Source organism: Paraburkholderia sp. BL10I2N1 (genome assembly GCF_004361815.1).
Classification (GTDB): domain Bacteria; phylum Pseudomonadota; class Gammaproteobacteria; order Burkholderiales; family Burkholderiaceae; genus Paraburkholderia.
On sequence record NZ_SNWA01000003.1, the window covers coordinates 57,672 to 511,111 of the forward strand.

Consider the following 453,440-nt stretch of genomic DNA (forward strand, 5'->3'; position numbering starts at 1 on the left):
GCCCGACGCGTCAGCCACTGACCGGCCATCAACGGTCTTTCGATCTCTCCGTCGCGCGGTACGGATAGAAGGCCTTTAATGCCGATCTGGTGGGACCAACTGGGCGATATTAGTAGGGCGGACCAGTGGACGGTTAAAACCGCGGCGCACCGTGTGCATTCGTTGAAAGGAGACCCGTGGGGCGGTTTGCACCCCACGCGGCAAGGAATCGGCGCTGCGATGCGACGCGCGGTTGCCACGGGCTAAGTCTGAGGATGTCCGCAGTGGCTCGGGGGCTTCTTACCCGGGTTGAAACTGCTGGCACTCCGTTTCGAACCAATAGTCGACCAGGCGCTGTGCCGCCTGTAGATCCTCTGGATAGTATGGGTCGTCGTACCATGGTGACGGGTCGTAGCCCGCTTTCCTGAGGGCGAGCTCGCTGTGGTGTTGCGCCATCGTCGGAGGCGCGGTGCTTCTAAGCGCGGCCAAGTCGCGGCACTCCGTTGGGCTCAGGTGCGGCCCGCTTTGTGGCACGCCGCCGGCGGCACATCCAGCCAGCAGGAGCGCCAACACAGTAAGCGTCGAGCGGTTTCTCGGGAAGTTTTCCATAGCGCATCTCCACGCGTCCGATTGGCGCAACGCAAGCGGTGCGATGCCGCCGGCCGCGCGTGACTTCCGCGTTTATTTTGCCTTAGGAACCATGTAAATGCTCGACCGTGTGTGCGGGCGAGATCGAAGGACTACACCGCCGGCGTAGTGATCGCAGTCGTGCGGTAGCCGGCTTGGCGTTTCATGCCATTCTCGCAAAGCCCCGGGGGACGGGCTTTGCAGGCTGGCGTCACGGCGCGCGGCCTGCCATCGAGGAGCGGAGACCTCGGCAGGCACCGGCCGCAATTCGACACTTTTCCAAAACGATTTTTCGCGGCCTTCCGCCCCGCGCAGCGACCGCCCGTTTGCACAGGCGTGCCTCGCTCGCGCGACGAGAGAGCCCGCCCCCGCTCATCATGTCCGATCTATCCACGTCGCTCGGGGCGGCACGCCCCGCCGCCTCGTCAACATCAATCCGAAGCCGCTAGCCGTCGCGCTCGGCGCGATCTATCTCGCGCAGACCGTCAGCGCGAAGCAGGCCGCGCTGTACGTCCTCGGCGCGCTGCTCGGCGTCACGCTCTTTCACGCCGCGTTCGGCTTCACGTCCGCATGGCGCGTGTTCATCGCCGACGGCCGCGGCGCCGCCCTGCGCGCGCAGATGCTGATGCCCGCGATCGGCGTGCTGCTGTTCTTCCCAGCGCTTTCCGCCGGCACGCTTCGGTGATCCGGTCGCCGGCGAAGTGGCGCCCGTCAGCACGTCGGTCCTGATCGGCGCATTTATTTTCGGCATTGGCATGCAGCTCGGCGGCGGCTGCGCCTCCGGCACGTTGTACACGGTTGGCGGCGGCAGCACGCGGATGGTGGTCACGCTGATTGCGTTCGTCGTCGGCTCGGTGATCGGGACTGCGCACATGCCGTTCTGGGCTGCGCTGCCGCATCTCCAGCCGATCTCGCTCGTGAAGACGCTCGGCGTCGGCGCGGCGATCGCGCTGAACCTCGCGGTGCTCGCAGCGATCGCCGCGCTGACCGTGCTGCGTACGGCTGCAATATCGGCGCGTACGTCAGCGGCATCGTGTCGGGCAGCCTGCACGGCTGGCTGTGGCTCGTCTCTGCTTTTTTCGGCAACGTGCTTGGCACGAGGCTGCGTCCGGGCTTCCAGCTCGCGGTCGAGCGCGTGAAGCAGACAGGCTGTTGATCGGACCGGCTTCGGCCGTTACTCGATAGGCAGGTCTTCGCCCGGCCCGATTGGGGTGGTTGCATGGATCAATACGGGGTCGCCCGTCTCGATGGCCTCGCAGTTGGGTGTACACGCGTGGTTCAGGAAGCGGGCACTGTTGCTACCGAGGTTGCCGTCGATCAAGCGTCCGTCGGAGAGGGCAACTACGAAAGTGTGCCCGACTTCTGACCGCTGACGGGCTGCGGCACGTCGCCAGCTGGTGAAGTCACCCTTGTATTCGACGAGCTGCCCATCCGACGAGCCGCTCGCCTGCGGCGATGGGCGGCAGCGCAAACAGGCCCTGCCGTGCACAGGCGGACGTCGTGCCGTGACGCGTCGCCGTCCCGTTGTGTCGGTTTCCCTTTCGTAAGGTCTGTCGGTCTCTTCATTAACCCTGGCGGCGCGAAGCAAACCGCTGCGCTCGCGCGCTTTAAATGAGCGATGGTGTGGCGCGCAACTAACGGTCAGCTGCGCATGCGCACTTTGCCGGCTTCGCCATAACCCGGTCAGCAGACGGTGCCGCGCGGATCGGTCCGTGATTGACAGTATGAGCGGCACGGATGGCACGGATGGCCTACGCAGCCGCGTCTTTTCAAACGCCCCATGAGTCGCAAGGCCAGCACGAGCGAAGCCATTGATGCCATCCCCGCAACCATGAGCGTCCCCGTGACGCGGGGTGAAAAGGCTCAGTCGATCCCCTTCAGGTCGTTTCCGACGGGCGCGCGTGCCGAGCGTACCGGCCGTCAGCCGTCGTCGACGGGCGAAACCATCACCAATCCCGGCAGCAAAGACCGTGAAATTCACTACTGGCAAGCCCTTCAGGGACGCCGTCAACGCTGCCTGACCCATTGGTTCATGCCCGCAGCAGGCCGCGCCTGAGTCGGGAGGCGTCATTTCGAGCGGTCAGCGGCGCGCGAAATCATCTGCCGTCAGTTCCAGACGCGCGGCTGGATGGGCCAGCAGCTTTCGTTCGGCGATTGCCCGGATGCGCCTGTATCCGTTCTGGAACGTCTTGAGGATGCGGGCGTCGCTCGCCCGTGGTTCAAGCCAGAAATATGCTTCCAGGGCTGCGATCGTCACGACGCATTTGACGGTGCTGTTCTGACCTGCGAGGGCAAACGACACACCGTGGCGATTCGCCAGAATCTGCGGTTCAAATTCGACTGTTTCCATGGCTGGGGGAACGCGTTGCAGGGCGCTGCGATGATTTTTGCACAGGTGAGGCAATCCGGGAGTCGCCCCACGCCCAGTGCGTGGAGTCGTCAATGCGCTATCGGTCGCGCCCCCCAGCTGTTAATGGCAAACCTGCCCGGTCGCCGGATTCCTGGTGCCGGCCCGTCCGGACAAGGCGGGCCGTCCTCATTTGCGCGTCGTAAAGGCATCTGCCATCTGCCGTGCCCGCCTGACCTCGTCGCTGTGCAGGTAGATCGACGTTGTCGACACGGATGCATGGCGAAGATTGTCGCGCACGGTGGTCAGTTCCGCGCCACGACCCAGCGCATGTGTGGCATGCGTGTGCCGCATCCAGTGCGGGCTCGCGCGCCGCAGCTTGTCGGCGAGCGGCGGGTGGTCGGCTTCGATTGAATCCGCCGCGAGCCGGAAAAAGCGCCTGAGCACGCCCCAGAGTCGCACGCTGCTGATGGCGGCGTTACGGTCCGGCTCGAGGCTGCCGATGATGGGGGTGTCGGGGCGCCAGCGGACGGATAAGACCGGCAGGCCGCGCCCGGCCAGATAGCGGGCCAGCGACTCCCACGCGAGCGGCGGCAGTGCCACCCGCGCCACCTTGCGGCCTTTGCCCGTCACCCGCAGCCAGTGTTCGCCGCGCGCGTCGGTCTCGACCTGTCCGAGCGTTGCGCCCACCAGTTCGCTCGCGCGCAGGCCCGTCGCATAGCCGAAATCGAGCAGGAAACGCAGCCGCTGTGCCGCAGGTGCCGCCCAGCCGCCTGAGCATTCGAGCCCGTCGGCGATCGTGCGCACGAGCGCCCATTCGCCTTCGGTAAAGGCGTGCGAGGGGTCGAGCGCTGATGCCGGGTGGCCGCCGCGGGCCTTCACGCCCGCGAAAGGATTGGCGAGCACGTAGCGCTGCTCGATGAGCCAGCGGAACAGCGCACCGAGAATCGACAGCGCGTGCGCGACCGAGCGCGCGGACAGGCTGCCATTGAACGGTCGCCAGTCCGGCGACGTGCGCGGGCGCACCGGGCCGATCCAGCGAGCGCGCGGCGACGGGTGACGCAGAAACGCACGATACGCGATCGCATCTTCGGTCGTGAGCGACGACAGCGCGCGGCCGCGCCCGACGATGGACCAGAGGATCAGGCGCTCGGCTTCCTTGCGGTACGTCCGCTGGGTGGCCGGCGACTCATGTAGTGCGAGCCAGGTCTGCACGGCTTCATAGTCGTTGGACGCGTCGAGCGTGCAGGTCGCGAATGGCGCCCGGAATGTACCTGCAGAGCCGTCAACCTCGTGCGGCAGCGTCAGGGTTTCCCACGGCACGATGTCGCCGGGCTGGCTCACGACGACAAGCGCACGCGCCTTGTCCGTGAGGACGGGCCAGGCGGCAAAGAACGCCTCGATCGCACAGGCGCTCGCCGCGCCCAGTCCCGGCACGGCCTTCCACCACTGGCGCCGGCGCGGAATGCGCACGGTCAGATCGGCGAGTGTGGTGATCCCATACGCGTTCAGCACGCGCACCGCGCGCGGGGTGAACCACTGGGCGATGTCGTCGGCGATCTGCGGTTCCGGGGAGCGCGCCGTGCGCAGCGCGTCGATCGCCTGCGCGACGGCTTTCGCGTGTCGTTCGCGCTCCTGCGCCGGATGCGAGAGGAGTGCGGCCAGATCGTCCCGGTGGGCCGTGCGCGCGACATCGAGGAGCTTGCTGCGGATCCGCCCGAGCACGCCGCGTGCGGATTTCCCGTCACCGAGTGCGGAGGGCAGGTAACGCGCCACGGCCTGCCGCACAGGCACGCCGGCGTACCACCCGCGCAGCACGGCAAGCTCGTCGGCATCGGGAAAACCGGGTGGTTCTGCGAGGGAAGGGGCGGGCAGCCGGTCGTGACGCGTTTTCATATCTGCGAGTTTAGCGCAAGAACGGGCGCCTTATGATAAGAAAACCTATCTTAATAGCCCGATATGGCGCGACGTTTCTCGGATACACATTCTCACGGATCGGTGTGCGGGCAAGCTTGTGAAGGATACCTGGGGCGAGGGCGAGCGCTCAGGGACAGTCTGCACATAGGCGCGCCAACAGAGTAGGGTGGCGCGATTGCAACTTCACGAGAGAGTCAGCCATGAACAAACAGGGACTCGTGGACGCCGTCGCCGGAGCAACTGGCCAAAGCAGGGCGGTGGCCCCGAAGACGGTCGAGGCCTTCACCGGAACCATCATGGTGGCGGTCAAGAAAGGCGATACTGTCCAGCTGATCGGGTTCGGTTCATTTTCGATCGGCGCGCGTGCCGATCGCGTCGGACGCAATCCGGCAACCGCCGTAGAAATCCAGATCCCGGCCGCGAAGACCGTCAGGTTTATCTCCGGCAAGGCGTTCAAGGATGCGCTGAACCGCGCCTGACCGCAGGTAATGATTCGCCTGGGGCCTGAGACGGCAATGCCTGATGGTTTGCCGTCTTCACCTGCGCCGCCGCCAGCACGTGTGGTCGGGGTAGGCCGTACTGGATTCGAACGAGTGCCCTGCGGATTCAAGGTCCGCTGCTCTACCAACTGAGCTAACGACCCGTTTAGCCTGATACCCATCCGCTACCGGGAATTGCCTGCCATTAGTCAATATCGGGCGTGCGGCTCGTCGATCGCGACAGCTCCTATTTCGGTACGGTCAACGTCAGTACGCCGTTGGCGAACTTCGCGAGGGTGTGATCGGGGTCGGCGTTTTCCGGCATCGGGGTCGTGCGCACGAAGCTTCCATAGGCGCGCTCCAGCCGGTAGTAGCCGTCTTCCTAGCTGCGAACGTCCTGTTTTTTCTCGCCGCGCAACACGAGAGCTCCAACCTCGACGCTTACAATGATGTCTTTGCACTCCATTACGGGCAACTCGGCGGTCACACGCAGTACCTGCCCTTCGTCGATCACGTCGATGCGCGGCTGGAAGCGCGATGAACTGAAGACGGGGACGCCTGCTCGCAAGTCGGTATTCAATGACCTGTTGGCCCTCAACAGGCGGCTCGGCTCGGCGCGGCGAGCGAGAGAGTCTTTAGACCGGCCGGCTTCCAGGCGTCTCACCTAACGCTGAGGCCCGTTCCCGCCCGACCTAGACACGCGATACCGGAAGCCTGATTCCCGCAATCCCGAATGCGATGGCGAGGCATCCTTCCATTGCACGACGGGTCCGCAGGTACAGCCGGCGCGCCGAGTCCATGGAAAACAGGAGAGCGTAACCGCCGAACACTAGTACTACAGCCGTAGATTCAAGTGAACTTGGGGTACACGTCCACGTCTTCGGTAGTGGCACTGCTGGGCGCGGTACTGGTGCCGGCGCCGCCATGCCGACCAGGACAACACGTACGCGATGGAGTGGGCGCCGCGCCACAGGATGCGACAGAGCAGCCGGCGGATCTCCTGCACACTGAGCGGAACCAAACCTTCAGGTGTTTTTTTTGCCGCGCACCCGCAGGGTGACGAGTACCGCATGGGCCAGCAGGGCCAGTGTGATGTGGCGGTACCAGCCCTGCCATCGGCGCACCTCGTACTGATCGAGTCCGCATTCGCCTTTCGTTGCCTCGAAGCCGGTCTCGATTTCCCACCTGCGGCCCGCGACGTGCACCAGGGTTTGCCGTGTGGCCTTGCTGCGCGGCGCGTATACGACGTAATAGGCATGTTCACGTTCCTCGTCCAGGCTGCGTCGCACCAGCAGGTAATGCCCGAAGCGACGCTCCTCGTCGGTGACCTGCAAGCGCCACAACGGAGTCAGCGCCCAGTCATACAGGCGCTCGCCCTTTGCGCCGGCCCCCGCTGACAGGCGGCGCCATGCCCGTGCCGGCAGGGCCTCGGCGATCCGGTCTGCCCGTACGTAGTCTGGACCCTTCCACCACAGGGGTTCGTTCTTCGGGATGGCCAGCACGAAAGACTGGCCGCGCGACTCGAGCCACAGCCGCAGGTGCCGGTCGCCGCCGTAGACTTCATCCCCCGTGACCCAGCCACACGGCGCCCCTGCGTCCAGCGCCCGCTCAAGCATACGGCGCGCAAGCTGTGGCTTCGTTGCGAACTCCACCGACCCGGGAATGCCGGCTGCCTCGCAGCGAACAGGGTCATCGGTCCACACCTTGGGCACATACAGTTCACGGTCGATGAACGCACTGCCGCCACGACCGGCATAGCAGAGGAATACGCCGATCTGGCTGTTCTCGATACGGCCCGCCGTGCCACTGTACTGGCGTTGAACACCGGCCGAATGCAGCCCTTTCTTGACGAAGCCGGTCTCGTCCACAATCATCACCGCGTCACGCTCGCCCAGTTCATCGACTACATAGCTACGCAGCACATCGCGAGCGGCATCAGCGTCCCACTGCGCCCGCTCCAGCAGGTGCTGTACGCCATTGGGTGTCGCTTCGCCGATCCATTCGGCGAGTTGCCAGCCGTTCTTGCGCTCGACTGTACCCAGCAGGCCCTTCAGGTATGAAAGCGACCGCTGTCGAGGCTCTGGACGTCTGAACAGTTCCCCGAGCCGCTGGTGCAGTACCTCCAGTTCACGCTCCCACGCTTTTGCAGTTGAATGCATAGCTTGACGTGTAGTAATCCTTAATTATTTTAGTATAGTAAAAAAATCTACGGCTGTAGTACTAGGCATCCAATGACGCGCAGCCTGGAACTACAGCACCATGGACAGATCCCGAAACGTTCGACGACAGAGCGACAATCGAAACCCACACGAGGATGGCCTTTGGATTGGTGAGATGCAGCAACGCTCCACGCGCATAGAAGCTCGTCCACGTCTGCATCCGTTCCGCCTTCAGTGACGACGCGTCTATGTTAGAAAGAGCGGTACGTCCCGCCTTGAAGGCGAGCCACAGGAGGTACAGTCCCCCGGAAATCTTGACCGCAATAATGAATTGAGACCATGCGATGAGGGCGGCGGACACGCCTAGTGTTGCCATCGTCGCCCAAAACATCGATCCCGAAATGACACCAAGGGCAAACACCAGCGCCGCTTTCCTACCATGAGTGGCCGCTATGGACATGATCGCAAGATTGCTCGGCCCGGGACTCGCCGTGCCGACGAGATACGCCGTATAAGCCAGCAACAGATCCGCGGAGAAGAAAGTGTTGACAGTCATGTCGGACCTCGAAATGGGCAGGGCGCCAAGACTGTTGATCAATAGCTGCCTTGCGCCATGGACAATGGCCTGGCAAATGTCAGGATAGGTTCAAATAACGGGCGACCCTGCCGCAGGGTTGCAGGACGGTTCAGGGTCCTTGCGCGTATCGACTGTCACCAGCGCGGCGAACTTTCCGCCAGTTGGGCTACGCCCCGACCGAAAGAGAAATTTTCAATCGGTACCGGAACCAATGCGATAAATACATCGTCTGGGGAAATTCCGACGTTTTCGTGAAGCAGTCGGGTGATTATCGCCAGTAGCTTCTGTTTGTCCTCGAGCGGGCGGTGTGCTCCGATAAGGACGGTGATAATCATTGCGTTGGCAGTCCGATCCATCTCCATGAAGGTCGGGTCGATGAACAACTCACCCTCGTCGTGCTCGCTAATCATGATGAAGCGGTCGCCGGGCGGAATACCGAGTCCGTCGACAAGCGACTGGTTAAGTGAATTGCCGATTGCTTTCTTCTGTTCTTTTGAAAATCGACCGGCGGGAATGTGGGCGTGAAAAACAGGCATGATTTCTCCGTGGAGTTGACGTGTATCCCGGGCACGGCCAGGAATACGACTGATGGAAGCGTTAATAACCGTTCGGATTTCGGTAGAGTGGCTGTAATGAGGTCGACAAACGTCTGGAACGGGATTTAATGACCAAGGTGTTCAAGAAACCACTCAGTTGCCGCTAAACTGGCTTCACCAAAACTCGCCCCGTAAGGATCGAAGTGGCCGCCGGGAATCAGTTTCAGGCGCTTGGGTTGCAGCGCACGCTCGTAGGCTTGCAACTCAAGATCAGTCATCGTGAGGCCATCGTGCGTCGCGATAACCATGAGTAGCGGTGTCGGCGAAATACGCTCGACCCATATACCGGGCTCGTACATGCGAGCGGCGAATGTCGAGCGCAGCGTGACGGCATTGCTCCATGCACCGTCTGGAAGCGGTTGCATGTAAAAGTCCACCGAGTCCTGCGCCCGGTAGGCCGCGAGTTCGGACGGATTCGCGCTGACGACGGCCTGCATCCGGGGCGGTTCACCGCGATGCTGCGCGCGCAAATCGTCCATCATCAGTCGGTCGAAGGCCCGCATGGCGTCCGGCGAAACCCGGCGCCGACCTTGTTCATATCCGCTGATTGTCGGCACCTGCGATACGACGCACTTCAGTCGTCGATCGGTAGCACCCAGGACGATAGCGTGTCCCCCGCTGTAACTGCTGCCCCACAGGCCAATGCGGTCGGCATCTACTTCGGGGAGGGTCTCCAGCCAGGAGATGGCGCAACGCCAGTCATTGATTTGCACCGACGGGTCAATGTCCTGACGCGGAAGACCGTCGCTTGCGCCGAAATTGCGGTGGTCGTGCACCATCACAACAAATCCGGCATCAGCGAAAGCCTCGGCAAACCGCGCAAGTCCGTGTTCCTTCACTGCTGCGAACCCGTGCGACATCGAGATCGCCGGGCGGCGCACTGCGTCTTCTTCCGGCAGGTACAGCCAGCCTCGCAATGTCAGACCGTCCGGGGTCTTGAATTGGATGTTCGTGCGTTTGCTCATCGTAGCGTTTACCATTAGCGTAAAAATACGTTGATATGCGCATAATAGGACCAGTCGCGAGGCTTGGCAAGGTCCAGGTTCGCAGTGCAAGGAGGATGACATGTCGGCAGTCGTATCACCAGGCGGATACAGCGGTGCGCCGCTATCTATCGTGTTCATACACGGCTTTCTCGACAATCGTGCGGTTTGGCCGCCGCTCATCGAGCATCTTGGTTCAGAACAACATGTGCACTACACGCTTGATTTGCGTGGAGCGGGCGCTTTGCGCGCGGCAGGTGGTCCGTACACGTTGGCGCAGGCGGTAGCTGACGTTCTGCACCTGATTGACAGGCATCAGATGGCACGGGTGGTGCTTGTCGGACATAGCATGGGCGCTCAGATCGCCGAGTTGCTTGCGATGAAGTTGCGTGAGCGCACGGCTGCGCTGGTGCTCTTGACACCGGTCCCTCTGGCCGGGAGTCAACTGCCCCCCGAAGCTGCGTCTTTCCTGCGCACCTGTGGTGGTGATCCGGCCGCGCAACGTGAGATTCGAAGCCAGTTTTCGCGCAATCTCCCGGCGCGTGAAATCGACCGTCTGGTTCACGAGGACGTGTTGATGGGAATTGATGCTGTAGAGGGATACTTTGACGCTTTCAGCGGCGGCGACCCTTTGGGCGATGCCCCTTGTTCCTACGCCGGCCCGACACTCATTGTCGGAGCCCAAGAGGACCCGGTCGTGTCCTTTGATGCAGTTGAGGAAATGGCTCGCGCTCGCTTTCCTACCGCGAGACTGGAGCGAATCTGGCGATCTGGACATTGGCCGCATCTCGAACAACCGGGCGATAGCGCAGCTGCAATAGGTGGCTTTCTCTCGGAGCGTGTATCTCCGGTCCTGCAGGAGGCCTCCCCGGTCACGTTCAGTTGCGACACGCGCATATGAGCGTATATTTCGGATATCAGGAAATACCGAGAATACGCAAATGGCGAGGAACGAAGAGACACTTTCCGACATCGACGGCCGGTGCAATTGCCTGGCCGCAAGGCAGGCGTCGCGCTATCTCACTGCGGTGTATGACCAGGCCTTGAGTCCCGTCGAGCTCCGGATTACGCAATTTTCGATTCTTCACAAGCTCGTAAACGACGGCCCGCTCACCATGGGAGATCTGGCCGGCAAAATGGCCATGGATCGGACGACATTGACGTCGAACCTGAAGCCGCTGGAGCGGGACGGTTTAATCGATATCGTTCCGGGCAAAGACAGGCGCGCGAAGCAGGCGGTGGTGACGAAGGCGGGGCTCGCCAGATACAAGAAAGCCCGGCCACTGTGGAGCGAGGTTCAGTCGAGGTTCGAGGATGCGTACGGGGAGTCCCTTGCCGCGCGCCTTCGAGATGCCCTGCGGGCGGTGCTGGACAGTGGGTTTGACCCGTGGGCGGACAATACGGTCGACGCTCAGGCATAGTCCGGACTGAGGCAGGAAGTGGGCGAGTCAGTTGTCGGTAGACATATCGGATCGCCTGCTTTTTTGATAAATATGCGCATATCAACCTATGTAATGGAGATGGGAATGAGTCAGCAACACCTTGTTGATGCCTGCAGGAAGGCATTCACCGGATTCGGGCGCAACGATAGATCCGACCTTGTCGCTGCGTTAGCCGATGATGTCGTATTCGAGTTTTCAGATTCGCTGCCATATGGGGGGGCATACACGGGTAAAGAGGAGTTTCTGGCCTTCTGGGCACACGTGTACAAGGAATATGAATACTTCAATTACGACGCGAGGGTGGTCGTTGAATCTGATGGCTATATCTTCGTGCCCGTGGTTGCTCGCGCGAAGACGAAAACTGGTTTCTCTATGGAAAACGAACACCTTTTCCTCTTCAAGGTGAGCGACGGGAAAATTACCTATGGCCGCATTTACGCGGATACCGCGCGGGGGCGGGATGTACTTGAAGGCCGTGAACCGCGCCGCTACCCGAAGCTTGTCCTGAGCTGAAGACGCATGCGGGCACTGAATTCCAGGCCACGGACGACGGATGTTTGCTGGATAAACAGTCGGCGGAAGCGTTCGGGCACTCTCTTCGAGTCCCGAGCGCAAGCTTATGGTAGGCGCAACGGGGAGAGGCTCGGATCGTCATTGTCGAGAGGCCAATCTGGCCAAAGGTGGTCGAACATGGTTCGCCGAATGGGACCTCAGTCAGGCCTTGACGGATTTGTTCGACTCGGGAAACTGCTTGAGTATCCCTTCGAGATGCGACGCACCCGCCGCGACCGCGCTGAGAAACAGGCCGATAGAAAACTGGACCATGCGGTCGATCGGAACCGGTCTGTAGGAATTTGGCGCACGGTACTCGCTTTCGGCATTCTCTGGGGCGACCTGTTTCTGCATGAGCATGCCTCTTTGGCGATGCTCGAGGGTTGCGCGATCGTCCTGGCTGGCACGGCGCTCGTCGCCGGTGCCGTCAAGCGCGTTTATGGCTTTTCCGCTCTCGCGCGCAAAGCCTAGCGCGGCGCCCTCAACGGGGAACACCCACAGTTCGAGGCACCCGTCTGGCTAGGCAGCTTGCTGCCTCGCAACCCGGCGGATGTGCTGAAGTTGCCCAGCCTGCGGGCGGTGACAAGACGAGAGGCATAGCGTTTCAGGTCTCGCGTCCAGTCGCCTCTTCCAGGGCTCCTGCCCGTCGTTGGCGAGTGACCCAAACTTTCGTGGGTTCATTCCCAGTTCGCGGGCCATCTGGAGATGAGGATGGCTCAGTCTGAAACGCTTTCTCGCCTCAAACCAGGGCTGAAGTCTGGATAGCATTGACGTCACCTCTGGCCCCCACGCCAACTCGTTGCATTCAGCCTCTCCACTGCTGCGTTGTAGCGCGCCTGGGTTGTAGCAGCGTCGTCGTCCGGCTTGTTCTTCAAGAGTTCGAAAAGATGCTCTGCGACAACCGAGCCTACCGCGTGGACTGCATCGTGTCGGGAGAGTCCTTCCTTCATGAGACGCTCGACCGCTCCGACTACTGGCTCAAGGTTCGATGCGATCTGGTTTTCTACGATCGTGTGAAACAGGGCGTGCATCGTGAGGTTGGGAAGTTTGATCCGTTCAAGACGATGATACCTTTCGACAAGGAGAAGTCGCTCCTGTTCGTCGAGTTCGAGCCACGATTCTGGTTCAGGCGCGCTCTCGGGATTGTATTCTTTCACGGTATCCTCCTCGTTCAGAGCGCCGTTGGGTAGACGTCGATAATGGACCGCTTACGCCCGAAGGGCGGGCCCAACCTGGCGGATATACCGAGCCGTTGTTGCACAGGTTCCGGCTCGGCGCGAAATCGTAGGTGCAGATCGCAGTCGAAACGGTCGTGGTGCGGCCGCGCGATGCGTCTGGCTCGTTATCGCGACAGAGCCCGACGCATCAAGGGATGCAAACGTCGCGCGACGTGTCCGTCAACACGGAATGTTTTCGCGGAGGCTCGCGACTTTGCGATTTCGGCTGCGCTCGACGGTTACCGACGCAAACCAGATCGCGAGGCCGCCGACTGCGAGCAAACAGCCCACCCATCCCGGCGCCGTCCATCCGTAGCCTGCCGAGATAGCCAGCCCCCCGAGAAACGGTCCAAGCGCATTTGCCGTGTTAAACGCGGAGTGATTTAGCGCTGCCGCCAAGCCTTGGGCGTCTTCCGCCACGTCCATCAGCCGTGTCTGGAGAACCGTCCCAAGTGCGCCTCCCACGCCGATCAGGAAAACATCGAAGGTCATCGTCCAGACGTTGCTTGCCATCAACGGGAAGATGGCGAGCGAAACCGCGCTCCACGCCAATATTGCGGCGGTAGTGCGCATCAAGGCCCGGTCCGCAAACATCGGCACGAGGAGGTTGCCAATCGTCAAACCCACACCGAAGACGCTCAGCACAATCGGAATGGCCTGCGCGGAGACGCCCGTGACTGCGCCCAGAATGTCAGCCAGATAGGTGTAGACCGCGAACATGCCGCCAAAGCCGATCGCACCGATGCCGAGCGTCAGCCACACCTGCGTGTGCTTGAGCGCGCCGAGTTCGCGCAGCGGGCTGGATTCCGGATGCGCCGGCTCGTTCGGTGCCAGTAGCCATACGAACGTCATCGTTACCACACCCAGCAATGCAACCAGCCCAAAACTCCAGCGCCAGCCAATGGCCTGCCCCAACCAGTTGGCAAGCGGAACGCCGACGATGGTGGCAAACGTCAAGCCGAGAAAGACGCGCCCTACCGCTACCGTGCGCCGGTTCTCCGGGACGAGCGAGGCCGCCACCAGCGCTGTGGCGCCAAAATAGGCGCCGTGAGGCAGCCCACTGAGGAATCGGAACAGCAACATCCAATGGTCGCTCGGCGCCAGCGCGCTCATTCCATTGCCCACCGTGAACATGCCCATCAGAAGGATCAATAGCGTCCGGCGGGGCAGCCGCGCACCCAGCACCGCAAGAACCGGCGCACCCACGACAACGCCCAGGGCGTAAGCACTGATGACATGTCCCGCCGTCGGGGCGTCGATTGCAAGACCATGCGCAAAAAACGGTAGCAGGCTCATCGTCGCGAACTCGGTAGTCCCGATGGCAAATCCGCCAACGGCGAGCGCAAACAGTACCCAACCTGTGCTGATCTTCTTGTTACCGGTATCACCCATTGCTAGTCCTAAAGTCGACCATGCGGTCTCGTCAATCGTCTCGGAAGAAGTGAGGGGCCAGCGCGTTGTCCCGACTATCGCATCGATTCGCTGTCTCGGCGCGAGCGATCCCGTCCGCTAAACGCCACGCGCGCACGGGTCTAAACCAGATCGAGGGCGCCATCGTGATCGGGGTCGGCATGGCGTTATTCGAAGCAACGATGTATGACACGCGTTCCGGAGCGCCCCTTAACCGCAACCTCGCCGACTATGTGATGACGACGCATGCCGATTCGCCGAAGATCGACGTGACCTTCCTCGACTATCCGGATTTTGCCCTGAACCCGCTCGGCGCGCGCGGAGTCGGAGAGATCGGTCTGGCGGGCATTGCGCGAGCGATAACGAGTGCCGTATATCACGCCACGGGCATCCGCGTGCACAATCTGCCCGTGCGCATCGAAGATCTTTTAGCGGCGGAGATACCGGCGTAAGCGTTGCATCGATCAATCCGAAGATTTCAGGCGCTTGAATGATGGAGACATTGCCTGCCCCGTGGCTCAATGACTGGCCCGCACGTACCCCTGTCAACGCTTCGCCGCATGTCTCGCGACATACTGCGCATGACTCGGGGACAACCTGGTTTGCTATACCTTCGTTGTAAGAGACTTGCACTCTTTACTCCTTGCCGGTCTCCCGGCGCACTGACAACATTACTTCGTCTTTGGTGACGACTTTACTTCGCTCTACGTCAGCCGGATTCTACCGCCCGTCTCTTACTGCGACACAACCCTTTCGACCGCGTCGACGTCATTCAGGCTGTCCAGCAGATCGGTCACGGTATCGAGCAGGTCCGTGGCCGTGCGCGTGCCGTCGAGCGGGAAGCGGAACGAGTACTGCAGCCGCTCCGCTTGCGGATCGAGGCTCAGCGCGCCGTTGCCGGCCGGCGCCGAATGGAAGTTCACTTCGAGCGCATGACGGTAGATGGTTTCGCGGTCCTCTTCGGGCACTGGGCCGAGGTCGATGTGAGCCACAGCATCCAACGGATCGACGGACTCGTCGTAGCGGATCGACACCGTATGGCCGGAGATATCCAGCTGGCCGCCGTCGATCAGGCGCGCGACGTCATCCAGTCCCGCCAGATCGCAGACGTCATGCAAGGGCTTTCGGTAGTTTTCGTATGCCACGCTTGATACCTCCTTCAGTTGAATGGGGAGTGCGAGTCCTAGCCACCGCACCATGCTGTCTTTTTGCTCAGACCGTAATCCGCGGACCGGGCTCGCCGGACAGATTCCAATTGTCGACGGGACTGTCGAAGAAATATCCGACGCGCCAACTCTCCGCTTGCTCGGTGCAAAGCTGCAGGCTGTTGGCGAGCGTCTTGAGGTCAGCTTGCGCAAGCGGCGTGCGATAGCTGAACAGCACGTGTCCGCTTTCCGGATTCAACGTGAAGGCGGCGGGCAGCGTGCCACCGGAGAGGAATACGTTGATCTCGAGCAGCCGCCGGCAGACGGTTCAGTTCAACTTCTCCATGCTCGGGCTTAAAGATACCGCTGCACCCCCTGTCTGGAATGCCGTCCTGTTCAATCGATAAGGTATCCATACCGATAGGAAAAATCTCGGCCTGACCAGCCATTTGCACCAGAACCTTCTTTACTGCTTCGCTCAATCGACTTTGCGCCACGCCAACTTGCCTCCAGGACCGTCCTGGAAATATAACGCTTGAGGCGCTCAACGGTTGTCATGATTTACGGAAATATCAATAGACCGTATAACAGCCCTTTCATCGCGAGGAGGGGAGCGTCCGGGCTTGTTGCAATGGTTTGATGTTGGCGGCCTGCTTGCCCTTTGGCCCCTGCTTCACTTCGAAGCTGACCTTCTGGTTCTCTTGCAATGTTTTGAAGCCGCTGCCCTGAACCTCTGAGCAGTGAGCGAACAGGTCTTCTCCGCCGTCATCCGGCGTGATAAAGCCGAAGCCCTTGGCGTCGTTAAACCACTTTACTGTTCCGGTTGCCATATTCATTCCAAAAATAAGTTTAATGTCGGACGGTTTCAAAGGTGAAGCGCAAAAGCGGGTTGTGAACGGAAGCTGTCTTTCCTGTAACCATTGGCCAGGTCGGTCATGGGAGTCAACCCGGCGAGCGAGTTAAGTGGAGTGACTTTCACCGTTCCCGCTGCGTTGGCGATCGCGAAGTCGATCAGCCTTCCCGGTTTGGCATACACGGTGCTACCGATTTGCGTCGCACCGTTTGAATGGGCCGATTTCGCCCCACAAGCTCAGCCTGCGCGACCTGGTCGAGATGATGGCCGGGCGCGGTTTGTCGCTGGTGCACACCACGATTATGCGTTGGGTGAAGCGCTTCACGCCGGAGTTCGTCAGGCGCTGGAATCGTTTTGGCATACCCACAGGGCGGTCATGGCGCGTTGACGAAACCTACCTGAAGGTTCGTGGCAAATGGGTTCATCTGTACCGTGCGGTAGATCGAGCCGGCCAGACGATAGACTTCATGCTCAGAGCGAAACGTGACGTGGCCGCGGCCAAAGCCTTTTTCAGCAAGGCAATCAAACATCAGGGCCAGGCGCCGGAGACGATCACGCTCGATCCGTATGCCGCCTCACACCGGGCGGTGCGTGAAATGAAAGCCGACGGCCTGCTGCCAAAGGGCACAAAGATCCGGTCCTCGAAGTACCTCAACAATCTGATCGAGCAGGACCATCGAAACATCAAGTTTAGAACGAACCTGATGCTCGGCTTCAAACGATTCAGGAATGCCATGACCACGATTTCAGGCATCGAATTGACGCATCATATTCGCAAGGTTCAGTTCAACTTCTCCATGCTCGGGCTTAAAGATACCGCTGCTCCCGCTGTCTGGAATGCCGTCCTGTTCAATCGATAAGGTATCCGTACTGATAGGAAAAATATCGGCCTGACCAGCCATTTGCACCAGAACCGCCGTATGAACCGTCCGTGCCTCCTAGCCTCGCATCATGAGGCAGGCACCGCGCCGAGTCTTGCCCGTTGCCGGGCAATGCCGCTGTCCTAGCCGGAAGTTGTGTGACGCGCGCCAGATTGTCGTCTTTCATCGCATATGCATGCCGCCGTTGATGGCGAAATCCGCGCCGGTGACAAAACCGGCGTCGTCAGAACAGAGAAAGGCTACTAGGGCTGCGATTTCGTCCGGTTGACCGAGGCGGCCCAACGGAATCTGCGGGAGGATCTTCGTTTCCATCACGTCCTTGGGGACCGCCGCGGTCATCGCCGTGGCAAGGTAGCCAGGGTGATACCGTGTTGACGGTCACGCCGTGTCTGGCCACCTCCAGCGCGAGCGACATCGTGAAGCCGTGAATGCCTGCCTTGGCCGCCGCATAATTGGTCTGCCCGAACGCGCCGCGCGCGCCGTTCACCGAACTGACATTGACGATCCGCCCGAACTGCTGCTTGAGCATCCCGCCGAGCAGCGGTTTGGTCATGTTGAACATGGAATCGAGATCGGTGCGCAGCACCTTGTCCCAATCTTCCTTGTTCATCCTGACAAAAGTCGAGTCGCGAGTGATGCCCGCGTTGTTCACCAGAATGTCCACCGTACCGAGTTCGGCGAGCACGCGCTCGGCGCAATGGGCGCACGAATCGAAGCTGGAGACGTCGGCCTCATAGGCGACGAAATGGCGACCGGCATCGCGTTCATGGATGAGCCAGGTGGCAACGTGATCGTTGCGCTCGGAGTGCGACATGGCGACCACCATGTCCGCATCGTGAAGACGCCGGCTGATCGCGGCGCCCAAGCCACCCATGCCACCGGTAACGAAAGCTACGCGCTTAGCCGGCATGATGTTCTCCCTGCTCCGGACGGTTGCTGGAGGCCGGCGATTTAGCCGAAGTCACCGCCGTAACCTGACTGGAGACGTCGCCTCGGCCCGCTTGTCCGTAGGCCATGCCCGCCGCCGTGCTTTCCATACGTCGCAGCCATTCCTGCCACGGCAGCATGACCGGATTCATGGGGGCATGCGTCGGCCATTGCTCGCTCCAGGCCGATTGCCAGGTCGTCAACGCTTTGCCCAGGCCTTCGCTGAATCGGCTTTCCAGTCGCACGGCAGAGTCCAGCCCTTGCTGCCAGAGGTTTGTGGTGGTCGCCATGTAATCGCGCACCGTGGACTGGTAAGACGCCGAGAGTTCGCTCCAGTCATGAGCGGTCGACACCGCATTGCGAATGGCATGCGCCGCCGCAAGATCGCGCCGGATGCGCTGCATCTCGAACTCGGAAACCTGCTGCCGGGCTTCGTGGCTGAAACTCACCATTTGCAGCGCAAACGAGAGATTCGCGCGGTACAGATCGAAGGGTGTGACGGATTTGCCTGCCACGATGGATCTCCCGACGTGATGAAGTGGACCGCATGCATACAACGGAGGCTGCGGCAAATGCGTGCGCGGCAGCAGTGCGTCCAATGTACACGAGGCAGTCAGAAGTCGGTTGACCCGTGTCAACCGCGAGATAGTTTTCCGCAAACGCGAACGCGAACGCTTTGCGCTGTACGTCGGCCGTTTCGCCGTGCGTTCTGATGTGATGGACGACTCCCGCTACGCAGCGAGAGATTTATGCCAGAGTGGAGAGGTCGTGATATCCACGGCAAAGGAGCGATCATCGTGAAGATAGCGATTGTTGGACTGGATCTGGCTGATACAAAGTCGCTGACGAGTGAATCGATGAAGATGCCGAACCCGGGGTTGGCCAAGGTGCTGAAGCGCCTGCATTAGCCACTGGAAGTGATTCTGACGTGTGTGCGCTGGTACGTCGCGTATCCACTGAGTCTGCGTCATCTGGAGGAGATGATGGCCGAACGCGGAATCGAGGTCGACGCGATGGCGTTCAACCGGAATGCTGGCCGGATCGACGACATGGCACTCAATGTGTCGGGGCTGCAGCGCACGACAGATCCAGAAGGCGTCCTGCCCGGCCTTATAGCTCACGACGATCCGTACGTCTCGAGCGTGAAGAATTTCAAGGTTCGATCCGCGATCCGGCATTACCTGCTTATCTTGATGACGGTGGGGCGACCGCAAAGAGCCTCCGGGAGCTGGGAAAAGATCGCCGGTCGCGTAGTCGAGATAGTGCGCTTGATTGGTTTTGGTCCTCGCGATGCAGGTATCTTTCTTTTTGACTCTGTGCTCTACGGCGACGAGTTCGATCTATGGACGGTCTTCTGTTCGTATACGAACCTTTTCAGCGATGATCTGTACGATGAGTTCACGGAACGCTGTTTGTCCGTAATCCCGGTGGACCAGTTGTATGTTTTGCTCGAGCGATGCACGGCAGTTGCAAGGACGAAGACGATACAGGACGCGATCAGTCGCAAGCAATCTCCCGCCGATGTAAAACTTGGTTTGTCGAACCTGGAGAGGGCGTTCGTTTCGGCATGGAGTTCTGCGGACATGGAGCAGGCGGAAAAGTTGCTCAGTGCGGCGCGGACTATCCTAGCGCAGCCGCGGTTTGCGAACCAGACCCGCCCGAGCGCTGAAAATACCCGGAACAAATGGCTAAGTTACGAGTACAAGTGGAAGCTGATGCAGCTTCTTGAAGTGTGGAAACACAACCCCCAGAGATTTGAAGAGGAGGGGAACTTCATCAGCTTGCACCTGAGTTGCGTGCGCAGCGCTTTGAGGAATTCAACGATTTGCGCGCTCCTGATCGCCCCGTCGTGCGGGCGGAACAGGAAGGTGTCGACGTCGCGCGCGTTGTCCGTGCTCCTGAGCAATTGGCCCGGAGTAACAAAAAAGCCCGAAAAAGCGGGCTTTTCTAAATCCACTATTCCGACTCCCCAGTAACACCGCGCGAATATTCGAATTCCATTTGCTCTCGGTGCTTGCGCTGGAGCCTTGAAGATTCCAGGTGACTACGCGGCGATCGTTGACCTCTGCCAACGCCCCCGACAGGAAAATAGACCATCAGAAAAATAAAAATTGCCAAAGCCATCGGTGGTGCACGGTTTTTTTCATAGTGCGATCCAATGGAATTGTCAACACCAAGTATCAGGACATCAGAACCTCTCATCGCATGAAGCCCTTGGCATTCGACCTATAGTTGCGCGCGGCCGTTGCAAGGTGCCTTTGTCGGGGCCCTGATGTCAGCCGCGGTGGTCGGATCAATGGGTCGCGGCGGGTTGGTGCGTACCCGTTAGCGTCCTCAAGAACGCGACGATTGCGTCAATGTCCGATTCCGTCAATTGTTTGCCGACCTGATATGTCGCCATGTCACGTACAGCTTCGCGCAGATCGATGCGGCTGCCGTCGTGGAAATAGGGCGCGGTCAGCTCAACGTTGCGCAGCGTCGGCGTCTTGAACGCATGGCGATCGAGCGGATCTTTCGTAAAGTTGGCGCGGCCGTTGTCCGCGTCGGTGCGCGCGCGGCCCCGCGCGGCGAAGTAGTCGGCCGCGAGGCCCATCCGTTCGAACGACTGCCCGCCCAGATTCTTGCCAACGTGGCAGGTCGCGCAATGGTTTGCCTTGAATAACTGGTAGCCGCGCAGTTCCTCGCTATTCAGCACATCCCTGTCGCCGCGCAGGTAAGCATCGAAGCGACTCGGCGTTAGCAGTGTCGTCTCATATTCGGCGATCGCGTCTGTGATGTTCTCGCCTGACCAACCGTCCGGGTACACCCGCAAGAACTGTTGCGTCAGCGATGAGTCCTGTTTCAGCTTATCGATGATCTCACTCCATGACGTGGACGCCATTTCGACCGGATTCAGCGGTGGGCCGCCGGCCTGTTCCTGCAGCGTGGCGGCGCGACCGTCCCAGAACTGCTTGCGGTTGAGTGCCGAGTTGAACACTGTCGGTGCGTTGATTGCACCCAACTGGCCGCCCACGCCGGACGAAACCTTGTTTCCATCTACGCCACCGATCGCTAGCGTGTGGCAGCTCGCACACGATATCGTGTTGTCCGCCGATAGTCTGACATCGTTGAAAAGCTGCTTCCCGAGCGCGACCTTGCCCGCGTCAGTCGGCAAGGAATGCGGCAAAGGTTGTACCGGCTCGTTAGCGAACTCTGGTGCAACGCCGGGCGTCGCATATGCGCTGTGTCGCTGTGACGCGATCCAGTCGAGAAGCGCACGTTGATCGTCGGCGCTCAAGCCGGTGGTCCAGTGTACGAAGCGAAACAGCTTTGGTGGCATTGTGCGTTCGTTCACAACGGTTTCCAGCTTTGCAAGATCGGCTTCGGGGGCCGGTACGCCACTCTCGAGCGCCGCGTACAGGCTGTCGATGCGGAAGTAGGCGAGGCCAGTCTGTATGTCGTGCTCGGCTAGCTGACGAATGCCTGGTAGCGCGGCATAGTTGGGCAGGACAGTTTTCGTCGAGTGGCAGTAATAGCACGCGTTTCGATCTAACACTTCGCGGATGCCGTACGCTTGTGGGGACGCGGCCAGTCTCACGGCCGCTCTTTCCGCATAGTCCTTGTCGTGGATGTACGCGATACCGCTGATGCATAGATAGCCTATCAGCACGACGGCGATCGATACGATCAGAAGTTTCTTCACTTGCTCTCCTGCTTCGATTTTGGTCGGAATCCCATACCGTTTACATCGGGTAGGTCGTGATGTTGATATCGGCTTCAGAGCGATGACGCGTTGATCGTACAGAACGCACAGCAATTGACTATTGCGGTTTTGCCGAACCGAACTCAGAATGTACTGAGGTTCTCACGTTGAGGGTTCCGAGACACGCGCGAAGGGGGTGTCTGCCTATATAACGGACGGATCCTGGGCGAAATCAGTGACGTAGTGCCATGGCGAAAAGCGTTCGTCGAGCTGTTTGCGGTAGAGGGCGGCGCAGTGGATGTCTTCGCTCGGCCTACGCTTGTACATCTCGCACCGACTATCCGTAGTACTTGGCATTCTCTAGCCACGCCGCTTAAAGCGCGTCGATGTCAGAAGGCTCGCATGCGCATCGTCTATCTGAGCCAAGCCGCGCTCGATCAAACGCGGCTGGAGATAACTGAAGCTTAAGCGTACACGGGCTGCACCGCACGGTCCATGGTGCTTTCCTTCGACGAGTTTCACATTGTGCTTCCGGCGCACCTCGCCGACCAATTCGGCGGAATCGACGCCTTCGGCAAGCGAGACCCAGAACGAAAATCCTCCACTCGGAATCTCGTAATCCGGTTTGCAGAATCGGCAGGCCTGTAACAGCCTATGCATTGCGTCGCGCTTGCTCCGGTAGTGCGTCCTTAGGTGTTCGACGTGAGCGTCCAAAGACGACGACTGCAATAAGGCGAGCGCCATATTGCTTACAATGGGACTCACACCTCCATCGCATTTCAGGTGGGCTAGGCGGTCGACAATTTCCGGCTCGGCCAGCACCCAGCCTACGCGAAGCCCGGGGCCTAAGATTTTGGAGAAGCTATGCACATTGATGATGTTACCACCCGCCTGCAGAATCTCGGGTGACGCGCAATCATAGGGCAACTCGCTATAAACCAGGTCCTGCACCAGCCGCACGCCGTTGCGGGACAGTAGAGCCTCCACCTCGACCATATGCCGGTGTGCAAAGTATTGTCCAGTCGGATTGTGGAACGCCGGAGTGGTATAGTACAACTTGGCTCGCCCCTTTGCGTGCAGCAATGCTTGTTCGAGCAGATCGAGGTCGACGCCCGAGGGATCCGCACCTACTTGAACCACCGTGGCGCCCGCAATAGAGAAGATGCGCAACGCACCGAGATAGGACGGGTCCTCGGTCAGCACGACGTCTCCTGGGTCGATAAAAGCATCGGCGAGCAGTTGCAGGGCTTGTGAAGCGCCGTTCGTCAGAATGACATTGCCGCGCGCCATCCGGTACCTTTGGCCAAGCTGTCCGCGCAGTTCTGGAAGGCCATAGGCGTCGGTGTACTGCGGTAGGTCGGAGATGCTGACGCCGGTCTCGACCTTAAGCGGGTCCGGCCATTGCAAGCGGGCGAACGTCAAAGGATCGGGAAGCCCATAGGCGAAGTTGACTGTGTCCTTGCCTGAGGTGTAGTCGAATACCCCATAACTGAGCGAAGTGCGACTGCGCATCGACATGACTGGCTCCATCGTGGGTTACGCGGCATCGACGGCGCGCTGGAAGCGCGATTGATATTGGCGGATGAACGAGTCGGCAATCGGCATTCCGAACGGCGGAAATTCGGCCGTCGCTCTGGGAGGCGTAGCCAATAGCGTGGCGTTTGCGCCGAGTGCCGGTGTCCAATTCTCGCCAAAGAACACGTTTCCATAGCGTTCGGCCAGCACTGGCATCACGGGATGGAGCATGCTCAGAAAGACGGATACGTGCACCGGACGCCACGTTTCCGGGCTCGTGCCGAAGCCCGTCGCGACGAAGTATTCGTCAATCAGATCGAGGGCGTTCCAGAAGCGTACCTGGTCCATCGCGGTGATATAACGTTGGACTATGTCGTCGTGCGCCGGCGTAAGACCGCTTCCATCGACATTCGCCGAGTGCAGTGAATCGCGGCGGAGGGCGCTTTCCCACGCAAGGATGTGCGAAGCCGACCGGATCAGTTCGCCGATCTGGAAATCGTTATTGTTGGTGCCGAACGGCTTGGCAATCCGAGCGAGCGCATAGCGCAACACACTCGGGTCGACCTGCCGGGATACTTCATCTGCCCAGAGTGCATGGTCGCGGCTGGTCGAGAACTTCTCGCCCTCCAATTTGTAGAAGTCCTGTATCGAATGATTTGCCGGAAGCGGATAGCCGCGCGCAAGCAGGCTGCCAGTCACGCCGATGGTGTAGTAGAAGCGGTTATCCTGGCCCATGAAAAACAGGAGGCGTGTATCGGGGTCGCGCATCACGGTGTCGTAGTTGACCTCGTCGCGCGCGCACTGCAAGCGGATCCCCGTCTCGAAACACCAAAGCCCTTCGAACCACGTCATCAACGTTTGCCCCGCAATCTTCGCGGGTGCTTCAAGTGTCACACCCCGGTCGAAAATGCGCGACATAGGCAGCGGCCGCAATTCGTCACGCAACCATGCACGCGCTTTACGCTGGATCGTTTGATCCCATTCACTCCCCTTGATCGCATCGTCAAGCATGGCTGCCATGCGAGGGATGTCGAAAACCGCCTGTTCGATGGGGCGAAGCGATAGCGGTTTGCCGCACGACGTGTGAACTGGCGTTCGCAACTTCGAGTGCTGTTGCGCCAAACCGCAGTTTTCGCACAAGTTGCTGTCGGTGGACGCATCGCACGCGGGGCAGAGGCCGACGGCAAGCGAATCGGCCACGAACTCGTCACAGTTTTCGCAGTAGAGTTGATGGCCATCACGCACATCAATGTAGCCTGCAGCTTCCAGCTCGCGAAAGATCTTCAGACTGTTCTGCTTGTGCGTAGCGTCCGTTGTTTTGATGAAGACATCGGGCTCGATGTGCATTGCCCGCAAGCAATCCATTATCTCGTCAATATGCAACTGCGCGACTTCGTCAATCGGGCGACCGAGCTTGCGCGCCTTCACTACTGTGTAGGTGCCATGCTCGTCCGCACCTGTGACGTGGTAGGCGAGGTGACCTCTCATGCGTTGAAAGCGAACGAAAAGATCGGTGAGCAGATAGACCCCGCCAATATGGCCGAGATGCAGTTTGCCGTTCGGGCAGGGCGGGGCGGGGCAAACGAAAAAAGTGCGTGTGTTCACGTTAGTCCCACCATATCGATAGAAATTTCAGGCTCGCTGCCAAATCGGCATTGCGAATCGCGTGCTCCTGATTCGGCTCGACATAGAGCAGCGTTGAATCTGCGACTGGCCGCGCCTGACCATTCACCTCGAAGACTCCCTTGCCTGAAATGAGTAGCCACAGTTCATGCTCGGAATGGGAGTGCAGATTGACAGCGCCCGTCGGCACGACCTCAACAATCGACGTGCCGAACGCTGTTGTCAGGCCAGCGGGCAGATGTTCGAGCAGCCGGCAAACAAGAACGCCGTATTCCGGCCGCATCATGGATTGGTCAATCTGCTTTGTGTACACGCACATCCTCCGGTGAATTACATTAGGTGCGATAGAAAATGCCATTTGGCGGCTTCAGATCGTGGATATCCGATTCCTTGCCTTCGGGTGGGTTGTAGGCACGCTTCAGTTTGTTGTATTCCGTACGCGTGGGGCCACCAGTTGAGGCGCGCTGGAACACCAGATAGAGCGTGCGGCGCGAACGGTTGCTTTTGTTGGGCTGCGAATAGTGCGGCGCGTAGTCGTCGAAGACGAAGATGTCGCCGGCCTTCCAGGGCACGGGTTCCCACTTGAACGTCTCGGCCACCTCCGGATGAATCACGCCGCCGGCGTCCATCGGAAACACACCTTTCTGATGGTTGCCCGGACTGAAGAACAGGCCGCCGTTGTCCGGATCGGAATCGTCGATGCCGATGGCGACCACGGCATGCACCATGCGTTCAGGAATGTTGTGCGGGATGTGATAGATGTCCTGATGCGGACGATAGCCGCCGCTGTCCGGGTACTTGAAGATGAGCAGTTCCTTGAGCATGCGGGTATCTTCATCGAGAAGCGATTCGACGGCCGTCTGGATGCGCTTGTCGGCCAGCAACAGGTCGCGCAGCTCGTTGTTGAAGTCCAAAAAGTTCTCTATCTTTGAAACGATCCTGCGGTCGTCCTCGGTCTTCTCGAACCACATCATCCATTTGTTGTCGCTGATTTCCCAGCGCGAGACATCGTTGACCAGAGCAGAAATCTTTTCGCGGGTGACCGGATCGAAAAAGCCCTGTACCTTTAGATATCCATCTTCGTGCCACTTGGATTTTTGCGTTTCGTTCAGCATACGAACCACCTCGTTAAAGAACGGAGTTAAGGAGAAGTCAGGCGGCGAAATGCGCCTTCATGCGCATGACGCCGAGTAGCACCACATTGGCGAGTACGGCGCCTAGCAGGACGACGAGCATTGCATCGGCGCCGAAAACGTGAATCAGGGCGCCACATAGGAAAGGGCATCCGAATAGACCGATGAAATAGGCAAGCGTAAAGATTTGCGAAGTCACCGGCACCGAAACGCCGTGGTCTCCGGCGAGGTTCACGGCCATGCCGTTCAGGATCGAGTAGCTCAGTCCGTAGCCGGTGGCGAACAGCGCGGTAGCGACGATATAAAGCGTCGTGCTGCCGTGGTTCAACAGGAACAGTACGAGCGAGGCGCCGGTCAGCAAAAACAATGCGAGCGCCAGTCGCGCGGGCTTGATGCGTCCCATGGTTCTCGCGAGCGACAAGCGCAGTGCCACGCTGGTTATCGTGAACGTCAGGAAGAACAGGTCTGGCCTGAGGTTACGCGAGACGGCATAGGGTGTCTGGTAAGTCGCCAGCCCGGCGAAGACACAGGCTGCCAGTGCGATCATTGCGATCGGCACTGCTGTTCGTGCCCTGAGCAGGGCCAACGTGTCGGTCGCGGTAATGGCCACGCGCGTCATCGGCAAACAGGACCTATCGCTCATCGCCTCGCTGGCGATCTTGACGCAGACTGCCGCCACCGCGCATGCCGCTGCGAACAGAAGGTAGGCCAGCGCGATCGAGCCGGTATGTTGGGCGATCAGACGGCTCAAAGGCGCCGCCATGCCTAGGCCGGCCATTTGCGTGCCGGAGACGAAGGTCAGGTACTGGATACGCGCGTTGGGGCACAGATGATGGATGATTTGCAGCGGCGCGAGTATGAAGAACACGGACCACCCAGCGCCCAACAGCAAACCGCCTGCATAGACGGCACGAATGTCCATTGGCGCAGCGGCGAAGCAGAGCATGCTGCCTGCCATGACGAGCGAGGCCAGCGCGATGGTCGGCATGACACCGATACGCTGGGCTATGCGCCCAGCCACGCAGCAGCAGATCATGGTCGAGACCATGCCGCTCGAAATGACGGCGCCGGCGACATCGTTCTTCATGCCCAGGGATTGCAGGTACTCGGGCAGGAGAAAACTCGTCCCGTACGAAGCGGCGATCACCAGTGCCGCGATCAGAAACGGAATGAACGCCCGTAATTGGAGGGATGCCGGCAAGTGCTCGGCGTGTGAGATCGCACGCTCGCCAGTCGATAGATAAATGGAGGAGCCAGTCATGCGCTTACGCCACTGCCGGTTGACGCGATGCCTGAGGCGCGTCGCACAGTATCGATCCTGCTTCAGTCTCCTGATCCTCAAGGCTGTCGAGCAGTTGCCGGTCCGGAACATCCGGATAGAACGCACGACCTAGCAGACTGTTGATGATGCGGCTGTTCCTGTACGCGACCAGTGAAAGATTGACGCTTTGCAGGCCATGCTGCACGCGGCTTTGGTTTTGCAGATACACGGGACCGGGCATTGGCGCATCGAAGCGCACGGCGTAATCGGGATCGAGCGTTGGCAGACCGTCTTCACGGCTTGCGCCGTCGAGCAGCTTCTGAACGAATGGCAAATGGCGCGGCTGAAAACCGGTTGCGAGGATGATTCTGTCCGCGCTTATACCGTTGCGCTGCGACGTGACGAGCGAGGTCAACCCGATATGCCAGCGACCGCTGCGGCGTGTGATCTCGTCCATTGTCACCGAAGGCAACAGACAAAAGCAGTCGGCTAGCGTGCCATGGACGCTGCGTTCGTACAACGCTTCATAGAGCCGGTTGCACAGGCTGGCGGAGATGCCGTCGCTGGTGAGCTTTTCGCTTTCGACAATGGCCCGGCGCTGCTGGATCGGCAGCGTGTGAAAGCGTTGGCTATAACCGGGCATGTATGCTTCATTGACAAATGCGTTGTCGTCCATCGCAAACAGATTGGCGCGCGACGTCGCCCAAGTGATCTTGTCGGGACCTGACTCGGTCAGCATGTGCTCGACGACTTCCGCGCCGCTTTGCCCGCCGCCCACCACCAGCACATGTTCGTCTTCGCTGAACGGTTTCCGGTTAAGGTAGTCGTCTACGTGATAGACCGTCTCGCCAACCACCTGCCGCGCACATGCCGGCACCTTGGGTTCGACGCCGACCCCGACCACTACCGCGCGCGCATGATATGTGCGCGCGGTAGTGGTCACGCAATAGCCCTTATTGCAAGGCCTGATATCGATCACCTCCTCGCCGAATCGAAGCGTGTCCAGGCATTGCGCGACCCATTGGTAATAGTGGGTGAACTCACGTCGCGACGTGCTGTTTCCACCTTTATTCACGAAGCTGTACAGGCGTCGATGTACAGCGAGATAGTTGAGAAAGGAATATGGGCTTGTGGGATTCACCAAGGTCACACAATCCTTGAGCGGCGACACCTGGAGTTGACTTTGGGGCAGCATGAGCCCCGGATGCCAGGAGAATTCTATGCGCTTCTCAAAGAAGAGCGCTCGCAAACCGGTGGGCTGAATGAGCGCCGCGAGGCTTAGATTGAACGGTCCGATACCAATACCGATGACGTCTAGCATGTCCATAGGAACTTGTTCCGCCGTTAGAGGGGAATTGGCCAACCGATATAGTGCAGCGCAATTCCCGTGGACTAAGATTGAGGCGGTGGTGCCGGCGTACTGCGTAGCCGATGCCCGCTGCAGGAAAACGAAAGCCGTAGATGGCGATCGCTTTTCTTCCTAATGGCATTTTGACCAGCACTATGCTTGGTTTGACATTACCTCGGGCCGCCTGAGTGAATCATACGAGGAATTGAGAAGCTGAACACCTTGAACATACGCAAACCTTGCGGTGCGTCAATTGTCCACGCGGCGTTGTCGGATTCAGACGCCGGATCACCCGCAGTCCAAAGAGAGTTGTCACGTTGCTCAGTGGTTCGGATAACATCCGGGACTCAGAACATCGAATCGGTCTATCGTGGTCATCGCTTCCGGCGATCGTCATCAATCGTGTCGTGCGATGGTGAGGCAAACCGAATCCCAAGGCTGTGTACACGAAGGAATTGCGTGAAGAAGCAGTAAAGCTGGTAATAGCCGATGGCCTCGGCGTGTCCGAAGCCGCGTGTCGATTGTCAATTTTGATGAAGACGTTAGCAAACTGGGTTCTGCTGCAAAGGACGGCAAGCTGGAGAATGTTGGGCAGCATCAGAGACCACTGACAGAGGTCCGAGGCCGAGCCGGGGCGGGTCAAGCGGGAATTGGCCGAAGTAAAAATGGAGCGCGATCTGTTAAAAAAGTTCGCAACGTACTTCGCCGCGGAGTCGCGGTGAAGTACGGCGTAACTGAACAGATGCGACAGCAATATCCAGTGCGTTCAATGTGCCGGTTCCTGGGCGTGTCCATCAGTGGCTAGTTTGCCTGGCGCAAACGGCCGCTGTCGTTACACGCTCAGCAAGAGCGTCGACTCGAAGCACAGGTGCGTGCAGCTCACGAGCGGACGCGAGAAACCTTTGGCCCGGAACGGCTACAGAACGATTTGGCGCACCACGGCGTCCAGATTGGTGTTCACCGCATCATGCGTTTGCGCACGAAGCTCGGCCAGCGCTGCAAGCAAAAGCGCAAGTTCAAGGCGACGACCAATTCAACGCACGACCTGCCAGTCGCGCCGGATATGCTGGACCAGGACTTCCGTGCGAGCGCTTCGAATCAGGCCTGGCGTGGTGACATCACTTACGTCGCGACCGATGAGGGATGGCTGTATCTGGCCGGCCCCAAGGACCTGTTTAGCGGAGAAGTAGTCGGCTATGCGACGAGCGAGCGCATGACAAAACAGCTGGTAATGCGGGCCCTGTTTCGTGCCGTCGCGTCGGACTGATCACCGGCCGGTCTAATACAGTATACGGACTGCGGCAGTCAGTACTGCGCCCATGTCTATCAGAAGCTCCTCAAACAGTCCGGCATGCAGGCATCAATGAGCAGACGCGGAAATTGTTTCGATAACGCACCAATTGAATCATTCTGTGGCTCACTGAAAAATGAGCTCATCTATCATCGCAAGTTCGCGACCCGCGACCAGGCCCGCAACGAGATCACGGAATACGTCGAAATCTTTTACAACCGGCAGCGCACACAGGCGCGTCTGGACTATCTGTCGCCGGCCGCTTTCACGCAGCGATTCCATTTGAGTAAAACCGCTGCTTAACCCGTTGGCGTCCACGAATTCCGACAGACCTCACAGTTGATCAGGTCGGCCAGTCGCACCAACGGGTCTTCAGGCTGATCTGCTCTCGCAGCGGCTGCCGGAGAAATCTTGTTCCGGCACAGGCGTCTTCGGACCCATCTGCACCTCGTCGAAAAATGCAGGATTTACGCGTCAATATGCCAAGGTTCCCGCAATTCCAACAATACCATTTCGGCCCCAAAGCCATGCCATATAAGGCTCGCCGGATTGTTCAGGCTCGACTAATTAGCCGCCGATTTTTTAAACTTTAATCTAGAATGTCGTTCGCATTCCGAATCTAAACACGCGTGCCGTGGAGTTGGGGTATGCCGGTTCCCCGTAATATAGGGCTTGCCCCAACGTGTAAGCGGACCCATTTTTATTTTTTGTTTGTGCATACCCGATATATATACTGGTGTTTTTCAAAAGAGAATAAAAAACACCCAGTCCTACAATGTACGAGTTTTTTGACCGAGTAATTCCATTCGAGGTGTCAATCAATTTGATAACTTGTGCCATTAATACGGTCGAACGCGTGATTTGGTAGCTCGCCCCAAGATTGGCAATTGCATACCGCAACGAATTATTCAACGATGCTGCGCCAGTTATGATTGAGTAGTCATCTTTAGTGTAGCCGAGATACACTCTTACCGGCCCAATCCCATAGTTACCGCCGACACCCCATGCTTTGTAATATACCTGATCCAATGCGTCTCTCTGATAGACATATCCGGCATGAAACGTTGCGGGGCCATTGGTGTAATTGATTGCCCCGCTAAAAGTTGTTCCGCCACTTGTGGATTTCGTAACACCGCCGAAACCGTACATCAACCCAACCGAGAATCCATAAATTTTCGGAGATGAGTAAAGAACGGAATTATTAACGCGGCACGTAATGACCTCGGTAAGGAGCGTAGCTTGGACGGTACCATTAGGCAAAGTACGATCAACGCCCCAGATGCTCCCTCCTAAGCCTCCCAAAAAAACGTCGTTGTCACTCATAGCAAGAAACTCTGGCGAGTATTGACGACCAAAAGTTAAAGTTCCTTCAGGACCTTCGAAGCCAATATACGCTTGCCGGCCGAAAAGTGCACCGCCCTGCTGTATGGTGCCGGCATTAGGCGAGAAACCACTCTCAAGTCTGAAAATAGCTTTGTAACCGTCGCCGAAGACTTGGCTACCCATAAGGCCAAGTCGCGATCCGAACGTGCCGCCATTCGACATTTTAGTTAAGGTTCCTCTGCCCTGATTTGAGATATCAATGAGAACATCTAATGCTCCATATAGCGTAACGCCACCCTGCGCTCGGCTTGAATCGAACGCTAATCCAAAAAATACTCCCACCACCACTGCGTATACCAATTTTATCATTTGGAAGCCAAATCTCTTTTTGCTTCTGATGAGCCAATATCGTGGTCATTGAACAAATCCGACAGAAAGTGGAGTTGCATGGAGTGACAGCCAAATCTATGCCATGCGCACTCCGTTACTATCCTCACGCCTCGATAATTGAGAATTGGGACTCTAGGCCCGGCATGATTCTCCAAGTTGCAGTCGTGAGCCGGGGGGCACCGGGCTTGGTGGGGCAGGTGATCGCTAATAGGAGTTCAGCCGGAACGTCGTTAGGCCATCCAGTACGTGAATGCGGAGACTTGCCGCCGATGTTGCAGACCGAGCCGTGCAACGTGCGAAGCCCTCGATGCATGAAAAGCCAACAACATCGCTTAGTCGACCCATTCATGAGCGTTGACGTAGGCAAAGGTCACCATCACCCCGTAGCCCTCGGCCGAACCCGAAAGCGTTGGTACAGCAAAGCGCTGGCCCGACGATGAGGCAAAGCTGTGCACTCATCTCCGAACTGAAGACGTTCGGTGAACTTTTGTTCGTCGTAGATCACCCTCACCATCGAAGCATTGTCCGCGGCAGTCGCTCCTGACCTTGGTGTCCTAGTCGCATCCTTACCAGCCTGGCTATGCGCCGCATTGCCGACCTGCTCGATGGCAATGCCAAGATTGATGCGCGCGATGCCGCTGTCATCGCTATATCCGCGCGCTCAATGCCGCTTACACTGCGCTGCCTCCGACGGGCTGACGTACTGCTCGCCGAAATCACCATGCTGTGCGGCCGCCACAACCTGCGCTGCATGCAGAGGTGCGGTAAGAGGACGCTCGGTTCATCGTCAAGCCCGAGCTCATATGCGGCTTCATGCCGGGACCCGTACATAGGCGCCTGGTAAGTTCCGCAGTGAAGGCCGAGCCTCAAGGGTTCACTCCAACTATAGGCTCCGGTGGCTCAATGCGGATGCACCACGCAACGAACTGGAAGATGCTTCGGGCCGCTCACGAAGCTGGACGCAACGAATTCGATTTCGCCCGCCGGCTCAATAAGCCGCAACCTTGGGACCAGTTCCTCAAACAAGATGCGCATTTCCATGTTCGCGAGATGCTGACCTAGGCACACGTGGGCGCCGACGCCGAAAGCGAGATGCCGGTTCGGTTTGCGGTCGATATTGAATGCGAACGGCTCAGGGAAGACTTGCTCGTCACGATTTGCCGAGCCATAGCAGAGCATCAGCCAATCGCCCTTGCGGATTGTCCGACCCCGGACGTTGGTGTCGGCAGTCGCTGTACGCATGAAATGACGCACCGGCGATGCGTAGCGAAGGGTTTCGTCGATAAACTGCGGAATCAGCGAACGATCCGCCTGTAGTCGCGGCAGTAGCTCAGGGAAGCGGCTCAACGCCCACATCGCGACCGATATGGACGACGAAACCGTATCATGTCCTGCTGCGGCGATGATCACGTAGTAGCCAAGACGGGTCGCTTCATCGATAGGCTGTCCATTGACCACCGCGTTGGCCAGCAAGCTTGCGATATCGTTACGGGGGTTCTTCCGGCGGTCTTCGGTCAGGCGGTCGAAATAATCCTTGAAGTCGGCCACAATGGACAGCAGAGCCTTGCCCATCGCACCGCTCGCATCGCCTTGGCGCTGCACTTCGCGCTTGTATTCGGCATCCTCGCTTCCGAACATCTCCTGAGTCAGCGTCAACATGCGCAGGGAATCTTCCTGCGGAACGCCGAGAATATCCATGATCACGTTCAGTGGGAAATGCAATGCAAAGTCATTCGCAAAATCGATCACTTGCCCGCTGTGATGCAACAGCTTCGCGATCGTCATATTTGCCAGCGATCGAATGCGGTTGTCAAGCTTGAGAATGCTGTTCGGCATGAACCACGACTGTGTCAGCGCACGTAGACTCTTGTGCTCGTCGCCGTCGACGTGCACGAGCGATCGGACGATGTTTGGACTACCGGTGGTGGAAATGACATGCTCGATCGACGCTCTTGGCCTGCAGACGACAGAATAGTCGCCGTTGCGGAACAAGACATTGTCTCGTGAGATCATGGAGACGTCGGCGTGTTTCGTGACCACCCAGAACGGATCATGTCCGTCCGCCATTGCGCGCCCAACAGGGTTGTTTGCACGCGCCCAACTATAGGTTTCATGGAGACGATTGAGGTTGGTATAGGACTGCGGATCAACCAGATGGTTTGCTATGTCTTTCGGTAGGTCGTAATTTGGCATGCTCATGATATTGATAGTGTGGTTTGTTGGTGGACGGGCAGCACTGTCTAGGCAAGAGAAGGGCGCCTCTTCCCGCCCCATTCCGCTATTGGGCTCCCCGCGGACTCAATGACTGGTCTCAACGGCGGATTCAACCGGTGGATGCAATAGTTTGCTGTCATCCGATATCTGCAGATCGGTCCCCCGTTGGCGTAGGCACTGCAGCGTTCGCATCGGTAATGTGGGTGAACTGGCGTGACGGACGTCGATATCCGCCCTTCGTATTCCTTCATACTATTCGCGGTCTCCCTGTGTACCCTTAATCTAGGTCAACTCTTCTTGGTTAAGTGATCGCTCAGGTGGTCCTTGAGGGCTACTGTTTGTCGGGCCAGTACGCAACAATCTGAGCCGGCCCCAGAGGAGGCGAAGCTTGAGCAGTTTGTGTTCGTGACCAAGATGCGCTGGCGCATCGAGCGCGACTATTAGGACCTAAAACAGGAGTTCGCGCTCGGTCATTACGAGGGCGCGACTGGCGTGGCTTTCACCACCACGCCAGACTGAGTACCATTGCATATGGGTTTATGCTGGCTCAGCGACTCAGGATGGGATCAGATGCAAACGATAAAAAAGCTTCCTTGAACGTACGCTGCCTGTCCTTCCCCCGGATTACATCCCACGGGGCAGTCCAGCGCGCACAACGCCACGTTCCTGATTTCGTTACCACGTTGCGTATCCTGCTTGGACTACGCCTCATACGTATCCGTCAGCGTAACCCGTCAGAAGTTGGAATTTAGTACGGGACCAACAACACTGTGAGAGATCAGGACGAGGTGAGCGAGATCCCACTGCGACAGTGTGACGGCTTTCCGGATGTCAGAACGAGTAACCTTGATCATGTCAGTAGTGCCAGTCAGCGACGGCTACTTGTGTCGGTTCATCGCAGCTCACCGGAACGATCTGGGCCAGGGGTGCCACCACGTCACGTTGGCCCCACCGAACCCAGACGAAGATGCCAACCCGACACAGGTCTTCATGAGCGAGTCCTGTGACCGAGACGTGTTCACCCGGGCGCAGCGGTGAAGAGGCCATTGCTTTGCGAATGCCGGCCTCGAATGGAAACGAGAGCTGTTCTTCCAGATAGCAGTGCCAGGACGTCGCCCGCTCTTCCTCGGTATAGGCGTCGACGACCACCTCCATCTCGATGCGATGTTCACGTTCCGCGTTGATTTTGGTCCTGGCCATGATGTTGCACGGTGATCGGCATAGATGGGGTTATAGGTCGACGATACGCCGCAGCAGGCCGTAGGAAACGCGCCAGTGTCCTTCGGAGTCTGTCACGGCAATCGAGGCAGTTTTCGAGTTCAGCCTGACGATGGTGCCGACCCGCTCGCTTAGGTGTTTGTCGGTGAAACCAACGGTGTCGCCGACGAAGAACTCTTCGCGTTGTGCGCGCGGTGGCGGTGCCGGTTCGGGATGAATCGGGGCGGCCGCGCTATCGGCAACGATCGCCGCATACGGTAGCGCCCAGCGCCGCCGGCTCACACTGTCCTGAACGATCGCCTGTGCGTGTCGAAGCTCGACGACGGTGCCCTGCGACAGAGGTCCCAGCGGATTGTCGCCGATATAACTGACGGCCATTCCGAGGCGCAGGCGCTGACGTACTTCCAGAATGCGTCGCGGGTCATCGAGCATTTTTCCGATGGCGAGATAAAGGCGATACAGCTCGGCGCTGGGGGCCTGCCGAAGCGAGTCGAGAATGTCCATGAACGTGAAGGCGTTTAACGGGAGAGCGGCAATAGTTCGTGCGCGCGATTGACAGGATACGACGGCAGCTTCTCGAGCGTGTCCTTGAGCCACGCATACGGTTCGAAACCGTTCAGGCGAGCCGTGCCGAGCAGAGAGTACATCGTGGCGGCGGCCTTGGCGCCACGCGGCGAGCCCGCGAATGTCCAATTGGCTCTCCCCAGGGCGATAGGGCGAACTTGACGCTCGAGAGCATTGTTATCAGGCAGCAGGATACCGCTTTCGGTGTAGCGAATGAGTGCCTGCCAGTGACGTAACGCATAGCCGAACGCCTTTGCGAGCGGCGCCTGAACTGGCAAACCGATGACGTTGCCTTCCAGCCATTGCCGGAACCGCGCAAGTATCGGCAGCGCCTCGGCTTGGCGCGCAGCATATTTGAGATCAGGTGTTTGGTCCCGGATGCGCGACTCGATCGCGTACAGGTTGGCAATCCACTGCAGCGCCTGCGCCGCAAGTCCCGGTTTGCTCTGCGCCTTCGCGATCTCGAAGAAGCGTCGGCGGCAATGAGCCCAGCATCCGACCTCGACGAGGTCGCCGGTTTCGTAGAGTGCGCCATGTCCACTGTATGCGTCGGCCTGCAGATAGCCTTTGTACTTTTGCAGGTAGCGCAGCGGATGCGAACCGGAGCGCGACTCAGCGAATTCGAACACGACCGCCGGCGGGTGGTCAACCCAGACACCGTTCTCCTCGCGCTGCCCCGCGCCCAGGTATCCCCATAATCGTGCGGTGCGCGTCGCCGTGCGACCCTTCTCGAGTAACGGCAGCGTTGTGTCGTCCACGTGCATACGGGGTGCCTGCAACTGGTGAGCCCGTAGCGGTGGCAGCAGCACTTCGAGCAGCTCGGCTGCCGCCAGCTTCCATTCACACAGCGTTGCCCGGGGCAGATGTACGCCACGTCGTGCATAGCGCATCTCCTGCCGGTTCAAGGGCAGATGATCGACGTAGGTGTTGACCAGAATGTTAGCCAGCAGGCTCGCGCTTGCGTTGCTCTTCGGCAGCGGCGAAGGTTGGGCGCTTGCGGTCACGATGGTCGACTCACCATCCTTCTTCGCTGCGTACTTGAAGCGGATGTGCTCGATAACGGTGAGCCTCGATGGCTCGTAGTGCAGCGTCTCGCTGCGCTCCTCGCCGATCCGCTCGAGCGAATTAAATGCGGCTTTCTGTTCGCCGTTCAGATCGTATTCAATACGCGTGCGCGGCAAGTCCTTCGGCAGTGCCGGACGCCCTTTGCGGGTGTGGCCCGCGACCGGAACCTCGGCGTGCTCGGGCGGAACGGGTAACTCCGTGGCGGCATCGAACAGTTCCGCCTGGCCCGCCAGCCGCTCGGAACTGACGCCGAAGCGGGCGCGGTTCGCCTGGGCAATCTGGTGCTGCAGCGCTTCCAGCTGCTCCCACAGCACGCACGCCAGCCGGTTCTGCTCGAGCGCGAAGGCTTGCAGCGCATCGGGCTCGACCGGCAATTCCGCGACAGTGATGGCGGTGGGCGGCATGGCTATCATGATGCCCAACTCGCGCGACGTTTACAAGATCGGGGAGCCTTGTATCTGCGCAGGCGGGAGCAAAGTCAACTCACGCGCGTCACCGCGACGGCGCGATGCGGCTCGCGTGCCGGAATCTCAATGCCCTCGAGCCAGGCGTTGAGTTCGGCAAGCGTGAAGCCGCGTTGCGCGAGCGCCAACGGTGACGGAAAGCGGCGCCGTTCAAGGCGCTTGTACCAGAGTGCGAAGCCGGTGCGATCCCAGTATAGACATTTGACTTTCGAGCGATCCCGGCCGACGAACACGAACAGATTGCCCGAGACAGGGTTCTGGGCAAGCAGCGGTTCGACCAGATATGACAGCCCATCAATCGATTTGCGCATATCGACCGGTTCACGACAGATATACGCACGGACATCGGCTGCGATCAGCACCGTGCACCTCCAAGCTGTCCGAGCACGAAGCGCACGATGCGCTCGGCATGAACGCCCGTCAGCTCGACGCGCACACCGGCGAGCGACAACGTCACCCGATCACGTGAAGACGACGAAGCGTCCAATGCCGGTGGCGGCGCCTGAATGGCTGGTGTGGTGTCCGGATGGGAAACGATAAATGCCGCGTCTGGCGTGAGCTCGAGCGGACGCACCTCCGCCCGCGCCTCGCCCGAGAGCTTCTTGCGCCACAGGCTGAAGGTACTGAGGGCCAGCCCGCGCTCACGACAGAAACGTCGCGTGCCGAGTCCACTTGCGGTCCATGCCACGACCATTTCGCGCCAGAATGCCTCGCCTTGCCGGGGGCGTCGCGCACCCGTTGGTACAGCCGTTTCTCCCGATGTGTCGTCCATCACATGGCTCCGTCGTTACGATGGCAACACCTTGGCACCGCACTTACGTGCGTTCAAGACGGGATGCGCTGACGGATACGTTGCGGCAGTGGTGCACCAACGTCATGCGCTCGAAAGTCGAGCCGATGAAGGACGTGGCACGTCTGATTTGCCGGCACTTCGATGGCATCGTCGCCTGGACTCAGACCCGCCAGACCAACGGCTTCATCGAGGCCATCAACGGCTTGTTTCAAGCTGCCAAGCGCAAGGCTCGCGGTTACACGCGCTTCACGACGATGCGCACCATCCTCTTTCTCATCGCCGGCAAGCTGGATTTCTCCAGCTTCAACCCGCATGCCCCGTGAGCCGCGTTACCCACTGCATTTTGAAAAGATGCCAAGTTTCCGAGGATGGCATCGAGGTCCCGCGGGTCGATGAGCAACCTCCGCCCGGGATAAGTGCTTGCGAAAATCGAGCCAGGGGCGGCCTGCTGATCGTCTTCGGACCGTAGCGATAGAGCGAGCTGCCGGGACAATTGACCGCGTCGTCCTGACCACTGAGCTGCAACGTCAGCAATCTTCGAACGGCGACGTAGCGAAAAGTGTTTCGTCGACTGACGGCGACAGAGTAGTCCTGGTCAGTAACAAACCATCGCACCACACACGTTCGACCCGTCCCCACGCACAGGCTGAAGCAGCGTCCGGGAAGAAACCTCGTCCGTGATAGTTGGCGCTCGTGTTGCAGAGCAACGGAATACCCGTCAGCTTTTCGTATTCGACCAGAAGTTGCGCCACCGGATGCTCGGAAGTTCTTGAAATGGTCTGCAATCGGGCAGATCCGTCGAGATGCACGACGGCAGGGATTTTTTCTCGCCATTCCGCGCGCGTCTGATGATCGAACAACATATAGGAATCAGGGCTCCCCGGGCTAAAAATGGTCGGCGCACGATCCTCAAGGCAAATTGGCGCCACGGGACGGAAGTGCTCTCGAAACTTGATGTCGTTGAGATGATCCTTCATTGTGGGCAAAGTCGCGGCGGCCAGAATGCTTCTGCCCCCCAATGCTCGTGGTCCGAGCTCGGCCCGGCCGGCAAGGAAAATGACGGGCTTGCTACTGGCGAGTATGCTGGCGAGTTCTGCAATGGAGCAAGTAGACGCCGTCCATCCGGGCGGTATTTGGCAACCTTTTAAGGCCGGTCCGCTATATACCGACCACTCGAGCGGCACGAAGCCCTTCTCAGCTGCCAGCGCGCAACAAGCGGCGCCAATCGCAGACCCGCTATCGTTGGGAAACGGCGGCACCCAGATTGCGTCGAACAAACCGCTCGCGCGCAGGGCGCTGTTCCATTTGATATTGAGTCCGCATCCGCCAGCGATGCACAAATTTTTCGGGCCCGCAATCGAATGGCGCTGCAGCGCGATACCCATTTCATAAACCAGAAGACGCTCGAGGAATACATGGAACGAGGCGAGTACGTCTTCGGGCGGCTCGGCTTTTAGTCGCAGCGCGCTTGCTTCGAAGAACTCTCCTACAGCCGCTAGTGACGCGTCCGCGCTGTGGATGTTCTCGCGATAAGCTTGCGCACACTCCGTGTCGCCAGCAAAGCGTGCCTGATAAAGCCCGCGAAATACCTCAACGATATCTTCGTCAACGGAGCCCAGCGCGATGTAAGCCATCAGCTTGCCGGCCACACCCAGATCCCACCGGGCGCCGCCCGGCTTCTTATAAGGACCAAAGTGATGACCCGCCGCAGCGTAGATGTGACCTATCACGGGGAACAGGCAGTCAACATGGCGGGCGTGGTGGCGTTCTACATGATAGAGGCGTGGGACGATGCCACCATCCCACACCAAACAGAATGCAGATTGCCCGCTTTGGGCAAAGGGACTGGTGCAGTACGCGGAGGCCACATGGCCTGACACGTGAGGATAGCTTTTATAAGGAAAGGACTGGCCGCCGACAAGCAGTCCGGAGCCGTCGAGCGAAGCGAGAAGATCATCGGCTCGGCGTTCGGCATAAGGGGCCCCTTTCAGGCTGACGGGAATCGACCCACTGAGGACCCGGAACTGCGACTCGACTACTCCGTCCCAGCCGTCGATGACAAAATGGTCAATATCGTGCGCACCGAAACCATGCTCGGCCAATGCGATCGCGATCGCGTCGAGGTCGTCGATCGCCTGATACCGCGGATTGTTGTCTCGCTTTTCCTGCTCCACGCAAAAAACCAGTTTTCCATCCTCGACAAGGGCGATCGCTCCGTCGTGCGTCAGTTTGATCCCACAGATGCGCATAATATCTCCCGGCCTACCGCTGGTAAGTTGGTCCACGCGAAGGCGAAGCCGCGTTTCGAAAACAGGCGAGCAGACAGTCTTCATTCAACGACTGACCGACGCACCTCCACCTCAAACGATCGATCTCAACCAGCTCTTCTTTCAGGATGGTTATGACCGTCTCAGCTCCGGCAATGTGGCCCCATCGCCGGCAATTGGCGTCACGTGCCGATCCGAAAACCAGCTGTCCACCGGGCGCAAGCATCCGTGCTAAATTGCGGACAGCGGCGCGCACCTCGGCGCTGCCGTCGAGGTAATAGAGAACCTCCGCCACCACGACCAGATCGAACTGTTGCTCAGTCGAAAAATGCTGGACATCGGAGACGATCCAATTGATGTGTGGTGGGTCCATCATTCGTTGGCGTGTCCTGGCAATTGCGCGTGGCACGATATCGATCACGGTGAGCCGTTGGCAGTGCGGTGCCAATTTTTCCGTGAAGGCTCCGCCTGCGCATCCGACTTCGAGCGCATTTGTGACGGATCCCTGCGAAAGTGCCATCCGAAGCATTTGCCTGTGGCGCTCGTGCTCAAAGGGATTGCTGTCGAGCCGCCATGGATCGTCTGCGTCCAATTCCCGACGCAGCAATTCGAAGTTCGTTTGATGTGTCAATTCCGCCTACCTTTATGGTGCGCCGCTGCAAGTGTCCGGACCTTGGGCCGGGACTGGTGCTCCGTTGAAAACCGGCGTGTTGGTACAAGAACTGCACGGCGGCCAAACGCTATTGTTTAACGTTCTGGAAAAATAGCTCGCGAGGGCTGTTACCTAGCTTCAGACCTTCTGCAACTCATTGGAGGCGCGTCGTTACCGTGACAACGCCCGTGAGGGATGTAGCCGAACCCGACGCTGTTCCCACAATCCGCGCAGCTCCTTGACGAGGGCTTCACGTCGAGTCTTCTCAGGCGTAAATGAATCGAGAAGATGTCCGAGCACGGCTTCGCCTTCGATCCGCATCAGCAGATCGAACAGCTCATGTGAAATACGCACACTGTCATAGTTGGAGCCGACGGTGCGAATTTCGCACACCGTCTCCTGACGATCCCGCGCTGTGTGAGCGCGGACTCGATAGAGCGATGCATAGGGCGGTAGTGAAACCGCGAGCGCAGTCCAATGTTCCTGCGTTGCGAGCCGCTTTTTGATGAGGAACGGCCCGACCACAAGTCCATCCAGCTCTGTCGTCAGAAACGTGGCAATTGCGTCTGCAACCGAATCTACGATCGGCTCAGAGTTGTTATTAAAGGAAGTATTGAGCAGAATTGGGATTCCTGTCCGCTTCTTGAACGCATTAATAACCTCCCAGTAGGCGGGATTGGTCTTGCGCGATACTGTTTGCAGCCGCGCTGTACCGTCAATGTGCGTGATGGCGCCGAGCAAGGCACGCTTGGAGTCGCGCACGCGAACTACAAAATTCATAAAAGGGAATTCGCGGGTGCCCTCTGGGAGGTCAAAAAATTCGCGCGCATCGTCCTCGAGCACTGATGGCGCGAACGGTCGGTAACCCTCACGCTTTTTGACCATGGCGTTGATCCGGTCCTTGTTTGCCACCGGCCTGGGATCGGCAAGAATGCTGCGGTTGCCAAGCGCGCGTGGCCCGAACTCCGAACGACCCTGCACCCAGCCGATCACGGCGCCATTGGCCATCCAGTCCGCTGCTCTGCCTGCCACGTCATCACTGCGTTCAACGTCGAGGTGTCCGGCCCACGCATTCAATTCTTGCTCCACGACTAGATCGCTCCCAAGCTCGGGCCCCCAATAAACCTGCTGCAATCGCTCACGCGGCGCGGGCCGACCGAAGTCGTTTGACATCATAAGGGCAGCGCCTAATGCGCAACCGGCGTCATGCGCTGCGGGCTGCACGAAGATGTCTTCGAAAAGTCCCGAATACAGCAGCTTACCGTTCATGGTGCAGTTATGAGCTACTCCTCCGGCTATACACAGCCGCTTCATACCGGTGACCTCGCGATGATGGCGGAGAATGTGAAACACGATCCGCTCCAGCGCTTCCTGCAATGAAGCACTCACATCTCGATGCTGCTGTGTGAATGGCATTCCCTTTCGCCGGACCTGGATGCTGCGGAGCAACGTCGGACCGATGCGGTCCAGGTAGACGCGGTACTCACCGTCGGCGGACAGTTGATAGAATTGCTCGAAGAGCCCGCGATAGGGAGCGGGATCCCCATAAGGTGCAAGCCCCATGACCTTGTATTCGTCGAACAAGCCGTAACCGAGATACCGGATTGTTTCGAGATAAAACAGCCCTAGAGAATTATGCTCTGCGAAAGTCGCGAGTTGCGTAATTTCGGTTCCAGATCCGAGCGCCAACAGCCCCGAGAGGAAATCACCGCCGCCATCGACCGCCAGGATCAGACTTTGCTCGAATCCAGACATCGCAAACGCGCTCACGGCGTGCGCCAGATGGTGACTCACGAATGAGACTCGCGAAGGATCGACCTCGGTACCGAATTCCTGCATTAGTAAGTTACGCAGAAACAGCTTGGCATCCACCGGAATGGAGATGTTCGGCTGGGACAGGAACAGGCGTTCGAGCATGACGTTGCAATAGGCCTCGGTAGCGTAAAACGCGATGCGGTCGATATCGCTGAGCTGAATCCCTGCGGATGCGAGGCAGTATTGAATTGAACTGCTCGGGAACTTGTTAGAGTGCTTGATCCGGTTGAGGCGCTCCTCTTCGACGGCCGCTATTACGCGTCCGTCCCGGACAAGCACCGCAGCGCCGTCGTGCAGAAATGTGTTCGGCAGTTCAAGTGGGTTTTCATGAACTTTGTCTAGCCCGCCGCTCACTCCTAAGCACAGCATGTTTCTCTCCTTCATCGTGGTAGGAAGCCCCTATTGGCAAGACTCGAACCCCTACCACATAGGTAAGGTAGGGTATCGCTCGCCGCTGCGAACACCGGTCAGACGTCACCAGCCCCAAAGAATCTCGCGTAGGGTCCGTCTGCAAAATGGCGCCGCAATTCATGAAAATTCTGTACCGTTTGGTCCAGGGTCGCGTTTCTTGGCGACGAAGGATGGCGCGACCAGAAAGCTGAAGCGCTGGAACCCCGAGGAAATCCCCAATCGTTGCCAAACATGCGGCGGGTTCGCGAGGATGGCTCCCGATGCATGTGATTGATCGACAACTGCTGCAACGTCATTTCCTCGGCTTCGCTCAGTTCTACGACACACTTCATCCACTACCCGGCACCACGAAGGTGCCAGCAGGTTTGCGAAATTCAATCGAATTTACCAAGAACACTATCCTCCATGCCGTACAATTCGTAAAATCGTTTGTCTTGATGGAACACATCCACACTATGGATAAGTTGGGATCATGCGTTTCAAGGGCCTCGATCTAAATCTCCTCGTCGCGCTCGATGCGCTGATGACCGAGCGTAATCTCACCGCGGCGGCACGCAGCATCAACCTGAGCCAGCCGGCCATGAGCGCGGCCGTCGCCCGGCTACGCGCCTATTTCTGCGATGAACTATTTACGATGAGGGGCCGGGAACTTGTCCCAACACCGCGTGCAGAAGGGCTCGCTGCTCCAGTCCGGGAGGCTCTGGTGCACATCCAGCTCTCCGTTATTTCCCAGGACGTGTTCAACCCAGCCAAATCGGATCGCCGCTTCAGGATCATTCTTTCCGATTTCATGGCAGTCGTATTTTTTCGAAAGATCGTGGAGCGTATTGCACGGGAAGCTCCCGCCGTCAGCTTCGAATTGCTGCCACTTGCCGATGACCCCGATGAGGTTCTCCGGCGCGGCGAAGCTGATTTTCTTATCTTGCCGGAATTGTTCATGTCGAGCGCGCACCCTAAAGCGAAGCTGTTCGAGGAGACGCTCGTGTGCGTAGGCTGCCGCGCGAACAAGCAGCTATCAGGGCAGCTTACATTCGAGAGATACATGTCGATGGGGCACGTTGTGGTCAAGTTCGGGCGTACGCGGCGGCCCTCCATCGAGGAATGGTATTTGCTTGAGCACGGTCTCAAGAGACGGGACGAGGTCATCGTGCCGAGCTTTAGCATGATCGCGCCTATGCTATTAAACACTGACCGTATAGGGACGATGCCCCTAAGGCTGGTCAAGCATTTCGAAAAAACGACGCCTCTGCGGATCGTCGAACTTCCGCTGCCGCTTCCCGCATTCACCGAGGCCGTCCAATGGTCTGCCCTTCACAACAGTGATCCGGCAAGCAATTGGATGCGGGAGATAATATTGCAGGAGGCGTCACGCATGATTCCTCCGCCTAAGACCACGCGAAGACCAATCCAGCCAAGTTAGGAAATGGGATCTTTCAGCAAGGTTTTTGCGGCATGGATTTGTGGGGTTTCGAGGGTTTTGTGGCGATATAACGTGTATCGCCACACCAGGCCTCATTCGGCGCGGTGACGGCAAACGCCTGATCGAGCAGGTTCGGCGCGACCGGCAAGCCGTGTGTCAATCTGGTTGTTGCCTTGAATTTGCGTTTCCGGTTGCAACGCAACCCCTGCTTGCGACGCGGTCTCTTTATCGGATGTACGCCGAATTGTCGGCACCGCTGGGCTACCGGTTTACACGGCTCGCTGAAAAAAACGTCCACGGCATGAAGTGGAAAAAATTCCCCTACAAGCACGTGTGCGAGCGCGAGGCGTTGATTATCTGCAAGGCTTCAAACTGCGGCGATTGTGCCGATTGCGCGGATTGCTTCGGGCCAGAATGAAGATCTGGCTGTCTAGGTAGCCCAGCGTGCGCGCCCGCGCGAACTGTGCGGTGAGCGTCAGCTTTGACTACTGAAACGATCGCCATGAACTGCAATGGAGTTCTGCCATAGCCATGCCCGGGACTATTGTCAATCTGTCAGTTGATCTTCGGGCGGCGATTATCGGGACCCGGACTGTGCGAGCAAGGCTTCCACGACGTCCAAGCCTATGCAATCGATCGGGTCCAGCCAGCGCAGCTTGGCGATCAGCTTCAGTGCAACGGCGCGCTCACCGCGCCGCACGCTGATGAACGCGAGCGCCTTCAGTGTGAAGAGCCAGAAGCGGCCCGGACCAGGAATGGTGAAGTCGATGTCGCCCGGCTGTACCGCACACCAGTCGCTGTCGAGCGACGCTTGCCGGGCGGCGACCGCCAAAGCCTTGGTCGCGACCTCCTGCGCCTCGCCAAGTTCACCCCGGTTCGCATGGAACTTATACAGCAGATAGTAGGGTGGCAGGCAGCGCGGGTACGACAGGACCGCAGTCCACAACGCGGCGGCCACATCGTCATTGCTGCCGCCGCGGGTTGTCTCGATCAGCTGTCGCACGGGGGAGGGAACGTTGCCGCCGAAGAGATCGGTCGATTCGATACCAGTAATGAGATTCATCAATTTGCTCCGATATGGTGAGGCGTCCGGCCGCTTTTGCGGCGCTCGGAGGCCGATGTGACGATGGATGTGTTTGTCTACCCGAACTTGAACTGGATGCCATGCCCGCCGCGCGGATACTCCCATTCGAGGTTGTGATGGTCCGTGCACAGAATGCGGCAACTACCGCATTCCAGGCAGCCGTCGGTAATCAGCGTGACCGAGCCGTTGCTCTCCTTCCCGATAACAGGAGGCCGGGGACACGAACGTGCAGCTTTTTTCGGCACAGTCGTTGGTGCAGACTTCAACGTTTTTGATGTGGACGTGCGGCCGCCTGACGTCCACGCGGTAGCGGTTCTGAAACCGCTTTTCCTCGATATTGACAGTGACCGTTTTCATCGGAAGGCTCTCCAGAATTTGTATGCGTCGCCGACCAGCCCGGTCAGCGAGCGATTTTTGCGGAAACTGGCCATGACCTCGTGCTTTTTGGTCTTCTTGTCGACGCCTTCTACCGTAATCACGGTGCGGGCCGCTTGAGCGACGAGATCAGGGTATGTTGTAAAGAACTGTAGATTGCGGTGCGAAATTTCTGGCATGTCGCGGTACTTGTGCAAATCCTTCATCACGAAGCTCTTGTCGAGCGTGGCCTTGTACACCGACAGCAGGTTAGCGCGCTAGCCGCAGCAGCCGACTGCTTTTGCGGCTATCGCCGTCTCGGCGGCGAGGCGTCCTCCGCAAAGACTTCACCGTGTTCGCGGTCGCATTGCACGCCGATGACCTGGTCCCCGTCCATAATCAGGTGATTCACGGTGGTCTCGCAGATCAGCAATGCACCGGCCTCGCGCACTTTCGATGAGAACCACTTGTCGAACTGCGCGCGGATGATCGTATAGCGGTTATACGGCGGCTTGTTGTAGTCGTCGCTGCGTGCGTGTGTGCCCACGAACGAAGTATCGTCGAGCATCCACATGCGCTGCTCGATGTTGTGGCGTTCGAGTGGCGCGTGGTCACGAAAGTCCGGAATGATCTGTTCCAGCGCGTCGGCGTAGAGGATTGCGCCTTGAACGTTCTTGCCGCCGGGATATTCGCCGCGCTCGATCTGAAGCACCTTCAGTCCGCAACTGGCCATAACGTAGGCTGCAGCGTTGCCGGACGGTCCGGCGCCCACGACGATCGCATCGAATTGCGAGGGGTCTCTCATCTAACTCTCCTTATGTGCCGGATTTGCCGCAGCGCCAGGTGGTCCCTACAGGCATGCGTCAACGCCGGCAGCAGTTGCAGTGCGTCCCCGACAATGCTGTAGTGCGCGTAGTCGAAAATCGGTGCGTTCTGGTCGGTGTTGATTGCGACGATTACGTCCGAGCTTTCCATACCGACGCGATGCTGGATCGCGCCGGAGATGCCGGCTGCGATGTAGAGTTTCGGCCGCACGGTTTTTCCAGTCAGCCCGACCTGCCGGTCGGCCTCGACCCACCCCGCCTGCACGCACGGGCGGGTTGCGCCAACTTCGCCACCGAGTACCCGCGCCAGATCGAATACGAGCTTGAAAGTTCTCCGGATTCTTCAGTCCTTTGCCGCTGCTAACGATCATGTCCGCGTAGGGGAGGTTGATCTGATTGCTTTTCGCATCGGCGATGAAGTCGAGCAATTTGGTCACAATGTCGGCCTCGATGATCCCAAGCGCCTCCTGCGCGATCTCTCCACGGCGGCCTTTCTGCGCCTGCGGCATCGCCATGACCCGTGGGCGCACCGTCGCCATCTGCGGGCGGTATGCGAGCGCCATGATCGTACAGAGCAGCGAGCCGCCGAAAGTCGGCCGCATGGCCGCCAGTGCGCGCGAGGCCGGGTCAATGTTCAACTCAGTGCAGTCGGCGGTGAGGCCGGTCAAGAGCGTCGTTGCGACAGATCCGGCGAGATCCCGGCCCATCGAGGTTGCACCGTGCAGCAGAATCTCGGGGCGGTACTTGTTGACCAGGTCGGTCAGCCCCTTCGTGAACGGTCCGTTGCGATAGCCGAGCAACACAGGGTCGTGAATCACATACGCTTTGTCCGCGCCGAAACTGAACGCCTCACTGGCAAACTGCTCAAGCGGCTCGTCGGTGCCGCCGAGCACGGCCACAGCGACACGATTGCCGAGTTTGTCGGCGAGCTTGCGCGCCTCACCGAGCAACTCCCACGACACGCTATGCACGTGGCCGCGGTCGTGCTCGAGAAAGACCCAGACGCCCTGGTAGGCTTTCAGATGTTCGGGCAGATCGAGGTTACGGCCCGCGGCCCGTTTGACCGGCGCGGCCGGCTCCTTTTCCGAGGCAACGGGCGAGTTCATAAGGCCCTCTCCATCAACAGGTCCGCCTCCGATGTCGGATGGCGAGCGAATAACTTGTGCACGAGTTTCAGCGACACGTCGCGCAGGCTGGACGCGTCCAATTCGAGCATCTCGGCCTTTTCGTCGCGCGGCGTCGGCGCGAACACTTTGCTGACCACGGTAGGTGAACCTTTCAGCCCGATCTTGCTCACGTCCTCAATGCCGGCCCGCTCGCGATTCCATTTGCGCACCGGGAATCCTGCCGCATGGATCATCGCGGGCAGTGTCGCGAAGCGCAGCTCGTTCGTATTCTCGAGCATCGTCACGAGACAGGGCAGTGCGGTTTTGAATACTTGCACACCGCCTTCGGCGCGGCGCTCGACTACGATCGTGCGCGCGTCGAGGTCAGTCTCGACGATCCGGGATACATACGTGAGCAACTGGACGCCCAATCGCCTCGCGATGCCGGGGCCGACCTGGGCAGTGTGGCCATCGATGGTCTGCTTGCCGGTGAAGATGATGTCCACTGCCTGTGCATTTGCAATCTGCCGGATTGCAGAGGCGAGTGCATACGATGTCGCGAGCGTGTCTGCGCCAGCGAAAGCGCGATCGGTGACGAGTACGGCGTCGTCCGCGCCGTAGCTGATGCATTTGTGCAGCGCGTCCTCGGCCTGCGGCGGTCCCATGGAGAGTATCGTGACCGTTCCGCCGAAGCGGTCCTTTAGCCGCAACGCTTCCTCCAGCGAGAACAGGTCGTACGGGTTCACGATCGCCGGAACACCTTGACGCATGATGGTGTTCGTGACCGGGTGAACCCGGATCTGCGCGGAATCCGGGACCTGCTTGATGCAGACGACAATATGCATTGAGGTACTCCAGGTCAGGCGCCGCCGCGTGCCGACAGCGACGCACGCAGCTCGTCAACTGGGACGAGCCGCCGCCCGTCCGCTTCCAAAAAAACTTTGAAGACCTTTTGCTCCGCGGGCGTGGATACAACGAAGTCGTTGTAGGCCTTCTGCAGTAAGCATCGATAGACGGCGAGCACGGCCGTCGCGTTATTACGCGGCAGTTCTTTCTGTTGCTCGATGTACTGAAAGAAGCGCTTGAGGATGTGCAGGCGGCTCACGTTCACCACCTTCTCGTCGAATGCGATGTCGAAGAATCGCAGGAAATCCTCGGCCGACGACAGGTGACGCAGTTGTTCGATAACTTCTTGCATGTCGTTACTTCTATTGCACAAGTTTGGCCGCCATAACCACACTCACGACACCTTCACCCGCGTGCTGTGGGCTTGGGTCAGGAAGTGGCGCAAATCGCTTGCATTCGGCGCCTGCTTGTGCTGCGCGACGAAAGAGCGGATGCGCGCAAGCAGGAGCGGGATGAGCCGCTCCGACACCCTCACGCCTAGGGCGTCGTAGGCCTCACGCACACTTTGAGATCCAGAATGTTTCCCGAGTATCGTCGACCGTTGCCGGCCGAGCTCTGCCGGATCGAATCCCTCGTAGGTCGTGGGGTGCTTCGCGAGGCCGTCGGTGTGAATGCCCGACTCGTGAGTAAAGATGCTCCTACCGATGATGCTCTTGTTGAAGCAAACTGCGCGGCCTGAGGCTTGTTCGACAAGCGACGAAATGTCGGGCAGCGCTCTGGTGTCGACGCCAGTGTCTCGTCGCAGCAGGTGCCGCGCGCCCATCACGACTTCTTCCAGCGCTGCATTGCCGGCGCGCTCACCCAACCCGTTGACGGTGGTGCTCGCATGGGTCGCGCCGGCCCCAAGGGCGGCCAGTGTGTTGGCTGTGGCGAGTCCGAGGTCGTCGTGCGCATGGATTTCGATCTCCAGATCGACGGCGACGCGCAGCGCTGCAATGGCGTAGAAGGTCTTAAAGGGGTCCAGGATACCGACAGTGTCGGCAAAGCGCACGCGCTGGGCCCCGTGCTGCTGCGCGCATTGAGCCACTTCTATGAGAAATGAGGGATCCGCGCGCGAGGCGTCTTCCATGCCGAGGGAAATCTTGGGATGGTTTTTCGCTGCCTCGTCGACGACGCGTGCGATCTGCGCCAGTACCCAACTGCGCGACTGCCGCAGCTTGTGTTGCAAATGAATATCCGAAACGGGAACCGAGAGATGAACGATATCGGCATCGCAGCGCAATGCCGCGGTGAGATCCTCGTTGGTGAGGCGCCCCCAAACCATCAGGCGGGCGTCGAGGTTCAGGTCGACGATTGCAGCGATGCACGCCATTTCGTCTTCGCCCATGGCAGGAATTCCGATTTCGAGTTCGGCCACGCCGGCTTGCGACAGTGCGGCGGCGATTGCGCATTTTTCCTCGGTGCGAAACGCGACGCCGGCGGTCTGCTCGCCGTCACGAAGTGTCGTGTCATTGATGATCGGATTGAGCATGTCAGGCCTCTTGAGTTGTCGGCGATGGATCGCAAGCGTTGTGCCAAGCGAGCATCTACAGTCGGAGCACAATTTGCGGGATGTTGACTGGCACAATGTTGGGTTATGGCGGTGCATTGTCCGATTGTTCGTGTCGCGAATGTTACGTTCCGGACAATGCGGCCGCGCTGGAGGTGGCTCGATCGGTTCCATCCGCTAGCGGACAGAATGTCGAACTGATGTCGGTGGCGTCCCGCAGCGTTTTCGGAATTTCTGGTAGCTCGGCATCCCGAGAAGCGTCGCCGACAAGCGGGTCTGGCAATTCCAGCTTCTCGTCGATGCCCGTAAGACCCGCCGCGATCAGGGCCGCAAAAGCGAGATACGGGTTCAGATCCGCACCGCCAATGCGGCACTCCACGCGGACGGCGTCCGAGCCTTCGCCGTAAAGGCGTAAACCAACCGTCCGATTGTCTTGGCTCCATGCGACCTTGGTCGGCGCGAACGTACCGATCTGGAATCGCTTGTAGGAGTTGATGTGGGGCGCTAGAAAGAGGGTGATGTCCTTCGAATATTTCAGCAGGCCCCCAAGGTAATGGTGCATCAGATTGAGACGTTTATATGCGGATGCGGTACGTACGCTTTGCCGCGCGGCAACGTTTCACAGGGGAATCTTCCTGTCCGTGCAAAATCTGGCGGCGGGCGAGTGCCGAGCCGCTTGCGGTAAGGCTCAGTAGCTCCCAGCTTTCACGGAGTCGACGGATGCACAAATCGTTAGTCGGTAAGGGATTTTAGAAACCAACTGCTAGATTCTCAAAGGAAAGCACGATCGTCTCTAGATGCTCTGGGAGTGCAGTGGAAGTAAGCCCGCTGGAGTACTATGGGTTTTCCAGACACATTTCTCCGAAGGAGCACGCAAAATGGGTGCGACTGACACGGCCCTCCCATAGCATCTAAGATAAGTGGCGTGCACGATCACTCGTCGCTACAAACGCCGTCATATGCAACCACCAACGTCGAAGAACCGCGCGTAAGATCCACTCTGCGAAGCGCCATCGCAATTACCGAAAATTCTGTAGCGTTCGGTCCCTCCTTCGGGTTTCCGGTGGCGGCCTGTTTCCACCCCCGTGTGGTACGTTGGCAGCAGCGCTCCGTGACAGCCAATCGCTATTGCTCAATCTACATAGAAAGATGCGATTATCAGGGCAGTCCACCACGGCACTGTCGCTGTCAATGCGAGCTGCGCGAGACCCCGCTAGAACCGATAAGGCGAGAAATAGCGAGCCCAGATTCAGTCCGATCACGTCGAGCGTAAGGTAGCGATCGAGACAGGGCAGCAGGCGCAGCGAAAGCAACGTGTCCCGATACGTACTGCGCGCCCAGCGCAGTTGTTGGCGCAGATACGCCCCCAGTCTGTCCGGAACGACTGTCGCCGCAATGGCGTCCGGAACGTACTCGGTCCGAAAACCTGCCGTCAGCATGAGAATCGTTAGATGACGGTCCTCGCCGAAGTCGCTCGGTTTCCCGCGAAAAAGTTGCGTCTCGTACTGATCTAGCAGCAAAAGGAGCGCGGACCGGCGGTACATAGCACATGGATCGCAGCAGCACGTAACGGCACCGAAGCGAGCCTGTGCCGCGCGCTCTTCGTTGCAAGCCAGCCAGTACTCCATATCGATCAACCCGGTCAACCAGGTGTCGCTCCGGTTGCTGGCGGTCAACTGACCCATGGCCGCGCCGATCGCTGGATTTTGCATTTTCAATGCAAGCTTCGTGACCACGTCTGAGCCGATTATCGTGTCCGAGTCGACGTTAAGTACCAAATCTCCAAACGAGCGGCGTATCGCGGCGATCTGTGCCTTGCGCTTTCCCATATTTTGGGGACGCGTAATGAAGTTGAATCTGGGGTCGCACGTGTAGGCATCGTATACCGGCCTCACGGCGTCCAGATTTGCAGAACCATCATCAACCACATAGACCCGCAGTTTTCCGGCGTAGTCCTGGTTTGCAATGGACTCCAGGCATGCCGAGAGCGTGCGTGGGTCCTCATTGAAGCAGGGAACGATGACATCCACGCCCGGCAGAGTGTCGGAGTCGATCAGGCCGTCCGACAGCGATGACACGTTTGTCGGCTGAGCATAAAGCGCCTGCGTGCTTTTATAGACTGTCGAGGGCAGCGCATAAAACGAGACGGCGACAGTGCTAGTTGCGGCAAGCATGTTCATAGGGTATCTGGTTCGTCCGGTGAGGTCGAGGAAGCGATCGGATTGCAAACCCCCGGTCATGCAATGCTGGAATCATGAGGGAAAGCGCCATGAGGGTCTGCTCGCGCAGACCAGCGTGAGTGCATCGTCCCAACTCATCGGGAGGGCATCCGTCGTGCAAGAGCACAATTGCGCCAGGCCGGACAGAGGCCAGCACTGCGCTGACAATCGCGTCCACGCCGGGACGAGACCAGTCTCGCGGGTCTACCGACCAGTGGAGGGGCGCCAGACCAGCGCTCGCTGACGTAGTGAGCACTGCTTCGCGGTCCACATGCCATACGGGGCACGCATATACCGCAGCGAAGCATGCGAGCTCGCCATCCTGATGACCCTGCTTGCCGTTAGTATTTCCTGTTGTACTTCGGTGGGTTCGCATCTGGACAGGTCCGGATGAGTCATCGTGTGGTTTGCGACCTCGTGCCCTTCTGCGATCATCCGTCGGATCAGCTTCGGCTGATCCGCTGCGTACGCGCCGATAACGCAGAAAGTCGCTGGCACCCGGTGTTCCGCCAGCACATTGAGGACGTCCGGTGTGCAAAATGGATTAGGGCCGTCGTCAAACGTCAAATAAACGCTGCGACGTCCGGTGGTGTCAGCGCACTCGCTGAGCGCTTCCGATAAGCAGTGCCTCACAGCTCTGGCCCGTTCCGGTCAATTATCGTTCCGGTCGGCCAATCGCTCATTGACCGTCCAATCGGTAAAACGACAATGAGTACGTCCTCGATGCGCGTGGGCGGCGTGTCGAGATGCACTTCTCGAAGGGTCGACCTCACGCGAACTCCAGACACAATAGTCGCCAGACCGGGGCGGCCGAGCAGCCTTGCAATATGTTGCCGCAACGCGAGTCGAACCGTGCCGAAGCCGAATGGAACGCCAAGTTCCTGCAACACGGGATACATCACGCGCATTAAATGAGGGATTCCGAGTCCCTCAAGATCCGGACGTACCGCGTACAATCCTAGTTCGGCCACTAGTAGATCGACTGCGCCAACCTTGATGAAACGACGCAGTGCGCCGATATGAGCCGCTACGCCGCGCGCGTCGTAGCCGATTGCACGGACCTCTGGCCTCGCACCAGCCCAACTGTGATTGCCTTCGAATGGTTTTGCATTAAACGCCCCGGTCGGTCCGTAGGTCTTTCGGAAGAACTCGGACAGTTCGATGTGGTCGGCGAGTTGCAACTCATTTTCCCAAACCAGCCTCCACCGCACCTGAGAGCGCATGGAGAGAGGTCCTCTAGCTGTGGACACGGCCAAATTCACGACTGCCTCCTATGCGCCGTCCGGCCTTTGAGGGTGGACCTGACGCGCGCGAAGGACTTGCTGAGAAAGCGGTTCGATTTCAAGAAATCATCTGCACTCTGGAACAGTTCTGGGATGAAGCCCGAAGAAAAGAGCATTTCCGTCAACGCTTCACGGACCGATCGAACCTCATCGACGATGGAGAGTACATCAAGTGCGCGTGCCTTTCGTACCGGATCTACCAAAGACTTCCTCCGCATCTTCCGCACGATCTGACCGCGATTGACACGAGATCCATTTGGCCGGGTCGCTGAAGCATTTGGCACCTGCAATCGGCTGCTCCCGATTCGTCGCGAAGCCAAGGCGAAGTCGAGGGTTGCCTCAACTGTACGAAGGTAAGCGGCCGATATAGAAAGGGTTTGGAGAACTTTGCGAAGGGTTGCCGGTAGTAAGCGCCTACGCGACCTGCCAGACGCTTGTCGCGTCGTGTCGGCGCGATCCAGCTCGCCCATGCCGCCGAAGGCCGTGGCCGCATTGGACATGTGCCTCGGTGGATGCTCGACGTACACCTGAGGATTTTTCTCGAAGTCAGGGCAAAGATCGACAACCATCTTGATATGCCTAAATTCTGTTTCTCCGGCCCGACGTTTTGTTAGAGCATTCATGAGAGCGTCCACGAGAAATTGACTTGAAATTTGGTGCCGTATCCGCCGAGAAAGTTCAGCGAGTTCGGCATCGGCGTTTCCTTCGTGCAGGTGATGAAGCGTCGCCAGTGGTGCTTCATGTTCCCACCGTTATGGCCGCCCGTCGGGCCGTACACGCCGCTGTTGCGCCATGCGTGAGCCAGTCACATACCGACTGCCCGCTCACGCGGAGTTGCTCGGCGGTGAGCTTACGCTTGGTCCTGTGTCCGAGCAGCGACAGGGCCGCCGCTCGCGTGCGCGTGTCCCGATGCATGTGATTGATCGACAACTGCTGCAACGTCATTTCCTCGGCTTCGCTCAGTTCTACGACACACTTCATCCGCTTCCCCCGGCACCACGAAGGCGCCAGCAGGTTTCCGAAATTGAAATGGATTTACCAAGAACACTATCCTCCATGCCGTACAATTCGTAAAATCGATTGTTTTGATGGAACACATCTACATTATGGATAACTTGGGATCATGCGTTTCAAGGGCCTCGATCTAAATCTCCTCGTCGCGCTCGATGCGCTGATGACCGAGCGTAATCTCACCGCGGCGGCACGCAGCATCAACCTGAGCCAGCCGGCCATGAGCGCGGCTGTCGCCCGGCTACGCGCCTATTTTTGCGATGAACTATTTACGATGAGGGGCCGGGAATTTGTCCCAACACCGCGTGCAGAAGGGCTCGCTGCTCCAATCCGGGAGGCTTTGGTGCACATCCAGCTCTCCGTTATTTCCCGGGACGTCTTCAACCCAGCCAAATCGGATCGTCGCTTCAGGATCATCCTTTCCGATTTCATGGCAGTCGTATTTTTTCGAAAGATCGTGGAGCGTATTGCACGGGAAGCTCCCGCCGTCGGCTTCGAATTGCTGCCACTTGCCGATGACCCCGATGAGGTTCTCCGGCGCGGCGAAGCCGATTTTCTTATCTTGCCGGAATTGTTCATGTCGAGCGCGCACCCTAAAGCGAAGCTGTTCGAGGAGACGCTCGTGTGCGTAGGCTGCCGCACGAACAAGCAGCTATCAGGGCAGCTCACATTCGAGAGATACATGTCGATGGGGCACGTTGTGGTCAAGTTCGGGCGTACGCGGCAGCCCTCCATCGAGGAATGGTTTTTGCTTGAGCACGGTCTCAAGAGACGGGACGAGGTCATCGTGCAGAGCTTTAGCATGATCCCGCCCATGCTATTAAACACTGACCGTATAGGGACGATGCCCTTAAGGCTGGTCAAGCATTTCGAAAAAACGATGCCTCTGCGGATCGTCGAACTTCCGTTGCCATTTCCCGCATTCACCGAGGCCGTCCAATGGTCTGCCCTTCACAACAGTGATCCGGCAAGCAATTGGATGCGGGAGATAATATTGCAGGAGGCGTCACGCATGGTTCCTCCGCGTGAGACCACGCGAAGACCAATCCACCCAAGTTAGGAAATGGGATCTTTCAGCAAGGTTTTTGCCGCATGGATTTGTGGGGTTTCGAGGGCTTTGTGGCGATATAACGTATATCGCCACACCAGGCCTGATTCGGCACGGTGACGGCAAACGCCTGATCGAGCAGGTTCGGCGCGACCGGCAAGCCGTGTGTCAATCTGGTTGTTGCCTTGAATTTGCGTTTCTGGTTGCAACGCAACCCCTGCTTGCGACGCAGTCTCTTTATCGGATGTACGCCGACGTGCAAGCCATGCCCTCCGAGGTGCCTTGCAAGCGTTCGGCCCCATAACTCTCGCGGGAGCGCTGATGTGCGGCAGTATCTCCACCTCAAGCCGGGCCCCTGCTGCGCGCGGTGACGCCGCCATTGCTCTATCCACGAATCAAAGACATAGTGCGGGTAGATAGTCGATCCTGCAAAATTCAGTTTGCGGTAGCGAGCCAAGCCAAGGGTGCGCCGTCGGCGAACACGAATCAGCCCATCGAAAGCGGTTGTGCCGAGCAAGCGCTCGGCTGCAGCGTGCCATTGGCGAGCCAATGCAGCACCGCGAGGATAAAAAATACAGGCCCCAGGCCCAGAGGGACGATGGCGCGCAGCAACCAGCGCAGGTTGTAACCGGCAGCACACAGTACCGCGTGTACCGCACCGCCGGTTTGCCTTTTGAGCCGGCAACGCCGCATGCCGTGGTCGTCCTTCATATGGCCGATGACCGGTTCGATCGCGTGCCGTCGCTTGAGCCAACGTCGCTGCGTGCTGGTTAGGGTCTTCCGTTTGCCGCGATGAATCAGTTGTACTGATGACACTTCGGCATTGACGCCCCGAACCCCGAGATCGATCGGCACGGCCTTCGGGTGCGGCGTACCCGGGCAGATCCTCCAACAGAATGGTGTCACGGATCGCCGTATAGGAGCCATTTGATGATCGGCGCATAGGCGCCACCTGCGCTGTGTAGCAGAACGCAGTTCGAACTTTCCCAACTGGGTACGCTTCGCCCTTTTCTGAGCGGAGCGCCCATGGTCAACCGGAAATTCGTTAGGCACGCCTGGAAATTAGGTTCAGAGGCGACACGGTGAGTGCCCCATACACGGTTTCTAGCGTAAAGAGTCGCGATGCGACCTTTGTTGAAGCGCACCTAATTTCGGTGTACTCCTACCGATGCTTGCATTGGTTCATGGAGGACATCATGACTGTCAGCAAATTGGCGGCGCACTCATCGCGCTGTAGTAGAACGGTCGGGAGCCCCGTAGACGCCATCGTTTCCAAATACGTTGATCACCTGCGCGCCCTACGATATGCGGACGAAACGATTCAACACTATCTGGCCTCGTTGCGTCACTTTACGCGTCGGCTGAACAAGCGGTTGACCCTTGTCGATATCGATGATGCTCTCGTGACGGAGTTTGTCGATGTTCATTTGCCGCATTGCAGATGTCCGCGACCGTGCATGCGCCACGTCAACACGGTACGCGCGGCTCTCCGACATCTTCTGTCCGTTCTCAAGGAGGAAGAGTTGTGCAGCACCGGACGACCTCAGTTGCCTACGCCGGTCGACATCGAACTGGACCTGTTCAGGCATTATCTGGTCGATAGTTGCGGTTATGTGCGGACTACTTGCCGCAACCGTCTTTGGCGTATTCGCCACTTCCTCAACTCCTTCTTCGGTCAGGGACCCGTGTCTGCCGGTCAGCTAACTCCAATGGATATTGAGGACTTCACCGCACGCTGTTTCAAAGGCCGGAGTCACGGGACACGTCGTAGCTACTGTGTTGATCTCGCAAGTTATCTGCGCTTTCGAGGCTTGCACGGGGATGACACTCGTGCTCTCCTCGCCGCGATCCCGAAGATGGCGCCACCGATGCCGGCACCTCGGCTGATTGCGATGGCCGACAGGGAGTTAGATCTCTTTTTCGCAGCGTTCGATTTGACCAAACCGATTGGCATGCGCGATTTCGCAATTGCACGGTGCATGGCCGATTTGGCGCTACGTCGCATGGAAGTCGTGCGACTGCAGTTGGGATCATTTGATTGGCAGAGTGGAACGGTGACGCTAACTCATAACAAGAGCGGACGAGAACGCAAGCTACCGCTGCCCGTACAAACGGCCCGCGCACTTGTCCGCTATTTAAAGTAGGACGTCCCGATACGAGTAATCGTGCCGTCTTTGTCCGGCAAATCGCGCCGTATGACAAGCCGATCGACGCCGTTGCCATCAATCACCTCATCAGAGGGGCCTTTGTACGTGCGGGCCTCGACGAGCTATTTCATGGCGTTCACGTGTTGCGACGCACCGCAGCAACCCGCCTCATTCAAGGTGGGGCGTCGCTAAAAGAAGTTGCCGATGTACTGGGGCACAGGCATCTCAACACGACGACGCTTTACACCAGGGTTGATCTTGATCGTCTACGCAAGGTAGCGCAACCATGGCCGGAGCGTCGGTCATGAATGCGCCCCGACTTTGGACCGAGCGCATCGAAGACTACCTTGCATATCGGCGCAACGCTGGATTTAATGTCGTGGGCGACGCGTACAGACTGCGGCAATTCGGCCGGTTCGCTGATCAACAGATGCCCCCGCAGTCACACCTTGTCGTCGAACTAGCCGTGGCATGGGCTCATTCGACGAAACGCGATCAATACTTCACGTGGGCTCGCCGTCTCGAGCTGCTGCGGGGATTTGCGCGGTACTGGCAGCGTTTCGATCCAGTGACCGAGGTGCCGCCAGGAAGGTTGCTCGGCAGAGCCTATCGGCGATTGACCCCACATATTTTCACTCAACAGGAAGTATCGATGTTGATGGCAGCTACCAACGGCCTTCAGCCTCGTGATGGCCTGCGTCCTGCGACCTGCAAGACCATGATCGGGCTGCTCGCAGCGGGTGGACTACGCCCGATAGAGGCCACTCGCCTGACTCGTAACGACGTCGACCTTGATCACGGACTGCTGCTGGTCCAGGAAGCAAAAGGGCATCGAAGCCGCTTGATTCCATTGCATCCGAGCACCACAGGGGCATTACGTACGTACGCTCAACAGCGTGATCGCCTCGTCCGCCAGCCAAGCAGCGTCCGGTTTTTTCTGCTCGACAAAGGTAAGCCAGCCGGCGTACCAACGCTCCAGTGCGCGTTGGAAACCCTATGCCGTCGACTCGGGTGGTTGCCACGAGGCGATTATGCGCATCATCGCTGTTATGACTTCAGACATAGTTTTGTCGCCAACAGTCTGTTGCGCTCGGACCGCCACGGGATTGATGCTGACCACGCAATCCTCGCGCTCTCGACTTATCTCGGCCACGCTTCAGTTGCCCACACGTATTGGTACTGCACGGCGGTGCCAGAACTGATGGCAATCGTTGGAGAGCGCTTTCATCAGTATGCCCAAGGGGAATCGACATGAGCCCTTTCACCAGCCAGCCACAGGAGTTTGCCTCTCTCCTTCAGCGGTTCTTCATCGAGCGGCTAATGCAGCAGCAGAATGCGAGTGCAAGAACGGTCGAATCATACCGTGACACCTTCCGCATGCTATTGACCTACGCTCAGCAAGTGCTGCATAAGCCGCCCGAGAAGTTTGCTCTCGACGAGCTCGACGTCACGTTGATCACTGCTTTTCTGGACCACCTCGAAACTGCACGATCCAATAGCATTCGCAGTCGTAATGCCCGGCTCTCCGCAATACGGACCTTCTATCACTATGTCACGATGCGATGTCCGCAGGCACTGCACCTGGCTCAACAAATTCTCTCGATCCCAACGAAACGTTTCGAGAGACCGCTTCTCGGATTTCTCTCGCGTGAGGAAGTTCACGCCTTGTTGGCTGCGCCCGATCCGGATACGTGGTTCGGGCAGCGCGATCGTCTATTGCTCGCGCTGCTGTACAACACTGGAGCCCGGGTGTCGGAGCTAACGGGAATGCGGGTAGCCGATGTAACGCTCGCTGCGACGCCGTGGGTGCGCCTGCATGGCAAGGGACGTAAGCAGCGTGCCGTACCCCTATGGCGTGAAACTGCGGCAGCGATACGTACCTGGATACGTGACCAGCGTTTGCAACCGGAACAGCCGCTGTTGCCGAGTCGCCATGGCGGACCAATGACGCGCGCAAACGTGGCTGAACGATTTTCGCTGGCACTGATGGCAGCAGCGAAGACCTGTCCATCGCTTCTGAAGCGCCATTTTACCCCGCATTCCATGAGGCACACGGTTGCCACGCATCTCTTGCAGGCCGGTGTAGGTATCACCGAGGTTGCGCTCTGGCTCGGACATGAAAGCCCCCTGACGACGCACGGCTATGTCGAGGCAGATCAGGCAATGAAGCGCCGAGCGCTTGCGACGGTGAAAGCGCCCGGAGTCAAGGTGACTTTTTATCGCCCACCCGATTCACTGCTCAAATTCCTGGAAAGCCTTTGAGACTATTAGGTGAAGCATTCCAGCGAGTGAACTCGCTCCCAAGTTCCCTTCCCGAGCCAGACGATCGCCTCACAACCCCGGGAAGGGCCTCCCCAACCCGCTGTCTCATATTCAACCGGACCTAATTTTCCGACTTACCTAACGAACCTTAGGTCAAGCTTGACCTAAGGTTCGAATTGTTTGAGTACCGCCAAGTCCTTGTCCGCATGCGGCAGGCGATTCCGACCGCGACATCGCGCGCGTCGGGTTGATGGGCCGCAAGAAGCTCACCGCCGTGAGGCGTGTCGCCCTGGAGCTCGGCTGGCTCGATCCAGCACAGCCGCTGCAGGAAGACACCGTGATCGCCGGACGCTTCGGCCGCACACCACACCTGCCCAGCATCTGCGTGTCGACGCTCGAGCCCTTTCGCGAGCGGATTGCTCGCTGGTTCGAATCCGACGTCCAGGACACGACGATCCACAGTGTCCTCAAGCGCAACCACGGCTACACCGGCAGCTATTCCGCGGTGCGCCTAGACAGCGTCAAGCAGCACGGCCGGTTGGCCAAAACAATTGTCGCTGCCCGACTCATTTAGAACCTGCGAGAAGAGCTCCAGCAGAGCACCACCGCGCCCTTCTCGGAGCTCTTGCAATCGCTGTGGGGAAACAAAGTATGTTGCCAACATGGCGTCCTCCTGTAGTGGCGATCGGCCACGAAAGACATCATCATTATGCGGAGAGACAGGGGTTGGATCTGTCGCGTTCACGGCCCCATGGGGCTGACACTTCGCGTAAAAATAGACCCTGCATTTAACCTTGACTTCAGCGAGTGGGGCGAGGCATTCGCCGGCGACCGCATCCTCGGTGCCGCTACGCTCGACCGTCTACGCCACGGCGCCTACCGCATCGTGCTTGACGGCGATAGCTTCCGGGCACCCAAACCGATGCCCGAACCCGATCAAACTCGCGGGGGACACTTGTCGCCCCAACGGATCGGTCTGCTTTCATTGATCTGGATCATGGTTTGCCTCGATTCAGTTGTGCGACAGTTAGCCGCGTAATTTCGAGATGACAAAGACGGGTTTGTGAAACAAACTTGGACATCGATTGAGTAAGGAGAATCACATGGCAATTGCGCACAATCGCCTTACCGCACCACAGACCGACACGTTTCGGCCTTCGAAAACGGCTTCGCGGACGAAGCCCATGGGTTCGAGTGGCACGTCATGCAAGACCTGCACGATGCGTCCGTTTTGCGCGATGAACCCCGATGAGCTCGCCTGCGACCGGCAAATGGACGACCTCGTTCTCAGCTATCGCCACGTGAGAAAAGGCGAAGCATTGCACCGCGCGGGCGATTCATTCTGCAAAGTCTATGCGGTTCGCACGGGATCGTTCAAGAAGCTCTCGCTGCTTCCGGACGGGCGGGACCAGGTCACCGGGTTTTACGTTGCCGGAGAGCCGATGGGATTGGACGGCATCGCTACCGGCCACTATGCAAGCGACGCCATCGCCCTTGAAGACAGCAGCGTATGCGTGATGCCGTTCGATCTGCTCGAGTTGTTGAGCCGGGAAGTCAAAGCGGTGCAGGGTCACGTCTACCGAATGCTCAGCGCGGAACTCGTGCGGCAAGGCGGCTTGAGTACGCTGCTCCGCACGATGGCGGCCGACGAGCGGGTTGCGTCGTTTCTTCTGGATCTCTCGCGGCGTTGGCGGGCACGCGCCTATTCGCCGACCGAATTCATCTTGCGAATGACGCGCGAGGAGACTGGCAGCCTTCTCGGGTTGAAGCTGGAGACGGTCAGCCGGATATTGTCGAGGTTCCAGAGGCAGAGGCTCATCACCGTGAACGGCAAAGAAATCCGCATCCTCGACTTCGCCGGATTGAAGAAGGTCGCTCGTCTTTCTGCCTGAGGTAAGAAAGCGGCTTCCAACGCGGACAGGTTTCGGCTGTTTCATGAATCACATCGCTTCTCCAATCCGTTCGTGACTCCCCCAGAATCCGCCGAATGGAAATAGCCCACGTGTATTCGCACCATGATTCGGGTCAGACAAGTGCGCAGAGCCGGGGGCGGCGATGCGATTGAGTCGCCTCCTGATCGCTCCGCGCGTTCCTGATGTCTTACTTGACCCAAATCAAGGCGCAGGCAGGCGGTGTTCGATACGCTTGCGTCCATTTCAAAGACGAGAAATAGGGTTCGCCAGGAAGCCATGCCGAATCACACGTTGGATGTCGAAATCGGACGACTTGTATCAGGGCCGATACTGGAGTGCATGCCGCAGACGACCGTAAGGGACACTGCCATGCAGATGGCGGCGCCGGTGCCTGCTTGAAAGCCGGATGCGTCATATCGGCGTGCTGAGCGAGCAGGATACGCTGATCGGGCCGCTTGGGCTTGTCCGGGCCCGACCGCTGGCCGGCAAGCCCGTTCCTGGTCCAACCAGAGGCGGATCAGTTGTCCTCGGCCCGACAGGGTGTTCACCATTTTCAAACCATAGCGGTCTTAGTAGCGTTCCCATGCCGGGTCGAAGGGATGGGCTTCGCCACGGACTTGCGCATGTCGCCGGATTGGGACGTCGGATGCTTTGCGTAGCCTCAATCGTCCTGGGTTCCCTTCTGCCGTTAGTTCACCAGTATCGCGGCCAATACCCAGTATCGCCGCGTTCCTTCACGATGGAAGTATCGCGCTCTGATCCGTCGTGCGCCCTTGCACGGATGCCGCCCGCAGCACCACTTCCACAACGCCTGCCAGATGGCAGTGTCGACTGCGTTGTAGACTTCTTTCGAGACCCCGTGTCGATGATAGTTCGATCAGCCATCGATGATCGGGTTGAGCAGGCCGATGAGATTGACCTGTTTGGCCGATGCATGGTCCTTGATGACTGCGCGCACTTTCGTCAGAAAGTTTGAACATTCTTTTTCGATGGCTTGATGAGTAGCTTGCCGTTCGGATATTTTCGAATGTTCTGCCCGAGGAAGTCGAACCCTTGCGAGATGTGCGTGATCCTGGTCTTTTCCGGGGAGAGCGTCAGTCCGCGCTCGTGCAGAAAGACCTCGACCAGTGGCTTGACCTCGTCTTCCAGCAACTCTTTCGAGTAACCTGTGATCACAAAGTCATCGACATAGCGAACCAGACTGAGGTAGCAATCAATGATGGACGACACCTGTAATCGGCTGCACCTGGAGTAGACAAATCGCGGTCGATTTGAGCGACATCAATGGGACTCGCGTTCCTGGCGGGGTCCGCGCGGCGAGATGGCAAAAGGAGAAAATAAGTAAATCAAGGCACTATCGTTTCACCGTCCTGCCATGAAAAGGCGTTATCTCTTGAAGTCAGTCCGTGAAATTGGGCGCGAGATCGAGGATGATATGCAACACAATACTCGTAAATCCGAACAAGGTGACAGGGAGGATGGTCACAACAACGGAGACGTCGTCATGCTGCATATCGCTTCCGTACGCGAAAGGCCTAGCTCAAAGTCCGAGACGGACCACGCGGCCCCTATTGTGCAGTGGCACGAGAGCGTGCTTACCGGCATCTTCGAAATATCGAAGGTACTCACCGCCCCCTACCGGCTCGAAGTCACGTTGGCCAACGTCATCGATCTCCTGCAATCGGTTGTGCAGATGCGGCTCGGTATTGTCTCTCTCTTCGACGATGATGGCGTACCGGACATTACCGTTGGCGCGGACTGGAGCGAAGGCAGCGATGAGCACTACCGGATGCGCCTGCCGCAGAAGGCAATTGACCAGATCATGGCGACGGACAGGCCGCTCGTCGCCGAGAACATAGCGGTGCATTCGGGCTTCAGTGCCGCCGACATGGGCGTGCTCGGTGCTTCCGACAACATGCGAGTGTCGTTCATCGGCGTTCCTATTCGCATCGACGCGAAAGTCGTGGGCACGCTGACCATCGACCGCATCCTGGATAATGGGGCGAACTTCCGGCTCGATTACGACGTGCGGCTGCTTACCATGATCGCCAACCTGGTGGGGCAGACGGTGAAGCTGCATCGCTTATTCAAGAGCGACCGCGAGCGACTGATGGCGGGGAGGGACGGGCTGCAAAAACAATTGTCCGAGCTCAAGTACCCTGCGCAGGAGCGTAAGAAGTTTCAGGTCGAGGGGATCATTGGCGACAGCCCGGCGCTGCGCGGCCTGCTCGAGAAGATCGCGGTGGTAGCCAAATCGAACAGCACAGTTCTCTTGCGCGGGGAATCCGGTACCGGGAAGGAGCTGGTCGCCAAGGCCCTTCACGAGCTGTCGCCGCGAGCCAAGCGGCCCTTCATCAAGCTCAATTGCGCGGCGCTCCCTGAGACGGTGCTGGAATCCGAATTGTTCGGTCATGAGAAGGGTGCCTTTACCAGTGCCTTCAATTCGCGCAAGGGGCGCTTCGAGCTTGCCGACAAGGGGACGCTGTTTCTGGACGAGATCGGCGAGATCTCGGCCTCGTTCCAGGCAAAGCTGCTGCGCGTCCTGCAGGAGCAAGAATTCGAGCGCGTCGGCAGCAACCAGACCATTAAGGTCGATGTTCGCGTGATTGCCGCCACGAATAAGAACCTGGAAGACGCGGTGGCAAGGAACGAGTTCCGCGCCGACCTTTATTATCGCATCAGCGTGGTTCCCTTGCTGCTGCCGCCGTTGCGTGAAAGGCGCAGTGATATTCCGCTCCTCGCCGTTGAGTTTCTCAAGAATTTCAACAGCGAGAACGGCCGTACGCTGACCTTCGATGCGGGTGCGATTGAAGTATTGATGAACTGCGGTTTTCCCGGCAATGTCCGCGAGCTCGAGAATTGCGTGCAGCGGAGCGCGACCTTGGCGCCGGGACTATCGATCGTGAGAAACGACTTTGCCTGCTGCCACGGCCAGTGCCTTTCCGCGATGCTGTGGCAGAGCGGATCGGACGAGATGGCGCTGCAGCCTGGGCCGATCGTACCAGTGCAAGTGAGGCCGGGTACGCCCCCTGCTGAGGCTGCTACGTCGGGCGCAGTTGCGGTCCCGCTTGCCGGCAGCGAGCAGGCTCCGCTAGCGCCTGGCGGCGCAGCCCTCGGAAGTGGTGCGAAGATGACCAACCGCGAGCGTCTCATCGCCGCCATGGAAAGATCCGGCTGGGTGCAGGCAAGGGCGGCGCGACTGCTTGGACTGACGCCGCGCCAGATTGGCTACGCGCTGAGGAAATACGGTGTCGAGATCAAGCGTTTCTGAAAGCACTGTCGGACTTGCGGCGTGTCGGGGCCGCGACATCGCGACTGATGCGAATAGCTCGGACAAGTCAAGCCTGGGTTTGGCGCGGACCTTGGCATGATCACGATCGGAAGCGGCCCCCGCGTCGGCGCCAATTCGGTAATCGTCGAGAACAGCCCGCCCGACCTCAGGGGCGGTCGGTATCTCGACTAAGGTGGTGCGAACGCGGCGCTGTCATCGCCGGTTCGACGGCCCTGTCGCGCTCGACCATCAGCTCACGCCGGATGCGGTAAGCGACACAAGCGGTGCTGTTCGATCGCGTTGAATTTCTGGACGTGATGGCACGACAGGTTAGAGCGTGGTCGGCAAAACCCGGGAATGTCGAGTGCGCGAAAGCGACGGGGAATCGACCAGCGAAACCCGTCAGGCACAGCGGCACAGCCACCTTGAAAGTCCGCATGTACGGTTGCAATCTACTTACCATCACCGATTGAAAACTTGGCAAACTGGGGGTGTCCATGTACTGACATTCGTTGAGTCGAAGTTGGGATCGACCGCGGCTGGCCGCAATGGCCAACATTAAGATATTCAGTAAAAGCGAGTAACAACCCAAGTTCGTTCCTCACGCATCACTACCCGTCTGCCTGGCCCGGCTTGATTCCGCCAAGGTATTGTGTGAGAGTTCGCCCAGAATTCCTCACTATCTCTGCCCAAGCGGAGTCCAGTCTCTCGCGGGGCATGGTCAGCGTAATGACACCGGCGAGTTGCCCGGACGGGCCGAACACCGGCGGGGCGATACCTGCCAATTGCGGATCGCGGTCTCCTGCTAGCGCGATGACCTGCTGGCGGCGGATGTGTTGACCGAGTGCCTCGTCGCCCTCGTGGCAGTAGGCTTGCAACACCCGGCCTCCTGTGCCACGATCCAGCGGCAGTAGCTCGCCCGCGCGGATGTGATCTCGCACAGGCTGTGGCGAGTCGACGCGATACAGGCATAGCCGTTGCGCACCTTGACGTACGTGAAACGCGGCGCTTTCACGGGTTGCGGCCACCAGTTCCTGCAGCACGGGCATCACCAGCGACTCGCTGGAGGACGATTGCGCATAGACGGCATGCAGCCTTGCGACGCCGGACCCCAGCACGTAGCAGCCATCGGCGCGGCGCACCACGAGATGCGCATGTTCCAGCGACGCGAGCAGGCGCAGCACGGTGCTCTTGTACAGGCGCGTGCGTTCCGCGAGCGCGCTCAATGACAGCACGGGCGTGCCGTTGCCGAAGGCAGCCAGCAGGGTCAGTGCACGGTCGACTGCTGCCACGCCGCTGGCTGCCAGATTGTCGTCGGTCAACGATGCGATGGCGGGCTGTTTGGACATCGTGCTTCTCCTCAGACGGACCGTTGCAGCAACGCTTCCACTACGCCAAAGCCGAGGTGATCTGCCGGATCGAGCTGCCGTAGTTGTGTGATCAACTGTGTGGCGGTTTCGCGTTCGCCGCGCCGCAGGCCGATGAAGGCGAGCGCCTTTAGCGTGAACAGCCAGAAGCGGGCGGGACCGGGCGCGTGGAAGTTCGCGTCGCCGGCTTGTACCATCTGCCAGTCCTCATTCAATCCGGCGGCATGCGCAGCTGCTTTTAGTCCCAGATGGGCTGCGTGCTCTGCCTCATCGAGTTCGCGGCGTCCGGCATGGAATTTGTAGAGCAGATAGTAGGCGGCAAGGCTTTGCGGAGAGGTCAGCGTGACGCTCCACAGGACTGCGACGATCTGCTCGGCCGGCGCGCCATGCAGGCCTTCGATGAGGCGCCGCACGGCGGCCGACACCTCGCCGCCGAACAGTTCGTTCGACTCGACCCCGGTCAGCAGGTTCACCACACCGTCTCCGCGGCGATGAGGCGCTGCACCGGTTCGCCGCCTTCGAGTTGACGCGTGAAGATCTTCTCCACGTCGGCCATCGTCACGCCGCTGTATAGCACCGCGTCGGGATAGATGAGCACGTGCGCGCCCTGATCGCACGGGCCGAGGCAGCCCGAATACGTGATCGCGACGGTCTCGGGCGCCTGGCGTTTCCGCTGTTCCGCCCAGAATGCCTTCAGCAGCGCGGTCGAGCCCTTGCCGCCTGCGCAGGCGACGCGCGGATGCTGCGGCGGCCGGTTCTGGGTGCAAGCAAACACATGTCGTTCTGGTCTGGCCATGACGATGTTCCTCAACCGAACTTGAACAGGATGCCGTGACCACCGCGCGGGTAGTCCCACTCGATATTCTGGTGGTCGGTACAGAGGATGCGGCAGCTGCCGCATTCGAGGCAGCCGTCGGTGATCAGCGTCACCGCGCCGTTGCCTTCAGCCTTGTAGCACGAGGCCGGGCAGACGAAGGTGCAACTCTTCGCGCTGCATTCGCTCTGGCAGACGTCGGCATCCTTGATGTGGACGTGCGGCCGTCCTGCGTCGACGCGGTAACGGTTCTGGAACAGCTTTTCCTCTACGTTGACGGGTAGGGTGCTCATCGGAAGGCCCTCAGGAGTTTGTAGGCGTCACCTACGATGCCAGAAAGCGAACGGGCTTTGCGGAAGCTCGAAAAAATCTCGCGCTCCTTGCTTTTCTTGTCCTTACCGTCGACCGTGATCATCGTGCGCGCGGCGCGCGCCATGAGGTCGGGGTAGGTCGTGAAGAACTGCGGATTCTGATGCAGCACGGCCGGCATGTCGCGGTACTTGTGCAGGTCTTTCATCACGAAGCTCTGATCGAGCGCGGCCTTGTAGGCCTTGAGCGTGCCGGCGCGGTAGCCGTGGCCCGCGGCTTTCGCGTGGATCACCGTTTCGGCGGCGAGGCGTCCCGTGGTCATCGCAAGATTCGATCCTTCTCGGTGCGCGGCGTTCACGAAACCGCCAGAATCGCCAACGATCATCCAGCCGTTGCCGTAGACCTGCGGGATTGCGTGAAAACCGCCTTCGGGAATCAGATGCGCGCAATACTCCTTCATCTCGCCGCCCGCAATCAGCGGTGCGATCGACGGGTGCTGCTTCATCTTTTCGAGGAGCACATAGGGGCTCGTGCGGTTGGGGTTTTTCTTGAAGTCGCTCAGCATGCAGCCCACGCCTATGGTGAGCGATTCCTTGTTGGTATAGAGGAAGCCAGTGCCCATCATGCCGTCGGTGATACTGCCGACCATCTCGATCACGACGCCGTCGTCTTCGCCGACGTTGAAGCGCTGGCGGATCGTCTCCTCGGGCATGAAGAGAATCTCCTTGACGGCGAGCGCAACGTTGCCGGCCCCGATCTCTCCATGAAAGCCCGCCTTGCGCGCGAGCGTCGAATTCACGCCGTCGGCGAGCACCACCACGTCGGCATAGACATCGCCGTGCTCGCGGTCGCACTGCACGCCGACCACCAGGTCGCCGTCCATGATCAGTTCCTTCACCGTGGTCTCGCAGAGCAGCAGCGCGCCGGCTTCGCGCACTTTCGATGAAAACCACTTGTCGAACTGCGCGCGGATGATCGTGTAGCGGTTATAGGGCGGCTTGTTGTAATCCTCGCTGCGCACATGTGTACCGACAAACGACGTATCGTCGAGCATCCACATCCGCTGCTCGATGATGTGGCGCTCCAGCGGCGCATCGTCGCGGAAGTCCGGGATGATCTCTTCGAGCGCTTTGGCGTACAGGATCGCACCCTGAACGTTTTTGCTGCCCGGATATTCGCCGCGCTCGATCTGCAGCACTTCCAGACCTGCCCTAGCCATCGTGTAAGCGGCAGCGTTGCCGGACGGACCGGCGCCGACCACAATCACATCGAACTGTGAAGGTTTTCTCATCGGATTCTCCTCAGGCAGCCTGCTTGCGGCGCCGGGTCAAATGCTCCACAAAAGCCTGCTTCAGCGCGGGCAACACTTGCAACGCATTGCCGACAATCCCGTAGTGTGCGAAATCGAAGATGGGTGCGTTCGGGTCGGTGTTGATCGCCACGATCACGTCTGCGCTTTCCATGCCCACGCGGTGCTGGATCGCGCCGGATATGCCGGCGGCGATGTAGAGCTTGGGCCGCACCGTCTTGCCGGTCTGTCCCACCTGGCGCTCCCCGTCGACCCAGCCGGCCTGCACGCATGGCCGGGTCGCACCCACTTCGCCGCCGAGCACGTTCGCCAGTTCGAACGCCAGTTGGAAGTTCTCCGGGCTCTTCAACCCCTTGCCGCCGCTCACGATCACATCGGCATAGGGCAGGTTGATCCGGTTGCTGCTCGCATCCGGGATAAAGTCGAGCAGCCTCGTGACGATGTCCGTCTCGATCATCCCCAGCGTTCCATGGACGATGTTGCCGGTGCGTTCGGCGTCGCGCAGCGGCATCGGCATCACGCGCGGGCGCACCGTCGCCATCTGCGGACGGTACGCGAGCGTCATGATCGTGCACAACAGCGAGCCGCCAAAGGTGGGGCGCGTCGCCGCCAGCGCCCGCGACGCGGGATCGATGTTGAGTTCGGTGCAATCAGCGGTCAGCCCGGTCAGCAGGGTCGTCGCTACGGAGCCTGCGAGGTCACGCCCCATCGACGTCGCGCCCAGCAGCAGGATCTCGGGCTGATGCCGGTTGACGAGGTCGGTCAGCCCTTTCGTGAACGGCTCGTTGCGATAGCCTTGCAAGACCGGGTCGTGGATGATGTACGCATCGTCCGCGCCGTAAGTGAAGGCTTCTGCGGCGAACTGTTCGAGCGGTTCGGTCGCGCCGCCGAGCACCGCGGCGCCCACTCGGCTGCCGAGCGTGTCGGCCAGTTTGCGCGCTTCACCGAGCAGTTCCCACGAGACGCTGTGCACGTGTCCGCGGTCGTGCTCGATAAAGACCCAGACGCCTTTGTAGGCCTTCAGGTGTTCCGGCAGTTCGAGGTTGCGTCCTGCGCGGCCGGGAGGTTTCTTCGCGGGGGATGCGGGTGCGTTCATGACCCCTCCTTCATCAGCAGGTCAGCTTCCAGGGTGGGATGGCGCGTGAAGATCTTTTGCAGCAGGTTCACCGACACGTCGCAAAGACTCGATGCGTCGAGGTCGAGCATCTCCGCTTTCTCGCTGCGCGGCGTCGGTCCAAAGACCTTGCTGACCACTGTTGGCGAGCCCTTCAGGCCGATCTTGCTGAGGTCTTCGATGCCGGCCTGTTCGCAGTTCCATTTGCGCACCGGACAGCCGGCCGCATGAATCATCGCGGGCAGCGTCGCGAAACGCAGTTCGTTGGTGTTCTCCAGCATTGTGATCAGGCACGGCAGCGCAGTCCTGAGCACGTGCACGCCGCCCTCGGCGCGCCGCTCGACGGTGATCGTGCGCGCATCGAGAACAGTCTCGACGATGCGCGACACGTAGGTCAGCAGTTGCAACCCGAGGCGTTTGGCGATACCGGGGCCGACTTGCGCGGTGTCGCCGTCGATCGTCTGCTTGCCAGTGAACACGATGTCCACCGCCTGCTCCTTCGCGATCTGCTGGATACCCGCTGCCAGCGCGTACGACGTAGCGAGCGTATCCGCGCCAGCGAATGCGCGGTCGGTGAGCAGCACGGCGTCGTCCGCGCCGAAGCTGATGCACTTGCGCAGCGCTTCCTCGGCCTGCGGCGGCCCCATGCAAAGCAACGTGACCTTGCCGCCGAAGCGGTCCTTCAGTCGCAGCGCCTCTTCGAGTGAAAACAGGTCATACGGGTTGACGATCGCCGGAACACCCTGGCGCATGATCGTGTTGGTGACCGGATGAACGCGGATCTGCGTCGAGTCCGGGACCTGCTTGATGCAGACGACAATGTGCATGGTCTTAACGATGTGCATGGTCTTGCTCCACCTGTCAGGCAAGGGTGCGCGCGGGCAGCGACGCGCGCAGGCTGTCGAGTGAAGCGTAGTGCCGCCCGTTTGTGTCCCGGAACACCTTGAACACTTTTTCCTGCGCTGGCGTCGAGGTGACGAAGTCGCCGTAAGCCTTCAGCAGCAGCGCGTGATATGACGCGTACAGCGCGGGTTCGTCGCCTTCCGGCAGCGCGTCCTGTTGCTGGATGTACTGAAAGAAGCGCTTGAGGATGTGCAGTCGACTCACGTTGACGACCTTCTGGTCGAACGGAATGCCGAAGAACTGCAGGAAGTCCTCGGCTGAGGACAGCGCCTTGAGTTGCTGGACAAAGCTTTCCATCGCGTTTACTCCTTGCAAGCGGATGAGGATGGGTGTGGGCAGAACGTTGGCTCGGCGAAGTACTTGTCGAAGGCACCGCTGGTGGCGCACGGCGGCGTCGTGCCCGACTGTTCGGGCCGCGCGACGCACTTCGTGAAGCCGACCACAGCGCCGCTCATGACAATTCTCCGACGGTGTAGCGCAACTCGATCAGGAAGCGATACAGGTCGGCGGCGCTGGGCGCTTGCTTGTGCTGGGTGGCATGGTGCCGGATACGGGTCAGCAGCAGCATGACCAGCCTTTCACTGACGGGCAGGCCGAGCGCGTCATAAGCCTGGCGCACGCTTTGCGAACCCGAATGCTTGCCGAGCACGACCGAGCGTTCGCGACCGAGTTCGGCGGGATCGAAGCTCTCGTAGGTCGATGCATTTTCCGCGAGCCCGTCTGTGTGGATGCCGGACTCGTGCGCGAATACGCTGGCGCCGACAATGCTTTTGTTCAGCGCGACCGGGCGTCCTGAAACCCGTTCGACAAGCCGCGAGATGCTCAATAGCGCGGTCGTGTCGACGCCCGTGTTGCGACCCATGATATGACGCACGCCCATCACGATCTCCTCCAGCGCGGCATTTCCGGCGCGTTCGCCGAGACCGTTGACGGTGGTGTTGGAGTGGGTTGCGCCGGCGCGCAGTGCGGCAAGGGTGTTCGCGGTCGCGAGCCCGAGGTCGTTGTGCGCGTGGATTTCGATTTCCAGGTCGACCGCGTCGTGCAATCGCGCAATCGCATCATAGGTCGAAAAAGGATCGAGGACGCCGAGCGTGTCCGCAAAGCGGATGCGTTGCGCACCGCACTGTTGCACGTGCCGCGCCACGTCGGCAAGGAACGAGGGGTCCGCGCGCGAGGCATCCTCCGCGCCCAGCGAAACCTTGCAGCCGCTTTTGACGGCGGCGCTGATCACGCGATTCACCTGCGCGAGCACCCATGAGCGCGGCTGGCGCAATTGGTGTTGAAGATGGATATCGGACACGGAAATCGACAGGTGAATGATGTCGGGATTGCAGCACAAGGCCGACGCCAGGTCCGCGTCGGTGAGACGGCCCCAGACCATCAGATCGGCGTCGAGATTCAGCGCGGCGATGGTCTGGATGCGATCGATTTCCTCGGCACCCATCGCGGGTATACTGATTTCCAGTTCGGGTACGCCGGCGCTTGAGAGCGCCTCGGCAATCGTGAATGCGACGCCAGCGGTCTGTTCGCCGTCGCGCAGTGTGGTGTCGTTGATGATCGGATTCGACACGGGAAGTTGTCCTTTAGGCATTTGATCATACGGCTTGCAAGTACTGGGCCATGCACGGTTAGTGCGAATAGCCGCTTGCCGTGGGGCTTTCCGGTGTTCGCTGGCGCTGTGATGAAGCGGTTCCAACGACGACCTGTCGCGAATGTCCTGTTTCGAACAGCCAGGCGTAGCGATGAACACTGCGCTGCAGAAAGCGATGCGCGATGCGATGGGCGTGGTCAGCCAGGATGTGCGGACGCGGTCGGCGCGATGCAAACGCTGTAGGGATTGGCTATCCATGGCAACGGCGATGCGGGAAGATAAACACAGGCGGCGGCTATCAGCGCGGCTATGCGCTCGCGGCGATGACCGCTATGGCGCTTGAAGAGGCCGCACAGCGCTAAGGACGCATGCCCTCAATGCTCACGCGCGAGGTCGCGCGTATGTGGCGGCAGTTTGATCGTCAGGTCTGCGTCGCGCAGCTTTACGCAGCACGCGAGACGCGATTGCACGTCAAGGCCCCATGCATTGTCGAACTGGTTGTTCTCCTCGTCGTCGGGAGGCGCCAGTCAGTGAGATTTTCATGATTGCCTCACACGGAAAACGAACTGCCGCAGCCACAGGTGCTCTGCGCATTGGGGTTGTGAATGACGAAGCGCGAACCTTCCAGGCCGTCTTCGTAGTCGACGCGCGCGCCGGGCAGGTATTGCTGGCTCATCGAATCGACCAGCAGCGTGACGCCGTCCGTGACGGTCTGCATGTCGTCGTCCGCCACCTGGTCGTCGAACGCGAAGCCGTACTGCAAGCCCGAACAGCCGCCGCCGGACACGTACAGCCGCAGCTTCAGGTTGGGATTGCCTTCTTCCTCGATCAGCGAGGCCACTTTCGCAGCGGCCTGAGGCGTGAATTCGAGTAGGCCGGGCATGACGCCGGGTGTGGCGGAAGCCGGTTGGGTGAGCGTTTCCATGGAGGTTCCTCTCAGGCTTGAATGGACTCACTTCGGGTTAGACGAGCAGGTCGGTTGCTCGGCGAGTTACAGGTCGTCGGCTGCTGCGCCTCGAATCGTCTGGCGCGAGCGAAAGTCAGACACGGCCGCCTTGATCGCGTCCTCGGCGAGAACCGAGCATTGGATCTCGACCGGCGGCAATGGCAGTTCCTCGACGATCTGATGCGTGCACAACGTCCTCGAGCGCATGCTGCGCTCGTGGACGCCGCCGTGCATTTGGCACGCGATCCGCATGCGCGGCCGGAGTTCCGCGTACAGCGCGTGAATGCCTTTGGGGCCGTCGATCTTGTGAGCCGAGAACGACATCAGATCGACCGGCAAAGCGGCGAGATCGAGCGGCACCTTGCCGGCGGCCTGCGCGGCATCCACGTGCGGCAGGATGCCCCGGGCGCGGCAGAGCGCGCCGATTGCGGCGATGTCCTGGATCACGCCCGTCTCGTTGTTGACGAACATCACCGACGCAAGCACGGCGCCCGGCTGGAGCGCTGCTTCGAACACGGCGAGGTCCACGAGACCGCTTTCTTGCACCGGCAACACTGTGACCTCCAAGCCATCGCGATCAAGTTCGAGCATCGCGCCGAGCACCGATTGGTGCTCGGTCGTGAGCGTTACCAGGGGATTGCCTTTGGCGCGATGAAGGTGCGCGGCACCCTTGATCGCGAGGTTATTCGATTCCGTCGCTCCGGAGGTCCTGACAATCTCGTGCGGGTCCCCGTTGACGAGCGAGCTGACCTGCTCGCGGGCCAGTTCCACCGCTTCTTCGCCGACCCAGCCGTAGGCATGCGAACGGCTAGCGGAATTGCCGTACATCTCGGTCCGGTAAGGCAGCATGCGTCTGATCACGCGCGGATCGACCGGCGTGGTGGCGACATGATCCAGATGCACCGGGTTGGCGCCGCGCGGATGGAGGCCGGTACTGACGCGTTGGAAATCCGACATCGGAGGCTCCTGAAAGCGGGTAATGCGACCTTCATGGCAACTTCCATGCCAGTGGATTTTCACGCTCTAGTGGCCTCTTTCAGCCGGGCCGCTGTTGTTTCGCTGTTGTTTTTGTGTCGATGCGCCCGACGAGCGAAGATTGCCGCCGTTCTTTTTGTCGGATTTGTCGTTACGCGCGCGGGATTCACATGTGTCTTTGCATCGATCGTGCGCCTTGCGCTAGTTCCGGCCCGGCGAAGGCACCGTCGGCCGCGCGCGAAGGAGCGGCATTGGGGTGATCGTGCCCAACGTGAACGATGAACCGGCGCTACTGTTTGCATGGGTGGCGCGGACCAGATACCGGGGCGTGCATCGCCATGCTCGCGACGCCAATCCACGCCGACCGGCGCACTCTCGGCGTGCTCGCTGTCGATTGCGTGAACCCCGATGCAAGCCGGCTGTTTGCCGACGACCTGCATCCGGTGATGATTGTCGCGACCCTGACGGGGCAGGCGTTGCTACTCCAGCGCAGCGTATGCGCGGCGCACGACAGCATGCAGGATGACGTCGGGCGCATGCGAAAGGCGATCAAGCCCACTTAACAGATCGATCAGGTGTCGGTGTGTCGGCGGCGATGCAGGCGGTGTTCGCTCAGGTTCACGAGCTCGCCCCGCACGTACCACCGTGCTGCTGCGCGGCGAGAGCGGCACTGGCAAGGAAGTCATCGCGCGTGCGATCCACGACTTGTCGCCGCGTAGCAGCGAGTCGTTCGTCGCGGCAATTGCGCGGCGTTGATGGAGTGCCTGCGGGAAAGCGAGCTGTTCGGCCACGAGAACGGTGCGTTCACCGGCGCGCAGGGGCAAAGTAAGGGCCGCTTCGAACTGGCGCACGGCGGTAGGCTGTTCCTTGACGAGATCGGCGATATCTCGCCGTCGTTTCAGGCCTAACTGTTGCGTGTGCTGCAGAAGCGCGATTTCGAGCATGTCGGCGGTATGACGCCGGTGAAGGTCGATGTGCGTCTCATTCTCGCGTCCAATCGCAACCTTGAACGGACGGTGAAGGCCGGTGAGTTGCGCTCGGATCTCTACTACCGTATCAACGTGGTCAGTATCGAGTTGCCGCCCCTGCGTGAGCGGCGAGAAGATATTCCAGCCAAGGCCCAGCTTCTTGCCCGCTTCAACCGCGAAAACGCGAAGTCCATTCGCTTCGACGCGGAAGCGATGCGGGTGCTGATGAGATCCTACTGGCCGGGCAACTGGAGAACTGTGTCGAACGCACGGCGACCATGACACGTGACGGCGTGATCGACCGTTTCAAGTTCCTGTGTCCGGAGGACCATTGTCTGACGATGGTGCTGCACTACGTCGAGCGCGAGGATGTGGTTCGTCCCGCGCCTCTGGGCGAAATACCGATCGCTGAAGTGCCGTCGTCGCAGCCGCCGTACGGGCATCATGATCCGGATATGGCGTCGGCACCGGCTGTCTGGTCTGGCAGCGCGGCCACCTGAGGCTGCCGCTCATCTGGATCCAGTGGCGGATGACCACACGTTCGCGACATCGCAAGCCGGGGAAGCCAGAGGGTGAACGCGAACGATTGATCTGGGCGATGGAACGCTGCGGCTCGGTCCAGGAAGGCGGCGCGCTTGCTGGGGATCATACCCCGGCAGATGGGCTATGCGCTGCATAAATGCTCTGTTGAGGTTCGCCGGATCTGGCCAGGATAGAGAATGCTTCGCCTGCCCAGTTTGTGCGGGTCCATCTCGCTGGTTCAGAACATGCTGTCCGGGTCGTGTGAGATTTGTCGCAACACCGACACGACGCAACGAAATTGTAGGGATACGTCGCGCGCCGGGATCAAACAGAACTGCGAAATATATCCTAACTCGTTGATTCCTGGCGTTCTTGTCGAGTGGCATGGATCTGGCTCTATGGCTTGCGCGCGGCCGCCGTTGGTTGCGAGGAGATATCCATGCAAGCGAGTTCAAATGCGAGCGACTTGGCCGCAGCCGCCTATATCAGCATCGGGCAGATTAAACCTCTCGGCGCGAAGATCGAAGACCCGTCCACCGGTGGCGGCTGCGGCACGCACGGTGGCGAGGGTAAGGCCAGTTGCGGCGCGCCGGGTAGTCTCGACGACTTGCCGCCGGACATCTGGGAGAAGGTCAAGAATCACCCGTGCTACTCGGAAGAAGCCCATCATCACTATGCGCGCATGCATGTGGCGGTGGCGCCGGCTTGCAACGTCCAGTGCAACTACTGCAACCGCAAATACGACTGCGCGAACGAGTCGCGTCCCGGCGTGGTCTCTCAGAAGCTAACGCCGCAACAGGCAGTGAAGAAGGTCGTGGCCATCGCAAGCGAGATTCCCCAGATGACGGTGCTTGGCATCGCCGGTCCCGGTGATTCGCTGGCGAGCCCGAAGAAGACCTTCGAGACGTTCCGGATGCTGCAGGAACAGGCGCCGGACATCAAGCTGTGCCTGTCGACCAATGGCTTGGCGTTGCCCGACCTCGTGGACGAAATCTGCAAGTACAACATCGGCCACGTGACAATTACCATCAACATGGTCGACCCGGCGGTGGGCGAGAAAATCTATCCGTGGATTTTCTGGAAGCACAAGCGCGTGACCGGTTACGAAGCAGCCCGCATCCTTCATGACCGGCAGATGAAGGGTCTCGAGATGCTCACCGCACGCGGCGTGCTGACCAAGATCAACTCGGTGCTGATTCCCGGCATCAACGAGGAGCACCTGATCGAGGTCAACCGCGACGTCAAGAAACGCGGCGCGTTCCTGCATAACATCATGCCGCTGATCTCGGAGCCCGAGCACGGCACTCACTTTGGCCTGAGCGGCCAGCGCGGACCGACTGCGCAGGAACTCAAGGCCGTGCAGGACGCCTGCATGGGCGGCGCCAACCTGATGCGTCATTGCCGCCAGTGCCGCGCGGATGCGGTTGGCCTGCTGGGCGAGGACCGCAGCGAGGATTTCACGCTCGACAAGATCGATCAGATGGAAGTGGTCTACGACCTCGACCGCCGCCGTGAATATCAGCAGCGCGTCGAAGCCGAGCGTCAGGCGCAGCACGACGCGAAGCAAGAAGCGCTGGCTGTCTCTCGCGAGATCGACGTCGCCGACGACATGAAGGTGCTGGTCGCGGTCGCAACGAAGGGCGGCGGCCGGGTCAACGAGCACTTCGGCCACGTCACGGAGTTTCAGATCTTCGAGGTCTCGGCAGGCGACGCGCTGTTCGTCGGCCATCGCCGGGTGGACCTGTATTGCCGGGGCGGTTACGGCGACGACGAGCAACTACCGTCGGTCGTGCGCGCGCTCCACGACTGCCACGCGGTGCTGGTCGCGAAGATCGGCGCCTGCCCGAAAGACGAACTGGCGCAAGCGGGCATCGAGCCGGTCGATCAGTACGTCGGCGAATTTATCGAAAAAGCGGTGCTTGCTTGGTTCAACGACTACCGCAGCCGCATCGCCAGCGGCGCCATCGTGCACCGGGACCGCGGCGATGCTTCGATCCGCCAGGGTGCTTACACCTCGTCAGCCTCAGCGGCGTGACACCCCGCACCCTTCCAGACAGGACAACAGGAGAGCCTCCATGCCTCTGAAGATTATTGCGTCCACCTGTACGGGATGCTCGGCCTGCGAACCCGAATGCCCCAATGTCGCGATCAGCGAGAAAGGCGGCGTGTTCGCGATCGACCCCAAGAAATGCACCGAATGCGAAGGCCACTTCGACGACCCGCAGTGCGTCGCCGTGTGTCCCGTGGACGGCTGCATCGTTCAGGTTTGAGTCTGGCTCGTGGCCGGGCCGGCCATTCATCCATCAGGAGACTACGCATCATGCTGTCCAACGTAACTGTTACGAGCGCCGCCGAGAAGTTCATGCGTCGTATCGTGCGCTTTTCGGGCCTGCCGGCTGGCGCCGGCTTTCGTCTGGTGGTGAGCGCCGGCGGCTGTTCCGGCTATACCGCGGAATTCACCGCCGAGCCGGCGCTTCAACCAGGCGAACAGGAACTCGACGTCAACGGCCTGCGCGTATTCCTGCCGGCTGAGAGCCGGCTGATGCTCGAAGGCATAACGATCGATTTCGCCGACACGCCAAGCCAGTCCGGCTTGATCTTCTTCAATCCGAACCAGGCGGCTTGTGGTTGCAGCAGCAGTGCGGAGTCGGCGCCGCCGGGCGTGGCGACCATCGATGTCAGCGCGATTGGCCGCGGGCGGCCGCCGCTGCCGCGTCAGATCTCCTGAAGAGGAGCGATGGCGATGGAGGCCGGCGACCGTGCCCTCGACGACGCAATGACCGCATTTGCGCAGAGCGCGATTGGCGGCGGCTTGCCGTCGGGCGTCAATGCATTGATCGCCGAGGCGGGTCGGTTGGGCGAGCGCCCTGACGAGGCGCTCGCGCTGTTGCAACGCGCCCGCGCCGCCGCGCCGCGCCATCCGGTGCCGTTGATCGCGCTCTACCGCTTTTACTTCTACGGCCATCAATTGGCACAGGCGCGTGCGATCGGCGAAGACGCGCTGGCGGTCGCCCGCACCGCGCTGGGCTCAGATTTCGGCGACGAACCGCTTGCGGCCGCGATCGTGACCACGCGATATGACGCGGCCGCGCGTTTTTATCTGTTCACGCTGAAGGGCCTCGCGTACCTCAACATGCGTCTCGGCGACTTTGAAGAAGCGCGCATGCGACTGCGCGAATTGCGGCGGCTCGATCCCCAAGACCGGGTGGGGGGCGCGCTGCTTTCGCAGGTCTTGGATCGTCATGAGACCGGCGTCGGGTCCGACGATGCAATGGATGCGCTGAGTGCGTATCCGACGCGCGGCTGGACGGGGACGCAACCATGAGCGTACAGAAAGTGCGCGTACGAGGCGGCGACATTGCACCGCGCCACTGGCAGGGCGCCCCGCTCGACTGCGCCGGCTGCGGGTACGTGCGGTTCCGCGAGTTGCCGGCGGAGCACGGTTGCGGGCCAGGTCACGCGTGCATGCAGGATGCGTACGCGCGCCGCATCGAGCGCTTCTTTCACTGGCATCCTGAACTGGCCAACGAGCAGCTTGCGCATCCGTACTTCGAGGTGCGTGAAATCGCCGCGAGTCACGCCGATGTGTTTTGTCTGCCCGCATTGCTCGGCGACCCGGACGAGATGGTCCGGCTGCAGCTCGCGTTGCGATTGCCGCAGGCGCAACTGGCGCGCCTGATCCACGATCCGCATCGCGAGGTGCGGATTCGCGTGGCGCAGCGCCTGTCGCCTGCTGCATTGGTCGGCATGCGGGGCGTTTCCGACTACGGCGTGCGCGAATGGGTGGCGCAGCGTCTGCCGCTCGCGCTGCTGCCGCAGATGATCGGCGACCCTGATCGCGTAGTCCGGATGCGGCTGGCCGAGCGTCTTGAGATGCCCGCGCTGCTGCGTATTGCCGACGACAGCGAGGCCGAGGTACGCCGCATCGTCGCCGAGCGTCTGCCCGCGACGCTGCTATCGCGCCTCGCGTTCGATCCCGATTGGCGAGTGCGCTGGGAAGTCGCGCGGCGCGCCGCTGGCGAAATCGTGGCGTCGCTGGTGGATGACGCGGACGAAGAGGTGCGCGCGCTCGCGCGGCAGCGCCGGCAGTCGGGCGAGGTCGCCAACCTGATGACCACCGGACAGACGCAACGATCAGCAGGAGTGAAGCATGGCTGACATCAACCGCGACGACGACCTGATCGAGGTCGCGTTTCCCCCGCGCTTCAACTACGGCGAGCGCGTGATCGCACGCGCGGTGATCCGCAACGACGGCACCTACAACGGCAAGGACATCGGCGAAGTGCTGGTGAACAAGGGCGAGATCGGCTACGTCACCAGCATCGACACCTTCCTTCAGCAGTTCTATGTCTACGCGGTGGATTTCGTCGAGAGCGGCCACCGTGTCGGCATGCGCGCGAAAGAGCTATGCACGCTCGACAACCTGCCGGACGACGTGCTGCAAGGCTTGGGCGAGCGGGCCGAAGCGCTGCACAAGATCGGCACGCGGGTCCAGCCGGAAACGTCGCAACCGCAGGAGCCGTCAGCATGAGTATCGAACCGGTTCAGCCTGCTTATCAGTGGGGCATGCGCGTGATCGCGCTGGATGACCTGTGCAACGACGGCAGCTTTCCGGAGCGCGGCCAGGACGATTGTCTGGCCGAGGCGGGTACGGTCGGCGAAATCGTCAACGTCGGCCAGGTGGTTGAGAGCGGCGAGCCGGTCTATCTGGTGGAGTTCGGCAACTGTGTCGTCGGATGCACGGAGAATGAAATTGCGCCCGCACCCGCCGGCCTGCTACCCGAAGAAGGAGCCATGTCATGACGGTTCAGGCGAGCGCGCCAGAAGCGGCGGCGCCGCGCGACGGTTTGCGCGCGGGCCACCCGTTCGACCTGACCCAGCGCCAGATCGAGCAAGCGTTGCGCGAGCGTACCCGCTACCGCTATGTGCTGCCGCGCGTGCTGCGCGATGGGCAGGAGTTCCGTGTCGAGAGCCCGTGCTGCTCCCGCAATGTCGACGCGAATGGCGGGCTGATCGACATAGCCTGGCTCACGCGCGATGAAGACGGTATGTGGCACCTGAGCGCGCGCGATCATGCGTCGCACCGATGGATGCCCCAGCATGAGAGCACCGATCTGGCCGAGCTGCTGGACACGCTGTGCATCGATCGCGAATGCGTGTTCTGGCCGTGAAGCAAACTAACGGAGCCGGGCGACGATCTATCTCGGCCACAACGCGACCATGCCGCCAGCCTCCGCCGTGGCAGGCGATGCTGTCCATCCTGACGGATGTGTGGGGCAACGCGTCGTCGCAGCATGCCGTCGGGCAGCAGGCGAAGGGCACGCTCGCTGCGGCCCGCGCGACGATCGCGCGAGCGCTCGGTTGCAAGCCCGCAGAGTTGATCTTCGCCAGTGGCGCCACCGAAGCCAATCACCTGGCCGTGTGCGGGCTGCACGCGGCGGCGCCGGAGGGCCGGCACCGTGGCGTATTCAGCGCGATCGAACATGCAGCGCACCTGAAGCTGGCGCGTGCGCTGGCTGCACGCAGCGTTGCGGTCGACTACATCGCCGTGCGGCCCGACGTGACGCTGGACCTCGACAGCGCCGCCGGGCTGATTGGACCTGATGTCGCGGTAGTCTCGCTGATGGCGGCCCACAACGAGACGGGCGTATTGATGCCGGTCGCCGAAGTACGCGATCTCGTGCACTCGGCCGGCGCGCGCACCGCGCTGCGTGACGCACTGGAGCGGGGGCTGCGGTGCGCGCTGCCGGCCGTCCACGTGTTTTCGGCGCAGGCACCGCGTCTGCCCGGCACCAGCTACCTGCGCTTCGGCGAGCTTCCCGCCGAGGTCGTGTTGCAGCGGCTCGAGCTGCTGGGCGTTGCCGCGTCGTCAGGCTCGGCTGGCGGCAGCGAGCCGTCGCACGTGCTCACCGCGATGGGTGTGCCGCGCGATGAGGCGCGGGCGGCGGTGCGGCTGTCGCTCAGCGAAATCACTACGGCGCAGGACATTGAGTACGTGCTCGCCCATCTGCCGCCGTTGCTTCGTCCCCTGCTGGAGGAAGCAGCGCATCCCGCTTGAACCTGGTTTGAACCTGTCATCAATCTCCGGAGTCCGCAACCATGAAAGTCATGATCCGCAAGGACAGCAAGGGCGCGCTGAGCGCCTACGTGCCAAAGAAGGACCTGGAAGAGCCCATTGTCGCGATGGCGCAGCCCGGGATGTGGGGCGGTCTCGTCACGCTCGCGAACGGCTGGCAACTCGAATTGCCCGCGATGGCCGACGATACGCCGCTGCCCATCACGGTCGAAGCGCGACGCATTGCTGGCGTGGAGGAGTGAGATGAGCCTGAACGCCGAGCAATTGGACTTCGCGGCGGACCTGCTCCGCACGGCACCGACGCTACGCGACGCCGCTGCGCAATGGCACGAACGTTATCCCGAGGTGCGCACAATGCATGTCAGCGCAACGGTGATGCGCGACGAGACAGCAGCGCTTCGGTTCGGTGTGCGCAGTATCTATTTCGCGATGTCGGCCGGGCATTGCAGGTCCATCACGCAGCGGCCTGAAGAGGCCGATGCGTTGATCCTGACCGAGGACAAGGCGCATGGAAATCGATGAGATCGCGCTGAGCGAACCGGCTTGCGCGGCGCGCGAGATCGATCTCGTCAACGCGGTGCTGCAATCCTCGCGTTGGAGCGACGGGCCGATGCTTGATTCGTTCGAGCGCGCGTTTGCGGGCTGGGTTGGCCGGGAGTATGCGGTCGCGGTCGCGAGCGGCACGCTCGCCACCTGGATTGCGTTGCGCGCGACGGGGATCGGCCCGGGAGACGAGGTGGTCTGCGCGTCGCACGCCTGGCATCAGGTGGCGCAGGCGATCACGCTGGCGGGAGCCGTGCCGGTGTTCGCCGACATCGACTACTGGAGCGGTTGTCTGAGCGCCGAAAAAGCCGCGCAGAAGATCGGCCCTCGCACGCGCGCGATCCTCGCCGGCAATACCAACGGCCACCCGGCCGCGTGGGCGCTGCTGCGCGAGCTGGCCGACGCGCAGCGCTTGCGGCTGATCGAAGACAGTACTGAGGCGTTGGGCTCGCGCTACCGGGGCCGCAACGTCGGCTGTTTCGGCGATGTATCAGTGTTCGACTTCTCCAGCCCGTCCGCGCTATGCACAGGAGCGGGCGGCATGCTCGTCACCGACGATGACGAACTTGTCCATGAACTGCGCTATCTGCGCGAGCGGCGCGTCACGGACCGCGCGTCCGTCTCGGTCGGCTCGTGGGTGCCGCTGCAGGCGGGCATCAGTGATCTGACCGCCGCGCTCGGTCTCGCGCAACTGGCCGAACTCGACACGCGCCTCGCGCAGCGAAAGCAGGTCGAGACCTGGTATCACGAAGAGATGCAAAGCTTCGAAGGGATCAAGCCGGCCTACGTGGCCGAGGACGTCGAAGAAGTGCACTGGATGCTCTATGTTGTGCATTTGGGCAAGCGTTTTACGCAGAGCGCGCGCGCCCAGATGATCGACGACATGAAATCTTGCGGCATTGAGACGGTGGCCTACAGCCATCCGCTGCATCAGCAGTTCCACTACATGAACGCGGGCGATGCGATCGGCCGCAAGAGCGGCCTGTTGCCCGACACCGAGCGCATCGGCGATCGCGCGCTGGCGCTGCCGCTGCACACGCTGCTCGACACGGACCAGGTCAAGTACATCGTCAAGACGCTGAAAGACACCGCGACCAACGTGGGCGCCGGCGCCGCCATTTATCTGTGAGGCGCACTCCATGACCGTTTCAGTCCAGACCATCGCCGAACGCCTGTGTGCGGGCGGCGTCATTCCGTACCTGGGACCAGCGCTGCTCGCGCTGTGCCCCGATACGGCCGTCCCTGCCACGCCGCTCGCGCTCGCCGAAATCATCACGGCCAAGGTCAGCGTGCTGCACAAGATCCGCACCCAGCTGACCCAGGCGGCGCAGTTCATCGAAAACTTCAAGCATCGCAAGTCGCTGGTGAGCGTCATGAATGAGGCCTTCGCCATGACGCCGACGCCGTCGGCACTGCATTGCGCGCTGGCGACGATCGGCGCCGGGCTGGTTGTCGACAGCTGGTACGACGACACCTTCGCCTGCGCGCTGGCGCAGGCGCGGCCGCAGGGCGGCTGGGCGCAGTTGCAGGGGCTGTCGCAGGCCGAGCATTTCGGCCATTGGTTCGCGGCCTATAGCGCAGACGGCGCGTTGCTGGATGACGTGCCGGCCTCGGGCGCGCTGCTCTACAAGCCGATCGGCGGCCATGCGCCGGCCTCTAACTACCTGGTCTCTGAAAGCGACTTCGTCGAAGCCATGACCGAGATCGATATCCAGACGCCCATTCCGCCCGCCGTGCAGGCGTGGCGCAGCGGTCGCAGTTTTTTGTTTCTGGGCTGCCGTTTCGATGACCAGCTCACACGCAGTTTCGCGCGCCAGATCATGAAGCGCTCCTCCGACGTGCACTGGGCCGTGCTGCCCGACGAACCGACGCGTATGGAGGCGCGCTTTCTCGAAGAGCAGGGCATCACGTGCATCGCGATGCCGCTGGGCGGGTTCGCCGAAGCGTTGGTGGATGCCTTGCAACCCGCACTGGCCGCGTGAAGCGTGGCCGCTATCCATCGTTCTTTATCCGTAGCCTTTTATCAAGATCGCCATCATGACCACACTGACCGTACTGCCTTCGGGCAAGACCTACGACGTTGCCGCCGGCGCGACCCTGCTGCAGGCACTGCTCGCCGTAGGCGAGAGCATCGAGCACAAGTGCAACGGCAAGGCCGATTGCGGATCTTGCCACCTGTTCGTGCAGGAAGGGCGCAAGAGCCTGTCGAAGATCCAGCGGCTCGAAAGCGACAAGCTCGATAGGCTCGTCGGCATCGGCTCCAAGTTGCGCCTCGCCTGTCAAGCCGTGCTGGCCGAAGAGCCGGTGACCATCGAACTGCTGACTTCGTCTGAGCGGCGAGATGACCGCGGTCGAATCGCTGGTGGTCGACGTGGCCATCGTCGGCGCGGGTCTAGGCGGCCTCGCGCTGGCGCGCGTACTGCATGCGCAGGACGTTTCCGTCGTGGTCATCGAAGCGCGCGAGGGCGGCCGTGCTGACGCAATGTTGCGAAGCCACCGGCCAGACGCTGGGCCTCGTTCCGGCCTGGTTCTGGCCCGATGCGGAGCCGCCCATCACCGCGCTGCTCGACGAACTCGAACTGGGTATGCCGAGCGTGCGGCAGCACGACCCCGGCGATGCGCTTTGGCTCACCGACCCGAACCGCGAACCGCAGCGGCGCGAGGGGCCGCTTGGGACGCATGCCGGGGCGCGCCGCATCGCAGGCGGGACGGCGCGTCTGGTCGATACGCAGGCTGCCGCGCTTCCGGCAGCCTGCGTGCGGACCGGCAGCGCGTTGCTGATGCTGCGTGACCGCGGCGCCTAGCTTGAACTGCAAACCGGAAGTAGCGCTGCGACGCGCGTGCTGCGTGCCCGCCGGGCGGTACTCGCGTTGCCGCAGCGGCTGGTGGCGGCGCATGTCAGGTTCGATCCGCCGCTGCCCGCGCTGTTTGCTGACGCGCTCGCGGCCACACCGACCCTGCTGAGCGCGGCGCTGGCGTTCAACAACACGTCCTGCGCGTTGTCGAGCTTCCCTGACGAGCACCAGCCGGACGCGGCGCTGCTATGTGCGATCGCGCTCGAATTGAACGGGCGTCTCGTGCATGCCTGTCCGGACATCGATCCTGCGGCGGTGCCGGCATGACCCGCAGCGCCGCTATCGAAACCAGCGCGCGGCTGGCGATCATCGAGCAGGCCGACACGGCGGCGATGAGCCTGACCGAAGGCGTGGATCCGGGTAGCGTCGAGATACGGGCAGATGCCCTTCGCGCGTTCCAGCAGGCTGTCGGCGGTGGCCTGATCCAGCGTGCCGGCCATGAAGACGGTGAGACTGAGTGCCATCCCGTAGGCGCCCTCGAGGTTCATATACATCGACAGCGCGATTCCCCGTTGGGCTCAGCGCAGCAGCTTGCGGCGCTCGGCCGGCGAATAGTTGCTGAGGTGCCCTTCGCGCGCCGCCTGACGCCGCGCGCGGGAGATGATCGCGCGGCTCTTGCCGGGCGAGGCCGGCGCGCTGACCTGCTTGTCCAGCGCGGTGCCGCCGCATTGCGGGCAGACGGGCGTGTGGCCGGCGCGCACCAGCGTTTCGAATGCGCGGCCGCAGGCCGCGCAGCGGTAGTCGTACAGGGGCATAGTGATCAGATCTCCGTTTCAGGTGGATGGGGCGCAGCGGATCGCCCGTTGGTGCGAGCTGTGGTCCGTCATTGCGGCGCAGCCTTCGTGCGGCATGTCCGGGGCAGGTGCGTGCGCGCCGAGCCCGATCCAGGTGTGCACCAGGGCCGCATTGAAGCCGACCATGCGGCGCTCGTCGCATTGCATCTGCGGCCGGCGGATCAGCAGCGGCTCGGCCAGCAACAGCGCCAGCGCGACATTGGCGTCGATCGTTTCCGGCACCACTTCGCTCGACTTGATGCGCGGTGCCGCGCGGTAGAACCTCTCGCTGACCGGCCGCGGCGCCATGAAGGCCCGCAGCGTGCGGCCGTCCAGAGCCAGCTCAGTAGGTTGCGCGCGTCGAGTGTGTGGCCTGCTATGCGCAGCAGCGCTTTCTGGCGCGCATTGCCGGAGCAGCCGGGTCTTTGGGTGAGGTGGGCCATTGCCGGGGTTCTCAGGTTTGACGCAGCAGTTGCAGGCAGTCGAGGCTGGCCGCCATGTCGATGGCAGTGAAGTCGTCCTGATAACGCACAGCCGGATCGGCGCCCAGCCCGAGCAGCGTGCGCACTTAACAACGGAACGGGACACTAGCTGCGCTCGCTAGAACTTCATCCCGACGCCTATTCCCAGTACCAGTGGGTCGATGTCCAGCCGGCCCAACGAACTATCGCCGACCGAGGCGTCCGTGTGCATCCAGATCTTCTTGATATCCGCGTTGAGAAAGACGGTCTTCGTGATCTGCACGTCGACGCCAGCCTGCACCGCCGGACCGAAGCTGCTGCGTGACACCTGGATGCCTTCGGAGCCCGCGCTCAGGCCGTCGTTGTAGAAGTACGTGTAGTTGACCCCCGCGCCGACATACGGTCGGATCATGCCAGCATGGTTGAAGTGATATTGCAGCAGCAGCGTCGGTGGCAGCACGTTCACGCCACCTAGATCGCCGAGGCCAGACGTCACGTGGTGCCGCGAGGTGGCGAGAATCAGCTCGATGCCGATCGCGTCGCGGATCATATAGGTCAGGTCCAACTCCGGCACGAGTGCGTTATTGACACCCACGCCGAGCGACGACAACGTGCCGCTGGTGTGTACTTCGGGCTCGATCGAGATGGCACGCAGACGCACGAGCACGTCACCGGCGTGGATCCCATCCGCCGGCACCTCGCCTGCCATCGTGCTTCCGTTCGCGCTTACGTCATCCGCGTATGCCAGCACTTCGAACAAACCGGTAGTGCACAGGCTTGCCACGATCATGACGGCCTTAATCATGTGCTTCATCGCTTTCCCCTTGTTGACGTATGCGGGGAATTGTCGACGCGCAAATCAGGGCTGCCCTTGCGCAGGATCAACCGGTCCCGATCCCGAAGTCAAGATGCGACATCGGGTCACGCGTAGGAATGTCGAGATAGCGGGAGCCTTGAGGCCGGACTATTGGCCTTCAACCGCATTGACTGGTACCCAAGATGTTTCTCGCACCCGGAGACACCGATTTCGCAGCCATTGCCGGACTGGCTGCAGCCGCCGAACGGCACGCAGATCACTCTGCTACTTCTGCGCATGCAACAAGGTCATTACGCACGACCATGGCTGCAGCGCTAGATATCTGAGCTACCTCGTTCGTGAGATGGACCCGGTCGCGTCACATCTCGTACCTGACCGGCGAACCGTGCAGCTGCATCTGGGAGATGGAACGCCGACCTTCTTCCCTGTTGCCGAACTCGAAGAGCTTGTCTAGCAACGGCAGAACCGCTTCGCGTTCTCGATCGACGCAGAACTTGCCATCGAAATTGATCCGCGAACCGTCAGCACCAAAACGCTTTCACCACTCGCGCGCCTCGGCTTCAACCGAGCGAGCTTCGGCGTACAGGACTTTGCTACCGACGTTCAGCAGGCTGTCAATCGCATCCAGCCACTCGGTGTGGTGAAACGCGCACTCAGCGGCGCACGCGATGCGGGATTTCTCTCAATTAACGTCGACCTGATCTACGGTTTGTCGCAGCAGACTGTCGCCTGATTTAGCCCGCGCACTGCGTCAGTGCACCGCACCCCGCCGCTTTGTTCGTCCTTGATCGACATCAATCACAAAGCTGGCCGGTTGTCGGACCATGATGCTGCGAGTGTGATGCCGCATGCGTCAAGCCAGCTTCAGGTCAAAAGTGCCACAACCCGGACTTAACCACTATGACAGACAGAAAAGCCTTAAGGAAACGGTCGATAGCCATCGTCACGACATTGAGCGCCTGTCTATCGGGATGTGATCTGACTGTGCTTGATCCAAAAGGGAGCGTCGGCGCGGCCGAGAAGTCGCTGATCGCCACCGCCACGTGGGCGATGCTGATCGTCGTGATCCCGGTGATCCTGCTGACGCTGTTCTTCGCGTGGCGCTACCGTGCGTCGAACCGTCATGCGATCTACGCACCCAAATGGTCGCACTCGACGGCGATCGAGATCGTCGTCTGGACTATCCCCGCCCTGATCATCCTGTACCTCGGTATCCTGACGTGGCGCACCACACATGAGCTCGACCCGTACCGGCCGCTGCAGTCGAGCGTGAAACCGATCGACGTCGAGGTGGTCGCGCTCGACTGGAAGTGGCTCTTCATCTACCCGGACCTCGGCATTGCGTCGGTGAACCAGCTCGCCGTGCCAGTCGATACGCCGGTGAATTTCCGGATCACGTCGGACTCGGTGATGAACTCATTCTTCATCCCGCAACTCGGCACCCAGGTGTATGCAATGGTCGGCATGCAGACCCGGCTGCACCTGATCGCGGATGCACCGGGAAATTTCGAAGGCATGTCCGCCAACTTCAGCGGCAAGGGATTCGCCGACATGAAGTTCCGCACGCTCGCGACGAGCGCCACCGACTTCGACGCATGGGTGCGGAAGGTCAAGGCTTCGCCGGACCGCCTGAGCATGGACGAATACGCCGAAGTCGCGAAGCCGAGCGAGAAGCAGTCGGTACGCTACTTCTCATCGATCGACCAGTACCTGTTCCGCAACATCGTTGCCCGATACAACAACGGCAACGTCACGGCCTTCCGCGACGCCGCCTGTCGCACGCAGACCACGGAGTAAGCCATGTTTGGAAAACTCACGCCCGGCGCGATTCCGTTCGATCAGCCGGTCATCATGGGCGCGGCCGCGTTCATGGCGCTCATCGTGCTGGCGGTCATCGTCACGCTCACGAAGCTCGGCCGCTGGAAGTGGCTCTGGACCGAGTGGCTGACAAGCGTCGATCACAAGAAGATCGGCATCATGTACATCATCGTCGCGGTGCTGATGCTCGTGCGCGGTTTTGTCGACGCCGTAATGATGCGGCTTCAGCTCGCGATCGCGTTTCACGGCCCCGGTTACCTGCCGCCGCACCACTACGACCAGATATTCACCGCGCACGGTGTCATCATGATCTTCTTCATGGCGATGGCGCTGATGGTCGGCCTCTTCAATCTTGTCGTGCCGCTGCAGATCGGCGCGCGCGACGTCGCCTTCCCGTTCCTGAATTCGCTGAGCTTCTGGATGACGGCGATCAGCGCGATCCTGATCAATCTGTCGCTCGTGATCGGCGAGTTCGCGCAGGTCGGCTGGCTCGCGTATCCACCTCTGTCGGAGCTGCAGTTCAGTCCCGGCGTCGGGGTCGACTACTACATCTGGAGTCTGCAGCTCTCCGGCGTCGGTACGCTGATTACCGCGATCAACTTCTTCGTGACGATCGTCAAGCTGCGCGCGCCCGGCATGACGCTGATGAAGATGCCGGTGTTCACGTGGACCGCGCTGTGCTCGAACGTGCTGATCATGGCAACGTTCCCGATCCTAACCGTGACGCTCGCACTGCTCGGCCTCGACCGCTACGCAGGCATGCACTTTTTCACAAATGAGCTCGGCGGAAACGCGATGCTGTACCTGAACCTGATCTGGGCGTGGGGCCACCCGGAGGTGTACATCCTCGTGCTGCCCGCGTTCGGCATCTACTCGGAAGTGATCGCGACCTTCGCGAAGAAACCGCTGTTTGGCTACAGAACGATGGTCTACGCGTCGTGCGCGATCACGGTGCTCGCATTCCTCGTGTGGGCGCACCACTTCTTCACGATGGGTTCCGGCGCGGACGTTAACGCGTTCTTCGGCATTATGACGATGGTCATCGCGATCCCCACGGGCGTGAAAATCTTCAACTGGCTGTTCACGATGTACCGCGGTCGCATCGAGTTCACCGCACCCGTGCTGTGGACGATCGGCTTCATGGTCACGTTCACGATCGGCGGCATGACGGGCGTGATGATGGCGATCCCGGGCGCGGACTTCGTGCTGCACAACAGCCTGTTCCTGATCGCGCACTTTCACAACGCGATCATAGGCGGCGTCGTGTTCGGCTATCTCGCAGGCTTCCATTACTGGTTCCCGAAGGCGTTCGGCATCAAGCTTAACGAGAAGCTCGGCAAGCGGGCGTTCTGGTGCTGGTTCGTCGGTTTCTACGTGTCGTTCGTGCCGCTCTACGTGCTCGGCTTCATGGGCATGACCCGGCGCCTGAATCACTACGACAATCCGACCTGGCATCCTTGGCTGTTCGTCGCCGCATGCGGCGTGGTGCTGATCGCACTCGGTGTCGTGCACCAGATCGCCCAGGTCGTCGTGAGCGTGATCCATCGCAACGAGCCGGAATACGGCGACCCGACGGGCGACCCGTGGAACGGCCGCACGCTCGAATGGGCCACCGCGTCGCCGCCCGCTGTCTACAACTTCGCGCGCATACCGGTCGTCCACCAGCTCGACGCGTTCGCGCACATGAAGGAAAGCGGCGCAGCAAATGCCGCACTGGCGCATTACGAGGACATCCACCTACCGTCGAACACCGCGGACGGGTTCCTGATCGGCGCATTCAGCCTCGTGCTCGGCTTCGCCGGCGTCTGGCACATCACGTGGCTCGCCGTGCTGGCCTTCGTCGCGATCGTCGCCGCGCTGATCGCGCGTAGCTTCCGCGACGACCATGGCTACGTGATTCCGGCCTCGCGCGTGCGCGAAATCGAAGCACGACGCGGCAGCGCACCCACCCCGGCCGACCTTGAATTACCCGAATCCGCGGAGACCTGATCCATGACGCAATCTGCATTACTCGTCCATCACGGCAGGTCGAGCGCTGACCACGGCCCAACGCCCACCGTGTTCGGCTTCTGGCTGTACCTGATGACCGACTGCATGCTGTTCGCGTCGCTGTTCGCCGTGTTCGCCGTAATGGCGCACCAGTTCGCGGGTGGCGCGTCCGGACGGGACCTGTTCGACATCCCGGGTGTCGCATTTGAAACTGGCGCGCTGCTGCTGAGCAGCACCACCTACGGCTTCGCGATGCTCGGCGCGCAGCGCCAAGGGCGTGGTGCCGTGATCGGCTGGCTCCTCGTGACGTTCGTGCTTGGCGCGCTATTCCTCGCGTTCGAGCTGCGCGAGTTCTCGCACCTGGTCGCCGACGGTGCTGGGCCCAGTCGCAGCGCCTTCCTGTCGTCGTTCTTCACGCTGGTTGGCACCCACGGCCTGCACGTGACAGCCGGCCTCGTCTGGATGGCCGTGCTCGTCGTGCATGTCGTCCGCTCGCCTGAACTGTCCGGTCGCGACCTCACGAGTCTGACATGCCTGAGCCTCTTCTGGCACTTCCTCGACATCGTGTGGATCTGCGTGTTTTCGTTTGTCTATCTCGGGAGCATGCTCTAAATGGTCCATTCACACTCGACGTCCACGACCGCCTCGCGTGGTGACGTCGCCGGTTATATCACCGGTTTCGTGCTTGCCGTGGCGCTGACTGCTGGCTCATTCTCGATCGTCACGCAACGGTTGCTGCCGTCCGGCTCCGCGATTATGGCGCTCGCGTTGCTGGCGTTCGTGCAGATCGTCGTGCAACTGGTGACGTTCCTGCATCTCGACCTGTCGCGCGGCCAGCGCTGGAACGTGCTGGCGTTATGCTACACCGCGCTCGCCGCGCTGTTCCTGATCTTCGGCACGATCTGGGTGATGCACAATGTCAGCATGAACATGATGTCGCGCTGACTCGCCACCAGCGCGAAACTGTCTGGTCATATCATCGCGGATACGGCATGCAGCCGTCGGCCGCGTGCGTAGTGTTGTGCTGCACCGTTCTACCGGTCTTTCTTCATGAACAGTCCGAATCACCCCGTTCCCGCCAATGAGCCATTGCCCCATCGCAAGGTCATCCGCTCGTGGCTGACACCGTTCGCCGAACGCCGCACCGCCTACGCGCTTCTGCTGCTCGTGTTCGACTACGTTTTGCTATTGTGTGCGCTCGCCGCGAGCGTGTTCGCGCACGGGTTCGTGCTGAAGACCGTATTCGGATGCATGGCGGGCTTCGTCATCGGACGGCTCTTCGTCATCGGTCACGACGCATGTCATGAGAGCCTGACCCGGCACCGCACGCTCAACCGCTGGCTGGGCCGGATCGCCTTCCTGCCGTCGCTCACGCCGTACAGCCTGTGGCAAGTGGGTCACAACGTGGTGCATCACGGCTACACGAACCTGAAAGGCGTCGATTTTGTGTGGGCACCGCTGACGATCCAGGAATATCACGCCTTGAGTGGGCCACGGCGCGCACTGGAACGTATCTATCGCAGCGGCTGGGCGCCCGGTCTCTACTACATGATCGAAATTTGGTGGACGAAGATGTTTTTTCCGTCGCGGGCCGCCATGCCGACGCGGCGCCCCGTGTTCTTCCGTGACTGCACGCTGGTATCGGTGTTCGCACTGCTGTGGATCGGCGCGCTCGCGTGGATCGCTCGCGCGACGCAGCGGGGGGTGGTCCCGTCAATCGCATGCGGGTTCGGGGTGCCGTTCCTGTTCTGGTGCGCGATGGTGGGTTTCGTCGTGTACGCGCACCACACGCATCCGCAAATCCGCTGGTACGACGATCGCGCGAAATGGGGGCGTTCAGATCCGTTCGTATCCACGACGGTGCACTTGACCTTTCGCTGGGGTTTTGGCGCGCTGTTTCATCACATCATGGAGCACACCGCGCATCACGTCGACATGAGTCTCCCTCTATACGGGCTCGTCGGTGCTCAGCGAACCCTCGAAGCGATGCTTCCGGAACGGATCGTCGTGCAGCGGTTTTCGTGGCGTTGGTACTTCGACACCGCACGAGGCTGCAAACTATACGATTTTTCGACTGATCAGTGGACCGATTTCGCTGGTCGCGCGACGCACGTCCCTCTTACTAATTGAATCGGTCGTAAGAAAAATGTCACACCATACGGCAAAATTCGCCCTGTTATCCTTCTGGCTTTGCAGGGAATCAGTGCAAGCCGTAACGCATAAAAAAGCCTGCAGGCCAGCACTACCATAAGCCGGGAAGACGATTAATACGAACACTGCGGTTCGCTCGGGGGCCTTCATCTAATCCCGCAACTCGGGGTTCCGTGCTTTCGCTCGGCGTTCGTTACGTGCGGCCACTTCAGGTCGCGTTCAATGCAATTTGAATTTAATAGCGAGGGTAAAAATGCCGGATATCAGCGGAAATGCGACAGCAATTGGCGAGGCAAACACTCAGCAAATGTGTGCTGCCCTGACCGTTCAAACCTATGTAAATAGCGTTCTAGAACAGCCCCAGGTGGATTTTTCTGGCATCGACGGTCTGTCGCAATACCAGACACAAATCAACGACGGGCTCACCACCGCGAAAGGCCATGCGATCTATTATCTGGACACGCTGCAGCCCAGCCTGATCGAAAACATGGCAAACATCGACAACTACTACCAGCTCAACAAAGCACTACCGGCGACGCTGCCGGCAGGCTCGACTGTTGCTGAGTGGACAGCCGCCCTCACGGCGGTGCAGCAGGAGTCGGTGAAATACCAAGGCGCCGCGAACCAGATTGTCACCAACCTCCAGACGCTTGGCGCGAATCTAACGACGGACTCAGCGGACTTCACAACCACCGTTACCAATATGAATAGTGCGGTTGGCGGAGCAGACGGGATTCTCGCCATCATCATAGGGGAACTCAGCAAAGCTCAGGCAGAAATCGACGGCGCAATCGCCGGAATCGTTCTGAGCGGGCTGACTGTCGTAGGCGGCGTATTTGTCATCTGCGTAGGGGCGATCGCTGAGTTTGTCACCGCTGGCGCGTCTACCGGTGCAGTGATCGGCGGCGTTGGCATTGTCTTGGCGGGAGTCCTCGGTGAAGCCGGCGCGGCAGCCGGGCTCGTCGCAGCGAATAAGGCGAAGGCGTCGCTGCTCACCGAACAAGCGGACCTGAAGGAAGAGGTAAAGCTCGCTACGGCGATTAGTGGCGGCTACACATCACTTTCTACGCATGTCAATGGTGCCATTACTGCAGCATCGGCGATGGCAAACGCGTGGGAAAGCATCACATCTGATCTGGGCGACATCATCGCCGATTTGAACAAGGGGATTTCGAGTGCGGACGAGATCCGCACCCTGTTCATAAACGCGGCAAACGGCGAAATCGGGACGCTCCTGGCGGACATCCAGACGGTCAAGGGCCAAATGGCTAGCGTAACCGTGCAATCGGCCGCCGCGCATCAGACCGTAAGCGATCTCATCGCGAAGGTCGCCAATTTGCCCGCCTCAGCAGGAGTGGCGTAACGCGATCCGCTAGCCCGTGCGGCCTCCGTCGGGATTGATTCCAACGGAGGCGGCCCCGTCATACCACAACGAAGGAAAGAGACAACATGGGTCCTTTTTCACAGACTTTGGCCGCCCTGAACAGTAGTGTCTCCAAATTGCGGTCCATCCAAGAATTGCCCGGCGACGCGGTGCCAATTCAGAACTCCGTCTGCAATTCTCTTATCGGCATTCTGAAGGACGCCGCTCCTTTTCAGACGGCCCTGCTCGGCTATACCGGTTCGGCAATCACCGCGCTGAATGGTGCGCTCGCTGACCTTAAAAAAGGTGCAAGTCCGGGCTCGATAGCCAAAACTGTCTCGGACGTCGCTGCCACCATCAGTACGTACCAACAAAGCGCGACATCACTACTCACCCAATCGAACGCTGCCGCGGCTCTCATGTCGTCGTCGTTTACGCAGCTAGCCCACGTCGAAGGCTCTATCCAGAGTCAGATGACGACTTTGCAGGCACAGGAAGGCGCGGCACGGGGCCAATTGGCTGCCGCACAAAAGCGTTACTACTATCTCCTTGCACTGGGGCCATTCGGTCTACCGGGCCTTGCGGCTGCGCTTGGTCTTTATCTCAAATGGAAAAGCGATGCTGCCGCGATTCAGAATCGCATCAACTCGCTATCGAGTCAGATCGGCGTGCTGCAGGGTTTGGTCACGGCGTGCAAGACATTGGCCACCGCCGAGGCCTCCAGCCTTAGCGACCTGACAAATCTGAAGACCGCGATCGATGACACTGCCGCAGACTTCACCGTGATTATTAACGATCTCAATCAGGACCCGTCTCCCTCCGTCGTTGAGCTTCGTTTAACCACTTGTATCGCAATGCTCGGCGTTCTACAGGCCGACGCTTCCTGATAGTTCGAAGCTTTCGCGCTGCTCAATCGGTGGCGGAAGCCACCGATGAGTGGCAACCAGCGTGCCATACTGAACGCATCTCAAGACGTGCCACCGGGGCTCGGGGTGAACATACCGTGTTTACGCCGACCGAAAATTCGGCCACATGTAGGGATCGCGCCGACTGAAAATTGAGCCGGGCAATCAACCTATCCTGCTAGTTTTTCTGGCAGGGTGTTTGGGGATGATCCCGCTGACGATGATTGGCAAGGTGCGGCGGATGTTCCACCGCCAGAACAAGTCGGTACGCGAGATAGCACGTCTCACAAGCCTGTCGCGCAACACGATTAGTAAATATCTGAACATGGATGTTCAGGAGGAGCCGAAGTATCAGCGGCGCGCCCAGCCGACCCGGTTGACGCCGTTTCATGAGGCGCTGGTGCAGGCGCTCAGTGTCGACGCGCGGCGGTCGAAGAAGGAGCGGCGCACCGCCTGGATGCTGTTTCAGGAGATCAAGGCGGGCGGCTACGACGGCTGTTACTCGCGGGTGACCGATTTCATCCGGGCCTGGCGGCAAGGCGAAGGCAAGGCGGTTTCGAAATCGGCGTTTGTGCCGTTGCGATTCGAGCTGGGCGAGGCATTCCAGTTTGATCGGTCCGAGGAAGGACTGGTTGTCGGCGGCATTTACCGCAAGCTGCAGGTGTCGCACATGAAGCTATGTGCGTCGCGGGCGTTCTGGCTGGTTGCCTATCCGAGCCAGGGGCACGAGATGCTGTTCGATGCCCATACGCGCTCGTTCGCAGCCTTCGGCGGGGTGGCCCGCCGGGGCATCTACGACAATATGAAAACAGCCGTAGACAAGGTTCACAAAGGCAAGGGCCGCACGGTCAATCCGCGTTTCGCAGTGATGTGCTCGCACTACCTGTTCGATCCGGACTTCTGCAACGTCGCCAGTGGCTGGGAGTATGGTGTGGTAAAAAATATGTCGCAGTGGTTCTCAACAACCGTCTGCGCATCTGGATTGAGGCGCGTGCGCAACGCTTCGGCAGTTTCGCCGAACTGAATGCATGGCTGGCGACCCGGTGCCGGTCGTTGTGGGATCAGGTGAAGCACCCGGACTATCGTGACCTGAGCGTCGCCGACGTGTTCGAGCAGGAGCGCGCCCATCTGATGCCGATGCCGACACCGTTTGACGGTTACTGTAAGACTCGCTAACAAAGCCTGTCATCCGAAAGCAAGCAGCAGTTGCAGCCCGAGGTCGGCTGCCATGTCGAGCGCGCTGCGGCCATCCGGTGCGCACAGTTCTGCGTTCGCCCCATGCGCAAGCAGCATCTGCAGGACGTCGAGGCGACCGCTCGCGGCTGCCTGCATCAGGCATGTGATGTCGTCGTCGTTCACATGGTCGATCGGCGCGCCGGCGTCGATCAGCCGCAGGATGGTCGCGGGGCCGCCGTGCAGGCACGCGAACCAGAGCGCATGGTTGCCGTCGTCATCGAGCGCGTCGGCGCGTGCGCCGAGTGCGAGCAACGCTTCGACGACCGCGTCCTCGCCATGCTGCGCGGCGCGCATCAACGGGGTTTCGCCGTTCACGCAGCGCGAATGCGGAGCAGGGAAGCCGTGGTACGCCAGCCAGGTGGAAAGTGCGGCGGGCACGATCGTTTCGAGTTGTGCATCGGGGTTCCGGACAACGCGCGAGGCCAGGCGTTCGCGGACGACGAAAACAGTGTCGGTGTGCATGATCATGGTCGCGTTCGGGTGCAAGGGAACATCGGTTGGCGCAGCCGCGCGGGCGGCGGCCGCAGGGACCCGAGCCTCAGACGGGCCGGTTCTCGTTGGGGTTGCGCACCGGCCCCATCAATTCAAGTCCTTCGCTGTAGGTGATCGTGTCGAAGGTCACGTCGAACTTGATGGCCGCGTCCGCTACCGCATCCAGCTTGCCGCCTGAGTCCTTTTTCTTCAATTCGTTCTTTTCGAGGTACAGCAGTTCGAGCATCTCGTTGTAGACGGTGGACTCGAGAATCGGCAGCACATAGAACATCGCGCCCTTGTACGGCACCTGATATCGCTTGCTCAGGTCGATGTTGTCGCAAAACAGAAAGTACTTGCCATCCGCCGAGAGCGTGTCGCTGAGCACCTCGGCCACGTCCTTCAGATGCTCGAAGCTCAACAGATACCCGGCGAAGAACGGCAAGTGCTTATGGCCGATCGTCGCGCATGCCATCACCTGATCGCAGGTCAGCTCCGGCGGCCGCGCTTCGTCGGCGAGCTTCGGGGCAAACCGCAGCGCAAGTTCGCCGCGGAAGCCGACCCGGCCGAGCTTGTTCGTCAACCCCTTGAGAACCGGGTTGAGCAGACGGCCTTCATGTTCGAGACGGGCGAACGCGGTGTCGTCGATCTCCTTGTGCGCGAGCGTTTCGGTCATCACAGATCCTTGGGTTAAACAGCGTTGAAGAGGGATTCACGTCTGCGTATTGCGCATCCGGTCGGCGATTTTGAAAAAGGCCTGCATCAGTTCATCGCGTAGCACCGGATCGACACCCGTCTCGTCGAACGCGGCGCGCATGCAAGCTAGCCACGCATCCCGTTCGGCGGTGCCGATCGCGAATGCGGCATGACGCGTGCGCAACCGTGGTTGGCCGCGCTGTGCCGAGTACCGCTTGTCGGCGCCGAGCCATTCGCACAGATACAGCACCAGCAGGGCCTTCGTCGAAGACAGGTCCGGGTGATGCATCGCGCGAATGCGCTGCGCGTCGGCCCGCGTATCCATGTGCCGATAGAACGCATCGACCAGGCGGATGACGGCGGTCTCGCCGCCTAGACGGTCGAAGTGCGTCTCGCGCGGCACGGGTCGCGAAGCTTGGGTGGCTGGTGTGTCCATGGCGCGATCAATGCAATAACCGAACCAGGCCGCAACCCGGCGATTGTCCGGCTGCACGCAGGCCAATGCGACAGAAATCGCACGACAAACGCGCCCGAATGGTTTCATTGGCGACGAAGTTCACGTGGTTTGTCGCGAAATCGACAAGACAGAAGAGGAGTCCGCAAAAGTCCCGAACCAACCGCCGCAGCGCGGCGGGGCGGACGCGACGCAGTACCGCTGGTGACGTGGCACAGAAGCTGCGTTTGGAGTCCAGCGCGGACACAGGTCCGGCCGATGCGTGACTCGATATAAGAAGACCCATACAGGCACGACAGGCTGACATGGTCGCGGTTACGCAACCCTGGTTTCAACCCTTCTTCCTGAATGGAGAAATGCAATGTCTAAACTTCGGCAAATCGCGTTCTACGGTAAAGGCGGTATCGGCAAGTCGACCACCTCGCAGAACACCCTGGCAGCCCTGACGGAACTCGGGCAGAAGATCCTGATCGTCGGCTGCGATCCCAAGGCGGACTCTACCCGCCTGATCCTGCATGCAAAGGCGCAGGACACCATCCTGTCGCTAGCGGCCGAAGCCGGCTCGGTGGAGGACCTCGAACTCGAGGACGTGATGAAGATCGGTTACCGCAACATCCGTTGCGTGGAGTCCGGCGGTCCGGAACCGGGCGTCGGCTGCGCGGGCCGTGGCGTCATCACGTCGATCAACTTCCTCGAAGAAAACGGCGCCTATGACGGCGTGGACTACGTGTCGTACGACGTGCTCGGCGACGTGGTGTGCGGCGGTTTCGCAATGCCGATTCGTGAGAACAAGGCGCAGGAAATCTACATTGTGATGTCCGGCGAAATGATGGCCATGTATGCGGCCAACAACATTTCAAAGGGCATTCTGAAGTACGCGAACAGCGGCGGTGTGCGGATCGGCGGGCTCGTGTGCAACGAGCGTCAGACCGACAAGGAACTCGAACTCGCCGAAGCGCTGGCGAAGATGCTCGGTTCGAAGCTGATCCACTTCGTGCCGCGCGATAACATCGTGCAGCACGCCGAGCTGCGCCGCATGACGGTGATAGAGTTCGCGCCCGAATCCAAACAGGCGGAAGAGTATCGCCAGCTCGCCACCAAGGTGCACAACAACGCGGGCAACGGCACGATCCCGACGCCGATCACGATGGATCAACTGGAAGACCTGTTAATGGAGCACGGAATCATGACGTCCATCGACGAATCGCAAGTCGGCAAGCCTGCAGCGGAACTGACCGCCTAAGCGAGCGCCGCTGCGCGCGGCCCGGTGTTCTTCTTCACTCGATGAACCGGGCCGTGCCGGCTACCCGCTGCCAGGCTTGATACTCACCCTATGGAGCATTCCCATGAGCGTCACTGTTGAAGAGCGCAAGGCCGCGAACAAGGCCCTGATCGATGAAGTGCTGAAGGCCTATCCGGAGAAGATGGCCAAACGGCGCGCCAAGCATTTGGGCACCTTCGAGGACGGCAAGCCCGACTGTGGCGTGAAATCAAACATCAAGTCATTGCCGGGCGTGATGACGATTCGCGGTTGCGCGTACGCCGGCTCGAAGGGCGTCGTCTGGGGGCCCATCAAGGACATGATCCACATCAGTCATGGTCCGGTCGGTTGCGGCCAGTACTCGTGGGCCGCGCGTCGCAACTACTACATCGGCACTACCGGTATCGACACCTTCGTGACGATGCAGTTCACGTCGGACTTCCAGGAAAAGGACATCGTCTTCGGCGGCGACAAGAAGCTCGACAAGATCATCGACGAGATTCAGGAACTGTTTCCGCTGAACAAGGGCATCTCGATCCAGAGTGAATGCCCGATCGGCCTGATCGGCGACGACATCGAGGCCGTCTCGAAGACGAAGAGTGCGCAGTATGAAGGGCACACCATTTTGCCGGTGCGCTGCGAAGGTTTTCGCGGCGTCAGCCAGTCGCTGGGCCACCATCTGGCTAACGATGCGATTCGAGACTGGATATTCGATAAGGCCGATCCGGACAAGCGGCCCGAATTTGTTTCGACGCCTTATGATGTTGCGATCATCGGCGATTACAACATCGCCGGCGATGCCTGGTCGAGCCGGATTCTGCTCGAAGAGATCGGGCTGCGCGTGATCGCGCAATGGTCGGGCGACGGCTCGATCGCCGAGCTCGAGAATACGCCCAAGGCCAAGCTCAATTTGCTGCATTGCTACCGCTCGATGAACTATATCAGCCGGCACATGGAAGAGAAGTACTGCATTCCGTGGGCGGAATACAACTTCTTCGGCCCGTCGATGATCGAGAAGAGCCTGCGCGAGATCGCCAGCCACTTCGACGACACCATCAAAGCCAACGCGGAGAGGGTGATCGCCAAGTATCGTCCCCTGGTCGATGCGGTGAACGCGAAGTTCAGAGCGCGCCTGCAGGATAAGACTGTGATGCTGTTCGTTGGGGGCCTGCGTCCGCGCCACGTGATCGGCGCCTACGAAGACCTCGGCATGAACGTGGTCGGCACCGGCTACGAATTCGGCCACAACGACGACTATCAGCGCACCACGCACTACGTGAAGGACGGCACACTGATTTACGACGACGTGACCGGCTACGAGTTTGAGAGGTTCGTCGAACAGGTCCAGCCCGATCTGGTCGGCTCCGGCATCAAGGAAAAGTACGTGTTCCAGAAAATGGGCGTGCCGTTTCGCCAGATGCACAGCTGGGACTATTCCGGTCCATATCACGGCTACGACGGCTACGCCATTTTCGCGCGCGACATGGACATGGCCATTTCCAGCCCGGTGTGGGGGCTCGCCAAGGCGCCCTGGAAGAAAAACCCCTAAGCGCCGGCCACCGGACTGATCACCGGACGGCAGGCCATTGAATTGAATATCAGGAGCATCCCGTGCCCCAATCCGCAGACCAGATTCTCGACCAGGAACTCCTGTTCCGTGAGCCCGAGTATCAGAAAATTTTCCGCGCGAAAAAGGAAAACTTCGAGTTCAACCATTCAGACGAGCAGGTCAAGCAGATCGTCGAGTGGACCAAGAGCGAAGACTACCGGCAAAAGAACTTTGCACGCGACTCGCTCACCATCAACCCGGCCAAGGCCTGCCAGCCGCTCGGCGCAGTGTACGTGGCCAACGGCTTTCACAAGACGCTCAGTTTTGTGCATGGCTCGCAGGGCTGTGTAGCGTTTTACCGCTCGCACTTCTCGCGTCACTTCAAGGAGCCGACCTCGTGCGTCAGCTCGTCGATGACCGAGGACGCGGCGGTGTTCGGCGGCATGAACAACATGATCGACGGCCTCGCAAATGCGTACAACCTGTACAAGCCCGACATGATCGCGGTCTCCACGACCTGCATGGCGGAGGTGATCGGCGATGACCTCGACGCGCTCATCAAGAGCAGCAAGCAGAAGGGCAGCGTGCCGGAAGACTACGACGTGCCGTTCGCGCATACGCCGGCCTTCGTCGGCAGCCACGTGACCGGCTACGACAACGCGCTCCTCGGCATCCTCAAACACTTCTGGGACGGCAAGGCCGGCACAGCGACGCCGCTTGAGCGCGTGCCCGACGACAGCGTCAACTTCATCGGCGGCTTCGACGGCTACGTGGTCGGCAACATGAAGGAAATTCGCCGCATCTTCGATCTGTTCGGCGTGACGGTGAACATCATCTGCGACCCTTCCGAAACGTGGAATACGCCGACCGACGGCGAGTTCCGAATGTACGAAGGCGGCACGACCAAGGAGGAGGTCGAGCGCGCGTTGAACGCGAAGGCGACCTTCGTGTTCCAGGAATACTGCTGCGAGAAGACCAGCAAGTTCATTGGCGAGCATGGCCAGGAAGTGGTGGTGCTGAACTCGCCGGTTGGCGTCGCGGGCACCGATCAGTTCCTGATGGAAATCTCGCGCGTGACCGGCAAGCCGATTCCGGCGCAACTGGAGAAGGAGCGAGGCCAGCTTGTCGATGCGATGGCCGACAGCCAGGCTCACCTGCACGGCAAGCGCTTTGCGCTCTACGGCGACCCGGATCAGATGCTGGGCTACACGCAGTTCCTGCTGGAACTCGGCGCCGAGCCGGCTCACGTGCTGGCGACCAACGGCAACGAAACCTGGGCTGCGAAGGTGCAGGCGCTGTTCGACGCGTCGCCCTACGGCGCCGGCTGCAAGGTGTATCCGAAACGCGATCTGTGGCACATGCGCTCACTGCTGTTTACCGAGCCGGTGGATTTCCTGATCGGCAACACCTACGGCAAATATCTCGAGCGCGATACCAAAACGCCGCTGATACGCATGGTGTTCCCGATCTTCGATCGCCACCATTACCATCGCTTCCCGACCTGGGGCTATGAAGGTGCGTTGCGGGTGCTGGTCACGCTGCTGGACGAGTTCTTCGAAGCGCTCGACGCCAACACGATCGACGTGGCGAAGACCGACTACAGCTACGACATCATTCGCTGACGAGGAGAGCCCGGCCATGGCAGACACAGCAGATGCATCGGGCGCGGCAGATGCAGTTCTGGTCAAGATGACGCAGGACGGCCGTAACGTCGAGGTCATCAGCGGCTGGGTTTGCCTGGCCGGTGTGGGCGAGGCCGACCCACCTCGTCCCGCTGCTCGAACACCCGAACCGGCAGATGATCGCCCACGTGCTGCCCGGGGCCCCGCGCATGTGGCCGGCCGGTTGCCATTGACGCACGAGGAGATTGCGATTGCACGGGGTGCGATGTCGGCGGCTCGGTGGCAGTTCGACGCGAGCCCGGCGGGTATCGCGCCGCGGTTACCTCGCGCGGTGTGGGCGAAGATTGCGGCGGAGGATGTCGAGTAGCGGGGCACCGCTGAAAACGAAATTGCTGCGCTGTGTGTAGCTAGCCTGCGTGACGAACCTCAGCGAGGGAGCGGGGCATGATCTATGTAGTCGCGCAGTCTGACTCCGTGCCGCTGCGTGCCTGATTCCCCTACGACGACTTTGAGCGCGAGGTGGCGGCGTCCGACCCGTTGAGCCTCGCGGAGATCAATGACGAGGTAACGCCGCGCGAACTGCTCGCGCTGGTCGACGACGTTTCCGATGCGAACGGACGGGCAGAGTACCTGTCGATCTGTGCGGTGGGACTACGCGAAAGCTCCACGGATGCGCCACGCGCTGACTGCTTACCTGGCGGTTCGCGAACCCTTGGGGCCGGATGCGTTTCTGGAGGCGCGCGCGAATGCGATCGCACGGTTCCTGCTCCATACGGAACGGCAAGTCAGGCAGTGAACGTGTGTTGTGGTTCTCTGTGTCGCGAACCGTCTGTCGCAAACCGTTCAAACCCGCCATTGCGATGCGCGCGAGCGCCTGCTTCAGCGCGAATTGGCACGTTTTCAAGGCGTTTCCCGGTGGTATGGAACTTGCCACTAGAGAAACGTCCATCCATCAGGAGCACGTCATGTCTGCTTCGCTCAATGCCCAAATCGCCGAAGTTTTCGACGAGCCGGGTTGCGACAAGAATCAAGGCAAGAGCGAGAAGGAACGCAAAAGGGGCTGCATCAAGCAGCTTTCGCCGGGTTCGGCCGCAGGCGGGTGCGCGTTCGACGGCGCGAAGATCGCTTTGCAGCCGGTGGTGGACGTCGCACACCTCGTGCACGGGCCGATTGCCTGTGAAGGTAACTCGTGGGACAACCGGCACGCCGCTTCGTCCGGTTCGCAACTCTATCGCACCGGCTTCACCACCGATATCAACGAACTCGACGTGGTGTACGGCGGCGAGAAGCGCCTGTTCAGGAGCGTGCGCGAAATCATCGAGAAATACGATCCGCCCGCAGTGTTCGTCTACCAGACCTGCGTCACTGCGCTGATCGGCGACGACATCGAGGCAGTCTGCAAGCGCGCCACCGAACAATTTGGCAAGCCGGTGATTCCGGTCATTTCCCCCGGTTTCGCCGGGCCGAAGAATCTGGGCAACAAGCTTGGCGGCGAGGCGATCCTCAACTATGTGATCGGCACGCGCGAGCCCGAGTACACGACGCCGTATGACATCAACGTCATTGGCGAATACAACCTGTCGGGCGAACTCTGGCAGACCAAGCCGCTGCTCGACGCGCTGGGCATCCGTATCCTCTCGTGCATCTCCGGCGACGGGCGCTACAACGAGGTCGCAAGTTCGCATCGCGCCAAGGTCAACATGATGGTCTGCTCGAAGTCGATGATCAACATCGCGACAAAGATGCAGCGGCGCTACGGCATCCCTTACTTCGAGGGCTCGTTCTATGGGATCGGCGACATGAGCGACACGCTGCGCCATATCGCCAGCCTGCTCGTGCAGCAGGGCGCGCCGGACGATCTGCTAGAGCGGACCGAGCGCCTGATCGCCGCCGAGGAAGCACGCGCGTGGGAGCGCATCGCGCACTACAAAGCGCGCCTTACCGGCAAGCGGGTATTGCTCATCACAGGTGGCGTGAAGTCTTGGTCGGTGGTTTCCGCGCTGCAGGAAGCAGGGCTCGAAATCGTCGGCACCAGCGTCAAGAAGAGCACTAAGGAAGACAAGGACAAGATCAAGGAGATCATGGGCGACGACGCCCACATGATCGACGGTATGACGCCGCGGGAGATGTACGCGATGCTCAGGGACGCGCGGGCCGACATCATGCTGTCGGGTGGCCGCTCACAGTTCGTCGCACTGAAGGCCCGCATACCGTGGCTCGACATCAATCAGGAACGCCACCACCCTTATGGCGGCTACGAGGGGATCGTCGAGCTGGTCCATGAGATCGACCGCGCGATCTACAACCCGGTGTGGCAACAGGTGCGGATCCCTGCTCCGTGGGGCGACGACGGGGGAGCGCTCGGTGTGGCCCAAGCGCAAGCCGCGCGCCCGCTGTCAAGCGCCGCGCACGGGGGAGCGCTCGGTGTGGTCCAAGCGCAAGCCGCGCGCCCGCCGTCGAGCGCCCCGGGGTGGGGGCGATGAGCCTCGAACCCGGTATACCGACCTGACGCCCCCGAACTCGAGAACATGCCATGGCCTATGTCGTCGAATCTATGAAAGCCTGTGCGGTCAATCCGCTCAAGATGAGCCAGCCGCTGGGCGCGAGCCTCGCGTTCCTTGGGCTCGATGCCTGCATGCCCGTGATGCACGGCTCGCAGGGCTGCACGTCGTTCGGCCTCGTGCTGCTGGTGCGCCACTTCAGGGAGGCGATCCCGCTGCAGACGACAGCCATGGACGAAGTCACCGCGGTGCTCGGCGGTTACGAGAACATCGAGGCCGCGCTGCTCAACATCCGCAAGCGCGCTGCGCCGAAGGTCATCGCGATCTGTTCAACAGGTCTCACCGAGACCGAGGGCGACGACGTGGACGGCTATCTCGTTACCGTGCGCAAGCGCAAGCCCGAACTCAACGACACTGAGATCGTCTATGTGTCGACCCCCGACTATGTCGGCGCATTCGAAGACGGCTACCGGCATGCGATTACCGGCATCGTCAACGCGCTGGTCAAGGCGTTGCCAACGGTGGCTAATCAGGTGACGCTGCTGCCCGGCAGCCATCTGTCGCCTGGCGACATCGACGAACTGCGCGAGATCATCGAAGCGTTCGGCTTCGATGTCATTGTGCTGCCCGACATTTCCGGCTCGCTCGACGGCCATATCGCGCCGGACTGGCGCGGCACCACACTGGGCGGTACCACGCTCGCGGAGATCCGGGCCGCGGGTGCATCGGCATTTACGATCGGCGTGGGCGAGCAGACGCGCGACGGCGCCGAGGCATTGCATGCTATCGCCGGCACACCGTTCGAAGTGTTCGGGCGGCTCACCGGACTGGAACCCAACGATCGTCTGCTGCAATTGCTCGCGCAGCGCTCCGGACGCCCCGTTCCCGCGAAATACCGGCGTCAGCGCAGCCGATTGCTCGATGCGATGCTAGACGGCCATTTCTACACTGGAGGCATCAGGGTCGCGATCGGCGCAGAGCCCGATCTGCTGTTCGCGGTCGGCAGCATGCTGCACGAGATGGGCGCGCAGTTGCGCTGCTGCATCAGCACGACGCGATCGCCCGCGCACGCGTTGCTGCCCGCTGATCAGGTCGTGATCGGCGATCTCGAAGACATGGAGCGCGCCGCGGCGGACTGCGACCTGCTGATCACCCATTCGCACGGCAGGCAGATGGCCGAGCACCTGCAAAAGCCGCTCTTCCGGATCGGTTTTCCGGTCTTCGACCGGGTCGGAAACGCACATCGACGCTACGTCGGCTACCGCGGCACGATGAACCTGATCTTTGAGATCGCCAACCTGATGATCGAGCAGATTCCGCATCACGATCCGGGCGAATGGCCGCTGCCGCAGGCCGCTATCGATCTGGCCGCGCGCGATCCCGCGCGGGAAGCGAACATTCCTGTCGTCGCGGCCGGTGCTTGACCCACCTAAAGGAGCACACAGCATGAAGATCGCGTTCGCCACCCAGGACAGGCAGTTCGTCGATGCGCATTTTGGCTGGGCGAGGAGCATCGTCACCTACAACGTCACACCGGACGGCTACCAGTTCGTCGAGGCGTTCGACTTTGGTGGCAAGCTCGAAGAGGACGGCGACGAGGACAAGGTCGCGCCCAAGCTCGAAGCCGTCAAGGATTGCGCGATCCTGTACGTCGCCGCAATCGGCGGCTCGGCCGCGGCTCGAGTGGTTGCGCTGAAGATTCACCCGATCAAGGTGCCGCGGCCCGAGTCCATCGAGGAGATTCTCGGCAAGTTGCAACAGGTGCTGAGGGGCACGCCGCCGCCGTGGCTGCGCAAGGCGCTGGCGAAGGGTGGCGAACGTGTATACGACTTTGAAGACGATGAGGTATCCCATGGCTGAATCATCCGCAATTCCGTCCAAGGCCAGCGACGAAATGCTGCTGGTCGCACCGTTTGTGCAGCAGCTCGTCAGGCAGTTGCGCGCGCAGGACACCCACGGCGTGTGGGACGGAAAGACCGACCTGCAACTGCTCAAGCCGTACATCCACACGCCGGAGGAACGCCGCGCGATTCCGATCATGGGCGACCCCGACCCCGAAACGCTGTGGCGGCTCGAGCTTTTCTATAGCGCGATTGCGGTGGCGATCGAGCGTGAGACCGGCCAAATGGTTTCGCCGATGATGAAGATGAGCCACGAGGGCTTCGGGCGCATGGTGTTGCTCGCGGGGCGGCTCGTTGTCGTCAACAAGCAGTTGCGCGACGTACACCGGTTCGGCTTCGCTTCGCTGGAGAAGCTCGCCGAGGCGGGCGCAAAGCTTCTCGACGAAGCGGTCGAGGTGATCCGGACGTACCCCGCCATCGCACAGTACGGGGCCTGAAGGAATCGTGAGGGGACCGAGACGATGAGCACCGATGCCGACGAACTCAAGGCGCACCTGAAGAAACTCAACGCGCAAGCGACCCAGGCGAAGTTGGACCTGCACGACCTCTCAGAGGAACTCCCGACCAACTGGGAGAACATTCTCGCTGTCGCCCAGCGCTGCCATGACGCTCACGCCGCGCTGATGGCAGCCCGCAAGGCTGCCGCTGCGGCAGCTGCCTGAACCAGCCAAGCCACGGAGCCACATCATGAGCGATACCTTCAGCGTTACGCTGCCGAGCGGCGCCACCTGGACGCCGACCTTCGTCAACAGGCTCGACGAAGAAAAATGCATTGGTTGCGGACGTTGTTTCCGTGTCTGTCCGCGTGGCGTGCTGCAACTCGTCGGGCTTAACGAGGACGGCGCGCACATCGCACTGGACGGCGACGACGAAGACGAAGACGACGAGTACGAGAAGAAGGTGATGACTATCGTGCATCGGGAACTGTGCGTCGGCTGCACCGCGTGCGCGAAGATCTGCCCGAAAAAGTGCTACACGCACGCGGCGGCCGTTCTCTGAGCGATGCCGCGATGAACGCCTATGCAACCCTGATGGCGTGTGCGGTGGATGTGGGCGATCCCACCGTGCTGGTACTGGCCGGCGTGCTGTCGAGCGGGTTCGAGCACCACGGCGTCGATGTGCTGCCGATGCCCGGACTGGACGCCGACCAGACGCGCCGAATGCTCGCGCGCTGGTTCCCAGGTGCCGGGCCGGCGCTCGGTCTTACGTGCGTCTTGTCGCCCGCCACGATGCCGCGTGACGACGAACTGGAAGACCTGGTGGCGTTGCTCAATCACCATGCCGATCCGCGCGCCGGCCCGGCAGACGAGGCGAACTGCGTGGCCCATGCATTGGCCTGCGCGAGCCTCGGGCAAAACCACCTTTGGCAAGACCTGCTTCTGCCGTCGCGGCGCGAGTTGTCCGCATTGATCAGCCACTGGTTTCCGCGGCTGGCCGCGAAGAATACGCATGACATGAAGTGGAAGAAGTTCTTCTACAAGCAACTGTGCGAGCGCGAGGGCCTGTTCATCTGCAAGGCGCCGAGTTGTGACGTCTGTTCGGACCATGCGCTTTGCTTTGGAGCGGAGTAGGCAAAAATGCCCGGCCCGCGCCTCCGTTGAGCAGGTGCGTCGCCGGTCCGCTTTGCCAGGCTTCTTCGGTAGATTCACAGTGAGAAGGCGCGGGACTTGCTTAAGCGTGCTCGTCGTTATCTATTCAGGCATTCAACCGAGAAATCGCACCACAAACCTTACGCACCTATGGATTCGTTCCAATCTGCTGCGTCCCCGGGGCCCCGCCCTCGCTGTACACCCTGCACCCGGGCATTGCCGCCCGCCTGCGTGCCCGCGCTGCCGCAACCGCCGCGCCGGCTACTCGCGATCTGCGACGAAGCTGGGTTGCGCGATCTGGCGCTGTGCCACTTGCAGCGGCTCAGACTTATGCTGCTGTTTGCACGCGTCGGTCACCGCTTCGATTGTGTCGCGCCGCGGGTGGCCGACTTCGTGGTCGACTCCTGCGGCGGGCTGCTGTATTACGGCGAGCGGCATGCGCATCTGCAGGCGGGCTCCAGGCCGCCGGTGCTGCTTGACGAAGAGGGCCGCGAACCCTGGCTGGTTCAACTTTGGTACGCGTTCGACGACGTCGGTTTCCCGCCCGCGCTGCGCGCCGACTTCTGGGGCTGGGCGAAGCCGCTGTCCGAGCATCGGCTGGCGCCGCACGCGCGTCATGCCGGCCGGACGCGCTACACGTACGACACGGTGCGTAGCTGGTTTCTCTCTCCGGCAGCGGGCGAACGGCTTGCGGGCCATGCCACGAGGCGCTCGCCATGAGACCCATGCCGCCTGCCGTTGCCGTAACGGTGGGATCCGAAGCGCAGCCCGTCATGAATCAGAACCGCGGCACATGCCTTCCCGACAGCAGTGCGAGCCTGTCGCTGGAGCGCGCGCGGGCACATGTCGCGAGCCTGCAGCACGAGTTGTTCGCGGTTGAGCAGGCGCTGCTCGACGACCGCGCATTGACGCGCGCATTGAGCGGGCGTCGATGGGTTTATGTGGGCGGGCGGCCAAGCATCAACGCCGTGCTGCGTGCGCTGGTGGATGCGGCGGGAGGCGAGTTCGTTCATCACACCGGGACCATCGACGACGATGGCCGTGCCGAAGGCTTCGAGGCTTTGCTGTCAGGCGCCTACCGGGTGCTGTGCCCATTGGATCTGATCGACCCGGACTCGCTGGTCGCGCTGCGGCGGTTGTGCGCGCGTCATCGCGCGCCGTGGTCCGCTTTGCGTTCGTCGAGCGTGACGAGCTTCATCGCGGGCGTGTTGCGGGCTCGGCCTGCCCAGCCGCGCGGCGTGGTCGCAGCGTCGCGCTTCTGCCTGAGGCATGGCTGACGTCGTCAAGACTTTACGTACCGCGAGATGTGGGCGCAAAACTTGCCTTTGACGTGGTCTTTCCACGAGAGGGCCTGCCATGTCGGATTCCGCACAACGCTACGGCCTTTTCCTCAACGTCGAGAACCCCGACGGCGACGCGCGATGCGCTGACGCAAACGGTGCGTAATGCGCCGGCCGCCCGAACGTTCGGCTACCACGAGGTGTGGCTCGCCGAGCATAACTACAGGTCGTACGCGAACAGCAGCGCGCTGGCGCTGCTGTTCGCCCACATCGCGACTCGTTTCCGTTGCCATATCGGGTTGCGGGGATATTGTCGTCGCATGAGGCGCGTGCGCGGATGCACGAGGCGTTCGCCTTGATACGACATGGTGTTTTCCCACTCATTCGTACTGGCCATAGCAGCATTAAGACATGAGGCGTCGACGTAACAGCGCCACTGACAGGAAGAACGGCAACACCGTGCAAATGCAGAGAGCGCCAATATGCAGGGCAACATAGCTCACCGGGCGTCCGAGCATCGGGGGACGGATAAGGTCGACGGAATGTGCCAGCGGTAAGAAGCGCGCTACGTCACAAAAAACGGCAGGTAGCTTACTGATCGGGAAGATCACGCCGCTCAGGAGCACCATGGGCGTGAGAACGAGCGTTTGATAGAACACGAAGTAATCGTGACTGGGTGCAAGCGCCGCGAGGATCATCGCCAGACTCGCGAAGGCGAGGCCAGTCAGGGCGATGGCAGGCGATGCGTAGAGAATGGATGACCACGCTGCATAACCCAGCACGGTGGCTACCACCATGACGGCAATGCCGGCAAAAAAGGCCCTGGTGGCGGCCCATGCCAGTTCACCGAGAACGATATCGCCGAGCGTGAGCTGTGTACAGAGGATCGCTTCCCACATGCGCTGAACATGCATGCGAGAGAAAGCTGCGTAAATCGTTTCGAAGGTCGCGGAGGTCATTGCGCTCGTCGCGACCATACCCGCCGCGAGAAACGCGATATAAGATGCGCCATCAACGCGACCTACCATTATCCCGAAACCAAAGCCGAGGCCGAACAGATAAATCATAGGATCGGCAAGGTTACCGAGAATCGAGGCAAACGCGACTTTTTTCCATGCCAGATAGTTGTGGCGCCACACTGCAACCCAGTTCCACAGGTTCGCGGGCAGGGCCGCTGCATAAAACTCTCTCATCGTTCACTCCTTCATCCCGCGCCCGGTTAGCTGCAAAAAGACATCCTCGAGATTTGCTGGACGCTGTAAAAGGCGCAGCGCCGTGCGCCCGCGCAACTGTATGCACACCCGTTCCGGATCGGACACATAGCAGAAGAGGGTCTCACCACTGACCTCGATACGCTGCGCGTGCGGCGCGATCAACGTGCGCAGCTCATGCGGATTGCCGCCGTGGATCTCGATCACGTGGCTCCCGATCTGTTCTGCGATCAGCGCGCGAGGCCCGCCTTCGGCGATCTTTCGACCCTCCGCCAGCACACACAGTCGGTCGCACAACCGCTCGGCCTCTTCCATGAAATGGGTGGTCAAGAGGATCGTGGTGCCGCGCGCCAGCAGGGAACGCAGCCGTTCCCAGATCAGGTGGCGAGCATGCGGGTCGAGACCCGTTGTTGGCTCGTCCATGACCAACAACTGTGGATCGTTGATCAGCGCGCGAGCCAGCATTAGGCGCCGCTTCATGCCGCCGGATAGCTCGGTGACGCGCGCATTGACCTTGCTTTCGAGGCGGGCGAATTCGAGCAGCGATGGCACGACCGCTTCAATTTCACGTGTGCTCATGCCAAAGTAGCGGCCAAACACCAGAAGGTTCTCGCGCACGGTGAACCCGGGCTCGAGGTTGTCGAATTGCGGCACTACGCCAATGCGCATACGTGCCGAGCGAGCGCGAGCCGGCACTGGCTCCCCGAGCACGATGATCTTGCCTGCGTCGGGCGGCGCCATGCCGAGAACCATACGCACCGTCGTGCTCTTGCCCGCGCCATTTGGCCCTAGCAGGCCGAAGCACTCTCCAGGCGCGACGCTGAACGATAATCCGTCGACTACGATCTTGTTGCCATATGACTTCCTTACGCTAGCGAAGCTGATTGCTGCCTTGGACATGGGGATAAGAAGGAAAATTACGCGCTCGTCTTGGAGAAAAAGAAGCCGTTCTGCTGCCGCGGCCCGATTGAAAACGCCCTGTCCGATAGAAGATCCTTACCTGCTGCGGAATAGTTACTCACAATGGAGTACCAGGACTCCGGTGAATGCACTCGCGTTGGGAAGGCGCCAATTGAGCCATTGCGTGAGACGATCGCACTCAAGCGGGCCGCTGCCGATGGTGCGCGGTTCTGGGTTGGCGCAAGGGTCGAGGTCCTATATGTACGATTAACAATTGCCATCGAATGCTTCGTCAGACGTTGCTAACGTTGAGGACTCACACGCGTGATCCGGTCGACGGTGCGGAGTCGCAACTCTTGACGCTGAAGTCATGTTCGGCTTCGTAACCGGATCCGGAGTATCGGGCTGTTTTTCTCGAACGTTCGATACGTTGCCTGAAGAGCCACGGGACAGCCAATCGCTATTGCTCAATGTGCACAGCGCATAGGCTTTCAGCGGGAGCAAGAGAAAGAGGTTAATGGGTGTGTGAAGAGAAAAGCCAAGAAATCGAATCTGGCGAGCGCGAACCGATGCCACGCTACAGCGGATCATCGTCAATGATGCGATTATCAGGGCAGTCCACCACGGCACTGTCGCTGTCAATGCGAGCTGCGCGAGCGCCGCTAGAAGCGATAAGGCGAGAAATAGCGAGCCCACATTCAGTCCGATCACGTCCAGCGTAAGGTAGCGATCGAGACAGGGCAGCAGGCGCAGCGAAAGCAACGTGTCCCGATAAGTACTGCGCGCCCAGCGCAGTTGTTGGCGCAGATACGCCCCCAGTCTGTCCGGAACGACTGTCGCCGCAATGGCGTCCGGAACGTACTCGGTCCGATAACCTGCGGTCAGCATGAGAATCGTGAGATGGCGGTCCTCGCCGAAGTCGCTCGGTTTCCCGCGAAAAAACTGCGTCTCGTACTGGTCTAATAGCAAAAGAAGCACGGACCGTCGGTACATGGTACACGGACCGCAGCAACACATAACAGCGCCGAAGCGAGCCTGTGCCGCGCGTTCTTCGTTGCAAGCCAACCAGTACTCCATATCGATCAGGCGGGTCAGCCAAGTGTCGCTCCGGTTGCTGGCCGTCAACTGCCCCATGGCGGCGCCTATCGTCGTGTCTCGCATTGTCAATACGAGCTTCTTGACGACATCGGGCGCCAGCGTCGTGTCCGAGTCGACGTTGAGTACCAGTTCCCCGGATGAAGAGCGTATCGCGGCGATCTGTGCCTTGCGCTTTCCCATATTTTGGGGAAGCGTAATGAAGTTGAATCTCGGGTCGTGTGTGTACGCATCGTATACCGGCCTCACAGCGTCGAGATTCGCAGAACCATCATCAACCACATAGACCCGCAGTTTTCCGGCGTAGTCCTGGTTTGCAATGGACTCCAGGCACGCCGAGAGTGTGCGCGGTTGCTCGTTAAAGCACGGCACGATGACGTCCACGTCCGGCAGAAAGTTGGAGTCGGCGGCATTGGGCGACTTCGGCGGACCACTCGTGGGTAGACCATGGAGGGCCTGTGCGCTTTTGTAAACAGTCGAGAGTAGTGCATACAACAAAACCGGGGCAGTGCTGATTGTGGCAATGGCATTCATAGATGTCGGTTTGGCCAGTGTGGTTGGGGTAGCGAGCTGATTACAAATCCGCAGTCATGCAGTTCTGGAATCAGGCGGGAAAGCGCCATGAGGGTCTGGTCGCGCAGCCCAGCATGACAGCACCGTCCTGACTCGCCGGGAGGACATCCGTCGTGCAAGAGCACAATTGCGCCAGGCCGGACAGAGGCCAGCACTGCGCTGACAATCGCATCGACGCCGGGGCGAGACCAGTCACGCGGGTCGACCGACCAGTCAAGAGCCGCCAGCCCCGCCTTTGCCGTTTCAACGACCACTTCGTCCGTCCATATTCCGTAAGGGGCACGCATATGCCGAACTGTGGCCTGGGGACACGCCATCCGGATGATCCTGTTCGCGTCCAATATTTCGCGTCGTACTTCATCAGGTTCGCATCTGGACAAATCCGGATGAGTCATCGTGTGATTGGCAATCTCGTGTCCCTCGGCGATCATTCGCTGGATCAGCTTCGGCTGGTCCTCTACGTACGCACCGATGACGCAGAACGTTGCTGGCACCCGGTGTTCTGCCAGCACATCGAGGACGTCCGGTGTGCAAAGTGGATTAGGGCCGTCGTCAAACGTCAAGTAGACGTCGCGACGTCCGGCGCGATCGTGGCACTCGTCGCGCGCCTCGGATACGCAATCGAGGACCTTCACAGATCTGGCCCGTTTCGTTCAATTATCGAGCCAGTAGGCGGCTCCGCGGTCGATCGTCCCATCCGGAAGGCCGCGACGGGCACGGTTTCGGTAAGCTTAGGTGGCGTGTCGAGAGATACATCCGAAAGTGTGGGCATCATGGAGACATACCTAAATCTGTCGTACTACTTAGGTTTATAAATATGAAGTATTCGATCAATCAACTGCGATTTCCATTTCCGCGACGACGGGTTTCACTGTGCAACACAACAATTGATTTGTAAAATTGATTGTGTTGATGCCTTTCATTTATAGCGTGGATACGTTGAGAATGGCGTTTTACATCAAGTGGATGAAATGGGTGACAGATCTTGCCCTACCCAAATAATTGTTGAGCGCGTGTGCAGTTCGCGATGACCGACCCAACGGTGTCGGACAGAACGCGCAGATGGTAGTCAAACGATATCTGGAACCCATTGCGGAGCCGGTGTTTCATGAGGATCCCTGTGGATATCGTCCCGGCGGGCGGCGCATCAATCACTTTCGGCTGCACGGCAGCGATGCTGGCGTTACGCTTGGGTGCTCGATCTCGACATCAAGGGGTTCTTGGCAGATCAAGGAGGAGTTACGGAGGCGCATGCATGGACCGATCACTGTCTGATTTGTTGCATTGGCGACATTTAGTGTTCGGTTCCACTCTGTAGCGAACTCTCGTTACTCACTGAAAAGAACACGGAATTCCCATCCCGAGGATTTTCTGCGCTGCCGGCGCGATCATTGCATGTCTCCTGACAGAGGCATAAACCTACCCTTCAGCCAAGCGCAAGTCGGCCGGACTCACTAGTGCGTTGAGCCGGATGAATCGCAGCGAATTCGCCGCGATGGATCGGAATACTTCCATTTCAATGGGAACGCCTGCTTATTGTATTGACGGTGGTAACGCATGAGCTTTGTCAAGATCGTTGGTGCTGGTAATACGCCAGGCGTAACGAGGTCTCGTTACGGGAAGACCAGTTTTCGAGCTGATTCAGCCATGACGAATACGAGGGGGTGTAATGTATCGAGACTTTCGGCTGGTCAGCCAAAAATGTTTGAACGGCGTCGGTTTTGTGGCTGCTCACGTTGTCGTAGATCACGTGAATCTCCTTTCCACGTGGCAATGCCGACACCACTTCGGCGAGGAACGCAGCAAACTGGGCGCTGGTATGGCGTGGCGCGGTTTTACCCAGCACTTCACCGGTGGCGACATTCAATGCAGCGAACAGGCTCACGGTGCCGTTGCGCTTGTATTCGAAGCCATGGCTCTCGGCGCGTCCGGCCGAGAGCGGCAACATCTGGTCTTTGCGATCCAGCGCTTAGATGGCTGTCTTCTCGTCCACGCAGAACACCACCGCACGCAACGGCCGATTAATGTACTGCCCGATCACATCGGCGGCCTTGATCTCAAAGTCCGGATCGTTGGACACCATGTGGGTATCGAGACGATGTGGCCGAATGTCGCGCTTGCGCCAGAAACGTTGCACCGTCACGAAGGCCATGCCCCACTGTGCCGCCAGTTTGCGGCTGCTCCAGTGCGTCGAGTCGTCGGCCCGATTGCATCGCAGCGTGTAGTCGAGCACTCTCGCTTCAAGGCCCGTCAGGTCAAGTCGCGGCGCCCGGCGTGGATGTCTGCCGTACAGGGCGGCCAACCGCTCACGCTCACTGGCGAAACGTGTTTGCCACGTTGTGATGAAACGCGAATCGCATCGCAATTCGGCCATGATCGCCGCGCGCGAGGCCCCTTCGTCGAGCAGCAAGATCAACCGCGCACGCCTCACCTAGCGAACGGCCGTCGTGCGGCTGCGCTGCGTCGACATCAGTTCTTCGCGCTCGGTTTCATTCAGATTCATTTTGCCCATGCACTATTAGATCACTGCAATTTCATTGGTTCAACGGACTAGGGACGTTAACTCTGTGCAAATGCCCGCGCACGTTTCAGGCTCTCATATTCGCGGGCATCAGATCGCTTTACTGAATCAATCGGAGAATAATCTTGAAAGTTTCTGAATACTTGCTTCGCTTTATCAAAAATGCTGGGATTTCCCGCGTTTTCGGGATCCCAGGCCGCGAGAACGCGCACATACTGTTTAATGAAGTGGATGGCATAGATTTTGTCACGGGGCGAGTGGAGTTTAATGCCGGAGTAGCAGCTGAATTCTCAGGCCGATGCATGCTGCGCCCGCAGATTGTTTTCTGCACGATGGGGCCCGGCGCGACAAATATGGTAACAGCAGCCGCATCGGCCCACCTCAACCATTCGCCGCTGTTAATCGTGTCCGCACAACTGGAACGGGATGATCGCCACTACAACATAACCCATCAATGTGTGGATCAACGCGCCATTTTTGCGCCGGTCACGAAGCTTTCGTTGGAGTTGGAAAATCCCGAGGATCTTCCAGACATTCTGCAGCACGCGTTCTCCGTCATGATGACCGATCCACCGGGGCCTGTGCATCTGAGTATTCCGGCCGATATTTATTCGACGAGCCACCCACGATTGGTCGCTGACGAGTTCCCGGAGGTATCAAACAAGCTTTTATGGCCCCGTTCCACTCTTGGCGCGTCTAGCGTTAGAGCAGTTATCGAGCGCTTGCGGAAAGCGGAACGTCCAATATGCTTGATCGGCCATGAAGTCATCAGAGCGGGCGCAGAGCGCGCGCTAGTGGACTTTTGTAAAAGGTGGAATATACCGATGATGGCGTCTGCAAACGCCAAGGGTTTCCTATCCATGACGGATCCCCTATACATCGGTTCAGCAAGCCCATACATGGAAGGAATACTCGGCTACGCGACAGCGCTCGACGACGTCTTCAATGAGGTCGACCTTATCCTGAACTTCGGTTATCAGTACGTCGACGATATCTTGCCGAAGATGTGGTGCCGCGGAAAACGTAAGGAAGTAATTCACATTTCGGCTCATTCCGTGGACGCAATAAAGGAAAATTATCGGTTCAACTTCGAGGTGACGTCGAACATCCTCGATGCGCTTCAGCAACTGGGTGAATATGCAGCCACCCCTAAGCAGCTCTTTCCTGCCGATAAGTTGAAGACGACAATACAAGCGCATCGCCGACGCAGAAGTTCGTACGGGCGGCTCAATCCCATCGAGGTGGTGGAGGCCGTCAACAAGAATATCGGTAGGGGTAAGTTTATAACGGACATCGGATACTACCGTCATCACGCGATTCTTTTCAGTGAGCCGACTAGCACGAGCCAATTCTTTACCGATGCTGGCCTCTCCAGCTTCGGGAGCGGGCTTGCAAGCGCGATAGGAGCGCAATTTGTTGACCCGGACAACTCTGTGTTTCTTATTGCAGGCGATGGCGGGTTTCACTCCGGGAGTTGCGATCTAGAAACAGTGGCCCGTCATAGGCTCCCTATCGTCATGCTGATCTTGAACAACAACGCGTTCGGGCTAATTGAACGGTATCAGGAGCGGGGAGGGAACGGAGCGAACAAAGCCATCTTGAGGTTCGGGAGCGTGGACTTCACAGCGCTTGCGAAGGCAAACGGCGTCGCTGGCACACGGGCTAGCTCATTCGAAGAGCTTGATACCGTTATTGCAGGCCGCGATCGCAGTAAGCCGATTTTGATCGAGATACCACTCGAGTATGCCGAGGGAGACGAATTCAGAGAGTCGTTCTAACATTACAGCCTCGGTTATTTTTCCCTATACCAATGGCCAATACCGTCGGTGAAGCTTTTGGTCAGCGAAACAAAATGAGTTGCGTAACGCGCAATTGTAAGTTACCAGCCCCAAACCCCATGTGTTAAACGTTAAGAGTATGAATTGGGGACGGAGTATTTATGAAGACGCAGTCGCAACGGAAGGTGGAGAGCGCATCGAATGGCATCGATTACTTCGTCATCCTTGAACAATTTGTTTCTCGTGCCATCGGCGTCACGCCGGCACGTCGGCGGCAATGCAGAAGTTGAGCAAGGCAGCGAGATTAAGGCACAAGGAAGCCGCAGCTTCCTGAGGATCGTCCGAAGGTTGTGGTCGGCGCCGCACAGCACTGCGTGCATCGCTTTCCCTAGCCCGAGCTTTGACTTCTCAAATAGCCGGAATCCGCATCAGTGCTGGGTTTCGGCTATTTTCTGGGACTATCATGTAGCCATGTAAATTAGTATTTTTATATTGAAGTTCTTTGAATATTTGCTTTAATCAGTGTTCATGTATATCGAACACGTCCCCAACCGCAACTCACCGCCCGCCATCCTGTTGCGCGAGTCCTACCGCGACGGCAACAAGGTGAAGAAGCGCACCCTGGCCAACCTCTCATCGCTGCCCGCCGAGGTCATCGAAGGACTGAAGGTGCTGCTGCGCGGTGGCGTGGCAGTGCCCTCGGCTGAAGAGGCCTTCGTGATCGAGCGCAGCCTGCCGCACGGGCATGTGGCCGCGGTGCTGGGCGCGGCGCGTGCCTGCGGCGCCGAGCAGTGGTTTGCGCCTGCACCGGCCGCACTGCGCGCGGTGCTCATGGCGCTGCTGGTGGCGCGGGTGGTGTCTCCCGCTTCGAAGCTCGCCACCCATCGCATGTTGCGCGACGAGACGGCGACCCACTCGTTGTCGCGCCTCCTGAGCCTGGGGGACGTCGAACTCGAGCAGGCGTACGCCGCGCTAGACTGGCTGGGCGAGGCCCAGGAAGACATCGAGAAGCGGCTGGCGAGCAAGCATCTGGCCGGCAGCATGCTGGTGCTCTATGACCTCACGTCCACGTGGGTGACCGGAGACTGCTGCGAGCTTGCCGCGCGCGGCTACAGCCGCGATGGCAAGCGCGACGATCCGCAGATCGTGTTCGGGTTGGTTTGCACTCCTGAAGGCTGTCCGGTGGCCGTCGAGGTGTTTGCCGGCAACACCGCCGATCCGGCTACCGTGGCCTCGCAGGTGGAGAAACTGCGGGACCGCTATGGCATCGGCAAGATCGCCTGGGTGGGCGACCGGGGCATGCTCACGCAGGCGCGCATCGACACGGTATTGCGCCCGGCGGGGCTGGACTGGGTGAGCAGCCTGCGCGCGCCGCAGGTGAGCGCGCTTGCCCAGGAGAAGGGGCCTTTCCAGCCCTCGCTCTTTGACGAGCGCAACCTGCTGGAGGTAACCAGCGAGGCGTTCCCCGGTGAGCGGCTCATCGTGTGCCGCAATCCGTTGCTGGCCGAGGAGCGGACCCGCAAACGCGAGGACTTGCTGCAGGCCACTGAAGCCGAGCTGGTGAAGATCGCCGAAGCGACCACGCGTGCCCGCAACCGCCTCAAGGGCGCCGATGCCATTGCCCTGCGCGTGGGCCGCGTCATCGACCACTACAGGATGGCCAAGCACTTCGAGCTGAGCTTCGCCGACGAGGGCTTCACGTGGACGCGCAAGGCCGATCAGATCCGGCAAGAGGCGGCGCTCGATGGCCTGTATGTGGTGCGCACCAGCGTGCCCGAACAGGACCTGCCGGCCGAAGCGGCCGTGACGGCGTACAAGGGCCTGGCGGTCGTGGAGCGCGCCTTCCGGTCGCTCAAGACAGTCGATCTGAACGTGCGCCCCATATTCCACTGGAACGCCGAGCGTGTACGGGCGCACGTCTTCCTGTGCATGCTCGCCTACTACGTCGAATGGCACATGCGCGAGACGTTGAAGCCGATGCTGTTTGACGACGAATACATCGAGCTCGCACGCGCAACCCGGCCCTCGCCCGTGGCCAAGGCACGACGTTCGGACCAGGCAAAAGCAAAGGATGCCACGCGGCTTGGCGAGGACGGCTTGCCCGTCCATAGCTTCCGCACGCTGCTCGATGATCTGGCCACGCTCGCCTACAACGTCTGCCACACATCTCTGAACCCGGACGCAAAGATCGTGATGATCACGCGGCCCACACCCGTTCAGGAAAAGGCCTTCCGCCTGCTCAACATCAGCCCTGTTTGTACCCAGTAACCGACTCCCCCCGACACGCGTAACCGCGGCAAGTCAAGGACTTGCGCGCGCCGCGTGCTCAAAGTTCGGCCTAGCGCGTCTTTGAGCCAGTTGCGATCGAGCATTCCGTCTGTGTTCACGAGACCGATCGCTGGCTCGATTGCGCTTCGCCGCCTAATCATCGCGCGTAGTCCGCGCGTGACGCCCGCCGCGAGCCCGGGTGGTATATCTTCACCCCGACGATGGCGACACCTTTATAGCCGCGGTCGACAATGGCGACTTCTTGAGCAGCCGGTATTGCTCATCTCGTTCTTCTGGAGTATCAGATGCATCAAACCAATTTGATTGATCGAGCTAATTACATGATCCCAAGGTGGCACTTCGAGATGTTGCATGATTTCGCTCGGAATGCGGCAATAGAGGCAGCAATCGCATCGTCTGATGTAGGCGGAAAGATTGTTGTGGAAATCGGAACTGAAGCGGGCCTCCCCGCGCTCCTATTCGCTAAATATGGTGCTAAAAGGGTATTCACATGTGAGGTGAATGAGCAAATCGCTAATGTGGCGAGGAAGATAATTCAGAAAAACAACTTTCAGGACCGTATCGTCGTCATTTCAAAGTCATCGAGGCAGGCTATTGTTGATTCTGACCTCCCTTCGGCGCCGGATATAATCTTCACCGAAACGTTGGATTGCGGCGTTGTCGGCGAGGGGTATGAAACGATCGCTCGAGATGTCCGCCAGATTGCGGGGCCTGGCACGATTGTGATGCCAGATCGCATTCAACAATTCGGTTTTCTATGTGCTGACGAAACAGCCTTTGAAAGAAATTCCGTGTTTAACCAATGTGGATTTGACTTTTCTATGTTTAACACGTTTTCTGAAAAATCGTATTTCCCTGTCAATCAAATGGTGCATGATCCGATAAGGATTTCATCATTAATTCTTTTGAAGATATTTGACTATATGAATCCGAGCACTTCGGATGTTGTCGATCACAAAATTTTAATATGCAGATCCGGACTTTGTCACGGAATAACGTCATACTTCGATGCCTATTTTGGTAAGTTTCTTGTCACCTCGAGAGGTCTGACTAGTCATTGGGCGGCCGCTTTTCACCCGTTGCGGGAACCTATGCTAGTCGAGTCAGGGCAGTACTATCAATTGAGGGTTGATAAAACAGGATTGATCGAGCTGAACCGCCCCGGATTTGATCTCAGGATTACCCACAAGTAATGTGATGGTGCTATTCGTTTTGCCTGAATATTCTGTACATCATCGTGATTTCGTGCAGGACAAGAAATCCACGCCAGATGACGGTAGGGCCAGGCGGACGATCATGCTTTCGAGCGAGATATCCGCCGAGTCTGGCGATCCACAAGATGACCTGCGCCAGTGATGGCGGTTTATCAGGTATTTCAGTACTGCCATGCGTACGACAGTAGAGGGCTCGCCACTCGATTGGCTGCAGCAATACTTCGCACGGCAGGTTGCCATCAAGCCTTGCAAGCAACATGGAGTACAGGATCCTCCAGCTTACGACGGCGAACAATGCGGTGGCGCGGACGAATCGATCGAGATTGCCAAATTGGCGGGCTTCAATGCGACAGCCACTTTTAAGCACACGATGCCACGATTCAATCGTCCATCGGCGCGCATACCATGCCAGACGCTCGAGGGCCTCTGCGTGTGTTTGCGTAGGCACCGAAGTCAGTAGAAGCCATTCCAATGGCTCTGCTCCTTCGTCTAAGTTCGTTTCCTGTGCATGAATTGCAAACACTTCAACTTCGGGAAGCTTCTCGCGACGACGATTTTGCGGCGGACGAAGGCGTACGGGCATGCAGCGCACAACCAGCCGTGCGGTGCGTGCCTGGCGGTTTTCGCGTGCAGGCACCTGCAGTTGCGCCTCTCCAAGCACTGGCGAGGCCAGCACGGTTTCCCACAAATATCGATCGGGGTGAGCAACGCGTCGGTTCCACGACGCGCGCACCAACCAGTCGACACCGGCAGGCCGCTGCGCCAGGAAAACGTCATAGACATCGCCTTCACGGTCGCTCACGCCGATGACATGCGTGCACGGACAGTGCGTCTTGAGTACGCCCAGTTGCTCGATGCCTTCGAGCCATTTTGCGCTCTCTTTCTGTTGTACGGTTCGTTGCCCGCGCAGATGTTTCTTGCCCAACTCCTCGTGCCTACGTATCCAGGTCTTCATCCCGATCAGCCCGAGTGGCAGCCCCTCTGGCGTGAGCGCAAGCAGACTGTGTATCAGGAAACCACGCACGTGTGGATCGGAGCCGTATCCCAGACCTTCGGTTGCCCGCAGATGAGACAAATTGAACTCGGTGGTGTCCTGAACAGCAAGGACGACTGGCACCTGTTGCATACGACACAGCGTTTGACCGATGTGCCCACCCAGCACGCCATCGACATCCACGTGCGGGTTGTCGAAAAAACGATATGCCGCCTTCAGCTCCGAACCATTGAACGACTGCGGAAAAGAGCAATGTGGGCCCAACGAAAGCTTGCGTGCCAGCGTCACGAGCCGTCTGGTCAGGCGAGCGTCGCCGAGCTCGGCGGCGCCAAACTCTTCATTTGCCCAATCATCAAGGTCAGAGGTATCCGACAATGCCCGGCATCACAGATCACGAACCGGATCAAAGTTAACATCGGTCGTCACCGTTTACAAGCCATCGCCCTTCAATCGCACAGTCGCGAGCGACTTGTGGGTAATCCTGAGGGATTTGATGGAGGCTCCAACTCTTGAGAAAATGGAGCCATGAACAAGTCGAACAAATTTTCTGCTGAAGTCCGGGAACGTGCAGTGCGCATGGTGCAAGAGCATCGGGGCGAGTATCCGTCCCAGTGGGCGGCGATCGAATCCATCGCCCCCAAGATCGGTTGCACGAGCCAGACATTGCTGGGGTGGGTCAAACGGAATGAAGTCGATAGCGGCGAGCGTGGCGGCGTGACTACGTCCGAACGCGAACGCCTTAAGGCACTGGAACGCGAGAACAGGGAACTGCGCCGTGCCAACGAAATTCTGAAGCTGGCGAGCGCGTTTTTCGCCCAGGCGGAGCTCGACCGCCGCCTGAAGTCCTGAAGGCTTTCATCGATCAGCATCGCGACACCTTCGGGGTCGAGCCGATCTGCAAGGTCTTGCGGATTGCCCCGTCTGGCTACCGGCGCCATGCCGCGCAGCTTCGTGATCCATCGCGGCGCTGTGTTCGCGCAATACGCGATGAACGTCTGCGGCCGGAGATCAAGCGTGTCTGGCAGGCCAACATGCAGGTCTACGGTGCGGATAAAGTCTGGAAGCAGATGAACCGGGAGCGTATCGCGGTGGCTCGCTGCACGGTTGAACGGCTGATGAGGCAACTGGGTCTGCGTGGTGTGATGCGAGGCAAGCGTGTCCGCACGACCGTTCCTGACACCATAGCCCCGCGCCCGCTGGATCGGGTCAATCGCCAGTTCAAGGCGGCACGGCCAAACCAGCTCGGGGTTTCGGATTTCACCTACGTTTCGACGTGGCAGGGCTGGCTCTATGTGGCCTTCGTGATCGACGTGTTCGCCCGGCGCATCGTCGGCTGGCGCGTCAGTTCGTCGATGACTACAGACTTCGTTCTGGATGCACTTGAACAGGCACTTTATGCGCGGCGGCCAGGCGGCGATGGAACGCTGATACACCACTCCGACAGAGGATCGCAATATATCAGCATTCGCTATAGCGAGCGACTGGCCGAGGCGGGCATCGAGCCCTCGGTTGGTAGCCGTGGCGACAGTTACGATAACGCGCTGGCTGAGACGATCAACGGTTTGTACAAGGCCGAACTGATTCATCGTCACACATGGAAAACACGAGAATCCGTCGAGATGGCAACGCTGGAATGGGTGGCCTGGTTCAATCATCATCGATTGATGGCACCTCTCGCACCCCCTTCTGGGGAAATTACAGGCGGCATTGACAAAGATCTCGCCGCCAGGGTCCTGTGCGACAACTTGCAGGCCTTGACCACCCTGACGGCCCACGCCTGCCATGAATTGCCGCCCGACCGGCGCATCAACCGCGCTTACGTGCATTCCGTGCTCAAGGCTCTACTGCCATCCCTGTTGCGCGGCATCGCCGCGGCGACCTCGCGGGCGGACGCGCTGGCCTTCATCGCACGCCATACCTTCCATCATCGACCAGGAATCTCAAAGCAACGGAAACCCCGCTCGAAACCCCACAAATTCATGACGCAAAAGCCTTGCTGCAAGATCTTTATTTCTTAACTTAAGTGGATTGACTGTGGAGGCGGTTGGGATTTATATGCAAGGTATCTAGACATCATGTATGGACCTGCCGCACCTCAAGGTACGCGGATTAAGCTTGAGGTGGGTTACACCGCGGCTCAGAGCCGCATTGAGGGGGCAGGTCATGAACAAGTTTAGCAAGTACGTGGGCCTGGATGTACATCAGGAGACGATTGCCGTGGCGGTTGCCGACACGGCTGGCGAGGTGCGGTATGTGGGCGAGATCGTGAACACACCTGAGGCCATTGCGAAACTGGTTACGCAGCTCAGGCGGGGCACGGGTCGACTGGCGTTCTGCTAAGAAGCCGGTCCCTGCGGCTACACAATTTGCCGACAGCTGCGTGATCTGAAGCGGGAATGGCAGGTCGTGGCGCCCTCGCTGATTCCAAAGAAGCCGGGCGAACGCGTCAAGACAGACCGACGCGATGCCCTGAGCCTTTGACTATCTGTCTCACGCCGCTTTTCGCAGCGTTTTTACTTAAACAAGGTCACTGCTTAACCCGTTTGCGTCCACGAGTTCCGACCGACCTCATAACCGATATGGGTCGGCTCAACATATAGAAGTTGAGTTACTTCTCATCCATGTTCGCGAGGAACACGCGGCCGCTCGACGTGCAATGCAAACGCGTACGATGCCCCTTCTGGAAATTGAGTGTCAGAGGCGAATCGCCTATTGCGCTATAGACGTAAACCACCTCTGATTCGCGCATGAACGCCAAGACTCACGGTTTCCGAAGTGCGCCTTGAAAGCTCCATGAAAAGTGTGTGGACGGCCCTTGCGAAAAGGAAGTGGTGAGTACGTTGGTTGCGAGCTCCATCAATCGCGGACCAACTTGATAGTGCCCGTGTTCGATGCCGTGCTTGAGAAAGCCGAGCTCCTCAAGATTGCTCACGAGACGGTGAGCCGTCGTTTTCGAGATGCCGAGTGCAGTGATGATATCGACAGTCGACACCCGTCCTATGGACGTGTTCACACTATTTGAGCCCATCGACAATGAGGGCGAAATTGATGAAGGCGAGGAACATCACGTCCAGCTTGTCGAATCGGGAGAAGATGCGGCGAAAGCCTTTGAGGCGGCGAAACAGGCGTTCCACTTCGTTTCTGCGCTTGTACATTTCGCGATCATATTCCCACGGTTCAAGCCGGTTGCTTTTGGGTGGAACAACCGGAATGAATCCCAGGTCGAGCGCCAGTTGTCGTGTTTCGTCGCCTTCATACGCCTTGTCCATCAGCAGATGCAGTGGCCGATTGGGCGAGCCGAGTCTTTGCAACAGGGCGCGCCCCTCTGGCGCATCGCCTGCCTGGCCGGGAGACAGGGAGAACGTTATGGCTGTTCGAGCATCCGCGGCAACCATATGAATCTTGGTGGTCCATCCACCTCGGGACTTTCCGATTGCTTGAGGTCCGTTTTTTTTAATGCACCGGTGCCATCAGGATGAACCTTTATCATCGTGCTATCCAGCGAGACCGCTTCGATCCTGATGCGAATGACCTGCTCACGCTGCAATTCAGTGAACACACGATCCAGCACGCCATTCCTGGACCAGCGGTTCATTCGTGCGTAGATCGTGTGCCACCGACCAAAACGTTTGGGCAGTCCACGCCATTTGCAACCGTGCTCGGCCACATAAAGAATCGCATTCAGCACCTGCAGGTTTGTCAGGCTTACATTGCCGCGCTGTCGCGGCAGGCAATGCTCGATCCGCTGATATTGGGTTTCGGTGATTTCCATCACCGAAGTATACGATCAAATACGATTAGTGTGAACACGCCCTTCTATGGGGAACTGAAAGTCAAGTCCGGTTCACGATAAACATTCTGTTATGCGAAGTAAGTCTCCTTGTTCGGTCTCTACCGCCAGCCTGCGCGGTCACTTACCATGACCAGCCGCAGGCTGGCGGTAGAGACCGATGCGTGAAGGACGGTACCGACGCTCATCGCGTAAGCCTTGTTGCAGCCTGGCATGTCAATGTCATTCAGGTCAGGGTATCTGTTGACCGGTCAGTGCCGGGTCGACCTTCTATCCGTGCCGACCTGACAGGTCGGTCACCTTATGCCGCATGCGCGAAGCGCTGGAGCTACCCTGTTACCGACGCGCCCCATCTAGGGAAACGGCCACCCGCAGTGGGTAGCCCGAGCGTGTTTCGGGCGCGTTGACCTTTACATGCTGTTGCTGCATCCGACGTCATTCAATCATTCAGGCCCTCACGGTGTTGACGTCGCGCGGCTTGAGTATCGCGCCGGCGGGGATCTCGCCGTACTCGAGATAACGCCACAGGGCGATCGCCAGACGGCGTGCGAGCGCGACGATACCGACGCGCCGCATCCGCTTGCCGGCGCCGCCAAAGCGCTGGTTGAACCAGTGGCTGAGCTCGCTGCCGGGCTGCAGGCGCAGCCAGCTCCAGGCGAGCTCCACCATCAGCCAGCGACATCGCCGGTTGCCCGCCTTGCTGATACCGAGTTCAACCGCGCTGGTGCCGCTGGCATACGGCGTCGGCGTCAGGCCCAGACAGCCGGCCAGTTCGCGACGGTTGCGAAACTGCCGCCAGCCGAACAGTTCCCTGACCAGGGTCCACGCGCTGCCTGAACCGATGCCAGCAAGCTGTGCGAGCAGCGCCATGGCGGGATGTGCGCCGCTGCGCACCTGCCGGTCCTGCTGCACTTCGAGCAGACGGATTTGCTGGCGCACCAGCGCGAGCCGCTCACATTCGCGCTCAATCTCGGCGCGCAGACCGGGCGCCAGCAGCTCGCGCTGACGGGTCCACCAGTGCGTCCAGATGCGACCGCCGACAGACCTGACCCGAAGGTTGTGCAGAACCAGCAGGGAACGGATCCGGTTGGTGTGCGCTGTACGCTCTTTCCGCAGGCGTTCGAGTTCGCGGTGCAGGCGGCGGTCGTCCTCCTGCTCGGGTGTGGGAATGCGTGCCACCGCCCATACGCGCCGCTCGCCCGCGTAATAGCGCATGAGCATCGACAGCAGCTTGTCGCTGTCAAGCCGGTCTGTCTTGGCACGACGCGCACGGCGGTTCACCTCGATGCTGGCCGAATCGACCACGAGATTGACGATGCCCTGTTCAGTCAGCCAGCGGTGCAGCCAGAAGCCGTCGCGGCCTGCTTCATAACAGCTGTAGACGGGTGCGTCGGCGCCGAGATGGCAACGCGCCCTGGCGTTGGCGATGGCGGTGAGAACCGCCGTGGTATCACCGGCGGCGACCGTATAGCGGCTGGGCGCGCGCTGGCCATCACCCAGTGAGAGCTTCCAGTTCTTCTCGCCCAGTTCAAAAGCCATGTACAGGCGGCCACCTGCCGTCGTATTCTGCCCACGGAGGGCTGTGTCAGGCGCATCCATTTGCGTGCTCCTTCGGAGAAAACGAGTGTGCAAGTCCCGTTTTACTCCAGTCGGGCTTACTGTCGCCGCCCTCCCACATAGCATCTAGTTGAGCCGTCGTCTCGATGATGTGGAAGGCTCGCTCGGCAGATGGCTCGCTTAAGAATCCTTGCCCTGACGCTTCGGGCGCAGTCACTCGCTCCCGACACAGAGCAGCGTGCAAAGCTCGCAGATGCGTAGTCCGGCCACGGCCGGCTTCTCAATCAGTCTTCGTGCCAGTGTCAAAAGTTGGAAACACATTGCGCACGACGCGGCATGAGATGGATGCCAGCCAGCATGCAGCGCACCGATCCGCCGGCCAGTTCGATCGTCGGGACATCGAGCGGCAGCAGCCGCGCCGAGCGCTCGATCGTTGCGCGCTGGTCAGGCATGAGGTAATCGAACGCGCGCCGCGACAGCGCGAGCACGCGCCCGTTCTTGCCCGACAGTTCCAGCGTATTGCCGGCGAAATTCGCGATCTGCAATTGATCGAGCGCAATCACCGTGCGTCCCGTTTCGGTCAGGCGGCGCGCGATTTCGTCGCGGCGGCGGTGGTCGGCGATCAGGTCGAGTCCGACCATGGCGAACTCGGTTGCGACGCTCATCATCACGTTCGTATGGTAGATCGGCCGGCCCTCCGCGTCGGCCGTATCGAAGCAGATTGGCTCGAAATTGAAGTGCGTGCAGAAGCGTTCGAGCGCGACCGGATCGGCGCGGCGCGAGCGCGCGGTGTACGCGATCCGCGCGACATGGTCGAGCACCATCGCGCCGGTTCCTTCGAGGAACACGTCGTCGTATTCGAGCCCTGAATAGTCGATCACGTCCTGCACGCGGTACTCGTTCTTGAGCATATCAATGACGTCCGAGCGCCGCTCACGGCGGCGGTTGGGGCTATGCATCGGATACAGCGCAATGTGCCCTCCTGCATGCGTCGAGAACCAGTTGTTCGGGAACACGGAATCGGGCGTGTCGCATTCGCCGTGGTCGTCGAACACATGCACGCGCACGCCCGCGTCGGCGAGCGTCTGCGCAGCGGCCGTGACTTCGTCACGCGCGGCGGCGGATACCGACGGCGGGGCGCCCGCGTCCTCGTCGGCCGTGCGCTGGAATGTGTTGTCGGCCGCGGTCTGCGGGTTCGGCAGGAAGCCGTGAGGCCGGATCATCACGACTGCGGCCGGCGCCTGGATCGATACTAGATTCATGAAGGGTTGGAGCGATAGACAAGGGACCGGGCGGCGCGTGCCGCCCGCGCAGGACGGTCAGCGCGCGAACGCGGCGACGGCTTCGGTCACGAACGGCGCGTGGCCGTGCGCAGTCGCGGCAGGACCGTCGATCAGCGCGAACAAGTTCTTCGGATCGACGGCCGGCGGAATCAGCGCAATCTCGACCCCTGCGTTGTGCTGCTGCGTGAGCGCGTACAGGTAGCGTAGCGCCGAGTAGTCCTCGAGCGCGAAGCCGACCGAGTCGAACACTGTGATTTCGTCCGCGCGCTCGCGGCCGGTCGTCTCGCCCTGCAGCACGCGCCACAGTTCGGTCACCGGGAAGTCGGCCGGCATCTGCTGGATATCGCCCTCGATGCGCGACTGCGGCTCGAACTCGACGAACACGTGACTCGCGCGCAGCACGTCCGCTTCCAGTTCGGTCTTGCCAGGGCAGTCGCCGCCCACGGCGTTCAGGTGCATGCCGGGCTCGATCATGTCGGCCGTGACGATCGTCGCGTAGGCCTTGTCGGCCGTGACCGTCGTCACGATGTCGGCGCCGCGCACCGCGTCGGCGGTCGACGCGGCGCGCACGACGCGCAGCGCCGGATACGCGGCGAGGTTGCGCACGAGCTTGTCGGTCGCGAGCGGATCGACGTCGAACACGCGGATTTCGTCGATGCCGAGCAGCGTGTGGAACGCGATCGCCTGGAACTCGCTCTGCGCGCCATTGCCGATCAGCGCCATCGTGCGCGAGTCGGGCCGGGCGAGCGCCTGTGCGGCGAGCACAGACGTCGCGGCGGTACGCAGCGCGGTCGTCAGCGTGAGCTCGGCGAGCAGCAGCGGGTAGCCGGTGTCGACTTCGGCAAGCGCGCCAAACGCCATCACCGTGTGCATTCCGCGCGCGGCGTTGACGGGATGGCCGTTCACATACTTGAACGCGAACAGCGACGCGTTCGCGACGGGCATCAGCTCGATCACGCCGTCGCGGGAGTGGCACGCGACGCGCGGTGACTTGTCGAAGTCGGCCCAGTGCAGGTAGTCGGCACGCAGTGTGTCGACGAGTTCGCGAAGGAACGGCGTGACGCCAGTCCTGGCGATCAGTCGAGCGGTGGCGGGAACGTCGAGGAAACGTGTCATTGGTTTATCTCCTAGAGTGAGCGCGGCGAAAACGACCGCTCGATGGAGACATTGTTGCAGGGGAGGGTACCAGCAGATAGATAACAAAATCGTCAAATTTCTCGATAAGCTATTCAGAATGCTCGCTCTGATTCGGCAACATGATCGGTTCGCGCTGGTCGAGCAGGGCCAGACGCGACATGCTTGCGGCTGGATGACATCTAACAGGAGCGACAAGTTCGATGGTTACTCTCGACGACGTAGATCGTCAGCTAATCGCGCTGCTGCGCGATAACGCGCGGCTGTCGGTCGTCGCGCTCTCGAAGACTTTGCGCATCGCGCGGGCGACCGTGCAGAACCGGATTACTCGACTCGAGAAAGCCGGGGTGATCATCGGCTATACCGTTCGGCTGAAGCCCGCAGTCGAGCGCCATCGCATCCGTGCGCTTATGTCGATCGCGGTGCAGGGCAATCGTGCCGCCGAAGTCGTGAAACTTCTGCGCGGGCATCCGAACGTCGTCTCGATCCATAGTACAAACGGCCGTTGGGACCTTGTCGTCGAATTGCATGCCGATTCGCTGGAACATTTCGATCGCGTGCTCGGCGCTGTTCGTCTTGTTGACGGAATCGCGAACTCTGAGACGAGCATTCTCTTGTCGACGCACAAAGTTTGAACACGTCATGACTGTATCGGCTCACGAGGAAAGCGCTTTCGTGGGCATTCTTCCGATGCCACTCACTTTCTTCACGCAGCCGATTCGGCTATAAAAAATAAGAAATTCGACCGGAATCGTCGCGCTTGAACACCAAGTCGACCGCAATGGCGAGATACGCTGGCCGATAATTGCTTCGAATCCGGAAGGCTGATATCCCATAACGGGTAGCCTACGCCGGTTATTGTGGAAAGAGAGTCAAATGAAATTCACACAGGCAATCGTTCGTCGTCCCGCCGCATCCTGCGTCGACGGCCTAACTAACGCGGAACTCGGTCAAGCCGACTACACAAAGACCCTGCAGCAGTTCGAGGAATACTGCGCGAAGTTGAGCGAATTGGGTCTTGAGCTCACGGAATTGCCCTCGCTTGATGCATTTCCGGATGCTCACTTCGTTGAAGACGTAGCAGTGATTACGCCGGAATTCGCCGTGCTGACGCGTCCAGGAGCGCCCGCACGCAGCGGCGAAACAAAGGCGATCGAAGTCCCGCTGGCCGCATGCCGTGAGGTCAAGCCGATGCGTGACGGGCACCTTGATGGCGGCGACGTAATGCTGATCGGCAAGCGTTTCTTCGTCGGACTTTCGGCCCGTACCGACGTAGCGGGCGTGCGCGCGTTCAAGGACATCGTGTCGCACTTTGGTTACGACGTCGAGGCAATGCCAATCGGTGCCAGCCTGCATCTGAAGTCGTCCGTGAACTACCTTGGAGACGAGACACTCCTTGTTTGCGACGTGCTCGCCAACCAATCCGTATTCGAGAAGTTCCATCGGATTGCCGTTGATATGGCCGATGAATATGCGTGTAACACGCTCGAAGTGAACGGCGAACTCATCACTCCGGCAGGTTACCCGCGGGTGCAAGAGCGCCTGGAAGCGCTTGGTATGCCGCTGCACGTGCTCGACGCTAGCGAGTTCCGCAAGATGGACGGCGGTCTGACCTGCCTGTCGCTGCGCTTCTAGGACAGTATCGGCCCGGGCGAAAAATGCGGACGTTTCCATCGAACGCCAGCTTGCGTAAAGAACGATCCGCTGGATAATGCTTGTACGGGCGATTGGGTGGCGCTCACGAAAGGACCTGCCCGGGAGGACGTGTACATGACGGAAGGGAAAATCCAGCTCGACAAGATCGACCAACGGATCATCGATATCTTGCGGCTTGATGGGCGCATTTCGTACCGGGAACTATCTGAAAGGGTAAATCTGACGCCACGGCCGTGCCAAGCGCGCGTTCAGCGACTGGAGGCACTCGGTGTGATAAAGGGGTACCGCGCGGTAGTGCGGCTGCCTCAAGACGAGCCTCCGGTTATCTTACTTGCGCAAATTGCGCTCGGCGATCACGTGCGCTCTCAAGAGATGTTCGAGGAAGAAGTGCGCTCCAATCCCGCAGTGCTCGACTGCTGGCTGGTCAGCGGCGTATTCGATTTTCTGGTGCGGATCGCGTGCCGTAATCTCGCCGAGTATCATGCTCTGGCGAATGCATGGCTCGCGAATCCGCGGTTCAATGTCGAGAAGGTCACAACGACAACCGAACTTCAGACGATCAAGCGCAGTACCGGTTGAAAAGTGATCGATACAGCGGTATTGCGCCGGTCGGGCGGTACGGCGCTGGCGGGTCGCGCACAGTTGACCGCTACTGGCATGCGATATCGGATCGATCATGTTGGGTCCATCACACCGACTCATACGGAAGTCTTTCCTCGGCCGCCCCGTCCTCGGGCCCTCATAGCGATCTGACGTGGCCCTGGGCGCGCCCCCCGGGCAATCCCAGACTCTTGTTTCCGGATGACGCCGATGTCAGCAAGCTATCGCTCTCGGTGCTCGAGATGGAGATGACTCGTTTTGAGAAATCGGCCAGCGTCGGCAACGAGACGCAGCGGCAATATACTGCGCTGCCCAATCGCATAGCGAAGGAGCTGGTGGTCCTTCAGACGCTAACCGACAAGATCAAGGACGCAGCGTGGCCTTCGTCTGCTGGCACGCCGTCTGGGCGCGGACGAGCATCGCGCCAGAGAGGCTGTTGCGAGCCATGCTGGTTCAGGTGCTCCACAGCATCCGCTCGGGGCGCCAACTGATAGAGCAGGGCTTCGCGTTACGCAGCCAGGCGATGCCGCTGATGCCGCCAGACGAATGGAATGCGAAGCGTAACCGCTCCTATGGGCATCTGGATCTTTCGCAGAACCTGGAAGAATCCCTTGACCGCTCACCGACCATCTTGACCGCAGTTTAATCTTACTGCGTGACGTAACCACGCGCGGCTATATACGCATCGACAGTGCGGTGCATCGTGATCCGCTGTCGGCTCAAGCGCCAAATCCCGTCCTCGGGGCCCTGTGCTGCGCAATCTTCTCGATCTAACCGGATGAGCGGCGCAAAATCGTTCTCAAGCTTGGTCGCACAACGTGTTTCTGCTGGCTTCAGGACGCGCCTCGCACGCGGAACTGCTGTTGGTCTATGCACCGGTACCGGCACACGGAACACCGCTGGCGGTGGCCGACATCGTGCGCATGGTGCTGGAACTGGCGTCGGCCGCGATGAGACAGATGATCGCCCGCATTGCTGTGAACGAAGCTGTGTCAGGCGACGGACGCAGTGCTGGAGTTCGTGCGCTGCTATCCCTACAGTCACAAAATGCACAAAAATCACCTATGGGCCGGGATGGGCGGTGTTTCAACGGAGCCGGAGTCCATCATGGTACGTAAGGCACTTTCCTCAATCGTATGCGTAGACCTGTATCCCTCCGTATTGGCGTGGTCTCCGATGACCAGTTCGTGCTATAGCGTCAACGGTTCAGGAAGGCGCGCGGGGCCATCGTGTCAGTTCGGTAATCCAGTGCCGCACGCACGCAAGTTCGCGACGCTGTACGGTCTGGGGTATACCAATTCCGTATAGGCGCCAAATTTTTCCGCATTGGACGTCACACCGAGATGCCAAGCATGATGAGCTTGCCACCCCGTACGTCTTCAGATGGCTGGGACTTGGGTGCAGGAAGACTTCAATTGGTGCACCACTTTCCGGAGTCAATCGGAATTTTTGGTCATCGTAGGAAGTCTGCCGCACGGCAATCAAGGCGACCACGCGCGTCGCCGGTTAAATTTTTTGCCCGCTTTTTGGGGGGGCCAGTGAGGAGATCCAACATGAAGGTGATTACGACTTTGCTGCTTGCGTTCATCGCAACCAGTCTTTCGACGAGCGCATCTGCGCAAGACCCTAAAGAGCTCCGCTTCGGCGTAGACAGTTCGTATCCGCCGTTTGAGTCCAAGTCTCCAGATGGACGGCTGGTCGGGTTTGACATAGACCTCGGAAATGAGATCTGCGCGAGGATGAAAGTCAAGTGCATCTGGGTTGAAAATTCTTTTGATGGGATCATAGCCGCACTTCAGGCCCGGAAGTTCGATGCAATCAATTCGTCGTTGTCAAAGAACGCACAGCGCGCCGCAATCATCGATTTCACCGACAAGTTATATGCGCCAATCGAAAAACTGGTCGTCAAAGGCGGCTCCGGTCTGGCACCAACAGTGGAATCCCTCAAAGGAAAGCGCGTCGGCGTGCTGCAGGGGAGTACGCAGGAAACTTATGCGAGAAAGTACTGGGGCGGAAAGGGTGTCGACATCGTTTCGTATCCGACGCAGGACCAGGCATGGGCAGACCTGGTGAGTGGTCGCCTTGACGCGGTATTTGCGTTCGGTCCGCAGGCTGAGGGCGGCTTTTTGAAGACAGATCAAGGTCGCAGCTATGGTTTTGCTGGAGGACCGGAAATCAGAGATGCCGCGATATTTGGTAACGGCGTATGCATCGGGGTCCGAAAGGGCGATGAGGTCCTTCTTAATGCGATCAATAACGCGATCGACGCCATACGTAGGGACGGTACCTATGACCGGATCGCGAAAAAGTATTTCACGTACGATGTGTACGGCGGGTGACCGTGGGCCTGAACTGCTCGCTGAAAACCGGCAGCGGGTGCGCCTCCGAAACTGCGGGCGACATTTTGGCGCGGCCCGTAGCTGCGTCGATGCTGTCATTTGCCAGCGAGTCCCGCTTTGTGACGTTGCGGAAGTAACCATGGCTTCTATTAATGCCCCCTGTTCGTTGCACGAGCGACCTCGTCGAAATGGACGAAACATAGAAACCCCATCTCGCCTCGTTTCTCAATGATCGCAGGTTTCGGGCAGCATTATTGCTAACTATCCTTTTTCCCCTCGGGGGGCCGAAGTGATAGAAGAAGTCGGAGGCTTATGGTCGGCGTCGATACGACTTGTCGACCGCCACTATCGATGTGAGCCCGGCGACGTCTTCAGGTGCTAGACGCCCGTGCTGCTTGCACGGGCGTCTAGCCAGAAAAACGGCCCGCATGCAGTCGAGCCCTTCTCTTACTTCATTCCTGGCTTACTCGTTCCAGATTGTCAGCTCGCGTTCGAACTCGCTTTGGAGCAGAGTTGCAAACTCGCTAACCAGTTGCGAGACGACGTCATGCGGCGGATATAGAAGAAAGCTGGGATAACAGATAGACGGCGTGAAAGGAAGAACCTTCACTCCCTGCCCGACGAAGTCTGTTGCGACGAGTGGATGAACCAACGTTACACCCATACCCAGTTTCACCATCTCACAGCAAGTTGCGCTGTACTGTGCCTCGAGAGTTAGCTTGCGCTCAACTCCTTCGTCTTCAAACAGCTGGTCAGTGTCTTCCCTCGATCCATCGCCTTGACACACGGAAATGAACTCCTCTCCGCGAAGGTCGCTTGCCATGATTGCAGTGCGTCGAGCAAGCCGATGCGCTTTCGGAACCATGCAAAGTACCTGAGCATCCGGTAGCCGGATAACCTGACACGTCGCCGCGCCGGAAACGAACGCCACGATTCCGACGTCGCAAAACTCAGACGAGACCCATTGCTCGACCGTGATCGATGAGTTTGTATGGATAGATATGTTTACTCCTGGTCTCGTCCGTTTGAAACGTTCAACGACCCTGGGAAGGAAACTAAGTCCGATACCCGGCACGGCGCCGATGCGGAGGCGGCCGCTTCCAAGGTTGCGAATGGTATCTGCCGCGTACGTCAGGCTTTTTAGCCCCACAAAGACTCGCTGAACTTCGCGAAACAAAGCTTTGGCCTCTGGCCGTGGCAGCAAGCGTCCGCCTGTGCGATCAAATAGGACGAGGCGTGTTTCATTCTCCAGCTGTGCAATGAGCCTGCTCACGTTAGGCTGAGTGGTTTGCAGATCGCGCGCTGCACCGGTCATTGACCCTGACTCCATTACTGCACGAAAGGCCTCGATTTGTCGGAGCTTCATTGGGCCACCTATAAGGAAATGGTATACACACCCATTGTATTGGCATTTGACCGCGTGCGGGGCGCGCGTCACGATGGCAGTGTGGCTGGTTTGCATGTGCTCGCTGCTATCGGGGTCGACAGGAAGCGTATCGCGTCAGAAGTGTGCAAGTCCTCGATGATTAAGAATGGAGACTTTTAGGTATCCGAATCGCGCCAGCGATTTGATTCCAAAGCGCACGCGCGATGTGGCATCTGAGAGTGAACCGTTACGCCAAGATTTTTTAACGAAAGAGGAGATATCATGATCCGCCGTCTGGAGATTACGGGCCGATTAAGTAAAGTACTGATCGCGAATGGTTTCGCTTTTTTGTCCGGGTTAACGGCCCGCGACACTACAGGAGGTGTCAAGGAGCAGACGGCAGATATCCTCGCCCAGATCGATGACTATTTGCAGGCCGCCGGCAGTGACAAGTCTCGTATTGCTGTTGCGAACATCTGGCTCAAGGACGTTCGCACCTTCGACGAGCTAAATGAAGTATGGGAAGCTTGGGTCGATACGGAGCATCCCCCCGCACGCGCGACGGTCCAGTCGAAGTTGGCAGGAGAAGACATCCTTGTCGAGATCCAGGTTCAAGCGGTGGTCTGAACAGGACCCGCGTGATGTTGCCAGAGCCATATACGTTTATCAGAGGGAAGGGCAAATGAATCTGCAGGGAAAAGCTCCGAATGACCCGTCCTGGTGGTTCGAGGAGGCGCTGCGCAGTGAGGGTGCACAACCGGCCGCGCCTGCGCTTACCGGGGCGCTCACAGTTGACGTGGTGATCGTCGGTGGCGGATATACGGGACTGTGGACTGCCCTGGCCCTCAAGGAACGCGCGCCGCAGCTCTCCGTCGCTCTCATTGAGTCATCCAAATGCGGTTCCGGTGCTAGCGGTAAAAATGGGGGGAAGGTCAGCGGATACTGGCCGTCTCTCACTGGCATCGCGGCGAACATTGGCCCTGATGCGGCGTTGGACGTTGCAAGAGCTGGTACACGGGCTCAGGAAGCCATTCGGCGGTTTGCTACCGCGCCCGGTCGCGACGTATGGTGGCGTGAAAACGGCCATATGCGTGTCTCCGCAGCACCGGCGCAAGATGCCGAAATCGCATCGTACCTTGAGACGGCACGGCAGCTCGGCGTTCCAGACACCGTACGCTCGCTGACGGCCGAAGAGGTCCAGGAAATTTGCCGGTCTTCAGTTTTTCGGGAAGGTTTATATTTCCCTGAAGGCGCGACTGTTCAACCAGCCCGCCTGGCGCGCCAATTGCGAGCTGCAGCGATCGCTGCGGATGTGAAGATATACGAAGGCACGCCGATGATCCGGCTCGACGAGGGAACGCTCAATCGCGTTGTCACGCCTAAGGGTGAAATCGTCGCAAAGGAAGTGGTGCTCGCGACCAATATCGAACTCGCCAAGCGCAGAGAGGTCGCGCCATTTCTTACCGTATTCTCTTCCTACGCATTGATGACGCAGCCGGCCCCCGAGAAACTCAGCTCGATGGGCTGGAAGCGGGACGAGGGTATCACTGACTTGAGAATGTTCGTTCACTATTTTCGCAAGACTGTCGATGGACGGATCCTGATGGGTTCGGGCTCGGGTCCGATAGGCTTCGGCGGGAATACGTCAGATCCACGGCTGACTACTGACTTGGCTTCGGCAATACGTGCGGAACGTGGACTCCGTCGGCTGCTGCCGGCTTTCGGAGATGTTCAGATTGATCGCACATGGGGCGGCGGCATCGATATTTCGTTCGACAGGTTACCGTTCTTTCGAACATTACCTGGAACACGGATCCACTACGGCTGCGGATATTCAGGACATGGCGTTAATCCCACGTACATTGGGGGGCAATGTCTTGCGTCGCTCGTTCTTAGGTCAAAAGACGAATGGAGTTCGCTACCTTTTTGTACGCGTGAACCGCGGGCGCTGCCGCCGGAGCCTTTTCGATATGTCGGGGGGCGCTTCGTTCGCTGGGGTATTCTCCGATGTGAAGAAGATGAGGAAGTGGGCAGGAGCTCCGGATTGTTGCCTCGAGTCGCTGCGGCCATCCCGAAAACGTTCGGTTTGAAAATCGGTACCCGATGATGGCGAGTGCATCCTTTGGGCGGCTGATACCTACAGGCGGTGTTAGACCAACGATCAAGGCTCGTTCTAATTGGCGCCGGGGAAACTATCCGAGTATGTCGCGCGCTTCGCACTGCCCGTCGGGCGCAGGGTGACAGTTTGTGACCCGCGGGAAAGATACTCGGTGACGAGGAACATCACACATAGTTCAGCCGCGAAAAGCCGGACGATATGCTGGCGCGCACCTGTCCTGTTCCCAATGCCTCTGTTGGCGCAGCTAATGAACAGGGATCCGCTGCGCGTGCCCGGTGAGTCCCCTTCCGGACCACTGGGATTTTCCTTGCCGCCTGGGTGACTGAATGGTTGCCGCACAGCAGAGATGCGGGGGCCTTCGGCCCGCCGTTATCTATCTATAACAAGCATGGAGACGAGTGTGTTTCTATTTGGATTTGGTCCGCAGCTGCTGGCCGGCACTGTGCGGACAATTGAATTGTCGGTGCTGTCGCTCGCGGCCGCGTTTGTCCTTGGCCTCATGGGCGCCATCGCGAAGCTCTCGCTAAATCGTGGTTTTCGCGCAATCGGCTCAGCGTACACGACTTTGATACGATCGGTACCGGACCTTGTCCTGATGCTCCTTGTCTTTTACAGCATCCAGATTGCGGTCAACAATCTGACCGACGCCTTGGGTCTCGCGCAATTTGACATCGACCCGTTCACGGCAGGCGTCCTGACACTCGGCTTCATCTATGGAGCCTACTTTACGGAAACTTTTCGGGGCGCATTCCTTGCGGTGCCGCGCGGCCAACTTGAAGCGGGCGCCGCCTACGGAATGAATGGGGTTCTTGTTTTCCGACGCATCCTGTTTCCTCAAATGATGCGCTTCGCACTTCCGGGCATCGGCAACAACTGGCAGGTTCTGGTCAAGGCGACTGCGCTTGTCTCCATTATCGGCCTGGCAGACGTCGTAAAGGCCACACAGGATGCGGGTAAGAGCACGTTCAAAATGTTCTTCTTTGTCATGTGTGCCGCGCTCATCTATCTCACGATGACAACCATTTCCAATTTCGTGCTGTTCAGGCTCGAGAAACGATTCTCGGCTGGCGTTCGTCACGCGGAACTCTAGGCTCATGATTGATATCCTTACCCAGTTCTGGCGCGCGTTTCTGTATTGGGACGGGCAGCGCGTCTCCGGCCTAGCCGTCACCCTCTGGCTGCTGGTGGCATCTCTCGTAATTGGCTTCCTGATGGCGGTGCCCCTCGCGGTGGTTCGTGTCTCCACGAATCGCTGCATAAGCATGCCCGTGCGTTTCTACACGTATGTCTTCCGGGGCACGCCGTTGTACGTGCAATTGCTTCTGATCTATACGGGTATTTATAGCTTCGACTTTATTCGGTCGCACGAGCTTACCGATGCCTTCTTTCGAAGCGGTTACCATTGCGCGATTGTTGCGTTTTCGCTTAATACCTGCGCCTACACGACCGAGATATTCGCTGGCGCAATGCGCTCGATGTCTCACGGTGAAGTTGAGGCGGCACGCGCGTACGGAATGAACTGGTTCACTCTTTACAGACGCATCATCATCCCTTCCGCGTTGCGAAGGTCCCTGCCTCTCTACGGCAACGAGGTGATCCTTATGCTGCATGCCACCTCGGTTGCTTTCACGGCGACCGTGCCCGATATCCTGAAGGTCGCCCGCGACGCCAATTCTGCAACCTACCAGTCGTTCCAGGCATTTGGTATTGCCGCGCTTCTTTATCTGACCATCTCCTTCGCGCTGGTTGCTGTGTTCCGGCGCGCTGAGCACCACTGGCTTGGCTACCTCGCACCGCGTGCTCACTAAGCTTGCATGTTAGTGCCCAGCCAACGTGTATGACACATCAGTGCTTTAAACGTAACGATAAGGGATCAGAATGTTGAGGCGGACGATTCAGACAGAAGCTTGCAAGTTAGAAGTTCACGACATCCACAAACGCTTCGGAGACCACGAGGTGCTCAAGGGCGTGTCCCTGAGCGCAAACAAGGGCGACGTTATCAGCATCATCGGGGCAAGCGGCTCGGGAAAGAGTACGCTTCTTCGTTGCATCAACTTTCTTGAGCGGCCGAACTCCGGGTACATCGCGGTCGATGGCGAAGCGGTAAAGACGAGGGCCGATAAATCCGGCTATCTCGACGTCGCGGACCCGAAGCAGCTGCAGCGGATCCGATCGAAGCTATCGATGGTGTTCCAGCATTTCAATCTCTGGGCGCACATGAACGTTCTTGAGAACATCATTGAAGCGCCGGTACATGTGCTCGGGCTGCCACGTCGCGAGGCGGAAGAGAGCGCGCGTGAATACCTTGAGAAAGTTGGACTCCCATCGCGCGTGGAAAAGCAATATCCGTCGCATCTTTCTGGCGGCCAACAGCAACGTGTCGCGATTGCGCGTGCGTTGGCGATGAACCCTGACGTGATGCTGTTCGATGAACCAACATCTGCACTCGACCCAGAGTTGGTAGGTGAAGTTCTTAAGGTAATGCAAAAGCTCGCAGACGAAGGACGCACAATGATTGTGGTTACGCATGAAATGGGGTTCGCCCGCAATGTATCGAATCATGTGATGTTTCTTCATCAAGGACGCACAGAGGAAGAGGGGCTTCCTGAGGAAGTACTGGGCAAGCCGTGCAGCGAACGACTCAGGCAGTTTCTCTCTGGTAGCCTGAAGTAGCCCGCAACCGTGAGAAAACTGCAGGCGACGTCTGATATTTAATCAGTAATACTGAGAGATAAGATACGAATCATACGTGGTTAATTCGGCCCGTCGATAAAAAAGTTTGCACGTAGTTATATTCTAATATTCGGAGACTTTAATGAAAAAAATCGCACTTGCTGTACTTTTTATTTCCACTATCGCAACTCCGGTATTCGCTCAATCTACTGTGACGCTTTACGGTCTGATTGATGAAGGACTCGATTACACCAACAATGTTGGAGGTTCAAAGGTTTATGAACTCCAGAGCGGCTACGCTCAAGGTAGCCGCTGGGGCCTCAAAGGAACAGAGGATCTTGGCAACGGGTTGACCGCGACCTTCAAACTGGAGAACGGCTTCGATGTTAACAATGGTCGTCTCGGGCAAGGCGGGCTGATGTTTGGCCGTCAGGCATATGTCGGGATTTCCTCGAATCAGTTCGGTTCGGTGACTTTGGGGCGACAGTATGATTCGGTCGTCGACTATCTGGCGCAGACCACCGCGAACGGCAACTGGGCAGGCTACCTTTTTTCCCACCCGTATGACAACGACAACACGGATAACACGTTCCGCGTAAACAATACCGTAAAGTACACCAGTCCGTCGCTCGCCGGCTTCCAGTTCGGCGGTACGTATAGCTTCAGCAACGACACAAATTTCGCCAACAATCGCCAGTACAGCCTTGGTGCGCAGTACACCACCGGTGGACTGCTTCTCGCTGCGGCGTATCTGCAGGCCAACAATCCATCTTCAACGGCCACTGGCGCGATCAACAACGGCGGCGACGAAAACTTCCTGGCCGAGCGCCTGCGCATCTTCGGCGCGGGGATCAACTACACGATCGGTTCGGCAACACTGGGCTTCGCATATACGAACACCAACGTCACGCAACCGCTCAGCTCCGGCTATGTGGGTGCGATCACGCCGCCCACCGGCTCGACCCTGTCGTCGCTGCGCTTCCAGAACTTCGAAGTGAACGGGAAATATCAGTTCACCCCTGCGTTCTTCGTGGGCGCGATGTACACCTATACGCGGGCCGATTTCAACGCCACCACCGGGAAGCTGCATCCCAACTACCAGTCGATCGGGTTGATGGCTGACTACAATCTGTCAAAGCGTACGGATCTGTACCTGCAGGGTGCATACCAGCATGCTGGAGGCGACAAGACTCAGACGGTGCTCGACGCCGCCTATGTTCCAGGTGCGGCAGACGTTTCCTCGAGCTCGAATCAGCTCGTAATCCGGGCGGCAATGCGGCACAAGTTCTGACGAGTCCCGCGACGGTTTGCAGCGCGGTGGCGGGCATGACGTATGACGTTCGTTTTAGGGAGGCCCGGAGGGACAGTTCACCGTCCACTGATGGGGGCGCAAATTCTCCCCACCGCGTGAAGCAGGACCGCTCCTTATTTAGCTCTCTTTCGTTTTTACGCAAAGGTTTCAGCGACCTCCTTGGGCCGGTAGCTACGACCATCGAATTCGAGCGGAAGCGAATAGGCAGGTCCGAAGTAAACGTAGGTCTGGGTGGAGCTGTCGAACGCGTGTTGCCGCGAGCCAGTCACTACCTTCGCTCTTCAGGATCGCGGAACCGTAACCTTCACGGAATGAGGAAGACTATGGCGGTTGGGGGAACGTCGCTGAGAAGTATGGTGCAGGACTGGTTGGCGCCCGACCCGAAGAGAGGGTTTCGGGTCAGCCACTACGGACGATCCAGCAGGGGACGATATGTGTGCGTCGTCGCAGACAATGGAAGCGGGTCGAAGGCGATGCTCTTTTTTCGTCACCGGGACGGAAAATGGTGCGTTTTTCCACCCGATCCGGAGCGACCGGCCATGCACGGCGAAGTCTCGTCTACTGACGCTATCGGCGCAAGATTCTAGCTTGCCGGAGATACAGTTAGGCAAGCGAATTGAAACCGGATTATGGGCTGTCCTCCTCGTCGGCAAGATGACGGTTACCATTTTTTATTGTGGTCATTTCTGGCGCGGATTATCGAACTGGACTTGACGACCGCGCGATTGGTTAGGTGAACGTCGGCACCTCGCGGCATAACCGCTTTTGGGCATTGATGTTCGCTCGACAGTTGCGCTGTCCGGGAGAGAGGAGTGAGGGTGAAAGTGAGCGCGATGTTGAACATGATCGAGCTGGAGACGTTTGCCGCAGTGGTCGAACATCGCAGTTTCACGCAGGAGGCGGCTGCGCTGAACATCTCCTCTGCTGCAGCGACGCGCCGTGTCAAGCGGCTCGAACAGTCGATCGGGGCGCTGCTCCTGATCCGCGAGCCGACTGTGATGCCGACGAGCGGGCGAAGACGTGTTTCGTCATTTCATGACTGTCCGGCTTCAGGAGGATGACCTGCTCCGGCATGTCACGCCGGGGAGGGCGGCGACAACAGCGCTTGCCCTTGCCGTCAACGCCGATTCGCTTGTCACCTGGTTTGAGCCGGTCACGCGTGAGCTGGCGCAACACCATGTGGCGCTTGAGATCGTCGTGGACGATCAGAACCATACGCTCGAGGCACTGGCGCGCGGCGACGTCAAAGGCTTCCTGTCCACGCAATCGAAACCGGTTGTCGATCGTTTCGTGGCGGAACCGGTCGGACAGATGCGCTATCAGTGTGTCGCCACACCCGGATTCGCCCGCGAACATTTCGCCGTACGCTGGGCAGCCTCGTTTTTGCTCGCCCAAGGAGCTGGGAACAAAATTCTGCAAAAGCCGGGAACAAAATTGTGCAAACGAACTTGACGCGTGGAAACCCGTCGGTCAGTAGAGGTCATTTGACATAAAAGAAATTGGCAACGTTGTACAGTAGTCCTATGTATATGGAACGCGCGATGCAATGCCTCCGTGGTCTTCATTCGAGCTACGAGTCGCCGTCTTGATCAATTGTTTCCAAACCCTTCATCAAAATAGGATTCCTTCAGGCTACCTTCGCAGGTTCGCTATTCGCGCCTCAGCCGTTAATCTGACGCTCGACCCGTTCCACAGTCGCTAATACGTCATCAAAGGATGGTGTGCCGTGAAAGATCATCCCGACCATCGCTTCATAGTCGCGACGCAGCCCGTCGCGCATCGCCTCAGGCGGCGACAGTGTAAAGGCGCCAGCTCTGGCCAGTTCAAGACCGAAATCCGAACTGCCGAAAAACAGTCGTGCGTGCCGGGCGCAGTCTTCAGCCAACGGTTGATTACGTAGCCAGTCGGATGCGTGTGTGCTGATCGTGAGCTGATGAACATCGTAGAAGTGTCTCGATACGCGCTGTCCGCCGTGACGCAGTTCGCCACGTCGTTCATACCATTGACGCAGACCGTGCAGGATAACAATCTTGTCCCAGAAGGTGCGCTCGGGCTGGACTGTGGTTACTTCTGCGACGTCAAGGTTGAGATGCGGAACACCCGCGGCGACGTAAGGTGTGATCATCGCGGCCGCGTGCGGATCGAGGGCAGATTTGGCGCCTGCCTCGATCTTGACGGCAGAGCGAATATATTGGCCGGACGCCGCGGTTACGGCCGGATACCACAACAGCAGTGTCTGGCGGTCACTATCGTCAGGGTCGGGTTCGAGCCTGAAGCCCTGCGGGATGAACTCATTGGCCAGGACTTGCAGTTGAGCCGTGAGATCGCCGTGGATGAAGGCCTGGCATGCAGTGCGGATTGCATCGAGGCGTTTGCGGCGCTGCTTCCCACTCAAAAGCTCCAGTTCCTCGGGTTCTGCATGTTGCCCGATGTCGTCGCGAAAGACGGTGATGTCGATGTCCTCAGAGAAGCGCGAAATCAGACCAAAGGCCTTGGAGAGCGATGTGCCACCTTTGAAGAGCAGGCGCGGCCCGTTTGGGGTCATGCCGTTGAAAAGCGCGTCGAGGACCCAGCAAACCCAGAAATCTTTCTCGACGTTCTGGACCGCGGTGCCGAGGCGCGCCGCAGTTTCGAGGAAGAGATTTCGGCGATCGTCGTCGGACGCCGCGATGATGTCTTTGTATGCTTCGTTCATCCTTGTCCTCCGGCATCCGCGGCTCGGCGCGTCCGTTGCACTGTCAGGTCAGTGCCGCGAGGCAGCGGCTTATCGGCCTTGCTCGGGTCGAAGTTAGGTATTGAGTGCAGGAATTTTTGCATCCAGATTGGCAGGTGGGCGAAACCGTCGATCAGGTCCCGTTTGATGTCGTAGCCATGGTCAGGGTCTGACAGAACCGCGCCAAGGCGGCGCCGTACCCGGTCACCATCGTTGTCCAGCGTGTCCTTGAGCCAGTGGAGGGCCTGGACGACGCGCATTGCCGGCCGACCGGCCCAGTAGAGGCGGCTTGGTGCGGTGTGTTTGAATTCGATCAACAGGTTTTCGAGTTTGATCGAACGCCGTCGAGCGTCGGTATGGAGCGTGACCCTGGCCGGCACGGCGTCGGTGAGGCCAAGGTCGTTCGCGGCGGTGATACCGTCGACTAACACCCGGATCTGATCGCGTCTGGCAACTGCCTCGACCACGGCGCGATAGTCGGGAACGCTCGGGCGGTTCGTCAGCCGGTTGATCGACGGCATGTCATACAGGCCGCGATCTATGCGACGGAGCTTGCCGCTGGCGACAAGCCGCTGCAGGGTTTTGTCAACGAGGTCACGCGAGCCCAGCTGGGCAAAATCCGCAGGCACCCAGACAGATCCCGGCGCTCCGGCGCTCATCGTTAAAATCATGCGGTTGCTGAGCTCAGTCACGACCACTCCTATTGTCCGAAAAATGTACACATTTTTCGGACAAACTGCAAGCCAGGCGTTGTCCGAAAAAAATATACATTTTTCGGACGACAGGACACCCGACCGGGTGTGACCTTAATCCACGCACAGTCTTGATCCTCCTAACCGGAAAATTGCACGTGGATCAAGGTCACACCGACGAGCAAGTTCAGGCCGGTGCGTGAGGCGGGCGTGATGCGCCCGCTCGTCGCATTCCGGTCCCGAATTCTCTAATTGACTCCCGGACTTGACATAATTAACATGATCACTTTTCCGTAAGACGTCGAACTAAAATCGACCTTGCCAGACAAATGCAGTTGAAAATGCTTAAAATATTGAAATATGTTGATGAAGTCGCTGTGCAGCGAGCCGCGATAGGGCTACATCCGGGTGAACAGGACACGGGGATGCGGCTCGCTGCGGTACGGAGTCGCTGACCGGTTCCGATCGGTCAGTATTTGCCTGATGAGAGCCAACGACTGTTCGGCCGTGGCAGTCAGATTGTGGAGGCGAGCCCCGCTGAACTGCGGCGCGGTGACGCCGAGGTACCGGCAAACGGACGACACATAAGGCTTCGTCGGCCCGCCGCACCGCTGGGCTGCGGCCGTCAGCGCTGCGTCGCCGACCTGTGATCCCGTTCATTGAGCACCCGGACCAGATGTTCCATACCGCCTCCGGTACTGTATAGATAATCACTGTTAATATATACAGTAGTTGAGGCTTGTTCAAGGCGCTGCGCCAATCATCGAATGGACCGAGGCCTTACGTGGAACGGTATCAAATGCGGTATAATAGGGCATCGTTTGATACCTATGGGGCTTGTCATGACGACTGTCTCACCCGCAAAAATCGCAGCTGTCATGGCCTTGACACCGCTGCCCCGATCATTTGCAGAGCTCGACGATCGGGTGCGCGGCGGGCTGCCCAAATCCGCGCTTCGCGCCAGCGTTGAGCACGTCGCGCGAACCACGGAAGAACGCCGCAACCTTCTGTTCCGCATCATTCCTGAAGCCACCTTCAAGCGTCGGCGCGACTTGCTGAACCCCGATGAATCGGAGAAGGCCGAACGCCTGGCTCGCGTGTTCGCCACGACGGAATACGTGTGGGATTCGGAAGCCGACGCGCGGGAATTTCTCAATACCCCCCATCCGCTGCTGGATGGCCGCACGCCGCTCGACGTGTCGATGACCGAACTCGGCGCGCGACGCGTTGAGGAATTGCTCTGGAAGCTGTTTTATGGAATTCCGGCGTGATGCGGATTTACCGGATTGCTGACCGACGTCACCCGATATGGGACGGCACCGGCGCGATGCTGGTGGGCGGCCGGTTCAACAGTCCCGGCCGCCCAGTCATTTATGGGGCGACGACGTTCGCCGGCGCCATGCTGGAGGTGCTCGTGCACGCCCGCATTGGCAAGGTGCCGCGCACCCATGTTTTGGTTGTCGCCGATGTGCCAGATAACATCGCGATCGAACGCGCGGATGCCGCGATTTTGCCGGCGGGCTGGGACGGGCCCGACCTTGAAATCGCGCGGGCATTTGGCGATCGCTGGATCGCCGAGAGCCGCAGCGCAGTCCTGCTGGTGCCGTCCGTGGTGGCGCGCGAAGAATGGAATGCGCTCGTTAACCCGACGCACCCGATGACCCAACGTCTTGCAGTTAGCGAGTCGCGCCCCGTCGTGTGGGATGAGCGCCTGTTTCCCCGCGGGTGAACGGCCTCTGCCCCAGTCGTTACAACTTTCTCTTCCCAACGCATTCTACTTTCGCTTCGTCGCACGGCGCCCGATCGCTCGCGCGATTCGTTCGCGCCCATCCTCGATGGCGACTGGACGGACGCTGTGTCGTACGCGTCGTCGCTTCTGAGATCGCTCCGGGCACGATGATCGGCGGCCTCTGGAAACCACTGCTGCTGTATGCCATCTCCACGAACGGCACGCCGATACGCTATCTTCCTTTTCAGCGGTCGTACACTGGGATGTTCGAGCGTGCGTTCGTCACATTGCCGATCGCCGCGGACGCCGACGTGCGTACACGACTTGTCAGGGAGCCTGCAGGTGACCCCCAAAAAAATTCCGGTGCCCCGGGCGCGGGCTTGTTGGCAGGCGCAACGCTTCAAAAACTGCTTCCTTCCGCCATAACAGGAAAATCAATGAGCCATATTTCGCCAGTTGCTGTGACGCGGGCCATGAGCGCCGTCAAGGCAATGAATCTGAAGCAGAAGGAGGCGGTCATCGACGAAATATTCCTTGTCCAACCCCACATGCTTGGCTCGGTTCTCGTGCTGCAGACGTTCGGTGTATCGATGGAGAAAATGGAGTTCGCCTTCGGACTTCTCCTTCTGTGCTTTCAAGCCATGAAAGAGTCGGGCCTGACATGGCCCCTGATCACGGAGGACGAGCAGGAGTTGCAGTTGCAGCTTTACACGACCACCGTCAAGCTCGGCGAAGACCTGGGCCCACCACTACGGGATCGTTTGATGCAGCAATACATCGAAAACCATCCCGAGAAAAACCTGCTCGCCTGCGTATGGTCCGAAACCGCGAACTGGCTGAAAAGCGTCGTTTCCGAAGACAGCGACAAATATGTGATGATGGTGGCTGCCAACCTCGTGAACTGCATTGCTTTTGTGCCTGTGCCCGCACAGAAGAAGCCATCTCATCGGCAAAGGAAATCGGCATGAAAGAGGGGCGTTGCGAACAGTGTGCACAGCCCACAGCAGCCTGGGATGCAATCCACTATGGCTCCATGGAGCGGGGCTACCGGCTGCTTTGCAGCCAATGTTTCAATGCAGAGGTCGCGAAACAGAACAGCCTGACTGGCTTCGAAAACGTCCGGCTCGAACCTGTCCGGATGGTCGACTGCGCCGGCGAGGCACACCAGTTCCATTTTCAGATGCGTCTGCTCGGCGACATGATCGTCCTTGACGCATTCGAACTGCAGGATGAACTCCGATCCGGTTATGAATTCCGGATCATCGGTGAGCCGGAAGAGGACGTGCTAACGCTGCTCGGCCGGTTAGTCGAAAAGATGAGGCGGGCCTTGTCCGTCAAGCATCTCACCGTGGATCACCATCAGCTAAGGATCGTTGATCAAACCGTGCGAGGGCAGATTTCGTCGGATATGTCGGGGCCCGGAGATACCCCTCTTGTTGTCGTCGACGGCAAGGAAATCAGCTGGGACGACTTCGGGCGCATGTTGATGGCATTCGAGGGCTGGCAATTCAAGCTGGACATCGCTGACCGGGCCGACGAGCTTTGATGCGCGACCGCTCGCCAGGGCAATGAATGAATCAATGAATGGATCGGCCGTGGCGGCCAAAATCAGAAAATCAAGCACCCCGCAGCAAGCTAGCAAGCTGCGGGGTATGAACGGCGCTGTCTCGAGCCGCCGGTTTCCAACCGGCCTACGTCCCAAGGGACGGGGAATGCGACCCGAAGAGATTCACTTTTTTGAATCAGCGAATAAACCGCTTTTGGCGGAAATTTGCGGTCCCGGCCGCCCCCCGGGAAAGGCATTGCGGCGATCTGGAGTCGCCAAAAAAGGTGTTCTCCAGGAACCGGTGCTCGCGCGACCGCACGCGATTTCCAATCAGCAGGCCCGTGAGTGAGCAGTTGTGGCACGAATCGCAGCTTTTGTTCGAATGGTGGCTCACCCAGGATCGGCGGATCTCCAACGGTATCCGGTAGTCGCCGCGCATTGGCCCACTGCGTTTACTCCTGTAAAAGCTCACCATTCACGAGAAATGCCAACTACAAATACGCAACTAACCGTCTATGCCGGCCGTTTACGCCACAAACCAAAAAACCGCCTGCAACGAAACGGGCCCGGGGCATCCGGGCTCGCAACGAAACGGGCCCGGGGCATCCGGGCTCGCAGGAAATGCGCTACGGTGCCGGCGATCACGGACGCCTGGCGGGGGCTGAATCGTGACGTCATTGGCGATCGCGCCGGTTGCCACTTCGGGTAGATTTATCGTTACGCGGCGCAACACAAACAGACCGGCCGCGAAAGGTATCCTTGAGGCGTGTCACGGAGGTTCTCGATCGTGCGCCCGCCGTCTCGCCGGACGGACGTGCCATCGTTTTCATGCTGTCGATCCGCGGCCGCGAGGTCGAAGTCGCGGTTGCGCGTAACGCACTCAAGGCGCAACTCTGGCTACCGGGTAGTGCCGATGAAACGCACACGCTCAGGATTCGAAACCGGCCGCACCCGCATCGTCAAGGCAGTGAAATCACACTGCCGCGCCTGGTTCGAAAGACATGTGTCGCGAAGTAGCTCGTCCGTTCGACCCTCGGGCCGTCGTGTAACGGAATACCGTAGAGGCTCCTTCCTCTGGCGACACGAGGCATGACTCCCGACAAATATTCGTCGCTAACGGTCGGGCGGATAAGGGACGGGTTCCGGATTCATCTTGACGCTCAATGCGCAACACGAGACGGGCCCTGGGATTGACCTGGCAGTCCTCCCGCTCTTCCTGCGCACATAATTTGACATAATGTTAATTATCAACTTCAGTGGTATGTATGGTATGTTTTAGGGTGTTGCGTTTTTTGGCGCGTCATCGACGGAAACTCGAGGCTCACAGCCGAATTCTGCGCAACAGAAACGGCCACGCATGCGACGCAACGGTACCTGTTGGTTTTTCCTTGAAAAACATTACTTAGGCGTCGATAAACGCTGACATTAGCCATTCTCTTTGTCGCGCAACACGTCGCCACAGGTGCCAAGAATCAATTGAACTGGTGTAGTGAATGTGGGGACCCTATAAAGTTACCAAGCGCCCGCAGCCCAGGGCTGTTAACTTCCGTTCGACCGTGTTAACTTTGTGACCGTCCAAACAAGACGGCGGGAACAGGGATGATATTCGGAGGCGTATTTTCGGAGCTGCGTGACGCACGGCGGGCGCAGGGTAAGCGTTACGCGCTGGAGCCGCTGTTGTGTGCGATCGTGATGTCAATGATGGCAGGTGCGAACTCGCTGAGGACGATCGAGGTGTTCATTGGCGAGCGGCGTACACAGCTGAACGAGCTGTTCGGTACGGACTGGCGCAAGGCGCCGAGCTGGGTGGGTATCCGCAAATTCCTGCTCCAGCTTGACGAGCACGATCTGGAAAGCACGGTGCGCGCTTTCGCGCAGAAACAGACCTCCGCGCCGGCCGGGCGGCAGTTCATCGCGCTGGACGGCAAGGCGCTGCGCGGCAGCGCCTCACGCTTGGAAGACATCGCGGCGCGGCACATCGTTTCGGCTTTCGATCATCATGACCTGATTGTGCTGGGCCATGTTGAGGTTGCGCAGAAGTCGAACGAGATTCCGGCCGCGCAGGCGTTGATCGAATCGCTCGGCTTGCAGGGACAGGTCTTCACGATGGACGCGTTGCACTGCCAAAAAAAACGCTAGCGCTCGCCCTGGAAAAGGGCGCCGACGTGCTGGTGCAGGTCAAGGGTAACCAGCCAACCTTGCTTGCCGCCTGTGAGGATCTTGCCCGCTATTGCGCTCCTGCCCAATGCGACGTGCAACACGACAAGGGCCACGGTCGCATCGAGACGCGTATGGTGCGCACGTGGAGCGTGCCGGCGAACTGGCTGGAAGCGGACTGGCAGCCGCTGGTACAACAGATCGTGAGCGTCTCACGTACGGTCGAACGCAGGAACCGGACTGGCGGCTGGGAACGCACCAGTGAGACGGCGTGGTGGGTGAGCACAACCGTCATGAGCGCGGCAACCTGCCAGATGGCCATCCGTGGTCACTGGTCGATTGAAAACCAGAATCACCACGTGCGCGATGTAGTCATGAAGGAGGATCACTGCACGACGCGACACAAACCCGGAATTCTGGCCCGCTTGCGCTCCATGGCACTAAACTGCCTGCGCGCGACATCTGATCGAAGCGTGACTATCGAGTTGCGGCGCAACGCGTTGAATTTTGAACACCTCCGACGTTGCGCCTGCGGCACCAGGAGAACTTAACAGCCCTGGCCCGCAGCCACTCCGGCGTGACGCAGACTCGAAGAAGGTGTAGGATTAAATCACATTGAAACGCGAGTACCGCCATGCGCACGACCCAGCAAATGAGCATCACGCTGCCGAATGAAATGGCCGAAGACGTCCGCCGACGCGTCGCAAGCGGTGAATATGCGACCGAGTCAGAAGTCATTCGCGACGGCCTGCGCGCACTCGCCGCGCGTGAGCGCGCTGTCGAAGCGTGGCTGCGCGATTCCGTCGTGCCGGCCGCTGCCGCCCTCGACACCGATCCATCGCGCGCCCTGGACGCTGCAGATGTTCGCGCGACGCTGGCCCAACGCCGCGCATCACGTCGTTGAGCGCGGCATCCTATCGCGTTGTCTTTGCGCCGGAGGCACGCGATCAGCTGGCGGAACTGGAGGCAACGATCGCCGCCGCAGGCGCACGACAGACCGCGGTCAAATACGTCGATGCGATCGTGACATTCTGCGAACAGCTCGAGAGCTTCCCGTTTCGTGGCGTGCCGCGCGATGACCTGTTGCCCGGGTTGCGCGTGACCCACTACCGCGGCCGGACTGTGATCGCGTACCGCGTTACGGGCGAGACGGTCGCGGTGCTCGGCATCTACTATGGTGGGCAGGACTACCCGGCCAGTTTTCAGCCGGATCCCGATGATTAGACCCGGCTGCGCGGCAGGCTACCACCGGTAGCAACCCGCTCGCGCATCCCACTCCATTCGAACGGACTAGGCGATGAATGACGCCAAGCTGTCACGCTCAGGCTGGGAGAATCGCAGGCGCGAAGAACTGCTCGCAGAACTCACGCGCCTGCAGGCCGAAAACGCCCGGCTCGCCGCCTTACTGCGAGAGGCCGTCCCGGCGCATGGCAAGCTCGAGGCTGCGCCCCCGGGCAATCCATCGCTGGCGGTGCGAAGCACAAGCACTTCCACGCTTTCTCCGCAGCAGAAAGTGCACCTCTTCCGGAGCCTTTTCCGAGGCCGTACCGACGTTTATCCGCTTCGCTGGGAAAGCCACAATTCCGGGAAATCGGGCTACGCACCGGCGTGCGCGAACGAATGGCGTACAGGCGTCTGCGAAAAGCCCCGCATTCGCTGCGCGGACTGCGCGCATCGCGTGCTGCTGTCGCTGGACGATCAGGTCATCTATGCGCATCTTGCCGGCGATCATACCGTGGGTCTGTACCCCCTGATGCCGGACGGCACCTGTTACCTGCTTGCTGTCGACTTCGACGAGGAAAGCTGGCGGGACGATGCGATGGCCTTCCGGCAGTCGTGCGACGAACTGGATGTTCCGGTGTCGCTGGAAATTTCACGCTCCGGTAACGGTGCGCACGCATGGATCTTCTTCGCGACGGCCGTCACCGCTCGCGATGCGCGCCGGCTCGGTTCGGCCATCATCAGCCACACGTGCGTCCGAACCCGCCAGCTCGAGCTATCGTCCTACGACCGGCTCTTTCCCAATCAGGACGTACTGCCCAAAGGCGGCTTCGGCAACCTGATCGCCCTGCCGTTGCAGAAGCAGCCTCGCGAGCACGGGTGTAGCGTGTTTGTCGACGGGACGTTCGAGCCCGTTGCCGACCAGTGGGCGTTCCTGGCGTCGGTCCGGACAATGGATGGGCGAGATATCGAAGGGGTAATTTTCCGCGCCACAGGCGGCGCCCACCCGCTTGACGTCGCCTTCATCGCGGAAGAGGACCGGGTCGAGCCGTGGAATCCCCCGCCCGCGCTGGCGAAGCGGCTTGCCGGAGCCATGCCGGTCTCGCTGACATTGACGCTCGCAAACCAGCTCTATCTTGAAAAAGCCCAGCTTCCGCAATCCCTGCTCAATCGCCTCATCCGGATAGCGGCGTTCCAGAATCCGGAGTTCTATCGCGCCCAGGCGCGCGGTTTCAGCGTATGGGACAAGCCGCGGATAATCGGCCGCGCCGAGAATTGCCCGCGACACATCGCTTTACCGCGGGGTTGCCTCGACGAGGTCATGACGCTGCTGACCGACAACGACATTACCTGCGACATCCGCGACGAGCGTTGCGCAGGTGAGTCCCTGGCGGTTTCGTTTGCCGGCACACTGCGGGACGACCAGCGGGCCGCAGTTGACGACCTGCTGCGGCACGACGCCGGGATCCTGCATGCGCCGACGGCGTTCGGCAAGACCGTCACGGCGGCCGCAATGATTGCCCGGCGCGGCGTCACCACGCTCGTGCTCGTGCATCGCAGGGAACTGCTGGATCAGTGGCGCGAGCGGCTGCAGTCGTTTCTCGCGCTGGACCCGCGCGACATCGGCACAATCGGCGGCGGCAAGTCGAAATCGACAGGCCGGATTGACGTCGCCATGCTGCAGTCAGTGGCACCGGATGGCCCCCGCGGAGCGCTTTTGCGACATTACGGTCACGTCATTGTCGACGAATGTCACCACGTATCGGCGGATTCCTTTGAGGCAGTGCTCAAGGCCGTCAATGCGCGCTACGTGCTGGGACTGACTGCGACACCCGTGCGGCGCGACAGCCAGCAACCGGTGATGTTCATGCTGTGCGGGCCGGTGCGGCACGCGGCGCGTCCGCCGCCCAATGCGCCGCATTCGCTGGAGGTGTTCCCGCAAAGGCTCACCTCATCCGTGGACGTTGCGGCCGACGCGCCGATCCAGACAGTGTTCGCGCAACTCGCACAGGATCCACCGCGGACGGACATGATTGCTGCGGCGATTTGCGAGCAGTTTGGACAAGGACGCAAGGTGCTGGTTCTCACCGAACGGACGGATCATCTCGAAAGCCTGCAGAAGACTTTGGATGCAGCAGTCGAGCCGCTTGTCGTGCTGCACGGGCGTCTCACGAAAAAAACGCGGGCGGCGCAGCTTGCTGCCCTTGAAGCGCTGGCGGATGACGCACCTCGCGTCGTCCTGGCCACTGGCAGACTCGTTGGCGAAGGTTTTGACCATCCTGCGCTCGATACGCTGGTGCTCGCCATGCCCGTGGCATGGAAAGGCACGCTTCAGCAATACGCTGGCCGGCTACATCGCGAGCATGCGGGTAAAACCGGTGTTCGGGTGGTTGACTTTGTCGACGGAGGTCACCCGGCACTAAACCGCATGTGGGAAAAGCGTCAGCGGGGATACCGCGCAATGGGCTACCAGGTACGCTTGGCCGGAGACGGAGAGCAACTGACGCTGGCCTGAAATGCGAGCCTGGCCGCATTCCGTACCGTCTCTGGTTTCTTACTTGCACTTGCAGGCGTGCACTTCCCGCCTTTGATCGCCCCATGGTGCACGGCCATCGTATCGAACCGGCAGTGCCGATACTCGAACTCAAGGCAGCCTTCCCCGCCATGCGCAGATTGTCACCGTGCAACCCGAAGGTATGGCCGAATCCGGAACTTGTGCAGCAGCCTGCTGCACAAGTTGGCACCTCTTCCGCTCACTAAATATAGGATTACTAATTTAAATTTCGATCATGCTAATAATCTCAAATTGACTGTACTTCGAGGCGAAAATGGATCAATGAACGCGGCGCGGTGCGCATCCATCGTTAGGTAGCAAGCAGCTAAACCGACGGGATGAACTGATCTTGGCTGAAGCAGGCGGGCGTGCGCCGAAGCGGTGGTGATTTATACCTCGTTAACAGATGTTAAGGTATAAATTGACACGCTACCCCTTATACCTTACGATACTAACTCAAGGTATAAGGGCGTGAGCCATGACCTCCTTCCATAACGAAGCACTGCAAACGCTGTATTCCTCGGTCGCCGAGCGGGCAAGCGCACAACCGCGCATCCCGTTGCACTCCCCGGGTTCAGCCGCCCAGAAAACCGTCGACGGAAAAACGTATACCTACTGGCGGGTGTACCTCGCTTCTGGCAAACACAAGGAAACATCACTGGGGCGCACCGGGGAGCCGGACACCGACGCCGCACTTGAGGCGCAGCAACTCGAGAGCGCGGAGATGCGGGCGCTGGCCAATGATGTCCAGGTTTTGCGGAAAGCAGGCTTTGCCGCCGCGGACAACTCATCGGCCCTCACCATCGCGACGCTCTTTAACGCCGGCATCTTCACGCACGGCGGACTGCTTGTCGGCTCCCACGCCTTCGGCGCGCTCCTGAACGGTCTCGGTGTCCGTCTGCCTGCGAACTACAGGACCGAGGATATTGACATCGGTAGCGCGGGCTCGATTTCGGTGGCCATCCCGGAAGACCGCAGTTTTCTCGACATCCTGCGCGAGACCGGTCTCCCCTTCATCGAGGTGCCAGAACTGGACTCGCGGAAACCGTCCACCTCGTTCAAGGCGCGCGGACAACCCCTCAAGGTGGACCTGCTTGTACCGGGCACCGAGGCGTACGAAACGAAGCCCCTGCGCCAATTGCGCGCGCATGCGACTGGTTGGCCGTACTTCGGTTATCTGGTAGCCAACCCGGTGAGCGGCTTTATCCTCGGCAAGGAGCACGTGGTGCCCGTAACGCTGCCTGATCCGGCCAGATTTGCGCTACACAAGCTTATCGTAAGCACGCTTCGCGACCCGGCGCGCGCACTTAAAGCCGAGAAGGACCAGCGGCAGGCAGCAGTGCTGATTGATGCACTAACGGAACGATTCCCTGAGTGGCTCACGACGGCTGCCGACGAGCTGGTTGAAAGCGCACGCCCCCGCGTTGCTACTGCAGCCGCTCGAGCGATGGCTCTTGTGCCACACCTGTCCGAGCGCGCACGGGATATTCTGGCGGAGCTAAGTCAGGCGTAGGCCGGTTCGGATCTCGTAAGCGACCGCATTAATGCCGAGCAGCGGGGATGTAATCATTCGGTTACGTCGCGCAAGCGGAGTCTCGCGACTGTCAGAGGCGCATAGGTGATCTTTTTCTTGCACGAAAAGGACGAATACCCCGAGTACGGAGAGCGGCACTCGAACTCGCAGGTCCACGCGTCCGCCGGATTCGCGTAATGCAGTTGCGGGCCAGTTAAAACACATAATTATGTGTAACACTTGTTTATGTGCTACAATTTCAGCATTGTTCCATGGAGGAGTCCCATCATGGCCGACACCGTCAATTTCACCGGCGCAGTCGATCGCGACCTGCTCAGGCGCGCCAAGATCCTCGCGGCGAAATCGGACACGTCCGTCAACGCACTATTTAACGCAGAACTCCGGTATCTGGTCGAGACGTTCGAAGCAGCAGAAGTCAGCGGCAATCAGAATTTCCTTACCCTGTTCGACTTCTCGCTCGGCCGCATTGACGACCGCCAGGCGATGCATTCACTTGGTATCGACAGTGACGAAGATCTGTTCCTGCTGATGGCGCAGGCTCATCTGCCGATGCCGCGCTTGCCCGAGGCGAGCACGCGTCGCATGATTGACGACCTCAATGCGCTGCGCAGTTGACGATGGCAGTCAACAGGACGGTTACATTGCTTCCAGATGCTGGTCCCCTGATTACGCTGGCCTATGCCGACGCACTCGGACTGCTGCTGAAATCAGGTTGGTCAGTCGCACTGGTCGACATGGTGCTGCATGAGGTTACCCGCAACAAAACACCGACCAGCGCCCGAATCGCCACGTGGGCAAGTGACAACAAGATCCCCGTTCTCGAAACGCGCACGTACCATCGATACAGGCAGGTGGACGCGGCGGCACCCGCCCGAAAGGCCAATCTCGGCGAACTCGCGATACAGGAGGCGATGACTGGGTTCGGCCTTGCTGCCGAACAGACGGGCGTTTTTCTGTTCGAGGACCACAAAATCGCCCGCGCCAGCTTCCTGTTACCGGAAAATTGTCGCAAGGTCTCGACCCGAGCGTTCCTGTTATTTCTAGAACAGCAGGGCCTGATTGAATCGGCTGCTGACGTCGAACGTCGGGCGATTCTGGCAGGGAGACAGTTTTCCCAGATCCGCTTTCCACCCGAATAGTCTGCAGTTACGGCTTCTTCGCGGTGAGAGCTCGCGAGGTTACAGCTGCGCCATGGCCCTAGCCCTGATCGTCGGAGCCATGACGGACTGGTTATTGCCATCGACATCAACGGGAAAGATCACTTCCCTGCCCACGGGCTGGACACGGACAGGAAGTACCGACCGCGTCGCGTGGTCGCCGAGGTCCCGCGGGTGTTCGGCAAATCAGGGGATGGCTGGGCGCTGGCGTTCTGGCTTTCGAGTAGACACGGGTAGACACGGGCGGTAACGCCCGCGTCTAATCTGGACGGCCTTTGCTGGGTCTCGCGACAGCACGACCGGGAAAATGCCGTCATGCTCTTCGGCGATCGTGTTGACCCGAAGGACATCAAACAGGTCGACGGACCTGCAAGCCTGACAGGCGACATAAAGGTGTATGCCTCGATCATTGACCTCGCATTGGATCTTGGCGTCAGTCTCGTGTGACGGACACGGCTCCGCGGCATTTCATATCGGTCTCGGAGCAATTTGCCAGCATGCCTGATTCGTTGCGATGGCACGAGACAAGAACTGGCCAGCTGGCCTCGCCTGCAACGGGACGTGCTGCGAAACAGGCACCGGGAACCCGAAAATTGCTATTGGGAACCGGAACAGGTGAGCTAGAATCAGGTGCATTCTTCACCAACGGATTGCTCACCATGCAAATGGAAAGCTGGGTTGGGACCATCGAGCGTGAATGGCATCAGCTGCGTCGCGCCGACCCTGCACTCGATGTTGAAAAATTCTTCCGTCATGTACTCGCAGCAAACAAGACCGGATTCCTGTCACCCGAGTCACTCGCCGCAATTGCAAACGCCCTCCTCACCAGCACACTGGATGGCGCGCCTTATCTGGGCCGGCGGCTACTGGAGCGCATTGGCGCGAACCGCCATCCTGCCTGGCGGGTCGCAATGGCCATTTCCCTGGTCACGCCAACAGGGGGTGAGGCGGACTTTGAGACAGGTAACGCGATTCTCGACGACGTGCTGAAAGATGAAACCGCGGAAGGTCGTCTGCGCGGCATGGCCGCCGCTGCGCTGGCCGATAGCGCGCGGCTCGGACGGGGCATGCAGGTTGATGTGAGCCGGGCGCGATCGCTCTACGAGCGAGCCATTGAACTGGGGCATAAGGCCTCGGCACACAATCTCGGACTTTTCTGGGAAGGCGTGTGGGGTGCAGACGACAACAGCCTTATCCCGGACCGGACAAAGGCCATGCAGATCTATCGACGCGGTGGAGATGACATGCGCTGCCAGCGCCGCCTGGAGGCGCTGCGTTGAAGCCGTCCCCTGCCCGCCTGCCAGGAGCCCGCGACTGTCCGTGGAGCCGCTGATTGGCAGGTGTCATCCCGGCGTGGTACAAAAGGCGTCCCTTGCGGGTGATCGCCCCATGCGATGCCGCATTCACGATTGCAGGTTTCAACGTCTACAGGGTTCAAAAATGGCAACGGGCACAGTGAAGTGGTTCAACGATGCGAAGGGCTTTGGCTTCATCACGCCGGATGACGGCGGCGAAGACCTGTTCGCCCATTTCTCCGAAATCAAGTCTGAAGGCTTCAAATCATTGCAGGAAAACCAGAAAGTAAGCTTCGATGTGAAGACGGGTCCGAAGGGCAAGCAGGCCGCTAACATCAAGCCTGTCTGACCGGAACGCGCGTCATCCTGACTGGTGGCCCGTTCTGCGCGGGCCAGCTTTCCTTGCCTTCAGCGGGTCAGGCCTTTCGGGAACGCGATGGACATTCGGCACATGCACGTGGAATGCTGTCCGAGTGTCGACCGAGGTTTTCCGCAAACGCAACGTCCTGATGCGCCCTCTTCACGAACTCTCTCGATTCACCGGATGATCGTTGACCAGGCGCAAGCGTTTCGCCTGTCCGTCGAGATATCCGCAGATCCATTCCCACACCGCGCAGTCGAAATACGGACACGTATCCAGGGGCTTGCCCAGACGGCCAGCGGCGAACCCTTTCTGCCACGGGGTCGTGTTCATCGCGCCTCCATCGTTTCAATGATGGCAGCATTGCTGCGATCGCCTGATACCTCAGTGCGTTGCACCGCGCAAATTGCCTGACTGGCGCGGTATTCCTGCTGATCCTCGAGGCAGGATCAGATGGCCTGTCTACTGCTTGTTGCTCGTCGCAACCCAGCCAGTTCCAGCGTGCCTTCCTCGAGATCGAGGCGTCGAAGCATGCATGTCACGGAGCATGTTCACGTCAGGCCGGCCCATCGGGCACCTCGCTTCGGGAAACGGAAACCGTATGTTCAATGTGACTGGGCACCGGTCGCGCCTGCGCACGGTCGCCGACTCGTCGAAAGCACCCGGGACTGTTTGAGCAGGACGGAGACGTCCTGCTCAAACCACCGAATCTCTCACCGACAATCAGATGGCAGAGGTCACGCGGAGACCGGTGCAGAGGCGATATCGCTGATCGGTACAACCGCTGGCGGATTCTGCGACACCTGCTTCACAGCAGGTGCTTTCCTCGTCACAGACTTTTTCGCCGCCGGTTTTTTGACGGCGACCTTCTTCGCGGTTGCCGGTTCCGTTCCTGCTTTAACCCTCTTTGCTGCGACCTTTTTGCCTGCAACCTTTGTGGTCGTGGTTTTCCCCACCGTCACCGCCCTGGCCGGAGCTGACTTCGGGGTTGAAGCGTCCTTTCCCGCTGCTGCGATCAGAAACTTCGAACGATCTTTAGCACCAGCCAGCCATGCCGGCGCAGGACCGCGGCCACTCCACGTAGCACCGCTCCTGGGGTCGCGATATTTGGGGGCTTGGGGTCCCCTCACGTAGTTGTCAGTCCTGGCAGTCTCTTTTCCGGCAAGAGTCGATTGCCCGGCGGTGCTGTCGTCCATCAGAAACTTCGTCCGGTCTTTGGCGCCTGCGATCCACGCAGGAGCGCGGCCATGCCCTGTCCAGGTGGCGCCCGTCTTTGGATCACGGTACTTCGCCGGGGAGGTGGTCTTGCCAGCTGCCTGTGCAGTCGGCTTACGGCCACGCCTCTTGCCGCCAATGTGTGCTTCGATGTCCGCAACGGTCGAGCCATGGTTTTCCATCAGGTCACGAATCTTTGCGATGACGGTGGACGACTGGCTTTTGACGAGCGCATCCGCTTTCGCCTGAAGCCTTGTGATTTGTGCCTGTACTTTTTCGAGCGTTGTCATTTACTCCCCCCTTGATCTGGCGATGGCCGCACTATGCCAGTAAGTACGACGCGAGTCGATATTGGCACGCTACAATTTAGGGATACTGCGAGTTCAAACGCACGATCGGGCTGCATCGTCGGTTTCAGAGGTGAATGCTGCGGACTGAAGGATGACGCACTTCGACCTTTGGGTTACGACGGTGGCACAGGTAAAAACATTGCCGCGCGAAGCACGGGGAAGACAGGGCGACCATGACAGCGGCTGATCGTACCCAGACGATTTTAATCATTCTCCCCTTTCAAGACGTCCAATTGACTCCCGTACAACCGAACCTGCCGCACACGGGCTCACGCAGCTTTTCACACGCCGAAACTGCGACCCCTTGTAGTTGGCCTGATGAGATACCGGCTGTTTAATCTGACTGTGTCATAAAAAATATTTGCGGTGGAGTGATACCTGGTACTATTGAATAATACAGACTCCGGGCGATCGCGATGAGAGAAGATGTCGACGAATTTGACGCGTATCTGGACCATCTGGCGCAGGTGTTAGGGCACGCCGATCGGCATGCCGGCCTCAAGGGCTACTGTTCGGGCCTGGTCTTGCCGTTGTCACGCAAGAGCGTCGAGCCAATGGCCGCACATATTGACCCACTTCACGCGAGTGCGAAGCACCAGTCACTCCACCACTTTGTAGCCAAGGCAGAATGGTCAGACCGGGCGGTCTTGCAGCGGGTACGCGAATGGGTGATGCCCGCGTTAGGCGCGCACGCTGCTGAAGAATCCGGCTACTACTGGATTATTGACGACACAGGTTTTCCAAAGAAGGGGCGTCATTCGGTCGGGGTGGCACGTCAGTACTGTGGGCAGCTCGGCAAACAGGACAACTGTCAGGTCGCCGTGAGCCTGTCGATCGCGACGCAACGCGGCAGCCTGCCGATTGCCTGGCAGCTGTATGTCCCCAAGGAATGGATTGACGACCGGGAGCGTGCCCGTCGCGCGGGCATTCCCGACGGGCTTGCCTTCGAGACCAAGCCCCAGATTGCGCTGGCCCAACTTCGCCAGGCGATAGCATCCGGCGTTGCGCCGGGCATCGTGCTGGCCGATGCTGGTTACGGCGACGAAACCGCTTTCCGGGAGGGCGTAACTGAACTGGGTTTGTTGTACGCGGTAGGGATCCGGCCGGGCACCTCTGTGTGGGCGCCAGGTACGGCGCCGCTTCCGCCCAGGCCCTGGAGCGGGCGCGGCAAGCCACCGACATTGTTGCGCCGTGGGCCCGGCCACGAACCGATCGCGGTAAAGGAACTGGCCATGCAATTACCCGTGAACGGCTGGCAAACCGTCACCTGGCGGGAAGGCAGCAACGCAGCACTTTCCTCCCGCTTTGCCGCCGTACGGGTTCGTCCCGCACATCGCGACAATGAGCGAAGTACCGTTCGTGACGAAGAATGGCTGCTCGTTGAATGGCCCGATGGCGATACGGAGCCGCTCAAGTACTTTCTCACGACTGCCCCCGAGGAGGCGACACTTGAACAGCTTGTGTTCGTAACCAAGATGCGCTGGCGCATCGAGCGCGACTACCAGGATCTGAAGCAGGAGTTCGGACTGGGTCATTACGAAGGGCGTGGCTGGCGCGGCTTTCACCACCACGCCACACTGAGTATCGCTGCGTATGGGTTTCTGATGGCTCAGCGACTCAGAATGCAATCAGATGGACGCGATAAAAAAAACTTCGTTGAACGCGCGCTGCCTTCCCTTCCCCCGGATTACATCCCCCGGGGCAGTCCAGCGCGCTCAACGTCACGTTCCTGATTCCATAACTACGTTGCGCATCCTGCTTGGACTAAGGCTCATGCAACGATGGCTCTCTCTTCCTGTACGGCAATAGAGCGCGCAACTAATTATATGACACAGTACGATTAATCGTCTGCGGGAAAGCAGCGGTCGACCCACTCCACGATTTAACGAGGTCCGGGCCCGATAGAGCCTGATTCATCTGGATCGTGCGCAGATCACGTGGACGAATGGTCGGACGGCATTACGGATGGATGAGATATGGATGAACGTAAGCGGGAAAGCATGATTGCTTATCTCCGCCACCGGATGGAAGAATTTGGCATCGAGCCAGACGACCTGGCTGCAGCGATAGCAAGCGAGCCGGTGAAGCAGATTCCGGCTCGGTATCAGAATGCGACTGGGGATACGTGGACAGGCGACGGGGAAATGCCTCAGTGGCTGAAGCAGGCGATTAGCGCGGGGCAAAGACTCGAACATTTCGAGATGTCATCGGCGTCACCGAAGGCGGATACCGTGCGGAAGAGGATCGACTGGCGCGACGACCCTTTCGCAGGGAGTCCACTCGCCCGGCAGCACGTCGACTGACGAGGCGCCCTTCCTCCTGCATTTGCTGGCAAACATATTCGGCGACCCATATCGCGCTGATCCATCGTTTCGCCATGTGCCGGACGCATGCGATTGCGAATATCCATGGGTCCCCCGCAGGTCATTTGACCAACAGGGATGGGCTGACGGAGGTATGCATTGTGATGAGCTTGACGAAGATATCAGGTCGTTGTCGCCGGACCGGACTGCTCGCCGACGGAAATGGTCACGACCAGGTTTTCCCGATGATGCGGGTTATGATGGCGACGCGCGGTTTCTGATGCGTTACGCGACCTGTTCAAAGCGTGCCCGCGCCCTTTTCATTGACTCGATCTGGTGGGCGGCTATTGCCCTGTTCATCCCGCTTGGGCCTTCAACCGATGACATCCTGACGGCACCGGAGGCGTTCGCCTCATCCATGGTCCTCTGGCTAATGGTGGGCCAGTGCATACCGATACTGGTCACTGGTGCAATGTGGGCTGCGTGCGGAACATCGCCGGGAAGGCGCGTGGTACGCCTGCGAATCGTAGATGCAGGCACCGGCGCCTCGATGACCGTGAAGCAGGCCATACTCCGCACACTCGGCTATTTGCTCACCTTCGGGACATTCGGCGCGGGGTTTCTGTGGGTGTTATTTAATCCGCGCAAGCAGACTTTACATGACCGCGTGGCCAATACAGTTGTCATTGATGAAGGGCCAGCTGTCAGCTGTCTCCGAAGCGAGAACTGAGTCCGGGATTGGTGTGTACGTTGACTGGACCGATGTCGCGAACAACGGAACGCAGGCGCCATCACCGAAAAAAGTCCACCGGCTGGACGTGATCCGATCAGAGTAGCAAGCACCTTCGTTCACCGTAATCAGGAGGGAGGTTTCCATCTGGGCTGTACCGGAGCGCGGGCGTCGCGCCGGTTCGCCCTCGCCTGGGTGCCTCGTTCTCGCCGAGCCGGCGGCCGTTGTTCACGAAAAATGCGATCCTGCAGCGAGCTGCTCTCGATCTGAGGCGGCACATTCGGAGTCCAAAATATCATAATTTTACCCATGATGGTACCCCATCTGACTCTGACTGGAAGGTATCGATGGCGCCGTACGAGTGGCACCTCGTGCAGGGCATGACCGCCCAGTCACGGCCTGTCGAACAGGGACAGTGTGATGTCCTGCGGGCGACCGGCGCCGAACACGTCTTCCCGTGCCTCAAAGGCCGGCACGCCTGGCTGCATAATTCTATCAGTGTTCCTATTTATATGGATGCCTAACCATGTCGAGGCAAGATTGAAATGTCGGGGTTCCGGCAAGATACAGATGTCGTATCGGTTGAACAGGAAGTGGCGATCTATCTCTCTGGTTTTGTCGTTACACATTGTTGAAGGACGGCGTGTGAACGGGCAGGGAGTGTCAGTCCGTTCAGGGGATCCTGCGGTCCGCCGCCGGGGTGTCGACGTTCAATAGGATTTCTTCAATCGCTTTGCGGAGTTTTCACTCAGCCCGGTCTCAGCCTTTGATCTGGCTCTCGACCCGTTCCCTAGTCGCTGAATGGTGTGCCGTGAAAGATCATCCCGGCCATCGCCTGATAGTCGCGACGCAGCCTGCCAGCGCGCACGGCGGACACCGACGCGGCAGGTGCAAGGAGCACGGAAGCGGGCGGTTGGACATTGGAATATTACAAGCGTCAGAACGGACGGGAGGCGCCGAAAATTCGCCAGTATGCGACCGTCAGCTCGATTCACACATCGTTCCCATCGGGTAAAATGCGGGTCCCCATTGCCTTCCCACATCCTCAGCAGAAAGCCGACCTATGAGCAGGACAAACACGCGGTCCGTCAGCATTGCACCCGATCACGAAAAGCCCGCCTTGTCGAAAGGACAAAAGGCGTTCAATTCGCTGATCAAGCAGATCGAAAAGCGTCGCAAGCAGCTTCGCGCCTGGGAAACGGTCACGCCCACATTCCAGCAGCGGTACGTCGACGAACTTGTGCCCCTCGAACGGACTGCAACCACGCTGCGGATCCAGTTGGTGCATTGTCTTGACCAGTCCTATGCGCAAAAAGAACTGACCAAGGCTGAACGACGGAAGATGGCCATTGTGATCGCCAATCTGGCGGCCGATCTGATCGACGAGGATGAGGATGAAGGCAAGCAACTGAAAGCGATCCACGACAGGTACAGTCCCACCACCTACGACAGCCAGATGGCTGCGGAAGTCGACGGGATGAAATCCGTGCTCGAGACGCTACTCGGCGTCGATCTGGGCGACGATCTCGACCTGAGCTCTCCGGAAGACCTGCTGCAACGCGCACAGGCGCACATCCAGGAGGGTCAGGCGGAATGGGCGGCAAAAAACGCGGAACGGGACGTTCAGCGCGCGAAACGGAAAAAATCGCCCAGGCAACAGGCCGCCGAGGCCCGCGCCCAAGAACAGCAGGCGCAGATCAGCGTTTCCATTCGCGAGGTCTACCGCAAGCTCACCAGCACATTGCACCCTGATCGCGAAACCGATCCGCAGGAGCGTGACCGGAAAACCAGGCTGATGCAACACGTCAACGAGGCCTACCAGAAAAATAACCTGCTGCAGCTGTTAGAACTGCAACTCGAGCTCGAGCATATTGACCAGCATGCTCTCAGCAGCATGAGCGAAGAGCGGCTGAAACACTACAACGCGGTCCTGAAGGAGCAGGTAAGCGAACTCGATCAGGAAATCGTCCACGTCGAGTCCGCCTTTCGGTATGCCTACGGAATCGATCCTTTCGAACCCGTCTCGCCAGACACCGTTCTGCGAAATCTTGCCGTTGATCTGAAGGAGCTCCGACTCAATATCCGGACCCTTGAGCAGGATCTTGCGGCGTTCGAAGACGGCAAGAATGTGAAGCTCTGGCTGAAACACATCCAGGTGGTACCCGCTGCATCAACCTTTGACGCCATGCCGTTCTGATATTGAAAGGAACCGACTGTGATTGCCTATCGATTGCTGAAAAATCATGCGGGCCTTCTGCTGATCGGGGACTACGCCTCTTTGCGGGAGCTGCACGAAATTGTCCACGACGTCAATGAACGGTCACCACTGATTTGTGAGGAGGACGGACCATTCCTGGGGCTGGCCTACGACGCACGCAAGGCATATGAACGGCAGCGGGAAATCCTGCAGCCGCCTGAAGGCGAGGAGGAGATCGGGGTACGCTACGGAGTCGAGATTCTCTGGCCGGTACTCCTTGTGCAGCAGCGGATGCTGCGGGTTTCGCTGGGGTACCTTGATCATTCCAGGCGGCATCAGGCAATCACTTACGCGCTCGAAGCAGTCATCGAGGCGGCATTGCGGGAGGATTTTGGCGCGCAGGGGCAAACCATGGTAGATCGGTGGCTGCGGCTTGATCCCACCCCAGACATCTTCGAGAAACTCGACAGCCGCGGCGCAATGTTTTGCTCATGGTCCAAGGCCGAGCGCGAACGCCGTTTCGCTTCCCTATTGTTGAGCTTTGACCCTCTGTACGAGCACTATCCAGTCTTCCCGGACGATCAGCGCGCCCCGCAACCGGTGTTGTCCAGCGAGCTGGAACAATGGAAAGGCGTGAACTGGCCCGATCCGTGTTGGTAATTGGAACACGGCCCTCCAGCGCCATCTTCAGGCATGGCGACCTGACGCAGAAACGGTCATCGCAGCTCGGCCAGTCGGTCACGTCTACAATTCCGCAGGACCTTCAGAGGGCGGTTTAGAGTGCCCAAGCCAATGGACGCAGCGCGTTCACAGTTTGCGTCAGGCCCTGAGCGGCGAGCGTATCGAGATAGTCATCGACAGATTTTGGTGGGTTCTTCATCGATTGACGATGTCGGGAGGCAGCCTGTAGCACCTTGGCAGCGTTGAGGTCGAACAGGTCAAAGATGAAGTCGTCCGGATGCTGCGCCGAGACATTGTACTTTTGCAGTTCCGCGGCAGGAAAATCCTTGCGGTTGAACGTAATAATGAGTTCGGCACCCGCGTGCATAGCCGCGGCCACAACATGCCGATCATCTGGGTCTGGAAGTTTGATCGCAGGGATCAGGTGCTCGAAGTTTTCGACCAGCGCTTCGCGCACGTTCGCATCCATGAGCTGACGCGTGCGCACGATAGCCTCCGGCTTCAAATCCTTGCGGTGTTCGAGTACGTTCCGTGTCCACTCATCGTGGATCATGTTGCTCCATCGAGCGCGGTACATGTCAGTCAGCGCAAGATGCATAAGCAGGTCGCGCAACGGAGCCGGATAGAGAACGCAGGCGTCATAAACTACGGTGAAGTTTGATGCCATCGTTCAATAGCCCATGCCCAGTTCCTGCGCCTGGGCAGTGAGCTCGTCCAGCGCGGCGAGACGCGCGTCGTCAATCCGCTTCTTGTAGTCGATAACATCCTGGTAGCGGACACGCCGGTGCGTATTGACCCGTCGAAAAGGAATGTCACCCTTCTCGAGCAGCTGCACAAAGTAAGGTCGCGACACGTTAAGCAGGTCAGCTGCTTCCTGCGTGGTCAGTTCAGCGTGGATTGGAATGATTGATACGGCGTTGCCCTGTCCAATTTCCGAGAGCACATTGACCAACAGCTTCAAGACCGTCGTCGGAAGCCTGACGCTATGCATCTCGCCGTTTTCATCCCTGAAGTCGAATTGCTGCGATTCGGCGCGACTGGTCAGCGCAACGGCCAGATCACGGCTCGACTCGCGGGCGATCTCGATCTCTGCCGCCGAAGGCAGAGATGCGGGGGTTGCGGATCTGTTCATGGGTTCCTCGCATCTGGCTAAAACAGGGTTGGGCCATTCTAATTCGAAATAAACGAAACGGCAACCAAAATCGAAATATCCGAAAATCCCGAAGCCATCAGAAGCCGGATCGGCGCCCTGCCTTCATTTGAGATAGTTGAAGCGATTCATTCGAGTGAACTATCTAGTTCAAACTGTGCGCGAGACCGCGTCCCGCTTTCTTTGTTCACTCTCCCGGCGCACATAGAACTCCAGCACCTGGAGCTGGCTGCCGGTGCGGCGCATGGCCTGACCGCCCGGGGCAGCTCGGGGCATGCCAAACCAGGGTCCCCGTGATTTTCATGCCGTTTACCGGGGTAGCCGGAGCTAAGTGCGATAAGGCCTAGCGTTCTGACACCGGAATAATCTTCAACCAAATCATCGATTTCCTGTTTGGTTCCGGCAGCCATGTGACGGCCCCGTCGCAGGGCCGGAACGGGCCATTTTGCGGTGATAAGGGCACTTCTCACCGATAGCCTGCCGGTTGTCGCTCGAAAGCCGCTCTTCTAGCGTTAGATTCGTATGCAATCCCCGGCCCGACAGACGCGATGCCCGCTGTCGGAATACGAGCCAGCGACACCGGGCGATCACACGCGCTGATCGTTCAATTTGCCGGAAAGCCCTACTGCATAAGGCTTTGCGGCGGGCAGGCGTGTTTGACGCGCGGCGGCTGCGGCGCTTGCCGAGACGAGAAAAGACAAACAGCAACCATCTGATTTCGAAGAATATTTAAATCGGGCTGGTTCGCAAAGCCTTATCGCGCCTCGCTGCCGCTACCCCGGTAAACGGCATGAAAATCACGGGGACCCCGAATACATCGTCAATCTGATCGTTGAGCGCTCACCGTCGATCGGAAAAATCAGGAATCTGAAGATCCTTTGAAACAAGGACGACCGTCCAGCCCGACGCCTTTGCTGCGCCCGGGTTATGGGTGCCGGGAACAAGCGGTCTCACCAGATCCGCGCGTCGTAGGTCCAGCGGCGAATTTTCATTGCCTTAACGCGCGCGCAGTCTTTATGCAACGGATTGATCAGAACATTGAACTCTTCCGGCACGATTGCGGAAGGAACGAGCAGCAGCGCGCCTGTATTCGCCGTGAGCCATGCGTCACCGTAGTCGAGGCTTGTCTTGCCCCTGGGAATGGCGTCCCACCCGACTGGCGCCGCTGTATGGCCGAGCTTCTGCGCCCGCCGCCAGACCGCATCCGGAATGTCGATGCGCACGAGGTAACGGTTCAGCGGCAGCACACCACCCAGATGCACGAGCGTCTCGAGACAGGCGAGCGACCGGCTCTCCGCGGTGTAGAGAACCGGCTTGCCGGGCCGGTTCCACCGGCCTCCGGTGCGCTTCGCGCCCTCTCCAGTCATGTCGTCTGCGGTGTAATCAGGCGTGTCCGTCGCGATCCGCCAAACGTGGACCGTCATGCGTAAGCCCCGCTCTGCATCTGTGAGATCAGCGTGCCCAACAGTTCCTGTCCCTCGATCGTATCGAGAAAGTCCGCAGGCAGCGCGCCGCCCAGGGCGGAATTGGGGTGCGACAGCCAGTGCTCCAGCCACTCGGCCGCGTCAAATCCTTTCGGCTCGCCAGACTGCTCAACGATCGTCTGCACCTGACCGATCAGCTTGGACAGGCCGACCATGCGCTCGCTCTGTTCAGAAGAGAGTTTGCTGGCCGACTGCGACTTTCGCGCGACCGTTGTGCGCTTCAGGCCCAGCCGCCGGATCAGCTCGTCCTGAGACGTCTTCATCCGTGCAGCCATTTCGCCCACATCGCGCGCGGACACGCCATGCCGGATGACGGATATGCGCTCCATGCCTGACGCCTGGTAGACGCGCGGAAAATCGAAGAGATGAATCGTCGAAACCGCCGCAGCGGGCGCTGCGCGCCGGGCCGGCTTCGCAGCGGCCCGAGAGCCAGCACGGGCCCTGAGTGCCTGCGGCGCCTTGCGTGCGGTGGCTGAGTGCTTTTCCATGGCCGGCATGGCTTCCCTCCTGTTCCATTTGAAACTTTATTTTATCCCAAATGGGCCAAAGATCGATAACCTCGCAGTCCTGCGGCTGAGTGTTGCAAAGTCGTTCCAATTGACCCGCCTGCCGTCAATGACCACATACGGCATGCGGTCGTTGTCGTGCAACTCGACTCGTCCACGGACCGTCGTCCCGGCAACTCGCGGAAAACGCCTTGCGCTGCGTAAGCCTGGGGAGGAATAATGCGCAGTCGCAAGCATCATCTTTTTTTGGCCCCGAGGCCGGCAACGCCACGCCGATGTTCTACAGCGTGCTGGCGACCTGCCGGGCCAACGATGTCAACCCGTACGACTATCTGGCCGACGTGCTCGGGCGGATCAACGACCATCCGATCAACCGGATCTAGGAATTGGCCCACTACAACTGGAAGCCCTCCGGAGCAGCCGGATCAACATCGACCTTGGCCTCGACGTCGTCCTTGCCGGTTGCGCGCTCGGCGACCCGGCACTGAACTGCGCTCGCACATCAACGGAACGAAGCGATGAACAAGGCAAGCACGGGCAAGACCGAACGCAAAATCTCCGAGACGATTCTGGACTTCGGTGAGCCGCTTCTGTCTGAGGCCATTACCGAAGACACGCCGATCGCCGCGGTGCGTGAGATTTACAAGCTCGTGGTGCTTGTCTGGAATGCGCATGTCGCAGCCAGCCCGCGCTGGGGCGATCCCGGCCATCTGCAGCTGCTGCAGAAGATGGCCGCCTCGCCGCAGATGCCATCGCAAGCGCGTGCCTGGATCGGCAAGCTCTCACACCGATGGCGGGAGAAGTTCTCCGACGCCAAATACTGTGTTGGAGAATGGCACGTCAAGATCAAGCATGACGATACCCTGAGCTTTTTCTGCGACGCACGAGAAGCGCCGCGGCGGTAGTCCGTCTTCGCGCGCACTGTTCTCTCAAAAGTGGCGATGTCGGCGCGTATCCGCGAAATCGGCACCGCCGCCGACCACTCTCCCCGACGGTACCGGAGTTTCCGCTAAATCGGGGGCACTCGCTACTACGGGGATTCTCGGGCGGATACGGCGCGACGGTGACGAAATCGCTGCTCTACACGGTCCTGATTTCGCTCGGCGGCGTGCCCGACTTATTGTGCGCCGCCTGACTGGTCGAGCGCATCGGCCGCATGCCGGCCTGCGTCGGCTCGCTCGTGGGCGCGGGCGAAGACCCTTGCGCGGCTTACAGCGTTCGCATTCGATCTTCAATGGTCCGACTGGATAGCAAGCGCGCCAGCCCAGGTTGCCGCCGCCGGTGGCATTGCGGCGGCGCGTGCCGACGTATGGCGCTATCTCGGCTGGCCGGCGTGAGCGGCTTCGTCCATTATCGCCGATTCGCCCCTTCGGCACGGCTCATGCCCGATAGCGCCGCCGTCGGCTCGTGGGCCGCGTCTGGTGCGCGCGAGATAAAGTCATCGGCGCTTTGTGCCTGGCCGCTGCTCGCCGGCCGCTTTGTGAGCGTCATATTTCCCGCCCCTTTCGATACCGTGCTCGACATCCGGTGTGTAGGCGGTATCGTAAGTACTACAGATAAAAGTTCGACCATTTCTTTTATGTCAAATTGGCCGCCGACTTTAGGGGTGCTCGCGCATCCCCCGTACGGTTGTGCTTAAACATCGCGCACATCCGGTCGAAGCTTTGCCTCAATCTGGTCGATCGATGGCAGCTTTTGTTTCCAAGGATGCGTAAGTTCAACGACCACGTAGCAGCGCAGCTTCAGATGGTAGAACAGGAGATCAATGAAATATTCGGCGTTGTCACATTGGGAGCCGTTGCGTAGGCGCTGTCAAGTTACCGGTAGTGAGGCAAACTGCTAGCAGGGGTGGGCAAGGCTCAGAAGGCAGCTGACGGATTTCGGGCCACTTCGGTGAAGTCGCGCCAAGCCGTGAAGCGAACGGCGGGACCGAAAGAGATTGACCTCCTTATTAGTATGCATAGAGCGCCGAAATGTCGGCATCCGAAATCCCTGGTGAAGTGCGCCCCGAAATGCAGCGTCTTCTGTCGCCTTGTGGATTGACATGCGTTGAGTGCGAAGCTCATCGGCGACCCGGTCCCCCGACCTGAGCCAGTACCCGATTTGGATTCAACTGAACCGGGTCCCTCACAGTTGGAAGCGAACGCGCGACTGCGCGCACGTGAGCGCGGCCTGACCGCTTGATAGTAAATTAATGACGGTCGGCAACCGCAACAGGCAGGGTGAACTGAAAGACCGCACCCCGCCCAAGCGCGCCGGTGACCCATAAACGTCCGCCATGCGACTCCACGATTGAACGGCTAACGCGAAGCCCCATGCCGGTGCCGTGGGACTTGGTTGTAAAGAACGGATCGAAAATCTGTTCCGCGAGCTGCGGTGGAACGCCCATGCCAGAATCACTGACAGACACAAGAATCTGCCCGTTTTCGGTCCGCCGCGACCTGATGACCATCTCCCGGGTTCCATCAACATCCTTCATCGCTTCGATGCTGTTGACGATCAGGTTCATCACGACCTGCTGCAATTGCACGCGGTCGCCGACGATCTGCGGGAGGCCGGCTGCCAGTTCTGTGCGGACCGATATGTCGTATCGCGCTTCCTCGGCGCGCAGGAGGCCCACGGTTTCCCGCACAATCTCGCTTACCTCGACGACCTCCTGATTCAGGGCACCTTTTTCGAATTGGGCGCGGATCCTGGCGATTATCTGGGCAGCGCGTTGTCCGTCGCTCACAATATGGGTGACAGCCGAGCGCGCCTCGCCGAGATCCGGCTCATCGCGTTCAAGCCATCGCAGGCAGGCATTTGCGTAGGCGATAGCAGCCGTAATCGGTTGATTGATTTCATGAGCCAGGGAAGCGGCCAACTCTCCCATCGTGGTCGCCCGGTTAATGCGTGCGAGATCGGCTTGCGCTTGACGTAGTGCGTCTTCGGCGCGCTTCTGCTCGTCGATGTCCGTGGTGGTACCGACGAATTTCAGAACCTTTCCTTCAGCATCACGCAGGACCACAGCTTGTTGGAGATGCCAGCGATAACTTCCGTCGTGAGCGCGCAGGGAGCGGGTTTCTATTGAGCATCCTTGTCCCGAGCGCACCCCGCCCCAAAAGGCCCTCGATGCCGCTTCGCGATCCTCGGGGTGAACTGCGGTCATCCAGGCCTCCGGGTGCGACCGGACGAAGTCGAGAGTCTGGCCGGAGTAGTCAAGCCAGACCTGATTCACGAAGTCCGGTGTCCCATCCGGCTTGAGTGTCCAGGCGGATACAGGAAGTCGCTGCAGCAGTCCGGCCTGGAGTTGCAGATCCGAATAGAGGTGCGCATTCTCCAGTGAAATGGCGGCTTGCGAAGCCAGCAACTGCAATACGGCAACCCTGTCTGACGTAAAGACGAACGGTGCCAGGTTATTCTCCAGATAAAGCGCGCCGACAAGCCTTGTCTGCCTTACGATGGGCAGGCACAGTACGGAGCGTGAACCCTCACGCCCAACATACTCGTCTTTTGAATACACGCTATCGGCCGAGGCGTCATCGAGGAGCACGCACTCCCGTGTCCGGATGACATATTGCAGCACGGATTGCGGGAGATCAGACGGCGTGATCGCGGCTTGACAAACTGCAACCTTGATCCCGCCCGGTCCACTGATCGCTTCTGCTTCGATCCGGGGCTCGCCGCCCTGCGCGCCGCGCCGAAGGAGGATGAGCAGCGCCCGACTAGCCGCTGCGTTTTCGACCGCGAGTCGTACCATCTTCTCGATCAGACTAGGAAGGATCATCTCACTTGAAAGTGTCTGCGAAGCTTTGACAACAGTCTCGACATCCAACTGCCCCGACGGTTTGCCAATCGCGGCTGCGGAACCCGGCGTTCGCTCCCGGCGCAGATTCGGGTAACGTTCGTGGAGTTGATTTACTTTGCCGTGGGCGCCCCAACGGTCGTAGCGCTGACGCGCGTTGCGGAGATAGAAGTAGCCCGCGCTTTCAATACCGCCCGCCAGGAAAAAACGTCCCGCAAGCTCGTTAGCGACGGCCTCGTTGTGCACAAAACCGTTCGCTTGTGCGCAGCGGATAGCCTGCTCGTAGAGGCGCATGGCGTCGAGGTCGCGCCCTCCGATCCGGGCGAGTTCCGCGCCCACCAGTGCGGCCCGGTCTTCAAAGTTTTCCGGGCAATTCTCCGCCCATATTGCAAGCTGCCTGTGGTGATCGGCCAGAGCCTCGAAGTGCCCCTTTCGTGAGCCGGCGGTTGCAGAGTCAAAAGCCCCCGCCCGAGCGAGTCCGCCGTAAAAATAAAACTCCGCCACTTCGAAGTAGGAGTGCACTGACCAGAGCAGACGTTTCGCATTCAGCGACGCCTGGACCGCGGCGCCATGATCGCCGGCAAAGAAATGAGCCTGTAACTTTCTGATCCAAGAAAAACACTCTCGCGTCGCCAAGGAGGCATTGCCCGAAAATTGCGCCTCGAATTGAAGCTCATCGAATTCGCCGCCATTGAAAGAACCGAACTGCGTTGTCAGGCCGCGTAACGTCCGCACAAACGCGAGCTGCGTGGCGATCTGGTCAATGAGGCGGCCGAACCGAACTTTCTTCGCAAACTCGAGACCGGCCTCGGCTTCACGCTGCACCTCGGCCAACGGCTCTCCCGTTGCGAGCAGATTAGTGTTCAGATGGTGGCAGCTAAATGCGCCAAAACTAAGGTCGCCGATCCTGTTTGCCGCGTCGAACGCGCGCCGTATGAGTTGTTGTCCGGTCCTGGCATGTCGCTTCCATGGGATGACACAGCTTCACGAAGCGCATGTACGGGTCGCTTCAGAAAGCGGAATATAAAGCACGTTAGCAACAGGCGATCGACGACAATTCACCCTGCACAAAGCAGGTCGATCGCAGGCAGCAGCAAACGGTAGGCGGCTGTCGGTTTGTGGTCAGGCAAGCCTTAAGGCGCTGCGGTCGTCTCGCCCGCGGGTCCGACCGCATTCGCGGGTGCGCCGGCCATATCCGTCGTTCCGCGGGTCTTTCGCCAGCAAGCCGGAGGCATTCCGAATTCGCGCCTGAAGGCCCGATTGAATGCCGCCTCCGAATCGTAGCCGATCTGCTCCGCTATCGCGGCGAGCGACTTGCTGCCGATCCGGAGTTCCTGCGCCGCGATCTGCAGGCGCCACTGCGCAAGGTACTGCATTGGCGGTTGTCCAAGCAGCTCAGTGAACCGTTGCGCCAGCGCCGAGCGCGACAATCCTACCTTGCGCGCGAGCTCCTCGACAGTCCACGAATGCTCGGGTTGCGCGTGGAGCATCGATAGCGCGCGTCCGACGAAGCGATCGCGCACGCCTGCCAGCCATCCTTTCCGATCGGCCGGCAGCGCCTCGATACAACGGCGTACCGCCTCGACAAAGAGCAGCTCAGACAGTCTGGCGAGGACGATCGCACTGCCTGCGCGGTACTCAGCGGCTTCGGCGGCCGCGAACTGGAGCGAAGATTCGAGCCATGTGGAACGAGGGTCGTTGCGCATGTCGACCTTGAAGAGCCGTGGCAGCGACGAGAGCAAGGGGTTGTTCTGCGTATCGTCGCAGGCCAGAAAACCGCACACGAGACGCGTCGGAACTCCGCCACCCCCGTGGGACAGTTTCATCACCTGGCCCGGCGCTTTCTCCAACTGACTGGCGAGGAGCGGTCCTGGCGTCGCGGGAGGAAGCTCCAGGGCGCTGCCCAAGATGTGCTCTGCACCTTGCGGCACCACCAGCAGCTCACCGGCATCGAGGTGAATGGTCGTGCCGGGGTCGTCGGCGAGCCGCACCCAGCAGCTTCCTTCAATGATCATATGGTACGACGCCACGCGCTCCGATTGCGGCAGGAAGGCCGACCAGAGCGCCGTATCCGGCTGGCCAATCACACACCACGGCGCGGTGAACTCTCCATTGAGGTAAACCGCGCCGTTCAGTCGTACGAAGCGAAGGATATCGGAAACGGCATCCATGAACAGCGTCCGTCAATTCCGGCGTTCCGCGCAAGAGATCTGGACGCCTGGATATTCATCGATTTGACCAACGTGTTGATACTACACCCGCAGACATCAGCAACAGGATTCGGATCGAGGACCGGCTCACGCTTCATGGAGAGCCGCAACAAGACGAGTGCAAACCACGGAGGAGCACATGATGGGCAACGGAGATACTTACAAGGGCAGTTGTTTTTGCGGCGCAGTTCAGTTCACTGTGAGCGGCGAGCCAGCCGGAATGGGCTATTGCCATTGCGAGTCGTGTCGAAGGTGGTCGGCAGGGCCGGTCAACGCCTTCACTTTATGGAAACCCGAAGCGGTGCAGGTGACGCGGGGAGCAGACGACATCGGCACTTACAACAAGACGCCGCACAGTTTTCGCAAGTGGTGCAAAGCGTGTGGAGGCCATCTCTTCACAGACCATCCAGGCATGGGACTCATCGACGTGTACGCAGCGGTTATTCCTGACTTCCCGTACCACGCTGGCGTCCATGTGCACTATCAGGAGACGACGCTGCGCATGAAGGACGGGCTGCCGAAAATGCAGGATGTCCCAAAGGAAATGGGCGGGTCGGGCGTGAGCGTAGCGGAATAGCACATTCGGCGCTTCACGCTTTGCTCCTCGCGCCCAGTAAGGCGCTCCAGTGGTCGTCCTGCCTTCGCGTCGCTGCCGGGCATGGGCTTCCCGGTTGAGATCCAGCGCTTTGCCGCGATGCCGCAACCCGTCACCGGGAAGACGGGCAAACGTACCACGTCCCTGCACCAGAACCATGTTCCTGTCCAACGTTACCAGGAGTACAGCCATGTCCGCAGTCACCTCAACTTCGTCGCCCGCCGGCGATCTCGCCGCGGTCAAGACCCGCCAGCAGGCCGCCTGGTCCACGGGCAACTATGCCGTCGTGGGAACCACTCTGCAGATCGTCGGCGAGAACCTGTGCGAGGCGCTCGACCTGCGCGCAGGCAGCCGCGTGCTCGACGTCGCCGCCGGCAACGGCAATGCCACGCTTGCCGCCGCGCGCCGCTGGTGCGACGTGACCTCCACCGACTATGTGTCCTCGCTGCTCGACGCCGGGCGGGCGCGCGCGCAGGCCGAAGGCCACGCGATCCAGTTTCAGGAAGCCGATGCCGAGAACCTGCCGTTCCCCGACGCGTCGTTCGATGCGGTGATGTCCACCTTCGGCGTGATGTTCACCCCCGACCAGGAAAAGGCGGCGAGCGAGCTCGCGCGCGTCTGCAAGCCGGGCGGCAGGATCGGCCTCGCGAACTGGACGCCCGGGAGCTTCATCGGGCAAGTGTTCAGGACGATCGGCAAGTACGTCCCACCCGCGCCAGGCGTCAATTCACCGGGACTATGGGGCACGAAGGCAACGCTAGAGGAGCTGTTCGGCGAAACCGCGCAGGTGATCCGCACGACCAGCCGCGAGTTCGTCTTCCGCTACCGCTCGCCGGCACACTGGATCGAAGTGTTCCGCACCTACTACGGCCCGATGAACAAGACCTTCGGCGTGCTCGACGCCGGTAAGCAGGCTGCCTTCACCCAGGACTTGCTGACCCTGATGGAGAGCGGCAACCGTTCGGGCGACCGCACGCTGGTGCGGCCGAGCGAGTACCTCGAAGTCGTGATCGAGCGGAAGTGATCTTCAACGGTGACAACAGACAGCACAGCGCCGCCGATGAACTGAATATCAACCCTATCTGGAGCACTATCGTGACCAGGAACCATATGACGACCATTCTGATCGCGGCAACCGCGATTATCGCGACACCCGCCTTTGCAAGCGGCTATGGCCCCGCTCCGCATTACCGCCCTACCGAAGGTGCGCCGGCGTCACAGCGCGGAGTCAGCACGCAGACAATGGCTGCCGAACAAGCGGCCAGGAACGGTACGGACAAACCGGACCGGGCGAGCGCCGTGCAGGCAAGCGCCGCTCAGGCAGCCGAGACGGTGGAAGCCGGGCAGTAGCGTAGCGTGCTGCCTACGCCGACCGATTGCTTGTCAGGCAGCACCGCCGGCCGGCCGTCGGTGGCCGGCAACCCACTACTGCGGCCGCGGCCCACCACGCATCCAACCGGGATGCCGGAGCACATCATGTTTGCATACCTTGCCAGGAAGTTGCGCAGCTTGCTTGAACGCGCTGAACATGGCCGTCGTGACGCCTACCTCGCGTCGTCAGTCGATCTTTGCGAACTTGAACGCCGCATGCGCTCGATTGAGATCAACGGCTAGTCCAATTGGGAGTGCGCTTGCGTCGCGCCACGGAGCAGCCCGGGTGTGGCGAACTTCCATGGCCTATACAGTCCATCCGCTGAACGGCAGTCCAGTCGGGCGAGCGAAGATTACCGTTAGGTCATAAGCGTGGATCGTAGACGTTTGCGATAACTCGCAATCAAACGCAGCCCTGATTGTCGCGAATCTACAGGGCGTAGTCGAATGTCCGGAACTGGCCGGCTGCCGCCCTTCGCGGCGACAGACCGGTACGAATATCGGTATCGAGGCGAGTGCGCGTCCCGGCACCAGTAAGGCTTGACGGCGATCCGGGCGGAAACGCCGAAATGGTTTGACCAACGAACAGGAGTCAGAGTAAAAACGTTCAACCCCGCGTCGCTACGCTCCGCCTGGTCGTCTTCGCGTGGAGTCGCCCTCGCGGGGAATGTTCGTCGTCTTCCGTGGAATACGCAGCCCGGCTGACAAAGCTGCCGCGCGATCCTCTACCGTCGGATAAGCCGGCCGATCTGTGAGATGGAATGATGAAAAGATTTTTGCTCATCGCCGTCCTCGCAAGTGCGTTGACTGCACTCGGTCGTCCAAACGCCGCGACGGCGCAGACCGCACAGGACTTGTTCCGTGTAACGCTTCTCGGCACTGGCGCCCCGGACCCTCTGCCCGACCGCTTCGGCTCGAGCACGCTGATCGAGGCGGGAAACCAGAAAATACTGATCGACGCAGGAAGAAGCGCGACGATCCGACTTGATCAGCTGCAGATCCCTCTTGGAGAGATCGATGTGCTCTTTATGACCCACTACCGTTCGGATCATTCCGTCGGAATTCCCGATCTGTGGCTGACCGGATGGCTTCCGCCGCCCTTCGGGCGGCGCAAATCGGCCCTGCACGTGATCGGTCCTGTAGGCGCCGTCAATCTGATGTCGAACCTCGAGCGCGCCTATTCCAATGACATCAAGGTGCGGATGGACGACCAAAAGCTTTCGCGGGAGGGTGTGGCCGTAACCGTCGAGGAGTTCAAAACGGAGGGTGTAGTCTACGATAAGGATGGGCTTCGCGTTACCGCGTTCGAGAACAACCATGGCAATGCCGCCGTGAAGCCGTCCTACGGTTATCGCATTGATTATGCGGGGCACGCCGTGCTCATTTCGGGCGACACGAGCGCGGACGAGAATGTAGTTAAATACGGCATCGGAACCGATCTGTTGGTGCATGAGGTCTTTGCCGTCATGCCGGAATTGATGAAGAACCCGGCGATCCAGCTCATCGCCGCGCACCACGTGACGCCACAGCAGGCGGGCACGCTGTTCAGCCGCGCGCATCCAAAGCTGGCAGTTTACACCCACCTTTCAATGATAGGTACTCCGACGGTGCGGGCCGTCACCACGGACGACATCGTGTCTCAGACGCGAGAGACCTATAAAGGTCCGCTCGTGGTCGGAGAAGACCTGATGGCGTTCGATATCGGCACTGAGGGCATCGCGGTCTTTCGGCGCGGCGCCCGCTAGCCAGCCCATCGGTAGGCACGCCAGCTCCATGTCGCCAGGCAACCTCCGCAGTCGGCAGCGGTGAAGGTCGCATGTCGACCCACACCCGCCGTTCAATCTGACGCCGCCTCAACGGCAGCTTCCAAGGTACAACGGCCGGTCGCTCGGCCTCGCCAGCCGGCAAATACTCGGCCAGTCCAGTTAGTCGTAAGCGACTCCTGGATGTTTCATTTTTTACGCTGTTGAGCACGAAGAGGATCGCGACGTTCCCCGCCAGGAGGAGACAATCTAGTATGTTCCAAAGCGGTCACTCGATCCGCAGTATCCTATCCGAAGGGCAGATTTGGAACATCGGCTATGGCTGTTATTGCCCGCCCACAAATTGTGTGAATTTCAATGGTCCTGAACGGTGAGTCTGGCGAATGACCGTTAGGCCGCGGCGACGTTGGGAGGACTCCATGACCGATGCATTGGAGGCAGCAAAGCTGAAGGCAGAGAAGACCTACAACGCTGCCGCAGATACGTTCGACGCCGAGCCGTTGGGGTTCTGGGATCGGTATGGTCGACGCACAGTCGAGCGCCTGAAGCTCCAGAGCGGCGCACACGTCCTGGACGTGTGTTGCGGCTCGGGTGCTTCTGCAATACCTGCAGCGCAGGCAGTTGGCTCGACGGGGGCAGTCATTGCAGTCGATCTCGCCGAGGGCTTACTCAGGCTCGGCCGCGCAAAAGCAAAAGCGGCTGGGCTACACCGGGTAGAGTTTCGACGGGCAGACATGACAGCCTTGGCCTTCCCAGATCGTCGTTTCGACGCAGTCGTGTGCGTATTCGGTATTTTCTTCGTCCCCGACATGGAGGCTCAGGTGGCAGAGCTGTGGCGGATGGTGCGGCCAGGCGGGCAATTGGCGATCACGACATGGGGACCGGGCATCTTTGCTCCGGCGTACGAAATCTGGCTGGCCGCCGTCCATCGTGTGCGCCCGGATCTCTACTCGGCCTTCAACCCTTGGGACCGGATTACGACGCCAGACGCGGTCGGCAAGCTCTTCGCAGACGCGGGCGTTCGGCACGTCGAAGTTGCTGCCGAGGAGGGCTATCAGATTCTACGCGCGCCCGAGGACTTCTGGACCATCGCACTGGGCAGTGGTCTGCGTTGGACGATTGACCAGATGGGCGCCGAGGCTGCGCTTGGCGTCAAGCAAGAGATTCTCAACGCGCTTGCCGCGAAGGGCGTCAAACGCGTGGAAACCAATGTCATCTATGCAGTCGCCCAGCGAGGATCTCGCTCGGCCTAACACTGGCTTGCACTGGACGGCCTTCGGCCGCCGGTGAAGCTAAACGTTTGGGCGTCGTGCACAAATCGCGCGACATAGTGAGCGTCAGCGCCACAATAAGAGTCCATCGCGATGACGATTGACATCGATAAAGTGACCGAGACGGAACTCATAGACCTCAACAACCGAATCGTCGCGCGCCCTGAAGTTCCTTCATCAGATGCGAGCTCACGCAGACATGCTCGATTTCAGCATCGGTGAAAGCGTCTTGATTCAACCCGATGAGCACCCGCTCCTAATCGTCTCCTAATCGGCATCATCTCCAACGATGACCGCAAGTCGGTGCTTCGCTACTCCATCGGCGCTATGGTCAGGAACCCGCTGCGCTTGAGGGTACTATAAGCCGGCGCTATGGCCGCGACGTCCGCCAGGAGAATCACTGGTGCTGCACCATGGCACTCCCAAGGTATTGGGCTCACCGGTGATCAGACTGACCATAACCGGCCGGAGAGCGGTCGCCGGCAGCCCGCTTTCGACCCGTTGCAGTCCTTCGATGCGTCGTGGCAGCAACGGCAGGTTTCGAGGTCAAACGGCCATCCGTTCATGGAGACTCGCCGGCAAGTTATCGGCCGGAACCGAGGCTCGCACAATGACCTATCCCATAGCCGCGATTGTCGTCTTTCGAGAAGATCGGACATCCACGGCCGCGCCTTCACACAGACGTAGACAGGATGCGGGTCTCTACCCATGCAGTTCGGCGGGTATCCCTACTTCTTCCTGTCGTCGACCGGGGCAAGAATGTGTTCAGCGTCGTTGATACTCGAGCATCAACGACCGGCAAGGCCGACCTTGTGGAAACGGTTTGTCGGCGCGGCAACGCCCGCGACGACCAGAAGCCAGTTGCGTTTTTGAGGGGAGCGATCATGATCAGTAGACGTCACGCAGTATTCCTGCTTGGTGCTGTTGCACTCAGCCTTGCTTCGATGCGAGGCAACGCAGGCGAGACAGTACAAGTCGAGCTGACATCGACCGCCATTCATCTCGCTACCAGCGAAGTCAAGGCGGGAACAGTCACTTTCGAGGTGACCGGTTCACCGGACGGCAACACGACACATGAACTGGTAGTGCTGAAGACAGAGTTGCCCGACGGTCACCTGCCGGTACAGAAGGACACAGTAGCGGAAAGCGGGTTCAAGAAAATGGGAGAAGTTGAGGACGTGGCGCCCGGCACGAGCAAGCGTCTTATGCTGAAGCTCGCGCCCGGCCGGTACGTGCTGATCTGCAATCGGCCAGGTCACTACGCGATGGGAATGCACGCTTCGCTGATCGTCGCGCGCTAGGGGGATCTGCCTCACATCGGTGCTCTCAATCGATTCGATGCCGATGTCGGTCGCGCATCTTGAAAATGGACGTCTGAAATCTCTAAGGGAGTTCTCGACACGACAGTCCGCAGAGGCCGACGATGCGACATGCGCGGTCGACGCGCAAATGACCGTTGTCCTTGTCCGGGTGTAGGCGACGCTCGAACGTCCACATCGAGGCGCAGCCAACTGGCCGTAGATGGCCGGACACGGCCCGATGCCGAATGGATCAAATGCCTCGCCCGGGATCGACCTGCGTCCGACCCTTGCCGACCCATAGCCGCCGTCCGCGGCTTCCGAAAGCTGCCCGTCACGGCTACTCGTCGTCGGGGGCTAGCGCGCAGCAGGCTTGGGCGCGAGAATCATCGGAACCACCTGCGCACGCGATCCCTTTCAATTGAGGCGTCCGCGTCTTTGCACCGGAGCTTCGATGCGAACGTTCTTGCGGCGGGCTTTCCATGACAGGCGTGGAGTGTTGTGTTGGTGACCGGGGCGAGCTGTAAGGCGGTGATGTCGACCGGTGCACGAATGGGGGAGCGAGACGATGACGACCGTCATCACGACTGTCCACGGCACTTTTGCCAGGCAGGCGGTCTGGGCCCAGCCCGATTCGCCGCTCAGCCAATATCTGACTGCGCATCTGGGCGGGGCGGTTCGGATCGCGCCATTCGATTGGTCGGGCCGCAATTCGTTTGAGGCCCGCGACGACGCCGCAAAGCGCTTGTGCGACCACCTCGAAGCCATCGGCCGCGCAGAGCCGGACAGTCGTCAGTTCGTCGTGGCGCATAGCCACGGCGGGAATGTCGCCCTGCTTGCGGCAGCGAACGGCAGGCTGTCTAAGCCTGTCGCGGGGATTGTCTGCCTGTCTACCCCGTTTCTGCAGGCATGGCCTCGACATCTCGGTGCGGCGCGCATCGTGAGCGCCGCCGCCGGAATCGTCCTGCTCTTCGCGAATCTGCTCTATCTCATGCTGCGCGACCGGGTGGGGAGCTCCTTCCTCATGGCATGCGTAGTCGTGGCGGCCATCCCTACGATCTATATCTTCATGAAGGCCGCGGCTACCTTGGCGGACAACGACAAACCGCGCTGGGTGCTCCCAGAAATGGATCCGCATCGCATGCTCATCTTGCGGGCCGCTGCCGATGAGGCATCGGCCGCCCTGGGCGCGGCGACCCTTGCCTCATCGTTAGTGGCGAGATTCTGGGCGCTCACGTCAGTGGGTGCGCCGCTGTGGATGCGTGCACTGGAACAGGACGAGGCCGACAGGACACGTCAGACCCGCTACTCGTGGCCGCGGCGCGTCCACGGTCTAAGCGTCATGGATCTCTTCGTGCTTGGCATCGTTCTTTGCGTGCTTAGCCTGCTGCCGATCAATCCGCCCTGGGTCACCAGAAACCAAGCAACCGCTGTCCTCGTCGCGTCTTTCGTTCTTAACCTTCCGTTCGCTTGGCGCAAGGTACTCGCGATCGCCGTGTTGGCGCCGTTATGGTGGCTTTCGATGCTCTTGGCCGGCCCGGTACTGCTCTTGCTTTCCGTCTTCGCGATGTCGTTCGGGTCGTCGCTTGCCCTGCGTCATTTCCTGTGGATCGTTTCCGCCGAGCCAACGCCTCCCGGCGTGTGGATGACGGTCCAACTGGACCCCGAGAGCACGCCCCGAGGGTTTCGAGGCCTCATGCACAGCTCCCTGTATGACGATCCGCGAGCGCACTCCGTGATCGCCCATTGGATGAAAAAGCAGACGGGCGTTTCACCTGCCGCAGAGCGCAGGGAGGGATCGGCCCCTCGTCGCGAGGCGTAATCCTCATGGGGCGGCTGCGCGTGGTCCGACTACTCAGGACTCGGTCGCCGGCGGGCCTCTTTCCCGACAGAGTGTGGCAAGCCGTGGCTACCCAGCGCCTCTCGCGCGGAAACAGTCTTGTCGGCTTATCCGCTTTCTCGCGGATCATCGCCGATCTGCCAACGTCCGCTGTCTGGCCGACCTCTGCCTGACGCCGATCGGCTGAAGGCGACCCCTTCGAGTCATTCAGTCCACGTTGACGAATGATGATCATGTAGCCGGCCTCCTCGCCGCGGTTATGCGACGAGGGTTAAAGTCAGTTTGCGAAACGCACTTGACCCTGCGGAGACCGACATGAACTATTGTGGCATAGACCTGCATTCGAACAACTGCGTCGTGATCGTCAGCGACGAGAACGACAGGATCGTGTACCAGAAACGCCTGCCCAACGAGTTCGCGCAGATCACGGCGGCGCTTGAACCGTACCGGCGCGAACTGGCAGGTGTGGTCGTGGAGAGTACGTACAACTGTACAACTGGTACTGGCTGGTGGATGGACTGATGGACACAGACTACCGGGTCCACCTGGCCCATCCCGCTGCCATCAGGAAATACGACGGACTTAAGCACAGCGGCGATTTCGCCGATGCGGCCTATCTGGCGCAGCTGCTGAGGCTCGGGTTGCTGCCCGAGGGCTATGTCTATCCGCGCGAAGAACGCAGCGCACGCGACCTGGCACGCAAGCGCATGCAACTGGTGCGCTATCGCACAGCGCAGATCCTTTCGATCGAGGGCATCCTGATGCGGCAGACGGGGAGCACGATAAATGGCGAGGCAGTCAAACGGCTGACGGCCGGCCAGGTCGATGAATTCGCATTTACGCCCGATGTCGCGCTGGCCGTGGAGGCCAACCGCGCGGTCAGCCAGGCGCTGGGGCAGCAGATTGAAGCGCTCGAGAAGCGACTGAGGGAACGCGTGATTCTGCGTGCCGAGTACCACCTGCTCAGGACGGTGCCGGGCATCGGCGACACACTCGCGACCACCATCATGCTCGAGACCGGATCGATCAGCCGCTTTGCCCAGGTCGGCAACTTCAGTTCCTACTGTCGCTGCGTTGACAGCCTGAGGGAGAGTAACGGCAGGAAGAAGGGTGAAGGCAATACCAGGAACGGCAACAAGTATCTCGCGTGGGCGTTTGTCGAGGCAGCGAACTTCGCCATGCGTTACTGCCCGCAAGCCAGAAGCTTTTACGATCGCAAGAAGAGCAGGACGAACCGCGTCCTGGCAATCAAGGCTCTGGCACACAAGCTTGCGCGGGCGTGCTACCACATGCTGCGAGACCAGAAGCCCTTCGATGTGCACCTGTGTTTCGGGTAACGGTTTGGCCAGGGGCGATGAGCCAGGACAAGGGACTGGTGTGAAGCCACCCGAATGATTTGGACGCCGCCCTTGCGCCATCTGAATGGATGCAGAACGCTGAATCGCCCAGACCGTGAGCCATCAAAGGACTGGCGTCGTCACGGCGATAGCCACAGGGAATGCAAGCAGCCCCCTTGGACACGGCCTGGTACCAAAGTTTCTCTGGGGCGGCAACTGCCGCCAGGGCAGTCGCGGAGCATTGCGACAGGCTTGATCCCGACGGGTGTCTGGTGCGATTCGGTTCGCAACCAACGAGTGAGAAAACGGACGCGGTTAGTGTTTGCACGATTGAAGGTGGCGCGCTGTTGTCGCTGTGAATTGACGCAACTGTTTGCGACGCACTTTTTTTTTGTTCTTGACTCCGGCCGGCTAATGGGTGTCCCCTTTCTGCCCCACAGGAGCCCATCGAGATGGAAGCGGCGTCTTTCCGCCGCATCACTCAGACAACGGCTGAACCAAGAGCGTTGCTCAGCGGGCGACGCTTCTGGCGACACAGTCGCTACCGCGCGCGGCAGCGTTCCCTTGTGACTTCTCCGGTTCGCCGCAGTCGCCGACAACTTTCCTTCGCCATCGTCGATCTGTTCGCTTGAAAGGTCTCTCAAGTCAAGGCCGGGTTTAGCCCAAAGTCAGCACTTAATGCGGACCGTCGCACCTTTGGCGGATTCAACGGCGTCTGGACAGCCGTAAATAAACGTTCACACGTTAAGCGGCCCAGATGGACTATATACATACGAGGGTCGGAGTAAACGGCTGTACGTCGCTAGGGCCACCCAAATACAAATAGCCCTGGTTACGCAGCACCCGTATTCACAACGATGGCCCGGTTATAGCCAGTTGCATGCATTTGTGAACGGTCTTGGCTCGCATTTCGATGCCAGTAACCGCTCCGGCAGGCATTGATGTCCATCCTCAGGGATGGCATTGGAGGCACGCACCCAGCGAAATCGTAAATATGTCGCCGCCCCTGGGGCAGCCTGCATATCGAGCTTCGCTTCTTCGGGCCAGTGCACCGACGTATACGTAGGAGGACCATCATGTGCGCCCTTTCGATCAAGAGACGAGCCATACCATACTTTTCTATATGTCGCTTCGGTTTGGTTCTGGCCTTAATCCTCAGTTTTTGGGCCGTTGGGGGCCATGCGCAGGAGGCTCGCTATCGTTATGTCTCCCTCGACCAGATCGAGCTGCCAACTGGATTTACCTCGTTTTATCCCAGCGCGATCCAGGACAGCGGTCGGGTTTACGGCACCCTCTGCGATGCCGTGTGCGGCGTTACCCGATTAGCCTACTTCAAAGACGGGAAGTTGACCCTTCTTCCGCCCGTTCCGCCAGGCAGTGGCGGCGGTCCGGTCAACGCACGCGGCACAATTGGCGGTAGCATCTTCCCCGACCCCTCCATGTTTGCCGGTCGCGCCGCCTTATTCCGAAAAGGCCGAGTCGAACTCGTTCCACCGCAGCCCGGGGAGGTGGCCGCCTTTGTCTTCGCACTTAACGACAACGACACGGCTCTGGTGGAGTCATACGATGCTTCATTCAATTTAACCTATGTGCTTTACCACGAAGGCACAGCGACGCCGATCAACTTCGGTCAAAGTATTACAAATCCCTTCTTTTCGTTTTTTGGAATTTGTAGGTGCATAAACAATAACGGAATCATCGAGGGAACCGAGGGCCCTGGTTTGTTCAATGGAGCTCGGGGCTTCCGTCTCGACCCACGCAACGGCAACGCTACGATCCTCGATCCGTTTCCGGGAGATCCGACTGAAACGCTCGCCTGGGGCCAGGCTATTAACCAGGCCGGCGATGTTCTCGGCTACTCGTTCACCCTAGCAGCGCCCTACCATGAGCGCATCGGGGTATGGGGGCGCAACGGCGTCTTTTATACCTACCTTGTTGAGAACGTCTCAAGCAATCGCTTGCTCTTCAATGACAACAACCTGATCGTCATCACGGAAATCTTCAGTACCCACATCAGTTACATTGTGCCCAAACCTGGCGTGCGCCTGAATCTGGCCGATCTGGTCGTCAATTTGCCTGCGGGGCAAGACCTGTATTTTATTCGTGACTTGAACAACCACGGAGATATGATTGGCTCGAGTTCCACGGGCGCCTACTTTCTACTGCAGCGTCTGGAAGAAGAGGACCGGCAGGCCTACGCGACGCCGGTAGTGAACAATGCGCGGCGCGCTATCCCTCCGGCGGTCATCATGCACAAGCGACTACTGCCGCAATTGAGGCAGTTAAAATGATCTTGTCCAGGCCAGCGCACGTCTGTCAGAGTTTCCTCGTTGGTGGGCGCATCATTCTGATGGTCGGGCCGCCCGGCGGCGGCAAGCCGATGCTGGCGGCGGCAAGCCGATGCTGGCGGCGCGACTGCCGAGCCTGCTGCTGCCGATGGTCGACGAACCTCGCATCCAGAGCCTTGCTACAACTGAGATGTTCCCGCCGGCAAGCTGGATCATAGTGTTCAAGTCACTTGCCCGAGCGAAATCTCCTCGTTCAGAGAGATGCCCGACGCTACTGATAAAAGGGTTAAAGCGGCCTGACTACGGTCATTCGCCTTGTGACCGCTAATCGGCCGCTCCTGGCCGGGTCCGGTCCGATGTGAACGACAAGGCCGCTCGTTGTGGTTCGGCTCGGGACCGTCGCAAGCCCACCCGTCTGTGACTTGAAGCCGGAAGCACGTCAACGATGGCCGACACAGCAGCGGTCCTTCCGCGCGATTGTCCCGGTCGGCAACTACCCGAGCTACGGAGTGCAGGTCTGTGCTGGCGTCGTCAGTCAGGGATTTCGGGCTCGACCAATTTTGCCAACTGAACCAGCGACTCCTGCCAGCCGAGGTAGTACAACTCCACAGGAATGACCTCGGACACGCCCTCTTGCACAATGGTGAGCTCGGTTCCACAGGACACCTGTCGCAATGAGACGGTGACGTGCATCTGGCCTGGCAGGTTCGGGTCGTCGAAGCGGTCCGAGTAGCGGATCTTCTCGAACGGCACCAGTTCGATGTACTCGCCGCCGAACGAGTGGCTGTTGCCGGTGCTGAAGTTGCGGAACGACATCTTGTGAGTTCCGCCCTCGTGGGCATCCATGTGGTGGACCTGACAGGTGAACCCGTAGGGCGGAAGCCACTTTGCTATCGCATCGGGTTCGAGGAAGGCGCGATAGATGCGTTCGGGAGTCGCGCGCAAGACGCGTTGGAGATGGACGGTTCCGGTAGTCATGGTGTGCTCGCCTTTCACTGGAGAAATTGGACACACTTTACGACGATGCATCGACGCCGGAATCGACATTGGTCGGGATCAGGGAAAACCCATGGGTGTCGAGCCGTCGAGTCGGTCGGCGGGTCGGCGGTCGTCGGGTCCTCGGGTCGTCGGCCAATCCGGCCGTTCGCGCAACGGCAGGTGCCGGCGCGTGCAAGGACTAAGCGCCGGGAGCGGCAGTTCCAAATGTCGCTGATCGACCCGTTTCTGCCCATCAACTACGAGCCGCGATTGTTCGCTTTGAGGATAGCTTGAGTCATTCGAGGCCAGGAGCAGGCTACGCGAGTTGAAGGGCGTGCTCAGCGCTGGACTCAGGGTGGCAGTACACGAAAGGACGTCTATGCTCGGTAGCTATAATTTGCAAAAGTCCCCACTGTGAGCCATCGTGTTTGGCGGGAGGGTGTTATGACGCGGCCGCGGGACGTGCGAGGAGTGATTTGTGAGTTCGAATGCGGGTACGAATTTGTCGGTTCGCCCGTGATGCAGGAGCTCGAACGCAGCGTCCTGGGCTGCGATTACGGCGCAACGAGCTGGACTACGCGTCTTGAGGCAGAACGCATTGCAAGCCTGCTGGAACTTCGCCCAATGGTCCGGCTGCTCGACATTGGCGCGGGATCGGGGTGGCCCGCCTTGTATCTGGCGACGATCTCCGGTTGCGATGTAACTTTGTCAGACATTCCCATGTCGGGGCTGCGAGCCGCTGTTGCACGTGCCTCGCTTGATGGCCTCAGGGCACGATGCCAAGCGGTTGCAGCCGATGGTGCCTACCTGCCGTTCGCTGATGCGTCATTCGACGCGCTCAGTCACAGCGACGTCCTGTGTTGTATGCCGGACAAGCTATCAATGCTGCGCGAATGCCGGCGCGTCGCGCGCAGCAAGGCGAGAATGGCATTTTCGGTAATCGCGATCGGCCGGTCCATCGACGGCGCGCGGCGCCGGGCGGCCATCGATTCTGGACCTACGTTCGTTGTATCGGAAGACTATGCAATTCTGCTCGACTGGTCCGGATGGCGCGTGCTGGAGCGCAAGGAGATCTCCAATGATTTTGCAGTGGCACTGAAGACGAGAATTTGCGGCATCAATGCTCGCTGTGACGCGATCACAGAAGTCCGAGGGCCAGAATGGGTCTCCGAGTCTTTGGAAAGGCTACAAGCCACCCTCAGGGCCGTTGAGGGAGGTCTTCTGCAACGCGAGGCCTTTTGCGCGATTGCCGGCGAATAGCCGGCTGCCGCCCGACGCGGCCGGCCGAAGCCGACCCATCTCTGCCGTTGAGGGCCTCACGCGCAAATGGCAGGTTTTCGAGGTAGAACGGCCATCCTCGACTTCACCGCATTTTGCAACTGTTCCGCCGTTGCGGTTGTTCAACAATGCGGGCTGTCACACAGTCCTCTCGGAAACCGGCGGTTCTGTACACGGATTGACGAATACAATTTAGTGGTGACAGTGGGCGGTGGGACTACCGAGGAAAGGATCGCACATGACTGCATACCTGATTGCCGATGTCGATGTAACAGACCCCACTCTTTTTGAAGAGTACAAACGTGAAGTACCTGCTACTGAGGCACGCTACGGCGGAAAATATTTGGGCCGTGGTGGTTTAACCAAAGTTCTCGAAGGCGATTGGCAGCCGCATCGTCTCGTCATCGTCGAGTTCCCTGACATGGATTCCTTAATGGCTTGGTACGATTCGCCAGAGTACGCCCGTCTTAAGGCGATCCGTGAAAGATGTGCGACGACAAGGATTATCGCGCTGGAAGGGGTTGCGGCCGTAGCCTCGTAGTAAGTCGATTTAGGCGGAAGAGTTGCCGGTTTCAGTCGCCCGTCGAAAGGCGGTCCTTTCCTCGTGAACGGTCCTTTGCGAATCGTCCACGAAGGACCGTATATGGACTCCTCCTCGATTGCGAGCACCGACACATTCATTGACACGTCCGATCACTTCCGGGCCACGTTGCGCCCATGTTGGTTGACCGCTCCCGCCCCTCTCCCGCAGAAAAATTAATTGTGCTCAATTTTTTTCCATTTTTGTCCTGCTACCTTGCCTCGACGGTGCGGGACCGTCGGCTGCACAGTGGCCCGATACACAGGTGTTGTCGTGATGTCTGCCCCATAGGGCCCGCGGCAATGCGCGTTTGCCGGCACCCCGCATTCGGAAAGTTGCCTTCCGTGCGGGTCGGCGAGCGCTACGATCGCCTGAATAAAAGCGCAGACGTGACGATGCGAAATCGGTTCGCCTTGACCGGTCGTATCGGCCGCGGCGGACCTGGAGACCGACACGATGGTAAACGAACGAAAACCGGCCATCCCAGCGTTGACGGGAATTCGCTTCTTCGCCGCACTCAGCGTCGCGCTGTTTCATTTGTCGCGTCCGATCGCAACGTCGCTGCACTTACCAGTCGGCTATTTCTTCGATAACGGCGGCGCACCCGAGCTATTCTTCATACTTTCTGGTTTCACCCTGACCTACGCCCGTCCGGAGGGCGCAAACCTCTCCCGCGCGACGACACGAAAATTCTATTTCTCGCGCTTCTCGAAAATCTATCCAACTTATCTCGTCGGTTGGTTGCTCTTCGCGCCTTTGATTTACTCAAACCTCGTTTCGCTACACGGCACCGGGATGGCAACATACGCGCGCCTGGCAGTCTATGGCGTTGCTTCGCTCTTGCTGGTGCAAGCTTGGGCGCCGGTCACTGCTAACGCCTGGAATTTGCCAGGCTGGTCGCTCTCTGCCCAGGCCTTCTTCTATGTGCTATTTCCATTTCTGTTTGCGGCATTGAAGCGATTTCCAGCCAAAACGCTTGTCTCGGTCATCGCTGTCGCATGGGGCGTGTCGGTCGCACCGACCGCTGTTTTGTCGATCATGCCACAGCCGTATCCCAACTTGCAGTGGGCTCATGACATTGTCGACTTCACGCCCGCGTGGAGGATCGCCGAATTCATCGCTGGAATCTGCCTGGGGCGGCTGTTTCTGGCCCACTCCTCAACGGTGTCGTTCGGGTTTGACGTAGCAGCGGCTGTCTTGTTCGTGTTTTCGATGGCCGCAATGGTTTCCGTCGGCCATCTCATGTCGAAACTGCTTCAGTTTCCGTTCTTTCTTTTGCTGGTTTATTGCCTGGCGTGCGCTAGCGGACCCTTCAGTCAGCTGCTAGGCACGCGACTGATGACGCTATTGGGCGAAGCTAGTTTCGCTTTTTACATTTTGCACATGCCAATAGCGAGATTTGCGGTTCGCGCTTTTCCAGGGCTGCTGGACACGCCTGCAGGATTTGTGCTGTTCTTGTTGGCACTCACCGGTCTGTCGATCGTCTGTCTGATGTGCGTCGAAAAGCCTGTCTTTGCTTATCTGAGGAGCGCGTATAAAGCGTCCTCGCCGGCGCAACTAAACCGTCCCGGGAATTCCGGGGACTCATTGGCTTGAGTCACGCTGCCATGTATCCCATAAGGCAGGCCGCGCTGTGCCGTGGTTGAACAGTGCCAACAGCATCAAAAGTCTCCTCGCCGACCTTGTTAATGGCAGCTGATAATCGTATATATGATGTCCTTTATTACATATAGATTGGCCGGAAAAAACGATCATCCAAGTGCCGGCTGCTATTCCCCATCTCGAGATGCAAGTCGCGCTCGAGCCCGAAGTGCATGCGGGGAAGATGCTATCCCTGTTACGCGCTGGCCAGTCGCCACATGCCCGGCGTTAGTGCGGAGCGAAGTGATCTCCGGGACCACCCGAGCGTGCTTTCAGCCTCCGGCGGTGTGCGGCGAACCCACTTCAGGAAGTGGATCTCGCCGTTGCGGAAGCATTGGCATGGCGAGAAGCACAGGAAGGATTGTCCCAACGGAAGGCGTCATCGGCCAGGATGGCCATCGAAATCTGACCCGCCGCACACACCGCTTGAAAGTGAAGCCGGCTCGCCCGACGAATCCTCGGTCGCCGTCGCTTCGCCAAATGGCGACTCGTCGCTCATCAGCAGACGTTCGCCAACCGACAGCGAAGGACCGTTCGTGGCCGAGAGCAACAGTTCGGCGAACGTTCTACAGTGCGGACGTTGAAGTCTTCAACGGCAGCTTTACGGCGGGTTGGGTGAACGCGTACTGCCGGCCACTTGCGGCCATTCGTCCTCATGCTTTGGAGGACACTCCACCGACCGCTCTACCTAGGGCAGCGGACCGTTGTTTCCCGCGCGCGTCACGCGGCCGACCAACCTTGAACGCGAAAACATCGCGCGAAGGCATAATCGTGACCTTTCCGATTCCAAACGGTGAGTGCGATGATCGAGGGGCGCTTAGTACTAAAACTGGACGACGAATTTCGTCATCTTGCGTCGTACGCGCTTGAAGACGATGGGTCTTTATACCTTTTTTTGGTTCGAGAAGGCACTAACGACCACAGGTTACTGCATGAGGTTGGGCAAGAAGGACCGACCAAGGTCGACTTCGAAGGGCAGCGACCAAAGACGAAGAAAATCTCGTACCACGCGTCAGGCCTCATTAGGTACCACAACGCTGATCACCAGAAAGTATACCGTGAGCCGTTGTGCGCCGTGTCAACTGTCAACCCGATTGTCGCTTACGTTATCCCCTCTGTGCAAAAACTGGATAGATTGGAAGGAACCCGCGATAGCGATTTTGTTTTCGAGCTTGAAACGGACAACCGCATGCAGTTTTCATTCTGCGTGACGCCGTGGCAGCACGTGCCGCCGTGCAATCACGCCGCGATTCGGTTTCCCAACTTATTTGCACTTGTCGTCGATATTGGTGGACCCGTAATCGAGTTGCCGAGAGAGCTAGCGCAGCACGTAACTACTTGCGCGATCACAGAGGGATTTCCCACGCCGTTACTTGACGAGCCGACGGCTTTTGCGCGCTTCCACCAACAGATGAATCAAACGCAGAGTTTGATCTTGTACTCGCCTAATGCGAAGGGCGAGTATCGGCTAGGCCGAACTTTGAGCACGCGGCGCGCGCAAGTCCTTGACTTGCCGCGGTTACGCGTGTCGGGGGGAGTCGGTTACTGGGTACAAACAGGGCTGATGTTGAGCAGGCGGAAGGCCTTTTCCTGAACGGGTGTGGGCCGCGTGATCATCACGATCTTTGCGTCCGGGTTCAGAGATGTGTGGCAGACGTTGTAGGCGAGCGTGGCCAGATCATCGAGCAGCGTGCGGAAGCTATGGACGGGCAAGCCGTCCTCGCCAAGCCGCGTGGCATCCTTTGCTTTTGCCTGGTCCGAACGTCGTGCCTTGGCCACGGGCGAGGGCCGGGTTGCGCGTGCGAGCTCGATGTATTCGTCGTCAAACAGCATCGGCTTCAACGTCTCGCGCATGTGCCATTCGACGTAGTAGGCGAGCATGCACAGGAAGACGTGCGCCCGTACACGCTCGGCGTTCCAGTGGAATATGGGGCGCACGTTCAGATCGACTGTCTTGAGCGACCGGAAGGCACGCTCCACGACCGCCAGGCCCTTGTACGCCGAGACAGCCGCTTCGGCCGGCAGGTCCTGTTCGGGCACGCTGGTGCGCACCACATACAGGCCGTCGAGCGCCGCTTCCTGCCGGATCTGACCGGCCTTGCGCGTCCAGGTGAAGCCCTCGTCGGTGAAGCTCAGCTCGAAGTGCTTGGCCATCTTGTAGTGGTCGATGACGCGGCCCACGCGCAGGGCAATGGCATCGGCGCCCTTGAGGCGGTTGCGGGCACGCGTGGTCGCCTCGGCGATCTTCGTCAGCTCGGCTTCAGTGGCCTGCAGCAAGTCCTCGCGTTTGCGGGTCCGCTGCTCGGCCAGCAGCGGATTGCGGCACACGATGAGCCGCTCACCGGGGAACGCCTCACTGGTCAGCTCCAGCAGGTTGCGCTCGTCAAACAGCGAGGGCTGGAAAGGCCCCTTCTCCTGGGCAAGCGCGCTCACCTGCGGCGCGCGCAGGCTGCTCACCCAGTCCAGCCCCGCCGGGCGCAATACCGTGTCGATGCGCGCCTGCGTGAGCATGCCCCGGTCGCCCACCCAGGCGATCTTGCCGATGCCATAGCGGTCCCGCAGTTTCTCCACCTGCGAGGCCACGGTAGCCGGATCGGCGGTGTTGCCGGCAAACACCTCGACGGCCACCGGACAGCCTTCAGGAGTGCAAACCAACCCGAACACGATCTGCGGATCGTCGCGCTTGCCATCGCGGCTGTAGCCGCGCGCGGCAAGCTCGCAGCAGTCTCCGGTCACCCACGTGGACGTGAGGTCATAGAGCACCAGCATGCTGCCGGCCAGATGCTTGCTCGCCAGCCGCTTCTCGATGTCTTCCTGGGCCTCGCCCAGCCAGTCTAGCGCGGCGTACGCCTGCTCGAGTTCGACGTCCCCCAGGCTCAGGAGGCGCGACAACGAGTGGGTCGCCGTCTCGTCGCGCAACATGCGATGGGTGGCGAGCTTCGAAGCGGGAGACACCACCCGCGCCACCAGCAGCGCCATGAGCACCGCGCGCAGTGCGGCCGGTGCAGGCGCAAACCACTGCTCGGCGCCGCAGGCACGCGCCGCGCCCAGCACCGCGGCCACATGCCCGTGCGGCAGGCTGCGCTCGATCACGAAGGCCTCTTCAGCCGAGGGCACTGCCACGCCACCGCGCAGCAGCACCTTCAGTCCTTCGATGACCTCGGCGGGCAGCGATGAGAGGTTGGCCAGGGTGCGCTTCTTCACCTTGTTGCCGTCGCGGTAGGACTCGCGCAACAGGATGGCGGGCGGTGAGTTGCGGTTGGGGACGTGTTCGATATACATGAACACTGATTAAAGCAAATATTCAAAGAACTTCAATATAAAAATACTAATTTACATGGCTACATGATAGTCCCAGAAAATAGCCGAAACCCAGCACTGATGCGGATTCCGGCTATTTGAGAAGTCAAAGCTCGGGCTAGTTTGCGCAGTACCTATGCGAATTCCTCCTTCGCTTGAAATTCGCTTTGTCGACAAGTCCTACACTGCCGAGACGCTTCCGCCGCATCCAAAGCGCGGCACGGTAGAAGTCAAATTTCGGGTAAAAGGCAAAGGTGGCTACATTCGACAAGAAGTGTCCATTGAATTTTAGCTTTGGACGCCAGATCGTAGACGCCGAAGTGATCTCGTTAGCCTCCTTTCCGCCCGCTTCCGAATCGCCGCCGCACTTTGGGAGCGGCCATTCAAATTCGCGGTGGCTTCAATGGCTGGTCGGGTCGCATGCTGCCGATCGCGAGTACGCAAGTTTCTGGCAGTCGATGCCGGTTGCTTGAGGCGGTCATCGGCCACAACCAGCCATTCGACATCGCGACCCGAATCGTCGACAAACCAGCCGCAGCTTCACGAAGGGCGTGTGATTACGCTCTATAGCAACGACAGTGCAAGCATCAGTGCAGACCACGTCGATACGGTGAGCGATCGCCACATGCTCGACGATTTCGGTCACGTGGATATTCATCACGTCCGTCCGGCCGAGCTGTAAGCCGGTCCGACCCGGCAGCCTTTCCGCTGTCGGGTCGCCCCACCGTTTGCCCACCGCCTCTTGATACGGCATGACCGGCCTGCTGTATCGCCACCCTTCGATTAACAGTCTTTCGCAATATTAGATTTGGGGCTGGCTAACTTTCGGAGGCGTCGTTCACCCTCTGTCCTACCTCGTTGGGCTGGAAGCGATGCTGAACCAACTCAAAGACCGCGACCTGCGGTCAGGTGCAGCGGCTGTTTATTTGACAATATTCGGCATTAGCTTCTTGGTCTTGATGTACTTGTCACTATCGCACCAAGTGAAAAGCACTTGTCCGTCTTTGTTATGCGTTGCGTAATCGATCTGTGGGTCAGCCGGGCCGCTGACCTGCACCATGTTGGCATCTGGATAGTCGTTTGCTATGCTCTTTGATTTTTGCAACTCGGCAGCGTCGAATGCCCTATCAAACTCACCGTTAGGGTCCCCGTGAAAGCCGTAATATACCGTTATCGCCCCGGCTCCTTGGATGTCGCTCTTGACTTTATCCAGCTTTGGCTTGAATTCATCAACGGTAGATTGGCCATCGTTGGTGAAAACGTTTTTCGCGTATCGAACAATTTCGTCTGGCATTGCTCACTCCTTGATTTGACGTTTCTATAAAATTAATTGGCTAGTGAACTCTTGAGTTTTTGATAGGCTGGTCGCACTCTTGTGACGCGGGGGACTTCGTCATCAACTCCATTTGTTTGCTATCAGCGAAAAACAAGCGGACTGACACTGCTGCAGCCCCTCTGATTTCCTCGCAGATGAAAAGCAAGTGCCCATTTTTGCCTGTTCTTTATTCTGCTTTCCGCCGGATTCACCACTCAATGCACTCAAGAGTGTGCCCCGCTCCCTGCAAATCAGGAAACGTTGATAAGCCCGAGCTCGTTGCTTAGGGTCGTGCCGGTGATGCTGTAGCGCGCCGTCTTCCCGCAGCCCTTCTGATAGGTGAAAGCCTGCTGCGCCTCGTTGTCGTTGCCCCAGACCACGATGGCCTTGAGCTTGACCTTCGAGCCATCCGGCACGTTCAGCGCGGTCAGGTCGACCGTGCGCTCCTGGCCGAGCGGGATGTCGTTGTTGTCGGGATAGGTTTTGCCCTCGCCGCCGGTGGCGGGCGCGGCGATCACGTGGAGCTTCGCGACGAACCCCCCGCCATTCTTCAGGCTGATCTTTTCGATGTTCATGGTCTTTTCCTCTTCAGTCGCGCCGCCTCCGACAATCGGGAGCGGCCTGAAATTTATTTCAGATGTCCACCTCCTCGCCTCCCGGCTTGACCGTCTGTGGTTGCGATTGCGGCTCTCCCGCCTGGACGGGGGCCGGCTGTGGCGTGACGACCGGTTGCGGCGCGACCGGCTGAACCGGTGGTAGCGTCCGGGGCGCATCGGCGCCTGGCGCCGGGCTCGCGGCGAAGCTGATCTCTTCGCCGCCCCGCTGGGTGCGGACGAACTCCTTCAGCATCTGGGCGCGGTAGGTCGCCCAGTCGATCGGCGTGGACAGCGCGGCCCCGAGCTCGTTCGAATTGAGCAGGATCGGGATGATGGTTTCCTTGAGGTCCGGGGGCAGGAGCGACAGGAGCGGCACGACGTCGGCGAAAGCGATCGCGTTCCACCAGCCGGCGTGGCTCAAGGTCGCGGCCCAGCCATAAGGATCGAGAGCGAGCGCGGGGTTGCCGCCCGACGCGGTCACCTCGATCGCCTGATCGCTCGATTCGTAGATCTTGGTCGCGGATTCCTTCGTCTTGAATCCGCTGCGTGCGCTCGCCGTCACCGCCTTGTAGCTGCCCTGCACATCGGCGCTGAATTCACGCACGCGCTCGTTCTTGTCGGTATTGGCCTCGAGCTTGCGGTCCTGTCGATAGATCAGCTTGCCGCCGAAGATCGTGCGCAGCGGCACATGGGTGCCGTAGCTATCGAGGATGCGTGCGAGCGCACCGACACAGTCCGCGCCCGCCTTGCCTTTCGCGAGGGCCGCGAGTGCGGTCGCATCATCGAAAAAGGGCTTGGAGAGCACGATGCTGCGCGGATCGATGACAACCTCGCCCCGCGCGACGAGATACTCGACCCGCAGGTGCAGCTCGCTGCTTGCGGTTTCTCTCGACCGGGTCGTTTCGTCCTTGTAATCCGACTTGATGGAAAGGCTCGCCGCCTTGCCCTCGACGCCGACCGAGCCGCCGACGTTCCATGAGAGCGAAGAGGAGATGGCGTCGAGGGTGCGCACCTGGGTAGCCGAGGCCGAGAAGCGCGTCGACGTGATCGGGCGGACCACCGCGACGAAGTCTTCCTTCGATTCGGCGTCGAAGGCCGGGCGCAGCGCACGCTCGAGCTCGTAGCTGCCATCGGCCGCGAGCACGAACCGCAGGCCGTGCAGGTGACGCAACGCGGCGAGCAGCGCCGCCTGCTCGGAGACGTCCATGCGATCGAAGACGTCCTGCGGCGCACCGACGGGGATGGTCGGCCGGCCGAGGAAAGGCGCGAGCAGGTCCTGGGTATCGCGCAGGCTCGGCGTCGCGCCGGACCCGGCGGGTGCCGCGGCGGTGGTCGTGGTCGACGAACCCGAGGACGACGCGCCCGGTGTCGTCGCGGCATTGCGCTTGCGCGGAGTCTCGAAGCGAAAACGGAGGAGTCCGAGCTTGTCGTCGGCCTTGCCGAGCTTGCCACCTACGGTTTCGAAAGGCTCCATGTCGAGCGGCACGGCCTTCTGCGCGCTGTCGAGGAAGGGCAGATCGGCCGGCGCGTCTTCCTTGAGAAAGGCGCGCAGATCCTTGAGGGTCTTGTCCTCGCCGCCGCCGGGCCAGTCGATGGCCTTGGGTTTGCCGCCGTCCTTGAGCAGGAGCAGCTTGTAGATCTTCGGCACTGCCGCCGGCGCTGGTCTGGATTCGCGCTCGACCGCGAGTTCGTCGAGCCGGCGCAGATAGGTGCCGTCCTCGTCGGCGGTGGCGACGGGCTCGCCGCCGATGACGAACACGTCGGCGTCCGCGATCAGCTTCGCGTTGTTCTTGCGGAACTGGCCGAGCGTCTCGTCGGGCCGAACGAAGACCGGGTGCTTCTTGCCCGCCTTGTCGACGAAGGTGAGGGTACGGCGTATCGGCACGATCGCCACGACCATGCTGTCGGTGATTCGCGTGTTGCTCTCGTCGGCATCAGGGACCACCTTGAGCGTCTCCGCGCTGGTGCCGCTGCGGAACTGGTCCTCGGTGTCCATCTCGCCGGTGCTGATGAAGACCTTGCGCAGGTCAGCGAGCGTCGCGTCATCGGGCGCGGCGTCGGGGCGCGACTTGCTGTCGCGTGCCTGGAGCGTGTAACTGATCACTTTGATGCCCTCCCTTTTCCGCTATGCCGATGTGATCTTCCTGCGCGCGAGTTCGAGCGCCTCCGGCGAGTTCACGATGACCAACTTGATATCGACCGCCACCTCGCCCCCGGCTTCGGCTGGCACGATTGGCACGGCCGGTCGTGCGGGGATCGCGGCGCCGTGCGCGAGATAACCCATGAGGCCGGACGCCGCGGTGAGCACGGCCTGCACTTCGGCGGCCGCGACGGGCGCAGGAGCCGGTGCGGGCGCCGGCGCCGGCGCGGCGGCGGGCTTCGTGACCGGCAGCGGCTGAGAGAAATCGGTCGGCACATCGAAGTGCGCGTCGGTGTCTGCGAGTTCCTTTTCCGACACGCGCCCGGCGATGCCTTCCGAAATGAAATGGGTGTCGACGTCGAAAATGCCTTCCGTGCTTTTCAGCTCGCGCAGATGCCTGAGCAACTTTCCGATGCCGTCCTTGGGGACGTTGTCGATGCGCTTGCCGGGCGCATAGGCAGCCATCAGCGCCGCGAGTTCCTCGTAGTCCTGGCGCGAACAGAAGGGACCGAGGTCGGTCCAGCGCAAGCCGGCCGCGTCCACCTTGATGAGCGGGATGGCCTTGAGCGTGATGATCTGGCGGTCGTCGGGGGAGATGTCGGGGCCGTCGAGACTCACCACGTCCCGCGCGACCGCGGACAGCGCGCGGTTGCTGTCGACCCAGCGGTCGAGCAGCACCGAGCCCTGACTGTCGAGGCCGTTCGGGTCGAAGTTGTCCGCGCTCTGCACGACCATGGCCTGCGTGGGCGCACCGGGCCGCTCGCGGCCACGCACCTCGAGCCGCGCCTGAAAGCCCCGTCGACCCGAGCTGGCAACCGAGAAGGTGAACGGCCGATCGCGAACGATCAGGAGCATCACGCTATTGTCTTTCTCGACAAAGAATCCACCCGGCCCTCCTGTCCCGCTCAGAAAGTTGATGACGGTCCGACCGCGAGTAACCTTGTCAGAGACGCTTCCGGTGATTGGCATGATCCCTCCTCCGAACGTCGCCACCTGCCGACGCTGCATTATCGTAAGCAATCCATATCAATGAATCGGGAATCGAAACAGCCCGGCATCATCGTGTCGACGCGCGCGACGTGATCCCGCGGCGTTGAACGTGAGCCATACGTCTCGTCACGATCCGATAACGGCTCCTGCGAAAACAGAGTGAGTAATTGAAAGTCCTGTGACTGATGCTTATGGACTTAGCATTTTCTCTCATCCTTGGGTCGACTGGTTGACCGCCTAACGCATAGCTAACCGGCGCGCCCCCGGAAACCACTAATTCAGCTCTATCCATACACGCCTAACGCTTCGCATCAGTCCGAGTAGATGCCGATTGTTGGGCTTATTCACTGTGCTGGATTACATTCGACTCAGAACTGTGATCAGTCGTTGATTGGCTTCAGCCGCTTGGAACAGCCGAAACTCTGGCTGGCCTAAGTGCGCCCTCACATCATTGAAAGCGTCATTAAAAGGCGCCCTCTGCGCGGGACCTTGAAGCACGACTTGAACTTGATTAACTTCTAATCCATTGACATTATCCCAGCCAAACGGATTTCCATCTCCGCCGTTCTGATTAATCCACGTTTGTATGCCGTTAAAATAAGCCGTATAGGCAGCGATGTATTGGGCTTGATTCTGAAGGTTACAACCGGCCCATGTCGCGACATTTGGGTCCTGCATTTGCGCTGCAAGTTGTGCTGGGTCGAATGGCATCACAGTGCTCCTTTCGGTTTGCATTTCCCTACTGTTCCGAGGTCGAGACATCGACACGACGGATCTCACTGCCCAAGAACTGAAGCGTACGCTGGGCATCCTGTAGCGCGCTCAAAGCGCGACAAAACACCCGCTTGTGATAAAAGGGCGGAGCTGTTAGCCAATCGGTTTTGAGAGATCACGGTAAGCGTTGAGCGCCGCCATTGGAAGACGAAGCGTGGGATGGCGTATTTAACTTAGGATTTTTCAGACGAAATAGATATGCCACTCTTTGCGTATTGACCGGCGACCCAAATCGTGATGTGGCGATTCAAGCGCGAAGAGAGTTCGAGTCAATGCCCGGCAGCGTTGATTACTCGTGCGAGCCGAACCAAGGTTTTTCGAAAGGTGGATTCAACGTAATCCACGCCGCCGCATGGCCAGACCTCCTATCATGTAAAGCACGGCGGCCGATCGTTAGTTCCGATTTGTCAGCACTACAGACAACTGAGCGGTTTATTCTTTGGAGATCGTATGGACACTGAAACATTCCAGCGCGCGGCGAGCCTCTCGCCGGCGCTCGCCGAACGCTGGATCTCAGCGATCACGGCGGCCGCCGACGAGTTCGACATCAACACGCCCGCACGCCTTGCCGCGTGGCTTGCGCAGATGGGGCATGAGAGCGGCGGATTCAGGCTGCTGAGCGAGAGCTTCAACTATGCGCCGGATGCACTGAAAATTTTCTCGCGCATTCCCGCAGGCATGCGTTCGCAACTCGGACGACAGCCAGGCGAGACGACGGTCCCTATCGCAAGGCAACAGCAGATTGCGAACCTGGCCTACGCCGGCCGGTTCGGTAACGGCGACGCCGCGAGCGGAGACGGCTGGCGCTATCGGGGGCGCGGGCTGAAGCAGGTTACGTTCAAGGACAACTACCTGGACGCCGGCCGCGCGCTCGGCGTCGACCTCGTGAATGACCCGGATCAGCTCGCGACGGACGATCGGCTCGCAGCGCGCAGCGCCGGCTGGTACTGGAAGTCACGCGGCTGCAACGAGGCCGCTGACCGACGCGACTTTGACGCGTGCACACGGGCAATCAATCCTGCCATGGACGGGAAGCCGGGGCGCGACGCGCGCTACAAGACGTGTTGCGACGCCCTGCTCAAATAGGAGGCTCGGTGTCGACCTGTGTCAAGGGGAAGGTCATGAGATCCCTGCCCGCTACGCTCGAAACCGCGACGCCCCCCGATGGGGATCATGCTGCCGATGCCCACTCCGATCACCGCGACGGCGAATCCGGCGACCACAGTTCCGTCACCGGTCGGACCCGATCCGCCGCCTCCTACACCAAGCCTCCCGGCGAACAACTGTTCCTCCAGCGAGACCTCAACGAGCCCTGCTGCTCGACTTCATTTCAGGCCGAGAGGATGTGCATATCCGGGATATCGGCGACATCAAGTACCCGGTTCGGCAAGACGACAGAGTTGGAGCCGCGCGCGAAGCGACGCGATGATCATGCGCTTGTTCAGTTTCGATCGGTCGGATCAGAAGCCGGCGACCTGGAGGTGAAGACGAAGCGCGGGGTGGCGTACTTGACTCAGGATTTGTCAGGCGCGACAGGTACGCCACTCTTTGCACATTGACCGGCGACCCAGGCTGTGAGCTGACGGGTCGAGTGCATGCCGAGTTTGCGCAGAACATGCTCGCGATGTTTGTCGACGGTGCGCGAGCTGATCTTCAAAGCACGCGCGATCTCTTTGCTGGATAGTCCACGACAAAGGAATGCCACCACGCGAGTTTCGGCAGGAGTCAATCCGTGATCGGGCAGAGACAGCGCGAGCGCGTTATCGAGACGAGCCCAAAGATGCTGGCAAGCAATGGAAGATGTGGTTGAGGCCGCCCTTTTTTGCTTTATTCGAGCGCCGTGGCGACGCACCGTGTCGATGCTGATTCCGAGTTGCGCGGCAATGGCTTTGTTGCTGATGCCCCGGGTGACCAGTTCGAGGATTTCCTCTTGTCGCGGCGTCAGAGCGCTGCTCGACCCGGTGCGCGTGGCCTTCAACGAGTTCGTTGCCGCTATTCTGGTCTATTGCGTTTCAGAACATGAATGAACTACCTCGTTACGTCAGCATGACCGATATTCTACGATGCCAAGTATAGGTCGAATGCGGCACTCGGCATGATCGTTCGCAATCCGGGCAATCACGGCGCGGCACACTGTTAATGCACAGTGCATTAACAGAAAACCGTTGTTAAAATCGGCCCCCGTGGCGCCTTACCCCACAAGGGTTCCACTAGTTACCCGCGTGTTGTCGCTCAATTTTAGAGGTCCGTTCCGGTTGCCGGAATCCTCGACTGGCGTTCGCTCTCCGCATTTTTCAGGTAAATAGATTACAAATTTCCGTTGCCTTTGTGTTGATATGCACAGATGTGCTTCCGATCCGCAACGGCGCTCGTGGCGTGCGTCGTGTCCGCGCATCCTTCGACGTGAAACGCATATCCATTGATCATTGGAGTGATCAAAAGCGCGGCCGCTCGAATGTATCATTCGCTCCGACTTGGGCTGCTGCCGTCCCTCCGAATTCTTGCCGCGATAACCCGCTCGTTATAACCCTCATCCCTCACTACGGAGCGCCCGCGTCCAGAATAGCGTTGGTCCGGTGTCGCCGACTCTTCGCGGGCAGCTACGCGGGACGTCCGAAGCACCCCGGAAGCGGCCATCGAGGTCGCGCCGGCGCGAAGGACTGTTGTGGGTCGACAAGACTCATTCGCCAATAACGAAAGCTGACATTCGCCGGCACCGGGTCACGAATGTCGGCTAAGCGATCTCGAACTGCCGCACGTTTTTCAGCGGCGACCGTCCGGAAAGGCCGATTTGCTTCCATCGCGCATCCGGCAGGTTTCGGAGTACTGCAGTCATTCCAACGGCAGGATTCCCTGCTCGCCGAATGGCAGGTCATGGCCGGGTGGCGCCCGACGACCGAGCGCGGCGATCTCCTCCGAAGCAGCGCTCATGCAAAAGGCATGACCCGACCCCGAACTGCCTTTCGGGCGTCGTGGCCTCAAAGGCTGCTTGCAGAGGCGGAGCCGCCGCTCAAACGGCCTCCGCTCGGGGTACTGGTAACGTCGACCTTACGGCAGGCAAGCCACGACTACGGCGACGGAACGCCATCAAGCGAACTGGGCGGAAGAGACGGCTCTTTTCCATGAATTAAACATCGTGCGGATGTGGGAAGCTGAAAAAAGACCTCGAACGGAAAAATCACCGCTGTGTTACCTTCCAGATCGCTCGCAGCATTGATTTTCGTGCTGGCCATGTCCTCGTCCGCGTATTACTTCCTGACGATGCAAGCCGCGCATAGCAAGCAGTACGGGAACACGCTCGAACTCGCGGGCAAGCTCTCCCGGGACCAGAGCATTTACGAGCAAGTAACGATGCTCGTCGAAGATGAGCAAAAGCCGGTGCTCGCCCTTAATGGCTATAGTGATGTCGAATCGCTGAAAAAGCGCATCTACGCCGAGCAGGACGACTATGCGCGCGACGAGCAACGTACCCAGTCCCTCGAGCGGCAACTTGAGTACGCGTGTTATCTCCTCGTTTGTGTCGCAGTGGTGACACCAGCGCTGCTCACGGCCTTGCTGAATGTCTCCAGCCGGAAACGTCCCGCCGAGTCTGGCCCGGCCCATGCGGAGACAGTACTGGCCCATGCCGAGACTGCATAAGACCCGCATGACTGCGACTTGTGCTGCACTTTTCGCCGGTGAGGCTAGAGACAAGCCTGAACGACAGAAAGCCGCATGCACCATCACCGGGATGCGCGTGAAGCCCCGGCATCATGCAGCATTCATGCCGGGGAGGTAAAGCGCGTCGGGCGAAGCATGACCCGCGGGGAAAGGGAATTGGCTGGACTGCGCTTTCTAGCTAATCAACGACTTTCTAAGTCTTTCCGTCAAGCATCTCGGCAGTGCCAATCAGAAATAGTTGGATTGGGCGGATTTGTGAAGCGAATTCGTTAGACTGGTTGCCTGCCCTCGTGGCAAAGGGAATTTCGTGAGTTGGAAGGCCGGAAGCCGACCCACAAGAGACACTCAGTTTTCCTAATAGCCGTCACTCAACCTTTACAGCGCGGTCCTGTGTAATCAACTCGGGTCCTGCGCCTTGATTCATGCGGGGTGACGTGAACTCTGCATCACGTTGTTTGTTGATTTCATCATAGGCGGCGTAGCCGTCGCAACTGGATTGGCAGACAACGGACCATCAAATGCAATGCCAGCGGAACTAGCACAGCGTCGTCCACAATCCCGACGAATGGAACAGCAACATTGAAAGGATCGACCGCGTACAGAGCCACCAGAGCGGTCGCGGGCATCAGCCATCCTGGACGGTCGGGATGCCGCAGCGCATATAAGAGCACGCGCAAATCGTCCCTGACAACCTTCCATAACAAAGCGATTTTTTTCATTCCGACAGCTCCCCGCCCATCATTTCCTTAGACGACCGTTTCTCACAGATCACATCCTACTCCTGGATACGGGACGGTGATGGCCGATAAACGTCAACCGAATTCGGCCCCCTTTTCTTTTGATTGTTGGCGAGCTGCCGGCGCTCAGAAGCCAGGAACTTGGAAACCGCCAGTTGCGTCAAAGTTGATCTCAGTTCATTCCAGAGTAAGCGGAGACACATACATGCTGAGCCCGCACGAATTCGCCACCCTAATGCTAGTCGCGGCTGCGCCCGAGCAGATTGACCTGAACCGCGAAGAGCTCGACACACTGCTGGACCGTCAACTCGTCGCCTTGGAAAAGCTGGGGTCTGGAGCTCAACGCCCCCGTCTTACCCGCGACGGTGATTCAGTTCTTCGCGCGATTGCCCGAAAACCCTGAGCTGCAACCCGCAGACAAAATTATCGGTCACGCGCGTGCCACGTCTGGCGCGTATCTTCGGTCCACTCACGAGATCGCGCTGTATTACCTCGTCCGCCGCCAAACGGGGACGCCTGCGCCTGATGTCAGTCTGCGGGACGTTATGCACTTCTATCACCACGGTGTAGCAATACAGCCGTCGGTAGCAAGGGACGGTAATACTTTTGTCGCGCGGGTATCCATTCTTGAGGAAGATGGCGAGGCGACCTCGCTTGGTGATCTGGGGTATTTTGCGAACCGGCAATCAGCCTTCGCGTTTGCCGTGCGGTGCGGCACCGCATTCGCGGACGATGAGCCGATGCCACGACCTCCATGTGATGTCCAACCCAGCTGAAGCGTTGTAGTAAGCTGCCGTTCATACCAATCGCGGGCCGGACGCCCAGTAAAGCGCACCATAGCCGCCGTTGACCGATGGTCGCGCCAGCGGCTGCTATGGCCGATAGAAACAAATCTCAAGATGAAGGAGCGTTCGCCGTCGACAATCGGATGGCCGGTTACGGGGTGGAGCCGACGCACGAACGGCCCACCGGCGACGCATGCGAACGGCGGTTTGTGGCCGAATCCAGAACTTTCTGCGCCGGACATACTCTTCCAGAGAGCCAGATAAATGAATTGCCCTTCGAGAACTTCCTATGACGCTGATTGCAGTGTCGTAACAACTCGCTGACAATGATGCAGGCGTGCTATTACGCAGATGTCTCAAAGCGCGGATCACGCTGCGGCCCACAGGTCGGGCCTGCGATCGTCAACCGAAACATTGCGACTGCGGCGCCGTTCACGATGGGCGCGCGCTCCATGGTTCGGCCGGCAAACTCCGCCTGAGCAATGCCTTGCCGGAGGCCGCCACAAATGCTCCCCGATGCCTCATTGATGCAGAATCGGCGCTAAGGCCACAACGACACGACCTGAATACGATGGACGACCCAGAATCGCTTTCCGTGGCACTGCCCGACGGCACTAAGGTCTCTGCGCTCCTCCGAGTGCCGGAGGACGCGCGAGCCCTGTATGTCTTCGCGCACGGTGCCGGGGCGGGCATGCAGCACGCCGGCATGTCGTCATTAGCCGACGCGCTTGCGGCGGCCAGTGTCGCCACATTGCGCTACCAGTTTCCGTACATCGAGCGGGGCTCCAAGCGAGTGGACTCGCCGGCCGTGGCACATGCTGCCGTGCGGGCAGCCGTCGCAGAGGCCCGCCGGCGGCTGCCAGCCCTGCCGCTCTTCGCGGGCGGCAGGTCGTTCGGCGGCCGCATGACGTCCCAGGCTCAAGCCATCTCCCCGCTCGACGGCGTGCGTGGCCTCGCTTTCGTCGCGTTCCCGCTGCACCCGGCGGGCGCGCCCGGCGTGGAGCGGGCACGGCACCTGGCGGACGTCACGGTGCCGATTCTCTTCCTGCAGGGTACGCGCGACAAGCTGGCGGAGCTTCACCTGCTGAGGTCGGTCGTCGAGACGCTGGGGCCACGCGCCACGCTGCATGTGGTGGACGACGCAGATCATTCGTTCCACGTACGCGCATCCTCCGGCCGGACCGACGCGGAGGTCGTGCTCGAACTGGCACGGACGATGTCGGCGTGGTTCTTCGCCGAAGGAGAGTTCGTGCCCGTTACCTGAGCAAGCACAGGAACACAGCAATGCTCGTAGCAGAGTCGGGACGGCGAGCCGGCGAATCCGCCGTGCTGCACTCGCCCGCTCAATCCCTTCGCTATCCGCAGATGGTCTGCCGCATAGTCACGATAAGCGACGCCTGTCGCTTCAGCGACGTTTTCCCAGTGCAGAGTGAGTGAATTTGTCAGATCCGCTTGCGGTGATCCGCTGATTTGGCCGGCGTCGATCCGTGAGTGACCGCTTAGGGATGCGGGCGTAATCAGACTGGCGGAGCGTCGAACGACGCGCATTGGCCGGTCACTGCCCGACGTGGTCGCCCGAAACCGACCCACAGCTGCCCTTCGAGCTGGTGCGACCTTACGACGGCTTGCTGGCTGAGAACGGTCATTCGAGCGGTCAAGTTGGCCAACAGCCCTTGTCCGCCATCCTGGTCGTCTGCACCTCCGAGTTGAGAGAGTTTCGCACGGTGATGGCGATTGGGAGTGCTTCGCGACCTACGCCGCAGAGGGCTAGGCCGCAGTTGCTGCCGTGGGATGTCCAAGCCCACCGGCCAGCGCACTTACCGCTGCGTTCACAGTTCGGGGGGTATTACTCTACGGAATAACCGCGATTCCGTGCCCGACACTACCGCACAGCTGCCGACGAGGCTATATAGGCGCTTCGCGATCGCCCTTCGCGCGTTCGACGATGTGATTTTCACTTTTCGGGGGATGGGCGCTTTTAGCCTTCGACACACACGAGCAGGGCGGCCGAAGGGGGACCTGGTATCGACCCGGGCGTGGTTATCGGCCAGTCCGCTTCGCGAACCGGAGGCGCTTCGATGGCAGGTTATAAATGTGGTATGAGCCACCATTCTCCGATCGACAGGGACGACCGGTCTGCGTCGGCGAATAAAACGGGCATCGCGCGTGACTCGCGCAATGCCCGCTTTCCTTTTTTTTGGCGCTCCGTTTTGCAATCCGCGCCGCTAAAGCTACTTCAAACGCTCACTGAATCACCCGCGTCACACCTCGTCCACGCGGATCGGCAGCGGCTTCCGGCGTATCGGCGTTGATCTTGATTGCCTGGATGTCGCCACTGAAATCCTGCCCCTTCAGCGTGTAGCCCTTGGCTTCGATCTGCTTGGCGAGTTCGCCTTCGATCGGCTTGTACGGCTCCCAGAAGATCGTGTTCGGCGGCAGCAACTGGTGATGGAAGCGCATGGCGGCCACGGCTTCCGGCAACGGCATGTTGAAGTCGTAAATGTTGGTGATCACCTGGAAGATCGACGTGAAGATGCGCGAACCGCCCGGCGTGCCGATCACGAGCGACACCTTGCCGTCCTTGGTCAGGATGGTCGGGCTCATCGACGACAACGGGCGCTTCTTTGGTTCGATCGAATTCGCGTCGCTACCCACCACACCGAACATATTGGCAACGCCCGGCTTCGCGGAGAAGTCGTCCATCTCGTCGTTCAGCACGATGCCGGTACGGTCCGCCACCACGCCCGAGCCGAAATAGCCGTTGATCGTGTACGTGTTCGACACCGCGTTACCCCACTTGTCGATCACCGAGAAGTGCGTGGTTTCCGCTTTCTCCGGCATCGACGTGCCGAGGCCCGGCTGCACGCTCTTCGTATCGGACGGTGTGGTCGGATTGACTTCGGCCGCACGCTTGGCAATGTACGCGTCGTCGGTCAGTTGCGCGACCGGCACCTTGTAGAAGTCCGGATCGCCGAGATACTGCGCGCGATCGGCGAACACGCGTTTCTCAATTTCCGCGATCAGGTGCACGTATTGCGCGGAATTGAGCGTGACGTCCTTGAAGTCAGGTGCAATATCGGCCTTCATCTTCAGCAGTTGCACGAGACCGATACCGCCCGAGCTCGGCGGCGGTGCAGTGTAGACGCGATAACCGTTCCAGTCGGCCTGAATCGGCTGACGCCACACTGCCTTGTACTGCTGCAGATCGGTCTTCGTAATCAGACCGTGACCGCGCATGGAAGCCGCGATCAGATCAGCCGTCTTACCGCTGTAGAAGTCTTTCGCGCCTTGATCCGAAATGCGCGAGAGCACCGCGGCGAGATCGGGTTGCTTGAAGTTGACGCCCTGCTTCAGATTGCCGAAGTAGGTGTCGAAATTGGTCTTGCCGGCGAAGTCTTTTGCCGCCTCGTCGCGACGATCCTGCAATTGCTGGCTGACTTCAAAGCCGTCGCGTGCATAGTGAATCGCCGGCGCGAGCACCTGCTTCCATTTGAGCTTGCCGAAGCGGCGTTGCGCTTGCCACATTCCGTCGACGGTGCCTGGCACGCCGACCGCGTGATAGCCGAACAGGCTCATCCCTTTGATGACTTCGCCCTTGTCATCGAGATACATATTCTTCGTCGCTGCCAGCGGTGCACGCTCACGGTAGTCGAGGAAGTACGGTTTGCCGTCGACATACAGCGTCATGAAACCGCCACCGCCGATATTGCCCGCTTCCGGGTACGTTACGGCAAGCGTGAAGGCGATCGCGACTGCCGCATCGACGGCGTTGCCGCCTTCCTTGAAAATTTGCTCCGCAGCATCGGCGCTGTACTTGTCTGCAACCGCGATCGCCGATGCGGTGAGAACGGCCGGTTGCGCTTTTGCAGGCGCCTTCGCAAAGGCCGGTGTCGCTTCCAGAAAACAGCTTGAAACAGATACGAGTGCGACCAGCGCAAGTCCGCTCACGGACGATTTGTTGTTGCGGAACAATCTCATCGGATAGCCTCCATGACAATTTCCCACATGATGGTGAAAACACTGCCTTGGGCTTATAACATGCCGACTGGCGATTTGCGAAGCCACAGCACGGTTGTGGTGCATGCTGCGGTGCACCAGATGCTCCATGCCGAGGCGAGTTGCGTTAGCCCTTGCGAGGCCATTCGCCGATCGCCGGTTCCCCGGTTTCACGATGGCTATTTCCGCCCGACGCCCGAAATATGCAGTTCACTAGATATTTCGGGGGATGGGCGCTTTTAGCCTTTACCCGCACGAAATGCGCTGTGCGTTTGGGCCGATCGGCCGACATCGGAGCCGTGCGGCTGAGTGGCCGGTTTCAAGTGCGGAGCCGCCTTTGAAGCGTCTCGGTCGCCGGCCGAACGAATGATGATCATGTAGCCGGCCTCCTCGCCGCGGTTATGCGACGAGGGTTAAAGTCAGTTTGCGAAACGCACTTGACCCTGCGGAGACCGACATGAACTATTGTGGCATAGACCTGCATTCGAACAACTGCGTCGTGATCGTCAGCGACGAGAACGACAGGATCGTGTACCAGAAACGCCTGCCCAACGAGCTCGCGCAGATCACGGCGGCGCTTGAACCGTACCGGCGCGAACTGGCAGGTGTGGTCGTGGAGAGTACGTACAACTGGTACTGGCTGGTGGATGGACTGATGGACACAGACTACCGGGTCCACCTGGCCCATCCCGCTGCCATCAGGAAATACGACGGACTTAAGCACAGCGGCGATTTCGCCGATGCGGCCTATCTGGCGCAGCTGCTGAGGCTCGGGTTGCTGCCCGAGGGCTATGTCTATCCGCGCGAAGAACGCAGCGCACGCGACCTGGCACGCAAGCGCATGCAACTGGTGCGCTATCGCACAGCGCAGATCCTTTCGATCGAGGGCATCCTGATGCGGCAGACGGGGAGCACGATAAATGGCGAGGCAGTCAAACGGCTGACGGCCGGCCAGGTCGATGAATTCGCATTTACGCCCGATGTCGCGCTGGCCGTGGAGGCCAACCGCGCGGTCAGCCAGGCGCTGGGGCAGCAGATTGAAGCGCTCGAGAAGCGACTGAGGGAACGCGTGATTCTGCGTGCCGAGTACCACCTGCTCAGGACGGTGCCGGGCATCGGCGACACACTCGCGACCACCATCATGCTCGAGACCGGATCGATCAGCCGCTTTGCCCAGGTCGGCAACTTCAGTTCCTACTGTCGCTGCGTTGACAGCCTGAGGGAGAGTAACGGCAGGAAGAAGGGTGAAGGCAATACCAGGAACGGCAACAAGTATCTCGCGTGGGCGTTTGTCGAGGCAGCGAACTTCGCCATGCGTTACTGCCCGCAAGCCAGAAGCTTTTACGATCGCAAGAAGAGCAGGACGAACCGCGTCCTGGCAATCAAGGCTCTGGCACACAAGCTTGCGCGGGCGTGCTACCACATGCTGCGAGACCAGAAGCCCTTCGATGTGCACCTGTGTTTCGGGTAACGGTTTGGCCAGGGGCGATGAGCCAGGACAAGGGACTGGTGTGAAGCCACCCGAATGATTTGGACGCCGCCCTTGCGCCATCTGAATGGATGCAGAACGCTGAATCGCCCAGACCGTGAGCCATCAAAGGACTGGCGTCGTCACGGCGATAGCCACAGGGAATGCAAGCAGCCCCCTTGGACACGGCCTGGTACCAAAGTTTCTCTGGGGCGGCAACTGCCGCCAGGGCAGTCGCGGAGCATTGCGACAGGCTTGATCCCGACGGGTGTCTGGTGCGATTCGGTTCGCAACCAACGAGTGAGAAAACGGACGCGGTTAGTGTTTGCACGATTGAAGGTGACGCGCTGTTGTCGCTGTGAATTGACGCAACTGTTTGCGACGTACTTTTTTTTTGTTCTTGACTCCGGCCGGCTAATGGGCGTCTCTTGATGGCCGGGTGCCGACTCATGCGATTGGCATATTTGCTTTGGCCTTGTACGACGGCGATCGGCAGCACGCGACCCTTCTGAGACATTCGTCTGAAATCTGCCGATCGGCCGCTTAACGGCGCGGAGCAGACACCCTGATTCGTCGCGCAAACTTGGTAGTTCAGGAGGCTGTTGCGTCAATCAGTCCAAGCATCTGACGGCGATATCTTGAATAGCTTGGTCTCCACTGTTGCGTACATGGTTTCTGCTCCGTTGTCTCGGGACTTGGGCCGTATGGCGCCAGCACCATCCGGTCCAGGCCCGATCGGGCGCGACTCGTCGCGTTGTCACGCGCTCGACTTGGACTCGCTGATCGCTCAGACCGGTACTTCAACCGACAAATGCTTCCTTCTCTGCTTGAGCAAAATCCTCAAAACAGGTTGCCTTTTGTCCGTTTATTTCTTCCACCGCACTGGAAACTTGTGCGGTGTATCCCAACTTCATAACCTGATAATGCTCTAACAGGCCTTCGACGATTTGAGCAGACATGCCTGCGCCCTGCATGGAAGCGCGAGCGGCTTCAACCGGCACATCTACGTACTTGATTATTTTCCCGGTTGCCGAAGAAAGAATATTCGCAATTTCGGCACCAGAAAGTGCCTCTGGCCCCGACAAGTAGTACGCCTTGTTCTGATGACCTTCTTCCGTTAAGATCCGATAACCAACCTGGGCTATATCGCGGGCATCAATGTAAGCCGATTTTCCGTCGCCATGCGGCGCATAGAAGGCTCCATGATCACGAATGGTATGCGAGTTGAACTTGCTTAAGTTCTGCATAAAAGAATTTGATCGCAAGAAGGTATAGGCAATGCCGGACTGCTCCATTTCTTTTTCGACTGCTCTATGCCACTTGGCCAATGCGTCCAAATCGATTTCAGCCCCACCGCCCGATAACTTCACAAGATGTTTCACGCCGGCGCTTTTAGCTGCACGAATGATCGAAGAAGAAAGTTCAACCATATTCGGAACAAGAGGTGTTGCAAAATATATTTTTTCGATTCCGCCCATGGCTTTTACCAGAGAGCCGACATCGTTTAGATCGGCTTGAACCAATTCGACTCCCAATGCTTGCAGTTCGCTTTTGTTGCTTGTCGGGCGAACGGTAAGTGTTCACGAAAAATCGATTTGAAAATCGGGGCCGTACTTGTTTAGCAGTGCGTTAAGTTCGGTGTCGATGGTCTCGCGTGTCCATGTCAGCGCGCTTCGCCATCGGTATTTCAGGTGCCTCCATACGATCTCGATCATGTTCAGTTCAGGACTGTAGGCCGGCAGGTAGAACAGGACCGTCTTATGTTCAAGAAGCCAACGTTGCCGTGCTTCCTCGGTGATACCGTGATGGATGCTCGCGTTGTCCAGCACGATTACAGTGGGCATTCCGCCGGCGCCCGCGAGCACGCCGTCGATGAAGTGCTCGACATTCGGGGCTTTGATCGTCCCGCTATGCGCGGCGTGGATCAGCGTGTTCTGGCCGAAGTCCAGCGCGCCGATCACGCTGCGACGGCAATGATGATTCGGCTCGACCTGATGAGGCAAACCTCGTGGTGACCAGCTGCGCTGGACAGGCGGCGAAGCATGGAAGCCCGCCTCATCAAGATACAACAACCGCACGGCACCCTCGCGCGCGGCCTGCTGGAGCTTCTCGAGTGTGGCCTCTTTCATGGCGAACGCTTCTTCATTGCGCTTTTTTTGAGCGAGTAGCGGCTGCGCTTGAACGAAAAACCGTTGCGTTTGAGGGCTTCACCCAGCGTTTCGATCTTGCAGGGCAGCGATTCGTTAAGCGCGGCTTCGACGCGTTGTGCGATGCGCCCCAGCGTCAGAGGTTCGGAGCGTGCGATTTCAAGGGCTACGGCAATCTGGGCTTCAGTCAACAGCGCATGCCGGCCGCCGTTATGGGCGCCCATCAAACCGCATATGCCACGCTCGCGCCACGCGTGCGACCAGTTGTAGACGCTTTGACCGCTCACGCAAAGGTCGGCCGCAATGGCACAGGGCTTGAGGCCACGTCCGAGCATCAGCAGGCCCGCCGCACGTGTGCGTGTATCTTGATGACGGTGATTGATCGACATCTGCTGCAAAGTCAGCTCCTCGACAGCCTCCAGCACTACCACACACTTCATCCACTACCCCGGCATCAGTGAAAACGCCAGGTTAGCCAAAATCAAACGGTTTTACCAGGAACACTTAACGCGCGTTTTATGGCCGTTCTTCGCCAGAAGTTTTACCAATTCCTTGCCTGTTGTTCCCGTGGCTCCAATCACCAAAATAGCTGCGCTCATACCAGATAAACTCCTCTCATTGGTTACGTTTACTCATTAAGCCCTCAACAAAAAATGGGGCGCCCTGGTGACCAACGATCCCAGCGGGTTCGCAGGAATCCAAGCAGGCTGATGGTCCCTGCCACGACGACGCTGACGGCTACCAGTACAAAAGCAGTGTGTAGCCTCGCGTAGCCTTGCAGGACCAGCACCATCGCGGCCAGCGCAAATACGCAGCGCACCACGCTCGCTGTCATCGGCCAGAGGATGCATTGCGCCCCCTGCCCTGCAAAGTAGAGTTCGAAAATCACGCCGATCACTGCATAGAAAGGCGCTACCACATGTAGGTATTGCGCGCCGACCGCCATCACGGCGCTATCGCTGGTAAACAGACCCAGCCAGAGTTGCGGGAAGAGCGAAACGAACAATCCAACCAGTCCAACCACACCGGCAACAAACAGTACGTTCAGGATCGCCACGCGCCGGGCACGCGCCACGTTGCCGGCGCCCAGGTTCGTGCCCACCAGCGTGATCGCGGCGGTTCCGCAGCCGAACATCACCGGCGACAGCAGCATCTCGAGGCGGGAGGCAATGCCATAGCCGGCGATGGCGGCGACGCTCACGGCACCGGCCGCAGCGGTCAAGGCGGTGACTGACATGGCTAACATGACGACGTTGATCGACGACAGCAAGCCAACGCCGAGGATCGCACTGAAATGCTGGCGCCGCAGCGGATAGCGGCGCAGGCGCAGCGTCGAGGAGGGTGAACGCATGTAGACGACCACCACGGCCAGCGCGGCGATATTGCACAGCACCTGGGCTACGCCGGCGCCCGCCACCCCCATGCGCGGCGCACCCAGCCAGCCGTTAATCAGCACCGGTGACAGGATCACGCCGACGACCGCGCCGCCCAGTATGGTCATCGCCGGCACCTTGACGTTGCCGGTTCCGCGCAGCGCCGCCTGCAGCAGCAGCAGAATCCAGAACGAGATCGCGCCCCCGAACAGGATGTTGGAGTAGAGAACCGCCAGGTCCAGCGATGCTCCGCTGCCGCCAAAGCTGCGGTACAGCGCGGGGCCGGCGAACAGCGCTACCAGGGAGAACAGTCCGCCTCCTACGGCGCCAATGACCACCGCATGCCACGTTAGGCTTTCCGCCTCGTCCTGGCGGCGGGCGCCGATGGCGCGGGCGATGGCAGAGGATACGCCGCCGCCGATGCCGGCACTCGCTACCGTGGTCATCAGCAACATGACGGGAACCACCAGCGATGCGGCGGCGATCGCTTTCAGGCCCAGTGAGCTGACAAAATAGGTCTCGGCGACACTGACCAAGGTCGTCATGAACAGCACTGCGCCCGTCGGCAAGGCAAGGCGGATCAGATTTGACAACAACGGACCGTGCAGCAGTTTGTTGGCCGGCAGGTTGTCAGGATGCGGAGAAATCTTCTCGGCCTGATTAGAAAGAGTAGCGGACATGATTTTTTCTAAGATAAAAAAAGAGACCGCCCGACGATGCCCGGGCGATGACAGTGCCATATGCAAGCGCTTAGGCGAGAGCTTCCCGAGGCGACTGGCTGTTGTGCCCATGGGGTTCCTCTCGTGTTGCGATCAGGCAAGTTCGCAACGCGCCGCGCGCGGTCCGCACCGGGGTTGTCCGCGCGGCGCGTTCCACACCGCTCAACCGCGGCTCTAAGAAGCTGGGCCGCGACGAATAAGCGGGTGCGGCGGCAATGACCGTTGCGAGGTGGAAGACGATCCGGCTCCGCCCCGAGGCGGAGCGGCAGATCGTCGGATGCATGGCCCTCGTTCAGGCGGTCGTGGCGGACTGTGTGAATTCCGCGGCGTGCGCCTGCACGAACTCGCGCATGCTCATCGGCGCACGGCCCGTCAGCCGCGTGAAGTCGTCCGTCATGCGGTCGTAGCTGCCCTGCTGATGCAGGCGCGCCATCGCGGCGAAGTGGGCCAGCAGGTGCGCCGGAACACCGGCCTCGCGCAGCTTGCCAATCCAGGCGTCGACCGGAACATCGCGGTAGGCGATCGTGCGCCCGAGCGCCTCGGAGAAGACCTTTGCGAAGTGCGTCAGGTCTGCCGACTCGGATCCCGTGAGGTTGTAGGTGCGACCGATGTGCGGAGCTGGCTCGTCCAGCACCAAGGCGACAGCGAACGCGACGTCCACCGCGGAAATGGGCGCGGTGCGGCCGCCGCCGAGCGGCAGCACGAGCGCATCGCTGTCGCGCACGCCCGCTGCGGCGAGCAACTGGAAGAAGCCCTCCAGGAACACCGTCGGCCGCATCGTGACGACCGGCAGGCCGGACCACGCGAGGGCCTGCTCGGCGAGCCAGTGCAACTTGTGCTGGGGACTGTCGGTGGTCTCGGTAATGCTCATCTGCGTGACCGTCATCTGCGACATGTTCACGATGGCCTCGACGCCATGGTGGCGGGTGACCGCGGCGATGTTGACGGTGGCCTCGAGATAGGCGGCGGACACCGACATGCCGAAGTAAATTCGCTTGCAACCCTGGACGGCGCGATGCACCGAGGCAAGGTCGGTCAAGTCACCCACGACCACCTCGGCGCCGAGGCGGCGAAGGCTTTCTGCGCGCGTGTCTTCTCGACGCACCATGGCGCGCACCTTGTGGCCCTGGGCAAGCAGCATTTCGGTGACGCTGCGGCCGATGCCGCCGACGGTGCCCGCGGCGCCCGTCACGAGGATGGGTGTGTCGTGTTTTGAAACGATGGTCATAACTTTTCCTTGGGAATCGGGTTGTGATGCAAGGGATTAGGTGCGATCGGCGCTGCATATTGCGCGGGCAGCAGCCATCGACAAATCGCAGTTCGCGCGACACGGAAGCTCGCCCGCGCTCGCCTTCATCGAGTACGGCGCCGTACCGTCTGCCGGAGCACCAATACGGCGCAGATCGTTGAGGTGGCAATGCGGGTCATGGCGGCGCGGACGCAGGCGCGATGGCGCTAGTCTGGGCCTGCCGGACCCACTAGACTAGTGCAATGTTCAGAAGTTAAAGTTGCACGAAATGAAAAGCTACGACCTCAACCTCCTGCGCACGCTCGACGCGCTGCTGGCCGCTGGCAGCGTCACCGGCGCCGCCGAGCGTCTTCACCTGAGCGTGCCGGCGACGAGCCATGCGCTCGCGCGCCTGCGCGAGCTTACGGGCGACCCGCTCCTGGTTCGCGCTGGCCGGCGCCTGGTGCCCACGCCGCGCGCCGTGGCGCTGCGCGAGCCGGTGGCGCAATGGATTGCACAGGCCGCGGCGCTGGTGCAGGCGCCGCGGGACAGCGACTTGGCGGCCAGTGAACGGAGCTTCGTCGTGCGCGCGCCGGACGGCTTCGCGATCGCCTTCGGCGGTGCCCTCGGCGCCGCGCTGGCTGCGGATATGCCGCGCGCGCGGTTACGCTTTGTGACCGAGACACAAGATGACGACGGTGCGTTGCGCGACGGTCGCGTCGATCTCGACATCGGTACGTTCAGGCCGCGAGAACCGGAGATTGAAGTCGTCGAGCTGTTCCCCGAAGCGCTGATCGCCGTCGTGCGCGCCGGTCATCCGTTCGCCGCCCGCCCTGCGACCGCGCGCCGTTACGCAGCGCAGTCGCACGTTGACGTGCAGCGCCGCGCCGGGACGCCATCGGCAGTCGACGACGCGCTGGCCGCGCTCGGCCTAGCGCGGCGCGTCGTGCTCACCGTGGCGCACGCCAGCGCGGCGCCCGTCATCGCCGCACGGGGCGACTTCGTCGCCACTCTCAGCGAGCGACTGGCGCGGGCGATGGCGCCCGGCCTCGGCCTCGTGGTGGTGCCGCTGCCGTTCCTGCCGCGCGGCGAGACGGTGGTCATGGCATGGCATCCGCGCCACGCAGCCGACCCGGCGCACGCCTGGCTGCGGCGGCAGGTGCCGGCCGCGATCGCCGCCGCGCGTGCCCCCCTGGGCTATCGGATGGTCTCGGCCCCTTCGACGTGAGCCCAGGCGCGCCGGCGGCGCACGGCGACTGACGCGGGGTCTAGCAGGGGATCCTGCGCGACGACAAGATGCTCAACGTGGAGCGGCGATTGGAAGAACTGCTCGCACCGCGAGCGTGCTGCAATAGTGCGATGGGTGTCGCGGGCATCCTAGACGGATGCGGGGGAGGCCAATGAAGCTACTTTCGTCGCCGCCTGAGACGAAAGTCCGTTAGCGTGGCTGAAGCCGACATTCGAATGGCCGAGTGACCGCGCGGGCCAATGACGCTTCCTGGCCGGGTGCCGCCTCATGCGATTGGCATATTTGCTTTGGCCTTGTACGACGGCGATCGGCAGCACGCGACCCTCTTCTGCCGTTCACGCGAGATTCGCGACCGACCGCTTCCCGAAGAGATTGAGACGTCGAAAAATCGCCGCAACTGTAGGTCACGTAAACGCGGAACCGATCGTGCGAATCCGCCGGGCGCACCGCGACCATCTCGTAGCGAGGTATCCGTTTTCGCGGGAAAAGCCTACCAGCCGCGAACTGGTCGCTCTCAGGCGGCGGGCCAAGACGCTCAAAGCAAAGGCAGACCAACATCTCGCTTGACCTCGCGCATCGAAAACGTGGACTCGACCGACGTAACGCCGGGTAACGTGCGCAGCACGTCGCGCATGAACACGCCATAGTCGTCCATGTCCCGCGCGACGACCTGCAACAGATAGTCGGCGCTACCCGACACGTTGTGGCACGACACGACGCGCGGAATCGCCTGGATTTCCCGTTCGAACCGGTCAGACAGTTCACGCGCGTGCACACCAAAACGCACGTACGCAAACGCCAGCACGCCCAACCCGAGCGCGGTCCGGGACAGCAGCGTCCGATAGCTGTCGATGTACCCTTCTGCCTCGAGCCGCTTGAGCCGGCGAGCGCACGGGGTTTCAGTGAGGCTGACAGCCTCAGCCAGGTTCGCAATACTGGCGCGCCCGTCTTTCTGCAGCGCCAGCAGGAGGGCGCGGTCGGTCTTGTCGAGGTCCATGGGCAGGCTCCGGAGGTTTACGAATGTTAGTGCATTCCTCCACGAAAAGTCCGAGGCGAGCCGAAAATTGCCGGAAACGCCTATTGCAGTGGCGGGAAGATGGAGTCTCCACACGAGGAGTTCGTCATGATTTCCGTACACGTTCTGCTTACCTTCACTGCCGCTCTCGCCATCGTCTACGCGATGCCCGGCCCCGACATGGCGCTCGTGCTTCAGACGAGCGCTGCTCGCGGTACCCGGCACGGCTTTGCGAATGCCGCGGGTCTTGCAATCGCGCGTGCGACGCACGTTACGCTCTCCGCATGCGGGGTTGCCACCCTGTTGAAGGCGTCGCCCGGACTGTACGAGATGGTGCGCATTGGAGGCGCAATGTACCTCGCCTACGTCGCAATACAGATTCTCCGCAGCCCAGGCTTTGGTTTGAAGTTCAACGCAGCGAATGCCGGCATTGCGCCCCCGCTGCGCTCCTCGGTTGCCAAAGGGATGCTCAGCAGCCTGTTGAACCCGAAGACGCTGCTGTTCTGTTCCGTGCTGTTACCCCAATTCGTCAACCCGCAGGGCGCGCCGGTCTGGTCGCAAATGGCTGAACTCGGCATCGTGTTCGTCCTGATGGGAATTGCCTTCGACCTGGCCTGCGTGTTCGGGGCGTCGCGCCTGTCGTCCTTCCTGCAGCACAGCCCACGAGCGGAGCGGTTTCAACGCTGGTCCTTCGCGACGGCGCTGTTGGCTTTTGCAATCCGGATTCCGTTCGCCTAAGCAACTACGTCTGTTAGCGTGAAGTTGACCCGCGAAAACGGACACCTATCCTTTTTGAGAAGGAGGTGCCGAAATGGGCAAGACTCGTACACCGTACCCGGCGAAGCGGGCACTTCCCCTGAAGGCGATTGTTGGGTGACTGCGGTTCATCGTGGTGGCGCCGGTACCAGCCCGTACCTGGACATGACACCGATAAGCTTTTCGCGGTCAGGCGGCCCGCCGGCGTTTATGATTGCTCCGACATCACGGAAATACTGAGCACCAACGTCGGGGGTAAGGATAATCAGTGCGCGGGCCGTGCCAATGTGCGGGTTGCTAAAGTGATGGACTGATCCGGGCGGGGTATGCATCCACTCTCCTGGCTGCAGGTCTCGGACTACCCCATTGACCGAGTACCGGAGTATGCCATCCAGCACATAGACGCACTCCTCATTTCGTGTGTGGCTATGTGGCGGCGGAACCTGCGAACCAGGAGGCACAGTCAACTCAAAAACGCCCATGCCGCCTGTCGAAGCGCCATCAATCAGGTACTGAATACTCAATCGACCTACGTTGATTGCTTCGCCTGGAGCCGCGCTAAGTGTCATTTTCAAACTCCTTCGGACTAGGGATTCTTGTCACTCCGCCAATGTCGTAGCTAACGGGCGCACCGATTGCAGCGCCTGCGGTGACCGAAGGGAACGGAGTTCAAGCGAGATTATGCGCTTGTCAGGAATGTATTTTGTCCGAGAGCAGCGACAGGCCGGTATTGGCCGAGACCCGGTCCCACAGCAAACTTCGGAGCTGAAGGCCGCAGATCGCGACCGGCGGCACCCGACCCAATTCAGCCGTCCGTCGGCGATCTTCGAACGGCCGATTGGCGCTGAACTACAGCCGGCGAGCAATCCAACCTCTTGTCGACGGCGACAGGAACATCTCGCCAATGCTGGGTAGCCGTCAACGCGTGAGCGACGCTCAGTTCGATTGGCTTGGCGGACCGATGATATGCTTCGCCCGGTCGATCGCAAATCCTGCTGGTGCCGCTGCTACCCTGCAGCAGCATTACGATGGTCAGTTGCATCTTCTTCCCAGTATCCGACAGTCATAACCCGAGCCGGCTCGAAACCTGGCGATGAAACGAGCGTCCGTCTCAACATACGCATCCGGGTCGCTTCGCCAAAATCCGAACCGACCGTCGGCTTTGCGGCACCGCGGCCCACGAGCGGACGTTTGCGCGTGTCGCTTCGCGAAGCGCTTCGCCCCGCCCGCTTCATCATCGTAAATGCACGACTGCGCCGCTTCGCTATGGCGTTAGCGACCGTCCGGCACCCCGCCTGACCGTGTCGAATCCGACACCACTGACCATCCCGGCCTATCAATCGCCATAGCCGCAAAGCCTCCAACCGCATTGGGGCACTCCGCGGTTTCCTCCATCGGGTTTATTCGACGCCTGCCGACACGCGCGGAGGCATGCACATTCCTGCGGCCGATGGCAGGCGTCGAATAAACCTTAACGAACCCGGTCCGACAGCAAGCTTTGGTGAGGGGGCTGAAAACCGCCGGTCGCGATCGGCAGCACCCGACCCACTGCGGACCTTCGACTCAGTGCCCCTTCAACGGCAGCTTCGAAGGTAAAACGGCCATTCATGGGCCACATCGCACGGCGAGAACTCGGCCATACCTGCCGTTCGTGGCACCGTGATGTTGGCCCTGCCGCAATGACCGCTTCCGAGCGAATCGAACTGGCGCTCTCGACCCGTAAGAGCCGCTTGAACAGGAATTACGACTGTCAGCTCCGCGGCGGACATGAGACGATCGCAGATGCCCCTCCATTTACCGCTCGCCTGCCTTTGCCAACCTTCAAGACTGAGCGAAGGCAGCCGTCCGTGGACGTCGGTGAACTTTGGTCAATGCGAAAAATATCGAGGGAGGCATTCAGCGCGGAAAATCGAGTCGACAGTTCACACGATGCGAACCGGCACTTCGTGGATAGCGTTGTTGCCGTATCCCAGCCGGTTCCACTCGGCGCGCTCGGGCTGCGTGCGGCCGGCAAGGTCGGTGGCCCGGGCGCGCAAGGCGACAACTCCCGGCTCACGGGCCCGGGTGATCAGCTCCCACCACTGCCAGCTGTGACGCTTGCGCTCGCTTACGAGATGAGCTTCCTGCCAGCCGCCGCCGCCGACGCTTATCTCCACGCGCGCAATCTGAGCGGCGCCGGACCAGGCCACGCCGCGAATGGCCAGTTCACCGCACCGGATCTCCTGATCAGGCGCCGGCTCGGTGATCAAAGCGCGCACCCGCTGCAGCGTGACCGGCTCGCGGACGGCCTGGCCATCGCGTTCACATTCATACCAATACTTGGCGGCCTGGTAATGTCCGGCGAACAGCCGGTCGATGAGCTCAATTTCGGTCAGCCATTTGACCGACGCCACGGCATACCAGCCAGGAACGACGAGGCGCACCGGGAAGCCGTGCTGAATGGGCAGCGGCTCGCCGTTCATCGCATAGGCCAGCAGCACGTCAGGATCGCGAGCATGACCAATCTGGAGACTGCGCTCGAAGCGCATTGGTCCTGCGTGGCCCTCAACGGTTCCGCCGTCCGCGCCCCGGAACAGCACCTCCCGCGCGCCCGTCCGCACGCCGGCCCGGTCCAGGACTTCCGCCAGCGACACACCAGTCCACTCTGCCGTGCTGACGGCTCCCAGATCCCATTTCTCGCCCTCGATGGGTGGGTCGAACTTCACGCGGCCGTTTCCAGCGCACTCGAGGGTGGCGATGAATGTCTGCGACGGCATGTTGTGGAGGTCTCGCAAGCTTAGGTTCAGCGGTCTTTCTACGAGGCCGCCAACGGCGAGCCGAAAGGCGGCCGGGTCGAGGTTGGGGATCTGGAAGTGATTGCGGACATAGAAGTGCGCGTTCGGCATGACCACACCGCCGATTAGCGCAGGAATTGAGGTCTCACCGTTAAGCGGATGCGCGCGATGGACCACCAGGCCGGCTTCAATAGCCTTCTGGCAGGCCTCTTCGGGATCCAGCGCCGGCACGATTTCGCTCACGGGCATCGCTGCGCCGCAGCCGCCGCTCGCGACCACGCGCGCACATGTTGAGGCGGGGTAGATGTCCAGGCTGCCGACCATCTGGAACGGCTTCATGAACTCGCGCAGGTGGTCCTCGTCATCAGCTTCCACGATGAGGTACAAGGTGTGCTCACCCTGCACGACGGCCTCGCCCCGGATCTCCACCCCGTGCCGTCTGACGTTTGGGCGGCTCAGGTGATTCAATAGCATGGCCCCCATATAGGGATCCTGAGCAGGGCAACGCTCGGCAGCGTGCTGATGCCGCACAACGAACAGTGCCATGATCGCCTCCCTGCACGTCGGTTCGATCAGCCTACTGCGGGTCGGTGGTCCAAGTCTAGCCCGGAACGGATCGAACGCAGATGGTCCGGTTTATGGAGCGGCGCGGCAGACCCTCTAACCGCGCCGCCGGCAATCGAACTCACTACCCGCTGGTAAAGCTACTTCGTCAGCCCGTCGCTTTCGACACCCGTCTGCCACGAGCCGTTTGATGCATTCCGGTGCTTCCCTGTAAAGGGGCCTGTATCAAAGGCGCTGCCTGACGCCAGGCACCAGACGCGGAGGGAAGCCGCAGCGATGATCGAGCGAAGGCTATCCGAGCGTATCGATGAATTCTTGCCGCGTCAGCATGCTGAGTCGCCCCGTCATGGGCCGTTCCCGCCGCCCTCTGGCCGGTAACGAACAGACGACGGGTAAAGCGGAGCGGTGAACCAGGAATCAAATCAACATCGACGAGCGGCTCGTGTCCAGCCGGAAGCGGACGACCAACGAGCATTTTCGAGTGGCTGAAACTGGCCGACTGCTGTCCGACGCGGTCGGCCGTAGCCAACCCCACTTCGGTCATACAGTTCTCTCCGAAGCGGTCGCTCGCAAGCGGGAAATCAACGATGCTGCACCACAGCCAAAGCGCTGGAAGTCTCTATTCCGCGAGCGATTTTGCGCCTCATAGGCATTCGTAAACTGCCTCCAAAGGGACAAAGGCGCCAAAAGGCGCCTTTGTCGTACCCGTGCCAGAGCCTCGTTTAGCCGACTGTGACGACGATCTTGCCGATCTGCTCATTCGATTCGAGGAAGCGCGTTGCGTCTTGAATCTGATCAAATTTGAAAGTCCGCGAGATGACTGGGACGAGAGCACCGGATTCGAGACCTTCGGTGATGAATTCCTTGGCGCGTTTGAGAAGATCGTCGTTGCTTGTGACCTCGATATAAAGATACCCCTTGAAGGTCAGGCACTTACCGAGTAACGAAAACTGCGGGAATGTCCCTTCATCCGAGCTGAGAGCGCCATATTCGAGAAGGATGCCACCAAACGACATGCACTCCGCGAGTTGAGCTATTGCTGGACCGCCGATTGGATCGAAAACGACACGAGCCCCCTTGCCATTCGTGATCTCCCTCACTCGGCTCGCCATGTCCACTTCTGTTGTGGCAATCACATGGTGAGCACCGGCATCTTTAAGCGGTTGAGCCTTCGCGCTCGTTCGAGTGGTCGCGATGACGGTCGCACCAACACTCCGTGCGATCTGGATCGCGGCGATGCCAACGCTGCTCGATGCCGCTGAGACGATAACGATATCTTCAGCGCCCAGTTTCCCTTGTTCGACCAGCGCACCCCACGCAGTAACGTATTGCATCCACGATGCAGCGGCCTGTTCGAACGTCAGCCGCGCCGGGTGTTTCACGACATATTTGGCGGGAATGTTGATGACCTCGCCGTAAGTGGGCCAACGCGACATATCCAAGGTCGGAATGACGCTTACGGCATCGTTCTCAGTGAAGCCCGTCACCTCTGCACCCAGCGTCTTCACGAAGCCCGCAGCCTCATAGCCGAGTTGGGAGGGGAATACCGCTTCCTGGAGATACCGGCCAGTGCGGAACATTACCTCGGCACGATTGAGGCCAATGGCTTTGACAGCGATCTGAACTTCGTCTACGGCAGGCGCGGGAACGTCCACATCTTCGATGCGCAGCACCTCCGCATCGCCATATTCATGAAATCGGACAGCACGTGTCATAGAGCACTCCTTGAGGGGTAGGGTCAGCCATGGTCCAGGTTTATCGCGCCGACGCTGACGGCCGCATTCCAAGGTTACGCGAGTGGGGATCAGGCCACGAACTTTTCGTTGAACGGCGTGACGAACGCCGCCTCGAGTAATCCATGAAGACAACTGGCAACAGTGCTGCCGGCAGGCCGTGGTCCGCCCGCGGCGGACAATTGGAGCGCACAGTTCTCACGGGACGCCCAACGATTCTCGTCGTCCCGTGAGTACCTGGTCGGTCAGAGGACGACGACCATCTTTCCGCCGGCTTCGTTGGCTTCCATCACGCGATGCGCTTCGCGGATTTCATCGAAACCGAACACACGGGTCGGCTTTGCCTTGAGGCGGCCGGCCGCGGCGTCTTCGGCGATCTTGTCAAGCGGAACGTCTGACACCGGAAAACCGGGCGTGCCGAATACGAAGCTGGCGAAGAACGTCAGATGGACACCGCTCGGCATTTGCATCAGCGGGTTGAAATCGGCGATCGGAGCGAGGCCGCCGAGCCAGCCCGCAAGACAGGCCCGGCCGCCGCGCCGCAACATGGCGAGCGAATCGAGAATCGTGCTGTTGCCGACGAGGTCGAGCACCGCGTCGATGTGCTTTGCCTCCGCGATGCGCTTCGACAATTCGGGCCCTTCGATCTCGACGCGCGAGGCGCCGAGACCTTCGAGCATCGCAAAGCGCGACGAATTGCGCGTGGTCGCGATGACCTTTGCGCCGGCGTTCACAGCGAGGTTGACTGCGGCCTGTCCGAACGACGACGTCGCACCGCGGATGACCAACGTTTGCCCTTTTTCAATCTCGAGATTGCGGAACAGGCACGTCCACGCGGTCGCATATGTTTCCGGAATCGCCGCGAGCTCGGCCCACGGCAGGTCAGCCTCGATCAATGCAACGTTGGACGCGGGCGCCCGCGTGTATTGCGCGTAGCTGCCGTTGATGGTTCGTCCGAGGCCGCCCATCAACGCGGCGACTTTCGCGCCGACCGGAAATTCCCCGCCAGGACACGACTTCACTACGCCCACGCATTCGATGCCGCTGACTTTGGCAGCTTCGGCCCATTCGCCGCGCCGCATGTGTACCTCCGCGTGGTTCAGGCCGAATGCCTTGATTTCGATGACCACATGACCTTCCAGTGGCTCGGGTTCTGGCAGTTCCGTATAGACGAGGCTATCAAGGCCGCCGAACTTATCGAGCACGATTGCACGCATGACTCTTCTCCTGAAGATGAATGACTTCGTTGACAAGCTGACCTGGGGACCCGGGTCAGCGAATAAGGAACTCCGAAATGGCCGAGGCGATCTCCTCGGCGTGCGTTTCCAGCGCGAAGTGGCCGGTATTGAAAAAGCGGACTACCGCGCCCGGTATGTCGCGCTTGAATGCCTCCGCGCCCGCAGGGAGAAAGAACGGATCGTTCTTGCCCCACACGGCAAGGAAGGGAGGCTTATGGGTGCGGAAATACTCCTGAAACGCTGGGTACAGTCCGACGTTGCTTCGATAGTCACCGAATAGATCGAGCTGAATTTCGTCCGCGCCCGGCCGGCTCAGATAGAAGTCGTCGAGTGCGTAGCCGTCCGGCGACACGAGCGTCGTATCGGGCACGCCATGCGTGTATTGCCACACGGTCGTTTCGAGCGTGAGCAGCGCTCGAAGCGCCTCACGATTGGCGTGCGAAGGATCCGTCCAATACGCGCGGATCGGATTCCACCCTTCGCTCAGCCCTTCTTCGTAAGCGTTGCCGTTCTGCGAAACGATCGCGGTGATCCGTTCAGGATGCTTGCGCGCGAGCCGGAAGCCCGTCGGCGCACCGTAATCGAACACGTAGACCGCGAAGCGATCAAAACCGATCACCTCGGTGAAGCGGTCGATGACGTTGGCGATGTTGTCGAACGTGTACGCAAAATCGTCCCGACTTGGCATGTCTGACTGTCCGAAGCCGGGCAGATCTGGAGCAACGATGTGGAAGCGGTCGGCGAGCCTCGGAATCAGGTCGCGGAACATGTGGCTCGAGCTCGGAAAGCCGTGCAGGAGCAGGAGTTTCGGGGCACCCGACCGACCGGCTTCGCGATAGAAGACCTTGAAGCCGTCGACGTCGGCATTGCGATAAGCGATAGCGGGCATGATTTCCCTCCACAAATAAAGAAGGTTAGTACAGAGGTTGGACGGTGGTGCGCGACTGTCGGCATGACAGATCGCTGACGCATGCAGATCGGTGAACCTCTAAGTAACCGCCCTGATTCTGTTTTGAAGGTTACATACGAGATGCGTAACTTGTCAAGCGCGTTTTTAGTGGTTACGATGTGAGCATTGTCACTGCACATTCGTCACAAGAAAGATGGACTACCGTCAGATTCCCGCGATATTCGTGGCCGATGCACCGGGCCTCGATTTCCTGAACTCGCTTGCAACGCCGGTGGATGATGAAGTCGACTGGATCAGCGATGGGGAAGGCTTGCTGACCTGGCTGGAACAGGCCGGACTTGTGCCTCGCGCCGTGCTCGCGGCGATGCGGTCGCGGTCGACGCCGGCCGAACTCGACGCCGTCGCGGCGCAGGCGCGCGCGCTGCGCGAGTGGTTCAGGGGATTTGTTCAGAAGAGGAAGGGACGGCCGCTGGTCGCCAGGGACTTGCGTGAGCTGCAGCCCCTGAATCAACTGCTCGAGCGGGACGAACGATATGGAGACGTCGTCGCGGATGGCACGAACGGCGTGACGACGTTTGAATTTCGCGAGAATCGACGCTGGCAATCACCGGAGTCGTTACTGATGCCCATCGCCGAGGTGTTGGCGAAATTCGTGTGTGACGAGGACTTCACGCACGTGAAGGCATGCGAAGGTCCCCGATGCACGTTGCTGTTTGCCGATCACACACGGGGCCATGCGCGGCGGTGGTGCAGCATGGCGATCTGCGGCAACCGCGCGAAGGTTGCGGCTCACAGGAAGCGACTCAAGGAGCAGGAAGGCAGCTGACGTGCCGCCACACTTGGACGGTGCTCAGACGTCGATCACCACGTGATCCTGCGGCCGGGAGCAGCAGATAAGGACATTTCCCTCTGCCGGTGGATCGAGCGGATCAGGTTGGTAGATGACGGACCCAGAGATCAATCCGCTCTCGCAGTTGTGGCAGACGCCGGTGCGGCACGACCAGCGGACGGGCACGTCACACGCCTCGGCCAGCTCCAGAATGCTCTGATAGGCCGAGGCCTTCCAATGTGCAGTGATGCCGCTGCGCGCGAACGATACCAGTGGACCCGTGTTGGCATCGTCTTTGGGGAGATGCGGAGCGCGCGTCGGGGTACCGACGATACCAGGAGTCATCGACTCGCCGCCGTTGAAGATTTCGACGTGAATCCGCTCCGGCGCTATGCCCGCGACTGCGAGCACTACTTTCATATCCGACATGAAGCGAGTCGGCCCACAGAGGTAGACATCCGCCTCCCGCGGGATGCCGACCTCGTCCAGGGCCGCTCGCGACAGGTGACCGGCAGCGTCGAAATCCTCACTCATCCGGTCGTGTGGGCTCGGCCTGCTGTAACAGACATAGCTGCGGCCGTCCGTGAGCGCGTGCACGAGGCGGCGCACTTCGGCGGCGAACGGATGGTGCCCCCCATCGTGAGCCCCATAGAGCCATGAGACCGGCCGCGTCGCACGGGCCGCCGCCAGCGCGTGCAGCATGGCCAGAACAGGCGTCGCCCCGATTCCCGCGCTGAGCAACACCACCGGTCCATCTCCGGGTTGCAGAATGAAGCTTCCGCGCGGCGCGCTGACGTCGAGAGCATCGCCCACTCGGACGTGTGCCCGCAGCCAGGTTCCAGCCGCACCATTCGGCTCGATCTTCACGCTGATTCGATAGCGCTCCGTCGAGAGGGCACCCGAGAGCGAGTAGCTGCGTAAAAGTGGCGGGCCACCGGGGGTCCGTTGAAGACGTAAGACCACGTATTGGCCGGGCAGAGCCGCCTGCAGCGGCTGACCGTCCGCGCTCTGCAACGTCAGTGACAGGACGTCTGCGCACTCCTGCTCGATTGCCGTCACCGCAAACCGGCGAAATCCTGGTGCAACCGGATGCGCAGCTGCTGCGGGCGCGAGCCCGGCGTTTCCACTCGCCGCGCCGGCCGTCTGGCTCTGCAGTAACGCCTCGAACGACCAGCGCCATCCGGATGAAAGCGCTTCGATTCGCAACGCGCGCTCCAATCGATCATGTGGATGATTGGGCGAATACAGGAGCGCGTTGATTTCCGCGACGGTTATTCGCTCCTTTGCCTCTCCCACCTTCACGATTTTGTCACCGGCGCCTACTGCGCCTTCCTGCAGGACGCGGAAGTAGAACCCCGGCCGTCCGCTAGACGTCAACAATGCCGGCATTCGCGGCTCGTTCATCCGCATGCCGACGCGATAGCAGGTAACTCGAGGTTGAGTGACCTCGAACAGTGCGTTGCCGATCTGATAGCGGTCGCCGATGCAAACGGCAGAGTCAGGCATTCCTTCGATCGTGAAGTTCTCGCCGAACTGTCCGTAGACGAAGTCGTTCCTCTTCAGTTGCTCCTGCCAATGACGATACGATTCGATCTGGTAGACGAAGACGGCTCGCTGCTCACCCCCGTGCCCCGCCAGATCGCCTTGACCGTCCCCGTCAAGATTCAATCGGCCAGCCCGGCAGCGACCACTTACCGGGCTCTTCCAGATCCCCGTGTGCACGGTGCGACCTTTCCACTCGATGTCGCGCGGAAGCCCGACGTTCACCGACAGTAGTCGAGCCATGTTGCTCCTCTGTAGCCGCGCGAACGCGCCGACGTGTGGCCGCTCATTGCTGTTTGCGGGCCGGAAGCGCTTCGGCGACGGTGAGCCCGCGATCGGGGCCGTGTGCAATCACCGACTGACCCGGCTCGAGATGGAGCTGGGTGCCATCGAGATGGACGGTGACGATGTCCGGCTCGAACGACACCAGGTTGGAGATGCGCCCGACCTCAGGATAGGCGTCAGGATACGACCATGCCGCCAGACGTGCGTCACCGATGTCGTAGTAGCTGCAGATCCCTTTGTACGGGCAGAAGGTCTGGTGTTCCACGGGGGTGAGGGCGGACTCATCGGTGTCGGCGCGTGGAACATACCAGCGCGGTGCGAAGCCCGACTCATAGAGGACGAGCGCTCGCGTAGTATCAGCAATGATGCGCTCACGATGGCGGACTACGAGCTTGCGGGACGTCTGGCGAATGTCGATGCGGTGGTACGCGTCAGCGGCATGGCCAAGGATCCGTTCGTCTTCTTCGTAGAAAGCGTCCATCGCCCGCCACGCAAACGCAACGCGTGCCTGCAGTTCGCTCGCGTGGGCGGGCAGGCTGGTGTGTTGCCACGCCCCTCGCGGCGCGGAGTGCTCACCCACCCGGACGGCATACCACGATGTGGGCCCGAGGTCAGGGTGCAGGGTGGTATGGTCGATGCGTTCCAGAGTATCGGGAGCGATGTCGCTCTCGGGGAAGTAGGCTACTGGATAACGGCCCGGTTCAAAGAGGAGGAGGACGTGCTCGCTATCGGCGATCCATGTTTCACCGAAGCGCACGCGCATTCGCCGACGCAATGGCTCGGCGTACAACAGTCTCTTGGGCAGTGATTCGGGCACGAGAAATCGGCCGATTGCTCCCGGTGAGAGCGGACCTTGTTGCCAGGACAGTCCCATTGCTGATCCCCTCCTTCATCGCTGACCTGCCGCCATCGCTCACGCTATGGACTTATCGGCCCGCACGACTGCCGGCTTATCTTCAAATGCTGCTGCGTGGCCGATAAAGCCGACACAATACGCTGGGCATTGGCCCCCAATAGACATCGATTGCGGCTCAACGTCACCTATGAGCGTAGTAAAGATCCCATCGGGCAGCAATGTCATCCTCGACCTTCGCCTGGAGCTGAAGGAGCCGCCAGCACGTTGGGATCGGCGGCCGAGTGCGAGCGCAGTCTGTCTACTTTTATCAAGGAGTCGAAGGTCCGTTTGTCCAGTCCCAGCGGTCACCCAAATGTCCAATTGCGGGCTGCGGCGAACGACCCTTCATGGCCGACTTCTGCCCGATGCGGTCGGCTGTACCTAACCTACGATTAGGATTAGGCAATGCGCATCATCGCCTTTGAGGGCCCAAGTGGAGAGGGGACGGGGGAGAGGTGTGGGCGTTTCAGCCAAGTGGAAATCTTGCCCCGATTGCGCTGCGCGATGACGGGACGTTCACAAACGGCTCAGCAGCTCCGCCTTCTTGGCGGCGAACTCCTCATCGCTGAGAATCCCCTTCGCGTGCAGTGCGGCGAGCTTCTCTATGGTGGTGAACACGTCAGACTCGCGGGCAACCGACCGAGTGCTGACGGGCTCCTCCCGCACCGGCGGCGGCGCCGCCTGCGGAACGCCACCGACCGAGACAACCGGCAGGCTGGCGACAGCAACCAGGCCGTGCTGGCTCGCGAATGTGAGGGACGCGCCGCGGGACTGCTGCTGTGAGAAGCCGCTGATCTGGTGATCGAGCGTATTGTAAACCGTGACCTTACCGTTCACTTCGATCGCCAGGCGCCGGGGCTGTGCGAAGTAGGCATAACGGACGTCGTTCTGCGCGCCGGTGCTGTTGGGCCGTCCCAGATCAGCGGGCCACCAGTCGCCAGAGGTGCCGGGCGCAGGCGGAACGAACAGACTTACCGGTCCGACCGGTCCGGCTGCAGTCTGCTGCTGGTTGCTGCCACCGTGACCAGCGCTCTGCTGTTGTAGCTGGCCGCCGCCGTCGTTGCCCTGCTGCTGGGTACCCTGGCTCTGCGACTGGAAGCTGCCGCTGCGAATAAGGTCGGGCTGGTTTGCCATCAGGCGGGAAAGCTCGGAACAGAGCCCATCGACCCTGCCTTTCAGGTAGTTGTTGAACATGTCGGAGACCATGGTCATTCCCCCCTGCATCCACTGGCCGGAGCCACCAAATTCGGGGTAATTGAACTGGGCCATGCTGCCGTTACCGCGAATCACAGACTCCAGCATGCTCATCACGGCGTCGGTGCTGAACCCATGTCGCTGGGCTATCTCTTCGATCAATTGCTGGCCGGCGGGGGTGAGTTTTCGCATGGTGATCCACTCATGTTTCTTCCGACACCGGGTTCTATAAGCCGCAGCGCCACCTGCTCGGTGCCAGAGGGGGCAATTCAGCGAGAATCGCAAAAATTAGGCAACGTGGCTGGATAACAGTTCCGTGCACCGGCGCGATCGCAGCAGCGGACGCAAGCCACCTGGTCCGTTCATCGAGGTACTTGGTATCGGCCTGCCGGTCGGCAAAGCCGTCATCACGCGCCTGCCGGCGACGCTCGCCGATTGCCCCCGCCCCTTCTGGTCGCGATCCTGGAGCGCCTGCACGCCCAGTTCAACTTTATTGCACGGAAATGAGATGTGCGCTTGGTGCATTCGGACCTGGGACGTTGCTGTTACTTGCTTCGTCGGATCTCACTACCTATCTTTCGGGGCGTGAGACCCTGTTCAACGATCCAGTCGGGAACAGAGCGTCCGACGCCTGCCCCGGAAGTGCAACTGTCGACCGCCGCGAACACCCTATGCCGTATCGCGGCGGACCGCAATTACCATTCAGCAGGGATTGGCACCCGCTTCACCGCAGTCGATGTGCCGGCGATTTCGCCCGTCGTGCGGTGTCGGCAGGTAGGGGAATACGGTGTAGATTCCGTTCACGGTCAAGTTGCTGCCTTCGGCACCGATGTTGAAGTTCACGCCATCACCCAGCAACAGGTTGCCCGTTGGCGCACCTGTCAGACGGCCCGCAATGACCCGCAGCGCGATGTCGGTCACGTCGTCGTTCGGGCGCCGCCCATTGGGCCAGCCGGCGCTGTCCCCGGCAAGAACGGCGAGGCGACGCTGCTGCGCCGGCGGTGTCGGAGAAACACCCAGATTGAGCCGCAGAAGTTCCGAGCAATCGTGTGCGCCGCACGTCCCAGTCTGCGGTTGGGACGGATACTTGAGAAGCACGTTTACCAAATCAGTTCGGTTGGTCGTCGGAATCGTCAAGCCGAACCGGAGGTTGAGTGCGGTCGCCAGCCTGGAGTTCAGATAGAAACCCAGGAATTGCGCTTCGTCGGCCGGATCGGTCGTGTTCCATTTGTCTTTCGTATCGGTCCCAATGATCAGTTCGTTGACGAGTGGATTGCCCATGCGGGACACCTGCACCCAACGTCCGGCGTTGTCCTCATCGTCGCCTATCCCGCGGCCTTCGTGACGCATTGTGGACACGTACGCGCCGATTACGCCATTGGGTCTGGACGTCACCGTGGTGATCGGCACTTCGATCGCAATGGTGCTGATGTTGAAGCCGGAGAACGTGTCGTTGCCAAAGGGATTCACGTGATCGTTGGCATCCTCCGCCGGTGTCAACACCGGCGGCGTGCGGCGCAGATTCACCGTGTCGAACACGGCGCCCAAATCGATGTAGAACGTCTCACCGCGCTGTCCGGCGAAGACCTTGCCGCCGTTCGCCAGCAGGTAGATACCCTGTGCGGCTAGCGCCTCGTAATTGGGCATCGTTAGCGGTCCCACGTTGGACGGCACCGCGAACATCCTCTGGGTACCCAGGTCGGTGCGCTGGCCGTGACGAACTTGCGTCACGGTGTAGCTCTGGCGCAGGATCAGGCCGTCCGAGCCAGGGCCGTCGAGCGCAGTGATCGGCGGCAACGCGGCGTATGACAGCGGCAGCTGTTGGCTCGCCAGGGCCCCGCGCAATTCGGTCTTGAAGCGGATTTCGTAGACCAGGTCGTTGGCCTTGCCGTTGCCATTGGTGTCGATGTTGATGCGATAAATCACGTCATCGCCGAAATTGAAATAGTTCGGCCCAGCGCCAGGGTCCTGCATGGGAATCACGTTCAAAATGAAAACGACGTTGTTAGGGTTCGTCCAACTCCGGAACATGTAAAAGTCGGTGTTGTCGGCGGTCGGGTCGTTCGCAATTAGGGGTGCCTCGCGGTGACTGGCAGGGAGCGTTCCACTGCTCCAAAGCGCCGCGGCGCAAAGCGCGACGGCCGCCATGATGCGGACAACAGATCTCATGGTGTTCTCCTTCAAGTTATAACGGGGTGGCAAACGCGCTAAATATCGCGACGTTGAGTGCGCGCTCGAGCAGCCAGATCATGGCGACGGTCGCGGTCACCGCTGAGCCGCCGGCAAGTACCACGCGCCGGTATGCCCAGGTTGCTCGCAACGAGAACGCCAGTGGCAGATAAACGAATACGATGGCGAGTTGTCCTGCTTCGACGCCAAGATTGAATCCGGCGAGCGACAACGCAAGCGAACCGGCCGGCAAGCCGAGGTCGTGCAACGCGCCTGCAAAGCCCAATCCGTGCAGCAGCCCGAAGCCGAACGCCGCCATCCAGCGTCCGTTCGTCACGTGCGGAAACAGGTTATTCAGCGCCGCCAGCACTACCGACAAGGCGATGCCCGATTCAACGAGCCGCGAAGGCAGCACGACGATCGATAGCGCCGCGAGCGTGAGTGTGATCGAGTGCGCCACCGTAAATGCGGTCACAACCTTGGTGACATCGATGAATGCCCGGCGAAATGATGTGCCGGGCTGCCATGCACGCCCCTCACGAATCAGCACCGCAGGCAGCAGCAGCGAGAGCAGGAACAGAATGTGATCGTATCCGGTCCAGATGTGCCAGACGCCTTCGTTCAGATACATCGCGAACTGTGTCAACGGCCCGCCGGTATCGGTGCCGACGATGCGGTGCGGCGCGTCAGCGCTAAATACGACGCTTCGGCTCTCGCCGTTCTCGACGAAGTTGAGAAGTCCGCGATGCTGGGGATCAAGGCGTTCGAACAGCCGGTAATCGATAGAAAGTGTTGGGCTCGCCCGCGGACATTGTCCTGTGAACGTCAGCACCGCGTAGGTGCCATCGGTGTGCGAGGCGATCAGTTGCCCAGTCGGTTCGAGCGCACAAAGCTTGCCGGCGGAGGACACCTTGAGGTGTGCAAGTGCATATGCCGCGATATCGCGCTTTCGCGAGCGTACTTCACCCCACGTGATGTCCCCGTCGCCGTTCTCATCGAGCCCAAGCGCGTTGTCGAGATCGCGTAGCGCGATATCCCACTGACCGCGCAGTGCTTGCCCGCTGCGCTCCAGTGTGAGGTAGGCGTCGCTTGCCTTATGCGCAAACGCGGGCGCTATCAGCAACGCGAGCATAAAGGCGAGGACGACGCGCCTCATTGCCGCACCTGCAGCAGCGTGACAATCGATGCATCTTCGAGACGCGTTGCGGCGACCCAATCGGATGCAATCTTTAGGGCATCAGCATCGCCGGCCGCACGCGCGGCTTCGATCAGAATCCGCAGGTCTGGCGGCTCGCGCTGGACCAACCAGTTTTCGCGCGCGAGAATGAGTGCCGCTTTGGCGTCATGTTCCACTGTGAGACGAAAGCGCGCCTCCTCCCTGCGATGCACGCTATCCCCGCGGCGACGAGCAGCGTCAAAGCGCGCCGAGAGATCCTCGCGGTGCGCAGCGAATGACTCGCGCAATTCCGGCAGCTGTTGCTCGGCCAGCACTAAACGAAGCAGCAGCGCGTCATTTTTTGTAGCGTCACGCAAAAGTGGCAGCAGCTCTCGCGGACGACCCCGATCCAGCAGAAAATCGGCATACGCCCCCTGCAGATAAGCGTCACGCGGGTCGAGCGCAAGTGCGTCGCGGAAATGTCGCTCGGCTGCATCGAAGTCGCCGTGGCGAGCGGCAATTTCCGCGGCGAGCGTCAACGCCCACTCGCGCACGTCCAGATTGCCGACGCCTTGCGCAAGCACCTGCACGAGCGCCCGGTATGCGCCGGCTGCGTTGCCGGTCAGGCTCGCCGGTGTCGCATCGCACCCGATAACAGCGATGGGTGCAACGAGTCCCTTCAGTTGCTCGCAATCGTGCCGCGCGTCCGCGTAGCGCCCGCGCACGCTGAGCACTGTGGCGCGCGTCAGTCGCGCCTGCGCGAGCGCTGGATGCGCGGCCAGCAACCGATCCAGATCGGCAAGCGAGCCTTCGAAATCATGCTGGCTTTGCTTGAGCGTCGCGCGAAGCAATAACGCGGTCGGCGGCACATCCTCTCCGCTCCACCACGGCGCCAGCGCCGCCTGCGCCTGGCCGAAGAAGCGAGGATCGCCCAGCCTCCGCCCCGCTTCGAGAGCGCGACGCACGACGGGAATTGCCAGGTTGAGATTGCGCGGGTCCATCATCAGCGTCGCGCGCATGCGTTTCAGTTGCGCGAGCGCCGGATCGTTTTTTTCTGGGAGGTGTTCGAGCACCACTCCATCGCTTTCGGGTACGTATGGCTTCGCCCCGCTCTCGCCTGAGAGCAAGACAAGCGCGGCTACCACCGTGACGAATGGCCAACCCGACATCGACCTTCTCCCGTCTGCATTGGGTTGTACGCAGAAAGTCCCGATCTGGATGCAGTCGGCTGTCACTGTTGACTCCGGCGTCTTGCTTTTGTCTGCGCGTGTGACTGACCGATGCAAACGACATCGTGCTACGCCGCCAGCGCGGGCAAGTGAAGAGCGAAGTAATTAATGTCGATGAGATGACGAAACGTCTGCGCTATATAGCCGCTCTACCTTGAATTGGATCCGTCTGTAACCCTCTGCACCATAAGCAAGCGCGCATGGCTTTTTCAGGGTTTCGAGTTGCATTTTTTTTGGCTTTCCGGTTCGATTTATAGGCGACTCCTCAATCACATTCAACGCATACGATCTGTCATGAACCGTCAATACAACGATGGCTTAAGCCACACCCGAACGACGTCCGCCGGGACACCTTTAGCCTGTTCCCACTACAAGCCCGAGATCGCGGCGCTTTGACGTCAGTGGAAAGAGCCCGACGGATCTTTGTCGCTTGCGTTCACGACGCTCACGGTCAACTCCGACGAGCACCCGTGCTCATGAAGCGTTTTCATAAACCTGGCGACGAAAAACGCTCAGTTGCGATTGTGCCGCAGACCGAATTCGCGGACCGTCGTGCAAATCTACCGACGAGGCGCGCTCCTTCCTTCAACTCTGCCCAGTCGAGGCGATGCACGCGGAGTCGTTTCCCCTGCCGCCGCGAATGCCAAAAACCGCGGCGACGGAGGACGATCAAGCACAGCTTTTGTGACGGGACCACTCCCGGGGCTTCGTTAAGCCACGGGTCCAGGCGAGCGTGTCGGACTAACGAATTTGTGGTCTAACAAATTACTACACCTTGCTACAGATGCAGGGAAACGGAATTAGCTGGAGCACGGTTAGCTTCACTCGAAAGCACTGAATTGCTTGGACTGTCGGGAAGCGGCGGCAGCTACGCAACCCATTCGCCGCAAAGCGATCATTCTGGGAAGGCGACCGGCTCTTCACGCCCCGTTCCGGCCGTTGGATGCCGCAGGATCTCAACGACGGCTTTCGAGGTTCAGCGGACCCATGTGCCGTCGCAGAGGTCGGCAAGTGAACAGTGGACTCAGCGCACGCGCCCAGCCGCCCTCTGTGAGAGTCTTTCAGCGTACCGCCGACCGCTAGAGACAACTTCGCGATCAAAGTGGCGCCCGTTGGACAATCCGTCAATGTCTTTCAGCTCACGCATTGGCTCCCGCTCATCAAAAACTCGAGCGTACAGACCGACGCATCCGAATTGCACCACAGCCATTTACATTTGGCACGGTGTATGCGTCACTGAGAATATCACTTGGTCATTTGGGGGGAATCATGCTGACCCGAAAATTTACCTACGTAACCTGTCCGTGCGGACATCGCGGTGTCATCGTCGAGACCGGAAACGCTGAGCAACGTGCCGCTTGGTACATGGCTAGCCTGCGCGATCTCGAGCACAAGGGTGCTTACGACGGACTTGACGATCTTTTTGCGGAGATGAGCCCGTCCTGCCCGAAGTGTGGTGCCTCGCTCACGCCGAGCCATATTTCTTCACAGAAGCTGCGAGGGTTTGCATCCCGCGGCGAGCGTGCGATGTTAAGTGTCGTGGGTGTAGGGCCTCGCCTGTGATAAGACGGGACGCTCGCTTTGTAGCGAGTACACGCCGGCGGATCATCGCTGTTATGTAGTTGCTCATTGACATGTGGTCTATGGTGCTAGCACTCCGCTATTTGGGAATTTTGGGAATCTGCGCTTTGTTCGCTGCTTGCGGACAGATTGCGTCCGAACATGCTGCGTGCAGAGTTGATTCATGTCGCATGCGACATGAAATGTTGCAATCCGGCGAGGCGTCATGGTATTCGGCAACGTTCCAGGGGCGTCTGACCGCAAATGGAGAACGCTATGATGGCGGCGCATTAACGGCTGCCCATCGAACATTGCCGCTCGTCAGCTATGTGCGCGTCAGATCGTTGGCAACCGGAAAGTCGATTGTCGTGCGCATCAACGATCGCGGACCATACATCAAAAGCCGAATTATCGATCTCTCTTATGCCGCGGCGAAGACCTTGGGTTTGACAGACGCACGGTCGATGCGAGTGCAGATTGAACGTGTGGAGAGCACGGCGAACACACAGACAGAGTCGGACGGCGGCGGAATCTTGACGACGGGAAAGTGAAGGTTGGCCTGAAGAACCCGCGCCTGAAGGACACGTCAAGGAAACGGCTGCCGTGCATTTGTCCGCCGATCAATGCTACCAGCAGAGGAATAGCTGTCAATCGAACTAAACATGGAACCCCCTCACGGGCTCGAAACCCAATCAATCAGGGGGCGGCCACGGCCCGGGTTGCATTTTTTCGCCAATCCGAACCAACGCGAGGGAAGCGCACGAGATTCCCGACATCGTAGACTCGTCGCCCGTTCAACTCGGTTCGACAGCGTTAAGTTTCGTAACTGTTTCCGTGCGGGAGACCGTGCGCCGCGCCTGTGATGCGGAAGGATCATGTCGCATGTCTGCGCAACAGCCACGGATCGATCCTCTTACCGAGACCAACGGCGTCATCGGTTCTGGACTTTTACTTACCTTAACGCTGTCGAACGGCGTTGAACCCAAGGCGCGCCTAGGATTCCTGATAGTCGCAATGGACAACGACCGAAATCAGATCTTCACTATCGATCAGTTGCAGATTGATCGCCCGCACCGTCTGCCCCGTCGACCAACCAGGAACTTATAGATGCGTCTCTCGCCTGAACAGACATACCCTGTCGCCATCGTCAACCAGTTGGAGCGACGGAAGAGGCTTGCCTTGCCCACAAGGCTTCAGATTGCCGGGAAGATGTCCGCCGTGCTGGCGATATTGTCGTTGCTCCTGTCCGCCTGCGTGCCGCTTGCGCCTTTCCCGCCGCCTCCGCCCCCTCCTCCACCGGTCGTCCCTCTCTTGGTCCCCTTGCCGCCGGGACCCGGTCCTGCGCACTTCTCGAGTCAATGGCCAGCGAGCGTCGACGCTCCGTGGTCTGCGCCGCATAACGAGGTGGCGTGCGCATGACCTGCCCGTGTCGTTGACGCAATCCTGCGACGATGAGCGTTTGTCACCGGCACATTACCTTCGGCCGGACGAGGACAAGGAGAAGGAATGGATGGAAGATACTGACGAGGTACATCTGTCGCACGAACGCGCTACTTCGGTCGGCCTTCGCCCGCCGGCAGAATTTCGTCTTCATGGACCCGACTTCTACCAGCCCGGAACCTCTCTCCATCCACGTCGCAATCGCCGAGGACGACGCTGGCTTTGTAGACGCATTGAGTAAGGCTGTGGAAGGGGATAGCCCGAAGAAATCAGGCCGGTCACTGGAAGCTCGCCAGGATCTGTCGGGCAATGGTACGCCAGACTTGAATGCGGCCAGATCGCATTGCAGTGGCGGCGCCAATGCTATCTTGGAGAACGACCTCAGTTTTTCCGGCAACATTGCGTGCAACTGGCGCAGGAGGATCTCTCCTCGATCTGCTCGAGGATCACACGACTCTCGCGCTGCCTCGCGAGCAGCCAATCCGCGGAGGTCATGTTCTCGCAGCGCGATTCGATCGCAAAGAGTTGCCCGATCAGTCGAATGAATTCGCTGACGGGATGACGCAGCCGGATCTGGCATCCAACAAGGGAGGCTCCGCAGGACTCGTCCCATCAAGTACAACCGCGACCCAGTTTCTCATTGAGTTTGACTCGTATCTCTGGACCATCAAGGGCTTGGCGGAAAGCACCCGCCGGGTTTTGGGGCGATTCGTCCGAGGCTTCCTGGAGGGGCGGTGCGGCGACGGTCCGCTACGACCAACCCGGAGCCGATGTGCGCGAGAAAGTACACGATGAAATTCCAGGGGTAGGGGCCTCGCTCCTTTATCGCGACGCAGGCTTGCCTGGCGCCGCCATGCTCGGCAAACGTGCGATCACGAGGAGACCACCACCCTGTCGCGGCGTGGCCCGGATATCGCCACCGTGCAGCGCTAGTGCTCGCCGGGCGATGGCCAGTCCCAGACCGGTGCCGGGCACTGACCGCATCGCGGCATCGCGCTGGTACGACTCGAGGCGCCGGAACGGTTCAAAAATCTCTTCGCACGATTCCACCGGTACGCCGGGACCTCTGTCGCCCACGCTGATTTCGAGCCACCCGGCTCCGTCACCTGCCCCTTGAGACGACTTAAACGTGCGCGCGCGAACCTCCACGGTTGTATGGGGGGCGGTGTACTTGATGGCATTGCGCACGACGTTCTCGAAAGCGCGGTAAAGCGTTTCTCCGGCGACTTCCGCCACAAAAGTGTCTGGCGCGTCCAATTTCACCGCGCAGCCGCGCGCCTGCGCCTCGAACGCTGCGTCCTGCACGATGTCGGCCAGCAGTTCGATGATGTCCAAGCGTTCGCGCGCCGGGTTCACGGCGCCCGCCTCCAGTTTATGCAGAGTCAGAAGCTCTTCAATGAACTGGTCCAGCCGCTCCGCTTCCCGCGCGATGCGCTCGCCCATCGCCGCTGCTGATTCGGGGTCTTGTTGCATGAGCCCGATCGCAGCCTGGATGCGCGCTAACGGTGACCGTAGCTCGTGCGACACGTCATGAAAGAGCTGACGCTGCTGCATCGCGGCCTGCTGGAGACGCGCGGCCATGTCGTCGAACTCGCGTGCCAGCTCGGCGAACTCATCGCGGCGGGAGCCGAGTGCGGGCGAGACACGGACTTCGAAGCGCGCCCCCGCCGCGTCGCGCAGCGCGAGGCTCAGATGACGCAACGGTTTGGACAGATACCAGGCGATCGCGAAGGCCACTGGCAGCGCCACCGCGGCCCCCGACAGCACGGGGATGAGCAGAACCCAAGGCATCTCACCTGGCGGGGGCGGGGTATGTCCGGTCGCATACAGATAGAACCCGGCGCACGCGAATGCCGCCACCATGGCGAGCCAATGCAGAAAGAAAACTCTCCAGAACAGGCGTCCGAGTGGCAGTTGCATGGTTCAGTCCGTCAGAAGCTGGTAGCCCATGCCGCGCACGCTGACGATCCACGGCTGCCCGTCGGGGCGTTGGCCCAGCTTCTGGCGGATGCTGCTGAGGTGTACGTCGATGCGCCGGTCGAAGCGTGCAAGCGGCCGGTCGAAAGCCTGCAGCGAGATATCCTCCTTGCTGACCAGCCTCCCGGCGTGACGGACCAGAATTTCGAGCAGGCTGAACTCCGTGCCGGTCAATTCGAGCGGATTTCCTTGCCAGGTGGCGCGCCGGCTGGAAGGCCACAGCATGAGCGGTCCGGCGTGGACCGGGTTGCTGGAGCCCGCCGCACTCGTGCCGGACGCACGGCGCAGGATGGCCCGCAGCCGCGCGACGAGTTCGCCGGGCGTACAAGGCTTCGGGACATAGTCGTCGGCGCCAAGATTGAGGCCGGAGATGCGGTCTATCTCGTCGCCGCGGGCCGTCAGCATCAGCACCGGCACGCGGCTGGCCGAGCGAATGCGGCGCAGCGCCTCGATGCCCGACAGGCGCGGCATCATGACGTCGAGCACCACGATGGCGAAGCCCCCGGACAGCGCGCGTGCCACACCGGCCTCCCCGTCGTGCGCGACTTCGGCGGCAAAGCCTTCGTGGGCAAGATACTGCACCAGCATGCCGGTCAGTTCGGCGTCGTCGTCGATCAGCAGCACCGACGTCATGGAGGTTCGATCGAGGTTCATCATGAAGCCAGTATGGCGCAGCCGGGATTGCACGAGAAAGCCTTTCCCGCCGAATTTTACGCAACTTAACCTGGCCATACCGCGCTAGATCATGCGCTCCGGACAATAGCGCTCGTCGGCCCGAAGCGGGCAAGGGAGCGTGCATTGAGTGAAATGGAGCAAAACCGGCGCCACCGCGCATGGGTGGCCGCCGTCACGGGCAGCCTTGTGTTGTGCGCCTGCGCATTGCAGCCGCCTTACCAGGCGCCACGGGTGGCCGCAGCCATTGGATGGCAGGCCGAACTGCCGCATGGCGCAAGCGTCGAGAACCTGGTTGATTGGTGGCGCCGCTTCGATGACCCGGCGGTTGCAGAACTGATCCGCACGGCCGAGGCCGACAGCCCGACCCTCGCGAAGGCCGTGGCCCAAATCAACGACGCACGCGCCACGCTGGCTTCCAGCAGCGCTGGTGCGTGGCCGGCATTGACCGGCAGCGGGTCGGTCATGCGGGAAAAGTCCGTCATGGCTTTGGGCAATACCAGCCTGACGAGCCTGACGACCACGCGCAGCGGCACGCTCGACGCCTCCTGGGAAATCGACCTGTTCGGCAAGGTGCGCTCAGGCCGTGAATCGTCGCAAGCGCAACTGGAAGCGCGCGTCGACGACTGGCATGACGCGCGTGTTTCGCTGGCCGCCGAGGTTGCCGACGATTACGTGCAGTACCGGGCATGCCGCCAGCTTGCGCGCGCGTATGACAAGTCCGCGGCGTCGTACGCGCAGACCGAGAAATCAACGCTTGCGGCGGTCCACGCCGGCATGACGCCCTCCTCCGACGGCTACCTCGCGCAAGCCAGCACGGCCAGCGCCAACGCAACAGCCACGCAGCAGCACGTCGCGTGCGAAGAACTGATCAAGTCGCTGGTGGAGCTCACAGGTGACGGCGAGCAGGCACTGCGCGACATCGTCGACCGGCCAGAAGCGCCCGATCTGCCCCGACCGGCCGCATTCCGTGTGCAGGCCGCCCCTGCCGACCTCATCCGCCAACGGCCCGATCTGGCATCGTCCGAGCGCGCGCTGGCCGCGGCCTATGCCGCCGTCGGGCAAGCCCGCGCCGATCGTTTCCCAAGTCTCTCGTTGTCCGGCTCGGTTGGCCTCTCGGCCACCAGTCTGACCGCCCCCATGTCAACCTGGTCGTTCGGGCCAAGCCTGTCGGTTCCGTTGTTCGATGCGGGCAAGCGCAAGGCTGCCGTGGATTCGGCGCAGGCCAGCTATGACACGCAACTCGCGGCCTATCGCAGTGCGGTACGTACGGCGATCAAGGAGGTCGAGGTGGCACTCGCCGACCTGGATGGAGCCGCACGCCGTAGCGACGACGCGCGCCGCGCTGCCGAACAATACCGCCGCTATGAGAGCGCCGTGGAAACCAGCTGGCGCGCCGGCTTCGACACGCTGCTGACGCTAGAACAGGCGCGCCGCTCCCTGACCGGCGCAGACATCACGTACATCGAACTGCAGCGGGACCGCATCCGCAGCTGGATCGCGCTCTACAAGGCCTTGGGCGGTGGCTGGCAGGGCAACGATGCGGTGATCTCGGCGGCCCATCCCGCGCCCACTACACCTGCCACCTCGCAAGGAACCACACAGTGAAGCTGAGTCCCCCCAAGGCCGCATTGGCAGCCTTCATCATCGTTGCCGGAGCAGCCGCCTGGCGGCTGACACCTGGATTCCGAGCCCACGCCGAGACGCAAACGCCACCCGCCGCACTCACCGTCAGCCTGGTCGAACCGCAGTATCTGCCATGGCCTGACACCATTGAGGCCAATGGCAGCACGGCGGCCTGGCAGGAAGCGGTGATCGGTGCCGAGACAGGCAGCTTGCGCATTACCGAACTGCTCGTCGATGTAGGCAGTGAGGTCAAGCGCGGCCAGATGCTCGCGCGGCTCGCCGATGCAACGGCGACGGCGGACCTGCGCAAGCAGGAGGCCGCAGTTACGCAGGCACGCGCCAACCTGGAGCAGGCCGAGGCCGACGTGAAGCGTTCCAGGCTGGCCGCCGACAGCGGCGCCCTATCGACGCAGAAGCTGGATGAATACCGCATCACAGAAACCGTCGACCGCGCCACGCTGGCTTCGGCTGAAGCCGACTTGCAAAACAGGCGTATCGCCCTGTCGCAAACGCGCATCGTCGCGGTAGACGACGGCATCATTTCGTCGCGCGCGGCGCTGCTTGGCAACGTGGTAGGGGCCGGCACCGAGCTGTTCCGACTCATTCGCGAAGGGCGAATCGAATGGCAGGCGGAGGTCGATGCACAGCAGTTGGCGCGTATTCGCGCAGGGCAGTCAGCGCACGTGACGTTGCCGGGCGGAAGAGTGGTCGACGGCAAGGTCCGGCTAGTCTCACCCACGCTGTCGACCAACACCGGCCGGGCCATCGTCTATGTTGCACTGAACGGACACGGCGCCCAACCCGGCATGTTCGCCAGCGGCACCATCGAACTGGATACGGCACAGGTATGGACGCTGCCGGAATCGGCGCTGGTGCCGCGCGACGGCCGCACCGATGTGTACGTGCTGAATCCCGACGGCGCAACTGTCGCTCGGCGCACCGTGGTAGCGGGACGCCATCGCGACGGCCGCTGCGAAATCATCTCGGGGCTCCAGTTCGGTACGCGCGTGGTAGCCAGCGGCGGCGGCTTCCTGTCTGACGGCGCGCTCGTGAAGGTGGTGCAGCACAAGGGGCTCGCCGGCATCGCCGCAGCAGCTGGCATGGCACAGGGAGGAGTTCTATGAACATCTCTTCCTGGTCGATCCGCAATCCCGTGCCAGCGGTGCTGTGCTTTATCCTGCTGACTGTCTTCGGCCTGGTCGGCTTTCACAAGCTGCAGGTGCAGGATTTTCCTGAGATGGATCTGCCGACCATCACCGTCTCCGCATTGCTGGAAGGCGCGGCCCCGTCGCAGCTGGAAAACGAGGTGGCCCGCAAGATTGAGGACAAACTAACCTCGCTGTCGCAACTCGACCACATCACGACGAAGATTACCGACGGGGCCGTGAGCATCAGCGTCACGTTCAAGCTGGAAAAAGATCCGCAGACCGCGCTCAGCGAGGTGCGCAATGCCGTGGACAGCGCGCGTGCCGAACTGCCAGGCGAGATGGCCGCCCCTACAGTGTCGAAAGTCGACACCGCGGGCGCCGCTCTGCTCACTTACACGGCCCGTTCCGCGGTGCTCGATGAGCAGGACCTGTCCTGGCTCGTCGACGACGATCTGGCCAAGGCACTGCTCTCCGTCAACGGGGTTTCCAAGGTTGAGCGCATCGGCGGCATCGACCGAGAGGTGCGTATAGACCTCAATCCTGCGCTGATGTCAGGTCTTGGCCTGACGGCGGAAACGGTCTCGGACCAACTCAAGTCCATGCAGCGCGAACGCTCGGGCGGCCAAGGCGACATCGGCGGCCAGCGGCAAGCGGCGCGCACGCTGACGGGCGTCGGCACTGTCCAGGACCTGGCCGCGCTGACCATCGCCGCTGGCGACGGTCGGCGCGTGCGCCTCGACCAGATCGCTCGTGTCAGCGATGGCGCCGCGGACCGCACGACATACGCGTACCTGAACGGCATGCCGGTCATCGGCGTGCAGATCACCCGCTCGAAGGGCAACTCCGACGTGACCGTGCTGCACGACGTGCGGCGCGCCGCAGCGACGTTCGCCGCCGCGCACCCGCAAGTGCGCCTCGCCGAGGCGAGCAATACGGTGACGCCAGTCGAAGAGAACTATGAAGGCTCCATGAGCATGCTGATCGAGGGAGCGCTGCTTGCCATCGCGGTCGTCTGGTGGTTCCTGCGCAATGGCCGGGCCACGATGGTTTCTGCGGCGGCACTGCCCCTCTCGATCATCCCGACATTCGGCTTCATGTACCTGGCCGGCTATTCGCTGAATACGGTGACGCTGCTCGCGCTCTCGCTCGTGGTCGGTGTTCTTGTCGACGATGCGATCGTCGAAATCGAGAACATCGAGCGCCATCTCCGCATGGGGAAATCGCCGTTCAGAGCCGCGATGGAAGCCGCCGACGAGATTGGCCTCGCCGTCGTCGCCACGACGCTGAGCCTCGTGGCCGTGTTCCTGCCGACCGCGTTCATGACCGGAATCCCTGGGCTGATCTTTCGGCAGTTCGGCGTGACGGCATCGGTGGCCGTGGTGATCTCGCTGCTCGTCGCGCGCCTGCTCACCCCCATGATGGCCGCCTATCTGATGAAGGCAGCCAGTCATACCGGGCACGACGGCCCGCTGATGACACGCTATCTGCGCTGGGTTCGCACGTGTCTCGACAAGCGAAGCCGCACGATGACGGCCGTCGGCGCGTTCCTGCTGCTCTCCTTTGCGATGGTTGCAGCGTTGAAGACGGGCTTCTTTCCGCTGCAGGACAAGTCGCAGACACAGGTGAAGCTCGAACTGGCGCCCGGCAGCACGCTGGAATCGAGTCGTGCCACCGTCCTTCGGGCCGAAGCGCTTATCCGCAAACTGCCCGAGGTAGAAGGCGTCTTTGCCTCCGTGGGTCGCGCCAGCGGCATCGGTGATCCGATCGAGGGCGCCAGCAGCACGCCCGACGCGCGCAGCTCGACACTGATCGTCGACCTGGTCCCGCGCAGCGAACGGAGCCGAAAGCAGCCAGCGGTGGAGGACGCGATTCGCGCGCAGTTGCGCGAGTTGCCGGGTGTGCGGGTATCGGTGAACAACGGCGGCAACGGCGAAGTGCTGCAAATCACGCTGGCTGGCAGCGATCCGGTCTCGCTGGAGGCAGCGGCGGCCGAACTGGAAAAGCAACTGCGAACGCTGCATGGCATTGGCAACGTCACGTCCAGTGCAGCACTACAACGCCCTGAAGTGCAATTTCGGATAGACGCGGCACGGGCCGCCGCCCTGGGCGTGACTGCCGAGTCCGCGGCGAACGCCGTACGCATCGGTACGTACGGCGACTACTCCACGACGCTGCCCAAGCTGAATCTCCCCGGACGGCAGATTGCCATACGTGCCCGTCTCGACCCAGCGTTGCGGCAGAATCTGGACGCCATTGGTCAGTTGCGAGTTGCAGGCAGCCATGGGAGCGTGACATTGGCCTCGGTCGGCTCGCTGTCTATCGGCAGCGGTCCGTCGCAGATCGACCGGATAGACCGGGATCGCAACATCACATTGTCCGTCGAACTCAATGGACGCACGCTCGGCGAAGTCAGCGACGAAGCACAGCATTTGCCGGCGCTTCAACATATGCCACCCAACGTCCACCAGGTGCAGGAAGGTGAAGTCGAGCACATGGGCGAGCTGTTCGGAAGCTTTGGCCTTGCCATGGCAATCGGCATCTTCTGCGTCTACGCGGTACTCGTGCTCCTGTTTCACGATTTCCTGCAGCCGGTCACCATCCTGTGCGCGTTGCCGCTATCGATCGGCGGAGCGATGCTCTCGCTGCTGGTTACCCGCATGAGTTTTTCCATGCCGGCGCTGATCGGCCTGCTGATGCTGATGGGCATCGTGACCAAGAACTCGATCCTGCTGGTCGAGTACGCCGTGATTGCACGGCGCGAGCGCGGCATGAGCCGGCTGCAGGCGTTGATGGACGCCTGCCACAAGCGCGCCCGACCCATTCTGATGACGACCATCGCGATGGGCGCCGGCATGCTGCCCAACGCCCTTGGACTGGGGGCGGAGCCCAGCTTCCGCCAGCCGATGGCAATCGTTGTGATTGGAGGCTTGCTCGCTTCCACCTTTCTGAGCCTGATCGTGATTCCGGTCGGATATACGTATGTGGACGATTTCGAACAGTGGCTGCGCCGCCGGTTCAGGCGCATCGCAAGAACGGAAGATGCCAGCTTCACCAAAGATACGGCATCGTGATGAAAACCTATTCTCACCTGATCGTTTGCAACGAATGCGATACGGTCTACCGCCGTCCCTCCCTGACACCGGGCGAGACGGCGCGCTGCAACGAATGTCGCGCGACGTTAGATCGCGCAAGCCATTTTAACGTCGATCACTGGCTGGCCCTTACGGTAGCCGCGGCCATCGTCTACGTGATCGCCAATGTTTGTCCGGTGATTCGAATCGGGCTGCGCAGCCAGCATAACGAAGCGACGATCTGGCAGTCCGTGGCGGCGCTGGAGCACGGTGCGGCAGCGCCCATCGCAGTACCGGCCGCGATGTCGGTGATCGGGGTGCCGTTTTTGCAGATCGCGCTGCTTGGATGGGTGCTGGCCTACGCGCGTTCCGGCCGCCGCGCCCCGGGGTTCGCCGCGGCGATGAGGCTGCTCGTCGCGTTACGGCCGTGGAGCATGGTCGAGGTTGCGTTGTTTGGCATTCTCGTATCCGTCGTCAAGCTCTCGGGCTTTATGGAGGTCACGCCAGGTGCCGGCGCATGGGCCATGGCGGCGCTGATGACGTTGATCACGCTGGTCACTCATCGCGACATCGAGCAGCTGTGGGATCTGACAGAAGGCGGTGCGCGAGCATGAGTCCACACCCTCGCGCACATGAACTAGGCGTGCTCGGTTGCCATGCATGTGGCCTGGTCTGCGAAGCACCGGCCGATGGCAACGAAGCAGCACGGTGTCCGCGCTGCTGCGCCTGGCTGCATCGCCGGCGACCCAACAGCATCGAGCGTGCCTTCGCGTTCCTGCTGGCGGGAATCATTTTCTACCTCCCCGCCAACGCCATGCCGGTGATGTACACAACCACGCTGGGCCGTGGTAGCGACAGCACCATACTGCAAGGCGTCTTCGCGTTCTGGACGTCCGGCTCCTATGGGATCGCACTGGTGATCTTCATCGCCAGCGTGGCCGTGCCCTGCGCGAAGTTCCTGATCCTCGGCCTGCTGCTCCTCACTGCCCGGCAAGGCAGCCACTGGGCACGCCACGAGCGCGCCAGGCTTTATCGCATGGTCGAGCTGATCGGCTACTGGTCGATGCTCGACGTGCTCGTGGTGGCGATCGTCGCCGCGCTGGTCAAGTTTCAGGCGCTGGCCGACGTCGAGCCGCGCCCAGGCATTCTCTTTTTTGGCGGCATGGTGATCCTGACCATGCTTTCAGCCATGCAATTCGATCCCCGTTTGACCTGGGACGGTACGAAAACATGAGCGACATCCGTGAGCAAAAGCCCGAGCCGGGCCTCCCCGTGGTAATCCGGCGTCGCCGACGCGTTTCCCTCGTCTGGCTGGTGCCGATGGTCGCAACGCTGATCGGCTTTTCGCTACTGCTCCATACGTGGCTGTCGACGGGGCCGACGATCTCCATCTCCTTCCAGACCGCGACCGGGCTGGACGCCGGCAAGACGCCGGTGAAATACAAAGACGTGACGGTGGGGACAGTGACCTCCATCTCCTTGAACGAGGACGGCTCGCACGTGATCGCAGCCGTCTCGCTGAACAAGAGCGCTGAAAGCTTGGTACGCGCCGATACGCGCTTCTGGGTGGTACGCCCTCGCATCGGACTCGGCGGCGTATCAGGCATCGATACGCTGCTGTCTGGTGCCTACATTGGCGTGGACAAGGGTACCTCACAGCAGTCCGGCCGGATTTTCACGGGGCTCGAGACCCCACCGACGGTCATTAACAGTATGCCCGGCAAAAGCTTCATGATCCATGCCGACGACCTCGGCTCCCTCGATATTGGCTCCCCGGTCTATTTTCGCCGTATCCAGGTAGGCCGCGTCGCGTCCTACCGGCTGGGAGCCGATGGTCGCGGTGTCGACCTCCACGTTTTCGTCAATTCGCCCTACGACCGCTTCGTCACAACAGGCACGCGCTTCTGGAACGCGAGCGGTGTCGACGTCTCGCTAGGCGCCGACGGCCTGAAGCTCAACACTCAGTCGATGGCTACCGTCATGGCGGGCGGCATCGCCTTTGCCACACCGCCCGACGGCAGGCAGGATCCCGCTCCGGCCACGCCCCCCTTCGAGCTGGCCAAGGACGAACAGACCGCGATGGCGCCGCCAGACGGTGCGGGCCAGACCATACAGTTGCGCTTCGAACAATCCCTGCGTGGTCTCGCAGTGGGGGCGCCCGTGGAATTCTCGGGACTGAACATCGGTCAGGTGGTGTCGATGCGGCTCGATTACGACGCCGCCAAACATCGTTTCCCTTCGGTCGTCGGCATCGTCGTGTATCCGAGCCGCGTGGGGAGCGTGCTCGAGCAACTGCCGAAGTACGGCGGCGATTCCGAGCAGCAGGCGGCCCAGTTTCTCGCCGGCATGGTCCAACACGGCTTGCGCGCCCAGGCCCGCTCCGGAAACCTGCTCACCGGCCAGCTCTATATCTCACTTGAATTTGTGCCCAACGCGTCAGCGGCCGCCTTTGACATTCACGCTCGCCCATTGACGCTTCCCACCGTAAGCGGAAGCTTCGACCACATGCAGGAACAAATCGCCGGCATCGTCACCAAGATCGACAAGATTCCGCTGGATTCCATCGGCCGCCGCCTCGACGCTTCACTGGCAGGGTTGCAGAAGACGCTACAACAGGTCAACGGAGAGATTCTGCCAGCCGCAGCGCAGACCTTGCAGCAAACGAATCAGGCGCTTGGATCGGTGCAAAGCACGTTCGCTGCCGACGCGCCATTGCAGCAGAGCCTTCTACAGTCATTGCAGGATCTGCAGCGTACCGCCGGTTCACTGCGCACTCTCGCCGACATGCTCGGCCGTCATCCCGAAGCGCTACTGCGCGGAATGCCGGGCGATTCGCAACCCACCTCGAACGCCAATCCGGCGTCAACGGGAAACTGACATGAATGCTCTCTTCCGCCTGGGCTCGGTTGCACTGCTGCTCGGTCTCGCTGCCTGCGCTTCCGAGCCGGTCCACTACCACACGCTACTTGCGCCGTCGGCTGGTACGTCACCGCAGCAGCCTGTCGACTTTCTGATCGATGTCCTGTCAGTGGGCATTCCGTCCAACCTCGATCAGGCGCAACTGGTCGTGCGGCAAGGCACGAACGGCGTGACGGTGCTTGACGGCGAACGCTGGGCAAGTCCACTCGGTGACGAGGTGCATGGTGCGCTATCTGCCGAACTCACTCAGCGGCTCGGAACACAGAACATAGCGGGCCTTCCCCAACCTTCCGGCAAGCCCGTTATGAGGATCAAGGTCCAGATTCGCCGGTTCGATGCGTGGCCCGGACAGCGAGTACAGCTGGACGCCAACTGGAGTCTGGGTTTAGCAGGCGACGCCGCAAACAGCCGCTTAGTGTGCTCGGGTCATTTCGACGAGCCCGCTGACGTCAGCTACTCCGGAATGGTTACAGCGCAACAGCGCGCGATCGCAGTGCTGGCTGCCCGGATCGATGCCGACGCACGACGTTGGGAGCGTTCGCGGAACCCGGGTTGCGCCCTGGAGAGCAGCGTGTAGTCAAGCTATTTGACAACTGCATAAAAGGTCCGCTCGCCGAGCTTCTGTGCAACGGTCTCGATACCAAAGAACGGAATGCGGTAGTCGTATTCCAGCGACACGTGTTTTCCATCGACCAATGCGTCGGCCTTTATCTCATCCTTCACATCCGTCAGCGCATACGCGAGCGGTGGGAAGAGGAGGGAAACGACGAAGGAAGCGGATCGAACCGCAACACCACGTTCCGTGTAGTCCTTGATCGTCAGCGTCGTTTGCGAGTCCCCAACGACCTGTACACCGGCCTTGGCCGCTGCCTCCACATAGCCCCTACGGATCAGCTCCGGAACGATGGAGCGCACCTGACAGCTCCCGCAGTCGACCAGAACGGAAATATCGGGCACGCTCTTCGGTAGAGCCTTTGAGGCCGTTGGCCCTGCGGTCGTGCACGCAGCCAGGAGCGACGCGATTGAAATCGAACCCAGTGCCGAAAGTCGAATGAGGTAATTCATGAAGGTACCGTTGGTATAGGAGGTTGCTCGGCATGGATGCGCCGACGAAGGTGTGCCACGAGCCCACACTGTGATCTCGCCGCCGTCGCTATGCCACTTGCGTGAGAGACGGCATGTGACATCAACCGTGCATGTATCACATGCCGTCACGTTTCGTGCATGGTCGGCAGCGCGTTGAAGCCTAAACTCGCTACTTCTTCAACCACGGAGGAACGTCATGGCGTTGCCCAGAACGCGATCACTCGTCTGGCTGGCAATAGCGGTACAGGCGAGCGCATCCGCGCAGGTACCAGTGAAACCCGGGAAGTGGGAACTGACAGGCGCGTTCCAGGGCCTGCCCTTCGGCGGCTCGGACGAGCGCGTTCGAACGGCCTGCATTTCGGAGTCAGCACTTGGCTCGATCCCGGAGAAAGCGCTGATGGATGCTGCGCCCCAGCCGACTGACGATGTGTCGAAGCCGCGCCCCAAGTGCGAGTACTCCAACGTTCGTCGTGATGGTGCGCAGTCTTCATGGATGCTGGCCTGCGAAGGTCCGACGATGTCCGGATCCGGCAAGGCGACGGCTACGCCTGAGCAGTTGACTCTGTCGGAGTCGTTCGACCTGAAAATGCCTTTCGGTTCCCGCTCCATTCAGCACACCGTGCGGGCACGACGTCTGGGAGACTGTTCTTGAGGAGGCGACGATTATTTGCATTGCTCGCGGCAATCATCATGTTTAGCGGGTCGGCTTGCGCCAGTCAGCTTTTCTTCAGGCTGGTTGTGGGCACAGCGATTGGTGCTGGTGAGAGTCGTCTGCACGTCGATCTGCCACTAGCTTCCCCTCATGCATTTGATGTGTTCCGATGCAGGAACATCACTTCATTTCACGTAATTGGGTATCTGTCATGTTCTCGTTCGGAATCGTTCACCAAGGCACCGACGTAGCTCGCCGTGCCGTGCGAGAGGCAGGCGTGACTGCCGCCGCGTTCACCCTGTTCGCCGCCGCTGGATACGCACAAGCCGCCAGTTTGCCGTGTCGCCATAGCCTGTCCAGCTCGGAAAGGTTCGTCTGCGAAGACCCCGAACTGGCTTCGCTCGACGACAAGCTCGCGACGCTCTGCAGCCGCGACAAAGATCTCGCACCGGACCGCGAGGCGCTCGAGGCCGACCCGATGCGTCTGGTAGATCTTGCCCTTGTGGCCGCGCTCCTCGCGATTCTGGGTATGGACGAACTGTCGCCGGAAGACGGCGATGGCGGTTGCGTCGCGGGCCAGCGTCAGGCCGACGCCCGATGTGACGAGACCGAGCATGGACGGCTCGCCGGACCGTGTCGAATGGCTGCCCGCGCCGAACCGGCTCGGCTTCGACCTCGAACGCGCAATGCAGACGCGCTAACGGATCCACGCGTTCCAGCCAATGGACGTGGCGACAGCACAACTGCACGGACAACGCATGCGTGAACAATTGGTACGTCCGCCGCGTTGGCGATCTCAATGCCGATATCCAGCGGGGGTCAGCAAACGCAGATTATCTCCCTCAAGGCGAATCTGACCGAGCAGAAAGTCCCGTCAGACGCTCAGGAAGCCGTGCTGGAAATCAAGGGAGTGCGTCTGCCTTCGACGGTGAGCAAGCAGTAAGCGGGCCGCGATCGAGCGAGTATGAATTGGAGGCCGTTCGCCTCAACCACCGAATGTAGGAAGTCTCGTGCTGATCGCTTTCTTTGTCTTTGTGCCGGTCGCCATTTTCGGCCTGTTCTGGATCGCGTCGAAGATAGATCCGAAGACTGGCCGCTGGCGAACGCGCCGCGCCGCTCGCTATCTGGTCATCCTAGTCTCCACAGGCACGAAAACATAGCCATGTCCGCGCACGGTCTGGATATACCGCGGCACGGCTGGATCGGGTTCTAGCAGCTTGCGCAAGCGAACCACTGCGGCATCCACGGCCCGCAAAGAGACCGTGTCTTCGCGCGAGTGGGACACAGCCATCAGACGCTCCCGTGACACCGAGATACCCGCATTTGTGGCTAGCTCAGCAAGCATCGCGTATTCAACTGTATTGAGAACACGAACGTTGTTGCCCTGGCGCAGACTTCGCGCCGCAACGTCGAAAACGTACTCGCCAATCGGTATGGAAGCACTTGACTCGCGTGGCGCTCCGGGAGTGAAGGCGGAGCGCCGCAAAACGGCTTGCACTCGTGCGAGAAGCTCTCGCGCCGGGTAGGGTGTGCTCAAGCAGTCGTCTGCGCCCATCTCCAGCCCGACCACGCGTTCAATCTCCTCGCAGCGCGCCATCACCAAGATGATGGGAATTCGATCGCCCGCTGCCCGTAAGTTACGACAAGCACGAAGTCCCGACATCTTCGGTGACCCCACGTCGAGCACGATCAGGTCGGGGCGCACTCGGTGAATGCGACGAAGCATCTCGTCTGCGGTGGCCATCGGCGTGACAACGAGTCCATGTTTCTCCAGGTAGCTACAAAGCATGTCCCTTTGCACGACCTCGTCCTCCACGACGAAGAGGTGATAGGGACGCACGTTATCTATAAATTCAACGTCTTTCATTGATTCCTTATGCAGTCGTGGCCAACAGTCCTATGCGCCTCCTGAATGACACGGCAGCTGGCAGAGCCTGCTCGCAGTCTGCTGCCCTCGGAGCGAAACAATGCGCCGGGAGGCGCACGATAGACTCCTCTGCGCCGGCCGCAACCCGCAAGCACCGCACCGGCGACGGTCGACATTAAGGCGGAAACCGGACGGGGGCGACGAGAAGGAATCCATGGTGTCGCGGAGATTTCAGCCATCGTAGACGTGCCATAGGTTCAACGCGGTTTGGCAGCGTTAAGCTGGGTAAAAATCGGGGATCAAGTAGCGCCGCAAAACGGCGAGTACCTCAGTCGTGCCCTGCGTACGCCTTTTCGACCATGATCTCGACCTCACCGAGATGTTGCCTTTGGACGGGGGATGAACAAGGTTAGCGTCTCGTGTGGGAGTGCAGTCGATCGAACTGCGCGTTTCACGCGGTACTCGCGTCAGCGCAGGCGTCGGATTCTGAGATACCACCTGATCGTGCTACCACCGGCCGCGTCGGGCGACAAGATGCTCGCGGCCGGGCTGCCAAGCCGAGTTCCGTCAATTGCAGATAATGTGAGCACGCGACGATGGAATGCAAGCACAGTTGCAGACAATCCGAGCCCGCGTGTTCCGTCACTTTGCAGTTGATCCGGGCAGGAAGCCCCCCTTGGATTGCAGGGCCAGCCTTTTCAAATGCAAGTCGCTACAGCTACACCCTGCTGTCCGCGGCGAACTCCTCGTAGAGCCGCGGCAGAAACGATGCCAGATGGTTCATTTCCTGCGCGCAGTGGTAGAGCATGGCGGGGCCCCCTTCGTAAAGTTTCGACGGCTTGCTGCGGTTCATCACCAGGCCCGCCAGACTGTTGATCCCAGGGAGTGCCATGAATTTGCCAGCGGTGCTGCTAACCGAATGAGGGGGCCGTGGGAGCACGCGCACATCGCTGGTAATGAAGCGGCTGCGCATTTCGCAGCCGTTCCGCGTTTCTCGCACCTGATGAACCAGCCATGCAGCGGCCAGCGGCATGGTGGACATGCCCCCGCGAGCCGTAATGATGGTGCTGCCCGGCTTGCTCGGCGCGAACCCGAGCTTTTCCGGATCGAAGAAGCCGCCTGGCCCATCCGGCGTCGGGCGGGGGTAAGGAAGTCAAATACCACCGGCAAAGCCGGTGGCTTGAGATGGTGAGCGCCACAAAGGCGCCCATAAAACTGTGAGCCGCCCGAGGCGGCTTACTCCATGACCAGCTTCATCTGGTCATACCGCTCGTCCTCTTCTTCCTGATTGCGGATGTACGCTCGCACCATGTGCTCGTCCAACCCCACAGTGGAAACGAAGTAGCCTCGGGCCCAAAAACGGTAAATTTCGCGCTATCTGGATCGCGCTCTTGCCCTTGATGTAGCCGACCACATTCGATACCGCATACTTCGGCGGAATGCTCAGACACATGTGAACGTGATCCCCCATCAGGTGCCCTTCGACAATCTGCCGACCACATTCGATACCGCATACTTCGGCGGAATGCTCAGACACATGTGAACGTGATCCCCCATCAGGTGCCCTTCGACAATCTTCGATTCCTTGCGGGACGCCAGCTCATGAAACATTTCCCCAAGCTGCCGCCGCAACGCCCCGAAAATCCGCTTCTTCCGGCGCTTCGGGATAAACACCACGTGGTACTTGCAGTCCCATCGCGTATGGCTCAGGCTCTGATACTCTTTCATCGTGAATCTCCTTCTCTTGGCAGAGATAGGAAATTCGCGCTGACCGTCGTAAAGGTCAAACCTTGGTGAGTCCCCCGGCAAAGCCGGGGCTTACCTCACTGAGTTACCGTCGATACGGACACCGCGCCATCCCTCACAAGGGTGCCCACACCAATCCGTGAAGATACGTTGGCGAAAAACGCATCGCAGAACGATGCCGTTAAGATAAGTTTGTTTCATTAATAGCCGGATTTGCTGACGTAACTTGGCGGTTGCAATTCAGGCCAGTCACCCTGGCCCGCGGCCGTGTCGGAATTAGTCTGTGATCTATGCCCGGGCCGCAGCACGGAAGTGATCGATAAGTACTGCATACCTATCAAGGTCTATCGCTCCGGGGGTATTTCCGCTTGATCGATGGCGCTCCATTCCTCCTTCCCTCTTCGTCACATATGACTTGGATACCCCTCGTCAATTCATCATTTCAGGCGCTCGGCTACAACTGCCACATGCCCGCAGACCAGGCTGGTGGTTCATCGTTCAGTACGCGGGTCGCCGTCGGGTATCTCTGGATCAGTGGGCGGTTCTGCGTCCCGATTTCGAGTGGGTTCGCCGTTGCGGACGGTTAGTTGCGTATTATGGATGGCGTCGCGAAGTTCATCTCGCTCCCACGCGTCACGCTCACCTTGCGCGGTCCGCCGCTGCTGCGCCTCGGCGTCGAGCTCGGCAAGCCGGACCTGACGGATGCGCTCCAGCTCCGGCTGCTCGAACACGATGCGCATGCGCGTATCGGCCGCCACGCGCGCGGCGGCGGCCTGGAATGCTTCGGGACCGGACAGCGACAACGTCGTGCCAAACTTCTGCTGCGCGAAACGCAGCGCGATCTCGATTGCTTCGCGCTCGCTGTCCCACAACCGCAGCGTGCGGCCTTCATCGACGAGGAATGCCACACCTTCCTTGCGGTAGTCGACCTCGCCGCTGGCGCGCACCTCGTACGTAATCGATGGCCCGCGGTAGATGATCTCGTTGTGACCAGGCCCAACCGGTCGCTTCGCGCCCTGAGATGGCCCACTGATGTTGACAGCGCGCTCGTCGTCGGCGCCCTTCGTCCTCAGATGGAGTTGCTGCATGCGTCGTAATTCGCGCAGTGCCCGCTCATCACCGCCCTGTGCACGCTCCTGAAGAAAGCGTCGGTACTGATCCGTGATGGGCTGGCGTCCTGCATCTTTGATGGCGTCACGCTCCGTGGTGGTGCGATCGCGTAGCGCGGCCTCTGCCTCGAGGCGCGCCACACGCGCTCCCGACAGTTGCTCGCGCCGCTCGGTGGCAGTCAGATCCTTTCGATCCGCGATGGCGCTCCGTGTACGATAGAACGCCTCCTTGATCGCGCCGCGCCGGTCCTCCTCGTGCCGCGTCTGTTCATCCCAGGCGCGGCGCAGCCCGTCGCGATACGCTGCGCGCCATTGCTGGAACTCGACCCACAGATCCCGTTCGGGCATGTGGCGCGGCGCATGGCCAGGGCTCAGTCCGACCTGCGCACGGTACGTCTCGCAGAGCAGTTGCGCGGCTTCCGCCCATGGCAGATTCATTTCTTTGGTCAGAAAATCGGATACGTTCAGGTTGCGCGAGCCCGCCCTGATCCGGTCACCGCCATCCGCACCTTTGCCGATGCTGTACTTCCCGACAATCAGCCCGTGTGAGTACGCCAGTGCGGCGAGCAGGCGGCCGGCATCGAGTGTCGCGCGGATCTCAGCGAACTCCGTCCGCTCCCGTGAGCGACCGACACTGCGTGACTCCGCAAAATCACGCGCGAACTGGTCTCGAACCGTATCCGCTTCCCGGCCGGTTGCCGCCCGCGCGCGCGAATTGAACGGGTCTGTCCGAGTCTCTTCGTCGGCGTCGGACGATTCGAAAGGAAGCGATCGGATCGCATCGAACGACTGGACGTCGGCCAGGCTGCGGATTTCATCTCTTGGACCGAAATCCGCTGGCAGCCGGCCACCGCCCAATGCCAGATTCAGACCAAATGGTTCGCTCGTTTGTGCCGGGCCGCCAAACGGTCCGCCGGCGCGCGTGAACTTGTCCGCGGCTGTCGCCGCAAGCCGCGTCCGCTCCGCACTGTCCGCAGCGTCCCATGAACCATACATGCGTGCCGCGATTGCATTGAGCAGAGGGTTACTGCCAGGATCTAGTGTATCGTTCGATTCTTGGTGGAACTTAAATGAATTGTGTCGCTCCAATGCTCTACTTCGGTTTGGATTGGAGAAAACAATTGCGAGTTGCGCCGGTTGTTGTGTTGAGCGAGGAGCAGGAAGCCGAGTTGACCAAGCTCGTTCGTTCCAAGCGGACGAGCGTGCGTCTGTCGCAGCGCGCACGAATTGTTCTACTGGCCGCACAGGGCCTGCAGAACAAGGACATCGCTGAGCAACTGGGCATTGGTCGCGTGCAGGTTTCGCGCTGGCGCGAGCGCTATGTTGAGTCTGGCCTTGAAGGCATCGAACGCGACTTGCCGCGCGGCGCCCCGCCATTGAAGGTAGACGTTCAGAAGCTGGTTGAACTGACCACGCAAAGCAAGCCCATGGCAGCCACGCACTGGAGCACGCGCAAGATGGCTGCCGAGCTGGGCGTCAGCGCCAGCACCGTGATGCGGCATTGGCAAGCCAATGGGCTGAAACCGCACATCGTTCGAGGCTTCAAGGTATCGCGCGACCCAAAATTCGTTGAGAAGCTCGAAGACATCGTGGGCCTGTACATGTCTCCGCCCGAGCACGCCCTGGTGCTGTGCTGCGACGAGAAGAGCCAGGTACAGGCGCTGGACAGGACGCAGCCTGGCTTACCTCTGAAGAAGGGGCGTGCGCAGACGATGACGCACGACTACAAACGCCACGGCACGACCACGCTGTTTGCAGCGCTCAACGTGCTCGATGGGCAAGTGATCGGCCAATGCCAGCAGCGACACACTCATGCCGAGTGGCTGAAGTTCTTGCGCCAGATTGATCGCCAAACGCCCAAGGGCAAGACGCTGCACCTGATTGCCGACAACTACGCCACGCACAAGCACCCGGCGGTACAGGAGTGGCTGGCCAGGCACCCGAGGTTCAACATGCACTTCACACCGACCTCGGCGTCGTGGCTGAACATGGTCGAGCGGTTCTTCCGAGACATCTCCGAGAACCGGTTGCGCCGCGGCGTGTTCACCAGCGTGCCCGAACTCGTGACCGCCATCGGCGAATACGTCGCCCATCACAACACCGACCCCAAGCCATTCATCTGGACCAAGACCGCGCGCGACATCCTGCAGAAGGTCATTCGAGCCAACTCGCGCTTAAGTTCCAAACAGAACGGAACACTGCACTAGCTGTTCTCTTCCCGCTCGCTCGCGATCGCCAGTCCATCGCAGCTGGTCAATTCGGTCGGCTTGGTGGTTTCCCAGCTCCAGTAGTGCATCAGCCGGCAGAAGCATTTGACGTCGCGCGGCGTCGCCATCCACACCGCGGCCGGGCACACCTCGCACACGGTGTGGGGATCGGGACGACGGGCTGGATCGATTGAAGCGAGTGTCAAGGTCGTGATCCGCTCCGGGTCGCCACCGGCCCCGGCGTTCGTGTTGCGCGAGCGGCGGCTCGAGCCACCGCTGTCGTTGCCACTCTCGCCAATCTCCTGGTCCACCACTGCTTCGTCGTGTTCGCTCATCAAGTCCTCCTGCTGCGTCATGGAACCGCTGTTCGCGGTGGTCGAGAATGCGTCGCTGCTCAGTCGGCGACGCGGCCTGATATGTCTTGTAGAAGCTGCTACCGCTATTGAGATACTTGATCTCTCTCGCGCGCATATCGTTCCACTCGAAAAGCGCATCGAGATAATGCCGGGGTGTCGCGCGCGGGATACCCGTCTCGATGTACTCTGCATGGACGTTGCGACCGAGTGCCTCACGCTTGCCGTCGGCATCGAGTTCGATGAATTCTCGCGAGAACACGAATTCCTTCAGGTTCACACCCTTCGCCGCGCCTGCTGGCTTGACGTTTTCATATTCGCTGTCGCGGCCAGCGTTGCGTGTGCGGGTCTCGCCGAATTCGGCAATCAGCGCCTTGAAATCCTCGTAACGGATGACGTCGCGTGAAATCAGTGCCTCGAGGATCGCGGCCTTCAGCTCGCGGTTCATCGGCTCAAACACGTCACCCTTGTACCGGCTGATCATTTCCGACGCATCGGTGAACTGCACGCGCCGGTTGTCTTTCGGGCTCGCCAGCCCATATTTGGCGTTGATGTGCTCCTGAAACGCTTCGAGGAACCGGTGATGCCGGTCGACCTTGCCAAACGGCTCCAGCCGCCGTCCCGTGAACAGGTTCACCTCGGGGATCACCACGTGAAGATGGACCTTGCGCTCGACAAGCTCGCCACTGCGGCGGTCAGCGTAGCTCTTGAGCCGTGGGACATGCGCCTCAGCATAGAAGTTGTATTCGTCCGGCCGGTAGGCAGCAAACGCGAACGCCTCAAACTCACGCACGATCTCCGTGAGCACCTCGCGCGAGACCTCGTCCTCCTTGAACGACAGCGTGACGTTGATGTAGCGCTCCGCCTGCGTGTCCATCGACTGGATGATGTCGTTGGTCAACGCCAGATCACCCGCCAGAATCACCCGTTCATCCATCTCGTCGCGCTCGAACTCACGGTCCTGCTTCTGGCCCTTCTCCAGATAGGCCTTGATGCCGTCGTTGGATAACCCTGCGCCTTCGTGGCGGCGCTACGTCGGTCAAGCAAGCCACCGGAACCAGTCCAACCCACCCACCTGTCCGGAAACCTCGGTCTACCCACGACGCTCAAGCTCCTTCACGAAGCGCTGCGCACCCGATGGGTCCGCTCAGGTGAGCACAAGGGGGTCCATTTCTATGAGCGTCGAGGCCTGCAAAGTTCTTTGGCGACGCCAATCGCTGGACATCGGGTCTACAGAAGACCGGAGCCGACATTGGCGGCAGGTATCGCGAAGCGCGGTAGCGGCGTGCCGATTGCGCGAAGGCGCGCCGATCGGGTAGGGTGACGACATCTTCACAACCAGAACAGGGACCAAACCATGAACAAGCAGGAACTGGTGGATGCGGTCGCCGCGAAGACCGGCGACAGCAAGGCCGCGACGGGCGAGGCGATTGACGCGGTGATCGTGGCATCACCGGTGAGCTGACGAAGGGAAAGACGGTGCAGCTGATCGGATTTGGTTCGTTTTCGACGGGCGCGCGCGCCGCGCGGGTCGGCCGGAACCCGGCGACCGGCGCCGAGATCCAGATCCCCGCCGCGAAGACGGCAAATTCACTGCGGGCAAGGCATTCAAGGATGCGGTGAACGGCGGCTGAGACCGGGCGCATCCGGTCGGCCGGGTTCGCGTGCCGCCGGCACTCTTCCCAGGCGGGTCGCTGCGCAAGTTTCTCGAGAATGGCGAACGAACACATCGGGCGAGGTGTTGGACCTCACGGTGTCGCCCGGGCAGCAACCGTGGTGATACTCGCGATGATGTGCCGCAGTTCCGTAGCAGCGTAACTTCAGGTGATAGAACCTTGGTTTGCCATCTCTGATGAGGCCGAACGGGCGACGGCCTGCATTGGACGAGGCGCCCCCAACCTTACCGACCGAGTAAACGTAACGCTGCTACTACGACTTATCAGGATTGGGAGGCCGCAAAAAAACGGCCCGCGTGCCGCGGACCCGGTTCTGGCGGGGCACAGACGGGCGGCCAGCCCTGCCGCCAGCCCCGCCTCTGCCCCGTTTGTGGTCGCGTGCCGTGAACACGGACCACATCTACATGATAGTCACGGCGCCGGCGACGATGAACTTTTCGCCCGCGGCACCGCCACGGACTTCGGCGACCGCTGGGCGCTGCGTGACGCCAGGATCTGCCGGATGGTGGCCAGCGACTGCTCGGCCGTCACACTCGCCACCTGCCCGCGCGGCGCGGTGAACCGCGGCGCCGTCACGCCGAGCATCCGGCACAGCGTGGACAGGTACGGCTTGGTTGCGCGCCAAGCGAGCGGCATCCGGAACCCCGCCCTCACGATGCGACGTCCCGCGAAGCCGGTTGGCCAAGCCCGATTTACGTTATCGAAAACCGATTTGACGAATCTGAAAAACGTCACGATACTGGCCAGTCAATCCGTGAGGGGTGTCATGAGCAAATCGGGTGATCTGTTCGAACAGGAGTTCGAGACATGGACGCCGGTGCAGGCGAAGTCGTTTTTTCGTGCCGGGATGGTGGACGACTTTTTCGTCACCAACATCAACGACGTGTATTGGGTGCTCACTCTGAAGGTCGTCGGTCGCGAAGGGCGCCAGATGTTCGTCCAGATGCGCGGTGCGCGTGAGGTCGACAGGTCGAAAGTCCGGCAGTTCAGGACGCTCGATGCTGCTGTGCGGGCGGCGGGCGAGATCGGCTTCGACGTCAGATCGATCGGAATCGCGAGGCTCGGCCACAAATCGCTGGAGCGTGGCGTAAAGGCGTTTGCCAACACTGCGCGGGAACTCCGTCAGATGCTGCCGAAGGCGGACTGAGCGCCGGCCGATCTTATCGCTCTCCTTGATGTCCTGACAGGAATTGGAGCAGGTGGACTACCGAAAGCGGACAGGCATTACGTTTGGCCCGATCGAGGCGTATGCGCGAAGGCACCTTCGCACTGCGGCCGTGGTCGACACTTCGATCAGGATATCGCTGCAGGAGACCGGCACCGACAATGCCGCGCGCTCGCCTCTTCTCAGACTGGTCGAAAACGCACCACTGTCCCTCGGCGATTTGCGAGACCTGCTGCCGTCGCTCGGATCGCATGTCTGGCAATTCAGTGAGATAGCGGGTTCACTGGGCTACCAGTTGATGACTGTATCAGACGGAATCGAGGTCACGCTCTCCGTCGCGGGCGCTGATTTTTCGCTCTCAACGATCGAAATCGAAGGCATGTTGCGGGGGGGGGGGGGCGGCAGCTCGTCTCGTTGTGACGTTGTCATACGAAGCGTGAGTACAAAAATTGTCGAACGATTGACACGAACGTTCTAGGCGGCAGACTGACTGCCAATTCCCTTAAACAAGAATGGTGCAAAATCGACGCAAATGAATTAAACCGCCTAGCAGCGATCGTGACCCTTTCCGATCCTGAAGGCGAGCTTCCGGAAAATCTGGACGCGTTCGATCCGATCAACAACCGGGACGATCTGCTGAAGCTTCTCATTGCAACGCAGATTTCGTTCGGTCGCGATACTGACAGCGTCACAGCCTATGGGCCGATAGACGCAGCGGCAACGGTCCAGATCAGCAATGGCAATGAGCTTGATGCGGCTGCGCTCGCGGCGGTCAGGCTTGCGGCGAGCTGGGTTCCCCAAGAAGCAAAGAAGTAAAATCAGAGCGTCGTGCCCGCGGATTTGACAGGCACACAACGCACGACGCGCAAGTTCAAAACGAAAACCTCGCCGGAACCGAAAAATGTTGTCGAAAACCACTCGGACATGCGCGGCCCTCCTAATGGGTGTCGTGATCGCCGGCTGTAGTAGCAAGTCTGACCCAACGAAGGAAAACTTCGCGATCGCGGTGCAGACGTACCTGGATAAATTTGACGCCGCGTGCGTTGTTAGCGGGGCCGTCCCGTTCGAATCTCCCTGACTACCACAACTATCCGCAGAAACAGGCGGACGCACTCGTGAAGGTTGGACTTCTTGCGAAACAGCCAGCGCGCGTAAAGGATGGAGTCCAAACTGTGTCGGGTTCCCGCTATTCGCTGACGGACGAAGGCAGGAAGGCGTACAGAACGATGAGCCCAGCCGAGAATTCCCGCCTGTGTGGCGGAAAGTCGAAGGTGGTCGAAATCACCTCTGCTATCGCGCCTGACAAGGTCGAGATCGGTACATCTATCGAGGTCAGGTACACCGGAAAAGTGGTCGATCGTCCGGGCTGGGATGACGAGGCGGTGTTGCGACCATTTTTCCCCGAACTCCTCTCAACGACCAACGATCAGTTCAACAACTACAATATCGTCACGTTGACCAAGGACGGCTGGACGGTCACGCATTAGCCAATCCCTTGCGCGACGCTTCAGGGCTGCCCGGCAAATCATGGGGTGACAGTTTCGTAGCGTTGCGCCGCTAGTCGTCGGTTTCAGCTCGCGCGTCCACTTGCGCGCGCGATGGCTGACCGTGTCTGCTGGGCAGACAGGTCCGCCTGTAGCATCGCCCACTTCGCGAGCAGCGTCGGATCAGCCGCGAGGAACAGCGGCCGAGTTGCGTAGAGCGCATTAAATCTGTCAACACAGATTCGCGGACGCGGAAGGGTTAGCTCGTTTGAATTGACAGTATTATTTCCAGTCCAAGCGAAATAAAAACGTCAATTCGTCTTCGCCCGCATTAAACGTGTCACTTCGCATCGCCAGATGCGGGAAAGCCGTGGTAGCGGAAGGCACCGGAGTCGAAGCGGAGCGAATTCCATCGGGGGCAGTTACGGGAAATGTTGCGGCTCGCCGCAGTCCTCGAGCGAAGGTCCGTCATCGACCCATTGCAGCCTCCGACGAGTGGCAGCTTCGGAGCAGTCAATTTTAGGGCACTCTCGATCAACGTTTATTCACCACCACTCATTCCAGATACGGCGTCAGCACAACTTCGATCCATTTCATGAATGCGCCGACTCGGCGCGACAGATTGCTCCGATGTGCTACGACGAGGGACACGGCGAGCGCCCGGCGACGAGAGTCGGGAATAACCTCCACAAGCGCCCCACTTTCTAAGTACCGGCCAATCCCCAGGAGTGGCGCCTGAATCAGGCCGAGGCCGGCGAGTGCAGCGGCTTCGTAGATCTGCGCGTTGTTGACGTGTAGCGTACCCGGCAACTGAAGCGTCGCGTAGCTGTCGCCGTTCGGATATTCCCATCCATAAGGTCTTGAGCCGAGCATCGTCGAAAAATGAATTGCCCGATGTTCCTGACGCTGGAGATCCTCTAGTGATCGAGGGACGCCATGGCGCGCCAGATAGGCGGGACTGGCAGCGTTAACCATGCGCAGCAGGCCCAGTGGGCGGGCAATCAGCGTCTCGTCCCGTATCGGTCCAAGCCGCAATACACAGTCGAATCCCTCTTGAACCAGATCGACTTGCCGATCCGTACTCGACATCTCCAGCTCCAACTCGGGGTGAGTCGCCATGAACTCCGGCAAGGCTGGCACGATCGTGGTGCGCGCCACTTCGGACGGAAGATCCACCCTTAGGCGCCCGCGAAGTGCCACGTGCTCGCCTGCGAACATCGAGTGCAGGTCATCGACTTCAGCAAGCAGATCGCGGGCGCGCGCATGAAACGCACGTCCGTCCTCTGTCAACTGCACGCTTCGCGTCGTCCGGTGCAGGAGTCTGACACCGACATCTTCTTCCAGCTTCCGGACAGCCGTTGAGACCCTCCCCTTTTGGATGCCCAAGCTGTCGGCCGCGCGGGTGAAGCTCCCCATTTCCGCGACCGTTACGAATATGAGGAGGGGTTCGAGATTCTGCATTTTCGCGCCTCGGTATTGTTCACCACAGAGATAACAGTTAGTTCATTTTATCGGCCTTTATCATAACCGAGAAACACAATAAGCTTCGAAATTGAGACCACATCGGAGAACAACAAGTGATTGAAATTATGACCTTGCATCGCGCCCTATGGGCCGGCCGGGTAATAAGCGCGTTTGTCGTTATCGCTCTGGTGGCAGACGGGATGATTCAGCTTTTTGTGCCAGCGGAGATCGCGAGCATGTTGCAGGAAACCGGGTTCGCGATGGACGTTACCCGTGTCATGGGTCCGATCGTCCTTGCCTGCGCCATCCTTTACGCCATCCCGGCTACCGCCGTCCTCGGCGCGATCCTGGTGACGGGCTATTTGGGAGGTGCCATCTGCGCCCATGTCCGCATTGGTGAGTTGGGATCGCCGCCAGAAATCATTTCGCTGGTTCTGGGCGCGTTGACATGGGGTGGCCTCTACGCGCGCAACTCCCGTGTCCGAGCCATTCTGCCGCTCATTCGTTAAGCCAACCGGGGCAGTCCTCTGTCCCTCAATATCCGGAGAAAGCATATGTTTTTAGTAACGGGAATCACGGGAAAAGTGGGCGGCGCAACGGCAGAACATCTGTTGGCGCACGGCAAGAAAGTACGCGCGCTGGTCCGCAATCGCGAGAAGGCGGCTCACTGGGAGAACCTGGGTGTGGAACTGGTAGACGGCGATTGGAATGATTCGGCAGCCATCGAGCACGCGCTCAAAGGCGTCGAAGGCGCGTTCGTCATGTTGCCGGCTGTCTGGGCGCCCTCGCCCGATTTCAAAGAAGCCAGGGGCGTGATTGCAAACTATGTCGAGGCGCTCACCAGGGCATCGCCGCCGCGAGTGGTTGCGCTTTCGTCGATGGGGGCGAACAGAACCAGCGGGCTGGGGATGATCACGGCGCTGTCGCTTCTGGAGCAAGGATTTCGCGACCTGACATTGCCGATCGCTTATGTGCGCGCCGGCGGATTTTTCGAAAACTTCCTCTACGGCTTGCATGTTGCCCAAGATGGCACGCTCCCCGTCTACTACAACCCGACCGATCGGAAATCGACCATGGTCGCGACCAACGACATCGGCGCCGAAGTCGCAGCGATTCTGACCGGGCCGGCATGGTCGGGGCATCGCGCCATCGAGCTCGGCTCGATGGTCAGTGCGGATGAAGTAGCGACGCAATTGGGTGAAGTCCTGAAGGTCGACGTCAACGCTTTTGCTGTACCGCGGGGCGGGTGGCCGGCAGCGTTCGAGCAGCTCGGCGTTCCGAAGGGCCAGACGGGACCGGCCGAAGCGATGTATGACGCCGTCAACTCAGGCTGGATGGACCTCGGCGTCGAGGGTACGGAGCACGTCCCGGGCGCGACGTCTGCCCGCGATGTCTTCGCGGCGGCCCTGAAGGCCGCTACAGAATAGGTCAGCGGATCAGCGATGGGATACGACTTTGGAAATCTACTCCGGAAATTCTTACCCCATCGTGATTCTGGCAGAGCAACCAAAAGAGCCCATTTCCTTATGAAATGCGGCGTTCATACCAACAACTATCGAGATCGACTATGAAGGTTCTTGTTTTGGGTGCAACGGGCGGAACCGGACGGCTGATCGTCCACGACGCCTTGGAGAAGGGTCATTCCGTAGTCGCGTTGGTTCGCTCGAAGGCGCGCGCGCCCGACTTCCCAGGCGCAGACCTCATTGAGGGGGATGCCTGCGACGAAGGCGCCCTGATGCGCGCCTTGAAAGGCTGCGATGCCGTCGTCAGCTCGCTGGGCACGGGCGTTAGCCCTTTCAGCGAAGTCAGCGTTCTGACCGAAGCGACACGCGCGCTCCTCCCGGCGATGGCCCGCAGCGGCGTGCGCCGTCTAATCTGCATCTCCGCGCTGGGGGTAGGAGACAGCCGTGGCCGCGGCGGCTTCGTATTCGACCGGCTATTCCAGCCCTTGCTGCTTCGCCATGCCTACAAAGACAAGGGGCGTCAGGAAGCCGCGATCCGCGCCAGCTCACTCGATTGGGTCATAGTCCGGCCCGCGATGCTCACCAACGACCCAGCTCGCGGAAGCGTCAGGGCCATCGTTGACCTCGCCGGGCTCAACGGCGGGAAGATTGCACGCACCGATGTCGCTCGGTTCGTTGTGGAGCAACTGGCGACTAACATCTGGTTGAAGCGGACCCCCGTTCTCCTATGGTGAGGACGAGTCTCGTGGATCACGTTCTTCAACCACCTAGTACAACATCCCGTAAATAGGTTGAATAATTAACTGCCTCGGATATCATGTCTGAATGAGTCGAGGCCGCCATGCAACGCCAGTGAAGCTGGCGAATAAAGAACGACAGGAACTGCTATCGCTGATTGAGCGGAAGACGGCTGCGCAGCGAGATGTGATGCGGGCGCGTATCGCGTTGTGGGCCCACGAGGGTCACTCCAATACGGTGATTGCGCGGGAACTGGGTGTCTCGGTGCAAACGGTTTGCCTGTGGCGCAAGCGCATTGCCCGGCAAGGTGTCCAGGGTATTCGCGAGGGCGAGCGCAGTGGCCGTCCGCCACGCATCACGCACGAAGCGCGACTGCAGTTGATTGCGCTGGCGTGTGAAGCGCAGGACCCTGAGGGACGGGTCACGCCGACCCTCGACGAGATTGCGGCGCGTGCCGTGGAGCGTGGCGTCGTCGAGCAGATCAGCCGCAGTCATGTGCAGCGCATTCTGCAGGCCGGCGACGTACGCCCGCACCGGGTCCGGCAATGGCTGCACAGTCCAGACCCGGCCTTTCGCGAGAAGGTCAACGTGATTTGCAAGCTGTACCGCAAGGCGCCGCGAAACGCGGTAGTGCTCAGCATCGACGAGAAGACCGGCATTCAGGCCATTGAGCGCAAGCACCCAGGACGGGCACCCGCGCCAGGACGGCTGCGGCGCCGTGAATTCGAATATATCCGTCACGGCACCCAGGCGTTGATTGCTGCGCTCGATGTGCATACCGGAAAGGTGCTGGCAGAGTGCCGCGAGCGGCGCACCCAGGACGATCTGGTAGCCTTCATGGAACGCGTGGCAGCCGCGTACCCGGACAAACAGGTGCACGTGGTTTGGGACAATCTGAACACGCATCGCGCCCAGGCCGTCTGGCAGGCGTTCAATGTGCGGCATGGCAAGCGGTTTCATTTCCACTTCACGCCGTTGCACGCAAGCTGGGTCAATCAGATCGAACTCTGGTTTGCCCGTTATACGCGCCGGGTGCTGCGCCATGCCAGCCACACCAGCACCGCGCACCTGCGCGAGCGCACCGGGCAGTTCGTCGGCGAGCACAATCAGGCCGCACGCCCCTTCAAATGGAGTTTCCGGGGCTATCCGCTGCAAAGCGGTGCATCGTAATCGAGGAACGCAGATGCCAGCTGTACCCGCCAAACACCACGCTGCTGAACTGCAGCGTCAACTGCGCAGCCTGCTCGGCCATGAGCAGATTGTCACGCAAGCCTACGGGCGCCACTTGCTGATCAAACGTCTGGACGATGAGGAGCCAACCGTCGTGGCGCGCCTCACCGAGCTCGGCCGCAATCGATATGGCGCCGCCTTTCGCAGCCATAGTGGGCGTTGGGAACCGCTGCCGGGCACGGGTTCGCTCGACGAAATGGCCGACGTGGTCGTCACGCTCCTGCAGCCTTATTTGCAGCCCGATAATTATTAAACGTATTTGCGGGATGTTGTACTAGTAGTCAGGCATACGAGAGGTCACGAATGAACAGATTGGAAGGCAAGATTGCGCTCATCTCGGGAGGCACAACCGGGATGGGGCGGCGATCGCGAAGCGATTCCAGACGGAAGGGGCCACGGTGATCGCCACGGGCGCCAACCCGGAAACACCGCTCCTGATCACCGCCGTCGGCATGCAGGCCCGCGCGATAACGCTGATTAGCCCTCCTTTCCAGCAATGAGCGCCAAGGGCACATGAAGCGAATCCACGCCTGCTTCGTCTTATTGATGGTAAGCCTGATAGGCGTAAGCCAAGCCAGGGCGTCTGCTTCGATACCACAAGCCAGTACCACCGACTATCAGGCGATCGAGACACTACTGGCAAGCTATACGCGTTTCGTTACGGAACACGATGAGGCTGGCTTCCGCGCTCTGCTGCTGGACGAGAAAATCCCCTTCGCGGATGTTGAAGAATCGGCGACATCGAACAATCCACCCGACCTGCGCCAATACGAAGGCTTTCGGCAATCTGTCTTCGCCAGTGGCCAGCGGTTTCGACAAAGGTTCTATAACGTTCGCATCGAACAACACGGCGCGTTGGCGCAGGTCTCGCTCGACTTCGTGACGGAACAGGGTTCCGGAAAGCGAGGATCTGCGGCGGGCTGGAAGGTATTGCAACTGGTGAAGGTTGCTGGACGCTGGAAGATCGCCAGCGAGCTCTGCACGTTCTCGCGCACACCAACAGGCGGGCAACGGAATCTTGGGAATGGCTCGGCCACAACGCTGCCCCTCGCGCGCATACCGCCGGTAGAAACCGGTGGCAGCGCCAAACAGCATTCGCGAGCGTTCTGGATTTGGATTCGCCCAAATGACGGCGACCGTCACGCCACCTCATGATTCATCAAACGTGCCCCGGCGTCACGGCGCGCTGGGTCAGAGGAGAGGACTATGCCTTTCATCCGCGCCAGCATAACAACCGCGGTGTGCCGCAGCGTCCGTCGCGATGGCTTGACAGGGCGTCTGTCCTCTTAGTCGTGAATCCCGCTCATCCTGACAGCATGCGAGTGCAGGCTCTGCCGACATTGATGGGTGTGTCGGAAGACGACTCGTTTTCAGTTGTTCTCGAAGGTCCGCTTTGCGGCGTCAATTTGAAGCAGTCGACGGGCAGGTATTGGCCGGTTGCTGCCTTTCGCAGCATAGGTCAGAGCATCTCGAAACGAGGGGAGTGACGTGTCCCCGCGCTCTTCGTCCGAAGTGACATCTTTAATTCGCGTCCGGCAAACCAATACCCAGTAAGGCTTGACGGCGATCCGGGCGCTGCGGTTCAGCGAATTGACGTTTTTATTGTCGCAACGTTGACATCTTTAATGCGCTCTACGGTTGGCAAGGCGGCGCATCTGGCGCCGGTCGCAAAGGTGCACCATCCGACATCAAGGTCGACGACAAAGGCTTGATTTGGGCAACCGACGACCGTAACGGGACGTTGCTCGTCATAGCGCAACAACGGCAGTCGCCTGCGAGAAGCTCACGGTAATCGGGGCGAAGCCCGCGAGGCGATTTCGCGCGAGAGCGTGTGACATGGTCACCGGCGATGGTGGAAGCCACTTCCCCGTGCTGCGGCTGGCTTTTCAGCGGCGTCGACTGTGCTAAATTGTCTCGCTCAACGTCGCGAGGGATAGGCTGTGAATTGGATGACCCGCTTGTTAAAGAATGCGCGAACGGAGCCGGAGGCACCCAAGCCATTGAGTGAAGCAGCTGTTCACGGTACGCAAGAGACAGCGGCAACGACCGCGCTGATGCGGGCTATGGAATCGACGGTGCATCAGCGTCATTCCGACGGGCTGGCGACCTACCGGCGCCTCACGGCCGAATTGGCGACACATCAGGCAAACGCCGCACTCTTCGCAACCTGGCGCCGCCAGATTTCTGAGCAGAGGGAGTTATTACGGGCGCTAGAGCCGGAGGCCGAGCTTATGGCCTATCTCCTCAACCGTTATGCGATGGTGGACGGCCGCTACTATCGAACCCTGAGTGCATTAGAGCAGACCGAACTGCTGAGGACGGAGCTTCCCGAGGAATCAGCCGGGGTTGCTTGCGACAGGCAAGAGCCGGCGGTGCCGCTGGACCTTCTCGACAGCTCGTTGCGGACCGACTCCCAAGCCAGCGAAGCAGGCAATTTGAGCACTGAGGAGCTTGAACGGGCGAACGCGCAGTTGGCTGAGCAATGTGCCGCTGTAACAGCCGGCATGCAAGCGGACGAAAGCGCGGAGGAGCTCGAGCGGGAAGTTACGGCGCTTCAGCACTCGGTCGAATCGAAGCAGTCGGAGACCCAGGCGCTGAAGTCAATGTTCCTCAAGTATGGTGCTGTGCGCGGTATCTGGCTCAGCAAGATGTCCGAGCGGGAGCGCCGAGACGTCTTTTTGAAAGGCGCGCGGGACCTAGCACGGGCGAAGCTAGAACAAGCGCGCGCGGCGGAGCGCGAGGCGCAGGCGAAATCGTTGAAACCAGCAGGGAGTGAATTGCCACCCGCAGTGCAGGAAAACGGCAAGGCGTACCTTCGAACTCGTCCAAAGGCAGGTTGGCGGGCAAAAGCGTCGGGGGACATGATTGAAAGCAAGCCCGTCGATAGCCTATTTGCAAGCTGGAGCGACGCGCAGGGGCGAGTCTCTCCGCAGCACGTGGCGGACAAGCTAGAGATTAAGCGTCGCGCAGCCAAGAAAATTCTTCAGGATGCAGCTCAGCGGGGAGTACTCGTCGCGCTGCCAAATGGCTGGTACGAGGTCGCTTCTCGCCAGCCGCGCCCGTAGGTCTTATTCGCAACTCGGCAGCCTATTCGCGCGATAAACACAAGGTCTATCTCCTCAACCGTTATGCGATGGCAGAGGGATTCGCGCCTCCGGTCTAGCGCCTCAAACGACCATCCATAGATGCTCGTGAGAAACAAAACGCTCATCGGGACGTAACCCGGTGAAATGGATATAACGGCGGCAGACTTGATAACTGCGCCGCGTAGTTTCTCCGCGAACGCCGGGCCCGGCACGGGTTTGGATTGCTCTCAAGAAACCCAGCGGAAAAGGTTGGTTTTCATGGAGTCTGCGCGTTTGGCTGGAGCTGGAATCCGAGGGCGGAAGCACGTCGCCTGAGGGCAGCGATGCTGCGTTGTCGCTGCACTCAGCCGCCCCAGTGGCCGAACCTCGCGAGTCGCCACTCCGACCGGCCATCGGCGGTGACACTTTTACTTCGCGTCTTCCAAACCGTTGCCCGGCAAGGTTCGCCGGGTCTGCAGACACCACTGCTCGGGAGTTGACACAATTATTTTCGCAACGGCGCCACTCTTAGTACGGTTTACGGCGCCCGATCAGAAGTTTCGAGTGTCTCTACGCGACCGAGGCTGTGTGGAAACGTTCCGCGTGTAGCGGCGAGAAGCTGGGGTAAAGCGCGATCGAAGGAAACAACTTCGCAGCTTTTTAATTGGTGGCGCGGCACCGGGCGTTCTTACGCCCTCATCGCCTCGATCAATGCCTTCGTACCCAGGATATTCATCGCTCGCTTGAGGTTGTAGGCTAGTACGTGAAGGCTCATCTCGGTTCGAACACGTGGCAGCGTCTTTGTCAGAAAGTGCACAGAGCCCATCCAGAACTTGAGCGTTCCGAAGAACGGATGCTCGACGGTCTGGCGTCTCAGTCTCGCGGCGTCTGGCGTCTGATCGAGTCGGCGCTGCATTTTTTCAAGCACCTTCTCGTGCTCCCACCGCGTGACTCTTCGGTATGGACTCGGCGTGCACTGCGGTTTCAGTTGGCATTTCGGACACGCTGACGGCCAGTACTTATGAATCGTCAGGCCGGCCTCAACGGTCGTGAAGCGCCGGATGGCTCGCTCTCCAGCTGGGCAACGATACTCGTCGTCGGACTCGATGTAGACGAAGTCCCGTTTATCAAAGCGACCCTCAGCCTTGCTGTTTGAGGTAAGCGGCTTCGGGACCAGCGTCTTGATTCCGTCCTGCTCGCATCGCAGAATTTCCTCACTCTTGAAGTATCCACGATCAGCAAATGCAGTTAGCTGATTTTCACCAATCGCATCTCGCGCCAGTTTGGCCATCGCGGCTAACTGGGAACGATCGTGGCCGACATTGACGACCTCATGCGCAACGATCATGTGGTTCTTGAGATCTACAGCAGTCTGCACGTTATAGCCGACCATTCCTGTGCCACGACCGCTGGCAGCCTCGACCCATTCCAGCCGCAGGGACGTGAACCGGACAGTGGTAGTTTGCTGCAAAGAGCGGTCATCCGTATCGACGTGCGAGGAAGCGAGTGTTCTCCGTAGCCGGACGGTTGCGCTGTGTCCGATCGAAACAATGGCCAATGCCCGGCAGGCAGACTGCTCTGTTTGAACCAACGCGGGCAAGTATTGGTCGACGTAGATTCTAAAAAAAACAACAGAATGGCGGATCTAGAACTATTCTAGATATGCAGACGCGCAAGCCTGTACCGCTGTGACGCCTTCGGGAGAACTCTAGATGCCGAACGTATATTTGTACCTCTCGACGGCCAAACTCGATCAATTGCTTGACCAGGAGTCGAGCTTCTTCACGAATATAACCGCCAAGATTGATTTTAAAATTCCCTTTGTGTCAGGTGGCCTATCGGGCACTACAAACACACGTAAAAACATCGCTAAAATGGGTCGATTGGAAGCTACTCTAAGGAAGAAATACTCGATACCAAACTTTGACGAGATACCAGCAGAAAGCTCGCCTGTCTTTATCTCCTTCAAAGGTCGTGCTGTACGCACTGTCCAAGACAAGGAATTTTGGTTAGCAGTTGACCACCCAAAGGTTGCATTACTATTAGCAGGCTCGGCGTCGTTTACATTGGGAGAGCAAATAAAGGACCCTGTGTCATTCTCAACGAGCGCAGATCCTGTCGGGGCTTTCGTAAAGGCTTTTAAAAAGTCCAGTAAGAAAGTCACTGACCCATCTGTTTCCTCCTCGCTTTCCTACGTTTGGATCTCTTTGCTGTCTGACGCAATACGATCGCATGCAAATTTGCCGAGTGTAGAGGGGATAGCTGTCTTTGCTACAACCTCAGAAGTGGAAGGAGGATTTAGCGAGGTGAGACGCCCCTATATAGAGAAGATAGTTGTTGGTACACCGTTGTATGTGCGCCAAACTGAATATCAACCGGAGCCCACAAGCGGTGTCGAGACTAGTCTGCTCGAGAGTCGAAAGAAGGTATTGGTGAGCGTTTTGTCGATCAGTAATCTTGAGCGAGGAGACAGGATCTGGGATAAAAAGGTCGACTCCCTTGCATACACGCTACACTGCCTTGGGTATAGGATATTGGATGGCAAGCACTGCAGTAGTTCGTTTTTTTTATCGGAATACAAGCGGACCGGTCGCTGGACCCGCGCGTTCGTGCTGTTCAGACCCGACAAGCGGGAAGTAGCGGAACAAGTTCGTTCGTTCATCGACGAGAACGAAGACTTCCCTAGCGAATTGATTTCACTTGAAGACGCCGTGAAGGAAAATGGGAAGAAGAATGAGAAGTGGAATGAAACTCTTATTGCTGACGACGTGGACGTTTCGGTAGCGATTTGTTTCGACAGAGAGTGACAAGCTTGCGTTTGTCTAGCCGACTGTTCAACCGGAGCGCCCAGGAACGTTGCTGTCATGTACCTGTCGCGCTTGGCCGACGACCCGACTGAGATGATCCGCGCACGAAGGTCCGTTGCCTGGGCGATGCCGACGTTCGAACGTCCGTGTGAAAGCGTGGGCCAACGTCCGGATATGGCCGGCTGCTGCCTCGTAAGCCTGCGTGTCGTCCAGTTGAAGCGTACTTCAGCCGGACGTCAGAGCCCGGCGGGGAACGCGTCAGATTAAGGGTATTTCCAATGTAAATTGACACCCTCGCTGCAAAGTCTCAGGACCAAATCTGACAGTTTCGCCGTTGACGTACGTAAACGTCCGAATCTTGACGGTACCCCGATTACGAAACGGCCGCCTTTGCCGATCGGCGCGGCTATGACGGCATCGGGCTATGACGGCATCGCCGTGGTGCGGGGGATGGTGGAGCGCGGCCGGCAGATCCTCGGCCAGCTCGAGAAGCGCCTAGAACGCGCCAAGGAGGCCGTGCGCGAGCGGTTCGGCACTGCCGACAACCGCTCGCGCTGCGTCTTCGCCATGAACCTCAACTACGACCCCGACGTCGTGCCCGAGATCGTCGAGGCCGACGCGATCTTGCGCGGCGACCATCAGAAGCTGGCTCCGTTCCGGTGCTATGCCCGCTTATGGCTCGAGCGCGACTACGACGCGGCGGCCGGCAAGGGCGAGGTCATCGTCCAGGGGGACTCAGCCGTAGCGGCGGATCGTTTCCTGCACGCCCGACAGACCTTTGCGCAGGTCATCGGCATTCATGACCGGCACGAGTTCGATCTTGGCGTTCAAACCAAAGAAGAGCCGCTCGGCGGTATCGGCAATCTGCGATGATTCCGCCATGTTCACGATGAAGAAGCCGCCCCGGTCGCCATTCTCGGCGTGGAAATAAGCGGCTTCGGGCTTCAGATCCTCGGTTAGCTGTTGGAAGACTTTTTCTAATTTGCCGGCGCGGATGGCGGAGTTGCCGGCATCAGCGGAAAACGAGAACTTCACCATAACACGCATGACTTACCTCCCTGACGGTTGCCGGGTCGCCCGGCGACGGGCACCCTCGGCGGATCATTCTGAGCCTAAGCTCACCCGCCCGCAACCTGGATCGGCGGCAACCCCAGGCGGGGGATTTCGATCGCGGGGCAGCGGTTCATCACCTAAACGGACTTTTCGTACGCTAAGCGCGCCACGCTGGGCGTCTCGAACGTCTCTGCGCGACCCTTCTCTGACGTTCGCCCATTCACGTCATCAACGGCAGCTTCCGAAGTGGAACGGTCGCTTGAGCGTCCGGCCGTTCGCGCGGACGACCGACCGGTGATGGCCGCCTTCTGCCTGTCGACGATCGGCTATAACATTTGTTCGCGGCACTGGTCTCCTTGGCATTGGTTGCGCAATATTTGAACGATTAGCGAAAAATCGCTACCGGACTCGTAGAACCAAAAAGCTTAGCCATCTTCTGCGATGCTCCGAACAGCACCAGCAGCGACAATACCTAAAAGTCCGAACGCCATTAGGAACGCACCAAGCTCCATCCGATCTGGTCCGTTTGCAGCAATCGGAAACAGTGTTTCGAGTAAACCCCAGTACAGGACTGTTCCGAGCACCGCAAGGACAGCCGATATCCTGATGATCGCATCACAATCTTTTATAACCGCCGCTCTCGTTTCCTTCTTGATCGACGGACGCTTGTGGTTCATGTCAATCCCCTCACGCGCTTAAGGGACAGCAAATTGAGTGCCTGACGTCGCCAGCATAGGCATATTGTCGGCAATCCGGGACGCAATGTCGAATGGCCGAAAATGGCCGCGACCTGCGACCGACCGTTCATGGCCGAAGAACGAAACCGCTCGCGCGGTAGGGGGCTCCGGCTAGCGCGTGCGGTTAATGAGCGGGCCGCCGCGCGGCTCCGTATGTTGGCGAATGAGGCAACCCGCCTCGTTCTCCAGCAGGAGCCCAATCATGACCTCTCCACAGGCAAACGCCAGTCCACTGCGCCAGCGCATGATCGACGACATGCGTATGCGCCAGCTTGCGCCGAAGACGCAGGACACATATCTGCACATCGTGCGCGAATTTGCCCGGTTTCTCGGGCACTCCCCTGACACGGCCACCGTCGAGGACCTGCGGCGCTACCAGCTGCATCTCGTCGATCACGGCACATCGCCCGTGTCACTGAACCACGCCATCACCGGCCTGAAGTTCTTCTTCGAAGTTACGCTTGACCGGCCCGACCTGATGGTCAGGATGCACCCTGTGCGCGTGCCCCGCACACTGCCCGTCGTACTCAGTCCCGATGAAGTGCGTCGCCTCATCGAGGCGGCCGGCAATCTCAAGCACCAGACCGCCCTGTCAGTCGCCTACGGCGCAGGACTGCGCGCAAGCGAAGTCGTGTCCCTGAAGGTCGGCGACATCGACAGCCAACGTATGACGCTGCGCATTGAGCAGGGCAAGGGCCGTCGGGACCGCTACGCCATGCTCTCGCCGGTGCTGCTCGAGCGCCTGCGCGTCTGGTGGCACGTAGCCCGGGCCCAGGGCAGGATGCTTGATGGTGGGTGGCTCTTTCCCGGGCTCGATCCCGTCGACCCGCTGAGCACGCGACAGTTGAACCGCGCCATCCATGCCGCTGCGGAGGCCGCACACATCGACAAGCGCGTATCCATGCATACCTTGAGGCACTATGTACCCTTCCGGATTATGTCGGGTGACACAATTGAACTTCGACGATCGACCGAAGATTGCGGGGTCGTCAAGCAGATCGCTCAAGCGATCACCCGACATAATTTGGAGAGTTTAAAGACTGTTCAGGAAGCCGAGGAGTTCGTCTGTCGGCTTGAAGCGTCCTGGCGTGCCGCGTCGCGGAGTTGCTTTCCCAAGGGCCTGTTCCTTCATCGCAAGGGTCGCTTCGACATAGATCTCCGTGGTTTCCACCGATTCATGCCCGAGCCACAACGCGATGACCGAGCGACGAACGCCTGATTGCAGAAGGTCCATGGCCATGGTGTGTCTCAAACAGTGGACAGTGACCCGCTTCTGCTTCAATGACGGGCAAACTTCACACGCGGTTTTGCTGTGCTTGTTTAGCAGGTACTGCACACCATGGACACTGAGGCGTTCACCCCGCTCGCTGGGAAAAAGTACTGCGCCATCGCCGCGTTGTGGTTCTCGCAGCCACGCTTTCAGTACGGCGCGGGTGGATCTCGCGATGGGTGTACAGCGCTCTTTCCGACCCTTTCCGATTACCCTCACGTGTGCGCCGGTGCCAAGCACCACATCCTCGCGATTGAGTCCCGTCATCTCCGACAGGCGCAGACCGGTCTGTACCGCGACCAATAGAAAGGCGTGGTCGCGCCGGCCAGACCACGTGCCTTGATCAGGCGCGGCAAGCAAGGCGTCGACTTCTGGATGCGTCAGAAAGTGAATCAGCGTACGGGTGAAGCGCTTGCTGGGGATGGCAAGCACCCGTTGGATCTGGGCGGCATGGTCTGGTGCTTCGTAAGCGGCGTAGCGAAAGAAGGAGTGAATCGCCGCGAGGCGCAAATTTCTGGTGCGAACACTAACGCCCTGGTTCTTCTCAATTTCGTCCAGGAACGCGACGATCAGAGGAGTATCGATGTCTTCGAGGTTTAGCTGCGACGGTGACTTATGCAGGCGCTGCTGCACGAACTTAAGGAATTGACGATAGGAATCGCGATAGGCACCGATGGTGTGAGGACTCGCCTGACGCTCTTGCATCAGGCGCTGCGTGAAGAACCGCTCCAGTAACGGAGCAAAGGTGGCAGCTTTATTCATGGCCGGTCCTCCCAGAGTTGTTCGAGCCGGCGCATCGCCTCGCGCATCAGTTCAGGCGAGCCGTTCAGATACCACTGGGTATCCGCGACGTGAGCATGGCCGAGGTAGGCTGACAGGATGGGCAGACGGCGCTCCGGGTCATCTCCAGACTTGTACCAGCGCACAAGTGCGTTCGTCGCGAAAACGTGTCTCATGTCGTGCAGACGCGGCCCGCGACTGTCGGATGCCCCGCGCAAACCAATCTGTCGCGACAATGAATAGAAAGTGCGATGAATCTCACCGACATCCATCCTGTTACCCCAACTGGAAACAAAGAGATAGGGGGATACCGGTCGACCCGCCCAGTGATGCTCACGCCGCGTGATGTAGTCCGCGAGCACCTTGCATGTGGAGGCATGCAAAGGAATGAGTCTGGTCTTTCCGAGCTTCGCGCCTCGGATCGTCAATATCGCCTCCGTCAGATCCACATCCTGAAGCTCGAGATTGCGCACTTCACCCAGGCGCATGCCCGTCACGCTCAACAGCCCGAACAGGCAATGATAGGTCCATGGCAGCAGTGCACCCCGTTCATAGTGGTATGGCATCTGCAGCGCCGCCTGTAGCAGGCTACGGATCTCGGCGGCCGAGTATAGGTACGGTCGAGCCCGCTTCGGTCGAAATGGCAATAATCCCGGTGCTGGTATTTCCGTGCGGGGATCGGTAGCACTGCGATATCGCGCGAACCCACGCAACCAGCTCATTCGTTGCGCCCAGCGGTCGGGCTGGACATTTGCGGGTTGCCGAGCCCAGGCGAGCGCCAACGTCTGCGTAATGTAAGAAGCTCGATGCTCTTCCATGAACGCGACGAAATCTGGTAGCGCCGTGCTCTCCTCCCTCAATTTGAATCCCAGGCTACGCCTCAGATCGAGGTAATCCTGAACAGCCTGCCGAAGCGCGTTCATCGTACACCTCCGGGCCAGGGCAACGCGAGTTCACGCAACGCTTTGATGTCGACCCGAGTGTAGATCATCGTGCTCTGTGGGTGACGATGACCCAACACCTCGCCAATCTCGCTGAGCGAAGCTCCATGGTTCAGCATCTGGGTAGCCAGTCCGTGGCGGAACTGATGGGCACCCGTTGTGGGCGCGTCGATGCCGGCGCGCTTAAGTGCACGCCGAACGACGCAGCCGAGACCACTTGGCCCACGAAAGCCGGTGATGTGCGCGCGTGCACGTAAAAATACGCGGCGACTGGCGCTCTTCGGCCGCCCATGTTGCAAGTAGGCGGCGATGGCTTTGCCGACGTCCGTGGGTAAGGGTAGCTCGATGCGTTGTCCACCCTTGGTGCGCACGCTCAGTTGACCTGCGTCCCAGTCGATATCATCGAGCTCGAGGAAGACCACCTCACTGGAGCGCAACCCCAGTCGCGCGAGCAACAGCAGGATCGCGTAGTCGCGACGACCGACTGCAGTCCGTCGATCGATGCTAGCCAGCAACTTCCGTGTCTGGTCTGCTGAGATTCCCCGGGGAATTGACGGCATCGACCAGTTGGCGACCACGGGAACGGCGGCAGCGAGGTCCAGCGTAATGTCGCCGCGATAGCGCAAATAGCGCAGAAAGGATCGCAGGGCAGTGGTCATAAGCTTCGCCTGTTTTAAATGCAGTCGTGGCGCCTGAACCTGCACAAAGTGCACGACATCGGCCGCACGTAGTTTCGATAGCATGACCTTCCCGTCGCCGAAACGATGTTTGAGAAACTCGCGGGCGAACGGCACGTAGTGAATGATCGTGGCTCTGGCGAGAGCTTGAATATTGCGCAAGTACTCCTCGTACTCCTGTACACACCCCTCAGCTGGCGAAATCCGAATTGTTGCCATCTGCTCAGGCGGAACCACGCCTTCGCCACGAAGAAAATCAATAAGCTGTCTGAGCGCTGCCCGATCATCGTTGCGAGGCTGGAAATGCAGGGCACGATAGCGTAAATATCGTGTTGCGTGATCGAAGCCGATGTCCCGTACTTCGACACCTCTCTGTTTAAGCCATCGACTGAAACATGCGGCGATCCGGACCTTCCGCTTCAGGGACCATACGTTGTAACCCTGCGCGCTGATGGCCTTGGCAAAGGATGATAAATGGGCTGCGAGTGGACCTTCAGGTTCTCGCGAGAGAACGACCTGATCATGAATGATGTGCTTCACGACGAACTCCTTCCCCGACCTGGGGAGCGGGTGGAAGGAGCCTAGATTATCTCTATCCGGCGTTGCGCATTTGCCCGGGAATACGCGCTATCACGCGACTACAAGACATAATCCGGAAGGGTACATAGTGACGCTTATCTACCCAGCGATATAAGCGGCACAGTTTTGCGACACACCTGCTCGAACAGAAGGTGGACATCCGCGTGATCCAGGTGCTGCTCGGCCACGCGAAGCTGGAGAACACCGCGCTCTACGTTCAGGTGGCCACCGACCTGCTGCACGAGGTCACCAGTCCGCTGGACCGCCTGCCCCCCGAGTAAGCCCGCGCCCTGTAGCGCCTCATGCTGGAGGTTGCGGACATCTTCCGCAGTCACGGGCCAGCGTGGCGAGCAACGGCACACCTGAGCCTGGGGCAGCTGAAGGTCATGTCAGCCATCGAACAGTGCCGCACCGCGGCGCTGGGTGGGCATGTGCTGCGCTGTTCCGGCTGCGACCACATTGAGGTCGCGTACAACTCCTGCCGCAACCGGCACTGCATGAAGTGCCAGGCCAGTGCCGCACGCCGCTGGCTCGAGGCGCGCCAGGCCGACCTGCTGCCCGTCGAGTATTACCACGTGGTCTTCACGTTGCCCGCGCCAATCAGTGCGATCGCCTGGTACAACAAGGCGGTAATCTACGGGCTCCTGTTCGACATCGCCGCCGAAACCCTGCGTACCATCGCCGCAGATCCGCGACACCTGGGCGCACAGATCGGCGCCACCCTGGTGCTGCACACCTGGGGCTCAGCGCTCACGCATCATCCACACGTGCACGGTATCGTTCCCGGCGGTGGCCTGTCGCCCGATGGTGAGCGGTGGATCGCCTGCCGCCCCGGCTTCTTCCTGCCGGTGCGTGTGCTCTCGCGCCTGTTCCGCAGGCGCTTCCTCGAAGCACTCGCAGACGCACATCGACGCGGCCAGCTGCAGTTCTTCGGCGAGTACACGGGGCTTGCCAATGCGGCTGCCTTTGCGCGATGGCTTGCGCCGCTGCGCACCTGCGAGTGGGTGGTCTACGCCAAGCGTCCCTTTGCAGGACCGCAAGCGGTACTCGAGTACCTCTCACGCTATACGCACCGCGTCGCGATCTCCAATCAGCGCCTGGTCGCATTCGATGAACGCGGCGTCACCTTCCGCTGGAAGGACTACCGTGCAACGGGACGCACCCGCTACAAGACCATGACGCTCGAAGCCGGCGAGTTCATGCGCCGCTTTCTGCTGCATGTGCTGCCCAGCGGCTTCCATCGCATCCGTCACTACGGCCTGCTCGCCAACCCCGTGCGTCGCGCCAGCCTCGCCAAGGTGCGCGAGTTGCTGCACGTCATGCCCGAGCTCGCCATCCAGCCCGATCCGGAGGTTGCCGTCGCTCCGGTCTTCGTCTGCCGGCACTGCGGTGCGCCAATGATCGTCATTGAGATACTGGAACGCACGGCGCCCATTCGCGCACCACCCATGCCACGAGGCGAGACATGAGCGTAACGCTTCCTGCACCTTCAACCCGACCGTCGGCTTTGCGGCAACGCGGCCCACGAGCGGACGTCTGCGCCTGTCGCCTCGCGCAGTCCCTCGCACGTCCGCCTTGCCGCCACAACTGCGCCACTGCACCGCTTCATCACTGCGTCAGCGCGCATCCAGCATCCCACCGCACCACGCATCCATCAACATTGCTGGCCATTCCGGCCTATCAATCGCCATAGCATCCAGGACTCCGACCGTATCGGAGCACTCCGCGGTTTCCTCCATCGAGGCTCGTTCGACGCCTGCCAGCGACGCACGGTGGCGCACTCACATTCCTGCGGGCGATGGCAGGCATCGACCAACCCTAAACGCACTCTGCCTGTCGCGGCCGACGACAGGCGTCCCCGCTTCTGCCGATTGTGCGAGATCCACGACTGGCCGTTTCTCTGCGCGATGGACACTGTTGAAAATCGGCTGTTTTGCGCTGCATCAAAGCGGCTTGAACGCAAGCATCTTCCAAGCCCAACGCGGGCATACGGTGACAGCCCCCTGGCGTTTCAGGCAACCGGCTTGCGCCACACGCTGGCTAGCCACGGCTGCCGCTCACGCGGCAAGCCGGCGGGCCGGTAATAGTGCTCAATTTCGACGAAGCCCGCGTCCGCCATATATCGGCGCCATGCTTCGAGATCATGGAAGACGCCGTAGCGGCCGTGGCTCCAGCCTTCCTGATTCGTGCCGCGCGGGTTGGAGCTGAACAGCACGCCGCCGAGCTTCAGTGTCGCGTGCAATTGCCGCAACACGCGCGGCAACGCCTGACTCGGGACATGGAACAGCGCGGCGTTGGCGAAAATGCCGTCAAAGTGCGCGGCCGGCAAATCGAGATGCAGGAAATCCTGCTGCCAGACGTCGCAGCCAGTCGCGTCACGCGCCATTGCAACGAAGCGCTCGGCGCCATCGAGGCCGACCGCGCAATGGCCGAGTGTAGTGAAGGCCTTGAGATCTCGCCCCGGCCCGCAGCCGAAATCCAGGATCGTAAGAGGCGGCTCGACTTCGATATGGTGCAGCAGCGCCGCGATGTTCTGCGTGACGTCGTGGTCGTACGTGCCGCTGCGGAAATCTTCCGCGTGCGCGTCGTAGTGCTGCAACGTGACGGCACTGATTTTATCGAGGTCGCGGGGGTCGAGTACCATGCGGGAAGTATATCTCGGGGCATTTCCCGCACGACTACGTCGTACTTCCGGTGTCATCGGTCGTGGTCGGTTGCGTGCCGAACAGGATGAACAACGCGATTCCGTGTGCGCAACTGATTCCTCTTGGGTTTCCGAGGAAAGCGCACGGTATCAGGCGAACGGCTGGAGATGGCCGTACCTTGCCGATCGTCGTGCGATCGACCCGTGCGTGCCACGAGCGGCAGCACGCGACCCACATCAGCCCTTCGGGCCGGCGGGACATAAATGGCGGCTTCCGGAGTGCTTCGGACATCCGTCTTCGCACAGGCCGCTGCCGCACTTCGGCCATAGCGGCCGTTCGTGTGGGCGTGGCGATACGTTGTCGCGAACGGCCGCAATGGAGAAAGTCGAACACCTCCACGCGACCTTTTTCGGTCACCGGTTCGTGCGACACTTCAGCGGCAGCTTCTGCTCAGTACTCTAGTTGAACATTTCCGGCCGTAAGTCGCTCACCTCGATGATCACATCGGCCGGCAGGTTCGCCCGGCGTGCGGCGGCGCGGATGGCTTCGGCGTTGGGCGCCTCATACAGACAATAAGTCTTCTTCTTGTCCGCGCTGAGAAACGAAAAGAGCCACTCGACACCCTCCTCGTCGTTGATCTGCTTCACGGCTTCCGCACTTTCGCCGGTGAGCTCGAGCTGTTCTGCGAAGTTTCGTTCAATCATAAAACGTGGCATGGGATTCTCCTTGAGTAGCGGCTGCATCGTTGCACTTCGAACCGCGCGATAGTCGTCTGCTAATTTCTGAGCCCTGTGCTTGCCTGAGCGCCACCGATGCGTTCGACGAGAGCGAACATCTTCAGTTCTTTGGCTGCTGCAGCCGCCGTGGCGAGCAGGTCTTGCGCTCGTGCTCTGTCTTCGACGCGATTGCGCGCTGACAGCATGAGCGCGAATTCGTGCCGGCCATGTGCAAGCCAGGGCCACGCTCGCAAGCGCTCGTCCATGCGCAGCGCGTATTCGAAATGCTCTTCGGCGGCGGACCAATCTCCCAGAGCATTGGCGAGCATGCCGAGATACCGGGCCGCAGATCCGCAGCACAGCGTGAAAACAGGAACGGTGACGACCTGATCCCGGAACGGCAGGAGAAGGGCATAAACCCGGTTGGCATGCTCGACGTCCCGGAGCCGTGCAGCAACCTCCGCCAGATACGTCAACGTGACAAGCCGCTTGCTGTCCACGGGAATGCTGGATTCCGATTCCGCAAGGCGATCGAGACTGTCGCGGGCCTGCGCTTCGAAGCCGAGATCGCTGCAGATCAGCATGAGTCCGGGCCGCCACGTAGAGTCCTCGGAATGCTCGTCGACGAACCGCTTGAAGAGCGGCGCTACTTCGGCGAGCCGACCTTGTTCGCGGCGTATCGTGAACATCTGCATGCCATAGACGCCCGATGCTAGTGTCGCGTCGACGGTCTGCGCCATCTGCAACGATTCTCGCGCCTTGTGCTCCGCCACGGCGAAGTCCCCGACGAGTATGGCCCGCATCGCCTGCGCACCCGTCACACACCACTTGTCGACGAAGTGCTGCCCACTGGCGGCAATCTGCCGATACCTTTCCAGCGCGCTCTCGAAGCGCTCCACGTCGCCGATCTCCAGGTAACCGGCGAGACATCGAGCGCATGCGTGACCTATGGTGTGTGCGTCACCGAGAGCTTCTGCAATCTGCCTCAACTCCTGCAACGCGCTTTCACGCTCCGCAAACTTGTCCGCAGGCAAAGGGCGAGCTCCGATATGCATCATGTCGCACACCAATGCGTCGAACAGGCTCGGCAAGTCGTTCAGGCGTCTCGCCAGAGCGACAGCCTCCAAAACCAGTTCGTCAGCTTGTCCACGTGCACCGGTCATGTGAGCGGTGCGGACCAGGCGACTCAACAGGCGACAGCGCTCGACCGACTCGTCGGTGCCGATCAAGGCGAGCGCCTCCTCGAGCAAGGAAAGCGATGCTTTGCCGGAGCCTTCGAGGAACGTCTCGGCAGTGTCGAACCCCAACGCCGCCTGCACAAGAAACGACGGGAGCGCTTGCTCGCGGGCAATGTGCGCCGCCTGCCGGTAGGTCGCTATCGCCTCGCGGCGGCCCAACCTGAGCTCCGCTCCGCCTCTTGTCAGCAGCAGAGGCACCAGGTGGGCGGCCCGATCCTGATCACTGTAAGAACATCGGTTCATCAGTTCAAGCCCACGCTGCGTATGAGCGATAGCCTCCTCGTAGGCCGCGCCCGAAAGCGCCCGTTCTCCGGCACGCTGCCAGTAGCCGATTGCACGATCCGGCAGGTCGGCCGCAGTGAAGTTCTGGGCGATCAGTTCGGGTTGCCGCTCCGCGACTTCCGGAAAATGGTCCTCTAGAGCAGTGGCGATCAGCGCATGGTATTGACGGCGGCGCGCAAGCAGCAGGGATTGGTACGCGATCTCCTGGATCAGCGCGTGCCGAAACAGATACGCGTCTCCCTCCGCGGGCGTACCCGAAGCAGGAACGATGATTTCGGCTGTAATCAGGCTGTCGAGCGTTTCCTGCAGTTCGTTCTCTGACCTGGACGCAATCAGGCCAAGCAACCTCCGGCCGAACTCCCGCCCCACTGTGGCCGCAATCTGGGCGGTTTCCTTGACGGTTGGCTCCAGCCGGTCGAGCTGCGATAGCAGCGAGCCCTGCAGCGTGTCCGGAATCGCAATTGTCTGCGGCGCTCCTTTCAACTCGTAGCTGATGCCGGCATCCTGCAACAAATCGCCCTGAAGGACGGTCTTCGTAAGCTCCTCGACGAAAAGCGGCACGCCGTCCGTTTTGGAGACGATCTGATCGAGTATGAGACGCGGAAGCCGCTTTCCATCGGTCAGCCGTTCGATCATCGCGATGCAATCGCGGCGCGAGAGCCGATCGAGGTTGACCTGTACGAGATGGGGGTAAGTCCATCCCGGTTCGAACTCGGGCCGCGCCGTGAGCAGTACCAGCAGCGGGGCGGCCACCAGCCGCTCGAGGACGAGCCGAACGAACTCGAGGGATGACGGATCGATCCAGTGAGCGTCCTCGACGACCACGAGCACCGGCTGAACGCGCGTCGACTTTTCGATGATGGCGACGAGCACGTCCAGCGTCCGGCGTTTGAAGGAAGGCGATGAGGCATCGATTGCCGGATGGCGCGCGCCGGCCGGAATTCCGAGCAAGGTCGTAAGCACGAGAAGCGTCTCGTCGACATCTACTCCGAGCCTTGCGAATTCGGCCTCCAGCCGTTCCAGATCCGAAGCGTCGGGCGCGTAGGGACCGAGGCCAAAGGCGCGCTGTAGCCAGCGTAGTACCGGCCAAAAAGGGCTGTTGTGGTAGTACGCGGAACAGTGGAGCGAAACGACCGCATGGGTGTCTTCACTGATGCTATCTCCGAATGCCCGCAACACGCGAGATTTTCCGATTCCCGGCTCACCGATCAACAGCACGCAGCGCATTTCGCCGTCGACGCTTTGCTTCCAGCGTTGCCGGACCATGTCGAGTTCCGCGGCCCGGCCGATGAGCGGTGTCACGCCGTGGACCGCCCTGATTTCGAAGCGGTCGACCGCATCCGTTTGCGCCAGCACGCGTTGGACCCGAACCGGACCGGAGACCCCTTTCAGTTCTTGCCAACCGAGGTCTTCGAGCAGGAACGATCCTTCGATCAGGCGTTTGGTGGCCGGGCCCACGACGATCGCGTCGGGCGGAGCGAGCGACTGCAGCCTTGCGGCGACGTTTGCCGCCTCTCCGACGATCGCCTGGTGATCCCGCGTAGATCCAGCGCCAATCGCGCCGGCGACGACAAGTCCCGTCTCGATCCCGATACGCACCTGCAGGCGTACGCCGTGCTCAACTTCGATGCGATCGTTGGCCTCGTGAAGCGCCGAAATGGTGGCGAGAGCGGAGAGTACCGCGCGCACGGCATCGTCTTCGTGCGCACTCGGGTAGCCAAAGTAAACGAGCAGTCCGTCACCGATATAAAGCGCGATGTGACCTTCATGAGCTTCGATCGCGCTTGCACAGACTTGATGGTAAATCCCTAGCAGGCGCCGCATGTCCTCGGGATCGAATCGTTCCGCGAGCGCTGTCGAATCGATCAGATCGATGAACATCACGGTAAGCTGCCGCCTCTCGGCCTCGACGGTTCCGGACGCAGGCGGCGCCGGTGCGTCTCCTCGTTCCTTCGCCCGTTCGAGCGATCGCGTGCAGCTTTCGGTCAGTGCCGCAAGCCCTTTCGCCAGCCGCTTGCGGTCGCCGAGCGTCAGGCCGAGCTCCTTCAAGTCGCCCTCGGAAAGGTCGCCGAGCACATCCCAGTCGATCCCTTGCAAGGCGAACTTCGCAGCGTGCTCACCGAGGCCAATCTGCACCAACCATGTCGTCAGATCGTCGCTCATTGCCAGATCTCTGGTGTACCGTCCAAGACTATGATCGGCGAGGTAATGCTACTTGTCCATGCGCCTTCGCGCCCATTCCAATGATTGCTTGATTAGGCGCCGGGCATGGCGGGCGCGTACGGCGGGATCGATTAAGTAATAGCAACGAACATTGCATATGGCGCCATTGCCATATCGTTCCCAAAGGCAGGGTTTACGTTCATTTGTGTTCAGACAACAACCTCGTTTACTACGTGGAAGCAAAAGCTTTCAAATGTATTTTTTCATACTTAATCATCGCTTGGAGTCGGTTCGTTCCCAGACGGAGGGATGTCGTGGCCAATGTCTCGAGTAAGGCAGTTGAGGAACTGACGGGTGCAATTCGCGGACAAGTGTTGCAGCCTGGCAATCCCGCATTCGACGAAGCGCGGCGTATCTGGAACGGCATGATCGACCGCCGCCCCGCGCTAATTGTCTTTTGTGCCGGAGTCGCGGACATTCGTCGCGCAGTGGCGTTTGCGCGCGATAACAATCTGCTGCTCGCGGTACGTGGCGGCGGCCACAACATCGCAGGCACTGCGATCTGCGACGACGGTCTGGTGATCGATCTGTCGCAGATGAAATCGGTGCGCATCGATCCCGCCGCACGCCGCGCCTATGTCGAACCCGGCAACACATTAGCTGATTTCGATCACGAGGCGCAGGCATTCGGCCTGGCGACACCGCTTGGCATCAATTCAACCACAGGGGTGTCGGGCTTGACGCTAGGTGGCGGCTTCGGCTGGCTCAGCCGCAAATACGGACTGTCAGTCGACAATCTTATCTCGGCGGACGTCATTACCGCTGACGGGGAGTTGCTGCACGCGAGCGCCGACGAGCACGAAGACCTGTTTTGGGCAATTCGCGGCGGTGGCGGCAATTTTGGCATCGTCACGATGTTCGAGTTCGAGTTGCATCCGGTCGGGCCAGAAGTTTTTGGCGGGCTCGTGGTACTGCCGTTCGAGCAGGCAAAAACCGCATTGACGAAATATCACGCAGCAGCGGGGGCCATGCCGGAGGAACTGACTGTCTGGAGCGTGTTGCGGCTCGCGCCGCCTCTGCCTTTCCTGCCACCGGAGATACACGGCAAGCCGGTCATCGTCTTTGCAATCTGCTACACCGGCGAGGTCGAAAATGGGCCGCGTGCGGTCGATGAAATCCGGCACTTCGGCACCGCGCTGGGCGAGCATGTTGGCCCAATGCCGTATGCGGCGTGGCAAAAAGCGTTCGATCCGCTGTTGACCTCCGGCGCACGCAATTACTGGAAATCGCACAATCTGGCTGAACTGCCGGACGGGCTGCTGGACCACCTGATCGATGCGATTGGCAAGTTGCCGTCGCCCGAATGCGAGATATTTTTCGGCCATATCGCTGGCGAGACCACGCGTATCGCGACCGATGCCACTGCCTACGCGAACCGCGACGCAAAATTTGTCATGAACGTGCACGGACGCTGGCGCGATGCGAGCGACGACGAGCGATGCATCGCATGGGCTCGAGCATTCTTCGAATCAACTGCGGCCTTTGCGCTGGGCAGCGTGTATGTAAATTTCATGACGCAGGATGAAACCGAGCGGGTCGGTGCAGCCTATGGCCCCAACTGGGAGCGGCTGGTGGCGATCAAGTCGCGTTACGATCCGCACAATTTCTTTTGTCAAAACCAGAACATCAAACCTACCGCTTCGTAACAGCCAGCACTGCGGTGCAGGGAAATTCTTATGTGGCTACGCGGATGTGCATCGCATCGCGCGGGGGCGGTAAAGCACCCCTCGATGGGCCATAGGACGTCGATTCATTAGGCAGCGCTTTTGGGCGGCCCCCCAAAGGGCGGGGAGCCGCAGTTCAACGTTATGGGTGATCGGGTGATGCCGGCCCGCAAACGGACGCTCACCAATCTCATCCGAGCGGCCGAAGGGGTCGAGAGCACTAGTTCGATTTGTTCGGAAGCAGTCATTGCGGCAGGGCCAATATCACGGTGCCGCGAACGGCAGGTATGGCCGATGAAGGAGCATTCGCATTTGATGATCGGGTGGCCGGTTACGGAGCGGAGCCGACGCGTGAACGTCCGACCGATGGCGCATGTGAACGTCGCTTTGTGGCCGGTTGCTGCCTTTCGCAGCATAGGTCAGTTCGCATCTCGAAACGAGGGGAGTGACGTGTCCTCGCGCTCTTCGTCCGAAGTGACATCTTTAATTCGCGTCCGACAAACCCATACCCAGCGGCGATCCGGGCGCCGCGGTTCAGCGAATAGACGTTTTTATTGTCGCAACGTTGACATCTTTAATGCGCTCTATGAGTGGTCCAGCCAGTTACGTCACCGCCCTTCCATGCGGTCTCGAACACCCTCAGGTCTTCGTCCTCACTAACCCCGGCGCCGACGAGGTCGCTGTAGGATTCGAGGTTGAATAGTTCGAGCTCGTCTTCGTGGACACCGGAGACTATCGATACGGCTGCGTGGAAGAGTCGCCTTCGTACCGGTCCATGACGTTCAGAAGTTCCCGGTGCGGGATGCGAAGCGCACGCAGGCCGAACTGTCCGTGATCGCGATGAAAAAGACGATCGACATCGACGCCTGGTATCTTCAGGGCACGGTCATCGCGAGCGTCGTGGGGCAAGTTCTAAGTGGCCTTGGCGCGTTTCTTGACGCAATGAAGTTGGCGTCCGTCAGGCGATGCCCCTCCTCTCTGCAGACTGGTTGGCGAAGCGTTAGCTTCGCCACTAGAATGGGAATCGCACACTTCAGTATATCTACTTTTATGAGCCAAGAACTCTGGATAGCGAACCCGGAAACTGCATACCTTCTTTGGCAACGGGCCGAGGCCACGGGCGCCGATCGCCGTGCGTTCGCTGAGCAGTCAATCGTCCAGCACTGTTCGATGTTCTCCCGATTCAACGAGTATCTGACTGCGCATCGAACGACGTTGGCCACGTTCGGTGCGGACCAGATCGATGGTTTCTTTTCGGATCTGGAGTACAACTGCCAACCCGGCACTACTACACGCCTGCGATATCTCAAATTGATCGATCGGCTCTCGCGGCATCTGGTCGCGCAGGAGATTCGCACCAACAACCCTGCTGCGCAACTCCTCACCAGTGAGCGCTGGCCAGAGGACGAGCCGACACCTGTCTACCTTTCGGGAGACGACGACGTGCGTGTCCAGACCGTCTGTGGTGTCCGGCAATTCGAATCATTCAAGGATCTGCGCAACACGGCCATCGTCGCCCTATTTCTCGGTTCGGGCGTCGCGGCAGCGGAACTTCAGCAACTGACTGTCGATGATCTCGACGTAACCAGCGCTCGCGTGAGTGTTATTGTGAAAAAACACGGGCCGCGCATCGCTCGCCGGGTGCCCGTTGACCTTTTTGCAGTCGACGTGATGCGAACGTATCACGGTGCGCGCGTGGAAATACCGTGTCCCACCAACTGGTTATTTGTCGCAACCGCAGGCGGGAAGCCGATGAAAGCGGACACGCTCGGATCGTGTGTGCGTGCGGCACTGCGGTCTGTGGGCACCGCGGCGGCAGACGAAAGTCCGCGACTGCTGCGAAATACATACGGCCGGAGGCATCTGAGCGAAGGAAAGAGCAACGAACAGGTGAGCGGACTGCTGGGCCTTTCCAGTCATAGGACCGCTACACGTTTGCGTCAGACGCTTTGGCAACCGGATCCCGCGCCCGGGTCTATCGAGCGCTCGGCCTAGCTGGGACGTCGTTAGGTTGAACGACGGTAGTGCCTTGATCTTGGTTCGCCTCGCAATCGTTACTTGTCGTTGCAGAGTCACGACGTGACGCCTTGCTGAGATTCTTCAGATGGCCTGCTGCAGCGATCCTTCTGGCAAGCCGCCTCCCCCTGTTTCCTGATTTTGGTTGCTCGCGCATGTTCGGGTGATTCCCGGTAGAGGTAAGGATCGGCGACCGCAAAGTACGGCCACACGGCGACCGCTAGGATAACGAGCGGATCGTCGTCAGCATGTCTACCTCTCGCAGGAGCACGGCGTAATGGACGATACCACCTGCCACCGGCGTTGGCGGAGGCATCGAAGCAATTTTTCGCCTTTTCCCCACTGCGCCGGTTGCCGAATCGGCCGTTGTTGCAGTGAGGGTGACGAGAGGGCCACTCACGCCTCGGCGAGACAGCACACATCCGCTCCCGCTTGACTTTGCGTAGGTGTCCGTATCGTGGGTCGTGCGCCGTACATTGGGTTCGGCGCGCACTCCGGAGGTCACGCATGGTCTATAAAGGCTCCTTTAAAGACATCATCGACCCTGCGGCAAGCCGCGAGCCGCGCTTTGCACGCTATCGGATAGTGCTCGCGGGGAATTCATCTTCCGTCCGCGCCGTTGTTCACCTTATCCACGGTGAGCCGTCGCAGCCGCAGCAACCCGACCTTACTGCCGTCCTCGACGTAGTACTGAATCGGATCGTTGATGACGATCTCGGCGGAATCAGATTGGATCGCATTCAACTCGTTGTGCAGACAGGGCCGGATTTCTTGGTATATCCAATCAGGTTCAATGCACTGGAATTCAGGCAGCCGGAGAGGGGCGTCCCGCAGTCGGGGCGAAACCGGGACGAGCCCTTTCATATTCGGTCGCACGACATCACGGGCGGCTCGGTCGCCTTCTATGTGGATCACGACAGTGCCAAACCCGTTGCGGCCAAAGTCGCGGCGTTGCTCAGATGACAGCGGTATTTCATCGATACGTGGTGGGCGTGTGGGAGTCGCTTTGGCCGAGCGAGCCGTATATGAAGCATCGCATCCTGGTCGACTTGAAGGTAAGGGCTGTGATCGCCGGCGAAGACCGCGCGCATCACTGCTGGACCGCCATGAGTGTCGAACATCTCGAATACATGCAGCAGATTCTGGACGAAACGTACTCTGATTTCTTGAGAGAGAGGCAATCCCGCTCTGGGCTGATGCCCGCATCGAGCAACGGCAGATTCCGTAGAGCACCCGCCGTTCGAATGGCGTCGCGGTGCGCTGGTCGAACGGCAGTAATTGGCCAACGTCGCTCCTATTGTAAATACAGGTATGCTTTAAACGACCGGCCGCTCTGGCGTTAGTGGTCGTCGTAGCACGACTCGCCAAGAGCCGAATGAGGAAGATTTGGCTCAAGCAAGGCGCGTGATAACCAAGAAAAGGGCGGCAGATCTCGCGAAGGGCGCCGACCGCGCTAGCGAGAGCAAACATCGTCGTGAGGTCCCCATCGTCCCACCCTCGGTTTTCTCACGTTTTCCGGCATGACCGCGTGGGGGTTTTCTCTGATTTGCGTGATCCATGCCACATGCGTCGCTATCCACGCCTGTGACAATCGTCCTGAATTCGCTATCGTCCCGGCGGTGTAATGCGTTATGCTGTACGGCTTTGAAGAGTATTCTTGTCGAAACCATGGACGCGATCGATAAACGAACCCCGGTTAGCTTTCGCCTGACTCTCAGGCACAAGCGCTGCCTTGAAATGGCTGCCCGGAATGACCAGCGTTCTCAGACAAACTTCGTCGAGAAGCTCATCAGCGACTACTGTGAACTGCACGGCATCAACCCAGACGCAGTAGGCGTCTCCAAAACTAGAAAGCCGAGGAAAGCTTGAGCGGCATCGACTACTCCGCCTTGACCAAAGAGCAACTCATCGAGGTGCTCAAGCGGCGCGACTCACAGGCCCACTACGGGCTGCACTGGGAGCGCCGGGCCATCGACCCAGATAAGGCGCTGAACCGGGACTTTGTTGGATTCGAGCTTGTTGCGGATCACTCCTGCGGCAATGGCCCGTGGGAAAATCTGGTCATCGAAGGCGACAACTACGACGCCTTGAGGCATCTGGCGACCACCCATGGAGGGCAGTTCCACCTCATTTACATTGATGTTCCGTACAACACCGGAAACAAGGATTTCGTCTATAACGACAGTTTCTTCGACTCCAGAGACCGCTACCGGCATAGCACCTGGCTCGAGTTCATCTATCAACGCTTGGCACTGGCCAGGGCTCTGCTGAGGGAAGATGGAGCCATCGTCGTCAGCATCGACGACAACGAACTGTTCAACCTTGGACTGCTTATGAACCAGGTATTCGGCGAGCGCAGCTTCGTGGCAAACTGCATCTGGCAAAAGCGCTACAGCCGTGAAAATCGAAGCGCCATCGGCGACAGCCACGAATACCTCCTGGTCTACTCCCCGAACCCCGACAAGTTCAAGCAGCGTCGTGGCCGCATTCCGTTGTCCGAAGAAAAGGCGAAGGTCTACAAGAATCCCGAAAACCCGAACGAAACCGACCCGACGAAGCGCTGGCAGTCAATCTCGATGACTGCCCAAGGTTATCGACCAAACCAGATGTACCCCATTGAAGCACCGAATGGTAAGGTCCACTATCCGCCAGAGGGGCGCTGTTGGTCAACTATCGAGTCGGAATACCTCAAGCTCAAGGCAAAAGGCAGAATAACCTTTGGCAAGGATGGAACAGGTGTTCCCCGTATGGTGCGATATCTCTCCGACGTCGAGGGACTTGTCCCGTGGACATGGTGGCCTCACGAAGAAGTAGGGCACACCGATGAAGCACGCAAGGAAATACAGGACATCTTTAGTACGCAGACGGCCTTTGACACGCCAAAGCCCACCCGGCTCATGGAGCGCGTCCTGGAAATTTGCGCGCCCGACAAAGATGCGCTCGTGCTGGATTTCTTCGCAGGCTCCGGTACGACAGCCCATGCGCTGCTGCGGATGAACAAGGCAGATGGCGGCCAAAGGCGGTTCGTGATGGTGTCCAGCCGCGAGGCGACGATCGAGAACCCGGACAAGAACCTGTGTCGCGACGTCTGCGCCGTGCGTCTGCGCAAAGTAATCGAGGGCTACACCTCGGAAAAGAGCGGCCCGGTTGAGCCGCTCGGGGGGGCGTTTGCCTACGTCAAGGCCGTTCCCGTGCCCATGCATCGCCTGGAGGAACAGCTCTCGGACGCGATGGTGTGGACCTTCGCACTTCAAGCCTGCGGGCACCCATGCAGCGTCGTGCAATCGGGGCTCTCCACGTCCCGCAAGGACAACCACCTCGTTGCATATTGCTCCAATACCAGGCCCTCAACCCTGTTTGCACTTCGCGCCGTTCTGGAACAGCACAAAGGCCCTGCCGTGGTGCTCAGTTGGGCTGTACAGGCAGTGCAGGAAACTCTTATCGGGGTCGATGCCAGCGCCAGCTATGTAGCCGTCCCGCAGGATTTGCAGCGCGCCTTCAGGCAGGGCAACGCACAGGGCCGAGAGTCTGAGTCTGCTGAAACGGAGGCCCGGGAAGAACAGTCAGTTGCTCAGCTTGAGGGAGAACCATCATGAGTCGAACCATTCCGATGCCGTTCCAGGACAGGCATGTCAATGTTATGGTCGACCGGTTCATGGTGTTAAAAGCGAGCTATGAGGCCTTGGGTCCGAGCCCTGACATGGCGGAACTCACCCGGCTTCGCCACGACGGTGCTTGCGTGCTGTTGCAGGCGCCTACCGGCATTGGCAAGACGTTGATGGCCTGCGAGTACATGGCGAAGGTCTCGCCGATGGACCGTGTACTTTGGTTCTGGTTCGCGCCTTTTACCGGCGTTCTCTCCCAGGCTAAGGGTTCCCTCAGGCGACAGGCTCCGAGCCTTGTGCAACTGGATATTGACGCCGACCGTGACGTCGGGAAGCTAACGCCTGGCGCCGTCTTCGTACTTAGCTGGCAGACGGTAGCAGCCCGATCGCGTGAATCTCGGGTGGTTCGACAGACTGGCGACGTCGGTTTGGCCGTCGATGACTTGATTGTCCAGGCACGGGACGCCGGCTTCCGCGTCGGTGTGGTCGTCGATGAGGCTCACCACGGGTTTGTTCGTGCCACGGAAGCCGCGCGCTTCTTCGCCGATGTGCTGGCACCAGACTACGTGTTGCTCATGACAGCGACACCACGAGACGCCGACGCAGCGAAGTTCGCCCAGCAGACGGGCTATCGCATCGGTGGCCCGGAGGAATGGGCTTCGGTGACTCGTGCAGAGGGCGTCGAAGCGCAGCTGCTCAAGAAGAGCGTGAAAGCCGCCCGGTTCATCGCGCAAAACCAGGACGATGCCCAGTTGCTGGCCTTCGAAGAAGTGGCGATGTCCGAGGCCGCCGCAATGCACCGGCTTATCAAGAAGTCCTTGGCTGAGGCTGGAGCTGGGCTGGTTCCCTTGATGTTGGTTCAGGTGCCCAACGGCGGTGAGATGCTTGAAAGGGCTAAGCGCTACCTAGTCAGCACACTGCGCTTCCCTGAAACCGCCGTGCGTAGTCACACTTCGGACGAACCGGATCCAAACCTGTCCGCGCTGGCAGATGACCCGCAGGTTGAGGTCATCCTTTTCAAGATGGCTATCGCAACGGGTTTCGACGCGCCTCGCGCCTTCACCCTCGCCGCGCTTCGCGGTGCACGCGACGCTAGTTTCGGTATCCAGGTGGTCGGGCGCATCATGCGAGTTCACCGGCTCCTTCAAGGCAGGATCGACGAGCTTCCGCCACTGCTGCATTATGGCTATGTATATCTCGCTAATGGTGAGGCGCAGGAAGGGTTGCTCAGCGCTGCTGCACAAATCAACCAGCTGCCCGGACAGCTAGCGGCTGCTTCGCCTGCCACTGTCGTGACTATCATGGGCGGTCAGTCGAGTGTGCAGGTTGTCAAGCCGGGAAAATCGTTCTCGCTTCTTCCAGATCGGCCGGTCTCGGATACGCCTGCGCATGCCGCCGATCCCGGGGGCTCTTCGACCTCCGGCCCTGCGGCGTCGCCCTTAGAAGAAGGAGCGCCAGCTCAATATATGGCGCCCGTTTACAGGGAGCAGGCGGCATTGTTCGACGTACTGGCCACCTCACCCGGCACCTCCCTTACCGAGGGTCACGAGACTCCTGTTGACCCGCTTCATCCCGGGTTGGTTCACGGATATGCGCAAACATCGTCCTTGGCGCAAGCCTTCCAGCTAGAAGCCCAGTCGCCCGGATTCAGCTATGGGCTTAAGCATTCAGCACCGCAGTCGTTCTTGACCGAAAAGCTTCCCGCTTTGCCTGAAGACTTCGAGCGACGCCTTGCGCAGCACATCGACTTTGCCCGTGTGCTCGGTGACCGCTTGAAAGTGCGTTCCAAGGTTAAGGAGCGCATGACTGATGTATTCACGGCAGGCGCCACGCCCGAGGACAAGGACGTCTGGGCAACAGTCTCACCAGCGGCCATAGCCCAGAGAGCCCGCCAGATTGCTTTCCAGTTCGAGGATGTCGACCGGCGTGAACTGCTCAAGGCGCTGCAGGAGCGATTCCGCGAGATTTTGCTTAACGAAGGACATAACCCGCCCGAGGATGAAGAGGAGTTGACCCAGCAACTGGAACTGGTGCTTGTTCGCAACGACAAACTCATCCGCGACGCTCACAAGCGGCTGAGGGCCGAACAAGTTGGCACAGCTACCGTACACTTGCCGGTATCGGTCTCCTCGACGGTGCCGCTGGAGCCAGCCGTCCGGAACGTCTACGGCATCTTCCCGGACGACCTGAGCCCTCAGGAGCGGCAATTTGCTGATCTGCTCGACACTTCGGAGCAAGTGCTGTGGTGGCACCGCAACCCTGTTAAAAAGCCCTTCTCGGTCGCTTTATACGGCTGGGCTGAAGGTGTTGGCTTCTTCCCAGATTTCGTCGTCGGCGTTGCCGAGCGTACTGAAGGAGGCGGGGTGGCACTGAGTGAAGTGAAAGGCCCACAGCTGCAGCAGTATGACAAGGCCAAGGCGGGGGCCCGCCACGTTACGTACGGCCGCGTTTATATGGTCGGTAAAACAGGAGCAGCCGGAAACTTCCGACTGTGGCGTCTCATCAGTGAGAGCCAGGCCCTTGTCGACGACGGACCTTTCGAGGTCCAGCGGATGCGGTACTCTTGAGAATTGGCGTCTATGATCGATCTTCCTACTCTACTACCAAGTGTATGTTAATCGACATTGATCAACTTTGCCAAACAGTCAGAACGCCAGCCGATCTCCGAAACTTGCCAGGCTACGTGGAGAAGGTTAACCCCGCGCAGGTCGGGCTCCGGCGCGTTATCTGGCCGTATGGCTTTGCATCCGAAACGCACTGTGCCTTGACGAACTGCGGCACGCTGCACAAGGCAGGGGTGATCATCGAGCTCGAAGACGGCACAGTCTCTAACATTGGGCACGTTTGTGGCGCCGACAAGGACAAGTTCTCGTCGAAGTTCACGGCGGAGATGCTCAAGTTGTCCGAGTCGCGACGTCGGGAGGCAATGCTGCCGATCCTGCTTGACCGACCAGCGCTTGAAAGAACGGAACGTGAAGTACGCGCCGCATACCACGAGGCGGAAAATTGGGTCCGCCGCATCGCCGCGTTCGCATCAGTTTGTCCAGAGGCGGACTGGGAACTTCGGCGCCGCATCAGCGGTGGCGCCAGTATGGCAGTTGTCGACGTAGTGGAACGCTCAGAATCGGAAGTCCGCGATCTCATAGCGTCTGGGTTGGCAAGCAACCGTGCTGCCGCGCGCTACAAGGAAGTTGAGAAAGGCGTTATCCGCGGCTCGGCTGCGCTATCACTCTCGGAGCGACGGATTACCTCACTCTGGCGTCGCGCAGATGCGCTGCTCGCTGCTGATCCGCAAGCCGTCGACATCGCAGGGCTCCAGAAACTATTCAACGAATCAGTCCATTTGCCAGAAGATGCACGACGCGTCCTCGAAGAGTGCGAGGCAGCACGGGTGTTCTTTACTCCGGCCAACTTCGCCTTGATGGCGATGCTACCGATGTCACCAGCGGCCAGGGGCGTCCTGAATGCCCTTACGATAGACAAACTCGATAACTCTGTAGTGCAGCTGCCCGCGCGTCAGGACCTTCCGAATTCAGCAGGAGATCGGCCGCTTAACAAGAGGGAGCGCGATCTTCAGCGAAAGATGGCGGCGATCCAGCGCGCGGCGCAACGGGTCATCAAACGATAGCGCAGCAGGTTCCGTTTCTGAGCAAGCACAGACAACATCAACGCATCGATTTCCTAACGATGTGCTACAGCGAAGCAACATCCACACCGTTGCGTGCGCACCCGGTGAAGTCTCGTCGGAGCGATGGGAACCGCCTGCTACGCACTCAATTTCCGCGGAGATCCTGACTAATGCGCATCACTTCAACGGGGTCCGTTCGCCCGAGTCCACGGGATGGACGAGCGAAAGACGCGGTGTTCGCGCTGAACGCATTGGCCGAGCTTGTGCATGTTTCGGAGGTTGCACGCGGTAAAGCATGTGAGTGCTGTTGCGTTGCCTGCGGTTCACGTGTGATTGCCAAGAAGGGAAATCAAACCGCTTGGCACTTTGCGCATCTATCTAAAGCGGATTGTCGGCACGCGGCCGAGACGGCACTGCATAAGGCCGTCAAACAAGTCATCCTCGAAGGAGACTTGATCCGCCTTCCTGATCTGATTGTCGAGGCGCGGGCGAGCGTTGGCACCCATGTTGGTCACGCAAAACGTTGTTTGGAGGGGCGCGCGGTCCAATATGTTGCGCCGCAACTCGAGGTCCGTTTGAGCGAAATCGTCGCCGACGCTGTCGTCACAACGCACGACCGACAGTTAATTATTGAAGTCGCAGTTGAGCATCCGGTGGCCGACGCGAAGCTCCGGAAACTTGCTTGCATGCAGACGCCGGCGATCGAACTTGAAGCATGGAGGTTGGACCGCACGGTGGATTGGAACAAAATCCGATCCTTTGTCAGCGAGTCGAAGGACGAAAGTGGCTGTTCAACCCGCGCGCCGGTCAGCTGATGATGGAGGCGCAGGCTGAAGCTCGAGCCCAAGCCCAAGCCCAAGCTCTGGCTGACGCACATGCCAAAGCTGTCGCACGCTACGATATGCAACGATTCCAGACGGCGGCTGGGAACTCCGGCCGTCGCGCGGGCGATCCGGTGCTGACGGGCGATTGGCAAACTGATGCCACGGCAAAGTTAAAACGGCTATGGCATACGTATCGAGTTGACCGGCTCCTCACCGTAACTCCCTCCTTGGCAGCAGCCGATATGATATTGCGCTGGGAAGAGAAGGATGCGCATGAGGGGGATGTGCAATCTCACTTCGAGGGTCTACTTGCCGTGCTGGCGAGCACCGCACACATTACATATCGGGATGAGAACGGCGCTGTCGCTGAATTCTCTGTCAATGACTAGCTCGGGCCGGAGCCGGCTGTCGGTGTCGAAGAATATGACAACCAAAGTCGAGGGACCAGTGAACGACGAAAACGTGCTTGCGTCGGCGCGACGCACAAAACGAACGTATGTGCGTTTTTCGTTTCCCCGGGGAAACGACATCGGTATAGATCAAGGGGTGCAAGTCCCCTACGGTTTGTCGCGAAGCGCTGACGGGGGCGCTCTTTCCTGAACCTGCCTGCTGACGAGATGCTCGCGGAACCCGCACCCAAGCCCCCCAAGCGCAGTGCCGGCGATGCCACAGGCGATGCACAGCCGTCGTTGATTGGCTAACGGCAGCTGCCGACGAGTTCCGCGCAAAGCACCCTGAACCCACGACCCACGCCCCGCGCATCGTCGACAAATGCAGCGGGCTCCCATCGTCTTCCGAATTTTCCGACTTCCGGCACGGCGTCCCATGGTCCCGGTTATGAACGAACCCCAGGGGCTGCGGGCCTGCTATATCGGGCGTTCCTGACCTTTTGCCAGTCGGGCGACCGGCCGCGCTGGTACGTTGACTTAAGGCGCTTGGCCACCATACCCTCCAGACCGAGGGCCTGCACCTGTTCGAACACCCAGTGTCCGGCGGCGACAATGCCGGACAGATAGACGAGCGTGCCCGTGTCTCCGAAGGCGTCGCGAAGCAGGCGCTTGCGCGCATCAAGCGGAAGGCCTCTCAGATCGCGATCGCCAGTTGCCAGCATGTCAAAAACGTAAAGCCGCGCGGGATGGGCAGTAACAGCTGCGCGCACGTTTGAAGGACGCGATGTTTTGGCGCGGGTCTGCAAACGATGGAATGAGGGACGGCCGTCCGGGTTGTCGACCGTCAGCTCGGCGTCCCAGATGAAATCCCCGGGCACCTGCGAGACAGCCCCGACAATATCCGGGAAAGACAGGTTAAGCGGGTTGCCCGGACGGGATATCAGCTCGACCTGGTCTCGGGTCTTGCGCACGAGAGTCCTGAAACCATCGAGCTTCAATTCGTAAATCCATTCTTCGTCCGAGAACGGCGCGCGACGCGGCGTCGCCAGCATCAGGTCGCCTGCCTCGATGGGCCGTCGCAGCAGTACGCCGGGCCCACTCGCGGGCGCGGCGTTCCCGGCAGTCCGGTTCGTTGCCTTGGTGGCCCGTGGCATGGCAGATCCGGCAGCAGACGTGGTAGCGCTTCAAGGCGTACCGCGTGGCCGCCAGGCGCTGATATAGGCGCATCTGGCCCACGCAAACGCGGAGTGGCCGGCGATGTCTTCGCTCAGGCCCGAGTACGCGCAGAAGTGAGCGAAGTCGTCTTCGGCGGTGTGGCCGTTGGAGCCGGTCGCGGGTGGAGCCGCATGGAGAAGTTGCGCGAGTAGCTGGTCCGGGTCGCCGTAGCACATGCTTTTTCCTCAATCAGAACTGGGCCGTGCGCTACGCGCAAGTGTCCGCGGGCGGTGGGTCGAACGTCCAGGTGCGCAGCGCGGGCCGGTGCGTAAAGTGAGGGTGCGCGAACCACTCCTGCAGGTTTTCGCCAACCTGGCCGATGAACCAGGCGTCAACGGCAAAAGGCTCGTCCAGGCCGTCCGGCTCGTCCACGGCCAGAAAGGCGCCGCGCAGCTCGTCGACGGCCAGATACACGACCGCAAACTCGGTCACGTCGGCGGTAGTCCACTGCGGCTGGCCGCGCAGCAGCATGCGCAGGTCGGAAACCGTCTGCTCAAATGCTCGTTCCATGAGGTTGCTCCCGGGTTATCAGGCACAGAGTGCATTGTCCGTGCCAGCGGTGCGGCGTCTACGGTAAAAACGCTTACCCGCGCATGCGTCGGCCGGTCCAGGCGGTCACCGGGTTTTCCAATGAGCTGAGCGTTCGCGCGGGATGCGTGGCGATTTTGCCCCGCATCCTCTCGAACGTCCTCGTAATAGGCTTTAAGAACGCACTCAAGTGACTCTGCAACCCAGCCGATAAACACTGGGTGCGGTCCGGTCCGACATAGATATTGACATAGCTACGGACGTATATATACTTGTAGCTACGTTGGTTTGTGGACCGGGAGTTAGCCATGTCTCGTATTGCAAAGTTATTCACTAGCGGCGGCAGTCAGGCCGTTCGGCTTCCCGCTGAATTTCGTTTCGAGGGAAAAGAGGTCTTTATCAGTCGTGATGGGGAACGCATTGTTCTTTCCCCGAAGCCGGATTCGTGGGCCGAATATCTCGCGTCGGGCCCGCGTGCGACGCCGGACTTCATGGACGGCGTGGTCGATTTGCCTGTTCAGGACCGGGAGCCGATCTGATGCCGTTGTACATGCTGGACACTGACACGTGTGCGTTTGTAATGCGTGGCCCGTCCGAAAACCTACGCGGGAAGCTGCTCGCAACGCCCATCGATGAACAAGCCATTTCAGTTATTACTCTCGCGGAGTTGCTGTTTGGAATCAAGTTGTCGTCGCAGGCAAAACGCAATCGACCGGCGCTAGACGCCTTTGTAAAACACTTGACGGTGATGGAGTGGCCCGAAGAAGCAGCCGAGCACTATGCGGAGATTCGCGCGCATCTACACAAAAGCGGTCAGATGATCGGCGCGAACGATCTCTTGATCGCTTCGCATGCACGCTGCGTCGGCGCTGTCGTGGTCACGAATAACGAGCGGGAGTTTCGGCGTGTGCCGGCGCTGAAAGTTGAGAACTGGCTGTAGTTCGGACACAACGTGAAAGGGCCATGCAAAAGTTCAAAATCGGCGACAAGGTACGGCAGCAAGGCAAGATGCAGGTTATGACCGTGGAAGGCGACGCGGCACTGGCGGCCGTATCCACGAGGCCGGGGCGAGTCGCAACGACGCCCGGAATGGTTGTCTGTTCTTGGGCGAACAAGCGAGGGCGGAAGATCCAGAAGGCATTTGTCGAACTGGGTCTTGAATTCGCAGAGTGAGGGAAAAGCGGATGGCGAATATTTTGCGCTGCGTGCTGGTCTTACTCACAAGTCAGTAACATAGCGGACAGATGGATATTGAAAGAACGATCGAACCAGAGCGGGGCTATTGCCGATATCGGCGAGCTGTTTGCGGACGCGTTGGGCGAGTTTTTCGCCCTTCATCAAAGGACGTCTGGCGACGCCGGTACGCTTGGCATGGCTCCAGACCAGCTCGTCGGGATTCAGATCCGGTGCGTAACCAGGCAGGAAGTGCAGGGTTAATTTCCCTTGGGTGCTGCTCACATAGTCTTTGACGCACGCCTTTTTGTGAGCGGGCAAGCTATCAACAATAAGATGCACGGCGCGACGGCGTCGGAACATCAACTTTTCGAGCAGAACGACAAACAGCTCGCCCGTGAGCGCGCCGGGGTAAGTGTCGAACCAGAAAGCTCCCTTGGAATTCACGGCTGAGGCTGCGCTCATGCTTTGGCGTTCGCCAGGTCGCTCGACGATCGGGGTCTCGCCACGCTGCGCCCAGGTTCTGCCGTGAACCGAGTCAGCCCGAAAGCCAGACTCGTCCCAGAAGAAAACATCGGCATTCTCGCGGCTGGCTTGCTGCGCAATGGCGGGAAAGGTCTCGTGCTGCCAGCGTTCGATGGCGACTGGATCACGTTGATAGGCACGTTGGAGCGGTTTTTGCGGCGTCACACCCAGGCGGGCAAGCAGCGTACCGATCGAAGCCAGACTCAGTCTGACATCAAACTCGCGTTGGATCAGCTCGGCTACAAGAGCGCGCGTCCACAGTGCGAAATCGAACCCGTACTGCAGCGGATTCTTGCCGTGAATCCAGCGAAGTACGGTGGTTTCCTGCTGTTTGGTCAGTTTGCGCGGACGGCCTGTAGCGGTGGTCGAAAGCAGTGCACGTACGCCATGACCTCGTCCCCGCGCTTGAGCGCGAATCTTGTACGCCCACGATCGATGCATCCCGAACGACGCCGCGACATCATCGGGGTGCTCACCCTCAGCCATGCGTTTCACTGCGAGTATGCGCATTTCCTCAAGCGTGTTATGAGCCAATGCCCGGCCATCTCTCTTCATGAAATGCTCCGACGAGTCCCAAGATAACCAAGCATAGGATATTCGTCGGCAAACTTCCTGACTGATGAGTAAGTGTCGCCTGGTACGGTGCGCATCTGCTGATGGCCCATGCCTTTGATCTACCCGGGCGGTCGATCATGGCATTTGCGAAGAGCGATCTGTTGTTCGCATGCACGTCTGGCCATGACGAGCGCGAATCCCAGTGCCAACGCGCTCTTTCCAAAAATTGACTCGGAAAAGATCATGCGGGTGATGGCGATGTACCGGCTCCGGTTGTTTGGACACGCTTTTGCAGCTCAGGCGGCCAGCTTCAACAGCCGTTCCTGACGGGCTTCGAGGGGTGATTTGAAGCCCAGCTTTTCAAGACGCCAGTCGCGATTGTATCGATCCTTGAACGCGATGGCGGCAGCACGAACTTCCTCCAGGTTTTTGAAGATGCGCCCATGAATAGCCTGTTCCTTCATTGTCCGGTTGAACCGCTCGGCGACGCCGTTGGTCTGGGGTTCGGCGACGAAGGCATAGCTCGGCGCGATGCCCCAGAACCTGATCTGGTTACGGAAGTCGTCCGACGTGTACTGCGAACCGTGATCCATACGCAGCGACAACCCGCGGCCCGAGTCGGCGACTACCGAGCCAAACTCGCCCAGCAGCCCTTGGGAGATTGGCTCGAGAGCAGCGAAGCGGTCACCAGTTTTCGCGGCATGGATGCCGGTGCACATGCCATCGCAGTGATCAACGCTCGAGAAGATCCACACCATGCCGTCGTCCACGGTCGCGATGCGCACACCGTCGGTACCCCACATCTCATTCGGGCGATCAGTCGTGATCCGGCCGTCGTGAAGGTTGGGTTCGCCTCGCGCCTGCCGGTGCGGCGAGAGCAACCCGTGCTCGCCCATCAACCGCAGTACGCGGGTCCGGGACACGCGGATGTCGTGCACGATGCGCAGCCGCGCCCAGACCTTGCGGTGCCCCTCGCCGATGAAGGGCGAAGCCGCCAGATCGTCGCAGATGGCCTTCAGCAGTTCGACATCAGGCATCTTCGGCTTCGGTCCACGTCTGCGCTGAACCATCGGCGTCACGTTGGTGCTCGCTCTGGCACGAACGGCATAGATCGTCGAACGCGGGAATTCGAGCACCTGGCAAACCCGTTGCAATCCAAAGGGCTTGCCTGCACTGACGACGTTCCTTCCAGCGCAGCGAGTACTCGAGCGACGCAAGGCCGCCCTGCACAATGTCTGGCAGGACAATCCAGTCGGCACCCTCGCCAAGCTTTTCGACGACGCTCATAAACGCCAACTCGTCGAATGGCTCGCCCTGTTGGTATGCAGTCCACGCGCCATTATCTAGCGCATACCGCATGCCTTCCGGGCGATGTGCGCCCTTAGCCGAAACCAGAAGGCGCCATTCCGCGCCGGCCAGTGCTTCGAGATTGCGACGCGTGCCGGTGCGGCTCGCGTATCCCACCATCGGCGGCCGATGCATGATCAGCCGCTCTTCTATTTCCGGATCTTCGTCGGCGCTTCCGTCAACGCAGTAATAGTCGGCGTAAGCCATGACAGCCTGCGCCCAACCTAGTTTCTCTCCGGTCGCATACGAGGAAAGCCAGCTCGGCTCGATCGTCGCCGGACTCATCGCCCACGCTCCGTACATCGAGGGTCAGCCGACGTGTCCGACTTCATCACATCTGCTTCGATGTCGATTCGCCCGGAGAAAACTCCAAGAATTGCCGCTTCAAACATGGGAACTCCACAAGTGAATGCGGAGCGACCCCGGCGGGGGTCGCTTACCCGCGGGGTATAGAAAGTGACAGGAGGACCAGCTACCCGTCAGGGGGCGCGATACGCCTCGCCTGATGCGCTGACATCGGACCAGTTTTGAAGATACGCTTGCGCGATTTCTGGATGGTTCGACAGCACCAACACGTTTTCTGAATTAACCCGTGCTGCTGCCTGGCTGAAGTTATATGAGCCCGTTTCAACGGTTGAACCGTCGCAAACTATGTACTTGCTGTGAACCGTAACCCTCACAGTGTTACTGCCGTGGGGAGTGGTTCCCACAGCGGCCCCGGTCTTGCGCCGGCGGAATCGGCTGCGAAGCGTAGCGGAGCAGACGGTTCCGCCGGCGCGCCGCTGAAGTTGTGACTTCGCGTAAGTTGCGCACAAGGAAGTATGGATGGTGGTGTGCAAGGTCTTCATTTCCGCAATGTGAATACGTTAGTCTGGTTGGTTGAGTTCGTCCGCAGTAGCTCGTTCTCCTTGAGCAGCCGAAGATTGATCGATTGGGAACGCTGCAAATCGATCTTCAATAGCGCGTGTTCGTTGCGCAGCATCGCAAGCTTCGTCTGACACTCCTTGAGTCGATCCCGAACGTTGTCGAGCCTCGTTTCGTCAGATTCACCGATGAATTGCCGGATCTTTTCCGCAATATCCGGGTGCCTGTTGTGGATGGTTGCGTTGTTGACACCGGCCTCGCGGGCCACCGCTGCAATACTGAGTCGCTGGCCAGGCGGCACGACCTTCGGAACTCCATGCCGGATTCGCTTGATCGCCATCTCCAGTGCCGTCGCTGTTTCGCGTTTCTTCATGAATGGAACTCCGAAGGCGGGGCACTGTGCGGCACTACATGCGGCTTGATTGATTCGCCGAGATCGACCAGGACGCGTTCCGCAGCTTCGAGATGGTCAATGCACCGCTGACGCGACGCTATTCCGATGTCGCTTTGGTTCAGCACCTCGATCTGCTGATCTCGAATGCCCCGCCATATCTGGATGTGGCTCTCGTCAATCACGCCTTCGCCACAGGACGTGCAACGGATCGCGTCGTAGAGACCATGCCCGCCGCAGCCGGATCCGCTCGCAAGGCACCATGAATGGCCGGTACCGCGCACGAACACGTCGTCGCCGAGTTTGCGGCAGAAGTCCTCCATGTTCGATACGGTCTTTACTTCCCGGCGATCACGGAACGCAACAATCCGTTGACCCCCGCCTCCTGAGAGCGGCCGTTCTGAATTGATCCACTTTTCCAGAATCGCTGCCTGCAGTTCGTCTCGCTCGAACATAATCTGCTCGATCACTGTCGAATCGATGCCGGCTTCCTGCCGCGAGTAATAGAGCGTCATATCGATGGACCAATGCTTGAAATGCTCCCGGAGATACCGCACATCCCCCATGAGATTTCGGGCGACAAATACAGCGAAGGTTCGCCTGAACTGGTGCGGCGTCAGCGGCCAAGGCTTCCCCACCTCGACCGCATCCCGATCTCGGACTCCCTCCATATCCTCCTGCGTCACAACTGCGCCAGACATACGTGCAAACGCTCGTAGCGCGGCAGCCGCAACAGCTCCCCCGAACGACCGGATCCTCCCCTTTTCCTTGGCTGCTATCAGAAGGGTGTCTCGATGTCGCTCGCGCTCATGCAGCTTCCTAGCCATCTCACCGCGAGCGGAGTTAATTAGCGACGGGTTACCGGCGACAGCCTGGAACGCCTCGTTCATCGCATTGGCCACTGCCCTATACGGCGCGCCGAGACGGGTTGCTACGGCGACAGCCTTCCCGACAACCTCTGGAACCATCCATTCCGCCGGACGAGGGTCGCGCTCGAGCTTGTAGGTCGTTCCTTTCAGCCAGCAGAAGACTTCTCCGTCGAACCCTTCTCTCCTGGAGAAGCAGCCTATCTCCAGCGACGCAAGTTCCGAATCTCTCATACCGGAGAATGCGGCGAACACGATGTAACAGGCCGAACGCAGATAGAGAAGTTGCTCTTTCAGTTGACGTGCGGAGTCATAGCCATACCGGGCTGCAACTTGCGCTGATTGCGGAGCCGACAGATGCCCAACACGGACAGCGAGGTATTCGTCCTCGTTCTTGTAGATACTCGCAAAGCCATCGGGGTAACGTGCTTGATGCGCTTCAACCAGCTTCGCGTACTCTTGCTCACGAATGTCGAGGATTTCGTCCCGAGCGCGCAGCAACGCGTGAGCATGCTGCTCGACGTATTCGAGCGCTTTCTGAACTATGATTTGTAGCACCCGTACCGGAACAATCTCGGTCGTCGCATCACCGATGATCCTCTTCCGCGGCGGCTTACTACCCTTGACGATGAGAGACGACGACGAATCTCCCCACGGGTAGCCCGGCAACCGATCGTTCAGGTGATCGCGAAGATCGTAATACGTGGTCAGGATCTGCAGGCTGATGTTGAGAGAACTGTCTTTGAGTGCCTCCTTCGACTCCTTCGCATAGGCAAGACAGCGCTCCGGCGACATCTCGGCAAACGACGCAATACCGTTGCGTACCATCCATTTCAGCAGCAGTCGTAGTTGGCTCCAGTTATTGAATAGCGTTTTCGCGGAAATGTGTCTCCCAGAGCGGGGCCCCTTGACACGCCAGCGCTCGTACAGAAACCGCTTTGCTGATTCCAGGAGACGAGCGTGACGGGCGTCAATCAGCGTCGAGCCGTCATCAAACTCGACATCGAACCGAATAGCTGCCCCCCGCGTGTTGCGTGTATGGATGTACGGCGACAGGTCCCATGAAACATCCCTGAAGCGGGAAACCACGAATTCGCCTCGCTGGGTGACGATAAGATCCGGGATGGCAGAAACTGCGGTCGCATGGATATCAACCAGATGGCTTGCTGCGTTAGTCATTTGCCGCTCCCCCGAGAATCGACCTTTCACGCCACATGGGATGAGGATCCCGTCGCGCCGCGGTTCTTGCCGCTCGCACGACGTCCGCGCGGAAGCGGGCGGAGATCACCTGATCGATTTCGCGTATCACCCAGCCGTAAACTTTGTGCCAGCGATTACGCCCAAGCAGGTTGCGCTCCTTGATCAGTAGCCAGTAAAAGCTGAACAGGCGGTACAGATCGCTTTCCATCACCACCTGATTGGGACACCGGAAACAGTGAAGGAATGCCGTGCATGCGCGCTCCCTCGTTTGGGGCGCGAATTTTCCGTAAAACGGCGAACTGCAGCGCCCGACACCCGTGTTATGTCTCCCGGACAGGACGAGGCGAACTTCATCGACTGACACACGCATCTCGTCCGCCATCTTCGACAGGACCTCGGGGTCTTCCTGGGTGCCCCGCAACTGCGTTTCGAGGCAAAGCCCGACGAATTTGTGATTACGCTCCATCTCCGGTGTGACCGCGAGATAATGCGAGTCCGTCATCCTCGGAAGATTCCCCAGCGCGTTGGAGGCTCTGATTAAATCCCCACCCGTTAGCCGCCATATCCGCGTTGCAAAGGTCTTTCTCAACCGCATGACCGTCACCCGCATCAGAGATTGTTCGCCGGTTTGCGGATTGACCTCATCAGACAGAAGGCGGTGGCGGTCAACAAACCGGCGAGTCGCTTCATTCAACATGGACGCGTCGATCGGAGCGACCTTGTCCCCCCAGCCGCCATTCGGCATCCGCCGACATAACCAGAGCAATGACCGTTCAGACAACGGTACATGTGCCACATGCTGTTCGGTCAACGCCATGACCTCACGAAACAAGGTCGCCACATCCGTCCGCACAGTCACAAAGTCTTCGATGTTTCGACCCTGCCGGAACGACTGCACGGCAATGTTGTTTCCCCGACGTTTGTACGTTGTCAGCAAGGCATGACTATCTGGCTTCAGGGGATGTGGCTGCAAGGCGTCACGCCTCAATTCAAGAAGCGGTGCAGGGTTGCGTCCTGTTCTCGCCGCGATGAGCAGGAAATAGACGAGGAGCGTATCGTTCTCTCCCCCGTCGAAATGCCCTTCGCGAATAGCTGCAAGATCAGCGACAAGTGCGGCCATAAGCCGACCCATCTCGTCCTTGGAATACGGCTGGTGCCCTTTGCCAGATCGATTGCTTCCTGGAAATGGGTTCACCGGAAGGCAATCGCGGCTCAGAATGCCAACGCAGACGCATTCAAGCAGGATGGACTTCGTATGCGTATAGATCGCTCGGGCGGTCGCATACGACAGAAAGCCTGTTTCGGTGTCCGCGGGCTTTCGCAGCAGCCAGATCACATAAGCATCGAGCAAATCCTTCGTGATGTCCGTCATCTTCGACACCCTCTGCCCTTTCGTAGCCAGATCGTCGAGAAATGCGAACCACTGTGGAATACCGCTGCTACATATTGTAAGGATACTTCCGGGAGACAATGTCTTTGCAAGACGCGATACAGCGTCACGCATCGCAAAGACAATCTCCGATCTCCCAGCGTCAACATTCGATGGCGCGCCAACATCGGTATCGACGATCGAGCCGCCCACGAAGCGCCAACGATCGAAATCAAAGCTCTTCGCCCCCGCGCTTACGGGGCAAATGGTCCTTACCATCAAGAGGCCGTCAAGTTCGTCTCCCCGCGTCGTCGGCATTTCGTAGTTCTTACGGCGCTTCATGACGCATCTCCTGCAAGAAGGCCATCGATCTCGAGCTGATACTCGTTCAGATCTGTCTCTCCGAACAGATCGAGGCAGTGAACATAACGAGTCGTGGTACTGATTGAGCTATGTCCAAGACGATCCCGTACCCATGCCAGTGCATGGCCGAGGTTGACCCGTTTGCTTTCGGCGAATAGCTCACACGTCGCGAACGTATGCCTTAGCATGTGCGGAGTCGCCCTGAAGCCGAGCACCGGCGGTGACGATCCAGAGGGCGCCCATAGTTTCCGGTACGCGTTATTCAACCCTTTTTCATTCCACCGGCCCCCTCCCTGGTTAAGAAACGCAACGGTCGCAGGTGTTCCAATGGCCTCGCGGTGAGAACGTGAGCGGAATGCTCCCTCGCCGAAGTTCAGGTAGTCGAACAGGTCTTTCATCATGTGCCACGAGACATAGACACGACGGGCCTTGCCGTGTTTGAGTTCCATGTCTGCCGGATCGAGATTGACCGGAATGCGTCGATTGCGTGACACGGGTGACGGATCAAAGACATACTTCTTGGGAAACGTCCTGCACTCCGCATTTCGCAGGCCGGTCTGCAGCATCAGTTTCGTCATCAACCGAAGCGTTTCTGTCGTACACGCTTTCAGCAGCTCACGGCACTGGTTAATGGTAAGCAGCGGCACGAGCTTCTTCCTCGCCGTGGGTCGAAGGTTGTCCCTCTCGACGATACGTCCGGCTCTGGCATGGCGGTACATGTCCGGATGCACCTCCGGAACGAATGCGAAGTCTCTGCTTTCCCATGGAACGAAGTCGATCCTGCCGCGACGTGCCGCCCACCGATAGAACGCCATGATGTGCGTCAGTCGCTTGCGAACGGTGCTCGATTGGACCTGCTGCCTGCCTGTTCCCGGGTCCACGAGACCAAGCGACCAGTTCCGGTAGATGGCCGGCGTAGAGATCTCTTCCCCTTGCCGGCCTTTGTTCGGCTTTGAATCCCACGACAGCAGATTGGCCCGCAGCCATGAGAAGTAATCGTCAAGCGATTCAGCGTGACTTTTCCAAGTTGCCGGGCTAGCGGTACTCGCATTTTCCAAGGCTGTCCAAAGAAGATAGTCGTTGACTTCCATCACAAATTCCATGTCGTTTTCGCAGAGGAATGGAATTCCCGGACATGCATGGCCCTTGTAGGTAAAGTCATCGCTGGTATAAAACATTCTCATCAGGTCTTGCTCCCGTGACATATGTGACAAGCGTCGATATAGACGCCCGCCATAAATAGCACCGTCACGAGTATCGCGGTGACGAACATCAAGCACAGGTTCGGAGGCAAGTTCACACGGCACGGTCATCTCCTCAATCCGCCGATCCATGGCGATAACGCTGCAACAGCGACCCATAGCGTCTGTATGCGTCGATCCAGTTTTCCGCAAACGCGTGGCGGGCTTCGTCAAGACTGACTTCACCATGGCATACCGCCATGTACAGGGCGAACTCGAGTTCGTCCTTGCGCTCAGCGTTCCACTCAGACTTGCGGGGCTCCGGCCACAAGTTCCCTGGATCAGTTGAACTACCGCCGACACTCAGGGGAATAAGGTGGTCTTCCTCGTAATCGCGCGGGTCGGTGTCCGCGTAGCCGTACTGGCGGATCTGGTATTTCTTGAGCCGGTTCGTATAGAACGCTGGCGGCCGGACCGTTCTGGTCCATCCGTTCACACAGACGGTACTGCCGATGTTTGCCTGCGTGACATCAGGGTTGATAGCCCCCGGAGTCAATCCCGGGTCCGGAAGGTCGGCTGCGAAGCACGCGAATGTGGCCAATAGCAGTGCCAGTGCCACGAACGATTTCTTCTTCACGCCTAGCCTCCTCGCTGTCCAAATGCGGCCGTATCGGCAACATTGACGACTCCCGAAAGTGGCCCACTTACAGCGATGTAACACCCTTCCGGTTTACGGTTGTCGTGCTGTATCGGAAACGCACTGACCGTGCGCACAGGAATGCCCGCGTAGGTCAATGCGCCAAGCGCAGCGTGTGCACGACCGCCGCGGTCCTCCGATGTGGCAGTGACCGTGGACTATCGCAGCAATATCGACGACACCGCGCTTTTTTGCGGCGATCAGCGCCCGCACGACAGTGGGGGACGTGAAGTCGTACGCCATCACCCGTATCGAGCGTTGCCCACCGTCGATGGTGCGCAGCACCAGCCGTTCGGCACCGCCGTCGGGCGAAAACGCCACTTCAATGGCCGACTCTGCAGCGCCTGCGGGTTGCGCAAGCAGCAGGCAGCCTGCCGAGACGAGCGCCGCCGTGATGGTCGCAAGGATGATCTGCTTCTTCATGGAATTCTCCGGAGATAGAGGTATACGGCCAAAGCCCCGCTTCTATCGGAAGCGGGGCGATGACGAGAAAAATGAATAGTCAGGAACAGCGCAACGGGTGTGATGCAGGGAAGACCAGCACACTCCCGTCCTTGCAGACCGTGAAGTCACCTGATTCACGTTTTGGCTGATGGACAACGATCGGCGGCTTGACGTCAACGCTGCGTGCCTGCGGTTGGGCGGCACACGCGCAAAGAGACGAGCTACCCGCAACAATCAGCAACATCAAAAGGTTCGACATGAAAATGCTCCTCAAGGAAAACGGCGGGGAGCAACCCCTGAAGGGATGGGCTCCCCACAGGGTTGAGATACGAAAAATAAAATGGCTTCGGCGCTCAGGCCGCGAGAGCCTGGACGTCAATCACTGCATCGGCTTCCAGAATCAGGTCCGGCGTTTGCGAGATGAAGAACTCCCGCTCATAGCCACCCTGATTCAGGACTTCACGTTTCATCCGCATGAACTGCAGCTTGCGCTCAGGATCGAGCGGGCCATCGGACTCGTCGCTGAACAGCGTCTGATACGGTTGGCCTGCGTTGCGCGCGTGGTACAACGCGATACCCCGCGTCAGACACTCGTTGATCCAGACCTTCTGGCCACCCGACATCACCGCGACCGCCTTGGTGCTGTCGTTGTCGGCGTCTTGCACGAGGATTTCGAATCCCTCGCGCAGGTCGCCACTGGCCAGCTCACGCTGGGTCCGGATCTCGACCGTGAAGCGCATGCCATAGCACGCGAGCAACAGGTCATTGACCGTCTGCGTGAGCGCGGGGCCTGCATCGTCGATGGTCAGGGCGATCACACCTTCATTGCCCAGTCCCTTCGTCAGCAGCTTCCAGCGTGCGATCTCGTCGGATATCCGGTTGGCACGCGACTGTGTCGCGTCGAATCCGGACAGTTCCCTTGTGATCGCCTCGCGCTCAGCTTCGCGCGTCGCCTGCGAGCGGATCAATGCTTCGATCCGTCCATCGAGCGCCGCCAGCGACTCACGGTTGGCCGCGAGTTGCCGGTCAAGCTCGCCGATCGCTGCGGTGACGTCAACGGCCGAAAGACGTGCCATCTCCGACTCCACCTCGCGAAGCAGGCCTGTAAGGCGCCTCGTCTCCGTCTCCCGGCGGGTCCGGCATTCAGCGTCCTCAGCATCGAGGGCCGCGAGTTCCTGACGGGCGGTCACCAGTTCGCTTGTCGCGGCATCCAGCAACGGCTTGCGTGCCGCAAGCTCGGTCGCTTTCTGGAAATCGCGACGCGCGGTTGCCAGCGCTTCGTTGACACTGCGCAGTTCGGTCCGCTTTGCGGCGAGTTGCGCAACCTGCGGTGTCAACAGGTCAGACTGCTCGCGTTGCTTGCGAAAGTTCTCGCGAAGCTTCTCCAGCGAGATTGTCTGTTCCGCTACCCTCGCGGAGGCCTCACGTGCCTGGGCGAGAAGCGGACAGGTAGCGTGCATCTCGTGGCCAGCGCAGGGAACCTCGCTGACAACCGATGCCTGCTGCTGCAGGGTCTTGAGCAACGAGGCCTTTGACATGCCCTCGGACTGAAGCCCTTGCAGGCTGGTCGTTACCGAGGTCAGTGACAGCTGCTTCGCTTCGAGGTCGGCGATCGCCTGTTGTAGCGGTTCAATCCGGGATTCCTCCCGGCCGATCCGCAACTGGGCTTCGTCCCTCATCGCTGCTGCACCCAGAATCGCATCGCGGTCACGCAAGGTTGCCTCGTGAACGCCGATTGACTTCTGGATCACCGTGCGACGCTGGCCTGATCGCTGCGACATGGCCGTGGCTTCAGTTGCAATCGCCTTCAACGAACCGGACAGTTCATTGCGGCGACCCGCCAGCTCTCGCAGCCGTGCCTCGACTGCGGCGCTCTCGCCCTGCTTCGCAACCAGCGTGGCACGTTGCTGGGTCAGGGTAGCCGCAGTGGCATGAGCCGCGTCCCGATCTTTCCTGGCCACGTTCAGTGCTTCACCATCGGCAGCCAGCGCGCGTTCCGTTTGCGCCAGCCGCTCACGCCTGCCCGACAGCGCAACAATCTCCTGTTGCACCGCGTCCAATGCCCGCCCGAGCACCTTCGCGACATCGCCGGCTTTCGCCGACAGCGCGCGCAGGTGATCGATTTTCAGCAGTTCCGCGAGCAGGCCCTTGATCTCGCTCGCACCGTAAGAGGCGAGCGGACGACGGTTCTGCGCGGAAAATACGCTGGTGAAAAACGATTCCAGCGAGCCGCAGATCGATTCGACGCAGTGATCGTAAGTCTCGCCCTTCCCATCCGACGCCGTGCCGTCTGGCAGGCGGACTGGCTGCCATGAACCATCAACGGCGAGCGAAGCCAGGAAGTACTCGGCCTTGCCCACCTTGCCAGGTTTGCGGAACGCGAACGAAGAGCGGTAGCGGGTGCCACCGTGCTCCCATTCGAATTCCTTCACCGCGTGGGTGCCACAGAGGTGGTCCCAGTAGGAAAAGGCGTCGACCGACAGCTTCGTCGCACGAGACGGCATGATCCGGTACGGATGCAGGTTATCGATGATCGTGGATTTCCCCGCCCCGTTCGGGCCGGTGAGCGCAATGAGACCAGCCGGCAGCGACTCGAGATCGAGTGTCACGCTCTCGCGCTTCATCCCATCCCGAACGCCAGTAAAGCCTTCGAGCGTCAGTTTCAGAGGGCGCATGTCGGCACCTCCAGAACGGGTCCGCCGAAGTAGTCGTCAGCCGACATCCACGGCATGTCGTCGTCGTTGGGCAACGGCGCGGCAATCACAGGATCCAGCTTCGGCGCCTCCACAGGCTTCACCAGCGTCCCGTCGACGGCCTTCTGGACGTCTTCGCAGACCTTCTGGAAGCTTGCCGCCGTCTGGGTAAGCAGTGCATCCCAGCCGTCACAGCCGGTCAATGCCCGAAGCTCGCGCCCGGACCACTGACTGGCATAGCCCGTGTTGAACGACCACAGGAGGTTTTGCATCTCGACGTCTAGTACGACAACGAGTTCGGGCTTTTCGGACTCGATCGAATCCGCCAGCACGAGACAGCTGTCGCGTTGAGCGAGCACGGCACCACGGTCGGCGCCAAAGGGTTGATGAAAGACGCCCGCGGTGAATCCGGCGTGTTTCACGAGATCCTGCTGAAGCACGCGGGCCATTGCGGTGGCGTTGTAATGCCGGACCCAGCTGGAGCCGGCGGGATAAAGGCCAAACATGATCACACTCCACGAAAATGAGGCGGAGTGCGTTCCGGAAGGGATCACTCCCCGCCGGGGTCAAAAGAAAATGGATGCAGTGAACTGCCATCGATGCGTCAAAAGACGCGGGTGAACCTTGTTTCGATAGCCCGATCATTGGTTCGGGCTATCGGAACACGACTGTGTCCGCACGGGAGCGCCATACAGGCCACTCCCGCGAAAAGGCGGCATCAAGCCGCAAAAAGATCATCGGTAAGCCACGACAGCGAAGACGGTTGTGGTTCCGCCCTTGCCTGCGGCAGTTCGATGACAGGCGCGGCAACCAGTTCGGCGGTAGCCATCGACTCGAGAGCGACACGCAGCGTGCGCGGTGCAGGCTCGAGATCGATCCGCTCGAGTATGGCTGCCGCGATTGCCTCGGCATCACCTGTTTCGAGCAGCTGCAGACGCTCCACGACTGGCGCTGGCTCGACGTTCGCCAGTTCGCACCAGCGAAGCACCTTGCCGTCGACAGTCGTTTCCAGGCTGATGCCCTGGGCACGGCTGCGAACTACCGGCAACACGCGCGGCTCCATCTTCAGACCGCCGGCCCCGGCGAACATCGCCGCGATCGCGTCGCGGTCAACGAGCTGCCGGTGCTCTTCATCGATGTGCCAGCGAATGCGCACGAACGTGTCGGCTGTCTGCGCTGCGACTTCGGCCAGACGCGCCATGTCTGGCGGTCCGTCGAACTCGATGCACAAGGTCTTCCGGGATGGTGTTGGAATCAGCAGCGAATCCGACTCATCTGGAAAGACACCCCACAGGAGGTAGCCCTTGTCGCCTTCTTCGCCATAGTGAAACCGGCCGATCGACCCCGGGTACGCCACGCGCCTTCCCGCGCGCTCCCAGAACTGGTGCTTGTGGATATGACCAAGCAGGAAGGCGCTGCATTCCGCTTCGAAGAGCACTCCGATCGAGAATTCGTGATCGAACCCCGCCATCGTCACGCCATGCTCGGTGACACAACCGTTCACCGTCCCGTGAGAGACGCCAGCAGTCGCGATGCCCGAAGCCCTCAGTTCCCTGTTCACGCGGCCTGCCGCCGCCAGATATGCGGCAAGCACTTCGCCCAGTTCCGTACCCGCAGCCAGCGCGCCAACGCTTGCCGCAAGCTGGCCCTTGTTGACCGTCGGAAGGCAGGTGAACACGACCTCAGGCTGAAGCGCGATGATCTCGCCCAGCTCTTCGGGAGAGAACACCGGACCGCTGGACGCCGTGAAGCGCCCCTCGACCAGGGCGACCTGGCAGACACGATCGGCAATGAATACCTCGTGGGCTCCGCCCATCAGGGCGAAGTTGTCGAGCGTGCCGGGCGGCTCGTGGGAGAACGTGCCCTGCAGCATCAGGACCGGCATGGCGGTAGCCAGCCGGTGAATCTGTGTCGCCAGAGCATTCAGCGACGGCGCGTGAGCGTCGAGCCTGTGATCTGTCGAGTCACCGGAAATGACGCCGACCTGAGCCTTCTGGTCGATGGCATCGCCCACCGCGAAACCGAAACACCGGTCAGATTCGACCAGGTTATCGGGCGAGTAATGCAGGTCAGAAAAATGTGCGATTTTCAAATTCGCCTCCAGAAATGCAAAGAGGCCACCCGAAGGCAGCCTCAATGGTTGAACGCCGCACGGCGGCGTAGGGACAGGTAGAAAGGTCAGTGTTGCGAAAGCGCGTCCCGCACCCGCGTAAGCGTGATGCCGAGCAGGTTGAGACCTCGCCATTGCCGCGGGTCGGCAATGCGCGCGTCGCGCTCGCCAAGCCCCACGCCCCAAATGCGGTCATAGGGACTGGCTTCGACGAGTTCAGTCGGCGCAGTGGCCAGCAGCATGGATCGCAGTGCGGGGTTCTGTGCGAACTTCTCGCGACAGCCAACGAACACGATCGATTCCCGGCGTTTTTCCCATTCGGTGAGATCAAAGCCCGCAACCTTCCGGCCGAGCATCTTCTGCGTCATCGGATCCGGTGCCGCGAGAATCCGCTGTGCCGACGGCAGGTCGTTGAAGAGCCTCGCTTTCGCGAACATCATGAACTGCTCGACGCTCGTGAATGCGACATCGTGATGAACGAACGGGCACCGATGCCAGTTACTGAAAACATCGTCCGCGCCGAAAAACGCGGTGTAGTTCCCGATCCTGCGCATCGGACGAGTCCTGTATCGAAAAGAAAGTAGATGGCCGCCGAAGCGGGTTGGTTCGATGCGTCAAATGACGCTGTCGAAAGCACTTGAGCAAGCCCGCTTGCTGAAATGTTCTCGATGAAAGGGGAAGAACTGCCAGCCCCGAGGGGCCGGCAAAGAGTGGAAGAGAGAACTACTCGAAAAGCACGGACTGCGTTGCGCCCTTGATCTCGCGATCAAGGGCGGCCGGATCCGTCAACGCCTGCGTGAGCCGGGCGTTCATCCGGTCTACGTCCTGCGCGCGCTCCGCCCAGCCCCGTCCGTAGGTAACGTGGCCAAAAACGCGGAAGTCCTGCTGGCGCGCTTCGACACTCAGACCCAGTCGCTGCAACAGATCCGACATCCGGTGCCGCTTGTCTTCAAGCGACTCCTCCTGCGTGTCGGCCATCACCTGCTGCATCAACGGTCCTGGCGTTGCCGCTCCGGACGCCCCTGTTGTCACCGGCTGCGAATCGGGTGAGATCGAGGACGTCGATGGATCGAACTCCGCGATGGCTTCAGCATTCGCAGCTGAGGTATGCAACGGGAGAACATTTCCGCCAGCCTCAATCAACGCGACCGCCTCGTTGGCCGCTTCGAGCGCGGGCAACGAATCGTCCGCACCATCAAGCAACGCACCGATATCGATATCCGCATCGAGGACCGTCAGCATCTGCTTTTGACGTACTGCTTCGCCCCCTTCGTTGATACGCGTGATATCGAACTCCCGCTTCGAGATCCAGAATCGCGTGCCGGTCAGCTTGCCGCGTGCAAGCAGCACGGTCTGCATCGCCGAATACGCCTTCTGAAGTACGTAGATGGAGTTTGTCGGCAGCTCGATCAGACCAAGCCCCTTGATATCCGGTACCGCGAAGAAGAAGCTGGCCGACAGGTTGCACTGTCTCGCCTGATACTGCGGGCAGCGCTCGGGATCGCACACGCCATCGGGAATGGAATCGTCCTGACGGAAGATGACCACCCTGCCCCCGAAGTGTCGTGTGGCGCGCTGTGCCCGCGGATCGCGTTCGACCTTTGCATAGGTCTTGCAAAATCGTGTGCCGTCCTTTCCATATTCTGAGAAGAACTTGCGCCCGGCTGTGCCCCATGCCGCCATCTGGTTGGGGACGTTCTGCATCCAGTCATTGAATGCAAAGAGCACCGGGAAGCGATAAAGCTTCACGCCACTGCCGCGATCCTCTCCATACAGCCTGAGAATCTCGTCGGCGACATCGGGGTTATTGAAATCGGACCGACGGCACGTGAAGTAATCCACGTTCTTCGGCGCCAGCGGGTTCTTCACCTTGCACTTCGATTCAATCGCCTTCGCGATCGTCTCGAACGAGTCGCCGGCGGCGACCATCGTCGCGTACATTGACGCGGCCTGCTCGTTGGCTCGTGCCGCTGACGTGAGTGCCTTGATACCAGGACGTATCCGGCCGATTGTTGGCGGCCGCATGGCCCGCTCTTCGACCACACTTCGCGGTGGGCCGCCCAGCATGCTGACCACAGCATTCATGATGTTTTCCTCGCAAGAAAAAAGATTGCCGTGGTGCGCATGTTCCTGGCCGCCTGCTCCAGGTCCATGGCCGTCGCGTCTCCGCGGCGCTCAGCAATGTGTGAAAGAAAAATGCGGCGCTCGGTATCGCTGAACGTCGCGATCTGCGCTACTTCACACCGCTCCCGCCAGGCTGGCGATGCGGTATCTGCAGATGCACGCTCCTGCGCAATCGTGTTGCTGATCGTTTCGGCAATACGCGCATCGAGACGGTCTGGAAGCATTGGGAAACCTCCGGTACAGGACAAACGACGAAAAAAAAGCGCGTTCCCCGGGTGGAGGAACGCGCTTTCTGGATTCGTGGGAAATGACCCGAGCGCCACATCCCTTCTGGGGACGTGGCGCTCAGGGAGCCGCGAGGCTCATATGCGGGGACGTAAGTCGCCCCCGCGCAGCATGGTCACGCTGCGCAACAACCCATTTTCGGAAAATTCATTCCGCCGCAGGATCACGGATCAGTCTACTTCGATCGTTCTACCCAGATGGGCTCTGGAGAGAGAACACCCGATATCCGGGTTCGAACGATGTCGCGGCGCAAATGATTGCGGCCGGCGACGAGTTTCATGACTGAAAGATGGGGAGACGTGGGCTGGACGCTCATCAACAGAAGATTCCACACCAGTTGCCGTCTGGTCGGAGCATGCCCATGGGCACGGCTTGTACAGAAGATGGACTTCGGGCTACGAAGTCGAGGTCGATGCGTCAGTGACGCAGGAAGTAGAGTCAGTATTGCGTAAAAACGGCAGCGCAATACCCGGAAAGATAACGAAATCAGCGCAGCTTTTGCCTGAATTCATCAGACTTGACGCGCGCACAATGATCGGTGAGAGAGACCACACCCGACAATCACATGGCTGCCGTTCTTGAACTCCCGCCGGATCCCGACCGGGATGCGCCGCCTGGCGACCCGCGCCCGGCACTGACCATCGCCGCAACCGATACCTCCGCCACCGGTACGCCACCGCAAAGCGCTGGCGGCAGCGGACTGAAGCCGATCGCGCGGCTGACGAGCGATTCGCGCATCGAGCGCATCATTCCGGACTCGGACGCCGTCACTGTTCTACGCTATAGCTCGCAGTTCGCACGGGATTTTATCCGTAGCGACTATAACTTCTGTGCGTCAAAGATCGCGGTCGCCCGCGGCGGCAAGATGCGCGCGATCGAGACGGGGCTTCGCGACGCAAGCGAGTGGTTGCGCAAGGCAACTGCATGGGTGGAAAAACATAACGCCCGCTCGATCGCGCTACCGCACGAAGTCATCGAACTGAAGGTCACCCGGCCCCTTGCAGGCCTGCTCGTTCGTTGTCTGACCCAGTACGACCGGCTCTTTGTCGGCACGCTGGAAGCCGTCCTTGCAGAGAAGCTAAAAGGCGAGGAGCGCGAAACCATTCTTTTAAACGCTGCAAAACGGATCCGGCAGATCGGCCAGATCTGTATCCCGGACAACGACGCATACGACTTCGACGGCACCCGCCGCGACCAGTAGCTACCCGCATTCCAACCCACACGCACCGGGCGGACTTGACTTCGCATCCGGCTGGATACGCTCGAGCTGTCACCCCTCAAGAGGAACCCCATGGATATACGGCAGATTCAGGCGCTGCACGCGCAGTACGCATCGCAGCCCGTCGTTATTGATATCGCCGGGCACGTCAAGGCGATGCCTGCGCTCCCGGCGCCCGATGCAAACACCAGCGCCGCGGACTCTCTCCGTCGTGTGGCAGCCGCGCTTCAGCGCGCCGGTAAGCCCGCAGCGATTATTGTTGCTGTCGCGGCGCTTGCGGCTGGAGGCGGCATCAGCGCCGCGAAGTTATGGAAAGTGATCCATACGAGTCTGAGCGCTCCCACGACGCTCGCAACTTCCGCGTCATCCTTGCCTCAGGCAACGGTTGCGCAGGCGGGCTCCGATTCGGATAGCCCGATCAACGCCGCTCCGCCACGACCGCTAACTGCATCCGATTTCGGCGGCCGCAACCCCGAGATGCAATCAGCGCTTTCCAACGTCGACGCCCATGCGCTCATCGCGCCGCGCACGCCGTCCGGGCCGCAGCAGGTCACAAATATCACTTCGTCTGCGTCCGGTGAAGCGGGCGCGGCCGCCTCGCCGATCCGTATGGTGCGTCCGACGACAGCAAGCCAGCCCGTCAGTCCCGCGCCCGTGATCGCGAGCGCTCAGGCAAACGCTCAGGCCAGCGCATCGGCCGTCGCGCCAGGCACTCAGCAGGCCCAGCCCGTAAACCAGCCCGACACAGACCGCAGCGCAGTACAGACGACCGCCATGGCGACCCCGACGCCGAGTCAGCCGGCAACGGTCGCGATAGCGCCAGCAACACCCGCCAAACCGGCGTTGCGGCAAATCCGCCGTATCACTGCGCATCACTCGCACGAGGCGGGAGACGCGGCCAGCACGCCCGGCACACCGGCACAGACACCCGCGCCGGCCGCTTCTGCGGGCAACAGGCCGGCCACCGCTGGCAAGTCCGGTGACGTCCAACTTTTCTGAGAGAGGCATTCGTGAAAGCAAAACAACTCAACGTAACGTTGCTGGCCGCCGGAGCGACGATTCACGGCGACGTCATTCTCGATCATGGCCTGAGCACGTTCGGAATCGTCAGCGGCTGCCTGATCGCCAATACGGGCCTGTTGCATGTCGGACCCGGGGGACTCGTGAAGGGTGGCGTCGAAGGCGAACATGTGCGGATCGACGGATCGGTAGACGGTGACGTCCATGCCCGCAGCTCGCTGGAGATCAACGGCCGGGTCAAGGGTAACGTCTTCTACGGTGGGACGATCCGGCTCGGGCCACGAGCTGCGCTCGACGGAAAGATCTCGAGGTCGGCTCGCGAACTGACGGTTGAGAACGCCGCAGACAACGTCCAGCAGTTGCCGCGACAGGCTTCCGCCAGCTAGTCGACGAAAGGCGAGCGCAATGTCTCTTTCCTCTTTCATTTGCGGTGCGGCGACTGGGGTTATCGTCTGCATCATTCCCGCAGCCGCCGTCGTTCGGCGCCGGATTGCCGTCAATGACGCCGATCCGTGGCTGAATCCGCCCACGCGTGAGGCCCACCGACTCCTCGAAGCAACAAGGCGACAGCTCTATCGCCTGATTGAAAGCTCGCGCGCTCGCGCTCACATGGCGCCGCGACGCGGTGTAGAGATGCTGTCCGCCGTTTGTCCGCGTGACGGCGTCATCGTCTTCGACAACGGTGTGGCCACACTGACCGACGGCACCAAACTCGACGTCAATGGACTCACGTCGGCAGTCATCGCAGCGATCGGGGAAGCCTACGTCGCGATGGACGCTGCCTCATCGGTGCTCACGGACTATGCCGCGACGCTCAGCCCGCAAGACCTCGAAAATCATCCGCAGGCGTTCATGCGCGCGATCGCCGGGCTAACCGACAAGTATCCGATGCAGTCGCAGATTGTGGCGCTCGCGCGGCTGCTCGACATCGATCCGGAATCCAACGCGCTTGGCATTGGAGGTGCCGAGTTGTGGCGACACAACCAGGCGCGACTATTCGGCGATCGCAGATCGGGGCGACGTGAAAGCGGACGGCTCGACACGGGCAGATCCCCGGGATCCTTCGGCAACTGAAGATCAGAAACGCAGCACGCAAGGTTTAGCAATTCGCTCGCCAAGCCGGTGATTCAGCGCACGCGCGCGGCCCGGGAGCAATAGCGGTATCCACAAGACATTGACGGAGGTTAAATTGAAGCACGCAATTCACCTGGCAGTAGTCGCAGCGACGGCGATCGTCGGCGTCAGCAATGCCGTGGCTGGCCCCACCCTCAACACCACACCCTTGAGGTCGTCTGGTTGAAGGACGGCAATACCATGGTCACCGGCACCACGATCCTGAAGGATCAGTTTGGGAACGAGACACCATTCGTGATCTCCGACGGCACCGAAATTGGCTATGGAACGTGCAGCAAAGACGGAACTACGCTCCGGCTCAGGAGCAACAGCCAGTTCGTCGGCCGCTCGATTGTAGTGAAGCCCGTCGGACAGGAAGGGGAGAAGATCAGGCTCTCGATCTCGGCAACCGATACCGTATCGACCGGAATCGACGAAGTGGGTCCGGCTGATTGCCGCTCGCAGGTTGTAAAGACAGCTGGCCTGGACGTCAGCAACGTCGCCGCGACGATTGCCGATGGCGCTACCGTAGAGGTGCCGCTGGGGGATCCCCACTACCAATTGCGGCTCAAGTTGAAGGGCGACACCCAGTAAAACGGTGCACACGACGATCGATCGCGCGCCAGGATGCGGATCGTCCTACTGAACGCAAAGGCCGCCCTCGGGCGGCCTTGTTCTTTGGATCGTCGCATGAGTCTTTGAGCCTAGATGCCTTGTGACGTCCGGTGAAACAGGGGTTCGTAACCTGGGATATTGACGAGCCGTCGTGCGCGATCGATGCCCATCCCCCTGGATTCAAACCAGACAGCCAACCAGTCGAGGGCGCGCTCCAGCGCGTGCTCGGCTGAGTCGCTCGCGCCGCGCATCGCGTGATGCGTTGCCAGGGTAATGTACGCCCGGGAGTTCGCGAGAAAGAATACCGGGGACTCAATTCGTGCACGTTGCCAGCACACGTCAAACAAAGATGCCATCTCCGCGGTACCCAGGAGCGTCACGTTCTTTCGCTCGGGATCTGAGGCGTGAATCGTGGACGTATCAGGCAGACCAAACCCGTCGACGCTCTTGCGTAGCGTATCAAAGACGCCGGCATTCGCTTCGCGCCATGACTCGAGCACGCAAGCGCCCTGGGCTATCCATAGTCGTGATGCCACACTTTCCAGCACCATTCGATCGCATTTATCGGTCTGAGGGAGCTTCAGGCCGGCAATCGCTAGCGGCGCCCAGTCTGGACGCCCCACGGCGTAACTGTAGGTATCGTCGCCATCGTCGTAATAAAAGCAAAGGTCGTCGTGGCGCGCGACGCTGAAGTCGAACGAGGCTTCGTCACGCCTGTGTGGCGGCGGCGATGGCGCCGCTGGGGCGGGACTGTCATCGACAAGCGAAGCGCTCGCAGCAGGCACGTAGCCCATTTTCCGGAAAAGCAGGTCTAGCATCGTGGCTCCACAGACATTCAACGCACTTCGGATTCGATGACGAAGCGCGAGACGGGATTTTTCCTGATCGTTGCAATGACGAGACTGTCACGCGCACGGGTCATCGCGACATAGAAGAGCCGCCGCTCTTCGGATTCCGGGCTTTTCTCGTCAGGGACGACACCCTCTTCGGCGCGCGTGATCCATACGTGATCCCATTCGAGGCCTTTCGAGCTGTGCATGGTCGTGAGCACCAGTGCGCCCTCACCGGGCTTGTTGTTATCCCGCTTCAGGAACTCGATACGCTCGGAGAAGAGGCCGTTCAGGCGTGAAATCACGTCATACGTGGCCTGGATCGCGCGGATGGCCTGATCGCCGTTCGCCCAGAGGAGCATCCATTCCAGCACCCCTTCGAGCGCGAGAGAATAGAACTTGCGCTCGCACAGCGACTGCCACTCGGCAAGACGCTTCATGAATGCCCGGTAGGCACTCGCCGTGTCCTCGGTCAGCCCGAGCGCGACCAGATCCTTCTTCTGGCGCTGGACCAGTGTCGCTCCCATATCGTGATGTAGCGCGCTCAGGTCGGTCGAACTCATGCCCATATAGCCGAGAACTGCATCCAGACCGTTCAGCTTGCGGCCCTCCACGATCTCCAGCAGGTTGCACATCAATGCACCCTGCGGCCGGTTGAGCACCGAACTGCCCGATGCACGGTAATACTTCACACCGTGCGACCGGCACACGGATTCGATCGGATCGAGGATCCGGTTCGTCCGGGCGAGGATCGCACACGAGCGGCCCGCGTGGAGCAACGGCTGCAGGGCTTCGACGGCGGCCGCTGCATCAGCGTATTCATCATCGAAGCGAAGACTGGAGACGGAACCGCCCTGCCCACGCTCAGCCTTCAGCAACTTCGGGATCCGGTCGGCATTGTTGCGGATGACCCGGTCGGCCGCGGCAAGAATCTCGCTGCGGCAGCGATAGTTGCTTCCGAGTACCACCTTCTGCGCCGCGAATGAACCAGCAAAGCTCTCCATGCCGCGAAAGCCCAGTGCAGCACGAAAGCCGTAAATGCTCTGGTCATCGTCGCCGACCACCGTCACCTGCGCACCCGCTTTCGCGTGCAGCTCCACCCAGCGGTACTGAAGCGGATCCGTATCCTGAAACTCGTCAACGAGCAGATCGGTGAACCGGTAGGGCTGGATCTCGCCGCTTTCCATGCCTGCAACCGCGAGGCGCAGCATGTCCTGAAAGTCGATCTTGCCGTTGCGCGAGAGGGCTTGCTGGTAGGCGTCGTATAAGCGGGCATCGGGCGATCCGGCGTCTACCCGTCCGAAATTCGTCTTGATGCGTTCGATCACCGGGATGACGTCTTCCGGCTTCCAGTTCAGGCCCAGATCCGCGATGACCCGCGAGAGCAGCCCGAGCCGGTCCCCATCGGAAGCGATATCGCGTCGGGCCTGCCCAGGCTGGCCAAGCTGGCGAAAAGCCAGCGAGTGGAAGGTTCCGGCAGTGAGCCTGCGCTTTACCTGCGTGCCGGCAAGCGTCAGTATGCGGTCGCGCAGTTCCACCGCGGCGTCCTTGCTGAATGTGACGGCGCCGACTGTCGCAGCGGGATCCGCGAGCAGCAACGCCGCCTTGGTCGCGATGGTCTTGGTCTTGCCTGCACCGGGGCAGGCAATTGCTACGCAATGGCGGCGCAACTGCGCCACCTCACGTTGCTGGGGGTTCAGCTCCTCGAGCATGGCGCGGACTGCCAGCCTAGCGACCGCGCACGGTGGTCATCAGTCGCAGGTGCGTCATGTATCCGCGCACGCCAACCGGGTGGAACTTGCGCAGGAATCGCGACGTTTCCTCGTCAACGTCCGACTGGTCGCGGATGCCGTTCCAGACGAGGAAATCGAAGTTGTCCATGACCTGGTCGAACTTGAGCATGAGCGAGAGCAGTCGCATCGAGAAACGCGAGTAGGCCTCGACCTCGATATCCAGTGACGGCTTGGTCACCGTTGGCGCAAACACAATTTCGCCTCGCGCCTTCATCTCGGTCTCGGTCCTGCCGCGAAAGCCGCTCGCGACGTCAAGCTGCTCGTTCACGTAGGCTTCGAGCTCGACCACCTGCTTCTCGAACCAGGTGATGACCGCACCCTGGTCTTCAGCACCGAACGTGGACCGGCCAAAGCGCTGCATGTTGATGCTCATGCGGTTCAGATACGGCCACCACTGCTCAAACAGCGGCTTCAGGCGGGTGTGATTCAGACGCACCGTGGCCTTCACGACCGCAGCGCCCGAGAGCTGGCGATTCATCAACTCACGACCGATCTCGCGACGGCGCTGGACGATCGCTGCGCGCTCAGCCGGCGGCAGATCCCGAAAGGCCTTGCGCGTGCGCGCGACCTGTTCGCGCTTCTCGGCCGCCTCCGACTCGCTGATCATCCCCTCCTTCTGAAGGGTCGTCGCGGCATCCTCCATCTGCTGGAGTTCGCTCTCGATCTCGCCGTCGTCCGCGCCGTCAGTAACCAGCGGGCCGGCATTGGCACCCGGTTCTGCCGTAGGGTGAGCCGCAGCACCCGTTACCGTTGCCGCATTCACGCCTGCACCGGCACCTGCTGTCGTGTTCGCCGCCGCGTCATCGACAACGTTCGTCTCTTCGTTGATCGTGCTCATCTGGGTATCCCTGTGGTAAGTGACCGCACATGCGCGGCATGAGCCTATTGTTACGAGGGAACCACGTGCCGACGCCCGCAAAACGTGGGTCATTTAGGCACGCTTTCGTGGTGCTACGATCGGTCAGCGACCGGGCGACAACCGCTGAGGACACAATGCGGCAAGGCACCTGCAAGGGCTGCGAGCCGGGGGACACGCCCTGCCCGAAGACGGCGCTTATGGGGCAAACGGGACCGTTACCTGGGGCACGACGCTGATGCAGGTGCAGACATGCCTGTCCTGGACCGGGGAGGAGGCGCGCGCCGTGGGTCTGTCCTGGGCACGCGAATGGGCGGGCGGCACGAAACGAAGTGCCAGTCCGTCGGCAGCCCCTCAACCGGTTGAGGGGCTTAAGCTGGAATGATGCGGTTTTTCGTGTAGCTTTCCGGGAAATGCGCTGAGTGAGTGATATCGCCCGGTGACTCTATACCTCGCTTTGGCTTCCGCTCATGTAAGTGGCCGTCGTCGACCCTTCACTGCCGTTCGTCACCGACCGCTTCGGCGAAGGCTGGATTGCGAGGCACCAGGGCGGGGGGGTGCAACCTGACAACTACGGAGCTCGACACAAAGGGAGGCCCCGAAGGGCCTCTTCTCTGTTATGCGCGCGACCGAGGTCAGTGCGTTCGCCCGCGAATTGATCGACCATTCGATGAGCTACGCCCGAGTTTTCGAGTAGCTTGAGATGTTTCGAGACAGCGGCCAGCGATATATTCAGCGGTCACCTCCAGAGTGGGCACTCTCGACGGGGTAGGGCTCCTGCAGAACGATCGAGCCGGTCTCCAGCAGGGACTTGAGGTTGGAGATGATCTTCGGCCACCCGCCGGACACCGCCTCGATGAATTTCGAGGGTTCGCGCTCGATGGTATGGGTGATGGAAAGCTTGACCGCCGTTCCACTGGGTTCCAGTTCCATCGTGCATTGCGACTCGCCTTCGGCCTTGAGCTCGGGCTTGTTCTGGTGCTGCCAGCGGATCACTAAGCCGAGCTTTGACTTCTCAAATAGCCGGAATCCGCATCAGTGCAGGGTTTCGGCTATTTTCTGGGACTATCATGTAGCCATGTAAGTTAGTATTTTTATATTGACTTTCGGTGATTATTTGCTTTAATCAGTGTTCATGTATATCGAACACGTCCCCAACCGCAACTCACCGCCCGCCATCCTGTTGCGCGAGTCCTTCCGCGACGGCAACAAGGTGAAGAAGCGCACCCTGGCCAACCTCTCATCGCTGCCCGCCGAGGTCATCGAAGGACTGAAGGTGCTGCTGCGCGGTGGCGTCGCAGTGCCCTCGGCTGAAGAGGCCTTCGTGATCGAGCGCAGCCTGCCGCACGGACATGTGGCCGCGGTGCTGGGCGCGGCGCGTGCCTGCGGCGCCGAGCAGTGGTTTGCGGCTGCACCGGCCGCGCTGCGCGCGATGCTCATGGCGCTGCTGGTGGCGCGGGTGGTGTCTCCCGCTTCGAAGCTGGCCACCCATCGCATGTTGCGCGACGAGACCGCGACCCACTCGCTGTCGCGGCTGCTGAAGCTGGGCGAGGTTGACCTCGGACAGGTCTATACCGCGCTCGACTGGCTGGGCGAGGCCCAGGAAGACATCGAGAAGCGGCTGGCGCGCAAGCATCTGGCCGGCAGCATGCTGGTGCTCTATGACCTCACGTCCACGTGGGTGACCGGAGACTGCTGCGAGCTTGCCGCGCGCGGCTACAGCCGCGATGGCAAGCGCGACGATCCGCAGATCGTGTTCGGGCTGGTTTGCACTCCTGAAGGCTGTCCGGTGGCCGTCGAGGTGTTTGCCGGCAACACCGCCGATCCGGCTACCGTGGCCTCGCAGGTGGAGAAACTGCGGGACCGCTATGGCATCGGCAAGATCGCCTGGGTGGGCGACCGGGGCATGCTCACGCAGGCGCGCATCGACACGGTATTGCGCCCGGCGGGGCTGGACTGGGTGAGCAGCCTGCGCGCGCCGCAGGTGAGCGCGCTTGCCCAGGAGAAGGGGCCTTTCCAGCCCTCGCTGTTTGACGAGCGCAACCTGCTGGAGCTGACCAGTGAGGCGTTCCCCGGTGAGCGGCTCATCGTGTGCCGCAATCCGCTGCTGGCCGAGCAGCGGACCCGCAAACGCGAGGACTTGCTGCAGGCCACTGAAGCCGAGCTGACGAAGATCGCCGAGGCGACCACGCGTGCCCGCAACCGCCTCAAGGGCGCCGATGCCATTGCCCTGCGCGTGGGCCGCGTCATCGACCACTACAAGATGGCCAAGCACTTCGAGCTGAGCTTCACCGACGAGGGCTTCACCTGGACGCGCAAGGCCGGTCAGATCCGGCAGGAAGCGGCGCTCGACGGCCTGTATGTGGTGCGCACCAGCGTGCCCGAACAGGACCTGCCGGCCGAAGCGGCTGTCTCGGCGTACAAGGGCCTGGCGGTCGTGGAGCGTGCCTTCCGGTCGCTCAAGACAGTCGATCTGAACGTGCGCCCCATATTCCACTGGAACGCCGAGCGTGTACGGGCGCACGTCTTCCTGTGCATGCTCGCCTACTACGTCGAATGGCACATGCGCGAGACCTTGAAGCCGATGCTGTTTGACGATGAATACATCGAGCTCGCACGCGCAACCCGGCCCTCGCCCGTGGCCAAGGCACGACGTTCGGACCAGGCAAAAGCAAAGGATGCCACGCGGCTTGGCGAGGACGGCTTGCCCGTCCATAGCTTCCGCACGCTGCTCGATGATCTGGCCACGCTCGCCTACAACGTCTGCCACACATCTCTGAACCCGGACGCAAAGATCGTGATGATCACGCGGCCCACACCCGTTCAGGAAAAGGCCTTCCGCCTGCTGAACATCAGCCCTGTCTGTACCCAGTAACCGACTCCCCCCGACACGCGTAACCGCGGCAATTCAAGGACCTGCGCGCGCCGCATGCTCAAAGTTCGGACTAAGCGCCGTGGCGGCTCGGCCTCGACGATCTCGCCGGAGTCGAAGATCTGACCGTCGCCGGACACCAACCTCCACGAGGATCCCGCCGTCCACTGGCTTTCGCAGTGCATGCCAAACCAATACTGCTTCATGAACTCCTCGTCGGTCAGTGCTGACCACAGCTTCTCCTGCGTGGTGCGGATGTAGGTCACGTAGACAAAGGTCGATCTAGTCATTGTCCTTCTCCAAGCGTTGTTTCAGATCTGAGAGCGCCTTGAGGCGCGGCTTTTCGAACTTGGCAATCCAGCGCTCGTAGATCTTCTGCAGCGGTACTGGATTGAGGAAGTGCAGCTTTTCGCGGCCGCGCCGCACGGTAGCGACCAGGTTCGCCGCCTCGAGCAGGTCCAGGTGCTGCGTCACGCCCTGCCGCGTCATGTCCAAGTGCTCGCACAAGTCGTTGAGGGTGCGGCCGTCGTGTGCGTGCAGCAAGTCCAGCAGCTTGCGCCGGCTGGGATCGGCGAGGGCTTTGAACAGCAAGTCGGTGTCATCGGGGTGCTCAGCCATGGACAACTACATGCAAGTGATCTGTTGCATGAACTATAGGCAAGCAATCCCTTGCGTGTCAAGCACTGATTAATGGTCTCCAACGCGCGCACTAATCGAGGCCTCTGCTTGCTCCGCCTTGAATGGTGGCTTTGTTGCGTCGAATTTCGCTGCGGCTAGTTCCGCTTCTGGCCGTTGGCGGCCTCCTGAACCCTCAAAGCGATGCGAGAGGGTTGAGCCCCTTACGGTTGAGTTCGTTTCAACCGGTTGAGGGGCTTAACCCTGAATGATGGCGCTTTTCGTGCAGCTTTCCGGGAAATCCTGCACTCATTGATACGACGAGGATGCTTTCCAGAGCAGGACGCCCAGGCATGCGGCGACCGCTATCCAGTACGGCGCGAGGATGGGTACCGGCGCAACAAGCACCGCGCAAGCAACGCCAAACACAAGCAGGATGCCGTGACCGGCGAGGTGAAACGACAGTGGGCTGGCGAAACCGGCGGCTGACGCCCTGATTTTGCGTCGCATCGTGCCGTCTGCAAACATCGCCGTGCAAAAGACCAACGTACCGAGCAGCCACAGTTTCATGACGGTTGCCCGGTAGAAGAGCCGGTAGATCAGCAGCCAGAAGTTATGTACCCACGTGTGCGCGAAGTCCGACACGCCACCATCGCTGATGTCGTCATGCCCCGTCGCATCGATCGTCTTGCGCATCAGCCCCGTCTGCACAAAGAGCCGCCTGAATGTAGCGTTTGTCGTCTCGACGGCCTCATCCGCCCTGGCGTCTCCGATGGTCGCGACCACCGACTGCGTTTCGGCATCCGGGATTTCGAAGAGCGAGCGATCCGGTAGCGTGGGCATCACAAACACCGCAATGATCGGCACGATGAAAAACCACCATTTCACGTGCGAGACGAAACGACTACCCGCCATGGCCGCTCCAGGACAGTTGAGCCAGGTACCCGCCCAGCCGGATCAGGAGATAGGCCGGAAACGCGGTCAGCCCGGCCAGTCCAACATAAAAATGCACGGGCTTGCGGCTGATGAACAGCGCAAGCGCGTACGCCATCGCGTTCGGACCTCGCGCGAATTCAGCCGGCACCGGGGCGTCCATCTCGTCCTGCGCCCCGGCAGTCGTCATCGCCCGATGAGCCACGTCCACCTCAACCCTCGACAACTTCGCTATCAGATAAAGCGTGAGCGACATCGTAGTCCTCGAAGTAGAGACGGAAGTTTTCGCCGGTGAGCGCCCGTGCCGCCAGCTGAAACGCCGCCGAGCGCCGCGTGATGCTTTCCGGGCAGCGCTCGTCGGCCATCCCGGTCGCGAGGCCGCTGTGCCGCGCTTCAAACACCGGAATCGGTTCGAACATGGGTGACCACACGTGATAGCGTTCGCCGTCTCTCGCCACGTACCGGCGCGCGTACAGCAGATGGGCCGGCTCGAACATCCCCTGCATGAACGCCACGTGAGGATCGCCGGTCTTGCGCGTGCGCTTGAAGCCCGCGAGGCCTCCCGCCAGCATTTCCTTGACGAGCGGCTCGGTCTCGCCCATGAACTTCTCCCCGATGAAATCGGCCACACGCGTGCAGGCGAGCTCAAGCTCAGGCGCCAGCGTGAAGACCGGAATCAGGCGGGCGGAGAGTTTGTGGTCGCGGATGATTTTTTTGAATACGGCAGACATGCGTAGGTTTTCACCCTTGAAGGATTGGAATACGGCCCTGATACACGGCGGCACCGGAGATGCGCATGAAGTACTGCAGGTTCGGCAGGCCGTGTATCAGGCGGGTTGGAATCAAGGGGACCTTCTCCAGTTGAAGTGAACGAGAAACGGATCCTGTAAATTCACCGACATGTGCCTCGCTGCCTGTGCTGGTGCTGCCTGTCATCACAAGGTTGCGGATCGCGGTTTCGCCGACCTTGTCGGAGAACCACTGCGCAGTGTCGCTGTCTTCCAAGCGTAAGATGATCTGGTTGTTCAGGTTGCCCAAAACCTGCAGCATTTTTGCGGCATTTCCCAGTCGCGCTTCGAGGTCCGCTCGCGCCTGGAATGCGACGAAGGCCTTGAAGCCCGCACCGCGACCCTTGTTGAGGATCTGGATCACCTGCTCATTGATCGCCTCGGCAACCTCGTCAATGATCAGCACCACGTCGGGCGGAGAGGCGTAGAAGTTGTATATCGAGCCGCAGACGGCCGCGACGTCAGCGAGGACCATCGACGCGATCGCCTTCTGCACGATATTGTTCGACAGCGAGTCCAGGCCCATGTACAGAACGGCTTTCTGCTTGATGACCTTGTCGATGTCCCAGATCTCGCGCTCATCCTCGAAATCGTCGGCTTTCGGAGCAAGCAGCAGACCCGTCTCGCCGGTGGCCAGCATCTGCAGCAGCGGCAGCGCCGAGGCGATGATCCGCATGTAGTGCTCGCGGTCGTGAACGTGCGTCGCAATCAGTCCGTCGATCGACTCATGCCCCTTGTCCATCGCGGCGAACCGCGCGTTGTAGAGCGCGATCATCCCGTCCACTTTGGACACGCCCGGCTTGTTGGCCATCTTGACCGTGTCGGCCGCGACGAGGGTTTCCCAGTCGTCCAGTCCCGCTTCCCGGAAAAACCGGATGAGACCTTTTTCCAGCAGGGTTGTAATGCCCGACTGCGCGTATTTCAGGATCGAGCGTAGCGTGGGCTTGTCGCCGATATAGAGCTCGCCCTTCACCGCACGGTCGATGAACAGGAACGCGAAGTCGCGAAACGGCCCCTCCTCCATCAGTTGCGCAATGCGGCTCGGGATTTCGGACGGCTGCGACCAGTTCTCGATCGGATTCAGACGGACCGACTCGGACGGCTTGGCCTGATTGAAATACAGGAACTTGCGGCCCGCCCGCGCGCACTCTTTCTCGACCCGCAGCTTCCACTCGGCGTCGTTCTTCGGATCCACGATAATGAGCACGTCACCCAGATGAATGACCTGCGTGGAGATCACCTCGTATGTACGGGTTTTGCCGGCGCCGGTCGTGCCACCTACGAGCGTGTGGCCGCCCATCGCCTTGTAGTGAAACGGCACCAGCGCCTTTTTCGGCTCCATACCGTGTATCCACGACGATCCCTGCGGCATGCGGTCCCGGATGCTGTCTTGGGGCGCGAAGAGATTTTCAATCACGGCTTCGATCTTCCGTCCGGGCTTCGTCTTCGGCAGCCAGCGCGGCAGGCCGGGAATATCGGTGGTCGGCATGCGCAGGATGTCGTGTGCGATCTGGCAGTGCTTCTGGGTCCATTCGTAGCCGACGCCGAGGTACATCGAGTTCGCTTCATCGCGCATGCGCTTCTGGATTGCGAGCAGCTTCGGAACCTGGAGCGTAGTGAGCCACTTGGTCGAGATGGCCATGCGAAACTTCAGCGCCTTCCATACCTGAAGTGAACGCAGCACGAGAACCAGCAACGCGAAGAGCCCGAAGGCCCAGCCATACGGCATCCCCGAAAGCGGCAAAAGGACCAAGGCAGCCAGCCAGAAGACAGCCGCGCGTAACTCGTAGATCGGGCGGAAATGGTTGATGTAGCTGATCATGCAGGACGATCCACAATGAGCTGGCCGGCGCGCGGCGCGAGGGTAATTTCGGTTGGCCCGTTGGCGAGCAGCAGGCTGCGCCTGCGCAGATGTTCAACGAGCGTGTCGCTTGCCACGCCGTAGCTGCCGATCAGACGCTTCTGGATCGCCAGTCCCGTGTCGGACCACTGCACCTTGGCGCGACCCGATGCGACGTCTTCGCGCAGGGCGCGGAACAGGTCGCGGATCATGTTCGGCGCACCCTTGAGGACCTCGTCGAAGGATGCATCGGCAACCGGGGCGGCCTGTGACCGCTCTGCAACCCGCATGTCCGCAGGATTGACTGCCTGCACCGCGGGCGGTTCGACCGCCACAAACGGCAATCCCATCTGATCGGCAGACGTTGGCCTGGCGGAAACCGGGACGGCTCTTTCCTCTACCGCATCGTGTTCTTCCTCATAGCCGATCGCGGCAAGCAGCGAGCGAGGCGCTGCGGGCGCCGACGGTGCCGGACTAATGACCTCGACCGACTGGGGCTGTGCGGGCGCGGCAGCGGGCTGGGTGGCCGCTACCGGTTCCGGTTGTGCGGCCGCCGGAGGTTGGGACGGTGATGCCGGCGATACCGGAGCCGGGGCGACCGACGGCTGCAGTTCGGCGGCCACGTGGATAGCGGAAGGCACCTCGAACTGGACCGGCTCGAACACCGCCCGTTGCGCCTTGCGGTCGAATTCGGCGGCCGTCGCGATGGCCTGACGAATGACCTTGTGGATGAGCGATTCCGCCCCGAGCGGATTCATGTTTGGATTGATCGCGCCGAACATCTCCGCGAGCACCTCCGCATCAAGGCCCGCTAACAGCTCACTGCCCACCAGGATCTGCGCGAGCATGCCCGTGCGCATGCGCTCGACAGGAAGTTCTGTCTCGCGCCGTGCGACCCGGTAGGGTTCGCTACCGAGCCACGGGCCAGCTGCACCGTGTATGGACGGATTCCACGCAGCGCGGTCTGTCTCACGCTCAATGACGAAATGCCGGTACGGCTCGTCGAGCCTCGAGCACACGGCCGCAAGAAAGACCGCGTAGTTGTACTGCGGCTCGATGCGGCGGCGCTTCTCGGACGGCAGGTTGGTGCCGAACTTCTGGCCACCGGCGAGGCGCATCGCATAGAACGCCGTTTCGATCGTGCACCGGAACGCCCCACCCGGCTCCCGATGAAGATCGGGGCTCAGCGGCATCGAAGAGAACCACTCTGCGCAACGAGAGAGCACCGACATCCATTTGCGCTGGAACTCGTCTTTGCTCGCCTCGTTGGCACACTGCCCGATCAGGTCGACGCGTCGCTGATGCTCGCCGAGGAGCGCTGCCGCGCCCAGAGGTTGATGGTTCAGCGATACGGTCACACAAGCCCCCCGGTCGCGACCCGTGCCACCTTGCCGACCAACGAACCCGATGCATTCGCACCGCCGCCAAACATGCCGGCCATTTTCGGAATCTCGAACGAAACGAGAAATATGAAGATCGACAGATCCATCACGTACGTCGCGCCTTGCGGCGTAGACAGGCCGATCGTGCGGCCCTGGTCAATCGCTGCCGTGAGCGAGGCTGACACCAGCTTCATCAGGATCGCGGCGACAACCGTGTACATGCCCGCGCTCACCATATAGTCGAGCCACGACTTGAAGTACCCACGCGTGAAAGACGAAAACCCAAGTGCCAACGCGATCTGTCCCATGACAATTCCGACGGCCGCCTGCAACTGGCCAATGTTGACAAAGAACGTGAACACGATGGCCGTAATGCCAAGCACCACCCACGCGATCAGGAGCGGCCCGACCGCCATCAGAAGTTTCGGATACTCATACCAGCTTGCCCCGTCAAACGACTTCGCAAAAGCATCGTAAAGCTGACCGGACGCGGTAAACAGTGACGTTGTGGTGCCCGACATGTCGCTTCCACTGATGTCCGTGGCGAGCGTGCCAAACCAGTTGTAGAAGCCCGGCGCAAAGGTGACGTAGGCAAGATAGATCGACGCAAAGATCCCGAGCGTCCCCAACTCCTCGAACACGACAACCCACGCATTCACGGGGTCCTTCGTCGCTGCGAACCGTGCCGCTGCGAGAACGATGGTGATGACGGCGAGTCCTCCCGCAAGCTTGTCCGCCTCCGCCTTGACGAGTTGACTTGTCGTTGCCGCAGCCGTGATGACCGAACTGAATAGGGAATTGATCTTTGCCGCCGCCTGGCTGTTCCCGGAAGTTATTTCCCCCGGCTGATAGGTGGCGCCGGAGTTGCTCGAAGGCGTGGTCGGCGGAATCTGCCCCGCCGGCGTTCCCACGGGCATCCCATCTGGTGTCAACGCGACATCCTGTGCCCACGCCCCGGAAGGAATGACTACCGCCACGGCGAGCACCAGCCAGAGAGCAGCGGCAATCGAGCGGATCAGACCTCGCAGGCTCATTGTGACGCTCCGCTACCCAGGCTGCTGTTCAGTGCAGCGCGCTCGGAAGCCTGCTGCGCAGTGAAGCTTTGCATGGCCGCAGTCTTGGCCTGCTCCTGGGCGTTCGCGAGCGACTGCTGCTGGGCCGCCTGCTGCGCCTTTGCCGCGTTCATCTGAAGAAGGTCCGCATTCTGGCTGGTCACGATATCGAGGTAATGTGTGGTCAGCTCGGCAGTCGCCTGCTGGGTCGGTGAGAGGGCCAGTTGCGACTGCAGTTCCTGACGGCGTTGAGCCAGTTCCTGGGTGTGCGTCATGACATCGTTGCCCATCTGGAACATGTTCTTGACTGCCTGATCGTTCTGGTTGTAGAGCGTGCCCATGTCGGCAAACCATTGTTCGCGCGATTTGCCCGAACGGGCCATCAGCGTCTGCACATGCGTGAGCCACGCGCTGCCCTGCTGGAGGTTTCCGTAAAGGTTCGTGAGCGTGCTGGTCAGGGAGTTGACCTTGCTGATCTCGCCGGTGATCTGGCTGTATTGCGCCTGCATCGCCGCCGGGCTCAGATCCTTGGCCTGCAGCAGCTGGTTGGCCATCATCTGGTACTGGTACGCGATGTTCGTGTCCTGGTAAATCTCACCTTTCACCGCCTTTGCCGCCGTGATGACGTTCTGCGCAAAGTTGGTCGGGTCGAATACCACCCATTGCGCAAACGCCGTCTGTGAAACACCGAGGGTCAGTCCGGCTATCAGCGCCACGCGTGTCAGAATCTTTTTCATATTGTTTCCTCGTCAGTCGAGAGTCAGCATTTCCTGCAAATAGGCTTCGCGCCAGTTGGGCGAGCCAGAGGTGTAGTGCCTGTCAAGAATGGCCTGCGCGCGCCCGTCCGAGCGCAGCACCGCGAGCGTCTCTTTCGGGAAGCTGGTCTGCAGCATCCGGGTTTGATCGGGTGTCACCCACAGGTAGTCGCGGTTGGGTACCGCGTCCGCGATCATGTCGACCTGATCCTTCGTCAGGCCGAACACATCGCAATACAGGTGAGGGTTGTTGCGCGCGTCCCTGTTCGGCAGGTAGAAGATGTTCGGAATGTTTTCCTTGAGAATCTCGAAGTTCTTGATCCGGGCTATCTGAGCGAGCGATTGCGTCGCCAGCAGCAGGGTTGCGTTCAGTTTCCGGATCGTCACGGCCCAGACTTCAAGGCGCTGGTAAAAGCGCTCATACTGGAAGAAGAAGCCGCATTCCTCGACCTCGATGATGGTGTAGCGCTTGCCGTCGAGCCATTGCGAGATCCGGTAGAACGCATAGTCCATGAAGAGAGCCGCTGCGACCGGGAAGTTCTGGAACAGATCGCCCATCTCGATCGAGATGTCGTCCGACAGCGAGAACGCGTCCTCGAGGTGATCGAAGAAGCGGCCGTTCTTCTCGCCCTGGGTCCAGACGGCCAGGCGCTCGCGCAGCTCGACAGGCAGCAGCGTGTTCAGGAAGGACAGCGTCCAGAACTCGGGGCCGTAGCCCTCGCCAAGCGTGCTCACCCGCTCGAAGATGACCCGTTGCTGCTGCGGCGTGCAGCGGAAATCGTCATCCTCGATTGCCATCTGAACCCACTCGGCGACATAGGGGTAGTGCCTCTTGTCGTGGAGCAGTGAAAGCGGATTGACCGAGGTAGCCGCCTCGAAGCGCCCCGTCGCATCAATGAATTTTCCGTTCGCAAGCACGGTCGGGATGCGCGTTGAGCGGTCCTTGTCGAACCGGATGCGCCGCGCCTTGTGCCTGCCCGCCTGCGAGACCAGGAAGTTGAGAAACACCGACTTGCCCGCGCCGATCGGGCCGATGACGAGCGTGTGCGACTTCCCACCCGGGTGATGCAGGCTCACGCGCTGGAGCGTCTTGTGGCGCGTCGGCAGCATCGTCAGCGGCCCGGTCCTCTCACCCGACTGCTGCGTCAGCCAGTCATTCACCACCGGTCCCTCGGATACGCCACGCAGCGGCGCGATATCGGAGACGGCGGGCGTCTCGACAAACTGCAGTCGCTTCTGCTGGTCCCAGCGCCCCGGCAGCGTCGTGGCCCACGATGCCGCCAGATTGTCCTTTTCAAGGATGACGCCAAACCCGGCGTTACCGATCTTGCCGACCACTTCGCGGGTCGCATCGTCACATTCTTCAACGGTGTCGCCATAGACGATCACCGAGATGTTCGCAAAACCATACTGCTGGCCGTCCGCGACCAGTTTGCCCAGCGCCTTCGCTGCCTCGTCGGCGAGCCGCTCGCGGCCCTCGTCGTTCTTCTGCTCTTCCTTGGCAAAATAGGCTTTCAGGATCGCCATCGGGTTGAACGCGGCGACCTTGTAGAACTTGCGGATTTTCTCGATGTAGGCCTGCGCCTTGTTCGTATCGAGGAACCTGAACATCACGCAGATATCGAGCTCGGCATCGACCTGGGCGAGCACGTCAAGCGCGGCCTCCTGAAACCCCATCCATTCCTTGACGCCGATGATCTTCGCGTAGCGCGTGCCGTATGCGGACTCGAACATCAGGTGCTCGGCGCCGTAGGTCACAACCGTCTCGGTGAGATGCGTGTCGAGCATCGTGACCGGGTAGCGCACACGGCGCGGCGGCACCGACGGGTTCGCGGTCTGATGGAGAAAGCCGAGGGCGTTCTGCAACTGCAGGCGTTTCATTTTCAGGCGCGAAACGCCGCCCTTGAATCCGTCGAGTACCGACTCGAAGCGCTTGATATCCGAAGTGAGCCTTGCGATGTCAAACGCGAATGCGCTTCGCGCGAGGACGAGATCCTTGATCGTCTCGAGTATTGCGAGCGGCACCGGCTTGCCGCCGACCGTCATGTGATAGCCGATCTTCTCAAAAACCTTGTTGATGCCGGTTTCCGGCGTATACGCAAGCGCGAGGGAATGCGCGTTGCGGAAAAATTTCCCGCTGCTGACGGTGGACCGGTTGATCGCGTCGACGCGTGCGTCGACACTCGAGGCGAACTCGCCGTCGATCTGGCCTCGCACGCGGCGATGCGACAGTCGCCACCACGCCGTCACCCGGTGATCGAAGTTCTTGCAGGCGTGGTCGAGGTTGTCCCGCGCAGCGGAGATATCTGCCGCGTTTGGACTGTCTGCATCGACCCCTTCAAACGTATAGACGCTTAGAAGCGACCCATCCTTGTCGAGGACGAGCTCGGGCGTCACCATGGTCGCCCACGGCGCGATTTCCTGAACCGGTCGACGCTTGAGCGTCAACTTCTTTTTCAGCATGGCAGGTCCTGATCAAATCCATATGGCCGCTTGAACCGGGCGGCGAACCTGGCCGATACGTCAGGCTCGTGAATATCCGGGTATCGGTTGTAGACGACGAGCACCTCTTTCCACCAGGGGTCGCGCGACGTCTTCCACCGCAGGAGCCAGTGAACAGCGATGCCAACGACGAGAAAGGTCGGCGTCATGCTGCTGTAGCAAAGCAGCGCGGTCAGCGTTCCGTTCGCAATGGCCAGTCCCCGGTCAGCGCCACCCATCTGGCGGGGCAGCGACAGCGACCGGCTCACACGCGTGGGCTTACGCACACGTGTAATTGATCTTGAGGTGATCCTTGACGATCGGGATCGCGCACGCCGCGAGACCCAGACCGACCAGTACCGAGGAAATCATCTTGCCGATGCTGCTTTCCGAATTCGCGATCGCCACGGCACCGATGATGATCAGCACGATGCCGATGCAGTACAGCCACGGACCGCTCACATACGACGAAATCAGACAGATCACGTCTGCTGCGGGACCGAGGTCCGTCATATCGACGGCCGATGCCATCGGTGTGAACCCGGCCAGGCCTGCCGCGATCAGCGTCGTGCGGATTTCCTTGCGGCTGAAGAGCCGGACTGCCAGATTGCGGCCGCCGTCCCGCAGTCGGGCGAGGCTCGTTTGAAGGTGCTTCGTCATCACTGCTCCATTGAGTTAAAAAACACGTTTGAGGATGTAGTCCCCGTCCCTGAATCCCTTGATCTCGACGATCTCCGAGATATGGCGCAGCTCGCCGGTGCGTTTCATGTGCACGACGTAGTGGAAACAGTCGGCGACGGCCTTGCGCATGTCAGCGAGTTCCCAGCGGCTACCGGCCGGAATGCCGAGCATCGCCAGACTCTCCAGACGGCTCAGACCGCCGCGCGCATCGTTGGCGTGTATCGATCCCATGCCGCCGTCGTGGCCGGTGCTCAGTGCCTGAATGAAGTGGTAGGCTTCCCCGCCGCGCACTTCCCCGACGATGATCCGATCGGGCCGGAAGCGAAGACAGAGCGCCACGAGCAGTTGCGTCGTGACTTCTGCGTCGGCATTGGAAAGCAGCCGGACGCGGTTGGGCGCGGTGACCTTCAGTTCCATCGTGTCCTCGATGGTGATCACCCGTTCGTCCTCAGGAATTTCCCCGTTCAACGCATTCAGGAACGTCGTCTTTCCCGAGGACGTGCCGCCGGCGACCAGCACGTTGCGGCGTGCGCGCACCATCGCGGCCAGTGCGTCGCGAAGCGCGGCATCCTGCGCACCAGCCGGGAAAAAGTTGTGCTCCACTTCCTTGCGGGCGTTCTCGAGGGAGAAGGCGCCCATGCTGACGTAGTCGTTTAGCGTCAGGTTCTTGTCGCGGTGCTTGCGGATCGAGAGTGCGTCCCCGTCGATGGACGTCGGCCGCATGACCGCCGCGATCCGCAGGTTGTTGTGACCCGCGTTGATAATTCCCTGGGCGGTGCCGGCGTGCGCCGACTTTTCCACCGACGCGGCGAGCGCGTGGATGGCGCCCTGGAGCGTGGCCTGGTTCAGCGAAATATCCAGCCGGCGCATCCGGCCACGCTGTTCGACCCACACGTTGTTGAAATCATTGATCATGATTTCGGACACGTCGGGCGCTTTGAGCGGCTCGCGGATCGCCTTGAGCGACTCGAAGAACATTCGCACCGCGCTTTCTTCAAGCGGGCGCACCTTGAGCAGGGGGTTTTCGGCAGCATCGGTCATGCTGCTATTGTTCAAGCTGCAGACGGTGCCGTCGGACCGAAAGAGCCGCCAAATCGGCCAGCTTTCGCCGAATCCCACATGTGCCCCTGCAGCCGAACATCACCACCCACACCGCCTCTTCAGTCGAACATCACCAGAGCGCAGCCGGAGATCATCCAGTTCAGCCGGTTGAGGGGCTTAACCCGGAAAGCTCCAGAAAATCGTATAGCTTTCGCCCCGTTGTGCCTCTTGATTAATCGTCGAAGACGCCGATATTGAGTGCACGCACAACCAGACCCCGACATATAACCACCAGACCCCCATGGCAAAGACCATTTCGTTCCGGCAGAGTCCCCAGGCCGCCCGCGCGCGCAAGAACCGCACACTGCTGCTGTCGATGCCCCGGGCAAGCGCCGACGACCTTGCACTGCGCGTGCATGTCGCGCTCGACGCGCTGAGTCGCGGATGCGGTAACGTCCATGCCGCACAGACGCTCACGCAGACGATGATCCTGACGGGCTTTCTGGCTGAGGCCGGCTACGGTGAAGCCACCTTCGAGCAGATGCAGCAGGCCGAAGCGGACATTTCGGGTGCGTTCGATCGCGGCAGGGCCTCGGGCGAATGGCAGCTGGACGACGCGGCCGCGGCGCGCTTTGCCGTGATTGCTTCGACCTACGACTACCAGTTGCAGCGCGCGCCATTGTGGGCGGTTGCCGACGCGAGCGACCGGCTCGACAGGTTCGTCTCGGGTGAGTCGTTCGATCGTGTGATCCGCAAGCGGGCGTAGTGGAGAAGGTGCAACAACCTCCTTGCGTTCCGCTGATAAGGGTTTATACTGATCTGCGTCTCCTCCATGTCTCCTCCTGATATGGATTCAGCCCGCCACTGCGCGGGCTTTTTTCTGTGCACCGCTATACTTCCCGCACACTCAAACCAGCAAGCATGGCAATGAAGGGAAAAATCGCCGACGGCGAGGCACGCGAGCGGCTCATTATCTGGATCCGTCGACGCATGGATGAGTTTGGCATCACGCCCGATGCGCTCGCCGCGTCCATCCAGCACGACCTCGATAACCAGCCGAAATACCGCGACGCGAAAGGCAACGACTGGAACGGTCTGGGCGACATGCCGGACTGGCTTCGCGCGGCCAGGAATGCCGGCGTCGATCCAGACTTCTTCCGCATCGGGCAGAACTCCGAGCCGGAACCGGAACCGAAGCTCAAGCGCTCCAGCACGCAATACGTGCAGGCCGACCTCTTCGACTGATTCGCCTGGGCAAAAAAAACCCGGCTGCAATAGCCGGGCTTGGTTCAGGGGATGGGCACACAAAATGCCCGCTAACAGATCACTTCCACCATTTCGCCGAACGGTGCCTGCCTTGCCCGTTTGAGCGGCGTCGTGGACGCCCACAGCACGGGGTAAGCAGGCTCCTCGCCTGGAAAGGCACCATCCATATCGGTGAGATAAACCAGGAAGGCAGGATGAATGCCTTCGTGCGCGAGTCGTCTGAACGGATCAACGAACGAGGTGCCGCCACCACCCAGCACCGGCAGCAGTTCGACCGCTTCGCCACGTTCGAAGGTCTGCACCTGGGTCACGCGCGTGTCGCAGTCCATCACGATCAGCCGGCGCGGGCGCACCGCGTCGTTCACGGCAAGGATTTCCGCCGCGAACTGCGCCTGCGTTTCGTCCCACACCGAGCCGCTGGCATCGCGCACGAACACGCCATCGCCTACAGCCGGCTCGTGCAGCGACGGCAGATACAGACGCATGTGCAGATAGCGACGGTTCGGCATCGCGAAGCTGTAGTCGGTTGGCGACGATTCCTGCGCAAAGCGATGCAGGATCGCACGCCAGTCGACAGCCGGTTCGACCGCCTGCGCGATCATCCCCTGCAGGGCACCTGGCATGCCGCCGCGCATCTGGGCCGCTTTCGCGGCCTGATGCACGGCAACCTTCCATTCGGCTTCCTGCTTCGCCCGGTCGTCGGCCGCGTACTGACGGACCTCGCCACAGGAGGGAGCGGTATCGGCAGACGCAGCGGGGTCAGAGCCCTCGGACGGTGTGTTCGCGCCGTTCGCGGATTGCGGCGGGCTGCTGCCCCCGGGCGGATCGCCTGCCTGCTGGCCAGACTGCCCTCCCGGTTTGCCACCATCCTTCTGCCCTTCCCCCTGCTGCTTCTGCTTCTGCCGCTTCTCCTGCGCGAGGATGCCGTAGATCTCCTCGGCCGACATGCCACGAAAGCGTGCATCCATCAGCACGCCTTTTGGCAACAGCATGCCGGCATCGACGATGATCGGATTGATCGCGTGATCGCACGCGTCATTCCACAGGTCGGAATCGCGATCGCCCTGACGCCAGCAGTGGCCATTGGCCACGTGCAGGACCTCATGGGCCAGCACTCCGCGCGTTTCCAGATCGTTCAGGCTTGCAAGATACGTCGGGTTGTAGCCGATCGACACCGAGTCCGTCCAGAACGTCGTGCAGGACGGATCCTCGATGACCTTCAGGCGCAGGGCCAGCGCGCCGAAAAACGGCTGGTCCAGCACAAGCGCGGTGCGCTGCTTCGAGATACGCGGATCCATGGCCACCTCAGGCGACGAGTCGCAGAAGCGGTGTCTGTTCCTGCAACACCGGCGCCGGGTCGATCATCGGCTCCGGCGTGCCGCCCATGAACGCCGCCATCAGCCCCTCGATTTCCTGGGCCTTGGCAGCGACCTGCGAGCGCAGCACACGCGACTCCTTCAGATCCGCACCGGTATGAACCGCAAGGTGCTTCTTGGCCTGGTCGAGGATGTGCGTGAGTTTCGGATCGTTGCTGAAATTCAGCTTCGGCAGCAACTCACAGAGTTCGCGCACCTGGTTGGTCACATCGAGGCGCACATTGCCGACCGCATACAGCCGGTCAGCCAGCTTCGACGTGGCCTCGTACAGACGGCCCACCAGATCGTTGTTCGCCGTCGAGATCGAGGCCAGGACATGCTGGTCGATCTCGGAGCGCAAACCGGACAGGACATCGTCCGGCAGTTCGATTCCAAACTGGCTGGGGTCGGGAAACGGCAGCACGGCCATCTTGATACCGAACTTTCCCGACATCTGCGCGAGGCTCGGATAGTCCGCCTCGTTGAAGAGACCATTCAGCTCGGCGCGGGCCTTTTCCTTCAGGTCCAGATAATCCGTCAGGAAGACCGACACGGCCAGATCAAACTCGTCTTTCAGCTTGCGCATGTGGTCGGCGAAGTCCATGTAGACCATCGTCGGCAGCAGACGCACGCCCAGCTGGTCGTACTTCAGCGAATGGTCGTAGTAGTACGCGCGGATGCGATTGCCGATCGACACCACTTCCTTGTAGCTCGGCGCATGCTCGGGCATCAGGCGCTTGTTAAAGCGACCAATGCCTTTCGCCTCATGGGATTTCTCGACTTCCTCGGTGGCCTTTTCGTCGAAACAACGGGCCTGCCACGCGGAAATCGTGACGGACGAGAGCATGACTTTCGATTTGATATCGGTGAGGTTCATGGAAAGACTCCAGAAGAATTAAATGAATGGATGAAGCGGAAAGAAAAAAGCCACAGCGCGCGCAAGCGGGCCGTGGCGAGAAAGGACAACGGATGAAGCAGGAAAGACGGGACGATCAGCCCCGGATGATTTCGCCGAGCGGACCGCCCTGCGCACGGATAAATGCGTGCGTGTTCTGCAGTTCCGGCGTGCGCCGGATGGCATCCCGGGCGAGTAACGCGCCGAATTCGCGGTGACCCGCGTCGATCAGCCGGTCGTTGTACGTCAGCACGCGGTCGAAGTTGCCTTCGGTTGCGTGTGCCGCCAGCGCCGTGCTCACCGCGAAGAGCGCCGCCGGCGTCTCGGGAATCATCGCCGTGTCCGGCGACAGCAGGATCGCATCGGGCGACGGCAACTCGCGATAGATACCCAGGAACGCGAGCAGCTCGGTCGCCGCAGACTCTCCGACCGACCCCGCGTATGAGATCAGTTCAAGCGACTTCGGCACCACCTTCATCGTCTTGCCCAGAAAGCCCCAGCTGCGCGGGCTCGGCGAGTTTTCGATATCACGCGTGGTCTTCTGCACGGAGAGCAGGTCCGGGCGGAAACGCAGGAACGCAATCAGCTCGGCCGGCACGTTGTGACGTACCGCCCATGCCGACCAGTCCTGGATCGTTGAGATCAGCTGCACGACCGTCGCGAATCGCGAGATAACCGGGTCGAGGATGCCCGTGACGCCAGCGTTGTCGCTGCGCCGGTTGGTCGCCGCAACAAACGTGACGTGATCGGGCAGCACATGACTGCCGATTCGCCGCGCGAGCAGCAGTTGCATCTTGGCCGCCTGAACCGCCGGCGATGCCTGACCCAGATCATCCAGAAACCAGATCAGGGGCGTCGTGCTGTTCACGGCCAGTTCGAGATCGCCGAACGGAAGGTGATGCGCCGTCCTGCCGTCGACAGACGGAAACGGCAGGCCTTTCGAGTCGGTCGGGTCTTCGACCACCGGATGGCTGATGAGCAGAGCGTGACCGGTTGCTCGCGCAACCTGTTCCACGATGTCGCTCTTGCCGATACCAGGACGGCCGGTGATGAGCACCGGCAGACGGGCCGGAACATAGGCCGTGAGCAGGTGCGTCAGCTGCGGTGCAGTGACCTGATTGGCTGCGGGCTGACTGGCGGCGACAGATGCTGCGGCATTGACACGTGCGTTCATGAGGGTTCTCACAAAGGAAACCCGCAAGGAACGTCACCCACAGGGACGTGTCCCTGTGGGAAAGGTTGAGGTGCCGCGATGCGGCGGTTCGATGCGTCAGACGACGCAGAAAAAGGTAACGGGTATTACGCGAAGGCGGTTTGCAGCGCGTTCAGCTGTGCCGCCGAGAGCGACGATGCCGGCACACTCGCGTGACGACCGACGATCATCAGACCGTACACGTCGGCGAGCGCACGCGCCTGCTGGCAAAGAACCAGCGGCTCGTCATTGCCTTGCGGCGCTGGCGAGCGGTTGCGCCACACGTTAATGGCCGCCTCGATCGCTGCTTTCGTGACGTCTGGAGATGCTTCTACTGGGATCGGTTGATTCATGGGATGCCTCACAGGTGCGCCCCACGAACCGCTCCCAATGGGACGTGGTCCCAAGGGGCAAAGGAAAGTGCCGGAATCCGGCGGCTCGATGCGTCATGGACGCGGGTGATAACTGCCAGTCTAGGCCTCGTGCGGACCAGCTTTGCCTGGAAAGATGCGAATTTCGATCCCGCTTTGAGTTTGGATGCCATGGCAGGGACGAAAAAAAAGCCGACGCGTGAGCGCCGGCTGGTTCAGGTTCAAAAGAAACGTCTCAATCAGGTTGCCGCCCGGAGGACCGAGCGTGCATAGTCGAGCGTGCCATCCTTGGCCTTCACGGTGTACCCTTCGCTGCGCTGCGGATGAACCAGCATGTAGATCCTGCTGGCACCACGCGGATAGCTGCGGATTTCCGAAAAGCCGTTGGCGATGAGCGCGTCGACGTGCTGCGCGCCATTCACGATCAGGCCGTCGGCACCCGTGAACCTGGTGCGTGCGGCCTTCTCCTTTGCGTAACGGGCGTCGCGCTCGTTTCGGGCATGCTCCCGGCCTTTGGCGATGCGCGCTTCGCACTCGGCCTGTGCCGCTTCATCATAGCCACACAACGCGAAGATCGCTCGCCGGCGGGCGACCGGACCGAGACCGCGCAGCTTAACGTCGCACACTTCCCTGATTGCCTGCTTGCAGCACAGGTTATCCTCATCGGCTGTGTCCAGAACGTCTAGCAGCATGCCGACGTCCGGGCCAGTCACGGCACCGGCAAAGCGGTTCGGCCAGTCGAATGTCCAGCGCCCGTGCTCGAGTAGCGTGATCTGCCGTCCGAGCTCGTACTGCCTTCGACTCATCTGGCCAGTGCTCTTCGCCTTCTCAAGCCGCTCCAGTTCCCGGTCACGCTGCGTAACCGACAGCAGCTCGCGCACACGTGAGGCAAGATCCGAAACAGGCGTGCCAACATCGACCGGTTGCTGGTATTTCTCCGGCAGCGGCAGCGGGTCGAGCAGACCACGGTTGAACAGCATGTCGTCAACTATCACAGGGTCCGCGTCGTCCGGCAGACACTGCATGGCGACGACCAAGGCAGCGGCCATGTCGGGCGTCACCTTCAAGCCCTCGCGCCGGATGATGCGTGCCAGATGGCGCAGCTTGCACTCCGGCCTCGAGCCGCGGAATTCCGGGACATCCAGCAGCACCGTCGCCCATTCCAGGTCGAACCGGAACCGCGCCCTGTCCTGCGCATAGTCGGCGAGAACTGCGGCCGGCACAGGAAGATTCGCCGCCAGCGCATATGCCACATGCACTTCATGCCGCCCGTTCGTCTGGCCCGAGTCTGGCACACGCGGCCCTTCGGCGGCAAAGCCAAACCGGGCTTTCGCAAGCTGGCCGCACAGTATCGAAAGATCGAACCGCTCGCCGCGCGTCGCTGCAACTTCCCACTCCCGTTCGAGCTGGTCCGAGGACAGCAGCAACGCCGGCTTCTTCGCGAGATCCAGCAATGCGAAATAGAGGTCCCATTGGCTGGGGCGGACTTCCCACGGCTGAAGGCGGATACCTTCGCGTGAGAACCACGCCGCGTAGACCTCCTCGAGCATCGCGGAGAAGATTTCCGACGCGGCACCGGGCTGCCGCAGCGTGAGGACGCCGTTGTAGCGCGTGACTTTGAGCGGCTCGCCATTGCGCGACAGTTGCACGTCGGCAGTTTCGCTCGCGCTTAAGCGGGCGTCGTTGAGAAACAGCTGGAAAACTTCGATGAGGGTCGTCAACTCAAGGGCTTCACCGGGAAACGAGAGTGTGTACATGGGTAGATGCCTATCAGAATGGAGAAAGGGCAACCACCCATCGGGGCAGCTGCCCCGGATCGGGAAAGAAACAGCTGGGTTCAGTCGATGTCGAGCAGACGCGCGACAACGGCTGCGACCGCCCACGCCTGTGAGCGCGAGCGAGTCTTGATACGCATGAGCGGTAGCGAGCGCCAGAATCCGCCTTCGCCCTGTTCAACGAACTGGACGAAATCGGTCTGCACGATCCAGCCTTCCGAGGTACCGCGTTCGACCGACAGGCTCACGCGCCGACGCCGGACCGAGGTCTCCGGCCACGGAGACGACGGGCGCAGACCATAGGCCGCCTCGTCAGCATCGCCAAAGTGGTTGGCGAGCGACACCCACTCGGGCTCGATCTCGGTCTTTCGGAGCGCCTGCTCAACCTGGCGCACCACTTCCGAAACGGTCTTACCAACGGGATCAAACGGGGCGGACGCGAGCGCGACCGGCAAATCGAGAACATCGGACATGGAGACTCCAGAAACAGAAAAGCCGCCCCCGAAGGAGCGGCCTTTTAAAATGGTCGGGCCACCGTCGATGGTGGCCCGAAGTCAGGTGTTGCCTAGTGCGGAACGCGAGGATGCCGACGTTCGCGATCCGCTTTCCGGCCAAGGTTGCTCATGTACATGCCGTAGCCACATACAAGCACCCCAATAGCCGTCACGAATAGTCCGAAACCCATGGTCATTCTCCGTTCATGGTGTCCATGCCTGCATAAAAGAGTAGCACAAACCATACAAACAATATGGCCACGTCAAAGACCGCTGTGAAGGTCCAGACCTGCGTTGAGTGCCAATAACCAACGGCGCCGACGATCGACGCCGCCGACAGCGTATGAGCGAAGCGCCCGAACTGCTGGCGCTGGTCTTTCGTCCACGCGTGGCCGACATGGGCTGAAATGAACCCCGTTCGGGGCTTTTTCTGCTCAAGCCTGGCCGGTGTCACCGAAAAGCTGCCGTCGACGCGGGCATCGAGTCGAACCGGTCCGCCATTAAGCATCGCCGAGACCACAGGCGGAGCTTCAGACGCACTGAACTCCCGAAGGATCGCAGCCAGTCTTTCTGACGGCTGCACGACCTGCAGGTCTTCAACGAACGTCGCGCGGTCCGTGATCGTCATGCCCGAGGCATATTCGACAAAGATATCGACGATTTCCATCGCAACTCCTATCGCCGTTCGTTGTCCAGCCCACCAGCCAGCCGCAGCCCGCCGAGCAGTGCGTCATATCCCTCGCGGGAAGTGAGTTGCTCGAGCGAGACCGCGTTATCGCCGCCGCCCGACAGATCGACCCGACCGCGTCGCGTTCGGAACGAGACAGCCACAGATCGCCGCGAGGGAGAATCTGCAACTTCCAGCATGACAGACGGCGTTCGGAGGGTGACCCGACAGCCGCAGCCACGGCGTGAGGGTTCGGCAACGATCTCGTGCTCGCCGGAGCGTAGCCTGAGATCGCGCGCAACACGACGCAGCATGCGCGTCGCGTGATCGGTGATGGCGGCGTCCGTTGCGACACCCGCACTGCGGCGATCGGCGTAGAACACCTTGGGGATTTTCATGAATGCCTCTGGAAAAGAAAAAAGCGAGGCTTCCTTTCGGAAGACCTCGCTATGCAGGTGAATGCCGGCGACTGCCGGCGAAGAAGACCGCTTTAGTGCGTCACGCGCAGACCGGAGTTGCTCGATACCAGCAACACGTGATCGCCTGGCACGAACCTTTGATCGTCGGGCTGCGTGACGACCAGCATGCGGCCGGCATCGGTGCGCACGACGATCTCGAGGCCCGCGTGATGCGATAAGCCAGTCGAGATCTTCTGCGTGATGAACCCAGACGCGGCGCCGGTCATCGCGCCCGCGATATAGCGGCCGTTACCGTTGCCGATGACACGGGTTCCGAGAAACGCGCCCACGCCCGCGCTGATGAGTGTCGTCAGTCCGGAGTTATCCGAACTGGCTTCAATCGTGATGTTGCGCACGCGAACGATGGTGCCCTGCTCAAGGGTTCCCGCTCGTTGAACGTCAGAGCGCTGGTAGGTATCCGGCGAACCGAAATCCACGCCGGCGCAGGCGGAGAGCAGGGAAACAAGAGCGATGCTGACGATGAACTTGAACATGATTGCCTCAACGAGATGAAGGGCAACCGTCCCGTCAGGATGGTTGCCCTGACGGGAAAGAAAGAAAAGGGGAATTCAGTGAGCGACAGCGAGGCGAAGCTGCTGATATGCGCGTCGTTCACGAGCCGAAGCCCAACGAACGAAACCGACGAATCCGGCCACTACCGGTGCGATTACGAAGATGAACCAGAAGCCGACACCCTGAAGCAATGCGCTACGCGCATAGCAGCGTCCAGTGACGGACTCAACCAAAAACGCTGCAAACGAAAGCTGGTGTGAAGCGACCCGATCCGTATAGGCATCGAGAGCAGCACGGCCGCCAGCATGCATCAAGTCGAGTTGCCACCTCGCCTCAAACACGCAGCCGAAAATGACAAGTGCACAACCCGTTGCAGCGAGAACGGCAACGGTCAACCCGAGGTTAAGCGAGGCAATTGCACCTGCCTGTTTGCGATATGACATGGAACGGCTCCTCTTAAAGCGGGAGCCGGTCCCGTTGGGGTGCTCCCAACAGGGTCAGACGGGTTTGGCCCGTCGTGGAGGACCGGCATTTGCCGGTCAAAGGTTCAAGCACTCCAGCACGCCGGAGTGTTCAGTCGATGCGCAAAAGCGCGGGGAATGACTCCAGTCTATGGGTATTAACAGACCGCGGACCTCGGAAACCTCCCGAAAACCATAGCGCTTTCATCTCACGCGTCCGCGCGGTAACGAAGCTTGACTTCTCGTGGCATCTGCGAAGATGAATCAGAATCACCCAGCTCACTTCGACACGCCATGCCCTCTCAGATCATCGACCTTTCGACGCTCCGCCATAAAATCGGATTCCGGGTCGCCAGCGTCACGCGCTTCGTGACCAGCACGCCCGAAGTTGATGCGCTACTCGATTCAGACTCCGTCGTTGCGATCGGGGTCAGCGGCGGGAAAGACAGCGTTGCATGTGCGCTGGCCGTCGCCCGCCATCTTGATCTCATCGGCCATACCGGGCCGCGCGTACTGGTACATGCGGACCTCGGCCGCGTCGAGTGGAAAGACAGTGCGCCTGCGTGCGACCGACTCGCCGCTCGGGTCTCCAGCCCGTCTACGAGGGCAATTGATGAGGTTGCGGCCGCACTACCCCGCCAGATCGAGCTTGCCTTTTGACGGCGTGACGGACGAAAAAAAAAGCGCCGCCCGTTTGAGGGGCGGCGCTGGTTTAAGAGACGCGGCGATTGCCGCAACAACACAGACTACGCAAGGCAAAGTTCGAACTGGGACGCCAGGTCAGCCGTCTCGATTGCGGTCGCCACCGCCGGCACATCCCAATGCACCTGGGATGCGTCGAGCGAGCACAGCTTGTATTTCAGAGCCCGTTCATGTTCTCCAGACAGCTGAGAAAACCGAAACGAGAACTCTTCGGGCGCCTGCGCCCCTTCTGCCGCGTGGCCGAGCCGTTGCGCCAGCTCATCAGCCGACCGCCTGTGCCAGGCGCCACTGGATGCGTCGCGGCGCACGGTGACATTGGTCTCGCCGGGCACTGGCTCCGGATCCCTGAGTGCCTCACGCACAATTGGAATCGCCTTCGCGGCAAACCCTGGGAACTCCAGTTCGCGCGCATAGGCGACATCGGTCACGAAATCCTGAAGCGCCGAATAGGCCCATCCGGACTCGCGCCACGGCATCGAGCCGATCGCCATCAACAGGTTTGAAGAGTCCACAGCGAGGCACCGCACCTTCGGCATTGCGGCAAGTGGATCCTTCGCCGCCTTTGGAACCGGCACCTGAAACGGCACGGTACGACAGTCCCCCGCGTCGAAAATCCGCCACGGCGCGAGAACGTGTCCCTCGCCGTATAGCGCGAGGAGCAGATCGGCGTCAGCGTGCAGGGAGGCTATAAATCCACCCTTCACGATCCCGTCGTACTGTTTCTCGAAGCCGGAACGGATCATCGCCAGCCGCGCCTCCTCTGCTTTTTCAACAGGAATCGCGGCAGAAAACGACTTCGCGATTTCCAGCCTGATCTGCGTGTCGTCAAACGGTACCGGATGCGCAAGTTCGCGCTTCCAGGCCTCAATGAAGTTCTCCGGCTTGATGTCGCCCGAGCGGCTTTGCAGTATGCCGCCGCAGCACGCAGCGGCATGTGCGAAGACCCGGCGCAGTACTGCCTCGCGAGAGCCAAACGCCACAGCGCTCCATCGATCGTGGTGCGGGACGACGTTCTTCTCATAGGTCCGTTCAAAGAGAACATACGCCAGTTCGCCGTCCGCCTTGTGGAACGCGGCAGCACGCTTGCCGGTAATAACAGTTGCACCCATTTTCAGCTCCGATTTGTAAATGCGGAGCAGCCCCAAACGGGCTGCTACCCGCTGGGGAAGAAGAAAAAGCCGCCCGTGAGGGGCGGCCATCACGACTGCTATCGTGCTGGCATGTCAGCGAACATCACGAATGAATGTACGCACGACACGATGAAATACATCCAGAACAGGAAGAGCGCCCCGAATTCGACACCCTCGACGCCAAAGCCGGCGCAGGCTCCGAAAAGCGCAACGGCAAGCACGGCGAACTTCGGAAAGGCGTGCCCCACCAGAAGCGAGCGCAAGCCACGCACGACCCATTCCCACGCCGAACCCTGTTTGCGTTCGGCCAATGTCCGGGCAACGAGCAGCAAGCAGATACCGCCCAGTGCAACAGCCAGCGTCTTGCCGAGATTCGGCGCCGACATCTCATATGACAGGACGCGCGAATGCGCCTGCAACGCCGGCCAGCTGCCTGCCGGAGCAAGATGCTGCCAGGCGAACACGACGACCAGCGGCCAGAGCGCATGCACGCGCTTGCTCCAGAACAGGATTGCCATGCTCTGGAAGGATTTCAGTTGAATCAGTACGTCTTTTTTCATGCTAGAACCCGTAAGTGGAATGTGGCGATCCCGAGGGAGCACCGGTGTATAGCGAAAAACGCCGCTCCCTGGTACAGGAAGCGGCGCGGTTATGCTGCGGCCGTGGATTTCCGGCTCTTGCGAGCCTTCTTTTCCTTTGGTTTGGGTGCTTCGTATCCGAAGCGCGCCCATGCAGCAGGGTCAATCGGAATCGGGTTCGTTCGCCCCGTGGCAAGGTTCACGAACACGCCCGAATACTTCAAGGTGCCAGTGCGAAACAGGGTCCAGAGAAGATTGAAGGCCTGCACTGCAATGGCCGAGTTGATGACCAGCGACTGCTTGCGCAGTGCGTCGGCCATGGAACAGGATGGCGTTTCGTCCTGCGCATCTTTCGACGGGTCGATGAGCTCAGGGAACAGATCGCCAACATGCGGCAACCGGTGCGGGCAGGACTTTCGGGAAGCCTTGGGCATCATCTGCCCAAGAATGACCTGTCCCCGATCGGTGTCGTTACCGCAATCGAGGTAGTACGTGCTGGTGTGCTCGATTGAGTCCAGAATCGCCTTTCGGGCCGCACGCGTATCCACGCAGCCGATCACGAGATCGACGTTGTAGATCGGAGTGCGGCTTGTGAGGCGTTGCGTTTGAGCGCGCCAGTTCGTGCCCATGAGCATATTCAGCCGGTTCACGATCAACGAAGCCTTGTGGCACCCGACATCAGCAGGGTAAAAGCCCTGCCGCCCTACGTTCGTCGGGCTAACGACATCGTCGTCGTACACCGTGCACTCGATGCCACCGGGGTGGCCCAGTTCGAGCATCGCGTGATGCAGGCGTGCCAGATTCGGTAGCACGGCACTGCCGGTGCCGCCGGCTCCGACCACGATGATGCGCCACGGCCGCTCCCGCATATGACCTGGAGGCTGATGAACGAGACTTTCCGTCATACAGCCTCCGTAGCCCATACCGCCTGATACCAGGCTTGCGGCACACGTTCCGTTTCCTCGAAGATCCCCTTTGCGCACAGGCGAGCGGCGATGCTCGGATTCGAGCGGTCGCAATTGCCAATCACGAGCGCCATCTTCACGTCGTGACGGTCGTCCTCGTTATCCGTGCTCGAGAAATAGGCCGGATGTTTGCCATGGGAATGACAATCCACGACCAGCACCTCATCTCCCACGAGTGCAGGCGGCTCATACCTGAGCGAACCGCCACTGTGAGAAATGATCCGCACCGGCGCAAGCCGGAAGGCCTGCGTCGTGGCGCTCCAGACGATCCATGCTCCGGTTTCGTTGGGAAACGCCTTGCGGGCCATCACCGCGAACTGGCCGACAAGATCGGGCGGAATGCGGTCGAACGACAGCTTCGTCGATTCGACGACGCGGCCGTACGGCACCGCGGTGCGAACCGTGAACCGGGCAACCTGGCGGACCAGGTTGATCCAGCTGCGCCGGATTTCGAGGAACACGCCGTTTTCAGCGATGAGGAGGCGCTCACCCGACGTTTCCATTTCAGCAGCGGCCTCGTTACGCGGCACCATCACCGTCGGAAACGAACGCTGCAACGTCATATCAACAAGATTCATTTCAGGCTCCAGGGCCTCGGGCGATCAGATCGTCGAGGGTCTGTTTCATGGGTACGAGACATTGCAGGGGGAACTGCTCGCCGAATTGCCCGGCCAGCATTTCCTTCCAGAACGCGAATTCGCCTCGCGGATGTTTGACACGCTTGCCGCCCGCGTTGGGGTGGGTGAATGCCGATTCAAAAAAGCCGCTCTCCCAACCCGCAATCGACGCAACATCAACGCGATCGGGCACACGCGCGGTTCCGATGCAGATGCTGCCCCGGTCCCACGTGTTGAAATAGGGCGGTTCGTATAGCGCCGTTTGCGGTGTCGGGCGCGTCGTGCCGTCCAGTGCGAACACGTAAAACCCCGTGTTGCGCGCCTGAAAGACCAGACCCGGATGCGGCACCACCGCGCTGACGTTGCCAAGCTCCGCGCAGTCGAAGAACACACGGCGCATGGCTGGCGGACACCACCAGGTGACTGCCGTCTGATCGATAGCGAGCACCGTCTCAGGCAGGAACTGTCCCTTGAGCGCACAGCGTTCGGCCAGCGAGTCCAGCGCCTCGAACAACGCTTGCCGGTCGACAGGACGTCCCGCACCGATTACCGCGCGTTTCCCGTTATGGGTGACGCCGTGCACCGTTGCGTAGAGTGGATCGCCCTGGGGACGCGAGTAGAGGAGAATCGCGCCCGACATACAAACCTCGTCGTGGCGCCCGCTTGAAAGAAGAATTGCGTCATTCATCAGAACTTCCTGGGTAAGCGGGTGATCAACGCGACAACGCGATCGACCTGCTGAAGAATGGAAAGTCCCAACGACAGATCCGCGTACTGCTTGCGTATAGCGTCAGGCGAGGTTGCAAGACCGATGAATCCGTGGAAAAGCGATCCGTCTCCGCCGCTGTTGAAATACTCGTAGTGGGTATCAAGCAGGTCGCCGAGGTGCTCTTCTTCCGCGGCGACCGTCGTTGCGTGGTAGACCGTCTCCGGGGTGTACGCATAGTCAAACAGCCGCCTTTTGCCGGCTTTCGCGAGCAGCAACGTCAGCCGCTCGAGTTCGACACACAGACGCCGCACCCGGCCCGAATGCGTGCGCTGCAGTACGCGCAGCTTCGCGATACCGAGCGCAGGAAACGGCATCCAGCTGAACCGCTTCGGGTTATAGCGTCCAACCTCCATATGCGCCGGGCAAAGTTCCTCCCGGACCACTGACGGCAGGTACGCCTGAAACTCCTCGGGATCCTCACCGAAGCGATCCGCGAGAACCTCCGCGGCTTCCTCATCGGTACAGCTCTCGTGACCATCCCAGAACCACTGGGCGAACATCCCCAGGAAGTCATCGGGCGTGCGCATCCTGAGCGTGCGACCCGCCGCGCGATTGATGAGGATCAGCGCCGTCTGAAGCAGGCGCGGATGCGCTGCCTGGAACGTCTGAGCCCCGTCGACGATATAAACGTAGTCTTCAGGCGTCTCAAACCCCAGATACAGGGGAGAGGTCGGCGTGAACTCCCTCGCGTCGTACTGGTACTGGTACTGGATCTGCTCCTGCACCGCGTTGATATCAAGCAGCACGGGCCTGAACCTCACCCGGTTTTGCCTGCCGCACTGGCGCTTGAACCAGGCGAAGAGCGCCCTGGCCATCGCATTGCCAGCACCGGTAAATTCGGGCACGTCCGCAGCCCGCAGCGGCCCTGCCTCGAAATGACTCTCGACCAGCTTCACGATCTCCCGCTCTTCCTGCCATCGGAGGCGCGCCGTGACCGGCACGCATCTGGACATGTCAGGCAGCGTCAGAAAACCATCGGCAGGTCCACGTCGGGCAACGGAACGGCGTGCTGGTTGCCAGTCGACTCCGCTGATAGCGACTTCTTCACCATCCGGGCGAGGATCGAAGAACATTGCTCGATCTCCTTGTCATGAAAAAAAACCGCCCTCTCGGGCGGTTCATTGGAAGAGTGGCTCGTCTCACCGGACAGAGCCATCAGAAGGTCTCGCTTACGCATCGCTGCCCTTCGCGCCTGCCGCACGCCGAAACGTGTAGCGGGCAGTTTCGCCGTCATAGACCGGGCCTTCGATTGCGGCCGTGGTCAATTCCGGGTATTGGGCGGAGTACAGATCGCGTACTTCGTCGGGAGAGAACGTCGGACCAGGGTCCACGAACTTCACTTCGTTGTAGGCGAATTCGCGAACCAGCTTCGAGATGGAAATGGACATGGCTGACCTCAGGAAATCAAGGCGAAAAGATCGGTGCCGCTGGAATTCTCCGCGGCAGGCTCGGGAGTAGTCGAAGGCGCAGATGCTTCGGAACGGGTGTCGTCCGCATCGTCGTCATCGTCGTCTCCCTCGACCGGTCCTGTGGCCTCCTTCGCCGGCGCCTTCGGGCCCTTGAGGGCCTTCTGGGCTTTCGACGAAAGGCTCTTTTCCGCTTCCTGCAAAATCGCTGCCGTGACCGACACCTGCTCGGACAACGACGCATGTGCCGCCGAATACGAACGAATCGCCTCGATGAAGCCCTCATCGAGTTCAGCCGGTGTGCCGCTCAGGATCAGCGGCTGGCGCAATGCAGCTTCCTTGCCCTCACCTGACGGCACCACGACCACTGCCATGCGGTCGCTGTCCATTTTCAGGGTGAGTTGAAGCTTGCCGCTGGCTCGCACCAGCGCTTCGAGTTGTTGGAACATGAATACCTCAAGGAAAGAAGAACGCCGCGTGAACGCGGCGTATGAAGGGTGGATTGGCGACGCTCACGCGTCACGACGAGTCAGAACTTGAGGACCTTTGGCAGCTTGCCCGCGTAGTCGAAATCTTCGACGTTGAGCAGTGCCTCGATGACCTCTGGCTTGGACTTCGCGAAGACCTTCTTGAAGCCCTCGCCGAGCGCGGCACGAATGCCGAGTTCGTCAGCGAGTACCATCATTTCGGACTTGGTGATCAGCTCCAGAAACTCCTTGTCGAGCTTCCAGTGCTTTTTCAGGTCCAGCTTGTGCGTCTTGCACAGTTGCGTCAGGTAGGTGACATCAAGCCCGTCGATCGCGGAAAACAGCATCCCGATCATCAGGTTCGCCTGAGCCTCTTCACTGACCGCCTGCGCGGCTTCGACAGCCTTGGGCAGGTTGCTCACCGGCGTTCCGATTCGGTGAGCCGCCCGAACAGCTTGCGGAAAACGGCATCATCGATCTGACGCGCGTAACCACTGAGCACAATGGCGATCAGATACTGGCGAGCCAGTTCATGATTCATGCCGATGTCAGCACGCAGCGCCTTACGCCAGAGCTTCACCCGATAGGCTTTCACCTTCTCGGATTCGGCGACGACCGTGACCGATGGATTGGTTGAAGTCGAGGCGCTCGCGGACGAACCTGCAGCGCTCTTCGCTGCCGGTTTGCCCTTTTCGGCCGCCGGCTTCTCAGGTTGAGCTGCAGCTTTCTCACCCTGGATGCGCTTGCCGACCATCTTCATGTTGCAGACCGTGTGGAAGCATTGCCCGCGAAACACCTTGCCCAGCGAGTCGGGCAGTCCGCTCACGGCGGCGCCGTAGTTCGCGCAGGCATGACAGGCTTTCGCCTGTTCCAGCCCCGACGCCCTTCGGCCCGTCGACAGCAAGTTGCACGCGGGTATTGTTGTCGCCCGCGCGAACGATTCGCACCACCTGAAACTCATCACGCAACGGCACCGCGATGGCCTCAAGCTGCTTTTCGGTCTTCTCGTTAAAGCAGGTTCGATTCGTACAGTTGCCGGTGCCAATTGCCTCACCGAACATCTGCGCCTGCGTGGACGAGTTGTGCGGGCATCCCGCGCAATCCGCCTTGTCGAAAATGGCTGAGGCCAGCGCACACGACGCCGATTCAACCAGCTTGCGAACATCGGTGACCGAGCGCTTCTCCGCGACGACGACGGGCAGGACCTTGTCCTGATTTTCCTTCGACAGTGCGGCGAGCAGCTCGGCGTGACCGAGGTTGATCTGCCGCGTATTGAGCGCCTCCAGAACTGCCTGCGAGCAGTTCATTAGTGCGAGACGGCTGTCCAGCGTGGTACGTGACCAACCGAGGATTTTCGCGACAACATCGCGATCGCCGCCGTGCAGCCCGAGCATCTCGGCTGCATCGATTGCTTCCTCGGAAGGCGACAGGTCGTCGCGCTGGATGTTTTCGGTCAGGGCGATGGTCCGCGCCTCGACGTCGTCGACGTCGCGAATCACCACCGGCATCGGATACTCATCGCCGTGGGCCTCCATCGCAGCGCGATATCGGCGTCCACCCGCGATCAGTTCAAAATCGACATCATTCAACGGGCGAACAATGACGGGCGTATCGACGCCGCGAGCACGGATGGACTCGGTGAGCTCCGCCATCTTCTTCGGATCGAAGTAGGTACGCGGGTTGCGGCCGAGCTTGATGTGCTTGAGGGTAATGGTAGGTTGTTGCATCACAGGTTCTCCAGAAGGGGAACCTGCTCCCGATCGGGAGTGGTTCCCGATGGGGTTGAACAGCAGATTGCCGGGCATGCCGGCGGTTTCGATGCGTCAGAGACGCGGTTGATAGGAGAACAATACCGCCAGGGTACGGGCCGGTTAAGCCGTAAAGCGCGGGAAATTCATCCAGCTTTTGCCAAAAGAAAGCCCGGTCATATCGACCGGGCCTGCTACTGCACAAATCTGGGGCGAGACTGCGCCCCCACCATTACGTCTGCTGAGTGGCGCTCTGTCCGATGAGTCGCGACAACATCGTCGTGACCGCACCCGATACGTTCCAGCCAGACAACTCGCTCTCGTAGCTCTCGTGCACAAGCCGGTCAAGACAGAGAACTTCGATTCCGTCCCGCTCGACCCGGCCGAGAACGCTGGCCAACACCGCAACGCGCGTTCCTTCGCGCTTCACGGTTACCACACCGTCGCCGACGGCCACCGTGACGTTCGACTTCCTCATGCTGCCTCCTTTAAAAGTTTCCGCATATCCGCGGAAGTCTGGTCGTTCAGCCTCGCCAGATCGTCGACGAAGCGATCGAGCAACGAATCCATGTGCAGGAATGTGTCGTCTTCCAGCTCAGGTGTTGCCCAGTCGAGTCCCGCCTGCATGGAATCCCGCTTGTGCGCAACCATCTGGTCCTGATACTCATCGATGCTGCCAGGTAGATGGAAGTACTCCACCTGCAGGACGCCCTTGCGGTTCCAGCGAAGTGCACGCCGCATTGCCTGATACTCAATGCGCCATGTCCACGAGCGGTCATAAAACAGCACGTAGTCAGCGTTGGGCAGGTTGTAGCCTGCCCTGCCCGATGCCTTCGTTGCCAGCAGACCGGTCGCAAGTCCGGTGATAAAGCGCCGGTCCTTGTCAGCCACCCGTTTTTTAATCGGAATCTCGCCGTGGAACAGCACCGTATCGACGCTCTCGGTATCCAGCGCTGCTGCGACCAGATTGAGCACACCAGGATTTTCGGCGAACAGGATGGCCTGCCTGCCTTGCGCCGCGATCTCGCGCATCCGGTCAATCACAGCCTGCTGCTTGGTCGTGATTCCGGCCAGGCGCGGGACGCCCTCGATCCCGTATTGAGGATAGTTGGCGGCGAAATGCACCGCCCGGATGCGCGCGAGGATGGTGACAAGGTTGCATGCCTTGCCATCTCCCCGGCCATTCCGGTACCAGTCCGCAAATTCGTCGGCCGCCTTCAGATACGTCGCAAGGTGTTCCGGATCCCACTCCACCGTGTGTACCGTAACCTCGGGCGGATCGATCCTGATGTAACGCGATACGTCGGGTTCGCAGACAAGCCTGCGCTTCACGTGCGAGGCAAGCATCGCCCGGTACAGGTGAAGATTGCCGATCTTGGGAACCTCCCGCTTGGCGCCCTCCTGCAGACTCTCGGCGAACTGCCACGTCACCCACTCGAGTACCACGAAGTCATCCCGGAACCGGTCGACTCCACGCATCGCTTCCTCGACCGAATTGATCCAGTTCCGTTCGAGATAGCCGCGGCGGTACCCGTACGGCTGGGCGGCCGTCCCATCCCCTCCCGTAAACGCGATCAGACCGAAGGCGTCGCGGGGATAGTTCGGGATCGGACTACCGGTGAGCACATAGCGCTTCCTCGCCGACAGTTGCCACAGCGCGCGGCTCTGGTCGCTGGTCGGATTGGCAAGACGCTCGCCCTCGTCGGCAACAAGCAGGCCAATACGTCGTCGCAGACGGTGCGCGTAGGTCACGCGGGCCGAAACAGCCCGGTCTACCGGCATGCGCAGGCGCTCGTATGAAACAAGGTTGATGCGACGCAGATCGTCCAGATCCTCGACACCGTCGATGACCTTCACGTCCCGCTGGTCGATTGGCAACTGCGCCATCTCAGCCAGCATTTCCGCGATCAACCGGGCTTCGACCACGATGAGGCCGTGCCTGACTCCTGAAAGCAGAATCAGCGCCACTGCCAGACGCGACTTCCCGCATGCCTGCTCCCATGCAACGACGCAGCCTTGGGGTTTCATCAAGGTCTCGATCAGATCATCCTGCTGGAAATCCCAGTCGAGCCACTGATCGATACCGAGGCGCTGCATCTGCGTGCGGAGCAACTGTGCGTGCTGCGGATACTTCACGCCCAACCCCTCGTGCACAACTTCCCAGCCTTCCGAGACGTTCTCAACGGCGAAACGCGCGTTGAGTTCGTCTACGGACAACCAGTAGTTGATGCCTTTCAGGGTGTACCGGTAGCGTCCGTCGTCATCCCGTACAAAGGACACCTCGTCTCCAGCCTTGATGAGCGGACTGCCCCACTTTGCTGGATCGACCTTATGTGTCGCGCGGGCGCCGCCGATTACCGCCGCGGCTGAACCGGCTCCAGTTGTAAACACCTCATGACGCAAGGGAACCGCCTGGCGGCCCGAACGCCGGGCACGTTGGGTGAAGTGCTGGACGAAGCCCGGTGCAAACTCCGGCTTTCCTCCCGCGACTTCGATCCTCTCAAGCAGCCGGGAAAGCGCATCGAACGGGTTTTCCTGCACCAGATAGGTTTCGAGGTCCAGCATCCCCTGCCCGGCGTAGCGAAAACCGCGTGGCAACCGATGCCCTTCTTTCGAGTAAATCCGGCGATCGAGCACGCTGTTCAACACCATCGCCTGCGTGAATCCGCACCGGAACCCGAGCCGTATGCGACGGCCATCGTGGCTGATCCGCACCGAGCCATCTCCGGTAACCGGCAGCGTAATCGCCGGCGTCGAGTCATCGAGCGTTTGAAGATTCAGGCGTGGCTTCGCGTAACTGCGCTCCTCGAAATGAAGCCCGAGGTCACACACAGCTGAATCCAGGTCAACGATTTCCTGACGAACCAGATCAGCAGGCTTGTCGCGATAGCGGTCAAACACCAGCACCGCCGTGCGAACGTTCGCGCCTTCGTCACTGAACGCGTTTGCGGGCATCTCGAAGAAGCCCGCGAGCCTTCGAGACGCCTTGTAGAACGGTGACTCGTACTCATACACCGCACCCGCGATCGCTTCCGCCGTTGAAAGCGGAAGAAGCGCGACAACGATGTTTGCCGCGCTCAGCGCCTGCTGGAGCGCGTACTCGTGACTCAGCGCACTGGTGTTCGGCCCGTACCGTCCCCAGGTCGTGCCCGGGAGACCCTTCAGATGCGGCGATTCGAGGTGGATGGAAAATGGCGGATTGATCAAGGCCACATCAAACGAGCCTGGATCGATATCCTCCATACCCGCACGGCGGAACGTGCACTCGAATCCCGCAGCCTCGACGGTTGCCTGAACAACATCGACCGCTTCGGCGTGAACGTCCACACCAAATAGGGTATGGCGCTCGGGATCTGCAAACTGCAGCAGCCGGGCGGACCCCACCGAGTTGTCGAGGATGCTCACACGCCGTTTCGGTTCGAAGCCGCTGACGAATCGCCACATGAATGCAGCGATCGCGTCGGACGTGAAGAACTGCCCGAGGTGACGCTGACGTGCGGCGTGTAACTCGCCGTGATTCGAAACACCCGGGTCCTGTGCGCCGAGGCTCACAAGCGACCGAAGTGGTGCGTACCAGTCTGCTACGACCAATGTAGAAGTGTTCATGGAGAGTCCAGAAAGAAGAACGGCCCGCAAAAGCGGGCCGCGAAAGAAGAGTTGCCTGGCGGGTGTCGGGCGATCAGACGGTTTTTCAGATGCCGTAGTAGCGTCGAACTAGCCGTCGACGTTCGGCAAACGGCCGGCCTAGTGTTACCGACAGCGGGGCATCAATGGCGATATGCCTCAATGCTGCTGCCCGGTAGCGTGGCGAATAACGATCCTTCGCACGCACGATCTCAATCTGCTCCGCCAGCGAATAGCGGTACGTCTCGTAGATCATCAGCGCGAATCTCACTATGTGTGGACGATACATGGCCATACCTCAGTACCGCGACCGGCTGGCGAGATGTTCAGCGCCATACTCACTGATAAACAGTGAAAGCGCTTCCCCAACCCGATGCGAGAACTTGAACTGCCACTTGTCGTTAAACAGTACAAGGTCGAGATCGGGGAACGATACCTTCTCCCTCGTGGTGAACTCGTGGTCAACAAGTCCTCCACGCGCGAGTTGCGCTCCGAGCGAAGCAAACCCTGCGTGCGAGGCGAACGCAGCAAGGCCCGCTATCAGGTTTGCCATCGACTGTTGCGAGTAGTAGCCAACGCGTCGCAGGCTTGATCTGAACGTCAGCTCGCTTCCCGCGCGCGCTTCGAGCACGATGGCGCTCGCTGTACGCTTGATCTCGGAGTCCGGCGTCAGACCGAAGCCGTTGATTACCGACTTTGCGGCCTGTGTGAACGCAACTCGCTGTCCCGCGTCTCCGCTGAACGTACGTTCAAGGTGTGCCCAAAACGCGTCGAAGTCCGGACACTTCCCGGCCTCAAGCGCCTCACGTATATCAATCGATGCGCTTTCAAGCTCGCTCTTCGTATCGATCTCCAGTCGCCCACCCACCGGAGCAAAGCGACGGCCTGCCTGATACACGAGTATCTCGGAGAGACCGGAGCAGAACTCCCGAAGCTCGCGCTTCGTTGAATACTCCGGGCGAACCTTCGCGGCCCGGTAGTAACCTTCAGGAAAAGCAGCGATTTCGGCTGCGCAAAACGCCCAGATAGGCTGCGGCTGCGGCATTCTGGGCGTCCTTGAATTGCTGAACAAGTGCTGTGTACATGGTGCTGTCCCTCAGGAATGACGGGAGAGCACGCCCGACGGGTGTGGTCCCGTCGGGGTAAAAGGAAGCGCCCGCGCGGTGCGAGCGGCAGGTCGATGCGTCGATGACGCAGTAGGTTCGACGATCGTATCGTGCAGAACGAGCGCCCACGGGCGGAAATGCACGGCGAATCGATATGGCTTTCGCCGCTGCCATCTCGCAAGCCACGTTCCAACTATCCACAGATTTTGTTGACAAGCCTGTGGATAAGCTGCCAGGACCTATGCCCGGTATGGCTGATGCTTGCAACGCCCGGAAGAGTGGCACCGTGCCTCGAGTTCAGCCGGTTGAGGGCCTTAACCCGTAATGCTCCAGAAAAACATATAGCTTTCTCCGGAAACCGGGCTATCTCCGCTTGCCCGTCCCGCCGCGAAAAGCGCCCGGTTATCGCTGTGCTTTCGCCTCCTTGACTTCCAATGGCTTCGGCAAGAATCGGTACAGCCATACGCGCGCGTGCGCGACCTGTGCGAGTGGTCTCAATTCGGCACGCGCTCTCTGGCGAACACGACGGCGGCACGTTCTGGCGCAGGCCCGATGTGTCGACGTGACCTTGCCGCTACTCTTACCGAGGAACCCAGCTCATGACTTCCAGATCAGCCCGTCGCCGGCAGTACGGCAGCGCCGCCTTCGTGGCGGCAACCTTCGCATGCGCATTCGCGGCCCTCGCCGTCTTCTTCGTTGGACCGTCCCTAGTCTTTTGCGCCGTGGTCGCGGGCGCATGTGCCTTGTGCCTTGAACGGGTGCGGCGCGTGAAAATCCGCAAGCTTGAACAAAAGCTTCAGACGGCAAGCCGTGTGCGGATGAACACGATTTTTGTGAACGGCGTGCGGGCGGGCGAGATCGACGAAGCCGACTACATCGCGGTCAAACTGGACGCGGCGCTGGATCCCCGAAACTACGTCCGGCAGTTCGGCGCGATTGCGAAGCTCGCTGCGAAATGCGTCGCGGTGACCGCGGTTGTCATCCCCCTTGGCCTCTTCTGGTGGCTCATATTCGGAACGTACTTCGCGCCGGAAGCGACAACGGCCAACCTTGGGTCGATTTATCACCTGCTCATTCAGGCCAACAACCCTTCCGACCTGTACCACCTGCTGGCCTCTGTCGCAGAAGCGGTCCTTAACATCGGCGCCACGGCCACTTTAACGAGCTTTTTCGCGTTGGTGTTCCATCGTGAATCCTCGGGCGGCATCTCTTCTTTTCGCAAATGCGTCCATCGGCGCCTCAGACAGATGGCGAACTGCGCGGCAGACGGCGACGTACACGTGGAGCCTGGCAATGCCTCACAGGATGCGCAGTCCGTCTTCCTCGACCGTACAAGGCTCTCGCGCTGATGGATTACCAAATTCTCGCACTCGTTCATATCGCCGCCGTCATCAGCCTCGCTGGTCTGGCGCTGCACCGGGTTTTCGCTTCGTATGGTGGCCCGGCGTGGGCCACACCTGTGATCATCGGTTGCCTCATCGGCATCGCGATCGCCTGCAATGCGATACGCGCACTTATTGACCGGTCCCGGGTCGGCAGACAGGAAACGGAGCGTGCAGTCATGCAGCAACGCTATCCGAATTGCCACGTGAGCCTGCTGAAGGACGGATCGTGGTTTCTCACCGACAGAGCCACCGGCCGCGAGTACCAGCCCGATGCATCAGGTGCGATGGTGCCAGCGTCGCCCCAAAACCAACGAAGGCAATGAGCACAGACTACCTGAGCACCTACGCAGCTCTAGTGGCAATCGCAGTGCTGCTGTTATGGAAGATGTTGCAGCTGGCCGTTGACGCTCTAGGCGGTCCTGACTGGGGCGGCTTCGCGCTTACCTGCCTGCTCGCGATCGCAATGGCCTGCTTCTTACTGGCCAGGCGGGCGGCGCTACGGCCCGTGCCCATCTCAGACGCCCCGGGCTCCAGCGACTGACACTGTCGCAAACTGCGCTCCCCCTTATTCGTATATGGCCGCCCGATCAGCGGCCTTTTTTCTCTCGCGGAGAAGGCGATGCCCGAAGTTTCCTTTGATGGCGGCACATTTTTGCTGGAGGACGTCCAGGAAAACCCCGCCCGCTATGTACGGCGCCTCGAACGCGCCAGGATCTCTCCCGGGTTTGCCGAGTGCCTGTGCCAGCCCGACAGAAAGCCCCGGCAGCTGGTGATCCGCCGATATGGATCGCTCCTGCACCTCGCCGGCTGGCCGGACGATGGACACAACCATTCGCGCAAGTGCGGGTTCCATAAGGATCCGGACACGGCACGCGCGGGTAAGGGCGGCGACACGACGGCGGCGATCATTTCCACGGCTGCCGGTCTGAACGCGAAGCTCGACGTCGCCCTCACCCAGCGGGAAACGCAATCCGGTTCTCGCGGCTCGCCCGCGAAGTCCGGGCAACGCAGCGGCCGCCGCTCGGCCAGCCTCCTCGCTTTCCTGCAAACGCTCTGGATGACCGCGGGGCTCAACCGATGGCACGGCGTTACCAACGTCCGCCACTGGGGCGTTTGCAACGCGCAGATCCTTGCCGAGATCGCCGATGCGGTCATTAACGGCAACAGCGCCCAGAAGGTCCTCCACGTCATACGCCGCTATCAAGAGGCTGAGCGCGCCGAAATCAATGCCGAGTTCGGTTCGTTTCTGTCTGGCTTGAGTGACAGGAAGCGCGGCATCGTCATTGGCGAAATCAACGAGGTTGAGACGACACAGTATGGAAAGGCACTGTCTCTACGCCAGAGCGCGAAGAAGTACTACACCACTTCCGCACTGATCGATCACGCCGCGACCACCTACCCGCACGCCTGGCGGGCACTGGGAGACCGCGCCGCGCGCGTGATCGCCATCCTGCTGATTGAGCGGACCGCGAAAGGGCATCTGCGCATCGTCGATCTTGCCGCCATGCTCTGCTCGGCCACGTTCATCCCGTGCGACTCGATCCACGAAGTCGCCATGGCGAACCGCCTGGTCGCCGAGTCCCGCTCGTTTGACAAGCCGGTCCGCATGGCCGACGAGGACGATATGCTGCCCGATTTCGTGCTTCACGACACCGACCCGCAGACTCACATCGAGGTCTACGGCATGAATGGCGTTGCGTCATACGAAGAGCGCAAGGAAAAAAAGCGTGCCCCGCGTCGGCAACGCTCGATTCCCGCCGTCGAGTGGGACGTCAACAAGACAAAGCTGAGCGCGGTTATCTTCCCAACCCCGGTTGCGACGGCCAGGCAGGCTTGACTTCGCGCGTATCCGTATAGCGTGGAACTACAACCTTCCGCTTCCCAACGAACCGACGATTACCGATGCTGCCCATTCTTCGCCTTGTCCTCCAGGACGCCCTCAAGCTCACGTCCTACGCGGGCACGCCCGTGATCCAGCGCCAGACACCACCAGACGATGCCTGGATCGCCGACCTCCGGCGACGGGCCGACAACCTGTACCGACCGCTTAAGGAAGCGCTCGACCATCTGGCCGCCGTCGATACGAATGCCGAACCCACCGGATGGACTCCGATCGAGCAGGCGCTTTTTAGCCAGTGGATGAATCGCACATACCCCAACGAGGCGAGCGCCGGCACGATCGCGCTCGGCGAGGCATGGAAGGAAGGCAACCGTATTGGCGCTGCGGATCTCGCACTCTACAAGGACATGTACATGCGGCTGGCTCGTGACATGTCGCGGGTCCGCCATGCCCTCGGCGTCAATGACGAACTTGCTGGCTGGTGCCAGCCGCTGCTCGACGCCATCATTGTTCTGCAGTCGACGTCACCGCACGAAGTAACGCAGGAAGCCGCGTGCAAATGAGAGCGCTGGTTTTGCCGGTAGAGACCGCGTACTTCGACCACGATGCGGTGCGCACTTGACTTCACACGACCGGCATGCTGTTGGTACAGGCCGGCACCGTGCCAGCCGCCTCGTCCGGAGTCACCCATGCATGGCAAATCGTTCTTTCTTGGCCGCGTAATCGCGCGCTCGCGCGACTGGCAGTGCCGCTTTCCCGCCCTCTCCTCCTCCTGGACTGTACCCGGGTCACTGTCCGGCGGGCGCCAGATCGTGGCATCGACCGCAGACGAAAACGGCATCCGCTGCGCCTTTTTCAGCAATCACGGCTCCATTCTCGACTTCGCAGCCACGTGGACTGAGCTGGAACAGGCAAAGACCTGGTGGCATTTCGTCGGCCGCTGGAATTTCTGGGTAGTCGACAGCAATCGCACCCTGGGCATCATCCTGAGCAAGGGCGACGGCCAGTTGCAGTCGGTGATTCTCGGTGGCGGGAAGGTCGACCGCCGTGACAATGACCAGTTTGTCGCCTTCCTCGATCGTGCCGAGACGCAAGCCCGCTCCCTCGTCGGGATCACCGTCGAATAGGAGAAATCTGATGGCTACGCAATCTTCTATCGAATGGACTGAGCAAACCTGGAATCCAACAACGGGCTGCACCAAAGTTTCGCCCGGTTGCAAGAACTGCTACGCAGAAACAATGGCTCAGCGGTTACAGGCGATGGGGGCGCCGGGCTATCAGGACGGCTTCGAGCTCGCATTGCATCCTGCTCGCGTTGATCAACCGTTGAGGCCCACGAAGCCGACCGTCTATTTCGTAAACTCGATGAGCGACCTGTTTCACGACGACATTCCGGATGCGTTTCTCGATCAGGTGTTCGACGTCATCGAGCGAGCGCCGCAACACACCTTCCAGATCCTTACGAAACGCGCTGAGCGTTTGCCCGCGTATTTCTCGACGCGCAGATGTCCGGGCAACGTCTGGCTCGGCGTATCGGTCGAAGACCGGCGTTACGGCCTGCCCCGGATCGATCATCTTCGCAAGGTCGATGCGGCCGTGCGCTTCCTTTCCGTTGAGCCGTTGCTGGAAGATCTCGGGCCCGTGAACCTGCAGGATATTCAATGGGTGATCGTTGGCGGTGAGTCCGGTCCAAAGGCTCGACCGATGAAGACGGAGTGGGTCTCCCGTCTGAAGGCGCAAGCCGACGAAGCAAACGTCGCATTTTTTTTCAAGCAATGGGCACATGGGGTCCTGACGGCATCCGTCGATCGAAAAAAGCCAATGGGCGCAAACTGAACGGACAGGTGTGGGAAGCATATCCCACACGTGACTAAGCCTTTGCGAGCGCGCAGGGCGACTTCTTGCCGGGCGGCAATATCACCCGTTCCTGGCTGATCTACTACAAGGCCGCTAATATTAAAAGAAGCAAAAGCGTAAGAAACCACCCGCTGCCACGTCTTTCCCATCTACGTGCGAACGGCAATAATGCTTACCAAAATTAGCAAACCGCCTTTGCATTCAAATGATCGAACAACTCTATCCCTGTGACCATTGCGGCGGCCGGCCGACTGTGGGCCGCTCCCAGCGCCTGGTCGAGCAGGATGGCGCCCCGGCCTTCGACTTCAGCCCGTTTGGCCGTAACGCCGGGCCGCCGAAGCTCGGGGACGTCCTGCCGCGCCCGCTGAGCGCACCGAAAACGGAAAAGCTGGTGTGTATTTATTGTTCCGTCTGCGGAATATCCACACCGTGGGAGTCAGTCGGAGAGGACGGCCAGAACGAACTGGCCGCAAAGAACCGGTGTGCGGCGATCTGGAACCAGCGTCTGAACCGGCCGAAAGTGAACCCGGGAGATCTGCGCGACCTGATCGAGAAGGAACTGGGCGCCTGCGACGCGCAGCTTGTGCTGAATCTCCTCGCCCGCAACGACATGGACTGGGCCGAGCGCGGGCCGATCTTCGCCATGCTCGCGCAACGCATCGTCGATGCAACCGCGGTGACGTTCGAGACGTGGCCAATCTCGCCCGTGCTCGAGGACGCCGCACGCTACCGCAAGCTTATGCAACTGGCGAAGTGGGTCGAGATTGACGGTGAGCGGTATGCGCAGTTTCCGAAGGTCCCGGCGCCCGCCGAACACGCCGACTTCCTCTTTGAGGATCGCGTCGCCATGGCCGTCGATGCGATGCCCGACCGCGATCGCTGGTGATACAGGTGAAAAAAAGCCAGCTTGCGCTGGCTTCAAGAGGTTTTCAGTCTTATTGCGGGCCGCAACTGAAAACCGAGAGAGACTTCATTGTGCCCGCCACGTGCAGTCCGTTACGCGCCATAACGCACATTATTTCGGCGGTCATTCCCTCCCCGGCCCGCGATCACGCTGCCGCAACTCCCAGAATCCGGTACAGCGCCTGCCGGGAGATTCCCAGGGCTCTGGCCGCATGCGTCTTGTTTCCAGCCGCCTTCGTCAGGGCTTCCTCAACGGCCTCCGGAGCCGGCAAGACTTTCTGCAATTTCTCCTGGCGGGCGGGCGTCGACAGATAGGCATTCGCCTTCGAGACCAGACTGTGCCCCGCAGCCTCCGCCACCTGGCGCTTTGCCTCCTCGTGAGCCTGTGCATCAGGCCGTTCCGACGATCGCTTCACCGGCGCCGGCACACCGCTGACCTTCTCATAGAGAGTCTGCAGATATTCGTGCCGCAGACCATGGCTCGTCACCCCGAGCCCGCTTTTCGTGATGCCGTGCTTTTCCAGCACGTAGTAATACCAGTCCCGCCACTGTTTCAGCGTCTTGCCGGCCGGCACCGTTGAACCGCTTGCTCCATTGTTCAGCCGGGCTGCTTCGACGAGTATCGAAACCTTTGCCTCGAGCGGAACCTCGCGGGGACGCCCGCCTTTTGTGCCACGCGTGACCGCAAGCATCTGGCCGGATTTCACTGCTTCAAGCGGCCGGAGCATGAAACTCTCCTCGATCCGCAAGCCGAACGCTGCCTGCAGCTTGAGTTGCACCGCAGTATAGGGACACGTACGCGCGATCTCTTCAATCTTCGCCGCCGCGTCGATGCCATGCGCGATCCACGACTTGTCTTCGTTGGCGACGTAGCTGCGCACCAGCCCGTGTTCTCGCCGATCTACATAGTCCGCTAGCGTGCCCACCAGATTGACCTTGCCCATCCACTGCGCAATCGCGCGCAGATAGGTCAGCTTGTTCTCGATCGTGCCGCCGCTTTGCTCATCGGCTACCCAGTGACGCACGAGAAATTCAACATGCTTGCCCTTGAGAGACCACGGGCTCTGCAGCGCAAACCCGCCCTCGCGTAGCTCGACAAAGGCCTTGCATAGCGCGGTCGCGCGACGCTCCTGCGTCTTGATCGATAGCGCCTTGTTGCTGATACGGGTCGTGCTGTGAATCTCAGCAACGTGCGTATCGAACAGCTTGAGCAGCGCATCCCTGAATTCGGGCGGCAATGCATAGCCTTTCACGATCGCACGTACATTCAGAATCGCGCCCATTCGCACCTTTCTCCTGCGGAACTGCTCCGCCATTTCCTGGCGTCGCTGAACCAGGCCCCCGCTCGCAGCACCCCTACCTGATGCTGTTTCCCGAACGGTGCGGGCCTGCCTGTCGCCGCATCACATGCGGCTTCGCCTGAATCCCCGGCGCCGGGTTACTGCCTTCCTGTCCTTTAGCGATTCCATCCGATCAGCCCGATGCATGGGAAGAACATGCACTCCGACTGTCCAACCTGCTGCCTCGCCAGTGCGGCCCGCGCTTCGCGCAATCCTCCACCGGCGTTTGACGCGAGGACCCGGTCCGTCGCGCTGCGCGAAACTTCCGCGCCGTACAGCTTCGTGGCTACCCTGCCAGCCTGACGCTCCCGCGTCTCGGTGCCGCTCCGCGCGGGGCGGTGACGGCTCCCGGGCCAAGTGCCGGGCAAATCCTGTTGCGCCATTTGGGTTACGGCTGCGCCTACCGTTCTGTCTTCCGTACAGGGAGTCGCGACACCGGATACTCTCCGGCCCGCAGGATCTCCCCCGCCCCAAAGCACACTCATGTCCGCCGCCGTGTATCGGGCTTCCTGAGTGCACCCAGCGTCGTGTGCTGAAAGGGCGTGTACAGCACCGGTGAGCGTGGATGCGAACTCTCCAACTGTCCGCGCCCACATGTCCTCATCGGTACACATCGCGGCAAACCGCCGCCAATCGTATGGATATCGCACTGTCCAGCGGTCCTCATGGTGGATCGGTGTGGACTTGATCTGATTCAGAAAAAGGCCGCATCACTGTGCGGCCTGGACACTCTGGTATTTCTGGCCCGTTGCGGGCCGGGGGAAAGGACGAACGGGTGCCTTGCACTCCGTTTCGATGCGTCAATGACGCGGTAGGTGAAGACAAGAATAGTCCGTTCTGGCTACCCCCCACACCCGAAAGCTGGGCGGAACGCGCTGGCTTTCGCTGACTTGACTTTGCGAGGGGCTGGATAGACTGAAACCAGGCAGAACTGACAGAAAAGTGTCAGTTCCGGCTTAAGCCGCCTCCGCCTCTGGCGAAACTGACACTTATGTGCCAGACAAGTGTCAGCAGTTCGAATCGCATCTATCCACTACCTGCAGGAGTCACCTTGAAAACTTCCGTCTTCGCCGTTGATGTCGGCTATGGCAACACCAAGTATGCGTATCGGGCAGCGAGCGGAACTGTCGCGACCGGCATGTTTCCGTCGCTCACGCCGCTGGCTGCGAGCCGTTCCCTTTCCTCCTATGGCGAAACCGTACTCAACGCGCGCAAGGTAGCAACGATCGTGATCGACCAGGTCGAGTACGAGGTCGGCCCAGACGTGTCGCTGACTGCTGCATACGGCAATACCGGGCGCGCGCTGTCCAACGACTTCGTGCTCTCCGATAACTACGCCGCGCTGCTCGCTGGGGCCATGCACTTTTCCGGTGTCACCCACATCGAACGTCTCGTGCTCGGCCTGCCGGTTCACAACATGCAGAAGTACTCTGCCGCGCTGAAGGAGCGCTTCGCCGGCGAACTGGATTTCGGCGTCGCACGTGTTACGGTCGAGAAGGTCATGGTTATTCCGCAGCCACTCGGCTCGCTCGTATCGGCGTCCAGCAACCGACAGAACGAATTCGGCCGCGACAGCGCGCACCTCGTGGTCGACGTCGGCTACTTCACGACGGACTGGGTCTATGCGAACAGCTACACGATGGATGACAACCGGAGCGGCGGCATCCCGGGGGGCGCTTCGCAGATCTACCAGCGTATCGCCAGCCTGCTCTCCCGCGACCAGCAGGAACAGGTGGAGGATCTCGAACGCATCGACAAGGCGCTACGGGAGCGCAAGCCTTTCTTTTTCTATGGCTCGGATATCGACCTCGGTCCGTATCTGGAAAAGTCCCAACCGCTGATCGCGGCCGTCGTCAAGGAAATGCAGAACAACGTCGGGCAGCTCACCGACGTGCGCTCCATCATCCTCTCGGGTGGTGGTGCCGTCCTCTACGCATCGGCAATCCGCCGCGCGTTCCCGCGTGTGTCGATTGAAGTGATCGACGCACCGTGCCTGGCGAACGCAAAGGGCTTTCTGGTCGTTGGCGAAGCCACGCTCGCGCGTGCACGCTCCCGTGAGTCGGCCAAAGCATGAGAGGGAAATTCCCGATGAAGCTGGTCATCGACGAGTTGACCAACCCACTGCTCTACGCCCGGTTGAGCGCGGAGTCGTCGCCTCGCGAGCGGGCAGCACTGTTTCGTTTGATCGCGGAATCGGCGCTGCGCGGCGAGGCTGTCGGCGTGTCGTCGACGGTGTCGTCTGGCCCGGCGTCGCGGGCTATCGAATCCGGCGCCGGTGCCCTGCCAGAATCACGCGCGGAGCAGGTCGCGGCTCCCGCCAAAGCGACGGCCGAGCCGGAATTCAGGACCGAATCCAACGACGATCGGCACGACTTAAACCTTGTAGCGGATGAGTTCGAAGCGTTCGACTAAGCGGCAACTTGACTTCTGTTTGGGGATGCGAAGATAGGTCATGCATCGGTGTTCACAACGCATCGTGCCGCGCCTCCTGTTTTTCTGGACACAGATTTGGGGTAAAACGTGGGTCCCAAACTGGAGTTGTTGATGTTGAAGAAAACAGATGTAAACGGGGTTGCGCCAGAGGCGCTGGAAGGAGCGCGTAGCGCGACTGGAAGCGCCTCTGGCGCCGCCGAAGTCAAGCGTTGGTCGACCGGTCGCAAACGCGGCGTGGTGCTTCGGTTGCTGCGTGGCGAACCCGTCGACGCCGTGTCCCGTGAAGTCGGTGTGACGATCGCCGTGCTCAAGCAATGGCGTGAGCTGGCACTGGCCGGCATGGAGGCCGGCCTGAAGGCACGCACCAGCGATCCCCTGGAAGCCCGGCTCAATGACGCCGTGCGGCGCGTCGGCGAGTTGTCTATGGAAAACGAGATCCTGCGCAAGGAACGTGAACTGCAGGCCCGTCGCCCTTTGACCGCTCGGAGATCGTCGACATGAGCCGCGCGATCTCCGTTAGTGCGAACAAGCCCTTTGGATTGCAACGGGTTTGCCAGGTGCTCGGATTCCCCCGCTCGACGATCTATGCTGTCCGCGCGAGGACAGCGGACAACGTGGTGCCGATCATCCCGGGCCGCCGCGGCCCGAAACCGAAGATGCCCGATGCTGACCTGCTGAAGGCCATCCGCGACGATCTGGTGGCTTCCCCCTTCATCGGCGAGGGGCATCGCAAGGTCTGGGCGCGCTTGCGTATCCTGCACGACATCCGGGTCTCCCGGACCCGCGTGCTGCGACTGATGCGCGAGCACAGCCTGCTGTCGCCGCACCGGCAAGCGCGAGGCGAACCCAACCTTCACGATGGCCGGATCACAACCGATTGCCCGAATGAGATGTGGGGCACCGACGGCGTGCGCATCGCGACCGTGGACGACGGCATGGTGTGGATCTTCTCGGCCGTTGATCATTGCGACGGCATGTGTACCGGCATTCATGCCGCGAAGATTGGCGACCGCTTTGCTGCCCTCGAGCCGATCTCCCAGGGGCTGCTGGACGAATTCGGTTCCGTGCTCGCCGATGCGGGCCGCGGGCTGTCGCTGCGTATGGATCACGGTTCGCAGTACACGTCGGACGACTTCCGTAACCAGATCCGGTTCTGGGGCATCGCGCCGAGCTATGCCTTCGTCGCCGAACCCCAGACCAACGGCGTCGCCGAGCGATTCAACCGGACAATGAAGGAACAGGCTATTCATGGACGCATCTTCAAAAACCTGGAGGAAGTTCGTGCCGCCGCCATCGCGTTCAAGGATCGATACAATCGCGACTGGCGTCTTGAAAAGTTGGGCTTCAAATCACCCCTCGAAGCCCGTCAGGAACGGCTGATGAAGCTGGCCGCCTGAGCTGCAAAAGCGTGTCCAGACAACCGGAGCCGGTACATTCACAACGCATCGCGTTATGCACCGGTGCAACAAGGAGAAAAAAATGGACTATCAACTGCTCAACGCTATCCTTCACGGCCAGGCCCTCAACGAGCCGCGTACCTGGTTCTTTATTGCCGCCGCGATCGCCGTTTGCGTCGCGGGCTGGCATTGCGGCGATATCCTGTTCGACTACACCGAAAAGGCACAGGGAGAAGAATGATGGATCCGCTGGACCGGCTTGTTCCGTACTATCGCGCGTTCCAGCGCCTGCCGTTCATCGCGCGCCGGATGATATACGTTGCCTTCTTCATGGCGTGCTTCGTGATCGGCGTGAAGACGGGAAAATATAGCGTTGAGCTGGGGAGTTCGTTCCTGATCGCCGCATGGTTCGGCATCGTGTGGTCAACCGGGCTTTGGCGGTTGTGGAAGCCATTGCTGATCATCCTCGCAATTGTTCTTCGCACGCAATTCTGACGGCCGGGGCGCAAAAGCAATGGGCGAAAAAAAAGCGGCTCCCCAGGGAGCCGCCGTCATTTCAGAATATCAGTGCGGCCGTGAGGCTGCAAGAATAGCAATGCGGCGAGTGCAAAAGTCCCATGCCGCATCGAAGGTTTGATCGCGAATTTCGTACCGCGTGTTGCCAGGACATTTCCGGTCGATGACGTCGAAAGCGACCGCCTCCGAATTCAGCGCCGGCTGGCGTCCACCCGAGACGCCGTTCGTACCGACGATTTCAAACGGACCCACCAGTACTCGGAAAGAGCTCATTTCCATCTCCACAGAAAAAAGCCCGACGCGATATTCCCGGTGGGGAAATATCCCCACCGGGCAGGTTAAAGAGTAAGTGGCCAGAGAAACTGGCCGGATAAATCAGACTGCTGCTGCAGACCTCGATGCCTCACGTGCAGTGCGAGGCACAAAATCGGATCCTCCGCACGCGGCCATCCGTGCAACCCACTCATCGCAGAAGTCTGTACCACGCAACTTCGGACGATGAATCAGCGCGACGTAGCCCTCCGCTTTCAGGCGTTTCGCCAGTTCGACGCCGGCGACCACGCCAGGCGACTTGCCGGTTTTCTGATCGACGTGATCGAAGTCGACAAAGATATGCACGACGCGAATGCCGAGACCTTCCGGCACGACGAACTGACTTAGATGAATGCGGTTCAGGCAATACCAGACGGGTACGCCAAACTGCATGTGCGCGGCGTACACGGTCTCCAGTCCCTCTCCGACACCGATTTCGCCGTTCACCGGCTCCATCAGGCGAACCGCCCCGCCCGCAAGCGGGTTGAGCGTCATGTCGTTGAGCTTCGCGTCGAGAATCTCGCCGTCCGCCGTCACGATCCTTGCCTTTCCGGGAGTCGATCGTTCGAGGAAGGTCCGATGCAAGGTGCCAAGCCGTCCGTCGGGCAATTCGTAGCGGGCGATGATGCCGGGCCAGCTGCCGATCACCTTCTTGTCATGGCGGTACTCGAGCATTCCCAGACGCAACGCTTTTGAAGGCGTAACGCGCAGGTTCGGTACCCGGGAAAGCAGATAGCGCATGGCAAGATCGCCCGGCGCTAAAGGCTTTGCACGGTCCCACATCGAAGTAAGGCGCTTTTCAACGTAAGCGGGATCGGCCTTGCGCTTTGCGCCTGGCGCCGGGGCAGCGCCGCGCGATGTCGTCGCCTTGTGCCGCGCGTCATCGAGCGATCCGCCTTCGAGCTCATGCATCAATTCAAAAAAGCTCAGTCCGGAGACGCGGCAGATAAGCGCGAGGCCATCGCCCGCTGTCGGGTTGCCTGCGTCGCACTTACGGCACACCCAGTCGCCGCGGCCGCGCTTGTTGTCATAAGTGAAGCGGTCTTCGCCGCCACACACGGGACATGGTGATGCGCCGCCAGTCAGCGAACTCTCGGGCACTCCGTAACTCTGGAGCAGCGAGAGCCACTGTGCTGGCGTGAGCTTCAGGTCCTTCACATTCATGGGTCACTCTCCTTTTTGGAAGTGGGTTAGGTCGGTGCCTGAGACAGGCGTGAAAACGCGTGCTCAAAAAAGCAGTCCGCGACGTGGGCCGACGGCTTTTTTCAGCAAACTTTTCTGATCAGGGATGCGCGATGGCGCGAAGAAGGCGTCGAGCGACACACCGGAGGGTGTGCCGCATCAACGAAGGTGAGGATTTACAGGAAAGGAATTGCGCTAACGGTGAGGGGATTCGGGATCAGATGATCGACCATGCCGCGCGCGGATAGGCCTGGCGAAACGGTATGTCATCGTCATACTGATCGAAGCCACCACCACTTGGCGCACCGCCACCAGCGTATCCCTGGCCATTCTGAGAAGGCGGCGCTGCAGGTCTTCCGGCAGCTGTGCGAGATGCCGGAGGCTGTCGGTTGGACGGCGAGCGATCCTGTTGCTCGAATTCTCCAGCGTCCCCATCAGATTGCCGGTTGCCCGATCCGTTGCGGCCACCGAGCATCTGCATCTGCTCGGCAACAATCTCGGTCGAATATCGATCAGTGCCGTCCTGCGCCTGCCATTTGCGCGTACGGATGCGGCCTTCGATATAGACCGACGACCCTTTCTTCAGATACTCATTGGCGATTTCAGCGAGTCGCCCGAAGAACGAGACGCGATGCCACTCCGTTGCTTCTTTCATCTCGCCCGATGCCTTGTCCTTGTAGCGGTCGGTTGTTGCGAGTCGGATGTTGGCCACAGCGTCGCCGCTGGGCAGATAACGTACTTCAGGATCCGCGCCGAGATTGCCGACGAGGATGACCTTGTTCACAGAAGCCATCGAAAAACTCCTTCATTTGGTAATTGACCACAGCCACTTGTCCCACATGAGCTGCTGGCCGTTCACGATCTTGGGTGAGCCGTCACGCCGGATGGCGGGCACCTTGATTTTTTGCAGGCGCCGAACCGAAACGACATCGCCCACTCCGCACCCGCACTCGGCGATCGCTTCCTTCAGGCCTTCGCCCTGCAGCGTTCGCTCGTCGGCTCCTGTATCAAGCCGTATCGCAAACGACGTATAGAACTTCGCGCCGTTGGACTTGCGATCCGGAAACCGGTCCTCGCCCCACCAGGTGATACGGCCTACAACCGCTGCCGAATCGTGATGTCCGGTTTGAGTTGCACGCGATCGGGTGCGCGCCGGGGTTCCAGCCGCAGGGCGATCGCTATCGCTTTCCTGTGAGGGAACAGGCTGGGCCGGGATTGACGCGGCCGCAGCGTGCGCAACCTTGACGGCGGGTTGACCGACGCTTCGAATGGCCTTCGCGATCGCATCCTTGAGCGGGGGGTGATGCACCGCGCTCTGGGTCCAATGCGGTGCGAGATCCGGGAGGATCTTCAGGCCAAAGGGGGTTTCCCCGGTGTGCTCATCAAATGCGGGCTGGAACTGCACGATGCAGTCGCCCTCGTCGACAAACAGGTTCGGGATGCCGGTGATCGTGACGTGGGTTTCATTTGGCGCGCCCCGCCCGATTTCGCACGGACCATCCGTGGAAGAAGGTGTGCAGGTGGGTTCAGTGGGAGTAGGGGCCGCTGACTGGCCCGGTCTGCCTGCAACGGGCTTTCCGGGAAACACATCCGCCAGGGCGCGGGTGAAGAAGCCTGCTGCACTTGCCATGTTGCCTCCTATAGCAATGTGCCGAAGCACGCGCGCTTAAGCTCGCGCAGATCGCGCGCGAGAAGCGGTGTGCTCATGATCACGTCCTGCAACGTCTCCGGATCGACTCCATTGACCTTGCACACGTACAGATAGGGAAGTGCTCCGTCCCAGTAGCCCATGATCCAGCCGAGCGTCGCGTGGTAATCCTCGACGTCGATCTTGCGGTTACGCAGGCGCTCGGAGAGCAGATCCGCGCAGTCCATCAGTGACTCGGGCATGCTGTCGCCGCGGCGGCTGTCGCTTGCCAGCGAGATGAGCGCATCGACCATGCGGTTGCGGATGGATTCGTTCCAGAGATGAGGATCAGGAAGCGGGTCGGGTTTCGGGAGCGGGACGACGACAGGTGAGGAGTCGCCGAACATATCGAGCTGCCAGGCAGCCACTTGAGGTTCCATGAGATTGCTCCGCTTGGGCCGGCAATCTCATCGCCCGTCACCGGGAATGGGATCCCGGCAAGGGTGGAGGCGTCATCACCATGGAATATCCATGGCGATGACGGGTAGGGCAGGCGCCGACTAGCGGGTACCTGTCTTGAACGGGATAACGACAGCCGATTTCGCGTATTGGCGCTTCGGTGCCGGTGGCGCAGCGACGGTGTCGTTTGCCACAGCTGTGGCCGTTGCGGTCACTGTTGCAGCCGCAACCGATTGTGCAGCCTGGGCCTTGAGGGCTTCCGCTTTGACAGCTTCAGCTTCGGCAGCTTCGAGCTCTTTGGCTTTCTTCTGCATGGCCTTCTGCAACCAGCGGGCAGCCAGCAATGCCACAAAGCCAGCAACAAAGAACGACATGGTCGCGAGATACACCACCATGCACAGGGCGAGCAGCTTGCCCGGCGACTTGATGGCGTCCTTGAACAAAAGCTTCAGCATTTTTCTCTCCAGAAAAATCACGCACTAAGGAATGTCCGGACGACGTCCGGGGGTTTCGATGCTCAGCTTGAGCAAGGAAAACGGCGCGAAGCGCTTTCGTGCGCGACCAGTACGGACGAACACGAAAAGGCTCTACGGCGCAGGGAAGCAACAGGGATGCGGAAGGGACTCCGCGAGGACGCATGGCGAACACGCCATGCCTTGTCGATGCGTCACGTGACGCGTGGGATAGCCCTAGATTAGCCGGTCACCAGGTGCCGTGCCGGGTGAATGCTCATGAAACGGATACAGCTTTGGCCGGTCACGCCGGCTAGCGGTATTGGTCCACGGCATTTCAGCCGGTTGAGGGGCCTAACCCGGAATGCTCCACAAACACGTATAGCTTTCCCGGGTTCGCTGAAAGCGTCTGGAAAGAATGAGGTTCGATGGGAGCCTCCAGTTTTTCCAAAAACCGCACACGGACCATGAACCGGGGATCGTCTATCGTCACATAACGCGTGGCGGTTTCTGGCAGCGTAGCTGAGGTCCCTCTGGTGCATCGGACAACTGTCGGATTGCCCGTGCGGGAGAATAGCTCTGGTCGCGGTCAGTCGCACATTCTGGTGAGCACTGCATCCCGCTGGAGAGATTTGTTTTTCATATGACGTGACCGGGCCAGGGCCACCGCGCGCATTGGGGTACCCAAATGCGGAGGTTCATCATGTTACAGACACTCCCCATGCTCGATCCGTTAGCCGCGTTCGTGGACATCGGCAGTGAACACATGCATGTTTCGGTGGGCGGCAACAGGCCGGAAGTGTTCGGTACCGTCACGTCGCAGCTGCACGCGTTGCGCGACTGGCTGCTCGCACAGGGCGTGCATTCGGTAGCCATGGAAGCGACCGGCGTCTACTGGTTACCGTTGTATGGTGTGCTGGAAAGCGCCGGTCTGGAAGTGCGCATGGTCAATGGCAGGCAGACGCGCAACCTGCCGGGCAGGAAGACCGATATGGCCGACAGCCAGTGGGGGGCCACGCTGCACATGCATGGTCTGCTGCACGCCGGCTTCGTGCCACCGGCTGACATCCGCCGGCTGCAGGACTACCTGCGCCTGCGTGCCGATCACGTGGCGGCGGCAGCGGGTTGTGTGCAACTGATGCAAAAGGCTTTCGAGCGCATGAACATCAAGCTGCATGATGTCATCTCGTCCCTGGCCGGCGTCAGCGGCATGGCGGTGACGCGCGCAGTCGTGGCCGGCGAGCGTTCCCCTGAGGCACTGGTGGCACTGTGCGACGTGCAGATCCGGCGCAAAAAGGAACAGGCCGTGATCGAGGCCCTGCGGGGCACCTGGGCCGACGAGCACATCTTCGCGCTGGGCCAGGCACTGCAATCGTGGGACCACTACCAGAAACTCATCGCCGATTGCGACGAGCGCATCGCCACAGTGCTGCCGCCGCACGATGACACACAGCCGCCGCTGCCCAGGTCCACCCGGCAGACCGGCATCAACGCACCGGAAATTTCCAGGCTGCGTGAGATCCTGGCCCAGATGTGCGGCGGACGGGATCTGACCAAGCTGCCCGCGCTGTCGTCCTATGGCGTGCTGCAACTGATCAGTGAGGTGGGTACCGACCTGAGCGTCTGGCCCACTGAAAAACACTTCACCGCCTGGACGGGACTGGCACCGGGCAGCAGCGATAGCGGCAAACGCAGGAAAGGCGTAAAGCGCGGCCGCAACCGGACCGGACGGCTGTTCTGCATGATGGCGCAAAGCCTGGTACGCAGCAGGGATATTGCGCTGGGCGGTTTCTACCGCCGTCTCGCGGCACGCCGCGGCGGGCTGGTGGCGACCAAGGCGCTGGCGCGCAAGCTGGCCGCCTGGTTCTGGCGCGTGATGGTCAAGGGTGACGACTACGTTGAAAAGGGACTCGCGCGCTATGAGGAACAGGTCCGTAAAACCAGGGAACAGGCCCTCAGGCGGTTAGCCAGGGAGCTGGGGCGCGAGCTTGTTCCGGTCCCTGTCGTCCCTGAAACACCCTGAAAAACCGCCCAACGCGACAGGTTCATGGAGAGGCGCGCAGGACGGAAAACTTGACTTCGATATTCACGCGGCAGACTGGACACATCATCAACAGCCAACGAGAAACCGATGTTCACGACTGCCCTGGTCTTCGCCCTCGCCTGCCTCGCCTATCGCGCGCTCACGAAACGAAGCCGTGCCCTCCGCCGACCGGACTGCCCACCCCCGATCACCCGCAGCCGGGCCGCCGGCGACGCCGGTGAAATCCGCGTGCAGGCAGAACTACGCCGGGCACTGACCTGGCTGTGCGGCGAGAATTTCTATCTCCACCCGACCGCCCTGCTGTTGCACCACGCGCCAGGCACCGCGTTCCCAACAGCCGAGATCGATCATCTCGCTGTGACGGCGTTTGGGATCTTCGTGGTCGAGACCAAGCATTGGAGCGGCACGATCGGGCCGGGAACAGATGCCGACACACTGGTACGGATCACTGCCGACGGCACTCGCGACACGCGCCGCTCGCCAGTCGCACAGAACCGCTCGAAGGTCGCCTTCCTGCGCAGCGTGCTACCTGGCATGTGGGAAGTGAAGGGACTGGGGGTCTTTTCCAGCGACAACTGTCTGCTGTCGCCGGCGTTGCCGCTGGATCTCGTGCGGCTATCCGACCTCGGTCACTGGTTAAGGGCGGAAAAATCCCGTCATGACGCGAGCGGTGGTGTGCGGGTTAACGTCCCCGAGGCATGGCGCGCGGTCCTCGCCGTGGCCGAAATTGATGCATCCGGCATAGCTTTGGAAAAGCATCGTAAACGAGTAAGTGCAAACCCTCTAATTTCAGGGATCGCCCCCTAAAGTTTAGTTGTCCGGTGCCGTTGAAAAAAGGTTGCATCGTCAATTAATCCAGGTAGCGGCGTGAAAGGCATCTGTTTTTGCGCCGCTTTCCGGTCTGGCGAGGCGAAAACGCAGCGTATTCTGGGCTTCAGAACCCGCGTACGGCGGTAAGGACCAGCCATCCCGTCCGGCGCGAGCATCTCAGGCCCAGATGCCGGTTACACGGAGTTAAAGAAAAAAATGAGCAACAAAAAAGATACGAAGAAGACCAGCAATTCAGACGACTCGTTCAACCCGACACGCCGGGAGGACGACGAAGTGCCGGGGAACGCACTTGAGCCTCAGACGGATCTGCCACCCACCTTTGCACACATCCCTTCCGGACAGGAACTAAGCGCCGCCGCACGCGAGTCTTTCGCCGGCGACCTGCCCGATTCGCTGATCCGTACCATCATCCAGGAGAGTGAAGAGGTTGCCCACTCGACTCGCAAGATCCTGCAGGAACACATGCGGATCGGTGGCAACTTTGCACACATCCTCACGAGCGTCCAGAACCATATGATCGGCACGCTTGGCGACAAACCAGCCGTGCGCACCCGCGCAAGCGAGCTCGTCTACAACTATCTGACGAAGGTCTTTCGTCGATCGAAATCATCGGTTCGCCTCTACATTCGCTGTTACCTCAAGTTCAGCAACAACAGTGGTGCGGTGCAGATGCTCTCGCACAGCGATATGGCACTACTGGTTGGCAATGACCTTGGGGACGACGTCATCGACATGGTGATCGATGCCAAGACGAACGACCCCGATCTAAGCAAGCGCGATATCAAGAAACTCATCTCGGAATATCGCGACCAGTTGACCGAGAAGGACACGCGCATCGAGGCGGTGATGAATGAACTCACGAACGTGTCGAACAACCTCGACGAGGTGCAGCTTGAAAACAGGCGGCTGGTGGAAGAACGCGAACGGCTTCAAAAGGATCTGACGCGCGACCGCGAGAACGCGCAGTCCACCGCCGTCGAACTCTCCAGCGTGAGCAAACAGATCAGTGTCCTGCAGCAGGAACTCGCCAACCGTGAGCGCGAACTTGATCAGGCCACGCGCGAACTGGTCTCGGCGGCAAGCAAGGTCCAGACGGAGAAGGTGCCCGTCCCCACCGTTCCGGAGCAGTACAGGAATCTTGAGGAAGCGGTCGAAGCCGTCTTGTCGAAGCTGAAGGAAGCGAGCGCACAGCTCGAACAGAAGCAGGCCGAACTGGCTGCGCTCGAGCAGAAACTGGATACGGAGAACGCCGCGATCGAGGCCAACGAGGTTCTGGAGAAGAAGGCCAGTGGCCTCATTCAGCTGTTCGGCTCGTTCGTTCAGGAATATCACAGCACCCAGCTCATGGTAACGGCAGACGGTTTCCCGGCTCGCTTCGTTTCGCTCTTCCAGGCCCTTGCGGATCTGGTCGGCAAATTCCACGGCGAACTGCTCGCCGTTACGCGCGCCGCGTAATCGCAGGCCGCGGTACCGCGGGGGCGGCCGCTCCCCAAAAACACAATAAGAGAAAAAAGATGGAAAAGACTGATGCTCGAGAAAGCTACCGTTCGGTGGAACGGCTTTATGTACCGCAATGGCTGACGGAACAGATCCAGGTAACGAACTTCGACCTGGTCGACCAGATGAAGTGGATGCTGCAGCAGGACGGCCGTTTCAACGAAATCTTCAGCGTTGAACGCAAGGAAATTGAACACCTGAAACACAACCAGGGTTCGCTGCGCAATCTGCTCCGCACGCCGTTCCTGATGGTCGCACCGACCCTGCAGACGGTCGAGGACTGGCGCTGCTTCGTCGACGAAACGCCCACCACGATCGCTGTTGATGAATTACGGCGCAAGCTGCCGCCGCTCGACGCCCTGGGTCTGTACTCGGTCGAGCAGCACAACCGGATGTTCCTCGACCTCGTGACGAGCGTCATCCATATGAGCGTGCTGTGCGCCCCGCTGCTTGGCATCACCAGCGAACTGGCGCAATACCTCGCGTCGGTACCGGCCTACAAGCTGCGCCTCGCACTTGGAAAAATGCGAGGTCTGGCACTTTTTCGCTGGCGTTTTAACAGCCCGACGTTCTGGTATGAGTTCACGGCCAACGCATTAACCGACGAGATGATCGCTCACCAGATCATGTCGACCTCGCCGATCAAGACGGGCGAACTGTCCCGCAACGCGGGCTGGGGTGAATTGCGACTGCCGCGCGAAAAGAACGAGCTCTACGCTTCGGCGATGATGGCGCACGGCTACCGGGCCTCGAGCGCTTCGACGCTCTTTCGTCTGAACCAGAATGCGATGCGACAGCGCTTTTTCGAGATTCACGGCGTCAGTTCGCCGTGCGGAAACGTGCCCACCTCGCTTACGTGGTTCGTGGAAACACCGCACAACCGGCTCCATGCGACCGTCTACACGTGGCTGTATCGATCCGCGATCGCACGCGGCGCCAATGGGCCCGAGGCTCTGATCGCCACGAACGACATCTATGGGCGGCTCTTCGGCGGAAAGCAGCATATTTCGGCCGACCGCGGCTGCAACCTGACGCGTTACATGGCCGCCGACACGCGACTCACGATCGCGCCATGCCGCACTTGCAGCACTCACTACGTCGTGTCCAACAATGACACGAAGATCGAGATGCACCACAGCTTCGCCTGCCCGGCCTGTACACAGCAACTTGTCCAGAAGAAGCGGGCCTCACGCAACCGGGTGATCCATGGCGACGACTGAGTTGCGTGACCTGCCGGCGGGACTCGTCGTATTCAGTTCGGACGGTAGCGCGCAGTTCGGCTGGCGCAATCCTGAGACCGGGGAATTCTGCGCCGAGGCCGATGGCAGTTTCATCGCGAACGTCGTTGGTGCGATCGAGTGGCAGGCTGACCGGGTTCATTGAGGCAAACCGCCATGGAAGACTTCGACTACCTCGCCCCTGACAGTAACGCGGCATGGCTTGACGGCCGCGGAGATGGTCGCTTCGAACGCTATGAGAAGTTTTACCAGGCGGAGCGCGAGCAACAGGCCGAGCGCTTCGATCTTGAGCGTTCCAACGAAGAATATGCGAAATGGAGGCGCGAGCAACCATCGCGTCTGTTGTCCACGTTAAGTGCGCCGTGGTTCGGGCGGGTCGCTGTGGCCTTCTTTAGCGTCTATATGGGCGTGGGAACCGTGCCGGCATTGGCCGGCGCGGCACCCTACGCCACTGGCGCAATGCTGATTGTCACCTTCGTAGGGTTGCGAGTCTTCCATTGGCGAGGTCGCAAGCAGCGGAGATGAGAGCTTTACTGCCGCCCGACAAGGCCGCAGACGACCCGCCGTGAGGCGGCTTTTCTTTACGGGCTAAAGTCCTTACCAAGTCTTTCCGTTATCTCTAAAATGCCGCGTTCTGACGGCCGCAAGACAGCCTAACGACGAGAGGAGCATGCTGCGCAAGCACACTTGACTTCCCGTGGCGCTCGATAAGATGGAATCAAGGTCGCGCAGAGGGCGCGTCCAACAACAACCGAAGGCAAAAAGAATGAAGAACAGCAAGACCACACTTACGGCCCTTGCGATCACTGCGGCGCTCGCACTTTCCGCTTGCGGCGGCGGAGGCGGAAGCAGTTCGGACGCCTCTGCTGCTTCTAGCCCCCCCAGCCAGACCGCCACGAGCGCGAACGTTTCGACACCTCAGTATGCAGCCGCGAGCGCCCAACTGGCGGTCTTCAATCTGCTTAACCAGCAGCGTCAGCAGTGTGGTTTCCCGGCACTCACGGAAAACACCACCCTTGACCAGGCTGCGCAGGCGCACGCGGCGTACATGGGCCAGAATGGTGCCCAAATCACAGACACGGAAGTGTCCGGTAATCCCGGATTTACGGGGGTCACCTACGCTGATCGCGCAGTACATTTTGGCTACCCGCAGAGCACGTACATTGGCGGCGTAAGCGGTGGGTACTATACGAACGCGACGCTCACGGCAACCGCGTACGGACAACAGCTCGCCTACGGCTGGTTGTCGGGCGTGTATCACATCGCTGTTGGTGCGTGGCCGATAACCACCATCGGCATTGGCTGGAACCAGACTACCTTCAACGGTTTTCCGGTGATCCAGTCGACGTTGACCATCGCGAATCTTCAGGCAATGACAACCACCGCGCCGCTGACGTTTCCCTGCCAGGGCACCACGGGCGTTGCATACTCGGCAGGTGGCGAGACGCCGACTCCGCCCAACACCTCGGGCAATTGGGGGACTCCGGTGGCCGTGGCAGGTAATCCGACTGACACGATCCGGCTCCTGTCGGGCACGATGACTGACACGTCAAGCAATGTCATCACCCTGAAATTGCTTGACTCGGCCAACGACCCGAACAAGCTGCTTCCGACCTTCGAAGGCGTCGCTTACCCCGCGACGCCATTGTCGCCCAACGCGACGTATTCTGTGTCGATCACGGGGACCGTCAACGGAATACCGTTCTCGCGCAGCTTTACCTTCACGACGGGGAACATCGTCGGCTGACCAAGCGACAACTGACAAAAAAGCGCCCGCCGGGCGCTTTTTTTTAGCGAGCCTTGGATAGGAACGGGCCTCGCACTCCAATAGATCGTGTACTAGCTAGGTGAGTAGTCGTTGATCGACCTATTCTCGACAAGGAGCGTCGAGGCAGGTCGAAACTCCCACTTTCTCGCCTAACTGTGGCACGGGTTCGACGGAATAAATATCGTAACGGAAGCCGATTGCCCACCCACTGTGGCCGTTATCGGGAAATACTCACCCGTAGAGCCTGGAACGCAGTACGGGCCTATCCAACTGACCTTGGCGGTGCCGTCGGATACGGTGTTGAAAGTAAACTGCGGGTTTGCCGCGCCGGTGTTGTAATCCAAAATGCCCAGATAGCTGGTGAACTTGACGGGCACGCCCCCGGCCAGAACCCCATTGGCCCAAACGGTCGCTACCGCATAGCCGTCTGAGTCATCCGTGCTCGCAGCATAGAGCGTTAGGGAGTACGTAGGCGCTGGTGGAGTGTTCGGTTGGCACCCCAAGCCGACCCAGTTCACCCCGTTCCACGACGGCGCGACGATCTGCGAGTAGCCGGGAAGACATACAGGCGGAGCCTGATAGTTGCATGACGGCGCGGACCACTGAGCGCCTTGCCAGGTCGCTGTCGCTACAGTCGTCCACCCTGCCCCGCTCGAACATTGCGGCTGCGGTATCGGCGCGAGCGAAACCGGCGTCGTGCAAGACGAATCCTGATAGCCTGGAGAGCAACGCACGGGCGTTGCCGAGAGCGATTGCTCCATCAGCAGCACGCAAATGATCAGTGGCCATCGCTGAATATTATTCCTTGAACTCACTTTGTTCCTCTCCGTGTCAATACGAGCAATAGGTCGACACCACGCCCTTGGCCCCGGCGATCGGCACACCGCTCCCATCCACGATGCTGATGGTCCACGGGCCAGTACCACCGACTGGCCCGAAATTCACAGCGGTGGTCGGATCCACCGAAAACACCTGGGGCGTCAGTTCAATCTGCGCAAGCCCGCCTGAGGGACACGTCGGTGCGGGCACAACGGAGCCGTTCGCCACATTCCAGTACGCCATCCGGAGAATCGGACCGCCAATCGGCAGCCAGACACCGAACTGACACGAGAGATACTGTCCCGAACCATCGCTATTCGCGGCTATGCCGGTACCGGAACAAGCCGAGCGCGGCACGGCGAGGTTGCCCGCAGTCAACGTTCCAGTCACGGTTGCGTTGCCGTGAACGGTCTCCGCTCCCGTGTCGATCGGTGCCGGCGCGCCACCAGCCGCGTTCTGCACGTACAGCGTCGACGGCGTACGGATCGCGTTACTCACGTCCGCGTTCGATGCCGCAAGCGTTGGCGCGGCTATTGTGCCTTCCGCGTCGATATCGTGAACGTTATGCAGACTGACGTGATTGACGTTCTGGTCACCGGTCCATGTGAGCGTCCCGTCGCGCCGGATGTAGACGGAGTTGCCGTCCGAGGTCGGACCGTTCGTTGCGAGAATCGCCGCCGCCGGCGAACCGGGAAGCGGATTCGTGGCGGTCCACGCGCCATTCAGGCCCGTGATCGTTCCGGAGTTCTGCACCTTCGAGAAGCCGAACGAGTTCCCGCCCGCCTGGGCGATCTTCGCCGCTCCGGTGACGTCGGGCTGCCCGTTTCGCGTCAGCGGCTTCGACGGATACATGACGTAAGTCACGTGACAATCGCCGTTGCTCACCGAGCATCCGGCCGGACCCACGGTCATCTGGATCACGTAGATGCCGCCCCAGAACGGCCCGTTCGCGTGAGGTTGTTTCAGGTTTCCGGCTGTGAAAAGCTGATCGAGCGTCGGCGGTGTAACCGTCGTTGGCCCAGGTGCCACATACTGCGCGAGCAGGCTCGCATAGTTGTTCGTAACCCAGTCACCGAGTGCGGTGTTGATGACGACCTCGTTCTGGCCTTCCGCCGCGAGCAGTGTGTTCCGCCGCTTGGCGCCATCCTCCTTGATCGTCTGCAGCGTGAGCAGCGCCGAGGCCACTAGCACGATCACCATCTCGATGATGCTCATGCGATGCCCTTAGTTGTTGTGGGTCGCGTACATTGCGATACTTGCCGTCGCACCGGCCGAGTTGCACGCCTGGCCCGCGGTGCTGCTGTTGAACGTGGTCGACGGACCCGCAACAGTGGTGCTATTGATCTGGACCATCGTGTAAGCGCCTGCGACCGCGCCCGCCGACAGCGAGCAGACCGTGGCCGGTACTGGGTACGTCAGTACAATCGCATCATCGGTGGTCGAGACTGTCCCGGGCGAGGCGGCCACCGCCCCGCCGAAGATGCCGGTCAGCGTGCCTGCGGTTGTGTTCACGCGCGAGCCGGCGGCGTCGAAGGCGTGATTCTGTGCGAGCGTCTGCAGCGACTCGCTAGAGAAATCGGTGTCGCTCGACGTCGCATCCTGAATGCCGCTGCGGAAAAGTTGTGCTTCGCTCTTGAACTGGTACGCGTGAATGCGATCCATGACGTAGCCGCGACCTGCGTAGACGGCGAGGGCGATCAGTGCAGCGCCCGCCATCACGCCTGCTGCCTCGATCATCGACAGTTCGCCCGACTGACGGCGGCGACGCGCCATCCGGAGAAACGTAGTCGTGTTGCGAATCAGGGTGGTGTTATTCATGGTGTCCTCAATAGGAACTTTCGGATGGAATGCCGGACGTTTCAAAGCTGGCGGCGCCCGTTGCGATGTAGGATCCAAGGCCAACCGTCAGGAAGAAGGCGGTCGCGATGCCAAGCAGCACGTAGTGCGTGACCTTCGCATTGCGGCGCACCGACTCAACCACGCGCGACAATGAGTTGCTGCCGAGATCCTTGATGGCCTGTACGAACTGGTCGCGGCCAGCCGCGTCGGTGATCTTGTCGATCACCTCTTCAGAGAAGATGCCGGTGTCAAGCGCACGCATCTGTTGGTCCGGATGGACGGTCAGCCGCCGGCTCATGCGGTTCAGGTGCCAGCGCAGCCACGGGTCCGCGGTCTTCGTCAGGCGATCGAGCGCCGCGCGCAGTGTCAGATTCGAGTCGAACAGCCCGGCGAGCGACACGATCAGCAATGCAGCTCGAAGGTCGCGGCGATTGCGCCACATGAGGGGCGCGTTGTCGGCCTTGTTGCGCAGGTCGCCCGTCCAGCGCTTGAGCGTGTAGAAATAGCCGGCCACGAGACCGACGACGATTGTGCTGGTCAGCCACCAGTAGTTCGCGCAGAACGTGTCGATCGCGTACAGAACCTGACCTGCCGGATGCCACTGGTCGAGCGGCCTGGTCTCCAGTACCTGGGGGAATACCTGCGCTCCGAACAGCACGGCGAAACCGTACATATAGACGAGCAGGAACACCGGATACACCATCTGCATCGACGTCGTCGTAGCGAGGATGCTTTTCGCGTTGGCTGCCATTTCTGCGAGTTCGAGGCCGCGCACAGCCGCGTCTTTCTGGGTCGATGAGCCAGCAAGCTCAAGCAACGCATACTCGTCGGAGGGGATAAACGGCCTGATTGCCGCCGCGAAATCATCGCCAGCCTGCATGCGCCGCGTGATTGCCTGAAACACCGGCCACACCAGCCGCTTGCGCGACTGATAGCGCGTCTCGAAGGTCGACAGACGCTCCAAGAGCGTGTCACGGTTGCGCAGGCCCTTGGTGGCCACATCCATCCGCGTTTCGCTATAGAACACTTCACGCATTCTGCGGAAGCGCCACGTTGCAACGCGCATGCGTTCCTTCTGCGGCAGCGCCATGAAGACCGAATACACGAGCGAGCGGATCAAGAGGGTATCCTCCCGTAGCGATCCTCGACAATCCGGTAGTCGGCAAACGGGCGCATCGCTTCGTTGATGAAGCGCGGGTCGATGATCCCGGTTGAGGCCTTGTAGAGCGCGTGCTCGTAGATCGTCTTGCCGGTCATGTCCGCGTCAGCGAAGCCGGTCACACGTGTGCGCCGCCACACCTTCTCCGCCCCGCGCCAGTCCCGGACCGCGACCCGGTCCAGAAATTCAGGCGTCGGACGCAGCAGTTCCATCGCAAGCGTCTGCCCCTTGGTGCCAGCTGCGACCTTGCCCGAACGCGTGAAAAGACCGGGCAGGCGGCAATGCTCGCAACCGGCTTCGTCACGACACGCCATCTTCGACGTATCGAGGCCGAACCTCGCCTCCAGTAGCTGCAGTTGAGCCGCATCCAGCACGTCGCGCGCCGGCACCTTGCAGTGCGGGCACAACAGCGGGATCAGCTTCTGGTTGCCGACGGCATTCACAAACCTCTCCGACGACACTTCATCCATCGGAAGCTGCAGGCGACCGCCTGCCAGCCGCATGAACGCTCCAATGGCGCTATCCGCGTGCAGCGTCGTGCGGACCGGGTGCCCGGTCAGCGCAAGCTCCGCTACCAGCGCGGCCACCACTGCGTCGCGGATTTCCGTGACCGTCGTATCGTCCGGATCCATTCGCATGATCGTCCGGATCACCTCGGCGCACTTGCGATTTGCTTCAGCGTCCGATTCATCGGGACGGTGCTGGATCGAAATTTCCGAGAGCCACGGGTGAGGGTATTCCGACGGTTGACTGATTACGTACTGTTTGATCAGATCGCGCCCCGGCACGTTGTACGACATGGCCCGAAGCAACGTGGACTTGGCGGAACCCGTCTCGCCAGTAAGAATGCTCACCCCGCCGCTCACCCGGCCAAGCGCGTCGAGAACGGCCAGCTGGCTCGCCTCCAGCCCCATCTCCTCTGGCTGGCGCACGTAGTAATTTTTGAAATTGCCGTCCAGCAGACGCAGCGCAACATCGAACCCGCCAACGAGGGGAGCGCTTTGCCACCGAAGGTTGACGATGTCCATATGGGCGACAAGGGGGATCATCGCGGACTGTGGTGCGCTCGGCTGGAACGTCTCGCCCGAGTTGGTGTTGCGCTGGACGAGATCCTGATAGGCCGCGGACAGCGCACGCCGTACCAGTGCCTTCGGCATCTTGCGGTACGAATACAGGTCGCCGTTCACACGAAAGCGCACCTCGACTTCATCGGTAAAGTCGCGGTATTCCCAGTGCACGTCAGTTGCGCGGTAGCTGTGCGACGCCTCAATCACGTCGCGGAATGTGCCGATCGCACGCGACGATTCCGGAATGATGGCCGCGGAGCGCTTGTCCTTTGCGTAGATCTGTGCAATGACCCCTTCGGTCGCGACCATCTCTTCGCGCACGGCGATGTCCGCGCGCGCCAGATCCTTCAGGTAGGTCGAATAAAGCGGGTTCTCGTGAAACCGTGGCGTTGTCACGACGATCGCTACACCCGCCTGCAGATCGACGGCGACGAACTCGCGGCGTGCAGCATCGGTGATCCGCAAAGCCGCGTCTGCACTGCGTTCGCACAGGATCCGCTTGAACGTAAGTGCCTCCGCAGAGAACAGTTGCGGCAGACCTGTCAGCGTGACCGTGACGTCCGGCTCCACCAGATTCGTACTGCCTCCGTCGTCGACAGGCATCAAGGTATCGGAGTGAGTCGCTTCCCGCGGTGCCGCAGTCTCTTCGATGGGCGCGAGTACCGGTTCGCCAGCGCCGCCAACGGCCTCAGCTTCATCTGCCTTGCCCGAAGGCCCAACGTGCACCGTGACAAAATCCGTTGAGCGAACCTCCTCCTCGCCCGCCGAAGTCATCGACGCGTCTGCCAGGGAAGCCTGATTCGGCGTCACGTTGGCGTCTGACTCATGCACGTCCACGTCTTCGATGTCACCCATGCGCAGCCGCATCCCGAGCGTCATGGGCTGGCCAACACTTGCTGCCGAATCTCGCTTCGGATTGACCGGCTTGTTGCTAGTCCTGAAATGCGGTTCGCTATCGTCCTTAGCGCCTGCGACGCCTGCAATCGGCAGCGACGCTGGCGAGTCTTCGGCAAAGCTGGAACGGAACGCCTTGAAGCGCGCGAAGATGCCACGCGCGGACGGCTCTTCTTTTTCGACGCCAGAGAACATACTCATTTCGTTACCTCTCGATCTGGATAGCGGGCTGCGCACCGGCGGGCGGGAACCCTCCCGGGGGCAGCGGTCCTCCCAGGTCCACCAGTGAGCGAAGCGGACTGTTCGAACTGACGGTCGCCGACGCGCTGGTGATCGGCTCCGTCCAACTGCGCTTTCCGTCCGAGACGGTCACGAGGTAGCCGTCGACCTTTTTCGTGCTCCAGCCGTTGAGCAGCTTCGTGCCGATGCGCGCGGGATAGACCGCGTTGCGGTAGCTGTAAAGGACATACGAGCCGCTGGCGTCGGCATAGGCACCCACGAAATTCACAGGCTCGGCTGCTTTAACCACGGGAGCGGCTACGACCTTTGTCGGCATCGGTGCGCTCGCCGCGATCGCCGGTTGCGGCGCGGACATGGTGGAAGCCGACGGACCCTGCACGCCCGCAGATTCACCAGACATCTGTCGCGCAATCCTAGCGCGGGACATCTGGTCGATATCGTCGAGCGAGAGATGCGGAGTAGTCGGTTCTGCATGCGCCGAGAGTCCGCACACGAGCAGTGCGAGCGCGGCCGGCCTTTTAATTGAGAACATAGTATTTCCCCTTCGCGGTGAAATGGACGCCGACCTGTTCGTCGGCTGCGCCTGCCTGCGCGCTGGTCGTGCCCTGATCCTTAAGACGAAGCTCAAGCGTCAGGCTATCGAGCGCCATGCTCGACGGGAGTCTCGATAGGAGAACGGCCTGCCAGCGAAACCCCTCGATCTGCCATGTGCCCTGCCTGACCAGATGAGCATTGGCGCCGGGTGCTGCGGTGCCCGGAGGAGGCGGCAGGAGAAGCTTTGCCGGATCGATCCTGACCGTATATCCGTAGGCCTTGATCTCGAATGGCCGCACGGAGAGGCGTTGCGGCGGCGTTTGCAGCATGTCGATCAGCTGCTGTTCGGCTGGCCAGTTTTTCGAGTCCTGCAGCGACACCGATGCGACCTTCGGCACGGCCGGCCCGCGAAACGTGAGGTGCAAGCCGTCCGGATTAAAGATCACCGGACGCATCGCCGGCGTCGCGACGCGATCGAAGTCGGCAAAGCTGCCGCCATGACGGCGGCCCGCAACGATGCAATCGCCAGCCGTGCTGCAGGTCGCTTTCTCAAACAGCCAGCCAGCGCGCACGCTCTCGCCGGGGCCAAGTTCGTCGAGCAGCGCCGGCGCGAGCGCCGATGCCCGTGGCAACGGCGCGTGGAACACGCGCCGCACCTCGGCCGCATAGCGCTCCTGATACGTCGGCTCATGCGGCGGAGGCGGAGGCGGCGACAGCGCGTCCATCAGCTTGCCCCCGCCGAAGGCTGCGGCTGCGATGATTGCCACGATCGGCACGAGCGTCGGCACGCTTACCGGCAACTTCGCGACGCGCCCAAGCTTGCGGTCAGCCAGCAGCGCGCTCGCGGCAAAGGTCTCGTAGACGTCGCCAATACGCGGCCCCGCGCCCAGGGTAGTCAGCGGCAGGTTCAGACGAAGACACTCCTGCTCGATCTCCAGACGTCTTGCCTGCGCCTCTTCGAGTTTCAGCACCTCGTCGTTGCGCACGACGCCGCGCACAACGAATACAACGTGTACGCGCTGGTCGTCCTGCAGCAGAACGAGCGCGGCGGGCTTCGACTTGATGCGTCCGTGCAGCGCAACGCGGGCCGCGCCCGAGTAAAGTTTTGCGCCTCTGACTTCCGACGCGTCGGGAGCCGCGAACCCGCCGATCAGCTCGGTGCCGACCCTGTATTCGAGGTAATGCGTCGCGCCGAAATCGTCGGCATAGCGGCGACGCTCGGCCCGGCCACCCTTGGCGGGATAGGCGCGCCAGTCGAGGCCAAAAACGAGCCGCGCACTCTTTTCGCCCGGCAGTGGTTCGGTGATATGCATGCCGGTACTCACATGGAGGGAACGACGGTGGCGGTGAGCATGATTACCTGGAAGGTCTTTGCCTTGTTCCAGGTGCCAGTCACGCCGCCAATGCCTGCGTTGGTGGTGCTGTCAGAGTGATCCGTCATCGCGCCGTAGAGCACGATCGTCTGGCCATCGGCAAGGGCCACGGTCTGATCATCCTTGCTGCCAATCGTGTGCGCGAGCTGGATCTGCTGCTGGGTCTGACCGGAGCCAACCGAAGCGGATGTAAAGGGGCCATTGAGCTTCGAACTGTCGGCCCAGTAGGCAAGCACGATCTGGTTGTGGTCGTTAACCGACGGCAGGACATTGACGAAGTCGCCCGTCGTCACGGTGCCTGGCGTGAGCCCCGGTACACCTCCCGAGGTTGCCGTGAGGCTGCCCGCGGAAGCAGTGGTCTGTCGCAGGTAGTCATCGCTCTGGAAGGACGCGACCGACACGGGCAAGCCATTGAGGGTCATCTTCGTGAGCGTGTTGTCCTGCACGGTGCGGCCATATGCATTCAGCGCATTCATCACGGCATTCGTGCCCGAGAAAGGTGCGTCCGGTCGCAGTACCGAAACACCCACCGAGCCACCGCCTGAGGAAAGCGGCGTCGGCGACGTGAAGCTGATTGCGTACTTGGCGAGACCACCCTGAATGCTGGTGAACACCACGTCAGCGTTCACTCCGGCCTGGCTGCCCTTGTTCAGCGCGATCTGCAGCGTGCGCACGCGGATGGCGACCTGTCGCGTCGAGATCGCGTTTTCGTGCTTCAGCACATTGCCCATCCGGTCGGCCGCTTCCTTCGTGTCATAAATCATCACGAGGCGGCTTTGCGGATTGACGTGTACGCGCCCCATTGGCGAGCGCAGTTTCTCGAGCTCGTCGCCAATGGCTTTGATCTGGTCAAAATCGCCCTCGCGCCCCGTCGACGTGATCGCGGAGAACGACCCGGTGTTGCCACCCGAACTGCCGCTACCGCTCGCCTGATTGCCGGTCGAAGTGTCCATACCCTTTGACATGGTCGACTTGATCGACACCTTTCCGGGGATCGCCGCAATCTGGTACATGCGGGTCACGAAGCGCGAAATGGTGATCGTCGAGCCATCGAATGACCAGTCCAGCCCCAGGTCATCCGTCATCCCTCGCAGATAGGCACCGACCTTGCCGGTAAAGGCCTGGGCGTACACAGGCTCTTCGAAGGTCTTTTTCTGCGCGCCGGCGCCGGGCGTGCCGCTCCCCTTACCGTCTCCAGTCGGCTCACGCGGAATCAGCGAGTCGCGCGGCACGAACACGTCAGGGCTCAGGTGCACGGGATAGCCGGTCGCATTCGAAACGAGATTTGCGATCTGCTTGATGCCAAGGTTTGCAGGCAGCGTGACTGACTTCTCGCGGAATACTGCGGGCAGGGTCGCTTCATAGGCGACCGGCACCAGCCGGTCACCGAGAAACGCGGTCGGCACGTCTTCAACGAGGGGCATCGCCCTGACTCCGCCGGCGATCGCATCATTGATTGTCTTGTGCGCGCCGTCGTAACTGTTGTTCACGTCCTGCTGGGTGACCGCGCAACCTGCAATGGCCAGAAAAGCGGCAGCGGCGATCGCTGTTTTCAGATAAGCAAAGCGCATGGTCTCAGTCCTTGCAGTTGGCCGCCCGCGCGATCACGCGAATGACGTTGTTGGTATGTCGGCAAACGCGCGTGGGCGTACGCATGTGGTTGGTCGCCTGCATGACCTGTTCGAGCACCGACGTGAACTCGCCCGAGAAAGTCGCGTTGAACTCCAGCGGCAGATCGTCGTCGATCTTCCAGGCGAGCTGCCAGCCCTGCTTCTGCAGCCAGCGGTCAAGCGCATCGCGCAGGTTGACGTCCTGCGGCGTCACCGTAAGGGTCAGCGCGCTGGCAGACCCGGAAGGTGCACCGGGAAGCACGTCCGGGACGTCCCCCATTGGCGTTGATGCCAGCGTCAGCGTCGCCGCGATGGTGACCGGCAGCGCGGGCGCTGCACTCGGCGTAGCCGGAACCGCCGGCTGCGCAATTGATTCAACCGGCTTCGCAGGTGCCAGTGCGGGCGCGAGGATCTGCCAGCCATCACCGGCAAGCGGCACAACCCCTGACTGTTCCGGATCGATCGCCGCGTTGGACACGCTTGTCACACAGACAAGCGCGACGGCAGCGAGGACCTGCACGATGGCGCGGGTACGTTGGTGAGTCGGAATGGTCACGTTCATGGTCATTGGCCTTGTCGCTGCAGACGTCGATAAATCGCGTTGGCGTACACCAACTGCTTCGAGGAGGAGACGGCGTTGTACGCACCCACGGCTTTCCAGGTCGGGCCGAACTGCCTGATGTTCGAGGCGAGAATCCAGGCGCCAACATAGGCGTTCACGCAAGCGTTAAAGAGGTTCTCGCGGCGGATGCCGTAGCGCGCAAGCGCCGGCAACCATGACGAGTTGATCTGCATCAGACCGATGTCTTCGGTCCCGTTGCCGTTCACGTTGACGGCGCTCGCGCGCATGCCCGACTCGTGCTGTGCGATCGCATGGACGAGTTGCGCGCTGATGTGGTGATAGGCCGCCGCATCGTCAATGCAGTCCGCGCGGCAGACAGTCGTCGACGCAAGGCCTGCGAGAACGGCCGCGAGCGACATGAAAAAGGTGCGCTTCATGACTTGGCCACCGCGGTAGCGGGAGAGGCGTCGGGGGCCGTGGCGGGTACGTTCTTCGTTCCTGCCGCATGCTCGAAATACTTCACGTCGTGCCGGCGCGTCACGTTCACCGTGTTGCCGTCGGCCGTGACGATGAACTGACCGGCCGTGCCGTCGAAATGGTAGTAGCGGCCCTTCTGCTCACCCGAACCGAGATGCCGCACGTCCGCGACGTGCACCTGCACGACCGAGTCGGCAAACTTGAAGTACGTCTGCCCTTCCTGGTCGAACACGGCCTCCAGGTGCGCCGGGCTGCCCTTGTCGAAGTCGTACACCGTGCCAGCGGTTCGCGCCACTTCAACACTCGTCGTGCCATCCGACACAACGAAGCGGTCAGCCCGCTCGACCGTCATCACGTTCGTGTCCCCATCCCACTTCGGATGAAGGGAACGCCCCTCAGGCGTGCGAAAGCTCAGCTCCTTCGCCGGCTTCGATGCAAAGCGGATCTGCGTGTGCGTGTCGTCGCCGTCGCGGATCGCCTGAGCACCAAAGTCCTGGGCAAGCAGCGACCCTTGAGATGCAGCTGCGGCCGCGCTGACTGCCATCGCCATCCCGTCAGGCTTGCCCTTGACGTTGAGACCAGTCTCGTTTGGCCCACCTGTCTCGCGCCCACCGGCCGCATAGTTCAGCGCGCCCGACTTGGGCGTGTCGCGATGCAGACGCACGTGGCGCGTGCCGAAATCGATGTCGGCATACAGTCCGGTCTGCGTCATCAGGCGGTCGAGCGCCTGCATCCAGTTTTCGCCTTCGCGGGTTGCGAACGTCACCGTATCCGTCAGGTCCACGTCCTTCTGCGCAGAGCCGGTCCAACCCTGCGGAACCAGCGCCTTCACAACATTGGAAACCGGCATCGTCGAACTGACGTTGCGTACGGGCTCGAGCCGCGAATGCGCGCCGATAAGCACAAGACGGTTGGTGAAACCATCGAATGCAGAGGGCTGATCGTCGCGTGCGGACGCCAGCGCGCCCTTGCCACCGATAAAGCTGTTGGCCCTCGTCCAGCGTGCCGTGGCGGAATGTCCCGCGACGGTGTAGCTGATCGTCTCAGGCGTGCCGTCGACCACCACGTATGGCCCTTCGGTATGTCCACCGACGGCGGTGATTACCTGCCCTGCCCGTGGCTGGATATAGGTCTTCGTCCCGTCGTTGAAGATCAGCGCCGGACTCTCGGTGATCCCGCCCATGATCTCGTAGTCGAAATCGAACGGATCGGTGTTCGCCGCGTGGCCGGCCATCGCGTTGAGCGAGGCGAGGCAGACAATCGCAATACGGGTAAGAGTGCGCTTCATAGCCCAGCTTCAATCTGGTTGAGATGGCGCTCGAAGCGCTCAAGGTAAGCCTGTCCCGGAGCCGGGTTGGCACTGTGGTAGTACGCGATGGCCCTGGCCACCGAGTGAGTCTTGCTGTAGTTCTCGTTGAGGATGTCCTCTGCCACACGGATGTTGGTTGCGGGCGCAAGCGCTTCCCAGGGTGAGGCAAAGCGCTCCGAGTGATAGCACCAGTTCACCTGCATCAGGCCTACATCGAAATCACAACGATGAGCGGCGATGAGCGTCTCGATCGCCCGCCATGCATCGGCCCGCGTCCTGAAGAACAGCCCCTGCCCTGCCACGTTGAGCGTCCACGGCCATGCACGTCCGTTCAGACCGGACTCATTCAGGGCGATGCCGGCTAGCACCTTCGGGTCAACGCTCGTATGCATCAGCTCGAATGGCGCCGTCGCGCTGGCACACGCCCAGCCGCCTCGACCTTCGGTGACTGCCGCCTGCGCCTCGTCGTCAAGACGCGTCGGCTGCAGCCAGCCCTTGCTGACCAGCAGCGCCTCCAGTGACACCTCGCGCGAATCGACGGTCACGGTGATGCCCGAGTCCGCGTTGCTGTGCACGGGCTGGCCGACGAGCGGCGTCGCCCATGAGGTAAATGCGCCGAGGCCGCAATAGAAGACCGGCTTCCCATCAAGCGCTACCAGGTTACGGGCATGCCCTTCAGCAAGCACGAGGCTCGACGGGCTGATGACCGCAGCAATGGTCGATGCATCGCAAAGGTTGACCGCAAGTGCGAGCGGGATCGCCAGAAGGAGCCGCCTAATCATCGCGATACGGCTCCAGATGGATATCGCGATTCACCTTGATCATGAAGCGCCGCTCGCCCGGACCGGTGGTGATGGTCGGCGGAATGTTCTGATAGCGGCCGAGGATCGATTGCGACGTTTGCGCCGCAACCTGCCCTGCCGTGCCGCCCACCTGGGTCACCCCGAGCGGGCCGGTCGTGGTTGACGTAGTGCCACTCTCGAAATGATTGAGCAGGATCGCGGTCAGGAACGACGTCCCGTAGATCTTGAGGAAGTGCTCGTTGACGTCTCCAGAGAAGCCAGCAGTGCCGTCCGCGTCCGCACCCTGACCGCCGTAGAGCGGCACATGCTTGCCGTTGGGCAGGCGCATCTCGGTTGCGGCAACCAGAATGCTTTCCTGTCCAGGCTGGATGTCCGAACTGTAGGGCGCGGTAATCATCGTGCCCTTCGGAATCATCAGGCAGTCGCCCCGTATGCTGTCGTACACGTCCTGTTCGACCACGAGTGCGGCCGTACCCGGCCTGTCGGAGTTCAGGGCTTCGATCGACAGCACCGGAATGTGATGCGGTGGCGACAGCGTGCAGCCGCGCCCCTGTCCAACGAAGCCAGCCGACGCGAAGTCCTGCCCACCTTCCGACCGCGCGGCGGCGCTCTTGATGAAATCCGTGTCGTGCTGCTGGGTGCTCGGCCTGGCCGCGGGCTGCCCGAGTTTGCCCGCAAGCAGGTCAGCCGCCTGGGCGCTCGCCGAACCAAGCGCCGCCTGCTGGGCGGCGGCCTGCTGCAAAGCCATCTGCTGCGGCGTCACGATGCCGGGCAGCGTGGCTTGTGGCTGTGGCGCCTGATCCTTGACCTTCACGCCAGTCGGGAAAATCGGCGAAACATAGATGTTGTCCGCGTGGTTCTCGCGAGACAGCTCGGCGTTGCGCTGGTCCTGAATGAAGTTATCGGCCGTCAGCGAAGGCGTCATGTGCGATGTAGCAGGTGCTCCAGCCGGTGTGGAAGCAGCGCGAGCCTGGGCGGCCGCCTCTCGGCGCGCGGCAGACTGTTGATCGGCAATGATTTTGTCAACGTCCTGTGTGCTGTTGCTCCTGTCCACCACTTCCGCTGCCTTCGCCTTCTTCTGCAGACGTGCTTCTTCTTCAGCCTGGCTACTCGCCTTGACCTGGTAGTAGAAGCCGATCGCGCCGATCACGAACGCGGCGACCACGCCAACGCCAATGAGGGCGTTACGCGGCGACTTACCCTTGACGATCGCGCCCGGGTCGTTCGGCATGTTCCCGTTCTGCTGTGTCATGTCACGGTCTCAGTAGCCGAAGAGGCCACGCCGGCCGTGCTTCACCGTCACCTCATCGTCCGCAGCCCGCAGCACGATCTCATCGGCCAGCTGCTGCACCACGATGTACTGCCCGCGGCGGATAAAGTTCGGGCTCACGTTGTCGCCGTGTTCCTTGATGATCGGCACCGCGAAAGGTGCACCGGCTGGCAGTCTCAGCCACACAGACTTGCCGTCGTCGAATACCGTCTCCGGTTTGAACGGGGCCGAGCCTGAGACCGTGTAGTCAAAATTGAGCTTGTCGGGTGATACGCCGATCGGGCCTGAGTCGGTCCCCGATCCAGCGCCTGCGCCCGATTGCTCGCCACTGCTTTCTTCGCGGGCCCGAACCTTGGCCATGAGCGAGCCGGGATAGTTGAAGCGGACGGTCTGGTAAAACAGACCGCCCATCGGCGAGGACACAAGCGTCATGTCGTACTCGCGCATGTTCGTGCTCAGATGCACGGTATTGACCAGACCCGGCTTCGTTGGCTTGATGAATACGTGGTTCGCACCGTCGGTGTCCACGATCCACTGGATCGAATCGCCAAGCGCGGGTTCGGTCACCAGTGCCTCTCCCCTTGCGAGCTCGATCGTGGTTGTCTTCAGCGGCGCGGTCATGATGCGGTAGATCTGGTCGCGGCTGTAGGAAAACACGGCCATGCGCGCGTCGCCCGGCATGGTGATCGGATCAACACCTGTGTTGTAGGGATTCACCGGACTCATCGGATCGGCCACGGCGTTTGCGATTTCGCGGGACAGTGGCGAAGCCGCGCTGACGGTCTTCGCGGCAAACGCTGGCGCACCCACGAAGCACGAGGCGACAGCGATCCAGGGAGCGAGCTTGCGGAAGTGGTTCATCAGGCGGTCTTCTGCAGAGTGAAGAGCGGGAAGAAGATCCCGTACGGATTGGCCCCGAGCGCGTCCTCCTGGGAGGGCGGCACGATCTGGTAGCGCCAGGTCAGCGCGTACTTCTGGACGACCGGCTTGTCGGTCGGGCTTTGTGTGGTGCTCGTCGTGAATTCCACGACGGCGGTCGAATCGTCGAGGAGCGAGACGCTCGTGATCCTCACTTCGCGAACCAGCTTGGGGTTCAGCGTGATCGCCTGAAACGGTGCGTCGGATTTGAGCCAGTCACCAAACTGGTTTCGCGCGTTACCCGTCATCTGCGCTTTGACGCCGTTGATGTTGCGGGCCATGCGCGAGGTCTGGATGTCATCGGTCATGACCGGCTCGATCGTGAACCACCGCTCGACCGATTCGCGAAGAGACGTGCGGATTGCCTGGTCGTCAGGCTTGTAGGCTGCGAGCCGCGTGACGACCGGATGGCCACCCGCATCGGACGACACCCCGTAGGCCTTCACCTCGGAGGGGGCTGGGTTACGCGTGTAGACGGCGCCGCCGGCAATGAAGGCGAGGATGAAACAGAACACCTTCCAGTGATTCGCCTCGACACGCAGGCGCGTGCCGCTATCGAAGATCAACCCCTCGGGATCATCTTTGGAGTAGCCGCCCGGGGCGGTGGAAAGGGCAATCTGCTTTTTGCTTCTAAAAAGACGCATGACGGTTGATCCATTTGGGCCGACTCAATTGAATCAGCCCGCATGGGAACCCGTTCATGCAAAAGACACGCGATTTCTATCGGCTTTTCGAGAGAGCGCAGTGATGTGCGCGGTTGCGATCGACCGCTTCAGCCGGTTGAGGGTCTTATCCCGGAATGGTGAGCAAAACGATGTAGCTTTTGAGGAGATAGGAACCAACCCGCTCTAATACAATCACGTCGGACTTCGTTCCACAGTTACTGTCAGAAAAATACGTAAATAGCTGATTTCACTCGTTTTTCATTCCTTTACCCCTTCAACCGGCTGAGGGTACTGGGCCGTATCCTTTCCTTCCATCATCTATGAATAACCCTACCGTTTCCCTTAGCGTCCAACGCAAAGAAGCTCAACACCGCCACTCAGATATGCGAGAAGAAAGAGCATCGACGGTTGCCATCGGTCGATTCTATGCCTGTCTAATGCAGGCAAAAGTTTGGGCCTCGCAGGCAGCACTTTCCGTCGGCCTCGGGGTATCCAAGGCACACGTGTCGCGGCACTTAAAAGCCGCTCGCCTGCCCGATGAAGTAATCAAAACCTTCGGCGACGATCGCCGGATTTCCTTTCGAACCATTGACCTTCTGGAGCAACTCTCAAAAGAGATTGGCGAGGATCGCCTGCGGCAACATGCGATTCAGTTAGGTATGCGAAAAGATCTAAGCCCACGTGACATCCTCGTCGCGTTGGCAACCGGATCCGCATCTGAACTCCCCAGTCAAGTCGTACGCCTGTCAGTTCATCGAGGCGAGCGCTATATTCGCCTTGACTCGCCACACATCCGTCGACTCAGCAAAGACCTTCCGAACTTGGAGGCCAAACTGAACCTTGCACTCAAGCTCTTGGGATTTGATGTCTGACAACGGGTCAGATACCCACGTAGACGCGGCGATATCCGCCAAGCGTCTAACCACTTATTGAAGCTGCGTTCGCGGTTGCCGTCCGCATGGTCGCCATCAAACGCTAGAGTCGCTCAACATGGCTTTGTTCGGAAGGTGGCATTGTTGTTGTAAAATTGTAAGATCAAGGGCGCAAAAAAGCACGGATGCCGTACAAAGCCAGACTCAAAGAAGGTCGGGAGCGTAAGCGCGAGAAACCTGGCTACCGGGTAACGATCTGTCGGGAATACAACGAAAGCCTGAAGAAGCGTGGAAAAATCAGCCTGTATTTCCCCAATTGCGATCTCAAGTCGCAATTCATCACCGCGTCGCCGTATGTGCGTGCAGTTTCTGGACGGCTGGCGAAGGGATGGACCGTGTTCTGCCCGCCGATATCCCGGTTGACCGCGTGATTGCAGATGGTGCTTACTACAGCATCGAGCGGGCCGAGGAACTGTCGCGATCGGGCGTGCTGCCCGTTATTCCACCGCCTTCTCATGCGGTGGTGCACGGCGAAGAACAGACGCAATGGCACGACAGGATCGTTGCATACATCCAGGAAAATTGCATTTATGCGTTCCACAAGAAGTATGGCTATGGGCAGCGCTCGCTGGTCGAAGCGCAGATCTCCCGGATCAAGCGATGCATCGGCTCGACCTTGCTCACGCAGAAGATCGAGTCGCAGGAACGCGAGGGCGTGATCATCGCGAACATCCTTATCCGGTGGAATTCCTTTGGCAGGCCCGTTTCTTCCAAAAATGGATAGTTGCGCCAGCCGAAAGGAAACTCGCACCCTTCGGCCCAAAGCCCCGTTGCTTTGGGCCGGTCAGGCGCGCGCTCGAGCTGCCTTGGGTTTGTTGCGCAGGTACACGAAGTGGTAAAAGGCGAAGGAAAGGTCTGCGTGGTTGAGCACGTCTGCCTCGCCAATGGTGGCTACGTTTAATTTGAGACGCTTGATGGCCAGCTTGCCAGACGGAGACGCTATGTAAGCGCGCATGAGGTCTTTCCTCGCACGTGCGTCGCACTGGTCAAAAGCTTCGCGACCAGCGCGGACCTCCTCGGCCAATCGCAGCTTCGCTTCTTCCTCACGAGCTGCGCTGTTCGCTTCAACCGCGAGTCTCGTGGTAGTTCTGGCAGTCACCTCCGCCTGCTCTTCCGTGGCTTTCTGGGCCAGTACCGTTTTCATCCGGCGCTCAGCCTCTGAAAGCTTGTAGCCCTCAGTGAGGGCCTTCATGAGATAGCCCGCCGGACTCTTTACCACCTTCGCGTCATCGATCTTTGCTCGGGTGTATTCGATTGCATCCAGGATGCGGTCATCGGACCAGATGGCGCGGTTCTGCGAGATGACGTTGAACTGCTTTTCCGTGAAGCCGAATTCGTTTTTCAATGTGGTGTAGGTTTCCTTCAACCCAATCAGGCTCGCGCGGACAGTGTCGGCCCCTCCCTTTCTGGAAAGCCTGAAGCGTATCCGGTCAATCTTCTTGGACTTCGGACTTTCGGTGCGCGTCTCGTAGCTCAGCTCGATGTCAGAGACCTCGTTGATTTGTTTCACTGCAGGCTCAAGACTGTCCCGCTTGAAATACTTGAAGACTGTCGCGCTGGAGCCCGCTTTGCCAGGCCAGTTTCGGATCACGTCGATTTCAAACCAATCGGTGATGCCGTCCATCACGTACGCAATGACGTGGTCATAGATTGCGCGTGCGTAAGTGAGGGTGAAGGCCGACGTGATGCGAAGGCTCAACCAGTGCGACTTTTCCGGGTCCTTGATGTGGCGGATGAGCGGTTGGGGGACTTCAAACGTTATGCGTCCTTTGTCGATACCGACAATGCCGAGCAATTGCACGGATACCCATTTTTCGTCTTCAGTGGAGGTGCTGCCCGGGGGCGCCGCAGACACCTGAATGAGGGCCTTCTGTGCTTCGGATACGACTGCTCTCAGGTGCTTGTAGTTGTAGCTGTCGTAACGCATGAGCCACCTGAAGTAGCTCAGTTCGACATCGTAATATTTTGGTGTGGTCGGCTCCTGCGCCACGATGAAGTGCGCTGCGTCAAGCAGGCGACGCGCGGTGACTCCGACGTCCGTGACATCGACGAAAACGTTGTTCCGCTGATAGCCGATTTCCTTGGTGGACTTATGGATCGGCGTGTCGGTCGCCAACATTTCCTCAAACAGCTCGAGCGACATCTGGCGCGACGTGGCGCGTGCCGATACCTCGGTTGACATCGTGTTTCTCTTTATTGGTTGTTAGCCGCGAAAACTCTAACACGGGTAGGTGAGATGTCAAAACAAAAAGACTCACCATCAAACCGCTGTTTCAACAATTAAGCTCACCCACCTTCACGCCCGAAAACGCCACCAATTTGGCTCACCAGGGTGCCGAACGTCTGCTCGGGGTCTGCGCTCTACCCCGTTGGTTTTGTGTTTTGAAAGTCTTAGAAACAACAAACCCACCAACATACAGGGAGCGTCTAACTTCAGCAAAAACAATGACTTAACAATACAAAGGTGAGTGATTTTGTGTCAAAGGTGAGCCCTTTTGTAGGGCAAAGGTGAATGGAATTCCTCTACGAGCGTGAAATGTTTACCCGCTCTGGGTGAGACCTTCTGTTGCGGCCGGCGCGATGGTGAGGTGAATTGTGGAAACCGTTCGCGATGTCGCGGAAAGCCTTCAGTAGCGGGGTACCCTGCGAACGAGACGTCCGAAGGTGGTGAGGGTTTTTGTTGGCGAAGGTGAGTTAATTTGTGTTGACTGCCGCAGCCTTGCGTCGAATCAGGACGAAGACGCTACGGGTCAGCTAGCCAGAGAGAGTCCAAGGCGAACATCCGACGTGGTTGGCTCGACGGTGAGGAGAATTGTGACGGGGGTGATAAGGAGGTTGACGGTGAGGAATATTGTGGGAAGTCCGGTTGAAGCAGCGATTGGCGTACATCGCAAGACTGATAGGTCCCAAACGGATCCGCTCACGTCTTCTCGCACTGTATCCAACAAAACATCTCACCCACCATTGGGACCGAGCCGTTAAGGGTTCAACAATTTTCCTCACCCTGACCTTTCAACATGCATTCGCAAAAACCTGTGTTTGCCGCCTCGGTTTCTTTCCACATTACGGAATTTAAAAAGGTTTTCGGTTGCGAAATAGCTACTTACGTTCGCTTTCTAAGAAACGGCGCCAAGTTAGCGGTACATTTTTGTATTTATCTAGTACTCTACGCTTCATCTCGATTTCGGGCTAAACCTTAAAAATCATGTCCAAAGCAGAATTCCCTGCAATTACGCGAAGAGTGACCCTGGGCGAGCTTGCGGGTTTCGCGGAGACCCTTAACACGCTCACGGAGGACTTGCGTAACAGTATCTTGACGCCGAAACCGCGAAAGGCGGCTCCTTCATTCACCACGGCGGAGGTCGCCGAACTTTGCGGACTGGATCGCACGAAGATTCATTACCAGGCCACCCGCGAAGGGAGCACGTTGCCATTGGGGGAGGCATCGGGTACCGGGCGTAGCCGCCATTTCACTCTCGCTGAAGCGCGAACCTACGTGCAGCAGCTATCTGAAATATATCAGTCGCCGCTGGTCACCGGGTCACGCGGTGCGGACGGAAAGGTCATCCTGGTCGCCAACTTCAAAGGTGGTTCGACTAAGACAACGACATCAATGTGTCTTGCGCAGGGATTGTCGCTCCGCGGTCGGCGGGTGCTCGCCATCGACCTGGACCCGCAGGCATCACTTTCCGAGCTATGTGGGCTGTATGCAGAGAAGGAGGTTGATGAGGATTCGACGGTGTTGCCGTTCATCTATGACCAGACGATCGAAGGCGGGCTGTCATCATTCATCAAGCAGACCTACTGGGACGGTCTGGACGTGATCGCAGCACACCCCTCCTTGTTCAGTGCGGAGTTCTACATCCCGTCGATGCTCAAGAGTAAGCCCAGCTTTCAATTCTGGGCAATCCTCCGGGAGGGTCTTGCGTCGCTTCGCAGCCAGTACGACTACATCATTCTCGATACGGCGCCTTCATTGTCCTATCTGACGCTCAATGCGTTGATGGCTGCGGATTCAATGGTCATGCCGCTGGTTCCGGAAAGTCTCGACTTCATCAGTTCAGTGTCATTCTGGGGCCTATTCTCCGACATCGCGCGCAACTTCATGGAGAGAGAGGCAAACAAGGCCTACGACTTCATTTCGGTCATCCTCTCAAAAGTCGATAACAGCCCGACGTCGTCGGCTTCCGTCGTTCGTCCGTGGACTCAACGGGCCTACGGCGATTGGCTGACGACAACCGAAATTCCGGCAAGCTCGGCGATGAGTAGCGGCGCGCTTGCCTTGTCGACGGTGTTTGACTTGAGCAAGAAAGACGCGAGTTCGAAGACTGTCGAGCGGGTCCGTCAGCCGCTCAGGGAATACTGCAAGTGGATTGACGACATGTACGTCGAACAGTGGAGGCTCGGTAAATGAATATCCGTGCTCGAATGGCCGAACAGACCGCCAATCTGCGTTCTGCTTCAGATATCCCGAAGGACGAAGTCGCAGCCTCCAGGCAAATGAACGATAAACCGAAGACCGGACCGGGAATGGCTGCTGCCTTGGCTGCGGCTAATATCAAGATTCAAGAACTGGAGACGCGCGGCGCGCAATCTGTGTTGCCCGTGTCAGAGATAGTGCCGAACCCGTGGCAGCCCCGGAGGGTTTTCAACGAGGGGAAGCTAGCTGAACTGGCCGAGTCGATTCGCGAAGTTGGGCTGGTACAACCGATCGTCGTTCGCCGAACGGAGTCCGCCTATCAGATTGTTGCGGGCGAGCGGCGTTGGCGCGCGCACAAGCTGATCGGATTTGAGGAAATAAAAGTCCTCGTCGTTGATTGCACGGACCAGGATATGGCGGTGCTGGCGCTGGTGGAAAACATCGGTCGGGATGACCTGGCCGACTATGAGATTTCCATCTCCATTCGCCGTACCGAAAAAGAGTTTCCGAATCGCACCCGTTTGGCGGAAGCTGTCGGCATGAGCCGGCGGGGGCTGTACAGATACCTCGCATTCGAAAGCTTACCCGTGTTCATCACGAGCGACCTCGATATCAATCCGACGCTTATCGGTGGCAATGCCGCCGACGCTATTGCGAATGTCATCAAGAAGCATGGTGAGGAAGCGGTTACCGCTGCCCGAGAGCTTTGGCCGGAAGTCGTATCGGGAAACCTAGACCAAGGTAGATATGCTCCGGCGATTGCTGCCTTGGTGGGCCGTCGTGCATCTAGCACAACTGCTCGCGAGCGTTCAATCGAGAAGTTTTTTGCGGGAAATAATCACGCAGGCAGTATTACCAAGGACGTGAACAGCTTTACCGTAAAAATCAAAACGGGGGTCCTGTCAGATGCACAGGAGACGCGGATTCGCCAGGTCATAAGCGAGTTGTTTAACGGCGGTCCCTCCTGAGCGAGGCATGGCTGATGGGTCTGGAGCCCGCATCGACGCGGGCTTTTTTTCGGCTGCGAGATCCAGCGTGCTGTAGCCGCCGTTACACGCGATGCCGATGCGAGTTCACAGCTTGGCTCCTCGGGGCCGGGTACAGGCCCAGTGCGGCGGAGGCGCATGGTAGCGAACGGCAGTGTGCTACTAGGCACACTTTTCATACGCGCCGCGGATTGTGGGGGCTCGAGAGTCAGCTGCCTATCAACATCCCTTGCGGCCGCGTGATTGAAGTTAGCCGTGCCTCGGCACGCGCGGTGAAGGAGTGTGCTACTAGGCACACTTTCCCGAGGAGGCCTCTTGCGAGGCGACCCGAGTCGGCTGCAAAGCCGGCAGCGCTCCGCTGCCGTATGCCGCCGGTGAAGTGTCTGGATCCGAACACTTTGCCCAGCGGACGATGGCTGCTGTCGCCAGCCCAGATTGGATTCGCGGACAAGAGACAGCTGGCTGCTCGCCGGCTACTGGGGCCGATATGTGCCCAAAATGTGCCCCAAGGAGAGATGCGCCTAAGAGAAGTGCCCAAAGAGTGCCCTAGCAGCGATGTGCTCAAAAAGTGCGGGGAAACGGATTTCGTGAGACTGGGGCGCTTTTCGTGAGACTCGAAAAACGGAAATAACGAGACTGCCCGGAGCGGGAGAAGCGTTGCGTTGCTGTGATACGGTGGTGGGGCTACGGGGCAGTCCGGCACACGATCGCCTGGCACGCAGTCCAGTGTTTCACTTTAGATAGGGGATGTACGCACTGAAATCGATCGGTGCGACCGTGCCGACTTGCCGCAGGCGCTGCAGCAGGGTGAACAGGAAAAAGGCCAATGCGGTGTCAGTGCCGCTGACGACCAATTCAGCGGCCTCGCTCAGAAACGCGCCAGCTCGCGCGACACACCCAAGGTCAATCGGGCGCTCCGGCCAAGCCCGCTATGACCTCGGGAAACGGTTCTCCGAAGGGCGGCGACCACCCCACTATCCGTGCACAACAGCCCAGCCAGAATGGGAATCGGTGGTTTCAGCGCCGTCGCCCCCAAGGTCAATCGGGCGCTCCGGCCAAGCCCGCCATGACCTCGGGAAACGGTTCTCCGAAGGGCGGCGACCACCCCACTATCCGTGCACAACAGCCCAGCCAGAATGGGAATCGGTGGTTTCAGCGCCGTCGCCCCTCGAATGTCGACCGTTGCAGCGCTGGTGCGATGCAGACCGCGCACGGAGGCGGCCTTGTCCCCGGCATGGCTCTTATCGACCGATTGCTTAACTTCGAACACGGCATAGACCGGTTCCGCAAGCACGTACAGGAAGTCTTGGTGCTTCAGCACGAGATGGGTGTACTGGCCGTCGTAGACCACGATGTCAATTGAGTCACTGCAATTTCCTCGGTTATCGATCACGGTCGCCTTGTCGGCGCGATAGCGCTCCGGCAGGTGTCTGACCAGCATCCCCAGCCAGTTCGCTTCAACTGCGGCCCCTTTGTCACCGGGGTGGTTGATAGCGCTGCGTGCAAGCGCCAGGTCGCCGGCGAGCGACGCCTGCAGGTTCGCGAAGAGCAGTTTCAAGTCAACCTGATTTGGCATTGCATCACCACACGAAATCGCTGTAGTAAGGCCGCGCACGCGCTACACCGGCGGCTTGCGCGATCGCTTGCTTTTCCGCTTGCGATAGGTCGACGGGGCCGACAGTGTGTTTCAAATCCCGAGCCTTTTTGCGCACAATTGCTCGCGGCTCGATCGGGCTTGGCTCTTCGTCGAGTGCGATAGGGATAGGCATCTTCGCCGTAAAGGAGGGGACTTGCGCCGATTCGTGTCAGTCAGAATCAGACCTGCAGAGGACCGTGAGAATGCTGGCCGCCGTGCATCGGTCTGTCCAAACGATTGCCGCTGACGGGTATTCGCGCTCCGCTCATCGGTGCCCGGTGTCTTGACTCTCGCTGCGGGTAGGATGAAATAGGCCGAGTGGAGGCTTTCTGGAAAAGCGGCATTTTTGACGTCCTTTCGGAACCCATTGGCCATTCCGTGCCTAGATAGATACTTCGACTGAATCGTTGACCATAAAACATGCACCCTCACCTCTCAGAGCCAATACATAAGGTCGTCGACGACCCGCTTCGCCTCGCCACGCTTTATCGGGCTGGCTACGGCAAGCAGTGGAACTCGCTACGGGAGGCGGCAGCCCACCTTAGGGCCTTCAACATGGCTATCGGCTTCGCGCGAATCCGAGAGGCCGTAGCAGTTTCTGAGCTTCCCGCCGAGGTATTCCAGCTGTTCGACGTTGTCGGAATAGTCAACCATACCGCGCGCGGGCTGCTCCGCGCTGCGCGCGAGCATGGTCTGGAAGCACTTGTAGCTCGCGCTAAAGAAGTGGACGCGACTGGGAAGGCGAGAGCACAGATCCTCGCTTTACTCTGCGACGGTGAGGTTCCCGCCACGTCTTACCTGCGCACAAGCTACCGACCGCTCGCGCTCGCAGAAAAATATAACGAGGGGCTAAGGATAGGCGCTTGGTCATCGACGACTGAAGCTGCTCACGCCTTGGGCATCCATCAATCGCGAATCGTGAAGGCGAACAAGATCGCTTCTCTTCCGGGGGAAGTGAAATGGGCGGCGACAATTATCTTGGCCGGTCGTTGACGATTGTTTTGGCCGGTGGTGAGGAGTCGGAGGCGGCGTAGCCGCCGGAGACGACGAACCACCGGCGGCGCCGCGTCGGCGGGGCTTTAGGATGGGCTGATCGAAGCTTTAAGAAGAAGCCGTCAGCTCATGTCTGGAACCCGCATTACCGACCAACAGGTTCGTCTTTACATGACCAAGCGCAAACACCATCCGCAGGAAGTCGCGGCCGCCAAGGCCGGAATAAGCGTGCGTTCCGCACGCCGCATCGAGCGTGACGCGACTCTGCCATCCCAGAAGCCTCGGCGCTCCTGGCGCACCCGTCCCGATCAGTTCGCCGATGTCTGGGATAGCGAAGTTTTACCGCTACTGCGTAACGCTCCCCATCTGATGGGCATTACGATCCTGCGCAAGCTGCAGGAGGATCACCCGGAGCGCTATCCCGACAGCATGCGCCGCACGCTGGAGCGACGCATTCATCAATGGCGGGCGCTTGAGGGCCCCAGTCAGGAGATCTTCTTCCCCCAGGAGCATCAGCCCGGCGTGCGTGGGCTGTCGGACTTCACCGATATGAGCAAGCTGTGCGTGACGATTGGCGGCGCACCGTTCGCGCACCGGCTGTACCACTTCGTGCTGGCGTTCTCACGCTGGGAGTATGCCTACGTAGTCGAGGGCGGCGAGAGCTTCGAGGCCCTCGCAACCGGATTGCAGAACGCCCTGTGGCAGGCGGGAGGTTGCCCTCGCGAGCATCGCACCGACAGCCTGTCGGCCGCCTTCAAAAACCTGAGCGAGAAGGAGGACTTCACGATCCGTTACAAGGCGCTGCTCGATCATTACGACATGCAGGGCACGCGCAACAATCGCGGTCTGGGTCACGAGAACGGGAGTATCGAATCCTCGCACCGGTATCTGAAGGACGCGGTCGATCAGGCCTTGATGCTTCGTGGCCATCGCGACTTCGCTGATCGTGCTGCCTACGATGAATTCATCCGCGAGCAGGTGATGCGTCGAAACCGGCGCAACGCCGCCGCGTTCCGTATCGAGCGCCAGCAGCTTCAGGATCTGCCGGAGTACCGTTCCACCGACTTCGTCGAGGAGGAGGCTCCTGTGACCCGCTGCAGTACGTTCACGGTGCGCGGCATCCTCTACAGTGCGCCGTCGCGCCTGATTGGTCACCGGCTGAAGGTGCGCGTCTACGGCGACCGGCTCGACTGTTACCTGTCCGGCGTGCTGGTGCACAGCACCGCACGGGGCTCCCGTGCGCACGACAACCGCCACGCGCTAGATTACCGCCACTTCATTGGCTCCCTGAAGCGCAAACCGCAGGCATTCAAGGGGCTCGCGTTTCGTGACGCACTGTTCCCGCGCGAGGCCTACCGCCGGACCTGGGAACAACTCGATTCCCGCCTGTCGCAACGCGAAGCATGCAAGACGATGGTTGGCCTGCTTGAACTCGCCGGCCTGCACGGCGTGGAGGCCGTACTGGCCGGACAGCTTGACGTGTTGCTGGAAGCCGGCGAGCTGCCCGATCTCAAAGCGCTGCGTGAGCAGTACGCGCCCCGTGAGGCCTCGTGTCCTGAAGTGGAGGTTCAGATGCCGCCCGTTGCCGTCTATGACGAACTGCTCGAGGAGATGGCAGCATGAACGCGCCCGCACATGACGGTGGCCGCCTGGCCCTGATGCTCAACGAGCTGCGCTTGCCAACGATCGGCAGGTTGTGGCCCGAGTTCGCGGAGCGCTCGGACAAGGAAGGCTGGCAGGCCACGCGACTGCTTGGCGCACTGCTTGAGCACGAGCTGGCTGAGCGCGCCAAACGACGCATCGAGCGGCACCGCACCGAGTCGCAGATGGACCCGACCAAGACGCTCGCCACCTTCGACTTCAGCGCCGTGCCAATGGTCTCGAAGGCCCATGTCACGGCGCTGGCCACCGGCGAGTCATGGCTGGAGAAAGGCGCCACGGTCCTTCTGTTCGGGCCACCTGGTGTCGGCAAGAGCCATCTCGGATCGGCCATCGGGCACGCCCTGATCGATGCCGGATACCGCGTGCTGTTCACGCGCACCAGCGAACTCGTCCAGAAGCTGCAGGCGGCACGCCAGAGCCTGCAGTTGCCTTCCGCACTGGCCAAGCTCGACCGCTTCGACCTCATCGTCCTCGATGACCTGTCGTACGCCCGCAAGGACCAGGCCGAGACCAGCGTGCTGTTCGAACTGATTGCCGAGAGGTACGAGCGTAAAAGTCTTCTGATAACGGCCAATCAACCGTTCTCGGGCTGGAATGACGTGTTCCCTGACCCCGGCATGACGGTCGCCGCCATCGACCGGCTTGTGCATCATTCGACGATCTTCGAGCTCAACGTCGAAAGCTACCGCCGCCGCAAGGCCGGCGACAAACAGAACGCACGGCGGCGTCAATTACACGACGACAACCCTGCCATCCCGTTCAGTGGCCCGCCACCTGAGGACGGCAACGTTGCGCAGTAACGCATCCGTGACCCGGTAACGGGTCACGAAATCGACCGGATCTGGACAGGAAAATGGCAAAAACAGCAGCACAACGGCAAGCCGAATATCGGGCCCGGCGCCCTCATTCGGGCTCGGACGATAACGGTCAGCGTCGCCTGAACGCCTGGATTGACACCCGCGCCTTCCTCGCGCTTGCCCGGGTGGCGCGCCGTTACGCAGTAACGAAACAGGAATTGATCGAGAAACTGATCATCGCGGAAGAGGAGCGTGTTCTCGCGGGGATCGATTGCGATTCAGCGCAGTGGCAGGAGTACTTCGACAGCCCATTGTTACGCAGTAACGATGAGCGTCAACTACGCGATTACCCACCGACAACTACGAAGGAGCAACGTCAAATATGACCTTATAACCAGCGACAATTACCCCGTTGACCGGCCAAGATAGTTGTCGCTGACCGGCCATGCTGCTTGACGCTGTCTATGAAAGCACTTTTTCCTAGTATTGGGGCTACATTGGGGTGGGAGCTCGTCCAACTAACGAAGGTGCGGGGACGTAAAGCGATGAGAAGCGTGGCTCTTCAGGCGAGCACGGCGATTCCGCGGCTCTCAAAGGAAGAGTTGATGAACCGCTTGGTAGGTTTAAAAGGGAAAACCGTTGACGTAAAGGTGAGAAGAGCAGCGGGAAAACTTGTGCTCGAATTTCACTGCGATGCTGCCGATCCCGCCAGCGAATCGCATCTGTCAATGATAGCCACGTGGCTTTCGGCCCTAGGCCCAGCGGGCCGTTGATTCTCTCAAAAGTCGATATACTGAATTTGAGCGGAAGCGGTTTTTCGCGCGCTCTCACGCGTAGTCCCGAGTCCTACGACTGCAACGGAGGAGAAACAAGCCGGTCCCGGCGTGCACGCAAACGAGCACGGCATGCTAGGGCTTGCGCGGCTCAGGCGCTAATGGGTCTCCTGTCCGGGCGCCGATCGGAAAACACTTTGCGCCGAGCCGTTGCTGTGCGCTTGCCTGCCGAAGGAACGATTCGACTTCCCGGTACTGATGGCCAAGTTCCGCCGTTGCATCGCTCGCGCAGCGCCGTCGCGGTTGCTGCGAAGAAGCGCTTCACCGCCTTGTAGAGTTGATCAGGGTGGAATGCTTCGCTTGGCGCGCGAGGGCGGCCAGCGCCGCTTCGACGTCGGCGCCGCTTTCGGCCGCTTCGCGGCGTACGCGGCCAATGTCGCGCTTGTCGGGCAGGGCCGGAATGAGCGGGGTGCCGACCGGGCAGGCCAGCGGGTCGCGCGGAAAGCCGCGCGCCTGAATGTAGTCGCCGAGTGCCTCGAGCACACTGGGCACAAGCGGAATGAAACGTTCCTTCGCACCCTTGCCCACGACGCGCAGCAGGTGGATCGAGCCGACTTCGGCTTCGGCGTAACGGACAGTGATGTCGTCGGTGAAGGCCCCCGCACAGTTCCGCGCGGCGCACTCCCGTGCTGTACGTGAAGGCGAGCACGAAGCGCATGCGGGCTGCGCAGCAGAGTCGGACTGGGGGCCGAGCACGCGCGCGCATTGCAAACGTCCAGGCTTCCCTCGTCAGGCTGCGCTCCACCTGGATGCGCGGCTTCGCGGCAACCCGCCGCTCATTTCCCGCCTCGTCGGGTTCGCTGCCGAGAAATACCCTGATCTTGGCGAAGGCGTTGTGGTCAAGGTACTAGGCAGCGACGAGATCACCGAAGCACTTTTTCAGGGCCGCGAGCGCGTCCTGACGGCTCTTGACCGACAGCGGGCCGCGAAACGGGCGCCACCCAGGTTCGCCGCGCGGCACGGCGCAGTGCATCACCCAGTGCGCGGCCGGTTGCGGATCAACGAGGAACCGGTTGATGTATTCGCGCGCGTCGTTGATGTCGAGGCTCGACAGCGGTTTGCCTTTCGCAAAGATCGCCCATAGCAGCTGCCGCTCGGCTTCGGCCCGGTACTTGTCCCGCGCATTCGGATTCTCATAGTCGGCCAGCCAGAATCCGATGGTTCTGCGCGCCGCTGTTGTCCTTGATCAGGTGGCGGTCCGCGCCGCGCGAGCCGTCGAGCGCCGCCGGGATGAGGAAGTAATTCCAGCGGCACGACGCCCGTGACCGGCTCCCCTCCGTCCGCCGAAGTAAAGGTCATTGCGGCGCAAACGCGGAATCCGCTCGAAACTGCGGATTCGCCCGTCGCCTTGCTACAAGATTTGAATGCCGTAGAAACGAAAGAAAAACTGAAACACGCGTCGATCCGAGCCGAGTTTTGGAAAACGCGTCGGCATTCGCGCTACGCAAGCACGGAACTTCGCCTTAGGCTGAAGCGAAAATATTCTTCCTCCGTGAAACATCTGGATGAGAAATTGTTGTGTATCTAAATTATTGAAACATAAGAAATTTATCGTTGTTTTAACACAAATGTTTCACGAAAAGCTCACCTGAACTGGACGAGAGAACAAGCATTGCGGGCGTTGTTCCGGTCCATCGGACGGTTCGACCAACAGCCAGCCGCATTTGTAGTGATTCATACGTTATTCGTAATTTTTTTCTTGGTCGAGCGCGGTCGCGCGCTCCACAAATCGTTGTTCCATTTGCTGATTCCACCACCGACGTAGACGAGAGCGTGCAAAATCTATGGTCCACCACATTTTTGCAACCCTGATCTTCGATGGCGAGTTGGCTTGCCTAAATCTATTCGGCGTCGTTGTGGGGACTGCTCCCCGCGCCACGATGAGATTCGCGCCTGACGATCCTTAACAGTTGGTCGGCTTCGGAAAGCCTCTTTTGCACTCAGGTTCTTCGTCAGGCCGGTGTGCCGTTTACGTCATCAATTTTCAATCGTCGCAAAACCAGGTGGGTGTACTTCGATAAAGCGTCGTTCAGGATCGAGGGCTCAGGCAGGCATGGCGCGCGCTCCTGCATCGAATCTGGTGTTGCGGGTCGCCAGCGCCCACGCAGTGCGTGCCAGCTTGTTCGCGAGTGCGCAGGCCACCACGTTCGAGTGTCGTCTTGTCAGCATTGCCCGGACCCAGTCGGCGAGCCGGCCGCACTGCCGGTCGAGCCGCTGCATGTAGGCACGGGCGCACTGGACCAGCAGGCGCCGGATGTTCTTGTCGCCTCTTTTGCTGATCCCCAGCAGATTGGCCTTGCCGCCGGTGCTGTACTGGCGTGGTACCAGTCCGACCGACGCGGCGAAGTCCCGACTGCAGCCGTACTGCTTGCCGTCGCCCATTTCGGCGGCCAACACACTCGCCGTGATCGGGCCGACGCCAGGAATTGACAGCAGGCGCTGGCCGAGATCGTCTTCCGCGAGCTGGACGGCTATGTCCTTGTCGATCGCGCCGATCTGTTCGCTGAGATACTTGAAGTGGGCGTGCAGACGCTCGAGAATAGTGACCAGGCGCGGCGGTAGCGGGTGCTCGGCAAGTACGGCAGGCAGACGCTTGATGACAGCGTGGCCAACCGGAAGGCTGATGCCAAACTCAAGCAGGAAACCGTGCATCTGGTCGCTGGTCTTGGTGCGATCGCGCACGAGCGAATCGCGGACCCGGTGCAGGGCGGACAGCGTCTGCTGCGATTCCGTCTTCGGCGTCACGAATCTCATCGCCGGCCGCGACGCTGCTTCGCAGATCGCCTCGGCATCGACAAAATCATTCTTGTTTGACTTGACGAATGGCCTGACGAACTGCGGCGAGATCAGCTTGACCGTGTGCCCGAATGCGGCCAGCTTGCGGGCCATATGATGCGAACCGGCGCAGGCCTCCATGATGACGGTACAGGCATGAAACGTCGCGAAGAATTCGATCAGTTGCTTGCGGCTCAGTTTTTTGCGGACCACGGCCTTGCCTTTTGCGTCCTGCCCATGCAGATGAAAGCTGTGTTTGCCCAGATCGATACCAACGAGCGTTACGTCGTCCATGATGGTCTCCAGTTCGGTATGAACACTGCCAGCCTAATCTATCCGGCGGGGCGGGGTGGACCATCCCATTAGTTGGGGAGGCTCCCGAGGAGGGCTGCTTGTGCTTCCGGTAGCGGCCCCGGTTTCGTGTGGAGTAGGCTGATCGGTCTCGCAACGGAGGGAGCAAGCCATGCGGTTGATCATCGAAGCACGATTGGTCGACGGAGACGGTGACACGGTCGAGGAGGGCGACGGAATTCTGGCCGTGGTTGAGCGCCCTGACTGCAGTCTTGTCGAACTGCGCCTGACTCTCGCGGAAGGGCGGTCGCTCTTGGCAAAAGTGCAGGCCGAGCTAATTTCGAAACAGGTGCAGTGGTGGCTCTCAGGCGAGACCCATTGTCGGAGCTGCGGTGCGGCCTTGAGCCACTAGCACAGTCGGCTCGACGGTGCTGCGCACCGTCTACGGCAAAGTGACCGTGAAGAGTCCGCGGTTGGGGTCGTGCTCGTGTCAAGGGACTGGGCAGACGCCGCAGCGTGTGGTGCATCCCTTGTCCAAAACGCTGACCAGGCGCGTCACGCCGGAGCTGGAATACCTTGAGGCGAAGTGGGCAGCTCATTTGCCATACAGGCAGGCTACGGCCATGCTCAAGGAAGTGCTGCCGCTGGACAAGGGCATTTTCGTCGAGCGGCATCCGGGATCGGCTTCTCGACCTTGGAAAACAGCTCGACGCCGATATCGAGCGTGACATCGCAAACTTGCCCCAGGCTGTTGCAGACGAACAGGTTCGCGAATCCAGCCATGTCGCCGCCGTGAGCGTCGACTCGGCGTCGCTGCGAAATTGCGACTCCGGGAGAGACCCTGGCCGCCACGTGAACATCGTCGCCGGACGGGCGACGTTCACCGACGGTCCTCCAAAACTGTATGCATATGTGCACAGGGAAGTCACCTTGGCTGCAGCGCGACTCGATCAGTTCCTCAGCCGGAACGGTGTGGCGAGCGATGAACGCGTGACCGTGATTCCCGGGCAGATCGAACCGCGTCTCGCGGAGTCACACAGTGTACGTCGTTCGCGCGAGCGGGCGGAGTTCGCAGAGATCCGCGCGACGCTCGATGCCAGCCGTCTGCTCGCCGCACTCGCGCATTCGCACGGGCTGATTGTCGAAAAGTACCGCATCGGCAAGGGCGCGGACGGCAGCGACAGAATCCAGGCTGGCTCGCGCAATCTGGATGTGTCGGACTTCGTGACGAAAGAGATGAACCTGTCGTGGGCACAAGCCGCGCAACTGCTACGCGAGACATATCGGGCGCAGACCGGACCCGGCCCCGGCCATGCCCCGCTCCACTCGCCCGAGCGGGACCTGTGGGCCGAGTTCCAGCAGTGGCGCGCGGTGTATCGCGATGGCTTGCGCCGCGCGTGGGATGAACAGACGCAGCATGAGAAAGTGAGGCGCGGGGCGATCAAGGCGGCTTTCTACCGCGCGCGGAGCATCGTCGCGGATCGCAAGGATGTGCCGACCGTCGAGCAGCGCGAGCAGCTGTCGGTAGCGCGCGTGGCACGCCTTGAGGCCGAGGCCGCGCTGCGCGATCGCATCGCGAAGGAGCGTGACGCACTTAAAGGTGCAGGACGCCGGCCGATCACGGACCAGTACCGGGACTTCCTTCAGGCGCGTGCACAGACCGGTGACGAGCGGGCATTGCGCGAGCTGCGGCGCATGCAGCAGATCCGCTTGCGGGCGAGGAGTGCCGAAGACGAACGCGCTGTCACCATCAGTGGGCCGGCGCATGGTATGAAGGGTCCGGCCACGCCCGATGGCAACGCGATCATGTACCGTGGGCCGTCGATCACGTATGAGGTGCGGGCCAGCGGCGAAGTCGACTACCGAAAGGACGGGGCAGCGTTCCTCGTCGACGAGGGCCGAACGCTGCGGCTGTGGGATAGCGAGCGCGAAGCGCTCGGGATTGCGCTGCGTTTCGCGCAGCAGAAGTTTGGCGCCACGCTGTCGCTGTCGGGCCCGGAAGCATTCCAGGCCGCTGCGGCGCGGGTGGCGGCTGAGATGCGCATGGGCATCGTGTTCGAGCAGCCCAAGCTGGAGAGCATCAGGCAGGTCCGGCTTGCGGAGCTCGATGCCGAGGCGCAGGAGCGCCGGGTGGCACAGCGCGAGCGCGACGCCTGGGAGCGGGACGAACTTCGCGACGCCGTACGCAAGACGCAACTAACCGTCCGTGGCGGCCACCCCACCCCAGGCTAGGACCCAGAGCCGGCCGCCGATCCCGACGTACCAGACAGCGGGCTGGAATAAGTTCCGGTCTGGCCTGGCATCGCCTGTGTCAGGCAGGCCTCGATGGAGCATGCCGGCCGGCATGAGCATGTTCATCATCATCAGAGGGGGTGCCATGACGACAATGACGACAGGCACCGCGGGTTTCACAAACGCGGCCCCGGATCAGTCGAGACCGTCCACCCACGCAAGTGCCCATCCAATCCCCGCCCGCTCTGCCTCTTCTTCAGTCTCAAACCCGCCAAGCACACCGGAAGCTTCAACGATCCTGTTGTCCTTCGTGATGGTGCCGCTCGCGGCGTAGCGCTCTGTTTGCGGGATTTCCTGCTGATTGAGGATGGCATGCCCCCACAGCATGTAGCCCTTATGTTTTTCGCTTCGCATCAGCGTTCGACCCTGGCCTGCGCGCGATGTCCATCCACGCGAAGTACATTGCCCTCAGGCGTGACCTGACGCGGAATGTCCTCATAACGTGGGGCGCGTGCGCGGTGCCCGACGGCGGCCACCGAAGCCTTGGGGCCGGGCGCTGCCGCCGCGATGCGATGAGGCAACTGGCCACGCGCGATGTGGACACTCGCGCGCCGGTGCCTGGGTGCCTTTCCGACGGGTTGTAACGGCTGCACTTCGCCACGTGCCTCAGGCGGATTCCACACTTCAACGTAACGCGCGCTCGCTAACGCCGGGGAAGCGAGCGCCAGAAAGAACAGGCCGTACCCGATTGCTTTCGTCATTCCTTCTTCCTTTCGGATGCACGGTCACTGGACTGAACACGTCGCACGACCTGAACCACGCAGGATCCGCCGGACCTGATGACTTCGAGTCGCATTCTCGACGCGGTGAAGATCCGTGGACGGGGAGGCAGTTCGAACGGAGGGGATATTTCCTCACGGCTGGAGTGTCAGGCCGCCGGCTCCTGTGCTGTCTCGCTTCAACCATCGTCAGTCAGCCGATGCCTCTCCGGGACGGTGCGCAGCGGCCACAATCTGTGACGTTGAGTGAGTGGTGCCCGAATCTCTGATTATCGGTAGCCCCGCGCGCAAAAAACCATTCCCTGTCTGGGTCACGACGGGAGGACGGTCACGGCAAGGCACCGGATATCGCCGAGCCAGCAAAAAGACTTCGGTAGAATAAGCAGACTGTCACGGTGCATCTACAAACGACATGAGCTCAAAGCGAAGCGGGGCGGGTGCTTCACGACCGCGCAGGCATCTCACGAAAGCGATGTTGTTGCCCATGGACGCGGCGTCTGCTCGCGAGCAGTCGTTATCCTCCCATCTTGCCCTGGTCGCCTGCCGGGACGGTCACGGCAACAGCCATCTGTTTAATGAGCTGATGCGGACAGTGTACGTCGCTTGGTTCCTCCAGCAAGACGGTTACGGAAGCGAACCGGTCGCACAATTCAAGACAGCTGAATATGCTGTGGAGGCGGCGCTGGAACTGGCCCATCTGTCAAACGAATGGGTGCTCACCGAAGATGCACTGCCGGTTTTCGAGCGTCTTCTGGCCCTGCACGATTCACAGCTCGCCACCGCGCCGCTGCACAAGATAATCGACGCAGAACGTCGCCTCAGGCAGTTTCTTGCCGGCACGGCGAGGTCACCTGTTCCTGAGGCAGATCAGGCCGGGATGCCGTAAGGCATATCAGGGCGGACGTGATCGGCGCGTACCAGTCGCTGTCTGAATGCTCCGCGTGAAAAGGCTGCGATCGCCGAGCTGCCCCGGCAAACAGCAAGCGGCTATTCGACTCGCGATGACAACAGGTGTTTCATCCGACATCGCGGTCAAGTTTATCGATCGAACATTCACGCAGCAGACCATGAATCTGTAGATTCTCGACGGGGGCGCTATTGTCTATGTCGATAAAGTGGACAAGGATTGGCCGGTACACGCATACTCGGTGCCCCACAACCACGCGCCGGTGTTTTGTGTCGGGATCGGCAAGTTCTGCTCGCAAAACAGTATCAGGAATTCATCGCGCGGCATTTGACGGACTGACCGCGTACACTAAAGCCACCAACACCGATTTGCAGGCACTCGAGGCCGAACTCGCTCCCGCTGGAGTCAACGACAATGCGATCAGTAGTGGAGAATGGCGGGTCGGCGTGGGCGGCGCCTATCTTCGATGCGTTTAGCGCACCGGCGGCGGCCATCGGCATTTCGAGCTCGCCTGAAGCGCCTGAGCGTCGAGCGCATGAAGGAACTCGCGCCGGCGGTGAAAGACGCGGCGCTTTTTCGCGGGCCACGGGTTACCGGAAATATTCGAACTTGAGTAGCGGAGAAGGGATGGATAAGCATGGCTTCACCACAGGCATCATTCACGGCGACAGAGTCTCGGGCACTGAGCACGGCGGCGTGCATCAGCCAATTCATACGTCCGTGCAATATGGTTTCGAGCGCGTCGAGGATCTCATCGGTGTGTTTCAGGGCACGAAAAAGGGCGGTTTCAATTACGCGCGGCAGGGCACTCCCACGACCGCAGCGCTCGAGCGCAAGATCACGAGTCTTGAAGAGGGTGTCGGCACGGTCTGCTTCAGTACCGGCATGGCTGCGATCACGGCGACGTTTCTCACGCTCTTGCGCGCGGGCGATCATCTCGTATCGAGCCGTTACGTGTTCGGCAACACCAACAGCTTGTTCGGCACATTGCGGATGCTCGGTGTCGAAGTTACGACCGTCGACGCATGCGTCGTCGAAAACGTGAAGGACGCAATCCGACCGAATACGCGCATGGTGTTCGTCGAAACCATCGCAAATCCAGGTACACAGATTCCCGACCTTCAAGGCATCGGCGATGCGTGTCGTGAGCGAGGCATCGCGTACGTCGTTGATAACACGATTACATCGCCCGCATTGTTCAAGCCGAAGGCGGTCGGCGCGAGCCTTGTCATCAACTCGCTGACGAAGACGATCGCGGGTCATGGCGCCGCGCTCGGCGGAGCGGTGACAGATACGGGCCTGTTCGACTGGAGCGCGTATCCGAACATCGCCGATGAATATCGGCGTGCGACGCCGAAGGAGCAGGCGCTTTTGCAGATCCGCAAGAAAGGCCTGCGAGACATGGGCGCTGCGTTGTCGTCCGAGCAGGCGCATTCCATCGCGTTGGGCGCGGAAACGCTCGCCTTGCGCGTGAAGCAGAGTAGCGATAACGCACTCACACTCGCGCAGTTTCTGGCGGGGCACAAAGCCATCGGCAAGGTGTTCTATCCCGGCCTGAAGAGCCATCCGCAATACGAGATCGCGCAAGAGCTGTTTAAGGGCGCGTCGTGGCTGCTGTCGTTCGAATTGCTTAACGCGGAGCGCATGATCGAAGTCGTCAACGCGCTCAAGCTGCCGATCAAGGCGACTGGTCTCGGCGACACGCGCACGCTTATCATTCCTGTTGCGCCCACGATTTTTTTCGAAGCCGGCCCAGAAACGCGCAAGGCGATGGGCATTTCCGACGGTATGCTGCGGCTGTCGGCGGGCATAGAGGATATCGACGACCTGATCACGGATTTCTCGCATGCGTTGAAATTTGCGGCGTAACGTTCGGATCCTTGACTTTGTGGGCGAGGCCAGCGCGCTGCCCTCGCTCGTCCTGGTCCCGGCAGCACGGTCGCCGACTCTCACCCACGGAATAAATTGTAGCCACGCACGATTACGAGCTTCACGAGCTTCACGAGCAGCGCGAACGGCGCGCCGAGGTGCAGAAACGAAACGACTGATATTCCGAAAAACTGAGGCAGCTGACGAACTTCCAGCATTGCCATGAGGCGTTGAGTGAGCGCTGCACTTTGAAAACGGACCCGGCGTCAGTGCGGATGCATAGGACTGCTTCGGGGATTCTATTGCTGAACGCTGACTTGCCAGATTCATGCCGCGTATGCCTATCGCGTGAGGCAGCACGCCGCCACAATCCGCCGTTCACATACGTCGTCGGCCGGACGTTCAGGCGTCGGGTCCGCCCCGTAACCGGCCATCCGATTGTCAAAGACGAACGCTCCTTCTCGGCCTTTGCAGCCGTTGGCCCATCAACAATTGAACGGCCGGTATAGGCCGTCAGCTGACAACATACGGGCAGTTCGGGCGAACGGCAGCTTTGCCCGTCACGCAACGGCAGTGAACGACCCTGAGCTGCCGTTCTCCCCAGTGCAGACTCAGAGGCCGCTTTCAAGGTGGAACGGCCACCCGGTCTACTAACGCTGCCGGCAAATCGTCGGCGGCCATTGCCGTTATCTTGGTGTTGTTGGCTCAACCTTTCGCGTACGACCGCTAACACGTGGACGCGATCCGAAATCACCCCGTTTCCGACACCTGAGTTAGCTCAATAGATATCGGCGTCCGCTGGCAAGCCGGTCAAGTTTGGCATCGAACACGCGCGCCCATGACTCGCTGTCGAAATACCGAGCACGCTACGCGCAAGCCTTACATTCCGCACGTCGAGGACACAATTTGGCGCGAATTTCGTCGCTAGTCTGGCGGGCGAAAGGCGTCGTCCGGGACGCCGAGTAGCCCGAGCAGCTGACGCTGCAAATCTGTGAGAGGAACGTCGAAGACCTGCACAGTGTGTGCACCATCGATCAGCCGGTGACGTTCTGCGAGGCTGAAGAGGCGCAGGATCTGTTCGGTCGTGGGGCGTGCGCACTGGCGCTGCTCGGGATAAAGAGGCAGTTCGTCGATATCCACGCGCTTCATGGCAAGGCGCAGCTCGCGCTCAATGAGTGCCTGCACGAGCAGTGCGAGGAAGTACAGCGTGAAGAAAGCCTCGATGCGGCCCTCGTCCTTCAGGAACACCGGTGCGATCTCATGTACGGTCTTGACCTGTTCGAAGCGCTTCTCGATCATCGGCTGACCTTTGTGGGCCTCCAGCACCTGGGCCGGCGACAGACTGCGATCGTTGGTAATCAGAGGGTACATCCCATCGCTCCTGTGATCGTAAGCGACGGCCTGTTCGTCGGTGGTCCACTCAATGTCAAAGCGCCGCTTTGTCATCTTGCGGTAAGCGGTTTCGGGTCCCGGGCGACCCCGCCGCGTCTGCCTGTACTCGTGTTCTTCGCGCACGGTGCGACGGACCTTCAGATAGCGGGCGACGTGGTGCTTCTCCTGAATCATCCTGATCTGCAGATCAATCTCGGCCGCGCCGCGTAGCCGCGTCTTTGAGCCGGCCAGCCGCGCACGTAACTGCTGGAACTCTTCCATGGCCGCGGCGATGTTCCTGCGTCGCCGGGCCTCCTGGCGCAGGGTAAGTAACGAACTCCAGACCCATACTACGGGCCACGCTTCGGCCGACGGCAGCGGCGCGCGAAAGACATACCAGCAGTCGCGCGGCCCGTCGCTGTGGCGTGGATTGGGACGATCCCAGACGCACGTCCAGTCTGGGGTGTTGGTCTGGATCCACTGGCGAAACTCGGCGTCTTCCAGGCGGCTGCGCGGCAACACCGTGACGAAGCGTCCGCCCGCGCGATCGATATGGTCCAGCGTTTCTCGCGAACAAAGTTTTGAATCGGCCACGTACAGGAAGTCGCTTCGGCCGGCCAGGGCGCGCAGCGTATTCCAGGTATCGACGTGAGTGCGAGAGTCGCTCGTGTTGCCGTCGGTACAGCGGAACGCGACGGGAACGTTGCCGTCGGCGGTCACGGTGAGGATGAACAGCAGCTGCTTCATATCGGGCCTATGGTCCTTCGAATGACCATAGGCGATCACCGGTGCCGTGCGTGCGCGAATTTTGCGGCCGGTGGCGCCACGATAGCTGCCGCACGCCGAGGGCCCGGCCGTGAGGTACCGCACAGCGTGCGTCCGAGGGAACGTGGCGATCGAGCAAGGCCTCCAGGCCGATGCGATCAATGAAGTGATTGACGAGGGGTAAAGGTCCCATGCGCTCGCTGTGCAGGATGTAGCGAGCCTTGGGCTGAGAAAGTTCTTGTGGGCTGGACATTCTGCCACTATGTTAGCATAGGACTACTAAATTTCAATGTCAGATTTGACGCCATCACACACCACAAGCGGATTTTCAGCGCCAGTTGCTCAGCCTACCCAGCGTCCAGCAGGCGCATTTCGTCCGCCGAATTGCCAACGAAATTCACGCCAAATTGGGTCCTCGACCTGCGGAATGTAAGGCAAGCGAGTCGAGACGTGCCGATTTACCCATTCCACCAATCAGGACGAACAGGGTATCGGGGCGCGACAGGTCTCGCGCAAATGGGCGAGAATTACTGCCCGCTTGCGTCAGCGAACTGGGGGCGGGCACATTGGCAGATGCCCCCGTTTTACGCCCTAGCGGGCCCGTGGCAAAGAGCACGTGCAGGAATGGACTCGCGCGGCGCTTGGGATCGCCGAAGTTCTTGAATAATGTTTCCATCAACGACAGGCAGACGTCGAGCCCAGTACAGAGTGCCCGGATGCAATTACTGACCGCCGAAAGGCTTCTTGACGGTCAGCTTGTTGGTCACGGTCGTGACTCCCGGAACGCCCTTTGCGATCTCGCTCACCTTGTCGACCTGCGACGCGTCGACGACGGTCCCATCGAGCGTCAATGCGTCGCCCTTCGCGACGACGCTGATGCTGCCGGCGTTGATCTCCTTGTGCCTGACGATCGCGGAATAGACCTTGCGGCGCAACGCGCGATTGGCTTTGCGGATGTCCTTCGCCGTCATGCTGCCCGAGGCCGCGATCGCGGTTCCGTTCGAAGCGGCGCTCGCTTCGCTTGCGCCCGCCTGCGCAGGCATGAGCCGATGCCGAGGCGATCAATACGCCAGCGGCAATCCCGAGTGCCCAATTTATTTTCATTGCATGCTCCAGTTGTCGTGTGTGAGGGGATCAGAAGCTGTGGCGGATACCGACCATCGCCGCGGTGGCCGACCTGCCCTCCGGAACGGGCGCACCGTAGGTGATCGTCTGGCTCATGTCGCCGCGGTTGTTGACATAGCCGACCTGTGCGTAGGCGAGCGTGGCCTTGGACAGGTTGTATTCGGCGCCCACCGCGAACAAATCCGATTGATTGGTCGAAACGTTGCGGTCCTTCAGGTAATAGAAGCCCGAGGTGACCTTGAAGAACGGAGTGAACCTGTAGCCGAGCCCCGCGGAAATCATCTCGAAGTTGTCGCGGCCGCTGTTCGCCGGGTTCTTGCCGATGCTGTATGACGTCGACACGGAAAAATCGTGGAACGTGTACTGCGCGCCCAGATACCAGAAGCGGTTGTTGGCCAGGCCAGTCGACGGCGCGGTGATGATGGCGCCGGTGGCCGTCGTCGTGAACGGGTTGGTGTCGTGGCCGTTGTAGTACACAGCCGCGAGGTTCAGGCCGTAGTTCGAATACTCGAGCACCGCGGACTCGCGCGTGCCGCCCTGAAACTGGCCGGCCACCCCGCCCGGTGCATATTCGAGCCCGAGCGAGGCGCCGTAGAACTTCGGAGAATGGTAGACGATCGCGTTGTCGTCATACAGCGCGCCGATCGGGCCGTTGGTGCTGGTGCCCTGCCAACCCGCGGCCTGGTTCATGCCGAGCCACGCGGTCAGGATGCTGCCGAAGTATTGGGCATTGCGTACGTCGGTATTTCCCATCGCATAGATCATCGGCACGATCTGCCGGCCCAGGTCGATCGTGCCGAACGGACCCGACACGCCCACGGTCGTCTGCTGGTTGAAGACCGCGGTGGCGCCCGGCGCGCTGGCCAGCCCGAGCTTGCCGTTCGAGCTGTTGAACACCCCCTGCAGCTTGAAGTTGACCTTGTAGCCGCCCCCGATGTCTTCGGTGCCCTTGAGACCCCAGATGCTCGAATAGATCCCGCCGTCCTTGAGCTCGTAGACATGCCCGAGATTCACCTTCGACTGGAAGTTACTCGCGTTCGCGCTCTGATACAGGAATCCGGTATCGATGACGCCATACAGCGTCACCGATGATTGCGCGTGTGCCGAACTTCCAAGCGCCGCCACTGCGGCCGCCGCTATCCATTTCAATTTCATTGCGTCTTGTCTCCAGTTTAATTGCTTTAAACAACCCGTAACGACGTACGTCCATACCCAACACGAAAGACCGCCTGCTCGCTTATGAGATCAGGACATAGCTATTAAATAAGTAGTACGAAATCAAAAATAACTATCTGAATCGCACCAATCAATCAACTCAATGAGATGCCCGTCGCCTGCCTGTTGCCATCGAACATCCAACGACGTGATGCGCAACAAGGTCTAACGACAAGATTTTCCGGCTGCTAAGGTAAGCAAGATTCAGAATCCTGAAGGTGCCCCTGAGTCGAAAATCAGGAGCCGGCTCGCGGATTGTGTTCTTCGAGAATGTCCCGCATGCGGTTCTCGACTTGTTCTCTGGTTTCCGGATGCGGCAAGATGTAGAAACGTCCAGCCTTAACCGCCTCAACCGTCATCTCGGCAATATCCGCCGCGGAAAATCTGGCGTCGCGGATTCTTTCATCGTGACCCGCGCTGAGGAAGCGAGCACCCAGCGGATTGGTCGCTGCCAGTTCAGCGGGACGATTGCGCGCCGCTTCGGCGATGCCGGTATTGACGAAGCCGGGACACAATACGGAGACGCCGATCTGCGCGCCGGCGGCTTGCAACTCAAGTTGCAGGCACTCCGACATCGCGACCACCGCATGTTTGCTGGCGCAGTAGATGCCGCCGCCTGGCACCGACACCAGACCGGCTCGCGACGCGGTATTGACGATATGACATGCGCTCTTCTGTTCCAGCATGCGCGGAACAAAACTGCGGATACCGTGCGCCACCCCCATCACGTTGATGCCGAACACCCACTCCCAATCCTGCAGCGTGCTGGCCCAAAGCGGACCGGCAAGCACAACGCCGGCATTGTTGAACAGCAGATGGGCAGCGCCGAAACGCTCAAAAGTCTTGATCGCCACCTGCTCAACCTGTTCCGCCCTGGCGACGTCGCATTTCAGGGCGAGAGTCCGGGTCGACTCTGGCAACAGACCGACGGTATCCTGCAGACCCTTTTCGTCGACATCGGTCAGCACCAGATGCATGCCTTCGCGGGCGCAACAAATCGCCAATTCGCGACCGAAACCACTGGCCGCACCAGTAATGACAGAAATTTTGTCTTTGAGCTGCTTCACTGAACGTCTCCGTTTTATTCCGGTTTATCCGGGTACCTAACCGCCATCCAGCGTGATGCGAAAGGCGGTGGTGGTATTACTGGCCTGAGCTACTCGGTTCCGAGCACCATCACCATATAAGCCGACATCACCATGCCGCCCGCCTGGACCAGGCAGGACTTGGCCTCCGGAACCTGGCGCGCGCCACATTCGCCGCGCAACTGTCGGATGGCTTCGATCATCAATTGCATGCCGAACATGCCCGAATGATTGAACGAGAGACCGCCGCCCGAGGTATTCAATGGGAAATCGCCGCCCGGCGCGATACGGCCGTCACGGATGAACATGCCCGCTTCGCCGGGTTCGCAAAAGCCCAGACTCTCCAGCCCGAGCAACACATTGATCGTGAATGCATCGTAGATCTGCACCAGATCGAGATCCTTGCGATCGAGTTGCGCCATTGCCAACGCATCATTAGCAATGGTTGAAAGGACCTTGTTATCGATCCAGTCGTCCGATCCGAACGGCGTCAAATGGTGGCGAAATTTCTCGGAGAAGCCGCGAACCATCACAGGCTGCTGCTTCAGGTCGCGCGCCCGATCGGCTCGCGTAAGGATCATCGCACCGGCGCCGTCAGTCACCTGGCATATGTCGAACTTGCGCAGTGGATCGGCCAGCATGGGGGCGGCCAGATACTGTTCCATCGTGAGGTCGTCATGTGCGAACGCATTGGGGTTCAATTGCGCCCATTTCCTTGATGCCAGCGCGATCTCGCCGAGGTCTTCCGGTTTGGTGCCGTAGCGGTGCATGTGCAGTTGTGCCTGCATCGCATAGAAGCCGATCGGGCTCAGCATGCCGTAAGGCTGCACGAACTGTGCGACCGGATTGCGCGGCTCCTGGTTCATGCCGCCTGCCTTGCGGCTGCGATCGAGCCGTTGCGTGCTGCCGTAGGTGATCAGCGCGGTGTCGCACAGGCCTGCTTCGATCGCGGCTATCGCGTGGACCAGATGGGTGATGTTCGATTGCCCGCCTACGACGGTGTTGTCGACGAAGCGCGGCTGGATACCCAGATACTCGGATACCAGAAGCGCCGTAGCGCGATCATCCCAATGCGCAAAGACGGCATCGATATCGCCCGGCACCAGGCCAGCGTCGAGCATCGCCGATCTGGCAGCCTGGCATTGCAGCGATAGGGCGGTTTCCCCCTCTGCTGCCTTGCCGAGACCGGCCTCGCCGATGCCGACGATAGCGTAGCGATTTGCAAGTTGGTGTTTGTTGATCATGCGGGTCAGTCCTGCTTGAGCGCGTCGGCCAGAAACTTCGCGCGCAGGTCTTTCTTCAGGACCTTGCCGATGGGGCTGCGCGGCAGGGTTTCCCAGATCTCCACATGCTTGGGCATCTTGAAACTGGCGAGGCGGTCCTTGCACAACGCGAAGACTTCCTCGGGTGTGATGGTCGTGCCGCGCTTGAGCTCGACGATGGCAGTAACCCGCTCGCCCCAGTCCGCGTCGGGCGTGCCTACGACGGCGCAATCCTGGACAGAAGGGTGGGAGAAGATCACCTGCTCGATCTCGCTCGGATAGATATTGAAGCCGCCGGAGATGATCATGTCTTTCTTGCGATCGACGATGTACAGATAGCCGCTTTCATCGAAGACACCGATGTCGCCGGTGTGATGCCAACCGAAGGCACGTACGTCGGCAGTCGCTTCCGGATTCTTGTAATAACCGGACGACACGAGGTCGCCCTTGGTTACGATTTCGCCTCGCTCTCCGAGCGCGACGATGTTGCCGTTGTCGTCCATCAACGCCACTTCGCATGCGCCCGATGGCCGCCCGGCCGAACCGAGGTGGCGGTTCTGCGACGCGTCGTCGCTGACGTAATGATCTTTGCGCGACAGACATGTGATAACCCCAGGAACTTCGGCCTGGCCATAGAATTGCGCGAAGACCTGTCCCCACAGTGCCAGCCCCTCGCGCAGTTTGTCGACTGACATCGGGGCCGCGCCGTAGATGACGTATTCCAGCGACGAACAGTCGCGCGTCTTGACATCGGGGTGCGCCAGCATCCGGTAAATCAATGTCGGCGGCAGAAAGATGTGCGTAACCTTCTCGTGTTCGATCAGCGCCAGCAACTCGCCTGGATCGGTGGAAGGCGCAAGTACGTTGCGCGCGCCGAATCTCGCCAGCGCCATGAAGGTTGCGCCCGCGGCATGCGTGAATGGCGCAACAAACAGGTGGACGGGATCTTTGTCGGGTTGTGTGAACTGGTTCGAGATCCGGTAGGCCGTCTCAAGTGCGCGATGGGTTTGCATGATCGCTTTCGGCTTGCCGGTCGTGCCGCCGGAAGATTTGATGATCGCCACATCGTCGGCATTCTTGTGGATCGTTTCCACTCGCTTGCCCGAAAACTGCTGACACCACGAGGACAGCGTCGGGCCGGACGGTTGTGCCGCTTGCGACAGGCCGATGACGGTTTTCAGAGCCGGCGCACCACGACGGATCTTTTCCATTTGCGGCAGGTACGTTTCGTGGCAAAACATGGCCGATACGTCCGTGAACTGCATGAACCACGCGATGTCGTCGATGGTATCGCGCGCGTTCAGGGGCACATAGACCGCGCCCGCGCGCATGATGCCGAGCATGGCGACGAGAGCCAATTCATGATTGGGCGACAGCACGCCGATATGCGCGCTGCCGAGCCCTTGTTCCAGCAGCGCGTGCGCCACCGCATGCGATGCGTTTTCGATTTCCTGATAAGTCAGCCGAAGCTCGCCGCTTTGCAGGCAAATGCGATCAGGGAATTGCCTGACACCTGCGTCGAATGAATCGATAATCATGAAGACGTACCTGTAGCAATTTTGAATTGGGGAAGCGCGTATTCGGCGCTGATGCGCTCGAAAGTCACTTCGACGGGGGCGCCGATGGCAACCTGTGCGAGATCGGAGTCGACGATCCCGGCCAGCATGCGCACGCCTTCGTCGAGGTCGATCATGGCCACTGCGTATGGCACCTTGTCCGCCATCGAGGGATGTCCCGCAATGTGGCAGATCGTGTACGTATAAATCGTGCCGCGACCGCTGCAATCGACCCACTCGACGGAATCGGACAGACAGGCAGTGCAAAATGCGCGCGGGTAGAACTGCCGGCGTCCGCATGAGCCGCAGCGCTGCACCACCAGGCGGCCTTCGTTCGCCATGCGCCAGTAGGGGGCGGTTTCCCTCGTTGGCACCGGAAGCGCACGGGTAGTGTCAGATGCCTGCTTCACGACCGGCCACCTTTGAGTTGGCAGTTCAGCGACCAGTCACCGCGCGAAACATGAATGCGGCCCTTGCGGGGCAATTTCGCCAGCGTCTCCACCAGGTCGACGATTGGGTGGGTGACACTGAACGCACTGTCTTGCGACGTAGGAACCAGGGCGTCAATCTTTTCATCGCCGAACATATAGCGCAGCAACATCTGGTCGTCGTCCATACCCTTGTATCGCTGGCGCAGGCCTGGCAGGACCGGCTCTAGCGGCGGCGGCGTCAGGGCGACATCCCGGGAGCCGTTCGTGATGATGCGGTCGGCAATGTTCTGGTCCACTGGCAGCGGCAAGGCGCCAAAGTAGCCGCAGATGTATTTCTTGACTTCGTCAGGAACGACGCGATAGCGCTCGCCGTTGACCACGTTCATGACCGCCTGGGCGGCCACGATGGCCGGAAACGGCGTCGCCATGACGGGCGAGCCGAGCTCTTCGCGCACGCGTGCGATTTCCTGGATCACCTCGGGCAGTTTGTCGCCCAAACCAGCTTGTTTGAGTTGCGCCTCCAGGTTGGAAATGGCGCCGCCCGCGAATTGCGATTTATAGAGAAACGGGTTGTACTCAGCTGCAACGCCTACCGGCTGGCCCTCATGTTCAGCCAGGGCTGCGAGGTAAGGAGTGACATCGTCGAGCGCCGTGTCATCGAGATCGACAGAGAGTCCCAACGCGCGCAGGTTGCTGGCGATCATGTGACTCGAAGGCACAGAGTTGCCGTTGGTCAACGGGTCGACGGCGGTAAAGACGCAGTCCGCGCCGTGCACTGCGGCCTCGATTGCGAGCAAGGGACCAAGCCCGGTCAGGCAGTGAGTATTGAATTCAAGCGTGCGATGGCCAATGGCGCGCTTGATGGCGGGAACGATGGTCCTGACATCCTCCAGCGACATGATTCCCGCCGCACAACCGAAGACGATGTTTTGCACGTCGAAGCGCTCGACCACTTCTCTTGCTTTGGCCTCGTAGAAGGCCGCGTCATAGCCTGGCGCGAGGTTGAATATCAGCCCTGCGCTGACTGTAGCGCCGAGCCGGCGAGCGGTCTGAATGGCGGGCGCGACGTTGTCCCAGCAATGCAAGGACTCCAGGAAGCCGAAATCGCGGATGCCGTTGGCAAACATGCGCTCGACGAACAGCTCGTTGATATCGGGCGCTACCGGATAAAAGCCGCTCATCAGATTGCTACGTATCGCGGCGCGCAGCGGCGTGCGCGTGATCCGGTCGCGCAGTAGCCGGATGCGCTCAAACGGGTTCTGGTTCAGGGACCGTACCGCTACATCGAACTGAACCATGGCGATGGCTTCGATGAAGGAAAAGCCGGCACTGTCGAGCCGCTCGGCGATCGGAAGCATGTGTTCCGTGCGCATGCGGGTGGCCCACAGGCATTGATGGGCATCGCGCAGCGTTCCGTCGGAAATACGGATGGCCGGACGGCTGCCGTCGCGGGCGCGCGCGTCCGCCATAGTCTGTTGAAGATGTGACAGCACGACCTTATCCCTCTAACTGTTGGTAGACAATTTCCATGTCCGGACCTTTGACCCGCAACGACGCGTAGTGCGGGAGGCGTTCAAGCAGGCCGCGCGCCAGCGTCTCGAACGGAGACAGGGTCTGGTAGCGCAGCTGCGCCGGCGGCAACGGATGAGGCAAATTCTTGATGTTGAAGCCGGATACATGTGCGGTGAGCCGCGCAAGATCGGTTGCGCCGGGAGTGTTCTCGCGCAACGCCTCCATGGTCGCCGGCTTGCAAACTTCAAATGTACCGACGCGGCACTGCAGCTCCGCATTCACGACGCCTGGCAGGCTGCCGTAGATGCCCTGCACCAGACGGCGGATGCCGGGCCGCAGTTGCGCGTAGCGCGGCATGCCTGCGACGTGAAGGTGTGCCTGCTCGGCGATCGGGGTGGCGAACGGCTCGACCATCGGGGGCGTTCCCATGTCGCGGCGGATACGGTCGCATTCGACGGCAAACGCATTCAGGTGTCGGTTGCGGCCCGTGTCGGGCAAACTCCGCATCAAATCAGCGGCGAGCTCGCCAGGTAACTGATGCGCGTAAGGGGCAAGGTCGAATACCCAACATTCGGCGCGCGGAAAACCTTCACGCTCGGCGATATCGTCGGCGACGGCATTAGCGGAGCGGACCACGCTCATGTCCAGACCGTTCGTCGCGATATCGATCAGGCTCAGCGCACGGACCAGATTGGTGATCGAAGGCAGCGACGCGCCATTGGCGAGGCTTGGGAGTGCAGTGTCGATCCCGTCGACGCCGAGTCGCAGTGCTTCGAGCACCACCATCGGGCCCAGCGCCGTGTGGCAGCGGGTGTGCAAGTCCAGCGGGGTGTCACCCAACGCTGCCTTGAGGGCCGGAATGAGGGTGGCGACACGATCCGGCGTTAGCAGTCCGCTTTCGTCACGCAGCATCACGCGTGCGGCGCCGGCCATGACGAGGGCCCTGGCCTGCTCGCCATACCATGCGTCGGAATAAATGGCATCCTCGACGAATGGAAGCGCGGCGATTGCACTGAGTTCGAGTCGGCGCGCTGCCTGCAGCACGGGTGCCAGACGCGCGATAGCTATCAGCGGATCCATGACGATGACCTGCTGCACGCCATGCGCGGCGAACTCCTTCAGCCAATGCGTTGCCACGTCGGTCGACAGGATATCCGTACCGTGTTTGCCATGGCCCGTCATCAGATTGATCGTGGTGCGGAACACGGTTTGCGGGCACTGTTCGCGCGCCGCTTCGATGAACTGCCACGGGTTCTCGCCGCGTGCCAGGCACTGCGTGAACAGCGCGGGGCTGGAGACCTCGATGGCGGTCAATCCGGCGCCATCGAGCCGCCGGATCACGTCGAGCCGCATCGGCGTGCTCATGGCACCCGACCACACGGCATTTTGACCATCGGTAAGGCTGGCGTCGGTAAAGCGGACTGCGTGCGTGTTCATGCTGCGATTCCTTTTGCTGCCTCGGCAGCTTTCGTCTTCTCCTTGAGTACTGCTTTCCAGGGGGGCATGAAGGTATCCTCGACCCAGCGCGTGGTCACACGACCTTCGGCAAAATCCGGATGCGCGAGCACCGCTTGATGAAAACTGGCCGTGGTCGCGGGACCGGTGACGCGCAAGTCCGCGAGCGCTTCCTGCATGCGCTCGATGGCCTCGGCGCGCGTCGGCGCATGCACGATGAGCTTGCCGAGCAGCGAGTCGTAATACGGCGGGACGGTGTAGCCGCTGTAGCAGTGGGTATCAACCCGCACGCCATCGCCTTCGGGACTCTGCCATTCGGAAATCAGGCCGGCGCGCGGCAGAAAATTCCGTTCCGGGTCCTCTGCGTTGATGCGGCATTCAATCGCGTGGCCGCTGATCGAAATCTGGGCCTGCGTGAACGACAGCGGCAGTCCGCATGCCACGCGCAATTGTTCGACCACGAGATCCTGCCCGGTGACCATCTCCGTGACCGGGTGCTCGACCTGGATACGGGTATTCATTTCGAGGAAGTAGTACTTGCCGTCGCTGTCGTCGACCACAAACTCAATGGTTCCGGCGCCGCAATACCTGACATCGCGCGCGAGCCGCACCGCGCATTCGCCCATTTCGGCGCGCATCGCAGCGGTCAACTTTGGCGACGGTGCTTCCTCGATCAGCTTTTGATGGCGGCGCTGGGTAGAACACTCGCGCTCTCCAAGGTAAACCACGTTGCCGTGCTGATCCCCCATCACCTGGATCTCAATGTGGCGGGCCCGTTCAATGAATTTTTCGATGTACAGCGTGGAATCACCAAAGGCCGAGCCGGCCTCGTTCGCCGCGGAGCTGAACGCAGCTTCCATCTCGGATTCCGAACGCACCACACGCATACCGCGGCCACCACCACCGGCGGTAGCTTTCACCAGCACTGGATAGCCGATGTCACGCGCGATGCTGCGCGCGTCTTCGACGTCGGCTACGGCGCCGGAGCCGGGCACGCGCGGCACGCCGGACCCGGCGGCCAGACCCACCGCAGTGATCTTGTCGCCCATCGCGTCGATCGCCTCCGGCGACGGGCCGATGAACGCCAGGTTGGCTTCGGCACAGGCGCGTGCAAACGCGGAGCGCTCTGCCAGAAAGCCATACCCGGGGTGGACTGCGTCGCATTCGGTATCGCGCGCGGCTTTGACCAGATTGGACGCGATCAGATAACTCTCGGCAGCGGGGGGCGGGCCGATCACGACATAACGGTCGGCCAGTTGCGCCGCCATGCTTTCGACGTCGGCTTCGGAAACGCCGACGACGGTCTCCATGCCGAGTGCTCGGCAGGCGCGGATGATGCGCACGGCGATCTCGCCGCGATTGGCGACAAACACCCGGCGGATATCGCGGGTTGCCATTGAAGGTTGAGTGTTCATTGGATCGGGCCTTTCTAGTCGCGTGTAACGTCAATCAACATCAGGATCTGGTCGTGCTGGACCAGTTGACCGTGCCGGGCCACGACGCGATGCACCTTGCCGCTGACGGTGGACTCGATCGAATTGAACATTTTCATGACCTCGACCAGACAGACCGTATCGCCGACCTTGATATCACTGCCTACGGCTACGAAAGCTGGGGCGTCCGGGTTCGGCGTGAGATAGAAGGTGCCGACCATCGGCGAGCGAATCGCCGCCATGCCGTCCGGCACCGTTTCCGGCGGTGCGGCTGCATCCACGGCGGCGGCAACGCTGACCGGATTGGCTGGTTTCGGTATTGCCGATGGCGCGTCAGACGATGACTCCCCGGCCCTCGAGGCGACGCTGGAGTCAGTGACATGAGCCGCAAGTGGTGCAGCGCCGGGTTTGCGGGCCTGCAGCAAAAAATCTCCGACCTTGATATCGAGCGACTCGAGCTGCTCGGCACGATCGAGGATATCGAGAATGCGCCGCACATCGGCGTGTGAAAGACCCATCAGTCACTCCCTGATTCTTTGGCCCGCTTCCATGCCTGGGGCCGACTCCGCCACATTTCCCACTGCCCCCCATGGACAGCGATGGTGACAACAGGGTCTACTATAATTGTTGTCATTAGCATTGTCTACAATCTTAATTGGGTGTAGTCTAGATACCATCACATCGACTGACCTCATTAAGTGAAACAATAGTCGATACAACATGATATTTATTTCAAATATGGAAACAATTCATCCGGGCTACGAAGCGCAGATCGCTGAACTCCAGTTACGCCGCCAGAGAACCCTGGAAATGGGCGGTGCCGCGAAGCTCGAGCGTCGGCGCGCATCAGGTCTGCTGAATGCGCGTGAGCGCATCGACGCTTTGCTCGATGCCGGCTCGTTCCGCGAGATCGGCATGCTTGCCCTCCCGGCCCAGGTCAAAGATCAGGGTTCGGCGCCCGCCGACGGCAAGCTCACAGGGTTCGGCAAGATCGAAGCGCAGCGCGTGGCTGTGGTATCGAATGATCTGACGGTAAAGGGCGCTTCGTCCGCGACCATCAATATCCGCAAGATCGCTTATATGAAGGAAGCGGCGACGCGCAACGGCATGCCGCTGATTTTTCTGGGCGAGTCGACCGGTTCGCGTGTGCCGGACACGATGGGCGCGCAGGCGATGGCGCAAGGCGGTCAGGATGCGCAGCAATATTGCCGTCGGCGCGAAACACCGTGGGTCAGCGCCGTGCTCGGACCGTGCCTTGGGTCTTCGACCTGGTACAGTTGCGTTTCCGATTTTGTGGTCATGCGTAAGGGCGCGTTTCTTGCCGTATCCAGCCCGCGCGTCACGTCCGTCGCGATCGACGAACAGATCGATCCGGAAGAACTCGGAGGTTGGCGCCTGCACGCCGAGCAAACCGGCCTCATCGATATGGTGGTCGATTCGGACGAGGCCGCGTTGCTCGCGATCCGTCGCTTCCTCGGTTATCTGCCGTCGCATTCCGGCGAGCGGCCACTGCGGTACGAGGCGAACGCCGACAGTGCGCCCGACGCCAGCAAATTGCTGGAACTGGTGCCGGTCGAACGCAGCAAGACCTACGACATGCGCAAGGTAATTGCCGCCATCGTTGATCGCGACAGTTTTTTCCCCTTGAAGGACCGGTTCGGTCGTGCCGCTGTCACGGGACTGGCCCGTCTCGATGGCGAAACGGTGGGCATCGTCGCGTCGAATCCGTTCTTCAAGGCCGGCGCCATGGACCCGGATGCGTGCCGCAAGGTAACGTCCTTCCTGGTATTGTGCGACTCGTTCAATATTCCGATCGTCTTTCTGGTCGATACGCCCGGATTCCTCGTCGGCAGCGAGGGCGAGCGCAAGGCGGCGCCAGCGCACATCATGAATATGATCCATGCGCTGCAGTTGTGCTCGGTGCCTAAAGTCTCCGTGATCCTGCGAAAGAGCTTCGGTCAGGCCTACCTGAACATGGGCGGTGGGCGCAATAGCGATAACGTGGCGGCATGGCCTGGTGCCGAGGCCAGCTTCATGGATGCCGGGGTGGCGGTCAGCGTGATCCACGGTGTCAAGCAGAGCGACGCGCCAGAGCGCTTCGAAGAGCTGAAAGCCGAGTTCTCGCGCGACACATCAGCCTATGCGCTGGCGGGGGCGTTCGGCGCACAAACCATTATCGATCCGCGCGATACCCGTAGTCATCTTATCGATACGCTCGATTGTCAAAGGCGTGCGCGTGATGCCGGCATCGGCCACCATGAAATGCGTGCCTGGCCCACTTACATTTAATTTCGGATACAGAAAGAGAATCGACCCATGACGTTACGCACCATTCGCTCGGAAATCACCGGAACGGTTTGGAAGATCAGTGCCGCCGAAGGCGACGTGCTCGCCGAAGATGATGTGATCATGGTCCTGGAATCCATGAAAATGGAGATCCCGGTCGCGGCGCCCGACGGCGGCAAGCTGGTCAGGCTCCTGATCAATGAAGGGGACGCAGTGCGCGAAGGACAGGATCTCGCAAGCTTCGACGCCGATTAACTTCATCACTCAAATCACAGCATGAATACCTCATCAGACTGGATGGATCTCGATTCGCCCGAGGCGCCTTCGGTAGCCGCGGAATTGCGGCCGCGCGACAGTCTTCGCCCGCAGACGATACCGGACCAACTCGCCGAGCGGATCTATCGCCTGATCGCCAGTGGCGAATTCAAACCGGGGGATCGCATCCGCGAAGAAGACATGTCCGCGCGGTTTGACGTGAGCCGCGGTCCGGTTCGGGAAGCCTTGCGTATTCCTCGAGAAAGATGGCGTCATCAGCATGATTCCCAATCGCGGCGCGCATGTGACGCGGTTGGCGGTCAAGGAAGTGAATGACATCTTTGAAATACGCAAGGCTCTCCATGGCCTGATGGTCAGGAAATTCATTTCTGTTGACGAAGCCCTGATTGCCGCTATGGACCGTGACGTTAGTGAGCTCGAGCGCCTTTCCGAAATGCCGGAAAAGGTGACCGAGTACGTCCGGATCAGCGCGCGGCTCAGCATGAGCATCGCGGCCAGATCGGATAACACCAAGCTCGCCGAGATGATTCGCTCGCTGGCACGGCAGACCATGCGTTACACGCAACTCGGGCTCGCTGATCCGACACGCCGGCTCGAATCGGCCAAAAACTGGCGCAGGGTTGCCAATGCCCTGAAAGCGGGTGATTTCGATGAAGCCGGCGCAGCCAGCGATCAACTCATTGAGGATTCGCGCCATGAGGCCGTGAAGCAGCTGGAGGCAACGAACGCCATGTCGGACAAGCCGAAAACTGCAACCTGAGCAATTACCGAATCGCTTCTCCGAGAAAACCAATGCATCAACCTAAAATCGCCGGCCACGCCATTTCGTGGGCGTCGGCGCAGCATGGTAACCGTCCGGCGGTGATCATCCACGACCGTACCTACTCGTTCACCGAAGTCGAACGAAGAAGTAACCAGCTGGCCAACGCTTTGACCGGTTTGGGCTTGCGTCCAGGCGACCGTTTGGCAACCTTGCTCGGCAACTGTATCGAGAGTCTCGACAGCGTGTTCGGTGCGGAAAAAGCGGCGCAAACTTATGTCGCGCTCAATGCGCGCCACACATTGGCCGAGCACGCGGATATCCTGAACGACGCGGAGGCCACGACGCTCATCGTCGGTCCTGAATTCGCCGAGTTCGCGTGCGCAATGCGCGCCCGGGTTCCCTCGCTGCGGCACATTATCGGTGTCAAGGTCGCAGATGGCGACTTGCTTGACTATGACGCCTTGCTGGAAGGCGCGAGCGATCGCTTCCCGGCACTCCCGATTGCGCCCGAACTGCTGGTGCGCATTGCCTACACGTCGGGAACGACCGGCAAGTCGAAGGGCGTCGCCTACTCGGTCGAGCGCTGGTACACGCGCTTGACGAACCATTTCTACGCAATGGAGTTCGAGCTTGGCGTCGATGACGCGATGCTCCATGTTGGTCCGTTGACGCATGCTGCGGGAGTCTATCTGTTGCCGTGCTATCTGCGCGGCGCGCGCAACGTGATCGCGGAAAAATTCGATGCCGCGCAGGTAATTGCCCTGGTCGAGCGCCATCGGGTGACCCAATTGATGCTGGTGCCGACAATGCTCAAGCGTCTGCTCGAAGAACTCGACGCCGGTGCTGCCGCCGATCTGTCGTCACTGCGGCGCATCCATTACGGCACTGCGCCAACTCCGCTCGATACGGTCAAGCGCGCCATCATGAGGTTCGGTCCGATTCTGCGCCAGCAATACGGGATGACAGAAGTGGTGCAACCTCTTTCCGTCCTCTATCCGCATGATCACGTCGTGGACGGCCCGGCTGACGAGACTGCGCGCACGCTCTCGTGCGGGCGTCCCACCATCAATGTCGATATCGCCATTCACGATGCAGACGGCAAGCCTGTGGCGGCGGGGGAAGTCGGCGAGATCGCTGTCGCCCATTGGGGTATTGGCGAAGTCGCTTTCTGGCGCCGGCCGGACCTTGAAGAGCAGAGCATTCGCAACGGCTGGTACTACACCGGGGATCTCGGCAAGTTCGACGATGCCGGCTACCTGTACATCGTGGGCCGTAACAAGGACATGATTATCAGTGGCGGGTTCAACGTCTATTCGCGCGAAGTGGAAGATGCACTGTGCAGCCATCGGGCCGTGCTTGATGCGGCCGTGGTTGGCATTCCGGATCGCGAATGGGGCGAGCTGGTGGCAGCGTTCGTCGTGCTTCGCCCCGGTCAGACCCTGACAACCGACGCATTTGGGCAATACTGCGGCGAATTGATCGCCGGTTACAAGAAGCCGCGCGTGATTGAGTTCGTCGATGAACTTCCGCGCAACGGTTCCGGCAAAGTTTTGAAGAACGAGCTGCGCGCAAGCTACATGGCGAGGCATGGCATCACGCAAGAAGGAATCACAGCTGTCTATAGCTGATTGGGAAAGAGGTTTCAAATGGATGAAGCAACGACTACGGCATCGACGGAATGGGCACCTGAAATCGAAGAGATTTCCGCCCGGCGAACTGTTGCCTTACAACTGGGAGGCGACGAAGCTATTGCCAAACAACATGCCAAGGGTAAGCTCACGGCCCGCGAGCGCATCGAGAAATTGCTCGACGCCGGCAGCTTTAGCGAATTCGGAATACTTGCCGGGACGGTGAAGTACGGCCCGGACGGCGTCCGGCAGTCGATGACGCCGAGCACCGCAATTTCCGGCGTCGGTCGGATCAACGGGCGTAAGACCGTCGTCGCAGCGGACGATTTCACGATCCGCGGCGGCTCTTCCGAGGGGGCAGTCGCCGAAAAATGGATCTACACGGATCGCTACGCCTGGGAATACAAGTTGCCGATCGTCCGCATGATCGACAGCGCGGGCGGCAGCGTCAAGCTACTGGATAAGCTGGGCCACACAAAGATTCCCGGCTATCCGTTGCTACCCATGACGCAGTTGCTTGGCGCAGTGCCCGTCGTCGGCATTGCGCTTGGGGCCTGCGCTGGATTAGGCGCTGTTCGTGTCGCGTCGTCCCACCTTTCGATCATGGTGCGCGGGCAAAGCCAGGTCTTTGCCGGCGGTCCGCCGGTAGTGAAGCAGGCGTTCGGCATCGACATCGACAAGGACGAGCTCGGCGGATACGACGCGGTCCACCGCCACAGCGGTGCGGTGAATCTTGCCGTGGACAGCGAAGAGGAGGCACTAGCCGCCGCACAGCGATTTCTTTCCTATCTGCCGGTCAATGTTTGGGAACAGCCGCAGGTCGCCGCCTGTGCGGACGATCCGCAGCGTTGCGATCCCTGGCTCAATGATGCGATTCCGAGGAATTCGCGGAAGATTTTCAATCCACGAAAAATTCTGAAGTCGATATTCGATCATGGATCCCTGTTTGAAATTTCCCCGGATTTTGGCGGCTCAACCATCACGTGCTTCGCACGCTTGAACGGATACGCGGTCGGGGTCATCACCAACAATCCGTCAGTCGCTGGTGGCGCCCTCACGCGTAGTGCAGCATTGAAACTGGCGCGCTTTGTTGATCTGTGCGACACCTTCCACCTGCCGATCGTCAACCTGGTTGATCAGCCAGGTCTCATGACCGGACCCGACGCCGAGCGTATGGGAACGATCACGGCCGGCATGCAGGCCGTGAATGCAATCGAACAATCGAGCGTGCCCTGGCTCGCCATCGTGCTGCGCCGCTGCGTAGGCCTTGCCGGCGCCATGATCAGCCCCTGGCATGGACCGAGCGGGACCGCCCTGCCGCACCGCTATGCATGGCCGTCGGCGCGCTGGGGTTCGATCCCTATCGAGGGGGGTGTCGCCGCCGCCTACAAGACCGAAATTGAACAGGCGCCTGACCCGCTCGCCAGGCGCCAGGAAATCGAAGCCCATTACCACGCGATCGCCTCGCCATTTCGAACGGCCGAGCGATTTGGCGTTATCGACATTATCGAACCCGCCACGACACGGCCCCTGCTGTGCAACTGGGTCGAAGATGCCTATCACGTCGCGCGCCAACGGCTCGGACCGAAAGCGCGAACCATGCGGTGAGAGACTGGATAAGAGTCTGGACCAGACCGGCAGGCAATGCAGGAGCATCAACGGCGTGTCGGAGCAGTTGGACATGACGAGGAGCCGCAGGCCTGGGTGCCCCGTTCCGCCGCCGCGCTAGGCAGACTGAATCAATACGGGCTCTTACCAAGGGCCTTCGGGATGAAAAAAATACGGCAAAGACTGTATTGCGTCCCGGAGTAGTTTCATAGACATAGTCCGGAGACTTCGATGAACTGGAAAAAATACCCGGCCGCCGTGCTGTTAGTACTGCTGGCGATGCACATACTGGCACAGGTCGACCGCAACGTGCTGCTCGGCTTCTCGCCACAAGTCACCAGGGAGCTGGCGATTGGCAACGCCCAATACGGTTTCCTCGTGGGCCCCGTGTGGGTCTTGAGTTACGGCTTCATGGCGATGTTCATGGGTACGTTGGCCGATCGCTTTTCACGCACGCGCGTGATCGCGGCCGGCGTGATGATATGGAGCGTCTGCACTGTGGCGTCCGGCTATGCCCAGAATTTTGAACAGATGATGGCCGCGCGCTTCCTGGTTGCCAGCGGTGAAGCCGCTTTGGTGCCGGCTGCGGTGGCGCTGCTGGCCGACCTGTTTCCGCCCCATCGGCGCGGCACGGCTATCAGCATCTTCTTCATGGGGATTCCGCTCGGCATCGGTGTCAGCTTCCTGCTGGCCGGTACGGTTGGCGCATCGCATGGCTGGCGCGAAACTTTTCATGGACTCGGCATCGTCGGCCTCCTGATCGCAGTACCCCTGTCATTCCTGACGGAAGACCGCAGCAGGCTCGCTGCGCACGAGAAGGGCGCTCCGTTCCTGGCACAAATGCGGGCCGTTTGGGCTGCGGTGCGCAGCATGCCTGCGTTGCGCATGACCATTGTCGGCTTCGTGATGGTGAATATGATGTTCCCCAGCCTCGCTTTCACGCAGATCTGGCTGGTCAACGAGCGCGGTCTCAATGCCGCAGGCATGGCGACGCGTATCGGCGCTTTGCAACTCGTGTTCGGCACGCTTGGCGCGCTGATCGGGGGTGGCCTGGCCGATCGCTTTGCGCGCAAGTTCAAGAGTGGCCACGGCGGTTTCATGGCACTGTTGATCGCCGTGTGCGCTCCGTTGATGATCGCCTACCGTTTTGCGCCGGCGGGTTCACTGCTGTTCTATCTAGGCATGTGCGCGGGGTTTTTTATGCCGCTGGCGGTGTACGGTCCGGCCACTACCTTGATACAGGGCCTGGTGCAGCCGTCCATGCGCTCATCTATTGTCGGTTTCAGCATGTTGCTCCTTAACATCTTTGCGGTTGCCATCGCCAGCCTGGCGGTTGGCGCAATCAGGGACTATCTGGCCGCGAACGGCACCGTCGCCCCGTTCACCAAAGTGTTGCTGACCACCGACATGCTGGCCATCTCGGCGTCGTTGTTCTTTGCTCTGGCAGCACGCCGGGTTCAAGGCTTGCAACTCGCCAGTCTCGGAAGGGTTCATTAGGCGATTCGCGGCGTCCGCAAACTGTATGGCGTTCACTATTTTTCGAAGTCGTCCATAGCTGCGCACTCCCGAAAAAGTGCGTGGTGTAAAGCGCCGAACTCAATCCCGCTGCTTCATGGTGGGCCACACAACCGCGCTGCAACGCCGCGCATTCAGCACACCAATGGCACCCGGCACCGCCATCACGCGATGCCACATCCTGTTTCGTTTCGCCTGAAGTATTCGCATGCCCGTGCAGGGCAGGCCGCGCGCAGCGCCATTGCCGCACAGCCTCCCTGCTCGCATGCTGAGGAGTTGTTTTGAAAACGCCAGCAACCGAAGACTGGGTCGCCCGCAGCCTGCGCGCCGTGTGGCATCCCTGTACCCAGATGAAACATCACGAGCATCTGCCGCTCGTGCCCGTCGCCCGCGGCGCCGGCCCCTGGCTCTACGATCGCGCCGATCATCGCTATCTGGATGCCATCAGTTCCTGGTGGGTCAACCTGTTCGGTCACGCCAACCCGCGCATCAACGCGGCGCTGAAAGACCAGCTCGACACGCTCGAACACGCCATGCTCGCCGGCTGCACGCATGAACCGGCCATCGAACTCGCGGAACGCCTCAGCGCGCTCACGAACAACACGCTCGGCCACGCGTTCTTCGCGTCGGATGGTGCGTCCGCCGTCGAAATCGCATTGAAGATGAGCTTCCACTCGTGGCGCAACCAAGGTTTCGCCGACAAGCAGGAATTCGTCTGCATCGCCAACAGCTACCACGGCGAAACCATCGGCGCGCTCGGCGTCACCGATGTCGCGCTTTTCAAAGACGCCTACGATCCGCTGATCCGCCACGCGCAGGTCGTGGCATCGCCCGACGCACGCCTCGCGCAAGCGGGCGAAACCGCCGCCGATGTCGGCCGCCGCGCGCTCGATCACGTTCGCTCGTTGTTCGACGCGCGCGCCGAGAAAATCGCCGCGCTGATCGTCGAGCCGCTCGTGCAGTGCGCAGCCGGCATGGCCATGCACGACGCGTCGTATATCGCCGGATTGCGCGCGCTGTGCGATCAGTACGGCGTGCATCTGATCGCCGATGAAATCGCTGTCGGCTGCGGACGCACCGGCACCTTCTTCGCGTGCGAGCAAGCCGGCATCTGGCCAGACTTTCTGTGTTTGTCGAAGGGCATTAGCGGCGGCTATCTGCCACTCTCGATCGTGCTGTCGCGCGATGAAATCTTCGCGGCCTTCTATCACGACGACACCGCACGCGGCTTCCTGCACTCGCATTCGTACACCGGCAATCCGCTCGCCTGCCGCGCGGCGCTCGCCACGCTCGATCTGTTCGCGAGCGACAACGTCCTCGCCGTCAACGCGCTGAAATCCGCGAAGCTGAAGGCCGCGCTCGCGCCGCTCGCCGAGCACAAGCAGGTGCGCAATCTGCGTCAGTGCGGCACGATCTTCGCGTTCGACGCCGTGATCGACGACGCTCAGCAAGCCAAAACATTCTCGCGCCGCTTCTTCGAAAACGCCTTGCAGCGCGAACTGCTGCTGCGCCCGATTTCGACCACGGTGTATCTGATGCCCCCTTATATCCTCGACGACGAAGAACTCGCGCTGCTTGCCTCGCGCACGCACGAAACCTTCGACGCCACGCTGGCGGAGACTCGCTAATGCACCTGCTCGACACACTCGCCGAAGGGCTGAAGGAAATCGACGCACGCGGCCTGCGCCGTCGCCGCCGCACCGCCGACACACCCTGCGCCGCGCACATGACGGTCGACGGCCGCGCGATGATCGGCTTCGCCAGCAACGACTATCTCGGCCTCGCCGCGCATCCGCAACTCATCGCGGCCATCGCTGAAGGCGCGCAACGCTATGGCGCGGGCAGCGGCGGCTCGCATCTGCTCGGCGGCCATTCGCGCGCGCATGCGCAACTCGAAGACGATCTCGCGGAATTCGCCGGCGGATTCGTGGACGCGCCGCGCGCGCTCTACTTCAGCACCGGCTACATGGCGAACCTCGCGACGCTCACCGCGCTCGCGGGTCGCGGCACAACGCTCTTCTCCGACGCGCTGAATCACGCGTCGCTGATCGACGGCGCGCGTTTGTCCCGCGCCGACGTGCAGATCTACCCGCACTGCGATATGGAAGCCTTGAGCGCGATGCTGGATGCGTCGAATGCGGACGTCAAAGTGATCGTCTCCGATACCGTCTTCAGCATGGACGGCGATATCGCACCGTTGCCGCGTCTGCTCGAACTCGCGGAGCAGCACGGCGCGTGGCTGATCGTCGACGACGCGCACGGCTTCGGCGTGCTCGGCCCGCAAGGCCGAGGCGCGATCGCACAAGCCGCGCTGCGTTCGCCGAACCTCATTTCGATCGGCACGCTCGGCAAAGCGGCGGGTGTCTCGGGCGCGTTCGTTACGGCGCATGAGATCGTGATCGAATGGCTCGTGCAACGCGCGCGGCCCTACATCTTCACCACGGCATCGGTGCCGGCCGCGGCGCACGCGGTGTCGGCGAGTTTGCGTATCATCGGTGGCACTGAAGGCGATGAGCGACGCGCGCATCTTCAGCAATTGATCGCACGCGCGCGCGCGATGCTGAAGGCCACGCCGTGGATGCCGGTCGATTCGCACACTGCCGTGCAACCGCTGATCATCGGCGCGAACGAGGCAACGCTCGACATCGCGGCCGCGCTCGATCGCGCGGGTCTGTGGGTGCCGGCGATCCGGCCGCCGACCGTGCCGACCGGCACGTCCCGTTTGCGCATTTCGCTGTCGGCCGCGCATTCGCACGCGGACCTCGATCGCCTCGACGCCGGCTTGCAACAGCTCGGAGCGAAAGCCGCATGAGTAGCGCGAGTAACGTGAATAGCGCACTGTCTCTGTTCGTCACCGGCACCGATACCGAAATCGGCAAGACATTCGTCTCGTCGGCACTGTTGCGCGGCTTCGTTCGCGAAGGCCTGCAAGCCGCCGCGATGAAGCCGATCGCCGCGGGCGCCTTCGAACTGAACGGCGTGCTGCATAACGAAGACGCGGATCAACTGGATGCCGCTTCGAATGTCTTGCTGCCTCCCGGGATGCGCACGCCGTATCTGCTGAAGGAACCGGCCGCGCCGCACATCGCGGCCGCGCTGGAAAACGTCACGCTCGATCTCGATCACATCGTGGCTTGCCATGCGCAGGCTCTGCAACGCGCGGATATCGTCGTCGTGGAAGGCGTGGGTGGCTTTCGCGTGCCGCTGACCACGACGCAGGACACCGCCGATCTCGCTGTCGCGTTGAAGCTGCCGGTCGTGCTGATAGTCGGCATGCGCCTCGGCTGCATCAGCCATGCGCTGCTCACCGCCGAAGCCATCGCCGCGCGTGGCCTCACGCTTGCGGGCTGGGTTGCGAACCGCGTCGATCCGGACATGACATTCCCCGACGAAAATATCGCGTCGATCCGCGAGCATCTCGCGCGCGAATACGACGCGCCGCTGCTCGGCATCGTGCCGTATCTGAACCCGGCTTCGCCCGAACTCGCGGCGGACCAACTCGATATCAACCGACTTTTGCAGACGCTGCGGCATACGCAAACGCGTACGCAGCGCTGATCCACCATCACATCCATCCATGAGGATTGACGACATGACGCAATTGAACATCGCTCCGACGCCAGCCGACTCGGCCGCCGCCAACCATAACGCCGCTGCAGGCACGAACCAGGTCGCGCGCTGGCGCGTCGCCGACATCGTCGCGTTGTACGAACTGCCGTTCAACGACCTGATGTTCCGCGCGCAGCAAACGCATCGCGAGCATTTCGACGCGAACACCGTGCAACTGTCGACGCTGCTGTCGATCAAGACTGGCGGCTGCGAAGAAGATTGCGCGTACTGTCCGCAATCGGTGCATCACGACACCGGCCTGCAGGCCGACAAGCTGATGCCGGTCGATGAAGTGCTCGCGGCCGCGAAGGTCGCCAAGGAAAACGGCGCGACGCGTTTCTGCATGGGTGCCGCATGGCGCAATCCGAAGGACCGCCACCTCGAACCGATCAAGGACATGATCCGCGGCGTGAAAGCCATGGGCCTCGAAACCTGTGTGACGCTCGGCATGCTCGAAACGCATCAGGCGCAAGGGCTGCGCGAAGCTGGTCTGGACTATTACAACCACAACCTCGATACGTCGCCGGAGTTCTACGGCCAGATCATTTCGACGCGCACGTATCAGGACCGTCTCGACACGCTCGAACGCGTGCGTGACGCGGGCATCAACGTGTGCTGCGGCGGGATCGTCGGCCTGGGTGAATCGCGCCGCGAACGCGCCGGCCTGATCACGCAACTGGCAAACATGGAGCCGTATCCGGAATCGGTGCCTATCAACAATCTGGTACAGGTGGAAGGCACCCCGCTGACCGGCACCGAAGCAATCGATCCGTTCGAATTCGTGCGTACGATCGCGGTAGCGCGCATCACCATGCCGCGCGCAATGGTGCGTCTGTCGGCGGGCCGCGAGCAGATGAACGAAGCGTTGCAGGCGCTGTGCTTCCTCGCCGGCGCGAATTCGATTTTCTACGGCGATCAACTGCTGACCACGAGCAATCCGCAAGCGGAAGCCGACCGCAAGCTGCTCGAGCGTCTCGGCATTCGCGCCGAGGCCGCGCAACAGATGCCGCTTGAGCAGAGCGGTTGCGAGCATGGCTGCGACAAGCAAGCGGCTACGGATTAACCGTGTGGCGCGAGGCACAGCGTAACCAGGGCGGTAACCTGTGGCATATCAGTAACTCGCTGGGTCCGCCATCCGGGCGTGACCCAAGCAAAAGAGGTCTCCGGAATTCCCGGCGCGGTTCAATGCAGTGACTTTGAGGTGGTCCGTCATGAATCACTAAGACACCCCCCAACTCAGAAACAGACAGGTAGCGTAACAAAAGTCAGCGGTGGAGACTCATTTAAGACGCGGACGTGGATAGTTCGTGTCATTGGAGATTTTGTCATTGCCAGCGCGCTGGCAGACAGCCTTACTTAAAGGCTGTTAGGTCGCGCGGCCGGATGCCATTCGCCGCGCAATACGCGGCGTAGCGATCCCAACCACTGCGCCAGTTCTCAATCGCGATCACCTGTTTCCGTTCGTCCAAGAACAGTAACTCTCCTTGAATAATGTTAAGCGTAACGATGTCCTCGTCGCCCGGGAGCGCCTGCGGCGTGTGGCTCGACCCCGCCACTTCATATACCACGCTGCCCGTGCTAGCGATCCACTCGTGCTCACGATACTTCCACCGGCCCTGGACCGTGTAGACAATCACTGTGCCAGTGTGATGGTGTTGCGGCATCTGGCCGGTGGCGGGCGCCTTCAGCAACGCGATCGTCTCGCCGCGGATCGGATCGAGTTTGAAATATTTCACGAAGACTTGGTCGCTGTAGGGGCTGAAGGGAACCCAAGGGATGTCTGCATCCTGGACGCAGGCCGTTTCGATCTGTTCAAAAAGCATGGTGTAGCTCCAGGCACGTTATTGCTCTGGTCATTGTAGACAGCCGGAAACGCCCGCTGATATTTGCGTTTGGTGCTGGCCAGAACCGAGGCCTGCCCAGCAACGAGCTCCGTCCACAATGCGAATCCCACCCGGCCACTATACCCGACTACGGGCATTAGCTTTCCGCGAAAGCGGCCATTCGTTGAGTGCAGTCCGCAAGCCGCGCAGATGACCGCATTGACCTAGCACTTGTCGCCCGACGTGGCCGAGCGTCCGGCCGGTCTACCTTGAAAGCAGCCGTAGACGTGGCACCGGGTTCAACGTCGGGAGTGGGTCGTCAGCTGCTCGTGGCGGGGGTACAGTTTTGATCTGCGTCATTTGCAGCTAATGTGGGCACGCGTGCACGGTTAGATGGAGTTAATTTTGGCCGAAAACAGCATCGTTTGCAGGCTCGGCTGGTTTCAACTGCAGGTCGCTGCAATTAGGCCGTCGGGACGGCCTGGCTTGGCCGTCGACAGAGACCTCAACCTGCGCGCTGCGAGGGTGACGATGCGCCCACCATGAGGCTCGGCATGAGCCGATCCACATAATCGGCGATCGGAAAGTCGAAGGTGCCGCGCAGATTGATACCTGCCAGCGACGTTGGGGCGATGCTGCGCAGCTGTTCGGGTAACACAGGCTGGTCGCCGAGCTTCTCGATCGTGTCGAGCGCGCGTTGCATGTGCTCGGTATTCCACGCCATGACTGCATTGGTCAGGAGCGTCAGCGCCGAGGAGACGGCCATCATCGAATGGCGGTGACGCGTGAGTTCGACGGGAATCTTGCCTTGGTGAATGGCGCGCTGCACATTGTGGACAGCCTCGCCGCGATTGAGCGCGTGCTGCAATTCGCCGCGAAATACCGGCACTGTAAAGTAGTCGATCAGGAAGATTGTCCGGAAGAGCCGCCCAAGATGAACGCCGCCGTCGTAGAGCGGTTGTCCGCGTGCGGCGGAGCCAAAGCGCGCAAGAGCCTGCACGGCCGTGCAATGACCGCTTTGCACGGCCGCTGCAACGCGTACGAAGTCATCCCACATAGCTTCGATTGCGTCGAGTTGGACGTCGCGATCGGTGATCGCCGCCAGATCCGCCGGTATCTGGAAATCAACCGGTACATGCAGGTGCCGGTCCCGCAGATGAGCCAGCCGGGGACACAGGTCGAAGCCCAATGCGCGGGCGAGCCCCATCGCGAAATCGGTATACCCATGGGTATCGACGGCAAGCATAGCCACGTCGTC

The 453,440-nt window shown here is 60.4% G+C and carries 422 protein-coding genes, 1 tRNA gene, 46 pseudogenes and 1 other annotated feature (1 of these 470 only partly in view); of the genes and pseudogenes, 225 read left to right on the forward strand and 244 right to left on the reverse strand.

What is annotated here, in order from left to right; translation table 11 throughout:
- Window positions 1-279: 279 nt before the first annotated feature.
- The gene (locus tag B0G77_RS37985; RefSeq protein ID WP_133667091.1) at window positions 280-588 is read right to left on the reverse strand and encodes a DUF4148 domain-containing protein; all 309 of its coding nucleotides are present in this window, start codon (window positions 586-588) and stop codon (window positions 280-282) included.
- A gap of 395 nt (window positions 589-983) precedes the next feature.
- On the opposite strand from B0G77_RS37985, the pseudogene B0G77_RS37990 reads away from it, so the two are divergent.
- A pseudogene (locus tag B0G77_RS37990) lies at window positions 984-1,762 on the forward strand (YeeE/YedE thiosulfate transporter family protein).
- An 18-nt stretch (window positions 1,763-1,780) separates the two neighbouring features.
- On the opposite strand, the gene B0G77_RS37995 reads toward B0G77_RS37990, so the two are convergent.
- The gene (locus B0G77_RS37995; protein WP_243751447.1) at window positions 1,781-2,350 is read right to left on the reverse strand and encodes an SET domain-containing protein-lysine N-methyltransferase; all 570 of its coding nucleotides are present in this window, start codon (window positions 2,348-2,350) and stop codon (window positions 1,781-1,783) included.
- Window positions 2,351-2,386: 36 nt separating this feature from the next.
- Here B0G77_RS37995 and B0G77_RS38000 point away from each other — a divergent pair.
- A pseudogene (locus B0G77_RS38000) lies at window positions 2,387-2,627 on the forward strand (HU family DNA-binding protein).
- Window positions 2,628-2,686: 59 nt separating this feature from the next.
- Here the strand turns inward: B0G77_RS38000 and B0G77_RS38005 are convergent.
- Together B0G77_RS38005 and B0G77_RS38010 are read right to left on the reverse strand one after the other, a co-directional pair.
- Window positions 2,687-2,956 carry a DUF1488 family protein gene (locus tag B0G77_RS38005; protein ID WP_133667093.1) on the reverse strand — a complete coding sequence of 90 codons (270 nt, stop codon included), beginning with the start codon at window positions 2,954-2,956 and terminating at the stop codon, window positions 2,687-2,689.
- A gap of 186 nt (window positions 2,957-3,142) precedes the next feature.
- Window positions 3,143-4,849: a site-specific integrase gene (locus tag B0G77_RS38010; protein WP_133667094.1), complete on the reverse strand. Its 1,707-nt coding sequence runs from the start codon at window positions 4,847-4,849 to the stop codon at window positions 3,143-3,145.
- 221 nt (window positions 4,850-5,070) lie between these two features.
- Between B0G77_RS38010 and B0G77_RS38015 the strand changes: the two genes are divergently transcribed.
- Window positions 5,071-5,349 (forward strand): HU family DNA-binding protein, encoded by a 279-nt coding sequence (locus B0G77_RS38015; RefSeq protein WP_133667095.1) that lies wholly within the window; start codon window positions 5,071-5,073, stop codon window positions 5,347-5,349.
- 91 nt (window positions 5,350-5,440) lie between these two features.
- On the opposite strand, the gene B0G77_RS38020 is transcribed toward B0G77_RS38015, so the two are convergent.
- The 7 genes and pseudogenes from B0G77_RS38020 to B0G77_RS38050 form a co-directional block, all read right to left on the reverse strand.
- A tRNA-Gln gene (locus tag B0G77_RS38020) sits at window positions 5,441-5,513 on the reverse strand.
- Window positions 5,514-5,596: 83 nt separating this feature from the next.
- Window positions 5,597-5,896, reverse strand: a pseudogene (locus B0G77_RS38025) (Hsp20/alpha crystallin family protein); the annotation flags it as partial.
- Between the two features lie 145 nt (window positions 5,897-6,041).
- Window positions 6,042-6,182 (reverse strand): annotated as a pseudogene (locus B0G77_RS44975) (LysE family translocator); the annotation flags it as partial.
- Window positions 6,183-6,374: 192 nt separating this feature from the next.
- Window positions 6,375-7,508 carry an IS701 family transposase gene (locus B0G77_RS38035; protein ID WP_133667096.1) on the reverse strand — a complete coding sequence of 378 codons (1,134 nt, stop codon included), beginning with the start codon at window positions 7,506-7,508 and terminating at the stop codon, window positions 6,375-6,377.
- Window positions 7,509-7,569: 61 nt separating this feature from the next.
- On the reverse strand, window positions 7,570-8,064 hold the full coding sequence (locus B0G77_RS38040) for a LysE family translocator (RefSeq protein WP_133667097.1): 495 nt from the start codon (window positions 8,062-8,064) through the stop codon (window positions 7,570-7,572).
- 155 nt (window positions 8,065-8,219) lie between these two features.
- Window positions 8,220-8,621: a tautomerase family protein gene (locus B0G77_RS38045; RefSeq protein WP_133667098.1), complete on the reverse strand. Its 402-nt coding sequence runs from the start codon at window positions 8,619-8,621 to the stop codon at window positions 8,220-8,222.
- Window positions 8,622-8,746: 125 nt separating this feature from the next.
- Window positions 8,747-9,646 (reverse strand): alpha/beta hydrolase, encoded by a 900-nt coding sequence (locus tag B0G77_RS38050; protein WP_133667099.1) that lies wholly within the window; start codon window positions 9,644-9,646, stop codon window positions 8,747-8,749.
- Between the two features lie 100 nt (window positions 9,647-9,746).
- Here B0G77_RS38050 and B0G77_RS38055 point away from each other — a divergent pair, with 100 nt between their 5' ends.
- The 3 genes from B0G77_RS38055 (at window position 9,747) to B0G77_RS38065 (ending at window position 11,619) form a co-directional block, all read left to right on the forward strand.
- Window positions 9,747-10,565, forward strand: a complete 819-nt coding sequence (locus B0G77_RS38055) for an alpha/beta hydrolase (protein ID WP_133667100.1) — start codon at window positions 9,747-9,749, stop codon at window positions 10,563-10,565.
- 40 nt (window positions 10,566-10,605) lie between these two features.
- Complete coding sequence (locus tag B0G77_RS38060) at window positions 10,606-11,085, forward strand: MarR family winged helix-turn-helix transcriptional regulator (RefSeq protein WP_133667101.1); 480 nt, start codon at window positions 10,606-10,608, stop codon at window positions 11,083-11,085.
- 105 nt (window positions 11,086-11,190) lie between these two features.
- Complete coding sequence (locus tag B0G77_RS38065; protein ID WP_133667102.1) at window positions 11,191-11,619, forward strand: nuclear transport factor 2 family protein; 429 nt, start codon at window positions 11,191-11,193, stop codon at window positions 11,617-11,619.
- A gap of 201 nt (window positions 11,620-11,820) precedes the next feature.
- Here the strand turns inward: B0G77_RS38065 and B0G77_RS43660 are convergent, their stop codons facing one another.
- A complete protein-coding gene (locus tag B0G77_RS43660) occupies window positions 11,821-12,012 on the reverse strand; it encodes a hypothetical protein (protein ID WP_166656363.1) in 192 nt (63 codons plus the stop codon).
- Here B0G77_RS43660 and B0G77_RS44980 point away from each other — a divergent pair.
- Window positions 11,980-12,129 (forward strand): annotated as a pseudogene (locus B0G77_RS44980) (EamA/RhaT family transporter); the annotation flags it as partial. The gene B0G77_RS43660 and the pseudogene B0G77_RS44980 overlap by 33 nt on opposite strands.
- A 302-nt stretch (window positions 12,130-12,431) precedes the next feature.
- Here B0G77_RS44980 and B0G77_RS38080 read toward each other — a convergent pair.
- On the reverse strand, window positions 12,432-12,815 hold the full coding sequence (locus tag B0G77_RS38080) for a hypothetical protein (protein WP_133667104.1): 384 nt from the start codon (window positions 12,813-12,815) through the stop codon (window positions 12,432-12,434).
- 240 nt (window positions 12,816-13,055) lie between these two features.
- Window positions 13,056-14,267, reverse strand: a complete 1,212-nt coding sequence (locus B0G77_RS38085) for an MFS transporter (RefSeq protein ID WP_133667105.1) — start codon at window positions 14,265-14,267, stop codon at window positions 13,056-13,058.
- Between the two features lie 143 nt (window positions 14,268-14,410).
- Here B0G77_RS38085 and B0G77_RS38090 point away from each other — a divergent pair.
- Window positions 14,411-14,737, forward strand: a pseudogene (locus tag B0G77_RS38090) (molybdopterin cofactor-binding domain-containing protein); the annotation flags it as partial.
- 282 nt (window positions 14,738-15,019) lie between these two features.
- Here B0G77_RS38090 and B0G77_RS38095 read toward each other — a convergent pair.
- From B0G77_RS38095 to B0G77_RS38110, 3 genes are all read right to left on the reverse strand, one after another.
- Complete coding sequence (locus tag B0G77_RS38095; protein WP_166656364.1) at window positions 15,020-15,430, reverse strand: CesT family type III secretion system chaperone; 411 nt, start codon at window positions 15,428-15,430, stop codon at window positions 15,020-15,022.
- A gap of 67 nt (window positions 15,431-15,497) precedes the next feature.
- Complete coding sequence (locus B0G77_RS38100; RefSeq protein ID WP_133667107.1) at window positions 15,498-15,743, reverse strand: CesT family type III secretion system chaperone; 246 nt, start codon at window positions 15,741-15,743, stop codon at window positions 15,498-15,500.
- Window positions 15,744-16,026: 283 nt separating this feature from the next.
- Window positions 16,027-16,260, reverse strand: coding sequence for a cold-shock protein (locus tag B0G77_RS38110; RefSeq protein WP_133667108.1), 234 nt, complete (start codon window positions 16,258-16,260; stop codon window positions 16,027-16,029).
- A 283-nt stretch (window positions 16,261-16,543) separates the two neighbouring features.
- Here B0G77_RS38110 and B0G77_RS38115 point away from each other — a divergent pair, with 283 nt between their 5' ends.
- Entirely contained in the window at window positions 16,544-17,143 is a 600-nt protein-coding gene (locus tag B0G77_RS38115) for an IS6 family transposase (RefSeq protein ID WP_243751508.1), read from the forward strand.
- Between the two features lie 183 nt (window positions 17,144-17,326).
- Here B0G77_RS38115 and B0G77_RS38120 read toward each other — a convergent pair.
- Both B0G77_RS38120 and B0G77_RS38125 read right to left on the reverse strand, forming a co-directional pair.
- Window positions 17,327-18,074 (reverse strand): annotated as a pseudogene (locus tag B0G77_RS38120) (beta-ketoacyl-ACP reductase).
- The gene (locus tag B0G77_RS38125; RefSeq protein ID WP_133667109.1) at window positions 18,064-18,606 is read right to left on the reverse strand and encodes a hypothetical protein; all 543 of its coding nucleotides are present in this window, start codon (window positions 18,604-18,606) and stop codon (window positions 18,064-18,066) included. Before B0G77_RS38125 ends, B0G77_RS38120 begins: the two are co-directional and overlap by 11 nt.
- Before the next feature lie 342 nt (window positions 18,607-18,948).
- Between B0G77_RS38125 and B0G77_RS38130 the strand changes: the two are divergent.
- Together B0G77_RS38130 and B0G77_RS43945 are read left to right on the forward strand one after the other, a co-directional pair.
- Window positions 18,949-19,101: pseudogene (locus B0G77_RS38130) on the forward strand (IS6 family transposase); the annotation flags it as partial.
- On the forward strand, window positions 19,075-20,067 hold the full coding sequence (locus B0G77_RS43945; protein WP_208116602.1) for a hypothetical protein: 993 nt from the start codon (window positions 19,075-19,077) through the stop codon (window positions 20,065-20,067). The pseudogene B0G77_RS38130 and the gene B0G77_RS43945, both read left to right, overlap by 27 nt.
- Window positions 20,068-20,384: 317 nt before the next feature.
- Here B0G77_RS43945 and B0G77_RS38145 read toward each other — a convergent pair whose 3' ends face one another.
- From B0G77_RS38145 to B0G77_RS38175, 7 genes are all read right to left on the reverse strand, one after another.
- Window positions 20,385-21,773, reverse strand: coding sequence for a cytochrome c peroxidase (locus B0G77_RS38145; RefSeq protein ID WP_133667110.1), 1,389 nt, complete (start codon window positions 21,771-21,773; stop codon window positions 20,385-20,387).
- A 360-nt stretch (window positions 21,774-22,133) separates the two neighbouring features.
- Complete coding sequence (locus tag B0G77_RS38150; protein ID WP_133667111.1) at window positions 22,134-23,291, reverse strand: PLP-dependent aminotransferase family protein; 1,158 nt, start codon at window positions 23,289-23,291, stop codon at window positions 22,134-22,136.
- 18 nt (window positions 23,292-23,309) lie between these two features.
- Window positions 23,310-24,893, reverse strand: coding sequence for a class I tRNA ligase family protein (locus B0G77_RS38155; RefSeq protein ID WP_133667112.1), 1,584 nt, complete (start codon window positions 24,891-24,893; stop codon window positions 23,310-23,312).
- A gap of 1 nt (window position 24,894) precedes the next feature.
- Entirely contained in the window at window positions 24,895-25,230 is a 336-nt protein-coding gene (locus B0G77_RS38160) for a cupin domain-containing protein (protein ID WP_133667603.1), read from the reverse strand.
- Between the two features lie 16 nt (window positions 25,231-25,246).
- A complete protein-coding gene (locus tag B0G77_RS38165; RefSeq protein ID WP_133667113.1) occupies window positions 25,247-26,026 on the reverse strand; it encodes a phytanoyl-CoA dioxygenase family protein in 780 nt (259 codons plus the stop codon).
- A gap of 37 nt (window positions 26,027-26,063) precedes the next feature.
- Window positions 26,064-27,305, reverse strand: coding sequence for an MFS transporter (locus tag B0G77_RS38170; protein WP_133667114.1), 1,242 nt, complete (start codon window positions 27,303-27,305; stop codon window positions 26,064-26,066).
- A 4-nt stretch (window positions 27,306-27,309) separates the two neighbouring features.
- Entirely contained in the window at window positions 27,310-28,632 is a 1,323-nt protein-coding gene (locus tag B0G77_RS38175) for a SidA/IucD/PvdA family monooxygenase (protein ID WP_133667115.1), read from the reverse strand.
- Window positions 28,633-29,093: 461 nt separating this feature from the next.
- Here B0G77_RS38175 and B0G77_RS38180 point away from each other — a divergent pair.
- A pseudogene (locus B0G77_RS38180) lies at window positions 29,094-30,247 on the forward strand (IS3 family transposase).
- Between the two features lie 291 nt (window positions 30,248-30,538).
- Here the strand turns inward: B0G77_RS38180 and B0G77_RS38185 are convergent.
- Window positions 30,539-31,636 (reverse strand): porin, encoded by a 1,098-nt coding sequence (locus B0G77_RS38185; RefSeq protein ID WP_133667116.1) that lies wholly within the window; start codon window positions 31,634-31,636, stop codon window positions 30,539-30,541.
- A gap of 271 nt (window positions 31,637-31,907) precedes the next feature.
- On the opposite strand from B0G77_RS38185, the pseudogene B0G77_RS44990 reads away from it, so the two are divergent.
- Window positions 31,908-32,390, forward strand: a pseudogene (locus B0G77_RS44990) (transposase); the annotation flags it as partial.
- Between the two features lie 167 nt (window positions 32,391-32,557).
- Here B0G77_RS44990 and B0G77_RS38195 read toward each other — a convergent pair.
- Entirely contained in the window at window positions 32,558-33,856 is a 1,299-nt protein-coding gene (locus B0G77_RS38195; protein WP_133667118.1) for a cytochrome P450, read from the reverse strand.
- A 387-nt stretch (window positions 33,857-34,243) separates the two neighbouring features.
- Between B0G77_RS38195 and B0G77_RS38200 the strand changes: the two are divergent.
- A pseudogene (locus B0G77_RS38200) lies at window positions 34,244-34,541 on the forward strand (IS701 family transposase); the annotation flags it as partial.
- Between the two features lie 64 nt (window positions 34,542-34,605).
- On the opposite strand, the pseudogene B0G77_RS38205 reads toward B0G77_RS38200, so the two are convergent.
- From B0G77_RS38205 to B0G77_RS38225, 5 genes and pseudogenes are all read right to left on the reverse strand, one after another.
- Window positions 34,606-35,071 (reverse strand): annotated as a pseudogene (locus tag B0G77_RS38205) (calcium-binding protein).
- A gap of 30 nt (window positions 35,072-35,101) precedes the next feature.
- A complete protein-coding gene (locus B0G77_RS38210) occupies window positions 35,102-35,593 on the reverse strand; it encodes a hypothetical protein (RefSeq protein WP_133667119.1) in 492 nt (163 codons plus the stop codon).
- A 14-nt stretch (window positions 35,594-35,607) separates the two neighbouring features.
- A complete protein-coding gene (locus tag B0G77_RS38215) occupies window positions 35,608-37,122 on the reverse strand; it encodes an IS66 family transposase (RefSeq protein ID WP_166656367.1) in 1,515 nt (504 codons plus the stop codon).
- Between the two features lie 74 nt (window positions 37,123-37,196).
- Window positions 37,197-37,544 carry an IS66 family insertion sequence element accessory protein TnpB gene (gene tnpB / locus B0G77_RS38220; RefSeq protein ID WP_133667121.1) on the reverse strand — a complete coding sequence of 116 codons (348 nt, stop codon included), beginning with the start codon at window positions 37,542-37,544 and terminating at the stop codon, window positions 37,197-37,199.
- Complete coding sequence (locus B0G77_RS38225) at window positions 37,538-37,954, reverse strand: hypothetical protein (protein ID WP_133667122.1); 417 nt, start codon at window positions 37,952-37,954, stop codon at window positions 37,538-37,540. The genes tnpB and B0G77_RS38225 overlap by 7 nt, the downstream gene beginning before the upstream one ends.
- 50 nt (window positions 37,955-38,004) lie before the next feature.
- Between B0G77_RS38225 and B0G77_RS38230 the strand changes: the two are divergent.
- A pseudogene (locus tag B0G77_RS38230) lies at window positions 38,005-38,298 on the forward strand (transposase); the annotation flags it as partial.
- 204 nt (window positions 38,299-38,502) lie between these two features.
- Here B0G77_RS38230 and nodU read toward each other — a convergent pair.
- From nodU to B0G77_RS38245, 3 genes are all read right to left on the reverse strand, one after another.
- Window positions 38,503-40,224: a nodulation protein NodU gene (nodU, locus tag B0G77_RS38235; protein ID WP_133667123.1), complete on the reverse strand. Its 1,722-nt coding sequence runs from the start codon at window positions 40,222-40,224 to the stop codon at window positions 38,503-38,505.
- A 13-nt stretch (window positions 40,225-40,237) separates the two neighbouring features.
- Window positions 40,238-40,873 (reverse strand): nodulation methyltransferase NodS, encoded by a 636-nt coding sequence (gene nodS / locus B0G77_RS38240; protein ID WP_133667124.1) that lies wholly within the window; start codon window positions 40,871-40,873, stop codon window positions 40,238-40,240.
- 192 nt (window positions 40,874-41,065) lie between these two features.
- Entirely contained in the window at window positions 41,066-43,078 is a 2,013-nt protein-coding gene (locus tag B0G77_RS38245) for a carbamoyltransferase (protein ID WP_133667125.1), read from the reverse strand.
- Window positions 43,079-43,592: 514 nt separating this feature from the next.
- Between B0G77_RS38245 and B0G77_RS38255 the strand changes: the two genes are divergently transcribed.
- Entirely contained in the window at window positions 43,593-44,540 is a 948-nt protein-coding gene (locus B0G77_RS38255; protein ID WP_133667126.1) for a LysR family transcriptional regulator, read from the forward strand.
- A gap of 58 nt (window positions 44,541-44,598) precedes the next feature.
- On the opposite strand, the pseudogene B0G77_RS44995 reads toward B0G77_RS38255, so the two are convergent.
- Window positions 44,599-44,769: pseudogene (locus B0G77_RS44995) on the reverse strand (IS3 family transposase); the annotation flags it as partial.
- A 12-nt stretch (window positions 44,770-44,781) separates the two neighbouring features.
- On the opposite strand from B0G77_RS44995, the pseudogene B0G77_RS38260 reads away from it, so the two are divergent.
- Window positions 44,782-44,958: pseudogene (locus tag B0G77_RS38260) on the forward strand (nitrogen fixation protein NifQ); the annotation flags it as partial.
- Window positions 44,959-45,117: 159 nt separating this feature from the next.
- On the opposite strand, the gene B0G77_RS38265 reads toward B0G77_RS38260, so the two are convergent.
- From B0G77_RS38265 to B0G77_RS38325, 14 genes and pseudogenes are all read right to left on the reverse strand, one after another.
- On the reverse strand, window positions 45,118-45,603 hold the full coding sequence (locus B0G77_RS38265) for a hypothetical protein (protein ID WP_133667127.1): 486 nt from the start codon (window positions 45,601-45,603) through the stop codon (window positions 45,118-45,120).
- A gap of 77 nt (window positions 45,604-45,680) precedes the next feature.
- Window positions 45,681-45,981 (reverse strand): annotated as a pseudogene (locus tag B0G77_RS45000) (ferredoxin family protein).
- Window positions 45,978-46,783 (reverse strand): annotated as a pseudogene (locus B0G77_RS38275) (FAD-dependent oxidoreductase). Before B0G77_RS38275 ends, B0G77_RS45000 begins: the two co-directional pseudogenes overlap by 4 nt.
- Window positions 46,780-47,908: pseudogene (locus B0G77_RS38280) on the reverse strand (electron transfer flavoprotein subunit alpha/FixB family protein). Before B0G77_RS38280 ends, B0G77_RS38275 begins: the two co-directional pseudogenes overlap by 4 nt.
- Window positions 47,905-48,753, reverse strand: a complete 849-nt coding sequence (locus B0G77_RS38285) for an electron transfer flavoprotein subunit beta/FixA family protein (RefSeq protein ID WP_133667128.1) — start codon at window positions 48,751-48,753, stop codon at window positions 47,905-47,907. Before B0G77_RS38285 ends, B0G77_RS38280 begins: the two are co-directional and overlap by 4 nt.
- A gap of 14 nt (window positions 48,754-48,767) precedes the next feature.
- On the reverse strand, window positions 48,768-49,106 hold the full coding sequence (gene nifW / locus B0G77_RS38290) for a nitrogenase stabilizing/protective protein NifW (protein ID WP_133667129.1): 339 nt from the start codon (window positions 49,104-49,106) through the stop codon (window positions 48,768-48,770).
- Between the two features lie 42 nt (window positions 49,107-49,148).
- Window positions 49,149-50,285, reverse strand: coding sequence for a homocitrate synthase (gene nifV / locus B0G77_RS38295; RefSeq protein WP_133667130.1), 1,137 nt, complete (start codon window positions 50,283-50,285; stop codon window positions 49,149-49,151).
- 142 nt (window positions 50,286-50,427) lie between these two features.
- Window positions 50,428-50,865, reverse strand: a complete 438-nt coding sequence (locus B0G77_RS38300) for a glutamine synthetase (RefSeq protein ID WP_133667131.1) — start codon at window positions 50,863-50,865, stop codon at window positions 50,428-50,430.
- A 457-nt stretch (window positions 50,866-51,322) separates the two neighbouring features.
- Complete coding sequence (gene nodC / locus B0G77_RS38305; protein ID WP_243751449.1) at window positions 51,323-52,483, reverse strand: chitooligosaccharide synthase NodC; 1,161 nt, start codon at window positions 52,481-52,483, stop codon at window positions 51,323-51,325.
- Window positions 52,484-52,726: 243 nt separating this feature from the next.
- Window positions 52,727-53,155 carry a polysaccharide deacetylase family protein gene (locus B0G77_RS45005; RefSeq protein WP_243751450.1) on the reverse strand — a complete coding sequence of 143 codons (429 nt, stop codon included), beginning with the start codon at window positions 53,153-53,155 and terminating at the stop codon, window positions 52,727-52,729.
- Window positions 53,152-53,745 (reverse strand): NodA family N-acyltransferase, encoded by a 594-nt coding sequence (locus B0G77_RS38315; RefSeq protein WP_133667132.1) that lies wholly within the window; start codon window positions 53,743-53,745, stop codon window positions 53,152-53,154. The genes B0G77_RS45005 and B0G77_RS38315 overlap by 4 nt, the downstream gene beginning before the upstream one ends.
- A gap of 35 nt (window positions 53,746-53,780) precedes the next feature.
- On the reverse strand, window positions 53,781-54,428 hold the full coding sequence (locus B0G77_RS38320; protein ID WP_133667133.1) for a hypothetical protein: 648 nt from the start codon (window positions 54,426-54,428) through the stop codon (window positions 53,781-53,783).
- Window positions 54,425-54,547 carry a hypothetical protein gene (locus B0G77_RS45375; RefSeq protein ID WP_018423232.1) on the reverse strand — a complete coding sequence of 41 codons (123 nt, stop codon included), beginning with the start codon at window positions 54,545-54,547 and terminating at the stop codon, window positions 54,425-54,427. Before B0G77_RS45375 ends, B0G77_RS38320 begins: the two co-directional genes overlap by 4 nt.
- A complete protein-coding gene (locus B0G77_RS38325; protein WP_133667134.1) occupies window positions 54,544-54,786 on the reverse strand; it encodes a hypothetical protein in 243 nt (80 codons plus the stop codon). Before B0G77_RS38325 ends, B0G77_RS45375 begins: the two co-directional genes overlap by 4 nt.
- 142 nt (window positions 54,787-54,928) lie before the next feature.
- Here B0G77_RS38325 and B0G77_RS38330 point away from each other — a divergent pair, with 142 nt between their 5' ends.
- The gene (locus B0G77_RS38330) at window positions 54,929-55,876 is read left to right on the forward strand and encodes a LysR family transcriptional regulator (RefSeq protein WP_133667135.1); all 948 of its coding nucleotides are present in this window, start codon (window positions 54,929-54,931) and stop codon (window positions 55,874-55,876) included.
- A gap of 58 nt (window positions 55,877-55,934) precedes the next feature.
- Here the strand turns inward: B0G77_RS38330 and B0G77_RS38335 are convergent.
- Both B0G77_RS38335 and B0G77_RS38340 read right to left on the reverse strand, forming a co-directional pair.
- Window positions 55,935-56,194 (reverse strand): annotated as a pseudogene (locus tag B0G77_RS38335) (IS3 family transposase); the annotation flags it as partial.
- A gap of 156 nt (window positions 56,195-56,350) precedes the next feature.
- Window positions 56,351-56,713 (reverse strand): annotated as a pseudogene (locus B0G77_RS38340) (transposase); the annotation flags it as partial.
- A gap of 347 nt (window positions 56,714-57,060) precedes the next feature.
- On the opposite strand from B0G77_RS38340, the gene B0G77_RS38345 reads away from it, so the two are divergent.
- The 6 genes and pseudogenes from B0G77_RS38345 (at window position 57,061) to B0G77_RS38375 (ending at window position 62,165) form a co-directional block, all read left to right on the forward strand.
- Entirely contained in the window at window positions 57,061-58,008 is a 948-nt protein-coding gene (locus B0G77_RS38345) for a tyrosine-type recombinase/integrase (protein WP_166656369.1), read from the forward strand.
- A gap of 307 nt (window positions 58,009-58,315) precedes the next feature.
- Window positions 58,316-59,266, forward strand: coding sequence for a tyrosine-type recombinase/integrase (locus B0G77_RS38355; RefSeq protein ID WP_133667138.1), 951 nt, complete (start codon window positions 58,316-58,318; stop codon window positions 59,264-59,266).
- Window positions 59,263-60,273, forward strand: coding sequence for a tyrosine-type recombinase/integrase (locus B0G77_RS38360; RefSeq protein ID WP_133667139.1), 1,011 nt, complete (start codon window positions 59,263-59,265; stop codon window positions 60,271-60,273). Before B0G77_RS38355 ends, B0G77_RS38360 begins: the two co-directional genes overlap by 4 nt.
- A 250-nt stretch (window positions 60,274-60,523) precedes the next feature.
- The gene (locus tag B0G77_RS38365) at window positions 60,524-60,847 is read left to right on the forward strand and encodes a hypothetical protein (protein WP_243751451.1); all 324 of its coding nucleotides are present in this window, start codon (window positions 60,524-60,526) and stop codon (window positions 60,845-60,847) included.
- Window positions 60,848-61,063: 216 nt separating this feature from the next.
- Window positions 61,064-61,204: pseudogene (locus B0G77_RS45380) on the forward strand (ATP-binding protein); the annotation flags it as partial.
- Between the two features lie 307 nt (window positions 61,205-61,511).
- Window positions 61,512-62,165, forward strand: coding sequence for a helix-turn-helix domain-containing protein (locus tag B0G77_RS38375; protein ID WP_243751452.1), 654 nt, complete (start codon window positions 61,512-61,514; stop codon window positions 62,163-62,165).
- A gap of 984 nt (window positions 62,166-63,149) precedes the next feature.
- Here B0G77_RS38375 and B0G77_RS38385 read toward each other — a convergent pair.
- Window positions 63,150-63,416 (reverse strand): reverse transcriptase domain-containing protein, encoded by a 267-nt coding sequence (locus B0G77_RS38385; RefSeq protein ID WP_133667140.1) that lies wholly within the window; start codon window positions 63,414-63,416, stop codon window positions 63,150-63,152.
- Window positions 63,417-63,579: 163 nt separating this feature from the next.
- Between B0G77_RS38385 and nifA the strand changes: the two genes are divergently transcribed.
- Window positions 63,580-65,457 carry a nif-specific transcriptional activator NifA gene (gene nifA, locus B0G77_RS38390; protein WP_243751453.1) on the forward strand — a complete coding sequence of 626 codons (1,878 nt, stop codon included), beginning with the start codon at window positions 63,580-63,582 and terminating at the stop codon, window positions 65,455-65,457.
- Between the two features lie 611 nt (window positions 65,458-66,068).
- On the opposite strand, the gene B0G77_RS38395 is transcribed toward nifA, so the two are convergent.
- From B0G77_RS38395 to B0G77_RS38450, 12 genes and pseudogenes are all read right to left on the reverse strand, one after another.
- Window positions 66,069-66,806 carry a helix-turn-helix domain-containing protein gene (locus B0G77_RS38395; protein WP_133667141.1) on the reverse strand — a complete coding sequence of 246 codons (738 nt, stop codon included), beginning with the start codon at window positions 66,804-66,806 and terminating at the stop codon, window positions 66,069-66,071.
- A gap of 11 nt (window positions 66,807-66,817) precedes the next feature.
- A complete protein-coding gene (locus B0G77_RS38400) occupies window positions 66,818-67,297 on the reverse strand; it encodes a hypothetical protein (RefSeq protein WP_133667142.1) in 480 nt (159 codons plus the stop codon).
- Window positions 67,294-67,620, reverse strand: a complete 327-nt coding sequence (locus tag B0G77_RS38405) for a (2Fe-2S) ferredoxin domain-containing protein (RefSeq protein ID WP_133667143.1) — start codon at window positions 67,618-67,620, stop codon at window positions 67,294-67,296. The genes B0G77_RS38400 and B0G77_RS38405 overlap by 4 nt, the downstream gene beginning before the upstream one ends.
- A gap of 11 nt (window positions 67,621-67,631) precedes the next feature.
- Complete coding sequence (locus B0G77_RS38410) at window positions 67,632-67,931, reverse strand: ferredoxin family protein (protein WP_018423212.1); 300 nt, start codon at window positions 67,929-67,931, stop codon at window positions 67,632-67,634.
- Window positions 67,928-69,238, reverse strand: coding sequence for an FAD-dependent oxidoreductase (locus B0G77_RS38415; protein ID WP_133667144.1), 1,311 nt, complete (start codon window positions 69,236-69,238; stop codon window positions 67,928-67,930). Before B0G77_RS38415 ends, B0G77_RS38410 begins: the two co-directional genes overlap by 4 nt.
- Window positions 69,239-69,248: 10 nt before the next feature.
- Window positions 69,249-70,352, reverse strand: coding sequence for an electron transfer flavoprotein subunit alpha/FixB family protein (locus B0G77_RS38420; RefSeq protein WP_133667145.1), 1,104 nt, complete (start codon window positions 70,350-70,352; stop codon window positions 69,249-69,251).
- Window positions 70,349-71,197 (reverse strand): electron transfer flavoprotein subunit beta/FixA family protein, encoded by an 849-nt coding sequence (locus B0G77_RS38425; protein ID WP_133667607.1) that lies wholly within the window; start codon window positions 71,195-71,197, stop codon window positions 70,349-70,351. Before B0G77_RS38425 ends, B0G77_RS38420 begins: the two co-directional genes overlap by 4 nt.
- A gap of 34 nt (window positions 71,198-71,231) precedes the next feature.
- Complete coding sequence (nifW, locus tag B0G77_RS38430) at window positions 71,232-71,570, reverse strand: nitrogenase stabilizing/protective protein NifW (protein WP_133667146.1); 339 nt, start codon at window positions 71,568-71,570, stop codon at window positions 71,232-71,234.
- A gap of 154 nt (window positions 71,571-71,724) precedes the next feature.
- Complete coding sequence (gene nifV / locus B0G77_RS38435) at window positions 71,725-72,843, reverse strand: homocitrate synthase (RefSeq protein WP_133667147.1); 1,119 nt, start codon at window positions 72,841-72,843, stop codon at window positions 71,725-71,727.
- Between the two features lie 395 nt (window positions 72,844-73,238).
- Window positions 73,239-73,391, reverse strand: a pseudogene (locus tag B0G77_RS45015) (2Fe-2S ferredoxin); the annotation flags it as partial.
- A 23-nt stretch (window positions 73,392-73,414) separates the two neighbouring features.
- Window positions 73,415-73,789 carry an iron-sulfur cluster insertion protein ErpA gene (erpA, locus tag B0G77_RS38445; RefSeq protein ID WP_131242322.1) on the reverse strand — a complete coding sequence of 125 codons (375 nt, stop codon included), beginning with the start codon at window positions 73,787-73,789 and terminating at the stop codon, window positions 73,415-73,417.
- Window positions 73,790-73,855: 66 nt separating this feature from the next.
- Entirely contained in the window at window positions 73,856-74,767 is a 912-nt protein-coding gene (locus B0G77_RS38450) for an aminotransferase class V-fold PLP-dependent enzyme (protein ID WP_133667148.1), read from the reverse strand.
- Between the two features lie 356 nt (window positions 74,768-75,123).
- On the opposite strand from B0G77_RS38450, the gene B0G77_RS38455 reads away from it, so the two are divergent.
- From B0G77_RS38455 to B0G77_RS45035, 19 genes and pseudogenes are all read left to right on the forward strand, one after another.
- Window positions 75,124-75,348: a hypothetical protein gene (locus tag B0G77_RS38455; protein ID WP_133667149.1), complete on the forward strand. Its 225-nt coding sequence runs from the start codon at window positions 75,124-75,126 to the stop codon at window positions 75,346-75,348.
- Window positions 75,308-76,035: pseudogene (locus B0G77_RS45025) on the forward strand (sigma 54-interacting transcriptional regulator). The gene B0G77_RS38455 and the pseudogene B0G77_RS45025 overlap by 41 nt, the downstream one beginning before the upstream one ends.
- Complete coding sequence (locus tag B0G77_RS38475) at window positions 76,032-76,253, forward strand: hypothetical protein (RefSeq protein ID WP_133667153.1); 222 nt, start codon at window positions 76,032-76,034, stop codon at window positions 76,251-76,253. The pseudogene B0G77_RS45025 and the gene B0G77_RS38475 overlap by 4 nt, the downstream one beginning before the upstream one ends.
- 461 nt (window positions 76,254-76,714) lie before the next feature.
- The gene (gene nifB, locus B0G77_RS38485) at window positions 76,715-78,310 is read left to right on the forward strand and encodes a nitrogenase cofactor biosynthesis protein NifB (RefSeq protein ID WP_133667154.1); all 1,596 of its coding nucleotides are present in this window, start codon (window positions 76,715-76,717) and stop codon (window positions 78,308-78,310) included.
- Between the two features lie 40 nt (window positions 78,311-78,350).
- Window positions 78,351-78,545 (forward strand): 4Fe-4S binding protein, encoded by a 195-nt coding sequence (locus B0G77_RS38490; RefSeq protein WP_026226294.1) that lies wholly within the window; start codon window positions 78,351-78,353, stop codon window positions 78,543-78,545.
- Window positions 78,546-78,595: 50 nt separating this feature from the next.
- Entirely contained in the window at window positions 78,596-79,003 is a 408-nt protein-coding gene (locus tag B0G77_RS38495; RefSeq protein ID WP_133667155.1) for an iron-sulfur cluster assembly accessory protein, read from the forward strand.
- A gap of 15 nt (window positions 79,004-79,018) precedes the next feature.
- Complete coding sequence (locus tag B0G77_RS38500) at window positions 79,019-79,600, forward strand: hypothetical protein (RefSeq protein ID WP_133667156.1); 582 nt, start codon at window positions 79,019-79,021, stop codon at window positions 79,598-79,600.
- Window positions 79,597-80,433: a 4Fe4S-binding leucine-rich repeat protein gene (locus B0G77_RS38505; RefSeq protein ID WP_133667157.1), complete on the forward strand. Its 837-nt coding sequence runs from the start codon at window positions 79,597-79,599 to the stop codon at window positions 80,431-80,433. The genes B0G77_RS38500 and B0G77_RS38505 overlap by 4 nt, the downstream gene beginning before the upstream one ends.
- A complete protein-coding gene (locus tag B0G77_RS38510; protein ID WP_133667158.1) occupies window positions 80,426-80,806 on the forward strand; it encodes a nitrogen fixation protein NifZ in 381 nt (126 codons plus the stop codon). Before B0G77_RS38505 ends, B0G77_RS38510 begins: the two co-directional genes overlap by 8 nt.
- Window positions 80,803-81,078 (forward strand): nitrogen fixation protein NifZ, encoded by a 276-nt coding sequence (locus B0G77_RS38515; protein ID WP_027193759.1) that lies wholly within the window; start codon window positions 80,803-80,805, stop codon window positions 81,076-81,078. Before B0G77_RS38510 ends, B0G77_RS38515 begins: the two co-directional genes overlap by 4 nt.
- Window positions 81,075-81,446, forward strand: a complete 372-nt coding sequence (locus tag B0G77_RS38520; RefSeq protein ID WP_133667159.1) for a hypothetical protein — start codon at window positions 81,075-81,077, stop codon at window positions 81,444-81,446. The genes B0G77_RS38515 and B0G77_RS38520 overlap by 4 nt, the downstream gene beginning before the upstream one ends.
- Window positions 81,447-81,495: 49 nt before the next feature.
- A pseudogene (locus tag B0G77_RS38525) lies at window positions 81,496-82,333 on the forward strand (aminotransferase class V-fold PLP-dependent enzyme).
- A gap of 41 nt (window positions 82,334-82,374) precedes the next feature.
- A complete protein-coding gene (gene nifT, locus B0G77_RS38530) occupies window positions 82,375-82,593 on the forward strand; it encodes a putative nitrogen fixation protein NifT (RefSeq protein WP_007177241.1) in 219 nt (72 codons plus the stop codon).
- A gap of 1 nt (window position 82,594) precedes the next feature.
- Complete coding sequence (locus B0G77_RS38535) at window positions 82,595-82,873, forward strand: hypothetical protein (RefSeq protein ID WP_133667160.1); 279 nt, start codon at window positions 82,595-82,597, stop codon at window positions 82,871-82,873.
- Window positions 82,860-84,023: a DegT/DnrJ/EryC1/StrS family aminotransferase gene (locus tag B0G77_RS38540; RefSeq protein ID WP_133667161.1), complete on the forward strand. Its 1,164-nt coding sequence runs from the start codon at window positions 82,860-82,862 to the stop codon at window positions 84,021-84,023. Before B0G77_RS38535 ends, B0G77_RS38540 begins: the two co-directional genes overlap by 14 nt.
- A gap of 10 nt (window positions 84,024-84,033) precedes the next feature.
- Window positions 84,034-84,876, forward strand: coding sequence for an SIR2 family protein (locus B0G77_RS38545; protein WP_133667162.1), 843 nt, complete (start codon window positions 84,034-84,036; stop codon window positions 84,874-84,876).
- A 55-nt stretch (window positions 84,877-84,931) separates the two neighbouring features.
- Window positions 84,932-85,219 (forward strand): annotated as a pseudogene (locus tag B0G77_RS38550) (2Fe-2S iron-sulfur cluster binding domain-containing protein); the annotation flags it as partial.
- 16 nt (window positions 85,220-85,235) lie between these two features.
- Window positions 85,236-85,318 (forward strand): annotated as a pseudogene (locus B0G77_RS45030) (hypothetical protein); the annotation flags it as partial.
- Complete coding sequence (locus B0G77_RS45035; RefSeq protein WP_243751517.1) at window positions 85,318-85,698, forward strand: hypothetical protein; 381 nt, start codon at window positions 85,318-85,320, stop codon at window positions 85,696-85,698. The pseudogene B0G77_RS45030 and the gene B0G77_RS45035, both read left to right, overlap by 1 nt.
- On the opposite strand, the gene B0G77_RS45040 is transcribed toward B0G77_RS45035, so the two are convergent.
- From B0G77_RS45040 to B0G77_RS38575, 4 genes are all read right to left on the reverse strand, one after another.
- The gene (locus B0G77_RS45040; protein WP_243751454.1) at window positions 85,695-86,243 is read right to left on the reverse strand and encodes a hypothetical protein; all 549 of its coding nucleotides are present in this window, start codon (window positions 86,241-86,243) and stop codon (window positions 85,695-85,697) included. The two genes, B0G77_RS45035 and B0G77_RS45040, sit on opposite strands and share 4 nt — an antisense overlap.
- 24 nt (window positions 86,244-86,267) lie before the next feature.
- Window positions 86,268-86,504: a zinc ribbon domain-containing protein gene (locus B0G77_RS38565; RefSeq protein ID WP_133667164.1), complete on the reverse strand. Its 237-nt coding sequence runs from the start codon at window positions 86,502-86,504 to the stop codon at window positions 86,268-86,270.
- A gap of 18 nt (window positions 86,505-86,522) precedes the next feature.
- Complete coding sequence (locus tag B0G77_RS38570; RefSeq protein ID WP_243751455.1) at window positions 86,523-86,831, reverse strand: ArsC/Spx/MgsR family protein; 309 nt, start codon at window positions 86,829-86,831, stop codon at window positions 86,523-86,525.
- Window positions 86,832-87,122: 291 nt separating this feature from the next.
- Window positions 87,123-87,797 (reverse strand): OmpW family outer membrane protein, encoded by a 675-nt coding sequence (locus B0G77_RS38575; protein ID WP_133667165.1) that lies wholly within the window; start codon window positions 87,795-87,797, stop codon window positions 87,123-87,125.
- Window positions 87,798-88,700: 903 nt separating this feature from the next.
- Here B0G77_RS38575 and cyoA point away from each other — a divergent pair.
- The 8 genes and pseudogenes from cyoA to istA (B0G77_RS38615) all read left to right on the forward strand — a co-directional run.
- The gene (gene cyoA, locus B0G77_RS38580; protein WP_166656371.1) at window positions 88,701-89,597 is read left to right on the forward strand and encodes a ubiquinol oxidase subunit II; all 897 of its coding nucleotides are present in this window, start codon (window positions 88,701-88,703) and stop codon (window positions 89,595-89,597) included.
- A 3-nt stretch (window positions 89,598-89,600) separates the two neighbouring features.
- Window positions 89,601-91,607, forward strand: a complete 2,007-nt coding sequence (gene cyoB, locus B0G77_RS38585) for a cytochrome o ubiquinol oxidase subunit I (RefSeq protein WP_133667166.1) — start codon at window positions 89,601-89,603, stop codon at window positions 91,605-91,607.
- 3 nt (window positions 91,608-91,610) lie between these two features.
- Window positions 91,611-92,219, forward strand: a complete 609-nt coding sequence (gene cyoC / locus B0G77_RS38590; protein ID WP_121325258.1) for a cytochrome o ubiquinol oxidase subunit III — start codon at window positions 91,611-91,613, stop codon at window positions 92,217-92,219.
- Window positions 92,220-92,552, forward strand: a complete 333-nt coding sequence (gene cyoD / locus B0G77_RS38595) for a cytochrome o ubiquinol oxidase subunit IV (RefSeq protein WP_121325257.1) — start codon at window positions 92,220-92,222, stop codon at window positions 92,550-92,552.
- A gap of 105 nt (window positions 92,553-92,657) precedes the next feature.
- The gene (locus B0G77_RS38600) at window positions 92,658-93,737 is read left to right on the forward strand and encodes a fatty acid desaturase (protein ID WP_243751456.1); all 1,080 of its coding nucleotides are present in this window, start codon (window positions 92,658-92,660) and stop codon (window positions 93,735-93,737) included.
- A gap of 274 nt (window positions 93,738-94,011) precedes the next feature.
- Window positions 94,012-95,121, forward strand: a complete 1,110-nt coding sequence (locus B0G77_RS38605; protein ID WP_133667167.1) for an HBL/NHE enterotoxin family protein — start codon at window positions 94,012-94,014, stop codon at window positions 95,119-95,121.
- 86 nt (window positions 95,122-95,207) lie between these two features.
- Window positions 95,208-96,008 carry a hypothetical protein gene (locus B0G77_RS38610; protein ID WP_133667168.1) on the forward strand — a complete coding sequence of 267 codons (801 nt, stop codon included), beginning with the start codon at window positions 95,208-95,210 and terminating at the stop codon, window positions 96,006-96,008.
- 232 nt (window positions 96,009-96,240) lie between these two features.
- Window positions 96,241-97,193, forward strand: a pseudogene (gene istA, locus B0G77_RS38615) (IS21 family transposase); the annotation flags it as partial.
- 18 nt (window positions 97,194-97,211) lie between these two features.
- Here the strand turns inward: istA (B0G77_RS38615) and B0G77_RS38620 are convergent.
- The 3 genes from B0G77_RS38620 to B0G77_RS38630 form a co-directional block, all read right to left on the reverse strand.
- On the reverse strand, window positions 97,212-97,724 hold the full coding sequence (locus B0G77_RS38620; RefSeq protein WP_243751457.1) for an ankyrin repeat domain-containing protein: 513 nt from the start codon (window positions 97,722-97,724) through the stop codon (window positions 97,212-97,214).
- A 76-nt stretch (window positions 97,725-97,800) separates the two neighbouring features.
- Entirely contained in the window at window positions 97,801-98,409 is a 609-nt protein-coding gene (locus tag B0G77_RS38625) for a hypothetical protein (protein WP_133667170.1), read from the reverse strand.
- A gap of 36 nt (window positions 98,410-98,445) precedes the next feature.
- Entirely contained in the window at window positions 98,446-98,865 is a 420-nt protein-coding gene (locus tag B0G77_RS38630) for a group II truncated hemoglobin (RefSeq protein ID WP_133667171.1), read from the reverse strand.
- A gap of 379 nt (window positions 98,866-99,244) precedes the next feature.
- Between B0G77_RS38630 and nifH the strand changes: the two genes are divergently transcribed.
- The 13 genes and pseudogenes from nifH to B0G77_RS38700 all read left to right on the forward strand — a co-directional run bounded on the left by nifH (window position 99,245) and on the right by B0G77_RS38700 (window position 110,583).
- Entirely contained in the window at window positions 99,245-100,126 is an 882-nt protein-coding gene (nifH, locus tag B0G77_RS38635) for a nitrogenase iron protein (RefSeq protein ID WP_018423167.1), read from the forward strand.
- Between the two features lie 103 nt (window positions 100,127-100,229).
- A complete protein-coding gene (gene nifD / locus B0G77_RS38640) occupies window positions 100,230-101,693 on the forward strand; it encodes a nitrogenase molybdenum-iron protein alpha chain (protein WP_133667172.1) in 1,464 nt (487 codons plus the stop codon).
- Between the two features lie 62 nt (window positions 101,694-101,755).
- Window positions 101,756-103,315 (forward strand): nitrogenase molybdenum-iron protein subunit beta, encoded by a 1,560-nt coding sequence (gene nifK / locus B0G77_RS38645; protein ID WP_133667173.1) that lies wholly within the window; start codon window positions 101,756-101,758, stop codon window positions 103,313-103,315.
- A 16-nt stretch (window positions 103,316-103,331) separates the two neighbouring features.
- Window positions 103,332-103,682, forward strand: a pseudogene (locus tag B0G77_RS38650) (hypothetical protein).
- 598 nt (window positions 103,683-104,280) lie between these two features.
- Entirely contained in the window at window positions 104,281-105,798 is a 1,518-nt protein-coding gene (nifE, locus tag B0G77_RS38660) for a nitrogenase iron-molybdenum cofactor biosynthesis protein NifE (RefSeq protein ID WP_243751458.1), read from the forward strand.
- Window positions 105,799-105,848: 50 nt separating this feature from the next.
- Complete coding sequence (gene nifN, locus B0G77_RS38665) at window positions 105,849-107,240, forward strand: nitrogenase iron-molybdenum cofactor biosynthesis protein NifN (protein ID WP_133667174.1); 1,392 nt, start codon at window positions 105,849-105,851, stop codon at window positions 107,238-107,240.
- A 22-nt stretch (window positions 107,241-107,262) separates the two neighbouring features.
- Window positions 107,263-107,676 carry a nitrogen fixation protein NifX gene (gene nifX, locus B0G77_RS38670; protein WP_133667175.1) on the forward strand — a complete coding sequence of 138 codons (414 nt, stop codon included), beginning with the start codon at window positions 107,263-107,265 and terminating at the stop codon, window positions 107,674-107,676.
- Window positions 107,669-108,154, forward strand: a complete 486-nt coding sequence (locus tag B0G77_RS38675; protein ID WP_133667176.1) for a NifX-associated nitrogen fixation protein — start codon at window positions 107,669-107,671, stop codon at window positions 108,152-108,154. The genes nifX and B0G77_RS38675 overlap by 8 nt, the downstream gene beginning before the upstream one ends.
- A 24-nt stretch (window positions 108,155-108,178) precedes the next feature.
- Window positions 108,179-108,379, forward strand: coding sequence for a CCE_0567 family metalloprotein (locus tag B0G77_RS38680; protein WP_121325245.1), 201 nt, complete (start codon window positions 108,179-108,181; stop codon window positions 108,377-108,379).
- 25 nt (window positions 108,380-108,404) lie between these two features.
- Window positions 108,405-108,716: a ferredoxin III, nif-specific gene (fdxB, locus tag B0G77_RS38685; protein ID WP_027193737.1), complete on the forward strand. Its 312-nt coding sequence runs from the start codon at window positions 108,405-108,407 to the stop codon at window positions 108,714-108,716.
- 11 nt (window positions 108,717-108,727) lie between these two features.
- A complete protein-coding gene (locus tag B0G77_RS38690) occupies window positions 108,728-109,288 on the forward strand; it encodes a nitrogen fixation protein NifQ (protein WP_133667177.1) in 561 nt (186 codons plus the stop codon).
- A 168-nt stretch (window positions 109,289-109,456) separates the two neighbouring features.
- A complete protein-coding gene (locus B0G77_RS38695) occupies window positions 109,457-110,026 on the forward strand; it encodes a hypothetical protein (RefSeq protein WP_208116584.1) in 570 nt (189 codons plus the stop codon).
- A gap of 53 nt (window positions 110,027-110,079) precedes the next feature.
- A complete protein-coding gene (locus B0G77_RS38700) occupies window positions 110,080-110,583 on the forward strand; it encodes a DUF2325 domain-containing protein (RefSeq protein WP_243751459.1) in 504 nt (167 codons plus the stop codon).
- A 407-nt stretch (window positions 110,584-110,990) separates the two neighbouring features.
- Here B0G77_RS38700 and B0G77_RS38710 read toward each other — a convergent pair whose 3' ends face one another.
- The 5 genes and pseudogenes from B0G77_RS38710 to B0G77_RS38740 form a co-directional block, all read right to left on the reverse strand.
- A complete protein-coding gene (locus tag B0G77_RS38710; protein ID WP_121311327.1) occupies window positions 110,991-111,779 on the reverse strand; it encodes an ABC transporter permease in 789 nt (262 codons plus the stop codon).
- A 3-nt stretch (window positions 111,780-111,782) separates the two neighbouring features.
- Window positions 111,783-112,697 carry a nodulation factor ABC transporter ATP-binding protein NodI gene (gene nodI / locus B0G77_RS38715; protein WP_071336792.1) on the reverse strand — a complete coding sequence of 305 codons (915 nt, stop codon included), beginning with the start codon at window positions 112,695-112,697 and terminating at the stop codon, window positions 111,783-111,785.
- A 267-nt stretch (window positions 112,698-112,964) separates the two neighbouring features.
- Window positions 112,965-114,326: a chitooligosaccharide synthase NodC gene (gene nodC / locus B0G77_RS38720; protein WP_133667178.1), complete on the reverse strand. Its 1,362-nt coding sequence runs from the start codon at window positions 114,324-114,326 to the stop codon at window positions 112,965-112,967.
- Complete coding sequence (nodB, locus tag B0G77_RS38725; RefSeq protein WP_121325240.1) at window positions 114,323-115,000, reverse strand: chitooligosaccharide deacetylase NodB; 678 nt, start codon at window positions 114,998-115,000, stop codon at window positions 114,323-114,325. Before nodB ends, nodC (B0G77_RS38720) begins: the two co-directional genes overlap by 4 nt.
- An 819-nt stretch (window positions 115,001-115,819) precedes the next feature.
- Window positions 115,820-116,877: pseudogene (locus B0G77_RS38740) on the reverse strand (IS630 family transposase).
- Window positions 116,878-117,011: 134 nt separating this feature from the next.
- Here B0G77_RS38740 and B0G77_RS38745 point away from each other — a divergent pair.
- The 3 genes from B0G77_RS38745 (at window position 117,012) to B0G77_RS38750 (ending at window position 120,932) form a co-directional block, all read left to right on the forward strand.
- On the forward strand, window positions 117,012-118,664 hold the full coding sequence (locus B0G77_RS38745) for a thiamine pyrophosphate-binding protein (RefSeq protein ID WP_133667180.1): 1,653 nt from the start codon (window positions 117,012-117,014) through the stop codon (window positions 118,662-118,664).
- Between the two features lie 161 nt (window positions 118,665-118,825).
- A complete protein-coding gene (locus B0G77_RS45390; RefSeq protein ID WP_279571375.1) occupies window positions 118,826-118,954 on the forward strand; it encodes a hypothetical protein in 129 nt (42 codons plus the stop codon).
- A gap of 238 nt (window positions 118,955-119,192) precedes the next feature.
- Entirely contained in the window at window positions 119,193-120,932 is a 1,740-nt protein-coding gene (locus B0G77_RS38750) for an IS1634 family transposase (RefSeq protein WP_133667181.1), read from the forward strand.
- A gap of 68 nt (window positions 120,933-121,000) precedes the next feature.
- Here B0G77_RS38750 and B0G77_RS38755 read toward each other — a convergent pair.
- A pseudogene (locus tag B0G77_RS38755) lies at window positions 121,001-121,194 on the reverse strand (IS5/IS1182 family transposase); the annotation flags it as partial.
- 43 nt (window positions 121,195-121,237) lie between these two features.
- Between B0G77_RS38755 and B0G77_RS38760 the strand changes: the two are divergent.
- Window positions 121,238-122,146 carry a ribonucleotide-diphosphate reductase subunit beta gene (locus B0G77_RS38760; RefSeq protein WP_133667182.1) on the forward strand — a complete coding sequence of 303 codons (909 nt, stop codon included), beginning with the start codon at window positions 121,238-121,240 and terminating at the stop codon, window positions 122,144-122,146.
- A gap of 10 nt (window positions 122,147-122,156) precedes the next feature.
- On the opposite strand, the gene B0G77_RS38765 is transcribed toward B0G77_RS38760, so the two are convergent.
- On the reverse strand, window positions 122,157-123,536 hold the full coding sequence (locus tag B0G77_RS38765; RefSeq protein WP_133667183.1) for an IS4 family transposase: 1,380 nt from the start codon (window positions 123,534-123,536) through the stop codon (window positions 122,157-122,159).
- Window positions 123,537-123,686: 150 nt separating this feature from the next.
- Here B0G77_RS38765 and B0G77_RS38770 point away from each other — a divergent pair.
- The 3 genes and pseudogenes from B0G77_RS38770 to B0G77_RS45050 all read left to right on the forward strand — a co-directional run.
- Window positions 123,687-124,831 (forward strand): annotated as a pseudogene (locus tag B0G77_RS38770) (IS3 family transposase); the annotation flags it as partial.
- Window positions 123,965-124,081 (forward strand) — a sequence feature (AL1L pseudoknot). (Overlaps the previous pseudogene by 117 nt.)
- 493 nt (window positions 124,832-125,324) lie before the next feature.
- Window positions 125,325-125,501: a hypothetical protein gene (locus B0G77_RS45045; RefSeq protein WP_243751460.1), complete on the forward strand. Its 177-nt coding sequence runs from the start codon at window positions 125,325-125,327 to the stop codon at window positions 125,499-125,501.
- Window positions 125,502-125,639, forward strand: a pseudogene (locus B0G77_RS45050) (IS110 family transposase); the annotation flags it as partial. It abuts the gene before it with no gap.
- Window positions 125,640-126,175: 536 nt separating this feature from the next.
- Here the strand turns inward: B0G77_RS45050 and B0G77_RS38785 are convergent.
- From B0G77_RS38785 to B0G77_RS38800, 4 genes are all read right to left on the reverse strand, one after another.
- A protein-coding gene (locus B0G77_RS38785) for an IS5 family transposase (protein WP_133667185.1) occupies window positions 126,176-126,933 on the reverse strand; the annotation gives its coding sequence in 2 pieces (ribosomal slippage) (window positions 126,176-126,618 and window positions 126,618-126,933; 759 coding nt in all).
- Between the two features lie 465 nt (window positions 126,934-127,398).
- Window positions 127,399-128,550 (reverse strand): IS110 family transposase, encoded by a 1,152-nt coding sequence (locus B0G77_RS38790; protein ID WP_243751461.1) that lies wholly within the window; start codon window positions 128,548-128,550, stop codon window positions 127,399-127,401.
- A gap of 260 nt (window positions 128,551-128,810) precedes the next feature.
- Window positions 128,811-129,770 carry an arginine deiminase-related protein gene (locus B0G77_RS38795; RefSeq protein WP_133667186.1) on the reverse strand — a complete coding sequence of 320 codons (960 nt, stop codon included), beginning with the start codon at window positions 129,768-129,770 and terminating at the stop codon, window positions 128,811-128,813.
- 57 nt (window positions 129,771-129,827) lie between these two features.
- The gene (locus tag B0G77_RS38800; RefSeq protein ID WP_133667187.1) at window positions 129,828-130,907 is read right to left on the reverse strand and encodes an ornithine cyclodeaminase; all 1,080 of its coding nucleotides are present in this window, start codon (window positions 130,905-130,907) and stop codon (window positions 129,828-129,830) included.
- Between the two features lie 221 nt (window positions 130,908-131,128).
- On the opposite strand from B0G77_RS38800, the gene B0G77_RS38805 reads away from it, so the two are divergent.
- From B0G77_RS38805 to B0G77_RS38830, 6 genes and pseudogenes are all read left to right on the forward strand, one after another.
- Window positions 131,129-131,560 (forward strand): Lrp/AsnC family transcriptional regulator, encoded by a 432-nt coding sequence (locus B0G77_RS38805; RefSeq protein ID WP_133667188.1) that lies wholly within the window; start codon window positions 131,129-131,131, stop codon window positions 131,558-131,560.
- A 241-nt stretch (window positions 131,561-131,801) separates the two neighbouring features.
- On the forward strand, window positions 131,802-132,560 hold the full coding sequence (locus tag B0G77_RS38810) for an amidinotransferase (RefSeq protein ID WP_133667189.1): 759 nt from the start codon (window positions 131,802-131,804) through the stop codon (window positions 132,558-132,560).
- Window positions 132,561-132,695: 135 nt separating this feature from the next.
- Window positions 132,696-133,160: an Lrp/AsnC family transcriptional regulator gene (locus B0G77_RS38815; protein WP_133667190.1), complete on the forward strand. Its 465-nt coding sequence runs from the start codon at window positions 132,696-132,698 to the stop codon at window positions 133,158-133,160.
- Between the two features lie 430 nt (window positions 133,161-133,590).
- Window positions 133,591-133,680, forward strand: a pseudogene (locus B0G77_RS38820) (transposase); the annotation flags it as partial.
- 319 nt (window positions 133,681-133,999) lie between these two features.
- A complete protein-coding gene (locus B0G77_RS38825) occupies window positions 134,000-134,299 on the forward strand; it encodes a hypothetical protein (protein ID WP_133667191.1) in 300 nt (99 codons plus the stop codon).
- Between the two features lie 435 nt (window positions 134,300-134,734).
- Window positions 134,735-135,520 carry an ABC transporter substrate-binding protein gene (locus B0G77_RS38830; RefSeq protein ID WP_133667192.1) on the forward strand — a complete coding sequence of 262 codons (786 nt, stop codon included), beginning with the start codon at window positions 134,735-134,737 and terminating at the stop codon, window positions 135,518-135,520.
- A gap of 463 nt (window positions 135,521-135,983) precedes the next feature.
- Here B0G77_RS38830 and B0G77_RS38835 read toward each other — a convergent pair whose 3' ends face one another.
- Complete coding sequence (locus B0G77_RS38835; RefSeq protein WP_243751462.1) at window positions 135,984-136,835, reverse strand: LysR family transcriptional regulator; 852 nt, start codon at window positions 136,833-136,835, stop codon at window positions 135,984-135,986.
- 333 nt (window positions 136,836-137,168) lie between these two features.
- Between B0G77_RS38835 and B0G77_RS38840 the strand changes: the two genes are divergently transcribed.
- From B0G77_RS38840 to B0G77_RS38875, 7 genes and pseudogenes are all read left to right on the forward strand, one after another.
- Window positions 137,169-137,513, forward strand: coding sequence for a RidA family protein (locus tag B0G77_RS38840; protein WP_133667194.1), 345 nt, complete (start codon window positions 137,169-137,171; stop codon window positions 137,511-137,513).
- 55 nt (window positions 137,514-137,568) lie between these two features.
- A complete protein-coding gene (locus tag B0G77_RS38845; protein WP_133667195.1) occupies window positions 137,569-138,993 on the forward strand; it encodes an FAD-dependent oxidoreductase in 1,425 nt (474 codons plus the stop codon).
- A gap of 412 nt (window positions 138,994-139,405) precedes the next feature.
- Window positions 139,406-140,095 (forward strand): histidine ABC transporter permease HisQ, encoded by a 690-nt coding sequence (gene hisQ / locus B0G77_RS38850; protein WP_133667613.1) that lies wholly within the window; start codon window positions 139,406-139,408, stop codon window positions 140,093-140,095.
- A gap of 4 nt (window positions 140,096-140,099) precedes the next feature.
- A complete protein-coding gene (locus B0G77_RS38855; protein WP_133667196.1) occupies window positions 140,100-140,813 on the forward strand; it encodes an ABC transporter permease in 714 nt (237 codons plus the stop codon).
- A 70-nt stretch (window positions 140,814-140,883) separates the two neighbouring features.
- On the forward strand, window positions 140,884-141,678 hold the full coding sequence (locus B0G77_RS38860) for an ABC transporter ATP-binding protein (RefSeq protein ID WP_133667197.1): 795 nt from the start codon (window positions 140,884-140,886) through the stop codon (window positions 141,676-141,678).
- 142 nt (window positions 141,679-141,820) lie between these two features.
- Window positions 141,821-142,969, forward strand: coding sequence for a porin (locus B0G77_RS38865; protein WP_133667198.1), 1,149 nt, complete (start codon window positions 141,821-141,823; stop codon window positions 142,967-142,969).
- An 854-nt stretch (window positions 142,970-143,823) separates the two neighbouring features.
- A pseudogene (locus tag B0G77_RS38875) lies at window positions 143,824-144,349 on the forward strand (LysR family transcriptional regulator); the annotation flags it as partial.
- A gap of 301 nt (window positions 144,350-144,650) precedes the next feature.
- On the opposite strand, the gene B0G77_RS38880 reads toward B0G77_RS38875, so the two are convergent.
- Both B0G77_RS38880 and B0G77_RS38885 read right to left on the reverse strand, forming a co-directional pair.
- Window positions 144,651-145,685: a nucleotidyl transferase AbiEii/AbiGii toxin family protein gene (locus B0G77_RS38880; protein ID WP_133667200.1), complete on the reverse strand. Its 1,035-nt coding sequence runs from the start codon at window positions 145,683-145,685 to the stop codon at window positions 144,651-144,653.
- Window positions 145,682-146,395 carry a DUF6088 family protein gene (locus tag B0G77_RS38885; protein WP_243751463.1) on the reverse strand — a complete coding sequence of 238 codons (714 nt, stop codon included), beginning with the start codon at window positions 146,393-146,395 and terminating at the stop codon, window positions 145,682-145,684. Before B0G77_RS38885 ends, B0G77_RS38880 begins: the two co-directional genes overlap by 4 nt.
- An 842-nt stretch (window positions 146,396-147,237) precedes the next feature.
- Between B0G77_RS38885 and B0G77_RS38895 the strand changes: the two genes are divergently transcribed.
- The 15 genes and pseudogenes from B0G77_RS38895 (at window position 147,238) to B0G77_RS38960 (ending at window position 159,937) form a co-directional block, all read left to right on the forward strand.
- Entirely contained in the window at window positions 147,238-147,666 is a 429-nt protein-coding gene (locus B0G77_RS38895; protein ID WP_133667201.1) for an antitoxin Xre/MbcA/ParS toxin-binding domain-containing protein, read from the forward strand.
- The gene (locus B0G77_RS38900; protein WP_133667615.1) at window positions 147,666-148,124 is read left to right on the forward strand and encodes an RES domain-containing protein; all 459 of its coding nucleotides are present in this window, start codon (window positions 147,666-147,668) and stop codon (window positions 148,122-148,124) included. Before B0G77_RS38895 ends, B0G77_RS38900 begins: the two co-directional genes overlap by 1 nt.
- Window positions 148,125-148,291: 167 nt before the next feature.
- Window positions 148,292-149,092, forward strand: a complete 801-nt coding sequence (locus B0G77_RS45060; protein WP_243751464.1) for a hypothetical protein — start codon at window positions 148,292-148,294, stop codon at window positions 149,090-149,092.
- The gene (locus B0G77_RS38910; RefSeq protein WP_133667202.1) at window positions 149,089-149,670 is read left to right on the forward strand and encodes a hypothetical protein; all 582 of its coding nucleotides are present in this window, start codon (window positions 149,089-149,091) and stop codon (window positions 149,668-149,670) included. The genes B0G77_RS45060 and B0G77_RS38910 overlap by 4 nt, the downstream gene beginning before the upstream one ends.
- Window positions 149,671-150,429: 759 nt before the next feature.
- A complete protein-coding gene (locus B0G77_RS43675) occupies window positions 150,430-150,687 on the forward strand; it encodes a hypothetical protein (protein WP_166656358.1) in 258 nt (85 codons plus the stop codon).
- A 582-nt stretch (window positions 150,688-151,269) separates the two neighbouring features.
- Window positions 151,270-152,378, forward strand: a pseudogene (locus B0G77_RS45065) (ISAs1 family transposase).
- A gap of 83 nt (window positions 152,379-152,461) precedes the next feature.
- The gene (locus B0G77_RS38925; RefSeq protein ID WP_133667205.1) at window positions 152,462-152,731 is read left to right on the forward strand and encodes a type II toxin-antitoxin system ParD family antitoxin; all 270 of its coding nucleotides are present in this window, start codon (window positions 152,462-152,464) and stop codon (window positions 152,729-152,731) included.
- Window positions 152,728-153,051 carry a type II toxin-antitoxin system RelE/ParE family toxin gene (locus tag B0G77_RS38930; protein ID WP_133667206.1) on the forward strand — a complete coding sequence of 108 codons (324 nt, stop codon included), beginning with the start codon at window positions 152,728-152,730 and terminating at the stop codon, window positions 153,049-153,051. The genes B0G77_RS38925 and B0G77_RS38930 overlap by 4 nt, the downstream gene beginning before the upstream one ends.
- A 73-nt stretch (window positions 153,052-153,124) precedes the next feature.
- Window positions 153,125-155,563: a DEAD/DEAH box helicase gene (locus B0G77_RS38935; protein ID WP_243751465.1), complete on the forward strand. Its 2,439-nt coding sequence runs from the start codon at window positions 153,125-153,127 to the stop codon at window positions 155,561-155,563.
- 517 nt (window positions 155,564-156,080) lie between these two features.
- Window positions 156,081-157,115, forward strand: a complete 1,035-nt coding sequence (locus B0G77_RS38940) for a GSU2403 family nucleotidyltransferase fold protein (RefSeq protein WP_133667207.1) — start codon at window positions 156,081-156,083, stop codon at window positions 157,113-157,115.
- A 288-nt stretch (window positions 157,116-157,403) separates the two neighbouring features.
- Window positions 157,404-157,751 (forward strand): hypothetical protein, encoded by a 348-nt coding sequence (locus B0G77_RS38945; RefSeq protein WP_133667208.1) that lies wholly within the window; start codon window positions 157,404-157,406, stop codon window positions 157,749-157,751.
- 2 nt (window positions 157,752-157,753) lie between these two features.
- A complete protein-coding gene (locus B0G77_RS38950) occupies window positions 157,754-158,275 on the forward strand; it encodes a hypothetical protein (protein WP_133667209.1) in 522 nt (173 codons plus the stop codon).
- Between the two features lie 333 nt (window positions 158,276-158,608).
- On the forward strand, window positions 158,609-158,740 hold the full coding sequence (locus tag B0G77_RS45395) for a hypothetical protein (protein ID WP_279571376.1): 132 nt from the start codon (window positions 158,609-158,611) through the stop codon (window positions 158,738-158,740).
- Between the two features lie 50 nt (window positions 158,741-158,790).
- Window positions 158,791-159,573 (forward strand): sel1 repeat family protein, encoded by a 783-nt coding sequence (locus tag B0G77_RS38955; RefSeq protein WP_243751466.1) that lies wholly within the window; start codon window positions 158,791-158,793, stop codon window positions 159,571-159,573.
- A gap of 160 nt (window positions 159,574-159,733) precedes the next feature.
- Window positions 159,734-159,937, forward strand: coding sequence for a cold-shock protein (locus B0G77_RS38960; protein ID WP_133667210.1), 204 nt, complete (start codon window positions 159,734-159,736; stop codon window positions 159,935-159,937).
- A 171-nt stretch (window positions 159,938-160,108) separates the two neighbouring features.
- Here B0G77_RS38960 and B0G77_RS43680 read toward each other — a convergent pair whose 3' ends face one another.
- Both B0G77_RS43680 and B0G77_RS38965 read right to left on the reverse strand, forming a co-directional pair.
- Window positions 160,109-160,282 carry a hypothetical protein gene (locus B0G77_RS43680; RefSeq protein WP_166656374.1) on the reverse strand — a complete coding sequence of 58 codons (174 nt, stop codon included), beginning with the start codon at window positions 160,280-160,282 and terminating at the stop codon, window positions 160,109-160,111.
- A 404-nt stretch (window positions 160,283-160,686) separates the two neighbouring features.
- Entirely contained in the window at window positions 160,687-161,454 is a 768-nt protein-coding gene (locus B0G77_RS38965; RefSeq protein WP_133667211.1) for an H-NS family nucleoid-associated regulatory protein, read from the reverse strand.
- A gap of 476 nt (window positions 161,455-161,930) precedes the next feature.
- On the opposite strand from B0G77_RS38965, the gene B0G77_RS38970 reads away from it, so the two are divergent.
- The 5 genes from B0G77_RS38970 (at window position 161,931) to B0G77_RS38990 (ending at window position 167,404) form a co-directional block, all read left to right on the forward strand.
- The gene (locus B0G77_RS38970; RefSeq protein ID WP_133666721.1) at window positions 161,931-163,247 is read left to right on the forward strand and encodes an IS701 family transposase; all 1,317 of its coding nucleotides are present in this window, start codon (window positions 161,931-161,933) and stop codon (window positions 163,245-163,247) included.
- Window positions 163,248-163,490: 243 nt separating this feature from the next.
- The gene (locus B0G77_RS38975) at window positions 163,491-163,817 is read left to right on the forward strand and encodes an H-NS histone family protein (RefSeq protein WP_133667212.1); all 327 of its coding nucleotides are present in this window, start codon (window positions 163,491-163,493) and stop codon (window positions 163,815-163,817) included.
- 280 nt (window positions 163,818-164,097) lie between these two features.
- Window positions 164,098-164,547: an RDD family protein gene (locus tag B0G77_RS38980; RefSeq protein WP_133667213.1), complete on the forward strand. Its 450-nt coding sequence runs from the start codon at window positions 164,098-164,100 to the stop codon at window positions 164,545-164,547.
- 1,240 nt (window positions 164,548-165,787) lie between these two features.
- Entirely contained in the window at window positions 165,788-166,744 is a 957-nt protein-coding gene (locus tag B0G77_RS38985) for a J domain-containing protein (RefSeq protein ID WP_347814213.1), read from the forward strand.
- A gap of 18 nt (window positions 166,745-166,762) precedes the next feature.
- A complete protein-coding gene (locus B0G77_RS38990) occupies window positions 166,763-167,404 on the forward strand; it encodes a hypothetical protein (RefSeq protein ID WP_208116585.1) in 642 nt (213 codons plus the stop codon).
- A gap of 115 nt (window positions 167,405-167,519) precedes the next feature.
- Here B0G77_RS38990 and B0G77_RS38995 read toward each other — a convergent pair whose 3' ends face one another.
- From B0G77_RS38995 to B0G77_RS39010, 4 genes are all read right to left on the reverse strand, one after another.
- The gene (locus B0G77_RS38995; protein ID WP_133667215.1) at window positions 167,520-168,092 is read right to left on the reverse strand and encodes a PIN domain-containing protein; all 573 of its coding nucleotides are present in this window, start codon (window positions 168,090-168,092) and stop codon (window positions 167,520-167,522) included.
- A 3-nt stretch (window positions 168,093-168,095) separates the two neighbouring features.
- Complete coding sequence (locus B0G77_RS39000; protein ID WP_133667216.1) at window positions 168,096-168,557, reverse strand: helix-turn-helix domain-containing protein; 462 nt, start codon at window positions 168,555-168,557, stop codon at window positions 168,096-168,098.
- A 968-nt stretch (window positions 168,558-169,525) separates the two neighbouring features.
- Window positions 169,526-169,999 carry an RES family NAD+ phosphorylase gene (locus B0G77_RS39005; RefSeq protein ID WP_133667217.1) on the reverse strand — a complete coding sequence of 158 codons (474 nt, stop codon included), beginning with the start codon at window positions 169,997-169,999 and terminating at the stop codon, window positions 169,526-169,528.
- Window positions 169,996-170,556: an antitoxin Xre-like helix-turn-helix domain-containing protein gene (locus B0G77_RS39010; protein ID WP_133667218.1), complete on the reverse strand. Its 561-nt coding sequence runs from the start codon at window positions 170,554-170,556 to the stop codon at window positions 169,996-169,998. The genes B0G77_RS39005 and B0G77_RS39010 overlap by 4 nt, the downstream gene beginning before the upstream one ends.
- Before the next feature lie 284 nt (window positions 170,557-170,840).
- Here B0G77_RS39010 and B0G77_RS39020 point away from each other — a divergent pair, with 284 nt between their 5' ends.
- A complete protein-coding gene (locus tag B0G77_RS39020) occupies window positions 170,841-170,948 on the forward strand; it encodes a transposase domain-containing protein (RefSeq protein WP_133667220.1) in 108 nt (35 codons plus the stop codon).
- Between the two features lie 135 nt (window positions 170,949-171,083).
- Window positions 171,084-171,470: a hypothetical protein gene (locus B0G77_RS39025; protein WP_133667221.1), complete on the forward strand. Its 387-nt coding sequence runs from the start codon at window positions 171,084-171,086 to the stop codon at window positions 171,468-171,470.
- A 730-nt stretch (window positions 171,471-172,200) separates the two neighbouring features.
- Here the strand turns inward: B0G77_RS39025 and B0G77_RS45400 are convergent.
- The 3 genes and pseudogenes from B0G77_RS45400 to B0G77_RS39040 form a co-directional block, all read right to left on the reverse strand.
- A pseudogene (locus B0G77_RS45400) lies at window positions 172,201-172,344 on the reverse strand (hypothetical protein); the annotation flags it as partial.
- A 412-nt stretch (window positions 172,345-172,756) separates the two neighbouring features.
- Window positions 172,757-175,174, reverse strand: coding sequence for an ATP-binding protein (locus tag B0G77_RS39035; protein ID WP_243751510.1), 2,418 nt, complete (start codon window positions 175,172-175,174; stop codon window positions 172,757-172,759).
- A gap of 308 nt (window positions 175,175-175,482) precedes the next feature.
- Complete coding sequence (locus B0G77_RS39040) at window positions 175,483-176,520, reverse strand: AraC family transcriptional regulator (protein ID WP_133667223.1); 1,038 nt, start codon at window positions 176,518-176,520, stop codon at window positions 175,483-175,485.
- A gap of 181 nt (window positions 176,521-176,701) precedes the next feature.
- Between B0G77_RS39040 and B0G77_RS39045 the strand changes: the two genes are divergently transcribed.
- The 11 genes from B0G77_RS39045 to B0G77_RS39090 all read left to right on the forward strand — a co-directional run bounded on the left by B0G77_RS39045 (window position 176,702) and on the right by B0G77_RS39090 (window position 188,325).
- The gene (locus B0G77_RS39045) at window positions 176,702-177,136 is read left to right on the forward strand and encodes a GFA family protein (protein WP_133667224.1); all 435 of its coding nucleotides are present in this window, start codon (window positions 176,702-176,704) and stop codon (window positions 177,134-177,136) included.
- Window positions 177,137-177,344: 208 nt separating this feature from the next.
- Window positions 177,345-178,178: a class I SAM-dependent methyltransferase gene (locus B0G77_RS39050; protein ID WP_208116586.1), complete on the forward strand. Its 834-nt coding sequence runs from the start codon at window positions 177,345-177,347 to the stop codon at window positions 178,176-178,178.
- 86 nt (window positions 178,179-178,264) lie between these two features.
- The gene (locus tag B0G77_RS39055) at window positions 178,265-178,504 is read left to right on the forward strand and encodes a hypothetical protein (protein ID WP_243751511.1); all 240 of its coding nucleotides are present in this window, start codon (window positions 178,265-178,267) and stop codon (window positions 178,502-178,504) included.
- A 126-nt stretch (window positions 178,505-178,630) separates the two neighbouring features.
- Window positions 178,631-178,768 (forward strand): DUF3563 family protein, encoded by a 138-nt coding sequence (locus B0G77_RS39060; protein ID WP_133667227.1) that lies wholly within the window; start codon window positions 178,631-178,633, stop codon window positions 178,766-178,768.
- Between the two features lie 518 nt (window positions 178,769-179,286).
- Window positions 179,287-180,270, forward strand: a complete 984-nt coding sequence (locus B0G77_RS39065; RefSeq protein ID WP_243751467.1) for an MBL fold metallo-hydrolase — start codon at window positions 179,287-179,289, stop codon at window positions 180,268-180,270.
- 437 nt (window positions 180,271-180,707) lie between these two features.
- Window positions 180,708-181,541 carry a class I SAM-dependent methyltransferase gene (locus B0G77_RS39070; protein ID WP_133667228.1) on the forward strand — a complete coding sequence of 278 codons (834 nt, stop codon included), beginning with the start codon at window positions 180,708-180,710 and terminating at the stop codon, window positions 181,539-181,541.
- 902 nt (window positions 181,542-182,443) lie between these two features.
- Window positions 182,444-182,860 carry a plastocyanin/azurin family copper-binding protein gene (locus B0G77_RS39075; RefSeq protein WP_133667229.1) on the forward strand — a complete coding sequence of 139 codons (417 nt, stop codon included), beginning with the start codon at window positions 182,444-182,446 and terminating at the stop codon, window positions 182,858-182,860.
- 565 nt (window positions 182,861-183,425) lie between these two features.
- Window positions 183,426-184,679, forward strand: a complete 1,254-nt coding sequence (locus B0G77_RS39080; RefSeq protein WP_133667230.1) for an alpha/beta hydrolase — start codon at window positions 183,426-183,428, stop codon at window positions 184,677-184,679.
- Between the two features lie 333 nt (window positions 184,680-185,012).
- Complete coding sequence (locus B0G77_RS45070; protein ID WP_243751468.1) at window positions 185,013-185,219, forward strand: hypothetical protein; 207 nt, start codon at window positions 185,013-185,015, stop codon at window positions 185,217-185,219.
- Entirely contained in the window at window positions 185,219-186,034 is an 816-nt protein-coding gene (locus B0G77_RS39085) for an IS110 family transposase (protein WP_243751469.1), read from the forward strand. Before B0G77_RS45070 ends, B0G77_RS39085 begins: the two co-directional genes overlap by 1 nt.
- Window positions 186,035-187,110: 1,076 nt before the next feature.
- Window positions 187,111-188,325 (forward strand): hypothetical protein, encoded by a 1,215-nt coding sequence (locus tag B0G77_RS39090; protein WP_133667231.1) that lies wholly within the window; start codon window positions 187,111-187,113, stop codon window positions 188,323-188,325.
- A gap of 528 nt (window positions 188,326-188,853) precedes the next feature.
- Here B0G77_RS39090 and B0G77_RS39095 read toward each other — a convergent pair.
- Entirely contained in the window at window positions 188,854-189,300 is a 447-nt protein-coding gene (locus B0G77_RS39095) for an SRPBCC family protein (RefSeq protein ID WP_133667232.1), read from the reverse strand.
- Between the two features lie 519 nt (window positions 189,301-189,819).
- On the opposite strand from B0G77_RS39095, the gene B0G77_RS39100 reads away from it, so the two are divergent.
- The 3 genes from B0G77_RS39100 to B0G77_RS39110 all read left to right on the forward strand — a co-directional run bounded on the left by B0G77_RS39100 (window position 189,820) and on the right by B0G77_RS39110 (window position 192,754).
- The gene (locus B0G77_RS39100) at window positions 189,820-190,560 is read left to right on the forward strand and encodes a class I SAM-dependent methyltransferase (protein ID WP_166656375.1); all 741 of its coding nucleotides are present in this window, start codon (window positions 189,820-189,822) and stop codon (window positions 190,558-190,560) included.
- Window positions 190,561-190,816: 256 nt separating this feature from the next.
- Window positions 190,817-191,119, forward strand: a complete 303-nt coding sequence (locus B0G77_RS39105; protein ID WP_133667234.1) for a DUF1330 domain-containing protein — start codon at window positions 190,817-190,819, stop codon at window positions 191,117-191,119.
- Between the two features lie 495 nt (window positions 191,120-191,614).
- A complete protein-coding gene (locus B0G77_RS39110; RefSeq protein ID WP_133667235.1) occupies window positions 191,615-192,754 on the forward strand; it encodes an acyltransferase in 1,140 nt (379 codons plus the stop codon).
- 1,587 nt (window positions 192,755-194,341) lie between these two features.
- Here the strand turns inward: B0G77_RS39110 and B0G77_RS39115 are convergent.
- The gene (locus B0G77_RS39115; RefSeq protein WP_133667236.1) at window positions 194,342-196,081 is read right to left on the reverse strand and encodes an IS1634 family transposase; all 1,740 of its coding nucleotides are present in this window, start codon (window positions 196,079-196,081) and stop codon (window positions 194,342-194,344) included.
- 571 nt (window positions 196,082-196,652) lie between these two features.
- Here B0G77_RS39115 and B0G77_RS45405 point away from each other — a divergent pair.
- The gene (locus tag B0G77_RS45405; RefSeq protein ID WP_279571377.1) at window positions 196,653-196,781 is read left to right on the forward strand and encodes a hypothetical protein; all 129 of its coding nucleotides are present in this window, start codon (window positions 196,653-196,655) and stop codon (window positions 196,779-196,781) included.
- Between the two features lie 240 nt (window positions 196,782-197,021).
- Here the strand turns inward: B0G77_RS45405 and B0G77_RS39120 are convergent, their stop codons facing one another.
- The 5 genes from B0G77_RS39120 to B0G77_RS39140 form a co-directional block, all read right to left on the reverse strand.
- Window positions 197,022-197,393: a hypothetical protein gene (locus B0G77_RS39120; RefSeq protein ID WP_133667237.1), complete on the reverse strand. Its 372-nt coding sequence runs from the start codon at window positions 197,391-197,393 to the stop codon at window positions 197,022-197,024.
- Window positions 197,394-197,665: 272 nt separating this feature from the next.
- Window positions 197,666-197,989, reverse strand: a complete 324-nt coding sequence (locus B0G77_RS39125; protein WP_133667238.1) for a hypothetical protein — start codon at window positions 197,987-197,989, stop codon at window positions 197,666-197,668.
- 58 nt (window positions 197,990-198,047) lie between these two features.
- Entirely contained in the window at window positions 198,048-200,114 is a 2,067-nt protein-coding gene (locus B0G77_RS39130; protein WP_133667239.1) for an MAC/perforin domain-containing protein, read from the reverse strand.
- A gap of 21 nt (window positions 200,115-200,135) precedes the next feature.
- A complete protein-coding gene (locus tag B0G77_RS39135; protein ID WP_166656359.1) occupies window positions 200,136-201,005 on the reverse strand; it encodes a hypothetical protein in 870 nt (289 codons plus the stop codon).
- Window positions 201,006-201,497: 492 nt separating this feature from the next.
- Window positions 201,498-201,851 (reverse strand): hypothetical protein, encoded by a 354-nt coding sequence (locus B0G77_RS39140; protein ID WP_133667241.1) that lies wholly within the window; start codon window positions 201,849-201,851, stop codon window positions 201,498-201,500.
- Window positions 201,852-202,364: 513 nt separating this feature from the next.
- Between B0G77_RS39140 and B0G77_RS39145 the strand changes: the two genes are divergently transcribed.
- Entirely contained in the window at window positions 202,365-203,000 is a 636-nt protein-coding gene (locus B0G77_RS39145; RefSeq protein ID WP_133667242.1) for a glycoside hydrolase family 19 protein, read from the forward strand.
- 427 nt (window positions 203,001-203,427) lie between these two features.
- Here B0G77_RS39145 and B0G77_RS39150 read toward each other — a convergent pair whose 3' ends face one another.
- Window positions 203,428-203,892: a helix-turn-helix transcriptional regulator gene (locus B0G77_RS39150; RefSeq protein ID WP_208116587.1), complete on the reverse strand. Its 465-nt coding sequence runs from the start codon at window positions 203,890-203,892 to the stop codon at window positions 203,428-203,430.
- Window positions 203,893-205,127: 1,235 nt separating this feature from the next.
- On the opposite strand from B0G77_RS39150, the gene B0G77_RS39155 reads away from it, so the two are divergent.
- Window positions 205,128-205,553 carry a hypothetical protein gene (locus tag B0G77_RS39155; RefSeq protein WP_166656376.1) on the forward strand — a complete coding sequence of 142 codons (426 nt, stop codon included), beginning with the start codon at window positions 205,128-205,130 and terminating at the stop codon, window positions 205,551-205,553.
- A gap of 488 nt (window positions 205,554-206,041) precedes the next feature.
- Here the strand turns inward: B0G77_RS39155 and B0G77_RS39160 are convergent, their stop codons facing one another.
- Window positions 206,042-206,293, reverse strand: coding sequence for a hypothetical protein (locus B0G77_RS39160; RefSeq protein WP_133667245.1), 252 nt, complete (start codon window positions 206,291-206,293; stop codon window positions 206,042-206,044).
- Between the two features lie 223 nt (window positions 206,294-206,516).
- Here B0G77_RS39160 and B0G77_RS39165 point away from each other — a divergent pair, with 223 nt between their 5' ends.
- The 3 genes from B0G77_RS39165 (at window position 206,517) to B0G77_RS39175 (ending at window position 208,360) form a co-directional block, all read left to right on the forward strand.
- Window positions 206,517-206,714: a hypothetical protein gene (locus B0G77_RS39165; RefSeq protein ID WP_133667246.1), complete on the forward strand. Its 198-nt coding sequence runs from the start codon at window positions 206,517-206,519 to the stop codon at window positions 206,712-206,714.
- A gap of 142 nt (window positions 206,715-206,856) precedes the next feature.
- Window positions 206,857-207,087, forward strand: a complete 231-nt coding sequence (locus B0G77_RS45075; RefSeq protein ID WP_133667620.1) for a hypothetical protein — start codon at window positions 206,857-206,859, stop codon at window positions 207,085-207,087.
- A gap of 580 nt (window positions 207,088-207,667) precedes the next feature.
- Complete coding sequence (locus tag B0G77_RS39175; RefSeq protein WP_133667247.1) at window positions 207,668-208,360, forward strand: alpha/beta family hydrolase; 693 nt, start codon at window positions 207,668-207,670, stop codon at window positions 208,358-208,360.
- A gap of 980 nt (window positions 208,361-209,340) precedes the next feature.
- Here the strand turns inward: B0G77_RS39175 and ggt are convergent.
- Window positions 209,341-211,074, reverse strand: coding sequence for a gamma-glutamyltransferase (ggt, locus tag B0G77_RS39180; RefSeq protein ID WP_133667248.1), 1,734 nt, complete (start codon window positions 211,072-211,074; stop codon window positions 209,341-209,343).
- A gap of 475 nt (window positions 211,075-211,549) precedes the next feature.
- Between ggt and B0G77_RS39185 the strand changes: the two genes are divergently transcribed.
- Entirely contained in the window at window positions 211,550-212,563 is a 1,014-nt protein-coding gene (locus B0G77_RS39185; protein WP_133661566.1) for an IS110 family transposase, read from the forward strand.
- A gap of 797 nt (window positions 212,564-213,360) precedes the next feature.
- On the opposite strand, the pseudogene B0G77_RS39190 reads toward B0G77_RS39185, so the two are convergent.
- The 5 genes and pseudogenes from B0G77_RS39190 to B0G77_RS39215 all read right to left on the reverse strand — a co-directional run.
- Window positions 213,361-214,128 (reverse strand): annotated as a pseudogene (locus tag B0G77_RS39190) (SDR family oxidoreductase); the annotation flags it as partial.
- Between the two features lie 12 nt (window positions 214,129-214,140).
- The gene (locus B0G77_RS39195; protein ID WP_133667250.1) at window positions 214,141-214,689 is read right to left on the reverse strand and encodes an IS630 family transposase; all 549 of its coding nucleotides are present in this window, start codon (window positions 214,687-214,689) and stop codon (window positions 214,141-214,143) included.
- Complete coding sequence (locus B0G77_RS39200) at window positions 214,686-215,147, reverse strand: helix-turn-helix domain-containing protein (protein ID WP_133667251.1); 462 nt, start codon at window positions 215,145-215,147, stop codon at window positions 214,686-214,688. Before B0G77_RS39200 ends, B0G77_RS39195 begins: the two co-directional genes overlap by 4 nt.
- Before the next feature lie 203 nt (window positions 215,148-215,350).
- Window positions 215,351-216,760 (reverse strand): MATE family efflux transporter, encoded by a 1,410-nt coding sequence (locus tag B0G77_RS39210; RefSeq protein WP_166656378.1) that lies wholly within the window; start codon window positions 216,758-216,760, stop codon window positions 215,351-215,353.
- A gap of 331 nt (window positions 216,761-217,091) precedes the next feature.
- Window positions 217,092-218,027, reverse strand: coding sequence for an SDR family NAD(P)-dependent oxidoreductase (locus B0G77_RS39215; protein ID WP_133667254.1), 936 nt, complete (start codon window positions 218,025-218,027; stop codon window positions 217,092-217,094).
- A gap of 289 nt (window positions 218,028-218,316) precedes the next feature.
- Between B0G77_RS39215 and B0G77_RS39220 the strand changes: the two genes are divergently transcribed.
- Window positions 218,317-219,255, forward strand: a complete 939-nt coding sequence (locus B0G77_RS39220) for a LysR family transcriptional regulator (protein ID WP_133667255.1) — start codon at window positions 218,317-218,319, stop codon at window positions 219,253-219,255.
- A 556-nt stretch (window positions 219,256-219,811) separates the two neighbouring features.
- Here the strand turns inward: B0G77_RS39220 and B0G77_RS39225 are convergent.
- On the reverse strand, window positions 219,812-220,273 hold the full coding sequence (locus B0G77_RS39225; RefSeq protein WP_133667256.1) for an Lrp/AsnC family transcriptional regulator: 462 nt from the start codon (window positions 220,271-220,273) through the stop codon (window positions 219,812-219,814).
- 126 nt (window positions 220,274-220,399) lie between these two features.
- On the opposite strand from B0G77_RS39225, the gene B0G77_RS39230 reads away from it, so the two are divergent.
- Complete coding sequence (locus tag B0G77_RS39230; protein ID WP_133667257.1) at window positions 220,400-221,029, forward strand: LysE family translocator; 630 nt, start codon at window positions 220,400-220,402, stop codon at window positions 221,027-221,029.
- 146 nt (window positions 221,030-221,175) lie between these two features.
- On the opposite strand, the gene B0G77_RS39235 is transcribed toward B0G77_RS39230, so the two are convergent.
- The 5 genes from B0G77_RS39235 to B0G77_RS39255 all read right to left on the reverse strand — a co-directional run bounded on the left by B0G77_RS39235 (window position 221,176) and on the right by B0G77_RS39255 (window position 228,245).
- On the reverse strand, window positions 221,176-221,616 hold the full coding sequence (locus tag B0G77_RS39235) for a cupin domain-containing protein (RefSeq protein ID WP_133667258.1): 441 nt from the start codon (window positions 221,614-221,616) through the stop codon (window positions 221,176-221,178).
- A 1,353-nt stretch (window positions 221,617-222,969) separates the two neighbouring features.
- On the reverse strand, window positions 222,970-224,367 hold the full coding sequence (locus B0G77_RS39240) for a sulfite oxidase (protein ID WP_166656379.1): 1,398 nt from the start codon (window positions 224,365-224,367) through the stop codon (window positions 222,970-222,972).
- Between the two features lie 740 nt (window positions 224,368-225,107).
- Window positions 225,108-226,100 carry a zinc-dependent alcohol dehydrogenase family protein gene (locus B0G77_RS39245; RefSeq protein WP_133667259.1) on the reverse strand — a complete coding sequence of 331 codons (993 nt, stop codon included), beginning with the start codon at window positions 226,098-226,100 and terminating at the stop codon, window positions 225,108-225,110.
- A 263-nt stretch (window positions 226,101-226,363) separates the two neighbouring features.
- The gene (locus B0G77_RS39250) at window positions 226,364-227,335 is read right to left on the reverse strand and encodes a zinc-binding alcohol dehydrogenase family protein (RefSeq protein ID WP_133667260.1); all 972 of its coding nucleotides are present in this window, start codon (window positions 227,333-227,335) and stop codon (window positions 226,364-226,366) included.
- A 55-nt stretch (window positions 227,336-227,390) separates the two neighbouring features.
- Entirely contained in the window at window positions 227,391-228,245 is an 855-nt protein-coding gene (locus tag B0G77_RS39255; protein WP_133667261.1) for an alpha/beta hydrolase, read from the reverse strand.
- Window positions 228,246-228,459: 214 nt separating this feature from the next.
- Here B0G77_RS39255 and B0G77_RS39260 point away from each other — a divergent pair, with 214 nt between their 5' ends.
- Window positions 228,460-229,092, forward strand: a complete 633-nt coding sequence (locus B0G77_RS39260; protein WP_133667262.1) for an ABATE domain-containing protein — start codon at window positions 228,460-228,462, stop codon at window positions 229,090-229,092.
- Window positions 229,093-229,116: 24 nt separating this feature from the next.
- Here the strand turns inward: B0G77_RS39260 and B0G77_RS39265 are convergent, their stop codons facing one another.
- From B0G77_RS39265 to B0G77_RS39290, 6 genes are all read right to left on the reverse strand, one after another.
- Complete coding sequence (locus B0G77_RS39265) at window positions 229,117-230,880, reverse strand: MOSC and FAD-binding oxidoreductase domain-containing protein (RefSeq protein ID WP_133667263.1); 1,764 nt, start codon at window positions 230,878-230,880, stop codon at window positions 229,117-229,119.
- A 43-nt stretch (window positions 230,881-230,923) separates the two neighbouring features.
- Window positions 230,924-231,796 (reverse strand): DUF427 domain-containing protein, encoded by an 873-nt coding sequence (locus tag B0G77_RS39270; RefSeq protein WP_133667264.1) that lies wholly within the window; start codon window positions 231,794-231,796, stop codon window positions 230,924-230,926.
- A 537-nt stretch (window positions 231,797-232,333) separates the two neighbouring features.
- The gene (locus B0G77_RS39275; protein WP_133667265.1) at window positions 232,334-233,203 is read right to left on the reverse strand and encodes an SHOCT domain-containing protein; all 870 of its coding nucleotides are present in this window, start codon (window positions 233,201-233,203) and stop codon (window positions 232,334-232,336) included.
- Window positions 233,204-233,713: 510 nt separating this feature from the next.
- Window positions 233,714-235,180 carry a DUF4331 domain-containing protein gene (locus tag B0G77_RS39280; protein WP_133667266.1) on the reverse strand — a complete coding sequence of 489 codons (1,467 nt, stop codon included), beginning with the start codon at window positions 235,178-235,180 and terminating at the stop codon, window positions 233,714-233,716.
- 16 nt (window positions 235,181-235,196) lie between these two features.
- Window positions 235,197-236,336: a HupE/UreJ family protein gene (locus B0G77_RS39285; protein ID WP_133667267.1), complete on the reverse strand. Its 1,140-nt coding sequence runs from the start codon at window positions 236,334-236,336 to the stop codon at window positions 235,197-235,199.
- Window positions 236,333-237,505: a tetratricopeptide repeat protein gene (locus B0G77_RS39290; RefSeq protein WP_133667268.1), complete on the reverse strand. Its 1,173-nt coding sequence runs from the start codon at window positions 237,503-237,505 to the stop codon at window positions 236,333-236,335. Before B0G77_RS39290 ends, B0G77_RS39285 begins: the two co-directional genes overlap by 4 nt.
- A gap of 1,329 nt (window positions 237,506-238,834) precedes the next feature.
- Between B0G77_RS39290 and B0G77_RS39300 the strand changes: the two genes are divergently transcribed.
- The 3 genes from B0G77_RS39300 to B0G77_RS39310 all read left to right on the forward strand — a co-directional run bounded on the left by B0G77_RS39300 (window position 238,835) and on the right by B0G77_RS39310 (window position 240,232).
- Complete coding sequence (locus B0G77_RS39300; RefSeq protein ID WP_133667269.1) at window positions 238,835-239,128, forward strand: hypothetical protein; 294 nt, start codon at window positions 238,835-238,837, stop codon at window positions 239,126-239,128.
- 200 nt (window positions 239,129-239,328) lie between these two features.
- Entirely contained in the window at window positions 239,329-239,676 is a 348-nt protein-coding gene (locus B0G77_RS39305; RefSeq protein ID WP_133667270.1) for a septal ring lytic transglycosylase RlpA family protein, read from the forward strand.
- Window positions 239,677-240,007: 331 nt separating this feature from the next.
- The gene (locus B0G77_RS39310) at window positions 240,008-240,232 is read left to right on the forward strand and encodes a hypothetical protein (protein WP_133667271.1); all 225 of its coding nucleotides are present in this window, start codon (window positions 240,008-240,010) and stop codon (window positions 240,230-240,232) included.
- A 1,155-nt stretch (window positions 240,233-241,387) separates the two neighbouring features.
- Here B0G77_RS39310 and B0G77_RS39315 read toward each other — a convergent pair.
- Window positions 241,388-242,485: a HAMP domain-containing sensor histidine kinase gene (locus tag B0G77_RS39315; RefSeq protein WP_133667272.1), complete on the reverse strand. Its 1,098-nt coding sequence runs from the start codon at window positions 242,483-242,485 to the stop codon at window positions 241,388-241,390.
- Window positions 242,486-242,488: 3 nt separating this feature from the next.
- On the reverse strand, window positions 242,489-243,175 hold the full coding sequence (locus B0G77_RS39320) for a response regulator transcription factor (protein WP_133667622.1): 687 nt from the start codon (window positions 243,173-243,175) through the stop codon (window positions 242,489-242,491).
- 174 nt (window positions 243,176-243,349) lie between these two features.
- Between B0G77_RS39320 and B0G77_RS39325 the strand changes: the two genes are divergently transcribed.
- From B0G77_RS39325 to B0G77_RS39355, 7 genes are read left to right on the forward strand one after another with little or no spacing between them, the layout of a single operon-like run.
- Entirely contained in the window at window positions 243,350-244,822 is a 1,473-nt protein-coding gene (locus B0G77_RS39325) for an efflux transporter outer membrane subunit (protein WP_133667623.1), read from the forward strand.
- Window positions 244,819-245,964, forward strand: a complete 1,146-nt coding sequence (locus B0G77_RS39330; RefSeq protein WP_133667273.1) for an efflux RND transporter periplasmic adaptor subunit — start codon at window positions 244,819-244,821, stop codon at window positions 245,962-245,964. The genes B0G77_RS39325 and B0G77_RS39330 overlap by 4 nt, the downstream gene beginning before the upstream one ends.
- Window positions 245,961-249,059, forward strand: a complete 3,099-nt coding sequence (locus B0G77_RS39335) for an efflux RND transporter permease subunit (protein WP_133667274.1) — start codon at window positions 245,961-245,963, stop codon at window positions 249,057-249,059. The genes B0G77_RS39330 and B0G77_RS39335 overlap by 4 nt, the downstream gene beginning before the upstream one ends.
- On the forward strand, window positions 249,059-249,673 hold the full coding sequence (locus B0G77_RS39340) for a paraquat-inducible protein A (RefSeq protein WP_133667275.1): 615 nt from the start codon (window positions 249,059-249,061) through the stop codon (window positions 249,671-249,673). Before B0G77_RS39335 ends, B0G77_RS39340 begins: the two co-directional genes overlap by 1 nt.
- A gap of 29 nt (window positions 249,674-249,702) precedes the next feature.
- On the forward strand, window positions 249,703-250,293 hold the full coding sequence (locus B0G77_RS39345) for a paraquat-inducible protein A (protein WP_243751470.1): 591 nt from the start codon (window positions 249,703-249,705) through the stop codon (window positions 250,291-250,293).
- Window positions 250,290-251,936, forward strand: coding sequence for an MlaD family protein (locus tag B0G77_RS39350; protein WP_133667277.1), 1,647 nt, complete (start codon window positions 250,290-250,292; stop codon window positions 251,934-251,936). The genes B0G77_RS39345 and B0G77_RS39350 overlap by 4 nt, the downstream gene beginning before the upstream one ends.
- A gap of 1 nt (window position 251,937) precedes the next feature.
- The gene (locus tag B0G77_RS39355) at window positions 251,938-252,555 is read left to right on the forward strand and encodes a PqiC family protein (protein ID WP_133667278.1); all 618 of its coding nucleotides are present in this window, start codon (window positions 251,938-251,940) and stop codon (window positions 252,553-252,555) included.
- A gap of 5 nt (window positions 252,556-252,560) precedes the next feature.
- Here the strand turns inward: B0G77_RS39355 and B0G77_RS39360 are convergent, their stop codons facing one another.
- The gene (locus tag B0G77_RS39360) at window positions 252,561-253,043 is read right to left on the reverse strand and encodes a hypothetical protein (protein ID WP_243751471.1); all 483 of its coding nucleotides are present in this window, start codon (window positions 253,041-253,043) and stop codon (window positions 252,561-252,563) included.
- 217 nt (window positions 253,044-253,260) lie between these two features.
- Between B0G77_RS39360 and B0G77_RS39365 the strand changes: the two genes are divergently transcribed.
- The gene (locus B0G77_RS39365) at window positions 253,261-253,716 is read left to right on the forward strand and encodes a DUF3617 family protein (RefSeq protein WP_133667279.1); all 456 of its coding nucleotides are present in this window, start codon (window positions 253,261-253,263) and stop codon (window positions 253,714-253,716) included.
- A gap of 553 nt (window positions 253,717-254,269) precedes the next feature.
- On the opposite strand, the pseudogene B0G77_RS45650 reads toward B0G77_RS39365, so the two are convergent.
- Window positions 254,270-254,341 (reverse strand): annotated as a pseudogene (locus B0G77_RS45650) (LysR family transcriptional regulator); the annotation flags it as partial.
- Between the two features lie 174 nt (window positions 254,342-254,515).
- Between B0G77_RS45650 and B0G77_RS43685 the strand changes: the two are divergent.
- Complete coding sequence (locus tag B0G77_RS43685; RefSeq protein WP_166656380.1) at window positions 254,516-254,659, forward strand: hypothetical protein; 144 nt, start codon at window positions 254,516-254,518, stop codon at window positions 254,657-254,659.
- 177 nt (window positions 254,660-254,836) lie between these two features.
- On the opposite strand, the gene B0G77_RS39375 is transcribed toward B0G77_RS43685, so the two are convergent.
- The 4 genes and pseudogenes from B0G77_RS39375 to B0G77_RS39390 form a co-directional block, all read right to left on the reverse strand.
- Window positions 254,837-255,583: a response regulator gene (locus B0G77_RS39375; protein ID WP_133667280.1), complete on the reverse strand. Its 747-nt coding sequence runs from the start codon at window positions 255,581-255,583 to the stop codon at window positions 254,837-254,839.
- Between the two features lie 718 nt (window positions 255,584-256,301).
- Window positions 256,302-256,685, reverse strand: a pseudogene (locus B0G77_RS39380) (hypothetical protein); the annotation flags it as partial.
- Window positions 256,686-256,819: 134 nt separating this feature from the next.
- Window positions 256,820-257,311 (reverse strand): annotated as a pseudogene (gene tnpA / locus B0G77_RS39385) (IS200/IS605 family transposase).
- A 509-nt stretch (window positions 257,312-257,820) separates the two neighbouring features.
- Complete coding sequence (locus tag B0G77_RS39390; protein WP_166656381.1) at window positions 257,821-259,434, reverse strand: LPD7 domain-containing protein; 1,614 nt, start codon at window positions 259,432-259,434, stop codon at window positions 257,821-257,823.
- Between the two features lie 125 nt (window positions 259,435-259,559).
- Here B0G77_RS39390 and B0G77_RS39395 point away from each other — a divergent pair, with 125 nt between their 5' ends.
- Window positions 259,560-260,645, forward strand: a complete 1,086-nt coding sequence (locus tag B0G77_RS39395; RefSeq protein ID WP_133666955.1) for an IS630 family transposase — start codon at window positions 259,560-259,562, stop codon at window positions 260,643-260,645.
- Here B0G77_RS39395 and B0G77_RS39400 read toward each other — a convergent pair.
- Entirely contained in the window at window positions 260,613-261,935 is a 1,323-nt protein-coding gene (locus tag B0G77_RS39400) for a relaxase/mobilization nuclease domain-containing protein (protein WP_243751472.1), read from the reverse strand. The two genes, B0G77_RS39395 and B0G77_RS39400, sit on opposite strands and share 33 nt — an antisense overlap.
- A gap of 420 nt (window positions 261,936-262,355) precedes the next feature.
- Between B0G77_RS39400 and B0G77_RS39405 the strand changes: the two are divergent.
- Window positions 262,356-262,632, forward strand: a pseudogene (locus B0G77_RS39405) (HU family DNA-binding protein).
- A 453-nt stretch (window positions 262,633-263,085) separates the two neighbouring features.
- Here the strand turns inward: B0G77_RS39405 and B0G77_RS39410 are convergent.
- Window positions 263,086-263,310 carry a hypothetical protein gene (locus tag B0G77_RS39410; RefSeq protein ID WP_208116589.1) on the reverse strand — a complete coding sequence of 75 codons (225 nt, stop codon included), beginning with the start codon at window positions 263,308-263,310 and terminating at the stop codon, window positions 263,086-263,088.
- A 130-nt stretch (window positions 263,311-263,440) separates the two neighbouring features.
- Between B0G77_RS39410 and B0G77_RS39415 the strand changes: the two genes are divergently transcribed.
- The 4 genes from B0G77_RS39415 to B0G77_RS39430 all read left to right on the forward strand — a co-directional run bounded on the left by B0G77_RS39415 (window position 263,441) and on the right by B0G77_RS39430 (window position 265,326).
- Window positions 263,441-263,821 (forward strand): hypothetical protein, encoded by a 381-nt coding sequence (locus tag B0G77_RS39415; protein ID WP_133667282.1) that lies wholly within the window; start codon window positions 263,441-263,443, stop codon window positions 263,819-263,821.
- A 52-nt stretch (window positions 263,822-263,873) separates the two neighbouring features.
- Window positions 263,874-264,317, forward strand: a complete 444-nt coding sequence (locus B0G77_RS39420) for a hypothetical protein (protein WP_133667283.1) — start codon at window positions 263,874-263,876, stop codon at window positions 264,315-264,317.
- Window positions 264,318-264,397: 80 nt separating this feature from the next.
- On the forward strand, window positions 264,398-264,655 hold the full coding sequence (locus tag B0G77_RS39425) for a hypothetical protein (RefSeq protein WP_133667284.1): 258 nt from the start codon (window positions 264,398-264,400) through the stop codon (window positions 264,653-264,655).
- Window positions 264,656-265,011: 356 nt separating this feature from the next.
- Window positions 265,012-265,326: a hypothetical protein gene (locus tag B0G77_RS39430; RefSeq protein ID WP_133667285.1), complete on the forward strand. Its 315-nt coding sequence runs from the start codon at window positions 265,012-265,014 to the stop codon at window positions 265,324-265,326.
- 552 nt (window positions 265,327-265,878) lie between these two features.
- On the opposite strand, the gene B0G77_RS39435 is transcribed toward B0G77_RS39430, so the two are convergent.
- Window positions 265,879-266,784, reverse strand: coding sequence for a LysR family transcriptional regulator (locus B0G77_RS39435; RefSeq protein WP_133667286.1), 906 nt, complete (start codon window positions 266,782-266,784; stop codon window positions 265,879-265,881).
- A 116-nt stretch (window positions 266,785-266,900) separates the two neighbouring features.
- Here B0G77_RS39435 and B0G77_RS39440 point away from each other — a divergent pair, with 116 nt between their 5' ends.
- The 7 genes from B0G77_RS39440 to B0G77_RS39470 all read left to right on the forward strand — a co-directional run bounded on the left by B0G77_RS39440 (window position 266,901) and on the right by B0G77_RS39470 (window position 273,283).
- Entirely contained in the window at window positions 266,901-267,296 is a 396-nt protein-coding gene (locus B0G77_RS39440) for a DoxX family protein (RefSeq protein ID WP_243751473.1), read from the forward strand.
- Window positions 267,297-267,341: 45 nt separating this feature from the next.
- Window positions 267,342-268,214 carry an NmrA family NAD(P)-binding protein gene (locus B0G77_RS39445; RefSeq protein WP_133667287.1) on the forward strand — a complete coding sequence of 291 codons (873 nt, stop codon included), beginning with the start codon at window positions 267,342-267,344 and terminating at the stop codon, window positions 268,212-268,214.
- Between the two features lie 140 nt (window positions 268,215-268,354).
- On the forward strand, window positions 268,355-268,984 hold the full coding sequence (locus tag B0G77_RS39450; protein ID WP_133667288.1) for an SDR family oxidoreductase: 630 nt from the start codon (window positions 268,355-268,357) through the stop codon (window positions 268,982-268,984).
- A 91-nt stretch (window positions 268,985-269,075) separates the two neighbouring features.
- A complete protein-coding gene (locus tag B0G77_RS39455; RefSeq protein WP_133667289.1) occupies window positions 269,076-270,158 on the forward strand; it encodes an IS630 family transposase in 1,083 nt (360 codons plus the stop codon).
- A 13-nt stretch (window positions 270,159-270,171) separates the two neighbouring features.
- Window positions 270,172-270,471, forward strand: a complete 300-nt coding sequence (locus tag B0G77_RS39460; protein WP_133664562.1) for a hypothetical protein — start codon at window positions 270,172-270,174, stop codon at window positions 270,469-270,471.
- Between the two features lie 260 nt (window positions 270,472-270,731).
- Window positions 270,732-271,373 (forward strand): hypothetical protein, encoded by a 642-nt coding sequence (locus B0G77_RS39465; RefSeq protein ID WP_133667290.1) that lies wholly within the window; start codon window positions 270,732-270,734, stop codon window positions 271,371-271,373.
- Window positions 271,374-272,167: 794 nt separating this feature from the next.
- Window positions 272,168-273,283 carry a hypothetical protein gene (locus tag B0G77_RS39470; RefSeq protein ID WP_133667291.1) on the forward strand — a complete coding sequence of 372 codons (1,116 nt, stop codon included), beginning with the start codon at window positions 272,168-272,170 and terminating at the stop codon, window positions 273,281-273,283.
- Between the two features lie 688 nt (window positions 273,284-273,971).
- Here B0G77_RS39470 and B0G77_RS39475 read toward each other — a convergent pair.
- Window positions 273,972-274,883, reverse strand: coding sequence for a transposase (locus B0G77_RS39475; protein ID WP_347814215.1), 912 nt, complete (start codon window positions 274,881-274,883; stop codon window positions 273,972-273,974).
- 112 nt (window positions 274,884-274,995) lie between these two features.
- Here B0G77_RS39475 and B0G77_RS39480 point away from each other — a divergent pair, with 112 nt between their 5' ends.
- Together B0G77_RS39480 and B0G77_RS43690 are read left to right on the forward strand one after the other, a co-directional pair.
- Complete coding sequence (locus B0G77_RS39480; protein WP_133667292.1) at window positions 274,996-276,090, forward strand: hypothetical protein; 1,095 nt, start codon at window positions 274,996-274,998, stop codon at window positions 276,088-276,090.
- A 408-nt stretch (window positions 276,091-276,498) separates the two neighbouring features.
- Entirely contained in the window at window positions 276,499-276,963 is a 465-nt protein-coding gene (locus tag B0G77_RS43690; protein ID WP_166656382.1) for a hypothetical protein, read from the forward strand.
- 605 nt (window positions 276,964-277,568) lie between these two features.
- On the opposite strand, the gene B0G77_RS39490 is transcribed toward B0G77_RS43690, so the two are convergent.
- Window positions 277,569-277,820 (reverse strand): hypothetical protein, encoded by a 252-nt coding sequence (locus B0G77_RS39490; RefSeq protein WP_133667293.1) that lies wholly within the window; start codon window positions 277,818-277,820, stop codon window positions 277,569-277,571.
- 262 nt (window positions 277,821-278,082) lie between these two features.
- On the opposite strand from B0G77_RS39490, the gene B0G77_RS39495 reads away from it, so the two are divergent.
- Window positions 278,083-279,099 (forward strand): site-specific integrase, encoded by a 1,017-nt coding sequence (locus tag B0G77_RS39495; RefSeq protein ID WP_243751513.1) that lies wholly within the window; start codon window positions 278,083-278,085, stop codon window positions 279,097-279,099.
- On the opposite strand, the pseudogene B0G77_RS39500 reads toward B0G77_RS39495, so the two are convergent.
- The 3 genes and pseudogenes from B0G77_RS39500 to B0G77_RS39510 form a co-directional block, all read right to left on the reverse strand.
- Window positions 279,082-279,912: pseudogene (locus B0G77_RS39500) on the reverse strand (site-specific integrase); the annotation flags it as partial. The gene B0G77_RS39495 and the pseudogene B0G77_RS39500 sit on opposite strands and share 18 nt — an antisense overlap.
- Window positions 279,909-280,853: a tyrosine-type recombinase/integrase gene (locus tag B0G77_RS45655; RefSeq protein ID WP_133667295.1), complete on the reverse strand. Its 945-nt coding sequence runs from the start codon at window positions 280,851-280,853 to the stop codon at window positions 279,909-279,911. The gene B0G77_RS45655 and the pseudogene B0G77_RS39500, both read right to left, overlap by 4 nt.
- A complete protein-coding gene (locus B0G77_RS39510) occupies window positions 280,850-282,088 on the reverse strand; it encodes a site-specific integrase (RefSeq protein ID WP_133667296.1) in 1,239 nt (412 codons plus the stop codon). Before B0G77_RS39510 ends, B0G77_RS45655 begins: the two co-directional genes overlap by 4 nt.
- A gap of 155 nt (window positions 282,089-282,243) precedes the next feature.
- On the opposite strand from B0G77_RS39510, the pseudogene B0G77_RS39515 reads away from it, so the two are divergent.
- Together B0G77_RS39515 and B0G77_RS39520 are read left to right on the forward strand one after the other, a co-directional pair.
- Window positions 282,244-282,408 (forward strand): annotated as a pseudogene (locus B0G77_RS39515) (tyrosine-type recombinase/integrase); the annotation flags it as partial.
- Between the two features lie 21 nt (window positions 282,409-282,429).
- On the forward strand, window positions 282,430-283,596 hold the full coding sequence (locus tag B0G77_RS39520; protein WP_133667297.1) for an IS91 family transposase: 1,167 nt from the start codon (window positions 282,430-282,432) through the stop codon (window positions 283,594-283,596).
- 542 nt (window positions 283,597-284,138) lie between these two features.
- Here B0G77_RS39520 and B0G77_RS39525 read toward each other — a convergent pair.
- The 3 genes from B0G77_RS39525 to B0G77_RS39535 all read right to left on the reverse strand — a co-directional run bounded on the left by B0G77_RS39525 (window position 284,139) and on the right by B0G77_RS39535 (window position 289,171).
- Entirely contained in the window at window positions 284,139-284,771 is a 633-nt protein-coding gene (locus tag B0G77_RS39525) for a class I SAM-dependent methyltransferase (RefSeq protein WP_133667298.1), read from the reverse strand.
- 459 nt (window positions 284,772-285,230) lie between these two features.
- A complete protein-coding gene (locus B0G77_RS39530) occupies window positions 285,231-285,515 on the reverse strand; it encodes a DUF4242 domain-containing protein (RefSeq protein ID WP_243750912.1) in 285 nt (94 codons plus the stop codon).
- 32 nt (window positions 285,516-285,547) lie between these two features.
- The gene (locus B0G77_RS39535) at window positions 285,548-289,171 is read right to left on the reverse strand and encodes an adenylate/guanylate cyclase domain-containing protein (protein ID WP_133660753.1); all 3,624 of its coding nucleotides are present in this window, start codon (window positions 289,169-289,171) and stop codon (window positions 285,548-285,550) included.
- A gap of 314 nt (window positions 289,172-289,485) precedes the next feature.
- Between B0G77_RS39535 and B0G77_RS39540 the strand changes: the two genes are divergently transcribed.
- The 8 genes from B0G77_RS39540 to B0G77_RS39580 all read left to right on the forward strand — a co-directional run bounded on the left by B0G77_RS39540 (window position 289,486) and on the right by B0G77_RS39580 (window position 301,357).
- Window positions 289,486-290,877 carry an FAD-binding oxidoreductase gene (locus tag B0G77_RS39540; protein ID WP_133660752.1) on the forward strand — a complete coding sequence of 464 codons (1,392 nt, stop codon included), beginning with the start codon at window positions 289,486-289,488 and terminating at the stop codon, window positions 290,875-290,877.
- A gap of 1,188 nt (window positions 290,878-292,065) precedes the next feature.
- Window positions 292,066-292,890, forward strand: a complete 825-nt coding sequence (locus tag B0G77_RS39545) for a site-specific integrase (RefSeq protein WP_243751475.1) — start codon at window positions 292,066-292,068, stop codon at window positions 292,888-292,890.
- Between the two features lie 528 nt (window positions 292,891-293,418).
- Window positions 293,419-293,874, forward strand: a complete 456-nt coding sequence (locus B0G77_RS39550; protein WP_133667300.1) for a hypothetical protein — start codon at window positions 293,419-293,421, stop codon at window positions 293,872-293,874.
- A gap of 902 nt (window positions 293,875-294,776) precedes the next feature.
- Window positions 294,777-296,507: a site-specific DNA-methyltransferase gene (locus tag B0G77_RS39560; RefSeq protein WP_208116590.1), complete on the forward strand. Its 1,731-nt coding sequence runs from the start codon at window positions 294,777-294,779 to the stop codon at window positions 296,505-296,507.
- Complete coding sequence (locus tag B0G77_RS39565) at window positions 296,504-299,083, forward strand: DEAD/DEAH box helicase family protein (RefSeq protein WP_133667302.1); 2,580 nt, start codon at window positions 296,504-296,506, stop codon at window positions 299,081-299,083. The genes B0G77_RS39560 and B0G77_RS39565 overlap by 4 nt, the downstream gene beginning before the upstream one ends.
- 44 nt (window positions 299,084-299,127) lie before the next feature.
- The gene (locus B0G77_RS39570; protein WP_133667303.1) at window positions 299,128-300,144 is read left to right on the forward strand and encodes a hypothetical protein; all 1,017 of its coding nucleotides are present in this window, start codon (window positions 299,128-299,130) and stop codon (window positions 300,142-300,144) included.
- Between the two features lie 233 nt (window positions 300,145-300,377).
- Window positions 300,378-300,959, forward strand: a complete 582-nt coding sequence (locus tag B0G77_RS39575) for a competence protein CoiA family protein (RefSeq protein WP_166656383.1) — start codon at window positions 300,378-300,380, stop codon at window positions 300,957-300,959.
- Window positions 300,959-301,357 carry a hypothetical protein gene (locus B0G77_RS39580; protein WP_133667305.1) on the forward strand — a complete coding sequence of 133 codons (399 nt, stop codon included), beginning with the start codon at window positions 300,959-300,961 and terminating at the stop codon, window positions 301,355-301,357. Before B0G77_RS39575 ends, B0G77_RS39580 begins: the two co-directional genes overlap by 1 nt.
- A 446-nt stretch (window positions 301,358-301,803) precedes the next feature.
- On the opposite strand, the gene B0G77_RS39585 is transcribed toward B0G77_RS39580, so the two are convergent.
- The 3 genes from B0G77_RS39585 to B0G77_RS39595 all read right to left on the reverse strand — a co-directional run bounded on the left by B0G77_RS39585 (window position 301,804) and on the right by B0G77_RS39595 (window position 303,082).
- The gene (locus tag B0G77_RS39585) at window positions 301,804-302,409 is read right to left on the reverse strand and encodes a DNA ligase (RefSeq protein ID WP_133667306.1); all 606 of its coding nucleotides are present in this window, start codon (window positions 302,407-302,409) and stop codon (window positions 301,804-301,806) included.
- A 132-nt stretch (window positions 302,410-302,541) separates the two neighbouring features.
- Window positions 302,542-302,748: a hypothetical protein gene (locus B0G77_RS39590; RefSeq protein ID WP_133667307.1), complete on the reverse strand. Its 207-nt coding sequence runs from the start codon at window positions 302,746-302,748 to the stop codon at window positions 302,542-302,544.
- 31 nt (window positions 302,749-302,779) lie between these two features.
- Entirely contained in the window at window positions 302,780-303,082 is a 303-nt protein-coding gene (locus B0G77_RS39595) for a hypothetical protein (protein ID WP_133667308.1), read from the reverse strand.
- A 326-nt stretch (window positions 303,083-303,408) separates the two neighbouring features.
- Here B0G77_RS39595 and vapB point away from each other — a divergent pair, with 326 nt between their 5' ends.
- From vapB to B0G77_RS39610, 3 genes are read left to right on the forward strand one after another with little or no spacing between them, the layout of a single operon-like run.
- Window positions 303,409-303,639: a type II toxin-antitoxin system VapB family antitoxin gene (vapB, locus tag B0G77_RS39600; RefSeq protein ID WP_133667309.1), complete on the forward strand. Its 231-nt coding sequence runs from the start codon at window positions 303,409-303,411 to the stop codon at window positions 303,637-303,639.
- An 11-nt stretch (window positions 303,640-303,650) separates the two neighbouring features.
- Entirely contained in the window at window positions 303,651-304,040 is a 390-nt protein-coding gene (locus B0G77_RS39605) for a type II toxin-antitoxin system VapC family toxin (protein ID WP_208116591.1), read from the forward strand.
- Window positions 304,041-304,063: 23 nt separating this feature from the next.
- On the forward strand, window positions 304,064-304,273 hold the full coding sequence (locus B0G77_RS39610) for a hypothetical protein (RefSeq protein ID WP_133667311.1): 210 nt from the start codon (window positions 304,064-304,066) through the stop codon (window positions 304,271-304,273).
- Between the two features lie 45 nt (window positions 304,274-304,318).
- On the opposite strand, the gene B0G77_RS39615 is transcribed toward B0G77_RS39610, so the two are convergent.
- The 17 genes from B0G77_RS39615 to B0G77_RS39695 form a co-directional block, all read right to left on the reverse strand.
- Window positions 304,319-305,353 carry an IS630 family transposase gene (locus tag B0G77_RS39615; RefSeq protein WP_133667312.1) on the reverse strand — a complete coding sequence of 345 codons (1,035 nt, stop codon included), beginning with the start codon at window positions 305,351-305,353 and terminating at the stop codon, window positions 304,319-304,321.
- Window positions 305,354-305,649: 296 nt separating this feature from the next.
- The gene (locus tag B0G77_RS39620; RefSeq protein ID WP_208116592.1) at window positions 305,650-306,390 is read right to left on the reverse strand and encodes an integrase core domain-containing protein; all 741 of its coding nucleotides are present in this window, start codon (window positions 306,388-306,390) and stop codon (window positions 305,650-305,652) included.
- Window positions 306,383-306,985, reverse strand: coding sequence for a hypothetical protein (locus B0G77_RS39625; RefSeq protein WP_243751476.1), 603 nt, complete (start codon window positions 306,983-306,985; stop codon window positions 306,383-306,385). The genes B0G77_RS39620 and B0G77_RS39625 overlap by 8 nt, the downstream gene beginning before the upstream one ends.
- Before the next feature lie 194 nt (window positions 306,986-307,179).
- Window positions 307,180-307,548, reverse strand: a complete 369-nt coding sequence (locus tag B0G77_RS45410) for a phospholipase D-like domain-containing protein (protein ID WP_133667314.1) — start codon at window positions 307,546-307,548, stop codon at window positions 307,180-307,182.
- Window positions 307,545-307,937 (reverse strand): TetR family transcriptional regulator, encoded by a 393-nt coding sequence (locus B0G77_RS39635; protein WP_133667315.1) that lies wholly within the window; start codon window positions 307,935-307,937, stop codon window positions 307,545-307,547. Before B0G77_RS39635 ends, B0G77_RS45410 begins: the two co-directional genes overlap by 4 nt.
- Window positions 307,934-310,000, reverse strand: coding sequence for an integrase (locus B0G77_RS39640; RefSeq protein ID WP_133667316.1), 2,067 nt, complete (start codon window positions 309,998-310,000; stop codon window positions 307,934-307,936). The genes B0G77_RS39635 and B0G77_RS39640 overlap by 4 nt, the downstream gene beginning before the upstream one ends.
- On the reverse strand, window positions 309,993-311,732 hold the full coding sequence (locus B0G77_RS39645; protein ID WP_133667317.1) for an integrase: 1,740 nt from the start codon (window positions 311,730-311,732) through the stop codon (window positions 309,993-309,995). Before B0G77_RS39645 ends, B0G77_RS39640 begins: the two co-directional genes overlap by 8 nt.
- Entirely contained in the window at window positions 311,729-313,087 is a 1,359-nt protein-coding gene (locus tag B0G77_RS39650) for a site-specific integrase (RefSeq protein ID WP_243751477.1), read from the reverse strand. The genes B0G77_RS39645 and B0G77_RS39650 overlap by 4 nt, the downstream gene beginning before the upstream one ends.
- Window positions 313,071-313,571, reverse strand: a complete 501-nt coding sequence (locus tag B0G77_RS39655; protein WP_243751478.1) for a hypothetical protein — start codon at window positions 313,569-313,571, stop codon at window positions 313,071-313,073. Before B0G77_RS39655 ends, B0G77_RS39650 begins: the two co-directional genes overlap by 17 nt.
- A 93-nt stretch (window positions 313,572-313,664) precedes the next feature.
- Window positions 313,665-314,054, reverse strand: a complete 390-nt coding sequence (locus B0G77_RS39660) for a hypothetical protein (protein ID WP_133667318.1) — start codon at window positions 314,052-314,054, stop codon at window positions 313,665-313,667.
- 79 nt (window positions 314,055-314,133) lie between these two features.
- Window positions 314,134-314,334 carry a hypothetical protein gene (locus tag B0G77_RS39665; RefSeq protein WP_133667319.1) on the reverse strand — a complete coding sequence of 67 codons (201 nt, stop codon included), beginning with the start codon at window positions 314,332-314,334 and terminating at the stop codon, window positions 314,134-314,136.
- 94 nt (window positions 314,335-314,428) lie between these two features.
- Window positions 314,429-316,750: an SMC family ATPase gene (locus B0G77_RS39670; RefSeq protein WP_133667320.1), complete on the reverse strand. Its 2,322-nt coding sequence runs from the start codon at window positions 316,748-316,750 to the stop codon at window positions 314,429-314,431.
- Window positions 316,738-317,274, reverse strand: a complete 537-nt coding sequence (locus B0G77_RS39675; RefSeq protein WP_133667321.1) for a hypothetical protein — start codon at window positions 317,272-317,274, stop codon at window positions 316,738-316,740. Before B0G77_RS39675 ends, B0G77_RS39670 begins: the two co-directional genes overlap by 13 nt.
- A gap of 212 nt (window positions 317,275-317,486) precedes the next feature.
- Complete coding sequence (locus B0G77_RS39680; RefSeq protein WP_133667322.1) at window positions 317,487-318,860, reverse strand: metallophosphatase family protein; 1,374 nt, start codon at window positions 318,858-318,860, stop codon at window positions 317,487-317,489.
- Between the two features lie 86 nt (window positions 318,861-318,946).
- Window positions 318,947-319,432: an NADAR family protein gene (locus tag B0G77_RS39685; protein WP_133667323.1), complete on the reverse strand. Its 486-nt coding sequence runs from the start codon at window positions 319,430-319,432 to the stop codon at window positions 318,947-318,949.
- A 169-nt stretch (window positions 319,433-319,601) separates the two neighbouring features.
- Window positions 319,602-320,963: a hypothetical protein gene (locus B0G77_RS39690; protein WP_133667324.1), complete on the reverse strand. Its 1,362-nt coding sequence runs from the start codon at window positions 320,961-320,963 to the stop codon at window positions 319,602-319,604.
- A complete protein-coding gene (locus B0G77_RS39695) occupies window positions 320,960-321,325 on the reverse strand; it encodes a hypothetical protein (protein ID WP_243751479.1) in 366 nt (121 codons plus the stop codon). The genes B0G77_RS39690 and B0G77_RS39695 overlap by 4 nt, the downstream gene beginning before the upstream one ends.
- Before the next feature lie 527 nt (window positions 321,326-321,852).
- Here B0G77_RS39695 and B0G77_RS39700 point away from each other — a divergent pair.
- The 5 genes from B0G77_RS39700 to B0G77_RS39720 all read left to right on the forward strand — a co-directional run bounded on the left by B0G77_RS39700 (window position 321,853) and on the right by B0G77_RS39720 (window position 325,233).
- A complete protein-coding gene (locus B0G77_RS39700; protein WP_133667325.1) occupies window positions 321,853-322,488 on the forward strand; it encodes a DUF1845 domain-containing protein in 636 nt (211 codons plus the stop codon).
- 90 nt (window positions 322,489-322,578) lie between these two features.
- Complete coding sequence (locus B0G77_RS39705; protein WP_133667326.1) at window positions 322,579-323,505, forward strand: hypothetical protein; 927 nt, start codon at window positions 322,579-322,581, stop codon at window positions 323,503-323,505.
- An 11-nt stretch (window positions 323,506-323,516) separates the two neighbouring features.
- A complete protein-coding gene (locus tag B0G77_RS39710; RefSeq protein WP_133667327.1) occupies window positions 323,517-323,912 on the forward strand; it encodes a polymer-forming cytoskeletal protein in 396 nt (131 codons plus the stop codon).
- A 19-nt stretch (window positions 323,913-323,931) separates the two neighbouring features.
- Complete coding sequence (locus tag B0G77_RS43960) at window positions 323,932-324,600, forward strand: hypothetical protein (RefSeq protein ID WP_208116593.1); 669 nt, start codon at window positions 323,932-323,934, stop codon at window positions 324,598-324,600.
- 240 nt (window positions 324,601-324,840) lie between these two features.
- On the forward strand, window positions 324,841-325,233 hold the full coding sequence (locus B0G77_RS39720) for a hypothetical protein (RefSeq protein ID WP_133667328.1): 393 nt from the start codon (window positions 324,841-324,843) through the stop codon (window positions 325,231-325,233).
- Between the two features lie 110 nt (window positions 325,234-325,343).
- On the opposite strand, the gene B0G77_RS39725 is transcribed toward B0G77_RS39720, so the two are convergent.
- The 4 genes and pseudogenes from B0G77_RS39725 to B0G77_RS39740 all read right to left on the reverse strand — a co-directional run.
- Window positions 325,344-326,072, reverse strand: coding sequence for a hypothetical protein (locus B0G77_RS39725; protein ID WP_133667329.1), 729 nt, complete (start codon window positions 326,070-326,072; stop codon window positions 325,344-325,346).
- Between the two features lie 17 nt (window positions 326,073-326,089).
- Entirely contained in the window at window positions 326,090-327,796 is a 1,707-nt protein-coding gene (locus B0G77_RS39730; protein WP_133667330.1) for an ATP-dependent helicase, read from the reverse strand.
- Window positions 327,797-327,812: 16 nt separating this feature from the next.
- Window positions 327,813-328,715 (reverse strand): ATPase, encoded by a 903-nt coding sequence (locus B0G77_RS39735; protein WP_133667331.1) that lies wholly within the window; start codon window positions 328,713-328,715, stop codon window positions 327,813-327,815.
- 750 nt (window positions 328,716-329,465) lie between these two features.
- Window positions 329,466-329,732: pseudogene (locus B0G77_RS39740) on the reverse strand (SRPBCC domain-containing protein); the annotation flags it as partial.
- Between the two features lie 136 nt (window positions 329,733-329,868).
- On the opposite strand from B0G77_RS39740, the gene B0G77_RS39745 reads away from it, so the two are divergent.
- Window positions 329,869-331,608 carry an IS1634 family transposase gene (locus B0G77_RS39745; RefSeq protein ID WP_133660463.1) on the forward strand — a complete coding sequence of 580 codons (1,740 nt, stop codon included), beginning with the start codon at window positions 329,869-329,871 and terminating at the stop codon, window positions 331,606-331,608.
- Here B0G77_RS39745 and B0G77_RS45415 read toward each other — a convergent pair.
- From B0G77_RS45415 to B0G77_RS39810, 13 genes are all read right to left on the reverse strand, one after another.
- Entirely contained in the window at window positions 331,557-331,895 is a 339-nt protein-coding gene (locus B0G77_RS45415; RefSeq protein ID WP_279571380.1) for an SRPBCC domain-containing protein, read from the reverse strand. The two genes, B0G77_RS39745 and B0G77_RS45415, sit on opposite strands and share 52 nt — an antisense overlap.
- The gene (locus B0G77_RS39755; protein ID WP_133667332.1) at window positions 331,888-332,223 is read right to left on the reverse strand and encodes a metalloregulator ArsR/SmtB family transcription factor; all 336 of its coding nucleotides are present in this window, start codon (window positions 332,221-332,223) and stop codon (window positions 331,888-331,890) included. Before B0G77_RS39755 ends, B0G77_RS45415 begins: the two co-directional genes overlap by 8 nt.
- 306 nt (window positions 332,224-332,529) lie before the next feature.
- Window positions 332,530-333,135 (reverse strand): DUF4400 domain-containing protein, encoded by a 606-nt coding sequence (locus tag B0G77_RS39760; protein ID WP_133667333.1) that lies wholly within the window; start codon window positions 333,133-333,135, stop codon window positions 332,530-332,532.
- Window positions 333,125-333,409, reverse strand: a complete 285-nt coding sequence (locus tag B0G77_RS39765; RefSeq protein ID WP_133667334.1) for a hypothetical protein — start codon at window positions 333,407-333,409, stop codon at window positions 333,125-333,127. Before B0G77_RS39765 ends, B0G77_RS39760 begins: the two co-directional genes overlap by 11 nt.
- Window positions 333,366-333,884 (reverse strand): hypothetical protein, encoded by a 519-nt coding sequence (locus B0G77_RS39770; protein ID WP_133667335.1) that lies wholly within the window; start codon window positions 333,882-333,884, stop codon window positions 333,366-333,368. Before B0G77_RS39770 ends, B0G77_RS39765 begins: the two co-directional genes overlap by 44 nt.
- A 10-nt stretch (window positions 333,885-333,894) precedes the next feature.
- Complete coding sequence (gene traD / locus B0G77_RS39775; protein WP_133667336.1) at window positions 333,895-335,763, reverse strand: conjugative transfer system coupling protein TraD; 1,869 nt, start codon at window positions 335,761-335,763, stop codon at window positions 333,895-333,897.
- Window positions 335,760-337,139, reverse strand: coding sequence for a TraI domain-containing protein (locus B0G77_RS39780; RefSeq protein WP_243751480.1), 1,380 nt, complete (start codon window positions 337,137-337,139; stop codon window positions 335,760-335,762). The genes traD and B0G77_RS39780 overlap by 4 nt, the downstream gene beginning before the upstream one ends.
- Window positions 337,136-338,197 carry a type IV secretion system protein gene (locus B0G77_RS39785; RefSeq protein ID WP_133667337.1) on the reverse strand — a complete coding sequence of 354 codons (1,062 nt, stop codon included), beginning with the start codon at window positions 338,195-338,197 and terminating at the stop codon, window positions 337,136-337,138. Before B0G77_RS39785 ends, B0G77_RS39780 begins: the two co-directional genes overlap by 4 nt.
- The gene (locus tag B0G77_RS39790) at window positions 338,194-338,952 is read right to left on the reverse strand and encodes a DUF4141 domain-containing protein (RefSeq protein WP_133667338.1); all 759 of its coding nucleotides are present in this window, start codon (window positions 338,950-338,952) and stop codon (window positions 338,194-338,196) included. The genes B0G77_RS39785 and B0G77_RS39790 overlap by 4 nt, the downstream gene beginning before the upstream one ends.
- 12 nt (window positions 338,953-338,964) lie before the next feature.
- Window positions 338,965-341,433: a VirB4 family type IV secretion system protein gene (locus B0G77_RS39795; RefSeq protein ID WP_133667339.1), complete on the reverse strand. Its 2,469-nt coding sequence runs from the start codon at window positions 341,431-341,433 to the stop codon at window positions 338,965-338,967.
- Window positions 341,427-341,738, reverse strand: coding sequence for a VirB3 family type IV secretion system protein (locus B0G77_RS39800; RefSeq protein ID WP_133667340.1), 312 nt, complete (start codon window positions 341,736-341,738; stop codon window positions 341,427-341,429). The genes B0G77_RS39795 and B0G77_RS39800 overlap by 7 nt, the downstream gene beginning before the upstream one ends.
- Entirely contained in the window at window positions 341,731-342,111 is a 381-nt protein-coding gene (locus B0G77_RS39805) for a conjugal transfer protein TrbC (RefSeq protein WP_133667341.1), read from the reverse strand. Before B0G77_RS39805 ends, B0G77_RS39800 begins: the two co-directional genes overlap by 8 nt.
- A 15-nt stretch (window positions 342,112-342,126) precedes the next feature.
- The gene (locus B0G77_RS39810) at window positions 342,127-343,173 is read right to left on the reverse strand and encodes an ATPase, T2SS/T4P/T4SS family (RefSeq protein ID WP_133667342.1); all 1,047 of its coding nucleotides are present in this window, start codon (window positions 343,171-343,173) and stop codon (window positions 342,127-342,129) included.
- Window positions 343,174-343,474: 301 nt separating this feature from the next.
- Between B0G77_RS39810 and B0G77_RS39815 the strand changes: the two genes are divergently transcribed.
- Complete coding sequence (locus B0G77_RS39815) at window positions 343,475-343,939, forward strand: hypothetical protein (protein ID WP_133667343.1); 465 nt, start codon at window positions 343,475-343,477, stop codon at window positions 343,937-343,939.
- Between the two features lie 161 nt (window positions 343,940-344,100).
- Window positions 344,101-344,418 (forward strand): H-NS family nucleoid-associated regulatory protein, encoded by a 318-nt coding sequence (locus B0G77_RS39820; RefSeq protein WP_133667344.1) that lies wholly within the window; start codon window positions 344,101-344,103, stop codon window positions 344,416-344,418.
- A gap of 71 nt (window positions 344,419-344,489) precedes the next feature.
- On the opposite strand, the gene B0G77_RS39825 is transcribed toward B0G77_RS39820, so the two are convergent.
- The 10 genes from B0G77_RS39825 to B0G77_RS39870 all read right to left on the reverse strand — a co-directional run bounded on the left by B0G77_RS39825 (window position 344,490) and on the right by B0G77_RS39870 (window position 352,602).
- A complete protein-coding gene (locus tag B0G77_RS39825; RefSeq protein WP_133667345.1) occupies window positions 344,490-345,737 on the reverse strand; it encodes a VWA-like domain-containing protein in 1,248 nt (415 codons plus the stop codon).
- 7 nt (window positions 345,738-345,744) lie between these two features.
- Window positions 345,745-346,671: a hypothetical protein gene (locus B0G77_RS39830; protein ID WP_133667346.1), complete on the reverse strand. Its 927-nt coding sequence runs from the start codon at window positions 346,669-346,671 to the stop codon at window positions 345,745-345,747.
- A gap of 115 nt (window positions 346,672-346,786) precedes the next feature.
- Entirely contained in the window at window positions 346,787-347,863 is a 1,077-nt protein-coding gene (locus tag B0G77_RS39835; RefSeq protein WP_133667347.1) for an ATP-binding protein, read from the reverse strand.
- A gap of 125 nt (window positions 347,864-347,988) precedes the next feature.
- Window positions 347,989-348,234 (reverse strand): DUF3717 domain-containing protein, encoded by a 246-nt coding sequence (locus B0G77_RS39840; RefSeq protein ID WP_133667348.1) that lies wholly within the window; start codon window positions 348,232-348,234, stop codon window positions 347,989-347,991.
- 257 nt (window positions 348,235-348,491) lie between these two features.
- Window positions 348,492-350,009 (reverse strand): hypothetical protein, encoded by a 1,518-nt coding sequence (locus tag B0G77_RS39845; RefSeq protein ID WP_133667349.1) that lies wholly within the window; start codon window positions 350,007-350,009, stop codon window positions 348,492-348,494.
- Between the two features lie 80 nt (window positions 350,010-350,089).
- Window positions 350,090-350,500, reverse strand: a complete 411-nt coding sequence (locus tag B0G77_RS39850; protein WP_133667350.1) for a hypothetical protein — start codon at window positions 350,498-350,500, stop codon at window positions 350,090-350,092.
- Window positions 350,501-350,714: 214 nt separating this feature from the next.
- Window positions 350,715-351,188, reverse strand: a complete 474-nt coding sequence (locus tag B0G77_RS39855) for a hypothetical protein (RefSeq protein WP_133667351.1) — start codon at window positions 351,186-351,188, stop codon at window positions 350,715-350,717.
- An 8-nt stretch (window positions 351,189-351,196) separates the two neighbouring features.
- On the reverse strand, window positions 351,197-351,586 hold the full coding sequence (locus B0G77_RS39860) for a hypothetical protein (protein ID WP_133667352.1): 390 nt from the start codon (window positions 351,584-351,586) through the stop codon (window positions 351,197-351,199).
- A 92-nt stretch (window positions 351,587-351,678) separates the two neighbouring features.
- On the reverse strand, window positions 351,679-352,140 hold the full coding sequence (locus B0G77_RS39865; protein WP_133667353.1) for a glycine zipper 2TM domain-containing protein: 462 nt from the start codon (window positions 352,138-352,140) through the stop codon (window positions 351,679-351,681).
- 75 nt (window positions 352,141-352,215) lie between these two features.
- Window positions 352,216-352,602: a hypothetical protein gene (locus B0G77_RS39870; RefSeq protein WP_133667354.1), complete on the reverse strand. Its 387-nt coding sequence runs from the start codon at window positions 352,600-352,602 to the stop codon at window positions 352,216-352,218.
- Between the two features lie 312 nt (window positions 352,603-352,914).
- Here B0G77_RS39870 and B0G77_RS39875 point away from each other — a divergent pair, with 312 nt between their 5' ends.
- Window positions 352,915-353,280, forward strand: a complete 366-nt coding sequence (locus B0G77_RS39875) for a hypothetical protein (protein WP_243751481.1) — start codon at window positions 352,915-352,917, stop codon at window positions 353,278-353,280.
- A gap of 86 nt (window positions 353,281-353,366) precedes the next feature.
- On the opposite strand, the gene B0G77_RS39880 is transcribed toward B0G77_RS39875, so the two are convergent.
- The 13 genes and pseudogenes from B0G77_RS39880 to B0G77_RS39940 all read right to left on the reverse strand — a co-directional run bounded on the left by B0G77_RS39880 (window position 353,367) and on the right by B0G77_RS39940 (window position 365,671).
- Window positions 353,367-354,431, reverse strand: coding sequence for a hypothetical protein (locus B0G77_RS39880; protein WP_133667355.1), 1,065 nt, complete (start codon window positions 354,429-354,431; stop codon window positions 353,367-353,369).
- Between the two features lie 98 nt (window positions 354,432-354,529).
- Complete coding sequence (locus B0G77_RS39885) at window positions 354,530-355,012, reverse strand: hypothetical protein (protein ID WP_133667356.1); 483 nt, start codon at window positions 355,010-355,012, stop codon at window positions 354,530-354,532.
- Window positions 355,013-355,101: 89 nt separating this feature from the next.
- A complete protein-coding gene (locus B0G77_RS39890; protein WP_133667357.1) occupies window positions 355,102-355,935 on the reverse strand; it encodes a PRTRC system ThiF family protein in 834 nt (277 codons plus the stop codon).
- On the reverse strand, window positions 355,932-356,573 hold the full coding sequence (locus tag B0G77_RS39895; RefSeq protein WP_133667358.1) for a PRTRC system protein A: 642 nt from the start codon (window positions 356,571-356,573) through the stop codon (window positions 355,932-355,934). Before B0G77_RS39895 ends, B0G77_RS39890 begins: the two co-directional genes overlap by 4 nt.
- Before the next feature lies 1 nt (window position 356,574).
- A complete protein-coding gene (locus tag B0G77_RS39900; protein WP_133667359.1) occupies window positions 356,575-357,300 on the reverse strand; it encodes a PRTRC system protein B in 726 nt (241 codons plus the stop codon).
- Entirely contained in the window at window positions 357,300-358,454 is a 1,155-nt protein-coding gene (locus B0G77_RS39905; RefSeq protein WP_133667360.1) for a PRTRC system protein F, read from the reverse strand. Before B0G77_RS39905 ends, B0G77_RS39900 begins: the two co-directional genes overlap by 1 nt.
- 96 nt (window positions 358,455-358,550) lie before the next feature.
- Entirely contained in the window at window positions 358,551-358,769 is a 219-nt protein-coding gene (locus tag B0G77_RS39910) for a PRTRC system protein C (protein ID WP_133667361.1), read from the reverse strand.
- Between the two features lie 8 nt (window positions 358,770-358,777).
- Complete coding sequence (locus B0G77_RS39915; RefSeq protein WP_133667362.1) at window positions 358,778-359,236, reverse strand: PRTRC system protein E; 459 nt, start codon at window positions 359,234-359,236, stop codon at window positions 358,778-358,780.
- An 80-nt stretch (window positions 359,237-359,316) separates the two neighbouring features.
- A pseudogene (locus B0G77_RS39920) lies at window positions 359,317-360,981 on the reverse strand (PRTRC system ParB family protein).
- Between the two features lie 253 nt (window positions 360,982-361,234).
- Window positions 361,235-361,480 (reverse strand): hypothetical protein, encoded by a 246-nt coding sequence (locus B0G77_RS39925; protein WP_133667363.1) that lies wholly within the window; start codon window positions 361,478-361,480, stop codon window positions 361,235-361,237.
- On the reverse strand, window positions 361,477-364,608 hold the full coding sequence (locus tag B0G77_RS39930) for an SNF2-related protein (RefSeq protein ID WP_133667364.1): 3,132 nt from the start codon (window positions 364,606-364,608) through the stop codon (window positions 361,477-361,479). Before B0G77_RS39930 ends, B0G77_RS39925 begins: the two co-directional genes overlap by 4 nt.
- A gap of 85 nt (window positions 364,609-364,693) precedes the next feature.
- Window positions 364,694-364,915: a hypothetical protein gene (locus tag B0G77_RS39935; protein WP_133667365.1), complete on the reverse strand. Its 222-nt coding sequence runs from the start codon at window positions 364,913-364,915 to the stop codon at window positions 364,694-364,696.
- Between the two features lie 9 nt (window positions 364,916-364,924).
- Window positions 364,925-365,671, reverse strand: coding sequence for a hypothetical protein (locus B0G77_RS39940; protein ID WP_243751482.1), 747 nt, complete (start codon window positions 365,669-365,671; stop codon window positions 364,925-364,927).
- Window positions 365,672-366,331: 660 nt separating this feature from the next.
- On the opposite strand from B0G77_RS39940, the gene B0G77_RS39945 reads away from it, so the two are divergent.
- The 8 genes from B0G77_RS39945 to B0G77_RS39980 all read left to right on the forward strand — a co-directional run bounded on the left by B0G77_RS39945 (window position 366,332) and on the right by B0G77_RS39980 (window position 371,700).
- On the forward strand, window positions 366,332-367,081 hold the full coding sequence (locus B0G77_RS39945) for a hypothetical protein (RefSeq protein ID WP_133667366.1): 750 nt from the start codon (window positions 366,332-366,334) through the stop codon (window positions 367,079-367,081).
- Complete coding sequence (locus tag B0G77_RS39950; RefSeq protein WP_133667367.1) at window positions 367,081-367,440, forward strand: hypothetical protein; 360 nt, start codon at window positions 367,081-367,083, stop codon at window positions 367,438-367,440. The genes B0G77_RS39945 and B0G77_RS39950 overlap by 1 nt, the downstream gene beginning before the upstream one ends.
- Window positions 367,437-367,658, forward strand: a complete 222-nt coding sequence (locus tag B0G77_RS39955) for a hypothetical protein (RefSeq protein WP_133667368.1) — start codon at window positions 367,437-367,439, stop codon at window positions 367,656-367,658. Before B0G77_RS39950 ends, B0G77_RS39955 begins: the two co-directional genes overlap by 4 nt.
- 78 nt (window positions 367,659-367,736) lie before the next feature.
- Entirely contained in the window at window positions 367,737-368,954 is a 1,218-nt protein-coding gene (locus tag B0G77_RS39960) for a DUF1173 family protein (RefSeq protein WP_133667369.1), read from the forward strand.
- Window positions 368,955-369,019: 65 nt separating this feature from the next.
- Window positions 369,020-369,520, forward strand: a complete 501-nt coding sequence (locus B0G77_RS39965; protein WP_133667370.1) for a hypothetical protein — start codon at window positions 369,020-369,022, stop codon at window positions 369,518-369,520.
- A gap of 126 nt (window positions 369,521-369,646) precedes the next feature.
- Window positions 369,647-370,084: a hypothetical protein gene (locus B0G77_RS39970; protein ID WP_133667371.1), complete on the forward strand. Its 438-nt coding sequence runs from the start codon at window positions 369,647-369,649 to the stop codon at window positions 370,082-370,084.
- A 10-nt stretch (window positions 370,085-370,094) separates the two neighbouring features.
- Complete coding sequence (locus B0G77_RS39975) at window positions 370,095-370,793, forward strand: phage Gp37/Gp68 family protein (RefSeq protein WP_243751483.1); 699 nt, start codon at window positions 370,095-370,097, stop codon at window positions 370,791-370,793.
- 226 nt (window positions 370,794-371,019) lie between these two features.
- Entirely contained in the window at window positions 371,020-371,700 is a 681-nt protein-coding gene (locus B0G77_RS39980; RefSeq protein WP_133667372.1) for a Lar family restriction alleviation protein, read from the forward strand.
- Window positions 371,701-371,863: 163 nt separating this feature from the next.
- Here the strand turns inward: B0G77_RS39980 and B0G77_RS39985 are convergent, their stop codons facing one another.
- A complete protein-coding gene (locus tag B0G77_RS39985) occupies window positions 371,864-373,000 on the reverse strand; it encodes a phage integrase N-terminal domain-containing protein (protein ID WP_133667373.1) in 1,137 nt (378 codons plus the stop codon).
- 1,108 nt (window positions 373,001-374,108) lie between these two features.
- Between B0G77_RS39985 and B0G77_RS39990 the strand changes: the two genes are divergently transcribed.
- From B0G77_RS39990 to B0G77_RS40010, 6 genes are all read left to right on the forward strand, one after another.
- Window positions 374,109-375,131, forward strand: a complete 1,023-nt coding sequence (locus tag B0G77_RS39990; protein WP_133667374.1) for a PRTRC system protein D — start codon at window positions 374,109-374,111, stop codon at window positions 375,129-375,131.
- A 14-nt stretch (window positions 375,132-375,145) separates the two neighbouring features.
- Window positions 375,146-375,469 carry a hypothetical protein gene (locus B0G77_RS39995; protein ID WP_133667375.1) on the forward strand — a complete coding sequence of 108 codons (324 nt, stop codon included), beginning with the start codon at window positions 375,146-375,148 and terminating at the stop codon, window positions 375,467-375,469.
- 132 nt (window positions 375,470-375,601) lie between these two features.
- Window positions 375,602-375,991 (forward strand): transposase, encoded by a 390-nt coding sequence (locus tag B0G77_RS40000; RefSeq protein ID WP_133661608.1) that lies wholly within the window; start codon window positions 375,602-375,604, stop codon window positions 375,989-375,991.
- Window positions 375,988-376,887 (forward strand): integrase core domain-containing protein, encoded by a 900-nt coding sequence (locus B0G77_RS40005; RefSeq protein ID WP_133661607.1) that lies wholly within the window; start codon window positions 375,988-375,990, stop codon window positions 376,885-376,887. Before B0G77_RS40000 ends, B0G77_RS40005 begins: the two co-directional genes overlap by 4 nt.
- A gap of 82 nt (window positions 376,888-376,969) precedes the next feature.
- Window positions 376,970-377,128 carry a hypothetical protein gene (locus tag B0G77_RS43695; RefSeq protein ID WP_166656384.1) on the forward strand — a complete coding sequence of 53 codons (159 nt, stop codon included), beginning with the start codon at window positions 376,970-376,972 and terminating at the stop codon, window positions 377,126-377,128.
- Window positions 377,128-377,382: a hypothetical protein gene (locus B0G77_RS40010; protein ID WP_133667376.1), complete on the forward strand. Its 255-nt coding sequence runs from the start codon at window positions 377,128-377,130 to the stop codon at window positions 377,380-377,382. Before B0G77_RS43695 ends, B0G77_RS40010 begins: the two co-directional genes overlap by 1 nt.
- A gap of 69 nt (window positions 377,383-377,451) precedes the next feature.
- Here the strand turns inward: B0G77_RS40010 and B0G77_RS40015 are convergent, their stop codons facing one another.
- The 6 genes from B0G77_RS40015 to B0G77_RS40040 form a co-directional block, all read right to left on the reverse strand.
- A complete protein-coding gene (locus tag B0G77_RS40015; RefSeq protein ID WP_133667377.1) occupies window positions 377,452-377,676 on the reverse strand; it encodes a hypothetical protein in 225 nt (74 codons plus the stop codon).
- A 102-nt stretch (window positions 377,677-377,778) separates the two neighbouring features.
- Window positions 377,779-378,879 (reverse strand): primase-helicase zinc-binding domain-containing protein, encoded by a 1,101-nt coding sequence (locus B0G77_RS40020; protein ID WP_133667378.1) that lies wholly within the window; start codon window positions 378,877-378,879, stop codon window positions 377,779-377,781.
- Window positions 378,880-379,114: 235 nt separating this feature from the next.
- On the reverse strand, window positions 379,115-379,690 hold the full coding sequence (locus B0G77_RS40025) for a single-stranded DNA-binding protein (RefSeq protein WP_133667379.1): 576 nt from the start codon (window positions 379,688-379,690) through the stop codon (window positions 379,115-379,117).
- Between the two features lie 12 nt (window positions 379,691-379,702).
- Window positions 379,703-380,527, reverse strand: coding sequence for a hypothetical protein (locus tag B0G77_RS40030; RefSeq protein WP_133667380.1), 825 nt, complete (start codon window positions 380,525-380,527; stop codon window positions 379,703-379,705).
- A gap of 8 nt (window positions 380,528-380,535) precedes the next feature.
- Complete coding sequence (locus B0G77_RS40035) at window positions 380,536-380,964, reverse strand: hypothetical protein (RefSeq protein ID WP_133667381.1); 429 nt, start codon at window positions 380,962-380,964, stop codon at window positions 380,536-380,538.
- Between the two features lie 120 nt (window positions 380,965-381,084).
- Window positions 381,085-381,438, reverse strand: coding sequence for a hypothetical protein (locus B0G77_RS40040; protein ID WP_133667382.1), 354 nt, complete (start codon window positions 381,436-381,438; stop codon window positions 381,085-381,087).
- A gap of 718 nt (window positions 381,439-382,156) precedes the next feature.
- On the opposite strand from B0G77_RS40040, the gene B0G77_RS40045 reads away from it, so the two are divergent.
- The 7 genes from B0G77_RS40045 (at window position 382,157) to B0G77_RS40070 (ending at window position 388,792) form a co-directional block, all read left to right on the forward strand.
- Window positions 382,157-383,458, forward strand: a complete 1,302-nt coding sequence (locus B0G77_RS40045; RefSeq protein ID WP_166656119.1) for an IS110 family transposase — start codon at window positions 382,157-382,159, stop codon at window positions 383,456-383,458.
- Between the two features lie 108 nt (window positions 383,459-383,566).
- Window positions 383,567-384,286, forward strand: coding sequence for a nuclease-related domain-containing protein (locus B0G77_RS40050; protein WP_133667383.1), 720 nt, complete (start codon window positions 383,567-383,569; stop codon window positions 384,284-384,286).
- Window positions 384,287-384,505: 219 nt separating this feature from the next.
- Window positions 384,506-385,765, forward strand: a complete 1,260-nt coding sequence (locus B0G77_RS40055; protein ID WP_133667384.1) for a hypothetical protein — start codon at window positions 384,506-384,508, stop codon at window positions 385,763-385,765.
- Between the two features lie 59 nt (window positions 385,766-385,824).
- A complete protein-coding gene (locus B0G77_RS40060) occupies window positions 385,825-387,027 on the forward strand; it encodes a FlhC family transcriptional regulator (RefSeq protein ID WP_133667385.1) in 1,203 nt (400 codons plus the stop codon).
- Window positions 387,014-387,190 (forward strand): hypothetical protein, encoded by a 177-nt coding sequence (locus tag B0G77_RS43700; protein ID WP_166656385.1) that lies wholly within the window; start codon window positions 387,014-387,016, stop codon window positions 387,188-387,190. Before B0G77_RS40060 ends, B0G77_RS43700 begins: the two co-directional genes overlap by 14 nt.
- Before the next feature lie 11 nt (window positions 387,191-387,201).
- Window positions 387,202-387,570: a hypothetical protein gene (locus tag B0G77_RS40065; RefSeq protein WP_133667386.1), complete on the forward strand. Its 369-nt coding sequence runs from the start codon at window positions 387,202-387,204 to the stop codon at window positions 387,568-387,570.
- Between the two features lie 241 nt (window positions 387,571-387,811).
- The gene (locus B0G77_RS40070; protein ID WP_133667632.1) at window positions 387,812-388,792 is read left to right on the forward strand and encodes a CAP domain-containing protein; all 981 of its coding nucleotides are present in this window, start codon (window positions 387,812-387,814) and stop codon (window positions 388,790-388,792) included.
- An 852-nt stretch (window positions 388,793-389,644) separates the two neighbouring features.
- On the opposite strand, the gene B0G77_RS40075 is transcribed toward B0G77_RS40070, so the two are convergent.
- The 14 genes from B0G77_RS40075 to B0G77_RS40140 are packed head-to-tail and all read right to left on the reverse strand — an operon-like array spanning window position 389,645 to window position 404,331.
- A complete protein-coding gene (locus tag B0G77_RS40075) occupies window positions 389,645-390,847 on the reverse strand; it encodes a hypothetical protein (protein WP_133667387.1) in 1,203 nt (400 codons plus the stop codon).
- A gap of 9 nt (window positions 390,848-390,856) precedes the next feature.
- The gene (locus tag B0G77_RS40080) at window positions 390,857-391,450 is read right to left on the reverse strand and encodes a type 4 pilus major pilin (RefSeq protein WP_133667388.1); all 594 of its coding nucleotides are present in this window, start codon (window positions 391,448-391,450) and stop codon (window positions 390,857-390,859) included.
- A 7-nt stretch (window positions 391,451-391,457) separates the two neighbouring features.
- Window positions 391,458-392,591 carry a type II secretion system protein gene (locus B0G77_RS40085; protein WP_133667389.1) on the reverse strand — a complete coding sequence of 378 codons (1,134 nt, stop codon included), beginning with the start codon at window positions 392,589-392,591 and terminating at the stop codon, window positions 391,458-391,460.
- Window positions 392,588-394,792, reverse strand: a complete 2,205-nt coding sequence (locus tag B0G77_RS40090; protein WP_133667390.1) for an ATPase, T2SS/T4P/T4SS family — start codon at window positions 394,790-394,792, stop codon at window positions 392,588-392,590. Before B0G77_RS40090 ends, B0G77_RS40085 begins: the two co-directional genes overlap by 4 nt.
- Window positions 394,793-394,796: 4 nt before the next feature.
- Window positions 394,797-395,363, reverse strand: a complete 567-nt coding sequence (locus B0G77_RS40095; protein WP_133667391.1) for a hypothetical protein — start codon at window positions 395,361-395,363, stop codon at window positions 394,797-394,799.
- Window positions 395,350-396,678 (reverse strand): hypothetical protein, encoded by a 1,329-nt coding sequence (locus B0G77_RS40100; protein ID WP_133667392.1) that lies wholly within the window; start codon window positions 396,676-396,678, stop codon window positions 395,350-395,352. The genes B0G77_RS40095 and B0G77_RS40100 overlap by 14 nt, the downstream gene beginning before the upstream one ends.
- An 8-nt stretch (window positions 396,679-396,686) precedes the next feature.
- The gene (locus tag B0G77_RS40105) at window positions 396,687-398,309 is read right to left on the reverse strand and encodes a type II secretory pathway protein (RefSeq protein WP_133667393.1); all 1,623 of its coding nucleotides are present in this window, start codon (window positions 398,307-398,309) and stop codon (window positions 396,687-396,689) included.
- Window positions 398,310-398,313: 4 nt separating this feature from the next.
- Window positions 398,314-398,910 carry a toxin co-regulated pilus biosynthesis Q family protein gene (locus tag B0G77_RS40110; RefSeq protein ID WP_133667394.1) on the reverse strand — a complete coding sequence of 199 codons (597 nt, stop codon included), beginning with the start codon at window positions 398,908-398,910 and terminating at the stop codon, window positions 398,314-398,316.
- Window positions 398,911-398,912: 2 nt separating this feature from the next.
- Complete coding sequence (locus B0G77_RS40115) at window positions 398,913-399,329, reverse strand: lytic transglycosylase domain-containing protein (RefSeq protein ID WP_133667633.1); 417 nt, start codon at window positions 399,327-399,329, stop codon at window positions 398,913-398,915.
- A gap of 14 nt (window positions 399,330-399,343) precedes the next feature.
- Complete coding sequence (locus tag B0G77_RS40120) at window positions 399,344-400,675, reverse strand: TrbG/VirB9 family P-type conjugative transfer protein (protein ID WP_133667395.1); 1,332 nt, start codon at window positions 400,673-400,675, stop codon at window positions 399,344-399,346.
- Complete coding sequence (locus B0G77_RS40125; RefSeq protein ID WP_133667396.1) at window positions 400,672-401,478, reverse strand: transglycosylase SLT domain-containing protein; 807 nt, start codon at window positions 401,476-401,478, stop codon at window positions 400,672-400,674. The genes B0G77_RS40120 and B0G77_RS40125 overlap by 4 nt, the downstream gene beginning before the upstream one ends.
- Window positions 401,471-402,751 (reverse strand): TrbI/VirB10 family protein, encoded by a 1,281-nt coding sequence (locus tag B0G77_RS40130; protein ID WP_133667397.1) that lies wholly within the window; start codon window positions 402,749-402,751, stop codon window positions 401,471-401,473. The genes B0G77_RS40125 and B0G77_RS40130 overlap by 8 nt, the downstream gene beginning before the upstream one ends.
- Window positions 402,752-402,760: 9 nt before the next feature.
- Entirely contained in the window at window positions 402,761-403,630 is an 870-nt protein-coding gene (locus B0G77_RS40135; protein WP_166656386.1) for a TrbG/VirB9 family P-type conjugative transfer protein, read from the reverse strand.
- The gene (locus B0G77_RS40140; RefSeq protein WP_133667399.1) at window positions 403,630-404,331 is read right to left on the reverse strand and encodes a type IV secretion system protein; all 702 of its coding nucleotides are present in this window, start codon (window positions 404,329-404,331) and stop codon (window positions 403,630-403,632) included. Before B0G77_RS40140 ends, B0G77_RS40135 begins: the two co-directional genes overlap by 1 nt.
- Window positions 404,332-404,672: 341 nt before the next feature.
- Between B0G77_RS40140 and B0G77_RS40145 the strand changes: the two genes are divergently transcribed.
- The 3 genes from B0G77_RS40145 (at window position 404,673) to B0G77_RS45090 (ending at window position 406,008) form a co-directional block, all read left to right on the forward strand.
- The gene (locus B0G77_RS40145; protein WP_133667400.1) at window positions 404,673-405,224 is read left to right on the forward strand and encodes a hypothetical protein; all 552 of its coding nucleotides are present in this window, start codon (window positions 404,673-404,675) and stop codon (window positions 405,222-405,224) included.
- Between the two features lie 185 nt (window positions 405,225-405,409).
- A complete protein-coding gene (locus B0G77_RS43965) occupies window positions 405,410-405,655 on the forward strand; it encodes a hypothetical protein (protein ID WP_208116594.1) in 246 nt (81 codons plus the stop codon).
- Window positions 405,613-406,008, forward strand: a complete 396-nt coding sequence (locus B0G77_RS45090; protein WP_243751484.1) for a hypothetical protein — start codon at window positions 405,613-405,615, stop codon at window positions 406,006-406,008. Before B0G77_RS43965 ends, B0G77_RS45090 begins: the two co-directional genes overlap by 43 nt.
- 60 nt (window positions 406,009-406,068) lie before the next feature.
- Here B0G77_RS45090 and B0G77_RS40160 read toward each other — a convergent pair whose 3' ends face one another.
- Complete coding sequence (locus tag B0G77_RS40160; RefSeq protein ID WP_133667401.1) at window positions 406,069-407,466, reverse strand: replication initiation protein; 1,398 nt, start codon at window positions 407,464-407,466, stop codon at window positions 406,069-406,071.
- A gap of 1,023 nt (window positions 407,467-408,489) precedes the next feature.
- Between B0G77_RS40160 and B0G77_RS40165 the strand changes: the two genes are divergently transcribed.
- Together B0G77_RS40165 and B0G77_RS40170 are read left to right on the forward strand one after the other, a co-directional pair.
- The gene (locus tag B0G77_RS40165; protein WP_133667402.1) at window positions 408,490-409,698 is read left to right on the forward strand and encodes an AAA family ATPase; all 1,209 of its coding nucleotides are present in this window, start codon (window positions 408,490-408,492) and stop codon (window positions 409,696-409,698) included.
- Window positions 409,695-410,672 (forward strand): ParB/RepB/Spo0J family partition protein, encoded by a 978-nt coding sequence (locus tag B0G77_RS40170; RefSeq protein WP_133667403.1) that lies wholly within the window; start codon window positions 409,695-409,697, stop codon window positions 410,670-410,672. The genes B0G77_RS40165 and B0G77_RS40170 overlap by 4 nt, the downstream gene beginning before the upstream one ends.
- A gap of 886 nt (window positions 410,673-411,558) precedes the next feature.
- On the opposite strand, the gene B0G77_RS40175 is transcribed toward B0G77_RS40170, so the two are convergent.
- Entirely contained in the window at window positions 411,559-412,266 is a 708-nt protein-coding gene (locus B0G77_RS40175; RefSeq protein ID WP_133667404.1) for a DUF6602 domain-containing protein, read from the reverse strand.
- Window positions 412,267-412,881: 615 nt separating this feature from the next.
- Between B0G77_RS40175 and B0G77_RS40180 the strand changes: the two genes are divergently transcribed.
- From B0G77_RS40180 to B0G77_RS40195, 4 genes are all read left to right on the forward strand, one after another.
- The gene (locus B0G77_RS40180) at window positions 412,882-413,319 is read left to right on the forward strand and encodes a hypothetical protein (protein WP_133667405.1); all 438 of its coding nucleotides are present in this window, start codon (window positions 412,882-412,884) and stop codon (window positions 413,317-413,319) included.
- A gap of 129 nt (window positions 413,320-413,448) precedes the next feature.
- Complete coding sequence (gene istA, locus B0G77_RS40185; protein ID WP_133663638.1) at window positions 413,449-414,942, forward strand: IS21 family transposase; 1,494 nt, start codon at window positions 413,449-413,451, stop codon at window positions 414,940-414,942.
- Entirely contained in the window at window positions 414,939-415,781 is an 843-nt protein-coding gene (istB, locus tag B0G77_RS40190; RefSeq protein ID WP_243751053.1) for an IS21-like element helper ATPase IstB, read from the forward strand. Before istA (B0G77_RS40185) ends, istB begins: the two co-directional genes overlap by 4 nt.
- 53 nt (window positions 415,782-415,834) lie before the next feature.
- Window positions 415,835-416,164 carry a hypothetical protein gene (locus B0G77_RS40195; RefSeq protein WP_184069220.1) on the forward strand — a complete coding sequence of 110 codons (330 nt, stop codon included), beginning with the start codon at window positions 415,835-415,837 and terminating at the stop codon, window positions 416,162-416,164.
- A gap of 708 nt (window positions 416,165-416,872) precedes the next feature.
- Here B0G77_RS40195 and B0G77_RS43970 read toward each other — a convergent pair.
- Both B0G77_RS43970 and B0G77_RS40205 read right to left on the reverse strand, forming a co-directional pair.
- Window positions 416,873-417,307, reverse strand: coding sequence for a hypothetical protein (locus tag B0G77_RS43970; RefSeq protein ID WP_208116595.1), 435 nt, complete (start codon window positions 417,305-417,307; stop codon window positions 416,873-416,875).
- Window positions 417,308-418,654: 1,347 nt separating this feature from the next.
- Window positions 418,655-419,680, reverse strand: coding sequence for an IS110 family transposase (locus B0G77_RS40205; protein ID WP_133667406.1), 1,026 nt, complete (start codon window positions 419,678-419,680; stop codon window positions 418,655-418,657).
- Between the two features lie 169 nt (window positions 419,681-419,849).
- On the opposite strand from B0G77_RS40205, the gene B0G77_RS40210 reads away from it, so the two are divergent.
- Entirely contained in the window at window positions 419,850-420,089 is a 240-nt protein-coding gene (locus tag B0G77_RS40210) for a hypothetical protein (RefSeq protein WP_133667407.1), read from the forward strand.
- Window positions 420,090-420,304: 215 nt separating this feature from the next.
- On the opposite strand, the gene B0G77_RS45095 is transcribed toward B0G77_RS40210, so the two are convergent.
- Complete coding sequence (locus tag B0G77_RS45095) at window positions 420,305-420,460, reverse strand: hypothetical protein (protein ID WP_243751485.1); 156 nt, start codon at window positions 420,458-420,460, stop codon at window positions 420,305-420,307.
- A 147-nt stretch (window positions 420,461-420,607) separates the two neighbouring features.
- Here B0G77_RS45095 and B0G77_RS40215 point away from each other — a divergent pair, with 147 nt between their 5' ends.
- Entirely contained in the window at window positions 420,608-421,909 is a 1,302-nt protein-coding gene (locus B0G77_RS40215) for an LPD7 domain-containing protein (protein ID WP_243751486.1), read from the forward strand.
- 195 nt (window positions 421,910-422,104) lie between these two features.
- On the opposite strand, the gene B0G77_RS40220 is transcribed toward B0G77_RS40215, so the two are convergent.
- Together B0G77_RS40220 and B0G77_RS40225 are read right to left on the reverse strand one after the other, a co-directional pair.
- Window positions 422,105-422,323 (reverse strand): hypothetical protein, encoded by a 219-nt coding sequence (locus B0G77_RS40220; RefSeq protein WP_133667408.1) that lies wholly within the window; start codon window positions 422,321-422,323, stop codon window positions 422,105-422,107.
- The gene (locus tag B0G77_RS40225; protein WP_133667409.1) at window positions 422,323-422,670 is read right to left on the reverse strand and encodes a hypothetical protein; all 348 of its coding nucleotides are present in this window, start codon (window positions 422,668-422,670) and stop codon (window positions 422,323-422,325) included. Before B0G77_RS40225 ends, B0G77_RS40220 begins: the two co-directional genes overlap by 1 nt.
- A 490-nt stretch (window positions 422,671-423,160) precedes the next feature.
- On the opposite strand from B0G77_RS40225, the gene B0G77_RS40230 reads away from it, so the two are divergent.
- Window positions 423,161-423,574, forward strand: coding sequence for a hypothetical protein (locus B0G77_RS40230; protein WP_243751487.1), 414 nt, complete (start codon window positions 423,161-423,163; stop codon window positions 423,572-423,574).
- A gap of 648 nt (window positions 423,575-424,222) precedes the next feature.
- Window positions 424,223-425,464, forward strand: coding sequence for a cystathionine gamma-synthase family protein (locus B0G77_RS40235; RefSeq protein WP_133667410.1), 1,242 nt, complete (start codon window positions 424,223-424,225; stop codon window positions 425,462-425,464).
- Between the two features lie 924 nt (window positions 425,465-426,388).
- Here B0G77_RS40235 and B0G77_RS40240 read toward each other — a convergent pair.
- The 12 genes and pseudogenes from B0G77_RS40240 to B0G77_RS40295 form a co-directional block, all read right to left on the reverse strand.
- Window positions 426,389-427,861, reverse strand: coding sequence for an IS1634 family transposase (locus B0G77_RS40240; RefSeq protein ID WP_347814217.1), 1,473 nt, complete (start codon window positions 427,859-427,861; stop codon window positions 426,389-426,391).
- Between the two features lie 316 nt (window positions 427,862-428,177).
- Window positions 428,178-428,300, reverse strand: a pseudogene (locus B0G77_RS45100) (3-hydroxyacyl-CoA dehydrogenase family protein); the annotation flags it as partial.
- Between the two features lie 22 nt (window positions 428,301-428,322).
- Entirely contained in the window at window positions 428,323-428,643 is a 321-nt protein-coding gene (locus tag B0G77_RS40250) for a BON domain-containing protein (RefSeq protein ID WP_347814218.1), read from the reverse strand.
- A 91-nt stretch (window positions 428,644-428,734) separates the two neighbouring features.
- On the reverse strand, window positions 428,735-429,880 hold the full coding sequence (locus B0G77_RS40255) for a porin (protein ID WP_133667413.1): 1,146 nt from the start codon (window positions 429,878-429,880) through the stop codon (window positions 428,735-428,737).
- Between the two features lie 296 nt (window positions 429,881-430,176).
- Window positions 430,177-431,007 (reverse strand): SDR family NAD(P)-dependent oxidoreductase, encoded by an 831-nt coding sequence (locus B0G77_RS40260; protein ID WP_133667414.1) that lies wholly within the window; start codon window positions 431,005-431,007, stop codon window positions 430,177-430,179.
- Window positions 431,008-431,096: 89 nt separating this feature from the next.
- Window positions 431,097-432,269 (reverse strand): acetyl-CoA acetyltransferase, encoded by a 1,173-nt coding sequence (locus B0G77_RS40265; RefSeq protein WP_133667415.1) that lies wholly within the window; start codon window positions 432,267-432,269, stop codon window positions 431,097-431,099.
- A 5-nt stretch (window positions 432,270-432,274) separates the two neighbouring features.
- The gene (locus B0G77_RS40270; RefSeq protein WP_133667416.1) at window positions 432,275-433,825 is read right to left on the reverse strand and encodes an AMP-binding protein; all 1,551 of its coding nucleotides are present in this window, start codon (window positions 433,823-433,825) and stop codon (window positions 432,275-432,277) included.
- The gene (locus B0G77_RS40275; RefSeq protein ID WP_243751488.1) at window positions 433,822-434,253 is read right to left on the reverse strand and encodes a Zn-ribbon domain-containing OB-fold protein; all 432 of its coding nucleotides are present in this window, start codon (window positions 434,251-434,253) and stop codon (window positions 433,822-433,824) included. Before B0G77_RS40275 ends, B0G77_RS40270 begins: the two co-directional genes overlap by 4 nt.
- Entirely contained in the window at window positions 434,250-435,743 is a 1,494-nt protein-coding gene (locus tag B0G77_RS40280) for a carboxylase (RefSeq protein WP_133667417.1), read from the reverse strand. Before B0G77_RS40280 ends, B0G77_RS40275 begins: the two co-directional genes overlap by 4 nt.
- 28 nt (window positions 435,744-435,771) lie before the next feature.
- Window positions 435,772-437,223: a hypothetical protein gene (locus B0G77_RS40285; protein ID WP_133667418.1), complete on the reverse strand. Its 1,452-nt coding sequence runs from the start codon at window positions 437,221-437,223 to the stop codon at window positions 435,772-435,774.
- Entirely contained in the window at window positions 437,220-438,638 is a 1,419-nt protein-coding gene (gene accC, locus B0G77_RS40290; RefSeq protein ID WP_133667637.1) for an acetyl-CoA carboxylase biotin carboxylase subunit, read from the reverse strand. The genes B0G77_RS40285 and accC overlap by 4 nt, the downstream gene beginning before the upstream one ends.
- Window positions 438,639-438,670: 32 nt before the next feature.
- Complete coding sequence (locus B0G77_RS40295) at window positions 438,671-439,192, reverse strand: biotin/lipoyl-containing protein (RefSeq protein ID WP_133667419.1); 522 nt, start codon at window positions 439,190-439,192, stop codon at window positions 438,671-438,673.
- A 202-nt stretch (window positions 439,193-439,394) separates the two neighbouring features.
- Here B0G77_RS40295 and B0G77_RS40300 point away from each other — a divergent pair, with 202 nt between their 5' ends.
- From B0G77_RS40300 to bioB, 10 genes are all read left to right on the forward strand, one after another.
- Window positions 439,395-440,963 carry a carboxyl transferase domain-containing protein gene (locus tag B0G77_RS40300; protein WP_243751490.1) on the forward strand — a complete coding sequence of 523 codons (1,569 nt, stop codon included), beginning with the start codon at window positions 439,395-439,397 and terminating at the stop codon, window positions 440,961-440,963.
- A 27-nt stretch (window positions 440,964-440,990) separates the two neighbouring features.
- A complete protein-coding gene (locus tag B0G77_RS40305) occupies window positions 440,991-441,215 on the forward strand; it encodes an acetyl-CoA carboxylase biotin carboxyl carrier protein subunit (protein ID WP_133667420.1) in 225 nt (74 codons plus the stop codon).
- Between the two features lie 280 nt (window positions 441,216-441,495).
- Window positions 441,496-441,996 (forward strand): FCD domain-containing protein, encoded by a 501-nt coding sequence (locus tag B0G77_RS40315; RefSeq protein WP_133667422.1) that lies wholly within the window; start codon window positions 441,496-441,498, stop codon window positions 441,994-441,996.
- A gap of 32 nt (window positions 441,997-442,028) precedes the next feature.
- Window positions 442,029-443,627 (forward strand): AMP-binding protein, encoded by a 1,599-nt coding sequence (locus B0G77_RS40320; RefSeq protein WP_133667423.1) that lies wholly within the window; start codon window positions 442,029-442,031, stop codon window positions 443,625-443,627.
- A gap of 18 nt (window positions 443,628-443,645) precedes the next feature.
- Entirely contained in the window at window positions 443,646-445,235 is a 1,590-nt protein-coding gene (locus tag B0G77_RS40325; protein WP_133667424.1) for a carboxyl transferase domain-containing protein, read from the forward strand.
- A gap of 279 nt (window positions 445,236-445,514) precedes the next feature.
- Window positions 445,515-446,732 carry an MFS transporter gene (locus B0G77_RS40330; RefSeq protein ID WP_347814222.1) on the forward strand — a complete coding sequence of 406 codons (1,218 nt, stop codon included), beginning with the start codon at window positions 445,515-445,517 and terminating at the stop codon, window positions 446,730-446,732.
- Between the two features lie 299 nt (window positions 446,733-447,031).
- The gene (bioA, locus tag B0G77_RS40335; RefSeq protein WP_133667426.1) at window positions 447,032-448,378 is read left to right on the forward strand and encodes an adenosylmethionine--8-amino-7-oxononanoate transaminase; all 1,347 of its coding nucleotides are present in this window, start codon (window positions 447,032-447,034) and stop codon (window positions 448,376-448,378) included.
- On the forward strand, window positions 448,378-449,562 hold the full coding sequence (gene bioF / locus B0G77_RS40340; protein ID WP_133667427.1) for an 8-amino-7-oxononanoate synthase: 1,185 nt from the start codon (window positions 448,378-448,380) through the stop codon (window positions 449,560-449,562). Before bioA ends, bioF begins: the two co-directional genes overlap by 1 nt.
- Complete coding sequence (bioD, locus tag B0G77_RS40345) at window positions 449,559-450,308, forward strand: dethiobiotin synthase (RefSeq protein ID WP_133667428.1); 750 nt, start codon at window positions 449,559-449,561, stop codon at window positions 450,306-450,308. Before bioF ends, bioD begins: the two co-directional genes overlap by 4 nt.
- A 34-nt stretch (window positions 450,309-450,342) precedes the next feature.
- A complete protein-coding gene (bioB, locus tag B0G77_RS40350; protein WP_133667429.1) occupies window positions 450,343-451,422 on the forward strand; it encodes a biotin synthase BioB in 1,080 nt (359 codons plus the stop codon).
- 289 nt (window positions 451,423-451,711) lie between these two features.
- Here bioB and B0G77_RS40355 read toward each other — a convergent pair whose 3' ends face one another.
- Together B0G77_RS40355 and B0G77_RS40360 are read right to left on the reverse strand one after the other, a co-directional pair.
- The gene (locus tag B0G77_RS40355; RefSeq protein WP_133667060.1) at window positions 451,712-452,182 is read right to left on the reverse strand and encodes a 2,4'-dihydroxyacetophenone dioxygenase family protein; all 471 of its coding nucleotides are present in this window, start codon (window positions 452,180-452,182) and stop codon (window positions 451,712-451,714) included.
- 505 nt (window positions 452,183-452,687) lie between these two features.
- On the reverse strand, window positions 452,688-453,440 hold the 3' portion of the coding sequence (locus B0G77_RS40360; RefSeq protein WP_133667430.1) for a Tn3 family transposase. The gene runs 2,178 nt beyond the window's last position; 753 of the gene's 2,931 nt are visible here — the last part of the coding sequence; the start codon falls outside the window, past its right edge — the gene reads right to left on this strand; its stop codon occupies window positions 452,688-452,690.

What these genes read in the sequence shown, in the direction of transcription:
- B0G77_RS37985 (WP_133667091.1), bottom strand. Translation starts at nt 588, where the DNA reads ATGGAAAACTTCCCGAGAAACCGCTCGACGCTTACTGTGTTGGCGCTC.
- B0G77_RS38005 (WP_133667093.1), bottom strand. Translation starts at nt 2,956, where the DNA reads ATGGAAACAGTCGAATTTGAACCGCAGATTCTGGCGAATCGCCACGGT.
- B0G77_RS38010 (WP_133667094.1), bottom strand. Translation starts at nt 4,849, where the DNA reads ATGAAAACGCGTCACGACCGGCTGCCCGCCCCTTCCCTCGCAGAACCA.
- B0G77_RS38015 (WP_133667095.1), top strand. Translation starts at nt 5,071, where the DNA reads ATGAACAAACAGGGACTCGTGGACGCCGTCGCCGGAGCAACTGGCCAA.
- B0G77_RS38035 (WP_133667096.1), bottom strand. Translation starts at nt 7,508, where the DNA reads ATGCATTCAACTGCAAAAGCGTGGGAGCGTGAACTGGAGGTACTGCAC.
- B0G77_RS38040 (WP_133667097.1), bottom strand. Translation starts at nt 8,064, where the DNA reads ATGACTGTCAACACTTTCTTCTCCGCGGATCTGTTGCTGGCTTATACG.
- B0G77_RS38045 (WP_133667098.1), bottom strand. Translation starts at nt 8,621, where the DNA reads ATGCCTGTTTTTCACGCCCACATTCCCGCCGGTCGATTTTCAAAAGAA.
- B0G77_RS38050 (WP_133667099.1), bottom strand. Translation starts at nt 9,646, where the DNA reads ATGAGCAAACGCACGAACATCCAATTCAAGACCCCGGACGGTCTGACA.
- B0G77_RS38055 (WP_133667100.1), top strand. Translation starts at nt 9,747, where the DNA reads ATGTCGGCAGTCGTATCACCAGGCGGATACAGCGGTGCGCCGCTATCT.
- B0G77_RS38060 (WP_133667101.1), top strand. Translation starts at nt 10,606, where the DNA reads ATGGCGAGGAACGAAGAGACACTTTCCGACATCGACGGCCGGTGCAAT.
- B0G77_RS38065 (WP_133667102.1), top strand. Translation starts at nt 11,191, where the DNA reads ATGAGTCAGCAACACCTTGTTGATGCCTGCAGGAAGGCATTCACCGGA.
- B0G77_RS43660 (WP_166656363.1), bottom strand. Translation starts at nt 12,012, where the DNA reads ATGCAGAAACAGGTCGCCCCAGAGAATGCCGAAAGCGAGTACCGTGCG.
- B0G77_RS38085 (WP_133667105.1), bottom strand. Translation starts at nt 14,267, where the DNA reads ATGGGTGATACCGGTAACAAGAAGATCAGCACAGGTTGGGTACTGTTT.
- B0G77_RS38110 (WP_133667108.1), bottom strand. Translation starts at nt 16,260, where the DNA reads ATGGCAACCGGAACAGTAAAGTGGTTTAACGACGCCAAGGGCTTCGGC.
- B0G77_RS38115 (WP_243751508.1), top strand. Translation starts at nt 16,544, where the DNA reads ATGATGGCCGGGCGCGGTTTGTCGCTGGTGCACACCACGATTATGCGT.
- B0G77_RS43945 (WP_208116602.1), top strand. Translation starts at nt 19,075, where the DNA reads ATGGCCGAACGCGGAATCGAGGTCGACGCGATGGCGTTCAACCGGAAT.
- B0G77_RS38150 (WP_133667111.1), bottom strand. Translation starts at nt 23,291, where the DNA reads ATGTCGATGCGCAGTCGCACTTCGCTCAGTTATGGGGTATTCGACTAC.
- B0G77_RS38160 (WP_133667603.1), bottom strand. Translation starts at nt 25,230, where the DNA reads ATGTGCGTGTACACAAAGCAGATTGACCAATCCATGATGCGGCCGGAA.
- B0G77_RS38165 (WP_133667113.1), bottom strand. Translation starts at nt 26,026, where the DNA reads ATGCTGAACGAAACGCAAAAATCCAAGTGGCACGAAGATGGATATCTA.
- B0G77_RS38170 (WP_133667114.1), bottom strand. Translation starts at nt 27,305, where the DNA reads ATGACTGGCTCCTCCATTTATCTATCGACTGGCGAGCGTGCGATCTCA.
- B0G77_RS38175 (WP_133667115.1), bottom strand. Translation starts at nt 28,632, where the DNA reads ATGGACATGCTAGACGTCATCGGTATTGGTATCGGACCGTTCAATCTA.
- B0G77_RS38185 (WP_133667116.1), bottom strand. Translation starts at nt 31,636, where the DNA reads ATGATAAAATTGGTATACGCAGTGGTGGTGGGAGTATTTTTTGGATTA.
- B0G77_RS38195 (WP_133667118.1), bottom strand. Translation starts at nt 33,856, where the DNA reads ATGAGCATGCCAAATTACGACCTACCGAAAGACATAGCAAACCATCTG.
- B0G77_RS38210 (WP_133667119.1), bottom strand. Translation starts at nt 35,593, where the DNA reads ATGGACATTCTCGACTCGCTTCGGCAGGCCCCCAGCGCCGAGCTGTAT.
- B0G77_RS38215 (WP_166656367.1), bottom strand. Translation starts at nt 37,122, where the DNA reads ATGCCGCCCACCGCCATCACTGTCGCGGAATTGCCGGTCGAGCCCGAT.
- B0G77_RS38225 (WP_133667122.1), bottom strand. Translation starts at nt 37,954, where the DNA reads ATGGACGACACATCGGGAGAAACGGCTGTACCAACGGGTGCGCGACGC.
- nodU (WP_133667123.1), bottom strand. Translation starts at nt 40,224, where the DNA reads ATGCGCATCTGTGGGATCAAACTGACGCACGACGGAGCGATCGCCCTT.
- B0G77_RS38245 (WP_133667125.1), bottom strand. Translation starts at nt 43,078, where the DNA reads ATGCTGTGCTTAGGAGTGAGCGGCGGGCTAGACAAAGTTCATGAAAAC.
- B0G77_RS38255 (WP_133667126.1), top strand. Translation starts at nt 43,593, where the DNA reads ATGCGTTTCAAGGGCCTCGATCTAAATCTCCTCGTCGCGCTCGATGCG.
- B0G77_RS38265 (WP_133667127.1), bottom strand. Translation starts at nt 45,603, where the DNA reads ATGAATCTCATTACTGGTATCGAATCGACCGATCTCTTCGGCGGCAAC.
- B0G77_RS38285 (WP_133667128.1), bottom strand. Translation starts at nt 48,753, where the DNA reads ATGCATATTGTCGTCTGCATCAAGCAGGTCCCGGATTCCGCGCAGATC.
- nifW (WP_133667129.1), bottom strand. Translation starts at nt 49,106, where the DNA reads ATGCAAGAAGTTATCGAACAACTGCGTCACCTGTCGTCGGCCGAGGAT.
- nifV (WP_133667130.1), bottom strand. Translation starts at nt 50,285, where the DNA reads ATGCTCAATCCGATCATCAATGACACGACACTTCGTGACGGCGAGCAG.
- B0G77_RS38300 (WP_133667131.1), bottom strand. Translation starts at nt 50,865, where the DNA reads ATGCACCATTACCTTGGGGGCCTGCTGAAATATTCGAAGGACATCACC.
- nodC (WP_243751449.1), bottom strand. Translation starts at nt 52,483, where the DNA reads ATGAACATGCTTGCCGCAACTAGCACTGTCGCCGTCTCGTTTTATGCG.
- B0G77_RS38315 (WP_133667132.1), bottom strand. Translation starts at nt 53,745, where the DNA reads ATGCGCTCTCAGGTGCGGTGGAGGCTGGTTTGGGAAAATGAGTTGCAA.
- B0G77_RS38320 (WP_133667133.1), bottom strand. Translation starts at nt 54,428, where the DNA reads ATGAATGCTCTAACAAAACGTCGGGCCGGAGAAACAGAATTTAGGCAT.
- B0G77_RS45375 (WP_018423232.1), bottom strand. Translation starts at nt 54,547, where the DNA reads ATGAAGCACCACTGGCGACGCTTCATCACCTGCACGAAGGAAACGCCG.
- B0G77_RS38325 (WP_133667134.1), bottom strand. Translation starts at nt 54,786, where the DNA reads ATGAAGTGTGTCGTAGAACTGAGCGAAGCCGAGGAAATGACGTTGCAG.
- B0G77_RS38330 (WP_133667135.1), top strand. Translation starts at nt 54,929, where the DNA reads ATGCGTTTCAAGGGCCTCGATCTAAATCTCCTCGTCGCGCTCGATGCG.
- B0G77_RS38345 (WP_166656369.1), top strand. Translation starts at nt 57,061, where the DNA reads ATGACTGTCAGCAAATTGGCGGCGCACTCATCGCGCTGTAGTAGAACG.
- B0G77_RS38355 (WP_133667138.1), top strand. Translation starts at nt 58,316, where the DNA reads ATGAATGCGCCCCGACTTTGGACCGAGCGCATCGAAGACTACCTTGCA.
- B0G77_RS38360 (WP_133667139.1), top strand. Translation starts at nt 59,263, where the DNA reads ATGAGCCCTTTCACCAGCCAGCCACAGGAGTTTGCCTCTCTCCTTCAG.
- B0G77_RS38365 (WP_243751451.1), top strand. Translation starts at nt 60,524, where the DNA reads ATGGGCCGCAAGAAGCTCACCGCCGTGAGGCGTGTCGCCCTGGAGCTC.
- B0G77_RS38375 (WP_243751452.1), top strand. Translation starts at nt 61,512, where the DNA reads ATGAACCCCGATGAGCTCGCCTGCGACCGGCAAATGGACGACCTCGTT.
- B0G77_RS38395 (WP_133667141.1), bottom strand. Translation starts at nt 66,806, where the DNA reads ATGTCCAAACAGCCCGCCATCGCATCGTTGACCGACGACAATCTGGCA.
- B0G77_RS38405 (WP_133667143.1), bottom strand. Translation starts at nt 67,620, where the DNA reads ATGGCCAGACCAGAACGACATGTGTTTGCTTGCACCCAGAACCGGCCG.
- B0G77_RS38410 (WP_018423212.1), bottom strand. Translation starts at nt 67,931, where the DNA reads ATGAGCACCCTACCCGTCAACGTAGAGGAAAAGCTGTTCCAGAACCGT.
- B0G77_RS38415 (WP_133667144.1), bottom strand. Translation starts at nt 69,238, where the DNA reads ATGAGAAAACCTTCACAGTTCGATGTGATTGTGGTCGGCGCCGGTCCG.
- B0G77_RS38420 (WP_133667145.1), bottom strand. Translation starts at nt 70,352, where the DNA reads ATGAACGCACCCGCATCCCCCGCGAAGAAACCTCCCGGCCGCGCAGGA.
- B0G77_RS38425 (WP_133667607.1), bottom strand. Translation starts at nt 71,197, where the DNA reads ATGCACATTGTCGTCTGCATCAAGCAGGTCCCGGACTCGACGCAGATC.
- nifW (WP_133667146.1), bottom strand. Translation starts at nt 71,570, where the DNA reads ATGGAAAGCTTTGTCCAGCAACTCAAGGCGCTGTCCTCAGCCGAGGAC.
- erpA (WP_131242322.1), bottom strand. Translation starts at nt 73,789, where the DNA reads ATGGAAACGCTCACCCAACCGGCTTCCGCCACACCCGGCGTCATGCCC.
- B0G77_RS38450 (WP_133667148.1), bottom strand. Translation starts at nt 74,767, where the DNA reads ATGTCGGATTTCCAACGCGTCAGTACCGGCCTCCATCCGCGCGGCGCC.
- B0G77_RS38455 (WP_133667149.1), top strand. Translation starts at nt 75,124, where the DNA reads ATGCTCGCGACGCCAATCCACGCCGACCGGCGCACTCTCGGCGTGCTC.
- B0G77_RS38475 (WP_133667153.1), top strand. Translation starts at nt 76,032, where the DNA reads ATGACACGTGACGGCGTGATCGACCGTTTCAAGTTCCTGTGTCCGGAG.
- nifB (WP_133667154.1), top strand. Translation starts at nt 76,715, where the DNA reads ATGCAAGCGAGTTCAAATGCGAGCGACTTGGCCGCAGCCGCCTATATC.
- B0G77_RS38490 (WP_026226294.1), top strand. Translation starts at nt 78,351, where the DNA reads ATGCCTCTGAAGATTATTGCGTCCACCTGTACGGGATGCTCGGCCTGC.
- B0G77_RS38495 (WP_133667155.1), top strand. Translation starts at nt 78,596, where the DNA reads ATGCTGTCCAACGTAACTGTTACGAGCGCCGCCGAGAAGTTCATGCGT.
- B0G77_RS38500 (WP_133667156.1), top strand. Translation starts at nt 79,019, where the DNA reads ATGGAGGCCGGCGACCGTGCCCTCGACGACGCAATGACCGCATTTGCG.
- B0G77_RS38505 (WP_133667157.1), top strand. Translation starts at nt 79,597, where the DNA reads ATGAGCGTACAGAAAGTGCGCGTACGAGGCGGCGACATTGCACCGCGC.
- B0G77_RS38510 (WP_133667158.1), top strand. Translation starts at nt 80,426, where the DNA reads ATGGCTGACATCAACCGCGACGACGACCTGATCGAGGTCGCGTTTCCC.
- B0G77_RS38515 (WP_027193759.1), top strand. Translation starts at nt 80,803, where the DNA reads ATGAGTATCGAACCGGTTCAGCCTGCTTATCAGTGGGGCATGCGCGTG.
- B0G77_RS38520 (WP_133667159.1), top strand. Translation starts at nt 81,075, where the DNA reads ATGACGGTTCAGGCGAGCGCGCCAGAAGCGGCGGCGCCGCGCGACGGT.
- nifT (WP_007177241.1), top strand. Translation starts at nt 82,375, where the DNA reads ATGAAAGTCATGATCCGCAAGGACAGCAAGGGCGCGCTGAGCGCCTAC.
- B0G77_RS38535 (WP_133667160.1), top strand. Translation starts at nt 82,595, where the DNA reads ATGAGCCTGAACGCCGAGCAATTGGACTTCGCGGCGGACCTGCTCCGC.
- B0G77_RS38540 (WP_133667161.1), top strand. Translation starts at nt 82,860, where the DNA reads ATGGAAATCGATGAGATCGCGCTGAGCGAACCGGCTTGCGCGGCGCGC.
- B0G77_RS38545 (WP_133667162.1), top strand. Translation starts at nt 84,034, where the DNA reads ATGACCGTTTCAGTCCAGACCATCGCCGAACGCCTGTGTGCGGGCGGC.
- B0G77_RS45035 (WP_243751517.1), top strand. Translation starts at nt 85,318, where the DNA reads ATGCGCAGGACGTTTCCGTCGTGGTCATCGAAGCGCGCGAGGGCGGCC.
- B0G77_RS45040 (WP_243751454.1), bottom strand. Translation starts at nt 86,243, where the DNA reads ATGTATATGAACCTCGAGGGCGCCTACGGGATGGCACTCAGTCTCACC.
- B0G77_RS38565 (WP_133667164.1), bottom strand. Translation starts at nt 86,504, where the DNA reads ATGCCCCTGTACGACTACCGCTGCGCGGCCTGCGGCCGCGCATTCGAA.
- B0G77_RS38570 (WP_243751455.1), bottom strand. Translation starts at nt 86,831, where the DNA reads ATGGCGCCGCGGCCGGTCAGCGAGAGGTTCTACCGCGCGGCACCGCGC.
- B0G77_RS38575 (WP_133667165.1), bottom strand. Translation starts at nt 87,797, where the DNA reads ATGAAGCACATGATTAAGGCCGTCATGATCGTGGCAAGCCTGTGCACT.
- cyoA (WP_166656371.1), top strand. Translation starts at nt 88,701, where the DNA reads ATGACAGACAGAAAAGCCTTAAGGAAACGGTCGATAGCCATCGTCACG.
- cyoB (WP_133667166.1), top strand. Translation starts at nt 89,601, where the DNA reads ATGTTTGGAAAACTCACGCCCGGCGCGATTCCGTTCGATCAGCCGGTC.
- cyoC (WP_121325258.1), top strand. Translation starts at nt 91,611, where the DNA reads ATGACGCAATCTGCATTACTCGTCCATCACGGCAGGTCGAGCGCTGAC.
- cyoD (WP_121325257.1), top strand. Translation starts at nt 92,220, where the DNA reads ATGGTCCATTCACACTCGACGTCCACGACCGCCTCGCGTGGTGACGTC.
- B0G77_RS38600 (WP_243751456.1), top strand. Translation starts at nt 92,658, where the DNA reads ATGAACAGTCCGAATCACCCCGTTCCCGCCAATGAGCCATTGCCCCAT.
- B0G77_RS38605 (WP_133667167.1), top strand. Translation starts at nt 94,012, where the DNA reads ATGCCGGATATCAGCGGAAATGCGACAGCAATTGGCGAGGCAAACACT.
- B0G77_RS38610 (WP_133667168.1), top strand. Translation starts at nt 95,208, where the DNA reads ATGGGTCCTTTTTCACAGACTTTGGCCGCCCTGAACAGTAGTGTCTCC.
- B0G77_RS38620 (WP_243751457.1), bottom strand. Translation starts at nt 97,724, where the DNA reads ATGCACACCGACACTGTTTTCGTCGTCCGCGAACGCCTGGCCTCGCGC.
- B0G77_RS38625 (WP_133667170.1), bottom strand. Translation starts at nt 98,409, where the DNA reads ATGACCGAAACGCTCGCGCACAAGGAGATCGACGACACCGCGTTCGCC.
- B0G77_RS38630 (WP_133667171.1), bottom strand. Translation starts at nt 98,865, where the DNA reads ATGGACACACCAGCCACCCAAGCTTCGCGACCCGTGCCGCGCGAGACG.
- nifH (WP_018423167.1), top strand. Translation starts at nt 99,245, where the DNA reads ATGTCTAAACTTCGGCAAATCGCGTTCTACGGTAAAGGCGGTATCGGC.
- nifD (WP_133667172.1), top strand. Translation starts at nt 100,230, where the DNA reads ATGAGCGTCACTGTTGAAGAGCGCAAGGCCGCGAACAAGGCCCTGATC.
- nifE (WP_243751458.1), top strand. Translation starts at nt 104,281, where the DNA reads ATGTCTGCTTCGCTCAATGCCCAAATCGCCGAAGTTTTCGACGAGCCG.
- nifN (WP_133667174.1), top strand. Translation starts at nt 105,849, where the DNA reads ATGGCCTATGTCGTCGAATCTATGAAAGCCTGTGCGGTCAATCCGCTC.
- nifX (WP_133667175.1), top strand. Translation starts at nt 107,263, where the DNA reads ATGAAGATCGCGTTCGCCACCCAGGACAGGCAGTTCGTCGATGCGCAT.
- B0G77_RS38675 (WP_133667176.1), top strand. Translation starts at nt 107,669, where the DNA reads ATGGCTGAATCATCCGCAATTCCGTCCAAGGCCAGCGACGAAATGCTG.
- B0G77_RS38680 (WP_121325245.1), top strand. Translation starts at nt 108,179, where the DNA reads ATGAGCACCGATGCCGACGAACTCAAGGCGCACCTGAAGAAACTCAAC.
- fdxB (WP_027193737.1), top strand. Translation starts at nt 108,405, where the DNA reads ATGAGCGATACCTTCAGCGTTACGCTGCCGAGCGGCGCCACCTGGACG.
- B0G77_RS38690 (WP_133667177.1), top strand. Translation starts at nt 108,728, where the DNA reads ATGAACGCCTATGCAACCCTGATGGCGTGTGCGGTGGATGTGGGCGAT.
- B0G77_RS38695 (WP_208116584.1), top strand. Translation starts at nt 109,457, where the DNA reads ATGGATTCGTTCCAATCTGCTGCGTCCCCGGGGCCCCGCCCTCGCTGT.
- B0G77_RS38700 (WP_243751459.1), top strand. Translation starts at nt 110,080, where the DNA reads ATGAATCAGAACCGCGGCACATGCCTTCCCGACAGCAGTGCGAGCCTG.
- B0G77_RS38710 (WP_121311327.1), bottom strand. Translation starts at nt 111,779, where the DNA reads ATGAGAGAGTTTTATGCAGCGGCCCTGCCCGCGAACCTGTGGAACTGG.
- nodI (WP_071336792.1), bottom strand. Translation starts at nt 112,697, where the DNA reads ATGTCCAAGGCAGCAATCAGCTTCGCTAGCGTAAGGAAGTCATATGGC.
- nodC (WP_133667178.1), bottom strand. Translation starts at nt 114,326, where the DNA reads ATGAATGCCATTGCCACAATCAGCACTGCCCCGGTTTTGTTGTATGCA.
- B0G77_RS45390 (WP_279571375.1), top strand. Translation starts at nt 118,826, where the DNA reads ATGAAGACGCAGTCGCAACGGAAGGTGGAGAGCGCATCGAATGGCATC.
- B0G77_RS38750 (WP_133667181.1), top strand. Translation starts at nt 119,193, where the DNA reads ATGTATATCGAACACGTCCCCAACCGCAACTCACCGCCCGCCATCCTG.
- B0G77_RS38760 (WP_133667182.1), top strand. Translation starts at nt 121,238, where the DNA reads ATGCATCAAACCAATTTGATTGATCGAGCTAATTACATGATCCCAAGG.
- B0G77_RS45045 (WP_243751460.1), top strand. Translation starts at nt 125,325, where the DNA reads ATGAACAAGTTTAGCAAGTACGTGGGCCTGGATGTACATCAGGAGACG.
- B0G77_RS38790 (WP_243751461.1), bottom strand. Translation starts at nt 128,550, where the DNA reads ATGGATGCGCCTGACACAGCCCTCCGTGGGCAGAATACGACGGCAGGT.
- B0G77_RS38795 (WP_133667186.1), bottom strand. Translation starts at nt 129,770, where the DNA reads ATGAATCTAGTATCGATCCAGGCGCCGGCCGCAGTCGTGATGATCCGG.
- B0G77_RS38800 (WP_133667187.1), bottom strand. Translation starts at nt 130,907, where the DNA reads ATGACACGTTTCCTCGACGTTCCCGCCACCGCTCGACTGATCGCCAGG.
- B0G77_RS38805 (WP_133667188.1), top strand. Translation starts at nt 131,129, where the DNA reads ATGGTTACTCTCGACGACGTAGATCGTCAGCTAATCGCGCTGCTGCGC.
- B0G77_RS38810 (WP_133667189.1), top strand. Translation starts at nt 131,802, where the DNA reads ATGAAATTCACACAGGCAATCGTTCGTCGTCCCGCCGCATCCTGCGTC.
- B0G77_RS38815 (WP_133667190.1), top strand. Translation starts at nt 132,696, where the DNA reads ATGACGGAAGGGAAAATCCAGCTCGACAAGATCGACCAACGGATCATC.
- B0G77_RS38830 (WP_133667192.1), top strand. Translation starts at nt 134,735, where the DNA reads ATGAAGGTGATTACGACTTTGCTGCTTGCGTTCATCGCAACCAGTCTT.
- B0G77_RS38835 (WP_243751462.1), bottom strand. Translation starts at nt 136,835, where the DNA reads ATGACCGGTGCAGCGCGCGATCTGCAAACCACTCAGCCTAACGTGAGC.
- B0G77_RS38840 (WP_133667194.1), top strand. Translation starts at nt 137,169, where the DNA reads ATGATCCGCCGTCTGGAGATTACGGGCCGATTAAGTAAAGTACTGATC.
- B0G77_RS38845 (WP_133667195.1), top strand. Translation starts at nt 137,569, where the DNA reads ATGAATCTGCAGGGAAAAGCTCCGAATGACCCGTCCTGGTGGTTCGAG.
- B0G77_RS38855 (WP_133667196.1), top strand. Translation starts at nt 140,100, where the DNA reads ATGATTGATATCCTTACCCAGTTCTGGCGCGCGTTTCTGTATTGGGAC.
- B0G77_RS38860 (WP_133667197.1), top strand. Translation starts at nt 140,884, where the DNA reads ATGTTGAGGCGGACGATTCAGACAGAAGCTTGCAAGTTAGAAGTTCAC.
- B0G77_RS38865 (WP_133667198.1), top strand. Translation starts at nt 141,821, where the DNA reads ATGAAAAAAATCGCACTTGCTGTACTTTTTATTTCCACTATCGCAACT.
- B0G77_RS38880 (WP_133667200.1), bottom strand. Translation starts at nt 145,685, where the DNA reads ATGAACGAAGCATACAAAGACATCATCGCGGCGTCCGACGACGATCGC.
- B0G77_RS38895 (WP_133667201.1), top strand. Translation starts at nt 147,238, where the DNA reads ATGACGACTGTCTCACCCGCAAAAATCGCAGCTGTCATGGCCTTGACA.
- B0G77_RS38900 (WP_133667615.1), top strand. Translation starts at nt 147,666, where the DNA reads ATGCGGATTTACCGGATTGCTGACCGACGTCACCCGATATGGGACGGC.
- B0G77_RS45060 (WP_243751464.1), top strand. Translation starts at nt 148,292, where the DNA reads ATGATCGGCGGCCTCTGGAAACCACTGCTGCTGTATGCCATCTCCACG.
- B0G77_RS38910 (WP_133667202.1), top strand. Translation starts at nt 149,089, where the DNA reads ATGAAAGAGGGGCGTTGCGAACAGTGTGCACAGCCCACAGCAGCCTGG.
- B0G77_RS38925 (WP_133667205.1), top strand. Translation starts at nt 152,462, where the DNA reads ATGCGCACGACCCAGCAAATGAGCATCACGCTGCCGAATGAAATGGCC.
- B0G77_RS38935 (WP_243751465.1), top strand. Translation starts at nt 153,125, where the DNA reads ATGAATGACGCCAAGCTGTCACGCTCAGGCTGGGAGAATCGCAGGCGC.
- B0G77_RS38940 (WP_133667207.1), top strand. Translation starts at nt 156,081, where the DNA reads ATGACCTCCTTCCATAACGAAGCACTGCAAACGCTGTATTCCTCGGTC.
- B0G77_RS38945 (WP_133667208.1), top strand. Translation starts at nt 157,404, where the DNA reads ATGGCCGACACCGTCAATTTCACCGGCGCAGTCGATCGCGACCTGCTC.
- B0G77_RS38950 (WP_133667209.1), top strand. Translation starts at nt 157,754, where the DNA reads ATGGCAGTCAACAGGACGGTTACATTGCTTCCAGATGCTGGTCCCCTG.
- B0G77_RS45395 (WP_279571376.1), top strand. Translation starts at nt 158,609, where the DNA reads ATGCTCTTCGGCGATCGTGTTGACCCGAAGGACATCAAACAGGTCGAC.
- B0G77_RS38955 (WP_243751466.1), top strand. Translation starts at nt 158,791, where the DNA reads ATGCCTGATTCGTTGCGATGGCACGAGACAAGAACTGGCCAGCTGGCC.
- B0G77_RS38960 (WP_133667210.1), top strand. Translation starts at nt 159,734, where the DNA reads ATGGCAACGGGCACAGTGAAGTGGTTCAACGATGCGAAGGGCTTTGGC.
- B0G77_RS43680 (WP_166656374.1), bottom strand. Translation starts at nt 160,282, where the DNA reads ATGAACACGACCCCGTGGCAGAAAGGGTTCGCCGCTGGCCGTCTGGGC.
- B0G77_RS38965 (WP_133667211.1), bottom strand. Translation starts at nt 161,454, where the DNA reads ATGACAACGCTCGAAAAAGTACAGGCACAAATCACAAGGCTTCAGGCG.
- B0G77_RS38970 (WP_133666721.1), top strand. Translation starts at nt 161,931, where the DNA reads ATGAGAGAAGATGTCGACGAATTTGACGCGTATCTGGACCATCTGGCG.
- B0G77_RS38975 (WP_133667212.1), top strand. Translation starts at nt 163,491, where the DNA reads ATGGATGAACGTAAGCGGGAAAGCATGATTGCTTATCTCCGCCACCGG.
- B0G77_RS38980 (WP_133667213.1), top strand. Translation starts at nt 164,098, where the DNA reads ATGCGTTACGCGACCTGTTCAAAGCGTGCCCGCGCCCTTTTCATTGAC.
- B0G77_RS38995 (WP_133667215.1), bottom strand. Translation starts at nt 168,092, where the DNA reads ATGGCATCAAACTTCACCGTAGTTTATGACGCCTGCGTTCTCTATCCG.
- B0G77_RS39000 (WP_133667216.1), bottom strand. Translation starts at nt 168,557, where the DNA reads ATGAACAGATCCGCAACCCCCGCATCTCTGCCTTCGGCGGCAGAGATC.
- B0G77_RS39005 (WP_133667217.1), bottom strand. Translation starts at nt 169,999, where the DNA reads ATGACGGTCCACGTTTGGCGGATCGCGACGGACACGCCTGATTACACC.
- B0G77_RS39010 (WP_133667218.1), bottom strand. Translation starts at nt 170,556, where the DNA reads ATGCCGGCCATGGAAAAGCACTCAGCCACCGCACGCAAGGCGCCGCAG.
- B0G77_RS39020 (WP_133667220.1), top strand. Translation starts at nt 170,841, where the DNA reads ATGTTCTACAGCGTGCTGGCGACCTGCCGGGCCAACGATGTCAACCCG.
- B0G77_RS39025 (WP_133667221.1), top strand. Translation starts at nt 171,084, where the DNA reads ATGAACAAGGCAAGCACGGGCAAGACCGAACGCAAAATCTCCGAGACG.
- B0G77_RS39040 (WP_133667223.1), bottom strand. Translation starts at nt 176,520, where the DNA reads ATGGATGCCGTTTCCGATATCCTTCGCTTCGTACGACTGAACGGCGCG.
- B0G77_RS39045 (WP_133667224.1), top strand. Translation starts at nt 176,702, where the DNA reads ATGGGCAACGGAGATACTTACAAGGGCAGTTGTTTTTGCGGCGCAGTT.
- B0G77_RS39050 (WP_208116586.1), top strand. Translation starts at nt 177,345, where the DNA reads ATGTCCGCAGTCACCTCAACTTCGTCGCCCGCCGGCGATCTCGCCGCG.
- B0G77_RS39055 (WP_243751511.1), top strand. Translation starts at nt 178,265, where the DNA reads ATGACGACCATTCTGATCGCGGCAACCGCGATTATCGCGACACCCGCC.
- B0G77_RS39060 (WP_133667227.1), top strand. Translation starts at nt 178,631, where the DNA reads ATGTTTGCATACCTTGCCAGGAAGTTGCGCAGCTTGCTTGAACGCGCT.
- B0G77_RS39065 (WP_243751467.1), top strand. Translation starts at nt 179,287, where the DNA reads ATGATGAAAAGATTTTTGCTCATCGCCGTCCTCGCAAGTGCGTTGACT.
- B0G77_RS39070 (WP_133667228.1), top strand. Translation starts at nt 180,708, where the DNA reads ATGACCGATGCATTGGAGGCAGCAAAGCTGAAGGCAGAGAAGACCTAC.
- B0G77_RS39075 (WP_133667229.1), top strand. Translation starts at nt 182,444, where the DNA reads ATGATCAGTAGACGTCACGCAGTATTCCTGCTTGGTGCTGTTGCACTC.
- B0G77_RS39080 (WP_133667230.1), top strand. Translation starts at nt 183,426, where the DNA reads ATGACGACCGTCATCACGACTGTCCACGGCACTTTTGCCAGGCAGGCG.
- B0G77_RS45070 (WP_243751468.1), top strand. Translation starts at nt 185,013, where the DNA reads ATGAACTATTGTGGCATAGACCTGCATTCGAACAACTGCGTCGTGATC.
- B0G77_RS39085 (WP_243751469.1), top strand. Translation starts at nt 185,219, where the DNA reads ATGGACACAGACTACCGGGTCCACCTGGCCCATCCCGCTGCCATCAGG.
- B0G77_RS39090 (WP_133667231.1), top strand. Translation starts at nt 187,111, where the DNA reads ATGTGCGCCCTTTCGATCAAGAGACGAGCCATACCATACTTTTCTATA.
- B0G77_RS39095 (WP_133667232.1), bottom strand. Translation starts at nt 189,300, where the DNA reads ATGACTACCGGAACCGTCCATCTCCAACGCGTCTTGCGCGCGACTCCC.
- B0G77_RS39100 (WP_166656375.1), top strand. Translation starts at nt 189,820, where the DNA reads ATGCAGGAGCTCGAACGCAGCGTCCTGGGCTGCGATTACGGCGCAACG.
- B0G77_RS39105 (WP_133667234.1), top strand. Translation starts at nt 190,817, where the DNA reads ATGACTGCATACCTGATTGCCGATGTCGATGTAACAGACCCCACTCTT.
- B0G77_RS39110 (WP_133667235.1), top strand. Translation starts at nt 191,615, where the DNA reads ATGGTAAACGAACGAAAACCGGCCATCCCAGCGTTGACGGGAATTCGC.
- B0G77_RS39115 (WP_133667236.1), bottom strand. Translation starts at nt 196,081, where the DNA reads ATGTATATCGAACACGTCCCCAACCGCAACTCACCGCCCGCCATCCTG.
- B0G77_RS39120 (WP_133667237.1), bottom strand. Translation starts at nt 197,393, where the DNA reads ATGCCAGACGAAATTGTTCGATACGCGAAAAACGTTTTCACCAACGAT.
- B0G77_RS39125 (WP_133667238.1), bottom strand. Translation starts at nt 197,989, where the DNA reads ATGAACATCGAAAAGATCAGCCTGAAGAATGGCGGGGGGTTCGTCGCG.
- B0G77_RS39135 (WP_166656359.1), bottom strand. Translation starts at nt 201,005, where the DNA reads ATGCTCCTGATCGTTCGCGATCGGCCGTTCACCTTCTCGGTTGCCAGC.
- B0G77_RS39140 (WP_133667241.1), bottom strand. Translation starts at nt 201,851, where the DNA reads ATGCCATTCGACCCAGCACAACTTGCAGCGCAAATGCAGGACCCAAAT.
- B0G77_RS39145 (WP_133667242.1), top strand. Translation starts at nt 202,365, where the DNA reads ATGGACACTGAAACATTCCAGCGCGCGGCGAGCCTCTCGCCGGCGCTC.
- B0G77_RS39160 (WP_133667245.1), bottom strand. Translation starts at nt 206,293, where the DNA reads ATGAAAAAAATCGCTTTGTTATGGAAGGTTGTCAGGGACGATTTGCGC.
- B0G77_RS39165 (WP_133667246.1), top strand. Translation starts at nt 206,517, where the DNA reads ATGCTGAGCCCGCACGAATTCGCCACCCTAATGCTAGTCGCGGCTGCG.
- B0G77_RS45075 (WP_133667620.1), top strand. Translation starts at nt 206,857, where the DNA reads ATGCACTTCTATCACCACGGTGTAGCAATACAGCCGTCGGTAGCAAGG.
- B0G77_RS39175 (WP_133667247.1), top strand. Translation starts at nt 207,668, where the DNA reads ATGGACGACCCAGAATCGCTTTCCGTGGCACTGCCCGACGGCACTAAG.
- ggt (WP_133667248.1), bottom strand. Translation starts at nt 211,074, where the DNA reads ATGAGATTGTTCCGCAACAACAAATCGTCCGTGAGCGGACTTGCGCTG.
- B0G77_RS39185 (WP_133661566.1), top strand. Translation starts at nt 211,550, where the DNA reads ATGAACTATTGTGGCATAGACCTGCATTCGAACAACTGCGTCGTGATC.
- B0G77_RS39195 (WP_133667250.1), bottom strand. Translation starts at nt 214,689, where the DNA reads ATGAAAGAGGCCACACTCGAGAAGCTCCAGCAGGCCGCGCGCGAGGGT.
- B0G77_RS39200 (WP_133667251.1), bottom strand. Translation starts at nt 215,147, where the DNA reads ATGAAGTGTGTGGTAGTGCTGGAGGCTGTCGAGGAGCTGACTTTGCAG.
- B0G77_RS39210 (WP_166656378.1), bottom strand. Translation starts at nt 216,760, where the DNA reads ATGTCCGCTACTCTTTCTAATCAGGCCGAGAAGATTTCTCCGCATCCT.
- B0G77_RS39215 (WP_133667254.1), bottom strand. Translation starts at nt 218,027, where the DNA reads ATGACCATCGTTTCAAAACACGACACACCCATCCTCGTGACGGGCGCC.
- B0G77_RS39220 (WP_133667255.1), top strand. Translation starts at nt 218,317, where the DNA reads ATGAAAAGCTACGACCTCAACCTCCTGCGCACGCTCGACGCGCTGCTG.
- B0G77_RS39225 (WP_133667256.1), bottom strand. Translation starts at nt 220,273, where the DNA reads ATGGACCTCGACAAGACCGACCGCGCCCTCCTGCTGGCGCTGCAGAAA.
- B0G77_RS39230 (WP_133667257.1), top strand. Translation starts at nt 220,400, where the DNA reads ATGATTTCCGTACACGTTCTGCTTACCTTCACTGCCGCTCTCGCCATC.
- B0G77_RS39235 (WP_133667258.1), bottom strand. Translation starts at nt 221,616, where the DNA reads ATGACACTTAGCGCGGCTCCAGGCGAAGCAATCAACGTAGGTCGATTG.
- B0G77_RS39240 (WP_166656379.1), bottom strand. Translation starts at nt 224,367, where the DNA reads ATGGCACTGTTCGTTGTGCGGCATCAGCACGCTGCCGAGCGTTGCCCT.
- B0G77_RS39245 (WP_133667259.1), bottom strand. Translation starts at nt 226,100, where the DNA reads ATGACACGTGCTGTCCGATTTCATGAATATGGCGATGCGGAGGTGCTG.
- B0G77_RS39250 (WP_133667260.1), bottom strand. Translation starts at nt 227,335, where the DNA reads ATGCGTGCAATCGTGCTCGATAAGTTCGGCGGCCTTGATAGCCTCGTC.
- B0G77_RS39255 (WP_133667261.1), bottom strand. Translation starts at nt 228,245, where the DNA reads ATGCCCGCTATCGCTTATCGCAATGCCGACGTCGACGGCTTCAAGGTC.
- B0G77_RS39260 (WP_133667262.1), top strand. Translation starts at nt 228,460, where the DNA reads ATGGACTACCGTCAGATTCCCGCGATATTCGTGGCCGATGCACCGGGC.
- B0G77_RS39265 (WP_133667263.1), bottom strand. Translation starts at nt 230,880, where the DNA reads ATGGCTCGACTACTGTCGGTGAACGTCGGGCTTCCGCGCGACATCGAG.
- B0G77_RS39270 (WP_133667264.1), bottom strand. Translation starts at nt 231,796, where the DNA reads ATGGGACTGTCCTGGCAACAAGGTCCGCTCTCACCGGGAGCAATCGGC.
- B0G77_RS39275 (WP_133667265.1), bottom strand. Translation starts at nt 233,203, where the DNA reads ATGCGAAAACTCACCCCCGCCGGCCAGCAATTGATCGAAGAGATAGCC.
- B0G77_RS39280 (WP_133667266.1), bottom strand. Translation starts at nt 235,180, where the DNA reads ATGAGATCTGTTGTCCGCATCATGGCGGCCGTCGCGCTTTGCGCCGCG.
- B0G77_RS39285 (WP_133667267.1), bottom strand. Translation starts at nt 236,336, where the DNA reads ATGAGGCGCGTCGTCCTCGCCTTTATGCTCGCGTTGCTGATAGCGCCC.
- B0G77_RS39290 (WP_133667268.1), bottom strand. Translation starts at nt 237,505, where the DNA reads ATGTCGGGTTGGCCATTCGTCACGGTGGTAGCCGCGCTTGTCTTGCTC.
- B0G77_RS39300 (WP_133667269.1), top strand. Translation starts at nt 238,835, where the DNA reads ATGCTGACCCGAAAATTTACCTACGTAACCTGTCCGTGCGGACATCGC.
- B0G77_RS39305 (WP_133667270.1), top strand. Translation starts at nt 239,329, where the DNA reads ATGTTGCAATCCGGCGAGGCGTCATGGTATTCGGCAACGTTCCAGGGG.
- B0G77_RS39310 (WP_133667271.1), top strand. Translation starts at nt 240,008, where the DNA reads ATGTCTGCGCAACAGCCACGGATCGATCCTCTTACCGAGACCAACGGC.
- B0G77_RS39315 (WP_133667272.1), bottom strand. Translation starts at nt 242,485, where the DNA reads ATGCAACTGCCACTCGGACGCCTGTTCTGGAGAGTTTTCTTTCTGCAT.
- B0G77_RS39320 (WP_133667622.1), bottom strand. Translation starts at nt 243,175, where the DNA reads ATGACGTCGGTGCTGCTGATCGACGACGACGCCGAACTGACCGGCATG.
- B0G77_RS39325 (WP_133667623.1), top strand. Translation starts at nt 243,350, where the DNA reads ATGGAGCAAAACCGGCGCCACCGCGCATGGGTGGCCGCCGTCACGGGC.
- B0G77_RS39335 (WP_133667274.1), top strand. Translation starts at nt 245,961, where the DNA reads ATGAACATCTCTTCCTGGTCGATCCGCAATCCCGTGCCAGCGGTGCTG.
- B0G77_RS39340 (WP_133667275.1), top strand. Translation starts at nt 249,059, where the DNA reads ATGAAAACCTATTCTCACCTGATCGTTTGCAACGAATGCGATACGGTC.
- B0G77_RS39350 (WP_133667277.1), top strand. Translation starts at nt 250,290, where the DNA reads ATGAGCGACATCCGTGAGCAAAAGCCCGAGCCGGGCCTCCCCGTGGTA.
- B0G77_RS39355 (WP_133667278.1), top strand. Translation starts at nt 251,938, where the DNA reads ATGAATGCTCTCTTCCGCCTGGGCTCGGTTGCACTGCTGCTCGGTCTC.
- B0G77_RS39360 (WP_243751471.1), bottom strand. Translation starts at nt 253,043, where the DNA reads ATGAATTACCTCATTCGACTTTCGGCACTGGGTTCGATTTCAATCGCG.
- B0G77_RS39365 (WP_133667279.1), top strand. Translation starts at nt 253,261, where the DNA reads ATGGCGTTGCCCAGAACGCGATCACTCGTCTGGCTGGCAATAGCGGTA.
- B0G77_RS43685 (WP_166656380.1), top strand. Translation starts at nt 254,516, where the DNA reads ATGCCGATATCCAGCGGGGGTCAGCAAACGCAGATTATCTCCCTCAAG.
- B0G77_RS39375 (WP_133667280.1), bottom strand. Translation starts at nt 255,583, where the DNA reads ATGAAAGACGTTGAATTTATAGATAACGTGCGTCCCTATCACCTCTTC.
- B0G77_RS39390 (WP_166656381.1), bottom strand. Translation starts at nt 259,434, where the DNA reads ATGTATGGTTCATGGGACGCTGCGGACAGTGCGGAGCGGACGCGGCTT.
- B0G77_RS39400 (WP_243751472.1), bottom strand. Translation starts at nt 261,935, where the DNA reads ATGGATGAACGGGTGATTCTGGCGGGTGATCTGGCGTTGACCAACGAC.
- B0G77_RS39410 (WP_208116589.1), bottom strand. Translation starts at nt 263,310, where the DNA reads ATGCCGCTCGCTTGGCGCGCAACCAAGCCGTACCTGTCCACGCTGTGC.
- B0G77_RS39415 (WP_133667282.1), top strand. Translation starts at nt 263,441, where the DNA reads ATGAGCAAATCGGGTGATCTGTTCGAACAGGAGTTCGAGACATGGACG.
- B0G77_RS39435 (WP_133667286.1), bottom strand. Translation starts at nt 266,784, where the DNA reads ATGCAGAATCTCGAACCCCTCCTCATATTCGTAACGGTCGCGGAAATG.
- B0G77_RS39445 (WP_133667287.1), top strand. Translation starts at nt 267,342, where the DNA reads ATGTTTTTAGTAACGGGAATCACGGGAAAAGTGGGCGGCGCAACGGCA.
- B0G77_RS39450 (WP_133667288.1), top strand. Translation starts at nt 268,355, where the DNA reads ATGAAGGTTCTTGTTTTGGGTGCAACGGGCGGAACCGGACGGCTGATC.
- B0G77_RS39455 (WP_133667289.1), top strand. Translation starts at nt 269,076, where the DNA reads ATGAGTCGAGGCCGCCATGCAACGCCAGTGAAGCTGGCGAATAAAGAA.
- B0G77_RS39460 (WP_133664562.1), top strand. Translation starts at nt 270,172, where the DNA reads ATGCCAGCTGTACCCGCCAAACACCACGCTGCTGAACTGCAGCGTCAA.
- B0G77_RS39465 (WP_133667290.1), top strand. Translation starts at nt 270,732, where the DNA reads ATGAAGCGAATCCACGCCTGCTTCGTCTTATTGATGGTAAGCCTGATA.
- B0G77_RS39470 (WP_133667291.1), top strand. Translation starts at nt 272,168, where the DNA reads ATGACCCGCTTGTTAAAGAATGCGCGAACGGAGCCGGAGGCACCCAAG.
- B0G77_RS39480 (WP_133667292.1), top strand. Translation starts at nt 274,996, where the DNA reads ATGCCGAACGTATATTTGTACCTCTCGACGGCCAAACTCGATCAATTG.
- B0G77_RS43690 (WP_166656382.1), top strand. Translation starts at nt 276,499, where the DNA reads ATGACGGCATCGGGCTATGACGGCATCGCCGTGGTGCGGGGGATGGTG.
- B0G77_RS39490 (WP_133667293.1), bottom strand. Translation starts at nt 277,820, where the DNA reads ATGAACCACAAGCGTCCGTCGATCAAGAAGGAAACGAGAGCGGCGGTT.
- B0G77_RS39495 (WP_243751513.1), top strand. Translation starts at nt 278,083, where the DNA reads ATGACCTCTCCACAGGCAAACGCCAGTCCACTGCGCCAGCGCATGATC.
- B0G77_RS45655 (WP_133667295.1), bottom strand. Translation starts at nt 280,853, where the DNA reads ATGAACGCGCTTCGGCAGGCTGTTCAGGATTACCTCGATCTGAGGCGT.
- B0G77_RS39520 (WP_133667297.1), top strand. Translation starts at nt 282,430, where the DNA reads ATGCTGGAGGTTGCGGACATCTTCCGCAGTCACGGGCCAGCGTGGCGA.
- B0G77_RS39525 (WP_133667298.1), bottom strand. Translation starts at nt 284,771, where the DNA reads ATGGTACTCGACCCCCGCGACCTCGATAAAATCAGTGCCGTCACGTTG.
- B0G77_RS39530 (WP_243750912.1), bottom strand. Translation starts at nt 285,515, where the DNA reads ATGCAGCCGCTACTCAAGGAGAATCCCATGCCACGTTTTATGATTGAA.
- B0G77_RS39535 (WP_133660753.1), bottom strand. Translation starts at nt 289,171, where the DNA reads ATGAGCGACGATCTGACGACATGGTTGGTGCAGATTGGCCTCGGTGAG.
- B0G77_RS39545 (WP_243751475.1), top strand. Translation starts at nt 292,066, where the DNA reads ATGTTCTCCCGATTCAACGAGTATCTGACTGCGCATCGAACGACGTTG.
- B0G77_RS39550 (WP_133667300.1), top strand. Translation starts at nt 293,419, where the DNA reads ATGGTCTATAAAGGCTCCTTTAAAGACATCATCGACCCTGCGGCAAGC.
- B0G77_RS39565 (WP_133667302.1), top strand. Translation starts at nt 296,504, where the DNA reads ATGAGTCGAACCATTCCGATGCCGTTCCAGGACAGGCATGTCAATGTT.
- B0G77_RS39570 (WP_133667303.1), top strand. Translation starts at nt 299,128, where the DNA reads ATGTTAATCGACATTGATCAACTTTGCCAAACAGTCAGAACGCCAGCC.
- B0G77_RS39580 (WP_133667305.1), top strand. Translation starts at nt 300,959, where the DNA reads ATGATGGAGGCGCAGGCTGAAGCTCGAGCCCAAGCCCAAGCCCAAGCT.
- B0G77_RS39585 (WP_133667306.1), bottom strand. Translation starts at nt 302,409, where the DNA reads ATGCTGGCGACGCCGCGTCGCGCGCCGTTCTCGGACGAAGAATGGATT.
- B0G77_RS39590 (WP_133667307.1), bottom strand. Translation starts at nt 302,748, where the DNA reads ATGTGCTACGGCGACCCGGACCAGCTACTCGCGCAACTTCTCCATGCG.
- B0G77_RS39595 (WP_133667308.1), bottom strand. Translation starts at nt 303,082, where the DNA reads ATGGAACGAGCATTTGAGCAGACGGTTTCCGACCTGCGCATGCTGCTG.
- vapB (WP_133667309.1), top strand. Translation starts at nt 303,409, where the DNA reads ATGTCTCGTATTGCAAAGTTATTCACTAGCGGCGGCAGTCAGGCCGTT.
- B0G77_RS39605 (WP_208116591.1), top strand. Translation starts at nt 303,651, where the DNA reads ATGCTGGACACTGACACGTGTGCGTTTGTAATGCGTGGCCCGTCCGAA.
- B0G77_RS39610 (WP_133667311.1), top strand. Translation starts at nt 304,064, where the DNA reads ATGCAAAAGTTCAAAATCGGCGACAAGGTACGGCAGCAAGGCAAGATG.
- B0G77_RS39615 (WP_133667312.1), bottom strand. Translation starts at nt 305,353, where the DNA reads ATGAAGAGAGATGGCCGGGCATTGGCTCATAACACGCTTGAGGAAATG.
- B0G77_RS39620 (WP_208116592.1), bottom strand. Translation starts at nt 306,390, where the DNA reads ATGCCTGATGTCGAACTGCTGAAGGCCATCTGCGACGATCTGGCGGCT.
- B0G77_RS39625 (WP_243751476.1), bottom strand. Translation starts at nt 306,985, where the DNA reads ATGAGTCCGGCGACGATCGAGCCGAGCTGGCTTTCCTCGTATGCGACC.
- B0G77_RS45410 (WP_133667314.1), bottom strand. Translation starts at nt 307,548, where the DNA reads ATGAAGACCTTGCACACCACCATCCATACTTCCTTGTGCGCAACTTAC.
- B0G77_RS39635 (WP_133667315.1), bottom strand. Translation starts at nt 307,937, where the DNA reads ATGAAGAAACGCGAAACAGCGACGGCACTGGAGATGGCGATCAAGCGA.
- B0G77_RS39640 (WP_133667316.1), bottom strand. Translation starts at nt 310,000, where the DNA reads ATGACTAACGCAGCAAGCCATCTGGTTGATATCCATGCGACCGCAGTT.
- B0G77_RS39645 (WP_133667317.1), bottom strand. Translation starts at nt 311,732, where the DNA reads ATGAAGCGCCGTAAGAACTACGAAATGCCGACGACGCGGGGAGACGAA.
- B0G77_RS39650 (WP_243751477.1), bottom strand. Translation starts at nt 313,087, where the DNA reads ATGGATCGGCGGATTGAGGAGATGACCGTGCCGTGTGAACTTGCCTCC.
- B0G77_RS39660 (WP_133667318.1), bottom strand. Translation starts at nt 314,054, where the DNA reads ATGAAGAAGCAGATCATCCTTGCGACCATCACGGCGGCGCTCGTCTCG.
- B0G77_RS39665 (WP_133667319.1), bottom strand. Translation starts at nt 314,334, where the DNA reads ATGTCGAACCTTTTGATGTTGCTGATTGTTGCGGGTAGCTCGTCTCTT.
- B0G77_RS39670 (WP_133667320.1), bottom strand. Translation starts at nt 316,750, where the DNA reads ATGCGCCCTCTGAAACTGACGCTCGAAGGCTTTACTGGCGTTCGGGAT.
- B0G77_RS39675 (WP_133667321.1), bottom strand. Translation starts at nt 317,274, where the DNA reads ATGTTTGGCCTTTATCCCGCCGGCTCCAGCTGGGTCCGGCATTACAAC.
- B0G77_RS39685 (WP_133667323.1), bottom strand. Translation starts at nt 319,432, where the DNA reads ATGCGCAGGATCGGGAACTACACCGCGTTTTTCGGCGCGGACGATGTT.
- B0G77_RS39690 (WP_133667324.1), bottom strand. Translation starts at nt 320,963, where the DNA reads ATGAATGCTGTGGTCAGCATGCTGGGCGGCCCACCGCGAAGTGTGGTC.
- B0G77_RS39700 (WP_133667325.1), top strand. Translation starts at nt 321,853, where the DNA reads ATGGCTGCCGTTCTTGAACTCCCGCCGGATCCCGACCGGGATGCGCCG.
- B0G77_RS39705 (WP_133667326.1), top strand. Translation starts at nt 322,579, where the DNA reads ATGGATATACGGCAGATTCAGGCGCTGCACGCGCAGTACGCATCGCAG.
- B0G77_RS43960 (WP_208116593.1), top strand. Translation starts at nt 323,932, where the DNA reads ATGTCTCTTTCCTCTTTCATTTGCGGTGCGGCGACTGGGGTTATCGTC.
- B0G77_RS39720 (WP_133667328.1), top strand. Translation starts at nt 324,841, where the DNA reads ATGGTCACCGGCACCACGATCCTGAAGGATCAGTTTGGGAACGAGACA.
- B0G77_RS39725 (WP_133667329.1), bottom strand. Translation starts at nt 326,072, where the DNA reads ATGCTAGACCTGCTTTTCCGGAAAATGGGCTACGTGCCTGCTGCGAGC.
- B0G77_RS39730 (WP_133667330.1), bottom strand. Translation starts at nt 327,796, where the DNA reads ATGCTCGAGGAGCTGAACCCCCAGCAACGTGAGGTGGCGCAGTTGCGC.
- B0G77_RS39735 (WP_133667331.1), bottom strand. Translation starts at nt 328,715, where the DNA reads ATGAGCACGATCAACGAAGAGACGAACGTTGTCGATGACGCGGCGGCG.
- B0G77_RS39745 (WP_133660463.1), top strand. Translation starts at nt 329,869, where the DNA reads ATGTATATCGAACACGTCCCCAACCGCAACTCACCGCCCGCCATCCTG.
- B0G77_RS45415 (WP_279571380.1), bottom strand. Translation starts at nt 331,895, where the DNA reads ATGACTAGATCGACCTTTGTCTACGTGACCTACATCCGCACCACGCAG.
- B0G77_RS39755 (WP_133667332.1), bottom strand. Translation starts at nt 332,223, where the DNA reads ATGGCTGAGCACCCCGATGACACCGACTTGCTGTTCAAAGCCCTCGCC.
- B0G77_RS39760 (WP_133667333.1), bottom strand. Translation starts at nt 333,135, where the DNA reads ATGGCGGGTAGTCGTTTCGTCTCGCACGTGAAATGGTGGTTTTTCATC.
- B0G77_RS39765 (WP_133667334.1), bottom strand. Translation starts at nt 333,409, where the DNA reads ATGTCGCTCACGCTTTATCTGATAGCGAAGTTGTCGAGGGTTGAGGTG.
- B0G77_RS39770 (WP_133667335.1), bottom strand. Translation starts at nt 333,884, where the DNA reads ATGTCTGCCGTATTCAAAAAAATCATCCGCGACCACAAACTCTCCGCC.
- traD (WP_133667336.1), bottom strand. Translation starts at nt 335,763, where the DNA reads ATGATCAGCTACATCAACCATTTCCGCCCGATCTACGAGTTACGCGCG.
- B0G77_RS39785 (WP_133667337.1), bottom strand. Translation starts at nt 338,197, where the DNA reads ATGAGCCTGCGAGGTCTGATCCGCTCGATTGCCGCTGCTCTCTGGCTG.
- B0G77_RS39790 (WP_133667338.1), bottom strand. Translation starts at nt 338,952, where the DNA reads ATGAAAAAGATTCTGACACGCGTGGCGCTGATAGCCGGACTGACCCTC.
- B0G77_RS39795 (WP_133667339.1), bottom strand. Translation starts at nt 341,433, where the DNA reads ATGCTGAAAAAGAAGTTGACGCTCAAGCGTCGACCGGTTCAGGAAATC.
- B0G77_RS39805 (WP_133667341.1), bottom strand. Translation starts at nt 342,111, where the DNA reads ATGACGAAGCACCTTCAAACGAGCCTCGCCCGACTGCGGGACGGCGGC.
- B0G77_RS39810 (WP_133667342.1), bottom strand. Translation starts at nt 343,173, where the DNA reads ATGACCGATGCTGCCGAAAACCCCCTGCTCAAGGTGCGCCCGCTTGAA.
- B0G77_RS39815 (WP_133667343.1), top strand. Translation starts at nt 343,475, where the DNA reads ATGGCAAAGACCATTTCGTTCCGGCAGAGTCCCCAGGCCGCCCGCGCG.
- B0G77_RS39820 (WP_133667344.1), top strand. Translation starts at nt 344,101, where the DNA reads ATGAAGGGAAAAATCGCCGACGGCGAGGCACGCGAGCGGCTCATTATC.
- B0G77_RS39825 (WP_133667345.1), bottom strand. Translation starts at nt 345,737, where the DNA reads ATGGATCCGCGTATCTCGAAGCAGCGCACCGCGCTTGTGCTGGACCAG.
- B0G77_RS39830 (WP_133667346.1), bottom strand. Translation starts at nt 346,671, where the DNA reads ATGAACCTCACCGATATCAAATCGAAAGTCATGCTCTCGTCCGTCACG.
- B0G77_RS39835 (WP_133667347.1), bottom strand. Translation starts at nt 347,863, where the DNA reads ATGAACGCACGTGTCAATGCCGCAGCATCTGTCGCCGCCAGTCAGCCC.
- B0G77_RS39840 (WP_133667348.1), bottom strand. Translation starts at nt 348,234, where the DNA reads ATGAATCAACCGATCCCAGTAGAAGCATCTCCAGACGTCACGAAAGCA.
- B0G77_RS39845 (WP_133667349.1), bottom strand. Translation starts at nt 350,009, where the DNA reads ATGTACACACTCTCGTTTCCCGGTGAAGCCCTTGAGTTGACGACCCTC.
- B0G77_RS39850 (WP_133667350.1), bottom strand. Translation starts at nt 350,500, where the DNA reads ATGTCCGATGTTCTCGATTTGCCGGTCGCGCTCGCGTCCGCCCCGTTT.
- B0G77_RS39855 (WP_133667351.1), bottom strand. Translation starts at nt 351,188, where the DNA reads ATGGAAATCGTCGATATCTTTGTCGAATATGCCTCGGGCATGACGATC.
- B0G77_RS39860 (WP_133667352.1), bottom strand. Translation starts at nt 351,586, where the DNA reads ATGAAAATCCCCAAGGTGTTCTACGCCGATCGCCGCAGTGCGGGTGTC.
- B0G77_RS39865 (WP_133667353.1), bottom strand. Translation starts at nt 352,140, where the DNA reads ATGTTCAAGTTCATCGTCAGCATCGCTCTTGTTTCCCTGCTCTCCGCC.
- B0G77_RS39870 (WP_133667354.1), bottom strand. Translation starts at nt 352,602, where the DNA reads ATGTCATATCGCAAACAGGCAGGTGCAATTGCCTCGCTTAACCTCGGG.
- B0G77_RS39875 (WP_243751481.1), top strand. Translation starts at nt 352,915, where the DNA reads ATGCCCTCTCAGATCATCGACCTTTCGACGCTCCGCCATAAAATCGGA.
- B0G77_RS39880 (WP_133667355.1), bottom strand. Translation starts at nt 354,431, where the DNA reads ATGGGTGCAACTGTTATTACCGGCAAGCGTGCTGCCGCGTTCCACAAG.
- B0G77_RS39885 (WP_133667356.1), bottom strand. Translation starts at nt 355,012, where the DNA reads ATGAAAAAAGACGTACTGATTCAACTGAAATCCTTCCAGAGCATGGCA.
- B0G77_RS39890 (WP_133667357.1), bottom strand. Translation starts at nt 355,935, where the DNA reads ATGACGGAAAGTCTCGTTCATCAGCCTCCAGGTCATATGCGGGAGCGG.
- B0G77_RS39895 (WP_133667358.1), bottom strand. Translation starts at nt 356,573, where the DNA reads ATGAATCTTGTTGATATGACGTTGCAGCGTTCGTTTCCGACGGTGATG.
- B0G77_RS39900 (WP_133667359.1), bottom strand. Translation starts at nt 357,300, where the DNA reads ATGAATGACGCAATTCTTCTTTCAAGCGGGCGCCACGACGAGGTTTGT.
- B0G77_RS39905 (WP_133667360.1), bottom strand. Translation starts at nt 358,454, where the DNA reads ATGTTCTTCGATCCTCGCCCGGATGGTGAAGAAGTCGCTATCAGCGGA.
- B0G77_RS39910 (WP_133667361.1), bottom strand. Translation starts at nt 358,769, where the DNA reads ATGTCCATTTCCATCTCGAAGCTGGTTCGCGAATTCGCCTACAACGAA.
- B0G77_RS39915 (WP_133667362.1), bottom strand. Translation starts at nt 359,236, where the DNA reads ATGTTCCAACAACTCGAAGCGCTGGTGCGAGCCAGCGGCAAGCTTCAA.
- B0G77_RS39925 (WP_133667363.1), bottom strand. Translation starts at nt 361,480, where the DNA reads ATGAGGAAGTCGAACGTCACGGTGGCCGTCGGCGACGGTGTGGTAACC.
- B0G77_RS39930 (WP_133667364.1), bottom strand. Translation starts at nt 364,608, where the DNA reads ATGAACACTTCTACATTGGTCGTAGCAGACTGGTACGCACCACTTCGG.
- B0G77_RS39935 (WP_133667365.1), bottom strand. Translation starts at nt 364,915, where the DNA reads ATGTATCGTCCACACATAGTGAGATTCGCGCTGATGATCTACGAGACG.
- B0G77_RS39940 (WP_243751482.1), bottom strand. Translation starts at nt 365,671, where the DNA reads ATGCCGCAGCCGCAGCCTATCTGGGCGTTTTGCGCAGCCGAAATCGCT.
- B0G77_RS39945 (WP_133667366.1), top strand. Translation starts at nt 366,332, where the DNA reads ATGACTTCCAGATCAGCCCGTCGCCGGCAGTACGGCAGCGCCGCCTTC.
- B0G77_RS39950 (WP_133667367.1), top strand. Translation starts at nt 367,081, where the DNA reads ATGGATTACCAAATTCTCGCACTCGTTCATATCGCCGCCGTCATCAGC.
- B0G77_RS39955 (WP_133667368.1), top strand. Translation starts at nt 367,437, where the DNA reads ATGAGCACAGACTACCTGAGCACCTACGCAGCTCTAGTGGCAATCGCA.
- B0G77_RS39960 (WP_133667369.1), top strand. Translation starts at nt 367,737, where the DNA reads ATGCCCGAAGTTTCCTTTGATGGCGGCACATTTTTGCTGGAGGACGTC.
- B0G77_RS39965 (WP_133667370.1), top strand. Translation starts at nt 369,020, where the DNA reads ATGCTGCCCATTCTTCGCCTTGTCCTCCAGGACGCCCTCAAGCTCACG.
- B0G77_RS39970 (WP_133667371.1), top strand. Translation starts at nt 369,647, where the DNA reads ATGCATGGCAAATCGTTCTTTCTTGGCCGCGTAATCGCGCGCTCGCGC.
- B0G77_RS39975 (WP_243751483.1), top strand. Translation starts at nt 370,095, where the DNA reads ATGGCTACGCAATCTTCTATCGAATGGACTGAGCAAACCTGGAATCCA.
- B0G77_RS39980 (WP_133667372.1), top strand. Translation starts at nt 371,020, where the DNA reads ATGATCGAACAACTCTATCCCTGTGACCATTGCGGCGGCCGGCCGACT.
- B0G77_RS39985 (WP_133667373.1), bottom strand. Translation starts at nt 373,000, where the DNA reads ATGGGCGCGATTCTGAATGTACGTGCGATCGTGAAAGGCTATGCATTG.
- B0G77_RS39995 (WP_133667375.1), top strand. Translation starts at nt 375,146, where the DNA reads ATGAAGCTGGTCATCGACGAGTTGACCAACCCACTGCTCTACGCCCGG.
- B0G77_RS40000 (WP_133661608.1), top strand. Translation starts at nt 375,602, where the DNA reads ATGTTGAAGAAAACAGATGTAAACGGGGTTGCGCCAGAGGCGCTGGAA.
- B0G77_RS40005 (WP_133661607.1), top strand. Translation starts at nt 375,988, where the DNA reads ATGAGCCGCGCGATCTCCGTTAGTGCGAACAAGCCCTTTGGATTGCAA.
- B0G77_RS43695 (WP_166656384.1), top strand. Translation starts at nt 376,970, where the DNA reads ATGGACTATCAACTGCTCAACGCTATCCTTCACGGCCAGGCCCTCAAC.
- B0G77_RS40010 (WP_133667376.1), top strand. Translation starts at nt 377,128, where the DNA reads ATGGATCCGCTGGACCGGCTTGTTCCGTACTATCGCGCGTTCCAGCGC.
- B0G77_RS40015 (WP_133667377.1), bottom strand. Translation starts at nt 377,676, where the DNA reads ATGAGCTCTTTCCGAGTACTGGTGGGTCCGTTTGAAATCGTCGGTACG.
- B0G77_RS40020 (WP_133667378.1), bottom strand. Translation starts at nt 378,879, where the DNA reads ATGAATGTGAAGGACCTGAAGCTCACGCCAGCACAGTGGCTCTCGCTG.
- B0G77_RS40025 (WP_133667379.1), bottom strand. Translation starts at nt 379,690, where the DNA reads ATGGCTTCTGTGAACAAGGTCATCCTCGTCGGCAATCTCGGCGCGGAT.
- B0G77_RS40030 (WP_133667380.1), bottom strand. Translation starts at nt 380,527, where the DNA reads ATGGCAAGTGCAGCAGGCTTCTTCACCCGCGCCCTGGCGGATGTGTTT.
- B0G77_RS40035 (WP_133667381.1), bottom strand. Translation starts at nt 380,964, where the DNA reads ATGGAACCTCAAGTGGCTGCCTGGCAGCTCGATATGTTCGGCGACTCC.
- B0G77_RS40040 (WP_133667382.1), bottom strand. Translation starts at nt 381,438, where the DNA reads ATGCTGAAGCTTTTGTTCAAGGACGCCATCAAGTCGCCGGGCAAGCTG.
- B0G77_RS40045 (WP_166656119.1), top strand. Translation starts at nt 382,157, where the DNA reads ATGCTCGATCCGTTAGCCGCGTTCGTGGACATCGGCAGTGAACACATG.
- B0G77_RS40050 (WP_133667383.1), top strand. Translation starts at nt 383,567, where the DNA reads ATGTTCACGACTGCCCTGGTCTTCGCCCTCGCCTGCCTCGCCTATCGC.
- B0G77_RS40055 (WP_133667384.1), top strand. Translation starts at nt 384,506, where the DNA reads ATGAGCAACAAAAAAGATACGAAGAAGACCAGCAATTCAGACGACTCG.
- B0G77_RS40060 (WP_133667385.1), top strand. Translation starts at nt 385,825, where the DNA reads ATGGAAAAGACTGATGCTCGAGAAAGCTACCGTTCGGTGGAACGGCTT.
- B0G77_RS43700 (WP_166656385.1), top strand. Translation starts at nt 387,014, where the DNA reads ATGGCGACGACTGAGTTGCGTGACCTGCCGGCGGGACTCGTCGTATTC.
- B0G77_RS40065 (WP_133667386.1), top strand. Translation starts at nt 387,202, where the DNA reads ATGGAAGACTTCGACTACCTCGCCCCTGACAGTAACGCGGCATGGCTT.
- B0G77_RS40070 (WP_133667632.1), top strand. Translation starts at nt 387,812, where the DNA reads ATGAAGAACAGCAAGACCACACTTACGGCCCTTGCGATCACTGCGGCG.
- B0G77_RS40075 (WP_133667387.1), bottom strand. Translation starts at nt 390,847, where the DNA reads ATGAGCATCATCGAGATGGTGATCGTGCTAGTGGCCTCGGCGCTGCTC.
- B0G77_RS40080 (WP_133667388.1), bottom strand. Translation starts at nt 391,450, where the DNA reads ATGAATAACACCACCCTGATTCGCAACACGACTACGTTTCTCCGGATG.
- B0G77_RS40090 (WP_133667390.1), bottom strand. Translation starts at nt 394,792, where the DNA reads ATGAGTATGTTCTCTGGCGTCGAAAAAGAAGAGCCGTCCGCGCGTGGC.
- B0G77_RS40095 (WP_133667391.1), bottom strand. Translation starts at nt 395,363, where the DNA reads ATGTTCTCAATTAAAAGGCCGGCCGCGCTCGCACTGCTCGTGTGCGGA.
- B0G77_RS40100 (WP_133667392.1), bottom strand. Translation starts at nt 396,678, where the DNA reads ATGCATATCACCGAACCACTGCCGGGCGAAAAGAGTGCGCGGCTCGTT.
- B0G77_RS40105 (WP_133667393.1), bottom strand. Translation starts at nt 398,309, where the DNA reads ATGCGCTTTGCTTATCTGAAAACAGCGATCGCCGCTGCCGCTTTTCTG.
- B0G77_RS40110 (WP_133667394.1), bottom strand. Translation starts at nt 398,910, where the DNA reads ATGAACGTGACCATTCCGACTCACCAACGTACCCGCGCCATCGTGCAG.
- B0G77_RS40115 (WP_133667633.1), bottom strand. Translation starts at nt 399,329, where the DNA reads ATGTCGCTCGCGGCCGTTCTCGCAGGCCTTGCGTCGACGACTGTCTGC.
- B0G77_RS40120 (WP_133667395.1), bottom strand. Translation starts at nt 400,675, where the DNA reads ATGAAGCGCACTCTTACCCGTATTGCGATTGTCTGCCTCGCCTCGCTC.
- B0G77_RS40125 (WP_133667396.1), bottom strand. Translation starts at nt 401,478, where the DNA reads ATGATTAGGCGGCTCCTTCTGGCGATCCCGCTCGCACTTGCGGTCAAC.
- B0G77_RS40130 (WP_133667397.1), bottom strand. Translation starts at nt 402,751, where the DNA reads ATGACACAGCAGAACGGGAACATGCCGAACGACCCGGGCGCGATCGTC.
- B0G77_RS40135 (WP_166656386.1), bottom strand. Translation starts at nt 403,630, where the DNA reads ATGAACCACTTCCGCAAGCTCGCTCCCTGGATCGCTGTCGCCTCGTGC.
- B0G77_RS40140 (WP_133667399.1), bottom strand. Translation starts at nt 404,331, where the DNA reads ATGCGTCTTTTTAGAAGCAAAAAGCAGATTGCCCTTTCCACCGCCCCG.
- B0G77_RS40145 (WP_133667400.1), top strand. Translation starts at nt 404,673, where the DNA reads ATGAATAACCCTACCGTTTCCCTTAGCGTCCAACGCAAAGAAGCTCAA.
- B0G77_RS43965 (WP_208116594.1), top strand. Translation starts at nt 405,410, where the DNA reads ATGCCGTACAAAGCCAGACTCAAAGAAGGTCGGGAGCGTAAGCGCGAG.
- B0G77_RS45090 (WP_243751484.1), top strand. Translation starts at nt 405,613, where the DNA reads ATGGACCGTGTTCTGCCCGCCGATATCCCGGTTGACCGCGTGATTGCA.
- B0G77_RS40160 (WP_133667401.1), bottom strand. Translation starts at nt 407,466, where the DNA reads ATGTCAACCGAGGTATCGGCACGCGCCACGTCGCGCCAGATGTCGCTC.
- B0G77_RS40165 (WP_133667402.1), top strand. Translation starts at nt 408,490, where the DNA reads ATGTCCAAAGCAGAATTCCCTGCAATTACGCGAAGAGTGACCCTGGGC.
- B0G77_RS40170 (WP_133667403.1), top strand. Translation starts at nt 409,695, where the DNA reads ATGAATATCCGTGCTCGAATGGCCGAACAGACCGCCAATCTGCGTTCT.
- B0G77_RS40175 (WP_133667404.1), bottom strand. Translation starts at nt 412,266, where the DNA reads ATGCCAAATCAGGTTGACTTGAAACTGCTCTTCGCGAACCTGCAGGCG.
- B0G77_RS40180 (WP_133667405.1), top strand. Translation starts at nt 412,882, where the DNA reads ATGGCTATCGGCTTCGCGCGAATCCGAGAGGCCGTAGCAGTTTCTGAG.
- istA (WP_133663638.1), top strand. Translation starts at nt 413,449, where the DNA reads ATGTCTGGAACCCGCATTACCGACCAACAGGTTCGTCTTTACATGACC.
- istB (WP_243751053.1), top strand. Translation starts at nt 414,939, where the DNA reads ATGAACGCGCCCGCACATGACGGTGGCCGCCTGGCCCTGATGCTCAAC.
- B0G77_RS40195 (WP_184069220.1), top strand. Translation starts at nt 415,835, where the DNA reads ATGGCAAAAACAGCAGCACAACGGCAAGCCGAATATCGGGCCCGGCGC.
- B0G77_RS40205 (WP_133667406.1), bottom strand. Translation starts at nt 419,680, where the DNA reads ATGGACGACGTAACGCTCGTTGGTATCGATCTGGGCAAACACAGCTTT.
- B0G77_RS40210 (WP_133667407.1), top strand. Translation starts at nt 419,850, where the DNA reads ATGCGGTTGATCATCGAAGCACGATTGGTCGACGGAGACGGTGACACG.
- B0G77_RS45095 (WP_243751485.1), bottom strand. Translation starts at nt 420,460, where the DNA reads ATGGCTGGATTCGCGAACCTGTTCGTCTGCAACAGCCTGGGGCAAGTT.
- B0G77_RS40220 (WP_133667408.1), bottom strand. Translation starts at nt 422,323, where the DNA reads ATGCGAAGCGAAAAACATAAGGGCTACATGCTGTGGGGGCATGCCATC.
- B0G77_RS40225 (WP_133667409.1), bottom strand. Translation starts at nt 422,670, where the DNA reads ATGACGAAAGCAATCGGGTACGGCCTGTTCTTTCTGGCGCTCGCTTCC.
- B0G77_RS40230 (WP_243751487.1), top strand. Translation starts at nt 423,161, where the DNA reads ATGTTGTTGCCCATGGACGCGGCGTCTGCTCGCGAGCAGTCGTTATCC.
- B0G77_RS40235 (WP_133667410.1), top strand. Translation starts at nt 424,223, where the DNA reads ATGGATAAGCATGGCTTCACCACAGGCATCATTCACGGCGACAGAGTC.
- B0G77_RS40250 (WP_347814218.1), bottom strand. Translation starts at nt 428,643, where the DNA reads ATGCCTGCGCAGGCGGGCGCAAGCGAAGCGAGCGCCGCTTCGAACGGA.
- B0G77_RS40255 (WP_133667413.1), bottom strand. Translation starts at nt 429,880, where the DNA reads ATGAAATTGAAATGGATAGCGGCGGCCGCAGTGGCGGCGCTTGGAAGT.
- B0G77_RS40265 (WP_133667415.1), bottom strand. Translation starts at nt 432,269, where the DNA reads ATGATCAACAAACACCAACTTGCAAATCGCTACGCTATCGTCGGCATC.
- B0G77_RS40270 (WP_133667416.1), bottom strand. Translation starts at nt 433,825, where the DNA reads ATGATTATCGATTCATTCGACGCAGGTGTCAGGCAATTCCCTGATCGC.
- B0G77_RS40280 (WP_133667417.1), bottom strand. Translation starts at nt 435,743, where the DNA reads ATGGCGGACGCGCGCGCCCGCGACGGCAGCCGTCCGGCCATCCGTATT.
- B0G77_RS40285 (WP_133667418.1), bottom strand. Translation starts at nt 437,223, where the DNA reads ATGAACACGCACGCAGTCCGCTTTACCGACGCCAGCCTTACCGATGGT.
- accC (WP_133667637.1), bottom strand. Translation starts at nt 438,638, where the DNA reads ATGGCAACCCGCGATATCCGCCGGGTGTTTGTCGCCAATCGCGGCGAG.
- B0G77_RS40295 (WP_133667419.1), bottom strand. Translation starts at nt 439,192, where the DNA reads ATGGGTCTTTCACACGCCGATGTGCGGCGCATTCTCGATATCCTCGAT.
- B0G77_RS40300 (WP_243751490.1), top strand. Translation starts at nt 439,395, where the DNA reads ATGATATTTATTTCAAATATGGAAACAATTCATCCGGGCTACGAAGCG.
- B0G77_RS40305 (WP_133667420.1), top strand. Translation starts at nt 440,991, where the DNA reads ATGACGTTACGCACCATTCGCTCGGAAATCACCGGAACGGTTTGGAAG.
- B0G77_RS40315 (WP_133667422.1), top strand. Translation starts at nt 441,496, where the DNA reads ATGATTCCCAATCGCGGCGCGCATGTGACGCGGTTGGCGGTCAAGGAA.
- B0G77_RS40320 (WP_133667423.1), top strand. Translation starts at nt 442,029, where the DNA reads ATGCATCAACCTAAAATCGCCGGCCACGCCATTTCGTGGGCGTCGGCG.
- B0G77_RS40325 (WP_133667424.1), top strand. Translation starts at nt 443,646, where the DNA reads ATGGATGAAGCAACGACTACGGCATCGACGGAATGGGCACCTGAAATC.
- B0G77_RS40330 (WP_347814222.1), top strand. Translation starts at nt 445,515, where the DNA reads ATGCACATACTGGCACAGGTCGACCGCAACGTGCTGCTCGGCTTCTCG.
- bioF (WP_133667427.1), top strand. Translation starts at nt 448,378, where the DNA reads ATGCACCTGCTCGACACACTCGCCGAAGGGCTGAAGGAAATCGACGCA.
- bioD (WP_133667428.1), top strand. Translation starts at nt 449,559, where the DNA reads ATGAGTAGCGCGAGTAACGTGAATAGCGCACTGTCTCTGTTCGTCACC.
- bioB (WP_133667429.1), top strand. Translation starts at nt 450,343, where the DNA reads ATGACGCAATTGAACATCGCTCCGACGCCAGCCGACTCGGCCGCCGCC.
- B0G77_RS40355 (WP_133667060.1), bottom strand. Translation starts at nt 452,182, where the DNA reads ATGCTTTTTGAACAGATCGAAACGGCCTGCGTCCAGGATGCAGACATC.